The following is a 449831-nucleotide window of genomic DNA, read 5'->3' as shown; positions in this document are numbered from 1 at the left end:
TTCTTCCAGCCAGACATCCTCTGGCTGGTCCAGCCAGATGTCGCCCACCTTGGCTTTCAATGCCTCGCCCACGTCGATCAGATAGTCGCCGGGATAGGTGCCTTCGGGCCAGTCGACGCTCAGATCATGCGCCTCTTGGTAGCGCAAATAAACGGACCGGGCGAGGACATCGACCTGCGCGCCGCCATCGTTGATGTAGTATTCCCGCGTCACGTCATAGCCCGCATAGTCCAGCAGGCTGGCCAATGCGTCGCCAAAGACGGCGCCCCGCGTGTGACCGACGTGCAGCGGCCCGGTGGGGTTGGCGCTGACGTATTCGACCAGCACCTTTTGGTTCGCACCCAGTGTGCCGCGCCCGAAACCGGGGTCGGTCAGCGCGTCGACGATCAGGGCCTGCCAGACCGTATCGGCCAGCCGCAGGTTCAGGAAACCGGGGCCGGCCACATCGGCGCTGACGACGCGCGGATCGGCGGTCAGGCGGGCGGCCAGCGCATCGGCGATCTCGCGCGGTTTCATGTTCGCGGGCTTGGCCAGCACCATCGCCGCGTTGGTCGCCATGTCGCCGTGGCCCGCATCCCGCGGCGGCTCGACCGAGACAGCGTCCGTGGACAGCCCTGCCGGCAGCAGACCGTCTCGCTCCATCTCGCCAAGGGTGGCGATGACGAGGGCGCGCAGGTCTGCAAAGATGTTCATGGCTCAGGGCTTCCGTTCAGGTGTGCGGCGGTCATACCACCGCCACCGCAGAGGTCAACGCAGCACTGCGTCAGGCGTCTGCGGGCGGCTGCGGCGCGATGCTGCCATCGGCATCGGTTTCAGGAGGGCGCAGCGCGATGATCCGGGTGTCCGGGATGCCGCGCATATCGGCGATGTCGTTGACCATCCGGAACTCGCCCGATGGCAGTATCCGTGCCACGAGATGGGACGCGGGACGCTTGGCGGCCCAATCCGTCAGCCCGAACTCCTCGGTCAGGCGGGTGGTGCGAAAGGTCCAGCCCGCGGCGATGTGGTCATTCATCTCGTCGTAGGTGGCACCGTGGGCAAAGGGCCGCCCCCCCAGCGATGCAGGCAGCATGTGGCGGGCCGAGTCGGTCTTGGTCCGCGCCACCTGAAACACGTTTTCCCGGCCGAATTCGGCGGCAAGGTCGGTGGCGGTCAGGGTGTTGTAGGCATCGTTGTCGGTGGCCGCCAGCACGGTGGCATAGCTGATCAGTTCCAGCCGCTGCTCTGCCCCTTCGGACAGGATGTCGCCGGAATAGGTGGCGATGCCTGCAGAGCGCGCGGCGCGCAGGTGGCCAAAGTTCGGATCGGTCATCAGGACAGGCACCTCTGCCTTGACCAGCGCCTCGGCCAATGCCGTCGTCCACGGCGAGCCGCCGATGATCAGCACACCGGGATTGTCGGCACCCGCCAGCCCCAGAAACCGGGCAAAGGGTTTGAGGGTGAAGCCGTGCAGCACCACGGTCGCCGCCACGAGGACGAAGGCCAGCGGCCCGATCAGGGCTGCATCTTCGAACCCCAGTTCCAGCAGACGTTCGGCAAAGAGGCCCGCCACGGCGACCAGCACCACGCCGCGCGGACCGGTGAAGGCGATCAGCACCTGTTCGCGCCACGGGATGCCGGACCCCAGCAGGGACGCGAAGACCGTCACCGGACGGGCGACGAAGATGATCAGCACGAGGAAGATCGCGGCCCGCCACGTTAGCAGTTCCAGTGCGGCAAAATCGAGGTTCGCGGCCAGCAGGATGAACACGCCGGACACCAGCAGAATGGTCGCGTGTTCCTTGAACTGGCGCAGTTCCTCGTAAGACGGCAGGTTCGCGTTGGCGATCACGATGCCCATGACGGTCACGGCCAGCAGGCCGCTTTCGTGCAGCACCGCGTCGGATATGCCAAAGATGCCCAAGAGCAGCGCAAACAGGATCGAGACCTTCATGTATTCGGGCACCCAGCCGCGCCGGAACGCCGCGGCCAGACCGTAGCCCGCCGCCAGCCCCATCGCGATCGAGGCGCCGATGCCGACGACCAGATCCAGCATCGCACTGCCCACGGTCTCGGCCCGGTTCAGGACCAACACGACCTCGAACGCCAGCACGGCGGCCATGGCGCCGAGGGGGTCGTTCACGATCGCCTCCCACTGCAGCAGCTTGGCGGGGCGCTTGGACAGGCGCGCGGTGCGCAACAGGGGGGCGATGACGGTCGGCCCCGTGACGATCAGGATGCCGCCGAAGACCCATGACGACGACCACGTGAGGCCCGCCCCGAAATGCAGTGTCAGCGCCGACAAGAGCCAGCCCAGCGGCGCGCCGATAAACACGAGGCGGCGCACGCCGACGGCGGCGTCGCGCAACTGATGGAAATTGAGCGTGAGGCCGCCCTCGAACAGGATGATCGCTACGGCGATGGCGATGATCGGCGCCATCAGCGGGCCGATGTCGCGGGCTGGATCGAAGACGCCCAGCACCGGGCCGATGATGATTCCCGCCAGCAACATCAGCACGATGGCCGGCATCCGCAGACGCCACGCCAGCCACTGGCTGCCCACGCCAAGGCCGCCCACAAGTGCTATGGCAATGACGGGGCTCAACGCGCCGGGGACTGTCTCAATGGCCATCGGTCACTCCGGGCGGAACGTCGGTGCCGCCGATCAGACGGGCATGTTCCTGAATTGCAAATCGGTCGGTCATCCCGGCGATATAGTCCGCCACGATCCGCGCCAAGGTCTGATCGTCCCGCGCATCGGCCACTTCCTTGCGCCATTGTTTGGGAAGTTCATCTGGATTAGTCAGATAGAACGGAAACAGCTCGTCGATCATCTGCGTGACAGCGATCCGCATGTCGACAACCGCAGGCGCGCGGTACATCCGTTCGAACAGAAACTGCCGGATCACCTTGAGGTCGGTCCACAGCGCCGGGGTGAACTGGATCATCATGCGCCCGGCGTGACGGATGTCGGCCACGGATTTCGGATCGAAGGCCTTGAGGTTCGCAGCACTGACGTTGATCACATCCTCGACCAGCACGCCAAAGAACCGCCGCAGCGCTTCGTGCCGGCGGCGGTAATAATTCAGGCCCGGATATTTCGCATCGACGCGGGCGAAACAATCTTTCAGCACCGGCAACTCTGCCAGCTCGTCCGTGCTGAACAATTCAGCGCGAAGACCGTCGTGCAAGTCATGGTTATTATAAGCAATGTCGTCGGACAGGGCCGCGACCTGCGCCTCGGCGCTCGCGTGGGTGTCCAGTTCCAGATCGTGGCGCTGGTTATAGGCCGTCAGCGCCCAGGGGTAGGGTTTGGGCACCGGGCCGTTATGCTTGGCGATGCCTTCCAGCGTCTCCCACGTCAGGTTCAGGCCGTCCCACTCGGCATAGTGCCGTTCCAGATCGGTCACGATCCGCAGCGCCTGCGCGTTGTGATCGAAGCCGCCGTAGGGCTGCATCAGGCGATCCAGCGCCTCCTCTCCGGTATGGCCAAAGGGCGTGTGGCCAAGGTCGTGCGCCAGCGCCACGGCTTCGGTCAGCTCTACATTCAGGTGCAGTGCGGCGGCCACGGTGCGGGCGACCTGTGCGACCTCGATCGAATGCGTCAGGCGCGTGCGGAAATAATCGCCTTCGTGTTCAATGAAGACCTGCGTCTTGTGTTTCAGCCTGCGAAACGCTGACGCATGGATGATCCGGTCGCGATCCCTTTGAAAGGGCGAACGGAAATGGCTTTCCTCTTCAGGATAAAGCCGGCCGCGCGCGGTGGCGGGATCTGTCGCGTAGGGGGCTGCCATGTCTTGCCTGCTTGTGACCTGCGGTTCGGCTTCCTATATTGAAATCAACCCGCAACCGATAGGTGCAAGATGCTGACCCTGCCCCCCACCGTCACCCCCCGCGCCTTTGGCCGCCTGGCCGAGATCGGTGCAGCCGCGCAAGGCAAGGCCCTGCGGATCGCGGTCGAAGGTGGCGGCTGTTCGGGATTTCAGTACGAAATCGCGCTGGACGACCCCAAGGCCGACGACCTGAAGCTGGAGGCCGAAGGCGAGACCGTCGTGATTGATTCCGTGTCCCTGCCCTTTCTCGCCTCGGCGGTCATCGACTTTTCAGAAGAGCTGATCGGCGCCCGCTTCGTGATCGAGAATCCGAACGCCACCTCGTCCTGCGGCTGCGGGACGTCCTTTTCAATCTGATGTGATGCGGCATCGTGGAACTATCTTTCCTCAGACGCCGTTGCTAGAATATAATCTGACCAGACGGAGACTGCCATGACTGTCATCATCGCCATCACCATCCTTGCCGGTATCGCTGCCGTGGCCGCCGGTCAGATGGCGGACCAGCCGGTGCGCGTCCCCGTGCGGGTCCGGCGCGACGACCGCTGACCTTGTGCCGCCCGGCGCGCCCGCATAGCGTGGCCGCAAATAGGGGTGGTTCATGAAGATTGCGACGTTCAACATCAACGGCGTCAAGGCCCGGATCGAAGGCCTGACCCAATGGCTGCAGGACAGCGCCCCGGATGTGGCGCTGTTGCAGGAAATTAAATCCGTCGACGACGGCTTTCCCAGACAGATCATCGAAGACCTTGGCTACAACGTTGAAACCCATGGGCAAAAAGGGTTCAACGGGGTTGCGATCCTGTCGAAACTCCCGCTTGAGGATGTGACCCGCGGCCTGCCCGGCGACGATGCCGACGAACAGGCCCGCTGGATCGAGGCGACGGTCGTGGGCGAAACGGCCGTGCGCCTGTGCTGTCTTTACCTGCCCAACGGCAACCCCGCACCCGGCCCGAAGTTCGACTATAAGCTCGCTTGGATGGACCGTCTGCACGCGCGCGCCAAGGCGCTGCTGGCCGACGAGATGCCGGCGCTGATGGCCGGCGACTACAACATCATTCCCCAGTCAGAGGATGCCGCCCGCCCCGACGCCTGGCGCGAGGATGCACTGTTTCGCCCCGACAGTCGTGCGGCGTTCCGGCGAATCGTGAACCTTGGGTTCACCGAGGCGTTCCGCAGCCGCACCAGCGGACCGGGCCATTATTCCTTTTGGGATTATCAGGCCGGGGCCTGGGACAAGAACGACGGCATCCGCATCGACCATCTGCTGCTGACGCCGCAATGCGCTGATTTGCTGCGCGACTGTTCCATCGAATCCGAAGTGCGCGGTCGCGAAAAACCCAGCGATCACGTGCCCGTCTGGATCGATCTTGCAGCGTGACGCAAAGACTGCCCCATAACCTGTTGGCGGCGCTGGCTTTGGTGATCATGCCGGTCTCGACGTCAGCGCAATGCGCGATGGCGATCACCGGTGCGGGCTGCGGCGGCGCCTTCGGCCTCGGCCAGTCGGGCGCAAAGACGATCAAGGCCCCGGCGCCGCCACCCCCACTGGTCGCGGTGGGTGATACACTGGAACGCGGCACCTATTCCATGGTCATGGACGCGACGTGGTACGGCTTGCCGCCGGCTCAGGACGGCTGGGTCTATTTCCGGATCGGCCGCGACGTGTTCCGCGTCGACTACGTCACGCTGGAAGTGCTGGAAAACGTGACGGCGCAGGCAGGACGCAACTGGCCCTAGGCCGTGGCATCGAAACCATACAGCCAGTTCATCCGCCCGATGAAGGCGTCGGGTGCGATCCGACCCAAGGCCCGCAGCCCCAGATGTGCCGCAACCCGCCGCGGTCCCCCTAAGTGATAATTCGCCGCATTGGCGCTGGCCGCGGCAATCGCGCGGGTCACGCGGGCGCGCCGCGCCGCCTGATAGCGCGGCAGACCGTCCGCCAGACCGTGCAGCGCCAGCTGACGCGCAAGAACGGCTGCATCCTCCAGCGCGAGGTTCGCACCCTGCGCCAGAAACGGCAGCGTCGGATGCGCCGCATCCCCAACAAGCGCGACTCGGTCCGTCACCCAGACCGGGGCCACGGGATGCTGGAACAGGCCCCACAGATGCGGGTGTTCCACCTGCATCAACAGCTTCTGCAAGGCACCGCAGGCATCGGGGAAAGCGTCGCGCAGGTGTGCCGGATCGTCGGCGTGGTGCCAGCCTTCGTCGGCCCAGGCGCTGCGTTCCTGCACCGCCACGATGTTCAGCAGGCCACTGGACAAGGGGTAGGTCACGATATGGCGGCGCGGCAGCATCCAGATCCGCGCCTCTGGCGGGGCCGCACTGGCAATCGTCGCACGCCATGCGACCTGACCGGTAAACTGCGGCGTGGCGTCACCGTTCAGCAGGCCGCGCGTCACGGACCGGATGCCGTCAGCCCCGACCACCAGATCGGCCTCTGGCAGGGCCTCTGCCCGGTGATCCAGCACGATCTCCACTCCGCGGTGGCGGCAGGCGGTGGCCAGCATGTCGATCAGGTCGGGTCGCGCGACAAAGCGGTAAGGCGGTGATTGCCGCGACAGGTCGAACCGGGTCACCGCGCGGCCGGTCAGGCCGTCCATCGGCACCACAGCTTCGGCGCGTAACCCCTTGGCATCCAAGGCATCGCCCAGGCCAAGCCAGTCCAGCACGCGGGCACCGTTGGGCGTGATCTGCAGGCCGGCGCCGACCTCTGCAATACGGGGGGCCTGTTCGAAAACGCGAACGCTGGCACCTTGCATTGCAAGGGCCAGCGCTGTGGCAAGTCCGCCGATGCCGCTACCGATGACGGCGACCTGTGACCTTGCGATCATGTCAGTCGTCGCGATGCACCTTCTCGCGCCGCTCGTGACGCTCCTGCGCCTCCAGCGTCATGGTGGCGATGGGACGCGCGTCCAGCCGCTTGAGGCTGATCGGCTCGCCCGAGATGACGCAATAGCCGAACTCGCCCTCGTCGATGCGGCGCAGGGCGGCGTCGATCTTGCTGACCAGCTTGCGCTGGCGGTCGCGGGTGCGCAGCTCGATCGACCGGTCGGTTTCCTCACTGGCACGGTCGGCCACGTCGGGAATGTTGCGGGTCTGGTCCTTCATGCCGGCGACGGTGTCGCGGCTGTCTTCCAGCAGATCGGCCTTCCAGGTCAAAAGCTTGCGTCGGAAGTATTCGATCTGCCGCTCGTTCATGAACGGCTCGTCTTCGGCAGGGCGGTAGTCGTCCGGCAGAAAAGCTTCAGCTTTCATATCGCGTTCCCCATGTGTGCCAGTCATCTTCAAAGCAGTATCCCCGGACATCTGGCGGTCTCCCTTAGATTGGCGGACGTTTACCCCCATAGGGCGAGGCTGTCACCCCCATAAACAAACGGATTTTAACCTTTGCTTATCTGGTTCTAACGTTGTTTCCCCTTGCCCTTGGCAGGTCATGGCCACACCCTGCGCGCAAACGACAGGAGATGACGCATGACCACCACTTTTACCGGCACGGACGCCTATGTCGCGACCGATGATCTGACCATGGCCGTCAACGCCGCGATCACGCTGGAACGCCCCCTGCTTGTCAAGGGAGAGCCGGGCACCGGCAAGACCGAACTGGCCCGGCAGGTGAGTGCGGCGCTGGCGATGCCGATGATCGAATGGCACATCAAGTCGACGACGCGGGCGCAACAGGGGCTTTATGAATACGACGCCGTCAGCCGGTTGCGCGACAGCCAGCTAGGCGACGCGCGGGTCAACGACGTGGCGAATTACATCAAGCGCGGCAAGCTGTGGCAGGCGTTTACGGCCGCCGAGCGCTCTGTCCTGCTGATCGACGAGATCGACAAGGCCGACATCGAGTTTCCCAACGACCTGCTGCAAGAGCTCGACCGGATGGAGTTCCACGTCTACGAGACAGGAGAGACCGTGCGCGCCGCGGTGCGACCTATCGTCATCATTACCTCGAACAACGAAAAAGAGCTGCCGGATGCCTTTTTGCGGCGCTGCTTTTTCCATTACATCCGCTTTCCCGACATGGACACGATGCGCCGAATCGTGGCGGTCCACCATCCGGGCATCAAGGATGCGCTCCTGACCACCGCGCTAACCCAGTTCTACGAGCTGCGCGACACGGCGGGGTTGAAGAAAAAGCCCTCGACCTCCGAAGTGCTGGACTGGCTGAAACTGCTGCTGGCCGATGATCTGAGTCCCGAGGACCTGCGGCGCGACGGCAAGACGTCCCTGCCCCGCCTGCACGGTGCGCTGCTGAAGAATGAACAGGACGTGCACCTGTTCGAGCGTCTGGCCTTCATGGCGCGGTCGCAGCGGTAAGGGCCACATCTTGTGGGACGCTCACTGGTGTCCCACAAACGACCGCGCCTTCCTTGCAACGCCTAACGGCAAAGCGCGGCGCGCTGGCGGATGCCCCTCGCCGCGATAGGTTCGCGCGTCGTTAGCTGTCGCCGCGCCGGGTGATTCTGCGGCGCATGTCGTTCGGTCGATACACCTTAAGATTGCCTTAATGGGGTCCAGATCGCGTCGAAGTCCTGCGGCACATGGGTCAGGACATTCAAAAGGAGAGCCGTCTTGACCAAGGCACCCATGTCAGTCGTCCACCGTAAATCGCCCCGTCTTGTTCAGGACCGGGTGGCGTCGGCAGTTCAACCTGACCGGATCGTTTGTTTTTGCAGCAGCGCCGTGCGGCGCAAACCGGTGCGGTCATGAACCGCGTCAGCGCCCTGGTCGTTGCCGCCTGTCTGGCGTCCTGTGCGCCGGCCCCCGTGGCGACACCGCCCACGCGGGCTGCCACCAACTCCAACAGTCTGCCTGCGATGCGCGGCTTTGCCGATACCACCGTCGTGCCGGTTACCCGCAGCAACCCGGAAATGGCACAGGATTTCCTCGATCTTACCTTCCGCCTTGAAAGCGGTCGCGCGTTGCCGGCGATGACCCGCTTTGAGGGACCGATCACCGTGCGCGTCGCCCCCGGTGCGCCGGCTACGCTGACACCCGATCTGGACGCCCTGCTGGCGCGTCTGCGCAGCGAGGCCGGGATCGAGATCACTCGCGTCAGCGGCCCCGCGAACATCACGGTCGAGGCGGTGCCGCAGAAGGCGCTGCAACGCGCCGTGCCGCAGGCCGCCTGCTTTACAGTGCCGCGCGTGCGCGACTGGCCCGAATACCTGAAGATGCGCAAGTCACCTGCGGTGGACTGGTCCACCCTGACGGTGCGTGACACCGCCACGATCTTCATCCCCGGCGACGCCGCCCCGCAAGAAATCCGCGATTGCCTGCACGAGGAGCTGGCCCAGTCGCTGGGTCCGCTGAACGACCTTTACCGCCTGCCGGATTCGGTCTTCAACGACGACAACATCCACGCGGTGCTGACCGGGTTCGACATGCTGATGCTACGCGCGATCTATGCGCCCGAAATGCACAACGGCATGAGCCGGCACGACGCCGCCGAAGTCATCGGCCCGCTGCTCGCGCGGCTCAACCCGCGCGGCGAGCGCAGCGGCTATGGCGTCTTTCCCGACACCTCGCGCGACTGGATCACCGCGATCGAGACGGCGCTGACCAGCGGGTCCAGCCCCGCCGCACGGCGCGACGCCGTGATCCGGGCGGTGCGGATCGCGCATCAGTTCCGCTGGGGCGGACCGCGCGAAGGATTCTCTTACTACGCGCTGGGACGTCTGCAGGTGGGCTATGATTCAGCAGCGGCGCTGGCGGCCTTCGATACGGCGGATGCGATCTATTCCGCCTCGCCGCTGATGGAGATCCATGCGGCGCATATCGCGGTGCAGAAGGCCGCCTTTTCCCTGTCGGCGGGTGACGCCATGACGACGATCCGTCTGGCCGATCAGGCAATCCCGGTCGCGGCCCGCCATCAGAACGCCGCCCTGATGGCGACCCTGATGATGTTCAAGGCCGAGGCGCTGGACATGCAGGGCAACAAGATCGCGGCCGAGGCGGTGCGGGTGGACAGTCTGGGATGGGCGCGATACGGCTTTGGCAGTGATGATAACGTGCGCGCCCGCATGGCCGAGGTCAAAGGGTTGCGCCCCTACTGAAAGCGGCCCCCTGCCATGATCCTTCCCCTCGGCGGCTTCGTCCTTGGCGCACTGATCGGTGCGGTCCGCGCCCGGATGCGGGGCGGCCGCGTGCTCGACATGTTGCAATGGGGGGCAGCCTGCGGCGTGATCGTCGCGATCGTCGGCCTGTTCGTGCTGGTCTACATCCAGCGCGCCGCGGTGGTCTGAGGGGATGTTCCTGCGGTTCTTCGATACCCTGCGCCAGCACGGCGTGCCGGTGTCGATCCGCGAATTCCTCGCCTTCCTCGAAGGCATGCGGGCGGGTCTTGCGACCTATGACGTCGACGCCTTCTATCACCTTGGCCGCACGATCATGGTCAAGGACGAGCGTCACATCGACCGCTACGACCGCGCCTTTGCCGCCAGTTTCGCAGGGCTGGAAAGCATTCCGGACCAAGAGGTGCTGGACGCCGTCGACATTCCCGCCGACTGGCTGGAAAAGCTGGCCGAAAAGCACCTGACCGAGGCCGAGAAAGCCGAAATCGCAGCCTCTGGCGGGTTCGAGGCGTTGATGGAGCGGCTGAAGCAGCGCCTGGCCGAACAGAAGGGCCGCCATCAGGGCGGCAGCAAATGGGTCGGCACGGCGGGCACCTCGCCCTTTGGGGCCTATGGCTACAATCCCGAAGGTGTGCGGATCGGACAATCCGAGTCCCGCCACCAGCGCGCGGTCAAGGTCTGGGACAAGCGTGAATTCCGCGATCTGGACGACACCGTCGATCTGGGCACCCGCAACATCAAGGTGGCGCTGAAACGTCTGCGCAAATGGGCGCGCGACGGTGCGGCAGAGGAGTTGGACCTCGACGGGACGATCCGAAAGACCGCCGAGCACGGCTACCTTGACGTGCAGACCCGGCCGGAACGGCGCAACGCAGTCAAGGTGCTGCTGTTTCTGGACATCGGCGGCAGCATGGACCCGCACGTCAAGGTGGTGGAGGAGCTGTTCAGCGCCGCCCGCGCCGAGTTCAAGCACATGCAGCATTACTACTTCCACAACTGCCTCTACGAAGGCGTCTGGACCGACAACCGTCGCCGCTGGAATGCACAGACTCCGACATGGGACGTGCTGCGCAAGTACGGCAGCGACTACAAATGCATCTTCGTGGGCGACGCCAGCATGTCGCCCTACGAGGTCGCGGCCCCCGGTGGTGCGAACGAGCACTGGAACGCCGAGGCCGGGTCCACATGGCTCGCCCGCGCCCGCGACCAGTGGCCCAACCACGTCTGGATCAATCCCCTGCCCGAACGCTTTTGGGCCCATACGCAGTCGGTCCACATGATCCAGCAGATCTTCGGTGCCGACCGCATGCAGCCGATGACCCTGTCGGGCATCGGTGCCGCAATGAAGCTGCTGACCTGAACACCGGTTGCCGTGCGACAGTGCGGCTGTGGCAATCGCGCGCGTCCGGTCCCATATTGAAACCATGCTGAAGTTCACACCCCTCCTGCTCGCCATCGTCTACGGCCTCGCGATGTATCATTTCTCGGCCTGGCGGACGCGTCGAGAGCTTGATTCCGCATCGACAGAACTGGCCGATCCCACCCTGCGCGCGCTGACGGACCGGATGGCCCGCGCGCTGGATATCGACCGAATCCGCGTGCACATCTACGAGGTCGCGATGGTCAACGGGCTGGCGGCCCCCGACGGTCGCATCTTCATCACCCGCGGCTTCTTCGATCGCTACCGCAACAAGGAGGTCAGTGCCGAGGAACTGGCGAGTGTGATCGCGCACGAGCTGGGGCATGTGGCGCTGGGCCATTCGCGCCGCCGGATGACCGACTTTGCCGCGCAGAACGCGATGCGGACGGCGATCGCGATGGTTCTGAACCGGGTGCTGCCCGGCATCGGGGCGCTGATCGGCAACGGGCTGATGTCGCTTCTGGCGGCGCGCCTGTCGCGCGCCGATGAATTCGAAGCGGATGCCTATGCCTCTGCCCTGCTGGTCAAGGCCGGGATCGGCACCGCGCCGCAGCAATCGCTGTTCCACAAGCTGGAACATCTGACGGGGGCCAAGGGCGGTGGCACACCCGCATGGCTGCTGAGCCACCCCAAGACTGAATTGCGCATCGCCGCCATCGCGGCGAACGAGGCGCGCTGGTCACAGTAGGTCTGGCTACATCAGCCGCTTGCCCAGACGGGGCATGCGGGCCTTTTTCATCAGCGCGCGGATCGTCCAGGGCTGCGGCGACAGGCGGTTCGCCTCGCGCAGCACATTGTCGCAGATGCGGGCGACGACCTGCGGTGCCTCGTCATGCATCCGCAGCATGAAGCCGTCGGGATCGGCGCGGAACAGGTCTTCGTCGGCCAGCAGGTTGCCGGGGAAATCCTTAGCGTTCAGCGTCAGGATCGCGTCGCAGTGCCCCGCGACCGCCGCCGCCAGCACATGAATATCGTCGGCGTCCGGCAACCACAGGCGCCGCAGCAATCCGTCGTCGGGCACAACACTGGCGCGAGGAAACCGCGCCTGCAGCGCCGCGATCTCGCCACGGGCAAAGACCTCCGCCTCCGGCCCCAGCTTGACGGTCGCCCGCGCCCATTCCTCCAGAATACGGGGCGACCAGCAAGGGGCGAACAGACCCTCGGCGGCGCAGCCGATCAGAACTTCGCGCATCACTGTCGGATACAGGACGCAGGCGTCGATCAGAACCTTCACAGGCGGAACGTCACCGCCTTGAGGTAGCCGCTTTCGGCCAAGTGCGGCAACAGCGGGTGGTCCGGCCCGGCAAACCCCGTCTGGATGACCTGACTGCGCCGCCCGGCCCGCCCGATCCCCCGGGCAGAGGCGTTGCGGAACCGCGTCAGGTCCGCCGCATGGCTGCACGAACACAGCATCAGGTATCCGCCGTCTTTGACCAGCGCCGCTGCCAGACGCGCGATGCGTTCATAGGCGCGCAAGCCCGCCTCCAACGAGGCCTTGCCGGGGGCAAAGGCGGGCGGATCACAGACGACCAGATCGAAGGTCTCGCCCTCGGTGGCCAGCGCCTCCAGCACCTCGAAGGCGTCGCCTTTGCGGGTGGTGAAACGGTCGGTGACGCCCATCGCGGCGGCGCCTTGGGCCGCCAGCGTCAGCGCGGGCTCGGACCCGTCCACCGCCAGCACGCTGGCCGCCCCGGCAGCGAGTGTGGCGAGGCCGAAGCCGCCAACGTGGCTGAACATGTCCAGCACGCGCGCGTCCCGCGCAAGGCTGGCGGCAAAGGCGTGGTTCGGGCGCTGGTCGAAGAACAGGCCGGTCTTCTGCCCACCCGTGACGTCAGCCATGTAGGTGGCACCGTTCATCGGCACCGGGATGGCCGCCTCTGGCGCCGTGCCGCGCAGCACGGCCATGCGATCGTCAAGACCTTCGAGGCTGCGCGCGCGCCCGGCGGCATTCAGGATCACCGTGGTGACACCCGTGACCTGCACCAGCGCGTCGGTCAGCGGCTCGATCAGCGCATCGGCCCAGGCCGCGTTCGGCTGGATTACGGCCACATCGCCGAAGCGGTCGATGACGACGCCGGGCAGACCGTCCGCCTCGGCATGGACGAGGCGATAGAAGGGCTGGTCATAAAGCCGTGCACGGTGCGCCAGCGTGCGGGTCAGCTTGGCCGCGAACCACGCGGTGTCGATCACCGCCTCCGGGTCGCGGTCCAGCATCCGGCAAATGATCTTGGACGCAGGGTTCACGGTCACGAGGCCAAGGGGGACGCGGTTCGCATCCTCCAGCACGGCCAGCGCGCCGGGGGTCAGACCCTTGGTACGGCGGTCGGTGACCAGTTCGTTGGCGTAGACCCAAGGGTAGCCGTGGCGGATCGCGCGGGCGTCGCCCTTGGGCATCAGGCGGACGGTGGGGTATGGGGGCATATTCATGCGTTCCCCTGTAACGCGGGACGGCACGCGCCGCCAGTGGGCAGTTTTCGGGCAAAGCCAGCGAAACGACGGCCATGGCGCCGGAATATGCCCGTTTCCAGCGGCCGCACCGTTGTTAGCGCTAACCTGACGTGATATCATCAGCTCAAAGCCTGAATCCGAAGGGGGAGCCCAATGGCCCTGCATCCCAAGATCGCCGAAGTCACCGACCGTATCCGCGCCCGGTCCGAAAAGCCGCGTCGCCAGTACATGGACACGATGGCCCGCGCCGCGAGCGCCGGGCCGCGCCGGTCGCACCTGACCTGTGGCAACCAGGCTCATGCTTATGCGGCGATGGCCGATCAAAAGGACGCGCTGGTGGCGGACGCCGCCCCCAACATCGGCATCATCACCGCGTACAACGACATGCTGTCGGCGCACCAACCGTTCGAAACCTATCCCGCCCTGATCAAGCGTGCCGCCATCGCAGCGGGCGCCACTGCACAGGTCGCAGGCGGCGTGCCCGCGATGTGCGATGGTGTCACGCAAGGCCAGACCGGGATGGAGCTGTCGCTGTTCAGCCGCGATGTCATCGCCCTGTCCGCTGCTGTCGGTCTGTCGCACAACACCTTTGACGCCGCGATCTATCTGGGTGTCTGCGACAAGATCGTGCCGGGCCTTGTGATGGCGGCCGCGACCTTCGGCTATATTCCCTCCGTCTTCCTGCCTGCAGGCCCGATGGTCAGCGGCCTGCCCAACGACGAGAAATCGAAGATCCGCCAGCAGTTCGCCACCGGAGAGATTGGCCGTGAAGAGTTGATGGCCGCCGAGATGGCCTCTTACCACGGGCCGGGCACCTGCACCTTTTACGGCACCGCCAACAGCAACCAGATGCTGATGGAATTCATGGGGCTTCACCTGCCCGGTGCCTCCTTCGTGAACCCGAACACGCCCCTGCGCGACGCGCTGACCGTCGCCGGCACCGAGCGCGCGGCGCAGATCACCGCGCTGGGGAATGCCTACACCCCGGTCAGCGACATCCTCGACGAGAAAGCCTTCGTGAACGGCCTCGTCGGCCTGATGGCGACGGGCGGATCGACGAACCTCGTGATCCACCTGCCCGCCATGGCGCGGGCGGCGGGGATCATCCTCGACCTGCAGGATTTCAGCGATATTTCCGACGTGACACCACTGATGGCCAAGGTCTATCCCAACGGTCTGGCCGACGTGAACCATTTCCACGCCGCGGGCGGTCTGGGCTACATGATCGGAGAGCTGCTGAACGCAGGGCTTCTGCACGACGACGTCAAGACCGTCGCCGGCGACGGGCTCACGCTTTATACGCAAGAGCCGAAGCTCGAGGATGGCCGCGTCGCCTATGCCAAGGGGGCCGGGGAAAGCCTGAATACCAAGATCCTGCGCCCCGCAGACGACCCGTTCCAGAAACACGGCGGCTTGCAGCAGCTCAGCGGCAACCTCGGGCGCGGGGTGATGAAGACCTCTGCCGTGGCAGAGGAGCGTCATATCGTCGAAGCGCCCTGCCGCATCTTTCACGATCAGGACAGCGTCAAGGCCGCGTTCAAGGCCGGCGAGTTCACCTGCGACACGATCATCGTCGTGCGCTTTCAGGGTCCGAAGTCCAACGGCATGCCCGAACTGCACGGCCTGACACCGACTCTGGCGGTTCTGCAGGACCGCGGCCTGAAGGTGGCTCTCGTCACCGACGGGCGCATGTCGGGGGCGTCCGGCAAGGTGCCCTCGGCGATCCACGTCTGCCCAGAGGCCGCGAACGGCGGCCCGATCGCCAAGATCAACGACGGCGACGTCATCCGTCTGGACGCAGTCAACGGCACCATTGACGTGCTGGGGGTGGATCTGGACAACCGCACGGACGCCATCGCCGACCTGTCGGGCAATGGCACCGGCGTCGGACGAGAGCTGTTCGAGGTCTTCCGCCGCAATGTGGGTCAGGTGACCGACGGCGCCGGTGTCGCGGTCTAGCGCTGTGACATCCTCGCTTTTTTCGAAATACTCCCGCCGGAGGCTCCGGCCTGCGGTCACATGCTCAAACGAAGGCGATCCCTCATGACCCCCGAACAAGCCTCTGAACTCAACCGCGACCTGTGCATGCTGGCGCCGGTGATCCCGGTGCTGGTGCTGGACGATGCGTCGCTCGCCGCTGATCTGGCCCGCGCGCTGATCGCCGGTGGCCTTCCCGCGCTGGAGGTGACGCTGCGCACGCCAGCCGCCCTTGATGCGATCCGCGAGATGGCCAGCGTGCCCGGCGGTGTCGTCGGGGCCGGCACGCTGCTGACGCCCAGGGATGTGGAAAACGCCAAGAAGGCCGGTGCCAAGTTCGGCGTCTCGCCGGGTGCGACGGACTTGATCCTTGATGCCTGCGAGGACAACGACCTGCCGCTGCTGCCCGGCGCCGCCACCGCGTCGGAGGCGATGCGCCTGCTGGAACGCGGCTATACGGTGCAGAAGTTCTTTCCCGCCGAGGCGAATGGCGGTGTTCCCGCCCTCAAGGCGATCGGCGCGCCAATCCCGCAGGTCAAGTTCTGCCCCACGGGGGGCGTCAGCCTGAAGAACGCGCCGGACTATCTGGCGCTGTCAAACACGCTGTGCGTCGGTGGCAGCTGGGTCGCGCCCAAGGACATGATGCTGGCCGGTGACTGGGCCGGGATCGAGGCATTGGCCCGCGAGGCTGCCGGCCTGCCGCGCTGAGGTACAGCGGAGTGGTATCTGATTGCTGCGCAATCCGATCCGCGGGGGCCAGCCCCCGCACCCCCGAAGTATTTACGACCAGAAGAAGGACCGGACAGCGCGTTGGCCGGGATCAGGTGAGGCCCGATCGCCCCGCGCGCCCGCCGCGGCGGTGCGGGGTCGGCGCTTTCTGAAGGCCCGCCAGAAGGGTCTGCGTCATCGGATGGTCTGCGGGCTGGTCGGCGTATTGCGTCAGCAGCGCCTCGACCCGTTTGCGCAAATCGTCTGCCGCGTCTCCCTTCATCGCCCAGTCGAGAAAGATCACCCGACAGTCGCGCGCGGTAATGTCCGGGATGCGGTAGGCCTCGCGGATCAGACCGGCGGGGTCGAGGGCGTCGCCCTTCACGATCCCACCTTCAGGCGGCGGGTGATGACGCGGTCGGCGGCGGTGGCGGCGGTGGTCATGGCAGTCTCCAACTCTTGCATCGTGTCGCATCCGGTTTCGCGCAGCACGAAACGGCGGCCGCCCTCGCCCAAGGCATCGGGGTCGAGCACGCCGCCGGTCAGCAGCCGCCCGGCGGCCTGCAGGCGCCAGAACAGGGCGGCGGCCTGTGTCAGGGTCGCACCATCCTCGTCCGAGAGCCAGCCACCGGACACACCTGCCGCGATCTGTCCGGGGACATCGCGCAGATCGGACCCGGTGACAAGAGCCGCCGTCTGGGCCGCAAGCTCCACATCCATCAGGCGACCCTGCCCCATCTTGGCGTCCCAGATCCCCTGCGCAGGCTTTGCATCCGCCAGCCGGGCGCGCATGTCGGCCACGTCGGCGGCCACGGTCCCGCCACCGCCCTTGGTTTTCAGCAGGCTGCGGCGGAACGCCTCGATACCAGAGGCGAGGACGCGGGCGCCCGCGATGAGCCGGGCGCGGGTCAGGGCGAGATGTTCCCAGGTCCAGGCCTCCTCCTGCTGGTAGTCGCGGAAGGCGGTCCATGAGGTGGCCACCGGCCCCTGCTTGCCAGACGGGCGCAGACGCATGTCGACCTCGTAAAGCCTGCCATCCGCCATCGGGGCGGACAGCGCCGTGACCAGCGCCTGCGTCAGGCGCGCGTAGTAGCTGCGCACCGGCAGCGGGCGCGGGCCGGTTGAATTGCCCCAGATATCGGCGTCGTAGATCACGATCAAGTCGACGTCGGACAGCGCATTGAGCCGCCCGGCCCCCAGCGATCCCATGCCCAGCACCGCCGCACCCTGCCCCGGCGGCGGCCCGTGCCTGCGTGCGAAATCCGCTACGACCACGGGCCAGATGCCGGCAATCACCGCTTCGGCCAGATCCGCATAGTGCTGTCCGCTGGTCGCCGCATCGGTCAGACCACGCAGGTGGTGCACGCCGATCCGGAAGTGCCATTCGCGGGCCCAGCGGCGGGCGGCGTTCATCGCCGTTTCGAAATCCGCCGCCTGCTCCATGGCGCGGGCAATGCCTTGGGTCAGCGCGCCGACACCGGGCCACGGCGCGAAGAAATCCCCAGCGATCACCGCGTCCAGCACGCCCGCGTTGCGCGACAGATACTGCGCCAGCGCGGGTGCCGTGGCGCAGATGTCGACGATCAGCTGGGTCAGGGCGGGGTTCGCCTCGAACAGGGCGAACAGTTGCACGCCTGCGGGCAGACCGGCGAGAAAGGTATCGAAGGTGTTCAGCGCCTCGTCGGGCTTGGCGGCCTCGGCCAGGCGGGACAGGATGTCGGGGCGCAGCCGGCGAAAGATCTGGGCGGCGCGGTCGCTGCGCAGGGCCGGATAGTCGGGCCAGCGGGCGGTGACCTGACTGCCCCAGTCGTCCGCCGTCGCCGCAGGCTGGGCGTCGGGGGCAAAGAAGCCTTCGGTCATCGCATGGACCTGCGTCAGCCGCGCGGTCAGATCGGCGCGCAGGCTGTCCGCATCGGTATCCATAAAGGCCGCCAGCCGGTCAAAGCCCGCGTCATCCTGCGGCAGGCTGTGGGTCTGGGCATCGTTGATCATCTGCAACCGGTGTTCGACGGTCCGGTGCGCGGTGTAGTGATCGCTCAGCGCGTCCCGCAGGTCGCCGGGAATCCAGCCCGCCGTTGCCAGCCGTGCCAACCCGTCGAGCGTGCCCCTCACCCGCAGGCTGGCATCGCGGCCACCCGCGATCAGCTGGTGGGTCTGTGTGAAGAACTCGATCTCGCGAATGCCGCCGCGGCCCAGCTTCATGTTGTGGCCCGGCAGCGACAGCTTGCCGCCCAGCCCCTTGTGATCGCGGATCCGCAGACGCATGTCGTGGGCGTCCTGAATCGCGGCAAAGTCGAGGTGCTTGCGCCAGACGAAGGGCCGCAGGGTGTCGAGGAACCGCTGCCCCGCCGCGAGGTCCCCGGCGCAGGGGGCCGCCTTGATGAAGGCCGCGCGTTCCCACGTGCGGCCGACGCTTTCGTAATAGCGCTCTGCCGCGGTCATCGACAGGCAGACCGGCATCACCGATGCATCGGGCCGCAACCGCAAGTCGGTGCGAAAGACGTAACCTTGTGCCGTGTTGTCAGACAGCAGCGCGCACATCCGCCGCGTCACGCGGACGAAGGCGGCGCGGGCGGTCACGCTATCCTCTGGCGTGAAGCGATCGTCATCAAAAAGGCAAATGAGGTCGATGTCGGAGGAATAGTTCAACTCTCCCGCGCCCTGCTTGCCCATGGCGAGGACGACCATGCCGCCCGCCGTGGCCGCATCGTCGGGCGTCAGGCCGGGCAGCTTGTCGCGGACGATCTCGGCCGCCACCAATGGGACGATGCAGGCTTGGACGGCGGCGGCGGCCAGATCGGTCAGCGCTTGCGTCACCGTCGCGAGCGGCCAGACGCCCGCCAGGTCGCAGAGTGCCGTCAGCAAGGCGACGCGCCGCTTGGCCTGCCGCAGGCCGGGGCCAAGGTCCGCAAAGGGAATCGCGGGGATCGCTGCGAGGGTGGCTGCAAGGGCGCCCTCTGGATCGTCGGCTGCCGTTTCCAGCCAGGCCGATTCCGTGGCAATCAGACCGGCAAGGTAGGGGCTGCATCCGGCCGTTCCGGCGATCAGGGCGCGCAGACCGTCCGTGGCCCAGGGCGCAGCCTCGACCGCGCCGCCGGCCCGGTCGACATCGAAAGGGCGCGGGCTGCGGGTGATGCGGGCGGTCAGGGTCATGGGTCGGTCTTTCTCGGGGTCCGTCTGCGGTCGCGACGGCGGACTGGCGCGACTTGCGCCGATCTGCAATCCTTGAAGGATCGCAGGAGGATACCCGATGAGCAAGAGTTTGCGGCGTGTCACGGACGCTTTGCGCGCGGCCGGACTGGACATCACACCGCTGGAGATGGCGGCAGACACGCGCACGGCCGCGCAGGCTGCCGCTGCGGCGGGCTGCACCCTCGATCAGATCGCCAAATCTATCGTGTTCCAGGCGGCGGACAGCGGGGCCGTCGTGCTGTTCATCACGGCGGGCGGGCGTCAGGTCGATCCGGACCGCGCAGCACAGGTGGCGGGCACCGCGCTGGTGCGCGCCGATGCCGCGGCGGTGCGGACGCGGACGGGGTTCGCCATCGGCGGCGTCTCTCCGGTCGGGCACCTGACGCCGGTGGAGGCGTTCATGGACGCCCACCTGATGGCGTTCGACACGGTCTTCGCGGCGGCTGGCACGCCACGCCACATCTTTGGGGTCGCGCCGACGGATCTGCTGCGGGTGTCCGGCGCAACGGTGGCCGATTTCACGCGCGATTGACGCCCGTTACTGCGTTGCGGCCTGCAACATGGGCAGGAACCGCTGTTCGTAATCCGACCCGATCAGCGGTCCGATGAACCGGTTCAGGACGGTGCCGTCGGGTCCGACGATGAAGGTTTCCGGCGGCGCAGTCACGCCCCAGTCGATGGCCGACCGTCCGCGCGGATCGAAACCGGTGGCAAAGAACGGGTTGCCGTTGTCCGCAAGGTAGCTGCTCGCATCGTCCGCCTGATCGCGGAAGTTGACGCCCGCGACGCGGTAGCCCTGCTCGCTCAGCGCCTCAAGCGTCGGGTGTTCGGCGCGGCAGGGCGGGCACCAGCTGGCCCAGAAATTGACGATGGTGACTTCGCCTGCCGACAGGTCGGCGGGGGTCAGCTGCGTCGTGCCGGCGACGGCCTCGGTCGGCAAGGCGGGGGCGGGCTGGCCGATGAACTGCGACGGCAACTCGCCCGCGTTGTCGCGCATCAGGCCGCCCCAGAACAGGCCCGCGAGGGCCGCAAAGATCACCGGCGGCACGATCAAAAGGGGGGAGAGTTTAGACACGCTCAATTGCCTCCAGCGCGCGCTTGACGCGACGGGCGCGGCGGACGCTGAGCACGACGAGGACCGTCAGCACCGCGATACTGGCGGCATAGGCGGTCAGCACCTCGGCTGCGTATTTCCCCAAATCAGCCACGCTGCGCCCTCGCCAACAGGGCCTGCGTCCGGCGCACGCGGATTTCCGTGCGGGTCCGCAGCAGGACCAGCGCGAGGAACAGCGCGACGAAGCCCGCGATGCAGACCAGCAGCGGGATATAGAATACATTGGCCACGTTTTCCTCCTTGTCGAGCGAAAGGGACGCGCCCTGATGCAGCCCCTGATTCCAGAAATTCACCGCATAGCGCGACAGGATCGCAAAGACCGATCCGACAAGGCACAGGACCGAGGTTAGGTCGGCTGCGGTATCAGGATCCTCGATCGCGGCCCAGAGTGCGATGTAGCCGAGGTAGAACAGAAAGAGGATCAGGAAGGACGTCAGCCGCGGATCCCAGGCCCAGTAGGTGCCCCACATCGGGCTGCCCCAGATCGCCCCGGTGATCAGCGCGATCACGGTCATGGCCAACCCGACGGGGGCTGCGGCGCGGGCAGCCAAGGCGCTCACGTGATGGCGGCGCACCAGCCAGATCAAAGATGCGACCAGCATCATGAACCACGCGTTGATCGCCATCAGCGCGCTCGGCACGTGCAGGTAGATGATCTTGACGGTCGAACCTTGACGCGCTTCCTCTGGCGTAAAGAAGAAGCCCCAGATCAGGCCGACCAACAGGCAGGCGCCGGCCACGGCAAAGGCCACGCGCATGACGGGCGCGGTCCAGTCCATGAACCTTTTCGGATTTGCATATTCCCAGATCGACATGTGTTACCCCTACCCCGGCGCTTGGCGCCCCTCAATCCCCGATCACCGCAGGTTGATGCGCAGCACCGCCGCCGAGGCGAAGGGCAAAAGCGCGAAACATCCCAAAGTGATCGCCCCCATCAGCATCAGGGGCGCCGTGGCCCCCGTCCCGTCAACGCCGCGGCGCACCGCCTCTGCCCCGAAGATCAGCGTCGGCACATAAAGCGGCAGAACCAGCAGCGACAGCAACAGGCCACCGCGTCGCAGGCCGACGGTCAGCGCCGCACCAAAGCTGCCGATCATCGACAGCGCCGGCGTCCCGATGGCAAGGCTGACCAGCAGATAGGCGTAGGCGGCGGGCTGCATGTTCAGAAAGAACCCAAGTGCCGGGGCCACCAGCGTCAGCGGCAGGCCCGTGGTGATCCAGTGCGCCAGCGCCTTGATCAGGGCCACGCCTTCCAACGGCAAGGGCGCTGTGGCCAGCAGGGCCAGCGACCCGTCCTCGAAATCCAGCGCAAAGATGCGGTCGAGCGACAGGAGGGCCGCCAGCAGCGCCGCGACCCAGAGGATGCCCGGTGCGATCAGCGCCAGTGTGCTGCGGTCGGGGCCGACGCCGAAGGGCACCAGCACCACGACGATCAGAAAGAACGCAAGGCCAAGCCCGAAGCCGCCACCGGCCCGGACAGCCAAAGCCAGATCGCGCCAGAGGAGTGCCGTCACAGGAACGCCTCGTCGGACCCGCCGGTCGCGTCCGGTTTGGCCACGAAAGGTGTCAGGTCCAGCGTCGGCGCCTCCAGCCCCAGGTCGATATGCGTGGCGATGACGGCACAACCGCCCTGTCCCAGATGCACGTCCCGCATCCAACTGGCGAAGTTGCGCACGGAAAAGGCATCGAGGCTGACGGTCGGCTCGTCGAGGAAGAGAACCTTGCGCCCGATCACGCCCAGACGGGCCAGACCCAGCCGCCGCTTTTGCCCCGCCGACAGGGTGCCAGCCGCACGGGTCCGCAGCCCGTCCAGATCGAAGGCGGCATAGACGGCATCCGGCACGCTCAGCCCATAAACCTGCGCCCAGAAGGTCAGGTTCTCCGTGACCGTCAGCGCCGTCTTGATGCCGTCCGCGTGGCTGGCATACGCGCTGGTCCCCTCGGAGTAATCCACCGTGCCATCGAGCGGCGGCTGCAAGCCCGCCAGCGTGCGCAGCAGTGTCGTCTTGCCGACACCGTTCGGCCCGCGCAGGATCAGCGCCTCGCCCGCTTTCAGATCGAATGAGACGTGGTCCAGCACCGGCACGCCGCCGCGCGCGCAGCGCAGGTCACGGACCTGCAGCACGGCGCTCAGACCGGGAACAGGGCGAGTGCGACCCGGCGGCCCTCGCTCAGCAGCACGTTGTAGGTGCGGCAGGCGGCGGGGGATGCCATGGTTTCGACGCCAAGGCCCGCGGCCTCCAGCGCCTGACGAAAGGCAGCGGGCGGATGGGCGATTTCGGCGCCGGTGCCGACGAAGACGACGTCGACCTTGTCCGCAGCAGCGATCAGGGCCGCGGTGTCGTCATAGCCGCCCCAGGGTGCGATGCCGGATGGCATGACCGTGACAGCGCCCTCGATCACCTTGCCGCCGATGCGAAAGAAACCGGGGCCGTAGCCGTCGATGGGTTTCGCGTTGTCGTAGGTGATCTCGGTCAGGCGCATGTCACTTGCTTTCTACGTCGGCGTAACGACCCACCGTCTTGGGGTCCTTTTTGGACCAGTCCCGCTTGACGCCCAGCATCAGCACGATGTTCTTGGCGATATAGATCGACGAATAGGTGCCGACGATGATGCCCCAGGTGATCGCGAACACAAAGCCCCGGATCACGTCGCCGCCCAGCACCAGAAGCGCGATCAGCGCAAGGATCGTGGTGCCCGAGGTCATCAGGGTCCGACTGAGTGTTTCGTTGGCGGACAGGTTCAGCACGTCGATCAGCGGCATGACTTTGTATTTGCGCAGGTTTTCACGCACTCGGTCAAAAACGACGACGGTATCGTTGATCGAATAGCCGACGATGGTCAGCAGGGCCGCGATGATCGCAAGGTCGAACTTGATCTGCAGCAGCGCGAAAAGGCCGATGGTCAGGCCGACGTCGTGCGCCAATGCGACGATCCCTCCCAGCGCGAACTGCCATTCGAAGCGCAGCCAGATGTAGACGACGATGGCACCGATCGCCCCCAGCACCGACAGCACGGCAGAGCGGATCAATTCGCCCGACACCTTCGGGCCGACGCTTTCGACAGAGGCGAACTGCACATTCGGATCGACGGCGGTCAATGCGCCTTCGATGGACGACATCGTTTCCGGCGTGATGCTCTCGGCGTCGCCCTGCGCCTGAATGCGCACCTCGGCCACGTTGCGGTCGGGGCCAAAGCCGGGATCGAAAACCTCGGTGATGGTCACGTCGCCCAGTTGCAGCGGGTCGAGTGCCGCGCGGTAGGCGCCCACGTCCACCGATTGCGTGCTTTCCGTGCGGATCGTCGTGCCGCCCTTGAAGTCGATGCCGTAGTTCAGTCCGAAGGCCAGATAGGCGACAAGGGACAGCACCAGCAGGACGATGGATCCGCCGAAGGTGATCTTGGACAGGCCGAAAAAGTTGATGTTCGTATCGTCGGGAACAAGACGCAGACGCATGACCCTAAACCTCGATTGTTTTCGGACGCCGCCAGGCGAACCAGATGACGATCAGCGACCGCGTGACGAAGATCGCGGTAAAGATCGACGTGATGATGCCCAGACCCAGCGTGACCGCAAAGCCGCGAACCGGACCGGACCCCATGTAGAACAGGATCGCGGCGGTGATCAGCGTGGTGACATTACTGTCCACGATGGCCGAGAGGGCGCGTTCATAGCCAAGTTCGATGGCGCGGGCCGGCCCCTTGGCGGTGCGCAGTTCTTCGCGGATCCGCTCGAACACCAGCACGTTGGCGTCCACCGCCATGCCGACGGTCAGCACGATGCCCGCGATGCCCGGCAGGGTCAGCGTCGCCCCGATCAGGGACAATCCGCCAAAGATCAGCCCCATGTTGATCATCAGCGCGATATTGGCAAAAAGGCCGAACAACCCGTAGGTCATCAGCATGAAGATCACGACAAGGGCAGAGCCCACGACGGCGGCCTGCTTGCCCGCGTCGATGCTGTCCTGCCCCAGTTGCGGGCCGATGGTGCGTTCTTCGAGGAAGCTCAGCTTGGCCGGCAAGGCACCGGCGCGCAGCAGCACGGCCAGATTGGTCGATTCCTCGACTGTGAAGTTGCCGGTAATGATGCCCGATCCGCCGGGAATATGGCTTTGGATCGTGGGGGCGCTGATGACTTCGTTATCAAGCACGATGGCAAAGGGTTCGCCGATGTGATCCAGCGTGTAATCGCCGAACTTGCGCGCGCCGGTCACGTTGAAGCGGAAATTCACCGCAGGCCGCCCGTTCTGGTCGAAGGCGGGCTGGGCATCGACAAGCTCTTCGCCGCTGACGACGGGCGCGGTGTCGAGGACGTAGAACACGCCGGGCTGATCGACGGAGGGCAGCACCTCTTGTCCGACGCCCGCCTGTTCGGTGGCACTGGCGGCGCGGCCGACGACGGGCTGAAAGGTCAGCTGCGCCGTGGTGCCGATGATGTCCTTGACCTCTTGCGCCGATCCGACGCCGGGCACCTCGACCAGAATCCGCGTCTCGCCCTGACGCTGGATCGTGGGTTCGCGGGTGCCGACCTCGTCGATGCGGCGACGGATGATTTCCAGCGATTGCTGCATGGTCCGGTCGTCCACGGCGAGCTTTTCGGCGTCCGACAGGCGAATCGTCAGCAGCGGGCCGTTGCCCGTCACCTCGATATCCGTGGACCCGGCCCCGGTCAGCGAGGTAATGGGCCGCGCCAGACCGCGCGCGATTTCCAGCGCGCGATCAGCACCGGCTGGTTCAGAGATGCGGACGATAAGCTCGTCCGGTGCACTGCTTTCGCGGGTGACGAAACCGACGGTGTTACGATCAGCCGCAAGGGCATCCCGAACCTCTGGCCATGTGGCGTTCATGATCGTGGCGTAGACGTCAGACGTCTGCACCTCGGCCAGCAGGTGCGCACCGCCGCGCAGATCAAGGCCAAGATTCACGAGGCCCGAGGGCAGGAACGACGGCCAGGTCGTGTCGACCTGACCTTGCGCGATGGCGTCGTTATGGGTCTCGACCCGGCTGTAGAAGGCGTTGGGCAGCGCCAGCGCCAGACCGACGATGACCGTCAGCCAGATCGCGGCCTGTTTGAAGGCAGAGAGGTGCAGCATGTAATAAAAGCCCTTGGGCCAGAGGTATCGCGGCTTATTTTGCCGGTTCGGTCTTGTTCACGACGGTCGCGATGGTGGACCGGATCACGCGGATCTTCACACCGGTCGCAATCTCGACCTCGACTTCCTTGTCGGCGTCGTTGACGGCCGTGACCTTGCCCAGAATGCCACCCTGCGTGATGACGCGGTCACCACGGCGCAGCGCGTCCACCATCGCCTGATGTTCCTTCAGCTTTTTCTGCTGGGGACGGATCAACAGGAAATACATGATCCCGAAGATGATCAGCATCAGAATAAGCGATTGGGTGCCCTGCATGGCGGTTCCTCCAAAGTCTGTCGCAGGGTGCACAGGCCCCCCGTCAAAGTCGCGGCACATTAGGTCTGGGGTTCACGAATGGCAACCATTCCCCCGTCTGCGCCCTCGCGATATCGGGGGGATGCGGCGGGGCGTCAATGGGGCTGCGTCAAATCGCTGTCCGCCGCGGTCACATTCGCGCCAGACCCATGGCCTTTCCCCCCTTCAATGCGCGGCGGACTTGGTGCATACCCGCGCCACCACGCACGCCGACAGGAAGGACCAGACCCATGCACGACATCCGCATGATCCGAGAGACACCCGACGCCTTCGACGCCGCCCTGTCCCGGCGTGGTCTGGACCCCGTCTCGCCCGCGATCCTGGCGCTGGACGCCGCGCGTCGTCAGGCGATCAAGCAGGCAGAGGATGCGCAGGCCGCCGCCAACGCGGCCGCCAAGGATGTGGGCCGCGCCAAGGCTGCGGGCGACGATGCGGAATTCGACCGCCTGCGGACCCTGATGGCCGACAAGAAGGCCGAGATCGCGGCGCTGAACGACCGGGCCCGCGATCTGGACGGTCAGCTGAACGACCTGCTGCTGAACCTGCCCAACCTGCCCTATGACGACGTGCCCGCAGGCCGCGACGAGGCCGACAATGTCGAACAGAAGCGCACCGGCACGCCGCGCCAGTTCAACTTTCAACCGCTTGAGCATTACGACATACCCGCCGTGAAGGCGGGCATGGACTTTGCCGCTGGCGCCAAACTGTCAGGCTCGCGGTTTGTCGTGCTGCGCGGGGCCGTGTCGCGTGTCCACCGGGCGCTGGCGCAATTCATGCTGGACACCCACGTCGACGATCACGGTCTGACCGAGACGATCACGCCGGTCCTCGTGCGAGAAGAGATGATGTATGGCACCGGCCAGCTGCCGAAATTCGGCGAGGACAGCTATCAGACCACGAACGGCTGGTGGCTGATCCCCACGGCAGAGGTCACGCTGACCAACCTCGTGAACGGCGAGACGATCGAGGCAGACACCCTGCCCCGTCGCTATACCGCCCACACCCAATGCTTCCGGTCAGAGGCCGGATCGGCAGGCCGCGACACCAGCGGGATGCTGCGCCAGCACCAGTTCGAAAAGGTCGAGATGGTCAGCATCACCCACCCGGATGAAAGTGACGCGGAACATGCCCGGATGACCGGCTGCGCAGAAGCGATCCTTGAAAAGCTGGGTCTGCCCTATCGCAGCATGCTGCTTTGCGCCGGTGACATGGGCGCCGGGGCCCGCCGCACCATCGATCTTGAAGTCTGGCTGCCCGGTCAGGACACCTACCGCGAGATCTCCAGCATCTCGACCTGCGGCGACTATCAGGCGCGGCGGATGAATGCGCGGTTCAAGCCTGCGGGCGGCGGCAAGCCAGAATTCGTCCACACGCTGAACGGGTCCGGTCTGGCTGTCGGGCGTTGCCTGATCGCCGTTCTGGAAAACGGCCAGCAGGCCGACGGGTCCGTCGTTCTGCCGGATGTTCTGACGCCCTATCTGGGGGGTCGGAACACGATCTCGGCAACCGGCGAATTAAAGTAAGACAAGGGTGAACTTTCGTCTTGCAGGCTGCGTTGGCTGGTATGAGCAAATCACTCGGATATCTGACACTTGTCGTCACGGCTGCCTTCGCGGCAGCCCCCCTGCTGTCGGGTGACTTCAGCGGCTTCACGGCGGATCAGTTGCCTGTCCCCCAGATCAACCCGCCGATCCAGCCGGCGGGTTATGCCTTTGCGATCTGGGGGCCGATCTACCTGTGGCTGGTGATCTCTGCCATCTACGGCGTCATTTACAGGGTCAGCGATCCCGCATGGAGCCGGGTCCGGGTGCCACTGTGCGTCAGCCTTGGCGTTGGCATTCCTTGGCTTCTGATCGCGCAGGTCAGCGCCATCTGGGCCACGATCACCATCTTCATCATGGCCGCCGCGGCGATCGTCGCCCTCAACCGTACGCCCCTGTCGGATCGTCGGTGGTTGCGCGGGCCGGTCGCCCTTTATGCCGGGTGGCTGACAGCGGCCAGCTTTGTGTCGCTCTGCACGACGCTGGCAGGTTATGACATCCTGCTGAACGGATATCATTGGGCCTTTGTCGGCATTCTGGGGGCGCTGGCCGTCACCATCGCGACCTACGCCCGGACCGCGGCACCGATCTACCTCGGGGCCGTGATCTGGGCCTTGATCGGCATCTGCGTCAACAACGGCATGCACAACTTTCTGGTCACGGCACTGGCCATCACCGGGATCGTGGTGCTGGTCTGCATCATGGCCATGTGGGCGCCACGCATCAACCGGCAGGCCTAGCGGTCGCTGCCGGGCGCCTTCTTGTGCTTGCTCAGCCGTGAGGGCTGCGACGACTTCTTATCCTTGTAGGGGTTCTTGTCCCCCTGATCGCGCAGCGTCAGGCGAATCGGCGCGCCAGGCATGTCAAAGTCTTCGCGCAACCCGTTGACGAGATAGCGTTTATAGCTTTCGGGCACGAGGTCCGGGTGAGACGTCATCACCACGAATCCCGGCGGCCGCGTCTTGACCTGCGTGGCATAGCGCATCTTGATCCGCTTGCCGCCAGGTGCGGGTGGCGGGTGCTGTTCCAGCATCCCCGTCAGCCAGCGGTTCAGCTGCGCCGTCGTGACGCGGCGGTTCCAGACATCGTAGGCCTTCATGATCGCCTGTTGCAGGCGGTCCAGCCCCTTGCCGGTCTTGGCCGAAACCGTGACCAGCGGCGCGCCGCGCAGCTGCGGCAGCAGGCGGGTGAACTCCTCGCGCAATTCGCGCAGCTTGTCCTGCTTGTCTTCTTCGGTATCCCACTTGTTGACGCCGATCACGACGGCCCGGCCCTCACGCTCTGCAAGGTCGGCAATCCGCAGATCCTGCTGTTCGAAGGGGATGTCGACGTCCAGCAGCACGACAACGACTTCGGCAAACTTGACCGCACGCAACCCGTCGCTGACGGAAAGCTTTTCCAGCTTTTCGTTGATCCGGGCCTTCTTGCGCATGCCAGCGGTATCGAAGATCCGCATGGGCACGCCGTCCCATTCCGTCATGACAGAGATCGCGTCGCGGGTGATGCCCGGTTCCGGCCCGGTCAGCAGACGGTCTTCGCCGATGATCTTGTTGATCAGCGTGGATTTTCCAGCGTTGGGGCGACCGACCACGGCGATCTGCAAGGGCTTGGCACGCGTCGGCACGCGGGGTGCATCCGGATCCTCGTCATCGACGGCGACATCCGTGTCGGGCGCGTCAGCCAAGCTGCGTTCTTCGAACTGTTCCGACAGCGGGCGCAGTACGTCCATCAACTCGCCCATGCCTTCGCCATGCTCGGCCGAAATCCGGATCGGCTCGCCCAGACCCAGCGCATAGGCTTCGAGGATCGTGACGTCGGCGGCCTTGCCCTCGCCCTTGTTGGCGGCAAGGATGACGTGGGCGTTCTTCTTGCGCAGGATGTCGGCAAAGACGCGGTCGGCGGGCAGCACGCCCACGCGGGCGTCGATCATGAACAGGCAGACGTCGGCCATTTCGACCGCGCGTTCCGTCAGCTTGCGCATCCGGCCCTGCAGCGATTCGTCCGTGGCCATTTCCAGACCGGCGGTGTCGATCACGGTGAACTTGATGTCCGCAATCCGCCCCGGCCCTTCGCGCAGATCGCGTGTCACGCCGGGCTGGTCGTCGACCAGTGCCAGCTTCTTGCCCACCAAACGGTTGAACAGGGTGGATTTGCCGACATTGGGTCGGCCCACAAGGGCAAGGGTAAAGGTCATGTCACGCACTCCGGCAAGTCAGAGAGCGGGCCATACACCTCTTTTACCTCAACGGAAAGCCAGCAGTTGCCCGGTCTTGGTCACGACGTACAACACCCCCCCCGCGACAGCGGGTGTGGAGGCCGCCCCACCAGGCAAGGGCACGGAGCTGACGAGCGCGCCCGAGGTCGGATCGAACGACCGCAGCAGCCCGTCGGATGAGGCGACGATCAGCCGCCCGCCCGCCAGAATCGGGCCGTAGTTGGCGAAAACCGTGCTCTGGCGGTTGAAGAAGCCTTTTTGCTCTTTCAGGTCCGGCAGGGCCACGCGCCAGATGGCACTCCCGTCGGCGGCGTCCAGACGCACAAGCTCGTTCAGGTCGTTGACCATGAAAACGGAATCGCCCGCAGGCCAGACCGGACCAGAGGCCCCCTCGCCTGCGGTCCAGATCCGCTCGCCAGAGGCCGCGTCGATGGCGACGGTCACGCCAGTGAAGTTGCCGACATAGACGCGGTCGCCGTCGATCACCGGGTCGCCCGCGATATCGGTCAGCGTGCCGTAGGCCTGCCCTGGACGGTCGCCGCTGACGATCTGCGACCAGCGCTGGATGCCGCCTTCAGGGAACACGCCCGTCACTTCACCCGAGGGGAACGGAAAGACCGCAAGATCGGCGCTGACCGCGGGGCCTGCACCACCGCCGTAGGACGTGTCGGACGGAATACCGTTGACCTGATAGCGGATGCGCCCGTTCGCCACGTCGATCGCCCAGGCCGTGCTGTCGCGGCTGACGACATAGATCAGATCGCCCATGACGGCCGGGGCGGATGTGCCGGGGGCGTTCAATTCCTGCACCCAGACCGTGCCGCCCGTCGCCGGGTCCAGCGCCGTCAGCGTGCCATAGCCGGTCGACACGACCAGCAACCCGGACCCGATGGCCAGACCGCCACCAGAGGCATCGGTGTGCATATCCGTGGGCGGCGTGATGTCGGCTGTCCAGACGGGCGCGCCGCCGGTGGTCACGGCGGTCACGTGGGACCGCGCATCGAGTGTATAGACAAGGCCGCCAGAGACGACCGGGTCGGCGGTGATGCGGGCGCTCTTGTCGTCCCCCTCGCCGATGTTCACGGCAAAGATCTGTGACAGTTGTGCGGCCAGGGCCGGCTGCATCACGGTGTGGTCGGCCGCGCCGTTACGATGGCTCCAGGACGCGTTGAACTGGGCCGCCGGCATGCTGATCGGACGGGCAGAGTTGACCTCGGCCATATCGCTGCGGATCGGTTCGCGCACACCAGGCAGGATGATGTCCTTTTCGCCGCAGGCGGTCAGGGTGGCCAAGGCCAGCAGGCCGATGGAAAGGGTCTTGGAAGTCACGGCAAGGCGCCCTTTCAGGGATTGGTCGGTGTCACGTCGGCAGGAGCCTCGGCGGGGGCGTCGGCTGTGGCGGCGGCGTCAGGCAGCGGCGCACCCAGCGCCACCATCAGGCTTTGCGCGCGGTCACGCAAGCCCTGCGTGACGCCGGCATCGTTCAGGATCGCGGTCAGCCGGGTCACGGCGCTGTCGCGGTCATCTGCCGCAAGATCGACCAGCGCAAGCTGTTCCTGCGCCAGCAGGGCAAAGGGCTGACCGGGGGCGGCCAGCGGCTCCAGCCGAGCGCGGCGCGCGGCGGGATCGGTGCCAGCGTCCAGCATCGCGGCCTTGAAGGCCGCCAGATCGCGGTAGATCGCGGGGACGTCCGTGCGGGCGGCCAGCGCATCCAGCGTCTGGGCCGCGGCATCGGCCTCGCCCGCTTCTTGCTGGGCGGCGGCGGTGATCAGCATCCCAGCGGCGGCAGAAGACCCGGTCTGCGGCAGCGCGTCCAGTGCGGCGGCGCGGGCGGCGGGGTCATTCGTGGCAAGGGCGGCCAGCAGCGCGTCGCCGGTCGCCTCAGCGGCGGCGCGGGTCTGTGCATTGCGGTATTCGGTCCAGGCCGCGCCAGCAACCAGCAGAATGACGGCGAGGATGGCTATCCAGCCATACTTCTTCAGCGTCGCGAACAGACGGTCGCGGCGGACCTCTTCGCTGACCTCGTTGATGAAACTGTCCGAATCGCTCATGGCCGTCCCCCGCGCGCGGCCCCTTGACGGGGCCGCCTTTGCCCGCGTCTTACCTTGAAACGGCACGGATTGCCAAGGGCTGCGCCCGCGCAACTGCCGGATTGTGCTGCCCGATCAGGCTGGCGCGGCCTGACTGCGGGCGACCCGCCCCAATGTAGCCAGCGCCAGGGCCAGCGCGCAGACCGCGCACAGCGCGATGGCGGCGACCATCGGCAAGGCGGTGCCGTCAAAGAACAGCCCCGTCAGCGCGATCATTACGCCGCCCGCCAGCATCTGCAGCGTGCCCCCCAACGACGACGCAAGGCCCGCGATCCGCCCATGCGCATCCAGCGCCATGACCATCGTGGTGGGGATGACCACGCCCAGGCAGGCATTGGCCAGAAACAGCATGGCAACGATCAGATAGAACGACACGAACCCCGCCAGCGTCAGCGCCAGCAGGGCCAGCGTGAACCCGGCGAAGCCTATGACGCCCCAGCGCATCAGCGGCACGATGCCGAACCGTTCCCCCAACGGCCCAGCTCCCTGACTGGCCGAGAAGAAGCCGACCGCGTTGATCGCGAAGGCCAATGAGAAGCCCGTGGGCGACAGGCCGAACTGCTGGACATAAACGAAAGCCGCACTGGCGATGAAGACGAAGAAGCTGGCCATGCCGAAGCCGCCGATGAAGGTCAGGCCCATGAAGACCGGGTCGGTCAGCAGCACCTTGGACCCCGCGATGAGCGATCCAAAGTGAATCGGCTGACGCTTTTCGACCGCGAGTGTCTCTGGCAAGGCAAAACCGGTGATCAGCAGCGCGATCGCGGCGACACCGCAAAGCACCCAGAAGATCAGCCGCCAGTCGCCCAGCTGGATCAGACCGGACCCCGCCAGCGGCGCCAGCATGGGCGAGACCGAGATCACCAGCATCACCAAAGCCATCATCTTGGTCGCCGCCGTGCCCGTATGCATGTCGCGGATCACCGCGCGCGGCACGACCATCAGGACAGCTCCACCGATGCCCTGCACCGCGCGGGCGGCAACCAGCGTGCCGATGGTCGGTGCCATCGCGGCCACGACGCTGCCCAGGATAAAGATCGCCAGGCCCACGAACAGAGGCCGCTTGCGCCCGGCCTGATCGGACCAGGGGCCATAGATCAGCTGCGCCAGACCGAAGGCCACGAAATAGCTGGTCAGCGTCATCTGCGCCGCCGTCTCGCTGACGCCCAGCGATGCGGCCAATGCCGGCATCGCGGGCAGATACATGTCGATGGCAAAGGGACCGACAGCTGACAGAAGACCCAGGATCAGGGCCATGCGGAAGAGGGACATCGTATGAGACCTGATCTGAATGAGATTTACGGCGACGCTACGCCGCGACGCAGGGCCTGACAATCCGCGATGCCGCGCCGCAGAGTTGCGCGCTGACGCACAGTTCAGGTGCCGCGCGCCTGCGCCTCTGCATCCAGCCCGGTCCACCAGTCGGCGTAAGATGAGTTCTTGGGGTGCTTGCCGCCCTCGTCCGGGGCACCGTCATCCCACCAGACCGGACCGCGCTCGCCAAGGTCGCGCTTGGCCAGATCGACGCGGTCGCGCGCGGCACGGGTCTCGGCCTCGTCGCTCGCCTGCCCGACCGCGCGGCGCGCCTGCATCAGCGCCTTGACCGCCGCCCGGCGCGTCGTGTCGTCCAGCGCCGGATTGGTGCGCCGCCACAACCGCCCATTGGATACGAAATACCGCCCGTCCGGCGTTTCGGGATAGTCCTTGGCGCTCAAGCGGCCTCTTCCTCGCTCTGCCGGTTCCACAGTTGCGCATAGCGCCCCGGTTCCGCCAGCAGCGCGTCATGGGTGCCGCTTTCAACGATCTCGCCGTTTTCCAGCACGACGATCCGGTCGGCGTCCTGAATGGTGGACAGGCGGTGGGCGATTGTGATGACCGTGCGCCCCTGCCCCATCATCCGCAACTCGCGCTGGATTTCGCGTTCCGTGTCGGTGTCCAGGGCACTTGTCGCCTCGTCCAGCAGCAGGATCGGGGGGTTCTTCAGCAGGGTGCGCGCGATTCCGACGCGCTGTTTCTCGCCACCCGACAGCTTCAACCCGCGCTCGCCCACGGTGGTGTCATAGCCGTCAGGCAGCGACATGATGAAGTCGTGGATATTGGCCGCGCGCGCGGCCTCGCGGATGTCAGCCTCGGAGGCACCGGGGCGGCCATAGGCGATATTGTAGTGGATGGTGTCGTTGAACAGCACCGTGTCCTGCGGCACGACGCCGATCTGGGCGTGCAGGCTTTCTTGCGTCACATCGCGCAGGTCCTGCCCGTCGATCCGCACGGCACCGCCGGTCACGTCGTAGAAGCGGAACAGCAGCCGCCCGATGGTCGACTTGCCGGAACCGGAGGAGCCGACGATCGCCACGGTCTGCCCCGGCAGCACATCCAGATCGACGCCCTTCAGGATCGGGCGCGCGGCATCGTAGCCGAAGTGGACATCGCGCAGCGCGATATGACCGCCAGTGACGACCAAATCGGTCGCACCGGGCTTGTCCAGCACCTCTGCGGGTTGTTCCAGCAGATTGAACATGTCGCCCATGTCGATCAGCGCCTGCCGGATCTCGCGGTAGACGGTGCCGAGGAAGTTCAGCGGCATGGTGATCTGGATCATGTAGGCGTTGACCATGACGAAATCGCCCACGGTCAGCGTCCCCGCCCGCGCACCGATGGCGGCCATGACCATGACGATCACCAGCCCCGCCGTGATGATCAGCGACTGGCCAAAGTTCAGGAACGCGAGGGAGTAGTTCGTCCGCACGGCGGCGGTTTCATAGAGCCGCATGGCATTGTCGTAACGCCCGGCCTCCCACTTTTCGGCGCCGAAATACTTGACGGTCTCGAAGTTCAGAAGGCTGTCGATCGCCTTCTGGTTCGCATCCGTGTCCTGTTCGTTCATCACCTTGCGGATCTTCACCCGCCATTCGGTGACGGTGAAGGTGAACCAGACGTAAAGTGCGATCGTGACGACGACGACGACCATGTACCAGACGTCGAAATTGAAAAACAGCACGACCGAGATCATCAGAAGTTGCAGCACCAGCGGCCCCATCGAGAAGATGAGGAAGCGCATCAGGAAATCCACGCCCTTCACGCCACGCTCGATGATGCGGGACAGGCCGCCGGTCTTGCGGGTGATGTGATAGCGCATCGACAGGCGGTGGATATGGGTGAAGGTTTCCAGCGCCAGCGTCCGCAGCGCGCGCTGGCCGACAGGGGTGAAGATCACGTCGCGCAATTGCGTCAGACCCGTCGTCGCCAGTCGGGACAGTCCGTAAAGCACCGTCAGCCAGACGGCGCCGAGGGCGATCAGCCAAGTATCGTCCCGCGCCTCTGCCGCCAACGAGTCCACCGCCGCCTTGTAGAGAAACGGCGTCCCCACCGCGATGGCGTTTGCCAGCAGCAGTACGCTGATCGCCGCGACCACGCGGACCTGCGTATTCCGGTCGCCCTTGGGCCAGAGGTAGGGCGCCACGCGGCGGATCACGTTCCAGCCCTCGATCTTGGCATCAGGGTCGAAATTGGCTTCGGTCTTGGACAGGCGGCGCATGGAATTCCTTCGGCTGATGGTTCTACCTAGGCGCAGCCCCGGCCAATGGCCAGTCCGTCAGCGGTCGGGGATGACAAAGACCTGACCGGGATAGATCAGGTCGGGATCGCGGATCTGGTCGGCATTGGCATTGAAGACCGAGACATAAAGCATCCCGTCGCCCAAGTTGTCCCGCGCGATGGCCCAAAGCGTCGATCCCGGCTGCACCGTCTGGGTCAGCGCGCCCATGGCGGCACCGGCGTCCGTCGCGGCCTGCACGTCGGCGGGGGCCTCGCGGCGGAACGGCGTCTCGACCCGGCTTGCGACCTGTCCCTGCGCATTCAGCGCGTCGATCCGCAGGGTATAGGTGCCCGCATCGACCGGCGGCAGGGTCAGCCGCCAGTCGCCGTCGACGCCCACCGGGGCCGTCGTCACGGGGCGGTTGTTGATATAGACCTGAAGCGTGCCGTCGCCGGGCGCGCGCCCCGCAAGAAGCACCTCTCCCGCCGTGTCGTAGGTGATCGCATCGAGGGCGACACGGTCCATGACCTGCGGCCCCGGGCCCATCACCCGCGCCCCTGCGGCATCGACGACGATGGTCGGGGCCGGTACGGTGTCCTGTGCTGGCGCGTCGCTTGCATCCGGCTTAATGTTCGGTGCGACCGCTGGGCCCGCGGCCGTGGGGTCGCCTGCATCGGCGGCCACAGTGTCAGTTGCGCCGTCGGCGGGCAATTCACGCGGGATCGGCACAGCACGGGTTTCATCGCCCGATACCGACGACGTTTCAGGCACAGAGGGCGTCGTGTCATTGGACGCGATGGCCGCATCCGCCGCCGGCGTCGACGACGCATTTGCGGCCACAGTGGGCGCGGCAAGTCTCGGGGACCCGGCGCCCGGCCGCACCAGAACCGTCTCGCCGCTCGGCGCGTCATCGTTTTCGGCAAAGGTCAGGCTGCGGGGCTTGTCAGAGGCCGCGATCTGCGCGGTCGCGGCAAAGCCGCCGCCGCCATCGGCCTGCGCCTCGGTCAGGGGCGCGCCGTCCAGCAGGATCGTCACCCGCGCACCGGGCGTCGCATGCCCGGCGACCACGGCAACGCCGTCCAGCCCCAGCAGAAAGGTATCGACCCGCGGGCCGGTGGGCGGCGCGTCAGGCGTGGCCTGCGGCGCAGGTGCGCCCATGGCGGTCGTGGCGGGGACAGACGCGTCGGCAGCAGGCGGCGTAACATTGGCAAGGTCGGGTGCGATACGGGGCAGCAGCGCCACGACGGCCACGGCCAGTGCCACGGCCAAAACCGCGCCGCCCACCATCCGAGCCGTGTTGTGCGCCATGTCCTGCCCCCCCGGGTGACGGCGCGCCTCTGTCCGGCCCGCCTGCCGCACAGGCTGGCGCAAACAAGGCGCATGGGCAAGGCCGCCGATCACATCTGCGGCATCGCGTGCGGCGACAATGGCTTGCGCACCACAGGTCGCCTCAGGCCGCGGCCCTTGCACGGCGGCGCGCGGCCCGGTCCGCACTGATCGACGACCCGGAATACAGCGCCAGCGCCGCCCAGATCATCGGGAACGCAATGCCGTGCCACAGGGTGAGCGGGTTGCCGAAAAACAGGACCGCACAGGCGAACTGCAGGGTCGGGTTCAGATATTGCACCAGCCCCACGGTCGACAGCCGCACCCGCCGCGCGGCAAAGCTGAACAGGATCAGCGGCAACCCGGTCAAAAGACCGGACAGCGCCAGCAGCGCCATGTCTGACCAGTCGATGGTATGGCGGCCCACCTCTGTCCCCTGAAAGATCAGCCACAGCAGCGCAAAGGGCGCCAGAACCGTGACCTCTGCCGTGACGGACACGACGCCGCCCAGATCAAGGCCCTTTTTCAGCACCCCGTAGGCGCCGAAGGTGCCGGCCAGAAACAGCGCGATCCAGGGCGCCACGCCCAGCCCCACGGTCAGGACCAGAACGGCAAGGGCCGCCAGCAGGACTGCCGCGATCTGCAGCCTGCTCAGCCGTTCCTTGAACACGACCGCCCCCATCACCACAGCGACGAGGGGGAAGATGTAATAACCCAGCGATGCCTCGAGCGCGTTGCCGATCGAGATGCTGTGGATAAAGCCGAACCAATTCAGCGAGATCATCACGGCAGAGGCCACGATGACGACCAATGTGCGCCGGTTGGTCAGGGCAGCGCGGACCTCGCCCAGCCGACCCTGCACCGCCAGAAGCCCTGCGAAAAAGATCAGCGACCACAGCGTGCGGTAGCAGAGCACCTCGAGCGAGGGGACGTGGGCCAGCAGGTGGTAGTATAGCGACGACAGCCCCCAGATCGTGCAGGTGACGATGAGGGCGAGGACACCTTTGGCACCGGGCGTCAATGGCATGGAAACTTCCTTGGAATGGTGCGCCCTTGTGATCCCAAGTCGCAGCCGTCCGCAAGGTACGAAAAAGGGCCACACCCTTAGGTGCGGCCCCTGTCCTGTGCTGCGACCACCTCAGGCGGCGAGGTCGGCTTTCACGATATCCTCGATCTGCTTGATCGGATGGTTGGTCAGGGTCTTGGGGATTTCGCCCACGATCTTGTCCGTCACCTCTTGGTGCAGCTTGTCGCGCAACTCGCCCAGCACGTTTGGGGCTGCGACCAGCACGAGGCTGTCAAATTTGCCCTTGTGCGCCCGCTCGTAAAGGATGTCGGCCAAGTCTGCGGCAAAGCGGTCCTTGGCCAGCTCGTGCCAGTCGGTGTCGTCATAGGCCGACTTGCCAGGGTTGGCGGACTGGCCAACGCGACCGGGCCGGTTGGCGGACTGGTCGATGTCCTTGGGATTGTCCTGCTCTTCCTTGCGGATGACCTCGAGGTTCGGGTCCTCGCCATCCGTCACGTTGCGCAGGAACAATGCCTTTTCGCCGTCGGCCACGACGACCCATGTGCCATTCTTGATCTTAGTCATTGCGGACATCCTGATGGGTTGCAATCTTGTCCGACTTCAGCGCGTCGGTATGGGTGTCGGGGCTGTCGGTCACGCGCTTTTCAGCGTCGCGGCTGCCGACCTTTTCGGCCAATGCTCCGCCTGCTGTGCCGCTTTGGTCGGGGGCTGCCGGGGGATTGCCGATCAGTTCCTCGGTTTCCGAGTGTCCGTCGGTAGAGCGTTTGCGCTCGGCCATGGTGGCTCTCCTCTTCTTTGATTTCCTTGGGAAACCAACGGACGGGAGGGCGTCTTTGTTCCGGGCTAGTCCGCCATGATCGCGGCATGGCGCGGCAGAGAGATATTGGACCCACAGGCGATGATGCCCACATGCCGCCCCGCCAGATCGTCGCGCAACGGCCCACAGATCGCGGCCAGCGAGGCGGCACAGGCGGGTTCTGCCAGAATGCGCAGCACATCCATGTAATGCCCCATGCCAGCCCGCATCTGGTCGTCGGTGACATGCACCATCCGGTCGATCACCGCCTGTGCGACGGCAAAGGACTGCGGCATCGCGCGCGGCGCACTGAGGCTGTCGGCGATGGTGGTAATCCGGTCAAGCGCCACGGGATGCCCTGCCGCAAGGCTGCGCGTCATGCTGTCGGCACCGACAGGCTCCACCCCGATGACGGTGCACCCCGGATTGGCCAGTTTAAAGGCCGCACCCATGCCACCGATCAACCCGCCACCGCCGACGGGTACGATCAGCGTGTCGATATGCGGCGCCTGTTCTGCATATTCCGCACCGCAGACCGCTGCCCCCAGCATCATGTGGTCGCCGTCGAAGGGATGCAGGATCGCCCGACCTTCTTGCGAAACGACGCGGTCCATCTCGGCAAAGGCGGCAGGCATGTCGGCGCACAGCGTCACCTCTGCCCCCATCGCGCGGCAGCCTTCGATGCGCAGGGGATCGACGGTTTCGGGCATGGCGATGCGGGCGCTGACGCCTGCGGCCTGTGCAGCCCAGCTGACAGCCAGCGCATGATTCCCACCGCTCGCCGCCACCACGCCCACCCGGCGCTGTCCGTCGTCCAGCGCCCGGATGCCCAGCAGCGCGCCGCGCGCCTTGAAGGATCCCGCCTGCTGGAACAGCTCCAGCTTGACCGTGACGCTGGCGGCATCGGGCAGGATGCCCCGCCAGCGGTCCGATGTCAGGGACAGGACCGGGGTGCGGATCGTCTGGGCGGCGATCGCCTTGGCGGCGCGGGCGATATCGTCCTGAGTCGGCAGAATCATCTTATGTTCCAAAGCAAAAGGCCCGCGCAAAACGCACGGGCCTTTGTTAGATCAATCGGCGGCAGGATTACATCCGGCTTGCGACATTTTCCCAGTTGACCAGATTGTCGAGGAAGTTGGTCAGATACGCAGGGCGCTTGTTGCGGAAGTCGATGTAGTAGGAATGCTCCCACACGTCGCAGCCCAGCAGCGCTGTCTGGCCAAAGCACAGCGGGTTCACGCCGTTCTCAGTCTTGGTGATCTTCAGGCTGTCGTCCTTGTCCTTGACCAGCCAGGCCCAGCCGGACCCGAACTGCCCGGCACCGGCGGCCGCGAATTCGTCCTTGAACTTCTGAACCGAACCAAAACTTTCGGCCAGCGCCAGCTCCAGCTCGCTCGGCATCTTCGATGTCTCCGGGGTCATCATCTCCCAGAACTGGTTGTGGTTCCAAAGCTGCGAGAGGTTGTTGAACAACCCGCTCTGCGCCACGGCGCCAGCCTGATAGGTCTGGGTGATCGCATCTTCAAGCGACATGCCTTCGTATTCCGAGGCGGCCAGCAGCTTGTTGCCGTTGTCGACATAGGCCTTGTGGTGGATATCGTAATGATATTCCAGCGTTTCCTTGGACATGCCCTTGGATGCCAGCGCGTCGTGGGCATAGGGAAGATCGGGAAGTTCGAAAGCCATGGTGTGACCCCTTTTCTATTACGGTTCGTTCGCGCGAATGGAAGCGCGATTGCTCACCGGGTCAACCCCTGAAACCAAGTCAAGTTCCACGCGGGAAATGTCCGACCGGCCCGGCCTTGGCCGACGCTTCCAGCAGATCGAAGGCATAGTTGGCCACGGACCGGAAGCAGATGACCTGAAAGCTCTGGGCATCCGTCATCCAGAACGCCGCCGCGATCTGACCCAGCCGCGTGCGCAGTACTTGACCGGGGCCGAAAACGTCCGGATGCAGATCGACAGGGGCCAGCTTCGCTATGACCTCGCGGGCGAACGGCCCCTCGACCCGCAGCATGGCGCGCGCGTCAGAGAGGTCGAGCGCCAGATGGTGCTGATCCTTCATCGCCTTGGCGATTCGGGCCAGGGCGTCAGCGACCTCGGCGTGCGGCATCAGGAACAACAGCTCGTCAGGCGACATCCACAGCACGGCACGGTCGTCGCGCAGCAACGCCTCGCGCAGGCCGGGGGCCGGTGCGCCGACAAGGTCCTTGCACAGCGCCTTGAGCTTGCCGAAGGACAGATCGCAGCGCAGGCTGATCATACCTTGAAGGCCCATATCGCTGACCTGAACGCTGCCGGATGTGGAGCGGCCCTGCAGGGCGCTGACGGGGTCAGACATTCTGCTTCTCTCCCTCCTTGTCATAGAACACCGGATCGCAGATGCGGGCATCGACCGTGCCGCCGCCTTCCTTGGTAAATGCGATCACCTCGCCCATCCGGTCGGGTCCGCGCCGGACCAGTCCCATGGCGATTCCCTTGCCCAGCGTCGGCGAATAATAGGTCGAGGTCACGCGGCCCTGCGTGTTGCGCTGGCCGTTGGTATTCTCGCCCACATCGACCGCATAGGCCCCGTCGGCCAGCACGGATCCGTCCAGCGTCTCCAGTCCCACCAGCTTCCAGCGGTCGGGATCCTGCATGTGCGTGCGCTGCTGGCCGCGCTTGCCAAGAAAGTCATCCTTCTTCTTGGAAATCGCCCAGTCGAGGTTCAGGTCCTGCGGAATGACGGTGCCGTCGGTTTCATCCCCGATCATGATGAACCCCTTTTCGGCCCGCATGACGTGCAGCGCCTCGGTGCCATAGGGCATCAGGCCAAGGGGTTCACCGTGCTTGACCAGCAGATCCCAGAAGGCCGCACCCTGCCCGGCCCGCACCGCAATCTCGAACGACAATTCGCCGGAGAAGCTGATCCGGAAGATCCGGACGCCGAAACCACCCAGCGTGCCTGCGGTCCAACGCATGAACGGCAGATCGTCCTGCGTCAGGGGCATGCCGCCCATGTCCTGCAGCAGGCGCCGCGCCTTGGGACCGACGACAGCGAACTGGGCGTATTGCTCGGTCACGTTGGCGACATAGACCTGCCAGTCCCACCATTCGCACTGCAGCCAGTCCTCCATGTGGGCATGGATGCGGTCCGCGCCGCCGGTCGTGGTGTGGCACAGCCACGTGTCGTCATCCAGACGCGCGACGACACCGTCGTCCATCAGAAACCCGTTCTCGGAACAAATCAGGCCATAGCGGCAGGCGCCCACAGGCAGCGTGGACATCATGTTGGTATAGATCATGTCGAGGAACCGGCCCGCGTCAGGCCCCTTGACGACCAGCTTGCCCAGCGTGGATGCGTCAAGCAATCCAACGGCTTCGCGGGTGTTCTTCACCTCGCGCGTCACCGCGTCATGCACCGTCTCGGCGCCGCGCGGATAGGCATAGGGCCTGCGCCACTGGCCGACGGGTTCGAAATCGGCGTCGTGATCCTCGTGCCAGGCCTGTGCCGGCATGCGCCGCACCGGCTGGAACAACTCATCCCGCGCCACACCGGCAATCGCGGCCAGCGGCAGCGGCGTATAGGGCGGGCGGAAAGTCGTGGTGCCGACCTGCGGGATCGCCTCACCCAACGCATCAGAAAGTACGGCAAGCCCATTAACATTGCTGAGCTTTCCCTGATCCGTCGCCATGCCAAGCGTGGTGTACCGCTTGGCATGTTCGACCGACTGAAAGCCTTCCTGTGCGGCCAGCTGCACGTCGCTGACCTTCACATCGTTCTGATAATCCAGCCACATCTTGGCCCGCAGATCGTAGGGTGCCTGCGCCGGCATGATCCAGACCGGAGCCATGGGATCCTCTGCCGCATCGTCGCCCATCGGGGCCTGACCGGGCTTTTTCACGTGACCGGCGGCAGAGGCGGCCTTGCGACCAGCGCCAAAGCCGTCGGCAATCGCCTCTGCGGTGAACAGATGGCCGTTCGCCGTCCCGGCTGCGGTGACAAAGCCTGCACCGTCCGCGCCGGTCGGCGGGCGGTCGGTATCGGGGCGGAACATGGCCTGCGCGTCATCCCAGATCAGCTTGCCGCCGCAGTGGGACCACAAATGGACGACCGGCGACCAGCCGCCGGACATCGCCACGCAATCGCAGTCGATCTGTTCCGTCTGCCCGCCGGTGCCGTCCTGCGCGCAGATGCTGACGCCGGTGACGCGCTTGCCGCCTTCGACACCGCCGATGGCGCTATGCGTCAGGACGCGGATGCCAAGGGCGCGGACCTGTTCCGGCAGCGCGCCTTTCACAGCCGGGCGCGCGTCGATCACCGCAGACACCGTCAGCCCGGCGTCATGCAATGCCAGTGCGGTGCGATAGGCGTCGTCGTTGTTGGTCACGATCACCGTGCGCTGCCCCACGGCAACGCCGTAGTTCACCACATAGTCCCGCAGCGCCGCCGCCAGAAGAACACCCGGCACGTCGTTGTAGGCAAAGGACAAAGGCCTCTCGATCGCACCCGTTGCGGTGACGATCTGCCCAGCCCTGATCCGCCAAAGACGCTGGCGCGGGCCGCCCTGCTTTGGCGCGTGGTCGGTCAGCCGTTCGTGCGCCAGCGCATAGCCGTGATCGAAGACACCCGCACCCTGACACCGCACGCGCATGTCGACGTTGGGCATGGCGTGAAGCTCGCCCAGCGTGGCGTTGACCCAGTCCTGCGCCGACTGTCCTTCGATCAGCGGGCGGTCCACGACGGCACGTCCGCCCCAGTGGGACGTCTGTTCGATCAGCAGCACCCGGGCACCGGCGCGACCCGCAGCCAAGGCTGCTGCCAGACCGGCGATTCCGCCACCGACAACGAGGACATCCACGGTGACGTTGAAGTGTTCGTAGGTGTGATCGTCGCCCGTCTCTGGCGCCGCCCCCAGACCCGCGGACTTGCGGATGATGGGTTCATAGATGTGCTTCCAGAAGGCGCGCGGCTGGATGAAGGTCTTGTAGTAGAAGCCTGCGGGCAGAAAGCGTGACAGTTTTGCGTTGATCACGCCCACGTCGAATTCAAGGCTGGGCCAGTGGTTCTGGCTGCGCGCCACAAGGTCTTCGTAAAGGTCGACCTGTGTCACCCGCGCGTTCGGTTCCTGCCGGTCGCCGCGACCGAGTTCGACCAGGGCGTTCGGCTCTTCCGCCCCGGCGGCGACAATGCCGCGCGGGCGGTGATACTTGAATGACCGGCCGACCAGAAGCTGGTCGTTCGCCAACAAGGCGCTGGCCAGCGTATCGCCAGCATAGCCCTGCATCGCCTTGCCATTGAACGAAAAATGCACGGGACGGTTCTTGCGGACCAGCCGTCCGTTGGTGCGCAGCCTCATTTGAAATCTCCCCAGGCCCAACCGGGCTGCTTTTCGGTGATCGTGTCACGGATCGTCTGCGGCGGCTCGTGCGTCTGGGCGGGATAGGTGCCGTACACCTCCAGCGTGGCGGTGTTGCGCGCGGCAAGGAACCACTTGCCGCAGCCATAGACGTGCCGCCAGCGTTCGAAATGCACACCCTTCGGGTTCTCGCGCATGAACAGGTAATTCTCGAAGGCTTCGGCCTCGGACCCCGGTCCGAACCGTTTCACATGCGCCTCTCCGCCCGCGTGCAGGTCAGTTTCGTCGACCATGCGGTCGCAGTGGGGACAATGCAGGATCAGCATAGGACGGCCTCTGGCAATGGGCGTGGAAAAACACAAAGGCCGCCCGACCCAGTCAAGGATCGGACGGCTTGAGCGTCGGACGGTAAAGACCGCTTAGTTGTTGGCTGCGGGTGCGTCGGCAGCAGGCGCGTCCGTCGCGTTGTCGACGGCATTGTCAGTCGCTGCGGCAGCGCCGGCTGCTGCATCGCCAACCGCGTCAGCGGTGCTGGCGGCTGCATCGCCCACGGCATCTGCGGTATCAGCGGCGGTCGTGTCGGCAGGCGCCGTCGTTGCGACGTTGCCGTCGCCATCGCCGCCGAGGAACAGGAAGGCCAGCAGTGCGAGGACCACGATGACCACACCGATGATAAGAGCAGAGCTGCCGCTGCTGCGCTTCTCGACGACGGGAGTCGTGTTGTTGTGGATCGTGGTCGTGTTGGGGCGGTTCGGGTCGGTGTTACGGTCGGACATGCTGAATTCTCCATGCATTGATCAGTTGGCGACAAAACGTCGCAACCATCAGTCCGGTTCCCGCACTTGTGAAAGATGACGGATTTCCGCCGATGAGGTGCCATCAGTGGGCCACCCCGGCCGCCACGCTTTCGTCGATGAACTTGCCGTGCCGGAAGCGGTTCATGCTGAATTCCGCGGTCAGCGGCGATGATCCCTTGGCCACCAGCTCTGCCATCGCCCAGCCGGAGCCGGGGATCGCCTTGAACCCGCCGGTGCCCCAGCCACAGTTGACGAAGATGCCCTCCACCGGCGTCTTCGACAGGATCGGAGAGCGGTCCCCCGTCACGTCCACGATGCCGCCCCACTGGCGCAGCATCTTCAGACGCCCGACAATGGGGAAGGTTTCGACCAGGGCGCGGACCGTCTCTTCGATATGATGAAAGCTGCCGCGCTGGGTGTAGTTGTTGTATCCGTCGGTGCCGCCGCCGATCACCATTTCGCCCTTGTCGGACTGGGACATGTAGCCGTGGACGGTGTTCGCCATGACGACCACGTCCATGCAGGGCTTGATCGGCTCGCTGACCAAAGCCTGCAACGCCACGGATTCGATCGGCAGCTGGAACCCGGCCTTTTGCGCCAGCACGCTCGCATGACCCGCGACCACCATCGCCAGCTTGTCGCATTTGATGTCGCCGCGCGTGGTGTTGACGCCGGTCACGCGACCGGCTTCGGTCACCACGCCCGTCACCTCGCACTGCTGGATGATGTCCATGCCCATGTCGGCGCAGGCGCGGGCATAGCCCCAGGCGACGGCATCGTGCCGCGCGGTGCCGCCGCGGGCCTGCCAGAGCGCGCCCAGCACCGGGTAACGCGGCCCGTCGATGTTCATGATCGGGCACAGTTCCTTGACCCGCGCGGGGCCGATGAATTCGGTCGTCACCCCTTGCAGCGCGTTGGCATGGGCGGTGCGCTGATAGCCGCGGATCTCGTGCTGGGTTTGCGCCAGCATCATCACGCCGCGCGGGCTGAACATGACGTTGTAGTTCAGGTCCTGTGACAGCGTTTCATATAGGCTCCGCGATTTTTCATAGATCGCGGCAGAGGGGTCCTGCAGATAGTTGCTGCGGATGATCGTGGTGTTGCGGCCCGTGTTGCCGCCGCCCAGCCAGCCCTTTTCCAGCACCGCGACATTGGTGATGCCAAAGTTTTTACCCAGGTAATAGGCCGTCGCGAGGCCATGGCCGCCGGCGCCCACGATGATCACGTCATAGCGCGGCTTGGGTTCCGCCTGGCCCCAGGCGCGGGTCCAGCCGGTGTGCTGGCGGAACGCTTCGCGGGCGATGGCAAAGGCGGAATAGCGTTTCATGGGGCCTGATTCCTCAAGGGGCTGCGCGCGGGTCTGCACGCCTTTCCTGACCTGCCCGGGCATAAAGGAGGATACTGCCAGCGGCAAGACAGCGGGGTTTTGCGACATCCTTCTGCGGTGGCGCGTCGCAGGGCGCGGCATGCGGGGTTTTCAGTGGGCCTGCGGGCGACTAGGTAGGGGCGGAAGTATGGGGGAAGCTGCGTGTTCTGGATCATCTGCATCGTCATGGCACTGGGTATCGCCCTGCTGCTGGCTGCACCATTGTTGCGACCGGTGGCGGCCCCCGTCGAACACCCGCAGATCGCGCTTTACAAGGGCCAGCTGGAAGAGGTCGACCGCGACGTGACCCGCGGCGTGCTGAACCCGTCAGAGGCCGAGCGCGCCCGCGCCGAAATCTCGCGCCGTCTGCTGAATGTCAGCCGGACGGAACAGGCCACCGGGACCGCGCCCGCCTGGGCCAGCCGTGCCGTCGCCGGTCTGATCGCCGTCGTGCTGCTTGGCGTGGGGGGTGCGACCTATCTTGATCTCGGCGCCCCCGGAGAGCCCGACCAGCCCATCGCCGCCCGTCTGGCGCAGGCCGAAGAGATGCGCGCCAACCGGCCGGATCAGGCAGCACTTGAGGCGGCGGCGCCAGCCGCACCCCCCGTCGATGCGCCGAAGGAATACACCGACCAGATCGCGCAGCTGCGGGCCATCGTGCCCACGCGGCCTGACGATCTGGAAGGCTGGACCCTGCTGTCGTTCCACGAAACACGGCTTGGCAACTATGCGGCGGCACTTGTGGCACAGGACCGTGTCGTGGCGTTGAAGGGTGACACGGTGACCTTGGACGATTTGCAGCGCCAGCTTGACCTGATGGTTGCCGCTGCAAACGGCGTCGTCTCGCCAGAGGCCGAGGTCATTGCCCGCGATCTGCTGACCCGGGATGAGGCGAACGTGGCAGGGCGCTATTACATGGGTGCGCTCTACAACCAGACCGGGCGGCCCGACATCGCCTTCCGGTTCTGGCGGCCCATCGTGGAAAGCGGCGACACCTCGTTTCACGCCGACCTGACCCGCGCGCAGATCGAGGATGCCGCCGCCCGCGCCGGAATCGAATACAGCCTTCCCGAGGTGAAGGGTCCGGGCATGGCCGACATGGCCGCAGCCCAGGACATGTCGCCAGAGGACCGTCAGGCGATGATCGGCGGCATGGTGGCGCAACTGGCCGACCGGTTGGCGACCCAGGGTGGTCCCGCCTCTGAATGGGCGCGGCTGATCACGGCCTACGGCGTGCTGGGCGACACGGAAAAGGCCGGAACCGTCTGGGCCGAGGCACAGACGACCTTTGCCGATGACAGCGTCGCCATGCAGGTCCTTGAAACGGCGGCACAATCCGCAGGCGTCGCCAAATGATCTGCGACGACGTCCCGGCGTTTCTGGCGGAAGTGCCGCCGCTGGGGGCGCTGGCGGGGCTGGACCTTGGCACAGTGACCATCGGCGTTGCCGTGTCAGACGTGCTGCGTGGCGTGGCCACCCCGCTGGAGACGATCCGGCGCAAGAAATTTGGCATTGATGCCGCGGCCTTGCTGGCCCTGTGCGACAGGCGCCAGATCGCCGGGCTGGTGCTGGGTCTGCCGCTGAACATGGACGGCAGCGAGGGGCCGCGCTGTCAGGCGACACGCGCCTTTGCCCGCAATCTAGAAAAGCTGACGCCGTTGCCGATCACCTATTGGGACGAGCGCCTGTCCACCGTCGCCGCCACCCGTGCGCTGCTGGAGGCGGATGCCTCTCGGAAACGCCGAGCGGAGGTCATCGACCACGTCGCGGCGGCCTATATCCTGCAGGGTGCGCTGGACCGCATCCGCCACATGAAGGCCAACCCATGACCGAAAGCACCGACAACGTCTGGAAACGCGACGAGATCGACAGCCCCTGCATCAAGATCTGCGTGATCCACCCTGCCAGCCGGTTGTGCACCGGATGCCTGCGCACCATCGACGAAATCGGCGCATGGTCACGGATGACGCCAGATGCGCGTCGGGAGGTCATGGCAGAGCTTTCGTCACGCGCAGGCCAGATCACCCAGCGGCGCGGCGGACGCGCCGGGCGGTTGGCCAAGGACGACTGACCGACGCCTGCTGCCTTACGCGGCGGCCGGAAACACGAAACAGCGGTCGCGCCGGATCATAATCCACAGCGGCGTGCCGGGTTTGGGCAGAAAGACCGACGGGATCTGCGCGCGCAGGATGGTGCCATCGTAATCCATCCGGAACTCGACAAGCGATTCAGATCCCATGAACCGGGCGCGCTGCACGACACCGCGCGCGGGGGTGCCTTCGGTGGGTGTCGGATTCGGGCCGCGCCCGGCGCGGTCAAAGTCGATCTTCAGGTGCTGGGGCCGGATGCAGATATCGACGGCGGTGCCGTCCGGCACGCCGGGGGCAAGGAACTGACCAAAGGGCGTATCGGTCAGCGCCCCGTGAACTTCACCCCGTATCACATTGATGTCGCTAAAAAATGCGGCAGCACGCCTGTCGACCGGCGTGTTGTAGATGTTATAGGGCGCGCCGCGCTGCACGATGCGGCCATCGCGCATCAGCGCGATCTCGTCGGCCATCCGCATCGCCTCTCCCGGCTCGTGGGTGACCAGCAGGACGGCGGTGCCTTCGGCCTTCAGCACGTCCAGCGTCTCGTCCCGGATATCGTCGCGCAACCGGTCGTCGAGGCCCGAGAACGGCTCGTCCATCAGCATCACCTTGGGCCGCGGCGCCAAGGCCCGCGCCAGGGCCACCCGCTGCTGTTCGCCGCCAGAAAGTTCGTGCGGAAAGCGGTCGATGTGGCGGCCCATGCCGACCTTGTCCAGCAGATCGGCCACGCGCGCGCGCGCCGCCGTCCGGTCCAGTTTCAGGCCGAAGGCCACGTTCTGCGCCACGCTCAGGTGCGGAAACAGTGCAAAGTCCTGAAACATCAATCCGATGGACCGCTGTTCGGGCGGCACGCTCTGCCCGTTCTGCCACAGGGTGCGGCCGTCCACGTCGATCCGGCCCGCGTCTGGATCCTCGACCCCCGCGATCATGCGCAGGGTCGTGGACTTGCCGCAGCCCGAAGGGCCCAGCAGGCAGGTCACCTGCCCCGGCATGACCGAGAGGCTGACGTCATCGACAACGGTATGGTCGCCGAACCGCTTGGCCAGCCGGGATATCTCGAGGCGCGGGATCGCGGGCATGGGTTACTCTATCAAAAGACTCGGGCTTTGACCTAGCAACACCGGCCCGCGATCACAAGGCACAGCTACAGCGTCGCGTTGATCGCACCGCCGTCCAGCAGGATGTTCTGGCCCACGATGAAGGCCGCCCGTTCGGAACACAGGAACGCACACATCGCGCCGAAATCCGCAGCCTCGCCGTAGCGACGCGCGGGAATGGTGGCAATCCGCTGGGCCTTGGCATCCTCGACCGAGATATTCTGCGCCCGGGCCACGTTGCCGTCGAGCGAGTCCGCGCGGTCGGTGGCGTGGATGCCGGGCAGCAGGTTGTTGATCGTGACACCGTGGGGTGCGACCTGCCGCGACGTGCCGGCGACATAGCCCGTCAGACCCGCGCGTGCCGCGTTCGACAGCCCCAGTTGCGGGATCGGCGCCTTGACGGACCCCGATGTGATGTTGACGACGCGGCCCCAGCCGCGGTCGATCATGCCGGGCAGCAGTGCTGTCATCATCGCGATCGGCGCCAGCATGTTGGCATCCAGGGCCGCGATGAAATCGGCGCGGTCCCAGTCGGACCAGACCCCGGGCGGCGGACCGCCCGCGTTGTTGACAAGAATATCGACTTGCCCTGCGGCATCCAGCAGGCGCGCGCGATCTTCGGCGTCGGCGACATCGGCGGCGACGGTCGTGACCGTGACGCCGAAGGCTGTGCGAATGTCGTCCGCCGTGTGTTCCAGCGCCTCCGTGCCGCGGGCGTTCAGCACGAGATCAACACCGGCCTCGGCCAGCGCCATGGCGCAGCCGCGCCCCAGTCCCTTCGATCCCGCGCAGATCAGCGCCTTGCGCCCTTTGATCCCCAGATCCATTTTCAATCCTCCTTCTGCTGTGACGTCTGCAACCTCTTGACGATTCAGACCGTGTTAACCCTACTAGGCCATGGATTGACAAGGTCCGACGGGTGCAGCAGGCGGCTGCAACGGAAATCTTCGCCCGAAAAGGAATACGATGGCGCCGCGATCCCAGAAAAGCCAGAGCGTGCATGTCCTGCCCGCGGATGCCTTTCGGGTGACGGACGGTGTCGCATCCGGAGAGGCGATGACGTTTGCCGACGAGCTTGTGCTGGACGACATCTACGAGATGACGGCGCAGGTGCAACCGCTGGCCCTGTCGCTGGAACCGCAGGACGATGCCGGGCGGTTCCGTATCGCACCGGGCGGTCAGACGGGGATGCCGGGCAGCGACGTCTATCTGGATTGCTGCATCACCCTGATGGCGATCGACGGCAAGACCTACGAGGCCCTGATCCTGGTCGAAGTCGTCGGTGGCGGGGTCGAGGCGGTCTATATGCTGCCGTTGGCGAACCTTGCGGCGAACCTGCCCTACCGTCTTGTCGGCGTCGACAGACAGATCGCCACGACCCGCTTTGCCGAGGTCGCGAGCGTGTCGTTCACCCGCGGCACCCGGATCACCATGGCGTCCGGTGCGCAGGTCGCGATCGAGGATGTACGGATCGGCGACCGGGTCCTGACCCGCGACGACGGCCCGCAGGTCGTGCGCTGGGTCGGCGAGACGACGCTGCGCGCCGTGGGCGACTTTGCCCCCGTCGTCATCCGCAAGGGCGCGCTGCACAATGCCAATGACCTGGTCCTCAGCCCCGATCACAGGCTGTTCGTCTACCAGCGGCAGGACCGTCTGGGTGCCGGCCGCCACGAGGTGCTGGTCAAGGTGCGTCACCTGATCAACGGCGATACGGTGTTTCAACAGGACGGCGGCTTCGTCGACTATTTCCAGCTGTTGTTCGATCAGCATCAGATCATCTATGCCGAAGGGATCGCGGCCGAATCCCTGCTGATCGACCCGCGGACGCGCAACGCCTTGCCGGACCATCTGGATGAAAATGTACGCCGCGGTCACAGCCACCGCCATCACCTTGATTACGAGGTCCGCGAGTCATTGCTGAGCGCCGGTGACGCGGTCGCCATGCTGCGCCGCGCGTCGTCTGATTAAGGTTCAGTTCGCGCGGCGGGTGCCGGCAAAGGTCCCGTCAAAGACATCAAGCCCCGCAGGCCCCGTCACATCGCCGAACAGCAACCCGCTGACCGCGCTCTGGTCGGTCCCGAGGAACTCGCCTTCGATCTGCGCGTCGACCGCATAGCGGCCGCTGGCGTCTGACAGGGTGCCATACACGTCGCCGTCAAAGCTGTAGGCGGCATCGGGATTGGTATCGCGATAGATCGCGCCGTTGGTAATCGTCAGCGCGCCGTCCAGCGTGTGGGTGTCCGCAGCCTCGAACCCCGTGGCGCTGCCCCGGATCTGGTCGAAACCTGCGCCAAAGTTCACATCCATCTGCAGATCGCCCAGATACTGGACCCGTGCGCCATCAGGCCCGGTCGGAAGCCTTGCGCGCATGTAGCCGCCATATTCCGCGCGCCCCGTCGCCGGCAGATCGGCAGGGTTGCTGATGGGCAGACCGCCGAGGCTTTCGTCGATGGCGTCCGGCGTCAGCCCGCCGGGACCGGCGCCACCACCCACGCCGCCGCAACCGGCCAGCAGGGACACCATCAGAATCAGGCTGTTCACGCGCATCGAAGACCTCCTTGCGGACCGTCCCCACTCTGACCGGATCGCGGTTAATATCGTATTAACCGCGATCCGGACGAAGGCGCAGGGGTCAGCGCGACGTCCGCCCCAACACACCGTCAAGCGCGAAGGTGCCGGGCGTGCCGTTGGCGTTGATTGCCCCGCGCATCGGCAGACCGATGTACTGGCCGGAACTCCCCTTGAAGCCGCCGGCGCGCCCGTTGTTGTCCGTGATCATGCCGTTGACGCCGACGGTGCCGCCGTTGATCACGCCGTTCACATCGCCCCGGATCGTGACCTGCGACGGATTGACGGCCCGGTCCAGCGTGCCGTTCACGTTCAGCGTGCCTTCGATCTGGTTGCCGGTCTCGGTCACGAAGTTGCCGACCGTGCCGGCGACCCGTCGGGTGCCGAAATCGACGCCCATCTCTGTCACGCCGTTCAGGCCGACGGAATGGCCGGAATTGAGGTTCGCAGCGCTCAGGTTGCCGGCGACATAACCGAGGTAATTGGCCCCGCCGCTGATCGGCACTGACGCCTTGGGGGTGATGCCGGCGGCATTGTAGCCGGGCGCCAGCCTGTCGCTGACGGTGCCGATTTCACGCAGCGACAGGCGGCCTGATCCACCGGAAGGCAGCAGGTTATCGCCGGGCGAGACATTGCCCCCGGGGGCCGGCAGCGGCACCGTGGTCCCACCGCAGGCCGTCAATGCGCCAAGCGCAATGGCGACAAGGCTCAGTCGAGTTTTCGAGATCATGGCAGGATCCTCTTGCTGAATATCGGCCGCAGTCAGGTGCGGCGGTCTGGGACAATCATGGGATGAGCGTGTGCCGCTAAACAAAAACAGCGGGCCTGTTATCGGATACCAACCGCCATCCTGCCGCAGGGACTGGCCTGCGGCAGGGCGACCGCCGATGGGCCGCAGTGATCGTCAGACGTCATGGCACGCCGCATTGCCCTTGTCCCGGCGCCGCGCTAAGGCAGGCCCATGACAAATCGCCCCGCCCTGCCCCCCGAAATCGCCCGCCGCCGGACCTTTGCGATCATCTCGCACCCGGACGCCGGAAAGACGACGCTGACGGAAAAGTTCCTGTTGTATGGCGGTGCCATCCAGATGGCCGGACAGGTGCGCGCCAAGGGCGAGGCACGGCGCACGCGGTCGGACTTCATGCAGATGGAAAAGGACCGGGGCATCTCTGTCTCGGCCTCGGCCATGTCGTTCGATTTCGACGGCTACCGCTTCAATCTGGTCGACACGCCCGGCCACTCCGATTTCTCGGAAGATACGTATCGCACGCTGACCGCCGTGGACGCCGCCGTCATGGTGATCGACGGGGCGAAGGGTGTGGAGAGCCAGACGCAGAAGCTGTTCGAGGTCTGCCGGTTGCGCGACCTGCCGATCCTGACCTTCTGCAACAAGATGGACCGCGAAAGCCGCGATACCTTCGAGATCATCGACGAGATTCAGGAAAACCTCGCGATCGACGTGACACCGGCGTCATGGCCGATCGGCAAGGGCCGCGAATTCATCGGCACCTACGACATCCTGAACGACCGGCTGGACCTGATGGATCGCGCCGACCGCAACAAGGTGGCGCAGTCGGTGCGCATTTCGGGTCTGAATGATCCCAAGCTGCGCGACCTGATCCCGGCCGACCTGCTGGGCACCTTCCTCGAGGAAATCGAGATGGCGCAGGAGCTGATGCCGAAGCTGGACCACGATGCCATGCTGGCGGGCACCATGACGCCGATCTGGTTCGGATCGGCGATCAATTCCTTCGGTGTGAAGGAGTTGATGCAGGGCATCAGCACCTATGGCCCGGAACCGCAGATCCAGCGGGCAGAGCCGCGCATGATCGCGCCGGAGGAAGAAGCCGTCACCGGCTTCGTCTTCAAGGTGCAGGCCAACATGGACCCCAAGCACCGCGACCGCGTGGCGTTCGTGCGCATGTCATCGGGGCATTTCGAACGCGGCATGAAGCTGACCCACGTCCGGTCCAAAAAGCAGATGGCCGTGACCAACCCCGTCATGTTCCTCGCCGCCGACCGCGAGTTGGCCGAGGAGGCCTGGGCCGGCGACATCATCGGCATCCCGAACCACGGGCAGTTGCGCATTGGCGACACCCTGACCGAGGGCGAGGTGCTGAAGGTCACCGGAATTCCGTCCTTTGCGCCGGAACTGCTGCAAACCGCCCGCGCGGGCGACCCGATGAAGGCCAAGCATCTGGAAAAGGCGCTGATGCAATTCGCAGAAGAAGGCGCCGCCAAGGTCTTCAAGCCGACCTTCGGCTCGGGCTTCATCGTGGGCGTCGTGGGCGCCTTGCAGTTCGAGGTGCTGGCGTCGCGGATCGAGCTGGAATACGGCCTGCCCGTCCGGTTCGAAGGGTCGCAGTTCACCTCGGCCCGCTGGGTGCATGGCACGAAAGAGGCGGTGGACGCCTTTGCCGCCGCCAACAAGCAGCATATCGCGCTGGACAACGACGGCGACACCGTGTTCCTGACCCGCCTGCAGTGGGACATCGACCGGGTGGGCCGCGATTATCCCGGCATCACGCTGTCGGCGACCAAGGAAATGATGGTCTGATCTTCACCCCCTGTTAACCGAAATGCGGGACGGTCTGGCATGCGCTGGACCGTCCTTTTGCTTTGCCTCTGTTCCGTTCTGACCGCCTGCGTACCCATCGGTCAGGAGGTGCTGCAGACCTATGACGACTGGCTGGGCACGACGTCGTTCACCACCAACGAACGCGAGATCTTTCGCGGTGCGGATGGCGATGGGTTAATGACCGCCCGGCCGGTGATCGTCATGGGGCCGCAGGGCCGGGCTTACGGCGTGCTGACGAACGTGCGACGGCGTGACGCCAACGGGCCGCTGATCGAACGCATCACCTCTGGCAACGCGACGCTGACCTACGCCGCGCACGACCGGCGGTTCACCCACTGCATCGACGGCTGCCAGCCGGCAGAGGTCGGCGCGATCACCCTGAGCGAAGCCGCGTTCCGACTTGCCGCCGTGACGGGTCTGCCGCTGCGCGTCTGGGGGGTACGCGGCCGCTGTGACGGCACGGTCCCGGCCGAGGCCTTTGCAAGAGTGCTGGAAAAGGCCGAAAGCCCGCCCTAACCTGCGGCCATGACCTTGCAGAACCGTGTCTTGCCCACCGGCGATATCGTCGCCCACCCCGGACGCGGTACGTTGACCGGCAACCGTGGTATCCTGCACACCTCGGACGGGGTTCTGGGGGCGGCACGGTGGCGCCACAAGGCGTGGATCTGCTGCACGCTGGATTACAAGGGCCGGCGCCGCCAGCCGATGACAGGCCGCAACTGGACCGAGCTGTTCTTTCTGGATGAAGCCGCAGCCATGGCCGCCGGTCACCGGCCCTGCGCCCTGTGCCGCAGACCGGCCTACGTGGCGTTTCAACATGCCTGGACCGATGCCACGGGCGGCTGCGCAAAGGCATCCGAGATCGACGCCGTCCTGCATGCCGCACGCACCGAGGCCGGCACCCGCCACCAAAGGCGGCATAGGGCGCGGCTTGCGACGCTGCCGCCGGGGACGTTCGTGCTGTGGGAAGATCGCCCGCATCTTGTCGGCGCGCAGGGGCTGCAGGGGTATGCCCCCGGCGGATACCGCCTGGCCCTGTCAAAAACGCGAGGGGCAGAGGTCATCGTCCTGACCCCTGCCCCATTCGTAGCGGTCATGCGCGCAGGCTACGCGCCCGCGCTGCACGACACGGCTGTCGTCTGACCTCAGGCCAGTTTCGCGTCCATCGTGATTTCGGCGTTCAGCAGCTTGCTGATCGGGCAGCCTTTTTCGGTTGCCTTGGCAACCTCCATGAACTCGTCCTCGCTGATGCCGGGAATCGTGGCTGTCACCTCGATATGCGCCTTGGTCACGGCGAAACCGCCATCGACCTCTTCCAGATGCACTGTCGATTTGCTGTCGATGTTGTCGGCGGTATAGCCCTTTTCACCCAAGTTCAGGGACATCGCCATGGCGAAGCATGCGGCGTGGGCCGCACCCACCAGCTCTTCGGGGTTGGTGCCGGCGCCGTCTTCGAAACGCGCCTTGAAGCCGTAGGGGTGGTCGCGCAGCGCCTTGGTCTGGGTCGAGACCTTGCCGATGCCGTCCTTCAGTGTGCCCTGCCAGTTCGCGGTGCCATGCTTCTTGATCATGTCGTATCCTTTCGTGATATTCGTCCTCTCAACGCGGATCATCCGCCCCCTGTTCCGCCTAAACCTTGACGATTGCAGAACTATGGCGTAACGGCATGCCAGTCGAACGCCTCGGCAATCTGGTCGGGCGGGCCGCGCAGTTCTGCGGCCATATCAGCCGCATCTGCGAAAGGGCTACATGACCAAGTTTTCCGACCTGAACCTCGACCCCAAGGTCCTCAAGGCCATCATCGACACTGGGTATGAAACCCCCACGCCGATCCAGGCAGGGGCGATTCCCCCGGCACTTGAAGGCCGCGACGTGCTGGGTATCGCCCAGACCGGCACCGGCAAGACCGCCGCCTTTACCATGCCGATGATCACCCTGCTGGGCCGCGGCCGCGCCCGCGCCCGGATGCCGCGCAGTCTTGTGCTGGCCCCGACTCGCGAACTGGCGGCTCAGGTTGCCGAAAATTTTGAGACCTACGCCAAATATACCAAGCTGACGAAGGCCCTGCTGATTGGCGGCACCTCGTTCAAGGAACAGGACCAGCTGATCGACAAGGGCGTCGACGTCCTGATCGCCACCCCCGGCCGCCTGATCGACCATTTCGAGCGTGGCAAGCTGATCCTGTCCGACGTCAAGATCATGGTCGTTGACGAAGCCGACCGGATGCTCGACATGGGCTTCATTCCGGATATCGAACGCATCTTCCAGATGACGCCCTTCACCCGTCAGACGCTGTTCTTTTCGGCCACGATGGCGCCAGAGATCGAGCGGATCACGAATACCTTCCTGAGCAATCCCGCCAAGATCGAAGTGGCCCGCGCCGCCACGACCGGCGAGAACATCAAGCAGGGCGTCGTGATGTTCCAAGGCACGCACAAGACCAAGGCTGACGCGGAAAAGCGCGAACTGCTGCGCCGCCTGATCGGCGCCGAAGGCGACGCCTGTTCCAACGCGATCATCTTCTGCAACCGCAAGTCCGACGTGGATGTGGTGGCGAAGTCGCTGAAAAAGCATGGGATGAACGCCGAGCCGATCCACGGCGACCTTGACCAGTCACACCGCACGCGGACCTTGGACGGGTTCCGCGACGGGTCGATCCGGTTCCTCGTCGCCTCTGACGTGGCCGCGCGCGGTCTGGACATCCCCGCCGTGACCCACGTCTTCAACTTCGACGTGCCAAGCCACGCCGAGGATTATGTCCACCGCATCGGCCGCACCGGCCGCGCGGGCCGTACCGGTACGGCGATCATGATCTGTGCGCCACGGGACGAAAAGAACCTGGCCGACGTCGAACGTCTGGTGCAGAACCCGATCCCGCGTCTGGACAACCCAATGGGCGACGCCACGCCGCCGACCACGACATCGCCAATCGACGACGTCGATGCCCCGCGCGAGGACAAGCCCCGCCGCCAGCGCACCCGCCGCAAGGCCGCGCCAAAGGATGCGCCCGCGGCAGAGGCCTCCGCACCGGATGCGCCGCAGGCCGACACGGCACCGGTCGCGGCGGCCACAGCGGCGCCAGAGGGTGCTGCGGCCGCTGCGGCACCGGCACAGGAGGTGCGCGACGCACAGCCGCAGACCGCTGCCGAGCCTGCGTCGGGTGCTGCCGAGACCGGTCGTCGCCCGCGGCGCGATCAGGATCGCGCGCCGCGTGACACGGCAGATCGGACCGACCGTGGCGACACGAACGACCGCAATGACCGCGGCCATCAGCAGGATCGCAGCACGCCGCGTGACAGCACTGACCGGAACCGCGGCCGCAACGACCGCTCTGGCGGCGGTCGTCAGGCCGACGTCGTCGGCATGGGCGACGACACGCCGGATTTCATCGCGAAAAGCTTCGCAGAGCGCGGCGCCTCCTGAGCCTGCACCATGTCCCGCCGATGTGATCGCTTTCACATCGACGGGACGGGGCGGCTGCGGCATGGTTCCTGAAAAACAGGGGCCAGAGCCATGCTGAAATCCATCATCATTCCCTTTCTGCTGCTGGGCCAGTCGGCCATGGCCGATGTGTGCCAGAGCACGATCGAATCGATCTCTTTGCAGATCGACACGGAAACGCTGACCGTTTCCCCGGCGCCGACGACCCGGCGCGAACGGCTGCTAAACTTTCCGGGCCGATCCTTCGACTGGCTGACGGGCGACCAGCGCGCCTGCACCAGCGAGGAGGTCTTTGCCTTCGTCAGCGAGATCGAACCCGTCGACGAGATGTGCCTGCAGTATACCGATGCCGAGACCGGTTTCCTGCTGGTGCCGGGCACCCGCAACTTTCGCGGGCGCTGTTCCAGTGGTGGCGTTTGCAAAAAGGTGAACGGGACGAAAGATACCCTGACCCATGCCACCGGCGCCGTCGTCGGCACGGTGCTGGGGACCGGTGATTCGACACTCAGCAAGGTGACGCACAGTTCGGGCGCGGTGCTGTTGTCAGGGTCACACGCCTCGATCACCAGCGCCCTCGGGACGGCGGCCACCAGTGCGGCTGGCATCGTCAGCGCCCCTGTTGCGATCGGGGCCGCCGCCGTGACCGCCGTGGCGGTGGGCGGTGCGGTCTGGGTCTGTTCGGAGTGATGGATCGACCCGGCTGGCGCCGGGCCGATCCGCGGGGGCGCTGCCCCCGCACCCCCGAAGTATTTTTGACCAGAAGAAGGAGCGCGGTAGCGCGCGTGACGATGTGAAAAAGGGCGCCGGACCTTTCGGTGCGCGCCCTTTTCGATTCAAGGAAAGTCTGGATCAGCCGAGGCGGCTGATCACCACGATGACTTCGGGCTTGCGGCCGATCTCGCTTTGCGCGGAGCGGCGGGCGATGTTCTTAATTTCTTTTTCAAGCTTCACGTCGTCGCGCAGGGTCTTGGCGTCGGCGCGGCCGATGAACTGGGCCAGATCCGCCTCCATTACCTCTGCCAGTGATGCATCGGACCGTCCGGTTTCGGCGAGGCCCGAGATTTCGACCCACGGATCACCCAAGGCATCGTCGTTTTCGTCGATGATCAGTGTGACGACCGCGACGCCGTTCAGCGCCATGCGGATCCGGTCGCGCACGACGCCGTCCATGGCGCCGATCTGCACCGAGCCGTCCAGATAGGTGCGGCCGGTTTCGACGTATTCGGCCACCGAGGGCTTGTTGCCCGACAGGTCGACCATCATGCCGTTCACAGCCACGATCCCCGGCAGACCGTAAAGGCCTGCGACCTTGACGTGTTCGCGCAGGTGGCGGTGTTCGCCGTGCATCGGGATCAGGAACTGCGGCTTGATGATCTGGTGCATGGTTTCCAGATCGGGCCGGTTCGCGTGACCGGAGACGTGATACTTACCGCCGTCGTCGCCGACGATGTCCACACCCAGCTCGCTCAGCTGGTTCATGATGCGGATCACGCCTTTCTCATTGCCCGGAATGGTCTTGGACGAAAACAGGAAGGTATCGCCTTCTTTCAGGTTCAGACCGAGGTAGGTACCCTGGCTGAGCTGGGCAGAGGCCGCGCGGCGTTCGCCTTGGGATCCGGTGACCAGCAGCATCAGTTGGTTGCGCGGGATGTTCTGCGCCTCTTCCGGGCCGACGGTATTGGGGAAATCGGTCAGCAGGCCGGTTTCCTTGGCCGCCTCGACCATGCGGTTCATCGACCGGCCCAGCAGGCAGACCGTACGGCCCGCGGCGACGGCGGCATCGGCCAGCGTCTTGAGGCGGGCGATGTTGGAGGCGAAGGTCGTCGCTGCGACCATGCCGGCGGCGTTCTTCATCAGGTCCGTGATAGCCGGGCCGATGGTGACCTCTGAGCGGCCAGCGTGGGGCGAGAAGATGTTGGTGCTGTCGCAGACCAACACCTTGACGCCGTCCTTGGCGATTTCCTGCCAAAGCTCGGTGTTGAAAGGGTCGCCGACGACCGGGGTCAGGTCGACCTTGAAGTCACCGGTGTGAACGATGCGCCCGTGGGGCGAGTCGATGACCAGACCGGCGCTTTCGGGGATCGAGTGGCTGATCGGGACGTAGGAGACCTTGAAGGGGCCGCAGTCGATCACTGCCGGATAGGGTTCGACAACCGTCACGACGTTGTCGGACTGGCCCTGTTCCTGCAGCTTGCGCTTGGCAATATTGGCGGTGAACTTGCGCGCGTAGATCGGCGCTCCCAGTTGTTCCCACAGCAGGCCCACGGCGCCGACGTGGTCCTCGTGCGCGTGGGTGATGAAGATGCCATCGATCTGGGCCCGGCGCTGTTTCAGCCAGGTGATGTCCGGAAAGATCAGGTCGACGCCGGGTGTCCCGTCCATGTCGGGGAAGGTCACGCCGAGGTCGACGACGATCAGGCGCTCCTTGCCCTTGGGGCCGTAGCCGTAGACATAGCAGTTCATCCCGATCTCTCCGGCACCGCCAAGCGGCATGTAGATCAGGCGGTCGTTTGCTTTTGCAGCACTCATGTATGGTCCTTGTTGTAATTGTGGATGACGGTCAGCCCGTGCATCGTCAGGTCATCCTCGACCCGGTCAAATAATTGGTCGCCTGTGGCGAAGAGTGAGGCCAGTCCACCGGTCCCGATGACGGTCATCTCTCGGCCACGTTCGGCTTTGATCCGTGCGGTTATCTCTTTCACGAGACCAATGTAACCCCAGAACGCACCGGACTGCATGCAGGCGACGGTATTCGTTCCGATCACGCGGTCTGGCTTGGTCACGTCCACATGAGGTAGGGCGGCCGCGGCCATGTGAAAGGCCTCGAGGCTCACGTTCACGCCGGGGGCAATAACTCCGCCGACATAGGCGCCGTCATCGTCCACCACATCGAGCGTCGTCGCCGTGCCGAAATCCACCACGATCAGGTTCCCGCCGTGACGATCAAAGGCGCCCGCCGTGTTCACGAGGCGGTCCGGCCCGACGGCCGTGCCCGGATCGACGCGCGGGGCCACCGGCAGTTTGCATTCGGGTTTACCCACGACGATGGGGCGGCAGTTGAAATAGCGGTCGGCGAGAACGCGCAGATTGAAGACGACGCGCGGCACCGTGGCGCTGACGATGACCTCGTCGATGTCGACCGCGACCTTTTGCATAGCCATCAGCGATTGCAGCCAGACGTAGTATTGGTCAGCCGTGCGCTGCCAGTCCGTCTTGGTCCGCCAGGTCGCCAGAAAGCGCGTCCCGTCCCAGATCGAGAACACGGTATTCGTGTTGCCGCAGTCGATGGCCAACAGCATGTCCGCCTCCTCTCTAGAAGTAGATGTCGGCGGCGGGAATGACGCGCGGCCCCTCCGGCGTGATCAGGACAAGGTTGCCGTCGTTGTCGATGGTGTCGAACGTGCCGGTGATGTCTTCGCGCGCCGTGCGGGCGGTGATGACCTCGCCCAGACGTGCGGCGTGGCGCAGCCAGTCGCTGCGGATGATCTCGAAATCGAACTCCCAGAGCTTGGCTTCCTGCGTGGCGTAGTCAGCGGCGAGGCGGATCAGGAAGTCATTGGGTGTCGGCACCCGCTCGCACGCGTCCACAAGGGAGACCGGCGGGAAGGCCGCATCGCGGATGCCGTCCGGTACATGGGCAAGGTTGACGCCAATCCCGACGGACAGCCAGTCCACGTATGGCCCCTGCCCGCTGGTTTCCAGCAGGATGCCAGCGACCTTGCCGCCGTTCAGCAGCACGTCGTTGGGCCATTTCAGGGACAACTTGGTGCGGTCGACATACATCGCCAGCGCCTCGAACAGGGCGACGGCGGCCATGAACGACCGCAGGCTGGCCTGCTGGGCCGTGCAATTGGGCTTGTAGACCAGCGTTGCGGCAAAATTACCGTCAGGCGTCTGCCAGCTCCGGCCACGCCGTCCCCTTGCACCGGTCTGCGCGTCGGCGATGATCCAGGTCGGGGCCTCAAGGGTCGGCGCGATCCGCGCCGCCTCTGACATGGTTGAATCCACGGTCTTCAGGTGGCGGCACAGCACGCCCTCTGGCCAGAGGGCGTCCGTGGTCGGATCAGTTGACAAGGGCTGCGGCGGCGGCTGCCGCGATCGGCTCGATGCCGAAAAGGTTGACGACGCCGAAGACCATCATGGCCGCCGAGACGAGCAGGAAGCCGCCCAGGATCGGCTGGGTCGGCGCGTCGAGCTTTTCGCCCTCTTCGCCGAAGTACATGTAGAAGACGATCCGCAGATAGTAATAGGCCCCGATGACCGAGGCGATCACACCGGCCACCGCCAGCCACGCCAGACCGGCGTCGTAGGCCGCCCGCAGGACGTAGAGCTTCCCGAAGAAGCCCACCATCGGCGGCACGCCCGCAAGGCTGAACATCAGGACCAGCATCGCCAGCGCGCGGGTCGGTTGATCCTTGGCATACATCTTCAGGCTCTGGATATCCGTCACCGGGCGCCCGTCACGTTCCATCCCGAGGATGAAGGCGAAGGTGCCGACGTTCATCGTGACGTAGATCGCCATATAGATCAGCATCGCCTGCACGCCGAAGGCGGTGCCGGCGGCCAGACCCATCAGGGCATAGCCCATGTGCGCGATGGAGGAGTAGGCCATCAGACGCTTGATGTCGCGCTGACCGATCGCGGCGATGGAGCCCAAGAACATCGACACGACCGACAGGAAGGCCACGATCTGCTGCCAGTCGCCAGTGATGCCGCCGAACGCGTCGAACATGACACGGGCGAACAGCGCCATGGCCGCCACCTTGGGGGCCGTCGCAAAGAAGGCCGTGACGGGCGTGGGCGAGCCTTCGTAGACGTCCGGCGTCCACATGTGGAACGGTGCTGCCGAGACCTTGAACGCAAGGCCCGAGATCAGGAACACGAGGCCGAACAGCAGTCCCAGCGACGGCTGGTCCTGCACGCCCGCGATGATGCCCGAAAACAGCGTGGTGCCGGCAAAGCCGTAGGTCAGCGAGGCACCGTAGAGCAGCAGGCCCGAGGACAGCGCGCCAAGGACGAAATACTTCAGCCCGGCCTCGGTCGAGCGGATGCTGTCGCGGCGCAGCGAGGCCACGACGTAAAGCGCCAGCGACTGCAGCTCCAGCCCCATGTAGAGCGACATCAGGTCACCGGCCGAAACCATGACCATCATGCCGACGACGGCTAGCGCGACCAGCAGCGGATATTCGAACCGCAGCAGGTTGCGGCGCGCCATGTAGGTCTCGCTCATCAACAACACGGCGGCAGCGGACAGCAGGATCGTGACCTTGGCAAAGCGGGAAAAACCGTCAGAGACGAACATGCCGTCAAAGGCGGGCACGGCACCGCCCTGCCGCGTCGCGATCCAGGCGGCCAGTAGCAGGAACACGCCCGACGTCAGCCAGACCAGCGTGGACGCGGCCCCGTCCTTGACCGTGTAGACCGCGCCCAGCAAAGCGACCATCGCATAGACCGCGAGGGCGATTTCCGGCAGGACGGTCTGGATATCGGCAGAAATCATGGGTCCGTTTCCTTAGTTCGCAGCAACTTGAGAGGCTGCCTCGTAGGCCGCCTGTGCCGTATCGTATTGGCCGATCAACGCCCCGACCGACGGGCCGATGATGTCGGTGACAAGGCTGGGATAGACGCCCAGCAACAAGGTCATCACCACCAGCGGCGCAAAGATCGCACGCTCGCGGCCGTTCATATCGGTGATCGACTTCAGGCTTTCCTTGATCAGGTCGCCCATGACGACCCGGCGATAGAGCCAGAGACCGTAGGCCGCCGACAGGATCACGCCCGAGGTCGCGACGACGGCGACCCAAGTGTTTTCCTGGAAGATCCCCATCAGCGTCAGGAATTCACCGACGAAACCGGAGGTGCCCGGCAGGCCGACGTTCGCCATCGTGAAGAACATGAAGACCATAGCGTAGGCCGGCATCCGGTTCACGAGGCCGCCGTAGGCATCGATGTCGCGGGTGTGCATCCGGTCATAGATCACGCCGACGCAAAGGAACATCGCGCCCGAAATGAAGCCGTGGCTGAGCATCTGGAAGATCGCGCCGTCGAGGCCCTGCTGGTTCACCGTGAAGATGCCCATGGTGACGTAACCCATGTGCGCGACCGAGGAATAGGCGATCAGCTTCTTCATGTCCTTCTGCACCAACGCGACGAGCGAGGTATAAACGATGGCGATGGCCGACAGCCACAGGACCATCGGTCCCATCACCTCTGACCCCACCGGGAACATCGGCAACGAAAACCGCAGGAAGCCGTAGCCGCCCATCTTCAGCAGGATCGCGGCCAGCACCACGGAGCCTGCGGTCGGCGCCTGCACGTGGGCGTCGGGCAGCCAGGTGTGGACTGGCCACATCGGCATCTTGACCGCGAAGCTGGCGAAGAACGCGAGGAACATCAGTGTCTGCGCGCCGCCGACGATGGTGATACCCAGCACCGCAAAGTCGGTGGACGGGAAATCCGTCGTCATCAGCGTCGGAATGTCGGTCGTGCCCGCGATGCTGAACATCGCGACCATCGCCACCAGCATCAGGACGGACCCGAGGAAGGTGTAGAGGAAAAACTTGAAGCTTGCGTAAATCCGGTTCGCCCCGCCCCAGATGCCGATGATCAGGAACATCGGGATCAGGCCGGCCTCGAAGAACAGGTAGAACAGGATCAGGTCCAGCGCCATGAAGACGCCCAACATCAGCGTTTCCAGCAGCAGGAAGGCGATCATGTATTCCTTGACCCGCGTCTCGACGCCCCAGCAGGCGCCGATCACCAGCGGCATCAGGAAAGTCGTCAGCATGACGAACAACACCGAAATGCCATCGACGCCCATCTTGTAGTTCAGACCCAGCAGCCAGGAATGCTGCTCGACCATCTGGAAATCGGTGTTCGCGGGATCGAAGCCGAACAGAATGAACAAAGACACAAGGAACGTGGCAGAGGTCGCGGCCAGCGCCACCCACTTGGCATTCCGCTGGGCCGCCACGTCATTGCCGCGCAGGAACAGCGCCAGAATGACGGCCCCGATCAGCGGAATGAACGTGGTGAGAGATAGCAGGTTGCCCATCAGTTGGCCCCTCCGGTGAGCGTGATCCAGGTCAGCAGCAGTGCGATGCCGGCCACCATGGCGAAGGCGTAGGTAAAGACGTAGCCCGACTGCATCCGCCCGGCGGTGCGGGTCAGGAACGGCACGATGCCAAGCGCCAGACCGTTGATGCCGCCGTCGATCGTGCCCTCGTCACCGCGGTGCCATAGGAACCGGCCGACGGCCAGCATGGGGCGCACGAAGATGAAGTTGTAGATTTCGTCGAAGTACCACTTGTTCAGCAGGAACTGGTACAGATGCGACTGGTTCGCGGCCAGCTTGGCTGGCAGGTCGGGACGGCGAATGTACATCTGGTAGGCCGTCAGGAACCCGATCAGCATCGCGATGAAGGGGCTGATCTTGACCCAGATCGGGCTTTCGTGCGCGCCGTCGATGGTGTGGTTGTCCGGCCCGATGAAGATTGCACCGGCACCCGGCTCTCCGCCAAAGACGAAGTGGTGGCCTTCGGTGTCAGGATCGTCGCCGGCGTGACCTTCGGCGGTGATCGCCTCGACGGCACCGGCGGCGTCGCCTTCGGCGGCCTGTTCGATGGCGACGGCGGGGCCTTCACCGTGGGCTGCGTCGGCAGCGGGTGCGCCTTCCTCGGCCTGCACTTCACCGGCGGCGGGGATTGCGAAGAAGGATGCGACCTTCTGCGTCTCGCCGAACATCGGGCCATACCAGATCATGCCTGCGAAGATCGCGCCAAGACTAAGCACGCCCAGCGGCACCAGCATGACCATCGGGGATTCATGGGCATGCTCGTGCGTGTGATGGTCGCCGCGCGGCGTGCCGTAGAAGGTCAGGAACATCAGACGCCAGCTGTAGAAGCTGGTGAACAGCGCCGCGATGACCAGCATCCAGAAGCTGTAGCCGGTGCCGCCTGCCCAGGCGCTTTCGATCACGGCGTCCTTGGACAGGAAGCCTGCGAAACCGATGTGGGTCAGCGGAATGCCGACGCCGGTGATCGCCAGCGTGCCGATTAGCATGGCGGCGAAGGTATAAGGCAGCTTTTTCCGCAAACCGCCATAGTTCCGCATGTCCTGTTCGTGGTGCATCCCGTGGATCACCGAGCCTGCACCGAGGAACAGCATCGCCTTGAAGAAGGCATGCGTCAGCAGGTGGAACATGGCGACGGAATAGACGCCGACGCCGGCTGCCACGAACATGTAGCCCAGCTGCGAACAGGTCGAATAGGCGATGACGCGCTTGATGTCGGTCTGCACCAGACCCACGGTCGCGGCAAAGAACGCGGTGGAGGCGCCGATGAAGACGATCATCTGCTTGGCCTCGGGGGCGTATTCGAACAGGGGTGACATGCGGCAGACGAGGAAGACACCGGCGGTGACCATGGTCGCGGCGTGGATCAGCGCGGACACCGGTGTCGGGCCTTCCATGGCGTCGGGCAGCCAGGTGTGCAGGAACAGTTGCGCGGACTTGCCCATCGCACCGATGAACAGCAGCACGCCGATCAGGTTGGCGGCATTCCACTCCGTCCAGAGGAAGACGATCTGCGTCTGCGCGATCTCTGGCGTCTGCGGAAAGATATCGGCGAACTTGACCGAGTCGGTCAGGTAAAACAGGCCGAAGATCCCGAGGGCGAAGCCGAAGTCGCCGACCCGGTTGACCACGAACGCCTTGATCGCGGCGGCATTGGCGCTTGGCTTGCGGTAGTAGAAGCCGATCAGCAAGTAGGATGCGACGCCCACGCCTTCCCAGCCAAAGAACATCTGGATCAGGTTGTCGGCGGTCACCAGCATCAGCATGGCGAAGGTGAAGAACGACAGGTAGGCAAAGAACCTCGCCCGGTACGGCGTGCCGTCCTTGAAGTTGTCGTCATGCGCCATGTAGCCGAAGGAATAGAGGTGCACGAGCGCAGAGACCGTCGTGATGACGATCAGCATGATCGCGGTCAGGCGGTCCAGCCGGATTGCCCAGTCCGCAGAGAGGGACCCGCTTTCGATCCAGCGCAGCACCTGAATGTCCTGTGTCTGACCATCAAAGCCCAGAAACACGACCCAGGACAAGAAAGCCGCGAGGAACAGCAGCGATGTGGCGACCCATTGCGCCGGCTTTTCGCCGATCATGCGCCATGTAAAGCCGCAGATCAGGGCACCGACAAGCGGTGCGAACAGGATGATCGTTTCCATGTGCCTTAGCCCTTCATCACGTTGACGTCTTCAACGTCGATGGTCCCGCGGTTGCGGAAGAAGCAGACCAGAATGGCCAGACCGATGGCAGCCTCGGCCGCGGCGACGGTCAGGACGAACAGGGTGAACACCTGCCCCACCAGATCGCCAAGGAAGCTGGAAAACGCGACGAAGTTGATGTTCACCGCCAGCAGCATCAGCTCGATGCTCATCAGCAGGATGATCACGTTCTTGCGGTTGAGAAACAGCCCGAAGATGCCGATGACGAACAGCGCCGCCGCCACCACAAGATAATGTTCCAGTCCGATCATGCGCTTGGTCCCTCTGGGCGTTTCGCCCGTCTTGTTCTGGTCTTAGCCGAAGAAAGTGTAGCCGCCGCCGAAGACGAGGATCAGTACGATGATCAGCGCGGCAATGGTTGTATTCGACATCGGTCTTGTCCTTCGGTTGGGGCGGCCTTACAGGCCCTGCCCCGGTTTCACGTCTTTCAGTTCCATCGCCAGCGCCGGATCCCGGTGCATCTGGGCGATGACGTTCTGGCGCTTGATGTCGACGCGGTGGCGCAGGGTCAGCACGATCGCACCGATCATGGCGACCAGCAGGATCAGACCCGCCAGCTGGAACAGGATGATGTAGCGGTCATAGATCAGCAGACCCAGACCCGTGGTGTTATAGCTGTCCGGCACCGGTGCCGCGAGGCGCGACGCGATATCGTCGGAAAAGGTCCAGGCACCCATGGCGATGGCCAGCTGCATCAGCACCACGACGCCGATCAGCAGACCCAGCGGCAGGTATTTCGACATCTCGGCCTTCAGCTCGGCGAAATCGACGTCCAGCATCATCACAACGAACAGGAACAGCACGGCGACGGCGCCGACGTAGACGATGATCAGCAGCATGGCGACGAATTCGGCGCCCAGCGTGACGAACAGGCCCGCCGAGGACAGGAACGCAAGGATCAGCCACAGCACCGAATGGACCGGGTTGCGCGACAGGACTGTCATCAGCCCGCCCATGATCGTTGTGATCGCGAACAGGTAGAAGGTGAACACGAATGGGGTCATGCCTCGTCGTCCTTTTTCATCACGTCGTTGGCGATTTCCATCGCCTTCTGCATCGACGGCACGCCGCCGAACATGGCGGCCATGGCGATCGTCTCGGCGACTTCCTTCTGGGTGGCACCCGCCTCGACCAGATGGCGCACAGTCAGGCGCAACTGCGCCTCGGCCTGCGCGCCCATGATCGTCAGCCCCATCAACGTCATCAACAGCCGCGTCTTGGCGTCAAGTCCGTCCGGATTCAACCCCTTGCCAAAGAAGGTTTCCATCATTTCCTTGGGCATCGTCGGCCACAGCGCCTCGAACCCCTTGGGCGTAAAGGATTCCATCGCAGGGTTGAGCTGTTTCACCCAGTCCTGCCCCATGGTCATCATGGCCTCGAAGGGGTTCTTGGCGTCGGTCATCTGTAGGGCGCATCCATTTCAAGATTGCGGGCGATCTCGGATTCCCAGCGGTCGCCGTTCGCCAGCAGCTTTTCCTTGTCGTAGTATAGCTCTTCGCGCGTCTCGGTGCTGAATTCGAAGTTCGGACCTTCGACGATGGCATCGACCGGGCAGGCTTCCTGGCAGAAGCCGCAGTAGATGCACTTGGTCATGTCGATGTCATAGCGCGTGGTGCGGCGCGACCCGTCATCGGTGCGGGGCGCCGCGTCGATGGTGATCGCCTGTGCCGGGCAGATCGCCTCGCAGAGCTTGCAGGCGATGCAGCGTTCCTCGCCATTGGGATAGCGGCGCAGGGCGTGTTCACCGCGGAAACGGGGCGACAGGGGCCCCTTTTCGTGCGGATAGTTCACGGTGGCCTTGGGGGCGAAGAAATACTTCATCCCCAGACCGAACCCTTTCCAGAAGTCCTGCAGCAGGAAATATTTCGCGGCGCGGGTGTAGTCCATCAGATCCAGACCTCCAGCCCAGTGAGGGCGGTTAGTTGAGAGTTGGCAGCGCGTGTCACGGTCAGATGCCCCATGTCCAGCGCGCCCAGAAGCCGCCGAAGACCTCGAATTTCGCAAGGAAGGCGATCAGCACGACCCAGACAAGGCTCAGCGGCAGGAAGACCTTCCAGCCGATCCGCATCAGCTGGTCGTAGCGGTAGCGCGGCGTGATCGCCTTCACCATGGCGAACATGAAGAAGCAGGCCAGCATTTTCAGCACCATCCACAGGATGCCGTCAGGCAGACCGGGGATCGGGGACAGCCAGCCGCCAAGGAACAGCAGCGACACCAGCGCGCACATCAGCACGACGGCCATCAGCTCGCCGATCATGAACAGCAGGAACGGGGTGGAGGAATATTCGACCTGATAGCCCGCGACCAGTTCCGACTCGGCCTCTGGCAAATCGAACGGCGGGCGGTTGGTTTCAGCCAGCGCCGAGATGAAGAAGAGGAACAGCATCGGGAAGTGGGCGACCCAGTACCACGACAGCAGGCCCGCGCCACGCTGCGCCTCGACGATGTCGCCGAAGTTCATCGACCCGGTCGAGATGATGATGCCGACGATGATCAGGCCGAGCGAGACCTCATACGAAATCATCTGTGCGGCGGAGCGCAGCGAGCCAAGGAACGGATACTTGGAGTTCGAGGCCCAGCCGCCCATGATGACGCCGTAGACCTCGAGCGATGAGACGGCGAAGACGAAGAGGATGGCGACGTTGATATCCGACAGCACCCAGCCGGTGTTGAAGGGAATGACCGACCACGCGATCACCGGCAGGACGAAGGACAGCAGCGGTGCGATGAAATAGACCGCCTTGTCCGCGCCGGCGGGGACCACGATTTCCTTGACGATGTATTTCAGGAAATCCGCGAAGGACTGCAAAACGCCCCAAGGTCCGACGACGTTGGGACCACGGCGCATCTGCACGGCGGCCCAGACCTTGCGGTCGGCATACATCAACATGGCAAGGCCCAGCAGCAGCGGGATCAGAACCAGCAGACACTGCCCCAGGATCAGCAGGATGATCCCCGTGTTCGTCGTGGTGAAAAAGTTGACCATGGTTTCCTCTGACCCTTCGTCTTCAGACCGTCGGTATGCCCGACGTGCCGCAATCTGCAACGGTGACGACCGCGTCGATGGTCACCAATCCGCGCGGCAGGTCCGGCGAGATGGTGTAAACAGCATCCGCGGCCCAAGTGCCACCCTCTTCGGTCACGTTCGTCCGCACCAGACGGGCGAAATTGTAACCCCTGATCAGAGCATACTGCGCCGCAGCACACTCTGCGTATTTTTCCACCGCTTCCGGCGTATCGGGCCCCCGCAGGGACACCTTGAAGTTCACCAGATCGCCGTCAAGCAATTCCGTACGCACGCCCAGATATTCCGGACGCTGAACCTGTGCCGACGGCGGCGCGTCATTTGCCCCGCTGCACCCCGCCAGAACCACGGCGGCCACGCAAACCCACCGCACCGGGATCACTCCGCCGCGATCTTGTCCGTCACACGCATCTTCGCGTTGGCGCTCAGCTCTGCCATCAGGGTCGATGCGCGCGCGATCGGGTTCGACAGGTAGAAGTCGCTGACCGCATTGGTAAAGTCGCCGGTGCCCAGATCGCCACCTTCGGCCAGCACCCAGTCGTTTTCGGCGACGACGTCGATCTTGCCCAGATGCGGGTGCGCCTCGATCAGCGCCCGGCGCAGTTGCGCCAGCGAATCGAACGGCAGCGTGGCGTCCAGTTCGGCGCTGAGCGCGCGCAGGATCGCCCAGTTTTCCTTGGCCTGCCCCGGCGGAAAGCTGGCACGCATCGCCAGCTGCGGGCGGCCTTCGGTGTTCACGAAGAGGCCGTTTTCTTCCGTGTAGGCGGCGGACGGCAGGATCACATCAGCGCGGTGCGCGCCACGGTCGCCGTGGCTGCCCTGGTAGACGACGAAGGCACCCGTTGCGATGTCGATTTCGTCGGCGCCGAGGTTGAACACGACCTCGGCCCCGTCCAAAGCGGCGACGATGCCACCTTCGGTCACGGCACCCACATCCATCGCCCCCACACGGGACGCGGCGGTGTGCAGCACCATGAATTTCGACTGCGTCCGCTCGGCCAGCGTCATGGCCTTGTTCAGCACGGCAGCACCGTCGTCACCGGTCAGCGCGCCTTGGCCCACGATGACGAGCGAGTCCTGCTCCAGCACCTTGTCGAAGGTGTTGTCCAGCACTTTGGACAGTGCGGCGCGGTCGTTGCCCATGTGAATGGCCTCGAAAGTCAGATCGACGGCTTCACCGATCAGGCCGACGTCTGCACCACGGCTCCACGCGCGACGCAGACGGCTGTTCAGCACGGGTGCCTCGGCGCGGGGGTTGGTGCCGATCAACTGAATCATCATGGCATTGTCGATGTCGGCAATCGCGGCCGTCCCGACATAGCCGCTGCGATTACCGATCGGCAGCTTTGCGCCGTCCGTGCGGCACTCGACGTGACCGCCCTGCCCCTCGATCAGCTGCTTGAGGGCAAAGGCCGCCTCGACCGGGGCCAGATCACCCACGAGGCCGGCAACCTTCTTGCCCTTCATGGCGGATGCGACCTTGGCGAGCGCTTCCGGCCAGTCGGCTTTGCGCAGCTTGCCGTTTTCGCGGATGTACGGCGTGTCCAGACGCTGGCGGCGCAGACCGTCGAAGACGAAGCGTGTCTTGTCGTTGATCCACTCTTCGTTCACGCCGTCATGGTTGCGCGGCAGGATGCGCATGACATCGCGGCCCTTGGTATCGACGCGGATGTTGGAGCCGAGTGCGTCCATCACGTCGATGGATTCAGTCTTGGACAGCTCCCACGGACGCGCGGTGAAGGAATAAGGCTTGCTGACCAGCGCGCCCACCGGGCAGAGGTCGATGATGTTGCCCTGCATGTTCGACGACAGCGTCTCGCCCAGATAGGACGTAATCTCGGCATCCTCGCCGCGCCCGGTCTGGCCCATCTGGTGGATGCCCGCGACCTCGGTCGTGAAGCGGACGCAGCGGGTGCAGGAGATGCAGCGCGTCATGTGGGTTTCGACCAGCGGGCCAAGGTTCAGATCCTCGGTCGCGCGCTTGGGTTCGCGAAAGCGGCTGAAATCGACGCCGTAGGCCATCGCCTGATCCTGCAGGTCGCACTCGCCGCCCTGATCGCAGATCGGGCAGTCGAGGGGGTGGTTGATCAGCAGGAATTCCATCACGCCCTCGCGGGCCTTCTTGACCATCGGGCTGTTGGTTTTCACGACGGGCGGCTCGCCGTCCTTGCCGGGGCGCAGGTCCTTGACCTGCATGGCACAGCTTGCGGTCGGTTTGGGCGGGCCACCCACGACCTCGACCAGACACATGCGGCAGTTGCCTGCGATGCTCAGCCGTTCGTGGTAGCAGAAACGCGGGATCTCGATGCCGGCGACCTCGCAGGCCTGAATGAGCGTCATCGCCCCTTCGACCTCGATCACCTGACCATCGATGTTGATTTTGCGCAGATCGGACATGAACGCCTCCGGCTTCCGGACCCTTGCCCGGGCGCGAGGTCCGGGCGTTTGAGGGGCGTTCTATCCCTTTGACCGCTGGGATGCCAGACGGTGCCGCTCTTTTTTCGGACTGTGCCCTGCGGCTTACCGCAGCAGACGCCCGACTCCGGTGCCCTTGGCGATTTGGTCACGGCCCACGGCGCAATAGCTCGCCTCTTCGCCGGGGACGACCCCCAGCTGGACAAGCTGCGCCCGTGCGATCCCCTCCAGCCGTTTCTTTTCGACCTTGTCGTCGACATAGGTGTCGATTTCGGTGCTGGAATACCCCAGTTCGCGCGCCCGGCTTTTCAGGTTCAACAAGGTCGTGATCCCGCGCAGCTTGCGCGCGTCGATGCTGCCGCATTTCTCGCTGATCTCGTAGGCCATCCCGACCACCAGAAGGCCGTCGCGAATCTCTGCCTCGTCCTTCAACCCCGCGGCCTGCGCGGTGCTGCCAAGGCCGAATGCCAAAGCGGCGGCGATCGTGAGGAAAGTGCGCATCGTGTCTGCTCCTGTCTGCGGGATGTTTGCATCCCCTTGGCCCGCTACATCGGTGCGGGGCCCCTGCTATGCAATATCGCGCGGGCGTTTGTGCCTAACGATGCCCCGGCACGTCCGGTTCCGGAACCGCCGTGCCGCACTGCGGGTTGACCTGTCGTCACTCTGGAGGAGACAGCCATGACCGATGTGAAGAAGACCGATCTGCACGACACCGCCGCAACCGCCGACGCCCAGACCGAGAAGTTCCGCAAGACCGGTCAGGCGCACGCGGACGACACGCCCGACACCAGCGCCCATGTGACCGAGAACATGCCGCAGGGCGACAAGGAAACGCTGAAAAAGACGATGAAGGACTAGGTCAGGTTCGCCCGCGCCCAGTCCCAGCCGAAAGCCTGCGCCGTGTCGCCCTTGGTGCGGCGCAGGTCGAGCATGGACAGCGCCTCGTCGAGGGTCGGTTCGTGATCCTCTGCGATGGGCCACATGACGAAATGCTGGTCCGCCAGCACTTCGAACCAGTCGCGGCGCCGGGCCATGAAGCGTGCGTGCAGCGTCTTGTGGACGAAGGCGTCGAGGCTTGCGAAGTCGCGCCAGACGGTCAGATTGCTGACGAACCGCGGGTCGCCATCGATCTTGGCATCGGTGTTGCCCGTGCCCGGCGCGCCTGACCCTTCCATCATCCAGACGAATCCCGCCATCCGCTTGCCCAGCCCGTTGATCCGGTCGAGGTTCGCCATGAACTCTGCCACCCGCGGATCATCGGTGGGGGCGACCAGCCGCCCGATGTTCAGTTCGGCCAGATGGGTCATGACCGCAGACGCTGCATCAGGCTGGCAGCGCCGAAGACCGTCCCCGTCTCGCCCTGCTGTTTCAGGTCGCGCCAGTGTGCCATGCCTTCCGTGACAGTCGGACGGTGACCGTCGGGTATGTCCCAGATCACCAGATGACTGCGGTCATCGGGCAGGTACCATTCGGCACCGCGCGCAAGGAACCGGCTGTGCAGGGTCTGGTTGACGAAGCGCCACAGACTGTCGGCATCTGCCCAGACCGAAAGTGTCGATGCGGTGTTGGGCCTGTCCGCCAGCGGCCCGTCCGGATCGCGTTGCACGGCATCCATGCCGGCGTCGTCCAGCATCCAGATAAACCCCGGACTGCGCTGTGCGATGGCGTTCACACGCCCGATCGCGGTTTCGAAATCCGCGATGCGCGGATCGCCAAAGGGGTGTTTCAGGGTGCCGAAGTTGAATTCCGCCAAAGGCATCCGGCACCCTGCGTCGTTATTTGGACGTCGTGTCGTAGACGGGTTCCTGAACCGGCGCGACCATCATCGGCTCCATCGGTTCGGGCTTCTTGGCGCAGGCGGTTGCAGCGACAAGAACGGCTGCCATCATCACGAATTTCATAGGTATTATCCTTCACACCCGGTCACATGAAACACGCAGTCAGACCGACAGGGCGACCGTCGACAGCGCAGACGGCGGCACGTTGTCCGCGTCGTGGTAAAGCTTAAAGACCATCGACCGCTTGTCGATACGGTAGCACATCTTTGGCCGCCAAGCGTGTCGTTTGCGCCAGCATGGCGTGGCGGATTATTGCCGGGCCGGCGCGCCTGGCTGCTTTCCGGGCGCGCACAGCACCTCGAACGTCATCATGCCATCCTTGATCGATGCCAGTCGGGACGACACCGCGACACCCCAGTCCGGATAGCGGCAGCCGGACATTTCCGCCGCGGCCTTCGATTGCTTGATATCGACTTCTGACAAGGCGGCACCCTTGCGCCGCACCGCGACATTGACAGTCCAAGTGCGCGGTCCCGCACCGTCCGCGCTGTCGGTGGCCGACGTATCGGCCCATGTCAGCCCCGCGCCGCAGATCAGCCAAAGGGCGAAGCTGCCGCGCAGGACGAGATATTTCACTCTGCGGCGACCGGGATACGCTTGTGCTTGATGCGGTCCTCGATCTCTCCGCGGAAGTTGCGGATCAGACCCTGGATCGGCCAGGCGGCGGCGTCGCCCAGGGCGCAGATCGTGTGGCCTTCGACCTGCTTGGTCACGTCCAGCAGCATGTCGATTTCCTCGACCGCGGCATTGCCCTGCACCAGCCGTTCCATGACGCGCATCATCCAGCCCGTGCCTTCGCGGCAGGGGGTGCACTGGCCGCAGGATTCGTGCTTGTAGAACTTGGACAGCCGCCAGATCGCCTTGATCATGTCGGTGCTCTGATCCATCACGATCACCGCCGCGGTGCCGAGGCCCGAGCGCTGTTCGCGCAGCCAGTCGAAGTCCATGATCGCGCCCTCCATCTGCTCTGCCGTCAGGCAGGGCACGGAGGATCCGCCGGGGATCACGGCCTTAAGGTTCTTCCACCCACCACGGATGCCGCCGCAATGCTTGTCGATCAACTCCTTGAAGGGGATCGACATTTCTTCCTCGACCACACAGGGGTTGTTGACGTGGCCCGAAATCGCAAAGAGCTTCGTGCCCGCGTTGTTCGGCCGCCCCATGCCCGCAAACCAGGCCCCGCCACGGCGCAGGATCGTCGGCACCACGGCGATGGATTCCACGTTGTTCACCGTGGTCGGGCAGCCATAAAGGCCCGCGCCGGCCGGGAACGGCGGCTTCATCCGCGGCATGCCTTTCTTGCCTTCAAGGCTTTCCAGCAGCGCCGTTTCCTCGCCGCAGATATAGGCACCGGCGCCGTGGGCGAGGTAGATGTCGAAGTCCCAGCCGGACCCGCAGGCGTTCTTGCCGACCAGACCGGCGTCATAAGCCTCGTCGATCGCGTTCTGCAGCGCCTCTTTCTCGCGGATGTATTCGCCGCGGATATAGATATAGCAGGCATGTGCCTGCATCGCGAAGCTGGCGATCAGGCACCCTTCGATCAGCGTATGCGGATCGTGGCGCATGATTTCCCGGTCCTTGCAGGTGCCGGGTTCCGATTCGTCGGCGTTCACGACCAGATAGCTGGGCCGCCCGTCCGATTCCTTGGGCATGAAGGACCATTTCAGACCGGTCGGGAAACCGGCACCGCCGCGTCCGCGCAGGCCCGACGCCTTCATCTCGTCCACGATCCAGCCCGCACCCTTGCCAAGGATGTCCTTGGTCCCATCCCAATGGCCACGCGCCTGCGCGCCCTTCAGCGAACGGTCGTGCATCCCGTAGAGGTTGGTGAAAATGCGGTCCTGGTCTTTCAGCATCGGATTGTCCCTTGAAAGCTGGGGCGGGGGACGGGCCCCCAGAGGATCGGAATGCGGCAAAGCACCCCTATTGCCGGGTCTTCTGCCAGATTCTGAGCGTGACAACCAGTGACCAAATGAACGCAGCCATCGACACCAGATACATCAGGATCTCGTATTTCGGCGCGAGGCCCAGTTGCGCCACGATCCAGGGTGCCAGCATCGCCAGCACCCCGGCGGTCGCGATCACGACAGCGGCGATGCGCCCCTGTCGTCCCGTCTCGTCATCATGTCGGTCCGTCATGCGTCGTAAACACCGCCCTTATCCACGCGGTTGGAAAACTCTGTTTCGCCGCCACTTGCAAGGGTGCGCGCCTGCGGAATCCAGTCGTCGCGGGTCACGCGGCCCTTGAAGCCCTTCAGGTTATCATCCATCCAGGCCACTTCCGGCGCGGACCACGCGGCGATCTGGTCGAAATGATAGATGCCCATCTCGTGCAATGTTTCCTCCAGCCGCGGCCCCACACCCTTGATCTGCTTGAGGTCATCCGGCCCGCCGTCGCGCGGGGCGGTCATCACCTGCGGCTTGTCGGCCACGGACGGCTGCTGCGCTTCCGCCTCGGAGGTGCCGGGTGCGCCGGGGTGTGCCACAGCCCCCGTATCTGCGTCGGGCTGCGCGTCGGCCTCTGACGCGCCACGGTCGGCGGTATAGGTCCAGCTGCCTTTGCGCGACGCCAGTTCCTCTTGCCCCGCCAGGCGGGCAGAGGGTTTCAACCCACCGTTTGCCTGTGGCGCGGGGGCCTTTGCATCGGCTGCGTCCGGCGTGGCGGCGGTGGGCACATCGGGATTGGCGGTCGCCGTCCCGGCATGCGTCACCGCAGCGCCGGACGGCGTTTGCACGACGGTTTCATGGCCCTGTGGCGCGTCGTAGGGCTGTGTCGGTGTCGCCATCCCGTCTTTTTGCGATGCGGTCCCGGACCGCTCTGCCGAGGGTGACGTCGGCGCCATTGCGGCAGGGGCCGCGGCGCGGTGCGGCGTCTGGGTGCCGGGTCTGTCGCGGCCACCCTCCGACGCGGGCAATGGCGTGACCGGACCGATGCCCAGCCCCATCGGGCGCACCTTCGGCTCTCTCCACCCCAACAGCAGGGCCACAGCGACAATGGCACCGACGATCGCCATGATGAAGATCGACCCGGCGATGCCGTAGTCATACATCACGAAGCCGACGGCACCGCCGATGAAGCCGAACACGCCGGCAATCAGCAGGATTCCCAGTTCCTTGGGTGCAGTATCTTTCATCTTCCCCTCCCGGTCTGAACGGCCCCAGCCGGGCCTGATTGGTCTGCACGGGGACAGCCGGATGTCGCACCGACCGCCCGTCTTCACGGTGATGTTAGCGCAAATGTCGCAGGTCACAAATAATTTCGCGTATCGGTTGCGCGGCGCGCTTCAGGCCCACGCGCGAAGCGCTGGACGCCGCAGAACAACTGGCCTAGCCTTCGTCGCATGACACAGGACGACACATCCCCCGGCCACCGCTGGCACGACATGGGCGGCACCTCGGCCGGTCCGGTGCCGGATGCATCCCACGACTTCGCCCTATGGGAAAAGCGCGTGGATGCGTTGATGGTGCTGTGTTCCGGCAAGGGCCTGTTTACCGTCGACGGCTTGCGCCGCGTGCTTGAAGACATGGGGCCGGAGACCTTTGCCAGCCGCAGTTATTATGACCGCTGGATCGCCGCGATCTGCCAGAACCTGATCGAGTCCGGCAGCTTCACCACCGCCGAACTGGCCGAACGGATGGCAGAGGTCGCACAGCGGGGACAGACCTATGCCGACGCCACTGCACGCTGAACCGGGCGCCCGGGTGCGGGTGCGCGACTGGGCGCCGCCCGGCCACGTGCGCACGCCCGCCTACCTGCGTGGTCGCATCGGCACGGTAGAACGTGTGCTGGGACCGTTCCCGAACCCCGAGGATCTAGCCTATCGCCGTCCCGGCACGCCCCTGCCCCTTTACCGCGTCCGGTTCGCGGCTGCAGACCTTTGGCCCGACGCCACCCCCGGCGACACGCTGGAGGCGGAAATCTACGCCCATTGGCTGGAGGACGCCTGATGCCCCACGATCATCACGAAGACGGACACCTGTCCCCCTCGGGCCACCCCTACCGGGCGGATCAGGACACCGGTCTGTCCTATTGGCAGACGATGGAAATCGCCGTGCGCGAGTTGCTGATCGACAAGGGCGTGCTGACCGCCGCGCAGATTGCCGACCAGATCACGGCGATGGACGACCGCACGCCCGCCAACGGCGGCGCCGTCGTGGCGCGGTTCTGGACTGACCCTGCGTTTGCCACGGCGCTGCTGGCGGACGGCACCGCAGCGGTCAAGGAGATGGGGTTCGACCTTGGCCCGATGCACCTGATCGCCCTGCCCAATACGGAATCCCTGCATAACGTCGTCGTCTGCACGCTCTGTTCATGCTATCCGCGCAACCTGCTGGGTCTGCCGCCGGACTGGTACAAATCCCGCGCCTACCGCGCCCGCACCGTGCGCGAACCGCGTCGGGTGCTGGCGGAATTCGGCGTCACCCTGCCGGACGACGTGCAGGTGCGCGTCCATGACAGCACCGCCGACATGCGTTATCTGGTCGTGCCGCAGCGCCCCGCGGGGACCGAAGGTTGGGACGCCGCACGGCTCGCGACCCTCGTGACACGCGACAGCATGATCGGCACGGGGCTTCCAAAATCCGCGGCGTGACGCTACCTGACGGGCATGACGCAGCCTGACACCCACGACGCACCGCACGGCAGCCGCAGCGAGTGGCTGCAGGACCGCGCCCTGCGCGCGATCATCGCGACGATGAACCGCCTGCCCTATGCGACGCGCGTCAGGACGATGGGGTCCGTGATGGCCCGCGCGGCAGGGCCGCTGGCGGGCTACCGGCGGCGGGCGATGACGCAGCTGGCGCTGATCTATCCCGACATGGACACCGCTACCCGGCGCGATCTGGCGATCCGGGTCTGCGACAATTTCGGCCGCACCCTGATCGAGAATTACGCCAACCGCGACTTTGCCGCCCATCTAGCGGACACGAAGCCGACCGGCGCAGGGTTGGCCCCGCTGGCGCAGGCGCGCGCGGACGGGCGGCCCGTGATCTTCGTCACCGGGCATTTCGGCAACTTCGAGGCGCCGCGCCACGTTCTGACGCAGGCCGGCATGACGATCGGCGGCCTTTACCGGCCCATGGCGAACGCCTTCGTCGATAGCCACTACCGCGAAACGATGACAAGCTGGGGCGGCCCGGTCTTTGCCCAAGGATCGCGCGGCACCATCGGCTTTGCCCGCCACATCAAGGGCGGCGGCATGGGCACGCTGCTGTTCGACGTCCACGTCTTTCGCGCGACGCCGATCCCGTTTCTGGGCCAACCCGCGCTGACCTCGCTCGCCGCGGCCGAGATGGCGTTGCGCTTCGACGCGCTGCTGATTCCCTACTTCGGCACCCGGCAGCCAGATGGTCTGTCCTTTGACGTGACGGTCGAGGCGCCGATCCCGCACAGCGACCCCGTCACCATGATGACCGAGGCGACGGACCGCCTGGCGGCGCGGGTCACAGCGGACCCCGCCCAGTGGTTCTGGGTCCACCGGCGCTGGCGCAGCCCGGCCTAGCGCAGGCGGATGGCCCCGAGGATCGGGCCATTGGCCCCGTCCTGCACGATCACCACCACCGGCTGATCCCCCGGTGCGCTGATCTGCATGTGCAACGGTTGCGCGGTGCTCCACGGTCCAACCGGCGCCCAGCTTGTGACGACATTGCGGTAGACGACGGTCTTGCCCGCGTTCTCGCCTTTTGCGATATCGCGCACGACTTCGGGATCATAGCGCACCAGCTGCACGAGGGCGGTCTCGGGCACCGGACCCACAGCCTGCCCGGTGAGCGTCAACATGTCACCCGCGCGGGACAGATCAAGGCTGACCGGATCGGCCGAGGCCGGGTGCGACGCAACGCTGTCCATCGCGACGACCGGGTGAGACCCCACGAACTCGTCCACCCCCGCCACGACCATCTGCGGCGTATAGACCTGCCGCGCCTGCCAGGTTTGCGCATAGCCGCGCTGACGCTCTGTAAAGGCCGCCTGACCCAGATCGTCGGTCCAACCAATGTAGTCCCAGTAATCGACATGCAGCGCGAGCGCGATCACGTCGTCCCGGTCCGCCAGCTGCGCCAGGATCCGGTCCGCCGGCGGGCAGCTTGAACATCCCTGAGAGGTATAAAGTTCAACCACCGTGCCTCTTTCCTGTGCCACGACAGGCGGCGCGACCATCATGGCACCGAAGGCAAAGGCAGACACAAGATGGCGCATGAGGGGACATATCCGGATGATGAAGCTGGCTTTTGTCTAAACAGACCGGTCTGAAATGACCAATCAAGCAATTGCGACAATCCGGAAACGTGACTTTCTGCACACCATCGCAGCAGGCACCCCTTTTTGTATACTGTTGCATACATTTGATCGTGACTGCCCCTTGATCGCACCTGCAGCATGGGGCAAAAGCGATGCAAGCCATCTTTCCTCAACCTGAAGGAACCGCAATGACCGTCACCGTCGGCAAAGATACCGCAAAGACCCGCAAGACACTGACCGTGGGCGACCAGTCCGTCGCCTACTATTCCATCGACGCGGCCACGAAGGCCGGTCTTGGCGATTTCAGCAAGTTGCCTGCCGCGCTGAAGGTCGTGCTGGAAAACATGCTGCGGTTCGAGGACGGCAAGACCGTCACCGTGGACGACATCAAGGCCTTTGCCACATGGGCCGATCAGGGCGGTCAGAACCCGATCGAGATCGCCTACCGCCCGGCCCGCGTGCTGATGCAGGACTTCACCGGCGTCCCCGCCGTCGTCGACCTTGCCGCCATGCGTGACGGCATCAAGGCGCTGGGTGGCGACGCGCAGCAGATCAACCCGCTGAACCCGGTCGATCTGGTCATCGACCACTCGGTCATGATCGACGAATTCGGCAACCCCCGCGCGTTCCAGATGAACGTCGACCGCGAGTACGAGCGGAACATGGAACGCTACCAGTTCCTGAAGTGGGGCCAGAACGCGTTCAACAACTTCCGGGTCGTGCCGCCGGGCACCGGCATCTGCCATCAGGTGAACCTAGAATACCTCGCCCAGACCGTCTGGACCGACAAAGACCAGAACGGCGAGATGATCGCCTATCCCGACACCCTCGTCGGCACCGACAGCCACACCACGATGGTCAACGGCCTCGCCGTCCTCGGCTGGGGCGTCGGTGGGATCGAGGCTGAGGCCGCGATGCTGGGCCAGCCGATCTCCATGCTGATCCCCGAAGTCGTGGGATTCGAGCTGACCGGCGAGATGATGGAAGGCACCACCGGCACCGACCTCGTGCTGAAGGTCGTCGAGATGCTGCGCGCTCACGGCGTCGTCAGCAAGTTCGTCGAATTCTACGGCGCAGGCCTCGACAAGCTGCCGCTGGCCGACCGTGCGACCATCGCCAACATGGCCCCCGAATACGGCGCCACCTGCGGCTATTTCCCGATCGACAACGAAACCCTGCGCTATCTGCGCAACACGGGCCGTGAGGAAGACCGCATTGCGCTGGTCGAAGCCTACGCCAAGGCCAACGGTTTCTGGCGCGATGCCACCTACGCGCCGGTCTACACCTCGACCCTGCACCTCGACATGGGGACCATCGTCCCCGCGATCTCTGGCCCCAAGCGTCCGCAGGACTACATCGCCCTGACCGAAGCCGCCGGTGCGTTCGGCAAGTACATCGCCGGCCAGCGGACCGAAAAGTCCGTTCCCGCCGAACAGAAAGCCGACATGCGCGAAGAAGGCGGCCCCGCAGCCCCGCACCACATCCCCGGCGATCAGGGCCACCACAAATCCCAGAAAGTCGAAGGCGAGGATTACACGATCCACGACGGGTCCATCGTGATCGCCTCGATTACCTCCTGCACGAACACCTCGAACCCCTACGTCATGATCGGCGCAGGCCTTGTCGCGCGCAAGGCGCACGCCCTCGGCCTGAGGCGCAAGCCTTGGGTCAAGACCTCGCTCGCGCCCGGCTCTCAGGTCGTTTCGGCCTATCTGGAGGCGGCGGATCTGCAAAAGGATCTGGACGCCATCGGTTTCAACCTCGTGGGCTACGGCTGCACCACCTGCATCGGCAACTCCGGCCCGATCCAGAAGGAACTGTCCGACGCCATCACCAAGGGCGATCTGATCGCGACCTCCGTCCTGTCGGGCAACCGCAACTTCGAAGGTCGTATTTCGCCAGACGTGCGCGCGAACTATCTCGCCTCCCCGCCGCTGGTCGTGGCCTATGCGCTGGTCGGCGACATGAACGTCGACATCACCAAGGAGCCGCTGGGGCAGGACCAGAACGGCAAGGACGTCTTCCTCAAGGACATCTGGCCCACCTCCGATGAAATCAACGCGCTGGTCGAAAAGACCGTCACGCGCGAGGCATTCCAGTCAAAATATGCCGACGTCTTCAAGGGCGACGAAAAGTGGCAGGCGGTCGAGGTCACGGACTCAGAGACCTACAACTGGCCGCCGCAGTCGACCTACGTCCAGAACCCGCCCTATTTCAAGGACATGCCCAAGGACGCAGGCACGATCCATAACCTGAAGGACGCCAAGGTGCTGGCCGTTCTGGGCGACATGGTCACGACCGACCACATCTCCCCCGCCGGATCGTTCAAGGAAAGCAGTCCCGCCGGCAAATACCTGACCGAACACCAGGTGCCCGTGCGCGAATTCAACTCCTACGGATCGCGTCGCGGCAACCACGAAGTCATGATGCGCGGCACCTTCGCCAACATCCGCATCAAGAACGAGATGCTTGACGGCGTCGAAGGCGGCTACACCAAGGGCCCCGACGGCAACCAGACCTCGATCTTCGACGCCGCCATGGCTTATGAAGAGCAAGACACCCCGCTGGTGATCTTCGCCGGCGAACAATATGGCGCAGGCTCCTCCCGCGACTGGGCGGCCAAGGGCACGGCCCTTCTGGGCGTGAAGGCCGTGATCGCCGAGAACTTCGAGCGGATCCACCGGTCCAACCTCGTCGGTATGGGCGTCATCCCGTTCGAGTTCACGGGTGGTGACACGCGCAAGACGCTGGGTCTGACGGGCGAAGAAACGGTCAGCATCGACGGCCTCGACACGATCAAGCCGCTGGAAGTCGTCAAGGCGCATATCACGATGGCCGATGGAACGACCAAGACCATCGACATCAAGTGCCGGATCGATACGGCAATCGAGATCGAGTACATCGAGCACGGCGGAGTCCTGCACTACGTGCTGCGGAACCTCGCCAAGGCGTCCTGATCCGCCACCCGCCCTGTTTCGCAAAGGCCGCGCTCCACTGGCGCGGCCTTTGTCGTTTCACCGCCAAGTCACGCCGTGTTTAACGGTTCAGATCACCTGGCCCCGACACTGGTGCGAACGGCTCACGCCGTCATTGACCGCCGGGCTCAGCAACACGGCTGCATCGCCGCAATATCGGCCCCGCGCCACGCAACCCGCCCGTCCGTCACGGCAACCTGCTGTCAGTATGACACGGCCCCCGCCGCAGTCCTGCGACGGGGGGTCTGCTTCAGTGCGGCAGGACCCTCACGTGGCGGCCATGACCGCGCGTTTGGTCATGACGTTGCAGAGGTGTGCGCGGTAGGGTTTGTCGCCGTGCAGGTCGGCGATCATGGGATCGGGGTCCATCGCGATGCCGTCCAGGGCTGCGGGGTCGAAGCGGGCGCTCAGCGCCTCTTCGGCCTGCGTCCAGCGGAACACGCCGCCTTCGGACGCGCCGGTGATCGCCACCCGCACGCCGTCGCCAAACCGCGCCACGAAGACCGCCACCAGCGGGAACCGCGACGCGGGCTGGATGAACTTTTCGTAGGCCGCAGCCACGGGCACCGGGAACTTCACCTCCGTCACGATCTCGCCCTCCTCCAGCGCTGTCGCGAACATGCCCTGGAAATAATCGTCCGCCGCGATCTCGCGCGTGTTGGTCACGATCACCGCACCGGACCCCAGCGCCGCCGCCGGATAGCAGGCCGAGGGGTCGTTGTTCGCCAGGCTCCCGCCGATCGTGCCCCGGTTGCGCACCGCCGGATCACCGATCCGCGCCGCGAGTGCGGCCAGCGCCGGATAGCCCGCCGCCGCCTCGCGCGCCACCTGCGCATGGGTCGTGGCCCCGCCGATGCAGATGCGGCCCGCGTCGTCGGTGCAGACCCCCTTCAGCTCCGGAATGCTGTGCAGGCTGACCAGCCGCCCCGGGTCCGCCAGCCGCGCCTTCAGCGTCGGGATCAGCGTCTGCCCGCCCGACAGCGCCTGCCCGCCCGCACCAATCGCCGCCACCGCGTCGGCAAGCGTCGTGGGCCGCTCCAATTCGAATGCATACATGATGTTTTATCCTTGTCCTGTGACCAGACGCGCAGGGTCCCCCCTTCTTCTGGTCAGAAATACTTCGGGGTCCGGGGCAGCGCCCCGGAACACCCCCTCACCCTATTGCATCGCCGCCCAGACGCGGCTCGGCGTCAGCGGCATGTTGATATGCGCCACGGTTTTGCCGCCCCCCGAGTTGATCGCGTCCAGCACCGCATTGACCAGGCTCGGCGGGCTGCCGATCGCCCCCGCCTCGCCGCAGCCCTTCACGCCCAGCGGGTTGTGGGTGCAGGGCGTCTGGCAGGAATGGTCCACCGTGTAGAACGGCACGTCCTCGGCCCGCGGCATCGCGTAGTCCATGTAGGACGCGCTCAAGAGCTGCCCGTCGCTGTCATAGACGCAGCCTTCCAGCATCGCCTGACCGATGCCTTGCGCGATCCCGCCGTGCACCTGCCCCGACACGATCATCGGGTTGATGATGTTGCCGAAGTCATCCGCCGCCGAGAAGCGCTCGATCTTCACATGCCCCGTCTCCGGATCCAGCTCCACCTCGCAGGCATAGGCGCCAGAGGGATAGGTGAAGTTCGCCGGGTCGTAGAACGCCGTCTCCTCCAGCCCCGGCTCGATATCCGTCAGCGGATAGTTGTGCGGCACATAGGCCGCCAGCGTCACGTCGCCCCAGGCCACGGATTTGTCCGTGCCCGCCACGCTGAACCGGCCGTCCTTCAGCTCGATGTCGCCCTCAGAGGCTTCCATCAGGTGGGCCGCGATCTTCTTGGCCTTGTTGATCACCTTCTCGGCGGCCCGCACCATCGCCGAGCCGCAGACGGCCAGCGACCGCGACCCGTAGGTGCCCATCCCGAAGGGGATCTTGGAGGTGTCGCCGTGCACGATGTCGATCTGGTCCTCGGGGATGCCGATCATCTCCGAGATCACCTGCGGGAAGGACGTCTCGTGCCCCTGCCCGTGGCTGTGCGCGCCGACCATGACGCTGATGCTCCCCGTCGCGTTCACCCGCACCGTGGCCGCGTCATAAAGACCCGCCCGCGCGCCAAGCTGTCCCACCAGGTTGCTGGGGGCGATGCCGCAGGCCTCGATGTAGCAGTTCACGCCCAGACCGCGCAGCTTGCCCTTCGCCTCGCTCGCCTTGCGCCGCGCGTCGAACCCCGCAAAGTCCGCGATGTCGATCAGCTTGTCCATCGTCGCATGGTAGTCGCCGGTGTCGTATTCCACCGCCACGGGCGTCGCATAGGGGAACTGGGTGATGAAGTTCTGACGTCGCAGCGCGATCGGATCGACGCCCAGCTCGCGCGCCGCCATGTCGATCACCCGCTCCAGCTGGAACGTGGCTTCCGGGCGGCCGGCACCGCGATAGGCATCGACGGGCACGGTATTGGTGAACACCGCCTTCACGTTCACGTAGATATGCGGCGTCTTGTAGTTGCCCGCCATCAGCGTGCCGTGCAGCCAGTCGGCGTGCAGGACGCGAAGGTCGACAGATACGCCCCCATGTTGGCATAGGTCTCGGTCCGGACCGCGACAAAGTTGTTGTCCTTGTCCAGCGCCAGCTCGATCTTGGTCACGTGATCGCGCCCGTGCGCGTCGGACATGAAGGCCTCGGACCGCGTGCTCGTCCACTTGACCGGCCGGTTCAGCGCCTTGGCCGCGAAGGTGCAGAAGGCCTCCTCCGCGTAGTGAAAGATCTTGGTCCCAAACCCGCCGCCCACGTCGGGGGCCACGACCCGCAGCTTGTGTTCCGGGATGCCCAGCACGAAGGCACCCATCAGCAGCCGGATCACATGCGGGTTCTGCGACGTCGTGTGCAGCGTGTGCATGTCGTCGGCGCGGTTGTACTCGCCCACGGCGACCCGCGGCTCCATCGGGTTGGCGACGAGGCGGTTGTTCACCAGCTCCAGCGTGGTGACATGCGCGGCCCCCTTGATCGCGTCGTCGACGGCCTGCCGGTTGTCTTCCACGAAGCCCCAGTCATAGCACAGGTTGCCGGTCAGATCGTCGTGCACCTTCGGCGCATCCGCCTTCACCGCCTCCTTCATGTCGATGACCGCCGGCAGCGTGTCGTAGTCCAGCACGATCGCCTCCGCCGCGTCGCGCGCCTGCGCCAGCGTGTCGGCCACCACCGCACAGATGGGCTCGCCCACGTGGCGGATCTTGCCCTGCGCCAGCACCGGGTGCCGCGGCTCCTGCATCGGCGCACCATGCCGGTCGGTGATCAGCCAGCCGCACGGCAGACCGCCCACCGCCTCGAAGTCGGCACCCGTAAAGATCCGGTGCACCCCAGGCATCGCCGCGGCCGCAGCCGTGTCCACACCGTTCAGCACCGCATGGGCCACATCCGCGCGCAAAAAATGCACGTGCAACTGGCCATAGATGTTGATGTCGTCCGTATAATTGCCGGTTCCGGTCAGGAACCGCACATCCTCGCGCCGCTTGCTGCTGGCACCGATTCCGCTGTCCTTGGGCATGATCTGGTCCTCTCCCTGCAGGTCGGACGCATGCGCCCCTCCCCCTGCTTCTTCTGGTTTGAAATACTTCGGGGGGAGGCGAAGCCGGGGATCGTCATTGTTCGCCATTGGTTCAAGAACAATGGACGATGCCCCCCGGCCACCCTCACCCCCGCAAACTCACTCCGCCGCCAGCGCCGGCATCTCCTGCCCCGACGCCGCCATGATCGCCTTCACGATGTTATGGTAGCCCGTGCAGCGGCAGATGTTGCCCTCCGGTGGTGCCGCACCTCCGCCTCGCTGGGCACGGGGTTCTCCTTCAGCAGGCTTGCCGCCGCCATCACCATCCCCGGCGTGCAGAACCCGCACTGCAGCCCGTGGTGATCTCGGAACGCCTGCTGGATCGCAGACAGCGTCCCGTCAGCCGCAGCCACCCCCCCCTCGATCGTGGCCACCTCCGCCCCCGTCCGCCTCCACCGCGAACATGCTGCAGGCCTTCACCTGCAACCCGTCCACATGCACCGTGCACGCCCCGCACTGCGACGTGTCGCACCCCACATGCGTCCCCGTCAGATGCAGATCCTGACGCAGGAAATCCACCAGCAACGTCCGGCCCTCAACATCACCAGACACCGCACGCCCGTTCACTCTCATCGAAACTTTCATCGTCGTCCTCCCTTGCATTCCCGTCAGTCCTTCGAGCCGATCAGCCGCTTGACCCAGCCCTTCTTCTCCGCCTCAGGCGCATCCGGTGCCGGCGCATCGGCCGCATCGACGCCCTCGACCACCGCCTTGAAGTCGTCAAAGAACTGGTCCGCCATCTTGCGCGCGAAGCCGTCGATGATCCGGCTGCCCAGCTGCGCCATCTTGCCGCCGACCTTGGCGTTCACCACGTAGGCCAGCGTCGTGCCCGCCCCGTTCGGCGTCAGCACCACATCCGCCCCGCCCGACGCAAAGCCCGCAGGCCCGCCCTTGCCCGCCCCCGTGATCGTCAGGCTCTGCGGCGGCGTCATCGCCGACAGCGTCACCTCGCCCAGAAACGTGGCCTTCACAGGACCCACCTTCTGCACCACCGTCGCGGTAAAGCCCGCCTCCGGCGATCCCTCCATCTGCGTGCAGCCCGGCACGCACCGCCGCAGCACATCAGCATCCAGCAAAGCCGCCCACACCACCTCCGGCGCCGCCGCAATCTCCCGCTCGTCCTTCAGTTCCATACACTCAATCCTCACCTCAAATGCCGCGACAACGCACGGATCCAACCATGATCCGAAGGGTGTCACGGCTATCATGCCGTCATCAAGCGCCGGGACGATCGCAACGTCAACCGCATAACAATGAGAGCGGTGGACCATGTGCATCGCCAGAGGCTGCCTTCTGATCCCGGCCGACAGACGCGCCGGCAGCGCGCGATCGACGACGCCCGCGTCGGTCAGGCCGGCCAGCAACGGCGCGCCACCCGCGTCATAACGGGGACACCACCGTTTGGCATGGGGGCCACGGAATGCAGAAGGCCGGGTCACGCCAGGTCATTGGGATCGACATATCCGTGCCGATCCCCGCGAGGAAGAACGGCGCGATCCTCTCCTCTTGGTCAGGGGAACCGCGTTTAGACCTGCAGGCGCGCACGGTCGCTCTTGCCAGAGAGGGCGACATAAGATGTGAAATGTTTGATTGCGCTTACGGCGCCCTTTTCGTCGTGCACATTTTCTCGATACGCATTCGACGACGTCCCCAAGGCGCGCTCATCCGCGGGACGGATCAACTTTGACCTGTCGCTGCAGCGCGGTTCCGGTGTGGCACAGGACGACACGGCGGGGTGTGTGCTGCGTGATGCGACCGCTCAAACGGGTCGCCGCTCTCGCCGCACCCGCAGGTTATGGCCCGGAGCAGGCCAACCGCGCTGCGAACCACTGGAGCCCTGCGCCGGCGACCTGCTCCGGTGGCACGCGTCGGACCGGGGCCAGCCCCGGACCCCGAAGTATTTTTGACCAGAAGAAGGGGACCGCGCCTTAGGCCGTGACGTGGGTGTCTGCAGCGAGCGTGGCGGGGCGTCCGGCAAGGGTCAGGGTCCGGGTCGCAAGACGGCGGGCTTCCTCGCCTGCGTGGGTGACGAGGATGCTGGCCATGTCGCGGCGGGCGCGCAGGGCGGCGAAGAGGGTCATCATCTCGTCCGCCGCGGTGGCATCCAGGGACACGAAGGGTTCGTCAAGAAGCATCAGATCGGGATCGCAGGCAAAGGCGCGGGCCAGCGCCAGGCGGCGCTGCTGACCCAGCGACAACTGGTCGGGGAAGCGGTCGGCAAAGGTGCCGAGGCCGACCTCGTCGAGCGCCGTCGCAGCCCTGCCCGGTGTGACCTTCGCCGCGATTTCGATGTTGCGCTGTGCGCTGCGCCAGCGCAGCAGCGTCGGTTCCTCAAAGACGAAGGCCATCCGGCCGGTGATCCGTGGGCTGCCCTGTGCCGGATAGACGCCGGCGATGATGCGCAACAGCGTCGACTTGCCGATGCCGGAGGGGCCGGTCAGGGCCAGCGTCTCGCCCCTGTCGACCCGCAGCGTCAGCGGACCGAGGACCGGGGTCCGCCCGAAGGAAAACCCCGGCAGATCAAGTTCAATGACCGTCATTCGGCGGGTATATAGAACAGGCCGTCCGGCAGCGCCGTGACCTCGCCCACAAGGTCTGAACCGCCCAGGTCGGCCATGACCTTCAGCATCCGGTCCGCCGCGGCCAGATCGACGGCGCCAGCGGCGGGTGTTCCGGCATTGAAGCCCTCCTGCAGGGCCTTGAACTCTGCATCGTCATCGACGCGCATCATGTCGCGCAGACGGTCCTAGGCGGCGGGATCGGTCGCGAGCTTCGCCTTCGCCGCCGCACTCGCCCGTGAGCTGCTGCCGGTTTCGTGGACACCGGGTTAGGTTTGCATAGCTCGGTCCTCGAACGCCATAGGGCTGAGATAGCCCAGCTTCGAATGCCGTCGCCTCGGATTGTAAAAGCGCTCGATGTAGTCGAACACGTCGGCGCGTGCCGCGTCACGGGTGCGGTAGACCTTGCGGGCTGTCCGTTCGATCTTCAGCGACGAGAAGAAGCTCTCCATTGCTGAGTTGTCCCACACATTGCCCGCACGGCTCACCCGGCAAATGATGCCGTTGTCCAGCAGCAGGCGCTGAAACTGCTCACTGGTATATTGCGATCCTTGGTCTGAGTGATGGAGCAGCGCGTCAGCCTTTCCGCGCCGCCAGACGGCCATCCGCTGCCCGGCAGTGGTTTGCAGGTCATTCCGGTGGAATGACTGGCAAACCATGAGAGGGATCAGCGCATCCATGACCAGTGAAGCATCCCGTTCCGCCTTCATGGACCAGCCGACGGTGAGCCATTGATGCGCCATTGGTTCAAGCACAATGGCGAACCCTGGAGAACAGGTCCAGCACGACCGCCACGTAGAGCCAGCCCTCTGCGGTCCAGATGTAGGTGAAGTCGGCAAGCCACTTCTGGTTCGGCCGGTCTGCTGTGAAGTCGCGGTCAAGGATGTTGTCGGCGATGACCGACCGCTCGCCGTCATCCTTCGGGTTCCCGCGGCGTTTGGGCCGCGCTCTCATTGCATTTAGCCGCATCAAGCGTTCGATCCGGTGCAGTCCACATGCGAGACCTTCTTCCAGAACGTCACGCCAGACCCGGCGGGCGCCATAGGTGCGATCGCTGGCCTTGAAGCTCTTGTCGATCGACTGGACGAGCTTTGCATCCTGAGCCGCGCGTTCGCTTATCGGCCTTCTGAGCCAGGCATGAAAGCCGGATCGGGGAGACGCCCAGCACCGCGCACATCCAGCTGATCCCGTTGCCCTCTCGGCGATGCGTGCATCGCCGAGAGGGGCCAAATGTGCCGATGCTTTGCCACGAAAGCGAACGTCATGTCGCTTCCCGCGCGAAGTAGGCGCTCGCCATTGTGCTCGAACCAATGGCGCACATGGCTCGCCCTTTTTTAGGATGTCACGCTCCGCCTTGAGCTTGGCGACCTCTCTCTTCAGGGTCGCAATCTCGGCCAATTCTGCGCGTTGCAAGCCATTGCCGGGAAACGCCGCAACAGGCGCTCCCATCAATTCCCGCATCCAGCGACGCGAGCCACGCTCTCCGCAAGATCCAGGTCCCGGCACGCCTGAGCGACCGCAACGCCTCGCTCGGTCACCAGCCTTACCGCCTCGATCTTGAACTCGCGGCTAAACTTCCGTCTCGTCATATCCACTCTCCAGTTCAATGGTCACGATCTTATCTTCGTGTCCACAAAACCGGCAGCAGCTCACTTCGGCACTCTGCTGGAATGCGCCCTGCCGCCAAAGGACCGGCACAAGCTGGGCGCCCACTACCCCCCCCCGCCTATGTCAAGCGGCTGGTGAACCCGACCGTGATGGAACCGCTGCGCGCTGACTGGGTCGCCGTGCAGGCCTCTGCTCTGATCCTGACCGATCAGAGCCGGCAGAAGGACGCGCTAAACCTCGTCAAGGCCTTTCACCGCCGCATCTGCGCGATCCGGGTGCTGGCCCCCGCCTGCGGGTCCGGTAACTTCCTGTAAGTGGCGCTTGAACCGATGTAGCGGTTGGAAGGCGAAGTCACCGTCGTCATGACCCAGCGGGGCGAGGATCAGGTGTCACTCTCGCTCGAAGGGCATACGGTAGATCCGCACCCGTTTCTGGGGATCAAGCTGAACCCATGGGCCGCCGCGGTGGCGGAACTGGTGCTGTGGATCGGCTACCTGCAATGGCATTTTTGCACCCGCGGCAAGGCCAGTCCGGCAGAGCCTGTCCTGCGCGATATCAAGACCATCGAAAACCGGGACGCCGTGCGGACATGGGACGCGGTGACGCCCTGGCTGGACGCGGACGGCGCGCCCGTCACCCGCTGGGACGGCGAGACCACGATCACCAGCCAGCCCATCCCCGACCCTGACCCCGATGCGCGGGGGCAGATCATCGACGACGCCAACCCGAAACCCGCGAAATGGCCAGAGGCGGATTTCATCGTCGGCAACCCGCCCTTCATCGGCGCCAGCCGGATGCGGGACGCACTGGGCGACGGCTATGCCGAGGCGCTGTGGACAGCCTAACCCAAGATGCCGCAAAGCGCCGATTTCGTCATATTCTGGTGGGAGAAGGCAGCCCTCGCCACCCGCGCCTTGAAGCTCGGGAGCGACAAGGCAAAGGCCAAGGACACCCGCCGCATGGGCTTCATCACGACGACCTTCCTGCGCCAGACCTTCAACAGCCGTGTGCTGGAGCCTCATCTGAACGACCGAAAGACACCGCTGTCGCTACTGTTCGCTGTGCCGGATCAGGGGGCCATGGACCTCGGTGTCGCGGCGACCGCTGTCAAGGCGCCCTGGGCGAAGTGAGGTGCTCCCCTTCCCTTGGACAGGATCTGGCGCTTTCTAAGCTCTGATCTGCTCCTGCTGATCGGGTTGCGTTGCTTCGACTTTCAGCGAGTAGACTACGGCCGGTGGTTGGCCGCCAAGGGCTTTGTGCGGGCGGCGGTGATTGTAGAACCCCATCCATGTCCGGACACCCGCGCGGGCCTGAGACCCGGTCTCCCAGACATGCAGATAGACGCACTCGTATTTCAGCGTGCGCCACAGGCGCTCGATGAAGATGTTGTCCAAGTAGCGGCCCTTGCCATCCATCGATATACGGACGCCCGACCGCCGCAGGCGATCTGTCCAGGCAAACGATGTGAACTGCGATCCCTGATCGCTGTTCATGATGTCAGGTGGCCCGAACCGATAGATTGCCTCGTTCAGCGCGTCGACGCAGAAGTCGGCGTCCAGCGTGTTCGAGATCCGCCAGGCCAGAACCATTCGGGTGTGCCAGTCCATGATCGCCACCAGATAGAGAAACCCTCTGCGCATCGGCAGGTAGGTGATGTCCACGCACCAAACCTGATTGGGCCGCTCTACGCGCAGCCCGCGCAAGAGGTAGGGATAGGTCTTGTGCCCATTCGCCGGCTTGCTGGTGTTGGGTTTCTGGTAGATTGGCATCAAACCAATCAGGCGCATAAGCCGACGGATGCGCTTCTCGTTCACCGCGTGTCCCTCGTTGCGCAGGTGCCACGTCATCTGGCGCACGCCGAAGAAGGGCGTCTCCAGGAATTGCACGTCGATCAGCCGCATCAGCGCGAGGTTCTGCTCCGTCTCACCCTGCGGCATGTAATAAAACGACGACCGCGGTATCGACAGAAGCGCGCACTGCTGGCCAATCGACAGGTCCGGATGGTCGCGCTCGACCATGCTGCGCCTCACTTCCCGCCCCAAGGTTTGAGCTTTCTTTCCAAAAAAGAGTTGGCCACCGCCAGCTCCCCGATCTTGGCATGCAGATCCCTGACCTGGTCTTCATCGATGACCGGCGTCTTGCGGCCGCCGCGTTCAAAGACACCGGACGCGCCATCCAGCAGCGCACGTTTCCATTGGTTGATCATCGTCGGATGCACGCCGAACCGGCTCGCCAGCTCCGACACCGTCGCCTCACCTTTCAGCGCCTCAAGCGCCACCTTCGCCTTGAACTCAGGGGCGTGCTGCTTTCGTTTCGACATCTTCGATCTCCTTCGTGGTGAAGATCAACAGACAGCAAATCGGAGCTTACGTCAGTGTCCAGTTTTCGGGGGGCACCTCAAAGTCTTTGCCAGATCAGATGTCCGCCGTGCACCGCACTCTGGGCGATCTTGGAGTGGCCTTCCCCGCACAGGTCGCCCACCAGTTTGCCCGCTGGCCGCGCAACGACCGTCCGGCCCTTGCTGGCGACGCTGACAACCATGGGCATGGCCCGGATCGTCGCAGGCGGACGGTTCGCCGCCTGACCCAGCGGCAGCGGACTTCTCCCCCGCGACTAACGGCCCTGCCCTCGCGGACCCGGAAATACGCGCCCGCGCATGCGCCACGGCGCAGAGCCTTGACACCGGTGCGACCATCGGGCCCGCAATTGGTACGGGCGCGCATCGCGGGGCGGCCGCATCACTGCGATCCGGTCTTTCGCCAGTCTCGCGCGCCAAAGCCGCGCGCGGACGGCCCGCCATTGCCTTGTCTTGCGCGTGATCTGCCCGATCGGGTAAGGCAGGACCCTACCCGTCGGCGGGGGGTTTCTATACCAACGGTTCTGTCGCGGGCGGGACAATCGGTGTGTCATGGGGGTCAACCCCCGACGCAAGGTCACCGATCATGCTCCAGACCAAAACACGGGCGCCAGCGCCACGGACAGATGCCACCGACCCCGCACCGAGCGGCGATGCCTCTGGCGTGCGCGCGATCCTCAAGCGCAGCCTGATCGCGGTGACGCAAGGCCAGATCCCCGACGTGGCGCGTCTGCTGGACGGCCATACACCGATCAACCTTGTGGCGCGCAGCGACCGGTTTCTGGCGCTGCAACTGCTGGGCACATGGCATCAGCTTCTGGCCATCGCGCGCGAGTTCGAAGCGGTGCAGCAGCGCCGGACGACCGAACGCGCGGGCGAAGCGGCGGATATCGCGGGATCCTTTGCCGAAGTGCTGGGCCGGGTCGCGCAGTCCGGCGCCTCTGCCGCCACGGTCAACGCGGCGGTGCGCCGGCTGCGGGTCGGCCCGACGATGACCGCACACCCGACCGAGACCAAGCGCGTCACGGTACTGGCCAACCATCGCCGCATCTATCGCCGCCTGACGGACCTTCTGGGGCGCAGCTGGGCCCCGCGCGAAGAAGACGCCCATCTACAGGCGCTGACCTCTGAAATCGAGCTTCTGTGGCTGACCGGAGAGTTGCGTCTGGAAAAGCCCACTGTGGCACAAGAGGTGGCCTGGGGCCTCTATTTCTTTGGCGAAGTCCTTTATGACGCCGTGCCGACCCTGCACGAGATGCTGACCGACGCCCTGCGCCGTCTGTCCTATGACGCGACCCCCGGTGCCTTCCTGCGGTTTTCCAGCTGGATCGGCGGCGACCGCGACGGCAACCCGCATGTGACCGCCGATGTCACCCGCGCGGCTTTGCGCGCATACAGGCGCGCGGCATTGGCGTCCTACCGGCCAGTGCTGGACCAGATGTGCCATGACCTGTCGCTCAGCCTGTCGGTGGCCGACGTGCCGCAGCCGCTGTTGGCGATGGTGGCGGAACAGCTCGACCTGTGCGGGCCGGCGGCCGACACGACCCGGTGGCACAACGCGGCAGAGCCGTTCCGGCAAGGCGCCACGGCCCTGCTGATCCGGCTGAATGCCACGATTGCTGCGGATGCGGGCGAGACGCCGCAGGCGACCCCCTTCCGCAACGCGCGCGAGTTCCTGACGGCCGTGACGGCGCTGGACGCCGGCCTGCTGGCGGTGGGGGCACAGAACACCTCGGCCCGGCGCACCCGGCCCCTGATGCGCCGGATCGAGACCTTCGGCTTTCATACCGTGTCCCTCGATATCCGGCAGAACGCCACGGTCATCAACCGCACCGTCGCCGCCGTCCTGCGCGCGCGCGGCGAGGTGGTGCCGGATGAAGGCAGCCCGGCGTGGTCGCAGGTCATCGCCCATGTGCTGCAACACGACACGGCGCTGGATATGGATACCGCTGACCTGCCGGAGGAAGCGGTAGAGACGCTCGACCTGTTCCGCCTGATGGCAGAGACACGCGCCCGCGAGCGCGGCGCAATCGGTGCCTTCATCCTGTCGATGACGACCTCGGCCGACGACATCCTCGCGGTCTATCTGCTGGCCCGCTGGACGGCGACCGCCGCCGACGCCGCGCAGGACGCGCCGCTGCACATTGAGGTCGTGCCGCTGCTGGAAACGATCGACGACCTACGCGCCGCGACCGACATACTGGAGACTCTGTTCGCCAACCGCACCGTGCGCCGCGCGATCCGCGATCACGGCGACGCGCAGGAAATCATGCTGGGCTATTCGGACAGCAACAAGGACGGCGGGTTTCTGACCTCCAACTGGGAGCTGTCGAAGGCGCAGACCGCCGTGCAGCGCATCGGTGCCAGGCATCGCATCGCCATCTCGTTCTTTCACGGCCGCGGCGGATCGGTCAGCCGGGGCGGCGCCCCCGCCGGGCGCGCCATTGCCGCCCAGCCCGAAGGCACCGTCGACGGCCGCCTGCGCGTGACCGAACAGGGCGAAATCGTCTCGGCCAAGTTCGCGAACCGCGGCACGGCGCTGGGCAACCTCGAATTCCTGACCGCCGCCGTACTGCGGCATACGCTGGAACAGCCGACCGACCGCCGGTCGTCGGATTCGCCGGAGTTCAACGAGGCGCTGGCGGCCCTCGCCGGTCTGAGCCAGGTGAAATACCTCGACCTGACAGGCACGCAGGGCTTCATCGACTATTTCAACGCGGCCAGCCCCGTCGAGGAACTGGCGCTGCTGAAGATCGGCTCGCGCCCTGCGAAACGCTTTGGCACCGGCGTGCGCGACCTCAGCGACCTGCGCGCGATCCCTTGGGTTTTCGCGTGGAGCCAGAACCGCCACATGCTGACCGGCTGGTACGGCATCGGGTCGGCCCTGTCGTCCTTTACCCGGGTGCGCGGCGACGACGGGTTGGACCTGCTGCGCCGCATGTTCGAACGGTCGCGCCTGTTCCGGCTGGTGATCGACGAGGCTGAAAAGGTGCTGTTCCAGGCCGACATGGCCATCGCCCGCGCCTACGCCGGGCTGGTGCAGGACGACGCCGTGCGCGACGCGGTCTTTGCCAAGATCGAGCGGGAATACGACCTGACGCGCAACATGATCCTTGCCGTCACCGGCGGGGGCGACCTGTCGCGGCGGTTCCCGGACTACCGCGCGCAGGCCGACGCGATCCGCCCCCAGATGATCGGCGTCCACCGGATGCAGATCGACCTGCTTGACCGGGTCCGTCGCGCGGGCGGCGCGGACAGCGCGGACCCCGCGGACGTCGACAGCCTGCTCATGTCCATTCACGTCATATCCAGCGGGTTGGGCTGGACCGGTTGAACAAAACCTCAGGGAGAGAGAACCATGAACATCGCAACGAAGGCCGTGGACGCGCGCCACGCTTTTTTCCACAGCCGGCTGACAGACACGGACCCGGAGGTGCAGGGCACGATCACCCGTGAACTGGGCCGCCAGCGCGACGAGATCGAGCTGATCGCGTCGGAAAACATCGTCAGCCGCGCCGTCATGGACGCGCAGGGCTCTGTTATGACGAACAAATATGCCGAAGGCTATCCGGGCCGCCGCTACTATGGCGGTTGCCAGTATGTCGATCAGGCCGAGGATCTGGCCCGCGATCGCCTCAAGCAGCTGTTCGGCTGCACCTATGCCAACGTGCAGCCCAATTCCGGATCGCAGGCCAACCAGGCCGTCTTCATGACGCTGATGCAGCCCGGCGACACGTTTCTGGGCCTGAACCTTGCCGCGGGCGGTCACCTGACCCACGGGGCGAGCGTCAATCAATCGGGCAAATGGTTCAACGCCGTGCATTATTCCGTGCGCGAGGACGACCATCTGCTCGACATGGATCAGGCCGCGCAGCTGGCGGAAGAGCATAAACCCAAGGTCATCGTCGCCGGCGGGTCCGCCTATTCGCGTCACATCGACTTTGCCGCCTTCCGTGCCATCGCGGATTCCGTGGGCGCGAAGCTGTTCGTGGATATGGCCCACTTCGCAGGTCTGGTGGCCGGTGGCATGCACCCCTCGCCCCTTCCTTTCGCCGATGTCGTGACCTCCACGACGCACAAGACCCTGCGCGGCCCGCGTGGCGGGATCATCCTGTCGAATGACGAGGAACTGGGCAAGAAACTGAACTCAGCCGTCTTTCCCGGCCTGCAAGGCGGCCCCTTGATGCACGTCATTGCCGCCAAGGCCGTGGCCTTTGGCGAGGCCCTTCAGCCCGCCTACAAGGACTACATCAGGCAGGTGGTCGACAACGCCCGCGCGCTGGCGGACACGCTGCAGCAGGGCGGCGTGGACATCGTGTCGGGCGGCACCGACACGCACCTGATGCTGGCGGATCTGCGCCCCAAGGGCCTGTCCGGCAAGGTGGTCGAAGAGGCACTGGGACGCGCGCACATCACCTGCAACAAGAACGGCATTCCTTTCGACCCCGCCCCGCCGATGAAACCGTCGGGCATCCGCCTCGGCACGCCCGCGATCACGACACGCGGTCTGGGCGAGGCCGAGGCGCGCGAGGTGGGCCGGATGATCCTGCAGGTCATCGACGGTCTGGTCGCCAACGGTGACGACAACGCAGGGGTCGAGGCAGAGGTACGCGGTCAGGCCGAGGCACTGATGGGACGGTTCCCGATCTACTGACAGCCGTCACGGCGCCGCGCGATGGCGCGGCGCCGTGCAAACGGCCTAGTCCAGCACGTCGCCCGTCAGAACCACGGGAGCGCCCGAATAGAAGTGCGGAATGTCGTCCAGCGCCGGACCGGCCGCAGCCAGCGCGGCGTCGCGCGCGGCAGCGTCGGCAAAGACAAACGTGGCGATCGCGTGAAAAGGCGCAGCATCGCCGGTGCCTTTCACGACGACGATGCGTTGGGCGTGCGGTGCCATATGTGTGTCCACCAGTCCCAAGTGTGTGTCAGCGTAGTAGTCGTGGTCGAATGTCGTGCCACCGGTCGTCGGATACAGCACCTGCAAGGAAACGGACATGAAAACCTCCCGGAATGTCGGGGCCGCCAGCGCAGCCCTGCGGTCAGGTTAAGCCGGGCTGTAAGCCAATGCCACCATGTTCCGGTCAGGATCTGCTGCGTCCGGCGCGGGGGGCCTGCCTTGCCCCCCGTCGTGGCGTCCATCAGGCCGTCAGCCCCTCCGGTTCTGCCACGCCGTTGGCACGGCAGCAGGCGGTCAGGGTGTTGGCCAGCAGGCAGGCGATGGTCATCGGACCGACACCGCCAGGAACGGGCGTGATGGCCCCCGCGACGGCGGCGCAGCTGTCGAAATCCACGTCGCCCACCAGCCGCGTCTTCCCCTCGCCCTTGTCGGGCGCCGGAATACGGTTGATGCCGACATCGATGACCGTCGCACCCGGCTTGATCCAGTCGCCCGGCACCATCTCTGGCCGGCCCACGGCGGCGACCACGATATCCGCGCGGCGCACGACGTCCGCAAGATCCTTCGTGCGGGAATGGGCGATGGTGACGGTGCAGCTGTCATTTAGCAGCAGTTGTGCCATCGGCTTGCCCACGATGTTGGACCGGCCGAGGATCACCGCTTCCAGCCCCGAAAGCGATCCGTGATGGTCGCGCAGCATCATCAGGCAACCCAGCGGCGTGCAGGGCACCATGCTTTTCTGCCCCGTCCCCAGCAGGCCCACGTTTGAGATATGGAACCCGTCCACATCCTTCGCCGGATTGATCGCATTGATGATCAGGTCGGAATCGAGGTGCGCAGGAAGAGGCAGCTGCACGAGGATGCCGTGCACGGCCGGATCGTCGTTCAGCTGATGCACCACCGCCAGCAGGTCCGCCTCTGACACCTCGGCGTCCAGCTTGTGTTCGAACGAGTTCATCCCGACCTCGACCGTCTGCTTGCCCTTGGCGCGGACGTAGACCTGGCTGGCCGGGTCCTCGCCCACCAGCACGACGGCCAGACCGGGGGTGATGCCGTGATCGGTCTTCAGCTTGGTCACATGGGTCGCGACCTTGTCGCGGACGGTTGCGGCAAAGGCCTTGCCGTCGAGGATCGTTGCAGTCATCGGGGATTCCTTGTCGTCTTGCAGGAGGTCGGGACCATCGTCAGAACAACCCTTCGATCTGGCCGTCAGAGTCGAGGCGAATGGTCTCTGACGCAGGATGTCGCGGCAGGCCGGGCATGGTCATGATCTCGCCGCAGATGGCCACGACGAAGCCCGCACCGGCAGACAGGCGCACCTCGCGCACCGGCAATGTGTGGCCCGTCGGCGCGCCACGGCGATTCGGGTCGGTGGTGAAGGAATACTGCGTCTTGGCAATGCAGATCGGCAGGTGGCCGTAGCCCTGATCCTCCCATTCTTTCAGTTGCGCGCGGATCTTGCCGTCGGCGGCGACGCCGTCGGCGTGATAGATCCGGGTCGCGATGGTCTCGATCTTGTCGAACAGCGGCATCTCGTCGGGGTAAAGCGTGCGGAAATCAGCCTGATCGCTGTCGGCAAGGGCCACGACCTTGTGGGCCAGCTCCTCGATCCCGGCACCGCCGTCGGCCCAGTGCTTGCACAGCACCGCCTCTGCCCCCTGTTGCGCGACATAGTCGCGGACGGCCTGCACCTCGGCCTCTGTATCGCCCGAGAAATGGTTGATCGCCACGATCACCGGCACGCCAAAGCCCTGCAGGTTGGCGATATGGCGACCCAGGTTGGGGCAGCCGTCCTGCACGGCGGTCACGTTTTCCGCACCAAGGTCCGCCTTGGCCACGCCGCCGTTCATCTTCATCGCGCGCACGGTTGCGACGAGGACGACGGCGCTGGGTGACAGACCGGCCTTGCGGCACTTGATGTTCATGAACTTCTCGGCGCCCAGATCGGCGCCGAATCCCGCCTCTGTCACCACGTAATCCGCCAGTTTCAGCGCCGTCGTCGTGGCGATGACCGAATTGCAGCCGTGGGCGATATTGGCGAAGGGGCCGCCGTGGACGAAGGCCGGGTTGTTTTCCAGCGTCTGCACCAGATTGGGCTGCATCGCGTCCTTCAGCAGGACGGTCATGGCACCATCGGCCTTCAGATCGCGGCAATAGACGGGCTGCTTGTCGCGGGTATAGGCCACGATCATGTCGCCCAGACGCTTTTCCAGATCCTTGAGATCGCGCGCAAGGCACAGGATCGCCATGACCTCGGAGGCCACCGTGATGTCGAACCCGGTCTGCCGGGCAAAGCCGTTGGCGACACCGCCCAGCGAGGTCACCACATCGCGCAGGGCGCGGTCGTTCATGTCCAGCACCCGCCGCCAGACGACGCGCCGCAGGTCGATGTCCAGCGCATTGCCCCAGTAGATGTGGTTGTCGATCATCGCCGACAGCAGGTTGTGCGCAGAGGTGATGGCGTGGAAATCGCCGGTAAAGTGCAGGTTCATGTCCTCCATCGGGACAACCTGCGCGTAGCCGCCGCCTGCGGCCCCGCCCTTCATGCCGAAGTTCGGCCCCAGCGACGCCTCTCGGATGCAGATGGCGGCCTTTTTGCCGATCCGGTTCAACCCGTCGCCCAGTCCCACGGTCGTCGTGGTCTTGCCTTCGCCCGCGGGCGTGGGGTTGATCGCCGTCACAAGGATCAGCTTGCCGTTCGGCCGGTCCTGCAGACCCGAGATGAAACTCTGGCTGATCTTGGCCTTGTCATGGCCGTAAGGCAGCATGTCGACAGCCCCGATGCCCAGACGGGCGCCCACGTCCTGTATCGGCTGTTTGATTGCCTCGCGTGCAATCTGGATATCCGTCTTCACCGCCATTCAAGTTCCTCCCAAAACCCGTGTCTGTCACGGTGCTGCCATGAACCACAACGCCTCGGCAATCGACACATGACACCGACTGCCGGTTTGCCGCAAGTTTCCGTCCTGCCGGATGTTGCCCCACTACCCGGTCGGGCGGGAAACCCGGTATACGTCCGTATGCCGTAACGCATTGTGATACAACCAAAAGACCTAGTAGACTCAAGCGCCTTTGCGGATCAACCTAAGGTCAGGGAAAACAACCGGCGGGAGGGATACAGCCGGTTGCCGTCCCCCACGACGCGAAAGCGGGAGGAGACCGATGACCGTTTCGACTGTACCGCGCGCCGCGGTGGCAGAACCCGTGCGAATCCTGCTGGCCGAGGCCAATCCATTCGTCGTGTCCGCCCTGACCGGTTGCTTTGCGAACGACAGCCGCTTTCGCCTGATCGGCAGCGTCGACAGCGGAGAGCAGCTGCTGGCCGTGACACCCGCATCGGTGGATGTTGTCGTGCTGGCCTGGCAACTGACCGACATGACGGCCCCCGATGTGCTGCGGGCCATCAAGTCGCGGGGCTGCGCCCTGCCCGTCACCGTCTTTTCCAACAACCGCGATCTGGGCCACGTGCGCCTGTCCGTGCGCCTTGGCGCGCTGGGCTTCTGCTATCAGTTCGACGAACCCGCCGTCCTGTTTGATACCCTGCATGCGGTCGCCAACGGCAGGCTTTGCGTGCCCTTCATCGACGTGACCACGATCAACGACACGCCGCTGGCGCAGCTGACAGTGCGAGAGCGCGAATTGCTGTCGGTGCTGGCGCGCGGCTGGACCAACCAGCAGATCGCCAACCGCACCGGCATTTCCGAAAACACGGTCAAATATCACCTCAAGAATCTTTACGACAAGCTGGGCGTGCATAACCGCGCCATGGCCGTCGCCGTCTTTTCCCGCGAAGCCGCAGACTGACGCAAGGCCCTTGGCCCGGCGCACCCCGCAGCCCCCGCTGCGGGGTGTTTCTGCATTCCCGCCGCCAGTGGCCCGAACCCCGATCGGGTAGGGTCGCCCCCCCCGCTGCGACGGCGTTTCCTATCCTGCAAGGTGTTCTGACAGCGGCCCGCTGCCCGCATCCTGAGGTCAGATTGAATTGCAGTATTCCATGGGAGGAACCCCGCATGCCCGGCTTTAACCACCTTTATATCCCCGGTCCGACGAACGTACCCGATCAGGTCCGGATGGCGATGAACGTGTCCATGCAGGACATGCGCGCCCCCGATTTTCCGGACTTCACCAAGCCCCTGTTCGACAAGGTCGCGAAGGTCTTCCGCAACACCACCGGCCGCGTCTTCCTCTACCCCTCCTCCGGCACCGGCGCGTGGGAGGCGGCGATCCAGAACACCCTGTCCCCCGGTGACAAGGTGTTGATGAGCAGGTTCGGCCAGTTCTCGCACCTCTGGGCCGACATGGCGACGCGCCTTGGTCTGGACGTTGAACTGATCGACTGCGAGTGGGGCACCGGTGTCCCGGTCGAGCAATACGCAGAGCGTCTGAACGCCGACATCGCCCACGAGATCCAGGCCGTCTTCGTCACCCATAACGAGACCGCAACCGGCGTCACCTCGAACGTCAAGGCGGTGCGCGAGGCGCTGGACGCGGCCAAGCACCCGGCGCTTCTGATGGTGGACGGCGTCAGCGCCGTGGGCTCGATCCCCTTCGATCAGGATGCGTTGCGCGTCGACTGCGCCGTGTCGGGATCGCAGAAAGGCTTCATGCTGCCCGCAGGCCTTGGCCTGCTGTCGGTCAGCAAGTGGGCGCTGGAGGCGAACAAGCGCGCCGGTTACGTGCGCACTTTCTTCAGCTTCGAGGACATGATCGCCAACAACGACAACGGCTATTTCCCCTACACGCCCGCGACGCAACTGCTGCACGGGTTGAACACCAGCTGCGACATGATGCTGGACGAAGGGCTGGAAAACATCTGGGCGCGCCATCACCGGCTGGCCACGGGTGTGCGCAAGGCCGTCGCCGCATGGGGGCTGGAGCTGTGTGCCAAAGAGGAGAAGTGGTATTCCGACACCGTGTCCGCAATCATGGTGCCGGAGGGGTTCGACGCCCGCGACGTGATCTCGACCGCTTACAGCAAATACAACACATCGCTGGGGTCGGGTCTGTCCAAGGTGGCGGGCAAGGTGTTCCGCATCGGTCATCTGGGCTGGCTGAACGAAGGCATGGTCTGCACCGCCCTGTCGGTCGCCGAAATGGCGCTGATCGATACGGGCATCAAGATCGAGGCCGGCTCCGGCGTCGGTGCCGCGATCACCCACTACAGCCAGACCTCGGCGGACGCGGCCCAGAAAAAGGCCGCCGCCTGATCCTCTTTCCAGACAGGAAACACCACAATGTCCCATACCGTTCACGGCATGCGTGCCACGCGTCTGCAACGCTCGACCCTCGCGGTGCCCGCGTCCAACCCGTCCATGGTCGAAAAGGCCGCCGACTCCGAAGCTGATGTCGTCTTCCTCGATCTGGAAGACGCTGTCGCCCCCAATGACAAGGAACAAGCCCGCAAGAACGCGATCCAGCTGCTGAACGACATCGACTGGAAGGGCAAGAACAAGGTCACGTCCCTGCGGATCAACGGCCTTGATACCCACTACATGTACCGCGACGTGGTCGACGTGGTGGAACAGGCAGGCGACAAGCTCGACGTCATCCTGATCCCCAAGGTGGGCCTGCCCGCCGACGTCTACATGGTCGAGGCGATGCTGAACCAGATCGAGATGGCCAAGGGCCTCAAGCGCAAGATCGGCATCGAGGCGCTGATCGAGACACCTCTGGGCATGGCCAACGTCGAGGCCATTGCCGCCGCCCCGTCCCGGCTGGAGGCGATGCACTTCGGCGTGGCCGACTATGCCGCGTTTCACAAGGCGCGGACCGTCAACATCGGTGGATTGAACCCGAACTATCCCGGCGACCAGTGGCATGCGGCGCTCAGCCGTATGACCACCGCCTGCCGCGCCTACGGCATCCGCCCGATCGACGGCCCCTTCGGCGACTTCTCGGACCCGGACGGGTTCCGCGATGCCTGCAAGCGGGGCGCGGCGCTGGGCATCGAAGGCAAATGGGCGATCCACCCCAGCCAGATCGCGCTGGCGAACGAGGAATACTCGCCCACCGACGCCGAGGTCGACCGCGCGCGCCAGATCCTTGTCGCACTGGAGGAAGCGGCGGCACAGGGTCGCGGTGCAGCCAGCCTGAACGGCAAGATGGTCGATGCCGCGTCCGAGAAAATGGCCAGAAACATTCTGGCGGTGCAGGAGGTCCTGAAGGCACGCGCCGCGTAAGCCGACGGGAACATGGGAGGAGGACGATATGGACATTCACGAATACCAGGCCAAGGAACTGCTGGCGACGCACGGTGTGCGGATGCCGCGCGGCGGGCTGGCCTACAGTCCCGAACAGGCGGCTTACCGCGCCACCGAAATCGGCGGCGACCGCTGGGTCGTCAAGGCACAGGTGCACTCCGGCGCCCGCGGCAAGGCGGGTGGCATCATCCTGTGCGACAGCGATACCGAAGTGTCTGAAGCCGCCGAAAAGCTGCTGGGCCAGCGTCTGGTGACGCATCAGACCGGCCCGCAGGGCAAGCTGATCAACCGGCTTTACATCGAAGAGACGGTCAAGATCGACAAGGAACTCTATCTGGGCTTCGTGCTGGACCGCAAGGAAGAGCGGATCATGATCGTCGCCTCCTCCGAAGGCGGGATGGAGATCGAGCAGATCGCCTCGGATGCGCCGGACAGCCTCGTGCGCGCCTCGGTCGATCCGGGCCTTGGCATGCGCGAGTTTCAGGCGCGCGAGATTGCCTTCGGCCTCGGCCTTGACGCTGCGGTGATCGGCAAGGCGGTGGACACGATCCTCGCCTGCTACCGCGTGTTCCGCGACTTCGACGCCTCGATGCTGGAAATCAACCCGCTGGTCGTCAGCGGCAACGACGTGATCGCGCTCGACGCCAAGATGAGCTTTGACGAAAACGCCCTGTTCCGCCGCCCGGAAATCTCGGAATTGCGCGACAAGAGCCAGGAAGACCCGCGCGAGACCTTCGCGTCCGACCGGGGCCTGTCCTATGTCGGTCTGGACGGCGACATCGGCTGCATCATCAACGGTGCAGGCCTTGCGATGGCGACGATGGACATGATCAAGATCGCCGGCGGCGAGCCTGCGAACTTCCTCGATATCGGCGGTGGCGCCTCGCCGGACCGGGTCGCGAAATCCTTCCGCGTGGTGCTGGCCGACAAGAACGTGAAGGTCATTCTGGTCAACATCTTTGCGGGCATCAACCGCTGCGACTGGGTGGCCGAAGGCGTGGTCAAGGCCCTGGCAGAGGTCGGCGTGAACTGCCCGCTGATCGTGCGCCTGTCGGGCACCAAGGTCGAGGAAGGCAAACGCATCCTCGCGGAAAAGGCACCCAACGTCACCGTCGCCGATACCCTGAAAGAAGCCGCCGAGGCCGCCGTCGCGGCGCTTCAGTCGGTCAACCGCAACGCAGCCTGATTGAAAGGAAAGATCACATGGCAATCTTGCTGACGAAAGACACGCGCGTTCTCGTGCAGGGCTTTACCGGGCGCATCGGATCGTTCCACGCGCAGGAAATGATGGACTACGGCACCCGTGTCGTGGGGGGTGTCACACCCGGCAAAGGCGGCAGCACGCACCTTGGCGTGCCGGTCTTCAACACCGTGAAGGGCGCGGTGGCGGAAACCGGGGCAGAGGCATCCATCGTTTTCGTCCCGCCCCCCTTTGCCGCCGACGCGATCATGGAAGCCGCCGACGCAGGCATCAAATACTGCACCTGCATCACCGACGGCATCCCCGCCCAGGACATGATGCGCGTCAAACGCTACATGCGCCGCTACCGGTCCGACATGCGCATGCGTCTGACGGGGCCGAACTGTGCCGGCACGATCACGCCCGGTCAGGCGATGATGGGCATCATGCCCGGCAGCATCTACATGCCCGGCCGCGTCGGCATCGTCGGACGCTCTGGCACACTGGGATACGAGGCGGCCAGCCAGATGAAATCCCGCGGCATCGGTGTCTCCACCTCTGTCGGCATCGGCGGCGACCCGATCAACGGCTCGTCCTTCCGCGACATCCTCAAACTGTTCGAGGCGGACCCCGACACGGACGCAGTCGTCATGATCGGCGAAATCGGCGGCCCGCAAGAGGCGGAGGCAGCCCAGTGGGCGGCGGAACACATGACCAAGCCGCTGATGGCCTATGTCGCGGGCCTGTCGGCGCCCAAGGGCAAGGTCATGGGCCACGCGGGTGCCATCGTCTCGGCCTTCGGCGAATCCGCGCAGGAAAAGGTCGATATCATCCGGGAGTTGGGCCACACCATCGTCCCCCACCCCGCCGCCTTCGGCGAAACCGCCGAATCCGTCCTGTCCGGCAAGCGGGTGGCCGCATGACCAAGCCCCGCATCCTGCTGACCCGGCGCTGGCCCGCGGCCGTGGAACGCCGCCTGTCACAGGACTACGACGCGACACTGAACACGGACGACGTGCCGATGACGACCGAGGCGATCGGCGCCGCATTGAACGATTACGACGCGGTGTGCCCCACCGTGTCGGATCGCCTGCCGGCGCAAATCTTCTCTGGCGGCCAACGGGCGCGGATCCTGGGCAACTTCGGTGTGGGGTTCAACCACATCGACATCGCCGCGGCCACCGGCGCGGGCCTGACGGTGACGAACACGCCGGGCGTGCTGACCGACTGCACGGCGGACACGGCCCTGACGCTCATGCTGATGCTGGCGCGGCGTGCGGGCGAAGGCGAGCGCGAGCTGCGGGCCGGCAACTGGGCGGGCTGGCGGCCCACCCACATGATGGGCACACGGCTGCGCGGCAAGACGCTGGGCATCATCGGCATGGGCCGGATCGGCATCGCCACGGCGCGACGCGCCCACGCGGCCTTTGGCATGAAGGTGATCTACTACAACCTCGTGGACGTGCCTGACGACCTGATCGCAGGCATGGATGCCCGCCGCCTCGATACCATTGAAGCGGTGCTGGAAGCCGCCGATGTCGTCTCGCTCCACGTGCCCGGCGGTGGCGACAACACGCACCTGATGAATGCGGCACGTCTGGCGCTGATCGGTCCCGACGGTTTTCTGATCAACACCGCGCGCGGCGACGTCATAGACCAGACCGCCCTGATTGCGGCTTTACGGGAGGGCCAACTGAAGGGCGCGGGGCTGGATGTCTTCGAGGACGAGCCGAAGGTGCCTGCCGAACTCATCGCGATGGAGAACGTTGTCCTTCTACCGCACCTCGGCAGCGCCACGACGGAAACGCGCGAGGACATGGGCCACATGGTCGCCGACAACCTCGACGCCTTCTTCACCGGCCAGCGCGTGCCGAACGCGGTGGCCTGACGCCGCATCGGCGTCTCGCCCCCAAGCCGGCACCACATGACGGTCAACGCGTGCAATTTGCGCGTATCTCGGCGGCAATGGTCTGGCAACGGAAGGCTGAACCCGCCGCGCCGCGCCACACCGTTCCGGCCCCGACAGGCGGGAACGGGCCTACCCCAGCATATGGTGCATGACAAAACCGTGCCACTGATTGCGCCGGCGCTGCTCGGCCCCGCGACCGATCCGACCGTCGCGGTCCTTGCCGAGACCGCCACGCCGATACTCTGCATTTGGCCGGCATCGGATCGAAATGAGCTGGCGCGTCCGACGGTCGCGCGTTGAAGCGCTTGCTGTGCAATGGCATCAAGCCTGTGCCAACGGCCCCCATCGCATGTGACAATTTCGGTAAGACCGTCACACACAGGTCCCCGCTTAGTGAAGGGCGCAGGCCGGCTTTCAACACGTCCATGATGTCAGACGCGAGCACCTCCAATTTCAACACCGTGCAATCCGATGGAACCAACGACGTCCTGCTCTCATCGGTCAGGCCGATCGGTCGTGACGCACGCGAAAAGCTGAATGATTGGCGTAGGCACGACAATAAAGACAGACCTTACAGCGCGATCGGATACAACGTCCCGATCACCATGCACCTTACCGGTGACGCAGCCAGCCCGTCGTCGCTATCAGAGCCGAAAAACGCCAATATCCGGCGGTCCAGAATGGGGGAGCGGAGCCGAGGCAGATAATCGATTGCGGCAAGTTTCTCTGTCAAAGTTTGCAGTTTTGCGCGCTACACTAAACGCAATGTAAAAAACATTTACATCACCTCTTGCGCGGTTCGGTCGACGTCCACATATCGGGGATGTGAACGATATTTACATTCTCAACCCGACAGGAGCACACCCGATGTATTCGACACCCACCTACGCCTCTGCCACGGGCCCGATGGTATGGCTGCGGCGTGCAGAAGCCTGGCTTGATGCCCGCGGTCGCGGTGCCTGGATCGCTGCAATGATCGCAGGCTTCGTCGTCGCATGGCCCGCTGGTCTTGCCTTTCTGGCCTACATGATCTGGAGCAAACGCATGTTTTCCCGCAATATCCCCGTCCGCGCCATAGCCCGTCCCTTTGCGGGCGCCATGTCGCAATCTTCCGGCAACCGCGCCTTTGATGCTTACAAGGCTGAAACCCTGCGCCGCCTGCAGGAAGAGCAGGACAGCTTTTCCGACTTCCTGGGCCGTCTGCGCGACGCCAAGGACAAGGCCGAGTTCGACCAGTTCATGGCCGACCGCAAGGGCGACACGACGGTGCAGGAACCGCACGACGACAAGTGATTTCGACCGGGCGGCCCGCTGGACGGGCCGCCCCAACCGCCACAGACCGACAGGAGACGCCCCCATGATGACCGCACCGATGTCCCGCATGACCGGCCTGCCCGATCCGGACAGGGATGCCGATTTCTATGCCCGTGTGCCAACCAAGCGCGCGTTTGCCTGGGCGCTGGACGTAACGCTCGTGCTGATCGTGTCGCTGGTGATCGTGCCGTTCACCGCATTCACGGCGCTGTTCTTCTTTCCGCTGCTGATGCTGGCGGTGGGCTTCACCTATCGCTGGTTCACCATTGCTGGCGCCTCTGCCACCTGGGGCATGCGGCTGATGGGGATCGAACTGCGCGAGATGTCGGGCGCGCGCCTTTCGGCCACGACGGCCTTTTTCCATACGCTGGGCTACACGGTGTCCGTCGTCACAGCACCGCTGCAGTTGATCAGTGCGGGCATGATGGCCCTGACGCCGCGCGGCCAGGGTCTGACCGATCACCTGCTGGGCACCACGGCGATCAATCGTCCGGTCTGAGGTGCAACGGTCGACCGCGTCCCTCAGGCCCTCGGCGGAATTTGCGCACCTTGCGCAATTCCGTGACGCCGGGGGCTTGTCAGGGCGCTGCAGAGCCTCCAATCTTGGGGGATGCGCCACCTTCTTCCTCCGACGCCGCAGTTCTACGTGACGGCCCCGCAACCCTGCCCCTACCTGGAGGGGCGGATGGAGCGCAAACTGTTCACGGCCCTGCAGGGCGAGGCCGCGACAGCCCTGAACGACACACTGTCCAAACAGGGCTTTCGTCGGTCGCAGAACGTGCTCTATCGCCCGTCCTGCGCCGAATGTGCCGCCTGCATGTCGGCGCGGATCCGGGTCGCGGACTTTGAGCCCTCGCGCAGTCAGCGAAGAGTTCTCAAGCGCAACGCGAACCTCAAGCGGCGCGCAACCTCGCCTTGGGCGACCGAAGAGCAGTATGACCTTTTCCGCCGCTACCTGGATGCGCGGCACGCGGACGGCGGCATGGCCGACATGGACATGTTCGAATTCGCCGCCATGGTCGAGGAAACGCCGGTCCGGTCGCGCCTGATTGAATATACGGATCGCACGGACCGCGAGGCCGGGCCAAAAGCGGCCTGCCTGACGGATATCCTCGATGACGGGCTGTCGATGGTCTATTCGTTCTTCGAACCGACAATGGAACGCCTCAGCCCCGGCAGCTTTCTGATCCTCGATCACGTTGCGATCGCGCGCGAACTGGGCCTGCCTTACGTCTATCTTGGCTATTGGGTGCCGGGCAGCCCCAAGATGGGCTACAAGGCGAATTTCGCAGCACTCGAAATCTATCGCAACGGGTATTGGTCCGACATCGGCGATCCGGACGGCTATGACGCCGCCCTGCACCCGCTGTCGACCGCGCCCATCGCGGAACAGGTCGCGCGGATCAACCTGCCCAACGGGGCCAGCGTCGTCCGCTAGGGCAGCAGGGTCGTCGTGCCACCCTCGACCACGATGACCTGCCCGTCCTGCAAGGCGACGAAGGGCATGCCCTGATCGGTCAGCCAGTGTGCCGCCTTGTCGGCACCGGCGGAATCCCGGTGACCTGACGCCACATGTGGCACAACGGATTTCGGGAACAGGTTCAAGCCTTCGTAGGAAATCACCTCGTCCCCCCAGGTGCCGACGGTGGGGTCGTCCATCAGGTCCAGACCGCGCAGGGTCGGTGCCGTCACGATCGCACCGGCGCTGGACCCCCCGTAGACCAGTGCATCCTGTGCCAGAAGCCCGTGGATCACGCCGTCAAAGCCGCTGGCCCGCATCGCGCGGCGCAGCACGAAGGCATTGCCGCCCAGCACCCAGACCAGACCGCACGTCGACAACTGGTCGTGCAGCCGGATCGGCGACCCCACGTAATCGCGCAGATCAAGCCAGCTTGCCGGCATCCCCATGTCATTCAACGCCGCCACCGGGTCATAGGTGGTAGCGGTATAGACCGCACGTGCGGCGGCGGGGATGTAATCCAGCGCATTGCCGATCACCAGCGTGTTGCGTCGCCTGCCGACAAGCCCCTGCAGGGCATCCGCGTGGCGTCCGAAGCGATGGGAAGACAGATAAAGGCGCATGGGATCGACCGTCTTTGGCTCTCTGGGGCATATCTGTAACCTCGACCCGGGCTTGGCAAGCGCGAAACCACATCATCTTCCGGTCTGCACATCAGGGCTGCACCCGCGCACTGTGCGGACCAGACAAGCGACCTACATCTGATTTCAATGCAAGAAGGAGGCCAGAAATGACCGATTACACGCCCCCCAAGGTCTGGACATGGGACGCCGAAAACGGCGGCCAGTTCGCCAAGACCAACCGCCCCATCGCGGGCCCGACCCATGACAAGGCCCTGCCCCGCGGCGACCACCGCTTTCAGCTGCACTCGCTTGCCACGCCCAACGGCGTCAAGGTCACCGTCATGCTGGAGGAGTTGCTGGAAGCCGGGCATACGGCCGCCGAATATGACGCATGGCCGATCAGGATCGGTGATGGCGACCAGTTCGGGTCGGGCTTTGTCGAGATCAACCCGAACTCCAAGATCCCGGCGTTGCTGGACACCAAGACCGACAGCCGCGTGTTCGAGAGCGCCGCGATCCTGCTGTATCTGGCCGAGGAATTCGACGCCTTCCTGCCGAAGGACCGCAAGGCGCGGACCGAGGCGATGAACTGGCTGTTCTGGTTGCAGGGGTCGGCCCCCTATCTGGGCGGCGGCTTCGGCCATTTTTACGCCTATGCACCCGAAAAGTTCGAATACCCTATCAATCGCTTCACGATGGAAACAAAGCGTCAGCTGGACGTGCTGGACCGCAATCTGGCCGACCGCGAATTCCTGAACGGTCCCGATTATACCATCGCCGACATGGCAACGGCGCCGTGGTACGGCGCGCTGGTCAAGGATCAGGTCTACAGTGCCGCTGAATATCTTGACGCAGGCAGCTATACCAACGTGCAGCGTTGGGCCGACACGGTGATGAACCGTCCCGCCTATCAGCGGGGCCGCATGGTTAACCGGCTGTTCGGCGATCCGGCGGAACAGTTGCACGAACGTCACGCCGCGTCGGATTTCGACTCGCAAACGCAGGACAAGATCGGCAAAGGGGACGCTTAAGCGGAACCTGGCCGATCAGCGGGCATTGGTTCCACGACACCTGCACAGGACGTGACCGATGACCGACACCGCCAGCCCGAAAGACATCAGCGCCAAGGGCTGGTTCGCCGCGACCAAGCGTATCGCGGCCAGCATTGGCAGCGATCACGTCACGCTGATCGCGGCGGGCTGTGCCTTTTACGGCCTGCTGGCGCTGTTCCCCGGCGTCGTCGCCGCAATGGCGCTGGCGGGACTTTTCACCGATCCGACGGGTCTGGTGGACCAGTTGCAGACCCTCACCCGCTTTATGCCGCAAGAAGCCGCGCAGATCGTCATCGATCAGGCGAAATCCGTGGCGGGCAGCGACAGCGGCGGGCTTGGCCTTGCCGCGATCATCGGCCTGCTGACCGCCGTCTGGTCGGCCAGCGCCGGCATGGCCGCCCTGATCGAGGGGTTGAACGTGGCCTTCGGCGTGTCCGACACGCGCAGTTACCTGCGGGCGACACTGGCGCGTCTGGTCCTGACACTGGGCGCAGTCGTGGGGTTCTTTCTGATCGTTCTGACGCTGGTGGCCATTCCGGTTGTCCTGCGATTCGTGCGGCTGGACACGAATACCGAATGGCTGGTCCTGCTGATCCGTTGGCCCGCCGTGCTGCTGCTGGTCGCCGCCGGCCTCGCGATCCTTTACCGCTATGCCCCGGCCCGCAAGCGCCGCGCGTGGCGCTGGATCACACCGGGGGCGGCCTTTGCCTGCCTGCTCTGGCTGGGGGGATCGGTCCTGTTCGCGTGGTATGTGCAGAACCTCGCCAGCTATAACGAGACGTTCGGCACGCTGGGCGGCGTCATCGTCCTGCTGATGTGGCTGTGGCTGTCGTCCTTCATCGTGCTGCTGGGGGCAGAGGTCGATTCCGAGATCGAGGCGCAGGCCAAGCAGGACCCGTCACCGGCGGACGCCGATGCGGACACGGCTGATTCCAACCGTCTGGACCAGGGCGCCGCCGCCCTGATCGGTGGCGAAAAGCCCAAGGATGACGCGCCACAAGAGACGCCGTCGCCCCGGCAGCACCCCCAGTCCGCCACGCCGCCGGCGAAACTGACGTTTGGCACTGTGGCACTGCTGGCCGGTGCCTTGCTGCTGACCCGCCGTGAAAAATGACCGCTGACTGAAAGAAAGTTGCGACAAACCGCGCCTGCGCGACATTTTCTCCAGCGCGGTGGTTGACCCTGCCGCGCGCTGTGCCTAGAACGGGCGCACGCAAGGGAATCTCGCATGAACAAGATCGTACTAATCGTAGGAAGAACGCGCATGGGCCGGTAACGGTTTGACCATTCAGGTTCCCCATGCGCCCCCGTCACCCACGGGGGCTTTTTTGTGCGACAAGACGATCCGGCGAATACAGCCGCTGACAAGGACAAGACGATGACAAAGACGATGACTGGCGCGAAAATGGTGGTTCAGGCCCTGATCGATCAGGGGGTCGAGGTCGTGTTCGGCTATCCCGGCGGTGCCGTGCTGCCGATCTATGACGAGATCTTTCAGCAAAACCACATCCAGCACGTCCTCGTCCGTCACGAACAGGGTGCCGTCCACGCCGCCGAAGGCTACGCTCGCTCCACCGGCAAGCCCGGTGTCGCCCTCGTCACCTCTGGCCCCGGTGCGACCAACGCCGTCACCGGCCTGACCGACGCGCTGATGGACTCCATTCCGATCATCGTCCTGACGGGTCAGGTCCCGACCTTCATGATCGGCACCGATGCGTTCCAAGAGGCGGATACCGTCGGCATCACCCGCGCCTGCACCAAGCATAACTGGCTGGTCAAGGACACCGACAAGCTGGCGAACACCATCCACGAGGCGTTCCACGTCGCCCTGTCCGGTCGCCCCGGCCCGGTCCTGATCGACATCCCCAAGGACGTCCAGTTCGCCAAGGGCACCTATTCGGAAAAGGCCAAGCGCAAGTCCCACTACGCCCCGCAGGTCAAGGGCGACATCAACATGATCACCGAACTGGCAGAGGCGATGGCCACCGCCAGGCGCCCGGTCTTCTATACCGGCGGCGGCGTCATCAACTCCGGCCCCGCCGCATCGCAGTTGCTGCGCGAACTGGTCGAAGCGACGGGCTTTCCCATCACCTCCACCCTGATGGGTCTGGGTTGCTATCCTGCGTCCGGCCACGCGTGGCTGGGCATGGTGGGCATGCACGGGCTTTATCAGGCCAACATGGCGATGCACGGTTGTGATCTGATGATCAACATCGGCGCACGCTTCGACGACCGGATCACCGGCCGCATCGACGCCTTCAGCCCCAAATCGCAGAAAGCGCATATCGACATCGACGCCTCCTCCATCAACAAGGTCATCCGCGTCGACATGCCGATCCTCGGCGATGTCGCCCACGTGCTGGAAGACCTTCTGAAGATCTGGAAGGCCAAGGGCCGCAAGACCGACAAGGACGCGCTGGCGAAGTGGTGGAAGCAGATCGAGACGTGGAAAGCGACCGACTGCCTTGGCTTTACGCAGGACGGCCCGATCATCCGCCCGCAATACGCGATCTCTCGCCTTGAGGCCCTGACCAAGGGCCATGACCGTTACATCACGACCGAGGTCGGCCAGCACCAGATGTGGGCGGCACAGTACCTCGGCTTCGAGGATCCGAACCGCTGGATGACCTCCGGCGGTCTGGGCACCATGGGTTACGGCACGCCCGCGTCCATCGGCGTGCAGATGGCGCACCGCGATGCGCTGGTCATCAACGTGGCGGGTGAAGCGTCGTGGCTGATGAACATGCAGGAAATGGGCACCGCGATGCAGTACAAACTGCCGGTCAAGCAGTTCATCCTGAACAACGAACGCCTCGGGATGGTCCGCCAGTGGCAGCAGTTGCTGCACGGCGAGCGCTATTCCCAAAGCTGGTCCGAATCCCTGCCCGACTTCGTCAAGCTGGCCGAGGCCTTTGGCGCCAAGGGCATCCGCTGCGACAATCCTGACGATCTGGACGAGGCCATCAAGGAGATGATCGCCTACGACGGCCCGGTGATCTTCGACTGTCTGGTGGAAAAGCACGAGAACTGCTTCCCGATGATCCCCTCGGGCAATGCCCATAACGAGATGCTGCTGGCCAATGCGCAGGTGCAGGGCGCCATCACCGGAACCGGCGCGGTTCTGGTCTGATCCCCTGCCCTGACGCGATACAATTAAGGAACGCACTATGTCCGCACTGAACATCAAGAAGGGCGCCAGCAGCCATTCGGCTTACGACCTGCGCTCGACCTTTGGCGATACCGTCGAAAAGCATACGCTGGCCGTCATCGTCGAAAACGAACCCGGCGTGCTGGCCCGCGTCATCGGCCTGTTCGCAGGTCGCGGCTACAACATCGAAAGCCTGACGGTGGCCGAAATCGACCACACCGGACACCGGAGCCGCATCACCATCGTCACCACCGGCACGCCGCAGGTCATCGTGCAGATCAAGGCACAGCTGGGCCGCATCGTGCCGGTCCACGAGGTCCACGACCTGACGGTCGAGGGGCCGTCTGTGGAACGCGAACTGGCGCTGCTCAAGGTCACGGGCCGCGGCGATGCACGGGTCGAGGCGCTGCGTCTGGCCGATATCTTTCGCGCAAGCGTGGTGGACAGCACCCTCGAATCCTTCGTGTTCGAGATCACCGGCACGCCCGAAAAGATCGACGCTTTCGCCGAACTGATGCGCCCTCTGGGCCTGCAAGAGGTCGCGCGCACCGGTGTGGCGGCGCTGGCGCGGGGTGGCGACAGCCACGTCTGACGCCCCTCACGCGATCGCGAGGGGGCCCGCGCCCCCTTGCCCCTGCCGTCCATGGCAGGCACATTGCCGCCAAATGTCAAAGGACAGGGCATGGCGCGCAAGATCATCATCGACACCGACCCGGGCCAGGACGATGCCGTAGCCATCCTGCTGGCGCTCGGATCCCCTGAACTCGACGTTCTGGGCCTGACGGCGGTCGCCGGCAACGTCCCCCTGCCCCTGACCCAGCGCAACGCCCGCATCGTCTGCGAACTCGCAGGCCGCCCCAATATCCCGGTCTATGCCGGCTGCGACGCGCCCCTGTCGCGCAAGCTGGTGACGGCAGAGCATGTCCACGGCAAGACCGGCCTCGACGGGCCGCAGTTGAGCGATCCGACGATGCCGCTGCAGGACGCCCACGCGGTCGATTTCATCATCGACACCCTGCGCACGCACGCGTCAGGCACCGTGACCCTCTGCGTCCTCGGCCCGCTGACCAATATCGCGACCGCCTTTCGCCGCGCCCCCGACATCATCCCGCGCGTGCAGGAGATCGTGCTGATGGGCGGCGCCTATTTCGAGGTCGGCAACATCACACCCACCGCCGAGTTCAACATCTACGTCGACCCGGAGGCCGCGGCAGAGGTCTTTGCCGCAGGCGTGCCGCTGGTCGTCATGCCGCTGGATGTGACTCACAAGGCGCTGACCACGCAGGCCCGCGTCGACGCCTTCCGCGCGATGGGCACACGCGTCGGCGACATGGTCGCAGCCTGGACCAGCTTTTTCGAACGCTTCGACAAGGAAAAATACGGCTCTGCCGGCGCACCTCTGCACGACCCCTGCGTCATCGCCTACCTCTTGCGGCCGGCGCTGTTCACCGGGCGGCACATCAACGTCATGGTGGAAACCGGATCGGACCTGACACTCGGCATGACTGTCGCCGACTGGTGGCGCGTCACCAAACGCCCGGCGAACGCGATGTTCATGGGCGACATCGACGCCGAGGGTTTCTTTGCCCTGCTCACCGACCGCCTGGCTCGGCTATGAGCACCGGGATCGCCCTTGCCGGCCCCGGTGACGCCGACAGCGTGCTGGACCTGATGGCGCGCTATCACACCGATGCGGGCCTGCCCCACGACGACACCCACCGCGCCACCGTCGTCGGCCCGCTGCTGGATGGCTCGCCGCTGGGGGCTGTCTGGCTGATCGGCCCGAAAAGCAGCCCGCTGGGCTATGTCATGGTGACCTTCGGCTGGTCGATGGGCCACGGCGGCATGGTCGGCTGGCTGGAGGAATGCTACATCCGTCCCTCCGTCCGGGGTCGCGGCATCGGGACAGAGGTGCTGCATGCGGTCGCCGTGAACCTTGGCCGGGCGGGGATGCAAGCGATGCACGCCATCCTGCCACGCGGCGCCGAAGACGAGGCCGCCCGGTTCTGCGCCAAGGCAGGTTTTCGCGCGCTTCCGGGCGTGCGCATGATGACAGACCCGCTGTGATCGCATTCGACAACAGCTTTGCCCGCCTGCCGGACCGGATGTTCACACGTCAGGCCCCGACGCCGGTCACACAGCCGCGCATGCTGGCCCACAACGATGCCTTGGCACACCAGCTGGGGATCGATCCTGCGTGGCTGGCGTCGCCGGAGGCCGCACAAGTGCTGGCTGGCAACGCAATCCCCGATGGCGCAGAGCCGCTGGCGCAACTTTATGCAGGCCACCAGTTCGGCAACTGGAACCCGCAACTGGGCGACGGCCGCGCGATCCTGCTGGGCGAGGTCGTCGGAACCGACGGCCAGCGCCGCGATGTGCAGCTCAAGGGCGCAGGCCCAACCCCCTACAGCCGCAGCGGCGACGGCCGCGCGTGGCTTGGCCCGGTCCTGCGCGAATATCTCGTGTCAGAGGCGATGGCCGCGATGGGCATCCCCACGACCCGCGCCTTGGCCGCCGTGGCGACCGGAGAGTCGGTGATCCGCGAAACCCGCCTGCCCGGCGCCGTCCTGACCCGCATCGCCGCCAGCCATATCCGCGTCGGCAGCTTTCAGGTCCACGCCGCCCGTCAGGACACCGACGCCCTGCGCGCACTGGCCGATCACGTCATCGCAAGGCATTATCCTGACGCGGACGGCATCCCTGGCCTGCTGGACGCCGTGGTCGCGGCACAGGCCCGCCTGATTGCCCGCTGGATGGGCGTGGGCTTCATCCACGGCGTCATGAACACCGACAACATGGCGATCAGCGGCGAGACGATCGACTACGGCCCCTGCGCTTTCATGGACGCCTACGACCCGCAAAAGGTGTTCAGTTCCATCGACAGGCAGGGCCGCTATGCCTATGCCAATCAGCCCGGCATCGCTTTGTGGAACCTCGCGCAATTCGCCACGGCCCTGATCCCGCTGATGCCCGATCAGGACGCCGCCATTGCCGATTTCACAACCCGGATCAACCACTTCCCGGACCTTTATCAGGCGGCATGGCTGCACGTTTTCGGCGCCAAGATCGGCCTCACCGACCCGCAACCGGATGACGCCGACCTGATCCAGCGCCTGCTGACCCTGATGGCACAGAATGGCGCGGATTTCACCCAGACCTTTGCCAGCCTCGCCACCAGCGACCTGCAGGACCGTTTCGCCGACAGGGAGGCCTTCGCCAGCTGGACCGCCGACTGGCACCGCCGGCGCAGCTCGGATCATGCAGCAATCATGGCTGGTGCCAACCCGCAGATCATCCCCCGCAATCACCGGGTCGAACAGATGATCGCCGCCGCCGTAGACGGCGACATGGCCCCGTTCGACGCCCTGCTGGACGCGGTCACCGCCCCTTACGCCCCGCTTGACGCAGCGCGCGCAGATCTCGCCGCCCCGCCGACCAGCGCCGAGATCGTGACCGCGACATTCTGCGGAACCTGACCGTCTCTCTGTTTTAAAAATATCCCCGCCGGAGGCTCCGGCCCATGCAAAGCCTCCGAAGATCGCAGCGTCCGGGATGCGGGTGGCAACCGGCGCCCGGAATGCAGTGCGGGCCCCGCAGGGCCCGCTCCGTCAGGTCGAAACCGACCGCTTATTCGGTGACGACGACCTTTGTCATCACGTCCGGCTCGCCGGTGACCGACCCGTTCGGACCCTCGCCGCGCTTGATCTGGTCGACCACGTCCATGCCTTCGGTAACCTGACCGACGATCGTGTACTGCCCGTCCAGAAACGGACCCGGCGCAAACATGATGAAGAACTGGCTGTTGGCCGAGTTCGGATCCTGGCTGCGGGCCATGCCGACGACACCCCGGTCAAAGCTCATCTCGTTGCTGAACTCCGCGGGAATGTCAGGCAGCTCCGATCCGCCCATGCCGGCCTGCGCCGTATCGCCGCCGGCCTTGCCGTACTGCACGTCGCCGGTCTGCGCCATGAAGCCGTCGATGACGCGGTGGAACACGACGTTGTCGTAACCGCCCTCTTCGGCGATCTTCTCGATCTGGGCGACATGCTGGGGGGCGCTGTCCTTGAACAGGTCGACATGGATCGTGCCGTTGGCCTGACCCGCAATCGTGATGTCCAGACCGTCGGCCATCACCGGTGCGGCAAGGATCGTCAGGGCTGCTGCAAGCTTAAGCATCGGCGGCCACCTTCATGCTGATGATCCGGTCGGGGTTGCGCGGCGGCTCGCCCTTGGCGATCTTGTCGACGTGGGCCATGCCCTCGATCACCTGACCGTAGACCGTGTACTGGCCATTCAGGAAATCGTTGTCCTTGAAGTTGATGAAGAACTGGCTGTTGGCCGAATTCGGGTTGGCGGACCGCGCCGCACCGATCGACCCGCGCGCATGAGGCACCTTGCCGAATTCTGCGGGCAGGTCGGGGTGTTCGGACCCGCCGGTGCCGGCGCGACCGGGGTTGTAGTCCTTTTCCATGTTCGCGTGATCCACGTCGCCGGTCTGCGCCATGAAGCCGTCGATCACCCGGTGAAAGGCCACGTTGTCATAGGCACCCGCGCGGGCGAGGGTCTTCATCCGCTCGACGTGCTTGGGGGCGATGTCGGGCAGCAGCTGGATGATCACGTCGCCATCCTTCAGGGTCAGGATGATCGTGTTTTCGGGATCTTTGATATCGGCCATTGGGGCACCTCATTGTTCAGAACTTGGGCATGACATATGGCGAACGCCGCCCGTTGCCAAGTCACGCCCGGTTGACGTGGCCGCAGGCTTGCCACAGGAATGGCCGCGAACAGCTGATGGAGGCCGGACATGGCTTGGAAGACCCTTGATGACATGGACCTTGGCGGCAAGCGCGTGCTGGTGCGGGTCGATATCAACGTGCCCGTCGAGGACGGCCACGTCACCGACACCACGCGCATCGACCGGATCGTGCCGACGGTGAAGGACATTCAGGCCAAGGGTGGCAAGCCGATCCTGCTGGCGCACTTCGACCGGCCCAAGGGCCGCGTCGTGCCGGAAATGTCCCTGCGCCAGATCGTGCCCGCGCTGGAAAAGGCACTGGGGCAGGACGTGATCTTCCTGGATGGCAGCTACGGCGAAGGTGTCGCTGCGATGAACGACGGCGACGTGGCCCTGCTGGAAAACCTGCGTTTCAATCCCGGCGAGGAAGGCAATGACGAGGGTTTTGCAAAGCGCCTCGCCTCGCTTGGCGACGTTTATGTCAACGACGCTTTCTCTGCCGCGCACCGCGCGCATGCCAGCACGGAGGCACTCGCCCACCTGTTGCCCGCCTGCGCCGGCCGGTTGATGGCCGAGGAGCTGGGCGCGCTGGAAAAGGCCCTTGGCACGCCGGAACGCCCCGTCGTGGCGGTGGTCGGTGGCGCCAAGGTCTCCACCAAGCTCGATCTTTTGTCGAATCTTGTGGAAAAGGTCGACGTGCTGGTGATCGGCGGCGGCATGGCGAACACCTTCCTCGCGGCCTCTGGCATCGACGTGGGCAAGTCGCTGTGCGAGCATGATCTGGCCCAGACCGCCCGCGATATCGCGCAAAAAGCCGCCGCGCGCGGTTGCGAGATCCTGCTGCCCCGCGACGTCGTCGTCGCGCGTGAATTCAAGGCCGGTGCTGCCAATGAGGTCGTGAAGACCGAGGATTGCCCTGCTGACGCGATGATCCTCGACGCAGGCCCCGACTCGGTCGCGCATATCGTGCAGGTGTTCGAACGGGCCAGGACGCTGGTCTGGAACGGCCCGCTGGGCGCGTTCGAGATCGAGCCTTTCGACGCGGCGACCAATGCAGCCGCCAAGGCTGCGGCGGATCTGACGCGCGCGGGCAAGCTGATCTCTGTCGCCGGTGGCGGCGATACGGTCGCCGCGCTGAACAAGGCGGGGGCTGCGGACGATTTCACCTATGTCAGCACCGCTGGCGGCGCGTTTCTGGAGTGGATGGAGGGCAAGGCCCTGCCCGGTGTCGCCGCACTCGAGAAATAATTGAGATCGCGTTAGCGTTACCAGAATTGTCACCGGGACGCCCCCCGCCTATCCACAGGCCGGGGGCATTTTCTGCCCCATACCTATGAGGAGCGACAGGGTGAACAAGGACATGGCGGCCAAGGTGCGCGCTGGCAACGGCTTTATCGCGGCACTGGATCAAAGCGGCGGGTCCACCCCAAAGGCGTTGTCCCAATACGGCGTGAGCGAGGATGCCTACGCCAATGACGCCGAAATGTTCGACGCCATCCACGCCATGCGCGCGCGCATCGTCGCGGCCCCCGCCTTCAACGGCGACAAGGTCGTCGGCGCGATCCTGTTCGAGGACACGATGGACCGCGATTTTGCCGGCGAACCGGCACCGGCCCACCTGTGGAACACCCAGGGCGTCGTGCCCTTCCTGAAGATCGACAAGGGGCTGGAGGCCGAGGCCGACGGCGTGCAACTGATGAAACCGATGCCCGACCTCGATACCCTGCTGGACCGCGCCCATGCCCTGGGCGTCTTTGGCACCAAGGAACGGTCGGTCATCCAGTCCGCCGACCCAAAGGGAATCGACGCCATCGTGGCGCAGCAATTCAAGATCGGACAGCAGGTGCTGTCCCACGACATGATGCCGATCCTTGAACCCGAGATCACGATCAGCATCCCCGACAAGGCGCAGGCCGAAAGCCTGTTGCGCGACAGCATCCTGCGGCATCTGGACGAGATCCCCGAGGGCACCGAGGTCATGCTGAAACTGACATTGCCCGAAAATCCGGGCCATTATCAGGTGCTGGTCGATCATCCCAAGGTCATGCGGGTCGTGGCCCTGTCCGGCGGTTACAGCCGGGACGAAGCGACGCGGCGTCTGGCCCTGAACCCCGGCATCATCGCAAGCTTCAGCCGCGCGCTGACCGAAGGGTTGTCCGTGGACCAGTCCGACGACAGCTTCAACGCCCATATCGCGGACACGATCGACGCGATCCACGCGGCATCCGTCGCAAGCTGAGTCTTGCAGGACACGGTCGGGGAATTTGCGGCATGGCTGCCCCCCGACCACCTTTTCCTGGGGTCGCGGATATGGAAAGATAGCGTCAAAGCGCCCGTCCCGAGGCGCATGAGGCAAAGATGAACGAGCGGACCCGACCCGGACTGGGCTCTCTGATCTACTTTCTGGTCACGCTGATGCTGGGGCTTTATTTCATGTTCGCCGCCGTGCAGGGCGATTACGGCGCCTTCAAACGGGCCGAAGTCGACGAGGAAGGCCGCAGTCTGATCGAGGAACTTGCGACCCTCAATATCGAAGTCGCACGGATGGAAAATCTGACCAAGCGCCTGTCGGATGACTTCCTCGACCTTGATCTGCTGGACAGTCAGGCCCGCGACGTTCTGGGCATGGTCCGCACCGACGAAATCGTCATCCAGTAGTCCCGGCAGAATTTGGCCGCATCGCATTGCGTTACGGCAACCACCCCTCTATCATCGCTAGGTAGTTTAACGCTAAACTATCTGTTCCAGCGCAGAGGGAGTGACCATGCCGCCGAAGAAACAGGACGCCGGAGCCAATGTCTCCGCCGAAGAATTGCTCGGCCATTACCGTGAAATGCTGATGATCCGCCGCTTCGAGGAGAAGGCGGGACAGCTTTATGGGATGGGCCTGATCGGTGGGTTCTGCCACCTCTATATCGGACAGGAAGCGGTCGTCGTCGGCCTCGAGGCCGCGGCCTCGGAAGGCGACAAGCGCGTCACATCCTACCGCGATCACGGCCATATGCTGGCCTGCGGCATGGACCCCAAGGGGATCATGGCCGAACTGACGGGCCGCGAGGGCGGCTTTTCAAAGGGCAAGGGCGGGAGCATGCACATGTTCTCGAAGGAAAAACATTTCTACGGCGGCCACGGCATCGTTGCCGCACAGGTGCCGCTGGGCGCGGGCCTTGCCTTTGCCGACAAGTATCTGGGCAACGACCGCGTGACCTTTGCCTATTTCGGTGACGGTGCGGCGAACCAGGGTCAGGTTTACGAGGCCTACAACATGGCGGAACTCTGGGACCTGCCGGTAATCTTCGTGATCGAAAACAACCAGTATGCGATGGGCACCTCCGTCAAACGCTCCACCAAATCGCCGTCCCTGTGGGAACGCGGTGCCGCCTACGGCATCCCGGGCGAGGAAGTCGACGGCATGGACGTGCTGGCCGTGAAGGCCGCCGGCGTGAAGGCCGTCGCCCACTGCCGCGCGGGCAAGGGACCGTATATTCTGGAAGTCAAAACCTACCGCTACCGCGGCCATTCGATGTCGGACCCCGCGAAATACCGGACCCGCGAGGAAGTGCAGAAGATGCGCGACGAGCGTGACCCGATCGAACAAATCCGCGGCATGCTGCTGACCGGCAAGCACGCGACCGAAGACGACCTGAAGGCCATCGACAAGGACATCAAGGCGATCGTCAACGAGGCTGCCGAATTCTCGAAAGAGAGCCCGGAGCCCGCGCTCGACGAGCTTTGGACCGACATCTACGCAACCGAAGTTCCGCAGGAGGCCTGAGCGATGGCAACTGAAATTCTGATGCCCGCCCTGTCCCCCACGATGGAGGAAGGCACGCTGGCGAAATGGCTGGTCAAGGAGGGTGACAAGGTCTCCTCTGGCGACATTCTGGCCGAGATCGAGACCGACAAGGCGACGATGGAATTCGAGGCCGTGGACGAAGGTATCATGGGCAAGATCGTCGTGGCCGAAGGCACCGAAGGCGTGAAGGTCAACGATGTGATCGCCGTGCTGCTGGAAGACGGCGAGTCGATGGACGACGCCAAATTCGACGAAAAGCAGTCGCAGGCCCCCGTGCCCGCCGACAAGGAACAATCGTCGGAAACGGCACCCGCTGCCGCAAAGTCTCATCCGGAGCCCAAGCCGGCGGACACCAGCCCCGACTGGCCCGAAGGCACCGAGTTGAAACCCACGACCGTCCGCGAGGCCCTGCGCGACGCGATGGCCGAGGAAATGCGCCGCGACGACACCGTGTTCCTGATGGGCGAGGAAGTCGGCGAATACCAGGGCGCCTACAAGATCAGCCAGGGTCTGCTGGATGAATTCGGCGCCAAGCGCATCGTCGATACGCCGATCACCGAACATGGTTTTGCCGGTATCGCGGTCGGAGCGGCCTTCGGCGGTCTGAAGCCGATCGTGGAATTCATGACCTTCAACTTCGCCCTGCAGGCGATGGACCACCTGATCAACTCTGCCGCCAAGACGCTCTATATGTCCGGCGGCCAGATGGGCGCACCGATGGTCTTCCGCGGCCCGAACGGCGCCGCCGCCCGCGTGGGTGCGCAGCACTCTCAGGACTTTGCCGCATGGTTCATGCAGATTCCCGGCCTGAAGGTGGTCATGCCCTACTCCGCATCCGACGCGAAGGGCCTGATGAAATCCGCGATCCGCGATCCGAACCCGGTGATCTTCCTCGAAAACGAGATTCTCTATGGTCGCAGCTTCGACGTGCCCGTCATGGACGATTTCACCATCCCCTTCGGCAAGGCCAAGATCGAACGCAGCGGTGACGAAGTGACCATCGTGTCCTTCGGCATCGGCATGACCTACGCCCTGCAAGCCGCCGAAAAGCTGGCCGAGGATGGCATCAACGCCGAGGTCATCAACCTGCGCACCCTGCGCCCGATGGATACCGAGACGATCCTTGCGTCGGTCAAGAAGACCAACCGCTGCGTCACCGTCGAGGAAGGCTGGCCGCAGGGCAGCGTCGGCGGCTATATCAGCGGCGTCATCATGCAAGAGGCGTTCGATTACCTCGACGCGCCGGTCATCACCTGCACCGGCAAGGACGTGCCGATGCCCTATGCCGCGAACCTCGAAAAGCATGCCTTGCTGACCGTCGATGAAGTCATCGCCGCCGTCAAAAAAGTCACCTACAGGTAAGGACCAGAGCGATGCCCACAGAAATCCTGATGCCCGCCCTGTCCCCTACGATGGAGGAAGGCACGCTGGCGAAATGGCTGGTCAAGGAGGGTGACACCGTCTCCTCCGGCGATCTGCTGGCGGAAATCGAGACCGACAAGGCCACGATGGAATTCGAGGCCGTGGACGAAGGCGTGATCGGCAAGATCATGGTCGCCGCCGGCACCGAAGGGGTAAAGGTCAACGACGTGATCGCCGTGCTCCTGATGGACGGCGAAAGCGCCGATGACATCGGCAAGACCTCTGCACCCAAGGGGGACGCATCGTCCAACGCCGCACCCGCCGAGGCGTCCGCGCAGACAGAACCCGCCAAGGGGTATGGACGCGATGGCGACGCCGCCCAGCAGGACAAGCCCAAAGCGCCCGCCGCAGGCGAAAAGGACGGCGAACGCATCTTTGCCTCTCCCCTCGCGCGGCGTATCGCGGCCGACAAGGGTCTGGATCTGGCCGACATCAAGGGCTCCGGCCCGCACGGTCGCATCGTGAAGGCGGACGTCGAAAGTGCGACGGCGCAACCCAAGGCCGCCAAGGCCGATGCACCTGCGGCACAGGCCGCCGCACCGGCTCCCGCCAAGGGTGCCGCGATGGCCGCCGGTCCATCGACCGAACAGGTCATCAAGATGTACGACGGACGACCTTTCGAAGAGGTCAATCTGGACGGCATGCGCAAGACCATCGCTGCCCGCCTGACCGAGGCCAAGCAGTCCGTGCCGCACTTCTACCTGCGCCGGGACATCGTGCTGGACGACCTGATGAAGTTCCGCGCCCAGCTGAACAAACAGCTGGAATCGCGGAACGTCAAACTCTCGGTCAACGACTTCATCATCAAGGCCTGCGCGCTGGCCCTGCAACAGGTGCCAGAGGCGAATGCCGTCTGGGCCGGTGACCGTACGCTGAAGTTCACCAAATCCGACGTGGCCGTGGCCGTCGCCATCGAAGGCGGTCTGTTCACGCCGGTCCTGAAAGACGCAGAGATGAAGTCGCTTTCGGCATTGTCCGCCGAAATGAAGGACCTCGCCACCCGTGCGCGCGACCGCAAGCTGGCCCCGGCAGAGTATCAGGGCGGCAGTTTCGCGATCAGCAACCTTGGCATGTTCGGGATCGACAATTTCGACGCGATCATCAATCCGCCACACTCCGCCATCCTCGCGGTGGGTGCGGGCGTCAAGAAACCCATCGTCGGCAAGGACGGCGAACTGGCCGTTGGCACGGTGATGTCGGTGACCCTCTCGGTCGATCACCGTGTCATCGACGGCGCGCTGGGGGCCAACCTGTTGAACGCGATCAAGGACAACCTTGAGAACCCGATGACCATGCTGGCCTGATCCAGATCAACGCCGACCTTTATGCGATGTGCTACGGGCTCCTGACATGATGCAGGAGCCCGTTTCTCATGGACTGGAAGACATACCTTTCTGACGCTGCCGCCAATCTGGCGCTGTTTCGCAAGGCAGCCCCCGATACGGCCAAAGGCTTCGGCGCCCTGTCACAGGCCGCCTTGGTCGACGGCGCGATCAGCGTCCGGCACAAGGAACTGATCTGCGTGGCGATCGGGATCGCAAAGCAGTGCGACGACTGCATCGGATTTCACGTCAAGGGCGCGATTCAAACCGGTGCCACCCGTGAAGAGATCGCGGAGACGATCTCTGTCGCCATGTACATGGGGGGCGGACCGTCGTTCATGTATGGCGCGAAGGCACTGGAGGCCTTCGACCAGCTGAGCGCCTAGTCTTCGGCGAGGATATGGTTCATCGACAGGGCCGGTTGCGAACATCCCGCTTCGCCAACGACCTTGGCGGGAACGCCCGCCACCGTCTTCATCGGCGGCACGTCGTGCAGCACGACCGAACCTGCGGCGATCCGGCTGCAATAGCCGATGGTGATGTTGCCCAACACCTTGGCCCCCGCCCCAATCAGCACGCCGTTGCCGATAGTCGGATGGCGCTTTTCCTCTTCCTTGCCGGTGCCGCCAAGGGTCACGGAATGCAGCATCGACACATTGTCGCCGACAACCGCCGTCTCGCCGACGACGATGGAATGCGCGTGGTCGATCATCAGGCCCTTGCCGATCTTGGCGGCCGGATGAATGTCGACGCCAAAGACCTCGGACACGCGCATCTGCATGAAATACGCCAGATCGATCTGCCCGTCGGTCCACAGCCAGTGGCTCAGCCGGTAGGCCTGCACCGCCTGATAGCCCTTGAAGAACATCAGGGGCTGCATGAAACGGTGGCAGGCGGGGTCGCGGTCCATTGTGGCGACCAGATCGGCGCGCGCGTCAAGCGTCAGCGAATCGGACTGCCCGTAGGCCTCGTCGGCAATCTCGCGCAGATCCTGCGCCGACATTTCCGACGACGCGAGTTTCATCGCGATCCGGTAGGCCAGCGCATCATCGAAACTGTCGTGCTGCAGAATCCCCGCATGCAGCATGGACCCCATGGCAGGCGCGGCATCGACAGCACTACGCGCCTCGTCCGTGATCTTTTGCCAGACCGGATCGAGGGTGTGCAGCTTGGTTTGTGAATGGGCCATGATCTTCTTTCCTGTCCGGCACGGTTGTCATAGGATATAGGATGGGCGCGCCAAAATCAAAGCCTCTGTCAGGCGAGCGCCGCAAGCATCACTGCCAGTGCTGCGCGATAGTCCCGGTCACACCACCCGGACGCCGCAACCATGGGACCGGCACGCGCCGCCGCCGACAGGGTGCCGTCGCCCCAGGCGGGATGTCTGCGGCCCAGCCGCTTGCGATAACGGTCCGCGACGCAGGCCTGTCCCACGAGTCGCACGGCGGTGGCGGCCCTGTCCGCCACCCGGACAGCCAGAACCGCCCGCACCGCATCATCAAGGTCCGAGAGACCGACAGGCCGCATCACGCACCGATCTGCAACATCGTGAAAGGACCGGTGCCATAGCGCGCCGACAGTTGCGCCACGGCGATCACGTAGGAGCCCGTCAGCCCGTCCGCCTGTCGCATCGCCCCGGTATAGACCCAGCGCGGCGTTGCAACCGTCTCCTCGCGCCGCACATCGTCCCCCTGCCGGACCTGCACGACATAGGCCTGCTCTTCTTCGCCCAGCGGCACATCGCCACGGCCCCACAGATCGCCGTCGATCCGGGTCTGCCGGATCCACGCCACCCGCAGATCGTCACTGTCGCGTGCCGCCGACAGATGCACCACCGGATAGGGGCGCAACGCGTTGCCCTTGAAGGTGTGAACCACATGGCGATAGCTGCGGTCCGTAACCGGCCGCTTGACCGGGCCATAGCGGAAATGCCGGACCTGACCACGCGCCGCCGTCGGGATCGTCACCGGTTCGGGCCGTCCGTCCATCAACACGACGCGCGTGCCGATGGGCCAGACATCGCGGATCATGGCACTGCTGCCACGCTGGCCGCGCAGCAATTCCGTCAGCGCGTAGGTCTGCGGCGCGATCAGTTGCGCCTGCGCGAATTGCACAATCTCCCAACCGTCGGCGCTGCCATCCCCGATCGCCAGTACATTCGCCCCCGCCAGAACCGCCTCCGGATCGACGGCCTTCAGCGCACCGCTGACCAGCCTGACCTGCAGGATATTGCGATCCCACAGCGCGGTGCGTCCGCGCGGCAGCGGCGCCACCAGGGTGCCCATCACGCTACGATAACGCAGGACCTCTTGCAGGATATAATCGTTATCCTGCGGCGCACCGTAAAGCGCCACGCCCCCGGACCAGTTGCGGGCCGTCGCCGCGAAGTAGGGCGCGAACTCGGCCTCGTCGCCACGGATCAGCGGCAGGTCCATGAAGACCGCGGCCACCGGTGTCGGCGCGGTGAACGGCACCAGGCTGGCACCCTCCTCCAGCCGCCGTTGCGGCAGATAAATCTCGGGATCGACCCGCGTCGCCTCGACCAGTCGCAGCCCCGCCTCCTCGATCCGGTCGATCCGGTAAAGGCCGGCATTGCCCCCGTCCCGCAGGTCCACCACGTCGCCCGCCCCCAGGTCCGCCTGTGACGGCGGCAGGGCAAAGCTGACGCCGTCCCGCGCCACGCGCGATTCGTTGATCCAGCGCGCCGCGATCCGCGCGCCTTCGCCCCGCGTCAGGCCCAGCGCGAATTCGCTGCGCGTCACACCGGTGGCACAGGTCTGCGGGTCCAGCGCCTCCGCCACCGCGACGTCGTAGTTGCCTTCGGTATCGACGAAACCGATCTGCACCCGCCCCTCGATCTCGGTCTGCGGCATACGGGAGTGGACCACGTCAGCGGCCCGCTCGGGATCTTCCGCCAGCATGTCCGGCGTCAGGACCCGCTGCGCCAGCCCATCACGGTTGGTAAAGACCAGCGCCCCGTCCCGTTCCGCCACCTCGACCCCGTAAGCCAGCAGCAGCGGCTGCAACTGCGCCCGCGCACTGGCCACATCGGTCAACGCATAGCCCCGCACGACACCGTATAGCCGCGACACATTCACGTCCGTCACGCCGGATTCCGCACAGATCTCTGCCACGACACCGGCCAGCGTGCGCGCCACCGCCCGCCCGTTCAGCCAGTGACCGCGCATGTAATTGTCGCCGTCAGACCACAGGGCATTGTTCGCCGGGAAGAACGGATAGGGCCGCGCGTCCCAGCACCAGACATGCGCCCGCGCCATGTTCAGCATCGGCCCCTGATACAGCGGCCCCGTTGCACGCGGGTTGTTGGCGATCTTGGCGTAATGCCCAAACATCGCGCGCAGATACTGCATCTGCATGAAATCGTCGCGCATCCCATTGGAATAGAACGGCAGCAGGCTTTCCGACGACTTGGGGTCAAGGAACTTGTTCGGCTGATTGGTCCCCTTGTCGATCGCAGCACAGCCGAATTCCGTGAACCAGAACGGCTTGCTTTGCGGCACCCACGCCGTCTTGGCCGTGACCCGCTCGCCATCGATGCGGTCGTGGTGATCGTGCGACCACCAGCCCGGCAAGTCCTTGTACCGCCAAACCCAAGGCTCGTCGTCGCCATCGGTGATCGGCGTGCGGATCTGGGCGTCGCGCGCCTCGGGCGAGTGGTAATACCAGTCATAGCCCTCGCCGCCCGCCACGTTGGCCTTCAGATAGTCGAGGTTGTAAATCGCCCCAAACCCCGCGTCCGCGTGATCCGTCCCGTCGCGCCAGTCCGACAGCGGCATGTAATTGTCGATCCCGATGAAGTCGATGTTGTCATCGGCCCACAGCGGGTCGAGGTGGAAATACTTGTCGCCCGTCCCCTCTGGTTGATAGCCGTGGTATTCCGACCAGTCGGCTGCATAGCTGATCTGACAGTCCGGCCCCAAAATCCCGCGCACATCCGCCGCGAGCTGGCGTAGCGCAGCGACCGCCGGAAAGCTGTCAGCCGCCCCCCTGATCTGCGTCAGAGCCACCATCTCTGACCCGATGCAGAAGGCGTCGACACCCCCTGCCGCCTTGCAGAGATGCGCGTAGTGCAGCACGAATCGGCGATAGCGCCACGCGGCCGGGCCGGAATAGCGCACCGCTTCGCCGTCCAGCACGAAATCCGAAGGCTGCGCCGTCCCCATGAAGGCTGCGACCTCTGCCGCTGCGGCCGCCGTGCGATCCGTCGATCCCGCCTGCCCGGGCGCGCGGTCCAGCGTGATCCGCCCGCGCCACGGCAGGCGCGGCTGACCCGGCTGGCCGGTATAGGGGTTGGGCAGGGTGTTGCCCGGCATCTGCTCCATCAGGATGAAGGGATAGAACATCGGACTGAAGCCGCGGGCCTTCAGCGCCCGGATCCCTTCAATCACCGCCGCATCCGCAGGTGTTCCACCATAGACGGGCCGGTCGTCCTTTCGCGGCACCAGTCCCGCCTGTCCGCGCGTGATGTCAGCCACGCGCCACGGCATCGGATCGCCGTCGACCTCTCGCTGTTCGACCTTTGGCTGGACCAGGCAGTCGCCGCAGCGCAGATCGCTGCCGAACCACGACACCACAAGGCTCACCGACCCGCACTGCGGCAGCTCCTCGTCCAGCGCCGTGATGGAGGCACTGAAATCCGTGCCCCCGGCCGGCGAGTTCACGTTGATCGCCACCTCCTCGCCGTAGGCCGCCGCAAGGTTCACCTGCGTCGTCGCCAGCGCGTATTCCCCGGTCCCGGGGATCAGCGCCACGCCGCGCACCTGCCGCGCGATATCCGCCAGGTCGGCGGGTGTGCCCGGTTCCGCCGGTCGCATCACCTCGAACGTGAACTGCGGCACGCGGTTCCCGAACCGGTCCAGCGCCAGATCCTCGAACACGACATAGGCGGTGCCGCGATAGGCCGGCGCAAAGTCCAGTCCCTCGACCGCGGCGATCTTGGGATCGGGTTGCTGGTCATCCGTCCCCGGATAGACGCGCATGTTCAATGCCGCAGGCGAGACCTCCTCGCCATCCGCCCAGACCCGCCCCACCCGCGCGATCTCGCCCTCACACAGGGCCACGGCCACGCTGACCGAATAGCTGTAGGTCGTCGTCGCTGGCTGCGGCCCGGCGCCCTTGCCGCCGCCCGTGGTCGTCGCGACCTCCTGAAACGTCGTGGCCCAGATGATCTGCCCGCCCAGACGCATGCGCCCGTGGACGCGGGCCATCGCCGTGCCCTCGCTGGCGCCCGTCAGGCGAAACCGGTCGATGCGCCCGACCTCGACCGCCGCACTGCCAGCCCCCAGCAGCCGCTGGTCGATGGCGCGGCCCAGCACCGCCCCCGCCGCGCGGCCGACCGTTGCCATCGACAGACCCATGACGGTGCCCCCGATGGACCCGCCCAGCGCCATGCCCGCGGCCGAAAGAACCAGCGTTGCCATGAGTTATCCTCTCTCAAATTCAAAACGCGCCGCGATCCGGCGCACCCAGGGGTCCGACAGCGGGCTTTCCAGCACACCGTGCCGCGTATAGGCGTGGATGAAACGCGGATGCGCCCCGACCGCCGCCACCACACCCAGATGCTTGGCCACCGCGTCCTCGCGCATGCGAAACAGCAGCACCTGACCCGGCGCCATCACTTGGTCGTCCACGGGTCGCAAATGCCGGCGGGCCGCAGCCCACAGCACCTCCGCCCCCTGCGGTTCGTCCCAGTCAGGCGTGTAACGCGGCATCACCTGCGGCTCTGCCCCGTGCAACGCGCGCCAGATTCCCCGGACCAGCCCCAGACAATCGCACCCCGCCCCCCGGACAGAGGCCTGATGCACATAAGGCGTCCCAAGCCATTGGCGCGCCTCCGCCACGACGGCGTTCATCGCACCGAGCTCCCGCCGTTGCCCGCGTCATCGCTGCGCGGCACGCTGATCATCCAGTCGTCGCCGGGCATGTCGGGAAAGCCGCGAAAGTTCACGAGGTTGGCGAACTTCAGCCGGCAGGTCTCGGCCCGCTTGTCGCAGCCCGCGATCAGCTTCACCCGATCGCCGGTGCGCACAGCCGCGCGCAGCGCCTGCCACAGGATGATCCGGTGGCGGCCATTCTCCAGCCGATCATGCTTGATCGTGGCCGTCAGCCCCTTGGCGTTGCCAGACACGACCTCCAGCATGCCCTGCTCGAACCAGCGGTCGTTATAACCGGTATCGGCTACGACGAACTCCCCGGCTCCGCGCTGATCCAGCACCGGCAAGGTCGCGGCAAAGGCCGGATCGTCCGTATCGACCCCGCAGGCCGCATCGCCCAACACGGCAGAACAGCTGCGCAGATAGGTGCGCCCCGACGGCTGGTTCAGCGCATCCGTCAGGCCCCGCAGTTCCACCTGAAACTGCCCCGCCTGCCGGGTGATCTCTCCGATCGTGCCGCGGAACCGCAACTGCCGCTGGCCCACGCTGTCCCAGCGCACCAGCCAGTTGCGGACCTCTGCCCCGTCATAACGCCCCGCCGCGATATCCGCCTCGGCAATCACATCCGATTGCAACAACCCCACCGCCTCGGAGTTGTCGACCGCAAGGCCGGAACTCAAGCCCAGCGCCCGCGCGCTCAGCCCAGAGTCCGCCAGAAAGGTGATCCCCTCGAAGGCAAGCGGGCGGTCATGGTCCGTGAACCCGAAGGTCACGCCATCGCTGCGGGTGATCGACCAGCACTGGCAGACATGCGTGGCGCCGGTCCCCAGATGCGCGAACAGCCCCGCGGCGGTCATATCCGCACCTCGACCACCGGCACGCTGGGCGCCTGCCCGGCCTGAAAGCTGGAGACGGAGGTCTCGATCCGGTCGGTGTCGAACCGCACGGGAATGTCGAACTCGAACCCCGCGCGCACCTCTGCCCCCAGATCGGGCGCATGGCCGAAGGTGACCAGCCCGGTCGTCGTGTCCACTGTCCAGTCGATGCTTTCCTGCGTCTCGACACCGCCGATCGCGATGCGCAGCGTGCCCGGCACCGGCTTTGATATCGGCCGCAGGTAACTCTGTCCGCCGCTTTCATAGCGCTTTACCAGCGGCAGGACCGTCGTCACCTCGTCCCCGATGGCGATCAACTGATCCAGCATGTCGGGGGTCTTGGACGGCGCGCAGGACTTGTAGTCCCCCCAGTCCTTCCAGCGGAACCCGTGCAACTGGCCCTGCCGCGCCTCGAAGAAGGCGATCAGCTGCGCGATGTCATCCAGCGACCGCAGGCCCACGCCCGCATCGAACCGCCGGCGCGAGTGCTGCCACGGCGTGTTGCGCTCTTCATACCCGTTCGCCAGCGTAACGATCTCGGTGCGCCGCTCCGGCCCGCCGGTCGCGCCAAAGCTCAGGTTCGCCGGAAAGCGAATGTCGTGAAAGGCCATGGTGCTGATCCCCTACCGGTTCCGTTGTCCGCGCCCCAGCACGCGACCCATCTGGGCCGCGATCTGGCTCTGGCTGCGCTGAAAGCCCTGCACATCCGGCGTGCTGACGTGCATCGTGACGTTGACGGTCTGCGCGCCGCCACCGCGCACGCCCAGCCGCCCATCGGCCCCGCGCGCCAGCGGCATGATCGCCTCCGGCCCGGCCTCGCCCATCAGGCCGGTGCCGCCGCGCATCCCGAAGGACGTGGGGCTGCTGACCACACCGCCCTTGGCAAAGGGCATCACGCGCCCCTGGCTGAAGGGTGCACCATTGGCAAAAGGCATCGCCCCCGACACCGCCGCGTTGATCCCGTCCGCCAGCAGCGACCCCGCCTGTTTCATCACCGGGTTGATCGCCGCCGCATAGGCGGTGTTGATCATCGACTTGGCCACTGACCCCAACGTGTCCGACAGCGACCGGCCGTCAAAGATCAGCCCGTCGAAGGCGCGCCGCAGCCCGCCGGAAAACCCGCGCTCCAGATTGCCCAGATCGCGAGTCGTCTCGCCCAGCGTGCCCTGCATGCCGCGCAGGGTGGCATCAAAGGATGCGGCCATCGCGGCAGTATCGCCCAGCGTCCGCTCCAGCGCCGCCGTGGTAACATCGAGGCTGTCGATCTGATCCATTTCATTCATCCAAGGCTCCTTTCGCGGCGTCAGGATACGCCGTCATCAAGTCATCCAGCGCGGCCCGCCCAAGGGGCCGCGCCTGCGCCCCCTGCCCCAACATCAGCGCCAGCTCCGCCGGCGTCAGCCGCCAGAACTGATCAGGCGTCAGCCGCAGACCGTGCAGACCCGCCCGCATCAGCCCGGCCCAGTCCAGCGCCCCGGTCATTGCGGCGGGGTAAAGGCGCGGGCCAGCAACTCTGCTGCCACCCGCGCCGCATCGACCGGTCCGCCCGCCAGATCCGCGCTCAGCAGATCCGCCGCACTGCCGCGCCATCCCCCGCCGCGCAGCCCAGCCACCAGCAGCGCCAGCACGTCGCGTCCGCGATAGCGCCCGGACTCGAACCGCTCGACCAGATCGACCAGCGATCCTTCCTCGAGCGCCGCCTCCAGTTCCGCCAGCGCGCCCAGCGTCAGCTTGGCCACGTGCGGCACGCCGTCGACGGTCACGCGGACCTCTCCTGCCAGCGGGTTCACCATCTAGATCGCCGCGACAAAGCTGATGGCGCCCGCAGAGTTCAGCGACAGCTCATAGGTCGCCTCGCCATCGAAGGTGCCCGCGTATTCGATGGAGGAGATCTGGAACGGCCCCGTCACCGTGCCGAAGTCGGGGATGATGACCTGAAAATCCGGCGTCTCGCCGTCAAAGAACACCTGCCGCATCCGCTCGTCCGTCACCGCATCGCGAAAGATGCCCGAGCCGGAGATGCTCGCCGTCTTCACACCGGCCCCGCCCAGCAGCTCGCGCCAGCCGCCCGCACTCTCCAGACTGGTCACATCGACGCTTTCCGCGTTGAAACTGATGCGCGTCGCCCGCAGGCCCGCCGCGCTTTCGAACAGACCGTCGCCGGTCATGTCCACCTTGACCAAAAGGTCCTTGCCACTCTGTGCTGCCATGTCATTGCTCCTTGGATTGAAGAAAGGCGTGCGTCAGTCGTCCGACAGACGGGCCCGGAAAATCAGGTCGATCCGGCGCGTATCACCGGTGCCGACCCGCGCGGCCTCCGCCTTGAAAAAGCGGAACCCCAGCACCCGCCCGCGCCCCAGCATCAGCGGTTCCGCCAGCAGCGCATCACAGACCGCCGCGGCCGCGCGCTTCGCCATGGCAAAACCCGCCAGATCCGTGACGACCGAGATCGTGAAGTCGTGGATCGCTCCGCAGCCGTCGGCGTCGGACACATCACGCGCCTTCTCGGACCCCAGCGCCACGTACAGCTGCGGCACATCGCCCGGCGGCAACGCGTCAAAGACCGCCATCCCCACCAGATCCGTGAGGCCCGCGTCCTCGCTCAACCGCGTAAAGACGGCGACCTGCAACGCCTGCGACATCGCATAGCTCATGCCACCACCTCCTCTTCGGCGTGGCACGTCAGGAAACGTGCCAGCGTGTCACGCTCTGTCACGGCAAGGATTGCATAGACGCGCGCGCCCTCGCGGAACCGCTGCCCCGCCGCAGGACGCGCCTCGGACCCCACAGGGGCCGCGCGCACGGTGATCCGCAGCGGCACCCGGCTCAGCTCCAGCCCATTGGCACCCCGCGCGGTCCCTGACCCCGCCTTGATCTCGGCCCAAAGCGTGCCCAGCGGCCGCCAGGCGATGCCATAACCTCCGGCCCTGTCGGGCGTGCGCACCGCCGTCTCAAGCACCAGCTTGCGGTTCAGCAGCGGCAGGGTCATGACCGGCCCCCCATGAACAGACGCACCGTGCGGTAGCGTTCGATCAGCGCGGTCACGCTGAACGGCATCGACGCCCCGTGCAGCGCCGAGTCGCTGCGGAATTCATAGAAATGCGCCGCCAGCAGCATCACCGCCTGCGCCAGATCGGCGGGCAGGTCAGACCATTCGGGACCGTAGCCCGCCAGAAGGTCGATCTCGATGCGACCGCCGCGCGGCACGCTGGGCAAACTGGTGCCAAAGGCCACGACGGCGGGCCGTTGTTGATCCGGCTCCAACGTATAGCGCGAGGCGGTCACGGGCACCCGTGTCCCGTTGCGATCCACCTGCACCATCGCCGCAATCGCGCTGACCGGTGCCAACGGCAGTGCCTGCCGGTCCCGCGCGCGCCACGCCGTCACCGACCAGCGGAACTCCCGCTCCAGCAGCACCTTGCCGGTGCGCGCCTCGATCGACGCCAGCGCTGCACGCAGAAAGGCCTCCAGCGTCTCGTCCTGCAACCCGTCATCGGCGAACCCCGACCCCAGCCGCAGATGGTCCTTGAACCCCGCCACGGCCAGCGCTGCGGGCGGCACGCTGCTCAATTCGACTAACATCATGGAAATTCTCCGCAAATCCTGTGGCATGGTGGGTGGATCAGGGTCCGGGCGCGCCGCCTGCCCGCATTGCTCGGACGGAAATGAGCAGCTGGACAACGCGGACCTTGCCGTGTGGCAACGCACCCGGATTTCCGCGCCGCGAAAGCCTCCCCAGGCCTGCGGCGCGGATCGGGATCAGGCGACGCTGAACTTCAGCAGCTTGATCGCCGCAAAATCACTGACCGCACCGCCGACGCGCTTGGTGGCATAGAACAGGACGTGCGGCTTGGCGCTGAACGGATCGCGCAGCACGCGCAGGTCGGGACGCTCGGCCACGGTGTATCCCGCACCGAAGTCACCGAAGGCGATCGGCGTCGCACCGGCAGCCGCATCGGGCATGTCCTCGGCCACCAGTACCGGATAGCCCAGCAGACGCGCCGGCTCGCCAGAGGCCAGACCGTCGGACCACAGGAACCGCCCGTCCGCATCCTTCAGCTTGCGCACGGACCCGGCGGTGCGGCTGTTCATCACGAAGACGGCCCCCGCGCGATATTCCGCACCCAGCGCATATACGAGGTCGATCATCGCATCGGTCTCGCCCAACTCGCCCGCGACACCGGTCGGCACGTAACCGATATTGCCCCAGGCCCAGACACCGTTATCGACGGTCGGATAGGACAGGATGCCTTTGGGCTTATCGATGCCGTCACCTTTGACAAAGGCCGCGGCCTCGCTGCGGGCGAACTTGTCGGCGATGCGCTGCGCCAGCCAGCCCTCGATATCAAAGGCGCTGTCGTCCAGCAGACGCTGGCTGGCCTTGGGCAGCGCCGACAGCTCGTGCAGCGGGATGGTGATGCGGTCGATGACCGGCGTATCGGTCTCGGTCAGGGACGCCGTCTCGGTCGCCCAGCCGGCACCCATCTCGGTGTGATCGACCAGCACGTCGTAGGACGTGGCATCAACGTTCACCACGTTGGCAATCGCGCGGATGCTGGCCGTCGTGCTCAGCGTCGACTTGATCGTGTCGGCGGTCTGCGGGTCGACCAGATAGCCGCCGTCGCCGGACACCACCGTCGACAGCCCCTTGCCCTCCAGCGCAAGGCCGCGCAGGCCGTCGTCGTCACCGGACCGCAGGTAGGCGGCAAAGGCCTTCTGGTGCGGTGCCTCGGTCTCGGCCGCCATCGCCAGCGCGGGGCGGTTCATCATCATCGTCTTGCGGTCCAGCTTGTTCATGCGGTCGTCCTGTCTTTGCAAAGTGGCAGTAATGCCGGTGGAGAAATCCTTGAATTCGCTGACGAACCCGCTGATCGCGGTCCGCAGCTCCTCGGCCGGAGAAGACAAGGCTTCTCCGGTCCGAGACACCGTCTCGGGTTTAGACATCGTGGTCCTCTCGGGGTTGGTTCGGCTGCGATCAGCCCTGGCGCAGCGCGACCGTCGCGTCGGTGAACACCGCCGCCAGATCGCGCAACGCAGTGTCGCCCGGGTCCTCGGCCTTGGCCGCAACCCGCGCATCGGGAAGCATGGGGAAGGTCACCAGCGACACCTCCCACAGCTCCAGCTCTGACAAGAGGCGTCCGCCCTTGTCGTCCTTCGTGGCCCGCACCGTGCGGTAACCGATGGACAATCCGTCAATGGCACCCGCGCCGATCAGGGCGGCGGCCTCGCGGCCCTTGGCCACATCCATCAGGATGCGCCCCTTGACCCACAGGCCCCGCGCATCCTCGCGCACCTCGTCCCAGACGCCGATCGGCTGGGTCGGATCGTGCTGCCACAGCATCTTGACCGTGCGGCCCTTGGCCGTCAGCGCGGCCAGTGACGCCGCATAGGCCCCGCGCCCGACCCGGTCGCCGCCCTGATCCTTCAGATCGAACAGGGACGCGTATCCAGAGATTTCGGTCCCGTCCGTCACGGTCAGCGCCGTGTCCGGCTGACAGAACTTGTGTTCCAACGTCATGGTATTCCTTTCAAGTCGCGTCAGCGCCCCGCCAGATGGCGCAGCATTTCAAGAACCAGCAAACCGGTGGCCCCGCAGACCAGCGCCCAGACCTGCCACTCCAGCCGGCGCATCAGCCGCTCGATGCCCGACAGGCGCAGGTTGATTTGGCCCTGCCAGATATCGGCGGCATTGGGCGGCGGATCGACACGCGGCGCGACCTTGAGAGAGACAATCCTGTCGCGCATCACTCCACCTCCTGCACCGGCAGCCCCAGCAGGCACCGCTTTTCCCCGTCCGTCAGGAACGTCGCCTCCGACACGCGCCGCCATTGGCTGTCACGCTCGCTCGACAGGGCGGCGACCTGATCCAGGTCGGGCCGGATATCCAGCCGCTCGCCGGTGAAATCCGAGAGCCAGTCGGCGATCGCACTGGTGACGCGTGTGGCCAGCGGCAGCACCGTCAGCCGGTAGAATGCCCGGTTCGCCTCTTGGTAATTCGCATAGGTGGCATCCCCCGGGATCCCCAGCAGCATCGGCGGCACGCCAAAGGCAATCGCGATCTCGCGCGCCGCCGCCTCCTTGGTCTGCTGAAACTCCATGTCGGACGGCGAAAACCCCATCGGCTTCCAGTCGAGGCCGCCTTCCAGCAGCATCGGCCGCCCCGCATTGCGCGCGCCCTGATGCTGGCTCTCCATCTCGTCCACCAGACGGTTGTACTGGTCGTTGCTCAACTGGCTCTGCCCGTCCGTCCCGCGATAGACGATCGCGCCGGAGGGCCGTGCCGCATTGTCCAGCAGCGCCTTCGACCAGGCACTCGCCGCATTGTGCACATCGACTGCGTTCGCCGCCGCCTGCATCGGGCTGAAACCGTAGTGATCGTCCTGCGGATGAAAGCTCTTGATATGGCAGACGGGGCTGACCTCGCCCACCACATCGAACCGATGCTTGCGCCCGCCGACCGTGTATTCATAGGCCGCAGGCCAGCCGTCCGCACCGGGGATCAGCCGCATCCGGTCCGACCGCAGCACATGCATCTCGACCGGCAGACCCTCGTTGGCCACACCTTCAAGGTAAGCATCGCCGCTCAACAGCAACTGCCCATACAAAGCTTCCAGCAGCTCTGCCGTGCCCTGCGCGCCGTTGGGCCGCGCCAGCAGTTCCTGCACCGGGTGCGTGTCAAAGCGCTGTACCCGGTCCTGCACGATCAGCGGCAGCGCGCTTGCGGCCTCGGCGATCAGCTTGACCGCGCGAAACCCGATCGGGTTCGCGATGAACCCTGACCGCGTCAGCGACGCCGTGTCCCGCGCCCCCCAGGCCGCGCGACCGTGGCTCGCGATGACAACCAGCGGACCGGCGGCAGAGGCCTTGGTCTCTGGCACCGCCTTGCCCTGCGCACCGCCCTTGCCGAAGAATTCAAACATCGCTCGCTCCTTGGTCCTGCCGCCGCCCCGTGGGCCGTGTCGTCTGATGAAGCCACCATTATGGACCAGTCGTTACCGTTTCCCGTCCCCACCGCGCGACCGGCGGGGACGGGACGCAACAGCCTAAAGGCTGCGCATCCGGGGTGCCTGCCACCCCTGCGCCGGTGCGATCATCAGGTCGTGCAAGGCCCAGACCAGCGCATCGACCCGGTCCGGCGACCCGGTGCCCGCAAACCCGCCCGTCGTCATCAGGCACATCTGGTCCTCCAGCGTCGCCAGCCCATGCACATGCCTGACCCGCCCCTGCTCATAAAGCGCCGCCACAGGCTCGGCCCGCGCGACCTTGCCCTTCGTGGCCGTCACCTTGCGATAAGGCACCAAGGGATCGACCTGCCGCACGATGGCCTCGACCATGTCGCCCCCCTGATTGACCTCGGCCACCAGCCGGTCGCCGTTGTGCCGCCGCAGCGCCGCCACCGCCGCCGTCGCCCAGTCGAGCGGTGAGGCCGCCTGCACCGTCGCATCCTCCAGCACATAGGCGCGCCACGCCTGCGGCGGCCCCTGCATCACGACGCCGGCCACGACGATTCCGCAGGCATCCGACCCCTTGTGCCCCGTCGTCGGCGGATCGACCGCCACGACGATCCGGTCCAGATCCGGCACCGCCGTCACCAGCGCATCAGACAGCAGCGCGCCCGTCCACAGCGCCCCCGGCGCATCCGACAACATCACCCCGTCCAGCTCCTGCCGCCCCTGCCGCGTGCCGCCAAAGCGCCGCCGCACCTCCTCCAGAAACGCGGGCGCCAGATTGGCCGCGTTGTCATAGGTTGCAGCGTGGGTTATCACCGTGCTGCCCCGTTCCAGCATGTCGCGCAGCACCGGCACGTTACGCGGAGTCGTCGTGACGCAGGCCCGCGGATCGCGCCCCAGACGCAGACAGAACTCCACCATGTCCCATGTCTTCTGCCCCTGCTTCCACTTCGCCAGTTCGTCCGCCCAGACCGCATCGAACTGCGGCCCGCGCAACGCCTCGGGGTCGAATGCGGAATAAAGCCGCGCCTCCGCCCCGTTGGGCCAGACCAGCGCCTTGCGCCCCGCAATCCACGCAGGCCGCCGGTCCGCCGGGACGCAGGCCATGATCCCGCTGTCGCCGAACACCATGACCTCGCGCGCCTGATCGTAGGTCTCGCCGATGATGCCGACCCGCCGGGCGCGCCCCTTGGCACGCGGCACCGGTCCTTCGACCATGCTGCGCACCCATTCGGCCCCGGCGCGGGTCTTGCCCGCACCGCGCCCGCCCAGGATCACCCAGGATCGCCACTCACCCGTCGGCGGCGTCTGATGCGGCAGCGCCCAGAACCCGAACAGATACGGCAGGGCCCTCACCTGCCGGTCCGTCAGCCCCGCCAGAAACGCCGCCTGCACCGCAGGTGTCGCGGATGCGATCAAGCGTGCGCCCGATCTCAACGCGCAGGGCGTCATGGTCGATGTCGGCGTCGTCCGTGCCTTGCCCGAATTTCTCAATGAAACTGTCCTCGGCTTTCAAAAGATGAACGTGGATCGCCTGCAGGTCCGCAAGCCACGCGACATGCGTCTTCGACGACGGTTCCGCCGCCGTTCCGATCTGCTGCAACTGGGTCAGGAAAGCGGCCTTCAGCGCCGCGTAAAAGCCTTTCAGCTCGCGCACCCGCGCAAGCGCCTGCGCCCGCCCCATGGGGCCGGGGTCGTCTGGATCTGTCATGAAATCGCGCCTGTCCGTTGTGATCCGTGACAGTCGAGAGAATGGCGTAACCGATCCCGCAGTCGGGGACGGATCGGGCAAAGCCATTCCTCCAGCTCGCGACCTGCATAGCAGACACGATGAAAAAATCAAGCTTTACATGGGTTTGAGCGCGCGGTGCCGTTAAGGGATCCCTAACGGCACCGCAGTATCAGTTGTTGCCGGTCGTCGCCTGCTGCGCCTCGATCGCGCGCCAGGCTGCCACGTTGCGGTTGTGGTCATCCAGATTGGTGGCGAACGCATGACCGCCGCTGCCGTCCGCGACGAAAAAGACGTAGTCCGTGCTGTCCGGGTTCAGCGCCGCCTCGATGCTCGCGCGCCCCGGGTTCGCGATGGGCGTCGGCGGCAAGCCCGGAATGACATAGGTGTTCCACGGCGTCGGCGCATCCAGTTCGCTGCGCCGCAGGCCCCGGTTCAGAATACCTTCGCCCTTGGTCACGCCGTAGATCACCGCAGGGTCCGTCTGCAGACGCATCCCCCGTTCCAGCCGGTTGACGAAAACGCTCGCCACCTGACGCCGCTCCGTCGGCACGCCGGTCTCCTTCTCGACCAGCGAGGCCAACACCAGCGCTTCCTCAGGCGACTTGACCGGCAGGCCTTCGGCCCGCGCGGCCCAGGCGTCCGCCAGGATCTGGCTTTGCGCCGCCGTCATCCGCGCAATGATGCTGCCACGATCCGTGCCGGGCGTGAATTCATAGCTGTCAGGCGCCAGTGTCCCCTCGGGCGGCGTTTCCGCAATGGCACCTTCCAGAATATCGACCTCGCGCAGCGCGTTGGCGACCTGCCAGCTGGTCACACCCTCGGCCACGGCCATGCGAAACCGCGTATCGCCTTCGGCCTTCACCCGGTCATATTCCGCCGGTGCCGCATCGACGTCCGGATCGAATTCCGCCACCTCGGCATAGGCGCCAGTCGCCGGGTCCAGTTCACGCACCTGCACCAGATTGCGGCGCACACCGACGCGGTAGACCACTTCCGTCCCGCAGGTGCTTTGCCCGCTGCTGGTCACCAGATCGACGATCTGCGCCATGGACGCACCTTCGGGCACCAGAAAGCTGCCCGCCTTCAGGTTGCCCGACTTGTCCGAATAATCCGCACCCATGCGAAAGATCGCACCAGAGCTCACGGCATCCTGCTCCGCCAGCTGCTCGCTGACGCGCCGCATGTTCGACCCCGGTGCCACCTGCAGGCAGATGCCCGCAGCAAGCGGCCCCGGCGCCCTGTAGGCCTGCGTCCCCCAGACGATCACGCCGGCCAGCAGGAACAGGGTCACGATCAGGAAGGTGATCCCGTTGGACGCGATATGTCGCCACATCAGCGCAGTTTCCCCAGCACCAGACTGGCGTTCGTTCCGCCAAAGCCGAAAGAGTTCGACAGCGCGATATCGATCCGCCGTTCCCGCTTGCCATCCGCGCACAGATCCACGGCCGTCTCGCAATCGACGTTTTCAAGGTTGATCGTCGGTGGCGCCACCTGATCCCGGATCGCAAGGATGCTGAAGATCGCCTCGATCGCCCCCGCAGCCCCCAGCAAGTGCCCGGTCATCGACTTGGTCGACGACATCGTCAGCTTCGCCGCAGCCTCCGGCCCGACCATCCGCTCGACAGCCCCCAGCTCGATGGTATCCGCCATGGTCGAGGTGCCATGCGCGTTCACATAATCGATATCCTGCGGTGTGATCCCCGCATTGCGGCACGCCGCGCGCATCGCACGCTCCGCGCCCTCGTGATCGGGCGGCGGTGCGGTGATGTGATAGGCGTCACCGGACAGACCATACCCCAGCACCTCGGCATAGATCTTGGCGCCCCGCGCCTTGGCGTGCTCGTATTCCTCCAGCACCACAATCCCGGCACCCTCACCCATGACGAACCCGTCGCGGTCCGTATCCCAAGGCCGGCTCGCCTTGCTCGGATCGTCGGCATATTTCGTCGACAGCGCCTTGCAGGCGTTGAAACCCGCAATGCCGATCTTGCAGATCGCAGCCTCGGCCCCGCCCGCAATCATCACCTCCGCATCGCCGTGCTGGATCAGGCGGCTCGCGTCGCCGATCGCATGGGCCCCCGTCGAACACGCGGTGACGACCGAATGGTTCGGCCCCCGGAACCCGTACCGGATCGACACCTGGCCAGAGATCAAGTTGATCAGCGCACCGGGCACAAAGAACGGCGACACGCGGCGCGGCCCCTTCTCTTCCATCATCACGGCGGTATTGGCGATGGAATTCAAGCCGCCGATGCCGGACCCGATCAAAACCCCCGTGCGCTCCTGATCTTCGCGCTCCGTCGGCATCCAGCCACTGTCTTCGACGGCCTGCTGGGCCGCCGCCATCCCGAACAGGATGAAGGTGTCGACCTTGCGCTGTTCTTTCGGCTCCATGTAGGTGTCGGCGTTGAAGGTGCCGTCGCTGCCGTCACCCAAGGGCACCTCGCAGGCATAATTGGTGACCAGCCCGGTGGTGTCGAACCCCTTGATCGGGCCGGCCCCCGACTGACCCGCCAGAATGCGCGACCAGCTCGCCTCGACCCCGTCAGCCAGCGGCGTGACAAGTCCCAGTCCCGTTACGACAACACGGCGCATCTTTCGTCCCCTCAACACGTCATTTCGGCCCTGATACCGCAGGGTTGCGCGCAGGAGCAAGAGCCGTGGCATATTCCGCCCCGTGACGACACGGACCCGCCGTCTTGCGGGCACCCAGACGGCAAGCCTAGGGTGACCCGACCGCCCATATGGCAACGCCGGGACATATCCATGACCATCACCCACGCCGACGACCTCGACCACCTCAAGATCATCGGCCGCATCGTCGCCAACACCATGCACGCCATGGCAAAAGCGATGGAGGTTGGCATGACGACCCGAGAGCTCGACGCCATCGGCCGCACCCTGCTGGACCGCGCGGATGCCACCTTCTGCATGGGGCAGGTCACCGCCGCCCAGCACAAACTCTGCCGCGACGGCAAGCGCGCGATGGAACTCGGCATCGCACAGGTCGGCGCAAGCAAGCCCATCGGCGGGATCGGCCGCGGCCCGCTGATCGTCACCCTGCCGGGCCGAACCTAAATCAAAGGACATGACAGGCCTGCACCAGATCTTCCCTGACCGGAACCTGCCGCTGCGGCGCGGTCAAGCTTACCATGACCCAGCCCCCGATCATGACGGCCGCCTGCCACTGCACCGGCTGCCAAAAGATCACCGGCAGCGCCTATTCACTGACCGCGATGGTGCCGACCCCCGGCCTTGACGTGACCAGAGAGACGGTGCGCGGCGGCCTCAAGGGCGACATGCTGGACCACCGCTTTTGCCCCGACTGCCTGACGTGGATGTTCACGCGGATCAGCGGCATGGACGATGTCGTCAATGTCCGCCCGACCCTGTTCGATGACACGACATGGTTCTCACCCTTCATCGAAACGATGTTCGTCGAAAAACGTCCTTGGGCCACTACCCCGGCACACCATAGATTCGACGGCGTCCCATCTCCGTCCGACCATCCCGCGCTGATGGCCGCCTACGCCGCCACCTGATCCAAACGAAAACGGCCCCCGCAATCGCGAGGGCCGTTTCAAATCTTGTGGCGACAATGCCGCCGGTTAGGACTGCGCTTACAGCGCGCCCTTGATGAACTTCACGGCGTCGCCGAAGGTCTGGATGGTTTCGGCGGCATCGTCGGGGATCTCGATCCCGAACTCTTCCTCGAAGGCCATGACCAGTTCCACGGTGTCAAGGCTGTCAGCGCCGAGGTCGTCGATGAACGACGCGCTTTCGACGACTTTGTCCTCTTCCACACCAAGATGCTCCACAACGATCTTGCGTACGCGATCTTCGACTTCGCTCATGAACAATTCCTCACGTTCCTGATGGGCCTGAACCCAGTTGTTGAACGACCCGAAAGAGGGCCCGTCCGTTGCTGCGTGGCCTATAACAGAGATTTGAGCAGGCGCAAACGCTTTCACTCGACCGCTGTCAGGCCTCTGTCAAAGCATGGCCATTCCGCCATTCACATGCAAGGTCGCACCGGTGACATAGGCCGCTTCCTTGCTGGAAAGATAAAGCACCGCAGCCGCGATCTCGTCCGCCTCGCCCATGCGACCGGCGGGGATCTGGCCCAGAATGGCCCCCTTCTGGTCGTCGTTCAGCTTGTCGGTCATCGCGGTGGCGATGAAGCCGGGTGCGACGCAGTTCACCGTGATGCCGCGGCTCGCGACCTCATAGGCGATCGACTTGCTCATTCCCACGACCCCGGCCTTGGAGGCGGCATAGTTCGCCTGCCCCGGATTGCCCGTGGCCCCCACGATGCTGGTGATGTTGATGATGCGGCCCCAGCGGGCCTTCATCATGCCGCGGATGGCACCCTTGCACAGGCGCATGGTGCTGGTCAGGTTGACCTCCAGCACGCTCGCCCATTCCTCGTCCGACATCCGCATAAAGATGTTGTCCTTGGTGATGCCCGCGTTGTTCACCAGAATATCCAGACTGCCCATCGCTTCGACCGCCTGCTTCGGCAGGGCCGTCACGGCCTCCGCATCGCTCAGGTTACATGGCAGCACGAAAGTACGCTCGCCCAACTCCGCAGCCAGTGCCTCCAGCGGCTCCACCCGTGTGCCGGACAGGCCGACCGTGGCCCCCGCGCTGTGCAGCGCCGTGGCGATGGCCCCACCAATTCCACCCGATGCGCCGGTGATCAGCGCCGTCTTTCCCGTCAGATCGAACATCATGCGTCTCCCTTGATGGCGGCGGCTGCCACCTGTGCTTCCATGGCGGTGCCGACATTCAGCGTGGCCGCGTCCTTGGCGATCCTGCGGATCATGCCCGACAGCGCCTTGCCGGCGCCCACTTCGATGAATTGGGTGACACCCTGCTGCACCATCCAGTCGACGGACGACGCCCAGCGGACCCGCCCCGCGACCTGCGCCACCAGCTGCGCGCGGATCGTGTCCGGGTCCGTCACCGGCAGCGCCGTGACGTTCGCCACCAGCGGCACCACGGGCGCCTGCATCGCCACATTCTCCAGCGCGTCCCGCATCGCGTCAGCAGCGGGCTGCATCAGGGCGCAATGGAACGGAGCGGAGACCGGCAGCATCAGCGCCCGCTTGGCCCCCGCCGCCTTGGCCAGCACGGCGGCACGTTCAACCGCCGCCACATGGCCCGAAATCACGTTCTGCGCGGGGTCGTTCTCGTTGGCCAGCTGACAGACTTCGCCCTCTGCCGCCTCTGCCGCGATCCGTTCCACGGTTGCCGCATCCAGCCCGAGGATCGCGGCCATCGCGCCCACACCCTGCGGCACCGCCGCCTGCATCGCGTCACCGCGCAACCGCAGCAGCCGCGCGCAATCGGCCACGCCAAGCGCCCCTGCGGCGGCCAGCGCACTGTATTCACCCAGAGAATGCCCGGCCACGAAATCCACGTCCGTCACCGCGATCCCCTCCGCCTCCAGCGCGCGCATCGCGGCCAGCGACGCGGCCATCAGCGCCGGCTGCGCGTTGCGCGTCAGGGTCAGGGTTTCGATGTTGCCGTCGAAGATCAGCGCTGACAGCGCCTCTCCCAGCGCCTCGTCGACCTCCTCGAACACGGCCCGTGCGGCGGGATAGGCCTCGGCCAGATCACGGCCCATGCCGATCGCCTGCGCGCCCTGCCCGGGAAATACGAATGCCCGCATGGATTTACCTCCAGGTATCTGCGTTGTCGGGCAAGGGTCTAGCCTGCCCCGCCCCGCCGCACAATGCCTCTGCGCCCGTGCGAATTGTGCAGGCCACTGCCCTGCGCTACCTCTGGCGTCAGCCCATAGAGGACGCACCATGACCCACGCCACCACCGACAGCCCCACGACCTATGGCACCGTCACCAAGGTCTTCCACTGGCTGACCGCCGCCCTGATCCTCACGATCATCCCGCTGGGCCTGATCGCCTCCGACCTGCCCTACGAGACCAACGAACAGCTCGCGCAAAAGGCGCAGCTCTTCTCGCTGCACAAGACACTGGGCGTCGCCGTCTTCTTCGTGGCCTTGCTGCGCATCCTCTGGGCGCTGGGCCATGCCAAGCCGGGCGCCCTTCACCCCGAACGCCGGGTCGAGACGCTGCTGGCCGAAACCGTCCACTGGCTGCTCTACAGTGCCCTCGTCATCACGCCCCTGACCGGCTGGATCGACCACGCCGCCACCACCGGCTTTGCGCCGATCTGGTGGCCCTTCGGCCAGTCCCTGCCCTTCGTGCCCAAGGACGAGGGCGTGGCCCACCTCTTCGGCAGCCTGCACTGGGTCTTCGGCAAGGTAATGATCGGCGCGCTGATCCTGCATATCGCAGGCGCGCTGAAGCATCAGTTCGTCGACCGCGACGCCACCCTGCGGCGCATGTGGTTCGGCCGGACCGAAACGCCCGACACGGGCTATCACCGCACCCCCGCCGCAGCACCCATCCTCGCCGCGCTGATCGTCCTGATCGGTGCCGGCGTTGCCGTGGCCCTGTCGGGCGAAGAGGACGAAACGCGCGAAACCGCCACCCTCGATCAGGTTGCCTCCGACTGGGCGGTGCAGGACGGCACGCTGGGCATCACCGTCAAACAGTTCGGCAAGACCGTCGAAGGGTCCTTTGCCGACTGGACCGCCGCGATCACCTTCGATCCCGAGGCTGAAACGGACGCCGGCACGGTCGAGGTCACTGTCTCCATCGGCTCTCTGACCCTCGGGTCGGTGACCGATCAGGCGATGGGCGCGGACTTCTTCAACGTCGAACAGTTCCCTACCGCAACCTTCACAGCACCGATCACGAAAACGGCGGACGGCTACGTCGCCGACGGCACCCTCACGATGAAGGGGGAAACCGCACCACTGACCCTGCCCTTCACCCTGACGCTGGACGGCGACACGGCGACGATGCGCGGCCAGACGACGGTGAACCGCATGACCTACAACGTCGGCCAGACGATGGGCGATGAAACCAACCTCGGCTTCGACGTGGTCGTGACCGTTGACCTGACCGCCACGCGCGGCCAGTGAACGGCAGACCAAAAGCCATGGCATGACCGCCCCCGACAAGGATATGATCCGGGGGCGGTTGCGCTGCGGCACAACTTTTGGTTTTACTGCGGGCACATCGTGGCGCGCCCGTGCCGCCCGCCTCACAGCAAAAGTGAACCGCCCATGACCGCTATGTCCATCCGCCGGGTTCAGGCCGTCTGTTTCGTACTGGCCCACATCCCGCTGGCCGCCGCAGCGACGGTGCTGGCCGCCGACGGACTGCAGGGCGACCTCGGGCCGATCACGGCCATATTCGCAGCCACTCTTGTCACAGCCGTATCGCTGGTGATTTATCTGGGTCACGCCCTGTCGCAGGCCCGCCCCATCGCACCCCGCGACGGGTGGACGACACCCTAGGGGCGACCGTCAGCGACCGAACAGCAACCAGATCACCGCCACGATCAATGCGATCTTCGCCGTGCCGACAGCGACCACGGTCGCGCGGTTCTTCGGATGCAGGATGTCCTGAATCAGACTGGTCTGATCGTCGCCGAACAGTTCTGCCCGCAAATTCGTCATGATGTGCGCCGGTGGCGTCACCGGATCCTCCGGCATCAACGCGGTGAAACGCTCCTGCCAGAACGCCAGATCCGCCTGCAACGCGCGGTCGTCCAGCAGCTGGCGCGCAAAGCGCTGCCGTTCGTCTTCGGCCATCAGCCCAAGCGCGTATTCCGCGGTCAGCACATATGCGTCGTCACGCTCCAAACCCATGCCTCGCTGACCTGCCCGCGATGGGCAGCCCCTACTGTATCGCAATTAACCTGTGATATCGCAACAAGTCCGCAGATCGGGTAAACAAAAGGGCCGCGCCGGGAATTCTCCCGGCGCGGCCCCTTCTGCAATCGTAGCCCGGCTTACTGGGCTTTCATCGCCTCGATCGAGATGTGGACCTGCACTTCGTCGCTGACGTAGGGCGCGAACATGCCGACGTTGTAATCGGACCGCAGCAGCGTGGTCGTCGCGTCGAACCCGGCCCAGGGCTTGCCCTCCATCGGGTGATCGCCGACCTGGTTCAGCTTGGCGTCCAGCACGACGGACTTGGTGACACCGTTCATGCTCAGGTCGCCCGTGATCAGCGCGGTATCCTCACCGGTGACCTCGATCGCCGTGGACTGGAACGTCACCATCTTGGTGTCGTCAGTGGCGTTGAAGAAGTCGGGGCTCATGAAGTGCTCGAACCGCGCTTCCCAACCGGTCAGCATGCTGCGCACCGGGAACGACACGGTCACGCTGGAATTGGCGGGGTCTTCCTGATCGAACTGGATCTCGCCCTCGAAACCCGAAAACATGCCCGTCCCGGTCGAAAAGCCCAGGTGGCTGTAATCGAACACGATCTGGCTGTGGCTCGGGTCCAGCGTATAGGCTTCGGGGGCGGCAAAGGCGGGGGCGGCCAGCAGGCCAAGAACGGTCGCGGTGGTCAGAAGGGACTTCATGGGTGGCGTCTCCGGTAAGGGTTTGTCTTGACCCCGATGTGAGGCCCGCCCCCCGATCCCGCAACCCGACAAATTTGAACAGTTTCTGTTCGCGCCCCCGTGCGGGCCGCCTCAGGCGGCCGCGCGGTTCAGGATCAGGTCGCGGCCCATCCGGTCGCGCAGGCGGGCAAGGTCCGCCTCTGTCCCGCTGGCCACGGCCAGTTGCCGCGCCGTATTGCGATACCGCAGGGTCAGCGTCGGCAGGCCGACCTCAGGCCGTGCGATGAACACGCTGCCGATACTGTCAAAGCCGTAACGCGCCATGACCGTCGTGGCACCGGTCCGGTTGGCCACGACCGCACGTACCTCGGCCTGCAAAATGTCGATCTCGATCTGCACCTGCGTGCCCCGACTGGCGTACCACATCATGATACCCGCAATGCACAGCGCGACAACGATGACCGGCAGCCGCAGGATCATGTCCGCCCCGCCGCCCATGACCGCCAGCGCGATGCCGGCGGCGACGCAGACCGCCCCCGCGATCAAGGCCAGCACCTGCTGCACGATCAGCCTAATCTGCTGCGCGTTCACCGGCACGATCCTGTAGCCCCAATAGGCCTCGTCCAGCCGGTAGCCGACCGCTTTCGACCTGACGCGTTCGGCGCGCCCGGGCACGACATGTGCCTTGCCTGCCGTATCCGGAAAATCGGTCATGATGATAAGCTCTCCTGCAGCAACGCGTGTTCCTGTCATCAGACCCATCAACCATGGCAAAATCCGGGCATGGTTAAGGCATTGTAAAGCAGTCCCGGATGCCGCACCCGCCCCCACGCCGTGGGTTGCGCGCCACCCGCACCTGTGTATAAGCGGCCAACTTCCGTGATGACGATAACTGCGCAGTCTCTCGTGGGTGGGGTGCGGAAGCCTCATGATCCCCTCCCTATGAAATGCGTCGAACATATGAAAAGGAATGCCATGCCGCTTTACGAGCATGTGATGATCGCGCGTCAGGACTTGTCCAACACGCAGGCCGAAGCGCTGATCGAACACTTCGGCACCGTGCTGGCCGACAACGACGGCAAGCTGGTCGACAGTGAATACTGGGGCGTCAAGACGATGGCCTACAAGATCAACAAGAATCGCAAGGGCCACTATGCCTTCCTGCGTTCGGACGCGCCCGCCGCGGCCGTGCAGGAAATGGAACGCCTGATGCGCCTGCATGAAGACGTGATGCGCGTCCTGACCATCAAGGTCGACGCCCACGCCGAACTGCCCTCCGTGCAGATGCAGAAACGCGATGAACGCGACACCCGTCGCGAGCGCCGCTGATAGATCAGGAAAGGACCGTAAATCATGGCAACCAAACCGTTTTTCCGCCGTCGTAAGTCCGATCCGTTCGAGGGTGAAAATGCCCCCGCGATCGACTACAAGGACACCCGCACCCTGCAGCGCTACGTCTCTGAACGTGGCAAGATCGTGCCCGCCCGTATCACCGCCGTCGGCTCCAAGAACCAGCGCAAGCTCGCCCAGGCGATCAAGCGCGCACGGTTCCTGGCCCTGCTGCCCTACGCTGTGAAGTAAGGAGCAAACACCATGCAAATCATTCTTCTGGAACGTGTGGCCAAGCTGGGTCAGATGGGCGAAGTCGTCTCTGTGAAAGAGGGTTACGCCCGCAACTTCCTGCTGCCGCAAGGCAAGGCACTGCGCGTCAACGCCGCCAACCTCGCCCGCTTCGAGGCCGAGAAATCCGCCCTTGAAGCCCGCAACGCGGAAACCCGCGACGCCGCCAAGGCCGAGGCCGAAAAGATCGACGGCGCAACCTTCGTCGTGATTCGTTCCGCCTCCGACGCAGGCTCGCTCTACGGCTCCGTCACACCGCGTGACGTGGCAGAGGCGGCAGCAGCCGATGGCTACACCATCGACCGCAACAACGTGGTCCTGCGTGGCCCGATCAAGGAACTGGGCCTGCACGACGTCAGCCTGAACCTGCACCCCGAAGTCGAAGCGACGATCACTCTGAACGTCGCCCGCTCCAAGGAAGAAGCAGAGCTTCAGGCCGCCGGCAAGTCGATCCAGGAACTGGCCGCGGAAGAAGAAGCCGCAGCCGAGTTCGAGATCCAGGAACTGTTCGACGATCTCGGTGCCGCCGGCAACGACGACGACGCACAACAGCGCCGCTCCGACGAAGCCTGAGCTTGACCGCTTAGACCGATACGAAAGGCCGCTCCTCCGGGGGCGGCCTTTTGCGTTTCCGGCGCCGCCGAATGAACAAAACCGACACCTGCGGCATTGACTGCCAAAGGAGTCTCACCATGCCCTCATATGAAAACAAGGTCGCCATCGTCATCGGTGGCAGCGCCGGCGTCGGCCGCGCGACCGTCGACGCCCTGCGGAACCGCGGCTATGCCGTCGGCGTCGTCGCCCGCGGCCGCATGCGCCTCGACGAACTAGAACGGATCGGCGTCGCGACCTACAGCGCCGATGCCGGCGACAGCGCGCAGCTCGACGCCGCTGCCGACCACCTCGTCAACCGCCTAGGGCGCCCCAGCGTCTGGGTCAACTGCGCCATGGCCACCAGCTTCTCCGCCTTCAAGGACACGCCCGCCGCCGATTTCGAGCGGATTATCCGCACCACCCTGATGGGTCAGGTCAACGGCACGCGCGCCGCCCTGCGCCACATGATCCGTGGCAATATCGTCAACATCGGCTCCGGCCTCGCCTACCGCTCTGTCCCGCTGCAATCGGCCTATTGCGCGGCCAAGCACGCGATCAACGGCTTCACCTCCTCGGTCCGCTCCGAACTGATCGCAGAGGATTCGCCGATCCACCTGTCCCTGATCCAATTGCCCGCGATGAACACGCCGCAGTTCGACTGGGATAGCAGCCGTCTGGCCCAACAGCCGCAACCGGCCCCGCCCGTCTATACGCCCCAAGTCGCCGCCGACGCCGTCCTGCGCGCCATCGACACCAACGCCCGCGAACTCTTCGTCGGCAACTCGGTGCTGAAACTCGTCTTCGGTCAATTCCTGATCCCGAACTACCTCGACAACCGCATGTCCCGCGACGGCATCAGTGGGCAGAAGTCCGACCGCCCGGCCCCCGGCGTGCAGACCGGCAACCTCTTCGAGCCCGTCGATTACCCCACCAGCGCGTCCGGGTCCTACGGCGACCGCGCCTCCGACAGCGGCGTGATCGTGGACGCCGACCGCGCCCGCAAGGGCGTCTTCTTCGGCCTGCCCCTGCTGGCGCTCGCCGCCGGTGTCGCAGCCGGTCTGGCGGGGTCGCGCGCTGCACGCAACCGCCGCCTGCCGCCAAAGAACACGCGCGCCGCGATCCCCCGCAGGTTTGGCGGCGACGACTACCGCGGATCGTGATCTCCAGGTCCGGTCGCGGAACGGCGACCGGACCATCGGCACCTCGCAAAATGCGGATTGACGAACCCGACCAAAATAGTAAGGTTTATCTATAGGCAACTCATGCCAAAGGATCGACCGATGACCGTCTTGCCAGACCCCACCGTTCCCGCATCCCGCGGTGCCGCACCCGTCGGTCAGATGGACGAACTCCCCCGGCTCGAGGCGATTGCCATCATGTTCCTGCGCATGTGGTGCGACGGCGGGGACAATCGTCAGCGGATGGCGGCCGATCTGGCACTGGCGCTGGGGCAGGATGACGCTGCCACCGCCACCGGCCTCTTCGACGATCTGATGCACCTGACGCTCTCCTGCGCCCGCAGGCCCCTGATGCGCCACGGCGTCCCCTGTCCATGCTTCGGCGGCGATGAATGCGCCTTCGCCAACATGCTCGCAGCCGCAACCACCGGCGACCGGGAGGAAGCGATGCTCTTCTCCGCCATCCTCATCACCGGTCAGGCCGCCTATCCCGCGATCGCCTTGGCACAGGACCTGTCCCCCTTTCTGCTCCGCTTTACGCGAGCCACGCAAAACACGACCGCCGATCTGCCGGGCCAGACCCATGCGTCACAGACCGACACCCGCCACTAGCCACACCGCCCCGTTTCACAGCACAGTTTCGATTTTCGGCCAATTCCGGCGCGTTTCGACCCGCGTGTCGTGACACCGTCGCGAATCCCCCCCAAACTGCCCGCATCACACCCAAAGCAAGAGATGCCCGCATGGCCTTCACCCTGTCCCGTCGCTCCTTTCTGGCCTCCACCGCCGGTTTCATCGCGCTGCACCCGTTCTCGGCCCGCGCGCAGGCGAATCAGGTCCACCTGCGCCTGATGGAAACGACCGACCTGCACGTCCACGTCTTTCCCTACGACTACTACGCGGACAAACCCGTCGACACCGTGGGCCTCGCCCGCACCGCCACGATCATCGCGAACACCCGCGCCGAATCGACGAACTCCCTGCTGCTCGACAACGGCGACTTCCTGCAAGGCAACCCGATGGGCGACTACATCGCCTACGAACGCGGCATGAAGGACGGCGACATGCACCCCGTCATCGCCGCGATGAACACTCTCGGCTTCGATGCTTCCACGCTCGGCAACCACGAATTCAACTACGGCCTCGACTTCCTGACCAAGTCCCTCGCCGGTGCCAACTACCCAGTCGTCAGCGCCAACGTGGTGAAAACCATGGGCGCCACCCCGACCGAGGACGAGACGCTGATCCCGCCCTACATCATCATCGACCGCGAACTCACTGACGGCGCTGGCGAAAAACATCCCATCAAGATCGGCCTGATCGGCTTCGTGCCGCCGCAGATCATGAACTGGGACCGCCAGCACCTCGAAGGCCGCGTCCAGACCCGCGACATCGTCGCCACTGCGCAGGCCTACGTCCCCCAGATGAAAGAGGAAGGCGCGCAGATCATCATCGCCCTGTCCCACTCCGGCATCGGCGCGGCCACGGCCGAGGACATGATGGAAAACGCCTCCGTCCCGCTCGCCGGGGTCGAGGGTATCGACGCCGTGATGACCGGCCACAGCCACCTCGTCTTCCCCTCCTCCACCTACGAAGGCTTCGCCGGAGTCGATCTCGACAAAGGCACCCTGATGGGCAAACCCGCCGTGATGGGCGGTTTCTGGGGCAGCCACATGGGCCTGATCGACCTGATGCTGGAACGCGACGGCAACGAATGGCGCATCGTCGGCCACAGCTCCGAAGCGCGCCCGATTTCGGAGCGGAACGAAGACAAGAGCATCACCGCCCTCGTGGAAAGCGACCCGACCGTGCTGGCCGCTGCCCAGACCGAACACGACGCCACGCTGGATTACGTCCGCCGCGCCGTGGGCCAGACCGACGCGCCGCTTTACAGCTACTTCGCGCTGGTGGCCGACGATCCTTCCGTCCAGATCGTGTCCAACGCCCAGACCTGGTACATCAAGCAGATGATGCAAGGCACTGAAAACGAAGCGCTTCCGGTCCTCTCTGCCGCCGCCCCCTTCAAGGCGGGTGGTCGTGGCGGCCCGGACTACTACACCGACGTCCCCAAAGGCGACGTGGCGATCAAGAACGTGGCCGACCTCTACCTTTACCCCAACACCGTGCGCGCGGTGAAGATCACTGGCGCACAGGTCAAGGACTGGCTGGAACGCTCTGCCGGCATGTTCAACCAGATCGACGCCGGCGCACAGGACGCCCCCCTGCTGAACCCCGACTTCCCCAGCTACAACTTCGACGTGATCGACGGCGTGACCTACCAGATCGACCTGTCCCAGCCGTCGAAATACGACGGCGACGGCAATGTCGTGGCGGCAGAAGCCAATCGCATCACCGACCTGAAGTTCGACGGCCAGCCCATCGACCCCGCGGCAGAGTTCATCGTGGCCACCAACAACTACCGCGCCGGTGGCGGCGGCACCTTCCCGGGCGCCGACGGCACGACCATCGTCTTCGAAGGGCCGGACACCAACCGCGACGTCCTCGTGCGCTATATCGTGGAGGAAGGCACGATCAGCCCCAACGCCGACGCCAACTGGTCGTTCAAGCCGATGCCCGGCACCACGGCCCTGTTCGAAACGGGCCCGAACGCTGCGCAATACGCCGAAACCATCGAAAGCGTGACACTGGAACCCGCAGGCGAGACACCCGAAGGCTTCGCCGTCTACCGCATGATCCTGTAACGATCACCGGGGGCGCTCGCCAAAGCGCCCCCCCTCACAAGTCACCGCAGCAACGTCGTTAGCGACAGGCGCGCGCGGCAGGGTTGGCCGTCCTCGGTCCCGATCCAGACCGAGAGCGTGCCGTTGCCCGGCCGCGACAGCAACATGTGCGGCCGCCCCGGCCCCTGCCCGTTGTCGTTGAAATACCAGCTCTCTTCTTCGGTCTGGACTAGCAACGCCGTGGCACACCGGCTGGACACGCCGATCTCCAGTGCCAGCCCCTGCATCCCACCCAACTCTGCCACCAGCGCAGGCGCGTCGTTGAACTGCGCCTTCGGCACGCGGGACAGACCCAGATAGCTGCACGCATCCAAAGGCGCCGCCCCGCCCGCAAAGACCCTGAGGTTCTGCCCCAACCGCAAAGACGCACCGTTGCTGGTGATCATGCTGGCCGCACCCAGATCCGGATTGGGACAGGCCATGGCAGACCCGCCCGCGCCGATGGCCATGACAGCCACGCAGAGAGTCAGACTCTGTCGACACCACGCAAACATGGCAAATTCCTACTGAAATGAAGATCTGAAAACGCGATGACGCTGGGATCGACTATTGCGCCGCCACGCCGAAACCACAAGCGCACAACGCGAAACGGCACCTCACAAAGAGGTGCCGTTTCTATCATTACAGCCGATAAGACCGAAGATCAGTCTTCGTTTTCAAGCGCTTCGACGGCGGCCTGCAAGTCTTCCTTGCTGACCTCCTTCTCTGTCACGCTGGCCTTGTCAAAGATGTGGTCGACGACCTTGTCTTCGAACAGCGGCGCCTGCAGCTGCTGGCGGAACTGTGCGTTCTGCTGCACGAATTCAAAGAACTGACGCTCCTGACCCGGATACTGACGCGCCTGGTTCATGACGGCCTGGGTCATTTCCTGATCCGTGACCTTCACCTCTGCGGTCTGGCCGATATCGGCCAGCAGCAGACCCAGCTTCACCCGGCGCTTGGCCAGCGCCTTGTGCTCGTCCGTGGGCTCGATCTGGGGATGATCGTGCCCCTGATGATCTGCGTTCTCTTCGTGCCACAGCTGGTGCGCGATCTGGCCCGCTTCGGCCTCGACCAGCGACGCCGGCAGCTCGAAATCGACCAGCGTATCCAGCTCGTCCAGCAGCTTGCGCTTGGCGATCGCGCGGGACGCACCGGCGTATTCGGCTTCCAGCCGCTCGCGGATCTGACCCTTCAGGGCCTCCAGATCCTCGGCGCCGAACTTCTTGGCCAGCTCGTCGTCCATCTCGGGTGCCTTGGCGGCGCGGACTTCCTTGACGGTCACGTCAAAGACGGCCTCTTTACCGGCCAGATGCGGGGCCTGATAATCCTCGGGAAAGCTGACCGTCACGGCCTTCTCTTCGCCGGCCTTCGCCTTCAGCAGCTGATCCTCGAACCCGGGGATAAAGCTGTTAGAGCCGAGCACCAGCGGATAATCCTCGCCAGCACCGCCGTCAAAGGCTTCACCGTCGATCTTGCCGACGAAGTCGATCAGAACCTGATCGCCATCCTTGGCCGCACCCTTCTTTTCCTCGAAGGTCATCGCCTGCGGGCTTTCCGACAGGTTCTTCAGCGCCTCGTCGACGGCAGATTCGTCGGCCTTCACGACCATACGCTCCAGCTTGACCTTGCTCAGGTCCGTCTCGGGGACGTCGGGCAGCTTTTCGTAGGTCACGTTGACGACGACGTCATCGCCCTCTTTCCAGTCTTCGTTGTCCATCTTCATCTCGGGCTGGGCCGCGGGGCGGTCGCCAGAAGAGGTCAGGTGCTCGTTCATCGCACCGTCGATGGCTTCCTGCATCGCATCGCCCATCAGGCGCGGGCCGAACTGCTTGCGCATCATGGCCATGGGCACCTTGCCCTTGCGAAAGCCCTTCATCTCGACTTCGGGCTGCGCTTCTTTCAGCTTGCCGACAACCTTGTCGTCAAGTTCCGCCGCCGTCACGGTGATCGTGTATCCGCGCTTGAGGCCGTCGTTCAGGGTCTCTTTGACCTGCATGGGCTTTCCTTCTTTCTACTCAACCTTTGGTGCGGGTGAGAGGACTCGAACCTCCACGCCTTGCGGCGCCAGAACCTAAATCTGGTGCGTCTACCATTCCGCCACACCCGCATGTGAAACGGGGGCGGATTTGACCCACCCCCGGCTTTGCGCGCTGTCTATCAAAGGTGACAGACGGATGCGAGTGCAAATCGCATTTCGAAAAAGGCGGCAGTCTGCCCTTTTTTCGCCTTAGTCGTGAACCACAGATGCAGGCACAGACCACCAAGAGCGGGAACACGCCATGCACACCGGGACGAAAACACGCGAGACCCTGACCCAGACCGCAGCCATCAGCGGCGTCTGCGCCGGCACGACGATCATGACGCTGGACGGTGAAACCCCGGTCGAGCATCTGACCCCCGGCGTCCGCGTGATCACCCGCGACACCGGCGTGGCCGTGCTGCGCGCCGTCACCGTGCAGACCCTGCGCACCGCCACGATCCGCATCAAGGCAGGCTCGCTTGGCCACACACGCCCCGACCGCGATATGCTCGTCACACCCGGCGCCCAGATCCACATCCGCGACTGGCGGGCAGAGGCGCTCTTTGGCGCCCCCACCGCCACGGTCGCCGCCTCACGCCTCGTCGACGGCGAATTCCTGTCCCTGCAGGACGCGCAAGAGGTGCAGGTCTACACTCTGACCTTCGACCGCCAGCACATCATGTATGCCGACGGGATCGAAATGGCCTCCGCCGCCGTCTGACCCCGCCCCCCCCATGCAGTCCAAAGGCCGCACCCTTCGGGGGCGCGGCCTTTTGCTATGCGCCCAAGGCGCGCAGCACGCCCGGCAGCGCCTCCGGCAGATCCTCTGCGATCAGCCCCGGCCCGAAGGCCCGCGCACATTCCACATGCAGCCAGGCCCCCAACTCTGCCGCCTGCATCGGCTCGAATCCCCGCGCCATCAACCCGGTGATGAACCCCGCCAGCACATCCCCCGCTCCCGCCGTCGCCAGCCAGGGTGCAGCCCGGTCATAAACCGCCGCATTGACGCTGCACCGACCCGAGGGCGCCGCGATCACCGTATCCGCCCCCTTGAACAGCACGACGCAGCCCGCGCGCTTGGCGGCCTCGCGCGTCGCATCGACCTTGGAATAGGCGGGGCCGGTCGTCGCGGGCGCATCCAGCCTCTCGGCAATGTCCGGAAACAACCGCGCAAACTCGCCAGCGTGCGGCGTCAGCACGCAATCCGCGTGTAACTGCCCGAACAACGCGGCATCCTTTGAGAGCAACGTCAGTGCATCCGCGTCCAACACGACCTTGCGCCCCGATCCAAGCGCCGCCGTAATCAGCGCCGCCTCCCGCGGCCCAGTGCCCATCCCCGGACCCAGACACAGCGCATTGATCCGCGTGTCTTCCAACACCACGGCCAAGACATCGGCATCCTTCACCTTCCGCAACATCACCGCATTCAGCTGCGCCGCATTCTCGATCAGCGCCGCGGGAGGACACCCCAACGTCACTGCCCCCGCCCCGATCCGCAACGCGCCTCGCGCCGCCATCCGCGCGGCGCCCCCGCGCCCCACACCGCCCGACAAAATAAGGGCGTGGCCAAAGTCGTACTTGTGCCCCTCCGCCTTGCCGAGCGCCTCTGGCGCGCCCAGCCTGCGCACGTCCACCGCAGCCGCATCCGTCACGTGCAGCCCGATGTCGACGCAGACGACTTGCCCGGAGGCCCGCGGCCCCTCCGACAGGACGTGACAGCGCTTCATGGCATGGAATGTCACCGTCAGGTCCGCCGCCAGAACCGGACCCAAGGCGCGCCCGCTGTCGGAACACAGCCCCGTCGGCAGATCAACCGCAACCCGCCGCAGTCCCGCCCCGACACGATCCAGTGGCAGATCGACTTTGCGCCGCAGCCCCGTGCCGAACAGCGCATCGACCACCACATCACCCGCCAGCCGCGCGATAGCCTCTGCGGTCAGCGGCTGGACTGCGCCCAGAGCCGACCACCGCGCGTAATTCGCCCGCGCATCCTGCGGCAATTTCTCCGCATCCCCATACAAAAACACCTCCACCGCCCACCCGGCCTCCCGCAGCAACCGCGCCACGACGAACCCGTCACCACCGTTATTGCCGGGCCCGCACAGCACGACGGCGCGTCGTGGATCCCCTTCTTCTGGTTTCAAATACTTCGGGGGTACGGGGGCTGGCCCCCGTGACGGCGCAAGCTCTGGCCAATGCGCGAAAATCGCGTCCACCACGCCCTGCCCGGCGCGCTCCATCAGCTCCAGCCCGGTCACCGCACCAGAGTCGATCGCGGCCCGCTCGATGGCGCGCATTTGGGCAGCGGTCAGCAATTCGGTCATCGTTTCAGCACCTCTTGTTTTCAAACCGCACAAAATTACAGCAAGTCGCACAATATGGCGGCGCATCGCCTAAATTCCCCCAGTCCGCGCTTGCGCCTTGCACAGGTTGAATTGTTCCTGTCTGTCGAAGATGGTCTCACCGCCACGAGACCACAACAAAGGGGGAGCCGCGCCTGTGAAGAAGATCGAAGCGATCATCAAGCCGTTCAAGCTGGATGAAGTCAAAGAGGCGTTGCAGGACGTCGGCATTCAGGGCCTCTCTGTCGTCGAGGTCAAGGGTTTCGGCCGCCAGAAGGGTCACACGGAACTTTACCGCGGGGCCGAGTACGTCGTCGACTTCCTGCCCAAGGTAAAGCTGGAGATCGTGATTCCCGACGATCAGGTCGATGCCGCGATCGCCGCGATCATCGCCGCCGCCAAGACCGACAAGATCGGCGACGGCAAGATTTTCGTCTCCTCCGTCGAACAGGCGATCCGCATCCGCACCGGCGAAACAGGCGACGACGCGCTCTGACGCCCGCACCATACCAACGATCAAGACCAAAAAGGATCTCAACCCATGAGCACCAAAGATTTTCTCAAGCTGATCAAGGATGAAGAGGCCGACTACGTCGATGTCCGCTTCACCGACGTCAAGGGCAAGCTGCAGCACGTGACCATCGTGGCCGACCTCGTCGACGAAGACTTCGTCGAAGAAGGCTTTATGTTCGACGGCTCCTCCATCGCCGGCTGGAAATCCATCGACCAGTCCGACATGAAGCTGATGCTGGACACCGCCTCCGCCTACGTCGACCCGTTCTACGCGGAAAAGACCGTCTGCGTGCATTGCACCGTGGTCGAGCCCGATACGATGGAACCCTACGACCGTGACCCCCGCGGCACCGCCGAAAAGGCCGAAGCCTACCTCAAGGCGTCCGGCATGGGCGACACGTTCTACTGCGGGCCAGAGGCTGAATTCTTCATCTTCGACGACGTCCGCTACTCCGTCTCGATGAACAAGGTCAGCTTTCAGGTCGACGCCATCGACGGCGCCTGGAACTCCGACACCGACTTCAAGTCCGAAACCGGCGTCGGCAACACCGGCCACCGTCCGGGCATCAAGGGCGGCTACTTCCCCGTCAACCCGATCGACGACGCGCAGGACATGCGTGGCGAGATGCTGTCCACCATGAAGCGCATGGGCATGAAGGTCGACAAGCACCACCACGAAGTCGCCTCCTGCCAGCACGAACTGGGCCTGATCTTCGGCACGCTGACCAAGCAGGCCGACGAGATCCAGAAGTACAAGTACGTCATCCACAACGTGGCACAGGCCTACGGCAAGTCGGCGACATTCATGCCGAAGCCCATGTCCGGCGACAACGGCACCGGGATGCACGTCAACATGTCGATCTGGAAGGACGGCAAGCCGCTCTTTGCCGGCGACAAATATGCCGACCTCAGCCAGGAAGCGCTCTACTTCATCGGCGGCATCCTCAAGCACGCCAAGGCGCTGAACGCGATCACGAACCCGACCACGAACAGCTACAAGCGCCTGATCCCCGGCTTCGAAGCCCCCGTCCTGCGCGCCTTCTCCGCCCGCAACCGCTCGGGCTGCGTCCGTATTCCGTGGTCCGAATCGCCCAAGGCCAAGCGCGTCGAGGCCCGTTTCCCCGATCCCGCGGCGAACCCCTACCTCGCGTTCTCGGCCCTGCTGATGGCCGGCCTTGACGGCATCAAGAACAAGATCGACCCGGGCCCCGCGTCGGACAAGGATCTCTACGACCTGCCGCCGGAAGAACTGGCATCGATCCCGACCGTCTGCGGCAGCCTGCGCGAAGCCCTCGACGAGCTGGAGAAGGACCACGAGTTCTTGCTGGCCGGCGACGTCTTCACCCGCTCGCAGCTGGAAGGCTACATGGCGCTGAAGTGGGAAGAGGTCTACGCCTACGAGCACACGCCGCACCCGATCGAATACAAGATGTACTACAGCTGCTGATCCCGATCCGGATGACCAGTTGCGAAGGGCGCCCCACGGGGCGCCCTTCTGCATTCTTGCCGGCACAGTCTGCAGCACCCAAAGGCCCCGCGCATTTTCATGACTTGGACGAGCACAGGGAAATTAACGCGTCGCGACACATCCTGCCGGATAGACCGACACGACGACTTGGCGCGGCGTCGATGGCGATCTGCGCGGACGGGTCGATGACCGTCGCATCACCGACCAGCAATGATGCGACCTCTGTCTATATGGGCGGATGCAGCGGCACCGGGCAGATGACGCGCTGATCCGGCGCGCCGCGTCCGACACCTTCAGGCGCGGTGATAGACCGACCGCAGGCCATAATCCTTGCGCGGGCCGGTCACCGTCCAGATCGCCTGCCAGCATGGCCAGTCGGTCAGGTCGTGGATCACGCGGTAGGTATCCGCGCCGCACTGGTGAACGGCCTCTGCGGCGCGGCCCAGCGGCCGGAACGCCACGAAATCGCGGCCGTCGACGAAGGTGATGGCGATCCGATGGGGGGCGAAAGTCCAAAGATAGCGGCGCTCTGCCCGTAAGGGGGCCGCGTCGCCGAACCGCAGCAGACCCGCCTCGGCATAGGTGGCATCCCGCGCGCCGACGCCCGTGATCCGGGCCGTCCCCTCGAACACACCTTTGCACCCGGCCAACCGGTCGTCGATCTGTCGCAACAGACGCCAGTCGCCCAGAAAATCCGCCCGGGTCAGCATGGTTTCCGTCACGGCAGCCTCCGCTTCTTTTCATTCCGCTGCCACCCCAGTATGACGCCCCTGACCCCGCTGCCAATCCCGAAAGGCCCGCCCCATGATTCCGCGCTATTCCCGCCCCGAAATGACCGCCATCTGGGACCCCGCCACGAAGTACCGTATCTGGTTCGAGATCGAGGCACACGCCTGCGACGCCATGGCCGACCTTGGCGTGATCCCGCGCGAGAATGCGCAGGCCGTCTGGAAGGCAAAGGACGTGGAGTTCGACGTCGCCCGCATCGACGAGATCGAGGCCGTGACCAAGCATGACGTCATCGCTTTCCTGACCCACCTGTCCGAACACATCGGGTCCGATCAGGCGCGATTCGTGCATCAGGGCATGACGTCATCTGACGTGCTGGACACCACGCTGAACGTGCAACTGGTCCGCGCCTGCGACATCCTGCTGGCCGACATGGACCGCGTGCTGGCGGCCCTGAAATCCCGCGCGCTGGAACACAAGGACACCGTCCGCATCGGCCGCAGCCACGGCATCCACGCCGAACCCACAACGATGGGCCTGACCTTCGCCCGCTTCTACGCCGAAATGGACCGCGGCCGCGCCCGCCTCGTCAACGCCCGGGCCGAGATCGCGACCGGTGCCATCTCGGGGGCCGTCGGCACCTTCGCCAACATCGACCCACGCGTCGAGGAGCACGTCTGCAAGCAACTGGGCCTGACGCCAGAGCCGATCAGCACGCAGGTCATCCCCCGCGACCGGCACGCCATGTTCTTCGCCACGCTGGGTGTCATCGCCAGCAGCATGGAAAACATCGCGACTGAGATTCGCCACATGCAGCGGACCGAAGTGCTGGAGGCCGAAGAGTTCTTCTCGCCCGGCCAGAAGGGCTCCTCCGCCATGCCGCACAAGCGCAACCCGGTGCTGTCGGAAAACCTGACCGGCCTCGCCCGGCTTGTCCGCATGTCCGTCACACCCGCGCTGGAAAACGTGACCCTCTGGCACGAACGCGACATCTCGCATTCCTCGGTCGAACGCGCCATCAGTCCCGACACCACGATCACGCTGGATTTCGCCCTCAACCGCCTCGCCGGTCTGGTCGAAAAACTGGTGATCTATCCCGACAACATGCTGGCCAACATGGACAAGTTTCGCGGCCTCGTGATGTCGCAGCGCGTCCTGCTGGCCCTGACCCAGGCCGGCGTCAGCCGCGAGGACAGCTACCGCCTCGTGCAGCGCAACGCGATGAAGGTCTGGGAAAAGGGCGCCGATTTCAAGACAGAGCTGCTGGCCGACCCCGAGGTGACCGCCGCCCTGACCCCCGCGCAGATCGAGGAAAAGTTCGACATCGGCTATCACACCAAACATGTCGACACGATTTTCGCCCGCGTTTTCGGCACAACCTGACCGGGACACCCTGTCGCACAGAAACCTGTCGGTGATTGACCCAGCGTCATGCTATGCTGACGTCACCTTGAACAATGACAGGAGTTCTCGATGTTGAAGACCACACTTGCGGCCCTGACACTGACCCTGCTGCCGGGCCTGGCACTGGCCCAGGGCTGCAGCCACGCCAAGACGACCGCCATGTCCTGCGCGGACGGTACGCTGCCAGATGCTGAAACCGGGACCTGCGTCCCGGTCACCACAAGCTGACGAAAGGCGGGCAGCCAGCCCGCCTTTTCCGTCTCTTCCCGCATCAGACGGCCGGCGCGTGAATGGGCTGCGGCTGGGCCCTGTGCGTCGCGAGGGGCACCGGCGGAATGATCCGGGTCGTCGGCATCAACAGCACCGCATACCGCCGGCCGTCGTTGTCGTTGGTATAAGGCCCTCCGATTCGCTCTGCCCCGAACCCCAGCTGCCGCAAGGCCCGCATCAGCGCCAGTGGCGACAGGGACATCAGGGACGTCGCCCCCTGATCTGCCGCCACGTCGATCAATCCCTGCACGATCATGGTTAGGCAGGTGCTGCGCGCCGCCTGCGTGCCGACCGTGTCAGCCATGACCAGCCGCGTGCATTCCCACATCTCGCGGCTGACGATGTCGCGGCCCAGCACCGCGGCGGGAATATCGGTCAGCTTGCCCTGCACGGCATCGCGCAGCATGTAGCTGTGGCTGCCCCAAGTCGCCGTCGTGGCCATGGCCCGCGCACCGCCGATCACCTCGCCGTTGCGCAGAACGACCGAATACCAGGCCTTGGGGTTGTCGTATGGGTCCATCTCGACCACGTCATCGTGGGGGATATGCCACCCCGGCGTGTCGACGAAGAATCGCTTCCGAAGCCATAAAAAGTCATAGAAAGCAGTGCCATGGACGTGAAGATCGCGCATGTTGAAGGTCACGTGTTCGATCCCGGATTCTCCTTGAGGACGAATCCAGTTCTATAAAATCACCTTAAAATTGCCTTAGGTACTGTTGACAAACGCGCAACACTGTCAGGTCCACGCCGCCGTGGCACAGGCAACAGACAGCGCCGCGGGCAGAGGCCGCGATCAGATCAGCTGGAATTGCCGCGCAAGAGCCGCAGCCTCGGTGCTGGTCTTGGCATGCAGCTTGGTCTTGGCGTTCTTCAGTCGCTGCTTCACCGCCCCCTCGGTGACACCCAGATCATAGGCGATCTGCTTCAGACGTTTGCCGTCGTTGACCATCGCCAGCGCCTCCAGCTCGGCGCAGGTCAGCGTCTTGGGCGGCAACATCTCGTCGTGACACCGGGTCAGATAGGCCAGCAGCAACTGCGATTCCAGCGTGGTGAACTCGCGATCCGCCCGGCTAAAGCTGGCAAAGGATCGCTGCCCGTCGGCGTTGCCGTCGAACACCGCTGCCACAAGCCCGAATCGCAGGCCGAAGGCCGCAGCCATTCCCAGCACGCCGCGCCGGTCGTCATCGCGCAGGGCCGACCAGGCCACGGTCCCGGTATTCGTATGCGCCCACCGCATGATCGGGTCGAACAGCATCAGGCCATTGCGGGTATAGTGCTCTACCCAGGGGGCAGGCAGGGCATTGATCTCTTTCATTGGAAAAGCGAAGCCGATACGCAGCGCGATGTAATGGCCCGCAGGCGAAACCGTGGCCAGGTCCTGCGGTGTCATGCGTCGCATCATGGTAAGGTCTTCATTTCTGTGACTTGCACTGCGCATCTGTACTTAAGCGCAATACGGAAAATAATCTTCGAAGAAAATCAACTCGTGACCGATATCCACAACATCAGCGAATATATGACAAGGCGCCAGTGATGCCAGACCTTATGCCCTCGATGGCCAGCCTTGACGACGCCGCAGCCCTTGCCCCCGCAGGATACGCGCTCGCGTTCCATATCCGCTACGCCGCGCCGACCTTCCTGCTGCAGGCCTATCCCAAGGCCTGGACGTCGTATTATTCGCTGCATGCCCTCGTGATGTCCGATCCGACCGTGGCCTGGGGGTTCACCCACGAAGGCATGTGCCGCTGGTCCGACCTGACGGACGATCCCGCGCGTGTCATGGAACGCGCCGCCGACCATGACCTGAACTACGGTCTGGTCTGCGCGATCGAAACCAATGACAGCCGCAGCTTCGGCAGTTTTGCCCGCGCCGACCGCGAATTCACCGACGCCGAGGCGCAGACGCTGAACGACGTCCTCAAGGACCTGCACGACGCGACCCGCAACGTGTCCGACCTGTCCCCCGCCAGCATCGACGAGCTGCGGAAAATGTCGGTCAATTACGCCAAGGGCTGACCCGCGTTCACCGTTCCTTGACCAGCAGCGCCCTATGCTCGGGTCATGCTCAATTTTGATCCCATGCCCCCTGTGGCACCCGCCGCCCTGCCCCTGACGCGCAAGCGCAAGGCGGCCCTGATCGTCCAGCTGCTGATCAACGACGGCAACAAGCTGGCGCTGTCGACGATGCCCGACCATGTGCAAGAGGATTTGGCCCGCGAACTGGGCGCGATCCGTCTGGTGGACCGGGACACGGTCAACGCCGTCGCCACCGAATTTGCCGACCTGCTGGATGCCGTCGGCCTCTCTGCCCCCGGCAACGTCGATGCAGCACTCGAAGCACTGGCCGGCCAGATCTCGCCCCACCTCGCCGACAAGTTGCGCGATCAGCTCGACAATCGCCACGGCCGCGATCCCTGGCTCCGCATCCAGAACCTGACAACCGACGACGTGGTCCGCATCCTGTCCAACGAAAGCATCCAGATCGGCGCCGTCCTGCTGTCGAAACTCCCCGTCAGCCGCGCGGCAGAGGTGTTGGGCAAGATCCCCGGCGCGCGGGCACGGCGCATCACCTTTGCGGTGCGCCAGACCTCTGACATCGCGCCCGACGCGGTGCTGCGCATCGGGCAGGCCCTGGTCACCGACTACTGTCGCACCCGGATCACCGCCTTCGACAAGGCCCCGGTCGAACGCGTCGGCGCCATCCTCAATTCCAGCCCGGCGCTGACCCGCGACGATGTTCTGGTGGGATTGGACGAATCCGACGCCGATTTCGCCAAGGATGTGCGCAAGGCGATCTTTACCTTCGAAAACATTCCCGCGCGCGTGCGCCCGATCAACATCCCCAACTGCCTGCGCGTCATCGACCCGACCGACCTCGCGACAGCCATGGCCTACGCCCTCATCTCCGGCGGCGAGCGAGAGGCGGCGGCGACCTACATCATGGACTGCATCTCGCAACGCATGGCCGCCGCGATGAAGGAACAGGCCGCAGAACGCGGCACGGTCAAACCAGTCGATGGAGAGGCCGCGATGAACGCGGTCAGCAGTGCGATCCGGGCATTGGCAGACGAGGGGACGATCACCCTGATCGACCCCGATGCAGAGGAAGACGCCTGAGGCCCGGGCCACGCCCCATCAAAGCGCCTGCTTCACACGCAAGGCTGACGTCTCACACGCAGCGCTCCGTCAAATTGGTTCAAACCTTCGTTCAAGCGAACCGAGAGGCGGGTGCCATCAGTCGCCCGCGCCGCAGCCCCGGCCTGTATCAGGCCAGCGTCTTGGCCTGACCGATCCAGTTTTCGCGCGCGACACGGCCCTTGAACTTCAACTGGCTGTCGATCCAGGCCGCCTCGGCCTCTGACCAACCGGCGATCTGGCTGAAGTGATAGATCCCCAGATCGTTCAGAAGACCTGCGATCTTGGGCCCGATCCCGTTGATCTTCTTCAGGTCATCCGCAGCACCACCGCGCGGTGCCTCCAGCCTGTCCGGCGCGCTCCCGTCGGCCGCCGGCTCCTCACCGGTCCGCAGACCCGGCGTGCGGGTGCCGCTTTCGGCGGTCGCATCGGTCTTTGCCTCCGGCGCCACTTTGCCCTCGTCGGGCTTGCCAGCGCGGGTGACACCCGCGGCCTCACCCTCTGCTTCGGCCACACCGTCAGAGGAATCGCCGCGGTCGCGCGGCGCTGCAGCGTCACCGGCCACACGACCACCCTGCTGGCCGTCGGGGCCTTCGGGTGCCATCTTGTCGTCACGCGCCGCAGTGTCCGGATCGGGATCGGCCCGCTTGGCGTCGTTCCACGGCGTCAGCAGCGGTACTTCGGTCCCGTCGATCCGCTTGATCGTATCGCCGATATCGACGGCCAGCTGCGCGCTCGCGTTATACTGCTGCCTGCCGCTCTCATGGTCCTTCAGGGTCGTCAGACCGGCCAGCGGCTCTGCCGCATAGCGCCCGTTCTGCGGCCCCGGCACCGGCACACGGCCCGCCGCCATCTCGTCGATGATCTCGCCCAGCTTTGCGGCGGTCAGATCCTCGTAATAATCCTTGCCGATCTGCGCCATCGGCGCATTGGCACAGGACCCGAGGCATTCGACCTCTTCCCACGAAAACTTGCCGTCACCGGACAGCTGATGCGCCTTGGGTGCAATCTTATCCTTGCAGACGCCGATCAGATCCTCTGCCCCGCAGATCATGCAGGACAGCGTCCCGCAAACCTGAATATGAGCAACAGATCCAACCGGTTGCAGCTGGAACATGAAGTAGAATGTCGCGACTTCCAGCACACGGATATATTCCATGTCCAGCATCCGGGCGACATGTTCGATCGCCGGCCGGGTCAGCCAGCCGTGCTGTTCCTGCGCGCGCCACAACAGCGGGATCACGGCAGAGGCCTGACGCCCCTCCGGAAACTTCGTGATCTGCCCCTTGGCCCAGGCCAGGTTGTCCGGCGTGAATTCAAAGCTTTCGGGCTGATCGTGGTAAAGGCGTCGCAGCATGGTCTTGGGTCTTCCGGTCTGTTCGTGCGCCAGATGGCGTCAGGGATTTCAGATGCAGCGGTCGCTCAGCACGCGGATCGACGACGCGCTCGACGTCTCGACCCGGCCCTCGGCCTGCAACTGCTGGATCAGCGGCCCCATCTCGGCCTTGCTGATCGTGGCCTGCGTCAGGACGGCACCCGCGTTGTCCGGCGTCAGCGCGCAGTTGTTCGCCTCGATCGCACCGACAAGACGTTCCTTGGCGGTCAGCAGCACCGGCTGCGGCGTCGGCGTCGGCATCGGGTCCGCGGGCAGATTATTGCCCAACCGGCTGATGCCGGCCCCGTTTCCGGCAGGGGCACAGGCGGCCAGCGTCAGCGCTGCGGTCACGGTCAGAATGCGTGCGATCATCGGTCGATTTCCCCGAAAACGACGTCCATGGTGCCGATAATGGCAGCCACATCGGCCAGTTGGTGCCCAGAGGCGATATAGTCCATGGCCTGCAAATGCAGATACCCCGGCGCGCGCAGCTTGGCGCGGTATGGCTTATTGGTGCCGTCGGCGACCAGATAGACGCCGAACTCGCCCTTCGGCGCCTCGACCGCGGCATAGACCTCGCCCGCGGGCACGTGGAACCCTTCGGTATACAGCTTGAAGTGGTGGATCAGGCTTTCCATGTCGGTCTTCATCGCGTGGCGCGTCGGCGGAGTCATCTTGCCTCGCGCCATGATGTCACCCTTTTCCACCCGCAGCTTGGCGCAAGCCTGCCGCATGATGTGGACAGACTGACGCATCTCTTCCATGCGGACAAGGTAGCGGTCGTAGCAGTCGCCGTTCTTACCCACCGGGATTTGGAATTCGAATTCGTCATAGCACTCATAGGGTTGCGCCCGGCGCAAATCCCACGCCAGCCCGGATCCCCGGACCATGACGCCCGAAAAGCCCCAGTCCTGAATGTCCTGTTCGGTCACGATGCCGATGTCGGCGTTCCGCTGCTTGAAGATCCGGTTCTCCGTCAGCAGCCCGTCGATATCCTTCAGCACCTCAAGGAACGGATCGCACCAGGCGTCGATATCCTCGACCAACTGGTCGGGCAGGTCCTGATGCACACCGCCGGGCCGGAAATAAGCCGCGTGCAGACGCGCACCGCACGCCCGCTCGTAGAAGACCATCAGCTTCTCGCGCTCTTCAAAGCCCCACAGCGGCGGGGTCAGCGCGCCCACGTCCATCGCCTGCGTCGTCACGTTCAGCAGGTGCGACAGGATGCGCCCGATCTCGGAATAGAGCACGCGGATCAGCTGTGCGCGGCGAGGTACTTCCGTCTTGGTCAGCCGCTCGATCGCCAGACACCAGGCGTGTTCCTGGTTCATCGGAGAGACATAATCCAGCCGGTCGAAATACGGCAGGTTCTGCAGGTACGTCCGGCTTTCCATCAGCTTTTCGGTGCCGCGGTGCAGCAACCCGATATGCGGGTCGCAACGCTCCACGATCTCGCCGTCCAGCTCCAGCACCAGACGCAGAACGCCGTGCGCCGCAGGGTGTTGCGGTCCGAAGTTGATGTTGAAATTGCGGATCTTCTGCTCGCCGGTGCGCGCATCGACGGACCCGTCGTCATAGGTATTGATGCGGATATCGCCGTCCATCATTTCGCGGCCTCCTTGGCCTTGTCGTCGCCGGGCAGGATGTATTCTGCCCCTTCCCAAGGGCTCATGAAATCGAACTGCCGATATTCCTGCACCAGGCTCACGGGTTCATAGACGACGCGCTTCTGCACTTCGTCATAGCGCACCTCGGTATAGCCGGTCGTCGGGAAATCCTTCCGCAGCGGATGCCCGCGGAACCCGTAGTCGGTCAGCAGACGGCGCAGGTCCGGGTGACCCGAAAACAGGATGCCGAACATGTCGAAGATCTCGCGCTCGAACCAGTTGGCGCTGGGATGCACGGTGATGATCGACGGCACCATATCCTCTTCGCGCACATCGACCTTCAGCCGGATACGCTGGTTCTGGTACATCGACAGAAAGTGATAGACGACCTCGAACCGCTTGGGCCGCTGCGGATGATCGACGGCGGTGATATCCACCAGCGACGAAAACCGGCAGGCCGGATCGTGGCGCAGGAAATCGACAAATCCAACGATCTGCGACAGCGCCACGGTGACGGTCAGCTCGCCATGCGCGACCTCCCACCCCAGCACGCAATCATGCCGCTTCAGTTCCAGATGCTGGCCGAGTTCGTTCAAAGCGTCGGACATAAGGCCCCCCTAGCGGACGATTGTGCCGGTGCGGCGGATCTTGCGCTGCAACTGCAGGATGCCATACAGCAGCGCCTCTGCCGTCGGCGGGCAGCCGGGGACATAGACGTCGACCGGCACGATGCGGTCACAGCCGCGCACCACGGAATAGCTGTAGTGATAATAACCGCCGCCATTCGCGCAGGACCCCATCGAGATTACGTAGCGCGGCTCCGGCATCTGGTCGTAAACCTTGCGCAGCGCGGGCGCCATCTTGTTGGTCAAGGTGCCTGCCACGATCATCAGGTCCGACTGGCGCGGCGACGCGCGCGGTGCGGTCCCGAAACGTTCCAGGTCATAGCGCGGCATCGAGGTGTGCATCATCTCGACCGCACAGCAGGCCAGACCGAAGGTCATCCAGTGCAGCGATCCCGTGCGGGCCCAGTTCACGATGTCGGCGGTGGACGTCACAAGGAACCCCTTGTCCGTCAACTCGCGGTTCAGCGCCTGCGTCGCGACCTCGCGGTCGGGACCGACTTGCGTGCCCGTCATCACTCCCATTCGAGGGCTCCCTTCTTCCACTCATAAGCAAAGCCCGCGGTCAGCACGCCCAGAAACACCATCATCGACCAGAACCCGGTCATCGAGATGTCCTTGAACGCCACGGCCCAGGGAAACAGGAACGCCACCTCGAGGTCGAAGATGATGAACAGGATCGACACGAGGTAGAACCGCACATCGAACTTCATCCGGGCGTCGTCGAAGGCGTTGAACCCGCATTCGTAGGCCGACACCTTCTCCGGGTCCGGATTGCGCACCGCGATCAGCGCGGCCGCCAGAATCAGGATCAGGCCCAGCGCGATGGCCAGCCCCAGAAAGATCATGATCGGCAGGTATTCGTTCAGCATCGATTCCAAGGGGGTGATCCTTTTCCCGGTGCACCCGCGACAGTCGGGCAGGTGCGGCTGCGGTCACACTTAAACCTGGCATCCGGCAGGGTCAACCGACGCAGGCCCGCCCTGCCTCGCTTTGTCGCGTGCCCACCTGCGGCCTTCTTCTGGTCAGAAATACTTCGGGGGAGCCGCAGCGCGGCGGGGGCAGCGCCCCCTCCACAGACACCCCGACGCGCCCCGCCCTCAGTCCACCACCGCCAGCGTCACCAGCGCCACGCCGGCCTTCACCTGATCGCCCTGCGCCACGGCGACCTCCGCCACGACCCCGTCGCGCGGCGCGCGCAACACGTGTTCCATCTTCATGGCCTCCAGCACGACCATCCGGTCGCCGGCCGTCACCGTCTGCCCGACCGCGACCGCCACCTGCGCCACCAGCCCCGGCATCGGCGCCAGCACAGCGTCGCCGCCACCCTCGGCCCCGCCGCGCGCCAGCGCATCGGGGATCGCAAAACGCAGCGGGTCCGGCCCGAACACCGTCACCGCCGCCCCGTGGCGCAGCACCTGCGGCATCCGCGCGCCATCTGCCCGCCAGCCGCCCGCATCGCGGCGCAGTGCCACCGTCACATCCCCGACGGCCACATCCCAGCCGCCGGGCCGCGCCATCATATCCACGGCGACCGCCGTCTCGCCCTCCATCAGGGCAACCCGCTGCCTCTGGGGCGCCCACAAGGCAAAGCCCTGCCATGGCATATCTTCCGCAATGCCCGCCGCCACCAGCGCCGCAAGCGCCGTCCGCGCGGGGTCCGCCACGGCAGGCGTCGCCAATCCCGCCTGACGCCCGATCAGCCCGGTATCCATCCGCCCGGCTTGGAAATCAGGCTCCGCCACCAGCCGCTGCAGGAACCCCAGGTTCGTCACCGTCCCCGCGACCTGCGTCTCGGCCAGCACGCGGCCCATCGCCGCCAGTGCCCCGGCCCGGTCGGCGCCATGCACCGTGACCTTGGCGATCATCGGATCGTACCAGGGCGAGATCTCGCTCCCCGTCTCCACCCCGCTGTCGATCCGCGCACCTTGCGGAAACGCCAGATGCGCAAGCGTCCCCGTCGCAGGCAGAAACCCCGCCGGCACGTCCTCCGCATAAAGCCGCGCCTCGATGGCATGGCCCCGGATCGCCAACTGGTCCTGTCGCAGCGGCAAGGGTTCACCGAAGGCCACCCGCAACTGCCATTCCACCAGATCGACGCCCGTGATCGCCTCGGTGACAGGGTGTTCGACCTGCAACCGGGTGTTCATTTCCATGAACCAGAATCCGTCCACCCGCAGGCCGTCCGACGCGTCCACGATGAACTCGATCGTGCCCGCCCCGGCATAGCCGATGGCCCGCGCCGCCCGCACCGCCGCATCGCCCATCGCCTCGCGCACTGCGGCGGTCATGCCGGGTGCCGGTGCCTCCTCGATCACCTTCTGGTGCCGGCGCTGCAGCGAACAGTCCCGCTCGAACAGATGCACCGCATCCGTGCCGTCGCCAAAGACCTGCACCTCGATATGCCGGGGCCGCTGCACATATTTCTCGATCAGCACGTCGGCGTTGCCAAAGGCTGTCCGCGCCTCGGCCTTGGCCGACTCCAGCGCCTCGGCAAAACCCTGCGGGGCCTCGACCAGCCGCATCCCCTTGCCGCCGCCACCCGCCACCGCCTTGATCAGCACCGGATAGCCGATCTTGCCCGCCTCCTCTGCCAGCACCTTCGGCGACTGGTCGGCCCCCAGATAGCCCGGCACCACCGGCACGCCCGCATCTGCCATCAGCGCCTTGGCCGCGTCCTTCAGCCCCATCGCGCGGATCGCCTGCGCCGAGGGTCCGATGAACACCAGCCCCGCCGCCGTCACCGCATCCACGAAATCCGGGTTCTCCGACAGAAAGCCGTAGCCCGGATGGATCGCCGCACACCCCGTCTCCAGCGCCGCCGCGATGATCAGATCGCCGCGCAAGTAGCTCTCGGCCACCGGCGCCGGTCCCAGCCGCACGGCTTGGTCCGCCATCCGCACATGCAACGCATCGGCGTCCGCGTCGGAATAGACGGCCACCGTGCCAACCCCCATCGCGCGACAGGTTCGCATGATCCGGCAGGCAATCTCGCCCCGGTTCGCAATCAGCACCCGGTCAAACATGGCAGCACACCGCCCGCCGGACGCTGCGGTGGTGGGCGGGGGTGGGCGGGTGGGACGCCCGCCACCGCAGCGGCCTACATGCGAAAGACGCCAAAGCGTGTCTCCTCGATCGGGGTATTGCAGGATGCGGCAAGGCTCAGCGCCAGCACCGCGCGGCTCTGCCGCGGGTCGATCACGCCGTCGTCCCACAGCCGGGCAGAGGCATAAAGCGGGTCGGACTGTTCCGCGAACTGGTCCAGAATAGGCTGCTTGAAGGCTGTCTCTTCCTCTTCGGCCCAAGCGATCCCCCGCCGCTCCAGCCCGTCGCGCCGGACCGTGGCCAGCACGCCCGCCGCCTGCTCGCCGCCCATGACGGCGGTCCGCGACGTGGGCCACGTCCACATGAAGTCCGGACTGTAAGCCCTTCCCGCCATGCCATAATTTCCGGCGCCATAACTGCCGCCCACGACCATCGTGATCTTGGGCACCTTTGTCGTCGCCACCGCCGTCACCATCTTGGCTCCGTGCCGCGCGATGCCCTCGTTCTCGTATTCCCGGCCCACCATGAACCCGGTGATGTTCTGCAGAAATACCAGCGGAATCCGTCGTTGCGAACACAGCTCCACGAAATGCGCACCCTTCTGGGCAGCTTGGCTAAACAGCACGCCATTGTTGGCCACGATCCCGCAGGGCCAGCCGTCGATATGGGCAAAGCCCGTCACCAGCGTATCCCCGAACCGCGCCTTGAACTCATCGAACCGCGACCCATCCACGATCCGCCGGATCACCTCCCGGATATCATAGGGCGTGCGCAGGTCCGCGGGCACCACATCGAACAGCGTCTCGGGATCAATGGCCGGAGGTTCGCTCTCCATCCGCTTGATATCGCTCATTTCCCGCTGAGAGACGCTCGCCACCGCCTGCCGCGCCAGCGCCAGCGCATGGGCGTCATCCTCGGCCAGATAATCCGCCACACCCGACAGCCGCGTATGCACATCGCCGCCACCCAGATCCTCGGCCGTCACGACCTCTCCGGTCGCGGCCTTCACCAGCGGCGGCCCGGCCAGAAAGATCGTCCCCTGATCCCGCACGATGATGCTCACGTCCGCCATCGCCGGCACATAGGCCCCGCCGGCCGTGCAGGACCCCATCACCACCGCGATCTGCGCGATCCCCGCCGCCGACATGTTCGCCTGATTGTAAAAGATGCGGCCAAAGTGATCGCGGTCCGGAAAGACCTCGTCCTGATTGGGCAGGTTCGCACCGCCGCTGTCCACGAGGTAGACGCAAGGCAGCCGGCACCGCGCCGCAATCTCCTGCGCGCGCAGGTGTTTCTTGACGCTGACCGGGTAATAGGTGCCGCCCTTCACGGTGGCATCGTTGCACACCACCATGACCTGCACCCCGCAGACGCGCCCGATCCCGGCAATGACGCCTGCACCGGGGGCCGCACCGTCGTACATCCCGTGCCCTGCGGTGACACCAATCTCCAGCCAGGGCGAGCCTGCATCCAGCAGGTTCGCCACCCTCTCGCGCGGCAGCATCTTGCCACGACCGGTGTGCCGCGCCCGGGCAGTCTCTCCGCCGCCCGCCATCGCCAGTGCTGCCGCCTCGGCCACGCGGCCCAGCGCCGCCAGATGCGCGTCCCGCGTCATTGCAGCCCGTCCAGTCCATCGTGCAACAGGAAAGTCTGCGCTGCCGTCACCTCTGTCAGACACTGCAGTGTGGCCGGACCACCACCGGTGCCGCCGCCCCACTTCGCACGCTCGAAATCGCAGCGCGCATCGCGATAGGTGATCCAGGCCCGCTGCATCGCCTTCAACGCCGGCACCTGCGCGGGCGTGTGCCACCCGCCGACCTGCGCCTCTGCATCGCTTGCCTTGTAAACATCCATCAGCGCGCCGTAAGCAGCATTCAACGCCCCATCCCAATACTGCAATTCCCGGTCCAGACAGCCGCCCATGCCCACCGTCGTCTCGCCCCCCGGCGTGTCGGTCATGCAGGCATTGGCCGATGCGCCGACACACCCCGCGCGGTCCCCAGGCACTGCCTCCGCCAGGCAGGCCTGCGTCGCATCATCCGCATAGACCAGGTCCTGTGCCTGCGCCGCACCCGTCAAAAAGCACGTCATTGCAATCATCTGCACCGCAATCTTCATGTCACATTCCCTCACGCCTGCGGCCCCGCCGCCTCGAAAACCTCGCCCCGGTCGCCCATGACGTAGGAAAAGCTGCGCCCGTCCGCGTGATGACACACCACGATCATCCGCGCCTGCGGATGCGCCGTCGCCGCACAATCGGTGCGCACCGCACCCTCCCCGGCCTCGGCCAGATACCGCGCCGCCGCCCGCTCGATGATCTCCGTATCGCCCAGCGGCTGCCCCATGCGCAGCCCGAGATATCCCGTCAGCACGATCAGTGCCGCCAGCGGCAGAAACAGCAGGCGCCGCGTCATGACGTCCACCGGCGCGCCTGCGCCATCTGGCCCGCAACCTGCAGCATGGCAATGCGCGACGCCGTCGCGAAGCCGGCGCAAAGCACCTCTGACGACGCCTGACCTGCGGCAAATCTATCGAAACGGCCACCGCAGGTGCCGCCGGCCTCGGCCATCCGCGCAAAGGACCGGGCAACGATACCGCGCAACCGCTCCGGCAGGGCATCAAAGCCCGTCATCGCATCCGTCTCGGCCTGTGTCAGACGGGCCAGCGCCTGATCGGTGCATGACCCGTCCGTCGGCGTCATCCCAAAGGTAAAGCAATCCGACATTGCGTCCCGCGTCAGGCACGTGGTGGCGGTGGCAAACACCGTGATGATCTGCGCATCCGTCGCATCCGCCGCCGTGACACCGGCAGCGGGCAAGGCGCGATCAATGGTCTGCGTCACGCAATCCTGCGACACCGTCACCGCCAGCGGCATCGTGACTGTGCGGTCCCGCAGCACCAGCCAGGCCACCATGGCGACCAGCGCAAGCAGCGGCAGGATCACGGACACCGCCTTCACCCCATCGCCGCCATCAGCTCGCGCCCCACCAGCATCCGCCGGATCTCGGACGTGCCCGCCCCGATCTCCATCAGCTTGGCGTCGCGGAACAGGCGAGCCACCGGCGCGTCGGCCATGAAGCCCGCACCCCCCATCGCCTGCACCGCCTGATGCGCCTGCTTCATCGCCTCTTCGCTGGCATAAAGACAGCACGCCGCCGCATCCTGACGCGTCACCGTCCCCCGGTCGCAGGCGCGCGCCACTTCATAGACATAGGCCCGGGCCGAGTTCATCGCCGTGTACATGTCGGCAATCTTGCCCTGCATCAGCTGGAACGACCCGATGGGCTGCCCGAATTGTTTCCGCTGCGCCAGATACGGCATCACCTCGTCCAGACAGGCCGCCATGATCCCCAGCCCGATCCCCGCCAGCACGACCCGCTCGTAATCAAGGCCGGACATCAGCACCCGTACGCCGCGCCCCTCCTCGCCCAGCACGTTCTCGAAAGGCACCTCGACATCGTCGAACACCAGCTCCGCCGTGTTCGACCCGCGCATCCCCAGCTTGTCGAAATGGACGCTCGTGCTGAACCCTGTCATCTCGCGCTCGATCAGGAACGCCGTGATCCCCTTGGACCCGGCCGCCTTGTCGGTCTTCGCATAGACCACCAGCGTATCCGCATCGGGCCCGTTGGTGATCCAGTATTTCGTCCCCGACAGGCGGTAATGATCGTTACGCTTCTCGGCCGACAGCGACATGGACACGACGTCAGATCCCGCCCCCGCCTCGCTCATCGCCAGCGCACCGACATGTTCGCCGCTGACCAGCCGCGGCAGATACTTCGCCTTCTGCGCCTCGGTCCCGTTCAGCTTGATCTGGTTCACGCAGAGGTTCGAATGCGCGCCGTAAGACAACGACACCGAGGCACTCGCCCGCGCGATCTCCTCCACCGCGACCGTATGCGCAAGATAGCTCATCCCCGCACCGCCGTAAGCCTCCGGCACCGTCACCCCCAGCAATCCCAGATCACCCAGCTCGCGCCACAGGGCGGGCGGAAAGGCATTGTCCCGGTCGATCGCCGCAGCCATCGGCCGCAGCCGGTCCTGCGCCCAGCCATGCACCATATCGCGCAACGCATTCACGTCATCGCCCAGATCAAAGGTCATGGAGGCATGGAACATCGCGCCGCATCCTTTATTGAACACTTGTTCAATTCCTAAGTCAGGGGCGCCCCAGCGGTCAAGCCTCTTGCATCCCCCCGCCCCCAGCTTACATCGGTTTTCATGAAACACATCACCGCAATCGCGACCGCCCTCACCCTCCTGTCCCTTCCCGCCACGGCCGAACAGGTGGGCTCGGTCGGCGTCGACTGGGTCGGCAACGACATCGTGATAGAGGCGGTGCAGGACCCCAAGGTGCAGGGCATCACCTGTCACCTCGCCTATTTCGACCGCTCGATCTTCGACCGCCTGTCGAACGGCAACTGGTTCGAGGATCCGTCCAATTCCTCCATCGCCTGCCGTCAGACCGGCCCCATCGTGATCGGCGACATCGACCGCAGCCCCGAAGGCGAGAATGTCTTTCAGGAACGTCAGTCGATCATTCTGAAGTCGATCCGCATCAAGCGCATCTTCGACGAGGCCAACAACACCCTGATCTACCTCGCCCACGCGACGGAACTGACGCAAGGCTCCGCCAAGATGTCGATCAGCACCGTCCCGCTCTACACCCCCGGGACAGAGGCCGCGGCGCAAAACTGACGCCACCCCTCGCTTTTTTCAAAATACTCCCCCCGGAGGGTCCGGCCCCACCCACAGGGATCCGCCGGGGCCGCGTCTCACCGGGACCCGTCGCGCAGCCCCGCCGCGCCCTCGGCACCAGCCCTCACCGCTGTTCCGACCGCCCACCTGCGAGTCCGAAGGCCGCCAGATCCAGCCTGCGAAAGTTCTCCCGCTCCGCGGCGGTCAGCGGATAGCGGCGCAGCATCGCGTCGTTCTCGGTCTTGACCCGCGCGCCCCAGTCGCTGCGCAGACGCGTCATCAACCTGATATGGGCGTCGATCCAGGTGGCGCGGGAATAATCGTCAGTGCCGATCAGCCCTTCCAGCGCGCCGGGCCACCTTTGCCGGACCCGCATCAGCCAACCCGGCGCCTGCACCGTGCGCGTCGCGCGCTCCGCCGCCATCGCCAGCAGGCGCGTCTCGCGGCGCAGCATCCGGAACAGCAACTCATGCCCGTCGATGGTCTCGCGGGTCCGCTCCATCCCGTCGTCATCCACGATCAGCTCGAAAAGCGGCCCATCGCCCTCCACATGGGGCGTGCCGTCACCGCGCGGCTGGCGGTCGATCACATAAGGCACCACGGACTGGCCGATCTCGGCCAGGGCCGCACCGATGGCGGCTTCGACCTCCGCCCGCCTCATGCAGCCCCCCGCGTGCGGCCCAGCACGTCCGTCACCACGTCACGGATGATCCGCGCAATCACGGCGCAATCATCCAGCGAGAATGTCAGCGGCAGGCGCATGTCCAGCAGTCCCGCCAAAACCCGGTCGGTCGCGGGCAGCGCGTGCTGCGGCGCATAGCGCCAAGAGGCATAGCCCGAGGTAAAGCCCACCGGCTCTGCCGCGCCGAACCATTTCAGCTCCACCCCCCGTGCTGCACAGCCCGCGACGACGGCGGCAATGACCTCCGCCGGCTGGTCCAGCAGCAGGAACTGAAAGGACGAGGCGACGAACTGCTCCGCGGCCGGACGCACAGGCACGCTGACCCCCGGCAGATCCGCCAACCCCTCCGCCAGCCTGCGGTAACGGTCGTTCCAGCGCCCCGCCTGCCGCGTCAGACCCTTCAACTGCGGCCGCAGGATCGCCGCCCGCAGATTGTCCATCCGGCCAGAGATATTGGGCACCTCGTAGCGCAAATCCGCGAAGGCCTCCTCTGGCGGGGCCGCCCGGTGACGGCCGTACATCATGTAGCTGCCCGACAGCAGCACCGCGCGCGCCATTGCCTCTGCGTCGTCGGAAATCAGCAAGCCGCCCTCGCCCGAATTGATATGCTTGTAGGTCTGGGTCGAAAAACACCCCATCCGCCCCCAGCGCCCGGTGGGCCTGCCGTTCCACGCGGCCCCCATGGTATGGGCGCAATCCTCGATCACCGTGACCCCCGCGGCGTCGCAAAGCTGCATCAGCCGGTCCATGTCGCAGATATGCCCGCGCATGTGGGACAAAAGCAGCACCCGCGCCTGCCCCAGCTTGGCGGCCAGATCGTCCATATCGATGACCAGCGCTTCGGTCACGCCGACCAGCACCGGCACCGCCCCCACCCCCGCAATCGCCCCCGGCACCGGGGCGAGCGTAAAGGCATTGGTTAGCACCGCATCGCCCGGCGTTACCCCGCAGGCGCGCAGCGCGCAGCCCAGCGCATAGCCGCCAGAGGCCACGGCGAGGCAATAGGCCGCCCCGGTGCTGGCCGCGAACTCCTCCTCCAGCAAGGCCGTCTCTGCGACCTCACCATCGGCGGTGTTATAGCGGTGCAGACGCCCATGACGCAGCACCGCCTCCGCCGCCGCAAGGGCCGCGTCGGGCAGCGGTTCCTGCTGCGTGAAGTTTCCTGTAAAGACCTCTCCCATGCCCCCGACTGTCGCGACAGGCACGGGCATCGTCAACAGGTTAACCGATCAGATCGCGTACGACGCGGGGCAGATCGTTGTAATGCGCCAACAGCGCGGCGGGGTTCAGCGCCGCCATGTCTTCGCCTGCGGGGCCGAAGGTCACCAGCACCGACGGCACCCCCGCCGCATGGGCGGTCTTGCGGTCCGTGTCCGTGTCGCCCACCAGAAGACACATCCCCGGATCGCCCCCCGCCCGACGCACCGTCTCGAACAGATGTTCGGGGTCGGGCTTGCGCACGGGCAAGCTGTCCGCCCCCAGCATCGCATGGAACCGGTCCATCACGCCCAGTGCCGTCAGCAGTTGCACCGCCAGCGCCTCGGGCTTGTTGGTGCAGATCGCCACGCGGTACCCTGCCTCGGTCAGCGCCGCGATCGCCTCCATCGCGCCGTCATACAGATAGGTATGCGTGCTGATCGCCCGGGCGTAGTGATCCAGCAAAGGCTGATACTGCGCATCCACCAGATCCTCGTCCAGCCGCCCCGCCCGCTCCAGTCCCAGCCGCAACATGGCCTTCGCGCCACGCACCGCCGTCTTCTGATCCCGCGCCGGATCCAGCTGATCGGCCAGCCCCAGATCGCGGAAACAGGCGTTCGCCGCCGCGATCAGATCGCCGCTGGTGTCCGCCAGCGTGCCGTCCAGATCGAATACTACCGTGCGCATGCATCTTTCCCCTTGGTCGCGACAGGTCCACTGTTACGAATGGTAAACCTTCGTGACACAGCCCCGCCTTGTAAGCGGGTCAGGAACGGATACAACCCGGCCAAACGACAAATGGGGCACGCGCGGCACATGACAACAGCTTTGATCGTTCTTGCAGCAGGCAAGGGCACACGCATGAACTCGGACCTGCCCAAGGTCCTGCACCCCCTCGCCGGCGCACCGCTGCTGATCCACGCCCTGCAGGCGGGCGGCGCGCTCGACCCCGCACGCACCGTCGTCGTCACCGGCCACGGTGGCGATCTGGTGGAAAAGGCCGCCACGGCCTTCGATGACCGTATCGCATGCGTCCGCCAGACCGAACAACTGGGCACCGCCCACGCCGTCGCACAGGCCCGCCCCGCGCTTGACGGTTTCACCGGCGACGCCGTCGTGCTTTACGGCGACACCCCCTTCATCACGCCCGACACGCTGGAACGGATGCTGGACGCCCGCCGCACCCACGACGTCGTCGTACTCGGCTTCCGCGCCGCTGATCCCGGCCGCTATGGACGTCTGGTGATGGAGGGTGACAGCCTCGCCACCATCGTCGAATACAAGGACGCGGACGAGGCCACCCGCGCCATCGACCTGTGCAACTCCGGCGTGATCTGCGCCGACGCGGACACGCTGTTTTCCCTGATCGACGCGGTCGGCAACGACAACGCGGCGGGCGAATACTACCTCACGGACATCGTGAGCCTCGCCCGCGCGCGCGACCTCTCGGCCGGTGTCGTGACCTGTGACGAATCCGAAACCCTCGGCATCAATTCCCGCGCCGAACTGGCCGCCGCAGAACAGCAATACCAGCGCACCGCCCGGGCCACCGCCCTCGCGGACGGCGTCACCATGCCCGCCCCCGACACGGTGATCTTTGCCCACGACACTTATATCGGCGCCGATGCAATGATCGAGCCCTACGTCGTCTTCGCCCCCGGCGTGACCGTCGAATCGGGCGCCACGATCCGCGCCTTTTCCCACCTCGAAGGCTGCCACGTCAGCCGCGGTGCCGTCGTGGGCCCCTACGCCCGCCTGCGCCCCGGCGCCGAACTGGCCGAAAACGCGAAGGTCGGCAACTTCGTCGAGATCAAGAGCGCGCTGATCGACACCGGCGCCAAGGTCAGCCACCTGACCTACATCGGCGACGCCACCGTGGGTGCGGGCGCCAACATCGGCGCAGGCACCGTCACCTGCAACTACGACGGTTACTTCAAGCACCACACGGAAATCGGCGCAGGCGCTTTCATCGGCTCCTCCACCATGCTTGTCGCACCCGTGACCGTGGGCGCCGGGGCGATGACCGGCTCAGGCTCGGTCATCACCCGGGACGTGCCCCCGGGCGATCTGGCCTTGGGGCGCGCGCCGCAGGTCAACAAGGCGGGCCTCGCGACACGCCTGATGGACAAACTCAAGGCCTTCAAGGCCGCCAAGCAGAAAGCCTGATCCCATGTGCGGTATCGTCGGAATCCTCTCCTCCCATGAAGCAGCCCCGATCCTTGTCGATGCGTTGAAGCGCCTCGAATACCGCGGCTACGATTCCGCGGGCATCGCCACGATCAACGACATGCGCCTCGACCGCAGGCGCGCCATCGGCAAGCTGGTGAACCTGCAGGACCTGCTGGTCCACGACCCCCTGCCCGGCAAGGCCGGCATCGGCCACACCCGCTGGGCCACCCACGGCGCACCCTCGGTCAACAACGCCCACCCGCACCGCGCGGCGGGCGTCGCCGTCGTGCACAACGGCATCATCGAAAACTTCCGCGAACTCCGCCGCTTTCTGGCCGACAACGGCATCGCCTACCAGACCGACACGGATACCGAAACGGTGGCGCTTCTGGCGCAATACCACCTCGGTCAGGGCAAATCCCCGCGCGACGCCGCAGCGGCCACCATCGCGCAACTGCAGGGCGCCTACGCGTTGTGCTTCCTCTTCGATGCGGAACCCGACCTGCTGATCGCCGCCCGCAAAGGCAGCCCGCTGGCCATCGGTCATGGCAAGGGCGAGAATTACGTCGGCTCCGACGCCATCGCCCTCGCCCCGATGACCGACACGATCACCTATCTGGACGAAGGCGACTGGGCCGTCGTCACTCGTCAGACGGTCGAGATCCGCAACGCCGCAGGCGAACAGGTGCACCGCCCGCGCAAGACCATCGCCACCGGCTCCGCCGCCGTGGACAAGGCCGGCTACAAGCACTTCATGGCCAAGGAAATCGCCGAACAGCCCACCGTCCTGCAAGGCGCGCTGGCCCATTACATCAACGCCGCAGGGACCGCGGTGACGCTGCCAGAGCCGGGCATCGACTTCGCCCAGATCCAGCGCCTGACGCTGGTCGCCTGCGGCACGGCGTTCTATGCCTGCATGGTGGCGAAATACTGGTTCGAACAGGTCGCCCGCCTGCCGGTCGAAATCGACGTGGCCTCGGAATTCCGCTACCGTGAACCGCCCGTGACCCCCGGCACCGTGGCCCTCTTCGTCAGCCAATCGGGAGAGACGGCCGACACCCTCGCTGCCCTGCGCTACATGGCAGGCAAGGCGGACCGCATCCTCTCGGTCGTGAACGTGGCCGAATCCTCCATCGCCCGGGAAAGCGATCTGGCCCTGCCGATCCTTGCGGGCGTCGAGGTCGGCGTCGCCTCAACGAAGGCCTTTACCTGCCAGTTGACCACGCTGGCGCTGCTGGTCCTCAAGGCCGCCCGCGACCGGGGCGAGATGGACGAGGCCACCCTCTCGGATCATCTGGCCCAGCTGCGCCACCTGCCGGGCATCATGAACGCCGCCCTGAACATCGAAACGGCAACGCGCGATCTGGCACAAGAGCTGTCAGAGGCCCGCGATATCCTCTTCCTCGGCCGCGGCGCGATGTATCCCCTGGCCCTCGAAGGTGCGCTGAAGCTTAAGGAAATCAGCTACATCCACGCCGAAGCTTACGCATCAGGCGAACTCAAGCACGGCCCCATCGCCCTCGTCGATCCCGCCGTGCCGGTGATTGTCATGGCGCCGACGGATGCGCTTTTCGACAAGACCGTGTCGAACATGCAAGAGGTCATGGCCCGCGGCGGCAAGGTGCTCTTGATCACCGACGCCCAGGGTGCGCGCACCGCGTCCGACGGCGTGTGGAAGACCCTGATCCTGCCCGACGTGCCGGCCTTCCTCGCGCCCATCCTCTACGCCATCCCGGCCCAGCTGCTGGCCTATCACACGGCGATCGCCAAAGGCACCGACGTGGACCAGCCGCGCAACCTTGCAAAATCCGTCACGGTGGAGTGACTCCATGGTGTCGGATCGGCTGCGCCGATCCGATCCACCGGGGGCGCTGCCCCCGGACCCCCGAAGTATTTTCGACCAGAAGAAGATGGAACGAACTCCGCCGCCAACCGGTCTAAATACCAGGGATCCTCGACATGCGAGGATAGGCTTCTTCTGGTCTCAAATACTTCGGGGTCCGGGGCAGCGCCCCGAAAGGGGTGGGCGGGCGGAGCCCGCCACCCCCATCACTGCGCCGCTACGCTCACTTCGGCGATCTCGGTCAGCGGAATATCCAGCAACCGCATCGCCGCCAGCGACATCTGGCTGCCCGATCCCGCCGCCCCGCCAGAGGGGCGCAGTTCCACGTTGGCATCCTTGCCCTTATAAGTCACGCGTCCCGGCGTCAGCGCCTTGACCAGCGGCGTCTTCAGCCAGATCCCCGGCTCTGCCGGCGGCCCCAGCGTCGCCAGCGTCGTGCCCAAAGTGGCGGCCGGCGTATCCACCTTCACATCCAGTGCTGCGGCCTTGTCAGCCGCGGTTGTGGTGTCGAACTGCGCCACGGTGCGGGCGGCCGCTGGCGGGCGCGGCGGTGGCGACGGGTTCAACGTCGCGACGGGCGCCGCCGCAACGGCGCCTGCGGTCGCTGGCGTGGTGGCGGACACCGGCTGCATCATGTTGCCACATGCGGTCAGGGCGAAGGCGGGGATCAGCAAAAGGATTTTCATGCCCCAGTCGTAGGTCCACCGCACAAAGCTGACAAGTCCCCGCCTGCGCCTTGCGCACACCCCCGCCGGGGCCTAGGTTCAGCCCATGAATGCTCCATTGATCGACCCGTTCGCCCGCGCCATCCGCTACCTGCGTGTCTCCGTCACGGACCGCTGCGATTTCCGCTGCGTCTACTGCATGTCCGAGAACATGACCTTCCTGCCCAAGAAGGACCTGCTGACGCTCGAGGAACTCGACCGCATGTGCTCTGCCTTCGTGCGCCTCGGCGTCGAAAAGCTGCGGATCACCGGCGGCGAGCCGCTGGTCCGGCGCGAGATCATGACCTTCTTCCGCGCCATGTCGCGCCATCTGGACTCCGGTGCGCTCAAGGAACTGACCCTGACCACCAACGGCAGCCAGCTCGAACGCTTCGCGGGCGATCTCTATGCGGCCGGTGTCCGCCGGGTGAACGTCAGCCTCGACACGCTTGACGAGGCGAAATTTGCCCGCGTCACCCGCTGGGGGCGCTTACCGCAAGTGCTGCGCGGCATCGACGCCGCCCAAGCCGCGGGCCTGCGGGTCAAGATCAACGCCGTCGCGCTGAAAGACTTCAACGAAGACGAACTCTTCACCATGACCCAGTGGGCCGCCTCCCGCGACATCGACATGACCTTCATCGAGGTCATGCCGATGGGCGACATCGGCAACGAGGACCGCATCGGCCAGTACTGGTCGCTGAAGGACCTGCGCGCACAGCTCTCCACCCGCTACACCCTCACCGACCTGCCCGAATCGACCGGCGGCCCCGCCCGCTACGTCCGCATCAACGAGACGGGGCAAAAGATCGGCTTCATCACGCCGCTGTCCCACAACTTCTGCGAATCCTGCAACCGCGTCCGCATCACCTGCACCGGAGAGATCTACACCTGCCTCGGCCAGGAAGGACACTCCGACCTGCGCGCGCCCCTGCGGTCCTCCGAATCCGACGCCATCCTTGATGACGCGATCCGCGCCGCCATTGCGCTGAAACCCAAGGGCCACGATTTCGACTATTCCCGTCAGGCGGTCGACGGTCAGGTCTCGCGCCACATGAGCCACACCGGCGGCTGACATGACCCGCCCGCCCCTGCTGCTGCGTACCTACGGGGGGCTGGCGAACCTCGCGGCACCGCTGCTGTTCCGCCGCATCCGTGATCGCCTGGTCGCCCACGGCACCAGCCCCGCCCGCGCCCGCGAACGGCTGGGCCACGCCACGCTGCCGCGTCCCGCGGGCCGGCTCATCTGGATCCACGGCGCCTCCGTGGGCGAGACGCTCTCCGCCCTGCCCCTTATCACCGCCCTGCGCGCGCAGGAGGATCCGCCGCGCATCCTCGTGACCTCCGGCACCGCCTCCAGCGCCGAGATCATGGCCAAGCGCCTGCCCGCCGGTGCCCTCCACCAGTTCGCCCCCCTCGACAGCAAGCGCGCCCTGCGCCGCTTTCACGCGCACTGGCAGCCGGACCTGCTGGTCCTGATGGAATCGGAACTCTGGCCGCAGATGATCCAGACCGCCCCCTGTCCAGTCGTCCTGCTGAACGCCCGCCTCTCGGCCCGGGCGCTCGCGCGCTGGCAAAGCCTCGGTCCTTCTGCGGCCTACATTCTGCGCCGCCTCGCCCTGATCGTCACCCAGACCGAGGCGACCGCTGCGGGCCTGCGCGCCCTCGGCGTGGCCCCAGACCGCATCCGCACGGGGGGCAACCTCAAGGCCGCCGCCCCGCCACCGGACGCCGCCCCCGCGGCCCTGGCACAGATCACCGCGGCACTGACCGACCGCCCCCGCTGGCTCGCCGCCGCCACCCACCCGGGCGAGGAGGACCTGCTCCTCGCCGCCCACCGGCAATTGCTTAAATCGCACCCCGACCTGTGTCTGATCCTCGCCCCCCGCCACCCCGAACGCGGCGACCGCATCGCGCAGATGGCCACGGGCCTGACCCTGACCCGCCGCAGCGCGGGCGAGGCGCCCACCGCACAGGTCTACCTCGCCGACACGCTGGGCGAGATGGGGCTGTGGTACCGCAAAGCCCCCCTCGCCTTCGTCGGCGGATCGCTGACCCCCAACGGCGGCCACAACCCGTGGGAGGGTGCGGCCCTCGGCTGCGCCCTGCTGACCGGATCGCATCTGACGAACTGCGCACAGGACTGGCAAACGCTGACCGACGCGGACGCGGCCCGCACGGACTTGACCGCCGACACGTTGCTCCCCGCCCTGCAAGACCTGCTCGCCACCCCCGCCGCCGCCCGCGCCATGGGCGCACGCGCCGCTGCCGTGACGGCCCGACAAGGCGACGATATCGCCCGCACGGTCGCGGACCTGAACGCCCTGATGCCCGCAAAGGCCACACCATGACCCTAGATCCCGCCACCGTCACGGTCATCGCGCCGAACCTGAAAAAGCGCTACTCCGGCGTGACCTCGACCGTCCTGCGCCTCGTGCCGCTGCAGGCCCGCCAGATCGCCATCGCGTCGGTCGGCCCGAAACTGCCGCCCGAAATCCCGCAGATCCGCCTGCGCGATCTTCTCACGATGCCCCGCCGCCTCCGCGTCTGGCATGCCCGCCGCAACAACGAGATGCTGGCCGGCCTCGCCCTGAAACACATCCTGCGCCAACCGCTCAAACTGATGTTCACCTCTGCCGCACAGCGGCAGCACTCGGCCTGGACGAAGGGACTGATCCGCCGGATGGACAAGGTCGTCGCGACCTCCGCCCGCTCCGCCGCCTTCCTTGACGCCCCCGCGCAAGTCATTCACCACGGCATCGACACCGACCATTTCGCGCCAGCGCCCGCCCGCGCCGCGCTGCGCCAGCAGTTGGGCCTGCCCCACGACAAGGTGCTGCTGGGCTGCTTCGGCCGCGTCAGACCGTCCAAGGGCAACGACCTGTTCATCGACGCGATGATCGCGGTGCTGCCCGACTTTCCGGATGTCCACGCGGTGATGATGGGCGGCGTGACCGAGGCCTTCATGGACTACGCCGCAGACCTGCGGACCCGCGCCGCGGCCTCGCCCGTGGCGGACCGCATCCACATCCTGCCCGAAGACCCCGGCTGGACCATCGCCCCCTGGTTTCAGGCCATCGACCTCTACATCGCCCCCCAGCGCAACGAAGGCTTCGGCCTCACCCCGCTGGAAGCTGCGTCCTGCGGCGTGCCCAGCATCGCCACCGATACCGGCGCCTTTGCGGAAATCGTGGCCCAGGACGTGACGGGCCTGCTGATCCCCACCGACGACCCCGCCGCCCTGCAACAGGCGATCCGCACCGCCCTGTCGGACCCCGCACGCCTGTCCCGCTGGGCCGCCGCCTGCCGCCCCCGCGCCGTCAACGGTTTTCGGATCGCCGACGAGGCCGCAGCCCTTATCGCGATCTACCGCGCCCTTCTCGGACCCTCCGCCTGAGCGCGCCGGGGGCTTCCGCCCCCGGACCCCCGAGGATATTTCCAAAACAGAGAGGGGAGGCGCGGCGCCCCCCCCCTCTCTGTTTCTCAAATATCCCCGCCGGAGGCACGGCCCACCGGGCCGTTCGCGACGCCAGGTCAGGCCGCCGGCATGCGCTTTTCGACGATCTCGGCCCACCAGCTGCAGCCGGCCGGAATCGCGTCGTCGTTGAAGTTGTATTCCGGGTGATGCACGCTTGCGCCGTCGCCGTTACCGACAAGGATATAGGCGCCGGGCCGCTCCTCCAGCATGAAGGCGAAATCCTCGCCGCCCATGACCAGCGGCGCTTCGGCACAGTCGCCGGACACGCTGCGGGCGACCTCAGCGGCAAAAGCGGTCTGATCGTCGCTGTTCACCATCACCGGATAGCCGCGCGTATAGGTCACGTCAGCCCGCGCGCCGAATGCGCTTGCGGTGCCCGTCGCCAGCGCGGTCAGCCGCGTCTCGGCCAGCGCGCGCATGTCCGTCGACATCGTGCGCACGGTGCCCCTCAGGTGCACCCGCTGGGCGATCACGTTGAACGCCTTCGACGAGCTTTCGATGCTGGTCACAGACACCACGATCTGATCGGTCGGATCGGCATTGCGTGACGCGATGGACTGCAGCGCCACAACGACGTGGGAGGCGACAAGCGTCGAATCGACCGTTTCCTGCGGCTTGGCGGCGTGGCCGCCCTTGCCTTCGATCGTGATCTCGAAGGTGTCGGTCGCGGCAAAGAACGCCCCCGACCGGATACCGAAGGACCCCAGCGGCATGCCGGGCCAGTTGTGCATCCCGTAGACCTCGTCGATCTTCCAGCGGTCCATCATGCCGTCGTCGCACATCTCCTTCCCGCCGCCGCCGCCCTCTTCGGCGGGCTGAAAGATCACCACGACCGTGCCGTCGAAATTGCGCGTCTCGGCCAGGTATTGCGCTGCCCCCAGCAGCATCGCCGTGTGGCCGTCGTGGCCGCAGGCGTGCATGGCACCGGGCGTCTTGGAGGCATAGTCCAGCCCCGTCTGTTCCGTGATCGGCAGCGCGTCCATGTCGGCGCGCAACCCTATGACCTTACCCTTGGTGTCGGTCTTGCCCTTGATGACGGCCACGACGCCGGTACGCCCGATGCCGGTCACGACCTCGTCGCAGCCGATGGCGGTCAGGCGGTCGGCCACCACCTGCGCCGTGCGGTGCGTCTCGAACAGGATCTCGGGGTGTTCGTGCAGATCGCGGCGGATCGCCGTGATTTCCGGCAGCAGTTCGGCAAAGCGGTTCTTGACGGGCATGAGGTGTCTCCTGTTTTTCCGCGTGATCCTGTCATTGGCGTCGGCGGTCCGCAAGGGACCGCCCGCCTACAGGTTCGGCCCAGCGATCAGCCGCGACCCGTCCGAGAATCGCGACAACCTGAACCGCGACAGGTCGTGGCCCGCAGATGCTCCGACAGCCAGCCGCGCGGCGATGCGTCCCATGCCGGGGCCGATACCGAAGCCGTGGCCGCACATCCCCGTGCAGACCGTCAGTCCCGGCAGGGCCGCGACGTGGTCCACCACCGGCACGACATCGGGCAGCGTGTCGATCATCCCGGCCCAGCTTTGCGCGATCTTCACTGCGCCAAGCTTCGGAAAGGTCGCCGCAAAATCCCGCGCCAGACGTGCCACGCGGGCGGCGTTCGGCGCGGGATCCAGCACGCGGCACCGCTCGAACGGGCTGACCTGATCGCCAGACCAGCGCCGGGGCGTGCCCCAACCGTCGGGGTATCCGCGCGGGGCGGCGGGCAGCAGGCGGGTGCCCAAGGGGTCCTCCCACAGCAATTTGGTGAAACTGCCAAAGGCGCGGAAAGCATCCGGCCCCACGAACAGCTCGTGAAAGCCCGCTGGCGCCAGCGAATAGCCGCCATCGGCCCGCTTGCGCCAGGCCAGCCGCTTGTCCACCGCACCGCCCAGATTCACGTCGCCCATCGGCGCCGTTGCCGCGACCGTGGCGCGGACCGAGAGTTGCGGAATAGAGACGCCATGCCGGCGCAGCAACAGTGACGACCAGGCACCGCCCGCCAGCACCACGGCGCCCGCCCCGATCAGCCCGCGTTCCGTCACGACGCCGGTCACGCGGCCGCCCATCAGGTCCAGCATCCGCACCGCACAATCCTCGATGATCTGCGCCCCCGCCGCCTGCGCCGCGCGGGCAAAGGCCGGCACCGCGACCCAGGGCTCTGCCTTCATGTCCGTCGGCGTCCAGAGTGCACCCTTGTAGCCGCGCGCCGCCCCCGGCAGCGCCTCGGCCACCTGTGCTGCACTCAGCATCCGGCTGCTGACCTGAAACTTTTCCGCCTCCGCCAGCCAGCCCGCATAGCGCGCCATCTGCGCCTCATCCTCGGCCAGATAGAGCGTCCCGGTCGTCCGCAGCCCCACGTCGCCCGCCTCGGCGGCCAGGGCGGGCCACATCCGCTGCGCCTCCAGCATGATCGGCAGTTCCGCCAGATCGCGGCCCTGCGCGCGGACCCAGCCCCAGTTGCGGCTCGACTGCTCGCCCGCGACCCGGCCCTTTTCCAGCAGGACGACGCTCACACCGTCGCGGGCCAACTCCCACGCGGTCATCACGCCGATGATGCCGCCGCCGATCACGACGACATCGGCCCGGTCCGGCAAGGGGTCGCGGAACGTCGCCGCCAAATCCGCCCGGATCGGAAAGGTCATCGCGTCAGATGCTCCACCAGCTTGCGCATAAAGTCCTGACCGGCCGCGAACTGCGATATCTCGATGAACTCGTCGGGCTGGTGCGCCTGTGCGATATCGCCCGGTCCCACGACCACGGCAGAGTAGCCGCGTTCCTGAAACTGCCCGGCTTCCGTCCCGTAGCTGACGACATGGCTGCCGTTGTCGCCGGTCAGCATCCGCGCCAGCTCCTCGGCGCGGCCCTGCTCTTCGGGCTGCAGCCCCGGCAGGCCAAAGTAGGCCTCGGCCTTGATATAGGTGTCGGGATGCACCGCCTGCATCTCGGCCTCGACCTCCGCCACCTTGGCGAGGAACCGGTCGCGCCAGTCGTTCACGTCCTCGCCCGGCACCACGCGGAACGACAGATCGAAATGGCAGTCCTTGGCGGTGATGTTATGCGCCGTGCCGCCCTGAATGACGCCCGTATGGACAGAGGTGAAGGGCGGATCGAAGACCGCCGCCAGCTCCGACGGCGTCGCCGCCACCTGCTCCTGATTGACCTCGTAGGCCCAGTTGATCAGGCGCGCGGCCTGCATCACGGCGCTGACGCCCTCGGTGATCTTGGACGAATGGACCTCGAACCCGCGCACATGCACCTTGAAGCCCATGCCGCCCTTGTGGCCCGTCACCACCTGCATCATCGACGGCTCGCCCACCAGCACCGTATCGGCGCGCGGCATGCCGTGGCTGACCATGTGGTCGATCATCACCGGTGCGCCGACGCAGCCGACTTCTTCATCATAGCTCAGCGCGATCTGCAGGGGGCGCTTGATCCCGGCCTCTGCCGCATGCGCCATCGCCCACAGCGCCAGCGCGTCGAATCCCTTCATGTCGCAGCAACCGCGCCCGTAAAGACGTCCGTTCTTCTCGACCACCGTAAAGGGGTCCGTCGTCCAGTCCTGACCGTCCACCGGCACCACGTCCGTATGACCCGACAGCACGACGCCGCCGTCCACCTTGGGGCCCACATGGGCATAGAGCGCCGACTTGGTGCCGTCCGGGCTGGGGACGCGCACGCAGTCGGCGCCGATTCCCTCCAGATACGCTTGCGCAAAATCGATCAGCGCGTGGTTGCTGTCGCGGCTGACGGTGGGAAAGGCGACGAGCTTTTCCAGTAGGGCGCGGGGGGTCATCGGGGCGGACATCGGCAGTCTCCGGTCTGGGCTAGGGCGTGCGCCCACCCTGCGCGCCAAAGGGGAAAGGTCAAGCGATCCTCGGCCATATTTCGCACCTGCAGCATGCGCAGCGCCTCTTTTTCAGGCATCGCCCTGCGCGACACGGCACTGTCGCAAGCCAACGACCTTTGCCCTTGCAGGCCTTGAAAACGATGTTACCGTCCGCCTCAGCCGACCTGCATCAAAGACAGGCGCATGCCTAAAAATGAACCGGGGAGGTTCGCTTATGCCCGATGGGGCCAATTTGCCCGCTGGGACGACGCCCGTATTGGACGTACAGCACCTCAAGACCGTGTTCCGCGTGCGCGGCGGCGAAGTCCACGCAGTCAACGACGTCAGCTTTGCCTTGGGTGCCGGTGAATTGCTCGGCGTCGTCGGCGAAAGCGGCTCCGGCAAGTCGGTCACGATGATGTCGCTGCTGGGCCTGCTGCCCTCGCCCCCCGCCGACGTGCGCGGCGGCACCGTCACCTTCGAAGGGCAGGACCTGCTGGATATCACCGCAGAGCAGCTGCGTAAGGTCCGCGGCGGGCGCATCGGCTTCGTGTTTCAGGACCCGATGACCTCGCTCAACCCCGTCTTCACCATCGGCTACCAGATCATGGAGCCGTTGAAGGAACACATGGGCCTGAACAAATCCGCCGCCCGCGCCCGCGCGCAGGAATTGCTGGAACTGGTCGGCATCCCCGGTGCCGCCGACCGCCTGAACGACTACCCCCACCAGTTTTCCGGCGGCATGCGCCAGCGCGTGATGATCGCCATCGCACTCGCCTGCGACCCCAAGGTGCTGATCGCGGACGAACCGACGACGGCGCTCGACGTGACCATTCAGGCGCAGATCATCGAGTTGATGAAGGAATTGCGCGACAAGCTGGGCATGGCCGTGATCTGGATCACCCACGACCTTGGCGTCATCGCCGGCATCGCCGACCGTGTCATCGTCATGTACGGCGGTCAGGTCGTCGAACACGCGCCCGTCAAAGAGCTGTTCCGCAACCCGCAGCACCCCTACACCCGCGCGTTGCTGACGACGATTCCCAAGATCAGCGGCGAACGCGCCCGCCGCCTGACGGTCATTCAGGGCCAGCCACCGATCATGGGCGACGCCCCCACCGCCTGCCCGTTCCGCGACCGCTGCGACGTGGCGATCCCGCGCTGTGCCCGCGAAAATCCGCCGCGCTACAACCTTGGCGGCAACCACGATGCGGCCTGTTTCGTCGCCAAGGGGGCCCCCAATGCTGGATGACAAGCCACAACGCCCGCTCGTGCAGGTCCGCGACCTGCAGATGCACTTCCCGATCTACTCGGGCCTGTTCCGCCGCCAGACCGGTGCGGTCAAGGCCGTCGACGGCGTCACCTTCGACGTCATGGAAGGCGAGACTCTGGGCCTCGTCGGCGAATCGGGTTGCGGCAAATCCACCTGCGGCCGCGCGATCCTGCGGCTCTATGACATCACCGGCGGCGAGGTCGCCATCGACGGAAAACGCATCGGCCAGATGTCCCAGGGCGACCTGCGCCCCCTGCGCCCCGCCATGCAGATGGTCTTTCAGGACCCGCAGGCGTCCCTGAACCCCCGCATGACGGTCGAGGCGATCATCCGTGAACCGCTCGACGAACACACCAAGCTGACGACGGCGGAAAAGGAAACCAAGGTCGGCGAGCTGATGGACGCCGTGGGCCTGAACCGCCGCTTCGCCAAACGCTACCCGCACGCCTTTTCTGGCGGCCAGCGTCAGCGCATCGGCATCGCCCGCGCGCTGGCGCTGAACCCCAAGTTCATCGTCTGCGACGAACCCATCGCCGCCCTCGACGTGTCGATTCAGGCGCAGGTCGTCAATCTGCTGGAAGACCTGCAGGAAAAGTTCGGCCTCACCTACCTCTTCATCAGCCATGATTTGTCGATGGTGCGCCACATCGCGACACGCATCGCGGTGATGTATCTGGGCAAGGTCGTCGAACTGGCCCCGCGCGGTCCGCTTTATGACGACCCGCTGCACCCCTATACCAAGGCGCTGCTGTCCGCCGTTCCCGAACCCGATCCGTCCCTTGCCCAGACCCGCGAACGCGTGGTGCTGCAAGGCGACGTGCCGTCCCCCGCCAACCCGCCCAAGGGCTGCAACTTCTGCACCCGCTGTCCGGCGGTCATGGAGGTCTGCAAACAGATCGAACCCACATACCAAGAGGTGCAACCGGGCCGCTTCGTCGCCTGTCACCTGTTCGAGTCAACCGGCACGGCGGATGCAACCGCCGGCCATCCGTAGTGCATCAGTAAGGGAGAAGAACCTGATGAAATTGAAGACAATCCTCATGGGCGCTGCCGCGACTCTGGCCTTTGGCCAGATGGCGCAGGCCCAGGACACGAACCCGGGCGGCGAACGCGGCCGCGACGGGGCCGTGGGCATCATCTACTGGCAGGCCCCGTCCATCATGAACAGCTACCTCTCCGGTGGCACCAAGGACATCGAGGCCGCCTCCCTCGTGATCGAGCCGCTGGGCCGCTACGACGAAACCGGCGCCCCCGTGCCATGGCTGGTCGATGAAATCCCGACCGTCGAAAACGGCGGCGTGGCCGAGGATCTGACCTCGATCACATGGAAGCTGAAAGAGGGCCTGCTGTGGTCCGACGGCACCCCCTTCACCGCCAATGACGTAAAGTTCACCGCCGAATACTGCATGAACCCCGAAGGCGGCTGCGCGCAGCTGGCCAAGTTCGAAGGCGTAAAATCGGTCGAGGTCATCGACGACCTGACCGCCAAGGTCACCTTCAACGAGCCGACCCCGAACCCCTACGGCCCCTTCATGGGCAACCAGTCCCCGATCATCCAGGCGGCCCAGTTTGCCGAATGCACCGGCGCGAAAGCCCCCGAATGCACCGACGCGAACTTCATGCCGATCGGCACCGGCCCCTTCGTGGTCAAGGACTTCCGCACCAACGACGTGATCCAGCTGGAAGCCAACCCGAACTACCGTGACCCGTCCAAGCCCGCGTTCCAGTCGGTCACCTTCAAAGGCGGCGGCGACGCAGAGGCCGCTGGCCGTGCCGTGCTGCAGACCGGCGAATACGACTACGCCTGGAACCTGCAGCTGGCCCCCGACGTGATCGCAGCCATGGCCGAAGGCGGCGTCGGCACGCCGATTTCCGCATTCGGCACGCTGGTCGAACGGATCGAGATCAACCTGACCGATCCCTCGCCCGACCTGCCCGAAGGCGAGCGGTCCACCGCCGCCCACCCGCACCCCTTCCTGACCGACGAAAAGGTCCGCCGCGCGCTCTCCATGGCGATCGACCGGAACCTGCTGGTCGAGGTCGGCTACGGCGACGCGGGTCGTGCGACCTGCAACATCGTGCCCGCCCCGGAACTCTTCGCCTCTGACAACACCGGCTGCCTGACGCAGGACATCGAAGGCGCCAAGGCCCTGCTGGACGAAGCCGGCTGGACCGACACCAACGGCAACGGTGTGCGCGACAAGGACGGGGTCGAGATGAACATTCTCTACCAGACCTCGACCAACGCCGTGCGTCAGGACTTTCAGGCCCTGATCAAGGATTGGTGGGAACAGATCGGCTTTGGCGTTGAACTGCGCAACGTCGACGGCTCCGTGTTCTTCGGCGGTGACCCGGGTTCGCCCGACACCTTCCAGAAGTTCTATGCGGACGTTGAAATGTACGCCAACAACTTCGACGGCACCGATCCGGGCTCGTATCTGGCCGAACGCACCTGCGGCAAGGCGCCGCGTCCCGAAACCCAGTGGCAGGGCGAGAACATCAACCGCTTCTGCTCCGAGGAATACGACGCCCTCGTCGCTGAACTGGGCAAGACCGCAGAGCTGGAACAGCGCGCCGTCATCGCCAAGCAGCTCAACGACATGCTGACCAAGGACAGCATGTCCATGCTGCCGCTGGTCGACCGTGGCCGGGTCTCCGCCCACTCCAAGACGCTGGGTGGCGTGATCCTGAACACATGGGATTCCGAACTCTGGAATGCCGCCGACTGGTACCGCATGAAGTCGTAAGACACCTCGTCCGGGCGGCCCGCGCCGCCCGGACACCTCGTCGCCCTCCTCCCAAAGTCCTGAACCAAGGCGTCCCACCCATGCTGACCTACACCTTCCGCAGGCTGCTGATCTCGATCCCGACGCTTTTGTTCATCGCTTTCGTGATCTTCATGCTGCTGGAACTCGCCCCCGGCGATCCCATGGCCCAGATGCCCCTGACCATCCCGCCAGAGGTCAAGGAAAAGATGCGCATCGCCTTGGGGCTCGGAGAGCCGTGGTTCATCCGCTTCCCCCTGTGGCTGAAACAATTCTTCATCGTCGAGCCGCAGTACTGGATCGACAACGCGTTCGGCACGAACTTCGCCGACGGCGCACAACGCATCGTCAGCTTCCAGTCGCGCTCCCCCGTGTTCGATACCATCGCACAGCGCCTGCCGCAGACGCTCTGGGTGGTCGGCATGTCCTACGTCGTGGGCGTCATCATCGCGCTGCCCATCGGCATCATCTCAGCCTACCGTCAGTATTCGGTCTTCGATCAGGCCGGCACCTTCGTGTCGATGATCGGCTTTTCCGTGCCGCCGTTCTTTTCCGGCGTGCTGCTGATCGTGATCTTTTCCGTGACGCTGGGCTGGCTGCCGTCGATCTATGACACGACACTGGTGGTGAACAGCTGGGCCACCTTCAAGATGCAGCTGATGCAAATGGTCATGCCCGTCATGGTGCTGGCGCTGCAGACCACCGCACAGGTCAGCCGCTACATGCGCGCCTCGATGCTCGACAACCTCGGGCAGGACTACGTGCGCACCGCGCGCGCCAAGGGCATGACCGAAAGCACCGTCGTGATGAAGCACGTGCTGCGCAATTCCATGATCCCGGTCATCACCGTGATCGCCCTTGGCATCCCGTCGATCTTCGGCGGTGCCATCATCACCGAACAGATCTTCAAGGTGAACGGTCTGGGCCAGTTGCTGATCATCGCCCTGCAGGGGTCCGACATTCCGATGGTGATGACCCTGACCTTCCTCTTCGCGATCCTGATCGTGATGTTCAACCTGATTGCCGACGTCCTTTACGGCGTGTTCGACCCAAGGATCCGCTATGACTGACCGTGACATCCACGCCGACGCCGACAACCTGCTGGTCGCTGGCGACCCCACAGCCCCGGTGCAGGCCGTAAAGGCGCGCAACCAGTGGCTGGACGTCTGGGACCAGTTCAAGACCCACAAGGGCGCCGTCGCGTCGCTGGTCTTCCTGATCTTCATCGCCCTCTTCGTGCTGATCGGCCCGTGGCTCTGGGGCCTCGACCCCGCCGCCCTCGACATTCGCAACAAGGATATCCGCCCCATCGTCAACGCGCTTTGGGGGACAGACAAGGTCGCGTGGGCGCACCCCATGGGCACCGACAATCTGGGCCGCGACCTGATGGCGCAGATCATGCAGGGCGGCCGTATCAGCCTTGCGGTGGGCGCCGCCGCGATGGTCCTCGCGATCCTGATCGGCACTTTCGTCGGTGTCGTCGCGGGCTACTTCAACCGCCTCGACGGCGCGTTGATGCGCCTGACGGACCTGTTCCTCGCCCTGCCGCTGCTGCCGCTGCTGCTGGTGATGATGCTGCTGTTCCGCGATCCGCTGCGCTCAGCCTTCGGCCCGGAGGAAGGCATCTTCATCCTGATCGTGACCGGCATCGGCATCACAAGCTGGATGCACACCGCCCGCATCGTGCGCGGCGACGTGCTGGCGCTGAAAGAGCGTGAATACGTCCTCGCCGCGCGGTCCATCGGCACGCCCTCGCGCCGGATCATCACCCGCCACCTGCTGCCCAACGTGCTGTCGCCGATCATGGTCTCGGCCACCCTCGGGCTTGCCACGGCGATCATCACCGAATCCGCTCTGTCGTTTCTGGGCCTCGGCTTCCCGCCCGACTTCCCCACATGGGGCAAGATCCTCGCGGACTCCGTCCCCCGCATGACCGCCTTTCCAGAGCGTGTGATCTGGCCGGGCCTTGCGATTTCACTGACCGTGCTGGCGGTGAACTACATCGGTGACGGCCTGCGCGACGCGCTCGATCCGCGCATCCGGGGCATGTAGCGGAACCATTCGCCCCGCCCCGCATTGGGGCGGGACCGAAGGATTCCGTACGTTATGGCCGACACGACCCACGACCTGACGACCGGACCCGTCTGGCGCGCCCTCGCGCGCCTGTCCGCCCCGATGGTGCTGGGCATCCTTGCCACGCTGTCGGTCGGGCTGGCGGATGCCTATTTCCTCGGTCGCCTCGGCGGTGCCCCCCTCGCGGCCGTGGGGTTCATCTATCCGGTCACCGCAGCGGTCACCTCGCTCTCCATCGGCCTCAGCGCCGGGGCCAATGCCACTGTCAGTCAGGCCATCGGTGACGACCGCAACCCCAACCGCATCGGGCTGCACGCCGTGGGGCTTGGCGTGGCGCTTGCCGTGGTCATGGCCGGCGTCATTTACCTGATCTATCCGTGGCTGTTCCGCCTGCTGGGTGCCACCGGCGCCACAGCAACCGAGATCGCGGCCTTCATGCCGTGGTGGTGCCTGTCCTTTCCGTTCCTCGTCGTCACCATGCAGGCCATGGCGCTGTTTCGCGCCCATGGCAGTGCCGTGGCCCCGTCGCTGCTGATGACCGGTGCGGCGTTGGTCAACATCGCCCTCGATCCCCTGCTGATCTTCACCTTTGACTACGGCACCGCCGGGGCCGCCATGGCGACCTTCATCGCCCGCGCGATCTTTGCCGTGATCGCCGTCATCTACGCCCTGCACCGGGGCGTGCTGGTCTGGTGCGCGGACCTCAGCCGCGATCTGTGGTGGTCGCTCAAGGAGCTCGCCCGCGTCGGCGCCCCCGCCGCCTTTTCAAACGCGATCAATCCGGCGGGCATGGCCTTGGTCACCGCCGCCGTCGCGACCCTTGGCGATGCCGCCGTCGGCGGGTTCGGTGCGGCCACGCGGGTCCAGCAGATCGCCCTCGTGCCGATGCTGGCCCTGTCCGCCGGGATCGGCCCCGTCGTGGGTCAGAACTGGGGTGCAGACAAACCGCAGCGCGCCGCGCGCACCCTGCAGGCGGCCTTCGCCTTCTGTCTGGCCTACGGCCTGATCGTGGGCCTCGGGCTGGCCTTCGGCGCGCAGACCTTCGCGGGCTGGCTCACCTCGGACACCGGCACCGCAGGCTATGCCGCGGCCTACATGCGCATCGTCGGCTGGTCGCTCTTTGGCTATGGCTTTGTCGTCGTAGCCAATGCCGCGATGAACGCCCGGTCCCGGGCGGGCTGGTCGATGGGCCTGTCGCTGGGCCGGATCTTCGCCCTCTACCTGCCCGGCGCGTGGCTGGGCGTCGCCTTGCTGGATTTCACCGGCATCACGCTGGCCGCCGTCGCGGCCAACGTCGTGGCAGCCTGTGCCGCCTGCGTCATGGCGTGGCACCTGTCGCTGCTGCACCCCCGCAGCCTGCGCCTGACCTTCACCTAGTCAAGGTGCTTCTTCAACCGCTGCACCATCGCCCAGACGCCCAACAGCACCAGCGGCGTCACGATCGCCGCCATGGTCGTCTTGCTGATCTCGTACCGGTATTCCAGCGGCCCGAGGATATACATCGCCAGCGACACCGCGTAATAGCTGATCGCCACCGTCGACAGCCCCTCGACCGTGCGCTGCAGGCGCAACTGCGTATCCGACCGCTTGTCCATGCTCGCCAGCAGATCGCGGTTCTGGGCAGAGCGTTCCACGTCCACCCGCGTCCGCAACAGATCGCCCGCCCGCAAGGCCCGGTCGCTCATCGCCTTCAGCCGCCCTTCGGTCGATTTCACCGTCCGCATCGCGGGGTCGAACCGCCGCATCATGAACTCGCCAAAGGTCTGCCGCCCCTCGAACCGCTCCTCGCGCAGCACGGCGATCCGCTGGTTCACGATCGTCTCGTAGGCGCCCGTCGCCCCGAACCGGAACGCCGACTGGGCGACGATATTCTCCAGCTCTGCCGACACGGTCAGCAGGTTCTGCAACAGCGCCGCAGGCTCGCCCACGGGGCCGCACATCTCTGACAGAAGCGTGGTCAGCCGGTCGTCGATCGCCGCCATCTCGTGCCCCAGATCGCGCGCGCGGGACAGCCCCAGCATCGACATCGCCTTGTAGGTCTCGATCTCGCACAGGCGCTGCACGACGCGCCCCGTCCGCCGCTCTCCGGCCTTGTTGCGGGCAAAGACGGCAAAACGCATGTGACCGCCCGTGTCGATCCGGAAATCAGAGGCGATGACCAGTTCACCGTCCAGCACCCGGCTGATCGCAAGGCTTTCCGGCACGAACCAATTGTCCACCTTGGCCTCGATGCCCGAGTCACCGTCCAGCAGTTCGATCCGGATCAGCGCAGAGGTGATCCGCACGCCCGGTGCCTGCCGCAGCCAGTCGTCCGGAAACACCGCAAAGGTGCTGGCATCATAGGGGCGTTCGGCCACGCCCGGACCGAAGATGGTAAAGGTCACGAATTCCGTATGGCTTTCCCACTTCAGCAGATGCTTGCCCAGATGCCCCGAATAATGCGTGGCCCCCGGTTGCGGGTGCTGCGCGCCAAAGCGGTCAAGAAGCGCGATCAGATGCACCCGGTCCGCCTCGCGGTCGCGGCCTGCGGCGTTATGCGCGGGCTTGATCGCAAGGTAGGCTGCCCGCGCCGGGGCCTGCACCGCCGGAAACGGCCGCGCGTGCAGCTCGTTCGCCAGAGCATAGCGCAGGGGGTGGTCTTCGATCGCTGACATTTAGGCCGCCTTTTGAATGGTGTTGTCGACAACCTAGCGGGCTTTGCCACCACGTAAAACAAGAAAGCTCAACACTTAGAAACACTTAGCGGCGCACGATGGTATACCGCGCGCCGCCAGTCAGATTGCTTCGGATCAGGAAAACCCTTAGATCACAACGACATCCAGCGGCGGAAAGCCGTTGAAGCAGACCGATGAATAGGTCGAGGTATAGGCCCCGGTGTTGCGGATCAGCACCCGGTCACCGCTTTTCAGCGTCAGCGGCAGGTTCATCGGGCGCTTTTCATACAGCACGTCAGCCGAGTCACACGACGGTCCCGCCATGATGCAGGGCCCCGTGGCGTCGCCGTCGCGGTCCGTCTCGAACTGATAGCGGATCGCCTCGCCTTCGGTTTCGGCCAGACCGGAAAAACGTCCGATCGACAGATAGACCCAGCGGTGCACGTCACGGTCGGACTTGCGGCTGACCAGCATCACCTCGCAGGCGATCACACCCGCCTCGGCGACCATGCCACGGCCCGGTTCTGCCATGATGCGGGGGATGTGGCCGAACTTTTCGGTCACCAGCTCGATCACGCGGCCGGCATAGACCGTCGGCGTGTCGATCGCCTCGCCATAAAACGCCGGGAAACCGCCGCCGATGTTCAGCAGGTTCAGGTTATGGCCCGCGTCCTTGGCCGCTTTCCAGATCTCGGCCATCTGGTCCAGCGTCGGTGCCCACATCTCGGCCCGGCGGGTCTGTGACCCCACGTGGAACGAAAAGCCAACCGGCGTCAGACCGACGTCCTTGGCATAGTCCAGCAGCGTCAGCGCCAGACCGGCGTCGCAGCCGAACTTGCGCGTCAGGGGCCAGTCGGCCTCCGACGTCTCGACGATCAGGCGGATGTAGACATTCGCACCCGGCGCGTGTTCCGCGATCTTGTCCAGCTCTTCCTCGGCATCGGCGGCGAACAGCGTGATGCCATTGGCATGCGCCCAAGCGACGTCAGAGGCGCGCTTGATCGTGTTGCCATAGGAAATCGTGTCGGGGTGCGCGCCGGCGGCGATGCACATCTCGATCTCGCCTTTGGACGCCGCATCGAAATGCGACCCCAGCTTGACCAGACGCTCCAGCACCGGCTTGGCGGGGTTCGCCTTCACCGCATAGTGGATGTCGGCATGACCAAGGCCCGCCTTCAGCGCGTTGTATTGCGTCTCCACGCGATCGCAATCGATCACGAGGGTCGGTTTGTCGAAATCGCGCCCGGCGACGTAAGCGTCCAGCTTGGGGGTGGCGACACGAACAGGCGCTTGCGCGCCAGCAGTTGATGCAATCATGGTCATCTCCAGTAGACCCGGCCATTGAAGGGGATCAACCCCCTCCGAGACCGCTCAGTTCCAAGGGAGACGTTACCGTCGCTGCATGAACAATGCAAAGTGCAGGCCAGAGGCGCGTGCGTTGGCGTCTATAAGGCGCATTTGATGCAATCGCGGGGACCAATCAAGAGGATTTTCAGGATCGTGGTAAATATTTTGCAAGACGCCGCGCCGCCCGCTAGACCGCCCCCATGTCGCGCCTGATCCTGTTCAACAAACCCTTCGACGTGCTGTCGCAATTCACCGATGCGCGCAGCCCGACACCCCGCGCCACCCTGTCGGATTTCATCGACGTGCCAAGGGTTTACCCCGCAGGCCGCCTTGACCGCGACAGCGAGGGGCTGCTTCTTCTGACCGACGACGGCGCCCTGCAGGCCCGGATCAGCGATCCCCGCTTCAAGGCGCCGAAAACCTACCTCGTGCAGGTCGAAGGTGACCCTGCGGAAACCACCCTCGCCGCCCTGCGCCGTGGCGTCACGCTCAAGGACGGCCCGACCCGCCCGGCACAGGTGCGACGCATCGACACCCCGGACCTGTGGCCGCGCGTGCCACCGGTGCGATTCCGCAAATCCGTCCCCGATACCTGGCTGGAACTGACGATCACCGAAGGCCGCAACCGTCAGGTCCGCCGCATGACCGCCCACGCCGGCCACCCGACCCTGCGCCTCGTGCGCTGGCGGATCGGCGACTGGTCGCTGGACGATCTGGCCCCCGGCACATGGCGCGATGTCACCGGTTAAGGGTCCCCGTTAACCCATCGACAACCTCGATTGCGTATCTCCGGACGCAGGCCCCCCGGTCCCGACCCGAAGGTATGACATGACAGCCCACCCCCTGCCCGTGCCACAGGTGCCGCCCGCCGCAGACACGGGCCGCCTCAACCGCCTGATCTCGGGTCTGGGATCCGAAATCGTGGATATCGCGGCATTTCTCGACGACCTGCACCTGACGGCAGAGGATCAGTCGCGCACCCTGACCACCAGCGAAACCGCCTTGCGCGCGCTCGACACCGCGTCACGCACCGTGGGCCTCGCCGTGGCGGATCTGGCCGGTACCGCGCAGGCCAGCATCGACGCGGTGGACACCTCCGTGGCGACCCTGCGCAGCTCTGCCCAGACGGCGAAAACCGTGTCCAGCTTCGTCACCGATCTGGAAGCCCGGATCGTGCAGGTCCGCGAATCGCTGACAGCCGTGATGGCCGCCAATGCGCAGATCACAGACATCGCCATTCACGTGAACATCCTTGCGATCAACGCCCGGATCGAAGCCGCCCGCGCAGGCGACGCCGGCCGTGGCTTTGCCGTCGTGGCCGATGCGATCAAGGCGTTGTCGCACAAGACCTCCGTGGCGGCGGAACATGTCACCGACCAGACGGCGCACCTGAACCAGACCTTCGCAAAACTGCAGTCCGAATCGCAGGCCGTGGCGATGGACGCCCGCCGGGTGATCGACGCGGCGGCCGCGACCGACGCGGCGCTGATGGACATCGCCGGATCGGTCAAGGGGGCCTCTGACCAGACGGCCGTGATCGCGCGGCAGGTCGCACAGGTCAACGCGGCCAGCACCACCTTCGCCCCCGCCTTTACGCGATTGTCGCAACTGGCCAGCCGGACCGGCGACGGCGTGATCCAGGCCACGGCCCGCAGCACTGCCCTGATCGCCCGCAGCGAAGCCATCGTGCAAGAGGCGGCGCTGCTGGGCGGCCAGTCCATCGACACGCCCTTCATCACCTGTGTGCAGACCGCTGCCGCGCGCATCACCGAGGTGTGGGAGGATGCCATCGCCGCAGGCCGGATCGCGGCCCGCGACCTCTTCGACGATCGCTATCAGGCGATCCCGGACACGCACCCGCAACAGGTCGTCACGCGTTTTACGACATTCTGCGACGCCACGCTGCCCGCGATCCAAGAGCCGGCCCTGTCGCTCGATCCCAAGGTGGTGTTCTGCGCCGCGGTCGACCAGCGCGGGTATCTGCCCACCCACAACGCGAAATTCGCGCAGCCGCAATCGGCCGACCCGGTCTGGAACGCCACCCACTGCCGCAACCGCCGCATCTTTGACGATCGCGTCGGGCTGAAGGCCGGGCGCAACACCGCCCCCTTCCTGCTGCAGGTCTACCGCCGCGACATGGGCGGCGGCCGCTTCGTCCTGATGAAGGATGTCTCGGCGCCGATCCGCATCGGCGGGCGGCACTGGGGCGGGTTGCGTCTGGCCTATGCCTTCGACTGAACCCGCCCGCCGGTCACTAAGGAACGTCGGCGTAGAATTCGACACCCACCGTCGCCGCCTTGCCGTCCAGCGTGCCACCGCCCACCCCCGAACCGACCATGCTTTTCGGTGCCGGCAGCGGCGATGACAGCACCCGGTTGCCGACAAACTGGCCCCTGACCGTTCCCGCCGCGCGCAGGGGCTTGCCGTCGACCGACATCGCCGCCGCGAAATCGGTGGAAAACTCGTTCTTGTCCTCGGTCGCGGCGGTTGCCGGGTTGTTGCCGATCGACGACCGGGTCCCGCCCAGCGTGACCTGACCCGTCACCGGGACCGTGAACCCGATCTCACCCAAAGGCGAAAAGCCTTCCAGATTGTCGATCTTGCCTGTCACCTGCCCGCGGGCAAAATTCGCGGACAGTGCCGCGTCGCCCACGATCAGAAAGTCCGGATCAGGACCCGGCACGCCCTGCGCGATGCCAATCGCCGCCACGCCGTTGAAAGTGGCAGAACCGCTGGTCGGCATGCGGTCGTTGCTGGTCAGGTTCTGGGCGGTGGTGCGGTTGTATCCCGCTTCCGCGGCCCGCAGCCGCGACTGCAGCGCCGTGTTGTCCTCGTAGGACACACCAGAGGTGCCGCCGCACGCCCCAAGGGCCAGCAAGGCAGCAACAGACGTGAAAACTGAAAGACGCATGAATAAATCCTTAAAAAAGCGTTGATCTGTCATATCAACCCGCCGCCCCCCCTACGAGACGCCGGATGGAAACACTCTGTCGCAGAAAACAGCCCGCCGCCCGGTGGGGGCGGCGGGCACGAAGACACTGAAGGCGGCTTCAGTCGATCTTGGGCAGTAGCTCTTCCAGCGACTTCTTGGCGTCGCCATAGAACATCCGCGTATTGTCCTTATAGAACAGCGGGTTCTCGATCCCCGAATAGCCCGTCCCCTGCCCGCGCTTGGACACGAAGACCTGCTTGGCCTTCCAGACTTCCAGCACCGGCATGCCGGCGATAGGGCTGTTGGGATCGTCTTGGGCAGCCGGGTTCACGATATCGTTCGATCCGATCACGATGGCGACGTCCGTGTCCGGAAAGTCCTCGTTGATCTCGTCCATCTCCATCACGATGTCATAAGGTACGCGCGCCTCGGCCAGCAGGACGTTCATGTGGCCGGGCAGACGCCCCGCGACCGGGTGGATCGCGAAACGCACGTTCTTGCCCTGGGCGCGCAGCTTGGTCACCAGCTGGCTGACCGCCTGCTGCGCCTGCGCCACCGCCATGCCGTAGCCGGGGATGATGATGACGCTGTCGGCCTCGTTCAGGGCCGTCGCCACACCGTCCGAATCGATGGCGATCTGCTCGCCCTCGACCGCCATCGCAGGACCGCTTGCCCCGCCAAAACCGCCAAGGATCACGCTGACGAACGACCGGTTCATCGCCTTGCACATGATATAGCTCAGGATCGCACCGGAAGAGCCGACCAGCGCACCGACCACGATCAGCAGGTCGTTGCCCAGCGAAAAGCCAATCGCCGCCGCAGCCCAGCCGGAATAGCTGTTCAGCATCGACACCACGACGGGCATGTCCGCCCCGCCGATGCCCGTGATCAGGTGATAACCGATGAACAGGGCAGCCAGCGTCATCAGGAACAGCGGAAGCAGCCCACCGGTGTTGAAGTACCAGAACAGGCACAGCAGCGAGACCGCCGCAGCACCCGCGTTCAGCATGTGACCGCCCGGCAGCTTCTTGGCGGCCGAATCAACCTTACCGGCCAGCTTGCCGTAGGCGATGACCGACCCGGTAAAGGTCACGGCCCCGATGAAGACACCCAGAAACAGTTCGACCCGCAGGATGTTAATCTCGACCGCCGACTTGTGCGCCAGCAGGGCGGCAAACCCCTCAAGCGCCTCCCGCTCTGTCGGCATCATGCCCAGCACGCGGTTCAGTTCGATATGCGCGATATAGCCGACAAAGACCGCCGCCAGACCGACAAGGCTGTGCATCGCAGCCACCAGTTCGGGCATCTGCGTCATCTGCACCTTGGTCGCCAGTTGATAACCGATGGCACCGCCACCGACGATCATCAGCAAAGACAGCAGCCAATAGCCCGCCCCCGGCCCGACCAGCGTGGCCGCGATGGCCAGCGCCATGCCGATGATGCCGTACCAGACGGCGCGCTTGGCGCTCTCCTGCCCCGACAGACCGCCCAAGGACAGGATGAAAAGAACCGCTGCGACAACGTAAGCCGCTGTTGTGAAACCGAATTCCATAATCTCTTATCCCTTCAGGACTTCTGGAACATGGCAAGCATGCGCCGTGTGACGAGGAAGCCGCCAAAGATGTTGATGCCCGTCATGAACACCGCGAGGGCGGCCAGCAGGACCACGAGGAACGAGCCCGACCCGATCTGCACGAGCGCGCCCAGAATGATGATCGAGCTGATCGCATTGGTCACGGCCATCAGCGGCGTGTGCAGGCTGTGCGCCACACCCCAGATCACCTGAAACCCGATGAAGACCGACAGCACGAAGACGATGAAGTGCTGCATGAAGCTGGCCGGCGCCACCAGACCGATCAGCAGCAGGATCGCCGCACCGACCGCCAGCAGGCCGACCTGCGTCTGCGTTTCCTTCTTGAAGGCGCTGATTTCGTTGGCGCGCTTCTGTTCTGCCGTCAGTTCCTTGGGCTTTTCCTTCTTCGGCGCCGCCGCGATCGCCGCGACCTTGGGCTTCGGCGGCGGGAAGGTCACCACGCCCGCGTGGGTTGCCGTGGCGCCACGGATCACGTCGTCGTCCATGTTGTGATTGACGACGCCGTCCTTGGCCGGTGTCAGGTCGGTCATCATGTGACGGATGTTGGTCGCATAAAGCAGCGATGCCTGCGTCGCCATCCGGCTGGGGAAATCGGTGTAGCCGACGATGGTCACGCCGTTATCCGTGACGATCTTCTCGTCCTTGACGGTCATCTTGCAGTTGCCGCCGCGTTCCGCCGCAAGGTCCACGATCACCGATCCGGGCTTCATGCTCTCGACCATGTCGCGGGTCCAGAGTTCCGGCGCGTCGCGGCCGGGGATCAGCGCCGTCGTGATGACGATGTCCATGTCCGGTGCGATCTCGCGGAATTTCTTCAGCTGGGCGGCGGTGAATTCAGGCGACGACACCGAGGCATAGCCACCGGTGGCAGAGCCATCTTTCTGCTCTTCCTCGAAATCGAGAAAGACGAATTCCGCTCCCATCGATTCGACCTGCTCTGCCACTTCGGGCCGCACGTCGAAGGCATAGGTAATCGCCCCAAGCGAGGTCGCCGTGCCGATGGCGGCAAGGCCCGCGACGCCGGCGCCGACAACCAGCACCTTGGCCGGGGGCACCTTGCCAGCTGCGGTGACCTGTCCGGTAAAGAAGCGGCCGAAATTCGCGCCCGCCTCGATCACCGCGCGGTAGCCCGCGATATTGGCCATCGACGACAGCGCGTCCATCTTTTGGGCCCGGCTGATCCGGGGGACCATGTCCATCGCGATGACGGTGGCGCCCTTGGCATTGGCAGCGGCCATCAAATCGGCGTTCTGGCCGGGATAGAAGAAGGAAATCAGCGTCTGCCCCTCGCGCAGCATCGCGACCTCGGCGTCCGAGGGCGGACGGACCTTGGCCACGATATCGGCCTGGCTGAACAGGGCGTTCGCATCGTCGACGACGGTCACATCGGCGGCGCGGTAAGCGTCGTCGGTGAAACCGGCCGCCATCCCGGCCCCCGCCTCGATCAGACAGGTGTGACCCAGTTTCTGCAAATCTTTCGCCGAGGCCGGGGTCATCGCGACCCGCGCCTCGCCTGCGTATGTTTCCTTCGGTGCGCCGATTTTCACGCCGTGTCCCCCTCGTGTCATCCCGGACATGACGGCCCGGCTTCGCGCAACTTTATTTTACGCGCCCGGGGTTGCAAGGGGCTTTCGGGCCGCAAGCCGTCTGTGTGGCATATTCAATGGTATGAGTTCCACTTGCACCCGCCCTCTTGCTTGTTAGCATCGGGGGATAAGCGGAGGATCACATGGAACACATCGGCAAGCACGCCCTCGTCACCGGGGGCGGCAGCGGCATCGGTCGCGCGATCGCAGAGGCGCTGGCCGCCGCAGGGGCAGAGGTCACGATCACCGGACGCCGGGCGGCGGTGCTGAAGGAGGCTGCCACAGGGTCCGACCGCCTGCATCCACTGGTGATGGACGTGAACGACGAAGGGTCGGTCCGCGACGGCATCGCACAGGCGGTTACTGCGCGCGGACCAGTCGCGATCTGCGTGGCGAACGCAGGCATTGCCGACGGCGGTCCGTTTCTCAAGACCTCTCTTGCGGACTGGCGTCAGACCATGACGACCAATCTGGACGGTGTGTTCCTGACCTTTCAGGCCGCCTTGCACAGCCTGCCGGAGGACAGCCCCGGGCGGTTCATCGTCGTCAGTTCCATCGCCGGCATCCGGGGGCTGAAGAACGCGATTCCCTATACCGCATCGAAACACGGCGTCATCGGCCTGATCCACGGGCTGAGCGAGGAGTTCATGTTCAAGCGGCCCGTCACCTTCAACGCGCTGTGTCCGGGGTATGTGAATACGGATATCGTCCACAGCCAGTTGCCCGGCCTGATGCGACGGTTCGACGTGGACCGCGACGCGGCAGAGGCGATGGTCGCCAAGGGCAACCGTCACATGCGCCTGTTGCAGGTCGACGAGACGACGGCGGCGGCGATGTGGCTGTGTTCCGACGCGGCGCGCAGCGTGAACGGTCAGTCGATCCAGATCGCGGGCGGTCAGGTCTGAGGCGGATTACATTTCAAAAGCCAAATGTTTCGCGTGCGAGACATATTATGTAAAGCGAGGGGTTCTTGTTCATCTGTTTGAGCGCGGGGTAAATCCGGAGGCCATGACTGGGTACCGTTTCCGGCTTTGCCGAGACACGTCAGCGGAGATTGAAAGGGATCATTCATCGGCATAAACGAAACATGAAGATCGTCCGTGGCGGGACCGCAGGCAATTTCAGGCCCTGCGATCACAGCTTCAAGCGCTGCATCACATCGCGCATCCGGAGCGCGTGTGAACAGGGGAGAAGCGGACTCCCGCGGTTGACGCCGCGAAGGTCCAGTTCGAGCCCATGTTGCAAGATTTCTGCTTAGCAGCGAACTTCGGCTGTCAGTAGACGGTCAAAAACCTTCAACAAGACCTTGGGTTTGGGACGGGGTTTTTGGTATCTTCCACTGAGGTAGTTTGCGCATGTTTCAAAAACGAGGGTTTGTGGCACGGGCTATCGAAGGTGAAATGTGAGATAAACCAACTGAAATAGCTTTTTCAATCTTGCCGCAGTCAGCGAGAGCGAAATTTGGTAGGGTTAAATACCGTTTTTGCTACGGGTGTTTCAAGTGTTGCGCGGCTTGTACATCATTCCTGCTGCGCCATATCACACGGAATAATATGATTCCGCTAGCAAACAATACGGGTCCCGAAAGAGAAACCCGCTGGGGGGTATCTTCATCTACGACAATCAAGCCAAAACTTACAATGATACCGAAAACGATCGTCATGAAGAACCAATAGGTGGCGATGATCAGGATTGCAGCGGCAATCGTATATCGTTCTGTCTTGCTCCCATGACGCATGACCGCATCAATCAGCAGGCAGGCGGCAGCGGCCAGCATTGCGAGATCATAGTCGTAATTGTAGGGACTGACCAGCGCCGACACGAAGACTCCGGCTCCCATCAGGACACGCGGCGACAGGTTGGCTCGGCTCAGAAGGATTAAAGCCGCAATGGCCGCGGCGACACCTGTCACGTGAAGGGACAGCGCCGCCGCGTGCCCGAACCCGACGGAAAGACCGAAGGCATAGAGTGATGTCATACGAAAGAGCGGGAACCGCCCATCGTGCAGGGCATCTGCCGTTTCCGCCATGCCCCCCAGGGCCGCGGCCCAGACACCTGTGCCGAACACCAGCGTTGCTAGCGCCGCAAAGATGCCAATGACCGCGAAGGATTGGACGGCCATGCCCCAGCGGCGATCCAGCAGCGACCAGATGCCGACACCCAGGGCCAGATGCGGTTTGATCGCCATCAGACCCAGCGGTACGCCGGACCAGTGCGACCGGCGCAGCGCCAGCACGCAGGTCAGCCCGATCAGGCCGCCGGTCAGGAAACTGTTCTGGCCCGACCGGATGATCAGCAGCGTCAGGGGCAGGAAGAGGACGAGGATCATGTGGAATGCCGGCCCGGCCAGCGCCCTGACGACCCAGACGTAGAATCCCAGCGTCATAACCATGAACACGATGTAGGATGGCGCAGCGGGCAGGAGTGAAAGCGGGGCGACCACCAGATCGAAGAAGGGTGGGTAGCTCCATAACATTTCGCTGCCGTTGAAGCCGGGCACCTTGGTCAGTCGCGGCAGGAAGGTGTCCACCGCATAGGCCGCCCGAAGGTTGCCTTCAGCGATCATGGTACTGACCAGATGGAAGACGTCGAAATCCAGCAGCACTTTTTTCTTAAGCACGACAGGGAATACGGTTTCCAACGCGACGAATCCGATCAGGGCCGCGGTGACCGCAGCCAGCAGAGCTAGTGTCACGGGCCTCAACTGTATCATGGGAATACTCCGTAATCTAGCTTCGGTCCGGCGACCGCAAGTTCGGCAAAGACCCACAGACAGGCCACAAGAAAGGACGAAGGCTGCACGATGAGGGCGACCAGCGCCATCGCCAGTTATATCTCGCCACCACTGCTCGTGCAGAGGGCCGTGTTCAGGCTGCTGACCGCGAGGGACATGGCCATTGCATCCAGAAACGGTCCGTTTGAGCTTTCTTCATTATATACGGGAACAACAGGCGTAAGCATGGTCTGTTTCTGCGTCTCGACGAGGGCGGCATCCGCCGACAAGTTGGGTTTGACGATGCTTATCATGCTATCCTATTTCGATGTCTGGGCGTGACGACATGTGTCGCTGCGCTCGAATAGAGCACATGCGGTGCAACAATGTTTATAAAGTGGCCGCCTGTGGCCATATTTATGAAACATTCGACTGTGGTGTGTATTGAAGGCAATCCTGGTTAAGGTATGTGCCTCGCTTCTTGCAGAAGGGGATCTTCGGCATGCCCTCATAGTAGAATGAGGAAACCACAAATGAGATTTTAAACCCAAACTGCTATATTAAATACTCTTCCTTGCCCTTAATGGTATTTATAGCCACCTCCCAAAAACCACCGTTTGTAGAACGGTTCACCAGACCGGACATTGGTGCATGTGCAGCGAAGGTCTGAAAGGTCCGCTTACCCGACCTTCGTGCGTTCTGCGGCGCAGGTCCGGTTTGGGCAGGCACGGGGGGCTGAGGTCCGAACGTGCCGGGACGGGAGCAATGACGAGACACGGGATCTCCGGCATCCCGAGGAGAGGCCGGAGGTCCCGTCTGGATCGCCATGCCTCAGGCGGGCATGTCGGCCTTGATGCGGTCGCCGATGATCTCGGCCGTGGCGGCGGAGAGGGTCCAGCCCAAGTGACCGTGGCCGGTGTTGTAGTAGACGCCGGGGCGTTTGCCGGCGTCTACCTTGGGCAGCATGTTGGGCATCATCGGGCGCAGGCCGGCCCAGGGCACGGCGTGTTCGGTGACGACGTCGGGGAAGTAATCCTCGACCCATTTGACCAGCGGGCGGACGCGGTCGTCGCGGATGTCCCAGTTGTAGCCGTTGAACTCTGCCGTGCCCGCGATGCGCAGGCGGTCGCGGCCCAGACGCGAGGTCACGACCTTGGCCTTGTCGTCCAGCAGGCTGACCCAAGGGGCGGCGTCGCGGCTGGCATCGTCGTCAAGCTTGACGGTGATCGAGTAGCCCTTGACCGGGTAGATGTTCACGCGGTCGCCCAGCATCTTGCCGAATTTGCGGCTGCTGACACCGGCGCAGACGACGAGGGCGTCGAAGGAATCGTCGAACTTGGCACCCTTGTTGTCCTTCCAGTGGACGGTATGACGGGCGTCCTTTTGCACGATCTTCGTCACGTCGGAGCTGTAGTGGAAATCGACGCCCTTGCGCTGGCAGGCCTCTGACAATCCGCGGCTGTAGAGGTGGATGTCCCCCGTGGCGTCCGAGGGGGTGAAGAAGCCGCCATAGAAGTCGCCGTGGACGGTGGGTTCGATGGTCTTGATCTCTTCCTGGGTGACGGCCTGCCGTTCGAGCCCGCCTTCGGCCAGCAGGGCGTTGACCTTCATCGCGTGGTCATAGTCGGATTTCGTCTTGTAGACGTGCAGGATGCCGCGTTCCTCGATATCAAAGGCGAAGCCTTCCTTGGCGGCCGTGGCGTGCAGGTGTTCGCGGGCGGCGATGGCGAGGCGGACGGTTTCGACGGTGTTCTTGCGGTAGTGCGGGATGTTGGCCACGAATTCGGCCATCCAACTGTATTTATGCCAACTGGGCTTGGGGTTCACCAGCAGCGGCGCGCTGCGCTGGGTCATGTATTTGAGGCCCTTGAAGACCGTGGACCACTGGTTCCAGACCTCGGCGTTGGAGGCCGAAAGCTGGCCGCCGTTGGCAAAGGAGGTGTCCATCGCCGCATAGCGGTTCTGGTCGAACACGGTCACGTCGTAACCCCGGTTCAGCAGCGCATAGGCGGTTGTCACGCCGGTTACACCGGCGCCGATGACGGCAATTTTCTTCATCCGTTCAAGTTCCTTGCAGCAGATCACGTCTGGTGCGGACCATCCGCACCGCGACCCCCTCTGTCGTCGAACCTGAGAGTTTACGGGACGCGTGCCCGTTTTCCCCTTCGGTGGACCCTGCACGCGCGGGGCCGCTTTCCAGATCGTCGGCTTGGCGTGCAGTCCTTTTTGCCTGAGAGTTTCCGGGGGGTTGCTCCTTCGGCGCCGGAATGAACCGGTCTCTCCTGCACAAGCTTGTGTGACGGGGTTTGGTTAGGTCCGAATGCGGGCTGCGGCAAGGGTGAATACGTGGCGGGGCACCGGTATTGCGCATCGCAGCGGGTGTCGCCCGTTTTTCGGGCAGCCTGCCGCGCTGCCGCGCGCCGGGTGCGCGAGTGCTGCGGGTCACGGGGGCGTCGTCAACTCGCCCTGAAGACACCGCAATCGGCAGGTTGAAGGATAGTGGGGCGCTGCCAGAGGATGACTAAGAACCATGGTTTTCAAAAGACACCTCATGGCGGTGCTGACGGCCTGCGCGCTAGCCGGTTCCGGTGCGGTTGCCCCCGCCCGGGCTGCGACGGTAGCGGTGGATCAGAACAACCCGTCGGCGCAGGCCGGCTTTTGCTACACCTCCACCGGGACCCTTTGCGGGCAGTCGTTCAAGCAGACAGGGGATACACTGGCGGGTGCCGGCATTTATCTCAGTTACCTATTCCTGAACCTCAGCAACGCGGTCACGCTGTCCGTCTTCAGCACCTATGGTCCCACGCCCGGCGGTCTGATCGCCTCTGGCACGCAGATGGCAGGGGGCACCGGATGGGTCGATGTCTTCTGGGATTCGGTGGCGGTCACGCCGGGCCAGACCTACTATCTGGTCGCGTCCAGTCGGCTTCCGAACATTGCGTCCTATCCTTCCGGCAGTACCTACGCGGGGGGTAATGCGCTTTATGCAGGCAATGCGAACGCCTACCGCGGCTACGACCTGACGTTCCGGACCTACGCGGCGGTGCCGGACGTGATCGTGACGCCGTCGCCGGTACCGCTGCCCGCCGGCCTGACGCTGCTGATCGGCGCGCTGGCGGCCTTGGGAGTCATGCAACGGCGACGGCGGCGGACGGTCTGACGCGCGTCCCTATTTCTCGTGCAGGGCTTCCTGGCTGCGGTAAAGCGGCTTGGTCAGGTAGTGCAGGATCGTCTTTTCCCCGGTGTGGAGTTCGACATTGGCCTGCAGGCCGGGGCGCATTTCGATCTTTTGCTGCCGGGTGCCGAGGTTTTCGGTGTCCACACGCACGCTGACGCGGTAGTGCGGGTCGCCGTCCGGTCGGCGGTCGTCCTTGAAGGTGTCGGCAGAGATGTTCTGCACCACGCCCGTCAGGCTGCCGTAGATCGTGTAGTCGTAGGCCGACAGCTTGATCGTGGCGGTCTGGCCCGTCGTCACGTTGGCGATGTCCTGCGGTTTCACACGCGCCTCGACGTAAAGGGCGTCGTCGAGGGGGATGATCTGGAAGATCTCCTCGCCCGGGCGGATCGTGCCGCCGATGGTGGTGACGCCAAGGTTGTTGACGACGCCGCGCATCGGCGCGCGGATCACCGTGCGGTCCAGCTGGTCGGTGGCGTAGGCCAGTTGCTGGTTCAGCTTGGCGAGGCCTGCCAGCACTTCGGAGTATTCGTTGGCGCGGGCGAGGTCGGCGCCGGTGACGATCTCGTTATACTTGATCTCGGCGTCGGCGTAGGCCTTGCGGGCGCGGGTCGTCTCGGACAGGGAGACGATTTCGCGCTTCAGCATGTCCTCCATATCGTCGAGTTCGCGCTTTGATTCGGTCATGATGCGCTGGGCGCCGTCCACCTTGGAGGCGTAGTCGGCCTGACGGGCGGCGAGCAGCTGACGCTCTGACGCGACCATGTCGGGGCTGGCGTCGGCGATGTCGGACGGCACATCGAAGTCGAAGAGGCCGGCCATCTCGGCCTCCAGCCGCAGGCGGCGGATGTCGGCGGCGGCGATCTGCTCGGACAGGTCACCGACCTGTGCGAGGAATTGCGTGCCCTGCAGGCGGGCGAGGACCTGACCGTCTTCGACGGTGTCGCCTTCGCCGACGAGGAGTTCGCCCAGGATGCCGCCTTCGAAGTTCTGGATGATCTGGGGGCGCGACGCGCTGGCGACCTCGCCCGGGGCGCGGACGATTTCATCGACCCAGGCGAATTTTGCCCAGACGATGAACAGAAGGACCGTGGCGCCGACCAGCCAGATGATCAGCGAGGGGCGCCGCATCTGGCCTTCGAATTCGTGATCGGCAAGGGCCATTACGACGCCTCCTTGTTCATGTGGGCGATGACGTCGTCGCGGGGGCCGTCGATGGCCATGCGGCCGTTGTGCAGCACCAATGTCCGGTCGGTCAGTTGCAGCAGCGCCATGCGGTGCGTGGCGATGACGGCGGTGCGGCCCTGCAACCATTCGGTCAGGCGCGACACCAGCGCCTTTTCCAGCGTCTGGTCGAGGGCGGAGGTCGGTTCGTCCAGCAGGCAGACGGACGGGTCCTGCAGCCAGAGCCGCGCCCAGCCGATCGACTGGCGCTGCCCGACCGACAGCCCTGCCCCGCCGTCGCGGATGCTGAGGTCAAGGCCCTTGGGATGGTTGCGGACGAACTGGCCGAGGCCGCCAAAATCAAGCGCCGCCAGCATGCGGTCGTCGTCACGTTCCAGCTGGGTCAGGTTCAGGTTGTCGCGCAGGGTGCCGGCGAAGAGTTTGACCTCTTGCCCGAGGTATCCGACGCCGCGGCGCAGGTCGCGGGCCAAGACTTGCCCCATGTCGACGCCGTCGATCAGGACACGGCCCGTCGTGGGCTGGTTGAGGCCGGAGAGGATTTTCAGCAGGGTCGATTTGCCCGATCCATTGGCCCCCAGCACGGCGATGCGCTGGCCCGGCTGGATGGTGAGGTTCGGGATGTCGAGGGCGCGGGCGCCTTCCTCGTCGTAGGTGTAGGACATTTCGCGCAGGTCGAAGCGCCCGGTGATCTTTTCCCGGCGCAGGTAGGTGCGGTCCGCGTCGTGGTCCTGCGGGGCCTGCACAATCTTGTCCAGCGCATCCAGCGCGGCGCGGGTGTTGGCCCAGCGGGCGATCAGGCCAGACAGGCCATTGAGCGGCCCAAGGGTGCGGGAAGTCAGGATGCCGACGGCGATGATCGTGCCGACGGTGAATTCACCCGCGAAGACGAGGAAGGTGCCCATGACGACGGCAGCGACGTAGGTCGCCTGCTGCACGCCCTGCGCCCAATAGGTCAGGGTCGTCGTCAGGCGGCGCTGTTCGGAGGTCGAGATGGCCGACAGGCCGGTCAGTTCGGCCCAGATGCGGGCGAAACGATCCTCGGCGCGTTGCGACTTGATGGTGTCGGCCTCGAACACCGCCTCTTGCAGCAGGCGGGACGACCGGGTGGAGGCGCCTTGGGTGGCGAGTGTCAGCTTCATCATCTTCTTTTGCGCCAGCAGCGACGGCAGCACCATCAGGACGCCGCCCGCGATCAGCACCCAGACGACGGGGCCGCCGATGGACCAGACGAGGGCGAGGAAGAGGAAGATGAAGGGAATGTCCGTCAGCGAGCCGATGGTGGAGGCGGTGAAGAATTCACGCACGGCCGAAAATTCGCGGAACGCCGAGAAGGTGGTCGAGGGCGTCTGCCCCGGCAGGCCGGAGCGCATGCCCAGAAGCTTGCCCATCAGCATGTCCTGCAAACGCAGCTCGATCCGGCGACCGGCGCTGTCCATCAGGCGGGCGCGGGCGATGCGCAGGCAGCCTTCGAGCAGCATGGCGATCCCTGCCCCGATGGTCAGCACCCAGAGGGTGGCGACCGACTGGTGCGGGATGACGCGGTCGTAGACCTGCAAGGAAAAGAGCGCCACGGCGACGGCCAGCAGGTTGGCGACGAGCGAGCCAAGCGCGACCTCGCCGATCACGCGGCGGAAGCTGGAAAATTCGGACCAGAACCAGTGACCCGGCTTGGCCTGGATCGCGTGGCGGCGGTTGAGTTCTGCGGCGGGCACCTGGGCTGCGATGATGCGGCCGGTGAAGTGTTCGACGAAGTCCGACAGCGGCACCTCTTCGCGGTTGTCGGCCGCGTCGGGGTCGTGGATCGTGACGGTGTCGCGGGTCTGCGACAGGACCAGCACCAGCTTGTCAGAGGTCAGCCGCGCGATGGCGGGCCAGTCGGCGGGCTTGGGCGGCAACGCCGTGCGGGCGGAGGCGCGCAGGCCGGCGGCGTCGAGGGCGGCGATCAGCGTCTCGGCCGGCAGGCCGGCGGAGGCCGCGTCGGTCTGCCGGTCGAGGATGTCGGTGGGTTTCAGATCCACGCCGAGGATGCCCGCGTAGGTGGCGGTGACAGCGGCGCGGGCGCGCGACTCGACACTGTCGCGGGGGGTGCTGGCGGTGGCGGCAGGGGCTGCGGGCTGCGGGGCGGGTTCGGGTGCGGCGGCCGGCTGGGCCGGGGCTGTGCCGCCGATGCGGGTCAGCTTGCCGCCGCGGGTCGCGGTCACGTCAAAGGCGAGCACGGGTCCGGTCATATCCTGTCTCCATCCACCAGAACGCCCTTGAGGGCGGCAATCTTCAATTCGACACGCGCGACCTCGAACGGCAGGGCGGCGGCGGCGCGGCGCAGGCTGACGGCGGATTCAAACACGCCGACGACGTCGTTCACGCTACGCTGACCGGCCTTCTGCTGGGCGGCGAAGTTGCGGTAGTTCTCCTCGGCCCCGGCAGCCAGTGCCGCGGTCTGGACCTGCTGGCGTTGCAGGGAGCCGAGTTCGCCCTGCAGCGCGCGCAGGGTGCGTTCCGCGTCTTCGCGGGTCTGGGCCACGCGGGCGTCGGCGGCGGCGGCCTGCTGGTCGGCGGCGGCGAGGGCGGCACCGGTGCCAAGACCGATCCCCTGATCTGCCTGCACGGTAAGCCCGGCGTCGGCACCGTTCTTGTTCACGTTGCCCACCGCCGTCAGACCCGGCAGGAACCCGGCGCGGGCGGCGCGGGATTCGGCCACGGTGCGGGTGGCTTCGGCCTGCGCCTTTACGACGGCCAGCGGGGTGGCGGTCAGGTCCGTGGGCAGCGGCGAGATGCCGTTCACGCCGTCCAGCGGTGTCGCGGACATCGCGGCGAGTTCGGCGCGGGCGGAGGCAGCCGCTTCGTTATCGGAGGCCATGTCGGCCTGCATCTGGTTCAGCTTCTGCTGCACGACCATGCGGTCGACGGCATTGGACACGCCGCCCTTGACGCGCTCGTCCATGATCCAGGCGAAATGTTCCATGTCGGACATGGCAGAGGCGTTGACCGCGGCGCGGGCCTCGGCCTTTTGCGCGGTCAGATAGAGGGTCAGCGCGTCCTCGACCCGGGCATTGGTGTCCTGGGCGAGGGCCACGGCGGCGACCTCGACATCGGCCTTGGCGTAGGCGCGTTCGGCCTTCTTGCGGCCATTGTCGAAGATGACCTGTTCCACGACCAGCGATGTGACGATGCTGCCGAGCGAAGTCAGCGAGACCTGCGGGCCGAGGGTGGGCAGCCAGTTCTTGGACCGCGCCTCGGCGCGCAGGGTGGCCGCGCGCAGGTCGGCCTCTGCCGCGCGGGCGTTGGCGGCGAGGACGGCGTTGGAGACTTGGGTATAGGGGCCTTGCGGCAGGATGGAGCGGCGGGTCAGCAGGGTCGCGATGACCTCTGATTCCGTGCCGTCGGGGGTGGTGGTATCGAGGGCCGGGGCGTTGGTGTCGGCCACAGCGGCGGGTTTGCCGAATCCCATCGCGGAAAACGGAGAGCGCGTCACGCTATCTGGACCGCCAGAGCAGCCGCCCATCGCCGCCACTGCGCAAAGCGCAATGAGGGTGTTCTTATGTGCCTGTTGTCTCACGTGCTGTCCGCCCCGGATTTTTATTATGGTGGCATGCCCCCCCGCCGATGGGAGCAAAGGGGGCGGGTCGTTGCCCACCCCCTTGGATTGACGCGTCAGACGATAGACTGCACGAACTGGATGTCGTGGTCGATCTTGATCACGGTGTCGCCGCCGACGTCGTAGACGTCGTAGGCCTGACCGTTGATCGTCTCGGTTCCCTGCATCGTTCCGGTGCCGTGGAAGGTGACCGTGTCGTCGATGGCCCCGTGGATCACGAGCACGTTGTCGTTGTCGGACAGCGCGTCGATGGTGGCCTTGGTCAGCGACAGCTTTGCATTTTCCGCGTAGCTGAGGTCGATCGCCCCGATGTCAAACCCGTCAAGGTTCGGCGCCGTGATGTCGACGTTGTCGGTCGCCTTTTCTTCCAGCACCAGCAGGGTCGAGTTGGTGTTGCCGTGGTCGTCCGTCGCGGTGACGACAAGGTGCTTGCCGTCGGCGACGGGGTTGTTGGTCCCGAAGTAAAAGTCGGACCGACCCGCCTCGCCCGGGTTTGCAAGGGCCTTGTCGGACAGCAGCTGCACGCCGCTGGCGTTGTAGGCGTGGATCGTCAGCGCATCGTCCGCGCTTTCGACCGCGACCTGCGTGACGCCGTCCTTGTTCTGTCCCTGCAGGAAGATGCCCAGCACGTCCGGCGATTCCGGCAGCACCGTATCGACGACGAAGGTTTCCTCGATCGAGCGGACGTTACCGGCGGCGTCGGTCGCGTGGATGCCGATGACCGCGTTGTATTCGCCGTCACGGATTTCAGCGGCCGTGAAGTGGACGGTCCATGTGCCGTCGGCCTTGACCGTCGCCACGTGCTGGACGCCGTCGAAGTCGACCAGCACCGAAGAGCCCTTTTCCACACGGCCGTTCAGGGTGATGCCCTGCGCTTCTTCCTGATGGTTCAGGACGCCGTCGCCGCCGACCTTGCTGGTGCTGGTCAGCTGGTTGACCCAGGTGTCCATCTTGACGATGCCGGTCGTGGATGCGGTGTTGCCGGCCACGTCCGTCGCCTTGACGTTGACGGTGTAGTTCAGCTCGATGTTGCCGGTGGGCAGTTCGTCGCGGCTGTACTGCGAGGACCAGTTGCCCTGCGCGTTGGAGGTGACCGTGTGGGTGGACCCGTTGAAGGTCACGACCACGGTGGCGCCTGCGTCGGCGGTGCCGTGCAGAATGACGCCGTCCTTGGTTTCCTCGGCGTTCACGATGCCATCGGGGCCGTCGACGTCAGAGGTGTCGATGGTCGCGTGGATTTCCGTGTCGATCCGGACGGTGCCGGAGGCCGTGTCGGTGTTTCCGGCCAAGTCGGTCGAGACGGCGGTGACCGTCTGGACCATGCCTTCGCTGCGGGGCACCTCGCTTTGGGCGTAGGTGGTGGTCCACTGGCCCTGCGCGTTCGCCGTCACGGTGTGCGACGCATTGGCCATGGTGACGATGACCGTCGCGCCTGCTTCGGCGGTGCCGGTCACGGTGACGCCAGTGGTACGCTCGGCCGCGTTCACCGTGTTGTCGCCGCCTGCGGGGATCGGGTTCACGGTCACGCCGGTGATGGTGTCGATTTCCAGCGTGTCGGTCACGGTCGCCGTGTTGCCATGGCTGTCGGTGGCGGTCACGGTGATGTCGATCGCGGTGCCAAGGTCGCCCTGCGGCAGAACACCAGCAGGCACGTTGAGGCTCCAGTTCGTGCCGGTGACGACGGCGTTGTAGCTGGCGCCGCCGAATTGCACGATCACGGTGGATCCGGCCTGCGTAGTGCCGTTCAGCACGACGCCGTCCGTTTCCTCGACAAAGTTCACGGTGCCGTCGGTTTCAACCTTGGACGCATCGAAGGTGACGGTCGCCACGGTATCGACGTCCAGTGTGTCGGTGTCGGTGGCAGAGCCGCCTTCGTTCGTCACGATGACCTTCACGGGCAGATCGTATTCACCTTCGGGCAGCTGACCTGCGGGGATGGTGGTCTGCCAGTGACCGGTTTGGTCGATCGTGATGTTCACGACCACGGTGCCGACAGTCACGGTGCCGGTGGCGCCGGGCGTGCCGGTGCCGCCGATATCGACGCCGTCCTTGTAGTCGTCGTTATTGACGACGGTGCCGTCGCCACGCGTGCCGGTGGTGATTTCGACGACCGGCGGCAGGGGGGCCGGCGGCTCGACCGGGTCCGTGGGATCGGTGGGGCCTGTCGGATCAGTCGGATCGGTCGGGCCCGTGGGATCGGTCGGATCAGTCGGTGTCGTGGGATCGGTCGGATCAGTCGGTGTCGTGGGATCGGTCGGATCAGTCGGTGTCGTGGGATCGGTCGGATCAGTCGGTGTCGTGGGATCGGTCGGATCAGTCGGTGTCGTGGGATCCGTGGGGTCGGTCGGAACGGTCGGAGTCGTGCCACCGCCGCCGTCGCCGCTCTCGCCGCCGGAACCGCTGTCACCGCTGTCACCACTGTTGCCGCCGACCAGAAGCGCGCCACCGACGGCGGCCGCACCGGCTGCACCCCAGCCGCCAAGACCGCCGAGGCCGCCCATCAGCGGGGCTGCCATCATGGTGGCCTGCGGACCGGCGTCATCGACGGGCAGTTCCGCGATCTGCGTGAAGTAAAGCTCGTCATCGGGCGACCATTTGCCGAAGCTGTCGCTGTCGACGTACTGGGCCAGCATCAGGTTGCCGTCACCGGGCACCAGTTGCACCTCGGCCAGCTGACCGCCGGAGGAGAGGTAGAGGTGGTTCTGCGCCTGACCTTCTGGCGTGAAGAACCCCTGGATGGTGATGATCTCGCCATCGACCAGCATGACCTGCAGGGCCTGACCCTGACGGGCGTAGGACAGCACGTGGCTTCGTTCCAGGTTCAGGGATACGTCCTGGCTCTGACCTACGATGATATTTGCGTTCGCGCCCTTGCCGGACACTTCACCACGCTGCAAACCGCCCGCATCATTGCGGACGACGAATTCAATCGCCGACATAAAACTACTCCGCCTCATTGCGCGCCCATCATGGGACGCATCATTTTGATTGCGGACAGGTTAGCGCGGGGGGGATCGTTAATCCAGATGGAATATGGCGGCGCTTACCGCATGGTGGCCTTCATGGTGACACATTTGCCGCAGGACGGGGGGCGTCGTGCTGGCCGTCGACGTTGCCGTGGACCTGCAGATTGAGGGCCGCACCCAGCAAAATCAGGTAGGCGGTGATGTAGAGCCAGAGCAGCATGCCGATCACCGCACCGATGGATCCGTAAACCTCGTTATAGTTCCCGAAATTCCCCAAATAATATGACAAACCGGCCGAGGCGACGATCCAGAGCACGACGGCGGTGGCCGCACCGATCGTCATCCAGCGCAGCCGCGCGCCCCGCTGGTTGGGGCCGAAACGGTAGAGCAGCGAGAGTGCGGCGTAGAGCACGAAGAGCGCCACGAGCCAGCGGATGACCTCGAGGATCCAGGCGGTGCCCGTGTCGATATGGACGAATTTCATCACGATGGGGGCGACGATGACGGCCACCATCGCGAGGATCGCGAGGGCGACCAACGTGATCGTCAGGGTCAGGGCCACGACGATCTGCTTGAACCCGTTGCGCGCCGGGCGGTTGGCGATGGCGTTCAGCCCCTCCATCAGCCCCGCGACCCCTGCCCGCGCGGCCCAGAGCGCCAGCATCAGCGACACGCCAGAGGCGAATCCCAGCGTGCCGGTCTGGGCGGCCAGCAGGCGGCCCATCTGACCCACGAACAGCAGGTAGGTTTCCTGCGGGATGATTTCCTTCATCAGCTCCAGCTGCTGGACGACGATGGTGGGGTCCGCCAGCAGGCCGAAGATCGCGATGATCGCGGCCAGCGCGGGGAACAGGGCGAACATGCCGAAGAAGGCGACACCGGCGGCAATCAGGGAAATATGCCGCTCTGTCGCCGTCGTCCAGACGGCCATCAGCAAGGTCCACAGCCGCCGGGTGGCCCCCGGCGGTGGATCCTGTGCGGTGGCGCGGGCATGGCCCGGGCCTGACGGGAGTGTGTCGGTCATGCACAAAGACCTAGGGCAAGCGGTGGTCCCTGCCCAGCCGGTGCGACATCGTTGTGCCCGGTGTTACGCAAAAGGCGCAGGATTGCGGGGATTTTTTGCACGGGCGACCCTGCAGGCGGCCCAGAACAGACGTGACGTGGGACAGCCCCACGCCTTGCGCGGCGGCGCGGGGGCGCCGATGCCGAAAACGTGTTTGACGACGGCCAGCGATGATTGCGTTTCGCGCCTGCCCCGCCTGTTTTCGATGATATGGATGGCGGGCAGTCCAACACGATCCGGCAGACAGCCATCGTGCTGCTGCCAGACGGCACAGCTTTCTGCACCTTTTACCGAGTCACACATTCACGAGGGATTACCATGACCAGAACAGTAATACGCGCCCTGGGCCTTGCCGCCCTGACCGCAGCTGCGGCCCCGGCCGCCTTTGCCGACGCCGGGCAACACCGCACCTTTGTCATCACCGCCGATTGCTATCGCGGGCCGACAACGGCCACGATCTGGGATCACCCGCAGGGCAGTTTTGTCACGGATCTGGTCGCTTACGGCTATGATTACGCCAATGCCAACGCGATCGCGACCGTCATCTGCAAGGACGAAACGCTGGTCAACAACCCGGAGCTGCTGAAAGCGCGCGTCGCGGCCGAGATCGCGCAGATGCCGCCCCGCTGAGGTCCAAAACGGCACGCCCGGGGGGCGCGCCCTGCCCCCTTGGTGTGTCATCGGTGTCAGCGGTCTTGTGCAAAATGCACGGCCCGGTAGCATTTCCGCTCGCCTGTCCGGCCCGGTCTGGCTAGCGTCAGGGCCAGAGATACCGCGGCAAACGCGGAACGCGAGGGCAGACGTGCAGAACATCACCGATCAGGTCAACTTGCTGGCAGAGCGTATCCACGAGATGCGCGAGACGCAGGAACGCATCCTTGTGGGCATCGCGGGGGCGCCCGGCAGCGGCAAGTCGACGCTCGCGTCAGAGCTGGCGCGGCGGTTGAACGTGCAGCGCTGTCCCGCGATGATCGTGCCGATGGACGGGTTCCATCTGGACAACGCGGTGTTGGATGCGCGCGGTCTGCGGGGCCGCAAGGGCGCACCCGAGACCTTCGACGCCGACGGGTTCCTGCATCTGGTGCGCCGGATGACCGAAGCGGTGGAGGTCGTGGCCCCGGTGTTCGACCGGTCGCGCGATCTGTCGGTGGCGGGCGCGGTCGTGGTGCCGGCTAATTGCGCTGTCATCATCGTCGAGGGCAATTACCTGATGTTCGACGAGATGCCATGGGCGAACCTTGCGGACCTGTGGGACCTGTCGGTGCGGGTCGAGGTCGGGCTGCCGGAGTTGCGTGCCCGCCTGATCCAGCGCTGGCTGTCGCTGAACCTGTCGCGCACCGCCGCGATGCGCCGGGCCGAGGGCAACGACATCCCGAACGCCGAGCGCGTCATCATGCGCGCCCTGCCCTGCGACATCACCCTGCGCCCGCAGGACTGACGGGGCACCCTGCCCCTCGCCGTGCGACCAAACCCCGCTAGATCGCCTTGCAGACACAGCGAAAGGTCCGCACGATGGATATTCTGAACTACCTCTTTGCGCTGGCCAGCATCGGCCTTGGCGCCGTGGGCTGGCTGGCGCCACGCTATACGATGGACATGCTCGACCTGAAGAAGGGCGAGGGCAACATGGGGCCAAGCGAGATCCGCGCGGCCTCTGGCGCGCTGTTCGTGGGGCTGGGGCTGGGGGCGATCCTGATCGGGACACCGGTGGCTTACGGCATGATCGGCTGTGCCTGGACCGGGGCTGCAGTGGGGCGTGCGACCTCGCTGATGCTGGACGGGACCAACGGGTTGAAATGGAAGTTCTTTGCGACCGAGGTCGTGGTGGGACTGGGCGCGCTCTGGGTCAACTTCGCCTGATCGGGCGCAAAACCCCGGTGGCGGCGGCGGTCCACGCGCGCTAGGAAGGACCCGCCGGTGACGGGGGTTCTTTGATGGCGCGGATATTCAAGTGGTTGATGTGGCTGGCGACCGGGGCCGTCGTGCTGGTGGTCGCGGCCATCGTGCTGGTGTGGTATTTCGCCTCGCGGTCCCTGCCCGACTACGACGGCACCTATACGGTCAGCGGCATCACCGCCCCGGTCGAGATCGTGCGCGACAATGCCGACGTGCCGCATATCTTTGGCCAGACCGACGAGGACGTGTTCTTTGCGCTGGGCTATGCCCATGCGCAGGACCGGCTGTGGCAGATGACCATGCTGCGCCGCACGGTGCAGGGCCGCCTGTCAGAGCTGTTCGGAGAGCGCACCGTCCGGATCGACAACCTGATGCGACGGCTGGATCTGTACGGGCTGGCCGTCACCTCGGTCAAGGCGCAGGATGCGCCGACCACGGCCGCGCTGACCGCCTATGCTGCCGGGGTGAACGCCTGGCTGGGCGAAATCAACAAGGGATCGCGCGGGCGCGGTGCGCCAGAGATGTGGATCTTCAACGCGCCCATCGCCCCTTGGCAGCCTGCGGACAGCATCGCGATCCTCAAGCTGCTGGCGCTGCAATTGTCGGGGCAAGCGAATGACGAGGTGCTGCGTGCGCGCACGTCGCTGATCGTCCCGGCAGAGCGTCTGGCGGACATTCTGCCCGACGATCCCACCGACGGGATCGCCGCCCTGCCCGACTATAGCGCGCTGGTGGGTGACGTGCCGAAATATGCCGCCAACACGCGCGGCCCGGACGATCCGCTGTCGCCGGTGATGGGACACGGGTTGGCGGGGGCGTCGAACGCCTGGGCCGCCGGGATCAGCCGGTCGGCGACGGGATCGACGCTGCTGGCCAGCGACCCGCACCTGCAACTGACGGCGCCGACCGTTTGGTATCTGGCGCGGTTGCAGCTTGCGTCGGGCGACGTGATCGGGGGGACGATTCCGGGCCTGCCGGTGATCCTGTCGGGGCGCAGCGCGGATCTGGGCTGGGGCATCACCACGGCCTATGTCGACGATCAGGACGTGCATATCGAACAGATCAACCCGGACAATCCCAACCAGTACCGCACCCCCGACGGCTGGACCGATTTCCGCGCCCGCGACAGCATCGTCACGATCAAGGACAGTCCCGCGATCACGTTGAAGCTGAAGTGGACCGACAACGGGCCGGTGCTGCCGGGCGATGTGTTCGACCTTGGGACCGTGACGCCGCCGGGGCATGTGACCAGCCTGTCGTGGACCGCTCTGACGGGCGACGATCCCAGCCTGTCGGCGGCGATGGCGATGATGAAATCCCGCACGATCGAACAGGCGATTGCCGCGGCCGCGCCCTATGTCGCCCCGGCGCAGAACCTGACGCTGGCGGACCGCACGGATGTGGCGATGAAGACGATTGGCGCGATCCCGCGCCGCGATCCTAATCACCAGAGCAAGGGGCGCCTGCCCTCTTACGGGTATCTGCCAGAGAATCGCTGGCAGGGGATCATGCCCTATGCGGACAACCCGGAGTTCGTGGCCCCCGAGGGCGGAATCGTCGGCAATACCAACAACAAGACCGTGAACCGGCCGTTTCCGAACCACGTTTCCTACAACTGGGGCGATACGCAGCGGGTGCAGCGCTGGCGACGTCTGATGCAAAGCCGCGAGGTGCATACCCGCGACAGCTTTATCGAGGCGCAGCTGGATACGGTCAGTTTCACCGCGCGGTCGCTGCTGCCGCTGGTCGGGGCCGACCTGTGGTTCACCGGCGACGCGGCAGAGGACGGCACGCCGGAACGGCGCCGGCAGATCGCGCTGACGCTGCTGGCGAACTGGAACGGCGAGATGAACGAGCATCTGCCGGAGCCGCTGATCTATGCCGCCTGGATGCGCAGCTTGCAGGACCGGCTGATCCGTGACGAGCTGGGGCCGCTGGCGACCGAGTTCACCCATATCGACCCCGTGTTCATCGAGCGGGTGTTCCGCGACGTGGACGGCGCGTCCGTCTGGTGCGACGTGATCCAGTCGGCGCCGGTCGAGACCTGCACCGACATCGCCCGCCAGTCGCTGGACGACGCGCTGACGTGGATCGGGGAAAACTGGGGCAAGAACCTGGAAACCCTGCGCTGGGGCGACGCGCATCAGGCGGCGCACGACCATCCGACGCTGGGCACCGTGCCGATCCTGCAGTGGTTCGTGAACATCCGCCAGTCGACCAGCGGCGGCGACAACACCCTGATGCGCGGCCAGACCAGCGGCACCGGGCCGGACCCCTTCCTGAACGTCCATGCGGCGGGCTACCGCGGGGTCTACGACTTTGCCGACCCCGATTCGTCGGTCTTCGTCACGGCCACGGGGCAGTCCGGGCATTTCCTGTCGCGCTATTACGACAACCTGGGAGAGCTGTGGCGGCGGGGGGAATACATCCCGATGTCGCTGGACCCGGATCTGGCGCGGGCGGCGGCCCTGGGGACCATGCGGCTGGAGCCGGAAACCGGTTCAAAATCACCGTAAATTTCCCGCCCTGCTTAAGCATTGGCAAAGGGGTCGGAGGCCATGGTCACGCCCATGATGAAGCATACGATCTTTCAAGGCCTGCTGCGGACCTTTGCGCTGAACAAGCGCCGGGACTATGTCGTCAAGCCTTTGATAGTGATCGTCCTTTTCCTGGTCCTCTATGCGATGATCGCCGTGCTGGTGCTGCATCAGGGGTGGCAGGACCTGCCGGCGTCGCTGCTGACGGCGGCGCTGGTGCAACTGCCGTTCACGGCGATTGCCTTTGGCATGCTGACCTACATGGACCGGATTCACGCGCAGCTGGCGGATCTGGCGATGACCGACATGCTGACCGGCCTGCCGAACCGACGCGCCTTTGTCGCACAGGCCGGGCGCGCGCAGGCCAAGGGCGAAACGGGATTCGTGCTAATCATCGACGCGGATCATTTCAAGCGGATCAACGACACCTATGGCCACGCGGTCGGTGACCGCTGCCTGCAGGCCATCGCCAAGCGGCTGAACGACGTCCGCCGGGCCGAGGATCTGGTCGGACGCATCGGCGGAGAGGAATTCGGCGCCTTCATGCCCTATTGCACGCTGGAGGAGATTACCCGAATCGGCGGCAAGATGTGCAGCACCATCATGATCAACCTGCCGGAGGAGCGTGATCCCCTGCGGCTAACCCTGTCGGTCGGTGCCGCAGAAACCAAGCCGCACGAGATGATCGAGGCGGCGCTCTCGCGGGCAGACGAGGCGCTTTATGCGGCAAAGGCGGGCGGACGGGCACGGCTTGTCGTCTGGTCACGATCAGTCATGGACAGGGTGGCCTGATCTGATTATCTTTTTATCTATTGATTTAGGTATTTTAGATGATTGCATAGGCTGGTGTTCGTATGTTGACGCAAAGCAAGCTGCTGGCGACCCGACTGATCCGCGCGACGGCGCCGAAAAGCAGGCGCGACACGATTTTCAAGTTCTGCCTCTTCATGGTCGTGATCCACCTTGTGTCGATCACGGCGGAATGGCTGCTGACGGGGCATCAGCACATGACGCCCGGCATACGGTTTCTGGTGACATTCTTCACCGCCACCCCCTTCGTCTGGCTGACGCTGTACACGGTGCGACGCTCTTACAGGTTGCATAAATAGCTTTTGGAATTGGCCAGTACCGACGTGCTGACCGGGCTGATGAATCGGCGCGGCTTCATCGCGGAAACGCAGGCGCGGCTGGCCGATAACCTGCAGGGGGTCGTGCTGATCGTGGATGCGGATCATTTCAAGCGGATCAACGATACCTTCGGTCATGCGGTGGGCGACATCTGTCTGCGGGCGGTGGCGGACCGTCTGCGCGATGTCACGACTTCGCAGGACGTGGTCGCGCGGATCGGTGGCGAGGAGTTCGGGATTTTCGTCAGGCGCGAATCACTGGCGATCCCGGCGCTGGGACAGGCGCTGTGTGCCGTGATCCCGGTCCGGCACCATGCGGCGACCGATCCGCTGCAGCTGACGCTGTCGGCGGGCGCCGCCGTGACGCTGCAGGGCGAAACGCTGGAACAGGCGATGCGGCGCGCGGACGAGGCGCTGTATTGTGCGAAGCAGGCCGGGCGGGCGAAGCTGGTGACCTGGGTGGCCGATCATGTCGCCTGCAGCCAACCCCGGCCCGACCCGCTGTTCAATCCGGTAGCCGGCTGAAGCGTTCCTTTTGCAGGGCGGTCCAGAAGACCTCCATCCGGTAGCCATCGTCGGTCTGCTTGTCATCGGTCACGACACCGGCGTCGAAGAGCCATGCACGCGCACGGCCGGCGTTAAAGCCAAGGGTCAGCACCTCGGTCGTGCGGGGATCCTTGGTCTTTTCGGTGATCGCTTCCAGCAGGGCGTCGAGCCCTTCGCCGGTGATGGCGGAGGTGGCGAAGATGTCGTCGGTCCGGGCGGATTGGGTCATCATGCCCTCGCGCGCCTCTGGCGAGAGGCGGTCGACCTTGTTCCAGACTTCGAGCATGGGGGCGGTGTCGGACACGCCCAGCGTCGCGAGGATCGCCATGACGTCGTCGGCCTGTTCTTGGCTTTGCGGATGGCTGATGTCGCGGACATGCACGATCAGGTCGGCGTCAAGCACCTCTTCCAGCGTGGCGCGGAAGGCGGCGACCAGTTCCGTCGGCAGGTCAGAGATGAAGCCCACCGTGTCGGACATGATGATCTTTTCGCCGTGCGGCAGTTCGATCTGCCGCATGGTGGGGTCCAGCGTGGCGAAAAGCATGTCTTTGGCAAAGACCTCTGCCCCGGTCAGGCGGTTGAAGAGCGTCGATTTGCCGGCGTTGGTGTAGCCCACGAGGGCCACGATCGGATAGGGCACCTTGGCGCGGGCGGCGCGGTGCAGGGCGCGGGTCTTGACGACCTTGGCCAGCTGCGCCTTGAGGCTTTGCAGTTGCAGGTCGATGGCACGGCGGTCCGCCTCGATCTGGGTCTCGCCGGGGCCGCCGACGAAGCCGAGGCCGCCGCGCTGGCGTTCAAGGTGGGTCCAGGCGCGCACGAGGCGCGTGCGCTGGTAGGAGAGGGCCGCCATTTCGACCTGCAGCACGCCTTCGGCGGTGCGGGCGCGGTCCGAGAAGATTTCGAGAATCAGCCCGGTCCGGTCGAGGAGCTTGACGCCCCATTCCTTTTCCAGATTGCGCTGCTGGACGGGGGTGACATGGCCATCGACCAGCACCAGTTCGGCCTCTTCGGCCTTCATGCGCTCTTTCAGTTCGGCGATCTTGCCTTTGCCGAACAGCATGCCGGGATGCAGTTTCGGCAGGCGCACAACTTCGGCGCCCACGACCACAAGGTCAGGCAGGGCGGCGGCGAGAGAGACGGCTTCTTCCAATGCGGGATCCGCGTCCCTGCGGTCACGGTCGGACTTCAGGTCGGGATGAAGGACAAAGGCCCGGGTGACGGGCCGGTCGCGTTCGAACAAATTATTCCTCGCCTTCGTACAGGCTGATGGGTTGGGACGGCATGATCGTCGAGATCGCCGATTTGTAGACCAGCTGCGACTGGCCGTCGCGGCGCAAGAGCACGCAGAAGCTGTCGAACCAGGTGATGACGCCCTGCAGTTTCACGCCGTTCACCAGAAAGATCGTGACGGGGACCTTTGTCTTGCGCACATGGTTGAGAAACGCATCTTGCAGGTTGGCCTTGTCGGACGCCATGGAAATTCACCCTATATTATTCTTGTCGCCGCGGATCGGCATGATTGCAGGCGATTATGTCGTGGCGGCCTTTGATATTCCACCCCAAAAACGTGAATCGCTATTTGCGCCAGATTTCGGGATTGAACAAGGCGACAATCGCCAGCGCCTCGAGCCGGCCAAGGACCATGGCGGCGGCGAGGACGGTCTTGGCAAGGTCCGGCAGGCCGGAAAAGCTGATCGGGGTCTCGGCCGCAACGACGGCCAGCGGGCCGGTGGTGGACAGCGAGGCCACGGTCAGCACCATGGAGGTTTCGAACTGCACGCCGGTCAAGGACAGAAGGATCATCGTGCCCGCAACCGACAGCGCAAACAGCATGAAGAAGATCCACGAGACATAGGCGCCCTGCCGGCGGATCATCCGCGCTTCGCGTCCGCCGCCCGCGACGGAGGACGGGTGCAGCAGGCGTTCGAGTTCACGTTCCGAATGGCGCGCGAGGGCGTAGACGCGCAAAAGTTTCACGCCGCCCGCGGTGGTGGCCACACCGCCGCCGATCAGCGCCATACCGACGAGGAAGAGGCCCGGTGTCTCTAACCCCGACCAGCGCGAGGCGCCGTCCCAGAAATGCGATTCGAAGCCCGTTGTGGTGAGGAACGAGGTGACGGTAAAGATGCTGCCCCAGAGCGAGCCAAAGAGGCCACCCCAGGTGCTTTGAAGCCCCTCCTCGATACTGCCGAGGTAGTGGCGGGCGAAGAGCAGCAGCGTGGTGCCTGCGACGAGGCCAATGGCCAGACGGATTTCGGGATCGCGCATCAGGCGCGCGTCGCTGTCGCCGAACATGCCGCGCGAGAAGGTCAGGCGCGACAGGGCGAAGATGAAGAAGGCAAAGATGCAGACCTCGCCCCAGAAGCCTGCGGCGGCATAATAGACGCCGCCGATGGGGGAAATGCCGCTGGTCGAGAGCACCGACATGGCGTGGCACAGGGCGATGTAGGGGACCTCTCCGCACAGGACGAGGGCGAGCCAGAGGATGAAGGTGAGGGCCGTGTAGATCGGCGCGAGCGTGGCGGCGTGGCGGAACAGGCGGTCCTGCACCTGTGCGGTCTGGCCGATCTGGCGGTAGGCGCCCGCGGTGATGCGCGCGCTGCCGCCCGCGGCGCGCACCTCGAACCCGCCGATGTTCATGGGGGCAAAGACCGCGACGGCCATGATCCAGACCAGCAGGCCACCGAGCCAGCCCACGGTGGCGCGCCACAGATGCAGGGACGGCTGCAACCGGCCTGCGTTTTCGTAAAGCGTGGCGCCGGTGGTGGTAAAGCTGCTGACCATCTCGAACCAGGCGTCGAAGAAACGGATGTTGCGGCCCGCCTCGTGGAAGGGGACCGCGAACATCAGGGGCAGCACGCCGAAGGCCAGCACCAGCGTCAGCAACTGGCTGCGGGCGGCGGATTTGGGGTGCGTGCCCGCGGTGGCGAGGGCAATCAGCATGGTCAGGGTAGAGAACAGCACGGCGGCGTAGAAGAACGCCCGCATCGAGGTGAAATCCCGCATCGCCCAGGCGTGGAGCGCGGGCACAAGCATCGCCAGCGCGCCGATGCCCATCAGCATCACGAAGAACGGCAGGGATTTCACGCGGTGCATCAGAAGAAGTCGATCGAGACCTGAAGCAGCCGCTCGACCTCTGGCACGTCGTCGGACATGGCGAAGATCACGACGATGTCGCCTTCTTCGATCCGGGTCTCGCCGGTCGGTTTGACCATGCCGGACGGCTTCAGGATGCCACCGACGAGCGCGCCTTCGGGGAAGGCCACGTCGCGGATGCGCTGGCCTGCGAGGGGGGAGGTGCCGAGCACCTGCGCCTCCAGCATCTCAGCCTCGGCATCGCCGATGGAATAGACGCCGCGCACGCGGCCGTGGCGGACGTGGCGCAGGATCGACGAGACGGTGGTCGAGCGCGGGTTGATGTAGGCGTCGATGTCGAGCGGTCCCATCAGCGGCACCAGCGTGGGGTCGTTGACCAGACAGATCGACATCTTGCAGCCCATCTCCTTGGCGCGGACAGAGGCGAGCAGGTTCGTCTTGTCGTCGTCGGTGACGGCCAGCACGGCGTCGGCAGAGGTGATGCCCGCCTCCTCCAGCAAAGCCGCATCGAGGCCGTCGCCGTTCAGCACGATGGTCCGGTCGAGGGCGTCGGCGGCGGCCTCTGCCACGTCACGGGACCGTTCGATCATGCGCACACGGACGCGGTCGGCGCGGTTTTCCAGCGCCAGTGCGACCGCGCGGCCCACGTTGCCGCCGCCAATGATGACGACGCGTTCCTGCTTGGTCTGGACCTTGCCGAAGATTTCCAGCGTGCGGGCCATGTCGTCGGTATGGGTAAAGATGTAGGCCTCATCGCCCACGAACAGCTGATCCTTGGCGTTCGGCACGAAAAGCGCACCATCGCGGCGCACGCCCACGACGACCGCGCGCAGGGTGGAAAAAAGGTCGGTCAACTGCCGCAGGGGCGTGTTGATCACCGGGCAATCGCCTTCGATCGCGATCCCCATCAGGGTGCCGCGCCCGTCGAGGAAGCTTTCGGTGTCGAACGCTGCCGGCGAGGCCAACCGTTGCAGGGCGGCCTCGGCCACCTCGCGCTCTGGGCTGATGACTACGTCGATCGGCAGGTGATCGCGGCGGTAAAGGTCGGAGTATATCGCGTCGAGGTAGCTTTGCGCGCGCAGGCGCGCGATCTTGCGCCGGATGTTGAAGATCGAATGGGCAACCTGACAGGTGACCATGTTCACCTCGTCCGAGTGGGTCGCGGCGATGATCATGTCGGCGTCGCGGGCCCCTGCCCGTTCGAGGATGTCGGGATAGCTGGCGTGCCCGGAAATGCCCTGCACATCGAGGGTATCGGTGATGCGGCGCACCAGTTCGGCGTTGTTGTCGACGACCGTGACGTCGTTGCGTTCGCTCGACAGATGTCGCGCGATCTGCCAGCCGACCTGACCGGCGCCACAGATGATGATCTTCATGCGCGCATTCCCCTGCAACCGTCCCCCTCGTGACAGAGCGTCACGGGGGCGTCAATTCAGCTGTCTTCCTCGACATAGGCGATGCGCGCGCCGGACTTGTTGGCGGTGGCGACGCCGAGGGATTTCAGCTTGCGGTGCAGGGCGCTGCGTTCCATGCCGACGAAGGACGCCGTGCGGCTGATGTTGCCGCCGAAGCGGTTGATCTGGGTCAGCAGGTATTCCCGTTCGAACAGTTCGCGCGCGTCGCGCAGCGGCAGCGTGGCCAGCCCGCCGGACAGCACGATGCGGCCGTCGCCCGCGGGCGCTTCATCCGCAGAGGGCAGTTCGCGGGCCGAGATCGGACCGCCGGAATCGCCAAGGATCAGCACCCGTTCCACGACGTTCTTGAGCTGGCGCACGTTGCCGGGCCAGAGCATCGTCTGCAGCAGGGCGCGGGCATCCTCGCCCAATTCGCGCAGGGGCAGGCCTTGGGTGCGGTTCAGCATGGCTATGAAATGGGCGGCGAGAACGGGGATATCCTCGCGCCGTTCCTCGAGGCTGGGGACCGGGATCGGCACGACGTTCAGGCGGTGAAAGAGTTCCTGCCGGAAGCGGCCGGCGGCGATTTCCGTCGCCAGATCGCGGTTGGTGGAGGAGACAAAGCGCAGGTCGACCTGCACCTTTTCCGTGCCGCCGACGCGGGTAAAGGACTGGTCGACCAGCACCCGCAGCATCTTGGTCTGGGTGCCAAGCGGCATGTCGGCCACCTCGTCGAGGTAGATGATGCCGCCGTGCGCCTGTTCCAAAAGGCCCTTTTCGACGCCGCGACCGGGGGTTTCGCGGCCAAACAACACCTCTTCCATGCGGTCGGGTTCGACGCTGGCGGAGCTGACGGTGACGAAGGGCGCATTCGCGCGGGCGGAGTTGGCGTGGATGTAGCGGGCGGCGATTTCCTTGCCGGACCCGGCGGGGCCGGACAGCATCACCCGGCCATTGGATTTGGTGACCTTGTCCAGTTGCGATTTCAGCGCGCGGAAGGCGGCGCTGTCGCCCAGCATCTCGGCGGGGGCGGCCTCGCCGCGTTTCAGCTCGACGTTCTCGCGGCGCAGGCGGCTGGTTTCCATCGCGCGGCGGATCACGACCATCAGTTGGTCGATGTTGAACGGCTTTTCGATGAAGTCGTAGGCGCCCTGCTTGATCGCGGCGACGGCGATTTCGATGTTGCCGTGGCCCGAGATGATGACGACGGGAATCTCGGGGTGGTCGCGCTTGACGGTCTTGAGGATGTCGATGCCGTCCATCCCGCTGTCCTTGAGCCAGATGTCGAGGATCATCAGCGCGGGCTTCTGCTTGGCAATCGCGCTCATGCATTGTTCGGAATTGGCGGCCAGACGCGTCTCGAATCCTTCGTCCTGCAGGATGTCGCCGATCAGTTCGCGGATGTCGCGCTCGTCGTCGGTAATCAGAATATCGCTCATATCGTAAACCTCATGCTGGAATTTTATTGGCCGTGATCCCGACGGGGGCCAGCGGCAGAAGAATGACCGCGCAGGCGCCGCAGCGGTCGGTGTCGTCAAATGGGTCGGCGTCCGCCAGCGACAGGGTGCCGCCGTGTTCTTCGATGATCTTGCGCACGATGGGCAGGCCAAGGCCGGTGCCCTTGTCGCGGGTGGTGACGTAGGGTTCGAACAGGCGCGCGCGGTCGGTCGGCAGGCCGATCCCGTTGTCGGACACGGTGATGCGGGCCTGCGTGGGCGTGCGCGTCAGGGCGATGCGGATCTGCGGGGCGACGGCGTCGACGCCGTCGCGATCCTGAAGCGTTTCAATGGCTTCGCCGGCGTTCTTGATCAGGTTGTTCAGGGCCTGACCGATCATCGTGTCGTCGAGGTCGACCAGAACGGGACCCTCCGGCAGGTCGGTCGTGATCCGCACGCCGGGCTGGCCCGCCTCTTGCAGGGTGACCGCATCGCGCACCAGCCGGATCAGGTCGCTTTGCGCCAGTTGCGGTTCGGGCATCCGCGCGAATTTGGAAAACTCGTCGACGATGCGGCGCAGGTCGTTGGTCTGGCGCACGATCACGTCGGTCATCTGGTCCAGCTTGGCGCTGTCCTTTACTTCGGACGAAAACTTGCGCTTGATCCGTTCCGCCGACAGCTGGATCGGGGTCAGCGGGTTCTTGATCTCGTGGGCGATCCGGCGGGCGACGTCGCCCCAGGCGGCCATGCGCTGCGCGCTGACAAGGTCGGTCACGTCGTCAAACGCCACGACATAGCCGTCCAATACGCCGTCGGCACCGGTGCGGGGAGCCATGCGGACCAGCAGGCTTTCCTGCTTGCCGCCGCGCACGAGGTTCACCTGTTCCTGCACGACGGGCCGGGATTCGCGGCGCAGACGTTCGAACAGGGGGGCGAGTTCCGGCACCGCGACCGCGAGAGAGGCCGCCGCCGCCTGCCCCGGCCCCATCGAGAGCATGCGCGCGGCAGAGGGGTTCAGGAAGGCGATCCGCCCTTCGGGATCAAGGCCGACGACGCCGGAGGTCACGGAACTGAGCACGGAATCGAACAGCCGGTTGCTGTCCATCAGATCGTCACGCTGCCCTTTGAGGCGGCTGGTCATCTGGTTGAAGTAATGGCCCAGCTGGCTGATCTCGTCGTCGCCGTCATCCTCGATCACCTGGACGTCCAGATCGCCGGCCCCGACGCGCTGCGAGGCGGACACCAGCCGGCCAATGGGGCGCGACAGGCGTTCGGCGAATTGCAGGCCAAGCCAAGTGGCTGCGAGGATCAGGATGACCGCAAAGCCGAGGTAGAGGAAACCGAACTGGAACAGAAGCTGCCCGCGGTCGCGTTCCAACTGGTCATAAAGGGCCACGGTCGCCTCGGTGTCGTCGAGCAGCGACAGGATCTGCCCGTCGACGGCGCGGGTGACATAAAGGTAGCGGTTCGGGAAGGTCTCCATCGGCAGCAGGGCGCGGAATTCGTTGTTGGCGCCGTCTTCGATGATCTGGCTGCCGGTGGCGTCGGCGGCCGTGAAATCGGCGGGCGTGGGGCGTTCGTAATTGAAATCATAGGACCGCGCGCCGCGGGCCATGATCTCTCCGGCGCCGTCGATGAAGAAGACTTCGGACAGGCCCCGGTCAAGCTGGTTCTGCACAGAGCCGATCGCCTGACGCACGTCGCCGTCGTTCATGAAAAAGTTGGTCTGCCGTTCGGTATTCAGAAAGCCCGCAAGCGCGTTGGCGTCGCGCAACAATTCGGACCGCTCCTCGCCGTCGTAGGCCTGAGCGGTGGTGAGCGAGGTGCCAAGGACGTTCTGGACCCGTTCGGAAAACCACCCCTCGAACCCGAGGTTGATCGAGAGAACCGCGAAGATCGCGACCAAGACGGTGGGGATCAGCGCAAGGGCCACGAAGACGCCGGTCAGGCGCAGGTGCAGGCGCGATCCGGCGGACCGGTTGCGCCGCGCCACGATCATCGAGGTGACGCGCTGGATGACTAGCCCCGCGACGATGATGACATACACAAGGTCGGCCAGCAGGATCAGGCGCAACAAGGGCGAGGCGGACGCGCGGTCCAGCGGCCCGCCCAGAATGAGGAAGGTCAGCATCGTCAGGACCGGCCCCAACACGACCAGCAGAACGGTCAGACCGTTCTGCACGGCACGCTGCCGCCGCCAGCGCGCAAGCCGCTGGAAATCCATACCCAAAAGGGAACGCTGCACGCGCTTCGCCCTGTCACTGTGGCAGGAATGACCCCACCGTTACCGCCGTATTGTATGGTCCTGCCGGGATAATGTTTCCCCGGGGCCACGTTTATGTTGCGGTTTTACATCAATTTGCGGCGGCGTGTCACGCGGATATCGAGGTCGGTGATCTTCTTTCTGAGGGTATTGCGGTTGATGCCCAGCAAATCGGCGCATTTCGCCTGATTTCCGCCCGTCGCGTCCAAGGCGATCTCGATCAGGGGCGCTTCGACCTCGCGCAGGATCCGGTTGTAGAGGCCCGGGGGCGGCAGCGCGCCGCCGTGCAGGTCGAAATAGCGTTGCAGGTGACGCGCGACCGAGACGGAGAGCTTCTCGCCCTCTGCCCCGCCGCGCAGGGGTTCCATGGCGGGCTGGTTGCCGAGGACGGCATCGACCTCGGCGCGGGTGATCTCGTCGGCGGCAGCGGTGAAGACGAGGCGGCGCACGGTGTTTTCAAGCTGGCGCACGTTGCCGGGCCAGCTGTAGGCGCGGATCATGTCCATCGCACCCGGCGACATCTGGCGCAGGGGGGCGCCCTCGCGTTCGACGGCCGCGAGGAAATGTTCGGCCAGCAGAGGGATGTCGTCGACGCGTTCGCGCAGGGCGGGCACGGCGATGGTGACACCCGACAGGCGGTAGAACAGGTCGTCGCGGAACTTGTCCTCGTCCATCAGGGCGCCGAGGTTGCCTTGGCTGGTTGCCATGATCCGCGGCGCGTTGTCGCCCAGCGTGTCCAGCAGGCGGACGATGCGCGCCTGTGCGGTGGCGTCCAGATCGCCCACCTCGTCAAACAGGATGGTGCCGCCGCGGGCGCGGGACAGGATCGTGGCGGGGCCGTCGATGGTATCGAGGTCGGCGGCGGTGCCGGTCACGAAGGGCAGCGAGCGACGGTCGGAAAAGTCATGCACCGCGCGGGCAATCAGCGACTTGCCGGTGCCGGATTCCCCCGTGATCAGAACGGGTAACGCGGTGTTCATCACCCTTGCCACCAGCCGGTAGAGCGTCTGCATCGCGGGCGTGCGCCCGACCAGCGGCAGGTCGGAGGAGGCATCCGTCCGCTCTGCCGGGGCGCGGGGGGTCGTGGCGTGGCGCTTGACCTCCAGCGCGCGGGCGGCGCGTTTCATCAGGTCGGGCAGGTCGAAAGGTTTCGGCAGGTAGTCGTAGGCGTCGGCTTCGGCCGCCTGAATGGCGGTCATGATGGTGTTCTGGGCCGAGATCACGATGACTGGCAGGCCGGGGCGCGCCTTGGCGATCAGGGGAAGCTGTTCCAGCCCGTTGCCGTCCGGCATGATCACGTCGGAGATCACCAGATCGCCCTTGCCCTCGTCCACCCAGCGCATCAGCGTGACCAGCGACGAGGTCGCGTGGACCTTGCAGCCCGCCCGCGTCAGCGCCTGCGTCAGCACCGTGCGGATCGTGCGGTCGTCGTCCGCGACCAGAACCGTTCCATCCATCAGTCTTCTCCGTCGTCATTGGGGCCGGCCTGCGGCAGGGACAGGCGAAATACGGTGCGTCCGGGCACGGAATCGACGGTGATCCAACCGCCGCCGTCGTGCATCAGCTTGCTGACCAGCGCGAGGCCGAGGCCCGTGCCATTCTCGCGCCCCGACACGAAGGGCTCGAATATGTCGGCGGCGATGTCGGGCGGCAGGCCGGGGCCGTCGTCGATGATCTCGACCTGCAGCGGCAGGCGCGCGTGGGTGCCGTCGGGCTGCATCACCCGCAGGGACGCATCGTAGAAGGTGCGCAGGCGGATCGTGCCGCCGGCATCCCCCGCCTCTGCCGCGTTTTTCAGCAGGTTCTGAAACACCTGCTGCAACTGGTCGGCGTCGGCCAGCGCGCGGGGCAGAGAGGGGTCGTAATCGGTCAGAAACATCATGTGCGCACCGAAGCCGACGCTGGCGGACTGCCGCGCGCGGTCGAGGGTGTCGTGCATGTTGATGGACTTGCGCAGGGGCGGCCGCAGGTTGCCGAACTGTTCGACCTGTTCCAGCAGTTTCACGATGCGACGCGATTCGACGACGATCAGGTCCGTCAACTCCTGATCCTGCGGGGATAGGCCCATCGACAGCAATTGCGCGGCGCCGGTGATGCCCGCGAGGGGGTTCTTGATCTCGTGGGCCAGCATCTCGGCCATGCCGATGGCGGACCGGGCGGCCTTGCCGGACATGGCGTTCTGGTTCAGGCGGCTGACGATCTGCTGGGGGCTGATCATCATGATGGTGACCCGGTCGCGGCCCTGCAGGGGGGCGAACTGGATGTTGCAGTGCTGCGGCGCGCGCATGCCGGAGCCGACGTCCACGTCATTGATGAACAGCGACGTGCGCTGGTCGCGCGCCCTCTCAAACGCTGAATCAAGCGGGGCGTCGATCAGGACCTTGTCCCAGACGACTTCGCCCACCAGCGACTTGGCAGAGAGGTTCAAGAAGCTTTCCGCCGCGGGATTGGATTGCAGGATTTTGTCGTCGGGCCCCAGCAACAGGGCCGGCACCGGCAGAGAGGTCCAGAGCGCTTCGTCGGCGATCATGCGGCAACCTCCGTCACGGTAGGGGTCAGGGCGTCCGGCAGCAGGGACAGCACGCGGGCGGGATCGGTGGCGGTCAGGATGGCGCTGCGCAATGGCGCGGGCGTGCCGGCGGTGTCCATGTACCACCCCAGATGCTTGCGCGCGACGCGGTTGCCGAGGTCCGCGCCGTAGAAGGTTAGCATCGCCTCGTAATGGTTTGAGACCATGTCGCAAAAGGCCTGTCCCTGCGGCACGACGGGAGCGGGCGTGCCGTAGAGGGCCGCGCTGATCTGCGCCAGCACCCAGGGTCGACCCTGTGCGCCGCGGCCGATCATGACGCCGTCGGCGCCGGACAGGGACATGGCCGTGCGGGCATCCGCGGGGGTGGTGATGTCGCCGTTGGCGATCACCGGGATCGTGACCGCGTCGCGCACGGCGCGGATCGCGGACCAGTCGGCGCGGCCCTTGTAGAACTGGCAGCGGGTGCGGCCGTGGATGGTGACGAGGGCGATGCCGGCCGCCTCTGCCCGGCGGGCCACGTCGGCGGCGTTCAGGCTGTCGTCGTCCCAGCCCAGACGGGTCTTGAGCGTGACGGGGACATCGACGGCCTCTACCACGGCCTCGATCAGGCGCAGGGCGTGGTCGGGGGTGCGCAGCAGGGCGGATCCCGACAGGCCGCCGGTGACCTTCTTGGCGGGGCAGCCCATGTTGATGTCGATCACGGCGGCGCCGTTGCCCGCGACCATGCGCGCGGCCTCTGCCATCCAGTAGGGATCGCGGCCGGCCAGTTGCACCGCGGTGGCACCCTGGTCGAAGCCCAGTTCGGCGCGGTCGCGGACCGAAGGCTTGGCCTGCACCATGTCCTGCGAGGCCACCATTTCCGACACGACCCAGCCTGCGCCGAAACTGGCGACCAGCTGGCGGAACGGCAGGTCCGTGATCCCCGCAAGAGGCGCCAGCGCCACGGGGGGCGCCGGGAGAAACCGCTGCTTTGCCGTCAAATTCATCTTTTGCCTAAACGCTGTGCGTATGACACCGGATTATCCCGCCACAGACCCGGTGACAACGCGGCGCGACACTTGCGGGCGAATTTCCCGCATCGGCGCCTAAAAATGAGGCATCGCCTCTGCGATTGCGCAGCGTTTGGCGGATCGCTAGTCAGGTGAGCAAGAGATGGTGCAGGATGCGAGGCCCGGGATGACGACGACTGCCGCATTGATCGTGGCCGCCGGACGCGGTGTGCGGGCCGGTGGCGACGTACCCAAGCAATGGCAGTCGCTGGCGGGAAGATCTGTTCTGGCGCATACGGTTGCGGCCTTTGCCGCCCATCCGGGGATCGAGCGGATCGTGCTGGTGCTGCACCCGGACGATGTGGCGCGGTGGACTGATTCTACTGTAACGGTCGTGACGGGCGGTGCGGAACGGCAAGACTCGGTGCTGCGCGGGTTGCAGGCGGTCACGACGGACCGGGTGCTGATCCATGATGCGGCGCGCCCGTTGGTCAGTGCGGCCCTGATCGACAGGGTCATGGCGGCGCTGGATCATGGTCCCGGTGCGGCCCCCGCCGTCGCCGTGACCGATGCGCTGTGGCGCGGGGACGCGCGGGTAACGGGCGTGCAGGACCGCGCAGGCCTGTTCCGGGCGCAGACGCCGCAAGGGTTTCATACGGCCGCCATCCTTGCCGCCCATGCGGCCTATGAAGGCGTTGCCGCCGATGACGTCGCCGTGGCGCGGGCGGCGGGGCTGGACGTTTCGATCGTGCGGGGCGATGAAGACAACCTCAAGATCACCCACGCCGAGGATTTCGCGCGGGCCGAGAGACTGCTGGGAGGGCGCATGGATATCAGGTTGGGCAATGGCTATGACGTCCACCGCTTCGGGCCGGGGGAGCATGTCATGCTGTGCGGTGTCCGGGTGCCGCACGGGCGCGGGCTGCAGGGCCATTCGGATGCGGATGTGGGCATGCATGCGGTGACCGACGCGATCTATGGCGCGCTGGCGCAGGGCGACATCGGCGTGCATTTCCCGCCCTCCGACCCCCAGTGGAAGGGGGCGGAAAGCCATATCTTCTTGCGCCATGCGGTGGGGCTCGCGACGCAGATGGGGTTCTCGATTTCCAACGTCGATTGCACGCTGGTCTGCGAATATCCCAAGGTCGGACCGCATCAGGCGGCAATGCGCGCCGCGATGGCCGCGATCATGGGGATCGAGGCGGGGCGGGTTAGCGTGAAGGCCACGACCTCCGAACGGCTGGGTTTCACGGGACGCGAGGAAGGCATCGCCGCCCTTGCGACAGCAACGGTGGTGAAGACATGACCAGACTGATCGCGACGTTCTTTTACATCGGCCATCTGCGCCCGGCGCCGGGCACATGGGGGTCGCTGGCCGCCCTGCCCTGTGGTCTGGCGCTGATGGTGCTGGGCGGGCCGCTGCTGCTGATCGTCGCCACGCTGGCGCTGTTCGGCATCGGCTGGTGGGCGACGGGGGTAGAGACGCGGGCGTCCGGCGTCGAGGACCCGTCAGAGATCGTGGTGGACGAGGTCGTGGGCCAGTGGATCGCGCTGTGGCCGCTGGCCATTGGTGCGGCGAACGTCGGTGCATCCTACACGGCGCTGTGGCCGGGCTGGGTCGCGGCCTTTGCGCTGTTCCGCCTCTTCGACATCAAGAAGTGGGGCCCCGTCGGCTGGGCCGACCGGCGCGGTGATCCCTTGGGCGTCATGCTGGACGACGTGATCGCTGGCGTCTTTGCGGCCATCGGTGTGGTCGTCTTTGCCGGCATCTATCACGGGATCATCCTGAGATGAGCAAGGCCGCGCAACTGCTTGAACTGGCAAAGGATCGTGGCATCGTCATCGCATTGGCCGAAAGCTGCACCGGCGGCCTGATCGCCGGGGCGATCACGGAGGTTGCCGGCAGCTCTGCCATCTTCGACCGCGGGTTCGTGACCTATACCAATGCCGCCAAGATGCAGATGCTGGGCGTGCTGTCGGACACGCTCGACGATTTCGGCGCGGTGTCAGAGGAGGTCGCGCGCGAGATGGCGCAAGGCGCGTTCGACAATTCCGAGGCGCAGATCGCCCTGTCGGTCACCGGCATCGCCGGCCCCGGCGGGTCGGAACACAAGCCCGAGGGTCGCGTCTGCTTTGGCGTGGCGACCGGCGACGGGATGCACACGCAAACGGTGGAGTTTGGCGCGATCGGCCGTGCACAGGTCCGCGCAGCGACCGTGGATCACGCGCTGGACCTACTGCTGGCCGGTGTCATGCAATTCCCGGTGCGGGCCTGATCAGGTCGCGCCGGGGCCGTAAAGCTGGGCCGCACGTTTCTGGAACGCCTTGACGATGGTCTGCATCGCCTGATTGAAGAACATGCCCGCAGCGCCCTGCAACAGCCTGTTCTTGAATTCAAAATCGACGTGGAAGTGGACCTTGCAACCCTCCTCCACGTCCTGAAACGTCCAGCGGCTGTTCAGGTGCTTGAAGGGGCCGTCGATGTATTCCGTGTCGATCTGCTTTTTTTCCGGCCAGAGGGTCACGCGGCTGCCGAAGGTTTCGCGGAACACCTTGAAGGACACCACGAGGTCGGCCAGCAGGACGGTGTGATCGCCCTCCTCGCTTTCAGAGCGCAGGCGCGCGGCGGCGGTCCAGGGCAGGAACTTGGGATAATCCTCTACATCGGCGACAAGGGCATACATCTGGTCGGCGGTATAGGGCAGGACGCGGGTTTCGTCGTGGACGGGCATGGATGACTTTCACGGTGTGACTTCATCCCCTGATGTCGTAAAAGGCAGGCGGAAATCAACCCTTGCCCGAAAGGTCAACATGTCACGCCCCTATGTCATCGACCAGATGATCAGCGCCAAATCCATCGCCGCCCGGATCGAGGCGCTGGCCCGCGACATCCATGATGCTTTCGACGGGACCGACAAACTGGTCGTCGTGGGCCTGCTGCGCGGGTCGTTCGTGTTCATCGCCGACCTCGTGCGGGAACTGGATCTGCCGGTGGAGGTCGATTTCATCGAGGCGTCAAGCTATGGCGACGGCATGGAAAGCAGCCGCGAGGTCCGCATCCTGAAGGACCTGCGCGGCACGATCGAAGGGCGCGATGTGCTGATCGTCGAGGATATCGTCGACACCGGGCATACGCTGAGCCATGTGACGGACTACCTGCGCTCGCGCCACCCGGCCCGGCTGAAGACCATCGCCCTGCTGGACAAGCCCGCGCGGCGCGAGGTCGATTTCCGCGCCGACTGGATCGGGTTCGAAATTCCCGACGCCTTCGTCGTGGGCTACGGCATCGATTTCGCGCAGCGCAACCGCAACCTGCCCTATATCGGTCAGGTGCGGTTCACGGACGAGGCATGAACCCGCGCTGGTTCCTGAGGCTGAGCCAGCTGGCCCGCAACCCGCCCAAGGCGAGCCGCGTCTGGCTGGTGCTGGGTGTCGTGGCTGCCTGTCTGGCGCTGGCCGGGGTCGAACGGCTGGTGAATGGCGTGCCAGAGGCGCCCGCAAAAACATTGCGGCCATTTACGACGAATTAAGGGAAAATCCCGCATACCGGGGGCATGACAGATCTTGCCCCCCTCCTCGCGTCCGTGACGCCCCCCCGCAGCCCCGTGACGGACATGCTGACTGCCTTCAGGCGGCGCCTGGACATGCCGCTTGCGTACCTTGCCGTATTCGAAGGGCCTGACATCGTGCTGCGCGCCGTGGCCTGCGACGATGCCACCGCGCGCCTGGCCGCCGGCGACCGGTTCGCGGCAGAGGGGACATACTGTCAGGCGATCCAGCGGGGCGTCTTGCCGCATCTGTTGCCCGACGCTGCGGCGCACCCGCAGGCTGTCATGCTGCCGCCCCATGTGATGGGGACCGTGGGCGCCCTGATCAGCGTGCCGCTGACGCTGCGCCATGGCACGGAACAGGCCATGCTGTGTTGCCTGTCGCATGTCCCGCGCCCCATGCTGGACGCGGGAGATCTGGCGATCGCCACGTCCTATGCCACTCTTCTGGCCGACATCATCGACCGGGACGCCAGCCTGTCGACCGGCGGCCCGGACCTGCGGCAGCAGATCGGCGACGTGATCGCGGACCGCGATTTCCAGTTGCTGCTGCAACCCATCGTGTCCCTGACCGACAATGCCGTCATGGGGGCCGAGGCGCTGTGCCGGTTCCGCCCGACGCCCTACCGCAGCCCCGATACCTGGTTCGCAGACGCGCGCACGGTGGGACTTGACCGACAGCTTGACCGGACCGTGATCGCCAAGACACTGGAATTGTTGTCAGAGCTGCCCCGGGCGCTGAAACTGGCGATCAACGTGGCGCCGGATACGCTGATCCACGCGGACCTGCCCCGGCTGATCGACGGACCCTTCAGCGACCGCATCATCTTCGAGCTGACCGACCACGCAGGTATCGGCAATCTGAACGCGATGCGCCCGCAGATGAAGGCACTGCGCAACCTTGGCGCGCAGATCGCCGTCGATGATCTGGGGACCGATTACAACAGCCTGAACACCGTGCTGCAGATCAAGCCGGATATCGTGAAACTGGATCGCAGCCTTGTGCGGGGGTTACACATGGACCCGGTCAATCAGGCTTTGACGGCCGGTATCTTGCACTTCAGCAAGGCCATCGGGGCGCAGGTCATCGCCGAGGGCATCGAACGGGCCGAGGAAGCAGCGGCCTTGCGCGATTTCGGTGTCGCCTACGGGCAAGGGTTCCTGCTGGGCCGGCCGGGCGGGCTGACGGCACTGCATGCACGGACATTCGGGTATTGAGGACCGCTTGTGTCCGGATCGACGATCTGGTGGGTCATGCACCCGGCCGAGTTGGGGGGCCTTGTGTCCAGGCGACCGGACGGCAGGCTCGCGTGACCGGCCGGGCTGACCGCAGGCGGGGTGTCAGCTAGCCTGCCCGCCTTTGCGGTGTCGCGACACGTTGGCTGGCGCTGGCGGTGGATTGGTGGACGGCTGATTGCGTTCGTTAACCATTTGGCGCGTCTGCCATCCGGATCTTGAGCAGCTCCGATCATCAACACGTCCGGTCGGCTACAATCGCGTTCGTCAGCTAACGCGTTCGATACGCGGAGCGTTCATGAGAAATCCCGACCGTCAACAGGCCCGCTCGCCAAAAATCCCGGTCGTGAGCCGCGTCGCAAGTGATCCACCCTGCGCGCCGCAAAAAGCAACGTACGGCGGACCGACAGCCCCACACGGGCGCCGGGCGGGTCTTGATCAGGCGAAGCGCGCGAGGCGGGCGGCGCGGAGGCGGGCGAAATCGTCGCCGGCATGGTAGGACGACCGTGTCAGCGGCGAGGCGGAGACCATCAGGAAGCCCTTGCCGTAGGCCGCCTTTTCGTAGGAGGCGAATTCTTCGGGGGTCACGAACCGGTCGACGCGGTGGTGCTTGGGCGTCGGTTGCAGGTACTGGCCGACGGTCAGGAAGTCGATGTCGGCGGCGCGCATGTCCTCCATCACCTGAATGACGGCCTGACGGTCCTCGCCCAGACCGACCATGATGCCGGATTTGGTGAACATCGTGGGATCCAGTTCCTTGACCCGCTGCAACAGGCGCAGGGAATGGAAGTAGCGGGCACCGGGGCGCACCTGCGGATAAAGGCCCGGCACGGTTTCAAGGTTGTGGTTGAAGACGTCCGGCTTGGCCGCAACCACGACCTCCAGCACCGCCGGGTCGCAGCGGATGAAGTCAGGCGTCAGGATCTCGATCGTGGTCTGGGGGGCCTGCCTGCGGATCGCGCGGATCGTCTGGGCGAAATGCTCGGCCCCGCCGTCGTCCACGTCGTCGCGATCGACAGAGGTGATGACGACATGCTTCAGGCCCAGCTTCTTGACCGCATCGGCCACGCGACCCGGCTCGAACACGTCCAGCGCCTCTGGCGGTTTGCCCGTCGCGATGTTGCAGAAGGTGCAGGCGCGGGTGCAGACCTCGCCCATGATCATCATGGTCGCGTGGCCCTGAGACCAGCATTCGCCGACGTTGGGGCAGCCTGCTTCTTCGCAGACGGTCGTCAGCTTGTGTTCGCGCATGATGTCGCGGGTCTGGCGATAGCCCTCGGAATTCGGCGCCTTGACCCGGATCCAGTCCGGCTTTTTCGGCTGCGGCGCATCGGGGCGCTTGGCCTTTTCGGGATGACGCTGGGCGGGGATTTTCAGATCGCGCATGACGGGCGTGCCTTTTGGCTGTGATGCCCTGTCATCTAGCCATGAACGCGCCGAAAGTCCATTGCCACGGCCGGGAACCGGTCATGCAGGCCGGGCATTGTGCCACGCGACCCCCTGGAGGCAGAGCATCACATGAAGCGTCTTATCCTGATAACGAGCCTGATCTTGACCGCGTCCGCCGCGCCGGCGCAGCAGGCGGTCTTTCAGGATGACCGGTCGACGCCCGCGGCGGTGGTCAAATCGCTGTACAATGCGATCAACCGGCACGAATACCTGCGCGCTTACAGCTATTTTGCCAGCGGCAGGGTCGGCGATTACGAGCCATTCAAGGCGGGCTACGCGGATACCGACCACGTCGATCTGCACCTTGGCCCCCCGCAAACCGAAGGCGCGGCAGGCACGACCTATACCATGCTGCCTGTCGTGATCCGGGCCACCCGGACTGACGGGACGCAGGCTATTTTTGCGGGCTGCTACGCCGTGTCGCAGGTCAGCTCGTCGATACAGGATCAGCCCCCTTACATCCCCATCCGCATCATCAAGGGCAACCTTGCCGCGACCGACGCAAATTTTGACGACGCCACCGGACACTGCGCGCCCTATTGAGGTCACCCGATGCGGGGGCCGAACTTGCCCGTTGCCTCCTCGTAGTGGCGCATCAGACGCTGGAGAGAGATGCGCAGCACGATCTTGCCGGACCGGGCGGACCAGCCCATGCGCTGCTCTGTCGTTTCCAACCCTTCGAGCAGGCAGCAGCACCGCAGGACGGCGTCCTGCAGACCCGGCCCCAGATCGTCGAGGGCGGCGAGCACGCGGGCCCGGGCGGCCTGCACGCCGGGATGAGAGGTGCCGGCGCCGGGCCGTGTCAGGGCATCGCGCCAGTCGTCGGCGGCGTCGGGCCCGGGGCGCGACAGGACGAAATCCTCGCGCAGGCGTTCGCCTGCCTTGACCAGATCCTTGGACAGGAACGGCTTGCCGTCGCGGTCGCGGCGCCGGGACAGGCCCATCAGCGGCGTCTCGGCGGCGATGAACCGGGCCGTCAGCACGTTGCCGAAGGCCGAGCCCTCGGTCGTGTCGCCGGACCCGTCAGAAAAGCCGCCCGCGCGATTTTCATCCGCTGCGGTCAGTTGACGCAGCGCCGTGCGACCCTGGCCGGTGATGTGGTACCGCGCGATCCGGGCGTCCGGGTCGGCGCAGGACACCCAGTTCTGCAGCGCCATCGCCTGCGCGATGTCGGCCTCGACGACCGCGGTGCGCAGGGTGCCGCCGGCGGGATCCTCGCGCACGATGACAGCCGAATCCATGTCGCGGGCCACCGCCATCACCGCCCCCGGTTCGCACAGCCGGCGCAGGATGTGCAGCGCTTCGCGATCCAGCCGCCCTTGCGTGACAGGAACGCCACTGGTGGCATGGCGGGCAGGAGCGGCGTGAGACATGGCACGGCTTTCTGTTGAAGGTTGAGAGACTGAGACCGGTGTGAGGGCGCGCAGCGCGGCATCGATCAACGGATCGTCGCGCCGCATTTCGCAGGCCCGCACCTGACGCATGATGGTCGAGGGATGGACGTCGCACTGGCGGGCCAGCGCCCGGATCGACGTGCCGCCGACCGTATGTGCAAGATAGTGGCGGATGTGGTCGGGGACCCAGCCGGGGATGTCCGGTGTGGGAATATGCTGCATCATCGTCATTCTGGCCAGCCTCTCTGGTCCCCATCCGCATGCCCGGTGCCATCTTGCAAAGACTAGCACAGAACGAACAACTTAAGAGTGTATTCTTAATTGAGGGTTAACGTTAGTGTCTTGGTAACACTCTTCCAAAAAATGCTTAATCAATGGGATAGTGACCGTTCTTAAGATTTTGGACGAACGCAACACCCGTCAAGGTTGTGTAAAAACCAACCCCTGAGACATGGAATCACCCAAGCCAGGAGACGGGACATGCAGGATATTCAATCGCGGATCAGACAGTTGAAGCGGCCGGGCCTGCTGGTGCGGGCGGCACGGTTCGGGCTGGACGACTATCGCCGCACGCGGGATCTGTCGCGTCTGGTGCCGGGCCTAGGGACCACGGCGCATGGCCCGGTCCTGATCGCCCTGCTGGAGGCCGAAAGCGTGGAGAACAGCGCACGCCAAGAGCGTGCCACGGCCTATTGCCTCATGCGGCATATCGACCTGCTGACGGCGGTCATGGCAGAGGCGCGTGACTTCGAAGCCGTCACGCGCCCCCGCGACATCACATGAAGCTGTCGGACATCGACGCCTTCTTGTCGGCCACGTAGGCGCGCAGCCGCGCCTCGATCTCGGGATCGAGGGGGGGCTGGATGTAGGTGTCGATCATCTTCTTCACCCGGATCGTGGCCAGCGCCTGCGTGTCGCGTGCGCCTTCCTCGTCCCAGGTCTCGAACGGTTTGTAATCGAACAGGTCCGACCGCCAGAACGCCTGTTTGAAGTTCGCCTGGGTGTGGGCACAGCCGAGGTAGTGGCCACCAGGGCCGACCTCTGCAATGGCATCCATCGCCTGACCGTTCTCACTAAGGTCCACGCCGCGGGCGAAGTGGTGCAACGTGCCCAACTGGTCGGCGTCCATGACGAATTTCTCGAAACTGGCGACAAGGCCGCCTTCGAGCCAGCCGCAGGCGTGCAGCATGAAATTGACGCCAGAGAGCAGGCCCATCTGCAGGCTGTTCGAGGTTTCATAGGCCGCTTGCGCGTCTGGCAGTTTCGATCCGCAGAACGATCCGGCGCTGCGATAGGGCAGCCCCAGACGCCGGGCCAGTTGCCCTGCCCCGTAAGTGATGTGCGACGCCTCTGGCGTGCCGAAGGTGGGCGCGCCGGAGTTCATATCGATGGACGTGACGAAGGCGCCAAAGATTACCGGGGCGCCGGGGCGCACCAGCTGGCTGTAGGCGACGCCCGCCAGCACCTCGGCCAGCACCTGCGTCAACGTGCCCGCGACCGACACGGGCGCCATCGCGCCGCCGACGATGAAGGGGCTGATGATGCTGGCCTGATTGTGTTCCGCAAAGATTTCCAGCGCGCCCATCATGATCGAATCGAACGTGAGCGGGCTGTTGATGTTGATGAGAGAGGTCATGACCGTGTTGTCGCGAACGAAGTCGGTGCCGAACAGGATCTCGCACATCTCGACCGAATCCTTGGCGCGGCTGGGTTCGGTCACCGACCCCATGAAGGGCTTGTCCGACAGCACCATATGCGCGAGCAGCATGTCGAGGTGACGCTTGTTGACGGGGATGTCCGTGGGTTCGCAGACCGTGCCGCCGGAGTGGTGCAGCCACTTGGACATGTAGCCCAGCTTCACGAATTTTTCGAAATCCGCCATCGTGGCATAGCGGCGGCCACCAGTCGCATCGCGCACGAAGGGCGGGCCGTAGACCGGCGCGAGAACGAGGTTCTTGCCGCCGATCACCACGTTGCGGTCCGGGTTGCGGGCGTGCTGGGTAAACGTGGCAGGGGCTGTGCTGCAGAGCTTGCGCGCGAGGCCACGGGGGATGCGGACGCGCTCGCCCTCGATCTCTGCCCCTGCATCCCGCCAGCGTTGCAGGGCGGCGGGATTGTCGACGAAGTTCACGCCGATTTCAGCCAGCACGGTTTCGGCGTTGCGCTCGATCACGTCGAGCGCCTCTTCCGTCAGCACTTCGTAGTTGGGCACGTTGCGTTCGATGTATTTCGCGGTTTCGACGCTGACGGCCGTGCGTTCGGCGCGCCGTGCGGCCCCGCCGCCACCGCGTGCCCGGCGTCCTGCTGTTGCTGCCTCGGTCATATCGCGCACCTTTCCCGCTGATCTTTCCGCCCCTGATACGCGACTGCGTCCGGGTCAGAGAAGCGACAAACGCCATCTGACACGCGAAAGCGACATTGCAGCGGTGCGGTTTCCGACTTATTCCAGCGCCATGGATATCACAGACCACCAACGCCTTCTGATCGTCGACTTCGGGTCACAGGTGACGCAGCTGATCGCGCGCCGCCTGCGGGAACTGAACGTCTATTGCGAAATTCACCCCTACCAGAACGTGACCGACGCGTTTCTGGCGGAGTTTGCGCCACGCGCGATCATCCTGTCGGGCGGGCCGGACAGCGTGACGCGCGACGGATCGCCCCGTGCGGCCGACGCCGTGTTCACGATGGGCGTGCCGGTGCTAGGCATCTGTTACGGCCAGCAGACGATGATGACGCAACTGGGCGGCAAGGTCGTGGGCGGCCATGGCACCAAGGAATTCGGTCGCGCCTTCGTCAAACCCGAAGGGCAACTCGACCTGCTGGACGGCTGGTTCCTGACCGACCGCGAACAGGTCTGGATGAGCCACGGCGACCATGTCTCTGAAATCGCGCCGGGTTTCGAGGTGTACGGCACATCGCCCAACGCGCCCTTTGCGATCACCGCCGATACGTCCCGCCAGTTCTATGCGGTGCAGTTCCATCCGGAGGTGCATCACACGCCCAATGGCGCGAAGCTTTACGAAAACTTCGTGCGCATGGCGGGGTTCACCGGCGACTGGACGATGGATGCCTACCGCGAGCAGGCGATTGCCGCGATTCGCGCACAGGTTGGCGACAAGAAGGTCATCTGCGCCCTGTCCGGCGGCGTCGACAGTTCCGTCACCGCCGTCCTGCTGCACGAGGCGATCGGCGATCAGCTGACCTGCGTCTTCGTGGACCACGGGCTGCTGCGTCTGGGCGAGGCGGAGCAGGTCGTGAAGATGTTCCGCGACAATTATAACCTGAACCTGATCCACGCCGACGAGACCGAGCTGTTTCTTGGCAAGCTGGAAGGTGTCAGCGACCCCGAAACCAAGCGCAAGATCATCGGTGGTCTGTTCATCGACGTCTTTCAGAAATACGCCAACGACATCGAGGGGGCGGAATTTCTGGCGCAGGGGACGCTTTATCCCGACGTCATCGAATCGGTCAGCTTTTCCGGCGGGCCGAGCGTCACCATCAAGAGCCACCACAACGTCGGTGGCCTGCCCGAGAAGATGGGCCTGAAGCTGGTCGAGCCGCTGCGCGAGTTGTTCAAGGACGAGGTGCGCGCCCTGGGCGTCGAACTGGGCCTGCCGCCGAGCTTTATCGGGCGCCACCCCTTCCCCGGCCCCGGCCTTGCGATTCGCTGTCCCGGAGAGATCACCCGCGAGAAGCTGGAGATCCTGCGCAAGGCGGATGCGGTCTTCATCGACCAGATCCGGCGGCATGGTCTGTATGACGACATCTGGCAGGCCTTCGTGGCGATTCTGCCGGTGCGGACGGTGGGTGTCATGGGCGACGGGCGGACCTATGATTTCGCCTGTGCGCTGCGGGCCGTGACCTCTGTCGACGGGATGACGGCGGATTACTATCCGTTCAGCCATGATTTTCTGGGCGAAACCGCGACGCGGATCATCAACGAGGTCGAGGGCATCAACCGGGTGACCTATGACATCACCAGCAAGCCGCCGGGCACCATCGAATGGGAATGATCCCTACGGGCGGCCCTGCCGCATGAGCACCACCCTGCGCGCCTGTCTGTGGATGATCGGCGCGATCGTGTCGTTCACCTCCATGGCCATTGCCGGGCGGCAGGTAAGCTTCGCCCTCGATACCTTTGAAATCATGTTGTATCGCAGCCTGATGGGTATCGTCATCGTGTGCACGGTGGCGGGGCTGTCGGGGACATGGCGGCAGATCAACCGCCAACAGCTCGGGCTGCATGCTGTCCGCAACGCGGCGCATTTCACGGGTCAGAACCTGTGGTTCTTTGCGATTACGGCGATCCCGCTCGCGCAGGTCTTCGCGCTGGAATTCACCTCTCCGATCTGGGTGCTGCTGATGTCGCCGCTGCTGCTGGGAGAGCGTCTGACGCGGGTCGGCAGCATCGCGGCGCTGATCGGGTTCATCGGCGTGCTGGTCGTCACACGCCCCGGCAGCGCACCGCTGTCGCCCGGCCTGATCGCGGCAGCACTCTGCGCCATCGGATTTGCCTTCTCCGCGATCTTTACGCGCAAGCTGACGCGGACGCAGACGATCACCTGCATCCTGTTCTACCTGACGACGATGCAGGCGGTCTTTGGTCTGGTCTGCGCCGGTTACGACGGCGACATCGCCCTGCCGAATGCCATCACCCTGCCCTGGCTGGTGCTGATCGGCTGTGCGGGCCTGTTTGCGCACTTCTGCCTGACAACCGCCCTGTCGCTGGCGCCCGCATCGGTGGTCATGCCCATCGACTTCGTGCGCCTGCCGACCATCGCGATCGTCGGCGCGCTGGTCTACGCCGAGGTCATCGATCCGTGGATCCTGCTGGGCGCCGCACTGATCTTTGCCGGCAACTATCTGAACATCACGCGCGGCCAGACCGCCCGCGCCTGAGGGCGTGTCGTGCAAACTGGTCACAGATTTTGCCCGCCTTCCATTTTGACGCTGCGTCGTCAATTGACGGTTCATATCTGTGTCTAAAGGTTCAGCCACGAGGAAACATTTTCATGGCGGGGACGGAGACATGAAGCAGATGATGAAGATTACGGCAGCATTCTTGTTGGGCACGACGGCGGCGCAGGCGGCCGGTATCGACCGCAACCTGACAAACTACGGCATCCTGTTCGAGCAGGGCAATTACGTCGAACTGTCCTACGCGGCGGTCAAGCCGAGCGTCTCTGGCAACTATCAGGAACCCTACGCCACATTCGGCGGAAACGGTTCGACCGGGGTGATGTCGAAAGACTTCAGCACGTTGTCGGGCTCGCTCAAATACGACCTTACACCGCGGCTGGCCTTGGGCCTGTTTTTCAATCAACCGTTTGGGGCCGACGCGAACTATCCTCAGGGCTTTTATCGCGGATTGTCGGCCGAGTGGGATTCGAACGGCCAGACCATCGTGATGAAATATAAGGTCACGCCCGCGATCAGCGTTTACGGCGGCGTCCGCAGTATCGAATCGGAAGCCAATATCGTAATCCCGAGCCAGTTGCTTGGCGCATCGACCGCAAAAGCGGCTGCCACCGCAGCCGCGGCCGCACAGCAGGCCGGCGATCTGGCGCAGGCGCAGCAACTTGGCGCACAGGCGCAGGCCATTCTCGACCCCGCAAGCGCGCTGACGGGACGATTCACATATACCGCCCATGCGGAAAAGGATCGCCAGACCAGCTATATCATCGGCGCGGCGTACGAGCGTCCCGAAATTGCCCTGCGTGTCGCCTTGACCTATGAAACAGGCTACACACACAAATTCGGTACAACCGAGACATTCGGCGGCGCCGATCTACCCCGTTCCACCACCTCGATCTCGATGCCGGACGTTTACACGCTCGATTTCCAGTCGGGCGTGGCCAAGGATACGCTGGTCTTCGGGTCGATCCGCCATGCGACATGGTCTGACTGGCACGTGCGCCCTGCCGGTTACGTCGATCTCACGAGTGGGCAGGATGTGACGGGGATCGACAGCGACAGCACGACCTACCGTCTTGGCGTTGGTCGAAAGTTCAACGACGCTATTTCGGGATTCGTGCGCGTCACCTACGAGCCTGGCAACGGCGACGACCTGTCCCGGTTGGCGCCGACGGACGGATCAACGTCTTTCGGGATCGGCGGCACTTACACTAAGGATGCCTTCAAGATCACCGGCGGTGTCGAGTACATCAAGTTCGGGGAGGGTAACGACGACACGAGCACGACTAACACCTTTTTCGCGGACAACGACGCCGTGGCGGTGGGTGTCTCGGTCGGCTACCGCTTCTAATCCCTGCGACATGCAGCGCAAAGCCCCGGTTCCGGCCGGGGCTTTTTGCGTTCCACGTCATGACAGCGCGGTCAGCCGCTGTGCGCCAGCACCGACCGGGCCGCGCGCAGCCCCGGCGCATCCCCGCCCCGCCCCAGACGGTCCATCGTCAGCGCCATCGCCGCCTGCTGCGCCTGCGGGTCGGCCAGAACGGCGCGTAACCCGTCCGCGATGCGGGACGATGTGCAGTCGGCGCCGATGAACTCGGGCACGGTGCGGGTGTCGGACACCAGATTGACCAGCGTGACCGTATCGACCAGCAGCATCTGTCCGATGATCTGGCGCGACAGCCAGTTCATGTCATAGGCGATCACCATCGGCGTGCCCGCCGCCGCGAGTTCGAGAGAGACGGTCCCAGACGCGGCAAGTGCGACATCCGCCGCGCGGAACGCAGCCCGTTTGGCCGCTGCATCACCCGGTGCGATCAGGACCGGCTGGCCCGGCCAATCCTGCGTGACCTGGCGCACCATGTCCGCGACCGGACCCGCGCTGGGCACCACGACGCGCAGCCCGGGACTGGTCTGCTGCAACAGGCGCAGGGCGCCGCCAAAACGATCGGCGAGGCGAGAGACCTCGCCCCGGCGCGACCCCGGTAAGGCCAGCACGACGGGCCCGGCGCCCAAGGCGTGATCCGCACGGAAGGCGGCAGCCTCGGCGTCGGTCGCGATGGGGTGTGCGACGACCGGGTGGCCCACGAAGTCGCAGGTCATGCCGGCGGCCTGCATCAGCGGCGGCTCGAACGGGAAAAGGGCCAGAACATGGTCGATGTGGCGCGCCATCTTGGCCGCGCGGCCCGGACGCCAGGCCCAGACGGTGGGGGCCACGTAGTGGATCGTGCGGATGTCGGACTGCGCCTTGACCAGCTTGGCCACCCGCAGGCAGAAATCGGGGCTGTCGATGGTCAGCAGGACGTCGGGTCTGGTGGCGATCACGGCCTCTGCCATTTCGGCAATGCGGCGTTTCAGGGCGCGGTATTTCGGCAGCACCTCTGCCAGCCCCATGACGCTGAGTTCGTCCATCGGAAAGCGGCTGACCAGTCCCTGCGCCTGCATCAGCGGCCCGCCGACACCGTCGAAGGTGACGCCCGGCGCCACGTCGTGTAGGCCCGCCATCACGGCCCCGCCCAAGGCATCACCGGACGGCTCGCCCGCAATCACGAAAACCTTCATATCACCCCCTTCGGTCTGACCCACAGGAACATGCCGAGCGCATCCAGCGTCTCGATCACGCCCGCACGGTCTGGCACCATCACGCCGTCCGCTTCGATCACCAGACCGGCGAGGCCCGCAGCGGCAGCGTTCATCACGGTGCCCACACCCACGACCGGCAGATCGGCGCGACGGTCCTGTTGGGGCTTGGGCCCCTTGAACAGGATGCCGCCGGTGCGGTCGGATGCGGCGATCCGGTCATCTTGAAGAGTCTCATGACGCAACAATAGCGCATCGGTGCCACTGTCATCTTCGGCATCGACGACATGGCCGTCGCGCACGATGCAGGCCTGCCCCAGATCGGCGGCGCCCATGCCGACCAGATGCCCCTCGCCCACAACGGCGTCGATCCGGTGGCGGTCCTGCGGCTGCACCTGCGTCAGCACGCCGACGGGCGGTAACAGCGCAGGGGCGACCTCGTGCGCGCCCAGAACGGTGAAGCCGCGCCGTTCCAGCACGGCGATAAAGGCGCGCAGGGCACCGTCGTCGCCACGCCGCAGGGCGCGCCAGATCGTCGGCACGAGGGTCAGGGTCGCAAGGTCGAGGGACTGCAACCGGACCGGTGGCCTGCGGATGGCACCGACCATGCAGATCTGCGTGACGCCGCGGGTGTGCAGATCGCGCAGGAAGCCGCCCAGACGCTCGATCCGGAAGGTGATGTCGGGGGTGACCTTGGGCACAAAGCCCGCCAGCGCACAGATCAGGGGGCGCGTCGGCAGGGCCTGCAGCACCGCAGGGGGCAGATCGCCGGTGCCGGCAATCAGCGCCAGCATCAGTGCGGTGTCAGAAAGCTGCGGTCGCTGTCGCCCCTGATGAAATCGAGGATCTGGCGCACGGCGACCGTGTCGGTGCCGTCCAGCGCCTCGGCCCGGGCGTGGAACGTACCCTCGCCGTCGCGCAGGATATCGTAGGCGCGGCGGAGGGCCGCGATGTCGGCGCGCGCCATGCCGCGCCGTTTCAGACCGACGAGGTTCAGACCTTCCAGCGTCGCGCGCGGCCCCATGACGAGGCCGTGCGGGATCACGTCGTTGGTGACCATCGACAGCGCCCCGATGATGGCCCCCTGCCCGATCCGCACGAACTGGTGGATGCCGGACAGGCCGCCGACGATGACGTCATCTTCGAGCACGCAATGGCCGGCGACAGCGCTGGAGTTCACGACGATGACCCGGTTGCCGATCCTGCAATCGTGGGCGACGTGACAGCCCGCCATCAGCAGGCAGTCCTCGCCGATTTGGGTCAGACCGCCGCCGCCGGCGGTGCCACAGTTCACGGTGACATGTTCGCGGATGCGGTTGCGCGCGCCGATGCGCAGGCGCGTGTCCTCGCCGCCGAACTTCAGGTCCTGTGGGATCTCTCCGATCACCGCGAACTGAAAGATGGTGGTGTCGTCGCCGATGTGGGTATCGCCGGTCACGACGACATGGCTTTTCAATGTCACCCGCGCACCCAGCACGACCTGCGCACCCAAGACGCAGAGCGGGCCGATCACACAGCCTTCGCCGATGACGGCGCCGTCGGCGACGACGGCGCTGGGGTGAATGTCGGGCATCAGCTGCGCATGTCCAGCATGGCGGCGAATTCGCATTCGCAGGCCAGCTCTCCGTCGACCTCGGCGCGGCCGTGGAATTTCCAGACCTTGGCGCCGGGCTTGCCGCGCAGGGTGGTGATCTTCATCATCATGCGGTCGCCCGGGATCACCTTGCGGCGGAACTTGCAGCCGTCGATGGACATGAAATAGATCAGCAGATCGCCGTTGATCAGCCCCATCGAGGCGCCGACCATGACGCCGGCGGTCTGGGCCATCGCTTCGATGATGGTCACACCGGGCATGATCGGCGCGCCGGGGAAATGCCCCTGAAAGTGCGGCTCGTTCATGGTGACATTCTTGATGCCGACGGCGGACGACGTGCCGTCGATGTCCTGCACCCGGTCGACCAGCAGGAAAGGATACCGGTGCGGCAGGATCGCCTGGATCAACTGGATGTCGCAGGACGTGATCGGCTGGGTCGGGGCATCGGTCATGGGGCGGTGTCATCCTTGGGGTCAGGTTGGCGCATCCCTGACGCGCCCCGCCCTGATTAGCAAGCCACCCCGCATCGGGCAAGGGAGCCTGCGTCAGGGGTTCAGCGGGTTCGGGTCGAGGCTGTCCTGCGGCGCAGGGTCCGCCAGCGCATCCGGGGCCGGTGCATCGGGTGTAAGTGCCTCGGGGTTGGTCGGACCTTCGACCAGCGGCAGGGGGTCAGCCTGCGGACTGGGGCCGGATTCCAGCATCGCGGCATCGATGCGGGCAATCGCCTCGTCGGTCAGATCCGCCGCCGACAGCGCCAGAAAAACCGAGCGGCGGTCCATGATGACCGTGGCACCGCGTTCCAGCATCAACTGCCCGACGATGTCGCGCACCGTGTTGAAAAAGTTGTCGCGCGCCTTGAGGCGCGCGTCTTCGAGCGCCACTTCCTTGGCGTCCCGGGCGCGCCGGATGCCCTGCACCTTGACGTCGAAGGCATTCGCCTCGGCGCGAAATACATCCGGCGCCATGGTCGGACGCCGCTGGGTCAGGCTGCGTTCCTCGTCGGTCAGTGCGGCGACGATCCGGTCGTTTTCGGCCTTCAGGTCGGCGGCCTGCGCCTCCAGCCCGTCGCGGATCGTCTGCCCGTAGGCGGAATCGAGGTAAAGCCTGTCGCTGTCGAGGATCAGCACCGGGGCACCGACCGGCTGCGGTGGGGCGTCCTGCGCCACCGCCGGGGTGACCAGCAGCACGGCTGCCGCCACCGCCACCGCCAGCCTGCCCCGCATCAGAACTGCGTCGAGATCGTCACGTCGAACGCCTTGGTCTGGTCGAACTTCTCGGCCTTCAGGGGTTCGGTGAAGTTGAAGCGCAGCGGCCCCAGCGGCGTGGTCCAGAAGATCGACAGACCCGCCGTCGCGCGCGGTGTGAAGCCGTTGTACAGGATGTTCGTTCCCGCTGGTACCGTGCGGCCGACATCCCAGACAGAGCCGTAATCGACAAAGGCACCGCCGGTGATGCCGTATTCCTCTGGCAGACCCAGCGGGAATTCGGCCTCCAGCCGGGCAACGGCATAACTGTTACCCCCCAGCGCGTCATCGACGGCAACCGTGGTGACGCCGTCGACGTCGGTCACGGTCTGGTAGTCGCGCGGCCCGACACCGTTTGCATCAAACCCGCGGAACGTGTTGCCGTTGAGGAAGAAGCGGTCGGTCACGCGGCTGAAGCCGTCCTGATAGGCCAGATGCCCGCCCTCGATCGTGGCACGCAGGGTGACGTCTTCGTTCAGGACCTTGGTTTCGGCGGCAGCCAGTGCCGTCGTCTTGATGAACCGGGTGTCGCCAAACCCGAATTCCTGACCGAAACGGAAGACGTAACCCGACGTCGGGTCCAGTCCGGTGCGGCGGTTGTCGAAGGAATAGTTGTAGCCGACAGATCCGTTGATCACCGCGTCCAGTGCCGCCTCTTCCTTGATGAAGGGGCTGACGCCGTCGCCGTCGGCACCGGTCAGATCATCGTAGGACAGCGCCGTATAGGTTGTCAGGCGACCGCTTTCGCTGACCGGAAAGGTCAGGCTGGGCGCGATGCGGAAATTCTCGGTGTCGTAGTCGGCGTTCTGGTTGTTGGTCGTGCGATAGCTCAGGTCGATCCCTGCGCGCAGGTCACGGCCCAGAAAGTTCGGCTCGGCAAAGCCGAAGCTGACGACCCGGTTCGACGTGGCGGTCGAAATCTCGAAGCTGAGCGATTGGCCCCGGCCGAGGAAGTTCGCTTCCTTAAAGGCTGCGACAAGGCCGACACCATTATCCGTGTTGTAGTTTGCACCGAACGACAGAGAGCCGGTAGGGGCTTCTTCGACGTTCACGTCGATGATGACCTGTTCCGGCGTGGTGCCTTCGCGGGCGTTGACATCGGTCGTGGTAAAGAAGCCGAGGGCGCGGATGCGGTCGGCGGCCTGACGGATCTCTCGCGGGTTGAAGGGGTCGCCTTCGACGGTGCGGAACTGGTTGCGCACGACGCGGTCGAGGGTGGTGGAGTTGCCTTCGATGTCGATGCGTTCGACAAAGATGCGCGGGCCGCGGATCAGCTTGTAGTCGACGTTCAGCGACAGGTCGCGGTCGTTGCGGGTGATTTCGGGTTCGACGGCGACGAAGGTCAGGCCCTGCTGGATCGCAAGCCGTTCCAGACGGGCGATGTCGCGATCGACCTGACCGGGCGAATAGGTCATGCCCGTCCGGGTCGTAAGCGCGTTCTGGTAAGAGGCGACATCAACCTCTGGCAGGGCAGAGCTGGCCGAGACGTTGCCGAAGCTGAAACGCTGCCCTTCACGGATGTTGTAGGTGATCAGGTAGGCGTCACGTTCGCGCGTCAGAGTGACATCGACGTTCTGCAGGGTAAAATCGGCGTAACCGCGCGACTGGTAGAAGTCTGTCAGCACCTGCTTGTCGAAATTGATCCGCTCGGCCGAATAGGTGTCGCGCGTGATGATAGACCGCAGCAGGCCCGCCTGCTTGGTTTCCAGCACGCCGCGCAGACGGCGGTCGGAGAAGCTGCGGTTGCCGACGAAGGTGATGCGCTGCACCTCGGTCACGCCGGATTCCTGCACTTCGAACACCAGATCGACGCGGTTGTCGGCCTGACGGATGATGCGCGGCGTGACAGAAGCGTTGATCCGCCCCTTGGAGGCGTAAAGACCCGCAATCGTTGCCACATCGCGTTCGACCGTCGCGGGCGAATAAATCTTGCGCGGCTGGCTTTCGAGGATCGGCAGGAATTCCGCGTCGTTCAGCTTGCGGTTGCCTTCGACTGCAACCTGACTAATCGTGGGAAATTCGACGACCGTGATCGCAAGGGTGTTGCCCTGCGCCTGCACGTCGACGCTTTCGAACAGGCCGGAGTCGCGGATTTTCTGCCCGGCGCTGTTCAGCTGGTCGGCGGTGATCGCCTCGCCCCGGCTGATCCCCGCGAAAGACAGGATGGTGCTGTCGGCGACGCGCTGGTTGCCTTCGATCTGCACGGCGTTGAAGGCGTAGGTCTGGGCCAGTGCCCGCCCCGCGACCAGCGTCAAAAGCAGGACAGTCGCGAGCATGAGACCCCGCAAAACCAGCGTTGCAACGGGCATCGTGCCGCCAGGAGTCTTCAATATCATGTGTGCGCCTGCAATCCGTCGGTCCCTGTTACATCGGAATTACTTGGTCCGAGTCAGGATGTCAAAACGAACAAGCACTCAATGTGGTATGCCGCGCAGATCGCGCGGCAAGCGTTACATTTAGATCAGCGCAACGTAGGCGCCAGCATACAAAGCGGCAATCATGGCGGCCGTCATCAGCATGCGATCCCAGTTCAGCGTCACCAGTGTACTGACGCTTTTGTAGCCTTTGGTCATGGTCTGCATCGTACTCTCCTTCTGATCCGGATGAAGGTATGACGCAGGTTTGGGGCAGAAATATGGCGATTGCCGCCCTTACGGGCAAAGCAGCAGGTCGTTGAGGATCGAGAAGATCATCATCGCCGCGATGATCGTCAGACCGCCGATCATCATCACGTTCATCGCCCGTTCCGACGGCTTGCGGCGCGCCACGGCCTCGTAGGCGTAGAACACCAGATGCCCGCCGTCGAGGATCGGGATCGGGAACAGGTTCAACAGGCCGACACCGGCAGAGAGCACGGCGATAAAGCTCATGTAGGACCCCAGCCCCTGCCCCGCCATCGTGGCGCTGGTCTGGGCGATGCCGACCGGGCCGGACAGGCTGCAGGTGGAAATGTCGCCGCTGATCATGTGCGACAGGGCCGACAGCGACATGGTGATCGTGAACCACAGCTGCTTGAGCGCCAGCCAGACCGCCGTCCAGGGCGCAATGTTGTCAGTGGTGGTTTGAAAGAACAGGTCGCCGTTGATCCCGATCAGCCAGCGCGTCTCGAACGTGCCGTCGGCTTTCGGAAGGTCCATGCGGCGCGGGGCGAGCGTGACGTCGCGTGTGGCGCCATCGCGCCAGATCGTCAGGTCGAGAGGTTGGCCGTCGGCGGCGTTGACCACATCGATGATCTGGCGAAAGGCAAAGACGGGTTGGCCGTCGATCGCGGTGATGACGTCACCGATCCGCACACCCGCATCGTCGGCGGCAGAGCGTGGCGTGACGCCCGAGGCGCGCGGCGGCAGCGGATAGGGCCCCTGCACCACAACCTCTGATCCGTCGCGGCGCACCGTGTAATCGACGCGGTCGGTGATCGGCAGGGTGTCGAGGCTGACGTCGCCGCCCATGACGATGTCGCCGACCTTCACGATCTGGTCGCCCGGTTCCAGTTCCGACGCATAGGCGGGCGGCAGCGCCACCTCGTCCTTGTAGGTGACGGGGTCGCTGGGCCTGCCGGTGACCATCAGGTAGGCGGCGAACAGGACCACGGCGAGGATGAAGTTGAACACCGGCCCCGCCGCCACCGTCGCCGCGCGCGCCCAAAGCGGTGCGCCCAGCATGGTGTTGCGCGGATCGCGCCCGGCGACATCGTCGGTGCCACCGACGCTGGCCGCGTTCGCATCGCCCAGAAACTTGACGTAGCCGCCAAACGGCAGCGCCGCGATCTGCCAGACCGTGCCGCGCTTGTCCGTGCGGGAATAAATCACCGGCCCGAAGCCGAGCGAGAAGACCTCTGCATGGATCCCGGACCAGCGCCCGACGATGTAATGGCCGTATTCGTGGATCGCCACGATGATCGAGAGCGAAACCACGAAGGCCAGAAGGGTGAACAGGCCACCGCCCAATTGCGGCAGAAGTTGCGTCAGATCCACTGTGTCATCCCCGGTATTTCAAGCTTTCCGCGACGCGGCTGCGCGTCAGACGGTCGATGTCCATGATCGTATGTAGGTCAATCGGGGCATTATGCTGACCCCCCTGTGCTGACAATTTGGCGAGCGCGTCTTCCACGACCCCGCTCATGTCCATGAAACCAATGCGCCCCGCGATGAAGGCGTCGAGTGCCGCCTCTTTCGCGGCGTTGAAAACGGCCCCCATCAGGCCACCTGCCGCCATGACTTCACGTGCCAGACGCAAGGCGGGCCAGCGCGCTTCGTCCGGGGCGCGAAAGGTCAGCTGGCCGATCTGCGCGAGGTCCAGACGCGCGACCGGCAGGTGCCTGCGGTCGGGCCAGTGCAGGGCGTAACCGATGGCGTGGCGCATGTCGGGCGGGCCGACGTGGGCCATCAGCGCGCCATCGTTGAACCCGACAAGGGCGTGGATCAGGGATTCCGGGTGGACGAGCGCTTCGATCTTCTCCGGCGCAATGCCGAAGAACTCTTTCGTCTCAATCAGTTCCAGCGCCTTGTTGAACATCGAGGCGCTGTCGATCGTGATCCGTTGCCCCATGGCCCAGTTCGGATGGCTGGAGGCCTCGGCCAAGGTCGCGGTCTTCAACCGTTCCAGCGGCCAGTCGCGGAAGGCGCCACCCGAGGCGGTGATGACGATGCGTTCGACCGCAGAGATATCCTCGCCCACCATCGCCTGGAACACGGCCGAATGCTCGCTATCCACCGGCAGGATCGTGGCACCGTGGCGCGCGGCGGTCGACAGCAGCAGGGGGCCTGCGGTGACCAGCGATTCCTTGTTGGCGAGCGCCAGCGTCGTGCCCTGTTCAAGGGCCGCCATGCCCGGCGGCAGGCCGGCGGCGCCGACGATGGCGGACATGATCCAGTCGGCGGGGCGCCGCGCCGCATCGGCGATGGCGGCGGCGCCGCAGGCGACCTCGATCCCCGTGCCGGCCAGCAGGTCTGTCAGTTCGGCAAAGCACTCGGCGCTATCGACCACCGCAACGTCGGCACGCAGGTCCTTGGCATCCTTGGCCAAAAGCTTTGCATTGCAGCCCCCCGTGAGGGCCACGACGTCATAGGCGCCCGGGTCGCGCCGGATCAGGTCGATGGTGCTTTGCCCGATGGACCCGGTCGCACCCAGGATCGAGATGCGCCTCAAAAGGCCACTCCGGGGACGTTGAAGGTGCCTGCGACGAAGAGCATGAACAGCGACGCCCCCAGCAGCGCGTCGAACCGGTCGAACAGCCCGCCGTGGCCGGGGATCAGGGTCGAGCTGTCCTTGACCTTCATCCGCCGCTTCAGCGCGCTTTCGGCGACGTCGCCCAACTGGCTGGCAAAGCTGAGGATCATCGACAGCAGAACGATCTCGTACCCCGCCGTGGTAAAAAGCGTGAAGATATAGCCGATGACGCCCGCCGCGATCCAGCCGCCGGCGGTGCCGGACCATGTCTTTTTCGGGCTGACCTTGGGCCAGAATTTCGGCCCGCCCACGGCGCGGCCGATCATGTAGCCGAAGACGTCCGTCGCCACGACGACGCAGATCAGCCAGAGAATCCATTGGAAATCATAATCTTCGCGGAACCGGACCAAGCCCCAACCTGCGATCTGGATGCCCAGTGAGAAGCAGAAGAACGACAGGCGTTCGTGCTTGACCATGTAGGACCCGACGACCGGCACCACCAGAAACAGCAGAAGTCCGAGGGTGGAGGCATGGACCAGCATGCCCGACAGGACGGAGGCGGTCAGCGCGGCCTGCAACATGCCCGGCGTGGGCAGGTCGGGCGCGATCATCATCCAAAGTTCCCAGATCATCACGGCGGTCACGAAGACCACCATCATCTGGAACCAGACGCCGCCCAACATCACGCCGATGGCGCCCACGACGACCATCGCCGCGCTCGACAGCAGGCGCACGGTCAGGTCGTCCCACTTGCCGGAACTTGATGGTGTCGGGCTCACGTCAGGCCAGAACGGCGCCGAACCGACGCTCGCGCTTGCCGTAGCCCGACAGCACCTGGGCAAAGACCTCTTTCGAGAAGTCAGGCCAGAGCGTGTCGATGAATTCGTATTCCGCGTAGGCGGACTGCCACAGCAGGAAGTTGCTGATCCGCGCCTCGCCGCTGGTGCGGATCACCAGATCCGGGTCCGGCAGAAAGCGGGTGTCGAGGAACTTCGACAGCGTTTCCGCGTCGACGTCCTTGTAGGACAGACGCCCCTGCTCCACCTCGAAGGCCAGACGTTGGGCGGCGCGGGTGACCTCGTCGCGGCCACCGTAGTTCAGGGCGATCGTCAGATGCACCTTGTCGTTGCCGGCGGTGAAAAGTTCGAGGTTGTCCATCAGGCGCACCAGCTTGTCGTCAAGCTTGATGCGGTCGCCGATGAAGCGGACGCGGACGCCCTCGTCGAACAGCGCCTTGGCCTCGCGCATGATGTAGCGGCGGAAAAGGGCCATGAGGCCAGAGACTTCGGTCTGGGTGCGCTTCCAGTTCTCGGTCGAGAAGGCGAAGATCGTCAGATACTTGACGCCTTCGTCGGGGCAGGCCCGGACGATCTCTCGGACGCGGCGCGCGCCGGCATGGTGCCCGAACAGACGCGGGCGACCGCGCTGCTGTGCCCAGCGCCCGTTGCCGTCCATGATGACGGCGACGTGGTTCGGCCCGGTGGTCGCGTCGCTCAACTTGATGTCGTCCTTGGGCATATGCCTCTTTCCGTCCTGCTCGGCCTGCCTGCGGCGGACCGTTGTGAAGCCACCGCTTCGTCAGACCTGCATGATCTCGGCTTGCTTGGTCTCCAGCGTCTCGTCGACGCGTCTGATGTGCGCGTCGGTCAGTTCCTGCACGGCGGATTCCCAGAACTTCTGGTCGTCCTCGGCCATGCCGTCCTTGGCCTTCTTGATCTGGTCCATGCCGTCGCGGCGCAGGTTGCGGATCGCGACGCGCGTACTTTCGGCGTATTGGCCCGCGACCTTGGTCAACTCGCGACGCCGCTCTTCGTTCAATTCCGGGATCGGCAGCATGATGATCGTGCCGTTCATCTGCGGATTGATCCCCAGACCGCTTTCGCGGATCGCCTTTTCGACCTTGTTCACAAGGCCCTTGTCCCAGACGTTGATCGTCACCATCCGGGGTTCCGGCACGTTCACGGTGCCGACCTGGTTGATCGGCGTGGGGCTGCCGTAGGCATCCACCATGATCGGTTCCAGCATCGAGCCAGAGGCCCGCCCCGTGCGCAGGGACGCCAATTCCACGCGCAGGTTGGCGATGGCGCCGTCCATGCGGCGGGCGAGGTCATCGGTATCGAGTTCGAAATCGTCAGCCATATTCGTCTTGCTCTGTCTCGCGGCAAAGTGCCTGCTTTGCCCGCTCTTAGGGCAAAGACGTTAAAATGTATAGGTCACCGTCAGCGTGTTTTGCGCAGTGTGGCGGAACCCGCGCATGGTCAATCGTGCACGGTGGTCGATGTTCCCTCGCCCGCAAGGATTCCCTTGAAGCCGCCCGTGTCATCGAGGCTGAACACGATGATGGGCAGGTGGTTGTCGCGGGCCAGTGCGATGGCGCTGGCGTCCATGACGCCCAGGTGCTTTTGCAGCACCTCGTCATAGCTGATCCGCTCGTAGCGCTTGGCGTCGGGGTGCTTTTTGGGGTCCTTGTCGTAGACGCCGTCGACCTTGGTGCCCTTAAAGATCGCCTCGCAACTCATTTCATTCGCACGCAAAGTCGCCGCCGTGTCGGTCGTGAAATATGGATTTCCGGTGCCGGCGGCAAAGATGCAGACGCGCTTTTTCTCAAGGTGGCGGACGGCGCGGCGGCGGATGTAGGGCTCGCACACCTGATCCATCGGAATCGCCGAGATGACGCGGGTGTGGATCTTCAGCTCTTCCAGTGCCGATTGCATCGCCAGCGCATTCATCACCGTCGCCAGCATGCCCATGTAGTCGGCGGTGGTGCGTTCCATGCCCTGCGCGGACCCTTGCAGGCCGCGAAAGATGTTGCCGCCGCCGATGACCATGCAGATCTCGACCCCCATGTCGTGCACCGACTTGACCTCGCGCGCGATGCGCTGGACCGTGGGGGGATGCAGGCCGAAGGCGGTGTCGCCCATGAGGGCCTCGCCCGAAATCTTGAGCATCACGCGCCCGTACTTGGTCCGGTTTTCGGTCATGGGGAGGGGATCCTTTGCTGGGGCGGTGGGGGTGCTGCTTTCGCTGCGGCGCAAAATGAAGCATATGGGCCGAAGGTTCAATGCCGCAGGTCGGCCCCCATGCAGAAAGTCCCGATGCCCCCGTCCCTGTCCCCCGACACGCCGGTCCTGATCGCGGGGCCCACCGCCAGCGGCAAGTCGGCGCTGGCGGTGGCGATCGCGCGGACGCAGGGCGGTATCATCATCAATGCGGACGCCTTGCAGGTCTTCGACGGCTGGCGGCTGCTGACGGCGCGCCCCTCTGATGCCGATCTGGCACAGGCGCCGCACGCGCTTTACGGTCATGTGCCGCTGAAGGGCGATTATTCCGTCGGCCACTGGCTGCGCGATGTGGCCCCGCTGCTGGACGGCGCGCGTCCGATCATCGTGGGCGGCACGGGGCTCTATTTCACCGCGCTGACCGAGGGGCTGGTGGAGATTCCGCCGACGCCGCCCGCCGTGCGCCTTCGTGCCGATGCCCTGCCCCTGCCCGCCCTGCTGGCGCAGATCGATGCGGCCACCCGCGCGCGGATCGACACGGCCAACCGGATGCGCGTTCAGCGCGCCTGGGAGGTGCTGGAGACGACGGGCCGCAGCCTGTCCGACTGGCAGGACGCCACCCCGCCACCGCTGCTGCCGCTGCAGAGCACGCTGCCCCTGCTGATCGAGGCGCCGCGCGACTGGCTGACGCCGCGGATCGAAAGGCGCTTTGACCAGATGCTGGACGCCGGCGTGCTGGACGAGGCCGCGGCAATCCGACCGCAGTGGGACCCCGCCGACCGGTCCGCGCGTGCCATCGGGGCGGCCGAGTTGATTGCGCATCTGAACGGCGACATCCCGCTGACGCAGGCGCGGACCGCCGCGATCATTGCCACGCGCCAGTATGCCAAGCGGCAAAGGACGTGGTTCAGCGCACGGATGAAGGCCTGGCACCGGCTGAATGCCGCCGAAACGGACTTATCCACCGCCGTGGCGGCCCTGATCCGATAAACGGGATTGTTTTGAACCAGCCGTCACCGCAGACTTGGGGGACCCCTGACAGGAATCCTGCGCCATGCCACAAGATGCCAGCCCGATGTCGCCGCAACCGACGGCTCTGGCCTTGCACGCGTTGGGACAGGGCCCGCTGGCCAACCGCTGGCGCACGGAAGCCATGCGCAGCCATGCGACACCGCGGCTGATCTTCTTTGCGCGCGGTCAGGGCCGGATCACCGTCGCCGGACTGACCAGCGGATACGGCGCCAACAACCTGATCTTCATCCCCGCCGGCACGATGTACGGGTTCGAGATGGGGCCTGCGGTCTTTGGCCAGATCATGGCGGTGCCGGGGGCGATGGCCGCCGAATGGCCGGATCGCCCCGTCCACTTGCGTCTGAAGGACGTCGCCTCGCAGAAGGAACTGCTGGCCCTGCTGGAGGGGCTGGAGCGTGAATTGCACTCCGACCGGCCGCAGCACCGCAGGGCGGCGCATTACCACGCGGGCCTGCTGTCGGTCTATCTGGCGCGCCAGGTCGCGCTGCAGGCGGCCGACCCCGCCGGTGACCGGGCGCATACCAGTGCCGCACGCCTTGTGGCGGCCTATACCGCCTTGGTGGAACAGCATTTCCGGTCCGACTGGGGGGTAGCGCAATATGCCGCGCAGATGGGGGTTACGCCGACGCATCTGACCCGCTGCTGCCGTCAGACCTGCGGTCAGTCGGCATTGGCGCTGCTGGCCAATCGCCGCCATTACGAGGCCTGCGTCCTGCTGCGCGACACCACGACGCCGGTGCAGGAGATCGCCAGCGCCACCGGGTTCCAGTCCGCCGCCTATTTCAGCCGCGCCTTTCAGGCCCGCGCCGGTCAAAGCCCGAGCGCCTTCCGGCGCGGCGGCACGGCCCAACGGCACATCTGACAGACGACCGCGCCCCGCGACAGGATCGCCTGTCGGCCTTGCCATGGCGCGGCCACAGCGTCGTGTCGTGAAAACGTGTGCGTCTGCGCATTGACCTGACCGTCGTCATGAGGCCTGATGTGCAGGATCAGAAATGCGGATGTCGTGACCGGCCGATGGTGTGGATGATGCGTCGAACACGATCCTCCCCCTCCGCCTGCGACCGGAAGCTTGCCCATGACACAGACAATCACGACGTGGTTTCATCCGGCGGCCCGCATGTATGCGGACGAAGTGGCGCAGGGCCAACTTGACCGCCGCGCCTTCCTGACCCGGACCACGGCGCTGGGCGTGACCGCGAGTGCGGCCTACGGTCTGCTGGGGCTGCAAGCCCCTGCAAGGGCCGCGGAACCCATTGTGCTGGGTGGCACGTTGCGGATGCAGATGGAGGTGCGGGCGCCGCGCGATCCGCGCGCCTTCGACTGGCCGCAGATCGCCTATATCACGGCAGGCTGGCTGGAATATCTGGTGGAATACCACAACGACGGCACCTTCGGACCCTGGCTGCTCGACAGGTGGGAGGTCAATGACGATGCCACAGTCTATACCCTGCATGTCCGCCCGGGGGTGACCTGGAACGACGGCACGCCGTTCACGGCGGCCGACGTGGCGCGCAACATCGCGGGATGGTGCGACAAGTCGGTCGACGGCAATTCCATGGCCGGTCGCATGGCCACGCTGATCGACCCTGAAACGGGACAGGCGATTGCCGGTGCGATCACCACGCCGGATGATCTGACCGTGCAACTGACGCTGCCGCGGCCCGATATCAGCCTGATCGCGGGCATGTCCGATTACCCCGCGCAGATCGTGCCCGCAGGCTTTGACGCCGCTGACATGATCACGCGCGCCAAGGGCACCGGTCCCTATCTGCCCGAAGCGGTCGAGGTCGGCGTCAGGGCCGTGCTGGTGCGCAACGCGGACCACGACTGGTGGGGCTATGCCGCCGGCAAGGGTGCCGCCATCGACCGGTTCGAATTCATCGACTACGGCACCGACCCATCGGCCTTCGTCGCCGCCGCCGCAGCCGACGAGATCGACGTGATCTACGAGACCGTCGGCGATTACGTCGAGATCCTCGACAGCATGGGCTGGCAGAAAAGTCAGGTCGCCTCCGGCTCCACCATCGTGATCCGGCCCAACCAGCAGGCAGAGGTCGACGGACGCAAGCCCTATGCAGACGTCCGCGTGCGCCGGGCCATCGCCATGGCCGTCGACCCGGCCGTCTGTCTGGAACTGGGCTATGCCGACCGGGGCGAGGTGGCGCGCAACATGCACGTAGGGCCAATGCACCCCGAATGGGCCGACATTCCCGCGATCGCGGTCGATCCGGCCGCAGCCCTCGCCCTGATGACCGAGGCGGGGATGCAGGACTACGAGATGGAGATCACCTCCGTCGATGACGACTGGCGCAAGAACACGACCGACGCGGTGGCGGCCCAGTTGCGCGACGCGGGTTTCAAAGTGAAACGCACGAGCGTGCCGGGCAGCACCTTTGCCGCGAACTGGACGACCTATCCGTTTTCATCGACCGACTGGAACCACCGTCCGCTGGGAATCCAGATCTATGCGCTGGCCTACCGGTCCGGCGAGGCGTGGAACGAGTCGGGCTTTGCCAACCCGGCCTTCGACAGCCTGTTGGAAGAGGCCAGCGCCATCGCCGACGCGGACCGGCGGCGCAGGGTCATGGCCGAACTGCAGACGATCATGCGCGACGAGGGTGTGGTGCTGCAGCCCTACTGGCGCTCCATCTTCCGCCACGTGAGGCCAGGCGTTCTGGGCGGAGAGATGAACATCAGCTATCTGCCGCGCCTTTATGCGTTCGGCTTCGCGGCCCCCGCCGCCCCCGACTGACCGACCCCGACCCCGCCGCCGCTCCTTCTTCTGGTCGAAAATACTTCGGGGTCCGGGGCTGGCCCCGGTCCTTCGCCGCGGGCCGGCGCCGCGGCCGCCCCTCGCACTCAGGTGCGGGTGACCAGACTGTCCGCGGCCGGAACCTCGACCATGTCCGCGATCCGGTCAGCGATCCGCTGCAATCGTTCCACATCGTAGCCATAGATCATGGCGTCACGCGCATAGATCATTGCACGCCGGGATTCGCCAAGCGCGCCCGCCGCAAAGATGCGGTGATCGAGCTGCACCAGCGCCAGAAGCGCGCTTTGCAGCGCGATGTGCATCTCATACAGAGCCGCACCGTCGCGGGACATCGCGCTGAAGGCATCGCGCAGCATGTCCTCGGAGTCCAACCCGTGGACGAACAGGCGGGGATAGATGACGTCGGCCTCTGACTTGTCCTGCCACAGCGACAGAACGCGGGTCATGCGGCGGATCACGTCGATGGCGGTGCCGGGGTCGTTGACGGCGGGCGACAGGGCGCGGCTGGCGATTTCCGACAGGGTGATCATGCCAAAGCGCGGGTCCTGATCGAAACTGCGGTTCATGCCGATGTCGAAGCATCCACTGATCTGGTCCAGAAGCGTCTCGAAGTCCTCGCCCACGGGCCCGTTCAGGATATGGGCCAGATCCGACCCCCGGTAGACGAAAGTGCCGGGTGTGACGGCAATATAGATGTTGCACTCCGCCTCTGTCGCCAGCGCGTTCAGGTTGTCGAGGTTGATGAACTGGATATGGCCGACGACGCCTGCCTTGACCGGCACGGCGGATGCCGGCGGATGGGCGCCGTGCATCGGGTTGGCGCCGAGCCAGGGCGTATCGAGGCGGCGGGACATGGCATCCGCCGCCGCCGCCTCGACCCGCGCCATGGTGTCGCCGAGACGGCCGAAGTCGGTCAGGTGGCCGATCCAGCGCACCAGATTGAAGACGATCAGGATCAGCACGAGGATCGTAGCGGCGAACAGGATGACGCGCCCGCCCTCGCCGTAGATCCCGATCTTGAGGCTGATGATCCCCACCAGCGAAAAGATGAACGCCCCGATGAAACTGGCCAACACCTGCTGGGCCGTGCGATCGGCCTTGAGCAACTGGAACGCCCGCGGCGTCGCGGTGCTGGAGGCGGCGGCAAAGGCCGCCAGCATGATCGAGAGCGAGAAGGTCGTCACCGCCAGCATCGAGCTTGCGAGGATGTTCAGCAGGCCGTCGATGGCGTCCGCCCCGATGTTGAAGGCCCATGACGCGGGGATGAAACCGCGCAATCCGACAGCCACGACCGCCGCCACCAGACCGAGGACAGCATAGGCGCCGATCGGCACCCAGATGTGGGTGAACAGGCGTTTCAGGCGGTAGCGCAGGGATGACAGCATAGGATCTGGGTCTCTTTCACAGGCGGCCAGCTTGGCGACAGGCACGTCCTGCGGGACATAGCACGACAGGCCCAATTGCCCAGATCGTGCATCCGCCGGGAACTTCCCGATCCGCAGAACATTGGGGTGCATCACAAAAGGCGGATCATCTCATGGCGGACGACAAATTGAACTGGGCGATGCCGGTGATGCGTACGGGATACGCCGGGCGCGCGCTGGTCTATGCCATCGTGTCGGGTATTTCGCTGTTTGCGATCTGGCACGGCGAAGAGGCGAAGGGCACGTCAGAGGCGCTGTCGATGGTCGAACGGTCGCCCTTCGGTCTGACCGCGCTCTGGGTCGTGGCGCTGGGGCTTTTTGCGTACATGGGCTGGCGGCTGGTCGATGCGGCCTTCGATCTGGAGGACCATGGCAGCGATGCCAAGGGCATCTTGGCCCGCCTCGGTCAGGCCGTCACGGGGATGATCCACGGCGCGCTTGGCGGACTGGCGCTGCTGCTAATTTTTGGCTCCACCGACAGCGGCGAAGGGTCCAAGACCGCGTTCTATCTGGCCAAACTCATGTCATGGCCGTTCGGAGAGATCATCCTTGGCATCGTGGCCGTGATCACGATGGGGGCCGGTGTGTATTATCTGCACAAGGCCTGGACCCAAAGTTACCGTCAGAAGCTGCAGGCCAACCATTTCACGCTGCACTGGAACAGGCTGCTGCAGGCGGGTGTCGCCGCACAGGGCGTGTCCGTGCTGATCATCGGCGGTCTGATGGGGCTGGCGGCCTGGCAGCACGACCCGCAGGCGGCGGGCGGTCTGGACAAGGCCTTTGGCTGGCTGGGCCAGCAGATCTACGGTCAGGTGCTGGTGACGGCGATGTGCGTCGGCCTGGCGCTTTTCGCCCTCTTCATGGCGGTGAACGCGGTCTATCGCATCATCCCGCGTCTGAAGGATCCCGACGTCATGTCACTGGCCACCAAGGTCAAGCAGATGGCGGACGGCGCCTAGTTGCCCCAGATCACGCGGACATAATTGCGCGTCTCGGCGTAGGGGGGAATGCCACGGTATTTCTCGACTGCACCCGGGCCAGCATTGTAGGCCGCCAGCGCATGGGGCCAGTTGCCGAACTTGACATATTGCAGCTTCAGATAGCGCGCCCCGCCTTCGAGGTTCTGCACCGGGTCTGTCGGATCGACGCCAAGGCGACGCGCCGTTTCGGGCATCAGCTGAGCCAGCCCCATCGCACCCTTGTGGGACCGGGCACGCGCGTTCCAGCCCGATTCCTGCTGCACAAGGCGCAGGAACAGATCCTCTGGCACGCCATGCTTGCGGGCGGCAGTGCGCGCGAGGGCAAGGTACGGGCCGTTGTAGCGTCCGATGAAGGCTGGCGTCGCGGGGGCCGCGACGGGCACGATGGCGCGTTTCGGCTGGAGGCGGACGGAGTTGCTGTATTGCGCGGCAGAGCGGTTATCGAGCACCGACAGCTGGCTTTGGAACAGTGACATGCGCGACGACGTCGAGACCGTATCGGCCATGAGTGTCTGACCCGTCAGGCCAAGCACGATCGTCAGTCCAAGACCGATCATCCGCATATCAACATCCCTGTCCCCGTTTTCTTGGGCATACTTTACGCGAAAACGCCTTTCGCGCCACCCCTTGATCGGTTCACCTCTGCGCGCTTATCTGCCACACTGGCGCAAACGCAGAATCGCGAAGGAAAATGATATGGCAGGTTCGGTCAACAAGGTCATTCTGATCGGCAACCTCGGTGCCGATCCGGAGGTCCGCAGCTTTCAGAACGGCGGCAAGGTCTGCAATCTGCGAATCGCCACGTCCGAGACGTGGAAGGACAAGCAATCCGGCGAACGCAAGGAACGCACCCAGTGGCATTCGGTCGCCATCTTCTCGGAGCCGCTGGCGCGGGTGGCAGAGCAGTACCTGAAGAAGGGATCGAAAGTTTACATCGAGGGTCAGCTTGAGACCCGCAAGTGGCAGGATCAGTCCGGGGCGGACCGCTATAGCACCGAAGTCGTGCTGCGGCCCTTCACCTCGACCCTGACGATGCTGGACGGCCGCGGTGAAGGCGGCGGCGGTGGTGGCGGCATGGGCGGCGGTGGCGGTTACGACCAAGGCGGTGGTTACGGCGGCGGTGGCGGTGGCGGCTACGACCAGGGCGGCGGCTACGGCGGCGGCAACTCCGGTGGCGGCTCGTCATCGGGTGGCGGCGGTGGCCGCGGCGACATGGACGACGAAATCCCGTTCTGATGGATGCGCCGCCCTTTGGGGCGGCGTTTTCGCATTGCCTCAGGCGGCGTCGCGCAGCACCGACAGGACCGCGTCGCGGGGCACGTCGGACGTGACGAAGGCCTGACCGATGCCCCGCGCCAGCACGAAACGCAGCTTGCCCGCGATCACCTTCTTGTCCTGCCCCATCAGGGTCAGAAGGGCGTCGGCGTCGGGCAGATCGCCGGGAATGTCGCGGATGTCGACCTTCATCCCCATATCGCGCAGGTGGGCGCGCAGGCGGCTGGGGTCTTCCTGACTGCACAGCCCAAGGCGCGCCGACAGTTCGAACGCCAGCGCGCAGCCGATGGCGACACCTTCGCCGTGCAGCAGGCGGTCGCCGAAGCCCGTCGCCTTTTCCAGCGCGTGGCAAAAGGTATGGCCAAGGTTCAGCAGCGCGCGGTCGCCCTGTTCGGTCTCGTCGCGGACCACGATTTCGGCCTTCATCTGCACGGACCGCGTGACGGCGTGGACGCGCGCGGCCATGTCGCCCGCGGCCATGGAAGGTGCGTGACCTTCCAGCCAGTCGAAGAACGCGGCATCGCCCAGCAGGCCGTATTTCACGACCTCGCCGTAGCCCGCCAGAAAATCGCGCGCAGGCAATGTGGACAGAAGGTCGGTGTCCGCCAGCACGAGGCTGGGCTGGTGGAAGGCGCCGATCAGGTTCTTGCCGTGGCCCGTATTGATGCCGGTCTTGCCGCCCACAGAGCTGTCGACCTGCGCCAGCAGGGTCGTCGGCAACTGCACGAAGCGCACACCGCGCCGCAGGATGGCGGCGGCAAAGCCGCCCAGATCGCCGATCACGCCGCCTCCGAAGGCGATTACGACATCCCCACGCTCGACCTTTTGATCCAACAGGAAATCGCAGCAAGCTTCGAGCTGCGACCAACTTTTGGTGCCTTCACCCGGCGGCAAGGCCAGGGCGGCGCTCGTCAGGCCGGCCTGCGACAGGGCGTCCTGCAGGGCCGCCAGATGCAGGTCTGCCACCGTCTCGTCGGTCAGGATCGCCACGTGCGGGCGTCCGCCAAGGGCCGCGATGCGCGCACCGGCCCCAGCCAGCAGACCCGGCCCGATCAGCACGTCATATTCGCGCCCCGGCAGGGCGACGGGTACGGTCTGTGTCATGTCAGGTCTTCCAGTATGTCTTCGCGGGTTTTCAGAAGGGCGATCACGTCATCCGTCGTCTCGTCGATGGAAGCGCGGTGCCGCACGTCGAGGTGCAGGGCGGCCTTGGCATAGATCGGCGTGCGATCCTCGAAGATGCGGGCCAGCGTCGCCTGCGGATCGGCGGTGCGCAGCAGGGGCCGGGAATCCTTGTGACGGACCCTGTCCCAGAGCAGGTCGAGCGGCGCATTCAGCCAGACCGCAACGCCGTGCTGCCGGATCGCGTGGCGGTTGCCTTGCGCAAGGTAGGCGCCGCCCCCCGTCGACAGGATGCAGGGGGGGCCGGTCAGCAGACGGGATATCACTTCTGATTCGCGGCGGCGGAAGAACGGCTCGCCGTCACGGGCGAAAATTTCAGCGATAGAGGCATTTGCGGCGGTCTCGATCTCGGCATCGCTGTCCAGAAAGGGCACGGCCAGACGCTGCGACAGGGCACGACCGATCGCGGTCTTGCCCGATCCCATCATCCCCACCAGCACCACCGTACGGCGCAGGGCAAGGCCCGTCTGACTCTGGTCGGTGGTCGTCACCGTCACATCCGTCCCCTGATTTTCAGCCCGGCACAGGCCGCGCGCCGCCGAGTTTCGAATTGTCACCCTGAATGGCGTGATCTTGCCGAAAAGGCCATATATAAACACGGCAGATCCGGCGGTTGACCGGGCGACAGGCACAAGACGGGACGCGAATTCATGTGGCGACTGATCAAGGCACTCTTTTTTCTGGCGGTTCTGGCGGCGCTGGCACTGATCGCCTACGCCTATGCCGGGCCGTTGTTCTTTCCCGGCGATTTCGCGCCGCCCACCCATGCGGTCACCCAACCCGTCAAGTTGGGCACGGAATAGCGGTGGTGCGGCGCTGGCTGCCCGTTCTTGCATTCGCCTTCGCGACCCCGGTCGCGGCACAATCGACTCTGGGGCCAAACAACCGGCCCCTGTCGGCGATCGACTGGCTGTCGCGTTCGGTCGAGGAGCCGGTGACAGCACCGAGGGCCGTCTCCCGGCCCCGTCTGCCGGAAGCGCCCGTCGCAACGGGCGCCGGCACGCCGCAGATCACCGTGACCCCGCTGGACGACGTGACGACCGTGGCCATCGGCACCCTGCCCCAGTCCCTGACCGGGCTGCCGCCGACCCTGTGGTCCGCCAGCGACACGGCGACGCTGACCACCCTGATCCAGGCGGTCGGCGAACCGGGCCTGCCTGCACTGCATGACCTGCTGCTGACGCTTCTGCTGGCGCAGGCCGAGGCGCCGGCAGGCCGGGGTCACGCCCTGCTGCTGGCGCGCATCGACAAGCTTCTGGACCTCGGCAACCTGACCGAGGCGCTGGCGCTGACCCGCGCTGCCGATCCGACGGATCCCGACCTTTTTCGCCGCTGGTTCGACATCGCGTTGCTGACCGGGTCGGAGGATGCGCCCTGCGACACCATGCGCTCCGCCCCCGGTCTGGCACCGACCTATCCTGCGCGGATCTTCTGCCTTGCACGCGGCGGCGACTGGATGGCCGCGGCGCTGACGCTGAACACGCACCGCGCGTTGGGCGACGTGTCCGAGGAGGACGACGCCCTGCTGTCGCGGTTCCTTGATGCGGACCTGGTCGATCCCGCCGCCCCTTTACCGCCGCCGGAACGATTGAGCCCGCTGATCTTTCGGATGCGCGAGGCGATCGGCGAGGGCATGTCGACGGGGCCGCTGCCGCTGGCCTTTGCCAATGCCGACCTGCGCGACACGGTGGGCGAAAAGGCGCGGCTGGACGCGGCAGAGCGTCTGTCGCTGCACGGCGCGCTGTCGGCGCAGAACCTCGCACAGGTCATGTCACGGGTGACACCTGCGGCATCCGGTGGTGTCTGGGACCGCGTCGATGCGTTTCAGCGCCTGAATGCCGCCGTGAACGCGGCTGACCCGGATGCCGTGGCGCAGACCCTGCCTGACGCCTGGGCGGCGATGCAGTCGATCCGGGCCGAGGTGGCTTTTGCCAGCCTTTATGCAGCACCCCTTGCGCGGCTTGACCTGACCGGCCCGGCCGCCGCCATCGCCACCACGCTTGGCCTGCTATCGGATGATTATGCCGGTGTCGCGGCCCGCGCCACGACGCTGGACCCGATGCTGAAGGCCGTGGCGACCGGGGACTTTACGGATATGATGCCCCAGACCGCGATGGACGAGGCGATCGTCGCGGGCTTTGCCCAGAAAATCCCGCCAGAGGTTTTTGTCGACCTGCTGAAGGACAAGAAGCTGGGCGAGGCGCTGTTGCGCGTCCTGCCGGTCTTTGACGCGGGCGTCGCGGGGGATGCCCGGTCGGTGACAGACGCCCTGCTGGTGCTGCGCCGCGCGGGTCTGGACGACACGGCGCGGCGGGCGACGCTGCAACTGCTGCTGCTGGACCGCGCCACATGACGGCCGGCGGCCCCGATGGCATGGCGCGCTGGATCCAGACCTTCGTCGCCGCACAGGCTGCCGAGCTGGACGCCGCCCGCAACACGCAGCTGGCCTATGCCCGCGACCTGAACGACGTGGCCACATGGCTGGCGGACCGGGGCCTGCACTTTGCCACCGCGACACAGGATGATGTCGAAGGCTATCTGATCGACTGCGACGCACAGGGGCTGGCGCGCGCCACCCGCGCGCGACGCCTGTCGTCGATCCGCCAGCTGTACCGCTTTGCCTTCGAGGAAGGCTGGCGCCCGGACAATCCCGCGATCCGCATCAAGGGGCCGGGCAAGTCGAAATCCCTGCCCAAGACGCTGACCATCGACGAGGTCGCGCGCCTGTTGCAGGCCGCCCGCGACTGCACCGTCGATGCGGTCAAGAATACCTGCCTGATGGAACTGCTGTACGCCACCGGCATGCGCGTGACGGAACTGGTGTCCCTGCCCGTCAGCGCCGCGCGCGGCGATCCGCGCATGCTGCTGGTGCGCGGCAAGGGTGGCAAGGAACGCCTCGTGCCGCTGTCGCCCCCTGCCCGCGCCGCCGTCACCGCCTGGCTGGCGGACTGGGACGCGCAGCAGGACCAGCGCAGGGCCGACGGCAAGCCGGTGTCGAAATACCTCTTTCCGACGCGCGGCAAGACCGGCCACATGACGCGCCAGCGGTTCTTTTTCCTGATCAAGGAACTTGCCACCGCCGCCGGCGTGCCGCCAGACGACGTGACACCCCACACGATGCGCCACGCCTTTGCGACCCATCTGCTGGCCGGTGGCGCCGATCTGCGGGCGATCCAGATCATGCTGGGTCACGCCGATGTCGCCACGACCGAGATCTATACCCACGTGCTGGACGAGGCGCTGACCGAACTGGTGATGACGCACCACCCGCTGGCCCGCAAACCCGGGGTGTCCTGACCCCGCGTGGCGTCACACCGGCCCCCCTCTTGAAGCGATCCGCATCGCACCCCATAACCAACCAAACCAACTCTGAAAGCTGATCATGGACCCCTCGACGACCGGTGCTTCCCTATTCGACGCCTCATTCTGGCTGACGGCGGGCGGTATCATGGTGCTGCTGGTGATGTCGGGCTTCTTCTCCGGCTCTGAAACCGCGCTGACCGCTGCCTCTCGCGGCAAGCTGCGGGCGGCGGCCGACCGGGGCAGTTCGGGTGCGCAGACAGCGCTTGATGTGACCGAAGACAGCGAGCGGCTGATCGGATCGGTTCTGTTGGGCAACAACGTCGTGAACATCCTCGCGACCTCGCTGGCGACGGCGCTGCTGACCAAGACCTTCGGGCCCAACGGCGTGGCACTGGCCACGATCGTGATGACCCTGCTGGTCCTGATCTTTGCCGAGGTGCTGCCCAAGACCTATGCCATCACCAACCCTGAAAGCACCGCCTCGCTGGTGGCAAGGCCCATCAAGATCGTGATCCTGCTGTTCTCGCCGCTGGTCAGCGCGGTGCGCTATTTCGTGCGCGGCGTGCTTTACGTCTTCGGCGTGCGCACCGATCCCGACAGCCACATCCTCGCCGTGCGCGAGGAGATTGCGGGTGCCTTGCAACTGGGCCATTCCGAAGGCGTCGTCGAAAAAGAGGACCGCGACCGCATCCTCGGCGCGCTCGATCTGGCGGAACGCACGGTCGAAGAGGTCATGCTGCACCGCTCTGGGATCGAGATGGTGGACGCAGACCAGCCTGCCGCCGACATCCTGCGCCAGTGCCTGGAATCCGCACACACGCGCCTGCCGCTTTATCGCGACGATCCGGAAAACATCGTGGGCGTGATCCACGCCAAGGATCTTTTGCGCGCGACCCACAATGCCACCGCCGACGGGGCCGACCGCATGACGCGCGTCGACATCATGGACGTGGCGATGCCGCCCTACTTCATTCCCGAAACCACGACGCTGGACGACCAGATGCGCCAGTTCCTGAAGCGCAAGACGCATTTCGCGCTGGTGGTGGACGAATATGGGGCCCTGCAGGGTCTGTTGACGCTGGAAGACATCATCGAGGAAATCGTGGGCGAGATTGCCGACGAGTTCGACGAGGAAGACGACTATGTCGTCACCCAGACCGAGGACGGTGCCTATCTGATTGACGGGTCCATGACGATCCGCGACGTGAACCGCGCCCACGACTGGACCCTGCCCGATGACGAAGCCAATACCGTGGCGGGCCTCGTGATCCACGAAGCGCAGATCATCCCGGTCGAGGGGCAGGTCTTTTCCTTCCACGGCTTCCGGTTCGAGGTGATGGAAAAGGACGAGAACCGCCTCGCCACGCTCAAGATCCGGCCACTCTGAGCCTCGCGTGCAATTGAAGGTTGCGCTTTGAGGCTGGTCCTTCATGCTGGCGGCATCCCAGCCTGCCAGAAGGACACGCCATGCACCGCCTTTCGCTGATCGCCCTCGCCCTTTGTGCCACACCGCTGGCGGCCCAACAGGCCGCCGATGCGATCGCACCAGAGGCGGCTGGCGCCGGTGACAGCTTTGCCGGGTTGTCGGACGCCGCACGCGCATCCCTCGGGACCAAGGCGGCGGGCAAGCCCGTGATCGCGCAGGACTGGATGATCGCCGCGGCCAACCCGCTGGCCGTTCAGGCGGGTGCCGACGTGCTGGCCGCCGGCGGCACCGCGGCGGATGCCATGGTCGCGACGCAGGCGGTGCTGGGGCTGGTGGAACCGCAGTCGTCAGGGCTGGGCGGTGGCGCATTCCTTGTCTGGTACGATGCCGCCAGCGGCGCAGTGACCACGCTGGACGGACGCGAGACCGCGCCGCTGGCGGTGACGCCGAAAGCCTTCCTCAAAGACGACGGCACACCGCTGGACTTCTTCGATGCCGTCGTCGGCGGGCTCTCCGTCGGCACCCCCGGCACCCCCAGATTGATGGAAGACGCGCATCGCCGCTGGGGCCGCGCCAACTGGTCCGACCTCTTCGACGATGCGATCCGGCTGGCGTCAGACGGGTTCGCCGTGTCGGACCGCATGGCCGGTGCCATCGCTGACGACGCCGAACGCCTGTCCCGCTTTCCCGCAACCGCCGCCTATTTCCTGCCGGGTGGCACACCGCTCGCTGCGGGTGCGACGCTGACGAACCCCGCCTACGCCGACACCCTGCGCCAGATCGCGGCAGACGGCACCGCCGCCTTCTATGCCGGACCCATCGCGCAGGACATCGTCGCGACCGTGCGCACGGCAGCGGGCAATCCCGGTTACCTCGCAATGGACGACCTGGCACTTTACCGCGTGAAACAGCGTGACCCCGTTTGCGTCACCTACCGCGCGGCAGAGGTCTGCGGCATGGGCCCGCCCTCCTCGGGCGCGCTGACGGTGGGACAGATCCTCGGCACGCTCGACAATTTCGATCTGGCGGCCCTCGGTCCTGACAACCCCGAAAGCTGGCGGCTGATCGGCGACACCTCGCGCCTCGCCTTCGCCGACCGGGGCCGCTACATGGCCGACAGCGATTTCGTGCCCATGCCCACCGCGGGCCTGACCGCCGCGCCCTACCTCGCGGAACGCGCCGCTCTGCTGAAAGGCGACGATGCCCTGCCCGAAGTGTCACCGGGCCTGCCAGACTGGGACCACGCCATGCTGCTTGGCGACGACACGGCGATCGAATTCCCCTCGACTTCGCACATTTCGATCGTGGACAGCTTCGGCAACGCCCTGTCGATGACGACGACGATCGAGAACGGCTTCGGCAGCCGCCTTTTCGTGCGGGGCTTCCTGCTGAACAATGAACTGACGGATTTCAGTTTCGCCACGCATGACGACGCGGGCTATCCCATCGCCAACCGGATCGAACCGGGCAAACGCCCGCGGTCGTCCATGGCCCCGACCATTGTCATGCAAGACGGCAAGCCGGTCATGGTCGTGGGCAGTCCCGGCGGCAGCCAGATCATCGGCTACGTCGCCCAGGCGATCATCGCCCACCTCGACTGGGGTATGGATGCGCAGCAGGCGGTGGCAATGCCGCACATCCTGAACCGTTTCGGCACCATGGATGTCGAGGCCGGCACGCCCATTGCTGACTTGGAACAGCCCCTGACCGACCTGGGGTTCAAGGTGAAGGTCGGCGATCTGAACTCCGGCCTGCAGGCCATCGTGATCGACGCAGTCACCCTGACCGGCGGCGCAGACCCCCGCCGCGAAGGGATTGCGCTGGGTCAGTAAGCACCGGGACGTTCACGACGAGGGCGGTCACACAGACCGCCCTCCCGTCCTCGCTTTTTTCCAAATACTCAAAGACCGCCTCCGGCCACCCGCGCAATCGTCCGCTTCGGCGCACGGCGTCCGCATTCATCTGACCAGATAAACTCAGATCCCTCCGTCCGCGCCCCCAAGTCGACCGCAACCTATCGTCCCCGGAAAAGTCCGCCCAATATCCCGCGGACGATGCGGCGCCCCGTCGTGCCCTTCAATTCCTTGATGACGACCTGTGCGACAGCCCCGCCGAATCCCTGATCCTGCGCGCTACTGCGGTGGCGCGCGGTTGACCGGCCGGTCTGCGGCGCGTCATAGCGGCGGGCCTGCTTGAATTCGCGCTCCTGCGCCTCCGCCTCCACTTCCGCCGCCTCGGCCTTTGCCGCCTCTGCCGCCGCCGCATCGGCGCGCTTGGCCAGCATCTCGAAGGCACTCTCGCGGTCGATGGCGGTGTCGTATTTTCCGGCCATCGGGGAATTGGCCATCAGCACCGCCCGCACGGGCAGGTCGATGGGGCCCAGTTTCGACGAAGGCGGGCGGATCAAGGTCCGTTCCACCATCAGGGGTGCGCCCTTGGCGTCCAGCATTGAGGTCAGCGCCTCGCCGGTGCCGACCTGCTGGATCGCCTCTGACGTGTCGAAGGCGGGGTTGTCGCGATAGGTCTCTGACGCTTTTTTCAGGTCCTGCCGGTCGCGGGCGGTAAAGGCACGCAGGGCGTGCTGCACCCGGTTGCCGAGTTGCCCCAGCACGTCGTCGGGCACGTCCGCCGGGTTCTGGGTGATGAAATAGACGCCGACCCCCTTGGACCGGATCAGGCGGGCAACCTGTTCGACCTTGTCGACCAGCACCTTTGGCGCGCCGTCGAACAGCAGGTGCGCCTCGTCGAAAAAGAACACGAGCTTGGGCTTGTCCGGGTTGCCGACCTCTGGCAGCACCTCGAAAAGTTCTGACAGCATCCACAGCAGGAAGGTGGAATAAAGCTTCGGGCTGCCCATCAACTGGTCGGCGGCCAAAATGTTGATCTGGCCCCGCCCGTCGGGGGCCAGTGTCATCATGTCCGCCAGTTCCAGCGCCGGTTCGCCAAACAGCGCGTTGCCGCCCTGATTTTCCAGCACCAGCAACTGTCGTTGGATCGCGCCGACGGAGTTGGTGGCGACATTGCCATAGCGCAGCGACAGGTCCTTGGCGTTCTGCCCGACCCAGACCAGCAGCGCCTGCAGATCCTTGAGGTCCAGCAGCGGCAGGCCTTCCTCGTCGGCCACGCGGAAGGCCACGTTCATCACACCTTCCTGCACGTCGGTCAGGTCCAGAAGGCGCGACAGCAAAAGCGGCCCCATCTCGGCCACGGTGGCGCGGATCGGGTGGCCCTGCTTGCCCAGCAGATCCCAGAAGGTGACCGGAAAGGCTTTGTATTGCAGATCAAGGCCGATGGTCGCGGCGCGGGACATGAAGGCGTCGTGCAGCTTGGCATCGGGTGATCCGCTGGCGGCGAGACCAGACAGATCGCCCTTCACGTCGGACAGGAACACCGGCACGCCCGCGGCCGAAAACCCTTCGGCGAGGATCTGGAGCGTCACGGTCTTGCCGGTCCCTGTGGCCCCCGCGATCAGCCCGTGCCGGTTGGCCTTGTCCAGTAGCAGGACCTGTGCAGCGCCATAGTCCGTGCCACCGCCGCCGATGAAGATGCTGTCCGTCATGATCGCTCCTGCGGTTTCCGTCGGGATCAAAATACATCGTTAACCTATCTGTGCCAGAACAAAGGAGCCCGGTGTTTCCAATGTCCCCCGGGGGCGCTGGGCGACCTTCTCTCGTTTTCCCTCCCGACCTGGCCGCGTCCCTTGGGCGCGGCCATTTTTTGCGGGCGAAACAGCCCCCCACGCGTGCCGCGCCGGGGGCATTAACGTCAAGGTTGCAAGGCGTCATTCGATGTTGACGCGCGGTCTGCCATCGCCTAGCGTCTGCCCAATTCGTCGGCAAAGTCCGACAGGGAGCAATCGGAAAAGGGTCCTTTCGGGGGCCCTTTTTCTATGTGATCGCCGGGACGGCGCGGCCTTCGTGACCAGACGCCGGTGCGGTGTGTTCCGCCGCCCTGCCCCCATCACGGCATTTTGCCCCTGACAGTGCAGTCGCCGCATGCTAGATCGCGGCCAAGACCCATGAGCCCGGAGAGACACATGATGCGCATTGCCGTGAAACCCCTTCTGGTCGGCCTGCTGCTGACCACCGCCCCTTTTGCCGTGATGGCACAGTCGACCGACACCCCGGCCGCCGACACCCCCGCAACCGATGCCCCTGCGCCTGACGCGCCTGCGACGACCGACGCACCGGCTGCAGCCGTGCCGGCCACCGATGCACCGGCCACGGATGCGCCGGCCGCCACGCCTGCACCGGATCAGACCACGGCCGCACCGGCCGACGCCGCAGCCGCTGGCGCGGCCAATGCCGCCCCGAGCGTGGGTCAGCCGTTCATCAAGGCCACGTTCGGCGACTGGTCGCAACGCTGCCTGAAGGCCGAGGAGGGTCAGGTCGATCCCTGCCAGCTGTATCAGTTGCTTATGGACAAGGACGACAATGCCGTGGCTGAATTCAGCACCTTCCCGCTGCCGTCTGGCAGCCAGGCGGCTGCGGGTGCGACCATCGTAGTGCCGCTGGAAACGCTGCTGACAGCACAGCTGCAGCTGAAGATCGATAACGGCGAGCCGAAGGTCTATCCGTTCACCTTCTGCAACGCGGCCGGCTGCGTTGCGCGCGTGGGATTCACCCCCGCCGAGATCACGCAGCTCAAGCGCGGTGCGGCGGCCACGATCCGCATGGTTCCCGCTGCGGCACCGGATCAGGAAGTCGTGCTGAACCTGTCGCTGAACGGCTTCACCGCCGGTTACGACAGCCTCGCCGCCCAGTAAGGTCGGTCGATCCAAGACAAGGGCCACGCCAGCGATGATCGCCGGTGTGGCCCTTTTGCCTCAGACATGGTGTCAGGCGCGGCGTAGCGCGATCACGGCATTCAACCCGCCGAAGGCAAAGGCGTTCGACAGGGCGACGTCGATCCGCATGTCTCGCGCGCTGCTGGGCACATAGTCCAGATCGCAGTCCGGATCGGGCGCGGTCAGCCCGATGGTGGGCGCCACGATCCCGTCGCGCAGTGCCATGATGCAGGCCAGCAGTTCCACCGCACCGGTGCCACCGATCAGATGACCGTGCATCGCCTTGGTCGAGGATACGGCCAGATGCGGCGCGTGTTCGCCAAAGACGGCATGGATCGCCGCCGTCTCGGTCCGGTCGTTGACGGTGGTCCCGGTGCCGTGGGCGTTGATGTAGCCGACCTCGTCGATCCCGATGCCGCCGTCGGCCAGCGCACCGCGCATCGCGCGGGCGGCCCCATCGGCAGAGGGTGTGACGATGTCGGCGGCATCCGATGACATGGCGAACCCGGCGACCTCGCACAGGATGTCGGCGCCACGGGCGATGGCGTGGTCACGCGCCTCGAACACGAAGACGGCCCCGCCCTCGCCCTGCACCATGCCGTTGCGGTCTGCCGAGAACGGGCGGCAACCGTCGCGGGACATGACGCGCAGCCCCTCCCACGCCTTGATGCCACCGAAACACAGCATCGCCTCTGACCCGCCGGTCAGCATGACGTCGGCCAGCCCGGACCGGATCATCGCCAGCGCCTGCCCCATCGCGTGGTTCGACGAGGCACAGGCGGTCGAGACGGTGAAGGCAGGCCCCCGCAGATTGTGCGCGATCGAGACCTGGCTGACAGCTGCGTTGTTCATCAGGCGCGGCACGATGAAGGGGTGGACGCGGTTCTTGCCGCCCTCGAAGACGGCGCGGTAATTGTCGTCCTGCGTCGTCAACCCGCCGCCGGAGGTTCCGAGGATTACGCCGGCCCGGTCGGCGGCCTGTCCTTCGAACTTGAGGCCGGCTTGCGCGAGCGCCTGACGGGCGGAGAGCAGCGCGAACTGGGTGAAGCGGTCGAAGAGCGTCAGATCCTGACGCGAGAAATGCGCGGCCTCGTCATAGCCGCGGACCTGCGCGCCGATCTTGATCATCAACCGGTCCACGTCGGGAATATCGAGCGGTCCGATCGCGCAATGGCCCGCCCGCAGCGCGGCCAGTGTCGTGGGCACGTCGTGACCCAGTGGATTGATCGTGCCGGCCCCGGTGATGACCACGCGGCGCATGGCGCCTAGACCCGCTCTTTCACGAGGCTTTCGACCGCGGCGACGATGGCGCGGACCGAGGTCACGTCGAAACCGCTTTCAGCCGGGGCGTTGGCATTGAACGGCACCGTGATGTCGAAGGCTTCCTCGATGGCGAAGATCGTCTCGACCAGACCCATGCTGTCGATCCCGAGGCTTTCCAGGGTGTCGTCCAGTGTCACGTCGGACACGTCCAGCAGGGCCTGATCCGCAAGGATGGCGATGATCTTGTCCTGAACAGTCATAGTCGCTGGTCCTGTCTTACCGGTGCCTGCGATCTAGTCGCTGGCGTCGTCTTTGGGAACCCGTTTCTGCAACGCGGCGATATCCTTGAGCATCTGTGGCAACCGCCGCAGCCCTTTTTCCCGCGCGCGGTAGGCGGGTAATTCCATCGCGGGCAGCCCCATGATGAAGCTGCCGTCCTTGACGTTGACATAAAGCCCGGATGCCGCGGCCATCACGACGTCGTTGCCCACCGTGATATGATCCTTGGTCGCGGCGCGCCCGCCCATCACGACCCGGTCGCCCAGAACGCCGGATCCGGCCATCGCGGCCTGACCGCACAGGATGCAATCCTCGCCGATGATGCAGTTGTGGCCGACCATGACGTTGTTGTCGATCTTGGTGCCACGCCCGACCCGCGTCGCGCGAATGGTGCCCGCATCGACGCAGGAGTTCGCACCCAGTTCCACGTCGTCGCCAAAAATCACGCCGCCGAGGCTGTGGATGCGGTGGCGTTTGCCGTCCGCGGGCGGTGTCAGAGGCTCGCGGCCCATCGACTGATAGGCGCGTTCCTCGTTCGACAGGTCGCGCGTGACGTAGGAGAAGCCGTCCGCGCCCACGACTGCGTTGGGCTGCAGGATGACGCGGTGGCCGAAGTGGCAGTTGCGGCCCACGCGCGACCCGGCGTTCAGCCAGCAGTCGTCGCCCAGCGTGCTGCCGGGGCCGATGCTGACGTGCGCGTCGAGGCGACAGCGGTCACCCAAGGTCACGCCCTCGGCCAGAACGACGAAGGGGCCGATGCTGGGATTGGCCCCCACGGTGCAACTGTCGGGGATGATCGCGGTCGGGTGGATGCCGGTCGGCGCCGGGGCCGGGTCGAAGGTCTGCGTCAGCGCCGCCATGGCCAGCCGCGCGCGCGGCACGGTGATCGCGGCCTGCAGCCCCAGCGCCTGCCAGTCGGCACCGTCCCAGACGATCGCCGCCCGTGCCTTGCTCGCGCTCAATGCGTCGGCATAGGCCGGTGACATCGCCAGTGCGAGATCGTCCGCACGGGCGTCGCCGGGCTCTGCCGGGCGGTTCACGGTCAGTGTGGTGTCGCCGAAGGCCGTCGTCCCGAGGGCCTTTGCGATATCTGCGACTGTCAGTGTCATAGGGCCTGCCTCGCGGTCGATTTGCGTCTGGCCCTGATCTAACCCTGAAGGGCGCGCACCGCTACCCCTTCGCGCGCCAGCGCATTCCAGATCGCCGCGTCGCGGCCATAGATGTCGCGGCGGAACTGCAACTGCCCGGTCACGTTCGTGAAAGCCGTGCGGTAGACGATATGGACCGGCACGGGCTCCTTCAAAGTGATCCGGCTTTCGGAACCGGAGTTCAGACGCGCCTGAAACACCGCCTTGGGATCCGACTCCTGCCGGGCCAGCAGGGCGTAGGCGAAATCGAAGGGGTCGTTCAGGCGGATGCAGCCGTGGCTGAACGCGCGGCTTTCCCGGCTGAACAGGTTCTTGGACGGCGTGTCGTGCAGGTAGATGTTGTACTTGTTGGGAAACAGGAACTTCACCAGACCCAGCGCATTGCGCTCGCTCGGCCCCTGCCGCATCGAATAGGGGAAGGTCTTGGCGGTGTATTTCGACGCATTCACCGACCCGCGCGGGATCACGTTGCCGCTGCGGTCGGTGACATCAAGATGGCTGACCGCACCGGAATTGCTTTGAAGCTGCGGCAGGTATTCGTTCACCACGATGGACCGGGGGACATACCAGCTGGGGTTGATGACCATGTATTCCATGACGTCGGAGAACTCTGGGCTTTGGCGGTCGCTTTCGGTCGCGCCGATGACAGAGCGGGTCGAGAAGGTGACGCGGTCATTGTCGACGATGGCGGCGGTAAAGTCGGTCAGGTTGACCCAGATGTGTCGCTGGCCCCGTGGACGGTTCATCCAGCGCTCGCGTTCCATCGCGACGATGACGGACTGCATCCGCCGGTCGAGGGGGACGTTGATTTCCTTCATCGTCTCACCACCGGCACTGCCGTCCACGGACAGACCCATCGACTGCTGGAACCGCTGGACCGCCGCCTGAATGCTGGCGTCATAGGTCTGCGTCGCGGTCCGGTCGAGGAAGCCCATCAGGATCAGCCGGTTGCGCAGATCGACAACCGCCTGCCCGCTGGCACCGGGGGCAAGGCTGCTGGCCTGCACGGTCGGGCCATAGCCGCCTTGCGCCAAAAGACCTTCCATCCGCAGCTTTTCCCGCATCAGGCGGGCGTATTCGGGGCTGCTGGGCGGCAGCGACCGCAGGAAGGCCGCCGGGTTCGACTGGATGAAGGCCTGCAGGGTGCCGAGGGGGGACCGAAGCGGCACCTCGCGCACGATCAGCGGCACGACCTTGGACGGGGTCAGGATGCCGGTCTGCACATCGCGGGCGTAGTGCAGGAAGGCCTGCGACATCGCGACCTCTGCCGCGCCTTGCTGGGCCGGGGTGGCGGCAGCGCGCAGTTGCGCCATCAACTGGTCGGGGTTGTAGCGCGCGACCGGCAGTCCGTGCGCGCCCGCGTCGGCCAGCGCCGTCAACAGGGCGTTGCGGCGGCCCGCGGCGGCAGAGTCGCCGCCGGTCCAGATCCCTTCGAAATCGCGGCCCCGGTAGAAGGTCGCGAGGTTCGTATCGCGCGCGGCCGATTCGGCCACGGCCTGCCGAAAAGCGGTCACTTGCGCCTGCGCGCCGCCCGGCAAGGTCAAAATCAGCACGGCAAGGGTCACGATAAGCGCAATGGCGCGCACCGGGTGGGCAAAGGATCGAGGCAGGTTGGCGAGCGTCACGGTCTTTTCCCCTGAGAAGGCAAATAGGGCCCACATCGCGGGCGTCAGACCGTTTATTCAGGGCTGCAACGGGTGCTGTCCATTCACAATGGCCGCGTCCGACGGTTTAGGGCGGCCTGTTGCACGCCTGCCTACAATGCGCCGCGCCGCCGCCCCATTATCGTGAAATGCGCAGATTCTTGCCGATTTTGTTCGCAGCATGGAACCGATCCGGTTCCGGGGTTGGCGCATTTGTGACCCTGTGCAATAAACTCCTCACATCTGGGGAAAAGATGAAAAGCGCGGGCAATACGCGCAAAACACGACAGACGGGACAGGCACTACCATGACAGATCAGCGTTCAACTGGATTCTCCAGGCGTGGCCTATTGGGTGCGTTCGCGGCAACGGCCCTGGCAACCGCCCCCACCTATTCCAAAGCCGCAGGCTTTCTGCGCGGCGGCGGCGACATTCGCCGCATCAGCATGTACTCAGGCCGGACGGGCGAACGTCTGGATACGATCTACTGGATCGAAGGCGAATACATCGGCGAGGCGCTGCGCGAGATCAACGCCTTCATGCGTGACTGGCGCAACGGCAAGGTCGTCAACATGGACAGCCGCACCGTCGACATCATGGCCGCCTCGCACCGCCTGATGGACACATCGGAACCCTACATGTTGCTGTCCGGCTACCGCAGCCCGGAAACGAACGCGATGCTGCGGCAGAACTCCTCGGGCGTGGCGCGCAATTCGCTGCACATGCGCGGTCAGGCTGCCGATCTGCGGCTGTCGAACCGCAGTGTGGGCCAGATGGCCAAGGCGGCCGCGGCCTGCCACGCGGGCGGTGTCGGCACCTACTCCGGTTCGAACTTCGTGCATATGGATTGCGGCGATGTCCGCAGCTGGCGTGGCTGAACGGACCCGTCCCGATAATCCGGAAACAAAGCGCCTGCGGGCGCTTTTTTCATGTCCCGCTCCGCTTGCGGCAGGCCCCGCAGCGGTGTAAAGCAATCGCACGGTCTTCGGGCCGGTCGCAGGCGGGTATGGTGAAAAGGTATCACGAAAGCTTCCCAAGCTTCAGTTACGGGTTCGATTCCCGTTACCCGCTCCACTCTTCCCTCTGCCGCGCAGGAATATCCCATGACAATTCAACGTATCGAATCCGGTGACCGGATGTCTCAGGCTGTCGTGCACAACGGTATCGCCTATCTGGCCGGTCAGGTCGGCAAACCCGGTGAGGATGCCACCGCGCAGACGACCGCAGTGCTGGCGCAGATCGACCGCCTGCTGGCCCTGGCCGGCACCGACAAGTCGAAGATCCTGACCGCACAGGTCTGGGTCGCGGACATGGCCGACTTTGCCGCGATGAACGCCGTCTGGGACGGTTGGGTCAGCAAGGGCAACGCCCCTGCCCGCTGGACCGGTGAAGCCAAGCTTGCCACGCCCGACTACAAGGTCGAGATCATCGTGACCGCCGTCGTCTGATGACGGCCCCCTACCTGACACCCCTGCACGCGGCCGACCTGAGGGCCGCGGGCATACCAGAGCCGTGGTCCTTTGGCATGGCCGACAAGGTCCGCTTTGGCGAGATCGACGCGTTGCAACATGTCAACAATGCCGTCTATCTGAAGTGGTTCGAAAACCTGCGGATCCTTTATTTCGCAGACCGCGACATCTGGAGCGTGGATGGCAAGCGGCCCAAGGTCGTGCTGCGCAGCATCGGTCTGGACTACATCCGCGAGATCAGGCTGACGGATACCTATATCCTGACCGGCCGGACGACGAAGCTGGGGAACACCAGCTTCACGATGGAATACGCAGTCTGGGTCGACGGGCGGATGACCACCAGCAGCTACGCGGTGATCGTGATGCTGAACGACGACAACACCAAACGCGCGATACCGGATCACATCCGCCAGATGTTCATCGACCGGGACGGGGCGTCACAAAGCTGACCGCACGGGCTGATTACAGTCCGTGCTTTTGCAGGAACCCCACCAGCGCCGCCGTCGATCCGTCCTTGTCAGTGGCGGGCTTGTCGCCCTCGACCACCGGCTGCAGCGACGTCGCCAGTTCCTTGCCCAGCTCTACCCCCCATTGATCGTAGGAGTTGATGCCCAGCACGGCGCCTTCGACGAACACGCGGTGTTCGTAAAGCGCAACCAGCATCCCCAACATCTCTGGCGTCAGCTGCGGATAGGTCAGCGTGACCGAGGGGCGGTTGCCGGGGAACACCCGGTGCGCCGCCTGTCGGTCCAGCTCTGCGCCATCGAATGTGTCGGCCACCTTGGCGCGCGCTTCTTCCAAGGTGCGGCCCATCATCAGCGCCTCTGACTGTGCCAGGCAGTTGGCGACCAGCAACTGATGCTGGTGGTGCAGCGCATCCTCGTGGCCGCGGGCGGCGACGAGGAATTCGCAAGGGATGACCCGCGTGCCCTGATGGATCAGCTGATAGAAGGCGTGCTGGCCGTTGGTCCCCGGCTCTCCCCAGACGACGGGGCCGGAGTTGAAGGGCAGCGCGATACCGTCCATGCTGACGCCCTTGCCGTTACTCTCCATCTCCAGCTGTTGCAGGTAGGCGGGCAGACGCGACAGGTTGTTGTCGTAGGGCAGCACGGCGCGGGTGGCGTGACCGCAGACCTGATTGTGCCACAACCCGACCATGGCCAGCAGGGCGGGCAGGTTTTCGCCCCAAGGGGCGCTGCGGAAATGCCGGTCCATCGCCTGACCGCCGCGCAGGAACGCGCGGAAGGCGTCGGGGCCAATGGCGATCATCATGGACAGACCGATCGGTCCCCACATGGAATAGCGGCCGCCGACCCAATCCGCGAACCCGAAGACGCGGGATGCGTCGATGCCGAAATCCGCCGTCTTGTCGGCGGCGGTGGACAGGGCGGCAAACTGCGCGCCGACGTCGCTGACGCTTTCGCCCATCCACGCCTTGGCAGTGCGGGCGTTGGTCATCGTCTCGATCGTGGTAAAGGTTTTGGAGGCGACGATCACCAGCGTCGTTGCAGGGTCAAGCCCGCGCAGCGTCTGCGCGATATCCGCCGGATCGACGTTGCTGACGAAATGGCAGCGCGGGCCGTCGTGGTAGGGCGCGAGCGCCAGCGTGCCCATCTTGGGGCCAAGGTCGGACCCGCCGATGCCGATGTTGACGACATCGGTGATCGCACCGCCCTGCCCCGTATAGCTGCCGTCGCGCACGGCAGTGGCGAAATCCGACATGCGGTCGAGGGTCGCAAGCACATCCGGCATCACGTCCTGCCCGTCGACCATGACCGCACCCCCATCGAGGTTGCGCAGCGCCGTGTGCAGGACCGCGCGGCCCTCGGTGTCGTTGATGGGCTGGCCGGTGAACATCGCCTCGCGCTTGTCCGCCACACCGGTCTGGTCCAGCAGGCCGATCAGCATGTCCCGCGCCGTGTCGTCGATCTGCGTCTTGGCATAGTCCAGCCGCAGATCGCCCGTCTGGGCGGCAAAGTCACGCGCCCGGTCCGCATCAAGGGTCGCCGCGATCCGACGATCCTTGCGCGCTTCGTAATGCTGTTTCAGGTCTGCGAACATGATCAGGACTCCGCCCAGTGAACGATGGTGCCGGGCAGGATCGCCGCGACGGGGGCTTCGGACGGGGACATGCCGTTGGCGCGCTCCAGCGCCTCGCGCTTGTCGTTGCCCACGATGACGATATGGCGGCTCATGGCCTCGCGCAGCACGCGCGCCGACAGGGTGATCCGCGGTTCCGGCGCGCCGGGGGCGCGCATCGCGACCAGCGTGTCGGTGCCATTCAACGCCAGATCCAGTTGGTCGGCCCCCGGAAAGATGCTGGCCGTGTGCATGTCGGCGCCCATGCCCAGCAGGACCAGCGAGAGCGGCAGTTCGGGCTTCAGCGCCTCTTGCAACTCGGCCAGCTTGTCCTCTGGCGTGGGCGCGTCGGCGTAGAGGGGAACGTAGGTCGCCGCGGCCGCGCGGTTGGTCAGCAGGCGGCGGCGCAGCAGGCGGGTATTCGACCGGTCAGAGGATTCCGGCACCCAGCGTTCGTCGGTCAGCATGACGTGGACGCGGGACCAGTCGAGGTTGGCCGAGCACAGGTTATCAAAGACCGGACCCGGCGTCGTGCCGCCCGGCACGGCAAAGGATACGTGGTCGTGGTTCAACAGCGACTGGCGCAACTCGCTTGCCAGCTTTCCGGCAAGGTCGATCATCATCATCTCGCCGTCGGGATATTCGATCAGTTCCAAGGCCATGGCCCTCCGTTTAGTGCAAGACTTCGGGGTGAGCAGAACACAGACGCGGGCCGATGCCAAACGATGGACGGGCCCGCGTCGGCAGGCATCGGCCTAGGCCTTGATGTCGCGCCACCGTCGGCCGTCGCGGTGCATCAGCATCATGGCGTCCTCGGGTCCTGCGCTGCCCTGGTCATAGATCTTGGGGACGTCGTTGCGCGCCTCCCAGCCGTTGATCAGCGGATCGGTCCAGGCCCAGGCGGCCTCGACTTCGTCACCGCGCATGAACAGGGTCTGGTTGCCGCGGATCACGTCCATGATCAGCCGCTCGTAGGCGTCGGTCGCGGGTTCGGCGTCGTCGCCCAGCGCGTCGGCAAAGGTCATGTCCAGCGGGACATCGATCAGGCGCATGCCCCCCGGCCCCGGTTCCTTGATCGTGACCTGCAGGTCCATGCCTTCGTTCGGCTGCAGTCGGATAGCAAGGATGTTGCGGTGCCGCGCCGTGTCGCCTTCAAAGATCGTATGGCCCAGATCCTTGAACACGACCGCGATTTCGGACGCGCGCGCCTTCATCTTCTTGCCGGTCCGCAAATAGAACGGGGTGTCCGCCCAGCGCCAGTTCGACACGTTCACCTTCATCGCGATGAAGCTTTCGGTAAAGCTGCGCGCGTTTTCAACGTCGGCGCGGAAACTGGGGCTGTCGCCGTTGGCGTCATACTGGCCACGCACGATGTGGTGGCTTTCGACCGGCTGCAGGGCGCGGATGACCTTCAACTTTTCGTCGCGCACCTCGTCGGCGCCAAAGACCGACGGCGGTTCCATCGCGATCAGGCACAGCAGCTGCATCAGGTGGTTCTGCACCATGTCACGCATGGCGCCCGACTTGTCGTAATAGGCCCCGCGCCCGCCGACACCGACGGTTTCGGCCACGGTGATCTGGATGTGATCGACGTAGTGGCTGTTCCACAGCGGTTCGAACAGCACGTTGCCAAAGCGGACGGCCATCAGGTTCTGGACAGTTTCCTTGCCCAAATAATGGTCGATGCGATAGATCTGGCCTTCTGCAAAATGCGTGGCCAGCGTGTCGTTCAGCGCCTTGGCAGAGGTCAGATCGCGACCGAAGGGCTTTTCCACGACGATGCGGCTGTCCGCGTTCGCGATGGCGTAGGTGTGCAGACGTTCCGCCAGATCACCGAAGAGAGAGGGTGCCACCGAGAAGTAGAAGGCGCGCACGACGTTGTCGCGCATCAGGCCTGCCAGTTCCGACCAGCCGCCGTCACCGACCGCGTCGATCGGCACGTAATGCAGGGCGGCCAGAAATTCGCTCAGGCCCTTGGAATCGGTCTTCTCGGATCCGCCGAATTCGGCAACGGCCTCTGCGATCATCTGACGGTAGCCCGCGTTGTCCAGATCGGACCGGGCCGCGCCGATGATGCGGCTGCCCTTTGGCATCTGGCCCGCCAGATAGCGGCGGAACAGGCCGGGCAGGATCTTGCGACGGGCGAGATCTCCGGTGCCGCCAAAGATGACGAGGTCGAATTCATCGACGGGAATGACGCGAGAGACCATGAGAACTCCGGGCAGTGGGGAACGCGTTAGCGCTAACGCCTTGCTGATAGCCAGCGGCACCGGGAAAGTCTAGCGGATGGGACGCCGTTCGTCACCGGTGGCGACCGGAATTCAGCGGTGCCGCAAAAACGGGCGTCACGCTTCCAGTTCGGCATCCCAGTAGAGGTAATCCATCCAGCTGTCGTGCAGATGACCCGGTGGAAACTTGCGGCCGATGTTGTTCAATTCTGCCGCTGCGGGTTGGCGTGGCGGGTGGCGCAGGGTCATGCCGGACTGTTTCAGCAGCTTGGACCCCTTGTGCAGGTTGCACGGGCTGCAGGCGGCGACGACGTTGGTCCAGCTGGTGACGCCGCCGCGCGCCCGCGGCACGACGTGGTCAAAGGTCAGATCGCCACGACTGCCGCAATACTGGCAGCAGAATTCGTCGCGCAGAAATAAATTAAAGCGCGTGAAGGCCACGCGCTTTTGGGGTTTGACGAAATCCTTCAGCACGACGACGGACGGGATGCGGATGCGGGTCGACGGGCTGTGCACCTCTTCCTCATATTCCGAGATGATCGTGACCCGGTCGAGGAAAGCCGCCTTCACCGCCTCTTGCCAGGGCCAAAGCGACAGGGGGTAGTATGACAAGGGCCTGTAATCCGCGTTCAGTACCAACGCGGGGAAGTGTTTCAACGCCCCCGGTTCGCGTACGAATTCCGTTCTGAAATCACCGTCCATCCGCGCCTGCATCCATCTGCTGGCGGTCGGCTGACGGCACCCGTGGCCTGGGGCCGCACCGGCCGCGTCACTAAAACTATATCTGGGGGCTTTGAAAAACCAAGACTTAAATTTGCCCCAGATATCGGTCTTGTGACGCGCGCAGGTAAAGCCTGTGTGACAACCCGCCCCGGACCTAGCCGGTGCGCACCACCGGCACGGCGTCGATCCGCGGGGTCCAGATCGTCGCGCGGGCGCGGCCATCCGCCTTTGCGGCATAAAGCGCCGCATCCGCCCGCGCCATGACCAGCCCCAGCGGTTCGCCACCGCCAGCGGTCAGCACGCCGATCGACATCGTCAATGCAATCAGCCCGTTGCGCCCGGCATCCACCGTCAGCCCGGCGGCCAGCCGGTCGCTAAGCGGCCCGACATCGCTGCCGTTTTCGGGGACGAAGATTCCAAATTCTTCTCCGCCCAGGCGGGCGCAGGTGATTGGGTCGCGGGCGGCTTCGCAGATGAATGTCGCGGCCGCACACAGGCACAGATCGCCAACCTGGTGGCCAAAGCTGTCGTTGATCCGCTTGAAATGATCCAGGTCGATCATCAGGAAGGTGCCCGCGTCGCGCAACCGCCCCGCTTCTGAAATGCGGTCGATAAAGGCGCGGCGGTTCGGCAGGCCGGTCAGCATGTCGGTCGCCGCCAGCGTGATCAATTGGCGTTGCAGCTTCGCCAGATGCCCGATCAGCAGCAACGCCAAGATCACAAAGGGTGCGCCGACAAAGGCGGCATCCCGGGTATTGATCAAAAATCCCATGGATTCCGCGTCGCCATCCAGCGTATCGCGGAGCCAGTTCAGGGCACCGATCGCCAGCAGCAGGCCCAGCAGTTTGAGGGCGAAATCAAACGCGCCCCTTGGGGCGCATATGTCAACCAGCCTGTTCATGTCACGTCCGCCTCTTGCGCCATGACAGAAGAGTATAACGAAAACGGAAATGAAACCCTAATCAATCCATTCCCAGCCGGTCGGCCATGAAGGCGAGCGCCACCTGCAACCCGTCAGGCGCGATGCCGTGGGCGGTCCCCTTCATCACATGGGCAAAGACCTCGGTCCAGCCGGCGCCCTGCAGCGCCTCTGCCGCCAGCGGCAGGGATTGCGGCGGCACCACGTTGTCCTGATCGCCGTGAATCAGCAGCACGGGGGGACGGCTGACGACCTCGTCCACCAGCAGCTCCGGTTGCAGCAGGCGACCCGAGAACGCGACCAGACCGGCGACGGGATCCTCGCGCCGCGGCAGGACGTGCAGCGCCATCATCGTGCCTTGGGAAAAGCCCAGCACCATGACCTGTTCGGGCAGCAGGTCCTCGTCCACCATCAGACCGTCAAGAAAGGCGTTCAGGTCGGCCGCCGCGTGGCGCAGGCCGTCCTCTGACTCCTCCTCGGACGACCCGTCGATCCAGGGGATCGGGAACCATTGGAATCCCATCGGCGCCCCGGCACAGGCCTCTGGCGCGTCGGGTGCGATGAAAAGCGTGTCCGGCAGATGTTCTGCCAGCGGATCGGCCAGCCCCAGCAGGTCGGCCCCGTTGGCGCCATAGCCGTGCAGAAAGACGACCGCGGCGCGGACCTCTCCCGATGCCGGTTCCTTGCGGCCTGCGTTCAATGCGCGTGTCATCGGATCCCCTCGCGTGATGTCATCCTTGCGTAATAGGCCCAGAGCAGCCGTGCCGCAACCGACCGCCACGGCGACCAGTCCTGCGCCATCGCGCGCAGCGCCTTGTCCGTGGGCCGCGTTGGCAGATCGAACAGCATCCGCGCACCTTCCTGCAGGGCCAGATCGCCGGGTGCGATCACGTCGGCGCGGCCCAGGCTGAACATGGCATAGATCTCGGCCGTCCAGAGACCGATGCCGGGGACGCGGACCAGCGTCGCGATGACATCCTCGGTCGGCAGGGTCCGCAGGGCGTCGTAATCAATATCAGCGTCGGCCAGCGCCTGCACATAGCGCGCCTTGGGCCGCGACAGGCCGAGGCTGCGCAAGTCGTCTTCGGTCGACGCCCTGACACGGTCGGGACAGGTCATCCCCGCATCCTGCAGCCGACCGAAGATCGCGCGCGCCGACGCGACACTGACCTGCTGGCCACAGATCGCCGAAACCAGCGCCGGGAACCCGTCGGGCCGCAGGCGCAACGGCAAAGGGCTGCAGTCGCGCAGGGCAGGGGCAAACCGAGGGTCCGTCTCGGCCAGCCACGCCGCCCCTTCGGCCACGCAGGTATCGCCCTGAATGATCCGCCCCGTCACAGGCCCGTGGCCCAGGCAACTGCGGCGTCGACACTGTCGGTCATCGGCGCGTCGGGTGGGTCTGGCCTGCGGATCATCAGCACCGGGATTCCAAGTTCACGCGCCGCCGTCAGTTTCGTACGGCTGGCCTCGCCGCCGGCGTTCTTGACTACGATCCAGTCGATCCCGAGGGCGGCGAACAGGTCCCTCTCGTGCGCGACCGAGAACGGCGGCCGCCCGATCAGGAACTCACCCCCTGCGAAGGGGAACGGCGCCGTCGGCGGGTCGATCTGGCGACAGATCACGCGCCGCCCCGCCAGATTGGCGAACCGGTCGAGGGTCTGTCGCCCGGTGCCCAGAAACACCGTCCTGCCCACCGGGATCAGGTCTGCGGCGTCTTCCTCGCGCGCGATCTCGCGCCAGTCGTCGCCGTCCTCGGGCTGCCAGGCGGGGCGCAGGTGATACAGATAAGGAATGCCGCGCGCGGCACAGACCTGCGCCGTGCGCCGCGTGATGCGGTCGGCAAAGGGGTGTGTCGCGTCAAGCACGGCGGTGATCCCGGCCTGATCCAGATAGGCCACGAACCCCGCCTCTCCGCCAAAGCCGCCGGTCCGGGTCGCCAGCGGCAAGGGCCGCGCCCGCTGCGTGGCACCCGCAAACGAGGCCACCGCCGGGACACCCGCCTGCGCCAGACCCTCGGCGATCTGCCGCGCGTCGCCGGTGCCGGCCAGCAGCAGGACCGTCATGCGCCCGCCCGTGCCAGCACGGCGCCCGCCCGGTCGATCACCACGATGTCGAATGTCATCTCGCCTCCGAATTGCGCATCGACGACCTGCAGCGCCCGGTCGGCCACCGCCTGCGCCAAGGGTGTGCCCGCGATCTGCAGCGCCTGCAAGGCGGTGTTGGCCTCTGCCACCTCCGGGTGACCGCTCAGCGCCGCGAGGACCGCGAAATCCACCTGACTGCGGCCGGAATGCAGGTCCATCGCCCCCTGCGCGAGCTTGGTCAGCTTGCCGATACCGCCGCCGATGGTCACGCGTGGCACCGGGTGCCGCGCCAGATATTTCAGCATGCCCCCCGCGAAATCACCCATGTCGAGCATCGCGTGATCCGGCAGACCGTGCAGCGCCTGCACCGAGGCTTCGCTGGTGGCGCCGGTACAACCTGCGACATGGGTCAGTCCCGCCGCCCGCGCCACATCGATGCCACGGTGGATGGACGCGATCCACGCCGCACAGCTGAACGGCCGCACGATGCCCGTGGTCCCCAGCACCGACAGCCCGCCCACGATCCCAAGGCGCGGGTTCCAGGTCTTCAGCGCGATCGCGGCCCCGCCGGGGATGCTGACCGTGAGCGTCACATCCGGCATCTGCCCGTACAAGGCGGCAAGCGCTGTGACCTGTTCGGTCATCATCTGCCGTGGCACCGGATTGATCGCGGGCTCGCCCACGTCAACCGGCAAACCGGCGCGGGTCACGGTGCCCACGCCGTCACCCGCACGGAATTGCACGCCACCCGCGCCGGCGGCGACCCGCACGACGATCAAGGCGCCGTGCGTCACGTCGGGATCGTCGCCCGCATCCTTGGTGATGCCGACCTCGGCCCAGCCCGGCCCTGCCGCACTATGCGCCACCGCAAAGACCGGCGTCTCGCCCCTGGGCAAGGTGATCTGCACGGTCTGGGGAAACGCGCCGCCCCACAGCCGCATCAGCGCCGCCCGCGTTGCGGCGGTGGCGCAGGCGCCGGTGGTCCAGCCACGGCGCAAGGGGCCTTCGGGTCTGCGTGTCATGGCGCGACACTAGCGGTGGGCGGACCCCTTGGAAATGCCGCATCCCGCGCTTTTCAATGCCCGCCAATCGCGCCATAACCGGGTCATGGCACAGGACCTTTCCCTTCCCGCCCACGACTGGCCCGTGATGCATCCGGGCTGGGTCTGGCTCTGCGGTGCGGGCCCCGGCGATCCGGGCCTGCTGACGCTGCATGCGCTGAACGCCCTGCGGCAGGCGGACGTCGTGATCTACGATGCACTGGTGCAAGAGGCGATCCTCGCCTGGGCGCCACAGGCGACGCACATCTACGCCGGCAAGCGCGGTGGCAAACCCTCCGCCAAGCAGCGCGACATCTCGCTGCGGCTGGTGGACCTCGCGCGCGCGGGCAAGCGCGTGCTGCGGCTGAAAGGCGGCGACCCCTTCGTCTTTGGCCGTGGCGGCGAAGAGGCGCAGACGCTGGTCCAGCACGGCGTCCGGGTCCGCATCATCCCCGGCATCAGCGCGGGCATCGGGGGCCTGGCCTACGCCGGCATCCCCGTCACCCACCGCGACGTGAACCAAGCAGTCACCTTCGTCACCGGCCACGACCAAAGCGGCAACACCCCCGGCGCGCTGGACTGGCAGAGCATCGCGAAAGGCTCTCAGGTCATCGTGATCTACATGGGGATGAAGCACATCGCCCAGATCGCCGGCCACCTGCTGGACGCGGGCCGCAACCCGTCAGAGCCGGTGGCCGTGGTCACCACGGCCACGACACCGGAGCAGCGCGTGCTCGAAACCACCCTCGGCACCGTGGTCGCCGACATCGACGCCGCCGGACTGGAGCCGCCGGCGATCATCTGCATCGGCCGGTCCGTCCTGATGCGGCAGGTCCTCGACTGGCAGGGCATGGCGGCGGGCGAGGCACCGCGCAACCTCGACCCGCTCGGGCGCGGTCTGCCCGCCGAAAGCGCATGACGATCCCTTTCATCTGGCCAGATAAACGTCCGCCAGAGGCACGCCGCGACCGATGCCGGGCCTGATCCTCGCCGCCCCGTCCTCTGGCAGCGGCAAGACCACCGTCACACTCGGCCTGCTGCGCGCCCTGACCCGCGCCGGGATTGCCGTGCGCGGCGCGAAATCAGGCCCCGACTATATCGACCCCGGCTATCATGCGGCGGCGACGGGCCGACCCTGCCTGAACCTCGACGCCTGGGCGATGACACCGCAGGCCATCGCGGCCCGTGCCGCCACGCCGGACCTGCTGGTGATCGAAGGCGCCATGGGCCTTTTCGACGGCGCACCGCCCGACGGACGGGGCGCCACAGCCGATCTGGCGCGCCTGCTGGATCTGCCGGTTGTGCTGATCGTCGATGCGGCACGCATGGCGCAGTCCATCGCCCCGCTGGTCGCGGGCTTCGCCCGGCACGATCAGTCCGTGCGCATCGCGGGCGTGATCCTCAACAACGTGGGATCGGATCGCCACGGCACGATGCTGCGGCGGGCGCTGGCCGCCATCGACATGCCCTGCCTCGGCACCCTGCCGCGCAGCACAGATCTGGCGCGCCCCGCACGGCACCTCGGGTTGCATCAGGCGTCAGAGGATCCGGACCTGAACGCCTTTCTGGACCGTGCCGCAGACTGGATCGCCGATGGCTGCGACATGGCGGCGCTGATGGCCTGCGCCACCGCCCTGCCGCAGGCCCCGGCGCATGTCCAACCACCGCCGGCGCAACACATCGCCATTGCGCGGGACGCCGCGTTTTCGTTCCTCTATCCGCACCAGACGGCCGAATGGCGCGCCGCCGGTGCGCAGATCACCTTCTTCTCTCCCCTCGCGGACGAGACGGTGCCGCAGGCGGATCTGATCATCCTGCCCGGCGGCTATCCAGAGCTTCACGCCGCCCGGATTGCAGCGGCAAGAACTTTCATGAATAGCCTCAGGAATAGCGCGCAAAATACCCATATCTTTGGAGAATGTGGCGGCTACATGGTGCTTGGCGACGGCCTGACGGATGCCGACGGGCACACCCACCACATGGCCGGACTGCTGCGCCTCGAAACCTCTTTCGCGCAGCGCCGCCTGCATCTGGGTTATCGCCACCTGACCGCCGCGTCAGGACCCTTTGCGGGTGACTGGCGCGGTCACGAGTTCCATTATGCAACGACCGTCACAGCACAGGGCGACCCCCTGTTCGCCGCGACCGATGCGGAAGGCACGGCCTTGCCGCCAATGGGCCTGCGACTGGGCCGTGTCGCGGGGTCTTTCGCCCATCTGATCGACCGGGCATAAGGCTCGCAAAGCAATGAGGGCCTGACGATGATCGACGATTCCCGCGCCAGGCGCAATGTGACGGTCCTCGTGGCGGCGCAGGCCTTTCTGGGGGCGCAGATGCCGATGATCTTCGTGATCGGCGGCCTTGCGGGCGGCATGCTATCGCCCAACATCTGCCTTGCCACCCTGCCGATCAGCTTTATCGTCTTCAGTTCCATGACCACCGCCCCCTGGCTGTCACCGCTGATGCAGCGTCGGGGTCGTCGCTTTGGCTTCGTGCTGGGCGCCAGCGCAGGGGCGCTGGGCGCACTGATCGCGGCCTACGGCCTGTACATCGGATCCTTTGCCGTGCTGCTGCTCGGATCGTTCTTCACCGGCATCTACATGAGCGCGCAAGGCTTCTATCGCTTTGCCGCAGCCGACACGGCGTCGGACGACTTCAAGCCCAAGGCGATTTCCTACGTCCTCGCGGGCGGGTTGATCTCGGCCCTGATCGGGCCGCAGCTGAACAAGCTGGTGCAGGACGCGCTGGTGGTGCCGTTTCTCGGCACCTACCTCGCCGTGGCGGCGATCAACATCATCGGGATGTCGCTGTTCTGGTTCCTCGACCTGCCCAAAGGCACCCGGGGCCAGCCGCAGCAGGTCAGCGCGATCCCGCCCCGCACCCGACGCGAGTTGCTGCGCGATCCGCGCATCGTCGTCGCGATTATCTGCGCGATGGTGTCCTACGCGCTGATGAACCTCGTGATGACCTCGACCCCGCTGGCGGTCGTGGGCTGCGGGTTCACCAAGAACAACGCCAACGACATCGTCTCGGCCCATGTCATCGCGATGTATCTGCCGAGCTTCTTTACCGGCCACCTGATCGCCCGCTTCGGCGTCACGCGGATCGTGGGCACGGGTCTGGCCATCCTGACCGCGGCCGGAATCGTGGCGCTGTCGGGCGTCACCCTGACGCATTTCTTCGGCGCGCTGGTGCTGCTGGGGATGGGGTGGAACTTCGGTTTCATCGGCGCGACGACGATGCTGGCCGGATCGCACAACACGGCTGAGCGTGGCGTCGTACAGGGGCTGAACGACACCATCGTCTTTGGCATGGTGACGGTCGCGTCGGTCACATCCGGCGGGTTGATGAACTGTTCCGGCGGCAGCCCGGTGCAGGGCTGGGACATGGTCAACCTCGCGATGCTGCCGCTGATCGCGCTGGCCGCGGGCGCGCTGATCTGGCTCGCCTTTTCGTCACGCCGGACGCCCGCCTAGCGCCACCAGCCAAAGGTCGCGACGCGCAGCAATCGCAGCCGGTCCGCGAACGGCGCAGGGTCCAGCCCCCCCACCGCCACGCTTTGCGGATCGCGCGCGGCGTGGTCCAGCACTGGTCGCGCCTGCCAGCCCGACACAAGCGCCGCCCCCGCAGCGCCCGAGACGGCGCGATGCCGTCCCCGCGCGCTGTCGAGCCGCTTCAGCGCAGTCTGTGCCAGTTCGCGTACGCCATCTATGGTGCCGTCGACCAGCGGCCTGCGGCCTTCGTTTTCCAGCGCCGGAATCGCGCGCAGAAAATTCGCGACACCGCTACCATAGGCGAAATCGGCGACCACCTGCGGGTCAGCCTCACCTAGCAGCCGTGCCGCCGTGCCCATCAGCGCACCGGACGTGCCATCGATGTAGCGCTCGAAATGCGCCGGATCCGCGAAGGCATCGCTGTAGATATCCCAGCGCCGCACGTCGATCAGCGCATCCAGATCACGCGCGCCCTGCGGATCGAGGACCTGTGCCAGCGCATCCGTCACCTCGTGGCTGCGCACCGGGCCACCTGCGGCAATCTCGGCCAGCACATCGCGCCACCATTGCAGGCGCATCTCGGCGATCATCGCCTCCTTGGTCAACCAAGGCGCGCGCGCGACCTCGAGGTTGAAGGCATAAAGCGGAAACAGCACGCGCCGCGCCGCGACGGGCACGGCCATCGTCGCGCGAAACCGCATCGGATCGCCGCGCTCGACCAGTGCGGCACAGGCGTCAAAGCTCATCTGTCCTCGCTTTTTCCCAAATACTCAAAGTCAGACCTCTGCCCCGTCGCGGATCAGTTTCCAGTTGATCGCATCCAGCAAAGCATCAAAGGACGCATCGACGATGTTCGCCGAGACGCCCACGGTGGACCACGTGCGGCCCTGACCATCCGCGCTGTCGATGATGACGCGGGTCACCGCCTCGGTCCCGCCGTCGGTGATCCGCACCTTGAAGTCGACCAGCCGCATGTCGTCGATGATCGCCTGATAGGGGCCAAGGTCCTTGGCCAAAGCGCGTGACAGCGCGTTGACAGGGCCGCGGTCGGACCCGTCGGGACCGATGCTCTCGGATACGTTCAGCACCTTGTCGCCGGCGATCTTCACCACGACGACGGCCTCTGACAGGCTGACCATACGGCCCTTCTTGTTGCGCCGTCTCTCGACCGTCACGCGGTAGCGCTTGACCTCGAAGAATTCCGGCAGCAGGCCCAGTTCGCGCCGCGCCAGCAGCTCGAAACTCGCCTGTGCGGTGTCATAGGAATAGCCGCGGCTTTCCATGTCCTTGATCCGGTCGAGGATGCGCGGCAGGCGCGGATCGTCACGCGCGACCTCCAGCCCCGCCTGCATCAGCCGTTCGCGCAGGTTCGACTGGCCCGCCTGATTGGACATCGGCACGATGCGGGCGTTGCCCACAAGCGACGGGTCGATGTGTTCGTAGGTGGTCGGGTCCTTGGCGATGGCGCTGGCGTGCAACCCGGCCTTGTGGGCAAAGGCAGAGGCGCCGACATAGGCCGCCTGCTTGGCCGGCACGCGGTTCAGGATGTCATCCAGTACCCGGCTGGCTTTTTTCAGACCCGCCAGCGCCTCCATCGTGACGCCCGTCTCAAACCGGCTGGCGAAGGGTTCCTTCAGCAGCAGCGTCGGGATCAGTGTCGTCAGATTGGCGTTGCCGCAGCGCTCGCCCAGACCGTTCAGCGTGCCCTGTACCTGACGCGCTCCGGCAAGGACCGCAGCGAGGGTATTGGCCACGGCGTGTTCGGTGTCGTTGTGCGTATGGATGCCCAGCTTGTCGCCCGGAATACCCGAGGCGATCACCTCGGCCACCACGCGGCCCACGTCGTCGGGCAGGCTGCCGCCGTTGGTATCGCACAGCACGATCCAGCGCGCGCCCGCGTCATGGGCGGCATGCACCGCCTCCAGCGCGTAGACGGGATCGGCTGCGTAGCCGTCAAAGAAATGCTCAGCGTCCAGCATCGCCTCGCGCCCCTGTGTCACGATATGCGCGACAGAGGCGCGGATGTTCTCGGTGTTCTCGGCGTTCGTGATGCCCAGTGCGGTCGAGACGTGGAAAGAATGGCTTTTGCCGACCAGACAGACGGCGGGCGTCTTGGCATTGAGCACGGCAGCAAGGACATCGTCATTCTCGGCCGACCGTCCGGCACGCTTGGTCATGCCAAAGGCCACAAGCGTCGGGCGCATCGGTCCGACCTGATCGAAGTATTCCGAATCCGTCGGATTCGCGCCGGGCCAGCCGCCTTCGACGTAGTCCACGCCCAGCGCGTCCAGCACAGCAGTGATCTTCAGCTTTTCCGATGTCGAAAACTGCACCCCTTGAGTCTGCTGCCCGTCGCGCAGCGTCGTGTCGTAGAGATAGAGTCTTTCCTTGGTCATAACGCGGCCTCCAGAAGGTCGAGAAGACGTGGCATTACATCTCCTCCAGCGCCGCGGCGTCGAAGTCAGGACCGGGTTGCCAGCTGGCCTGACCGCCCACGTCCGTCACCACGACACCCGCCGCCGTCAGCACGTCGCGCACCCGGTCGGCCAGATCCCAGTCCTTGGCCGCCCGCGCCTGCGCGCGCGTCGCCAGCAGGGCGTCGATCCGCGCCGCCGTCGCCTCGTCCACGGAGGCCCCGCCTTCGCCGCCCGCAAGCCGCGGCAGATCGGCCCAGTCCGGCACGAACCCCAGCAGATCAAGGCCGAAGGCAAAGCCCGCCAGTTGCGCCGGCGTCTTGCCCTTGGCAAGCACATGCAGCCGCGCGATAGCACCGGGGGTATTCAGATCGTTTGCCAGCACGCCAAGGAACTCTTCGTCGGGCTGCCACTGCCCGTCCGCCTTCAGCGCCCGGATCAGCGCAGGGCCAAAGCCGTGGCCCGCAAGGATGCCATACCAGCGGCGCAGGGTTGCGTCTGCGTCGTCGCGCTTGCGCGTCGTCCAGTCCATCGGCTTGCCATAATGCGTGCCCAGCATGACAAGGCGGATCACCTCGCCGCTGACACCCTGATCCAGCAGGTCGCGGACGGTAAAGAAGTTGCCAAGCGACTTGGACATCTTCTTGCCTTCGACCTGCAGCATCTCGTTGTGCAGCCAGTAGGTCGCGAAACCTGCGTCCGGGTCGGCGCAGCAGGACTGGGCGATCTCATTTTCGTGGTGCGGGAACAGCAGGTCGTTGCCGCCGCCATGGATATCAAAAGCCGGTCCCAGCAGCGCGCGGGACATGGCGGAACATTCGATATGCCAGCCCGGACGGCCGATGCCCCAGGGGCTGTCCCAGCCGGGCTGGCCCGCGCCAGAGGGTTTCCACAGCACGAAATCCATCGGGTTGCGCTTGTAGGGCGCGACTTCGACCCGAGCGCCTGCGATCATGTCGTCCAGCGACCGCCCCGACAGGGCACCGTATTCCTCGTAGCTGTCGACGGCGAAGAGCACATGGCCTTCGGCCTCGTAGGCGTTGCCGTGGGCGATCAACTCGCGGATCATGTCGACCATGGCGCCGATGAAATCGGTCGCGCGCGGCTCATGATCGGGCCGCAACGCGCCCAGCGCGTCCATGTCGTCGTGGTACCAGCGGATCGTCTCGGCGGTGATGTCACCGATTTCGCGGCCCGCCTCGGCGGCGCGGGCGTTGATCTTGTCATCGACGTCGGTAAAGTTACGCACGTAAACCACGTGGTCCGCACCGTAGACCTGCCGCAACAGGCGGTAGAGCACGTCGAACACCAGCACTGGGCGCGCGTTGCCCAGATGGGCGCGGTCATAAACCGTCGGGCCGCAGAGGTAGATGCCGATGCGCGCGGGATCGAGCGGCTCGAACACCTCGCGGCGACGGGTCTTGGTGTTCTGCAGGCGGATGAGGGTGTCGTCAGCGGTCATGGGGGCCTCGCACGGGCGGTTACGCCTGCGGGCCTAGATCATCAAGTTCAGGGATGAAACGTGAAAAAGCGGCCCGCGGACTGGATCAGCAGGGAATAATGCAGCAAATGAGGGTGCAGCGCTTGTTCATGAAACGATCCTTACCACCGCCCCCCGCCCCTGTCGAGAGGTCTGACGCAGACCCGTTGACCACGGCACCCTGCGGCCACGCCAGCTGGGTGTCCGTCCCGCTGAAGGCCGCGACGGATGAGATCGCGCACCCGATCGCCGTTTCCGACCGCCTTGTGCGGTCCAGCCTGACTCGCAAGGTGCAGGCCACGCCGCCCCGGGCGCCCGACGCTGCGGGTTGACACGGGGCACGCCGCCCGGTTGGGTGCGGCCATGAAAATGTCCTCTCGTATCCAGAATATCACCGGCGGCGGCTCTGACGGCTGGGCGGTCTATTACCGCGCCCGCGCCATGAAAGCCGCGGGCCTGCCCGTCGTCCAGCTGACCATGGGCGAACATGACATCGGCACGGACCGCGCGATCCTTGATGCGATGAACCGGTCGGCTGTGGGCGGCAACACGGGCTACGCCCTCGTGGTCGGCAACGACGATCTGCGGGCAGCGGTGGCGGACCGGATCGCGACCCGGACCGGCGTGCCGACAGGGCCCGAGAATATCGTGATCATGCCCGGCGGTCAGGCGGCCCTGTTCGCCGCCCACCATGCCGCCTGCGATCCCGGCGATACGGCGCTGTTCATCGACCCCTATTACGCCACCTATCCCGGCACGATCCGCGCCGTGGGCGCGGTGCCGCGCGCCATTCAGGTGCACGCCGATCACGGATTCCAGCCGCAGCGCCCGGATCTGGAAGACGCGGCCAAGGGTGCCACGTCCCTGCTGATCAATTCGCCCAACAATCCGACAGGTGCGGTCTACGGTGCCGACACGATGGATGACATCGCTGGCGTCTGCCAGGATCACGACCTGTGGCTGATCTCTGACGAGGTTTACGACACGCAGGTCTGGGAGGGTGAGCACATCAGCCCCCGCGCCCTGCCCGGCATGGCCGAGCGGACGCTGGTCGTGAACTCTCTGTCAAAAAGCCATGCGATGACCGGCAGCCGGATCGGCTGGATCTGCGGGCCCGCCGATGTCGTTGATGCGATCCACAACCTTGCGACCCACAACACCTACGGCGTGGCGGGCTTCGTGCAGGATGCCGCCGTCTTTGCCCTGTCGCAGGGTGCGGCAGCAGAGGAAGCGGTCGCCGCCCCCTTTCGGCGGCGCCGCCAGATCGTGCTGGACGCACTGGCAGGACAGAACGCAATTCGCGCCGCACCGATTTCCGGCGCGATGTATGCGATGCTCGATATCCGTGCGACCGGCATGGACGGCGAAACCTTTGCCAATGCCCTGCTGAATGCGGAACTGATCGGCGTCATGCCGGGCGAAAGTTTCGGTCAGGGCGGGGCCGGTCATATCCGTGTTGCCATGACCGTGGACGACGCGCGGCTGGGCGATGCCGTCCGCCGTATCGCGGCCTTTGCCGCGACACGCATCGACTGACACCGCGCGCCGGACTGCGCGCGCCTCATCGAAACTCTTGGACAATCCGCGGACCGCACAGCAAAACGGGCACCCCTTTCGGGATGCCCGTTCCGTCTCGATCTCAAGTCAGATCAGAACGCGAAGGAGGCCTTCAGCGAGGTGGTCTTGGCTTTGATGTCGACGCCGGTGTTGTCGAAATCGTCGAAGCGGTGCTCCAGGTACTCGACGCCAACGCGGATGCTCGACGTCACAGCGTAGGTTGCACCCACACCGTAGTAGTAGCCGTTGTCGTTCTGGCTGGTGCCGAATGCATCGGTGTCCAGGTAGGCGTAACCGCCGGCCAGGTAGGGCATGAAGCGACCGGCGTCGTAGCCAGCCAGCACACCGGCGCGGATGACGTCGTTGTTGTCACCGTAGGTGTCGACGTCCAGCTTGTCGTAAGCCAGTTCGCCACCCAGCACGAAGCTGCCCAGATCGTAGAGGTAGCCGGCGTGCACGCCGTAGTTGTTCAGGTCTTGGTCGGCCAGGGTTGCGCCACCGAAGGTGCCGTCGAACTCTGCTTTGCCGACGCCAGCTTGCGCACCCAGGTAGAAGCCGGACCAGTCGCTGGACATCGGCGCCATCGGCGTGATGACAGCAGCGGGTGCAGGCTCCATGACGGGCTCTGCAAGGCCGCCGGCGGTTGCTGCGGATGCGGATGCCATGGCGACAACGGCACCGAGGATCATTACGTTTTTCATTTTATCATTCCTTTGGGAGTAGATTTCGTTTTCGCGTCTTACGCCTGCTTAACGTCCGACACACGGGACACCGTTCCTACCTTCTGTATCGAAATCAAAAAGCGTTGCAGCGGCACAACAGTCACGGATTTGTGTTCCTGCTGACTGTGCCCCCTGAAACGGCGGCCCCGACTCCAGTAGTGCCGGGGCAAGAGGTGGGCAAGCCCCGCGCCACGCGGACAGCCAGATAGGCAAAAGCTTGCGCTTCCAGCATGTCGCCATCGAGTCCTGCCTCCTCGACCGGACGTACGGGAATGTCCGTGGCCGCAGCAATCATGCGGATCAAGGTGGCGTTGTGGCGTCCGCCGCCGCTGACCCAGATGGCAGAGGGCGGTGTCGGGCAATGTTGCAGCGACTCGGCGACGGCCAGCGCACTGGCCGCCGTCAGCGTCGCCGCCGCATCGGCGTCCGACAGGGGAATCACGGCCGCCGCGAGGGCCGCAAAGGTATCGCGGTCCAGCGATTTTGGCGGCATCCGGTAGAAGTAGGGATGCGACAGGAACGCCGCGACGATATCGTCGTCGATCACGCCCGAGGCCGCCAGCGCGCCGCCTTCGTCCCGCGCGATACCGCGCCGCGTCAGCATGGCGTCGTCCAGCAGCGCATTCGCGGGGCCAGTGTCAAAGGCCAGCAGGGCGCCGTCATCCTCTGGACGGGCGTGGCGGGGATCGACCCAGGTCAGATTGCCGACGCCGCCCAGGTTGAGGAACGCGAGCGGCGCATCCGCCTGCATCCACTTGGCCAGCGCGAAGTGATAGAACGGCGCCAGCGGCGCGCCCTGCCCGCCCAGCCGCACGTCGGCGCTGCGGAAATCCCAGACGACGGGCCAGCCCAGCGCCTGCGCCAGCGCGGCGCCATCGCCCAGTTGATGCGTGCCGCGGCCGTCCGGATCGTGCGCCAGCGTCTGGCCGTGAAAACCGACGAGGTCGATGTCCGCGAATCCGCCCAGCAGCACGCGGTGGCCATGGGCCACGACCCGCGCGGCCGCGGCGATGTCATCCTCTGGCCACAGGCCGAGGGCGGCTTTCAGCGTCGCGCGTTCGCGGTCGGAATACTCGCGGTAGTCGCTGTCGCCGAAGGCGTCGATCGTCACACCGTCCGTCACCAGCACGGCCGCGTCGATCCCGTCGAGCGATGTGCCCGACATCGCCCCCAATGCCCGGATCGGTCCTTTGATCTTCATGGTCTTTCCCTTGTGACACGGCGCCGCTATTGATGCCCCGGCACGACACAAGGGACAAGACATGACCTACCATCCCAAATCAGACTTCATGGCCGTGATGATGGAGCGTGGCTTTCTGGCCGACTGCACCGATTATCAGGCCCTTGACGACGCGCTGAGCGCCGGTGTCGTGCCTGCCTATATCGGTTTCGACGCGACGGCGACCTCGCTGCACGTCGGATCGCTGATCCAGATCATGATGCTGCGCTGGCTGCAGAAGACCGGCCACAAGCCGATCACCCTGATGGGCGGTGGCACGACCAAGGTGGGCGACCCGTCGTTTCGCGCGGATGAGCGCCCCCTGCTGGACAATGCCGCCATCGACGCGAACATCGCAGGCATCAAACAGGTCTTTGCCGCCTACCTGACCTATGACGACAGCGCCAACGGTGCGCTGATGCTGAACAACGCCGAGTGGCTGGACGATCTGAACTACTTGTCGTTCCTGCGTGACATCGGGCGGCATTTCAGCATCAACCGGATGCTGGCGTTCGACAGCGTCAAGTCGCGGCTGGACCGGGAACAGAGCCTGTCGTTCCTCGAATTCAACTACATGATCCTGCAGGCCTACGACTTTCTGGAGCTGAACCGCCGTTATGGCTGCCTGCTGCAGCTGGGCGGGTCGGACCAGTGGGGCAACATCGTGAACGGTATCGACCTGACGCGGCGCGTGCTGGATCACGAGATCTACGGCCTCACCTCTCACCTGCTGACCACCAGCGACGGGCGCAAGATGGGCAAGACCGCCGCCGGGGCGGTCTGGCTGAATGCCGACCTGACCGCGCCCTACGCCTTCTGGCAATTCTGGCGCAATACGACTGATGCGGACACCGGGCGGTTCCTGAAGCTTTATACCGAACTTCCACTGGAGGAATGCGACCGTCTGGGCGCGCTGGAAGGGTCGGAGATCAACGCGGCCAAGGTGATCCTTGCCAACGAGGTCACGGCCCTGCTGCACGGACGCGCCGCCGCAGAAGCCGCCGAGGCGACCGCCCGCGAGGTCTTCGAGCAGGGTGGCGTCGGTGACGATCTGCCGACGCTGGACCTGACAGCCGCAGATCTGGGCGAAGGCTTGTCCATCGCGCAAATTCTTGTGCGCAGCGGTCTGGCGGGGTCCGGCAAAGAGGCCAAGCGCCTGATCGCCGACAATGGTGCGCGCCTGAACGACGAAGCGCTGACCGACGCGGGCCTGATGGTGACGCCGGACATGCTGGCCCAGCCGATGAAGCTGTCGGCGGGCAAGAAGCGGCACGCGCTGGTGCGGCTGACCTAAAGGATCAGAACCAGCGCGAGCAGCGGCAGGCAGGTCAGCGCCGCCAGCAGTGCGGCTGCCGAAAGGGTCAGCCGCGGGGATGCGGCGCGGATGCCACGGACGGTGGGTGGCGGGTTGCGCATGGGGTCACCTTTCGCAAATGGCGTTGCGTCATTAACCCCGCATTAGGTTTCCAATGCTTTAACGTACGTCATGTTGATGCGCCCCGTCATGCCACAGCTGGACCGGCCCCTGCCCCTACAGCAGTCGGACGGGTTCGCCCGCGCCCTGACCCTGCTGGGCCGCAGCGCTGCGGTCGAGGGGGTGCACGATTGCGGCCAGGTGCTCGTCGTGTCGCGCCCCTTGGGGCCGCTGGGCACGCTGCGCTTTGCCTCGCGCGGGCCGGTCTTTCGCCATGACACGCCCCCCGCGGACCGGGTGGCCGCGCTGCGCGGCGCGCGGCTGCATCTGGTGAACGCCGATGCCGGCGAAGACGCGATCCTGCGCGGCGCCGGATTTCACCGAATCATGACACCGGCGACACTGGCAGTCCTGCCGCTTGACCCCGATCCGGACCGGCAACTGGCCCTCTGCGATGCCGCCTGGCGCAACAAGGTGCGGCAGGGTCGTCGCGCGAGTCTGCGGATCACGCTCCGTCCGCTGTGCCCGCAGCGCGACGCCTGGTTCCTGGCCGCAGATCTGGAACAGCAGCGACACAAGCGGTTTCGCGCCCTGCCCCACGCGGTCAGCCTCGCCTTTGCCCGCGCCAATCCCGGCGACGCGCTGGTCCTGACAGCGATGGAAGGACCAGTCCCCGTTGCCGCCATGCTGATCCTGCGCCACGGTCAGGCCGCGACCTATCAGATCGCGTGGTCGGGCCCGCGCGGGCGCAGCCTGCGCGCGCATCCCGTCCTGCTGATGGAAGCGGCACGCCGTCTGGCCGCGACCGGTGTTACGGAACTGGACCTTGGCACGATCGACACGGACGCAGGCCCCGGTCTGGCGCGGTTCAAGCTGGGCAGCGGTGCCACAGTCCGGCGCCTTGGCGGCACATGGCTGCGCCTGCCGGGGTGGCACGGGTAAGGGCGTCATGCTAGCGCAGGTGCGACCCTGTCGGAGGCGACCCCATGACCCTGTTGCAGATCGCCGCACTGCTGATCGTCCTCGCGGGGCTTTTCGGGGCCATCAACTACCTGTTCCTCAAGCTGCCCTCGGCCATCGGCATCCTCGTCGTGGCGCTGCTGGCGTCGATCATCGTTATGGGCCTCGATGCGGTGATCCCAGGCCTGAACGTAGCCGACACGATCCGTGGCCAAGTCTCCGGCATCGCATTTTCCGATGCCCTGCTGGAAGGGATGCTGGGCTTTCTGCTGTTCGCGGGTGCGCTGCACGTCAAGACCTCGGACCTGAAGGCGGAATGGGCCACGGTCAGCCTGATGGCCACGATGGGCATCGCGATCTCGACCGTCATTGTGGGCTACGGCTTTGCGTGGATCACGGGGATGCCGCTGCTGGTGGCGCTGGTCTTCGGCGCGCTGATCTCGCCCACCGATCCGGTCGCGGTGATGGGGGTGCTGCGCGACACCAACCTGCCCAAATCGCTGGAAACCAAGATCGCCGGTGAAAGCCTCTTCAACGACGGCGTGGGCTATGTCGTCTATCTGATCCTTGTCGGTGCCGCCTTTACCGGCAGCGCCCACGGTGCGGCTGACGATGCGGGCCTTTCCGGGGCAGCGCTGCTTTTTGCGCGCGAGGCCTTCGGCGGTGCGGCGCTCGGCCTCGTGCTGGGGTTCCTGACCTTCCGCCTGATGCGCCGCATCGACGACTACGCGCTGGAGGTGCTGTTGACGCTGGGCCTCGCCTTTGGCGGATACGAGCTGGCGGTGGCGCTGCATGTGTCTGCCCCGATCATGGCGGTCTGCGCCGGCCTGCTGATCGGTGACGTCGGCACGCGCCTTGGGATGTCGGAGGAAACGCGCAAGTACGTTGAGGCCTTCTGGAAGCTGATCGACGAGATCCTGAATGCCGTCCTGTTCCTGCTGATCGGAGTGGAGGTCTTTGCCGTCGTCTTCGATACGTCCCACCTGATCGCCGGCAGCGCCGCCATCGTGCTGGCGCTTGTCGCGCGTTTCATGGCCGTGGCGATCCCGATCACGCTGCTGCGCCCGTTCCGCAGCTATTCTGGTGGGGTGATCCGCATCATGACATGGGGCGGGCTGAAGGGCGGGATTTCTGTGGCCCTCGCCCTGTCGCTGCCAGACAGCGCGTGGAAACCCATCATCCTGACCGCCACCTACATGGTCGTCGTCTTTTCCATCATCGTGCAGGGCCTGACGGTCGCCCGGCTGGCCCATCACGTCAATCCACAACCGAGCCTGATCCCATGAACACCTACGTCGTCTACGATGTCTTCACCGACCGCCGGTTCGGCGGCAACCAACTGGCCGTCTTTCCCGATGCGGGCCCCTTGCCAGAGGCGCAGCTTGCCGCCATCGCGCGGGAATTCAACTACTCGGAAGTGGTGTTCGTCTATCCCCCCGACGATCTGCGCCACAGCGCGCGGGTCCGCATCTTCACCCCGACGCGAGAGGTGCCTTTCGCGGGCCACCCCCTGATCGGCACCGCGGTGGCGCTGGCGGACCTCGGCTTTCCGGCAGACATGATCCTCGAGACCGGCGTCGGCCCGATTCCCTGCACGGTGGCGCAGGGCCGCGGCAGCTTTACCACCACCACACCGCTGACCCGCCACGGCGCGCCCGACCCCGCATTGGTCGCCCGCGCGCTGGGGCTGACCGTCGCGAATCTGGACGGCACCGTCCATCCGCCCGTGCAGGCGGGCGTCGGCCTGACCTTCGTCATCGCGCGGTTGACCGACCGGGACGCTCTGCGCCGCTGCCAGCCCGATGTGGCCGCCATGCGCGAAGGGGCCGCGCTGCATCCAGCGAGCCTCGATTTCGCGACGCTGGCCTATGTCACGCAGGGCAATATGGTCCACGCGCGGATGTTCGCGCCCTTGGACAATATCCCAGAGGACCCTGCTACGGGCAGCGCCGCCGCGGCGCTGTGTGCGCTGCTGCATGATCTGACCGGCCAGCCACAGGACCTGACGATCCATCAGGGCGTGGACATGGGCCGCGCGTCGCTTATCTTTGCCAGAACCGATGGTCCCACCGGTGGCGTCACCATCGCGGGTCATGCCGTCAGGACCATGGAAGGGCAGTTCTTTGTTGACGAATAACGAGGAAACCACGCTGGTTCCGCTGTCGGCCTTCGACATCTGGGAAGATGGCACCGCAAGGCCCGCCCCCGATCTGGCGGCCAAGCCCGTCGACGGCGCGGCCTATCGCTGGCTGCATTTCGATCTGTCGGACATGGCGCTGGCCGGGTGGTCGGCGACGAACCTGCCGGGCCTCGCCCGCCGCACGCTGCTGGCCGACAAGACCCGGCCGCGCATGGACATGGACGACCACGGCATGGCGATCACCCTGCGCGGCATCAACCTCAACGAGGGCGAGGAAACCGCTGACATGGTCTCGCTGCGGATCTGGATGACCGACACGCTGATGATCACCGTGCGCCGCCAGCGGATCTTTGCGCTGGAAGATCTGCGCGATCAGGTCGCGGCGGGCGATGCCCCCCACAGCCCCGGTCACATGCTGGCGCGGATCACCGAAGGGCTGGTCGAACGCTTGGAAAACATCGCTTTTGTGCGCGAGGATGCCGCCGACGATATGGAGGGCGACGTCTACGAACACGACCGCGCACCCTTGGACGATCTGGCACCATTGCGGCGCGAGATCATCAAGTTCCGCCGCCACGTGGCCCCCCTGGCCGAGGCGCTGACGCAGGTTTCGCAGGCGCCGACCGACCTGATCAAGGACGATCTGCGCCACCGCCTGCGCGACACCGCCAGCCGCTGCCGCTGGGCGCTGGAGGAGCTGTCGGAAGTCCACGACCGCCTGACGGCCATGGCGGACCATCTGGACACGGTGCAGAACGCGCGGCTGGAGAAAAACGGCTATCGTTTGTCCGTGGTCGCCGCGATCTTTTTGCCGCTGGGATTTCTGACTGGCCTCTTTGGCGTCAACGTCGGCGGGATGCCGGGGGTGCAAAGCGGCCATGCCTTTGCAGTTCTGTGCATCAGCATGGCCGTGATCGGCGTCGTGTCCGCCGCCGTGATGCGCTGGTTGCGCTGGTTCTAGCTATACAGCGGCACGACACCGGCCTTGGCGTGGATGTCGTTCACATCAGCCGACCGCAGGCCCAGTTCATCCGCAAAGCCGCGCAGGAAATCGACCTCTGCCGGGTGGTCGAGGTCGATGGCCATCAGCGCCATCGTGTAAACCTGCGCCTCGGCCCCTTCGGGCACACCGGCGGCCAGATCGGACACCGACATGCGCCGGGTCATCGCATCCTCGACAAAGGCGCGCTCCTGCGCCGAGGCGCCGTCCAGATGATCCATGATGCGGGAACGCTCTTTATCGTCGAGCGTGCCGTCGGCCTGTGCGGCCTGTACCATCGCCAGCAGCATGACGGCGGCAAGGCCCTCCTGCTCTGGCGGCATCTGGGCCTGCGGATCGGCGGTCGCGTCGATCTGCAATTGCAGCCTTTCGCCGAACTGGCCCGTGCTGCGCTGACCGGAGGATCCACCCGTCAGGCCGCCGATCAGACCGCCAAGACCACCGGCCCCCGCCAGACCGCCCAACAGGTCCGACAATCCGCCAGCGGACGGCTGGGTGCGACGGGTGCCGCTTTGCCGCCCCTGCAAACTGTCCAGCAATCCGCCCAGACCGCCGGTCTGTCCCGCGCGCGCCGTGGTGCCACGCTTGCCCAGCATGTCATCCAGAACGGTGCCGGATTTGCCTGCCCGGGCGTTCTGCGTCAGGGCCCGCGCCCCCTTGGCCACGGCCACGCCCACGGCGACCCGCGCCAGTGTCTGCATCAAGCTCATCGTCGTCTCCTCTCTGCTGCCAAGCGCAAGATGTCACATCCCGCGCGTCCTTGTCACGGTGAACGCCCGCCATACCGATCGGGGGCCGAGACGGTGGCCCTTTGGGCGAAACTTCGCTAAGACCGGGCGATACACGGATCACCGAGGCGCCATGACCCAGACCATCCAAAGCCGCGCCGCCGCCGCCGGGCTGCGCATGACGGCCCCCCGCCGGGTCATTGCACGGGTGTTGGACGACGCCACCGATCACCCGGACGCCGAGGCGCTGCACGCCCGCGCCGCGGCCATCGACCCCCGCATCTCGCTCGCCACGGTTTATCGCACGGTCAAGCTGTTCGAAGAGCAGGGCATCCTTGAGAAGCATGCCTTCGGCGACGGGCGCGCACGCTACGAGGCGGCGGACGGCGGCCACCACGACCACCTGATCGACGTGGCCACCGGTCAGGTCATCGAATTCGTCGACCCCGAGATCGAGGCGCTGCAGGACCGCATCGCCAAGCGGCTGGGCTACCGCCTGATCGGGCACCGGCTGGAACTTTTCGGCACCCGGATCGAGGCGGACTAGAGGCCCGGCGGCCTGACAGTGTCACCTTGTCGGGCGGGCGCCCCGTTGCCGCCTGCCGGCGAGGGCGCGAATAAAAATCGACGCCTGCGCTTTGCAACCCGGCAAGAGAGGCGTAATCCACCCCCAACATTGGCGCAGAAGGGCACGACACTTGGACAATCTGCGCGGCAGCATCCTGATGGTTCTCGCGATGCTCGGCTTCGCACTGGAGGACATGTTCATCAAGCAGATGGCGGGGGCTCTGCCGACGGGGCAGATCCTCGCCATGCTGGGTCTGGGCGGCGGCATCGTCTTTGCTATCGTCTGCCGCATGCAGGGCGAGCGTCTTCTGCGCCGCGACGTCCTGCATCCTATGGTCCTGCTGCGTAACGCCGGCGAGGTCTTTGGAACGCTGGGCTATGTTTCCGCCGTGGTGCTGACGCCGATCTCTTCGGCCTCGGCGATCTTTCAGGCGACGCCGCTGTTCGTGACGCTGGGGGCGGCCCTGTTCCTGCAAGAAGCCGTCGGCTGGCGGCGCTGGGCCGCGATCGCCGTCGGGTTTTGCGGCGTGCTGCTGATCATCCGGCCGGGCATGGATTCCTTCCGCCCCGCATCGCTCTTCGCCGTGCAGGGCGTGATCTTCCTCGGTATCCGCGATCTGGCGACCCGGCGGATCCCCAAGACCATCAGCTCCATGCGCCTGTCCACCTACGCCTTTGCCGTCATCGTGCCCACCGGGTTGGTCCTGATGGCCGTGGTCGGCGACCGCTTCGTCCTGCCCGGCACCACGGATTCGCTGCGCGTGGCGGGATCCATCGTGGCGGGCGTGCTGGGCTATTACGCGTTAGTCACCGCGACACGGCTGGGCGACATGTCCCATATCGCACCGTTCCGCTATTCCCGCCTGGTCTTTGCCCTGATCGTCGGCGTCACCGTCTTCGGCGAACGCCCCGACGCCGCCACCTTGTTCGGGGCCGCGATCATCGTGGGATCCGGCACCTACGCCGCCCTGCGCGAAGGCCAGCGCCGCCGTGCTTCCCTTGCAGCAGCAGGCGCGATATAACACCGTTAACGCTAACATCACCCACCGGAGGCCTCTCATGAGCAGTATCATCGACATCCACGCCCGCGAAATCCTCGACAGCCGTGGCAACCCCACGGTCGAGGTCGACGTGACCCTCGAAGACGGCACCATGGGCCGCGCCGCCGTCCCCTCGGGTGCGTCGACCGGCATGCACGAAGCGCACGAGCGCCGCGACGGGGACAAGTCCCGCTACATGGGCAAGGGCGTGCTGGAAGCGGTCGCCGCCGTGAACGGCGAGATCTTCGAGGCACTGCTGGATTATGACGCCACCGATCAGGTCGGCATCGACATGACGATGATCGAACTGGACGGCACCGACAACAAGGGGCGTCTGGGTGCGAACGCGATCCTCGGCGTGTCGATGGCCGTCGCCAAGGCCGCCGCCGATTTCACCTCGCAGCCGCTGTTCCGCTACATCGGCGGCACATCTGCACGGATGCTGCCGGTGCCGATGATGAACATCATCAATGGCGGCGAACACGCCGATAACCCGATCGATATTCAGGAATTCATGATCATGCCGGTGGCTGCGGACAATATCCGCGAAGCGATCCGCATGGGCTCCGAAGTGTTTCACACGCTGAAGAAAGAACTCTCCGCCGCGGGCCACAACACCGGCATCGGCGACGAGGGCGGCTTTGCCCCCGGCCTGAACTCCACCCGCGAAGCACTTGATTTCATTTTGAAGTCCATCGAAAAGGCAGGCTACACACCCGGCAAGGATATCTACCTCGCCCTCGATTGCGCCTCGACCGAATACTTCAAGGACGGCAAGTACGAGATGAAGGGCGAAGGCGCCTCGTTCACCTCGGACCAGAATGTCGACTACCTTGAAAAGCTAGTGAACGACTATCCCATCATCAGCATCGAAGACGGCATGTCCGAGGACGACTGGGACGGCTGGAAGGCCCTGACCGATCGTCTGGGCGACCGCGTGCAGCTGGTGGGCGACGACCTTTTCGTGACCAACCCAAAGCGTCTGGCCGAAGGCATCAAGCGTGGATCGGCGAATGCCATGCTGGTCAAGGTCAACCAGATCGGCACCCTGACCGAGACGTTGCAGGCCGTCGACATGGCCCACCGCGCGCGGTTCACCAACGTCATGTCGCACCGCTCCGGAGAGACCGAGGACACCACCATCGCCGACCTTGCCGTGGCCACCAACTGCGGCCAGATCAAGACCGGGTCGCTGTCCCGCTCTGACCGCTTGGCCAAGTACAACCAGCTGATCCGGATCGAGGAAATGCTGGGCGAGACGGCCCTTTACGCCGGACGCAGCATCCTGCGGGGCTGATGATCGCCCGGTTCGATACGCCACTTTCGACCCGCCGCAGGTTTCTGCGGCGGGTCTTTACCTATGTCGCCTTCGCGGGCGGCGTGCTGGCGGTCTGCCTCGGCATCGGGATGGCCGGCTATTACTGGATCGTCGGACTAGACTGGATCGACGCCCTTCTCAACGCCAGCATGATCCTGACCGGCATGGGCCCGGTCGACCCGATGCCGGACGACGCGGCCAAGCTCTTTGCCAGCACCTACGCGATCTTTTCCGGTGCAGTCTATCCGGCGATCACCGCGATCCTGCTCTACCCGTTCCTGCACCGCCTGCTGCACATCTTCCATTTCGAGACGCAGGACGACGGGGCCTAACCTGCGGCGGCTCCTTCTTCTGGTCGCAAATACTTCGGGGGTTCGGGGGCTGGCCCCCGGCAGCATCCGCAAAGGGGCGGCACAAACGCAAAAGGGGCGGCTTGCGCCACCCCTTCCGGTCGTCCGATCAGGGCGGGAGATTACTCCCAGAAGCCTTCGTCAACGTCCTGTGCCGCTTCGATGTCCGCTTGGGTCATCTGCGTGACATAGGCGTAGGTGCCATCGTCCAGCGCTGTCAGGCGCACGTTCTCGACGGGCATCATAACCATCTTGTCGCCCAGACCGAGGAAGCCACCGACTTCACCGACGATTGCAACCATCTGGCCGGTCTTGGACAGCACGATGTCCTCGATCGAGCCGATGCGCTCCCAGCCTTCGCCGGTGCCCTGATAGGTCTCGTTGTTGGTCCACATGCTGTTGTCTTCTGCGGCATCCATGCGCCAGACCTGACCACCTGTGATGTCACGGGTGCGGATCAGGTTTTCCGACGTCGTCAGATCGAAGTTCTGCATGTCGTCCACACTGTCCGCTGCGTCTGCCGTTGCATCTGCAGCATTCTCGACAGCATTGCCCGTCGCATCAGCGGCGTTTTCGACAGCGTTGCCGGTTGCATCGGCGGCATTCTCGACAGCGTTGCCAGCGGAATCAGCCGCATTTTCCATGGACTGTTCGGCCTGTTCAGCGTTGGTCGCCGTACCGTCCGCATTCATGTGGCTTTCGGCAAAGACCATCGACCCTGCGAGGGTCAGGGCCACTGCTGCGGTGCTTGTCTTGAGGATATTCATCATCTTCTCCAGTCGTTTCATCTGGCATCACAACGGCAAAGATCAGGCTTGGTTGCATCGCGTCTTGTCCCGATCACGGCTTTTCTGTTCTGCTGCAAGGAAAGCGGAAATTACGACATTGTTATGCCGCAGGAGGGAACCCGCCGATGAAGGCCGCCGATCTGATTGCACACCTGGACCTGTCGCCCCACCCGGAAGGCGGCTGGTATCGCCAGACATGGATCGCAGACAATCCGGGCCGCCCGACCGGTACGGCCATTCTGTTTCTGCTGCTGGCCGGTGAGGTCAGCCACTGGCACCGGGTCGATGCGACCGAAATCTGGTTTCATCACACCGGCGCGCCACTGACCTTGCGGCGGGCCGCAGATGCGGCCGGACCCGCCACGGCAACGGTCTTGGGACCGGATGTGCTCAACGGTCAGACGGCACAGGCCATCGTGCCCGCACACCATTGGCAATCGGCGCAAAGCACGGGGGACTGGTCACTGGTCAGTTGCACCGTATCGCCCGGGTTCGACTTTGCCGGTTTCACTCTCGCGCCGCCCGGCTTTGATATACCGCTTACGTCGGATTGAGGCGTCTTTCCCAGTGAACGGATGGCAGGATCACATCGTCAAAGGGCCAGCCTTGGCCGCCAGACTTTGCAATCGACGCGCATCCGAGGCCGCCGCGCCGATTTTTCGGTGAATAATCGGCCGGGGGGCCAGCCCCCCGTCCTGCGGACTCCCCCCGAAGTATTTTTGACCAGAAGAAGCGGACAGGCGGCTAGTGGTGGTGGTCGTGGTCATGGTCATGGTCATGAGGTGTGTCGTCGGTCACGTGGATCGCGAATTGATCCAGCGCGGCGGCCTGCGGCGGCACGGCGCGAAAACTTTCGCGCACGCCGTTCTCGGTCAGGTCGCGGGTCACCGTCAGAAGCGTATTGATGTCGTGTCCGGCGCACAGATCCGCCATCTGGTGCAACTCTTCCAGCGCGGTGGGCCGGGCGGTCGCCACATCGGGCGCGCCGTAGATCGTCACGAAATGCGCGGCCAAAGCATCAGCGAGGCTGTCCAGCTCGGCCTGCGTGATCGGCGTCACAGCGACAAAACTAGTGCGACCAAAGGTTTCAGCCCCCATCCAGCCGTTGGTGAAGGCCTGACGCGCCTTGCCGACCAGATCGCCCTGCGACCAGTTCGAGAATTCGAACCCGCCCGAAATACACCACTCACCCGTCCGTGCGGGACTGTGGAACACACGGGTGTCGCTGTCATCGAAGTGGATCGCGCGGGCGAGGTTCATGCGGATTCTCTTAAAAGCTGTGTAAGGGGTATCATCTGTGTCCCTGAATCGGTTTTCAACAGCGGGTTCAGGTCCGCATCGGCACCGATCAGCGTACCCGTCTGCCCGGCCGCCGTGCAGATCCCGTTCAGATCGCGCGCCATGGCGGTCCAGCGGGTATGCAGGTCCGCCAGCCCGTCGTGGTGCCAAGTGTCGAGGGAGAGCAGGATCTGCCGCAACCACCCCGCCAGCAGCTCGGCGGGTGAGACGTCAATACAGCCTTCGGCGTGCAGGGTCGTCGTCTCGGGCGTGTGACCGCCGTCAGGTCCGGCGTTGGCCAGATCGAGCGTCAGGCCGATGACCAGCCAGTCCGGTACCGCAGCGGGATCGGCGGTTCCCGCTGCGATCGACAGCGCGCCACACCGGCCGCCGTTTACGACAATCGCACCATCGCAGCCCAGCTGCGGCACCAGCGCAGGCGGGCCGAGGATGCCGAGGGCGGTCTGAAAGGCCACACCGCAGAGGGGCAGCATCGCCACGCTTTGCCGCAACGGCAGGTCAGGCGCAAAGACGACGGCCACACGCAGCCGGTCGTCGGCCAGATCATGGATGACCAGACCGGCCTCGGTCCCGTCAGCGGCTGCGGTGCAGGCCAGCGGCCAGGGATCGGCGCCGGCGCTGGTGTAGTCCGTGAACAGCGGCGGGACGACGTCGTCGGTCATGCAAGGTCAGCGTCGATCAGGTGGCGGGCAACGGCGCGGAAACCGGCGGCCTGGGGGCTGTCGGGATCGGTCACGACGATCGGTGCGCCGCCGTCGGCCGCGAGCCTGATCGACAGGTGCAGCGGGATCTCTGCCAGCAGAGGCACGCCCAGCTTCTCGGCCTCGCGCGCCACGCCGCCGTGGCCGAAGACGTGTTCCTCGTGACCGCAGTTGGAACAGATGTGCGTGCTCATGTTTTCGATCATGCCAAGGATGGGGACGTGCAACTGCTGAAACATGTCGATCCCCTTGCGGGCATCCAGCAGCGCCACGTCCTGCGGGGTCGACACGATGATCGCACCATCGACGCGCGCCTTCTGCGCCAGCGTCATCTGCACGTCGCCGGTGCCGGGCGGCAGGTCGACGATCAGCACGTCGAGCGTCCCCCATTGCACCTGATTCATCATCTGCTGCAGCGCGCCCATCAGCATCGGACCGCGCCAGACGACGGCCTGATCCTCGTTCGTCATCAGGCCGATCGACATCATCGTGACGCCGAAGTTGCGCAGCGGCAGGATCGTCTTGCCGTCGGGGCTGGCGGGGCGACCAGACACGCCGAGCATCCGCGGCTGGCTGGGGCCGTAGACGTCCGCATCCAGCAGACCGACCCGGCGCCCGGCCGCTGCAAGCGCGCAGGCGAGGTTGGAGGCCACCGTCGATTTGCCCACACCGCCCTTGCCGGAGGCGACGGCGATGATCCGGGCGATGCCCGGGATCGGCTGCGGACCTGTGGGGGCCGCCCGCTGCGGCTTCAGGTCGGGCGGTGCTGCGGGCGAGGTGTGGGCAGTCATGACGACCGTGACCTTGGTGACGCCATCCAGCGCGCCGACCAGACGTTCCGCCTCGGCCTGCACGGGTGCGAAATCGGCGGCGCGGCTGGGCGCGATTTCCAGCACGAAACGCACCGTGCCGCCGTCAACCGTCAGCGCCTTGACTGCACCGGAGGCGGGCAGCGGACCGTTCGTGACCGGATCGGTGATCCCGTTCAGGACGGCCAGAACGGCGTCGCGTGTCACGCTCATGCTGGTTGGTCGCCTGCGTCCATGCCGTCGATCCGGCCCGTCACGACGTGTTCAAGGTCCAACCCGTCGACGGTCAGCACCACGCGCGCCTCGAAGCTCTGGCCTGCGGTATCGCCTTTTTCGCGCATCGCGGCCTCGATCGCCTGCTGGCTGGTCACGCCGACCTGCTTGAGGAACTTGCGCATGGACATGTTGAAGGTGTCGTCGGTCATGGAACTCTCCTTAGTTGTCGCGGCGTTTCGCCGGGTAGTCGGCGCTGGTGCGCGGCCGAGGCCGCGGCGCACCGCCAAAGGGGTTGTCGTCAGAATGGTACTGCGCGGCAACCCGGCAGTCGTCGCACATCTGGATCATCCGCAGGGCGGCCGGATTGCTGAACATGGCGTGTCCGGTCAGCTTGGCGGTGATGTTTTCGATCGTGGACTTTACGCCGAAGAGCTCGCCACAGGACACGCAGGCAAAGGGTTCTTCCTCGTGCATCACTTTCTGGCGGAAGGCATCCGGCGTCAGGTTCAGGCGCGGTTCCAGCGTGATCGCGTCCTCGGGGCAGATGTTGGCGCAGAGGCCGCATTGCAGGCAGGCATCCTCCTGAAATCGCAGCTGTGGCAGGTCGGGGTTGTCGCCCAGCGCGCCGGAGGGGCAGAGTGACACGCAGGCGAGGCAGAGCGTGCAGGCGTCGGTGTCGACGTGGACGGCGCCGTAGGGGGCGTCGGTGGGCAGATCAATGACCGCGGCCTGCGGCTGCAGGGTCCGCGCGGCAAGGCGCGTGATCTGGCGGCGGGTGCCGATCTGCAGCGTCGGCGTCTTCACCACCGGCCCGGCAGTCGTGTCATACAGATGATCCGACAGCGCGTCGGGGTCGGTCATGTCCAGCAGCACCATCGCCTCGCGTCCGGCGATGGCGTTGGCCAAGGCCGCCTCGCGCACCGGGGCCTCGGTTTCCGTCCGGGGCGACAACAGCACGGCCACATCGGCAAAGCCCGTGCCCAGGGCGGCAACCGCCTCGGCGTGACCGAAGGCCGCCAGCGCCGCGACTTCCAGCGGGATCACGTCCGCCGGCAGGCCGCGACCGAAGCGGGCGGCGAGGCGGATCATCTCTGCACCGTGATCGGCGTCATGGACCAGCAGGCGCGGTGCGGTGCCGCCGGCCTTGCGGTAGGTCGCGGCGAGCGTGGTCAGGCGGGTGAATACCGCCTCGACCGGGGGCGCATCGAAGCTGATGGCGCCCGACGGGCAGACGGCCGAACAGGCACCGCAACCTGCGCAGATCAACGGATCGACGGTGACGTGATCGCCGTCGGGGCTGATGGCGCCGGTCGGGCACAGGTCGAGGCAATTGGTGCAGGCCACCTGCTCTGCCCGTGAATGCGCGCAAAGAGACTGCTCAAGGCGCACGTAAAGCGGTTTTTCGAATGTGCCGATCATCTGGCTAGCGGCCAGCACGGCGGCGGCCACGGCAGGCTGGCTGTCGGGATCGGCGCGCAGATAGCCGTCACGCTTGGCATCGGCGGCAAACAGCGGACCCGCGCCGCGCAGATCGAGGATCAGGTCGCACTCGGACGCGGCCCCATCCTGCGGCGCGGTCATCGCGACATCGCCCCGGCCACCGGGAACTTGCTGGCGCAGGGCGTCCATCCGCGTCTGGAATTGGCCCAGCGATCCGGTGGCCTGCAACAGCGTGCCGGTCACCGTGTCAAAGCCGGGATGGCGCTCGACCTCCCATCCGGTGGGCATCAGCAGCGTGACGCCAAGGATGTCGGACAGTGCCACTGCCGCATCGACAGCCACCGCGTTGCGACCCAGAATCAGGCAGGTCCCGGCAGAGGTCACGTCAAGCGACCGCACCGGCGGCACCGGCAGCATCGCCTCGGCCAACAAGGCAGCCTGCTTTGGCGCAGCGTCCGCGTCGTCGGTCCAGCCGGCGCGGTCACGGATGTCGACAAACGCCGGCACCTCGGCCCCGATCTCGGCCGCGAGGGCTGTGAAATGCGGTGCTTCCTGCGCGCAGGCGATGACGACATCGCCTTGCGCCATGGCGGCAGAGGCCGCATCGCTTTGCCGGTCACACAGGCTGTCGAAGGCACGCGAACAGGCCAGTCCCGTCGCAGCCGTCAAGGCCGGGCCATCGACGCGCTGGCTGCCAAGGCAGTTGCAGATCAAGACCGATTTTGACATTTGGGATGCTCCGCTGCGTGCAGGCCCCTGTTCATCACCAAAAGCGCCGGAGGTAAACCGCAAACCTGCGTGATCTGGACCGGGTGCGGGGGAACCCTGCGGTCGGGCGGCGGAGTTTGCCCTTGGCGGCGCGGGCGCTTTGCGCCATGTTGTGCGCTGTTCCATCCCCTGCCCCGGACCTGATCGGAGGGTTCCCCTTGCGTCCTTTCCCATCCCTGCATCCGGTGTCACCCCAGCCCGCCCGGCGTTGTGGCGACATCGAGACATCCCGTCGGCAGGGCCGCCCATGACGGACCAGCCGTCCTTTTTCGCGCGCCGCCGTGCCGGACTGAAGGCCGAGCGCGATGCGCAGACCGCACCGGTCGCAGCAGAACCGGACGCCAGTGTCGACGCGACCGATCCGGACCTGCCGGCGCTGTCCGACGCGGAAACACTGGCGGCGCTGGACCTGCCGGACCCCGACACCTTGCAACGCGAGGATGATTTCGCGGCCTTCATGGTGCGCGCCGTGCCGCAGCACCTGCGCAACCGCGCCCTGCGCAGCCTGTGGCGGTCCGACACGATATTGGCCTGCGTGGACGGGCTGAACGACTACGATCTGGATTACCGCGCCGCCTCGGCCGGCCAAGGTGTGATCCAGACCGCCTACCGCGTCGGGCGCGGATTGCTGTCCGATCCGGTCACCACACCGCCAGCCGCCCCCACGCCCGTGGCAGAGGCGGTTGCAGAACCCATCGAGATGGCACAGGCGGAACCCGAGGCCGACAGCCCGCCTGCCGCAGACCTGCCCGAGGTGGCAGCACCTGCGTCCGAGGACTCCACACCCCTTCCCCCGCGCCGCATGCGCTTTCAATTCGGAGACAGCACATGACTGCCGCCCCTGCCCCCGCGATCGACGCCGAAGATCGCTTGCGTGCCGATCTTTACGACTATCTCGCCGTTCTGCTGACGGCGCCACCCGATCAGGCCCTGCTGGACCGCACCGCCGGGCTGACCGGGGATGCCTCGCGGCTGGGGCAAGCCATTGAACAGCTGGCGCAGGCCGCCCGCGGCACCACGCCGCAGGCGGTGACCCGCGAATTCAATGCGCTGTTCATCGGTGTCGGGCGTGGCGAACTGCTGCCCTACGCCAGCTACTACCTGACCGGTTTCCTGAACGACAAGCCACTGGCGCGGCTGCGCGGCGACATGGCGAAGCTGGGGATCGCGCGGTCCGAACGGACCTCCGATCCGGAGGACAATATCGCCTCGCTGCTGGAAATGATGGCCGGGTTGATCATTGGTCGGTTCGGCCAGTCTGCCGGGGCCGACGTGCAGCAGGACTTCTTCGACAAGCACATCGGCCCCTGGGCCGACCGCTTTATGACGGACCTCACGCAGGCCGAGGCGGCGGACGTCTATACAGCCATCGGCGCGCTTGGCCTCGCCTTTCTGGAGATCGAGCGCGAGGCATTCCGGCTGACGTCCTGACGCGTTACCCCCTGTCCGTCATGATCGATCCCTGTGGCCCCTTGCCATTGACGCACAAACGACCACCATCATCGCAACGCAAGACTGCCCGAAAGGCCCATACATGACCGAAACAGCCCGCACCGTCATCATCCGCGACACCGGCGGCCCCGACGTGTTCCAGATCGAGGATCGTCCGGTCGGCGAACCGGGCCGCGGCGAGGTCCGCATCGCGCACAAGGCCTGTGGCCTGAACTACATCGACGTCTACCACCGCAGCGGCGTCTATCCGCTTGATCTGCCGCACGGCATCGGCATGGAAGCCGCCGGCGTGATCGAGGCCGTGGGCGAAGGTGTCACGCACCTCAAGGTGGGCGACCGCGCCGCCTATGCCTCCAACCCGCCGGGCGCCTACTGCGCGGCGCGCGTGATGCCCGCGGCGCAGGTCTGCCCCCTGCCCGACGCCATTAGCTTCGAGGAAGGGGCGGCCATGATGCTGCAAGGCATGACGGTCGAATACCTGTTTCACCGCACGGTGCCGCTGAAGGCCGGCGACACGGTCCTGATGCACGCCGCCGCCGGCGGTGTCGGCCTGATTGCCTGCCAGTGGGCGAAAAGCGAAGGCATCACTCTGATCGGCACCGCTGGCAGCGATGCCAAGTGCCAGCTGGCGCTGGATCACGGCGCCACCCACATGATCAATTACGCCGACGAGGATTTCGTCGGCCGTGTGCGCGAGCTGACCAATGGGCGCGGCGTCGACGTGGTGATGGATGCGGTGGGCAAGGATACCTTCGAAGGCTCGCTCGACTGTCTGCGGCCCGTCGGCATGATGATCAGCTTCGGCAATGCCTCTGGTGTCGTGCCGCCGGTCGATCTGGGGATGCTGGGCAAGAAGGGGTCGCTGCAGATCACCCGCCCGACCCTGTTCAGCCACATCGCGGACCACGAGGTCTGCCAAGAGATGGCCCAGCATCTGTTCGACAAGGTCGCAAGCGGTGCCGTCAAGATCAACATCGGTCAGACCTATCCGCTGGAAAAGGTCGCCCAGGCGCACCGCGACCTCGAAGCGCGCAAGACGACGGGATCGACGATCCTGACGCTCTGACGCGGGTGTGATGGGGTGGTGAGTGGCGCTGCGCCACCGCCGCCCCATCTGTCCTGCATGACACATCTGACACGCCGCCTTTTCATCGCCAGCACGCTGGCCGCCACCGCAACCCACCTGCCGGCGCAGACCGCAGGCTGGGACGCCGTCGCCGACCGGGCGCAGCGCCTCGACCAGTTGCACAGCCTGATCGTCGCGCGGAACGGTGCGCCCGTCATTGCCATGGCGCCGCGCGGGCCGGGGCTGGACCGGTTGGCGAACGTCAAGTCCGTCTCCAAGACCATCGTGGCGACCCTGACCGGGATCGCGATCGACCGGGGCGAGATCGCCCTCGACAGCACGTTGTCTGACGTCGCGCCACGGCTGGTTCCGGCCGGTGCAGATCCGCGCGTCGCCGACCTGACCGTGCAGGATCTGGTCACCATGCGCGCCGGGCTGGAGAGGACATCAGGTGCGGGCTACGGCGGCTGGGTCAGCAGCGGCAACTGGGTGGCCAACGCCCTGTCGCGGCCGATGGTGGCGGACCCGGGCGGCCGGATGCTCTATTCCACAGGATCCATCCACGTGCTGGGCGCCGTGCTGTCCACCGTGGCGGACGCCAGCCTGCTGGACCTCGCGCGCGCGCGTCTGGGGCGTCCGCTGGGCATCGACATTCCGCCGTGGACACGCGATCCGCAGGGCCGCTATCTGGGCGGCAACGAGATGGCGCTGACGCCCAATGCCATGCTGCGCTTTGCCGAGATGATCCGGCAGGGCGGCGTCTGGAACGGCACCCGCGTCGTCAGCCGCGTCTGGATCGCCGCCTCCTTCGCGCCACAGACCCGCTCGCCCTACTCGGGTCTGTCCTATGGCTATGGCTGGTTTCTGGGCCGCGCCCAAGGGCAGGACTATGCGCTGGCGCGCGGCTACGGCGGGCAGATCATCTGCATCGTGCCAGACCTTGCGACCAGCATCGTCATCACCTCTGACCCGACCCTGCCCGCGCGCAGCGACGGCTATTTCGGCGTCCTGACCGACCTGATCGAGCAGGCGATCATCCCGACAGCCCTGTCTGCCTGATATAAGTGCGGTATACACAGGTATACCGCCTTCCCGCGCGTCGGAATATCCGCTAGGACGTCTGCAATCGCAACGTGCCAACCGGAGACACCATGTCCAAGATCAAGGTAGCCAACCCGATCGTCGAACTCGACGGCGACGAAATGACCCGCATCATCTGGGATTTCATCAAGCAGAAGCTGATCCTGCCCTATCTGGACGTGGATCTGCTGTACTACGATCTGAGCATGGAGGAGCGTGACCGCACCGACGACCAGATCACCATCGACGCAGCCCACAAGATCGCCGAAGTCGGCGTCGGCGTGAAATGCGCCACGATCACCCCCGACGAAGCGCGGGTCGAGGAATTCGGCCTCAAGAAGATGTGGCGCAGCCCGAACGGCACGATCCGCAACATCCTTGGCGGCGTCATCTTCCGCGAGCCGATCATCTGCAAGAACGTGCCGCGCCTTGTGCCCGGCTGGACCCAGCCGATCATCGTCGGCCGTCACGCATTCGGCGACCAGTACAAAGCCACCGATTTCCGTTTCCCCGGTAAAGGCAAGCTGACGATCAAGTTCGTCGGCGACGACGGCGAGACGATCGAACACGAGGTGTTCCAGTCCCCTTCCGCCGGTGTGGCGATGGCGATGTACAACCTCGACGACAGCATCCGCGACTTCGCGCGTGCCTCGATGAACTACGGCCTCAAGCGCGGCTACCCGGTCTATCTTTCGACCAAGAACACGATCCTCAAGGCCTACGACGGCCGGTTCAAGGACATCTTCCAGGAGATCTTTGACGCCGAGTTCGAGGACAAGTTCAAGGCCGCCGGCATCACCTACGAGCACCGCCTGATCGATGACATGGTCGCTGCGTCCATGAAGTGGTCCGGTGGCTACGTCTGGGCCTGCAAGAACTACGACGGCGACGTGCAGTCGGACACCGTCGCACAGGGCTTCGGCTCGCTCGGCCTGATGACCTCGCAGCTGATGACGCCCGATGGCAAGATCGTGGAAGCCGAGGCCGCCCACGGCACCGTCACCCGCCACTATCGCCAGCACCAAGCGGGCAAGGCGACCTCGACGAACTCCATCGCGTCGATCTTTGCCTGGACCGGCGGCATCAAGCACCGCGCCAAGCTGGACGACAACGCAGAGCTGATGCGCTTTGCCGAGACGCTGGAAAAGGTCGTCGTGGACACGGTCGAATCCGGCCAGATGACCAAGGACCTCGCCCTGCTGGTCGGTCCCGACCAGAAGTGGCTGACCACCGAAGGCTTCCTCGACGCCGTCGATCAGAACCTGCAAAAAGCGATGTAAGCCTGATTTTCGGGCAAAAGTCCGAAAATCGAACCCGTCGAAGGCCGTCCCCAGCGGGGGCGGCCTTTCTCGTCTGGACAGGTCATCAATGCTGTCCTATCGCACGGACATGAGCCCGAGCAACAAGCACAGCCTTCTCGAAGATATCCAGGGCATGGCCCTTGGCGTGTTCCTCTGCGCACTCGGGCTGACAATCCTGACATCGGTCGGCCTGATCACGGGTCAGACCGCCGGGCTGGCGGTCATCATCGCCTATCTGACCGGATGGTCCTTTGGCGTCGTGTTCTTCGTCATCAACCTGCCGTTCTACGCGCTGGCCTGGCGCAGGCTGGGGCCGGTGTTCACGATCAAATCGCTGATCTCGGTCACGTTGCTGTCGGTCCTCAGCACCCTGATTCCGCGCGGCATGACCTTTGCTACGCTGAACCCTGCGCTGGCGGCGATCACCTTCGGGTCCGTGACGGGCCTAGGTCTGCTGGCGCTGTTCCGCCACAACGGCAGCCTTGGCGGATTGGGGGTCGTGGCACTGCTGGTACAGGACACAACGCGGTTCAAGGCGGGCTACGTGCAACTGTCGGTCGATGCTGTGATCTTCACCGTCGCGTTCTTCCTGTTTCCGGCCAACATCGTGATGTGGTCGCTGCTGGGTGCCCTCGTCCTGAACCTGATCATCACCTTCAACCACCGGCGCGACCGCTACATCGCCACCTGATCCAGATCAGGAATTCGCAACCTTCCGGCGGAAGCCGCGCAATCGGCACCCTGCGACGGAACAACGCACCCCCTGCGCCGTTCGTCTTCACCAAACCGGCGCACCTCGCGCACGGTCAGAATGAAGGACGTATCCAAATGGGCGGTATCATCTATCTCGTGGGCCTCGTTGTCGTGGTTTTGGCGGTCTTGTCGCTGCTCGGTCTGGGCTGAACCGAATCGATATCAGCACAACCGCATCAAAAGGGAACACCATGAACACACCCACCACCGCGACCGCCACCGACGGATCCTACGTCGACTGGCCTGCCATCTTCGCGGGCACCGTTGTCGCCGTCGCCATCGGCCTGCTGCTGACCACTTTCGGCGCGGCCTTGGGCCTGTCCAGCATCACGCTTGACGGCAGCGACACTTCCTCGACCTTCGAGCTGATCCTGACCGCCCTCTGGCTGGTCCTGACGCTGATCGCCGCCTACCTCGCCGGCGGTTACATTGCGGGTCGCATGCGCCGCCGCGTCGAATCCGCAACCAAGGACGAAGTCACCACCCGCGACGGCATCAACGGCCTTGTCGTCTGGGGCCTCGGCACGATCATCTCTGCCCTCCTGCTGTCGAACGCGGTCAGCTTTGCGGCCAGCACGGCAGGGTCCGTTGCGGCCGGCGCCGGTCAGGCCGCAGGCGCTGTCGTGCAGACGGCCGGGTCCGCCGTCAGCGGCGTGGCGTCAGGCGTGGCCAATGCCGCCGGGGCCGCACTGCCCGATCAAGCCAGGACTGACCCGACCGAATATCTGTCCAATCAGTTGCTGCGGCCCGCGCAGGTCGATCCGAACGCAGCAGATCCCGCACAGGTGGCCCAACAGACGGCCAGCATCGTCGCCAACGTCTATCGCACGGGCGAGGTCAGCGACGCCGACCGCGCCTATCTGGCCAGCGCCGTCTCCGCGCGTACCGACATGACCCAGCCAGAGGCGCAGGCCCGCGTCGATCAGGTCGTGACGGATGCCCAGGCCGCCCGCCAGCAGGCCGCCGATGCGGTGCAGGCCGCGAAGGACGAGGCACAGAAATTGGCCGATGACGCCAAGGCCACGGCCGTCGAGGCCGCCCGCAGCGCACGCAACGCAGGTATCCTGACCGCGTTTGCACTGGCCGCAGCGGCCCTGATCGCCGGTGTTGCCGCCTTTGCGGGTGCTGTCCACGGTGGACGCGACCGGGACGCAGGCCGCACCTTCCGCGGTCTGCACTACCACGGCTAAGCCAGGGACAGGCTTGCCACACGCGCCCCGGTTGCTCTTGCTGCCGGGGCGTCGTCGTCCGGATTGACAAGACGCACGCCATCGGTGATCCCGACACCATGCCGTTCCATTACATCGCCCTCGTCATCGCGATCATAGCCGAAACTATCGGCACGACTGCGCTGCAGGCCAGCCACCAGTTCACCCGTCCCCTGCCCGCCGCGATCTGCGTCGTGACCTATGCCGCGTCGTTCTATTTCATGGCGCTGGCGCTGAAGGTCATGCCCGTCGGCATCGTCTACGCGATCTGGTCCGGCCTTGGCATCGTGCTGATCGCGGGTATCGGATTCGTCGTCTTCGGCCAGCGGCTGGACCGCGCCGCCGTGCTCGGCCTCGCGCTGATCATCGCGGGGATCGTCGTGATCCAGCTCTTCTCGGACACCACGCCGCACTAAGGGACTAGCCTTTGCTGCGTTTGCACTGTATGCGCGCGACAACTCCGCACAAAGGCATACCACATGGACATTCGCAATATTGCGATCATCGCACACGTTGACCACGGCAAAACCACTCTGGTGGACGAGCTTCTGAAGCAATCGGGCGTCTACCGCGCGAACGAGGCGACGACCGAACGCGCCATGGATAGCAACGATATCGAGCGTGAGCGCGGGATCACCATCCTTGCCAAATGCACGAGTGTCGAGTGGAAAGGCACGCGCATCAACATCGTCGACACCCCCGGCCACGCCGACTTCGGTGGCGAGGTGGAGCGGATCCTGTCGATGGTTGACGGTGTGGTCCTGCTGGTCGACGCCGCCGAAGGTCCGATGCCCCAGACGAAATTCGTGACCTCCAAGGCGCTGGCCCTTGGCCTGCGCCCGATCGTGGTGCTGAACAAGGTCGACAAGCATGACGCGGAACCCGACCGCGCGCTGGACGAGGTCTTCGACCTTTTCGCCGCCCTCGATGCCGACGACCAACAGCTTGATTTTCCGGCCATGTATGCCTCTGGCCGGTCCGGCTGGTGCGACATGGAACTGGACGGCCCGCGCGAAAACCTCGACGCGCTGTTCGACATGATCCTCAAGCACGTGCCGATGCCCGCGCAGATTTCCCGCCGTGACGAGCCGTTCCAGATGCTGGCGACGACGCTGTCCGCAGACCCGTTCATCGGCCGCATCCTGACCGGCCGCGTCGAAGCCGGCACCCTGCGCGCCGGCGAGACGGTGAAAGCCCTGCACCGCGACGGCGAAAAGTTCGAGCAGTTCCGCGTGTCGAAGATCCTCGCCTTCCGCGGTCTGTCCCAGACCGCCATCGACGTGGCAGAGGCAGGCGACATCGTGACCCTCGCCGGGATGTCCAAGGCCACCGTCGCCGACACGATCTGCGACCTCAGCGTCGACACCGCGATCCCGGCCCAGCCGATCGACCCGCCCACGATCACCGTGACCTTTGGCATCAACGATTCGCCGCTGGCCGGGCGTGACGGCAAGAAGGTGCAGTCCCGCGTGATCCGCGAACGCCTGATGCGCGAAGCCGAAGTCAACGTCGCGATCAAGATCGCCGACACCCCCACCGGCGACGCCTTCGAGGTGTCGGGCCGCGGCGAATTGCAGATGGGTGTGCTGATCGAAAACATGCGCCGCGAAGGGTTCGAACTGTCGATCTCGCGCCCGCAGGTCATCTTCAAGCATGAGGACGGCGTCCGCATGGAGCCGCTGGAAGAAGTCACCATCGATGTGGATGACGAGTACACCGGCGCCGTGGTCGAGAAACTGACCGGCCCCCGCAAGGGTGACCTGCTGGAAATGAAACCCGCCGGTGCCGGCAAGACCCGCATCATCGCCCACGTGCCGTCGCGGGGCCTCATCGGCTACCACGGCGAATTCCTGACCGACACGCGCGGTTCGGGCGTGCTGAACCGCCTGTTCCACGGCTGGACCCCCTACAAGGGCCCGATCCAGGGCCGTCGTCAGGGTGTGCTGATCTCGATGGAAAACGGCACGTCGGTCTCCTACGCGTTGTGGAAACTGGAAGACCGCGGTCGCTTCTTCATCGGCGCCCAAGAGGCCGTCTATACCGGCATGATCATCGGCGAGCATACGCGCGAGAACGACCTCGAAGTGAACCCGTTGAAGGGTAAGCAGCTGACCAACGTCCGTGCCTCGGGCACCGATGAAGCGGTCCGCCTGACCACGCCGATCACGCTGACGCTGGAACAGGCCATCGCCTATATCGACGATGACGAACTGGTCGAAGTCACACCGAACGCGATCCGGCTGCGCAAGCGCCACCTCGACCCGCACGAGCGCAAGCGCCAGTCGCGCGCCAGCTGATCGACGAAAGGCCCGCCACACGGCGGGCCTTTTCATTTGCGGCGCAGCCTGCACCTTCTTCTGGTCTCAAATACTTCGGGGGGAGTCCGCAGGACGGGGGGCTGGCCCCCCTTCTGTTCCGATCTTTCACCGGAAAATCGGCAACGTCATCAGCCCGCGGTGACCCCATCGCCGATGCGGAGCGTCCCAGGTTGCGCGACAGAGGCATACCACCCCCCGTGTCCGCGCACCGCGTTGTAGCCGCCATGCCCCAAAACCTCATCCATCCGGCTGCACGGTGGACAAGGCCCCTCGACGGTCAGCACGACATCGCCGATCCGCACTGCACCCTTGCGCAATGCGGCCAGATTGATGCCCGAAATCACTAGATTGCGCCGCAGGTCCGATGCCGTGACGCCGTGGCCGACCAGCGCTGCGATCACCGGCAGGTGTTCGGCCTGAATCAACGTGACCGCGCGTTTGCCGGGCCGTCCGTGATCGTCCGCAAGACCCGAGTCCGTCACGACAGCGCTGTCGACAAACTGCATGTCAGCACGCCGCGCTTCGCGCAGACCGATCGCCTCCAGCCGCCCCGCCTGCGCATGACGGCTCATCATCGCGCCAAGTGGCGTCAGCGTCACAGCTCTTCGATGATACTCAGTTCGCGCTGTGCGGCCCCTTTGGCATGGGCCAGCGCCGCCTGATAGGCGTCGGAGTGATAGCAGTCGTGGGCCGCCTGCATCGACGGAAAGCGCGCCACGACGTTGCGCGGACGCGCCGGACCTTCAAGCGTCTCGACGGCGCCGCCGGGCGCAAGGAAGACGCCGCCGTGATCGGCAATGGCGCCCGTCGCAAGAGCCGCGTATTTCGCATAAGCCTCGGCGTCCGTCACATCGACGTGTGCCACCCAAAGTGCCGTTTTCATACCAGTCCCTCCAGAACAGTGCGGGCTGCGGCGATGGCCGCCTCCGCGTTATCGATCGATGCGCCGCCGCCTTGCGCCATGTCCGGACGGCCACCGCCGCCCTTGCCACCCAGTTCCGCGACGGCCGCCCGCAGCAGGTCCACCGCCGACAGACGGTCGGTCAGATCGGCGGTGACGCCCGCGGCCACGGCCGCCTTGCCACCGGCATCGGCGATCAGTAGCACGGCGCCGGACCCCATCTGTGCTTTCATGTCGTCGATCAGCGCCGGCAGGTCGCGGCCGGTGACGCCCTGCATCACCTGTCCCTGAAACGCAATGCCGTTGATCTGATCGACGGCGCGGTCCGCCTTGCCGCCGCCCATCGCCAGATCGCGCCGCAACTGCGCCACCTCGTTGGCCAACGCCTTGCGCTCTTCCATCAGGCTGCGGACGCGGTCGGCGACCTCGGCCACGGGCGCCTTGAGGGTCGCGGCCACCTGCGCCAGCGTCACATCCTGCGACCGCAGGTGATCCAGCGCCGCCTGACCGGTCAGCGCCTCGATCCGGCGCACGCCCGCGCTACTGGCGCTGTCGCCCAGCAGCACGAAGGCGCCGATCTGGCCCAGCTGCCGCACGTGGGTGCCACCGCACAGCTCCAGCGACCAGGTCTGACCGTCGGCGCCCTTGCCCGTGCCGGGCTTGCGGCCCATCGACACGACACGCACCTCGTCGCCGTATTTCTCGCCAAACAGCGCCTGCGCCCCAAGGGCGCGGGCGTCGTCCGGGGTCATGATCCGGGTTTCGACGGCAGAGTTCTGGCGGATCATGCTGTTGACCGCCTGCTCGACGCTGCGCAGATCCTCTGCGCTGACGGCCGTGTTATGGCTGAAGTCGAAACGCAACCGGTCTGCCGCGTTCAGCGATCCCCGCTGCGCGATATGATCGCCCAGCGTCTCGCGCAGAGCCTCGTTCAGCAGGTGCGTGGCCGAGTGGTTGGCCTGCACCGCATCCCGGCGGTCCATGTCGACGGTCAGCTGCGCACCCTGCCCGCGGCTGATTTCGCCCATCGTGACCCCGGCGATATGGATGAAGACACCGGCGACCTTCTTGGTATCCGTGATCCGCGCCATGCCCGTCTCGGTCCGAATCGTGCCGGTATCGCCGACCTGACCGCCGGATTCCGCGTAGAACGGCGTCTGGTTCAGCACGATCTGGACGGCACCCTTGGCGGTGTCCGTCTGCGCGCCGTCCACGACCAGTGCCTGAATCTGACCCTCTGCCGTCAGCGTATCGTAGCCCAGAAAATCGGTCAGGCCCTTGGCTTCGGCCAGATCGTACCAGACGGAGGCGTCTGCCGCCTCTCCCGTACCGGCCCAGGCCGCACGCGCCTTGGCCTTCTGCGCGGCCATGGCGCTGTCGAACCCTTCGGTGTTCACGCCACGGCCCTTTTCGCGCAGGGCGTCCTGAGTCAGGTCCAGCGGAAAACCGTAGGTGTCATAAAGCTTGAAGGCCGCTTCGCCGGCCAGATTCTCGCCCTCGCCCAGACGCGACACTTCGTCGTCCAGCAGCTTCAGGCCCCGGTCGAGGGTCTGGCGAAAGCGGACTTCCTCGTTCTTCAGCGTCTCTTCGATCAGGGTCCGCGCCTGCCCGAGTTCGGGATAGGCGGCCCCCATTTCCTGCACCAGCGCCGGCACCAGACGGTGCATCAGCGGGTCCTGCGCGCCCAGTTGGTGCGCATGGCGCATGGCGCGCCGCATGATCCGGCGCAGCACGTAGCCGCGCCCGTCGTTGGACGGCATCACGCCGTCAGCGATCAGGAACGACGTCGCGCGCAGATGGTCGGCGATGACGCGGTGGTGGACCTTGCCGGGACCGTCCGGGTCGCTGCTTGTCGCATGGGCCGACGCTTCGATCAGCGACCGCATCAGGTCGGTGTCGTAGTTGTCATGCTTGCCCTGCAGCAATGCACCGATCCGTTCCAGCCCCATGCCGGTGTCGATCGACTGCATGTCGAGGGGGCGCATCGTGCCATCCTCGAACTGTTCGTTCTGCATGAAGACAAGGTTCCAGATCTCGATGAACCGGTCACCGTCCTCTTCGGCAGAGCCCGGAGGGCCACCCCAGATCTTGTCGCCGTGGTCGTAGAAAATCTCGGTGCAAGGACCGCACGGCCCGGTCGGCCCCATCCGCCAGAAGTTGTCGTCGGTCGGGATGCGGATGATGCGGTCATCGGTCAGGCCCGCGACCTTCTTCCAGATCGCCGCAGCCTCGTCGTCCGTGTGATAGACCGTGACCAGCAACTTGTCCTTGTTCAGGCCAAAATCCTTCGTCAGCAATTCCCAGGCAAAGGCGATCGCGTCGTCCTTAAAATAATCGCCAAAGCTGAAATTGCCCAGCATTTCAAAGAACGTATGGTGCCGCGCCGTATAGCCCACGTTGTCCAGATCGTTATGCTTGCCGCCCGCGCGCACACACTTTTGCGCACTCGTCGCGCGCTGGTAATCCCGCGTCTCGACCCCGGTAAAGAGGTTCTTGAACTGCACCATGCCGGAGTTCGCGAACATCAGCGTGGGGTCGTTGCGCGGCACCAGCGGGCTGGAGGGGACGACCTCGTGCCCGTTGCGACCATAGAAGTTCAGAAAGGTCGATCGGATGTCGGAAAGAGAGGTCATTGTGGCACTTTCGATACTGGGTTGCCGTTGAAATAGCCCCCCGCTGGCGGACCGTAAAGCCATAACGAAAAAGGGTGCGGCCTGCGCCGCACCCTTTCCCGAGTATTGTCCGTGCCAACCGGCCCGTCAGGCGTTTCTGGTGTCGCCCCGCACCGTCACTTACATCTCGACCAGATCGTCGTCGGACGTATCGCCGCCTTCGGTCATGGCGAAGTCCAGACCGTGGGCCGCACGGATCTTGTCCTCGATCTCCAGCGCCGTGGCCGGATTGTCCTTCAGGAACTGCTTGGAGTTCTCGCGGCCCTGACCGATGCGCTCGTCGCCATAGCTGAACCAGGACCCCGACTTTTCGACAACACCGGCCTTGACGCCCAGATCCAGCAGCTCGCCGGTCTTGGAAATGCCTTCGCCATACATGATGTCGAATTCGACCTGCTTGAACGGCGGCGCCACCTTGTTCTTGACGACCTTGACGCGGGTGGCGTTGCCCACGACCTCGTCACGGTCCTTGATCGATCCGATCCGGCGGATGTCGAGGCGAACCGAGGCATAGAACTTCAGCGCGTTGCCACCCGTCGTCGTTTCGGGCGAGCCGAACATCACGCCGATCTTCATGCGGATCTGGTTGATGAAGATCACCATGCAACCGGACCGGTTGATCGACCCGGTCAGCTTGCGCATCGCCTGGGACATCAGGCGGGCGTGGACGCCGACGCTGCTGTCGCCCATGTCGCCTTCGATTTCGGACTTCGGCGTCAGCGCCGCGACGGAGTCGATGACCACGAGGTTCACGGCGCCAGAACGCACCAGCGTATCGACGATTTCCAGCGCCTGCTCGCCCGTGTCGGGTTGAGAGATCAGCAATTCATCCAGATTCACGCCCAGTTTCTTGGCATAGCTGGGATCAAAGGCGTGTTCCGCGTCAACAAAGGCGCAGACACCGCCCTTTTTCTGCTCTTCCGCGATGGAATGCAGGGTCAGGGTCGTCTTGCCGGATGATTCCGGACCGTAAATTTCGATGATACGTCCCTTGGGCAGGCCGCCAATGCCCAGCGCGATGTCCAGACCCAGCGAGCCGGTGCTGGTCGCCTCGATGTCGCGCATCTGATTCTGCCCGCCAAGAGTCATGATCGACCCCTTGCCGAACTGGCGTTCGATCTGCGCGAGCGCGCTTTCCAGCGCCTTCTGCTTGTCGGCGGTTTTCTTGTCAGTCATGTTCAGAAGTTCTGCCGTTGCCATGTCAATCGCGTCCTTATGTCATGCCCGGTGGGTGTGCGGCAACGCCGCAATTCGTTCTTGGTCTGTTCCGACACCTGATATGGGACCAAAGCAGGAACATTTCAATCATTTTCTTAACCATTTTATCTTGGCGGCAGAGTGGTTAAAAAAGCGTGCATCCCGTAAGGTGACCGCGATTTATCTTGTGCGGATGCCGTCATGCTCGTGTTCTGGAAGGAAAACCTCGTGTTTCTGGCGGTGCCCAAGACCGGCACCACGGCGATCGAGGGGGCCCTTGCGCCAAAAGCCGCTATGGTCCTGCGCGATCCGCCGACAATCAAGCATGCGCCGATTTACCGCTACCGCCGCTTTTTCAAACCGCTGTTCGCTCAGGCCGGTGGGCAGGAGCCTGAAACCATGGCCGTGCTGCGGCATCCGGTCGACTGGCTGGGAAGCTGGTACCGCTATCGTGGCAGACCCGATCTGGATGGCCATGCAAACAGCACGAAAGACATATCTTTTGACGACTTCGTGCTGGAATATATCAAGGGAAAACCTGAACCTTTCGCCAATGTCGGCAGTCAGGCCAAGTTTGTCTGCGACGGTGACGGGCAGATCGCCGTCGACCACCTGTTCCGTTACGAGGATCAGGACCGCCTGATCGGCTTTCTGGAACAGCGGCTGAACGTCACGCTCGACCTGCCTCGCCTGAACGTGTCCCCGACGCGGGACACGACACTCAGCCCCGCCGTCGCCGCTAAGCTGCGCGACAAGCGCGCGGCGGAATTTGCGGTCTGGGATCAGGCTTCGGGGTCGTCCTGAACCAGCGGCCCCTTGAAGCCGGTGGCGACCACGAATTTTTCAGAACTGTCGGCCCGCGACGACGGCGGTTTGACGTTGGACACCTTCTCGAACCGGGACTTCAGCAGTTTCTGCAAATTGCCTTCTGCACCGCCTGCCAGCACCTTGGCGACGAAGGTGCCGCCCTCGACCAGCACATCGAAGGCGAACTCCGCCGCCGCTTCGCACAGCGCGATGATCTTCAAATGGTCGGTCTGCTTGTGACCCGAGGATGACGCCGCCATGTCGGACATGACGACATCGGCGGGACCGTCGAGCCATTCCATTACCAGCTTGTCCGCATCGTCCGAGAGGAAATCAAGTTGGTAGATCTCTGCCCCCGGGATCGCCTCCACCTCCTGCAAATCAATCCCCAGCACACGGCCCTGCGCCTTCGAGGGCCGCTCGCTCAGCGCGTTCACGCGCTTGACGGCCACCTGACACCAGCCGCCCGGCGCACAGCCCAGATCGACGATCCGCGCACCCGGCACGAGGAAACGGTACTTGTCGTCAATCTCAAGGATCTTGAAAGCGGCACGACCGCGGTAACCTTCGGCCTTGGCCTTCTTGACGTAAGGGTCGTTCAACTGCCGTTGCAGCCACCGCGTCGAGGACAGCGACCGACCGCGGGCGGTCTTCACCTTGACGGTCAGATCGCGCTGGCCGCGTCCGGAATTGTTCTTGGTCGGTTTCTTCACCATGTCGTCATCTGTTCCCAATGGCCCGCAAGGGGACGAAAACAATTCTCCGAAAAGTTTTCTGTCCGATTTATCAACGAAAAATCGGCCTCCGCTCAATACGGCGCGTCTTCCAGCACTCCATCTGCCGACATCTGCGCATAAAGCAACCCCTCGCGCAGGCCGCGGTCCGCCACGGACAGCCGATCCGTCGGCCAAAGACGCATCAGCGCCTGCAGGATCGCAGCACCCGACATGATCAGCGCCTGCCGGTCGCGCCCGATCCGTGGGTCGCTGCGCCGCCCCAAGGGACCAAGCGTCAGGTAGTTGCGGATCACCGTGTCGATCTGGTCCGAGGTCATGCGCAGACCGTCCACCTTGGTCCGGTCATAGCGCTTCAACCCCAGATGACTGGCCGCCACCGTCGTCACCGTGCCGCTGGTGCCGATGATCTGAAAGTTCTCGCGCGTCTGCTCTGACGTATAGGGCGAGAAGTTCGCGAGGTTTTCCTCGAAGAACCAGCTCATCAGGGCAAAGCGGGCGGCGTCATCCTCGACATCCACAAACTGGTCACGCAGCGTCGCCACGCCCAGGGGTACGGAAATCCAGTCGACGACCTTGGCCGCCGCAAAGGGACCGGGATCGGCGGTAAATCCCGCGTGCAGCCGCATGATCGCACGGGGCCGCTCGCGGGCGGGGACGTGGCTGAGGTCGATCCAGACCAGTTCGGTCGAGCCGCCACCGATGTCCACCACCAGCAGCTGTTCGGTCTTGGTGCTGACCAGCGGCGCGCAGGAAATCACGGCCAGCCGCGCCTCTTCCTCAGGCTTGATGATCTCAAGCTTCAGCCCCGTCTCGCGGCGCACCTGTGCCACGAAGTTCGCGCCGTTGCGCGCACGGCGGCACGCCTCTGTCGCGACCAGACGCATATGCGTCACCTTGTGACGCTCCAGCTTTTGCTTGCAGATCCGCATCGCCGCGATCGTCCGGTTCATGGACGCGCGGGACAGCTTTCCGCTACTCTCCAAACCCTGTCCCAGCTGGACGGATTTGGAGAAGCTGTCGACCACATGAAACTGGCTGCCCTTTGGTTGGGCAATCAGCATGCGGCAAGAATTCGTTCCCAGATCAAGCGCCGCATAAAGCGTCTCCGGATCGGGGGTCTGTGGCGCGGGGGAATCGACCGCTATCGGGAACGCGCCCGCACCAAAGGGACGCTTGGGCGCCATGGTCACGCCCTCCATTTCGAGTTGCCCCAACGCTAGGCCCTTGGTCCGGCGCTTGCAAGGGTCAGCCGTGCGGCATGAAGGCGCTTCACCATCATCATGCGGGATTTGGGGGGCCGTGGCTCTGGCGTTCTGCGGATCGCCGGGCGATACCCGTCGCGCATTCCACGCAAGATGTCGAAATCGGGCATCCGGCGCGATGGCACACTGATAGAAAGCGGATCAAGCGCACCGCACCTTGGCGCAGAAGGACGAACAGATGCCGGACGTCACCATCATCTACTGGCGCGACATGCCGGCCCAAGTCATGGTCGGGCGCGGTCGCAAAGCAGCAAAGATTCAGCTGCCCGAACGGTTCGAACAGGCCATCGACCGCGCCGCAATGAAATCGGGGGCCGCCGGCACCGACGAATACCTCGCCGGCATGCGGCGCGGCGAGCCCTATACCTTGGACGGCGACGATGCCTTTGTCGCCAGCAACGAGGCCGCCCGTCTGGACCGCGACTATACCGCGGACCGCCTGCGGCAGCTGATCGAAAACGACGGCTGGTCGTGATAGAGCCGCCCTCCCTGCCCTCGCGTCTGAAGGAGTCCGTCGTGTCGCTTTTGCCGTTCCTGAAAAAGAAGGCGCCCCCTGCCCCGACGGCGGACGCGCAGGTCGCGGCCTTCCTGAAGGACTACTCGATCGAGGTGATGCCGCGCACCGCCGAGAAGATCGAGGATTTCCAGTCCCTGCTGCCAGCGGGCACCCGCGTCTATATTGCGCATATCGACGGCACCCCGATCGCGGACATGGTTGCCACGGCGCGACGTCTTGCGCGCGACGGCTACGCCGTGATGCCGCATTTCCCGGCCCGCATCATCAAGGACCGCGCCACCCTTGACGACTGGATCGCCCGTTACCGCGGCGAGGCGGGGGTCGAACAGGCGCTGTTGCTGGCGGGCGGTCTGACCCTGCCGCACGGCGATTTCGAAAACTCCATGCAGCTGCTTGAATCCGGTGCCTTTGCCGATTTCAAGCGCCTGCACGTCGCAGGCCACCCCGAGGGCAATCGCGACATCGACCCGGACGGGTCGGACACTAACGTCAGCGACGCCCTGCGCTGGAAACAGCGGTTCAGCGACACGACGGACGCGCAGATGGCGCTGGCGACGCAGTTCTGCTTCGAGGCAGAGCCGATTATCGCCTGGGCCGACGCCTTGCGCGACGCCGGCATCACCCTGCCGATCCACATTGGCATCGCAGGGCCTGCCAAGCTGCAGACGATGATCAAGTTCGCCATGGCCTGCGGTGTCGGGCCATCCCTGCGCGTGCTGCAACGCCGCGCGATGGACGTGACCAAACTGCTGTTGCCGTACGAGCCGGACGAGGTCATCACGGCGCTGGCCGCCCACAAGGCCGCCAACCCCGATTTCACCGTCGCATCCGTGCATTTCTTCCCGCTGGGCGGGATCAAGACCAACGCAAAGTGGGCGATGGACCACGGCGGCGACAACGCCCGCCCGGCCAACCCGCAGAAGGACCCCGCATGACCAGAACGATCGTCGAATCCAAGACCAAGACCGCCATCATCGGCTTTGACCAGCCCTTCTGCGTGATCGGGGAACGGATCAACCCCACCGGGCGCAAGATCCTCGCGGCCGAACTGGAACAGGGCGATTTTTCCCGGGTCGAGGCGGACGCCATCGCACAGGTCGCGGCGGGCGCCACGATGCTGGACATCAACTCCGGCGCCGTCTTCACCAACAAGATGGCCGAAGATCCCCGCTATGCCGACAACAACTTTGTCGAGCCGATGCTGATGCCGGAACTGATCCGCCGCGTGCAGGCCATCGTCGACGTGCCGCTGTGCATCGACAGCTCCGTCCCCGGTGCGTTGGAAGCTGGGCTTGCCGCCTGCGAAGGCCGCCCGCTGCTGAACTCGGTCACGGGCGAGGAAGAGCGGCTGGAACTGGTCCTGCCGCTGGTCAAGAAATACAACGTCCCGGTCGTGGCGATTTCCAATGACGACACGGGGATTTCCGAAGACCCGGAGGTGCGGTTCGCCGTGGCCAAGAAGATCGTCGAGCGCGCTGCCGACTACGGCATCCCGGCGCATGACATCGTCGTCGACCCGCTGGTCATGCCGATCGGCGCGATGGGCACGGCCGGCTTGCAGGTCTTCAAACTGGTGCGCCGCCTGCGCGACGAGCTTGGCGTGAACACGACCTGCGGTGCGTCCAACATCAGCTTTGGCCTGCCGAACCGTCACGGCATCAACAATGCCTTCCTGCCGATGGCGATGGCGACGGGCATGACATCCGCGATCATGAACCCGGTGGCCCTGCCCGTCACGGCGGCCAAGATCGAGGCCAAGAAGGCCGAACTGGCAGCCGCCGGGATCGTGATCCCCGATGACATCGACATGGAGCTGTTCTGCCAATTGACGGGCCTCGGGTCGACCAAGTCACGCGCAGGCTCCGAGATGGAGGCGATCCGCGCCGCCAACTTCCTGACCGACAACGATCCGTCGGGCGGCGAATGGATCAGGTTCAACCGCGCCGTCGTCGCCCCCGGCGAAGGCCGCGCCCGCACCGGGCGCCGCAAGCGGAACTAGTGCCTGCCGCCGTCGGTCGCACGCGACCGACGGCTTAGCCTTTGGCCTGCTGTGCCAGGGCCCTCAGGGCTTTTGCCAGGACGGCCACGTCGCCACCGACGCCCAGAAACTCCACGCCCATCTTGCGATATCTGGCAATCCGTTCGGGATTGAATGTCAGCACACCGGCGAATTTCCCCGCTGCCTGCGTGCGCGTGATGATGTGGTCGATGGCCTTGTCGACATCCGGATGCTCCAGCTGGCCGACGTAGCCCATATCGGCAGACAGGTCAGCCGGACCGACAAAGACACCGTCCACGCCATCCACCGCGGCGATCGCGTCGATATTGTCCAGCGCGGACCGGCTTTCGGCCTGCACGATCAGGCACGCATTGGCGTTGGCCTGATGCGCGTAGGACGTGACCGCACCAAAGCGCGACGCCCGCGCCATCGCCGCCCCCATCCCGCGGGTGCCGTCTGGGGGATAGCGCACTGCCCGCGCCATACGCGTGGCCGTCGCCGCGTCGTGGACCAACGGCACCAGCACGGCCTGCGCACCAAGGTCCAGCGCCTGCTTGACCATCCAGTCCTCTGCCGCGGGGATGCGGATGACGGCCGCTGTCGGCGTCGCCGCCAGCGCCTGCAGCAGTGGCAACATGTCCGGCAGGCTTTGCGGGCTATGCTCGCCGTCGATCAGGCACCAGTCGAAGCCTGATTGCCCGGCCAGTTCCGCCAGCAGCGATGACGCGCTCGACAGCCACAGGCCGGTCAGCACCTCGCCCGACTGCAGCCGTGTCTTGAGCGTGTTTTCAGGCAGATCCATGGCTTATCCCTTCCGTGTGCGGTCGAGGGCAAAGCACGCCTGCCACGGCCCCAGATGCAGCCAGCCGTCCTCGTTGATCGTGGCACTGCCCAGTTCCTGACCGATCGACCGCCAGTCCCCGTCGGGCATGCGAAAGCTGCTGGGACTGTCAGAGACGTTGAACACGCAAAAGAGTTTTTCAGCCGCCGTTTCGCGGGTGAAATAGATCACGTCGCCGTCCGACTTCAGCCCGTCGTGGCTGCCGGTGCGCAGCGCCGCGTGGTTGTGGCGGAAGGCGACGGCCTTGCGATAGTGATGCAGCACGGCACTCGGGTCTGCTTCCTGCACCGACACCGCCAGATCGCGATGCGCGCCACTGATCGGCAGCCACGTGCGGGGCGCAGAGGAGAACCCGGCGTTCTGCGCCTCGGCGTCCCAGACCATCGGGGTCCTGCAGCCGTCGCGGCCCTTAAACTCGGGCCAGAACTCGATGCCGTAGGGATCCTGCAGATCCTCGAAGCGCAGCTCTGCCTCGGGAAGACCTAGCTCCTCGCCCTGATAGATGCAGACCGATCCGCGCAGGGCCATGATCAGGGTGATGAACATCCGCTGCGCACCGGTGGACAGGTTCCAGCGGCTGGCATGGCGCACCACGTCGTGGTTGGAAAACGCCCAGCAGGCCCAGCCGTCGGCGGCCACCCGGTCGACGTCCTGCATGACCTCGACGATGCGGGCGGCGGTGGGCTGGGTGTCGGACAGGAATTCGAAGGCATAGCACATCTGCATCAGATCGTCGCCGCGGGTGTATTCGCCCATGATCTCCAATCCCCGTTGCGCATCACCGACCTCGCCCACGGCGGCAGCGCCGTAGGGTTGCATGACGGCGCGCAGTTTGCGCAGGAAATCAAGGTTTTCCGGGCGGTTCTTGTCGTAGATATGTTCCTGGTGATTATAGGGATTCACCGCCGGCGCGATATTGGCGTTGCGCTGTTCTTTGGGCAGGCCCGGGTTGTCGCGCAGCTCCTTGTCGCAAGTGTAGAAGTTGATGGTATCGAGGCGGAACCCGTCGACACCCCGGTGCAGCCAGAAGGTCGCCACGTCCAGAAGTGCGTCATGCACCTCCATGTTGTGGAAGTTCAGGTCGGGCTGGCTCGTCAGGAAATTGTGCTGATAATATTGCTCGCGCCGGGGCGACCACTGCCAGCCGCTGCCGCCGAAGATCGACAGCCAGTTGTTCGGTGGTGTGCCATCGGGCTTGGGGTCGGCCCAGACGTACCAGTCATTCTTGGGATTGGTGCGGTCCTGCACGCTCTCCTTGAACCACGGGTGCTGGTCGCTGGTATGGCTCAGCACCAGGTCGATCATCACGCGGATGCCAAAGCGGTGCGCCGTGTCCACCACCGCGTCGAAATCCGCCAGCGACCCGAACATCGGATCGACGTCGCAGTAATCGCTGACATCATAGCCGAAATCCTTCATCGGAGAGGTAAAGAACGGCGAGATCCAGATCGCGTCCACGCCCAACGAGGCGATATAGGGGATGCGGCTGACGATCCCCAACAGGTCGCCAATCCCGTCGCCGTTGCTGTCCTGATAGCTGCGCGGATAGATCTGATAGATGACGGCCCCGCGCCACCAATACGGGTTGGCGACGTTATCGAGCTTGGCTGCGGTCATGGCGTCTGTCCTTGGGCTGTGCGCGTTGTCTTTTGCTAGCAACGCCCATCTGCGAACACAACGGGGCGATTGCCCACGGTCTTGTCATTCGCGGCCCCTTGCGCAACTGATGAAGGGGACACGGCCCGGAGGATCGCATGAAACTGACCCGCAACGACTTTCCCCAAGGCTTTCTGTTCGGGGCCGCCACCGCGGCATACCAGATCGAGGGGTCGTCCTTCGGCGGATGCGGACCGACCCATTGGGACACCTTCGCCAAGGGTCCCGGCAACGTGATCCGCGCCGAGGACGGGGCCATCGCCTGCGATCACTACCACCGGATGGACGCGGACCTTGACCTGTTGCGGGATGCCGGCATGGACGCCTACCGCTTTTCCACCAGCTGGGCGCGTGTCCTGCCAGAGGGGCGCGGACAGGTGAACCAGCAGGGTCTGGATTTCTACGACCGCCTTGTCGATGGCTGCCTGGCCCGCGGGCTGAAGCCGTTCCAGACCCTCTATCATTGGGAAATGCCGTCGGCGCTGGCCGATCTGGGCGGCTGGACCAACCCGGATGTCGCCGACTGGATGGCTGATTATGCCGAGGTCATCACCCACCGCATCGGCGACCGCGTCCATTCCATCGCCACCATCAACGAAAGCTGGTGCGTCGCCTACCTGTCGCACTTTCTGGGCCATCACGCGCCCGGCCTGCGCGACATCCGCGCCGCCGCCCGCGCCATGCACCACGTCAACAAGGCGCACGGCCGCACGATGACCCGCCTGCGCGACCTTGGCATGAAAAACTGCGGCATCGTCCTGAACTTCGAGGCGACGGAAGCAGCGACCGACAGCGCAGCCGACAAGGCCGCTGCCGCAACGCAGGACGCCACCCACAACCGCTGGTTCATCGAGGCGATCACCAAAGGCACCTACCCGCAGGAGGCGCTGACAGGCTTTGGCCCCCACCTGCCCCGCGACTGGCAGGACGACATGGCCGAGATCAGCCAGCCGATCGACTTTCTGGGCGTCAATTACTACACGCGCGGCCTAGTTGCCGCCGACCCCGAGGCCACATGGCCCGCGACAAGGCCCGTCACCGGCCTGCTGGACAAGACGCAGATGGGCTGGGAAATCTACCCTGAGGGGCTGATGCGCACGCTGACCCGGATGTCGCGCGACTACGTCGGTGACCTGCCGATCTTCGTGACCGAAAACGGCATGGCCTGGCCCGATACGGTCGGCACCGACGACGCCGCGCGCATCGCCTTCATCGACGCCCACATGGGCGCCATGCATGATGCCATCGCGGCTGGCACCAACCTGCAGGGCTTCTTTTACTGGTCGCTGCTGGACAATTACGAATGGGCCTTTGGCTATGAAAAGCGGTTCGGCCTCGTCCACGTCGATTTCGAGACGCTGGACCGAACGCCGAAAGCCTCCTATCACGCTTTGAAGTCCGCCATTGCCCCGCGAAAGAACGCCCCATGACCCTGCCCCCCGCCAATTCCTACAATCTGGTCGCCGACATCGGCGGCACGAATACACGGATCGCCTTGGCAGAGGCCCGCAGCGTGCTGCCCGACACGGTCCGCCGCTATCAGAATGCCGACTTTCCCGGTCTTGAAAGCGTGATCCGCCAGTTCGAGGCGGATTCGGGCGGCCTTGCCCCTCACGCGGCCTGCGTGGCTGTGGCAGGCCCCGTGCGCGACGGGCGCGCTACGATGACGAACCTCGATTGGGTCATCGACAAGGAAACGCTGGCCCGCGCCACGAAGTCCGAAACCGTCGCCATCCTGAACGACCTGCAGGCACAGGGCCATGCGCTGGGATTTCTGGACCCCGCGAACGTGCTGCCCATCCTCGACGGGGTTGCTGGCGGGGACCATGCCGCCAAGCTAGTGATCGGCGTCGGCACCGGCTTCAACGCGGCGCCGGTCTTTGAAACCGAAGCCGGGCGCCTTGTCACCCCGTCGGAAAGCGGCCACGCCAACCTGCCGATCCGGACCGAGCAGGAATTGCGCCTGTGCCAGTATGTCTCGAACGCGCACGGCTTTCCGGCGGTCGAGGACGTTCTGTCGGGCCGCGGGCTGGAACGGGTCTATGCCTTCCTCGGGCAAGAGGCGAACGATCCGCGCGAGGAACGTGCCCATATGATCATGGCAGCCCTCGCCGACGGACGTGACCCCCGCGCGGTCGAGGCGGCGCGGATCTTTACCCGCATCCTCGGCACTGTCGCCGGCAACCTGTCTCTGATCCAGCTGCCTTTCGGCGGCGTCTACCTCGTGGGCGGCGTGGCCCGCGCCATCGCACCCTATCTGTCGCAATTCGGCTTCGGCGACGCCTTCCGCGACAAGGGCCGGTTCGCTGGTTTCATGGGGAACTTCAGCGTCTCGGTCATCGAAGACGACTACGCCGCGCTGACAGGTTCGGCGGCCCACCTGACCGCGCTCGCTGCAGCCGATTGACACCGTAGCCGCACGCGACACCAAACGATGATGCAAGGTCCGGATCGAACAGCGCCGAACCGCAAAGCCCGCTGCAGGCGTCTGGTTGATACCGCGGGTGCAAGTCGAGCGGCACTGGCTGGACGGCGATCACCTTCGACACGACAACGGGTCGTAAAGGATGCTGCGGGCGCAAGCCAGATGGTTTAGGACGTGCTTGCCAGTCCAATGCGGCGGCGTGGATGGAGTCTGATCGGGCCGGTCCATCCGACCCTTCGGACAATTGGCAATCGCCGGAAAAGCCGCTGATCAGGCATAATGGCAATGATCCGATCGTGTCTCATGCCTTTGCTTGGACGCGTGTTGCATGGCGACCTGATCCGCACGCGAATTGACTCGATCTCTCCCGGTGAGCTTTGCGGAGTCCATTGAGGCTTCATCGGCGCGGAGTCGCCGCTCTTGCGCCCGTGTGTCACCCGCCGGAACAAATCATTCAGACATCAGTCTGGCTGTTACGACGCAGCAGGTCCTCAAGGCAGATCGATCAGCCTGACGACCAGCTTGTTTGGCAGCCGGGATCCAAGGCTTGCGCGTTTTTTCGAAAGTGCATGCAGTTCGACAATTACCGCCGCCCGCATAAGGCCCTTCGCGGTCGACCAGCGGTTGTGGTCCAATCACTGCAAAGCAAAGCAACCCCATGAGTCGGAGCGGATCAGCGTCTAAAAAGCGCCAGATCCCGTCGCGGAAAAAGGGGCACCCCAAAATTCATCCATCAGGATTGCACCAGATATTCATCGACCCACGCGCTCCAGCGGTCGAGCCGTCGCCGGAAAAACGATGAGAAAAGGCATTTGGCTGTTAGCCATCCTGTGAGGCCACTCCTACCGCATTGTAGGTCTGCCAATGCAGGGTTTCAGACAAGCGCGATCCCTCGCAGGAACCCATTATCGCATTGATAACAATCCAAGCCGCTCAGGCATGAAGATTTATGTTTTCGTCCGTCGCCCGAAACGCATGCAGCCGCGCAACCGGCGACAAACGCCACAGGGCGATGTCCATGACACTGCACGTCATGCCAGTTGATCCTGAACGGTGTTCGTCAGCTCGTTGAGCGAAAATGGCTTTGGCAGGAAGACGGCGTTCGGAATACGTTCGTTCTCGTCCGCAAAGGCATCCTCCGAATAGCCCGATACGAAAACGACTTTTGTCGTCGGTCGGTCAGCCAAGGCTTCACGCACCCATGTCGGACCATCCTTGCCGGGCATGATCACATCCGTCACGAAGATATCTACGTGTAGGTCGGGATCCGCCAACAGGTCCAGGGCGCCCTCGGCACAATCCGCTTCCAAAACTGTGTAGCCACGCAGCCGCAACGCACGCGACGCAAAGGCGCGAACGGGCGCCTCGTCCTCGACGAGAAGGACGACACCGTCCCCCTGCCGGGCCAACGCTGCATGCGGCGGCGGCGCCAGCAGAGGCGAGTCCGTGACGGGCAGCGAATGGCTTGGAAAGAGAAGTTCGAATTCGGTGCCGATACCGACCTCGGAATTGGCGAAAATATAGCCGCCGGTCTGCTTGACGATCCCGTAGACCGTCGAAAGACCCAACCCGGTGCCTTCGCCAGGCCGTTTCGTGGTCCAGAATGGTTCGAAGATCTTGTGCAGCCGGTCAGCGGGAATGCCGCATCCTTCATCCACAACCCGGACCACAACATAGTCACCGGGCGGCACGGTGACCCGGTCGCGCTCCACCGGCTTTGACAGCAGCCTGTTTTCGGTCTTGATCACGATCTCTCCGCCTTGGGGCATGGCGTCGCGTGCGTTCACGACAAGGTTCATCATGACCTGTTCCAGTTGCCGTTTGTCCGCCTTGATCGCGGCCAGATCTGGATCGTGATCAAGCACCAGCGATACCTTTTCCCCCACCAGACGATTCAGCAGATGCGTCAGATCCGACAGCGTGTCGCGCAGGTCGATCCGTTCCGGCTGCAGGTTCTGCTTGCGGGAAAAGGCGAGCAGTTGACCGACGAGGCTGGCCGCACGATTGGCGTTCTGGTGAATCTGGATCAGATCGCCGTAATCATGATCGCCTTGATCATGCCGCAGCAGCAACAGGTCGCAATGGCCCGAGATGGCCGTCAGCAGATTGTTGAAATCATGCGCGACGCCACCGGCAAGCTGACCGATGGCCTGCATCTTCTGGCTTTGAACGAATTGCGCTTCCAACGTTTTCAATTCGGTGACGTCGTTCAGCACCGCAATCAGATGACGGCCTTCGGGTCCGTCAGCCGTGTTGAGAGTCACCTGGACAAAGATCTCCTGACGGTCCCCACGGCCCCGCAGGAATTGACTGACATGACCGCCGTGGCCGTTTAGCGCCTCGCGGACCCAGTCCGTGATGGGGCGCCCGAGACCGTCCAGCACATCCTGAACCCGACGGTCCTGCCCCTCCGCAAGGCCAAGAAGACTCCGCGCCTCGCGGTTCGATGCCGTGATCTGGCCGTCCTCGGCAATCTTGAGCAGGGGCACCGGCAGATCCTCGATCGCATTCCACCCCGCAGACAGCACCGGAGGGAGGGTCCGGACATCAGCGGTCGGGCCGGGTGGAAAGAGATAGATCTCGCGACGGCCCGCGGCCCCTTCGACAACGCCCAGCATGACATTTTCGATGCCGTCTACCGTCTGGATCTGCCGCGATTGTCCACTGACCAGCGGTTCCGGGCCAAAAATGCCGGAGAGCGATTTCGGCCGCGCCCCCAGCAGTTTACGAAACGCCTCGTTCAGATACAGAATCGCGTCCGTCGGGCCCGCCGTCAGCATCGGCAGGGTCAGCAGGTCCGCGGCACGCCCCGTAGACCGCGCTGCCTTGCCCAGATCGTCAAGGCGCCACAGTTGCTTGTCATCGCCCAAGTGCACGAGCGACATCCGAAACTGGCCCGACCGGGTGATGATGTCCTCGCGGGCGGCACCGGTGGCAGCAGCGCGGTTCTGCAAGCGAAACAGAACGGCTTCGGGATTGGCGAGGATGCGGCTGAAGGCCGAAGCCAGATGCCCGTCAGAGATATCACCGAAGCGTTCCAGCGCCACCTGATTGGCATAGATGATGTCGCCGTCGATATCGGTCAGATAAGCCACATCGGCATCATGCGACAGCAACGCGATGATCGCGTCCTGTGCGGGCATGGCAGAGCGACGCGCGCCTGCTGCCCCGCGCTTGTGTCCCTGCGCCACGCGGCGAAAGTGCCGCAGCCGCTGAACGAAGGCCAGCACCAATGTCGCGACCGCGGCTGCCGCAGCCACCGTTGCCACAACGTGACCCTGCGACAGCAATGCCATCAGCGCCAGACCCGCCGTCGCCGTCAACAGCACCCAAAAAAGCGTCGGATGACGCGCCGCCATGTTTGCTTCGCTGTCGTGCACGTTCCTGTTCACCCCGAACCAAACCCTGATCAGAGGGTGCAGCTTAGGTTGGGACAGGTCAACAAATGGTTAATGCGTGCCTGGCAACACCTGCCTATTCAGGTGCGACGCATGACGGACATCTGAAATCCGTCGTGATGTTCTGTCGGCTGCAGAGCCATGCGATCAATGCGTGTCCAGTCTGGATGCCGCTCCAGAAACGGTGCCACGATCCCCTCGTTCTCGGCGGTCAGGACCGAGCAGGTGGCATAGGCCATGACGCTTCCCGCCCGCGTCAACAGCGCTGCGCGGTCAAGAATTTCGGATTGTATGGCGTTGAGTTCGGTCAGCCTTTCCGGCGTCAGGCGCCACTTTGCGTCCGGTGTTCTGCGCCATGTGCCGCTGCCGGAACACGGCGCATCGCACAGGATAAGGTCGAAAGGTGCGGCCTTGCGGAGGGCCTCCGTCGCCAAGGGCGTGATCTGGACCTCTGCACGGGCCGCACGGGGGGCGATATCGGTCATGCGCCGCGGGTCGATGTCATGCGCCCAGACCGGCCCCCCCAAGCGGTCCGCCAGCGCGAGCGCCTTGCCGCCACCGCCTGCGCAGAAATCAAGGATCCGTTGCCCCGGCAGCAGCGGCAGCCGGGCGATGGCCATCTGCGATGAACTGTCCTGCACCTCGACCAGACCCTCGCGGTAGGCGGCACTGGCCGCAACCCGGCGGGGGTTGTCCAGCACCCGCAAGGCCGTGTCCACCAAAGGATGCGGCGCCGTTGGAACGGCATCGGCCAGAAGGCTGGCCTGGGCCGCGTCACGTGTGCCGCGCGACAGGTTGACCCGCAAAAACACCGGTGCCCGCTGGCGCTGCAACTGGGCCGCAGACATCGCCTCCTCGCCCAAGGCCTCCTGCCACAACGGCCACAACCAGTCCGGCAGGTCCGCAGCCCCTGCACCGGTTACGCTCTGCTGCTCCGCGGCCCGTTCATCTGCGGTCAGTGCGTCCGGCGCATGACCGCCGCTGCCAAAGACGCTGTCCGGATCGGGGCCATCACGCCGCAGCAAGCCAAGGATCAAGGCGCGCCCCGTCATGCCACCGCCAAGGGCCGCGAGCGACCGCCTGGCGCGCAGCACATCGTAGACATGATCGCGCAGGGCGGCCCGATCCCCAGACCCCGCAAAGCGGTGGGTCCGCGCCCACTGGGTCAGCGCCCGTTCCCCAGGCGTGCCCGCGATCACATCATCAAGGACCGTGATCGCCGCAGCCAATCTCGCAGCCGGGGTCACGGCAGGCACCCCGTCAGTGCGAGAGCTTGCAGCGCACAAACACCTGAAACAGCTAGGAACATGTGCGCTGTCAGACGCGACCTGTCGATCCTGGCCACAATTTTGAATTCAGGGTTGCTCATTGCAATCGTTCAACTTTTCAAGTTCGCCGCGTCAACGCGCAACAGTAGCACGCTGCCTAGACCGGTCGCGTCGTTACTAACTATAGACGACGCAGAGCACGACTGATGCCGTCAAACTATTCAGACCACAGGGTCAGAGTCGTTGTTACCACGTCGATTCCACTGACGATTGTGCTCTTTCCGATTTCGCTTTTCAGCATCTGTCGGACGCAGAGTCAGGGGGATTGAAAACTTGACGCGGCTGACCTCTTCATTGGAACGGCTGTGCTTTCCAGCACCACCAGCCTCGACCGATACTATTCTGACCTTTGCTCCAACGTCGCCGCCCGTCTCCGATGCTACTGTAACAGCAACATCAAAATCGATCTTTTGGATTGCACGATCCCTATGAGAAGAACTCCCCTCCTCATAGACACCACTGTCGCCATACACAGGTGGATTGATTAGGATACCTGCGTCTGCAAACTGGTCTTGCAAATCATTGGTGGCTTCGATGATCCCCGAGATCGTTTCCTTGATGAAATCTTTGAGGTCCACGAGTAACTCCTCTCGGTGTCAGCCATCCTACATTGAGATCAGAATTGTCCTACAGGATTAGGCTGAGTGTCTTACACGTGCCCTGACCGCCGCCTTTAAATGATCTCTATAAAGGATTTTGTGGTGGTGGGTGATAAGAGATTTGAACTCCTGACATCTTCGATGTGAACGAAGCGCTCTACCACTGAGCTAATCACCCTCTGGGCGGTGATTTAGCTGTCGTCGCCGTCCTCTGCAACCCCGGATTTCGCATTTCCGGCGCCAGAGGTACCCGCGCCGTCCTTCGTCGTCCGCAGTTTCAGCGTCATCACCTGCGCGCCCTCGCCAAGGTCATTGATCTTGACGGTCTTCAGCTTGCCGATCGGCGGCAGGACCAGTTCGCCGCCGGCGCTCATGATCGCGGCGATCTCGGCAAGGGTCGCCTCGATCGCGGGTTTTGCGTCCTTCTTCTTGACGCCAGAGCGCGCCACGACACGGTCGACGAAGTCGGCCTTCTTGACCGTCTCGCCAGCGGGCGCGTCAGAGTTGCCGCCAACAACACGCGGCGCAGGTGCTTTGGCCGGGGCCGACTGAGGTGCCGCCACCTTGGCCTTGGGGGCGGCCGGCGTCAGGCGGACGGTGCCGTCACCTGGTGTCGCGGGTTTGTCGGACATGAGGATTCCTTGCAGGATGGTTCTCCCCGCCGAACGGGGATTTCAATTGAGAAGAGTCGCAAGATATTGCGGCTGGATGATGTCAGACGCCGGAAAAAAAGGGGGCGCACCCTGCGGTGCACCCCCCTATCGTGCCGTGCCGGATCAGTGGACCCCGGCGCCACCCATGACACGGGCGCGTTGTTCGGCCAGTGTCGCGGCGGCGGCGGCTTCCTCGGCCGCCTCGTCCCATTCGATGGGATCGGGCTGCCGGATCAGCGCATGTTCCAGCACTTCAGAGACGTGGCTGACGGGAATGATTGTCAGGCCTGCCTTCACGTTGTCCGGGATATCCGCGAGGTCCTTCTCGTTCTCCTCGGGGATCAGCACTGTCTTGATCCCGCCGCGCAGGGCGGCGAGCAGTTTCTCTTTCAGCCCCCCGATCGGCATGGCGTTGCCGCGCAAGGAGACTTCGCCGGTCATGGCAATGTCCTTGCGGACCGGGATCTGCGTCAGAACCGAGACGATGGAGGTGACCATCGCGAGACCCGCAGAGGGTCCGTCCTTCGGCGTCGCCCCGTCGGGGACGTGGACGTGGATGTCGATCGTGTCGAATTTCGGCGGTTTTACACCGATCTTCGGGCTGATCGACCGCACGTAGCTGGACGCCGCGTCGATGGATTCCTTCATCACATCGCCCAGCTTGCCGGTCGTCTTCATCCGGCCCTTGCCCGGCAGACGCAGCGCCTCGATCGACAGGAGTTCCCCGCCGACGCTGGTCCACGCCAAGCCTGTCACGACACCGATCTGGTCGTCCTTTTCCGCCAACCCATAGCGGTGTTTGCGCACGCCAAGGAAGTCGTCGAGGTTATCCGCCGTCACCGTGACGTGGTCGTAGGTCTTCTTGGCGATCTGGGTCACCGCCTTGCGGGCGATCTTAGCCAGTTCGCGTTCAAAGTTCCGCACGCCGGCCTCGCGGGTGTAATACCGCGCGATGTCCGTCAGGGCACTGTCCTCGACCGCGAATTCCTTCTCCTTCAGACCATGGTTCTTCATGACCTTCGGCAGCAGGTGACCTCTCGCGATCTCGCGCTTCTCGTCCTCGGTGTAGCCGGACAGGCTGATGATCTCCATCCGGTCCAGCAGCGGCCCCGGCATGTTGTAAGAGTTCGCCGTGGTCAGGAACATCACGTTTGACAGATCGTATTCCACCTCGAGGTAGTGGTCGACGAAGCTTGCGTTCTGTTCCGGATCAAGCACCTCCAGCATCGCCGATGCGGGATCGCCACGGAAGTCCTGCCCCATCTTGTCGATCTCGTCGAGCAGGATGAGCGGGTTCGTGGTCTTCGCCTTCTTCAGCGCCTGAATGATCTTGCCCGGCATCGACCCGATATAGGTCCGGCGGTGACCGCGGATCTCGGATTCGTCACGCACACCACCAAGGGAGATGCGGATGAACTCGCGTCCCGTGGCTTTCGCCACCGACTTGCCAAGCGATGTCTTGCCGACGCCCGGCGGGCCGACGAGGCACATGATCGGACCCTTCAGCTTGGCCGACCGTTGCTGCACGGCCAGATACTCGACGATGCGCTCCTTGACTTTCTCCAGGCCAAAGTGGTCGTCGTCCAGCACCTTCTGCGCATGGGCAAGGTTCTTCTTGGTACGCGACTTGACGCCCCATGGCACAGCCAGGATCCAGTCAAGGTAGTTGCGCACAACCGTCGCCTCGGCGCTCATCGGGCTCATGTTCTTGAGCTTCTTGAGTTCCGCATCGACCTTCTCGCGGGCTTCCTTCGACAGCTTCGTGGCCTCGATCCGGGCTTCCAGCTCGGCGACCTCGTTCTGGCCGTCCTCACCGTCGCCCAGTTCCTTCTGGATCGCCTTCATCTGCTCGTTCAGATAGTATTCGCGCTGCGTGCGCTCCATCTGGGACTTCACGCGGGTCTTGATCTTCTTTTCGACCTGCAGCACGGACATCTCGCCCTGCATCAGGCCATAGACCTTCTCCAGCCGCTCGCTCACGCTCAGCGTTTCCAGCAGGCCCTGCTTTTCGGCGACCTCGATGCCAAGGTGACCGGCAACGAGGTCGGCAAGCTTCGCCGGTTCCGTCGTCTCGCTGACGGCGGACATGGCTTCTTCGGGGATGTTCTTCTTGATCTTGGCATAGCGCTCGAACTCGGCCGCGACCGTGCGCACCAGCGCCTCGATCTCGTCCTCGTTGCCGGGCATTTCGGTCAGATATTCGGCCGACGCCTCGAAAAAGCTGTCGTTCTCGATAAAATCCACGATCCGCACGCGGGCGCGGCCTTCGACCAGCACCTTCACGGTGCCGTCGGGCAATTTCAGCAGTTGCAGCACATTGGCCAGCACGCCGGCCTTGTAGATGCCACCCTGTGCGGGATCATCCTCGCCGGGGTCGATCTGGCTGGACAGCAGGATCTGCTTGTCGTCGCGCATGACTTCTTCCAACGCGCGGACCGATTTCTCGCGCCCCACGAACAGCGGCACGATCATGTGCGGAAAGACCACGATATCCCGCAGAGGCAGGACCGGGTAGGATGGGGCAAGTGGTTCTTGCATGCTCTGTTCCTTTGTTTGGCAAAACGCTCCGGCCCCTCAATCGGCGACCACGGGAACGTCTCCTCGTGTCACAATATCTGGGGGTGCTGAGAGCAGGTTTCAACCACGTTTATGCGTGTCTTCGGGCCACATTGCTCTGGTGTGGGGCCTATCGCAAGGCCTGGTGCGCCGGAACCGTTACAAAACGGTGACAATCCGTCATTTCACCCCTTCAAACCGCCCATTTCACGTCTTTCACCCGCAGATTCGGCACGTTTGCACCCTGTCAGCAAAATCCGAGCAGATGATGACCGCAAAGGGCGTCAGATTGGGTCGATGTCGCCCTGCGCCCGCGTGGCGTGGAAATCCGACTCCCATGCGGCAAAGCCGCCTTCGGCGATCGCGGCCCGCATTTCGCCCATGATCTGCTGGAAATAATGCAGATTGTGCCAGGTCAGCAGCATGCCGGAAATCATCTCCTGCGCGCGGAACACGTGGTGCAGGTAGGCGCGGGAATAGTTGCGGCAGGCGGGACAGGTGCAGGCCTCGTCCAGCGGCCGCGGGTCGTCAGCGTGGCGTGCATTCTTGATGTTCACCACACCGTGACGGGTGAACCCCTGCCCGGTCCGGCCGGACCGGCTGGGCAGCACGCAATCCATCATGTCGATTCCGCGCTTCACGGCGCCCACGATGTCGTCGGGCTTGCCCACGCCCATCAGATAGCGCGGCTTGTCACGGGGCAGCATGTCGGTGGCAAAGTCGAGGCAGCCGAACATCGCCCCCTGCCCCTCGCCCACCGCCAGACCGCCGACGGCATAGCCATCGAAGCCCACGTCAATCAGCGCCTTGGCCGATTCCTCGCGAAAGTCCTGCTCCAGCCCGCCCTGCTGGATCCCGAACAGCGCATGCCCCGGGCGATCGCCAAAGGCATCGCGGGACCGCTGCGCCCACCGCATCGACAGCCGCATCGACTCGGCGATGCGATCCCGGTCGGCAGGCAGGGCCGGGCATTCGTCGAAACACATCACGATATCGGACCCCAGCAACCGCTGGATCTCCATGCTCCTTTCCGGTGACAGCATGTGCTTGCTGCCATCGATATGCGATTTGAAGGTGACCCCCGCCTCGGTCAGCTTGCGCAGATCGGCAAGGCTCATCACCTGAAAGCCGCCCGAATCCGTCAGGATCGGCTTGTCCCAATTCATGAAGCGGTGCAGGCCACCCAGCTTCGCGATGCGTTCTGCGGTCGGACGCAGCATCAGGTGATAGGTATTGCCCAGCAGGATGTCAGCGCCCGTGGCGGCCACGCTTTCGGGCATCATCGCCTTGACCGTGGCGGCGGTGCCGACAGGCATGAACGCCGGCGTGCGGATATCTCCCCGCGGCGTATGCATGACGCCTGTCCGCGCCATGCCGTCGGTGGCAATCAGATCAAAGGAAAAGCGGGCAGTCATGGGCGTTGTCCTTGCAGGTTTGCTCCTTCTGCCCGCAGGCGCCGAAAATGAAAAGGCCCCGGGCAGGATCAGGCCAACGCGCCCGTCGGCTCCCCTTATGCGGGATCACCGGCCGGTGCGACAGGCGACGGCGAAGCACGGCTGTCTTCTCCCGCGCCACCGCCGCCCTGAGGTCCTTGTTCGGTCCCGCCGCTTTTGTCAGCCTGCGGCCATGACCGCGCGTTTGGTCATGACGTTGCAGAGGTGTGCGCGGTAGGGTTTGTCGCCGTGCAGGTCGGCGATCATGGTGTCGGGGTCCATCGCGATGCCGTCCAGGGCTGCGGGGTCGAAGCGGGCGCTCAGCGCCTCTTCGGCCTGCGTCCAGCGGAACACGCCGCCTTCGGACGCGCCGGTGATCGCCACCCGCACGCCGTCGCCAAACCGCGCCACGAAGACCGCCACCAGCGGGAACCGCGACGCGGGCTGGATGAACTTTTCGTAGGCCGCAGCCACGGGCACCGGGAACTTCACCTCCGTCACGATCTCGCCCTCCTCCAGCGCTGTCGCGAACATGCCCTGGAAATAATCGTCCGCCGCGATCTCGCGCGTGTTGGTCACGATCACCGCACCGGACCCCAGCGCCGCCGCCGGATAGCAGGCCGAGGGGTCGTTGTTCGCCGTGCTCCCGCCGATCGTGCCCCGGTTGCGCACCGCCGGATCACCGATCCGCGCCGCGAGTGCGGCCAGCGCCGGATAGCCCGCCGCCGCCTCGCGCGCCACCTGCGCATGGGTCGTGGCCCCGCCGATGCAGATGCGGCCCGCGTCGTCGGTGCAGACCCCCTTCAGCTCCGGAATGCTGTGCAGGCTGACCAGCCGCCCCGGGTCCGCCAGCCGCGCCTTCAGCGTCGGGATCAGCGTCTGCCCGCCCGACAGCGCCTGCCCGCCCGCACCAATCGCCGCCACCGCGTCGGCAAGCGTCGTGGGCCGTTCGATCTCAAATGCATACATGATGTTTTATCCTTGTCCTGTGACCAGACGCGCAGGGTCCCCCCTTCTTCTGGTCAGAAATACTTTGGGGTCCGGGGCAGCGCCCCGGAACACCCCCTCACCCTATTGCATCGCCGCCCAGACGCGGCTCGGCGTCAGCGGCATGTTGATATGCGCCACGGTTTTGCCGCCCCCCGAGTTGATCGCATCCAGCACCGCATTGACCAGGCTCGGCGGCGATCCGATCGCCCCCGCCTCGCCGCAGCCCTTCACGCCCAGCGGGTTGTGGGTGCAGGGCGTCTGGCAGGAATGGTCCACCGTGTAGAACGGCACATCCTCCGCCCGCGGCATCGCGTAGTCCATGTAGGACGCGCTCAAGAGCTGCCCGTCGCTGTCATAGACACAGCCTTCCAGCATCGCCTGACCGATGCCTTGTGCGATCCCGCCGTGCACCTGCCCCGACACGATCATCGGGTTGATGATGTTGCCGAAGTCATCCGCCGCCGAGAAGCGCTCGATCTTCACATGCCCCGTCTCCGGATCCAGCTCCACCTCGCAGGCATAGGCGCCAGAGGGATAGGTGAAGTTGGCCGGGTCGTAGAACGCCGTCTCCTCCAGCCCCGGCTCGATATCCGTCAGCGGATAGTTGTGCGGCACATAGGCCGCCAGCGTCACGTCGCCCCAGGCCACGGACTTGTCCGTGCCCGCCACGCTGAACCGCCCGTCCTTCAGCTCGATGTCGCCCTCAGAGGCTTCCATCAGGTGGGCCGCGATCTTCTTGGCCTTGTTGATCACCTTCTCGGCGGCCCGCACCATCGCGGACCCGCAGACGGCCAGCGACCGCGACCCGTAGGTGCCCATCCCGAAGGGGATCTTGGAGGTATCGCCGTGCACGATGTCGATCTGGTCCTCGGGGATGCCGATCATCTCCGAGATCACCTGCGGGAAGGACGTCTCGTGCCCCTGCCCGTGGCTGTGCGCGCCGACCATGACGCTGATGCTCCCCGTCGCGTTCACCCGCACCGTGGCCGCGTCATAAAGACCCGCCCGCGCGCCAAGCTGTCCCACCAGGTTGCTGGGGGCGATGCCGCAGGCCTCGATGTAGCAGTTCACGCCCAGACCGCGCAGCTTGCCCTTCGCCTCGCTCGCCTTGCGCCGCGCGTCGAACCCCGCAAAGTCCGCGATGTCGATCAGCTTGTCCATCGTCGCATGGTAGTCGCCGGTGTCGTATTCCACCGCCACGGGCGTCGCATAGGGGAACTGGGTGATGAAGTTCTGACGTCGCAGCGCGATCGGATCGACGCCCAGCTCGCGCGCCGCCATGTCGATCACCCGCTCCAGCTGGAACGTGGCTTCCGGGCGGCCGGCACCGCGATAGGCATCGACGGGCACGGTATTGGTGAACACCGCCTTCACGTTCACGTAGATATGCGGCGTCTTGTAGTTGCCCGCCATCAGCGTGCCGTGCAGCCAGGTCGGCGTGCAGGACGCGAAGGTCGACAGATACGCCCCCATGTTGGCATAGGTCTCGGTCCGGACCGCGACAAAGTTGTTGTCCTTGTCCAGCGCCAGCTCGATCTTGGTCACATGGTCGCGCCCGTGCGCGTCGGACATGAAGGCCTCGGACCGCGTGCTGGTCCACTTGACCGGCCGGTTCAGCGCCTTGGCCGCAAAGGTGCAGAAGGCTTCCTCCGCGTAGTGAAAGATCTTGGTCCCAAACCCGCCGCCCACGTCGGGGGCCACGACCCGCAGCTTGTGTTCCGGAATGCCCAGCACGAAGGCCCCCATCAAGAGCCGGATCACATGCGGGTTCTGGCTCGTGGTGTGCAGCGTGTGCATGTCGTCGGCGCGGTTGTACTCGCCCACGGCGACCCGCGGCTCCATCGGGTTGGCGACGAGGCGGTTGTTCACCAGCTCCAGCGTGGTGACATGCGCAGCGCCCTTGATCGCGTCGTCGACGGCCTGCCGGTTGTCTTCCACGAAGCCCCAGTCATAGCACAGGTTGCCGGTCAGATCGTCGTGCACCTTCGGCGCATCCGCCTTCACCGCCTCCTTCATGTCGATGACCGCCGGCAGCGTGTCGTAGTCCAGCACGATCGCCTCCGCCGCGTCGCGCGCCTGGGCCAGCGTGTCGGCCACCACCGCACAGATGGGCTCGCCCACGTGCCGGATCTTGCCCTGCGCCAGCACCGGGTGCCGCGGCTCCTGCATCGGCGCACCATGCCGGTCGGTGATCAGCCAGCCGCACGGCAGACCGCCCACCGCCTCGAAGTCGGCACCCGTAAAGATCCGGTGCACCCCCGGCATCGCCGCGGCCGCAGCCGTGTCCACACCGTTCAGCTTGGCATGCGCCACATCCGCGCGCAGGAAATGCACGTGCAGCTGGCCATAGATGTTGATGTCGTCCGTATAATTGCCGGTTCCGGTCAGGAACCGCACATCCTCGCGCCGCTTGCTGCTGGCACCGATTCCGCTGTCCTTGGGCATGATCTGGTCCTCTCCCTGCAGGTCGGACGCATGCGCCCCTCCCCCTGCTTCTTCTGGTTTGAAATACTTCGGGGGGAGGCGACGCCGGGGATCGTCATTGTTCGCCATTGGTTCAAGAACAATGGACGATGCCCCCCGGCCACCCTCACCCCCGCAAACTCACTCCGCCGCCAGCGCCGGCATCTCCTGCCCCGACGCCGCCATGATCGCCTTCACGATGTTATGGTAGCCCGTGCAGCGGCAGATGTTGCCCTCCAGGTGGTGCCGCACCTCCGCCTCGCTGGGCCTGGGGTTCTCCTTCAGCAGGCTTGCCGCCGCCATCACCATCCCCGGCGTGCAGAACCCGCACTGCAACCCGTGGTGATCCTGGAACGCCTGCTGGATCGCAGACAGCGTCCCGTCAGCCGCAGCCACCCCCTCGATCGTGGCCACCTCCGCCCCGTCCGCCTCCACCGCGAACATGCTGCAGGCCTTCACCTGCAACCCGTCCACATGCACCGTGCACGCCCCGCACTGCGACGTGTCGCACCCCACATGCGTCCCCGTCAGATGCAGATCCTGACGCAGGAAATCCACCAGCAACGTCCGGCCCTCAACATCGCCAGACACCGCACGCCCGTTCACTCTCATCGAAACTTTCATCGTCGTCCTCCTGCTCGACCCGCGTTGGTGCGATGTTAAACACGCGGCTCTGGGCCTGGGAAGACAAGAATCGTGCTGCACCTGCACGGATCGCCACGCCGCAGTGCGTCAATCCGCACTTTGCCGGGGGCGCGGGCGCGAGGGGATTTCCTTGAGCAGGCCGCCGACGCCCATGGCCGCGATCGTGGCCGGCGTGACGGTGAGGCCGCAGAGCAGGCGTTCCAGCACCCAATCCGCGCCATTCAGTGCGGGCGATCTGGCGCAGCCGGGCAGGCCGACCACCGGACGACCCTGCAAATCGCCCAAGAACAGCAGGTTGCCGGGATCGACCGGCATGCCGAAGTGCGTCACCGTGCCGCCGGCCAGACGCACCGCCGCGGGGGCCGTGTCGCGGATGTCAGACGTGGCGGAGCCGGTGAGGATGCACAACAGCGGCGCATCGGTCGATTTCAAAGCGTCCGCAATGGCTTGTGGCTCGTGCTTCACGCGGGTGCGGCCCGTGAAAGCCACGCCTAACCGGTCGAGGCGCAGGGCCAGGGATCGCATCCCCTTGTCGCCCAGATCGCGGCCAATGCGCGTCTCGATCAGCGCCACCCGGTCGATGACGGGCCGGTGCAGGGCCACGGCACCGCGGCCTGCCGCGACGGCCGCATCAAGGTCGCGGCCCGCGACCGCGTAGGCGATGATCTTGATCGTCGCCACCAGTCCGCCCGGTTCCATCCGGTGCAGGTCCGGCACGGTCGCGACCGTGATCATCGGGTGGGTCAGGTTGACCGCATGAAGCGCGCTAGCGTCCAGTGCGGCAAGGCCCGGCACATCTGCAATCACGTTGACGCGACCGGTTGCCGCGACGCTGAGCCGCAGGCCCGGCGCGTCACCGACCAGTGCGCGCGCAAGGCGGGTGGCGGCGGCATCCTCGTCCACGTCGCCGGGATCCAGCCGGGCCACGGTGACATGAGACAGCCCCGCGTCCGCCAGAGACGACAGGTCATGGGCGGTCAGCGCATGACCTTTCGCAAGCGTGCCGCCCGGCAACACCTCGCGGTGGGCGAGGATGGCGCCGAGCGCGTCGGCCAGCGGCACCGCACCGAACTTCATGCGGATTTTCGCAAGGTGGCGATGATCTGGGCCATGATGCTGACCGCGATCTCGGCCGGTGCGCGTCCGCCGACATCGAGGCCGACAGGCGCGTGGATGCGGGCGATATCGGCGTCGGTGAAGCCGGCTTCGGTCAGGCGCGACACACGCTTGGCATGGGTGCGGGTGGACCCCAGGCAGCCAAGGTAGAAGGCCTTTGACCGCAGCGTCTGCTGAATCGCCGGATCGTCAAGCTTGGGGTCATGGGTCAGGGTCACGACAGCGGTGCGGGTGTCGGGGGCTAGCTGCGCCATCGCCTCATCCGGCCAGTCTTCCAGAATCGTCTCGCCCGGAAAGCGTTCGGCAGAGCCGAAGGCGCCGCGCGGGTCGATCAGCACGGGATCGAAACCGCAGGCGCGGGCCATCGGCAGCAGCGCCTGCGCGATATGCACCGCGCCGACGACGATCATCCGCAGCGGCGGGTTGTGGATCGCGACGAAGGTATGGCCGTCCGCCTCGACCCCCGACCGGTCCAGCCGGAACCGGTCGGGATAATCGGCGGGATTCGCCAGCTTGCGGGCCTGCGCGTCCAGATCGATCACATAGGCGACCGGATCGCGCGCAGTAATCGCGGCGACAAGCTGTTCCAGCAGGTGTAGCGGCATGGCCCCGCCCACCGGTTCGACCAGCACCCGGATACGCCCGCCGCAGGCCAGGCCCACGGCAAAGGCCTCGTCGTCGCTGACGCCGTAGTCCAGCAGGCGGACAGCACCCGTCGGGATGGCGTCCAGCGCTTCCATGATGACGGCACCTTCGACGCAGCCGCCCGAGACGGAGCCTTCCATCCGGCCCTCATCGTCGATGACCAGCAGCGATCCGGTCCCGCGCGGGGCGGATCCCCAGGTTTCGATTACCGTAGCGACGGCCACGCGGCGGCCCGCGCGGTGCCAGTCAAGGGCAGTTTGCAAAAGATGATCGGTCATGGGGTGGCCTTCAGGTCTGGGTGTTGGTGGCGCGGGTGAACGCAAAGGGGCTGGGGTCGGGTTCCTGTGTCGCGTCGCGCAGCGCGGCCATCAGGCGCGATTTCTCGCCGCCGTCCTGAGGCCGGGACAGGGCCTCTGCCAGCCCGGCGAGGGACGCGATGTTGTGCCCGGCGCGAAAGCTGGTGACATGGGGCAGCATGGCGGCGATGCCGCGCGCCTTGGGGGCGAAGCCATCCCAGCGCAGCAGGGGATTGAGCCAGATCAACTGGCGCGCGGACAGCGCGAGGCGCTGCATTTCGCGCCCCAGATCCGCGGCGGGATCGCGGTCGAGGCCGTCGGTGATGAGCAGCACCACCGCCCCCTGCCCCATGACCCGGCGCGACCAGTCGCGGTTGAAATCGTGCAGGCAGGCGGCGATGCGGGTGCCGCCTTCCCAGTCCTGGGCCTCGGCCCCTGCCGCCTTCAGCGCCGCGTCGACGTCGCGGGTGCGCAGATGGCGCGTGATGTTCGTCAGCCGCGTGCCGAAGGTGAAGGCGTGGACCTGCGCCCAGTCCTGTCCTTGCGCATTGGCGACACCGTGGACGAAATGAAGCACGGCGCGGGAGTATTGCGACATGCTGCCCGAGATGTCGCAGAGCACCACAAGGTTCGGATAGCGGATGCGGCGACGCTTGGTGGCGAAGTCGATGATCTCGCCGCCCCGGCGCATCGCGGCGGCCTGCGTGCCGCGCCAGTCGGGCATGCGGCCCGGCAAGGCTTGCGTGCGGCGCGACCGCAAGGGCTTCACCGGCAGCGACATCTGCGCGAGGATGCGGCGGGCGGCGTGCATCTCCGACAGGCTCATCTGTTCGAAATCCAAAGTGCGCAGGCGTTCCTGCGCGCTGATCGTCTGGCTTGCGTCGATATCGAGGAGCATTTCGTCCTCTTTTGGCTCCTCCTGTTCCGGCGTGTCCCGCTCCTGCCCGTCCAGCAGCGCCTCTGCCGCGCGTTTTTCGGCGGCCTGAGCGGTGCGTTCTTCGGCCACGCCGCGCACCATCGGGGACATGAAGGACATCATCTGTTCGAGGTAGCGCGGATCGCGCCAGTAGAGGCGGAAGAGCTGCGCGAAGACGGTTGATTCCTCGCGCTTGGACACGAAGCAGGCGTGCAGGGTCCAGTAGAAGTCGCGGCGTTCGGTAAAGCCTGCGGCCTCGACCGCGCGGATCGCGTCGACCACGCGGCCCGGTCCGATCGGCAGGCCCGCACGGCGCAAGGCACGCGCGAAGTGCGCGATATTGTTGGCGAGCTTGGGATTGTCAGGAAGCGCGAGGTCAGCGAGCTCTACCATGACGCGCGTCGCAGGGGGGCTGTCTGCCCCCCGGGCTGCGCCCTCCCCCCGAGGATATTTGGAAAACAGAGAGGACGGGTGCGCGTCATGCGGGGATCGCGGCGCGGGCGTCTTCGAGGATCTGCTTGGCCTTGGAGCCTTCGATCTTTTGAATATCGTCCTGGTATTTCAGGATTGCGCCCAGCGTATCGGCGATGACGGCGGGCGACAGGTCGATGACGTCGAGGGCGAGCAGGCATTTCGCCCAGTCAATGGTTTCGGCAACACCCGGCTTCTTGAACAGATCCTCGGTGCGCAGGCGCTGGACGAAAGCGACGACCTCGCGGCTGAGGGTCTCGGCCGCTTCCGGCGCGCGGGCGTGCAGGATGTCGAGTTCGCGGTCGAAGTCGGGATAGTCGACCCAGTGGTAGAGGCAGCGGCGTTTGAGGGCGTCGTGGACTTCGCGGGTGCGGTTCGAGGTCAGGATCACGATGGGCGGCGTAGGCGCCTTGATCGTGCCAAGTTCGGGGATGGTCACCTGAAAGTCCGACAGCGCTTCGAGCAGGAAAGCCTCGAACGGGGCGTCGGTGCGGTCAAGTTCGTCGATCAGCAGGACCGGCGCGCCGCCGGGTTGCGGGCGCATGGCCTGCAGCAGCGGGCGTTCGATCAGATATTCTTCGGTGAAGAGTTCGGATTTCAGCGCCTTGCGGTCGGTGCCGCCCGTGGCCTCTGCCGTGCGGATCGCGATCATCTGTTCGGCGAAGTTCCATTCGTAGACGGCAGAGGCGCTGTCGAGCCCTTCGTAGCACTGCAGGCGAATGAGGCGGCGACCGAGTGCTGCCGACAGCGCCTTGGCGATTTCGGTCTTGCCGGTGCCCGCTTCGCCTTCGAGGAACAGGGGGCGACCGAGCTTGAGCGCCAGAAAGACCACCGTGGCCAACGGGCGCGGGCAAATGTAGTTTTCCGCCGCCAGTGCCGTCTGCACGGCGTCGATGCTGTCGAATGTCATGGCTTTGTCCCCCCGGTCGCACTGGCGTTCAACCTGCACTGCCCAGCCGCGGCGTCAAGGCGGACGTTGTCTGTCCGGCCCGAAGGTCATAGCCTTGCGCAGGACCGGCCCGGGGGTGGGGCCGCAAAAGAAACCCGCCCCCTGCCCAATTCTGCCGCATTGGTCCCGCACCTTTGAGGCCAGACGTGGGTCAGGCCGCGCCACGACAGGAGAGCCGAAATGACGGACCATGCGTTGCACTTCACGACCGAGCTGAAAGGGCTGGAACCCGATGAGTGGCTGGCGGCCCTGGAAGTGCTGGTCGAGGAGCACGGATCATTCACGCCGCTGGGCCGCGATCACATGGCGACGTTTCTAGATGCGGGACCCAAGCTGCTGGTCACCTTCGAGAACGCGGTCGAGGTCCGGGGCCTGCCGGACGCCGCCCCCCGCGGCTTTGCCTTTGCCCGGCGCGAGGGGTGGTCGCATCTGGCCATCATCGGCAAGGCCGAAAGCTGGTTCCGCGATCCCGCGATCTATCGCCATTTCGACCGGCTGATCGACGACGGCTTTTTCGAGGATTTCGAGAGCGTGCTGTTCTATGGCACCGGGGCCGGCGGATACGCCGCTGCGGCCTATAGCGTCGCGGCCCCCGGCGCGCGGGTGCTGGCCCTGCGGCCGCAGGCGACGCTGGACCCCTCCGTCACCGGCTGGGACACCCGCTACATGAGCCAGCGGCGGCTGAACTTCACCAACCGCTATGCCTATGCGCCGGACATGATCGATGCGGCAAGTCAGGTCTGGATCGTCTATTCGCCGCAGCAGCGGCTGGATGCGATGCACGCCAGCCTCTTCACCCGGTCCAATGTCCAGATGCTGCGAATCAGCGGGATCGGCGGGCGGCTGAACATCACGTTCGACAGCCTCGGCGCGCTCGACCCGCTGCTGCGTCACGCCATGGCGGGCGATCTGACACCCCAACGGTTCATCAACGCCCTGTCAGCCCGCAAGACCTTCGGCGCCTATCTCAAGGGTCTGGTGCGGCGCGCCCGCGACCGCGGCCATGACGCACTGGCCGCACTGGCCTGCCGTGCGGTGCTGAAGCGCGGTCGTGACACCTATTTCGAGACACAGCTGCGGGAATTGGGATACGCCGTGCCGCAGTCTGACGCCCCGGACGACGACATGCAGGATGCCGCCCGCGCCTGAGGCGGTGTCACTGGTCAGCGCGCCGGATCGCGTGTAATGGATCTGCATGACTGACCAAAAGATCACAGAACTGACCCTGCGCCGCCCCGACGACTGGCACCTGCATCTGCGCGATGGCGCGATGTTGCAGGCCGTGTTGCCGGAAACCGCCCGCCATTTCGCGCGCGCCATTGTGATGCCCAACCTCGTGCCGCCCGTCGTGACCGGCGCGCAGGCCGAGGCCTACCGTGCGCGCATCATGGCGGCCCTGCCCGCGGGGGCGGATTTCACGCCGCTGATGACGCTTTATCTGACCGAGGACACCGATCCTGACGATGTCGCCGCGGCACACGCGGCGGGCCTCATCACGGCGGTCAAGCTTTATCCCGCAGGGGCCACGACTAATTCCGCCAGCGGCGTGCGCGATTTTGACCGCGTGCGCCCGGTGCTGGACCGCATGGCCGAAATCGGCCTGCCGCTCTGCGTGCACGGCGAAGTGACGGACGGCAGCGTCGATATCTTCGACCGCGAGGCGGTGTTCATCGACAAGATGCTCAAACCGATGCGCAAGAAGAACCCCGATCTGCGTATCGTGATGGAGCATGTGACCACGCAGGATGCTGTCGACTACGTGCGTGACACGGCCAAAAATCTGGCCGCGACCATCACCACGCATCACCTGATCATCAACCGCAACCACATTCTGGCTGGCGGCATCAAACCGCATTTCTATTGCCTGCCCGTCGCCAAGCGCGAGGCGCACCGCATCGCCCTTGTGCAGGCGGCCGTGTCCGGCGACAAGCGCTTCTTTCTCGGCACCGATTCGGCGCCCCATACGGATGCGGGCAAATTGCAGGCCTGCGGCTGCGCCGGCATCTTTACCGCGACCAACACGATGTCCTGTCTGGCAGAGGTCTTCGAGGCTGCGGGCAGCCTGCGTCAGCTGGAAGCCTTCACATCGCTGAACGGCCCTGCCTTCTACCGGATGAAGCCGAACGAAGGCACGATCACCCTGACAAAGGGCGATCCCGTCACCTATCCGGCGCAGATCGACACGGGCGACGGTCCGGTGACGGTTTTTGACCCCGGGTTCCCGCTGCACTGGCGCGTGTCCTGACGCTTTTTCCACGAAACATCCCTGCCCTCCCGCACGAAAGGTTTTCCAGATGATCCCCACCGGCTTTCCCGCCAAGGATGAAATCGCCCGCCTGACCGCCGGGATGCTGCTGGAAATCGGGGCCGTCGATTTCAACACCACGACGCCCTTCACCCATGCCTCGGGCAAGCAGGCGCCGACCTATGTGGACTGCCGCAAGCTGATCTCCTACCCGCGCATCCGGGCCACCCTGATGGATTTTCTGACCGTGACGATCATGCGCGAAGTTGGCTTCGAAGCCTTTGACAACGTCGCCGGTGGCGAGACGGCCGGCATCCCCTTTGCCGCCCTCGTGGCCGAGCGCATGGCGCTGCCGATGACCTACGTGCGCAAGAAGCCCAAGGGCTACGGTCGCAACGCCCGCATCGAGGGTGTCATGACCGAAGGCCAGCGCGTGTTGCTGGTCGAGGATCTGACGACCGACGGCGGGTCCAAGCTGTCCTTCGTCGATGCGATTCGCGATACGGGGGCCAGTTGCGCCGCCACGGCCGTGATCTTCTTCTACGGCATCTTCGAGGGTGTGGAAGAACGGCTGTCGGACCACGGCGTGCAGCTGCTGCACCTGTGCACCTGGTGGGATGTGCTGGAGGTGGCCCGGTCGCGTCAGTCCTTTGACAGCGCCACGCTGGATGCGGTCGAAGCCTACCTGCGTAACCCCAAGGGCTGGACACCGGGCGTGATGGTCTGACGACAGTCCGGCCAAATTCCGCCGGGTCATAGAATACCAGATCTGGACGCCGGCGGTAGCGATCTGGCCCATCTTGTGCTAGATGTGCGCAGGGCGACCTATCCACAGAAATATACAATTTGGGTCCGCGCCACCGCTGGTTTATGACCGGTGCAAACCACGCGCACAGTGGCAACCGACCGAGGGGACAGGCATCCGATGAATGAAATCAGCATTTTCAACGCGACCGGCACAGCCGAGGCGAGCGTCGACACGATGCCGCATTCGATCGAGGCGGAACAACAGTTGCTGGGCGCGATCCTGACCAACAACGACATCTTCGACCGCATCGCGAGCGTCGTCGGCCCCCAGCATTTCTACGATCCCGTCCACGCCCGCATCTTCGACTGCGCCGCGGCGCGCCTGTCCAAGAATGCGCTGGCCAGTCCCGTCACGCTGAAATCCTACATGGAGGATGACGAGGGCCTGCAGGAACTTGGCGGCGGTGCCTACCTCGTGCGGCTTGCGGCCTCTGCCACCTCGGCCTTTGCCGCGCGGGACTACGCGCAGATGATCTACGACCTCGCGATCCGGCGTCAGCTGATTCAGGTGGGGCAAACCATTTCGTCCAAGGCGTCCAAGGTCGATGTGGCGTCTGAGCCCAAGGATCAGATCGTCGAGGCGGAACAGGCGCTTTACGCGCTGGCCGAAAGCGGCACCTCGGAAAGCGGCTTTCAATCCTTCCTGCGGGCCGTGACCGACGCGGTGAACGTGGCCAACGCTGCGTACCAGCGCGACGGGGGGCTGGCCGGCGTGTCAACCGGTCTTGTCGATCTGGATAAAAAGCTGGGCGGGTTGCACAAGTCCGACCTTCTAATTCTTGCGGGCCGCCCGTCCATGGGCAAGACCTCGCTGGCGACCAACATCGCCTACAACATCGCCAAGGCCTACAAGAAGGGCACCTTGCATGACGGCACCGAAGGGGCGGTCAACGGCGGCGTCGTGGGCTTCTACTCGCTCGAAATGTCCGCCGAACAGCTCGCCGCCCGGATCCTGTCGGAAGCCGCCGAGGTGCCATCCGAACAGATCCGCCGCGGCGACATGACAGAGGTGGAGTTCCGCCGTTTCGTGGACGCCGCCAAGCAGCTCGAATCCTGCCCGCTCTTCATCGACGACACCCCCGCCCTGCCTATTTCCCAGCTTGCCGCACGGGCGCGCCGGTTGAAACGGACCCATGGCCTCGACGTGCTGGTGGTGGACTACCTGCAACTGGTCCGCGGCACCGGACGCAGTGAAAACCGCGTGAATGAAATCTCCGAAATCACGATGGGCCTCAAGGCCATCGCCAAGGAGTTGATGATCCCGGTCATCGCGCTGTCGCAGCTGTCCCGTCAGGTCGAAAACCGCGAGGACAAGCGCCCACAACTGTCCGACCTGCGCGAATCCGGCTCGATCGAGCAGGACGCCGACGTCGTGATGTTCGTGTTCCGCGAGGAATACTACAAGGAACGCGAAAAACCGGGTGATCACGAGATGGACAAGATCGCCATCTGGCAGGAGGAAATGGAGCGCCTGCGCGGCAAGGCCGAGGTCGTCATCGGCAAGCAGCGCCATGGCCCCATCGGCACGGTGGAACTGTCGTTCGAAGGCCGCTTTACCCGCTTCGGCAACCTCGTGAAGCCCTGGCAGCAGGACGGCGGCCCCGGTGGCGACGTCGGATTTTGACGCCCGCCCGGTGGCGCCTGCAAACATCGCGGACCTCGTCCGGATGTCCGACGCCCTGATGCTGCCCACCGCGCACGACCGGCGCGGCCTTGATCTACACCACATCTATGTCGCGCCGGACTGGCGCGGCCGCGGCGTCAGGCGCCCCATGATCCCGCCGGTCGAAGACCACGCCAAGTCGCTTGGTTGCACTTACGTCACCATCGGAACCGACTAGGGCAACACCGGTGCACAGGCCGCCTCTCAGGCCATGGGCACCACCCGCCGCCACCCCGGTCCCCGCTAGGCGAAACGTCTGACCTGACGCCCCCCTTCTTCTGGTTGAAAATACTTTGCGGAGGTGTGGAGGTGCAAAACCTCCACGCGGGCCGGAACGGCCAGCCCACGGCCCTGTCATTTGCAACCGTCGCTTGGCCCCCTATCTTGAGATGAACAGCCGAAAGGGCCCCCATGACCGACGAGTCCCGCCTGTCCCGCACCGAGGCCCGCAACATTCGCAACGCCCGCGATCTGGAATCCCACGTCGTCTGGCTCGAAAGCATCACCGGCACCGCCCTCGGCGTATTGGCGGTGGCCTCGGGCATCTACACCTACCTCGGCGTGTCCTCGCTGCTCGATGACAACGGCGCGCTGTCGGTCTTCGCGGCTCTGGCCTATTCCGTCGCCGTCTCGGTCGGGATCTACGTCTTCTGGTCCTACATGATGCGCCTGCTGCCGGCGGTTCACACCGCCACCGCCCGCATCGGCCTCGGGCTGTCGATGGTTCTGGGCAGCCTTGCGATCATCGCAATGTCGTCATGGCTGAACGCCGCCGCCCTCGCGGGCGCCGCGGCCGTCGAACAGCACCTGGCCGAAACGGTGCAGCAATACCAGACAGCACTGGAGCGGGCCGACGAGATCACCCAGTCTGCGCAAAGCCTCTCCCGCGACGTGGCCCGCGTGCGCCAGTCCTTCGACGACCTGAGCGAGCAGGAGGCGACCGGCCAGCTGTCGGGCTTCGCCGGACAAGGCGCCGTCTTCCGCCTGCTGCGCCAGAAATCCGACGAACTGGCAGCACTCGAAGCACAGATCACCGCACAGCAGCCCCTCGTCGAACAGGCCTTTGCTGAAGGCAACGCGATCCTGTCGCGCATGCGCGCCCTCACGGTCGATCAAGGCCCGGTCGAGGCCCGCTCCGTCCCCTTCAGCGAGGAAGCCGTCCGCCTCGCCAATGTCATCACCCAGTTGCGCCAACTCTCCGTGGCGCCGCTGGTGAACCGCGCCGCGACCGATCTGGCGGATGCGGTGGTGCTCCCCAGCCTCGACGGGTCGAACAGCGACACCCGCGCGGGCCAGCAGGCGACCATCGATTCGGTTCTGGGCGTGCTGCAGCAGCGCGCCACCACCCTGCAGGCCGCGGCACAGGACGTGCTGGCGATGACGCCCCCCGCCGACATCAGCTACACCCCGATCAGCGCCGCCGACGCGGTGATCCTCTATGCCGGCAACTTCATCCCCAGCTGGGCCGGCGCCATCGCCATCGACCTGCTGCCCGCCGTACTGGTGCTGATTCTTGCCGTGACCCAAGCCGCGATCCGCGCGGGCCGCGACGGCACGGCGGCCGAGGATTCGATGACCCTGTCGGAACTGCGCGCCGCGATCAACGCGATGCGCGACATGGAAACCTCCCTCGACCGGACCGAGGGCACCGTGACACGCCTCGACCGCCAGAAGACCCCCGCCGAATGATGGCAAGGCCCGCCCGCTGGTCTGCTGGCCGGATGCTGCGCTGGATCTTCGGCCTGCAACTGGTCTTTGCCGCCGTCCTGCTGGGGTCCGACATCGCCCGCGTCCTGCCGCAGATCGCGATGCCCTCCAGCGCGCCAGCGATCACGCAGCCGCCCGGTCCCGGCGACCAGACCCGCCGCTACGATCCCCGGCAGATCGACCCGCGCCCCGCCCGCCCCGGCTCGCGCCCGATCCCCACGACGACCGACATGCCGTCGCGCCTCGACTTCGTCGATACCGTCTGGAACGGAGAGCCGACGATCACCCTGACCGGTCAGATCGCCCCCGGCGACGCCGACCGCCTGACCGACTTCCTGACCACCGTGGACCCCACCCCCACGCAGGCCTTCCTCAACTCCCCCGGCGGCTCGGTGCAGGACGCGTTGGCCATGGGCCGCACCCTGCGCGCCCTCGGCCTCGCCACCCGCATGACCGCCACCGACATCTGTCTCTCCGCCTGCCCCTACCTGCTGGCCGCAGGCACCATCCGCACGGTCGAGGATGGCGCCCTCGTCGGCGTCCACCAGCACTATTTTGGCGAAAACACCGCCCTGCCAGCCTTCATGGCGGTCGAGGATATCCAGCGCGGCCAGGGCGAGGTCATGGGCTACCTCGCCGATATGGACATCGACCCGCTGATCATGCGCCACGCCCTCGTCACCCCGCCGGACGAGATCTACCTGCTGACCCCGGACGAGATGCAGAGCTACCGCCTGACGACCGCATCCGACTGACGTCCTCGCTTTTTCGCAAATACTCCCGCCGGAGGCTGGCCTTGCACCGCAAGGCCATAGCAGCCTCTTGCCGCAACGCCCCCGGCCTGTCAAAAGACCGGGCATGAGCACCGGACACCTGACCATCGACCTTGCGGCCCTCGCGGCCAACTGGCGCAGCCTGAATGCGCTGACCTCCTGCGACACCGCCGCGGTCATCAAGGCCGACGCCTACGGGTTGGGATCGGACCGCGTGGCCAAGACGCTGGCCAAGCAAGGCGTGCGCACCTTCTACGTCGCCATGGCCGAGGAAGGCGCCGCGATCCGCGCCGCCGTCGGCGACAAGGCGCAGATCCGGGTGCTGACCGGTCACATGCGCGGCGACACCGACATCATCGCGGACCTGAACCTCATCCCGATCCTGAACTCCCTCGACCAGATCAAGCGCCATTTCGAAGCGCTGCCAGACGCGCCCTTCGGCCTGCAACTCGATACCGGCATGAACCGGCTGGGGCTGGAATGGGACGATTGGGCCGCCGTGGCCGAAGAGGCCCTGCGCCGCAAGCCCGTCGTCGTCATGTCGCACCTCGCCTGTGCGGACGAGCCAGACCACCCGATGAACCCCTACCAGCTCGACGTGTTTCACCAGATGACCGACGGCATCACGACGCCGCGCAGCCTCGCCGCGACCGGCGGCATACTGCTCGGGCCGGAGTATCATTTTGACGAATGCCGCCCCGGCATCGGCCTTTACGGCGGCCTGCCCTTCGAGGATGCCCGCCCCGTCGTGCGCCTCGACCTGCCCGTCGTGCAGATCCGCGACCTGACCGCGGGCGAAGTCGTGGGCTATGGCAACTCCTGGCAGGCCGAGCGTCCGACGCGGCTGGCGACCGTTGCCGCGGGCTACGCGGACGGGCTGCACCGGGCGCTGGCGCGCGGTGCGATGCTGTGGCACGGACCGAACGCCTGCCCGCTGGTCGGCCGCATCTCGATGGACGCGATCACGGTCGACATCACCGACCTGCGCGACGATCCCGCCTCCCTTGCCATCCTCTGCGCGGAACAGCCGGTGGACCGTCTCGCCCAGACCGGCGGCACCATCGGCTACGAGATCCTGACCAGCCTCGGCAACCGTTATTCCCGGCGCTACGTCGGCTGATCTCCGGGCGATTCGCCACCCGCATGACAGCAAAATGCACCCAAGGCGTCGGACAGAGCGTCAAACGCCACAGGTTTGCCATATTTTTGAAAATTCACGTTCAAGGCGTCCGTGCATTGTTTCGCCACGCAACAGAAGCCGTGCGCCTGCGGTCTGCGGCTTCGTCGCCTGAACCAGCCTGTCCTACCGCAATTTTCGGCTGAAGGCCGGTCTTCTGCTGCACAATTCCACCGTCGCATCAGTCGACTGCATGTAATTGTTTCCAAATAGGAAACGATGCATCACGCGCGCCGGTTCATTGTGATGGACCTGGCCGAAAAATCCATTCATCCTTTCTTTACTATTTTACGATCATCCCACGGGACCGCTTTGATATGACCTTTTCCCTGCGCGACGGCATCCGCATCCTGCATGTGACGGCGCTTTTCGTCGTGGCCGTCTTCGCCTTTGCCGCTGTTTTCTATACGCTGCTGTGTATCGCAGGTCTGGCCGACTGGCTGGACCTGACCGCCACGCTGGGCGGTGTCCCCTACCCCAACGCCGGCCCCTGGATTCAGGGTGCTTTGACCGCGATGCTGGGGGCCATGGCGTTTTTCCTGCCCACGACGGTCCGCATGCTGGCGCTGGAAAACAGCCACCGGAATTTTCACATCCGGATGGACGACGTGGCCCGCGCCTATCACGCCGTCCACGCTGCCGACCGGGCCGGTGTCTTCACGCTCAGTTCCGAATTCGATGCCGTGCGCGACCGCCTCGCCTATCTGCGCGACCACCCCGACCTGCCGCAACTCGAAGGCGGCGTGCTGGAAGTCGCGGCCCAGATGAGCGTCCAAAGCCGCCATCTGGCAGAGGTCTATTCCGTCGAACGCGTCGCCCGCGCCAAGGCCTTTTTGCGCCAGCGCCAGCAGGCCGCCGAAGAGCAGCAGGAGCGCATCGTCGAGGCGCTGCATATCTGCGAACAGATCCGTGCCTGGTCCGATCAGGTCGAGATCGAGGAGGCCCGCGTCGCCAGCCAGCTGACCTATCTGGACGACCGCCTGCAATCGACGCTGCCCTTGCTGGGCTATGCGCTTGAACACGATGAACGCCTCGATGCTGCATCACTGGAGGCAGAGCGTGCGCAGCAGGAACAGCGCCGGGCCGGTGGCACCAATATCGTGCCGATGCCGCAGAAGCCTGCTGCCGAATGACGACCCCGCGCGGGCTGCGCTGGGCCAATCTGGCGCTGCTGGTCCTGTTTCCGCTGTCGTGGTTCGCCCCGTTGCTGCGGGCAGGCCTGTTGCCGCTGTTCGGATTGTCGGACATCAGCGTGATCTCTGGCCTTCAATCGCTCTGGCCGGACGATCCGCTGCTGGCGTTGCTGGTCACGGCACTGGCCCTCTTTGCACCGATGCTCAAGACCATCGGTCTGGCCCTGCTGCACCACGATCTGCTCAGCGCCCGTCTGCTGCCGGTGCTCAGCTGGGCCGGCAAACTCGCCATGGCTGACGTATTTCTGCTGGCGCTCTATGTCGTCATCCTGAAAGGTGCCGGCATCGGACGCGTCGAAACCGCCTGGGGCCTGTGGGTCTTTACCGGCTGCGTACTGGCCTCGGTCGTGATCTCCGGCCTCTCGGCACGGTCCGCGGCAAGGGCGTGACACCGGTCCCGCGTGCCTGGGATTTTTGGCCGAAAAATCGGCCCCCGTTGCCACGGCCGCGAAACTGGTCCAAAAGGTGAACATGGCAAAAGACCTCGCATTCACCTGTTCCGCCTGCGGCGCCGCGACCAGCAAATGGTCCGGCAAATGCGAAGCCTGCGGCGCATGGAACACGATCCACGAAGACACCGGCCTGTCGGTCGCAGGGCCGAAGAAGACCTCGATCGGCGGCAGGCGCGGCAAGACACTGGCCCTGACCGACCTTGCCACGCAAGAAGCGGCACCGCCGCGCACGCTGGCCGGGGTCGAGGAGCTGGACCGGGTGCTGGGCGGCGGACTGGTCAAGGCCTCTGCCCTGCTGGTCGGCGGCGATCCGGGCATCGGCAAATCCACCCTGCTGCTGCAGGCCGCCGCACGGTTCGCCCGCAACGGGCTGAAGGTCATCTATGTCTCTGGCGAGGAATCCAACGCACAGGTCCAGATGCGCGCGCGGCGTCTGGGTCTAGACAAAAGCCCCGTCATGCTCGCCTCTGACACCAACCTGCGCGATATCCTGACCACGCTGGAGCAGGAAAAGCCTGATCTGACGATCATCGATTCGATCCAGACCATGTGGGCGGACCACGTGGATTCCGCCCCCGGTTCGGTCAGCCAGGTCCGCACCTGCGCCCACGAATTGACCAATTTCGCCAAGACCCACGACATGTCGGTCATCATGGTCGGTCACGTCACAAAGGAAGGCGCCATCGCGGGCCCCCGCGTCGTCGAACACATGGTCGACACGGTGCTGTATTTCGAAGGCGAGCGCGGCCACCAGTTCCGCATCCTGCGGTCGGTCAAGAACCGCTTCGGCCCCGCGGACGAAATCGGCGTGTTCGAGATGACCGGGAAGGGTCTGGCCGAGGTGCGCAATCCATCCGCCCTGTTCCTGTCCGAACGCGGCGAGCCTGCACCCGGATCGGTCGTCTTTGCCGGGATCGAGGGCACGCGGCCCGTGTTGTGCGAAATTCAGGCGCTCGTCGCACCGTCTCCCCACAGCCAGCCGCGACGCTCTGTCGTCGGCTGGGACGGCGGCAGACTCGCCATGATCATGGCCGTGCTGGAATCGCGCTGCGGCGTGCCGTTCACCGGATTGGACGTCTATCTGAACGTCGCGGGGGGCCTGCGCATCAGCGAACCCGCCGCCGATCTGGCGGTCGCGGCGGCGCTGGTCAGCGCGCGCGAAGACGCAGCGTTACCAAAAGAAGCTGTGATTTTCGGGGAAATCAGCCTGTCCGGTGCGCTGCGTCCGGTCATCCAGACCGAAAACAGATTGAAAGAGGCGCAGAAACTTGGTTTTACGACGGCGATCATGCCGCGCGCGCCCAAGGGCACCGGGGCGTCCGGACTGGAGCTGCGGGAAATGCAGGATCTGGCCGGTTTCGTGGAACAGGTCTTTGGCGCGCGCGCGAACTGACCTTCGGGGAGTGGACCAGTGGACGGTTTTACCATCATCGACGGCGTCGTGGCCGGAATCATCGTCATCTCGGCGCTGCTGGCCTACAGTCGCGGTCTGGTCCGCGAAGCGATGGCGATCGCGGGATGGGTCGGGGCGACCGTGCTGGCCTTCATCTTTGCCGATCAGGCGCGCCCGCTGGTGGCGCAGATCCCCGGCCTCGACAAGTTCATCGGCGACAGCTGCGAATTGTCGATCATCGCGGCCTTCGCCGCCGTCTTCGCCGTCTCGCTGATCGTGGTGTCGATCTTCACGCCGCTGTTTTCATCCGTCGTGCAGCGCTCGGCGCTGAACGGGCTTGATCAGGGTGCCGGGTTCCTGTTCGGCGTATTCCGCGGCATCCTGCTCGTGGCGGTTGCGTTCTTTGTCTACCAGACGGTGCTGACATCGCAGAACATCGCGATGGTGGATGACAGCCGGTCGGCCCGAGTCTTTGGCCGCATGACCGGCCAGATCGCCGACCGCGACCCCGAGGCGACCCTGTCCTGGATCACCACGCAATACCAGCAACTGGTCGGTGAGTGCGGCGCGCCTCAGTAAGGCGGGCCACTGTCAGACACGATTAGGGGTCAGACAACGGCGGTCGGATGCATGTCGCCGACATCATCCGGCTGGGCACTCGGCTCTTCCGCGGCAGGAGCAGGCTCCGGCTCTTTCTCGTGTACCTCGTCGGCGGCGCCCAGAAAGTTGCCGACGATTTCCATGCCTTCGATGTTGTCTGCGACGACCTTGAAGACAACCAGGAACGGCACGGCGACCAGCGCCCCCGCGATGCCCCACAGCCAGCCCCACAGCACGACGGTCAGAAAGACCGCGACGGTGTTCAGCTCCAGCCGGCGGCCCAGCAGCATCGGGGTCACAAAATTACCCTCGATCGTGGTCAGCGTCAGATAGGCGGCCGGTGCCAGCAGCGCGTAGGAAAAGCTGTCGAAGGTCAGAATCGACAGGGCCGCCACCAGCGCCACGCCGGTCAAGGCGCCAAGGTAGGGCAGAAAGTTCAGCAGAAACGCGGCAACGCCCCAGATGTAGGCATAGGGCATGCCGATCAGCCACAGCACCGCCCCGACGCAGAGGCCCAGACAGGCGTTGATTATCGCGATGGTCAGCAGATAGTGGGACACCCGGCGTTCGATGTCGTAGACCATCGTCAGGGCGCGCTTCTTGCCGCTCATCGTCGGGAAGGACTGCACCAGCTTGATGTAGAACATGTCGCCCGAGGCCAGCAGAAAGGACGCCAGCACCAGCGACACGGCCAGCGTAGCGCCCGCGCTGCTGACGACGTTCATGGCGCTGTCGATCAGGGTCGGCTGCTTGACCACGACCTCCTGCACATCAGCGCCATCCGCGGCATTCCCCCCCATGTTGGCGACCTCCGCACCGGCCTGACGCACATGCTCCAACTGCCGGAAAACTCCACTGAGCTTGATTTGGAGTTCCGTCCCCATGCTGCGCGCGCTGTCCATCCAGCCCACGACCGTCCCGGAGGCAAAGTAGATCAGCGCGGCGATGGCAATCGCCACGATGCCGATCAGACCAACGGCAGAGACCCAGTGCGGAATGCCGATTCGTGAAAGACCGCGCGACAGGGGCGACAGGGTCAGCGCGATCAGAAAGCCCAGCAGCACCGGCAGCAGCAGGTCCTTGGCAAAGTAGCAGGTGACGAAGACCGAGATCAGCATGATCACGTTCAGGCTGCGGCGGATGGCTTCGAGATGGGTCGCACGTTTCATGGATGGCCTGACATGGGCTGGAGACAGGGCAAAAAACCACCCGTTGGGACAGATTACGATTACAACCACCCTAACGCGACACCACGTCGCAGGTTCCAATCTTGCGTCAACACAGGCTGTCGCACCTGATTGCTGCGCTGCGGCAAAAACGTACCGGTTGTGATGACGATGGATGTATCAGTCTCGTGACACGGGCGGACAGACGCGTTAAGACGCGCCTAACTTCCAAGGATTCGGAGCTGCCCCGTGCCAGAAGCGACCCCTCCCGCGACCATCAATGCCACCGCCCCGGACCGCCTTGCGGACCTGCCGGCCCATCCCTTCGACCCCGATGGCGACAAGCTGCACGAAGAGTGCGGTGTCTTCGGTGTCGTCGGCATCACCGAGGCGAGCAATTTCGTGGCCCTCGGCCTGCATGCTTTGCAACATCGCGGGCAAGAGGCAGGCGGCATTGTCACCTATGACACCCACACCGGGTTTAATCAGGCCCGCCGCATGGGCCTTGTGCGCGACAACTTCACCAGCGCCGACATGATGGCGATGCTGCCCGGCACCCTGGGGATCGGGCACGTCCGCTATTCCACCGCCGGCCACAAGGGCCAGACGGCGATCCGCGACGTGCAGCCGTTCTTTGGCGAATTTTCGATGGGCGGTGCTGCGATTGCCCACAACGGCAACATCACCAACGCCGTCGCCCTGCGGAAGGAATTGATCGAGCGCGGTTCGATTTTTCAGTCGTCCAGCGATTCGGAATGCATCATCCACCTGATGGCCCGGTCCATGGGACGCACGATCCCCGACCGCATGGAAGAGGCGCTGCGCAAGGTCGAAGGGGCGTTTTCCGTCGTCGCCATGACCCAGTCGAAACTGGTCGGCTGCCGCGATCCGCTGGGTGTGCGCCCGCTGGTGCTGGGCAAGCTGGGCGACGGCTGGGTGCTGTCGTCGGAAACCTGCGCGCTGGACATCGTCGGTGCCGATTTCGTCCGCGAAGTCGAGCCGGGCGAAATGGTCGTGATTTCCGCCGAAGACGGCGTGCAGTCGCACTATCCTTTCCGCCGGGCCAAACCGCGGTTCTGCATTTTCGAGCATGTCTATTTCAGCCGCCCCGACAGCATCCTCGGCGGGCGTTCCGTCTATGAAACGCGCGAGGCAATCGGCCGGGAACTGGCAAAAGAGGCGCCCGTGGATGCCGACCTCGTCTGCCCCGTGCCCGACAGCGGCACCCCGGCTGCGATCGGGTTTTCGCTGGAATCGGGCATCCCCTACGCGATGGGGATCATCCGCAACCAGTACATGGGCCGGACCTTCATCGAACCCAGCGAGCAGATCCGCAACATGGGCGTGCGGCTGAAGCTGAACGTGAACCGCGCCCTGATTCGCGGCAAGCGCGTGATCCTTGTCGACGACAGCGTCGTGCGCGGCACCACCAGCCAGAAGATCAAGGAGATGATCCTCGAGGCCGGCGCGGCAGAGGTGCATTTCCGGATCGCATCGCCACCCACCCAGTGGCCCTGCTTCTACGGCGTCGATACGCCAGAGCGGGACAAGCTGCTGGCCGCCACCATGACCGAGGACGAAATGCGCGACCATCTGGGCGTGGATTCGCTGAAGTTCATTTCGATGGACGGGCTTTACCGTGCCGTGGGTGAGTCCGGCGGGCGCAACAACGCATCGCCGCAGTATTGCGATGCCTGCTTCTCCGGCGATTACCCGGTGGCGCCGTCTGACATGATCGAACGCGGATTCATCACACGGACGGCTGCGGAATAGGCTGGCGTCGCAGGGGGGCCAGCCCCCCCGGCTGCGCCGTCCCCCCGAAGTATTTGCGACCAGAAGAAGGATGGACAATGTGGCGACCGTGATCTTTCACAATCCTGACTGCGGCACGTCGCGCAACGTGCTTGCGGCGATCCGGGCGACCGGGACAGAGCCGGTTGTCGTCGACTATCTGGCGACGGGGTGGACACGAACCCAGTTGCAGGCGCTGTTTGCGGCGGCGGACCTGACACCACGCGCGGCGCTGCGGGTCTCAGGCACCCCGGCCGCGGCGCTGGGACTGACCGCTGATGACGTGTCGGACGATGCGCTGCTGGATGCGATGGTCGCCGATCCGATCCTCGTGAACCGGCCCATCGTCTGCACGACGCGCGGCGTGGCCCTGTGCCGGCCGTCCGAAGCCGTCCTGCCCCTGCTGGAACGGCAACCGACGGGCGCGCTGTTGAAAGAAGACGGCACGCCCCTGTTCGGCTAGGCCCTTCGTTACCCAGCGTCCGACCCCGCTTTGAACGACTCATGTTCGCGCGAACGGGCACCTATAGGTGAAGGCAAACACAGCTCTGTCGTTCACGATACTGCAGATTTGGCTGAACGGTCTGATCAAGCTCTTGCCTAATATCATTGTGGTGCTGGTGGTGTTGGCGGTCCTTGTCTTCGGGATCATGCTGGCCGTCACGATCATCGCGCCCAGCATGACGCCCGCCGATCTGCTGGGCAGCCTTGGTGTAGATCGGTCGTTTCGCCTTCAATGAGACATTCTGCAGGACATGCTGGCGGATATCCTGATCCTGCTGCGGCAACCGTTCAACGTCGGCGACCAGATCGTCAGCGGCGGCCAGGAAGATACTTTCGAGCGGATCGAGACGTGCGCCACGCTGATCAAGACCTATGACGGGCGGCGCGTCGTGATCCCGAATCCGGACATCTATCCCACACAAGTGCACCTGTTCCACGACCAGACCGAGGTGACCGACGGCGACCCGTCGCGTCAGCGCGGGGGCTGGCCTGCGGGCAAGGCCGCGGTGCCGCGGCCCCCGTCGGATCACCGGACCGGATCGTCCTGACGGCGCCGGGTCAGCCAGAACCTGCCGCACTGCAGCACAAGACCGGCAGTTTCCTGCGGGGCGCGCGCACTTTGCCCTACGCCCCTTTTCATCGGCAGGAAGATGACGCATCCCCCCGTCATCTGAGGGGACCCTAGACCATGACTGCCAAGACCGTCGGCCAGATGGCCCAAAGCACGACGAAACTGCCGCTGGATGCGATCACCGTGATCGGCCTGTTTACCGGCCCACAGGGTGACAGCGCCCTGATCCGCATGCGCGACGGCGACATTCACAAGATCGCCGCCGGTGACAAGGTCGGCGGCCTGACCATCACGGCGATCACGCCGCGACAGGTGCAACTGCGCGATCACCGCGGCCAGACCTTTGATCTGACGTTGCCCGACGCCGCCTGATGCCACTGGACAGCGCTGGCCCCGTGGGGCAAAGACGCTGCCATGACTGACAAGATTGCCCTGATCACCGGCGCCTCGCGCGGGTTCGGCGCGGCCATCGCCAAGGCGCTGGCTCCCGAGTTTCATATCGTCGCCGTGGCGCGCACCGTCGGCGCGCTGGAAGAGCTTGACGACGCCATCCAAGGCAAGGGCGGCCAGGCGACGCTGGCGCCGATGGACGTGACCGTCGATGCCGCGATGCAACAGCTGTGCCGCGGCATCCACGACCGCTGGGGCCGTCTGGATCTGTGGGTACATACGGCGATCCACGCAGCCCCCCTGTCCCCCGCCAGCCATATCGCGCCCAAGGACTTCGCGTCCTCCGTCGATGTCAACGTGACGGCCACGCAGCGCCTGATGTCCTACGTGGCCCCCCTGCTGGGCACCGCAGGGCATGCGGTCTTTTGCGATGACACGGTGTCGGGGCAGAAGTTCTACGGCACCTACGGCGCCACCAAGGCCGCGCAGATGGCGCTGGTCCGGTCCTGGCAGGCCGAAACCGCGCGCACCGGCCCGCGGGTCACTGTCATCGCACCCGCCCCCATGCCCACCGCCCTGCGCGCGCGGTTTTTCCCCGGCGAGGACCGAGGAGCGCTGACCACGCCCGACGCCGAGGCCACGCGCCTGCTGGAGACCGTCCGGGGCTGATTCCACAATGCCACAGCGCGACGGAAACTGCGCCCACGGCTTGCCGATCCCACCCGCCCGGCCTAGCCTGTGCGGACCAGACTAACCGGGGCATTCATGCGGATTCTGATTACCAATGACGACGGCATCAACGCGCCGGGCCTTGTCGTGCTGGACGCTTTGGCCCGCGATCTGGCGGGGCCGGAGGGCGAGGTCTGGACCGTGGCCCCCGCGTTCGAGCAGTCCGGCGTCGGGCACTGCATCAGCTATACCCACCCCACGATGATTTCCGAGTTCGGGCCGCGCCGTTTTGCCGCCGAAGGCACGCCTGCCGACTGCGTGATGGCTGGCATCTACGACGTCATGGCGGATTCGCCCCCCGACCTAATCCTGTCGGGCGTGAACCGTGGCAACAACGCCGCCGAAAACGTGCTTTATTCCGGGACTATCGGCGCGGCCATGGAAGGGGCACTGCAGGGCTATCGGTCCATCGCCCTGTCGCAGTTCTATGGTCCCCGCAACGTCAAGCTGGAGGATCCGTTTGAGGCCGCCTCGGCGGGGGCGGAAGTGCTGCGCCGCCTGATGGACGACGCCTTCTGGGACAACGACGACTACCCGCTGTTCTATAACGTGAATTTCCCCCCCGTCCCTGCGGCAGAAGTGAAGGGGATGCGCCTGACGAAACAGGGCCTGCGGCGCGGTGTGCATCACCGGGTGGAGGCGCAACTGGCCCCTTCTGGCCGCCGGTTCCTGTGGGTGCGCGGCGGCGATCAGCAGACTCGCACGGTAGAAGGCACGGATGCGGCGGCGAACCTCGACGACTATATCTCGGTCACGCCGCTGCGCTGCGATCTGACGGCGCACGATGCGTTCGACCGCCTGTCGGACCAGTTCGGGCGACAGGGCGGGTGACGGACGCACAGACCAAGATGCAATTCCTGTTTGCCCTGCGCAGCAAGGGCGTCACCGACGCCCGCGTGTTGACCGCCATGGAAAAGATCGACCGGGCCGCGTTCGTGCGCGGCCTGTTCGCGGAGCGTGCCTACGAGGATACGCCCCTGCCGATCGCCTGCGGGCAGACAATCAGCCAACCCTCGGTCGTCGGTCTGATGACGCAGGCGCTGGACGTGCAGCCGCGCCACAAGGTGCTGGAGGTCGGCACAGGCTCCGGCTATCAGGCCGCGATCCTCAGCCAGCTGGCACGCCGGGTCTATACCATCGACCGCTTCAAGCGGCTGGTGACCGAGGCGCAGGGAGTCTTCGACGCCATGGGCATCGCCAATATCACCGCAATCACCGCCGACGGCAGTTACGGCCTGGCCGAACAGGCGCCCTTCGACCGCATCCTGCTGACCGCCGCGGCCGAAGACCCGCCCGGGCCGCTGCTGGCGCAGTTGCGCGTGGGCGGGATCATGGTGCTGCCGGTCGGACAATCGGACACGGTGCAAAGCCTGATCCGCGTCACACGGCTGGAAAAAGGCTTTGACTACGAGGAATTGCGCCCGGTCCGGTTTGTGCCCTTGATCGAGGGGATCGGTCAGGACTAGAACCGGGGCAACGCCCTTTTGACGGGGCACTCTCGCCCGACGCGCGGCACAGCCATGACAGGACCAGAGCCCATGAGTTCGATCACGATTTCCGCAGCGCGCCGTCTGGCGCTGACCGCTTCTGCCGCAGCACTTCTCGCGGGCTGCGCCGGCGGCCTGCCGGACCTTGACCTGCGCGACAATGCGGGCGGTTTCGACACCTCTCCCGCCGTCGCCAACCTGCCGGACCGGCCCCAGCCAGACGATCGCGGCATCATCTCCTACCCCGGCTATCAGGTGGTGGTGGCCCGGCGCGGCGATACCATCGGCAGCATCGCGGGGCGCCTTGGCCTCGATGCAGCCGCCTTGGCCAGCTATAACGGCGCGCCGACCGACAAGGCCCTGCAACAGGGCGAGGTCGTGGCCCTGCCCGGCCGCGTCGCAGAACCGTCGCCCGCGACGGGTGCCGTCTCGACCGGTCCGATCCAGCCGGTGGACGTCAGCGCCATCGCCACCACCGCGCTCGGCCGTGTCGCCAGCGATCCGCCTCTGCAAGGCGGCCTCGCCCCCATCCCCCAAGGTGGGGTGACCGGCGCGGAGCCGATCCGGCACAAGGTCCAGCCCGGCGAGACGGCCTTTTCGATCAGCCGGCTCTATAACGTGCCTGTCGAAACGCTGGCCTCGTGGAACGGGTTGAGCGGGAACCTCGAGGTGCGTGACGGGCAATACCTGCTGATTCCGCAAAACGACCGGCCCGCGGACCCCACGGGCGGACCGCTGGTCGCGCCCGGACTGGGCAGCGGATCGCCGGTGCCGCCCTCTGCCGCGGCGCCCTTGCCGCGGGAAAACCCCTCTGCGCCCCTTCCCGCTGCCGCCGTGCCGCCGGCCCCGTCACTGGACGCGGCACCGCCCCGCACGGCGACCCCAGCGCCGCCACCAGCCCCCACGCCGGCCCCAGCGCCTGCCGCACCGACCAGTGATGGCCAGTTCGTGCGGCCCGTCGCCGGCAGCATCATCCGCGACTATGCCCCCGGCAAGAACGAGGGCATCGACATCGGCGCCCCCGCCGGCACAACGGTCAAGGCTGCGGATGCAGGCACCGTGGCCGCCGTGACGACAGACACCAGCGGCACGGCGATCGTCGTGATAAAGCACGCGGGCGGGTTGCTGACGGTCTATACCAACCTTGAAGGGTTGAACGTGTCCAAGGGCGATTCCGTGTCGCGCGGTGGCACGCTGGGCAAGGTAAAGTCGGGCAGCCCGAGCTTTGTCCACTTCGAGGTGCGGCGTGGACTGGAGTCCGTCGATCCGAACGACTTCCTGTAGGATTGGCGCCGGACGCTCCGCTGGGAGTATTTGGAAAAAAGCGAGGACTGGCGCCTACGGGACGGATTGGGCCAGCATTTCGACCTAGGGCTGCGGATTCACGCCGCGCCTGCCGGCGAGGTCTGTGAAATACTGCCAGGCGACCCGGCCGGACCGGCTGCCGCGGGTGGCCTGCCACTCGATCGCTTCGGCCCGCAGGGTGGCGTCGTCGATGTCGATACCATGGGCGTCGACGTAGCCGCGGATCATCGCCAGATACTGATCCTGATCGCAGGGGTGAAACCCCAGCCACAGGCCGAAACGGTCCGACAGGCTGACCTTTTCCTCGACCGCCTCGCCAGGAGTGATGGCAGTGGCACGCTCGTTTTCGATCATGTCGCGGGGCATCAGGTGGCGGCGGTTCGAGGTGGCGTAAAGGATCACGTTGTCGGGCCGCCCCTCGATCCCGCCGTCCAGTACGGCCTTCAGCGACTTGTAGTGGCTGTCGTCGTGGCTGAAGGACAGATCATCGCAGAACAGGATGAACTGCTGTGACGCATCCCGCAGCAGGTGCAGCAGGCGACCGATGCTGGGCAGGTCCTCGCGCTGGATCTCGATGATCTTCAGGTCCGGGTGATCCGCGTAAAGTTTGCCGTGGATCGCCTTGACGAGGCTTGATTTTCCCATGCCCCGCGCGCCCCAGAGCAAGGCGTTGTTGGCCGGAAGGCCCCGGGCGAAGCGTTCCGTGTTCGCCATCAGCGTATCGCGCGACCGATCAATCCCGACCAGCAGGCCCACGTCGATGCGACTGACCCGCGCCACCGGGTCCAGAAGATCCGGGTCCGCGTGCCACACGAAGGCCCCTGCCGCGTCGACGTCGGGAAGCGTGGCGGGGCCGGGCCGCAGCCGTTCAAGGGCTGCGGCAATCCGTTCCAGCGGATCGGTCAAGGCTTTTCGTCCTCGTCCACAGGGTGCAGCGGGTTGCCGAACTCGTCTTCATCCTCGCCCACGGCCCCACTGGCGCGCAGTTCGGCCAGACGGATACGTTCGATACGGGCGACCAGCTGGATCGAGATCTCGTAAAGCCCGTAGATCACCGTGAAGAGGATCACCTGGCTGACGACATCCGGAGGAGTCGCCAGCGCTGCCATCAGCAGGATTCCGACGACGGCATATTTCCGGGTGTTGCGCAGGCCCGCAGCGCTCACGAGGCCCGCCTTGCCCATCAAGGTCAGCAGAACCGGCAGCTGGAAGCACAACCCGAAGGCCACGATGAACTTGATCGTCAGGTTCAGGTAGGCCTTGGCAGACCCCTGAAACAGCAGACCTGCGGCCTGCGTGGTGCTTTCCGGACCGTCGGTCAGGGTGCCGCCCTGCTGAAAACCAAGGAAGAAGTTGAACGCCAGCGGCGTGATCACATAATAGGCGAAGGCCGCGCCGAGGAAGAACATGAAGGGAGAAGCCACGAGGAACGGGAGGAACGCGCCCTTTTCGGACTTGTACAGGCCCGGCGCCACGAAGCGCCACATCTGGTAGCCGATGTAGGGAAACGACAGGCAAAGACCGCCCAGCAGCGAAATCTGGATCGCGACGAAGAAGCCTTCTTCCAGCGCGATGAAGATCAGGCCGCAGTCCTGACCTTCGGCATCGAGGGCCGTGCAGAGTGGCCGGGTGAGGAAGTCGAAGATCGGGTTCCAGACCGTGAAGCAGATGATCATCCCGACTACGAAGGCTAGCAGGGATTTGATCAGGCGCGACCGCAGTTCGGTCAGGTGCTCCATCAAGGGCGCGGCGCTGTCTTCCAGCTCGTCAAGGGCGCTCATGCATCACCTGTTGGGGTCTTTTTTGTCCGCGGTTTCGCGGGCTTGGCGGGCGTCTTTACTGTCGCGGACGCCTTCGGGCTGGCCGCTGCCTTGGCTTTTGGCACGGCCTTGGGTTTGGCGGCGGCCTTCGGCTTGGCCGCGGGCGTCGCTGCCTGCGTCCGGGTCGCGGGGGCCGCATTCACCGCCGCGGTCAAGGCTGCGGCGCGCGGGCTTTCTTCGTATTCGGGCTCTTCGGACAGTTCGGCCGCATCAGACGCCGCCAGTTCACGGGCGCGGCGTTCCTCCGCCGCTTTCGCAGTGGCAGCCGCGATCTTGTCCTTGGCGGCCTGACGCTCCTCTGACAGCTTGGCGGTCTCGGACCCCGGCTTGTGAGTCATGCCCGCAGCCTGCTTCAGCTTGTCCGTGCCGAATTTCGCAGGATTTGCGGCGGCTTGTATGGACTTGCTGATGTCCTTCATGCCGCTGTCGTCGGCGGCGGCTTCCATGGCGCGCTGGAATTCGGACGCCATTGCACGGGCCTTGCCGCTCATGCGCCCTAACTCGCGGAACATGTTCGGAAGGTCTTTTGGCCCGATCACGATCAGGGCCACGATCCCGATCAGGATCATCTCGCTCCAGCCTAGGCCGAACATATACGTTACCTCGGACGGTGTTTAGACGTTGTCTTTTTTCGCCTCGGGCGTCACGTCGCGCGCGTCGGCAAAACTGTCGTCCAGCTCTTTCTTGCCGTCGTCCACGCCGCGCTTGAAGGCGGTGATCCCTTTGCCGACTTCGCCCATCAGGGACGAAATCTTGCCGCGTCCGAACAGGACGAGGACCACGACGGCGATCAGCAGAAGGCCCGGAAGGCCGATGTTGTTAAGCATGTCATCTCTCCTATGGCGGAACCCGTGTCAGCGACGCGGGATGATTGAGGCCCTCTTCACATACGCGCGGGGCTTCGTGTTGAAAAGCGGCAAGTGGTCAATTGCCCGTCAGTGATGCGCATCCCTTTGCCAAATCGGGCCCTACCAGCCCATCGCCTTGCGCAGCATGTTCAGCGCGACCAGCACCAGGAACACGCCGAACACGCGCTTTAGCTTGTTGGCATCGGTCTTGTGGGCCAGGGCGGCACCCCAGGGGGCCGTGATCAGCGTCATGGCGACGACAAGACCGAAGGCCACGAAGTTCACCGAGCCGACCGTGTAGGGCGGCGCGACGGCGACATCCTTGAACAGCAGCACAATGACCGACGGCACGGCGATCAGCACGCCAAAGCCCGCCGCCGTCGCCACGGCCCGGTGGATCGGGGTGTTGTAAAGGCTCATGACCGGGACACCGAAGGATCCGCCGCCGATACCCATCAGGACCGAGAGGAACCCCAGCACCGGTGACAGCGCCGCGCGCGCCCAACCGGTGGGCATCGCCTGTGCCACGCGCCACGAATTGCGCCCGAAGGTCATGTAAAGGCCCACCGCGATCGCCAACCCGCCAAAGATCAGCTGCAGCGACAGGGTCCGCAGGCTGGAGACGAGCAACACGCCCAGAATGGCACCGATCACGATGCCCGGTGCCCAGGTCCGCAGGATCGTCCAGTCGACGGCGCCCTTCTTGTTATGCGCGTTCAGCGACCGCAGGCTGGTGACGATAATCGTCGCCAGAGAGGTCGCAAGACACATCTGCATCAACTGCGGACTGCCGAAGCCCAACGCGCTGAAGGCATAGAAGAACGCGGGCACGAGGATGATTCCTCCGCCCACCCCCAGCAGCCCTGCCAGCACGCCGGCAAAGGCCCCGATGGCCAGCAAAAGCGCGCCCATCGACAACAGCAACGTCATGTTTTCCATGATTTTTATCCCTCAGGCTGCCAGTTCCGTCACATGGCCAAGGGCGTCTAGCACGACCTGAACGCCAGCACCATCCTCGTGCACATGTTCCGACAGGTGCCGCCGCCACAGCCGCGCTCCGGGACGACCCTGAAACAGGCCCAGCATGTGGCGCGTCACCTGCCCCAGACGACCACCCTGCCCCACATGTGCGTCGATGTACGGCAGCATGGCGTGCACGATCTGCACCGCGTCGCCCGGCGTGCCATCGCCAAAGATGCGGGCATCCGCGTCCAGCAGCACGGTGGACGGGTCGTGGTAGGCCGCCCGCCCGATCATCACACCGTCAAGGCCCGCATCCAGAAACGTCTGCGCCTGATCCAGCGTCGCGATACCGCCATTCACGCTCAGATGCAGATGCGGGGCGCGGTTCTTCATCGCCATGACCAGATCGTAGTCCAGTGGCGGAATGTCGCGATTTTCCTTGGGGCTCAGCCCCTGAAGCCAGGCCTTGCGAGCATGGATCGTAAACCGGTCGACACCGGCGCCCGACACGCGATCCAAAAAGTCCGGCAACACGTGTGTGGGGTCCTGATCGTCGACGCCGATGCGGCATTTCACGGTGACCGGAACGTCTGCCGCGTCGCGCATCGCGCGCACGCAGGCTGCCACAAGGTCCGGCTCTGTCATCAGGATCGCGCCGAAGCGACCCGATTGCACCCGGTCAGAGGGGCAGCCGCAGTTCAGATTGACCTCGTCGTATCCCATGTCGCAAGCGATCCGCGTCGCCTGTGCCAGCAACGCGGGGTCCGACCCGCCAAGCTGCAGGGCCACGGGATGTTCTGCCTGACCATAAGCCAGCAACCGCGCCGTATCGCCATGCACGACCGCCGCTGCCGTGACCATTTCGGTATAAAGCAGCGCGTGTCGCGACATCAAGCGGTGCAAGTGGCGGCAATGGCGGTCGGTCCAGTCCATCATCGGCGCGACGGACAGGCGGGCGGCGTGGGCAAGCGGGGTCTGTGGTGTCTTCATGGGCTCTTCCGCATCGGACGGCAGCAAGGATTGACGATCATCTGCTGCGGCTTAACGCGATTTTCCGGGCGACGCCACGCATGCGGCACAACAAATCAAGCAGGAGCGCCCGGCTTAACCCGTTCGGGACAAGACAGACCAAATGGATGCGGGAGCGATAACTGACTTGTCGCGATACATCGAAGTGTATCCGGTCGGGGTGACAGGACAATAGTTCGGATTAGGGTAAATTCCCCAGTCACCAGACAAATATATAATTTTCGGCGTCACACGCCACACTGAGGCGTCCCACCAAGCGGGGTAGCAACGCCTGAACCTCTCACCTGATCCGCCAAGGCGGTGCCTATTCCGCCCGCCTGCGTGTCCAGCCGGGCCGTATCGAAAGAATCAGGTGACCGGAACGAACCAAGGGTTTTGGCGCCTTGCCCCTCCAAGAAGCCGTGACCCGCATTGCGGAGACTCAACACTGCGCCGCACAATGGCTCGCCTCCAAGCGTTTCATCGCGTCCTTGAAACCCGCTGTCGAAATCGGAATCGTCACCACGTCACCGGTCGGATGGACGACATCAACACCTGCAGAGCCGGCTGCCATCAACGACGCAAGAATGGCCTGGCTCAATCTACCTTGCACAAGGCACCCCTCTGACAGGCAGCGCGACCATGCGAGGTCGATCCGCAGATCATCGCCGATCGCAAGGACCGGCGGTGTCGCAAGGTTCACGCCAAGCGGTAGCGCTATTTCGATCTGCGCAGGCCCTTTGATATCGCGCCGTGTGATTGCGATGGTCATGGCCGCCACCTGCGCGTTCTGCGTCAGTACCCGTTGATAGGCCTGACAGGGCGCCTCTTCCCCCCCTTTGCCATAACATTCCACGACCCAATCCTCGAAGGTGTCGCGCTTTTCCGGCGTCTGGTTGCCGGACATCTGGGTCTGTCCCGGCACGGGGCACCATATCGCCAATGTCACGACGATCAGGGCGCGGAACGTCGCATGCGGGACGAGGCTACGAATCCGCATCGTCAACCAGCCGATCCCCGACCCCGCCGGCCTGTGCTATGATCTGTCGAGGGTCGCCGGATGTCCGCAGCGTCCTCTCTCGGTAATTCCGTATCAAATCGACCTGATAGCTTCGGTCGGTGAACGACCACACGTCCTTTTCGGCACCTTCGATGATCAGGGCATAGACGGCCAGCTCGATCGCCTGCCGCACCGCAAGACCGGTTGGCTCGTTCTGGGAAATCCCGGCATCGAGTTCCAGTATCTTGTCCATCGCGACATAGCGGAAGACCGAGTCCTGCATCTTGACCGAATAGACTGTCTTGTCGGTCGTCACGGAGGCAAGAACGTCGCCCGTTGCAACACTGACAGCGCGCAGAGCGACGGAAACGCGGTCTTCGCGGTATTCCGTATTCACACCGACACCCAGGATCCGGGCCCCGAACCCACCCGTTGCCACGTTTTCGTCGTAGTCGATCACGCCGCCCCGGATAATGACACCTGCGTACCGCAGCGGGGGCAGCTGCGACGTCGTCGTGCCGCGGTATTGCTGGTTTGTCTGATCGATCAACTGCCGCTCTGTCAGAAGCTCTTGCAAACCGGCCCGTTCGACCACGTTGAACCAACGGCCGCCGCCGACGTCGCTGAGCACGTCGACAAGCACGTCGTCCCCGCCCTGCGTCACCGCTTTCGAAAATCTGGAGAAGTTGTCCGCAGGTTCGTTCTGGCCGGTCTTGTCGGCGTAATCATAGACGGCGATGTCCACCTTCCTTGCGGCTGCGGGCAGCAGCATCAAGGCCGCACCCGTGCGGCTGAGCGGCGTCGCAATCGGTTCCACAAGATTGGGGTCCGAGGGTCTGCCGATCCGTGCAAATCCAAATGCGCTGCAACCGGACAAGGTCGCCGCCATCGCGACAGCAAAACCGGCGCGCCGCGTGACTGTCCAGAGCCCTGCGGCGTGCACAGGGCCGTTCTTCGACTGCTTGAATGTCATGATCTGATCCTACGGCTGCACGGCAGGTGCAGGGTCACCCGCTGCGGGATCAGCGGGCGTGGCGCCAACACCGCCAAGATCGATCGTGATGGGGGGAAAGCTGAACGCCGGGGCGCTGCCACCCGACCCGGACTGGGTGGCCAGATGCTGGTTCTGAATTTCTGCGAGACCGATCAGGTAATCGTAGGTATTGGGATTCCCCCCCAAACCGGGATTGATCGGCCGGTAGATAAGATTTTCGGCAAATCCTGCCGTCGCGATCATGGAACATGAAAATGCAAATAGGGCCGCACGGGCCATTGTGCCGTAAGACATGGAGATTCTCCTCGTCACAACACTGAAGCTGCGAAAAATGATGTGTCGAAAGCTATTTCACCCGAACGACAGTTCCTGGGGGTGCGTCCCTGATAATAAAGGCGCCGGTGTAATCCGACCCTACAGCACCGTAGAACACTTTGGTCCCCCGCGAATTCAAAAGCCCGATAGACATATCCTGATTGTTGCCAATTTGTGCACCTGCAACCAGATTGTCGCTGCCGCCGGATATGCCCACACGTGATATATTGGCCGCGCCGATCTGGATTTGCGCGATGATGCTGCCGGGTGAATTCAGGATATTTGCCGATGCAATGTTGTCGCGTCCCGACTGATAGGCCAATGCACCAGCGCCAAGGCTGTCGTAGATAGTGACTGCTGCCGCGTTGTTGCTGCCGGACTGCGCGATCAGGCTGGTGGATTGGGGGCTGTCCTGTCCGACAGGTTGCGGCGGCCCGACCGACTGGGCCTGACTCGCGGCAAACTCTTCCAGCGTGATCCCGTTCGAGACGTCGAAGTCCAGCGTTTGCGCCACAACGGGCGATCCAAGGCAGGCAAAAACCCCCATCGCAGCGAAGAGTCGGAACCGAATGGTCATGTTCAGTCTCCTTGATGATGTTCAACTTTCGTGAGCGACATGGCATGACGTCACCCGCTCGCCCTCTGTCAGCCAAAGCGTTGCCATAAGCCTCGCATCGCGTCCCAAGGCAATAACCGAAGTCGAGAGCACCGTCTGATCGGCATCACTCGCCACGTCGAACGTCCCGCTTTGTCTTGAAACGGATCGTCCGCCGGCGTGCTCGACCGCGACTTCCAGAGTGTAGAGACCCCGCCGCCACAGGGGACCCATCGCAAGTCCCTCCAGCGTCATGGTGCCGTTGCTGTCGGACAGTCTGAATGCACAGCCCGCATCGGACTGTGATTGTGCCGCCGTCGCAAGCAGCAGTAGAACTGATATCAAGACATTCCGCATCATGGACCTTTCAGAGTGACCGAAGGCGCATTTGCGCCTCCGGTCTGTGTCATCGGATCAGCAACGTCGTTACGAGCTGGTCTGGAAGTTGACGGCTTCGTTGCCGCCACCTTGCTGGATGATCGCATTGGCGTTGCCGTCGCCGATCTGGACGTTCGCTGCGGCATTCAGGCTCGCCGCACCCGCAACGGCACCTAGGGTCCCGATGTTGGCAGGCAGACCATAGGCTGCAAGCGTGCCGTCAAGCGCTGCCAGAGATCCGGACTCACCACCGCCCTGCGAGATGAGCGATGTGTTGTTATCACCCGACTGCAGTTGCGCGGCCATGTTGTCGCCATTGCTCTGGAACGTCACGGCAGCATTGTTCACACCCATCTGCAGTGTGGCCGCACCATTGTTGGACCCGTTCTGAAGGATCGCCGAGACGTTTTCGCTACCCACCTGTGCTGCAGCCGCAGAGTTCTGCGTGCCGTCCTGAATGATCGTCGACAGGTTTGTATCACCCAACTGCGTGATCGCGGCGCGGTTCTCGGTGTTGATCTGGCTGATCAGGGCACCGTTGGCGTCGCCGACCTGCAGCGTGGCCGACGCCTGAACTGTCCCGTCCTGCACGTTCACCGCCTGGTTGTTGTTACCGACCTGGAACTGCACGTTGGAATTGCCGGTCGCCATGTCATCGACCTGCGCCTGGAAACTAGCGGTACTGGCAACCGCTTCGTAATCGAAATTAGGCCCGATGGGTGCGGTGGAGCGGGCCACACCAAAGTTCCAGGCGTCGGCTTGCTCATCCAGTGCTCCGCCGTCCACGGCCGTCGCGTAATCCGCACCGACCGTACCGGTGGCGTTGTCGTTCGACGTCGAGCTGGAGGAGTCAGCACCCACGCCCGTCATGGTCTGCGCGAAAGCCATGCCTGTGGAAAACACGAATGCTGTCGTTGCGAGAAGTAGATTCTTCATCTAAATAGCCTTTCAATAATCGTCCGATACTTTCGGCTCCGAATGACCCGAGAGTGATGTCAGGCTACATACGGCCCATATTGCGCTCAATCATGGAAGCCAGTTATTGCCTGATCGCGATTCGATCAGATTCACTATCTGACAATCCCAATTTGAAAATTTAAGGCCACGGATAGTTTATGATCTTAACTGAATTGAACTAGTCAATTCCAGATCATATGGTCGCGATTTGCTGCGGGGATCCTGCAGATCGCTCTTCACTCAAAATCAGCAACATTGATCGAGATCGTATCGCCTGCGCGATTATTGTGTTAACGGAACAGACTTGAAAAATTGCAAGGCGAGAATCTGCCATGATAGAACGCGCGATATTGACAGCTGTGCCGACGGCATGCCTGCTTGCGATCCTGACCCCCGCGGGCGCATCTGCCGATGGTGGCGCTTACGTGCGACAAGCCACGACGGTCGCAGGCATGGCAACAGTCACGCAGGCCGCCGACATGGCGCGCCCCGTCAGGCAGATCCGCCAGACGCCCGCACCGGTAGCGCCGCCAATTCAGCCCGCACCCGTGTCAGACAAGACCACAATCCTCGAATTTCCACTTGCGATCACGAAGGGCGTCGTGACTTTGCCGCGGGCCCATATTTCAGCGCCCTGAGGAAGTCCATTATGACGACCGCAACCCTTTTTACCGACAACCAACTCCTTGTCACTGCATTTTCCGAAATATTCAAAAGTCTGGAATGGGACTACATTTGCCTTCATCCGGACGATTTCGGCGTCACTGCCTTCACGGCAGGAAAGATCGAAATCGCCGTTCTGGCATCTCCTCAATCTGCTCGACTGAACGTCGAGATCGCAAACGTTTCTGCAAAATTTCCCGGTCTGACCCTGATCCTTTTTCTTGATCTGAATATTGACAGAGAGTTTGAAAGTTGCCCTGAGTACATCAGCGGCATCATCCCGACCAATGCAACTGAAGCCCAGATCAAAAACAGTCTGAGGATGTGTGCCGACGGGTATGATATCTTCCCATCAAGGTTCCGATCCCGAGGTGATAGCAACGATGTGGCTGGTCTGTCCTTCAAGACTGCGATGAAACTGACCCAAAGGGAGTTTCAAATCTTGCAGCAGATCACGGATGGAGATGCGAATAAGCAGATTGCCAGAATTTTCGATATTTCCCTCAATACTGTGCAGGTTCACGCGTCCGCGATATTCCGAAAGCTTCACGTATCAAACCGCACCCAGGCGGCCAGGGCATTTCAGGAAAGCAGGCAAGGTCTCGGGATTGAACAGAGTTCAAAGAGCAAACATTGATTTTTTACAATCCTTACCCGCTTCATCGGACCTCGATGGGTGGCACTACATGCGAGCGATAGGACCTGACCGCAACGGTCTGGAGTCTTGTGCAATAACGTTAACGGAAAGGTGGCCGGAGCCCTTCGCGAAACTCTGACTCAATGCAAAAAAAAGCTTCTGCCGACCGCCGTCACTCTCGAGGGCGCCAAAATCAATGACCGACCTCTGCAGTATCTAAACAAGCATGTCAGTATTAGGTCACATTTACATGGGTTTGACCCCAACGTAGGCGACACACGAGCGCCACCCAAGCGGAACTGAAAGACTGATTTTGCACCACCTAAGGTGTCTGGTCGGGGCGATAGGATTCGAACCTACGACCCTCTGTTCCCAAAACAGATGCGCTACCAGGCTGCGCTACGCCCCGAACCAAGGGCAGCCATAGCGGCCCCGCGGTCCGAAGAAAAGCCCTAAATCAGTTGGTGCAGGGCAGCGCTGCGTCCGGGCCGATGGCCGGGTGCTGCATCACGGCGCCCGGCACGATGCCCAGCCGCCCCGCAAGGCCGCCGTTGATCTCAAGCACATACTTGATCGCGTCGCCGCCAAAGATCGGCGTCTCGTCCAGCGGCACGGCCTTGGCGTGAACGGTCTGCACCACCCCGTCGGCGCTGGCAAAAATCATGTCGAGCGGGATCAGCGTGTTGCGCATCCAGAAGCTGGCGACCTGCGGCGCCTCGTAGACGAACAGCATGCCCGTCATCGTCGGCATCTGTTCCACGTTCATCAGGCCCTGCGCCCGCTCTGCCGCATCATCGGCCACGGACACGTGAAAGCGGGCCTGCCCGAAATCGCCTTTCAGCGTCACCGCATCGGCCGCGCACTCCGCCCGGGCCATTCCGCCACATGCCAGCGTCACACCCACCAGAGCCATCATCAGTCTCATGCCTTCAATCCCGCGTCCCATGACATCACTTCGATCGCCATGCGACCGCGGCGACCCTGCATCACGCGCAGGCTCACCGCCTCGCCGGTGGCAAGGTCGGCCAGGCCACTGCGGCGCAACACCTCGATATGTACGAAAATGTCGTCGTCATGACCAAACACGTTTGCGAAACCGAAACCCTTGGACTTGTCGAACCATTTGATGCGTGCGGGTTCCACCGGGCAGCGGGCGATATCATCGGCGGTGATATCCTCCATATCGGCCAATGGCACGAGGTTGACGTGATCCGGTGGCGTGATCGACAGGATGCGCTCGGCCTGCGATCCGCGCGGCGTGCTGACGACCGACATCTCGATCCGCGCGCCTTCGGCGATGGACCCCTGTCCGAAGTTGCGCAGGACATTGGCATGCAGCAAGACGTCCGCGCCCCCGCCGTCGCGCAGGACGAAGCCGAACCCCTTGGCGGGATCGAACCACTTGACCTGACCGGTCACCGTACTGCTGGCGTCGTCGGAATCCATGTCTTCAATCTCGTTCTTGCGCAATGCCGACGCAGGGCCGGCGTCCTGAAATGTCCAACCCGGTCGTCCTTGGGCGACCAGGGCAGCGCGTCCTAAGGTGACAGTCGTGTAATATCCCACGCCACCGCCTCGCCCGCATGGCGGGTCCAGCGAAAGCGGTCGTGCAACCGGTTGGGACCATCGGCCCAAAATTCGATGGCCTCCGGTACGATCCTGAAGCCGCCCCAAAACGGCGGACGGTCAGGCGCGTCGCCAAAAGTCTCGCGCATCCGTTCCAGCTTGTCCATCAGAACGGTGCGGCTGGCCAGAGGATTGGACTGCGCAGAGGCCCAGGCCCCAAGCCTGCTGTCCAGCGCCCGTCCGGCGTAATAGGCATCCGCCTGCGGGCCGTCCTCGCGCGTGACGGTGCCGCGCACCCGGATCTGACGGCGCAGCGACTTCCAGTGCATGACAAAGGCGGCTTTGCCGGACGACGCGATTTCACGCCCCTTGGCACTATCATAATTGGTAAAGAAGACGAAGCCCGCATCCTCGATCTGGCGCAGCAGCACGATCCGCACATTCGGCATGCCATCCGTATCAACGGTCGCCAGCGCCACCGCATCCGGGTCGTTGATTTCGGACCCGCGCGCAAGATGAAGCCATTCGCGCGCCAACACGAAGGGATCATCGCCCGCAAATATGCCGTTTCTATCAACCATGTCATTGCCTTTTCTACACATCTTCTACGGGATGGAAGGCCTCCTCACAAGTCCGTGCGTGTGCGGCGGCGCTTGAAGCAGGCCCGATCATCGCCTAAACCCGGCGTCAACCCTGTTGCTTACCCCAAGGACATATCAAGATGACGTCGCAATTGATGGCTGGAAAACGCGGACTCATCATGGGGCTGGCCAATGACAAGTCCATCGCCTGGGGAATCGCGCGGGCGCTGGCGGATGCGGGCGCGGAACTGGCGTTCTCTTATCAGGGCGATGCGCTGAAGAAACGGGTCGATCCGCTGGCGGCCTCGATCGGGTCAACGCTGGTCCTGCCCTGCGATGTGGGGGACGAGGCCTCGATCGACGCGCTCTTCGCCAGCCTCAAGGACGCCTGGGGCACGATGGATTTCATCGTCCACGCCATCGGCTTTTCCGACAAGAACGAGCTGCGCGGCCGCTACGTCGACACCTCGCGGCAGAATTTCCTGACATCCATGGATATTTCCGTCTTCTCCTTCACCGCCGTCGTCAAGCGCGCGGCCGAGATGATGACCGACGGCGGATCGGCCCTGACGCTGACCTACTACGGCGCGGAAAAGGTCATGCCGCACTACAACGTCATGGGCGTCGCCAAGGCCGCACTCGAGGCCTCCGTGCGCTACATGGCAGAAGACCTCGGCAAGGACGGCATCCGCGTAAACGCCATTTCAGCGGGCACGATCAAGACGCTAGCCGCGAGCGGGATCGGCGATTTCCGCCTTATCATGAAGTGGAACGAATACAACGCACCGCTCCGCCGCACCGTGACACAGGAAGAGGTCGGCAAATCCGCCCTCTACCTGTTGTCCGATCTGGGCAGCGCCGTCACAGGTGAAGTCCTACACGTCGACGCGGGCTACCATGTCGTCGGCATGAAGGCCGTCGATGCCCCGGACGTCACCAAGGAATGACGCTTGCGGCCTTCCTGTCGGTCGTACTGATCCACCTCGCAGCGGCGATCTCGCCGGGGCCGTCCTTCGTCGTGGCCCTGCGGGTTGCGGCGTCCGAGGGGTTCCGCGTCGCCGCTGCACTGGCGCTTGGCTTCGGCTGCGGTGCGCTGCTCTGGGCCACGGCAGCGATGGCAGGTCTGGCGCTGGTCTTCGAACTGGTGCCGCCGCTGTTTCTCGCGCTGAAATTCATCGGCGCCGCCTTCCTGATCTACCTCGCCGTCCAGATGTGGCGCCACGCAGCGACGCCAATGGCCCAGCCGCAGGCCGGAACCGCCCCCCGCTCTGCCTTTCAGGCGATCCGGTTCGGCTTCCTGACCTTCGCAAGCAATCCGAAACCCGCCGTCTTCTTTGGCGCCGTTTTCGTGAACCTTGTGCCCACCGCGACACCGCTCGGCTGGAAGGCCGCGATCCTGCTCGCCGTCTTCGTGAACGAGACGCTGTGGTATCTCGTCGTCGCCCGCCTCTTCTCCCTCCCCCGGCCCCGCGCCGCCTATGCCCGTGCCAAGGCCTGGATCGACCGGGGCTTCGGCACGCTCCTCGCCCTGCTGGGCCTCAAGATCGCCCTGACGTCATGAAAGGCCCTGCCATGCCCATCGCCAATATCCCCAGGAAAGACCCCAGCCGCCTGCCCCACGAAAAGGGCTTTCACATCAGCTGGGACCAGATCCACCGCGACAGCCGCGCGCTGGCCTGGCGGCTGGACGGTCACGGTCCCGACGATGGCGCTTGGCGCGCGGTCGTGGCCATCACCCGCGGCGGCATGGCCCCCGCGATGATCGTGGCGCGCGAACTCGACATCCGCACAGTCGACACGATCAGCATCAAGTCCTACGACCACCAGCAGCAATCGGATGCCAAGGTCCTGAAATCCCCCGACGCCGCCATGATGGGCGACGGCACCGGCATCCTGATCGTCGATGACCTGGTGGACTCGGGCCGCACGCTCGAAGTCGTCCGCGCCCTCTATCCGCAGGCCCATTTCGCAACGGTCTACGCCAAGCCCAAGGGCCGTCCGCAGGTCGACACCTTCATCACCGAAGTCAGCCAGGACACCTGGATCTTCTTCCCCTGGGACATGGCCCTGCAATATGTCGAGCCCTACCGCGGCAAAGACTGACCCGGTGACCCCCTCCCGGCACGACTGGCTCATCGAATGGGCCTTCCGCCTGTCCCTGCTGGGCAAGGCCGCCCTCGGCATCGTGCAGGTGCTGGGCGGTCTGTTCCTGTTGGTCATGCCCGGCGACACGATCCGCGCGACGGCGGATGCGCTGACCCGCAGCGAGTTGGCACAGGACCCGACCGACCGCTTCGCCCGCGCCGTCATGCAGTGGGCTGCAACGATCAACCCGGCCGGAGAGCACTTCTACATCATCTACCTGCTGGGCCACGGCGCAATCCACTTCATCGTCGTGACCGCCCTGCTGATGAAATCGCGGATCGCCTATCCGTTTTCCCTCGCGACCCTGATGGCCTTCGTCGTCTACCAGACCTGGGAATACCTGCACACCTTCGACCCGGCCCTGCTGGTGCTGACCGCCATCGACGTCTTCGTCATCACGATCGTCATCCTCGAACACCGCCTGACCCGGCGGCCCTGACGCCCTTGCCCTCGGCAGGGGCATCGGTAACGTGGCGATCAGACAGCGGCGTCATGTCGTCCTCGCTTTTTTGCAAATACTCCCGCCGGAGGCTCCGGCACCCGCCACCGGCCCAAAGGACAGATCATGAGCATCCCCCGCACCGCCACCACCTTCGCCCCCCCCGTCATGGAGGCGCGGCGCTGGCTGGACGGCGTGTCGCATCCGGCCGACAGGCCGCTTCTGAATGTCTCTCAGGCCGCACCCGTCGATGCGCCCCCCGCCCCCATGCTGGAGGCGATGGCCCAGATCGTGCTGACCGATCCGGCGGCGCACCTGTATGGTCCGGTTCTGGGCCTGCCGGATCTGCGCGCTGCCGTGGCCGACCGATGGTCGCAGGCCTACGGCGGTGACGTCCGGCCGGGTCAGGTCGCGATCACATCGGGCTGCAACCAGGCCTTCGCCGCCGCCATCGCCACGCTCTGCGGTGAAGGGGACGAGGTCATCCTGCCGGTGCCCTACTACTTCAACCACGCCATGTGGCTGGATATGTCGGGCGTGGTCACGGTGCCGCTGCAGACCGGCGCAGGGCTGATCCCGGACGCGGCGGATGCGGCGGCTCTGATCACCGACCGCACGCGCGCCATCGCCATCGTCAGCCCCAACAATCCCGGCGGTGTGGAATATCCGGCTGCCACCCTGACCGCCTTCCGCGATCTGTGCCGCGCCCGCGGCATCGCGCTGATCGTGGACGAGACCTATCGCGACTTCGACAGCCGCACCGGTGCGGCACACGACCTGTTCACCGATCCTGACTGGGACGACACGCTGATCCAGCTTTACAGCTTCTCCAAGGCCTACCGCCTGACCGGCCACCGGGTGGGTGCGATCACCGCAAGCGCCGCGCGTCTGGCCGAAGTCGAGAAGTTCCTCGACACGGTCGCGATCTGCCCCAACCAGCTGGGCCAGCGCGCCGCCCTCTGGGGCATGCGCAACCTCGACCAGTGGCTCGCGGGCGAACGGGCCGAGATCCTCGACCGCCGCGCCGCGATCACCGACCACTTTGCGCAACTGGCCGACCGGGGCTGGCGGCTGGCGGGCTGCGGCGCCTATTTCGCCTATCTGGAACACCCTTTCGACATGCCCTCGGACAAGCTGGCGCAGGCGCTGGTCGCGGGCGCGGGCATTCTGTGCCTCCCCGGCACGATGTTCCGTCCCGCGTCGGACCCGGCCGGCCAGAGGGAGCTGCGGATCGCCTTCGCCAATATCGACCGGGCCGGTATCGCCGAATTGTTTGCCCGTCTGGCGGCTTACGCCCCCTGACCCTTGCACGCGGGCGGGCGGCCACTTATGCAGTCGCGACGTATCAACCACGGGGGGCCCGCAGGTCATGGCTGAAAAGAAGCGTACACCGATTGCCGTCTGGATCGTGATGATCCTGATCGTCGGCGGCCTGCTGGGGTTCGGCACCGGGGGCTTCAACGGCTCTGTCCAGACCATCGGCACGGCGGGGTCCAAGGACATCTCGATCGCATCGTACCAGTCCGCCCTGAACGAGCAGTTGCGCAGCCTCGAGGCGCAGGTCGGCACCCGCGTCACATTTCAGCAGGCGCAGTCCATGGGCCTTGACCGCAGCGTCCTGGCCCAGGTCGTCACCCAACGCACCCTCGATAACGAGGCAGCCCAGTTGGGCCTGTCCGTCGGCGACGCACGCGTCCGCGCCGAAGTGCTGCGCAACCCCGCGTTCCAGTCCCTGTCCGGCAGCTTCGACCGCGACGCCTATGCCAGTGCGCTGCGCCGCGTCGGCCTGACAGAGGCCGCCTACGAGACCGGCATCCGCGACGACATGACCCGCACCCTGCTGCAGGGCGCCGTGGTCGGCGGCATCCCGGCAGCCCCCGCCTATGCCGACACCATCGCGACATTCCTGGGCGAGACCCGCGACATCGTCACCGCGCCCGTCACGGCCGCGCAGCTGACAACGCCGGTGCCCGGTCCGACCGACGCGGACCTGCAGACCTTCTATGACGCCAACCCCGACATGTTCACCGACCCCGAGGTGCGCAAGATCACCTACGCCCTGCTGACCCCCGCCATGCTGGCCGATAAGGTCACCGTGGAAGATGCGCAGGTGCAGGACTTGTATGACCAGCGGATCGACACCTTCCGCCAGCCGGAACGCCGTCTTGTCGAACGCCTCGTCTTTGCCACGGCAGAGGATGCGACCGCCGCCAAGGCTGAACTGGATGCCGGCACCACGACCTTCGACGATCTGGTGGCCGCGCGCGGCCTTGCCATGGCCGACGTCGATCTGGGCGACGTGGCGATCGGCGATCTGGGTGCGGCAGGAGAGACCGTCTTTGCCGCCGCGACCGGCGATACTGTCGGCCCGCTCGACAGCGACCTGGGCCCGGCCCTCTTTCGCGTGAACGCCGTCCTTGCGGCTGAAGAAACGCCCTTCGAAGAAGCCGCCCCGGAACTGCGCGACGAACTGGCCACGACGCAGGCGCGCCGCGTGATCCAAACCGACGCCGAGACGATCAACGACCTGATCGCCGGTGGCGCCACGCTGGAGGATCTGGCCGACCGGACCGATCTGGAACTCGGCACAATGGACTTCACCGCCGCCAGCACCGATGGCCCCGCCGCCTACGAGGCATTCCGCACCGCTGCCGCCGCCGCGACCGAAGGCGCCTATCCGGCGCTGGTCAACCTTGACGACGGCGGCATCTTTGCCCTGCGTCTGGACAGCGTGACGCCGCCCGCGGTCGCACCTCTCGATCAGGTCCGCGACCGGCTGGAGGCCGCATGGCGCGCCGCCGCCGAGAAGACCGCCATCCTGACCCGCGCCGAGGAGATCGCAACCACCATCACCCCCGAGACCGACCTTGCCACGCTGGGCCTGACACCGACGCCCAGTGCCAACCTGACGCGTGGCAGCTTCGTGGCCGACACGCCTGCGGATTTCATGACCACGGTCTTTGACATGCAGCCCGGCGAGACGCGCGCCCTCCCGACGGACACCGGTGCCATCATCGTGCGCCTGAACGCCGTGACGCCCGCTGACCTTGCGTCCGAGCGGATGACGGCGCAGGCCGCGGACATCACGCAACAGGCCTCTGCCGGGATCGCGCAGGACATCTATACCGCCTACGCCGAGGCCGTGCGCGCGCGCACCGATGTCGTGATCGACCAGTCGGCGGTCAACGCGGTCAACGCCCAGCTTCAATAACCCCAAAGGACGGCCCGCCATGGCGCTTTTGCCCGATTTCGACACCTTTGCCGCAGGCTATGACAAGGGCGAGAATCAGGTCGTCTGGACCCGGCTGGCCGCCGATCTGGACACGCCCGTGTCGCTGATGCTGAAACTGGGCGACGCGGGCCTGAACACCTTCATGCTGGAAAGCGTCACAGGCGGAGAGGTCCGTGGCCGCTATTCCATCATCGGCATGAACCCCGACCTGATCTGGGATTGCCACGGCACCACCAGCCGCACCAACCGCGCCGCCCGCTACGACGCCGATGCCTGGACCCCGAACGACGCCGATCCCCTGACCGCCCTGCGCGGATTGGTCGCGGAAAGCCGCATCAGCCTGCCCGCCGATCTGCCGGCGGCCAGCGCGGGTCTCTTCGGCTACCTCGGCTATGACATGATCCGGCTGGTCGAACGCCTGCCCGACGTGAACCCCGACCCGCTGGGCCTGCCCGACGCGGTGATGCTGCGCCCTTCGGTCGTGGCGGTGCTGGACGGGGTCAAGGGCGACGTGATCCTCGTGGCCCCCGCCTGGGCCGGTGGCGATCTGTCGGCGCGGGCCGCCTACGCCCAAGCGGCGGAACGCGTCCGCGACGCCGAACGCGCCCTCGACCGGTCCGTGCCGCAAACCCATGCGCTGGCGGACCCGGCACCCATCGCCGCCCCGCAGTCGAACTTCAGCCATGACGCCTACCTCGCGGCGGTCGAGACGGCCAAGGACTACATCCGGGCAGGCGACATCTTTCAGGTGGTCCCCAGCCAGCGCTGGACGCAGGATTTCCCTGAACCGCCCTTCGCGCTTTACCGGTCGTTGCGGCGCACGAACCCCTCGCCCTTCATGTTCTACTTCAACTTCGGCGGCTTTCAGGTGATCGGCGCCTCGCCCGAGATCCTCGTGCGTGTCTTCGGTAGCCAGGTCACGATCCGCCCAATCGCCGGCACCCGGCCCCGCGGTGCGACGCCGGACGAGGATGCCGCCCTCGAGGCCGACCTGCTGGCCGACCAGAAGGAACTGGCAGAGCACCTGATGCTGCTCGATCTGGGCCGCAACGATACCGGCAAGGTCGCCAAGATCGGCACCGTCCGCCCGACCGAGCAGTTCATCGTCGAACGCTACAGCCATGTCATGCACATCGTGTCCAACGTCGTGGGCGAATTGGCCGACGATCAGGACGCGCTGTCGGCCTTCTTCGCGGGCATGCCCGCCGGCACCGTCTCCGGCGCGCCCAAGGTCCGCGCGATGGAGATCATCGACGAGCTGGAGCCGGAAAAGCGCGGCGTCTACGGCGGCGGCTGCGGCTACTTTTCAGCCAACGGCGACATGGACATGTGCATCGCCCTGCGCACGGCAGTGGTGAAGGACGAAAAGCTGTACATCCAGGCCGGTGGCGGCGTCGTCTACGACAGCGACCCCGAGGCCGAGTATCAGGAGACGGTCCACAAATCCAACGCGATCCGCAAGGCAGCAGCCGATGCCGCCATGTTCGCGGGCAAGGGCAACCGCTGACGGGTCACAGATCCGCGACGATCTCGCCGCGCATCTCGCCGGTCAGCCGGATACGTTCTTCCTTGGCCGCGACGCGGCGCACCTCGTCGATCTTCAGTTCTGCGGTGTCGCGGGTAAATTTGTCGGGCCATTCCGCGATGATCGCGGCCGTACGGTCGCTGGTCCGTACAACCGTCACCCGCGTCGCGCCAAAGCCCTGCAACGCAGGAAGCCGCTTTTCGCGAACGTCGCGCAGGGTCAGGTCAAAGTCAGTCCCGCTCGGAACTTCCCACGTCGTGATTGTGATGAAATGCATGGCGCCCTCCATTATCCAGGCCGCCAGTCTAGCACGGATCGCGCGAAACGTCGCACGCCGTGAATGTGCCGGCCGCGACCCGTGCGGCGCTACTGCGCCAGCAGCGTGGCCGACAGGGGGGCCAATGCCACCTGCCCCGCCCGGTTGGCATCGCCCCACAGGATCAGGGCAGAGATCGTCTCTGGCCGCACCCGCGCCAACAGGACCACACCCTGCTGCTGGCGCGCTCGGAAGGCCGCCTGATCGATAAAGCGGCGGATGACCCGCGCATCCTGCCCTTCGGCATCAAGGTCGCGGTAGATGGTCAGCGCCGGCACATCCGCCGCCGCCGCGGCACGCAATGCGCCGTTCAGCCCCTGATCCGGCACCAGCAGTCCGCGCCCCGCCGCAGCGAGGTCGCCGATCACCCGTTGGGTGACCTCCCGCCCAGCGTTCATGTCACCCAATCCCGCATCGACCAGCGCCACCGCCCGCGGCAGCGCATCGAAGGTCCCCTCCATCGCGACCTCGACGTCGGTATCCGTCGCACCCTGCGGCACGGCGGCGAGGGCGGCGACCTCGATCCCGGCGGCGGCATAGGCATCCATCCCTTCCACCGCGTCGGCGCTGCGCGGATCCAGCAGGACCGTCACCGGGAAGGGCACGTCGGACAGCGCACGCGCCCCGTTCGCCATCGTGCCGTCGTCGTACAGAACGACGCTCAGCAATGGCAAGTCTTCGGGATTGGCAAAGAACGCGCCGTAGCGGACCAGCGCCGGCGTGCTGTCATCGACGACCGGGGCGGGCGCCTCTGGCGCGGCCTCTGCCACGTCGGGGGCGTCACGGCGCACGATCGCCGTGCTGCCGGACCCCGGCAAGCCCGAGGACGGCGTGTCGATGATCGACACCACGGCCGGCTTTTGCACGGTGTCCGTCGGTGCGGGCGCAGGGGTTTCGGGTGGCACAGATGTCACTGATGGTTCTGTGGTGGCCGTTGGCGCGGCAGTGGACCCGGCTACTGGCGGAACCGTGCCGCCCAAGGCCACCTCCGCCTCGGGCGTGGTCACTGTCAACGGCGCGGTGTCCTGCAACGGCGTTTCGGGCAGCGGATCGCCTATCGTCAGGTCGGTCTCTCCCCCCTGCGGCGCGGGGGCGTTATCCAGCACCGTGACGGGCGTACCGGTCACAGTCGCGACCTGTGCCGCAGTCTCGGTCGTGACTGTTGCATCCGCCGGGTTGTCCGCCTCTGGCGGAGTCACGGCAATCGGCGCGGGCGGTGCGGTCTGCACGACGATATCGGCCTCGGCCGTGGGGACCTGCGGGGCGCGGCTTTGCAGGCTGGGCAGGACGGGCGCATCCGCCGCAGGCGCGATCTGCGTCAGCCCCGTGTCGGCGGGCGTCGCAGGTTCCTTCGGGGACACATCCGCGCTGGGACGGGCGGCGGGGGCGGTGTCCGGCTGTTCTGCCGCCGTTTGCGCCGCCGGTTCCGGCATCGCGGTCGCCGGCGCCATCGTGGGCGACGGCTCGGGGGCCGCTGGCGGCTCGTCTGCAGACGTCTCCGCCGCGGGCGCTGGCGGCAGGGTCGGCGCTGCGGCCTGCAGCTCTGCCGCCCCAGACTCAAGCGCCCCAGCCTCTGGCGACGGAGATTCAGGGGCTGCGGGGGCCGCGATCTGCGCCGCAGCCGGCGGCGTGTTGCCCGCCGGTTGCGGGGCGATCAGCGACGCACCGACAACGCCCACGCCACCGACCACCACGCCCCAGACCGCGCCCTTGAAAAATGCCATATGCCTGCCATCCTTGTCCGTCGTTCCGGGTTTGCCCATCCGCGGCCTTGACGCCTGCCCGCGTCCTGCCCCATATCGTTGCCAACCATACCGTGACCGACACCCGGATCGGTAGCCCCTAATTGACCCGAAAGCGGGGACCGCATGATCCTGCTGATCGACAACTACGACAGTTTTACCTATAATCTGGTGCATTATCTGGGCGATCTGGGCGCGGATGTCACCGTGCGCCGCAACGATGCGCTTGATGTCCAGGCCGCCATGGCGCTGAACCCCGCCGCCATCGTGCTGTCGCCCGGCCCCAAGGCCCCCGCACAGGCCGGCATCTGCCTTGCCCTGACACAGGCGGCGGCGGATGCGCGGATCCCCCTGCTGGGCGTCTGCCTTGGCCACCAGACGATCGGCGAGGCGTTTGGCGGCAACATCGTGCGGTGCCACGAAATCGTTCACGGCAAACCCGGCGTCATGCACCACCGCGGTCAGGGCGTCTTTCGCGACCTGCCGAACCCGTTTCAGGCCACCCGCTACCATTCCCTCGTCGTCGACCCTGCCACCCTGCCTGACGTGCTGGAGGTGACGGCCCAGCTGGAGGACGGCACCATCATGGGTCTGCAACACCGCGAACTGCCAATCCAGGGCGTCCAGTTCCACCCGGAAAGCATCCGTTCCGAACATGGCCACCGCCTGCTGCAGAACTTCCTCGACCTTGCGGGCGTCGCGGCATGAGCGACGCGCTCAAGCCCCTGATTTCCGCCGCCGCCGAAGGGCCGCTGACCCGCGCGCAGGCCGAACAGGCCTTTGGCATCCTGTTCAACGGCGATGCCACACCGGCCCAGATCGGCGGCCTGCTGATGGCCATGCGCACACGGGGCGAGACGGTGGACGAATACGCCGCCGCCGCCGCCGTCATGCGTGCCAAGTGCCTGCCCGTGAAGGCCCCCAAAGGCGCCATCGACATCGTCGGCACGGGGGGTGACGGCAAGCACACGCTGAATATCTCGACCGCGACGGCCTATGTCGTGGCGGGCGCCGGTGTGCCGGTCGCCAAGCACGGCAACCGCAACCTGTCGTCAAAATCCGGCACCGCCGACGTGCAGACCGCGATGGGCGTCAACGTCATGGTCGGCCCCGAGGTCGTGGAACGCTGTCTGGCCGAGGCCGGGATCGGCTTCATGATGGCCCCGATGCACCATCCGGCGATGGCCCACGTCGGCCCGGTCCGCGCCGAGCTTGGGACGCGCACGATCTTCAACATCCTCGGCCCCCTGACCAACCCCGCCGGCGTCACGCGCCAGCTGACCGGCGCCTACCGCCGCGACCTGATCCGCCCCATGGCAGAGGTCCTGCTGGCCTTGGGGTCAGAGGCCGCGTGGCTGGTCCATGGCTCCGACGGCACCGACGAGCTGGCGATTTCCGGCATCAGCTGGCTGGCCGAACTCAAGGACGGCCGCGTGACAGAGCGCGAGGTCCACCCCGAGGATGCCGGTCTGCCGGTGCACGATTTCGCCGCGATCCTCGGCGGCACCCCGGACGAGAACGCGACCGCTTTTCGCGCCCTTCTCGCGGGCGAGAAAAGCGCCTTTCGCGACGCGACCCTGCTGAACGCCGCCGCGGCGCTTGTGGTCGCGGGCCGTAGCGCGACCTTGCCTGAAGGTGTCGAGATCGCTGCCGCCAGCATCGACAGCGGCATGGCGCGGCAGGCCGTCGATACCGTCGCCCGCATCACATCGGCGGCGTGACGGACCTCGATCTGTCGCGGCTGGGTGGCTGGGCCGACCTGCCGTTCTGGGCTGCGGACTGGCCCCGCATCGCAAAAGCGCTGGCGCCCGAAACGGCCCCTGTTTTCCCGCCCCCCGACCGCATCCTGACTGCGCTTGAACGGACCCAGCCCGACGCCACGAAGGTCGTGATCCTGGGCCAGGACCCCTATCACACGCCCCGCAAGGCCGACGGTCTGGCCTTTTCGATCCCGCAGGATTTCAGTGGCCGGCTCGACAGCCTTGGCAATATCTTCAAAGAGTTGAAGGCCGACCTTCACGTGACGCGGACACGGACCGACCTTGCCGACTGGGCCGATCAGGGGGTGCTGCTGCTGAACACCGCCCTGACCGTGCCGCAGGGCCGCGCAGGCGGCCACGCACGCCTTGGCTGGGACCGGCTGACACGGCAGGTCATCGCGCGGCTTGACGACCGGCCCCGCGCCTACTTGCTCTGGGGTCGCCACGCGCAGGTCTTTGCCCCCGACAGGCCCTGCGACCTTGTCATCCGCACGGCACACCCGTCGCCCCTCTCGGCGCGCCACGGGTTTTTCGGGTCACGCCCATTTTCAACCGTGAACGCCTGGCTTACAGAGCAGGGACAAGCACCAATCGACTGGGCAGGCAGAAAATGACCGATACCATCCTCGACAAGATCAAGGCCTACAAGCTGGAGGAGATCGCAGCCGCCAAGCAGGCCGTGAGCCTCGAGGCGATCGAGGCGCAGGCCCGCGAGGCGAGCCCCACGCGCGGCTTCACCCGCGCCCTTCAGACCGCCGCCCGCGACGGTTACGGCCTGATCGCCGAGGTCAAGAAGGCCAGCCCGTCCAAGGGCCTGATCCGCGCCGATTTCGACCCCGCCGCCATCGCCGCCGCCTACGCCGAAGGCGGCGCCGCCTGCCTGTCGGTCCTGACCGACACGCCGTCCTTTCAGGGGGCACCGGAAAACATCGCACTGGCGCGCGACGCCTGCGACCTGCCGGTCCTGCGCAAGGATTTCATGTATGACCCTTATCAGGTGGCCGAGGCACGCGCCTGGGGTGCCGACGCGATCCTGATTATCATGGCCAGCGTCAGCGACGCACAGGCGCTGGAACTTGAAGCCGCCGCCGCCGAGTGGAAGATGGACGTGCTGGTCGAGGTGCACGACCGCGCAGAACTGGACCGCGCCGGGCACCTTGAGGCACCTCTGCTGGGCATCAACAACCGTGACCTGCGCACCTTCGACACTACGCTCGACGCAACGCGGACCCTGTCCAAGCACGTCCCCGCCGGCAAGACGATCGTCTCTGAGAGCGGCCTGACCGGCCCTGCGGATCTGGCCGACCTCGCCCGCTACGGTGCGCGCTGCTTCCTGATCGGCGAGATGCTGATGCGGCAAAGCGATGTCGCCGCCGCGACCCGCAACCTGCTGGCCAACCCGATGAAACCGGCGGGGTTCTGACCGTGGCGCTGTCCCACTTTGACGAACAGGGCCGCGCCCACATGGTCGACGTGTCCGACAAGCCCGTGACGTCCCGCATCGCCGTGGCGGAGGGGCATGTCACCATGCATCCCGACACGCTGGCGCGGGTCATGGAAGGCCGTGCGGCCAAGGGCGACGTGCTGGGTACGGCACGGCTGGCGGGCATCATGGGGGCAAAGCGCTGTTCCGATCTGATCCCGCTGTGCCACCCGCTGCCGATCACCAAGGTCAGCCTCGATCTGACCTGTGACACCGCCCTGCCCGGCGTGCGCATCAGCGCCACGGTCAAGACGACGGGACAGACCGGGGTCGAGATGGAGGCGCTGACCGCCGTGTCCGTTGCGGCCCTGACCGTGCACGACATGGTCAAGGCCGTGCAAAAGGACATGGTCATCGGCGGCATCCGCGTCACGCTGAAGGACGGCGGCAAGTCCGGCCGTTTCGAAGCGGAATGATCACGGTCGCACAGGCCCTCGACGCGCTTTTCGCACTGGTCGCACCCTTGCCCACCGAGGACGTGCCGTTGGGACAGGCCCACGGTCGCGTTCTGGCCCGCGACGTCATGGCCCGCCGCACCCAGCCCCCTTTTGCAGCCTCTGCAATGGACGGCTACGCGGTGCAGGCTGCCGGTCTGACGTCCGGCATGATTCTGACCGTCATCGGTGAATCCGCCGCAGGCCACCGGTTCGACGGCGCGGTTGCGACCGGTCAGGCCGTCCGCATCTTTACCGGCGCCCCCCTGCCGGAAGGCGCCGACCGCGTCATCATCCAGGAAGATGTCAGCCGCGACGGCGACACCATCTCCCTGCACGGCAACCTTGACACCGCTACGCATATCCGGCCCGCCGGTGGCGATTTTGCCGAAGGCACGCCGCTGACGGCCCCCCGGCTGCTTGGCCCGAACGACATCGCCCTACTGGCCGCGATGAACGTGGCCACTGTCCCCGTCACCCGCAAACCCGTCGTGGCGATCATCGCCACCGGCGACGAGCTGGTCCAACCGGGCGAGTCCCCCGGCCCCGACCAGATCATCGCGTCGAACTCCCACGGGTTGGCCGCCCTGCTGGCGCAACACGGGGCCACACCGCGCCTGCTGCCAATCGCGCGCGACACGCACGAGAGCCTCTCGCTCGCCTTCCGCTTGGCCGCCGACGCGGATCTGATCGTGACCATCGGTGGCGCCTCTGTCGGGGATCACGACCTCGTGGCGGCGGCGGCGGACCGGCAGGGCATGGACCGCGCGTTCTACAAGGTCGCGATGCGGCCGGGTAAACCGCTGATGGCGGGCCGGATCGGGACGGCCGCCATGATCGGCCTGCCCGGCAACCCGGTCAGCGCCATGGTCTGTGGCCACGTCTTCCTGCTGCCGGTGCTGCGCCGGATGCAGGGTCTGGGCGATGCCCCCGCACCCCGGCGCACGGCCGCGCTGACCCACGCCCTTGGCCCGAACGGCCCGCGCGCGCATTACATGCGCGCCGTGCTGGACGGCGACAGTGTCACGGTATTCGACCGTCAGGACTCGGCGCTGCTGTCGGTGCTGGCGCAGGCGAACGCTCTGGTGGTGCGGCCCACCGAAGATGCGGCACGCCGCGCGGGCGACCGGGTCGACGTCATCGCGCTATAGTGTTTGACACAAAAGGGGAACAGGGATAGAACGTAAGGTGAAATAACCTTTGATGACAGGCCCGCCATGTTGACCAAGAAACAGCTCGATCTGTTGAACTTCATCCATACGCGGGTCCAGCGTGACGGCGTACCACCCTCGTTCGACGAAATGAAGGAAGCGCTTGATCTGCGGTCGAAATCCGGCATCCACCGGCTGATCACCGCGCTGGAAGAGCGTGGCTTTATCCGCCGCCTGGCCCACCGCGCGCGGGCGCTGGAAATCGTGAAACTGCCCGATGCGATGGCCGAAAAGCACGCCCGCGGTGGATTCACCCCCAAGGTGATCGACGGCGACCGCCCCGACAGCATTCCACCCGCGGCGCAACCGGTCACCGCCGTTGCGGCGATCGAGTTGAACGTCATGGGCCGGATCGCCGCCGGTGTGCCGATCGCCGCAATTTCTGAGGTGTCCCACTCCGTCGCCGTCCCGCAGTCCATGCTGGGCCGTGGCGAACATTACGCCCTTGAAGTTCGCGGCGATTCGATGATCGAGGCCGGGATAAACGATGGCGACGTCGTCGTGATCCGCGAAACCGGGACCGCCGAAAACGGCGACATCGTCGTGGCGCTGGTCGAGGATCAGGAAGCCACCCTGAAACGCTATCGCCGGTCCGGGTCGTCCATCGCGCTGGAAGCCGCCAATCCCGCCTATGAAACGCGGGTCTATCGCGACGATCAGGTCAAGGTGCAGGGCAAGTTGGTCGGTCTGATCCGCACTTATTGATCTGGCATCGGCCGCGCAGAGGCAAGGCGCAGCAACCGGCCCTGTCGCCAGATGTCCTGACCGGCCTCCTTTTCGCGTCGCTTTTCACGGCTGGCAGTCCAAGGCCGCTGCCCGACAAGGGCCGTGGCCGACGTCACGACCAGATCGCCCTTGCCGTCCAGATCAAGCGCCAGCGCGCCGGTCTGCCGCAGACGCGTCAGATCGAAGACCATGCAATCTGGCACGGTTACTGCGTCTTGCCCCGATGGAATGATACGCCCGGCAAGGACAGGCCGGGGCATGAAACCATCTGCGACGGGGGACCGGTCCGGTCGGCTGATTGCCGGATCGACCTGATTGCTGATGACGACATCGGCACCCGCGCAGCCCTCTGCCTGCGCCAAGGCCGCCTTGCCGCGCAAATGCAGTATACGCCACGCGCCCAGTGTTGCCCGCACCTGTCGCCCCTCTCGCGTCAGGCCGGCGCGGGTCGCCGCAATGTCTTGCGCGACCGGCGCGCCGTCGTTTTCCAACCAAATCCCGGCCACGAAACCATCGCCCTTTTCCGATGACAAGACCCGTCCTTGCGGCCCCAGCACCCCGATCAGCCCGCCGCTGTCGGCGATCAGGATCTGCGGGCGCGGGGTCTGCACCCAGATCGCCAGCGCCGCCGCAATCCCTGCAAGGCCCGCAACCCGCGCACGCCCCTGCCACAGGATCAGCCACAGCAGCCCCAGCGTCATCAGGGGCAGCACCGCCCCGCCCGGCGATTTCACATGCGACAGCGCCCCGTCGAAACCGGCAATGGTCTGCGCCACGAACAGGATCCAGCGCAGCCCAAGACCCATCAGCCAGAACCCCACCCCCGCGAGCCCGACGGGGGCGAGACAGGCCGCCAGCACCGCCGCCGGCATCACCAGCACCCCCATCAGCGGGACGCTCAGCAGGTTGGCGATCAGCCCGTAATGAGAGATCTGGTTGAAATGCGCCGCTGCAAAGGGTGCCGTCGCGGCCCCGGCCACGGCAGAGGACAGCAGGACCGACACCACCGGCCGCAGCCAGCGCGGCCCCAGCGGCACCCCCCGCATCAGCCGGAACACGACCACAAGGGCCGTCGTCGCCGCAAAGGACATCTGGAACCCCGGCCCGGTCAGCGCGTCGGGGTGCAGGATCAGCACGATCGTCGCCGCCATCGCCACCGCCCGCAGGGTCAGCGCCCGCCGGTCCAGCAGGACGGCGACCAGCATGACCGCGACCATGATATAGGCCCGCTCTGTCGCGACGTTGCCGCCAGACAGCAGCAGGTACCCCGCCCCCGCCAGCAAGGCCACGACGGCCGCGACCTTCTTGACGGCGATCCGCAGGGCAAGGGCCGGCCACAATGACAGCCCCGTCCGGATCACCGCAAAGACCACGCCGGTCAGCAACCCCATGTGCAACCCGGAAATGGCCAGCAAATGCGCCACGTTCGACGCCCGCAAGTCGCGCAGGCTGTCCTGCCCCATGCCGGACCGGTCGCCGGTGATGACGGCGGCGGCAAAGGCGCCGGTCTCGCCCGGGATCTGCGCCTGTATCGCGTGCGACAACTGCATCCGCTGGGTGAAGACCCACAGGGATGCGCCCCCCTCTGCCACGGACAGACGCAATACGGGTGTCCGGGTATAGCCCACGGCCCCCAACCCCTCGAAAAAGGCATAGCGCCTGAAATCGAAGCCGCCGGGTTCTGCCGGTCCCGCAGGCGGTGACAGGTGGCCGGTCATCATCAGCACCTCTCCCGGGCGCCAGAGTGCATCGGACGCATCGTCGCCGTGCAGGGCCACCCGGACCCGCCGCGGTGTGCGATCCGGGCTCATCCGGTCAAGCCTGACCCGGTCCAGTGTCAGCCGCACCGCGTCACTGGCAGAGCGGTCGATATCGACCACCCGCCCCTCGATCGGACCGTAGTAGCGAAAGCCCAGCACGGGCTGGACCATCCGCTGAGTCTCGATCCGTGCCAGCAGCACGCCACCACAGACCAGCGCCAGCCCAAGGCACAAGGGCCGCCACGCCACATCGACACTGCGCGACAGCAGGATCATCAGCGCCATGCCCGCTACCAGCCCAGCCCAGACCGCGGGCCCCGGCTCGACCCGCAAGGCGAAATAGGCGCCGATCCCGGTGCCAAGGCAAACCGGCAGCCAGCCGATCAGGCCGCCCCGCTGGGCCAGCAAGGCGTCCCGCCACGCCGCATGCACTTGTTTCCGCCCCCCGCTTTGCCTATCCCGAAACCAACGCGCCCACCCTGCGCCAGATCGGTAAACCAAAGGTTAATGCTCATGTCCCCGACGCCCCCCGTCACCCGCTTTGCCCCGTCACCCACCGGTGCGCTGCACATCGGCGGGGCCCGCACGGCGCTGTTCAACTGGCTGTACGCCCGCGGCCACGGCGGCACCTTCCTGCTGCGGATCGAGGATACGGACATCGCCCGGTCCAACCCCGAGAATACGCAGGTCATCCTCGACGGGTTGCGCTGGCTGGGCCTCGACTGGGACGGAGAGCCGGTCAGTCAGGCCACGAACGCTCCCCGCCACGCCGAGGTCGCCCACCAGATGCTGGCGGCGGGGACCGCGTTCAAATGCTTTTCCACGCCCGAAGAGATCGAGGCGTTTCGCGAGCGCGCCCGCGAAAACAAGGACTCCACCCTGTTCCGCTCGCCCTGGCGCGACGTGCCCGAGGCGCAGCACCCCGATGCCCCCTTTGCCCTGCGCCTGAAGGCGCCGCGCGACGGATCGACGACCTTGCACGATGCCGTGCAGGGCGATGTGACATGGTCGAACGACCAGCTGGACGACATGGTTCTGCTGCGGTCCGACGGCACACCGGTCTACATGCTGGCGGTCGTGGTGGACGATCACGACATGGGCGTGACCCATGTGATCCGCGGCGACGACCACCTGTCGAACGCCTTCCGGCAGAACATGATCTACGACGCGATGGGCTGGGACAAACCGGTGCTGGCCCATATCCCGCTGATCTTTGGCGCCGACGGCAAGAAGCTGTCAAAGCGCCACGGCGCCACCGCCGCCGCCGACTATCAGAAGATGGGTTTCCCCGCCGCAGGCATGCGCAACTACCTCGCCCGGCTGGGGTGGAGCCACGGTGACGACGAAGTCTTCACCGACGATCAGGCAAAGGCGTGGTTCGATCTGGACGGAATCGGCAAATCCCCGGCGCGCTTCGATCTGAAAAAGCTTGAACACATCAGCGGCCAGCATATCGCCACCAGCGACGATGCCGCACTGGTCGAGGAGCTGGAGCAGTATCTGGCGGCCACCGGCGCTGTGCCCCTGACCGCGCGTCAGCGCGACGGCGTTCTGCGGGCCATGCCGCACCTGAAGGAACGCGCAAAGACCTTCCCAGAGATCGTTGAAAAGGCACACTTTATCCTGACGGAAGGCCCGATCGTTCCGGACGAAAAATCCGCAGCCCAGCTTGATGCTGTGGCGCAGCAATATTTCACGGAATTGACGCCGCACCTGCAAAATGTTAGCTGGGACCGCACAGCGCTGGAGGAGGCAATCGCCGCTTTCGCGACCGCCCATGATACCAAATTGGGCAAGCTTGCAGGACCGCTGCGCGCGGCCTTGGCGGGTCGGTCGGTTTCCCCCAGTGTCTTCGACATGATGCTTGTGCTTGGGCGGGATGAAACCCTGTCCCGGCTCAAGGCGTTCTCTGCCTGATGTTACGCTTTCGTGACACATTTGCGTCACGAACAGGCAGCACTGACGACACGCAATGCGCCAAAACGGCGGTTGCTGACAAAAGGGACTGATATGGCCGAATCCACGAAATCCGCGACTCTGACCATCGACGGACAATCCTACGAATTGCCGATCTTCACGCCGACCGCCGGTCCCGATGTCCTCGACATCCGCAAACTCTATGCGCAGGCGGGCGTCTTTACCTACGATCCCGGTTTCACCTCCACCGCCTCCACCGACAGCACGATCACCTTCATCGACGGCGAAGAGGGCGTTCTGCTGCACCGCGGCTATCCCATCGACCAGCTGGCCGCCCATTCCCACTACCTCGAGGTCTGCTATCTGCTGCTGAACGGCGAACTGCCCAACGCCGAGCAGCTGGAGGAATTCGAGTTCCTGGTGACCCACCACACCATGCTGCACGAGCAGATGATGAACTTCTTCCGCGGCTTCCGCCGCGACGCGCACCCGATGTCGATCATGGTCGGTGTCGTGGGGGCGATGTCCGCCTTCTATCACGACAGCACCGACATCCACGACCCCAAGCAGCGCGAGATCGCGGCCTTCCGCCTGATCGCCAAGATGCCGACGATCGCCGCGATGGCCTACAAGTACCACGTCGGCCAGCCTTTCGTGTATCCGCGCAACGATCTGGATTACGCATCGAACTTCCTGCACATGTGCTTCAGCGTGCCGGCGGAACCCTACCACGTCGACCCGATCCTGAGCCGCGCGATGGACCGCATCTTTACCCTGCATGCCGACCACGAACAGAACGCCTCGACCTCGACCGTGCGTCTGGCGTCGTCGTCCGGTGCGAACCCCTTCGCCTGCATCGCCGCCGGCATCGCCTGCCTCTGGGGTCCCGCCCACGGCGGCGCGAACCAGGCCTGCCTTGAAATGCTGCGCGAAATCGGCACCGTCGACCGGATCCCCGAATACATCGCCAAGGCCAAGGACAAGAACGATCCCTTCCGCCTGATGGGCTTCGGTCACCGCGTCTACAAGAACTTCGATCCGCGCGCGACGGTGATGAAGGAATCCGCTGACGAAGTGCTGGACCTGCTGGGGATCGAAAATAACGACACCCTCAAGGTCGCCAAGGCGCTGGAAAAGGCGGCGCTGGAGGATCCCTACTTCGCCGAGAAGAAGCTGTTCCCGAACGTGGACTTCTATTCCGGTATCATCCTCGAGGCGATGGGCTTCCCGACCTCGCTGTTCACCGCGATCTTTGCCGTGTCGCGCACGATCGGCTGGGTCAGCCAGTGGCAGGAACAGCTGGCCGATCCGCAGCTCAAGATCGGTCGCCCCCGTCAGCTTTACATGGGTGCGACGACGCGTGACTACGTCGACATCGAAAAGCGCTGATCCCGTTCTGCGCACGCCGCGGCTGACCCTGCGGCGTGCGCGACAGACCGATCTGGACGACCTCTTCGCGGTCTTCTCCGACCCGCGGGCGATGCAATACTGGTCCACCCTGCCGCACGCGGACCGCAGCGTGACGCAAGACCGGCTCGACCGGATTATGGCCCACCACCCCCTGGGATATTTCGTGATCGACCGCGACGGGCAGGCGATCGGCTGCGCGGGCCTTTACGACACGGACGAGGTCGGTTTCATCCTGCACCCCGACCATTGGCGGCAGGGCCTCGTGACAGAGGCGATGCAGGCGATCATCCCTTATCTTTTCGAAACCTACGCGACCGACCGGCTGATCGCGGACATTGACCCGCGCAATGCGGGCTCTGCCGCAACGCTTCACAAACTGGGGTTTCGCGAAACCCACCGCGCCGCGCGCACCTATTTCATCGGCGGCGTCTGGTCCGACAGTACCTATTTTGCCTTGCCAAGACCTGCGCCCGCCGCTTAGATCGCCGCATGGGCGGCAGGAGGCCCAGACGTCGTCGGCCCGCGTGGGTCACGCTGAACCTGCCATTTCGACTTCTGACCGCCAGTCCCTGACGCTGCGGTCGACAAGGGCGGCTCTCGACCATCGTGCGTCTTGAACTGGAGGACACCATGTCCCACTCTCCGATCCCTTTGGTGATCGACGACCTGTCGCATTTTGCCACCCATTTGCGCGGCCATTGGCCCGCACCGCCCGTCAGCCAAAGTGCGGCCCTGGCGTTGATTGCGCAGGCGGCGGGCTATCGCAATCACCAGCACCTGCGGGCACGGACTGCCCCCCTGCCCGACCTCGACAAGCAGGCGCTGAACCGGGTGAAGGCGGCGCTGGCGGTCTTTGACGACACCGCCCGCATGACCCGCTGGCCGCTGAAGACCAGCGTGCAGCGGCTGTGCATCGCATGGTTCTGGACCCGCCTGCCGACCCGCAACGACATGACGGAACGCGAGGTGAATGCGATCCTGCAGGCGAACGAGGTCTTCGGCGACCACGTCCTGCTGCGCCGTTGCCTGATCGAGAACGGTCTGGCGACGCGCACACCGGACGGCGCAACCTATCGCCGGGTTGGACGTGCGCCGGATGCAGAGGAGCGGGCCGTCATCAAGGCGCTGTCCGCCCGCAGCCTGACGCGGCCCTGAAACGCGAAACGCCCCGCCGGTCAGGCGGGGCGTTCTGGTCGTCATGTCGCCAAATCAGGCGGCTTTGACTTCTTCCAGCGTCGGGTAGTCGATGTAACCCTCTGCCCCGCCACCATAGAAGGTATCCTGATCGGGCTCGTTCATTTCGGCGTTCAGCTTCATGCGGTGTGGCAGATCGGGGTTCGCGATAAAGGGACGGCCAAAGGCCACGGCCTCGGCATAGCCCGATTCGATCGCCTCGCGCGCCATGTCGGCGTCGTAGCCGCCGTTGGCGATGTAGAAGCCGTCGTAAATTTTGCGCAGACGGGCCAGCAGGTCGCGGCCCTTGTCGTCGTCGCTGCCCGGAAAGCTTTCGACGACGTGCAGATAGGCCAGCTGATAGCCCGACAGCATCTTGTAGACCTCGGCAAAATGCGTTTCCGGATCACTGTCCGACATGTCGTTGGCTTGGCCCAGCGGGGACAGACGCACGCCCGTCTCGGACGGCGACCAATGATCGGCCACAGCGTTCAGCACCTCTTCCAGGAACTTCATCCGATTTTCGATACTGCCACCGTATCCGTCGGTGCGGTCGTTCACACCGTCCTGCAGGAACTGGTCAATCAGATACCCGTTGGCCGCATGCACCTCGATGCCGTCGAAACCGGCCATCTTCGCCAGACGCGCGGCCTCGCGGTAATCCTCGACCGTTGCCTTGATCCCCTGGATCGTCAGTGCTTCGGGCTTGGAGCAATCCTCGAACCCATTGGCGGTAAAGGTCTGCTGATCGGCCCGCTTATCGGTCGCAGACACGGGGTTGCGCCCTTCGGGCAGCAGCGAGACATGGCTGATCCGCCCGACGTGCCAGAGCTGGATCACGATCGTGCCGCCCTCGGCGTGGACCGCGTCGGTGATCTTCTTCCACTGGTGCGCCTGCTGCTCCGTATGGATACCGGGCGTGTCGAGGTAGCCCTTCCCCATGGGAGAGATCTGAGTCGCCTCGGTGATGATGACGCCTGCACCGGCGCGCTGCCGGTAGTAGGTGGTCGCAAGTTCGCCCGGCACGCCGTCGTGTTCGGCGCGGTTGCGGGTCAGCGGCGCCATCAGGACGCGATTCCGGATCTTGATCGCACCCATGTGGATCGGGTGGAACAGCGGGTCATCCTGTTGGGTGGTTTCAGCGCACATGGCGGGATCTCCTGACGTTATTCATTTCAGGGGCAGAACGCCTGCGCTTAACGCTTGTTCCGCGCCGCGCTTAGCGCCCTGTGAACTGCGCTGTGCGTTTCTGCAAAAAGGCAGTCACCCCTTCGACGAAGTCCGCCGTGCGCCCACATTTGCCTTGCAATGCGGCCTCCAGCGCCAATTGATCGTCCAGCGAGTTGTCGAAGGACGCACGCAGCGCCGTCTTGATATGACCGTAAGTCGCGGTCGGACCCTGCGCCAGTTGCAGCGCGCGCTTGCGCCAGTGATCGGCGAAATCGGCGGCCTGTGCCATTTCATAGATCATGCCCCAGTCGACCGCCTGCTGTGCCGGAATGTTGTCCGCGAACAGCGACGCCCCCATGGCGCGGGCCAGCCCCATCTGGCGCGGCAGAAACCATGTGCCGGCGGCATCCGGGATCAGCCCGATCCGCGCAAAGGCCTGCACGAAATACGCATCCGACGAGGCGATGACCACATCCGCAGCCAGTGCCAGATTCGCCCCCGCCCCGGCCGCAGGGCCGTTCACGGCGGCAATGGTCGGAATCGGGCAATCAATGATCGCCCGTAGCATCGGCACATATTCGTCCCGCAGCGTCGCTTCCAGATCCAGACTGGCGGTCACGTCGCCTGCCAGTTCCTGCCCGGAACAAAAGGCGCGCCCCGCCCCGGTCAGCACGGCGACGCGGCCCAGATCCGGCGCCGCACCAAAGGCATGCGTCAGCTCTGCCCGCATCTGCGTGCTGAGGGCATTCATCTTGTCGGGACGGTTCAGGGTGATCGTGACGATGTCGTCGCGGCTGTCGACGGTGATGGCGTTGTAATCCACGGTGGCGGTCCTTTGTGCGGTTTGCGCCAGACTACCGACGTCACGCCCGCAAGAAAGGAAAACCGCGCGTCACGACCGCAGAATGCGGTCCACCTCGGCGCGCTCGGCTTCTGACAGCGGCTCTTCGACCGGCGTCTTGCGCCGGATCGTGACCCAGCCGACCAGCAAGGCCAGCAGCAGCAGCACCGGTGCCGCCGTCCACAGGATCATGTTCACGCCCCGCCTGTCCGGCTCCAGCAGGATGAATTCACCGAACCGCGCCACCAGAAAATCCACGACCTGCTGGTCCGTATCGCCCGCCACCAGCCGTTCGCGCAGCAGCACGCGCAGCTCATGGCTGATCGGCGCGTTCGATTCGTCGATGCTTTCGTTCTGGCAGACCGGACAGCGCAACCCTTCCGAGATCTCCCGCGCCCGCGCCTCCAGCAAGGGGTCGGCCAACATCTCGCTCGGCTGCACCGCCCAGAGGGGCTGCGCCAGCAGCATAAGGACCAGCAGCAGACGCTTCATTCCGCAGGCACCGCAGGCGCCCGGCGCGCCCCGACGGCAAAGCGCAGGCGACGGTCGGACAGGGAAATCAACCCGCCGATGGCCATCAGCATCGCACCGCCCCAGATCCAGTTGGCGAAGGGCTTGATATAGACCCGCATCGCATAGCCGCCGTCTGTTTGCGGATCGCCGATCACGACATAGAGGTCACGCAGGATGCCGTTCTTGATCGCGGCCTCCGTCGTGGCCATCTGCGCCACCGGATAGAACCGCTTTTCCGGCACCATGGTGATCGGCGCGCCATTCCCGCGCGCCGCCGTCACCGTGGCCATGGTCGAGGAATAGTTCGGCCCCTGCACCTTTTCCACGTTATCCAACGTGAAGTGATAGGCGCCGACGTCAAAGCCTTCGCCGACCTGTGCCACGCGGATATCCTCTTGCTGCCACGCGGTCATCGCGGCCACGCCAAAGATCGTAACCCCCATGCCCGCATGGGCCACCGTCTTGCCCCAGTCACCGCGCGGCAGGCGCAACACCCGGCCCAGACGGTCGGACAGGCCACCGCGCCCGGCGCGCAGCCACAGATCGACCACCGCACCGCCCACGACCCAGACGCCCAGCAACACGCCCGCCGGCCCCAGCAGGGACCGCCCGGCATAGATCGCATAGAACAGGCCCGCCATCGCCAGCGACAGCACGCCGAGGCCCGCCAGCGGCAACCGCGCACGGCTGAGCGTGCCGCGCTTCCACGCCAGCAGCGACCCCAGCGGCAGCACGATGGCGATCAGGACCATGAACGGCGTAAAGGCCGCGTCAAAGAACGGCGGCCCCACCGACAGCGTCCGCCCGAAGGCCAGTTCCGCCACCAGCGGCCAGATTGTCCCGATGAACACCACAAAGGCGGACACGGCCAGCAGGATGTTGTTCAGCACCAGCGCGCTTTCGCGGCTGACGGTGCCGAAGGCGCCCTGCGCCTGCATCACACCGGCCCGCGCCGCATAAAGCGTAAGCGACCCGCCAAGGAAGATCCCGAGGATCATCAGGATAAACACACCACGCTCCGGATCGTTGGCAAAGGCATGCACGGAGGTCAGCACACCGGAGCGCACGATGAACGTGCCCAGCAGCGAGAATCCGAAAGCCAGGATCGCCAGCAGGATCGTCCAGCTTTTCAGCGTCTCGCGCTTTTCCACGACGATGGCAGAGTGGAGCAGGGCGGCAGAGATAAGCCACGGCATGAAGCTCGCATTCTCGACCGGGTCCCAGAACCAGAAGCCGCCCCAGCCCAGCTCGTAATAGGCCCACCAGGACCCCAGCGCGATGCCCACCGTCAGGAACATCCAGGCGGCCAGCGTCCAAGGCCGCACCCAGCGCCCCCAAGCAGCGTCGACGCGCCCCTCGATCAGGGCGGCGACCGCAAAGCTGAAGGTCATACTGAGGCCGACATAGCCGAGGTAGAGGAACGGCGGATGGAACGCCAAACCCGGATCCTGCAACAGCGGGTTCAGGTCACGCCCGTTCAGCGGCGCCTCTGCCAGCCGCAGGAACGGGTTCGAGGTAAAGAGGATAAAGGCATAGAAAGCCACCGAAATGCTCGCCTGCACCGCCAGCACGCGCGCCTTCAGCGTCTCAGGCAGATTGCCACCGAACCATGTGGCACAGGCCCCGAACAGCGCGAGGATCAGCACCCACAGCAGCATCGACCCTTCGTGATTGCCCCAGACGCCGCTGATTTTATACAGCAGCGGCTTGGCCGTGTGGCTGTTGCCATAGACCAGCGCCACGCTGAAGTCCGACACGATGAAGGCGTGCATCAGCACGGCAAAGCTGAACCCGACAAGGATCAACTGGCTATTGGCGGCGGGATCGGCAAAGGCCATCCAGCCGCGCCACCCTTTGTGCGCGCCGATCATGGGCACGATCATCTGGGCAAGGGCCACGCCAAAGGCGAGAATCAGGGCGAAGTGTGCAAGTTCTATCAACATGCCCGACCTATAGCCGATCCCGCAGGCGTCGGATACCGGGCAGCGCACAAATCGCCGTGCGCCGCTTTGCCTCAGACCCGGAACCCGCCCTGCATGGCGTAGGTGATGCCGCCGACGATCAGGGCCCCGATGATCAGGCGGACCAGCCATTTCAACGTATCCTCGATCGCCAGCAGGCGGTCGGCCACGTTGACCCGGTGCACCGCGTTCACCGCATGCTGGGTCTCCAGATCGACCAGCCGCTTTTCGACGCCTGCGGTCCAGTCAGTCTGCATCGGCCTGCCTCCACCAGTCTGCCAACGCCGGGTTGTCGGCGTAGTCCCCCGGCACCTCCGGCGTTGGCGCAGGGTCATGCTCTGCCGCGTCCACACGCCCCTTGTCGGCGGCCAGCGCCTGCCCCATCAGCACGGTTTCCGCGACAGAGCGTTGAAAATCCTGCCCTTTCGCCTGATAACGCGATCCGAAGTAAAAACTGACGATCGCACCCATCAGCCACCACAACGGCTCCGGGATCAGGGCCACGCCGACCATGCGGCTGGAAAACCACGCGGGGCTGGTCATGGCGGACACGAACAATCCCAAGGTCCCCAGCGCCAGCATCGGTCGCGGCAGACGGTTCAGCCCGTCGATCACCCGGTCGAACAGACCGGGGCGCCGGCCCGCAAATTCCGTCGCGAACTGTGCCAGCGCCGCGCGCTTCTCGTCAGAGGCACGCTCCGCCCCCTTTTCGCTGTTCTCGCGAAAGACCTCGACCGTCTGCACCAGACCGCCACCGGTGCCCAGCACCCAGCCCATCATCTTGCCCATCATCCCCATCGTGCCACCCTTTCGCGATGCTGTGCCTCCGTCAGCCGATACCGCGGTGCGACAAAGTCCTCGGCCCGCGTGATCCAGCCACCCTTGCCGCCGTCCTGCCGTCGGGCATAGCGCCGGCTGGCAGGGCGGCTGTCGGCGAGCGCGTAGTAATAATTGCGCCGCGCGATGCCGTAGGCGTCGACCAGATGATCCGGCGCCGCCGCCATGGCGCGCTTGGCCGCGGCGACGGTCATCGGACCGATCACGCCATCCACCTTCACATCGATGCGCATACTATTGAAAAGACGCTGCAAGATCTTCACGGCGTTGGTGCCCGCATTGACATACATATCAAACACGCTGGGCTGCAGCGGTACGGGCAGGCGCGCGATGCCCGGCGCCTCGAAATAATGGTGCACGAAGATTTTGACCGCCTGCGCCTGTGACAGGCGCCGCACGTCGGCCGTGTCGACCTTTCCGTCGCCGGTCAGGTCAAGGCCAAGACGCCGCATCGTGTGGATCGTCACACCGTGGTTCGTCGCACCACCCGGATCGTTGGGGTCATCGACAAAGCCCCCCTCGCGCCGCACGATGTCGACGGCAATCTCCTGCACGCTCTGCATCATCATCCCCTGCCTGTGATGTCACGGGCAAGGGTCGGAGGGATTGGTTAATTGGTCGCGACCGCAGCGTCCGGTGCCACATAGATGCCCTGCGCCTTCAGCGCATCGACGACCTCTTTCGGCATATAGGACTCATCGTGTTTAGCAAGAATTTCAACGGCTTGGAAGGTGCCATTCACGTAACGTCCCTGCCCCACCATCCCCTGACCTTCGGCAAAAAGGTCGGGCAGGATGCCGGTATAGGTCACGGGAATCGAGGCACCGCCATCAGTCACCTTGAACGACACCTCGGTCCCCGTCCCGCGCGAGATGGACCCGTCCTCGACCAGCCCGCCGATCCGGAACAGCTCGGTCTCTCGCGGTGGGTCGGCCGCGACCTCGCTGGGCGAGCGGAAGAACTGGAACGACTCGGCGGGCAACATGGCCAGGATGCCGAGGATGGCCGCGATGCAGACGCCGGACAACGCCAGCACCTGGATGCGCCGCTTCTTGCGCAGGCCCTTCATGGGCGATTCCCTTTCATGGAAAGACCGGGGCCAGCATCAGCCCCTCCGTCTCGGGCAGGCCCAGCATCAGGTTGGCGTTCTGCAACGCCTGCCCGCTGGACCCTTTGGTCAGGTTATCGAGCGTGGCGATGATCTGGCAGCGCCCGTTGATCCGGTCCTTGACCACGCCAATGTGGCAGAAGTTGCTGGCCCGGATGTGTTTGATCGACGGGTGTTGCCCCATCGGCAGCACGATGATGAACGGCTCGTCCTTGTAGGCGTCCACCAGCGTGCGATGCACTTCGTTCGCGTCGCCCTTGACGTAGACGGTGGCAAGGATGCCGCGGTTCGCTGGGATCAGGTGCGGGGTGAACTGCACCTGCACGGAGCGTCCGGCGACCTTGGAGAATTCCTGATCGAACTCGCCCAGATGGCGGTGCGTGCCCCCGGCCGAATAGGCATGCGCCCCTTCGGAGAGTTCGGCGTGGAGCAGGTTTTCCTTCAGCGACCGACCCGCGCCGGACACGGCGGCCAGCAGGTCGATGATGATGTCGTCAAGGTCGATCACACCCGCCGCGATCAGCGGGCGCAAGGCATACTGACCCGTCGCCGCGTTGCAGCCGGTGCCGGCGACCAGACGCGCGCCGCGGATCTCGTCACGGTAGAACTCGGTCAGGCCATAGACGGCCTCTTTCTGCATCTCGAGCGCCGCGTGCGGCTTGCCATACCATTTTTCATAGTCGGCCCCATCCCTCAGACGGAAATCGGCAGAGAGGTCGACGATCTTCAGGTGCCGCGGCAGATCCTTGATGACCGCCTGCGAGGTGGCGTGCGGCAAGGCGCAGAAGACAAGGTCGACGCCGTCGAAATCCATATTCTCGATGGTGGTCAGCGTGGGCAGGTCAAGGTGGCGCAGGTGCGGAAACACGTCGGCCATGGCCATGCCGGCCTTGGAGTTGCCGGAGAGGCCCACGATCTTCATCGACGGATGGGTGGCAATCAGGCGGACGAGTTCCGCGCCGGTGTAGCCGGATGCGCCCAGAATGGCGACGTTATGAGTCATAGATCGGATCCCCTTTGGGGTGAATTTAAGGTGACGGGGCCAAGACGGCAACCGTGCGTCGGTCAGGCTGCCGTGAAGGTGATCCCGTGGCCAAGAAATTGCGTGGCACGGCTGGACACCTTCTTGGGATCGCCGGTTGTCAGGAACTGGTTTTCGGTGCCCTTGCCGACAAGCGCCGGTCGTCGTTCCAGATAATGCGCAAGGCTTTCCGCCACGAGGTTCGCCTGCGAGAAGACGTTGACGTGCGGGCCCAGCGCGTCCTGAAACACCTTTGCCATCAGAGGATAATGGGTACAGCCCAGCATCGCCGCGTCAGGTTCAGGCATCTTGCGCTTCAGCGCGTCGACGTGGGACCGCACCAGCGCCTCGGCGAGGATGAAATCACCGTCCTCGATCGCGTCCACGACACCGCCACAGGCCTGAGCCTCGACATCGACACCGATGGCGCGGAAGGCAAGTTCGCGCTGGAACGCGCGGCTGCGCACCGTGGCGGGGGTGGCGAAGAGGGCGACGTGCTTGACGGCAACCTCGCGCGGCGGCGAGTTGTCGCCCCATTCGCGTTCGGTCAGCGCCTCGATCAGCGGGACGAAGACGCCGAGGACACGCTTGTCTTTTGGCACCCAGCCTTCCTGCATCCGGCGCAGCGCCGCGGCGCTGGCGGTGTTGCAGGCGAGGATCACCAGATCGCAGCCCGCGTCGAACAGGCGCTGCGTGGCAGCCGTGGTCAGGCGATAAATGTCATCCGCGTCGCGCACACCGTAAGGTGCGTTCGCGTTGTCGCCCAGATAGACCAGCGGCAGATCGGGTAACCGTGTCCTGATCGCCTCGTAGACCGTCAGGCCGCCCAGACCGCTGTCGAAGATTCCCACCGCCATGGCGCACCCTATGCTTTGCCTTCAATTCATGACCCCGCTTGTTCGCGCCGCGGGGTCTTGGGCCGCAGCATAGGTCTGACGGCTGCGGAAATCCATGCATCCTTTGGCGTGACAGCGTGCAAGCAACACGAATGTTGCGAGGGCCACCGGCAACCTGCAACCCCACCGTCACCTTATCCGGGGATAAGGTGGGACGGTGGGGTTAAGGAGTTGTAAACGCGGGCAGAAAAGCTATTCAGCTGCCATGCGCGCGGGTCCATCACGCAGCCGGGCGAGGAGCACTTCACGCTCTTTCTCGGCCTTGGCGGCGTTGGCGGCCTTGACCGGGCCGAAGCCGCGGATCGTCAGGGGCAGCCGTGCAAGGGCCACGGCGGCGTCGGGGTCCCGCGCGGCCTGTGTGCCCAGCGCCGTCATGTCGGCCTCGTATTGCGCGATCAGGGCGCGTTCCATCCGGCGCTCGGTGGTATAGCCGAAGGGGTCGAGCGGCGTGCCGCGCAGCACCTTGAGCCGGGCCAGCCACGGAAAGGCGCGGCCCATGCCCGCACCGAAGGTCTTTTTCATCGGGCGTCCGTCGGGGCCGTCCTTTGTCATCAGCGGCGGGGCAAGGTGATAGCTGACATTGATATCGCCATCGAAGGCCTCTCGCGCCTTGGCCTCGCTGTCCTGCAGCAGACGCGCGACCTCGTATTCGTCCTTGTAGGCCAGCAGCTTGTGATAGCCCAAGGCGACCGCTTCCTTCAGCGCGGGGTCGGTGAAGCGGTCCACCATGGCGCGGTAGCGTTTCGCCAGCCGCTTGTTCTGGTAGGTCGTCAGATGCTTTTCGCGATAGGCGATGCGGTCGTTCAGGGATTTCGGCAGGCTGACCACCTTTGGCGCGCCCAGATCCGCCGCCTGTTCCGGGTGCAGCACCGCCCAGCGCCCCAGTTCGAAGGCGCGCAGGTTGCGGTCGACGGCCGCGCCGTTGAGTGTGATCGCCCGGCGGATCGCGTCGCCCGAGACGGGGATCGCGCCCATCTGCCAGGCGGCGCCGAAGATCATCATGTTGGAATAGATGCTGTCGCCCATCGTGGCCTTCGCCAGATCGGTCGCATCGAACAGATGCACGTCGTCCCGCATCCGGGCCGCGAGGGACAGTTTCAGCTGCTCCACCGGCAGCTGAAACTCCGTGTTCTTGGTAAAGTCGCCGGTGATGATCTCGTGCGCGTTCACCACACCCTTGGTCCGGCCGGTCTTCATCAGGCCGATGGTCTTGGCGCCCGCCGATACGACGAGGTCGCCGCCGATCAGGGCGTCACATTCGCCGGTGGCGACGCGGATCGCGCTGATGTCCTCTGGCCGGTTCGCCAGACGACAATGGATGCGGACGGCACCGCCCTTTTGCGCAAGGCCCGCCATTTCCATCATGCCAGCCCCCTTGCCGTCAAGGTGTGCAGCCATCGCCAGCACCGCGCCGATGGTCACGACGCCGGTGCCGCCGACGCCGGTGATGACGACGTTGTGGGTGCCGTGGATCGCGGGCAGCACCGGGTCGGGCATGTCGGGCAGATCGACCTGCGCGGTGGCGGCCTTTTTCAGCTGCGCGCCTTCGACGGTGACGAAGGAGGGGCAGAAGCCCTTGAGGCAGGAAAAGTCCTTGTTGCAGGACGACTGGTCAATGGCACGCTTGCGCCCGAGTTCGGTTTCAACCGGCACGATGGACACGCAGTTCGACTGCACCCCGCAGTCGCCGCAGCCTTCGCAGACGTCGGTGTTGATAAAGACCCGCTTGTCCGGGTCGGGGAACTGGCCCCGCTTGCGACGGCGGCGTTTTTCGGCGGCACAGGTCTGGATGTAGACCAGCGCGCTGACGCCCTTGGTCTTGGCCAGTTCCGCCTGCACCCGCGGCAGCTCTGCCCGTTCTGACAAAGGCACGCCCTTGGGGAACATGGCGGGATCGACGTCTTCCTTCTCGTCATAGACGACGCGGACGTCCTTGACGCCCATCGCGATCAGTTCGGCCACGATGCGGTCGGCGGTCAGGCCGCCATCGTTGCCCTGCCCGCCCGTCATCGCGACGGCGTCGTTGTAGAGGATCTTGTAGGTGATCGTCGTCCCCGCCATCAGCGCGAAGCGGATCGCCTGCACCCCGGAGTGGTTGTATGTGCCGTCGCCGAGGTTCTGGAAGACGTGGCCGGTCTTGCTGAACGGCGCCTCGCCGACCCAGTTGGCACCTTCACCGCCCATCTGGGTAAAGCCCACGGTGCTGCGGTCCATCCACTGCACCATGTAGTGACAGCCGATGCCCGCATAGGCGCGGGAGCCTTCGGGCACCTTGGTGCTGGAGTTGTGCGGACAGCCCGAGCAGAAATATGGCAGACGGGCCGCCAGTTCGGGCACGTTGTCGGCGCGGCGGGCCTCGGCCAGTTGCGCGAGGCCTGCGGTCACGCCGTCGGATCCGCAGCCTTCCTCGGTCAAAATCCCGCCCAGCTTTTCCGCGATCCAGATCGGATCGAGGGCGTAGCGCGTCGGGAAGACCTCCTCGCGCCGGCCTTCGGAGTGCTCATCGCCCTTGTGCCAGCCGTAGACGCGGGTCCGGGTGTCGTCGAAGAGCGCCTCCTTGACCTGCACCTCGATCAGCTTGCGCTTTTCCTCGACCACGACGACCAGATCGAGGCCCTCGGCCCATTCATGAAACGAGGCCATGTCGAGCGGCCAGACCTGACCGACCTTGTAAGTGGTGATCCCCAGACGCTCGGCCTCGGCCGCGTCGATGCCCAGCAACGACAGCGCATGGACCAGATCCAACCAGTTCTTGCCCGCCGCGACGAAGCCAATCTTTGCGCCCGCCTTGCCCCACTTACGCTGGTCCATCTTGTTGGCGCGGGAAAACGCCTCTGCCGCAAAGCGCTTGTGGTCGATCATCCGCGCCTCTTGCGCCACGGGGGTGTCGACCAGACGGATGTTCAACCCCTCGTCGGGCAGCTTCATGTCCGGCGTCACGAAGGACAACCGGTGCGGGTCGCCGTCCACGACGCTCGTCACCTCGATCGTGTCTTTCATCGTTTTCAGACCCACCCAGACGCCCGCATAGCGCGACAGCGCCCAGGCGTAGAGGCCGTAATCCATCACCTCTTGCACACCGGCAGGGCTGACGATGGGCATGTAGGCATCGACCATCGCCCAGTCGGACTGGTGCAGGGTGGTGGAGCTTTCACCCGTATGGTCGTCGCCCATCGCCATGATGACGCCGCCGTGGGGCGACGTGCCGGCCATGTTCGCGTGCCGCATCACGTCACCGGAGCGGTCCACGCCGGGGCCCTTGCCGTACCAGAGGCCAAAGACGCCGTCGTATTTCCCCTCGCCGCGCAGTTCAGCCTGTTGGCTGCCCCAGAGGGCCGTCGCCGCCAGATCCTCGTTCAGGCCCGGCTGGAATGTCACCTGCGATGCCGTCAACGCCTTGGCCGCCTTCGCCATCTGCATGTCCACGGCACCCAGCGGCGATCCGCGATATCCGGTGACGTAACCTGCGGTGTTCAGCCCCGCCCTTACGTCCCGTGCCCGCTGCATCAGCATCAGCCGCACCAGCGCCTGCGTGCCGTTCAGCAGCACCGGCGACTTTTCCAGATCGAACCGATCGTTCAGCGAAATCTCTTCCCGGCCCATCGTGCACCTCCTCATGCGCAATTTGCGGTTATTTCCTCAGCATAGGTCACAAATTCTGACCTACAAAGGGTTTATTCAGCATCACCCTTCATTGATTTGTGACACATCCCTGCGTAATGAAGTTCCATTGCGTATGGTTAATTTGTGCGGCAGGAGGCTGGGATGGACTGGGACAAGCTTAGAATATTTCATGCCGTGGCTGACGCGGGGTCGCTGACCCATGCGGGCGACGTGCTGCACCTGTCGCAATCTGCCGTCAGCCGCCAGATCCGCGCGCTGGAAGAATCGCTGAACACCACCTTGTTTCACCGCCACGCGCGCGGGTTGATCCTGACCGAACAGGGCGAGTTGCTGTTCGACGCGACCAAGTCGATGAACCGCAGGCTGGAAGCCGCCAGTGCCCGCATTCGGGACAGCGAAGAAGAAGTCTTTGGCGAGTTGCGCGTGACCACGACGACCGGGTTCGGCACCCTCTGGCTTGCGCCGCGGTTGCCGAAACTCTACGAGAAATACCCCGACATCAAGATCGACCTGATGCTGGAGGAACGCGTGCTCGACCTGCCGATGCGCGAGGCCGACGTCGCGATCCGCATGAAAGAGCCGTCTCAGGCCGACCTGATCCGCAAGCGGCTGATGAACATCCGGATGCGGCTGTACGCGACGCGCGAATACCTGGAAACGCGCCCGCCACTGGCGGCGATCCAGGATATCTCGGGGCATCGGCTGATCTGTCAGGCCCTGACCTCGACACAGGTCAGCGCCGGGTCGACGCTGATCCATCACCTGCTGAGCCACGAGGTGCAGTCGATCTTTACCGTGAACAACTATTTCGGGGTACTGCAGGGCGTCATCAACAACCTCGGCGTCGGCGTGCTGCCGGACTACGTGACAGAAGATTTTCCCCATCTGATCCGTTGCCTGCCCGAACTGGAAAGCGGCGAGGTCCCGGTGTTCCTCGCCTACCCCGAGGAATTGCGCCAGTCGCGCCGCATCATGGCGTTTCGCGACTTCGTGCAGGATGAAATCTTTGCCCATCGCAAAAGCGTCAGGGACATCGCAGCCAGCCCCGACACATCGGTCTGACACCGCGTCATGCGTGCAACGCATAGCGGCATTGCAACTTGACATCGGCTTTTTTCTTGATTGCACAAAAATCGAGCCTTATCTGCAATGATGAAGCGATGCGGTGAGAGCCACTTGCTTCACCTCCCTGTTGGACTTCGCCGGGCCTTTGTGCCCGGCATTTTTTTGTGTCGCGGTCGGCGTCGCACACAGATGGCCGTGCGGCCCTTTCCCTTGGACCGCCAGTCGCCTAAAAGCAGGCGAACGTCACCCCGGGGGATGCCATGACCGAACCGACCATCACGCCAGACCTGATCGCCGCCCACGGGCTGAAGCCCGACGAATACGACCGCATCCTCGACATCATCGGACGCGAACCGACCTTCACCGAACTCGGCATCTTTTCGGCGATGTGGAACGAACATTGTTCCTACAAGTCCTCCAAGAAGTGGCTGCGCACCCTGCCGACCACCGGCCCGCAGGTCATTTGCGGTCCGGGAGAGAACGCGGGCGTCGTCGATATCGGTGACGGTCAGGCCGTCGTCTTCAAGATGGAAAGCCACAACCACCCCAGCTACATCGAACCCTATCAGGGTGCGGCGACGGGCGTCGGCGGCATCCTGCGCGACGTCTTCACGATGGGTGCACGGCCCATTGCGGCGATGAACTCTCTGTCCTTCGGGGTGCCGTCGCACCCGAAGACCCGGCAACTGGTCAACGGCGTGGTCGCCGGTGTCGGCGGTTACGGCAACGCCTTTGGCGTGCCGACGGTCGGTGGCGAAGTGCGGTTTGATGCGTCCTACAACGGCAACTGCCTTGTGAACGCCTTTGCCGCCGGTCTGGCCGATGCCGACAAGATTTTCTACTCTGCCGCCTCCGGCGTCGGCATGCCCGTCGTCTACCTTGGGGCCAAGACGGGGCGCGACGGCGTCGGCGGCGCCACCATGGCATCCGCAGAATTCGATGACACGATCGAGGACAAGCGCCCCACCGTGCAGGTCGGCGACCCGTTCACCGAGAAACGCCTGATGGAAGCCACATTGGAACTGATGGCGACCGGCGCCGTCATCTCCATTCAGGACATGGGGGCCGCGGGCCTGACCTGTTCCGCCGTGGAAATGGGCGACAAGGGCGGCCTTGGCGTGCGGCTTGATCTGGAAAACGTGCCCCAGCGCGAACTCCACATGACCGCCTACGAGATGATGCTGTCCGAATCCCAGGAACGCATGCTCATGGTGCTGAAGCCGGAACTGGAGGCCGAGGCCCGCGCCGTCTTCGTCAAATGGGACCTCGATTTTGCCATCGTGGGCGAGACCATCGCCGAGGATCGGTTTCTGATCCTGCATAACGGAGAGACCAAGGCCGACCTGCCGTTGTCGAAACTCGCCTCCTCCGCCCCAGAATACGACCGCCCGTGGGAAGAGACTCCGCAAGCTGCCCCGGTCGGCGACATTCCCCATGTCGATCCCATTGCGGGCCTGCGCGCGCTGATCGGCAGCCCGAACTACGCGTCCAAGTCCTGGGTCTATGAACAATACGATGCCCAGGTCATGGGCGACACCCTGCGGATCCCCGGCGCGGGGGCCGGCATCACCCGCATCCACGGCACGACCAAGGCGCTGGCCTTCACCTCTGACGTGACACCGCGCTACGTCTTTGCCAACCCCGTCGAAGGGGGCCGTCAGGCGGTGGCAGAGGCCTATCGCAACCTGACCGCCGTGGGGGCAAAACCCCTTGCCACCACCGACAACATGAACTTCGGCAACCCCGAAAAGCCCCGCATCATGGGCCAGTTCGTCGGCGCCATCAAAGGCATCGGCGAAGCCGTCACCGCCCTCGACATGCCGATCGTGTCCGGCAATGTCTCGCTTTACAATGAAACCGACGGGACCGGCATCCTGCCGACGCCCACCATCGGCGCCGTGGGCCTGATCGCCGACGTGGACCAGATCATCCGCGGCACGCTTGCGGACGGCCACACGCTGCTGCTGCTGGGTGATACCCCCGGTCACATGGGCCAGACCGCCCTGCTGGCCGAACACCTGAACCGCGCCGAAGGCGACGCGCCCCCCGTCAACCTCGTGACCGAAGCCGCCCACGGCGACTTCATCCGCGCGCATGCCGCCCATATCACCGCCTGCACCGACCTCGCCGACGGCGGCCTGGCCCTCGCGGCGTTCGAAATGGCGGACACCGCTGGCGTGGGCCTCAGCCTCGACACGGACGACACGGCGCAGCTCTTTGCCGAGGATCAGGCCCGCTACCTGATCGCCGCGACCTTCGATCAGGCCGAGGCGCTGCTGAGCGCCGCAGACAAGGCCGGCCTGCCCCTGACCCGCGTCGGACAGGCCGGTGGCGACCAGATCACCTTCGGCGCCTACAGCGCGCCGATTGCACCACTCTCCGCCCTCTACCGCAGCGCCTTCGCCGATGCGGTGGCGTGAACTGCATTCACCTGGCCAGATAAACGACACCCGGAGGGTCCCCCCTTGCCCCCTCCGGGTCAGGTTCATAAGTTAAGCGCACCCGACCGAAGGACGCCAAAGATGCCCATCACCGCCCACGAAATCGAGACCCTGCTGCGTGACAGTTTTCCCGACGCGCAGATCACTGTGCAGGGCGACGACGGCGCGCATTTCGCGGCAGAAGTGATCGACCCGAGCTTCAAGGGCCAGAACCGTGTGCAGCAGCAACGCGCCGTCTATGCCGCCCTCAAGGGTAAGATGGACGGCAGTCAGGGCGACCTGCATGCCCTGGCCCTGACCACACGCGCGCCGGACTGACACGGCACGCCGATTTTCGCAGAACATTTGGGCCCGCCACTGGCCGGCCGCTCCCGAAAGGATCCCAGAATGACCGCCTCCGACCAGATCAAGCAGACCGTGACCAGCCATGACGTGGTGCTGTTCATGAAAGGCACCAAGACCATGCCGCAGTGCGGCTTCTCGTCCCGCGTCGCAGGCGTGCTGAACTTCATGGGCATCGACTATACCGATGTGAACGTGCTGGCCGACGACCAGATCCGCCAGGGGATCAAGGATTACTCCGACTGGCCCACGATCCCGCAGCTTTACGTCAAGGGCGAATTCGTCGGCGGCTGCGACATCATCACCGAGATGACGCTGTCCGGCGAGCTTGACACGCTGCTGTCCGACAAGGGCATCGCCTTCGATCAGGCCGCCGCCGACAAGATCCGCGAAGCGAACGGCTGACGGGTCATTGTCACGCCCGTCGTGACGATGACGCCAGCAAAAACGCCGGTGCGCAGGGCGGGAGCCACGGCATGCGGTGAAAAAGAAAGCATTGAAGCCTGTCAGTTGAAAAGCTGGCAGGCTTCTGTTTTACGTCTTCGCTGCCGCGCGTCCTGCGGTCTCAAGCGTAAGGTCAGTGAACCGTCTCGCGTTGCGTCCGTGGCTTGGCGCTGGCCGGCCAGACGCCAGTGCCGCAGAAACATCCCCCCCCTATCAAGTCGCGATGACTGCTGCGCCGACACGACGGACCGCACCCCAGAGCGATGATTTTGCTTTCTGATCCGGCGGAGGATGCGCCCCGGTAACGACTGGCGCTATTCGCCCCATCCCATAACATCGTGGCCACCATAGACCATGCGCCGGATCATCGGCGCCGTCAGGCTGGCAGAAAATCCGCCCTCCAGTGCCGAGACCTGATGAAGTCTGTCCATCTGCGCGCCGGTCAGCGTCACATCCGTTGCCGCGATATTGCCGGTCAACTGCGCAACGCTGCGTGCGCCGACCAGCGTGGAGGTTACCCCCCGTTGCGCCATGACCCAAGCCAGCGCGATCTGTGCGGGTGTGCGTCCCTGTTCGGCCGCCGTCGCGTTCACGACAGCGAGAATGTCCCAGTTGCGGTCGCTGAACTTGCTGTCGCCAAAGGGGTTGGGACCGCTGAGCCTGCCGGTGGTCGCGGTATTGTCGCGCTTGTATTTCCCCGTCAGAAAGCCGCCGGCCAGCGGGCTCCATGGCATGACGCCCATGCCGCCTTCGCGCGCAGCGGCAAAATGCTCGGCCTCCACGTCGCGGGCGACGAGCGAGTATTCGACCTGCAGGGCGATCGGTCCCGGCACCCGGCGTTCTGATGCGATGGTCGCAGCCTTCATCGCCAGCCAGGCGGGCATGTCCGAAAACGCATAGTGCCTGATCTTGCCGGCCCGCACCAGATCGCCAAGCGTCTGGACGATCTCCTCGACCGGCGTGACACCGTCCCAGATATGCATCCAGTAAAGGTCGATGTAATCGGTCCCAAGCCGCTTGAGCGAGGCATCCAGCGCGCGGTGGATGTTCTTGGCCCCCGCCCCGCCGGCGTGCGGGTTGCCAGCGCGTGATGGATGGTCGGCCAGAGGACTGCGCGAGCCGTTGAAGCCGAACTTCGTGGCCAGCACGATATCGTCGCGCGTGCCGGTCTGCTTGATGAACTTGCCGACGAATTCCTCGCTGACACCACCGGCGTAGATATCCGCGGTGTCTACGAAATTGCCCCCCGCGTCGCGGTAGGCCTCAAAGATCGCGCGGGCCTCTGCCTCTTCCACGCCCCAGTCGCCGGGTCCGAAGGTCATGGTGCCAAGGCACAGGGGGCTGACGACCAGACCGGATCGGCCAAGGGCACGGTAGCGCGTGAGGGTCATGAGATTTCCAATGTTTCATAATGAACGATATGAAAGATATCTGCCCGTTGCGAAACCAAGTCAATGACTTTAATATCGGTCATTATGAAAGCAGCCGCACCTCAACCACGCAAGACGGGCCGCCCCTTGTCGTTCGACCGGGAGGATGTGCTGGAAAAGGCGATGCTCGCGTTCTGGAAAAGCGGGTACGAGACGACGTCGATCTCTGATCTGACGGCGGCCATGGGGGTTACGGCGCCCAGCCTTTACGCGGCGTTCGGCAACAAGCAGCAGCTTTTTCTGGAGGCGATGCACCGCTACGCGGGAGATCGTGTGACGCTGGAGAAGACGATGGCCGACGCGCCGACCGCGCGCGAGGCTGTCGCAGCGATGCTGCGCGGCGCGGCGATGCTCTATACCGGTGACGCGACACCGCCCGGCTGCCTGTTGGCCAGTGCGGCCGCAACGGGATCGCCAGAGGCGGCGGCGGTCCGCGCCGCCGTCGCCGCCGAACGCCGCGCGGTGCGTGACATCATCATGCGCCGGATCGAGGTGGATATTGTCAAAGGGCTGATGCCGTCAGACACGCGGCCGGACACGCTGGCGGACCTGACCCTTGCCGTCACGCAGGGCATGTCCGTTCTGGCGCGGGACGGTGCCGACCGGGCGCGTCTTTTGGCCGTCGCAGAGACGGCCACCACAGGCTGGCGCACCTGCGACGTCTAGGCAAAGCGGCCTTTCGCTGCCCCGCAGTCATCGGTCAACGCAGGATCAAATCAGACATGCGCCGCCCGGCGCTTTGCTCTTTCGGATCAGCACCGCGCGCAGGCCACCGACAGTGGCCCGAGGCATCAGCGGCATGATACCCCGCCCGGATGCCAGCGCAGGGCCGGGTCGCAGCCCAGCCCTGAAGGATGGGTCACGACTCCTTGCAGAAGGCGTATAGCGTCACTTCCTCTTTCACCTCGGCGTCGAACCAGCTGAGCGTCGCCTCGCCTTGGTGGGTCCACCAGACGTAGCCTGATCCGTCGTTCGGGAACCGGTAGCGAACACCGGAGGCGGCCTCATCGGTCGCTTCGAGGTTGATCATCCGGCCTTCGACCATCAGCACGACGACACCTGGTTCGCTGCCGTCCTCGACGTTGATATACACGGCCGGGATCTCGACACCCCGTTCGCAAGTGTAGCGCGGCGTCGATGTGACGCCCGCCATGGCGCTGCCCACCCAGAGGATGGCACAGGCCGCACCGGTCACAGATTTCATCATGTTGGTCTCGTCTTGCTGGAACGCAGCTTGTCGTCAGGCCTGCGCGTCCACCTGATCCGCCAGCGCCTCGGCGCGGGCGGCAATCTCGGCCATGCTGTCGTGGATTTCGCGCGGGATCACCGGCACCTCGATCCGCTGGGCGGGGCGGCTTGCGGCTTCCTCGATCTGCGCGCGCAAGCCGTTCAGCTCCAGCTCGCTTTCGCGCAGCTGGTCTTCCAGCCCTGCGGTACGGTCGGCCAGCATCAGGCCCGCCATCAGCAGCATCCGCGCCTCTGGCATGCGCCCGATCTGGGCGGACAGATGCGCCGCCTCTGCATCCAGCATCCGCGCGGCAGAGGTCAGGTATTGCTCCTCGCCCTCCTGGCAGGCAACCTCGAAGCTGCGTCCACCGATCGTGATTTCCACCTGTGGCATGGCTCAGCCCTCTCGTTGCAGAAGCGGTTTCAGGTCGGACAGGATCGCCGCGACCTCGCTCGCCTCGGCGGCGCGTTGCGCCGTCAGGCCCTCGACTTCGGCCATCAGCGCGCGGTTGATCAGTTCGGGGTCGGCCGTGCCTTGCGTGGCAGCAGCCCGCAACCGGGCGCAGACTTCGGTCAGATCGGCGTTCGAGCCGCGCAACTGCTGCAGTTCGGCGTCCAGATCGGCGTTGGACTGGCGCAATTGCTGCAGGTCCGCATCCAGGTCAGAGATCTGGTCGGCCTGCGCGCCGCAGCGCGATTCCAGTTCGGCAATCCGGCCTTCCTGCTGCGTCTGCAACCGCGCCACACGGTCCTGCAACCCGGCGCGGGCGGCACGCTCGCGGTCCAGGTCCGCCTGCAGGTCGGCCATCGCCGCGGTGTCGCCCAACCCGGTCAGTCCCGCCCTGATCCGGTCCAGCGCGATGACGATGCGCGTCTCCAAGGCCTTGATGTCTTCCATGCGCCTGTCCCTGTCCCCAACCTTCGCGCATGTTTGCGCGAATCGTGCTCTGCCGCAAAGGTTAAGCGATCCATCCGGCACGCACAAACGACCCGCCACGCTTGATCTTGGTCCCCGCCCTGCTATGACGCGTGCAACGCATTTTTTGCCATAGAACAGGACCAGAGCCCATGGATCTCGCCGCCCTGCGCACAGCGCACCCCGACCACTGGATGAAAGCCGCCGCGATCCGCGCCCTGACGCTGGACGCCGTCGCCGCCGCGAACTCTGGCCATTCCGGCATGCCGATGGGCATGGCGGACGTGGCCACGGTGCTGTTCACAAACCACCTGAACTTTGACCCTGCAGCCCCCAACTGGCCCGACCGCGACCGGTTCATCCTGTCGGCGGGCCACGGGTCGATGCTGCTGTATTCCCTGCTGCACCTGACCGGGTACGAGGATTTCGACCTCGACCAGATCAAGAACTTCCGCCAGTGGGGCTATCGCACGGCAGGCCACCCGGAATATGGCCATGGCCGCGGGATCGAAGTCACGACAGGCCCGCTGGGTCAGGGGATCAGCAATTCCGTCGGCTTTGCCATCGCCGAGGAGATCCAGCGAGCGGTCTGGGGCGACAAGATCGTCAACCACCACACCTATGTCATGGCCGGTGACGGCTGCCTGATGGAAGGTGTCAGCCAAGAGGCGATCGGTCTGGCCGGCATGCAGCAGCTGTCGCATCTGATCGTCTTCTTCGACAACAACGACATCACCATCGACGGCCATGTCGGCATGGCCGACATCACCGACCAGCCCGCGCGCTTTGCCGCCTCTGGCTGGCATGTACAGTCCATCGACGGCCACAACCCGGACGAGATCGACGCCGCGATCACCGCCGCCAAGGCCGATCCGCGCCCCTCGATGATCGCCTGCAAGACGCATATCGCGCTGGGTCACGCGGCCCAGGACACCTCCAAGGGTCACGGTGCGCTGACCGACGCCAAGCAGATGGCGGCCGCGAAAGAGGCCTACGGCTGGACCAGCGGCCCCTTCGACGTCCCCGCCGAGATCAAGTCCCAGTGGGAGGCGACGGCAGAGCGCGGCCGCGCGGCCCATGCCGCATGGCAGGACCGTTTTGCCAAACTGTCAGCCGCCAAGCAGGCGGAATTCAATCGCGCCCATGATCTGGAAGCGCCCAAGAAGCTGTCCGCCACGATCCGCGCCTTCAAGAAGCAGGCCAGCGAATCCGCGCCCTCTGTCGCGACCCGCAAGTCGAGCGAGAACGTGCTGGAGGTGATCAACCCGATCATGCCGGAAACCATCGGCGGATCGGCCGACCTGACGGGATCGAACAACACCAAGACGCCCGACATGGGCGTGTTCAGCCCCGACAACCGCAGCGGCCGCTACATCCACTACGGCATCCGCGAACACGGCATGGCCGCGGCGATGAACGGCATGGCGCTGCATGGCGGCGCACGCCCCTACGGCGGCACCTTCATGTGCTTTACCGACTATGCCCGTGGTGCGATGCGCCTGTCCGCCCTGATGGGCGTGCCGACGGTCTACGTCATGACCCACGATTCCATCGGTCTGGGCGAGGACGGCCCGACGCACCAGCCGGTCGAGCATCTGTCGATGCTGCGCGCGACGCCCAACACCCACGTATTCCGCCCCGCCGACACGGTCGAGACGGCAGAGGCCTGGGAACTCGCGCTGACATCGACCAAGACGCCGTCGGTTTTGGCGCTGTCGCGGCAGAACCTGCCGACGGTGCGCACCACGCACACCAACAAGAACATGACGGCGCAGGGTGGCTACGTGTTGGCGGATGCGGAGGGCAAGCGTCAGGTCATCCTGATCGCAACCGGGTCAGAGGTCGAACTGGCCATGGCCGCCCGCGCGACACTGCAGGCCGAAGGTATTGGCACCCGCGTCGTGTCCATGCCCTGCATGGAGCTGTTCATGGCGCAGGACGAGGCCACGCGCCGCAAGGTCCTGCCCGCTGGCCCCGTCCGCGTCGCGGTCGAGGCCGGTGTGCGCCAGTCCTGGGACATGATCCTGATGGGCGAGCGCGGCAACGCCAAGAAGGCGGCTTTCGTCGGGATGGACGGCTTCGGCGCCTCCGCCCCGGCAGAGGTTCTGTTCGAAAAGTTCGGCATCACGGCTGCACATGTCGTGCAGGCGGCCAAAGATCTGCTCTGATAACCGCAGAGGGGGCCGTGAAGGCCCCCTCGCTGACGGCCTCGCACGGCTGAAACGAAGCGTTTTGATGATGGCCAGCCAGCATCATCCGAAGCCGTTATCGCGAGCCTCGCCATCGCGTGATGTCGGCGGTCTGGCGATCGCCGGTCTGGTCCTTGGTCCCCCCGTGTCCCCTTTCAAAAGATGACGGTCATTTGACACAACGCTGATGGATTTCATCGATGAATGTGGGGAGGTTTCGGCTCTGCAGGGCGATCAAGGGGCAGTTGGGGTGAAGCAATGCGCTTTTAGTTGCAAAGGCGGCAACAGGGGCTTGCAGTGTCCGGCACGATCACCTGCGCCCCGCGACGCCATGCATCCAAGACCTGTGATCGCGACGGCCTATGCCCGTCACACTGCGCCGTCGTATTCGATATGCACGACATCGCCGCAATGCTTGCAATGCACCGCGTCCCGGTCGTGTTTAAGAAGGCCGCAGTTCGGACACTCAAAACGGACCTTGTAGGGCCGGAACAGCACCTGGGCCAGTTGCAGAAAGAGTGTGACGCCGAAGATCATCACGAAGACCGACAGCAGCCGTCCCCACAGTCCCACGGCCACGATGTCGCCAAAGCCCGTCGTGGTCAGGGTCGACATGGTGAAATAGAAGGCATCGGCGTAATTTCCGACCTTGTCGTTCACCCGCACCTGACTGGCATAGATCAGGCCGGTCATCACGAAGACGAAGACGCCGAGGTTGATGACGGCAAGGAACACGTCCTCGTTCCGGCGGAAGTAGTCGAAATCGGACCGCAGGCGGTGCAGCGTCTCGTAGCTTTTCAGCAGGCGCAGGGTGCGCAACACGCGCAAAAAGCCCAGACCGTTGACCAGCAGCGGCCCAAGGAAGCTGAGCACCGCCACGATGTCCGCCCATGTGGACAGCCGGGTCAGGGCCTGCTTCCAGTTGGGCTCCAGCCAGGCGCGGACGGCGAAATCCAGCAGGATGACGACGCCGAAGGCCAGATCGCACCACAGCAGCCAGTCGGTATGCGCGATGAAGGATGTGGCGATCACATAGGCCAGCGTCAGCAGGTCGAAGGCCAGCAGGGTATAGCGGAACCAGACGGCAGCGTCGCTGTCGCCTTCGTAAAGGGCGCGGATGGTGTCACGCATCGGGTCTGACGGCCCAGCGCCCTGACCCCGCCACGGCCAGGGCCAGACAACCGCCGGCGATGGCCCAGTTCTTGACGAAGATGGTCATCTGCCACGGATCGCCCGTGGTCAGAAAGACGTTCAGGTGAAAGAAGCTGGTCACCGCGCAATAGGCCGCCGCCGTGACGGCCACGGGCCGGACGGCGACACCCGCCCACAAGGCAAGCCCCGCCACAGCATCATAGACAAGTGCAGGCCAGACCAATGCATAGGGCAGCCCCAGACCGACCAGCAGCGCACCCGCATCACCGGGGCTGAGCGTCTTCTGCACCGCCCCGCCCACCAGCAGGGCGCCGATCAGAAGGCGAGCGAGCAAAAGCGCCAGATTGGTCATGCGGGCCGCACGACACGGTAGAGCGGCGCGATGACGAAGTTCACCAGCGGGATGATCAGCAGGCCCAGGACAAGGCCCAGCACGCCATCACAGGCGGCGGTCACGATCCATTCCACGGCAGCGACGTAGGCGTCCGACACGTTGTGCGCGACGGCAACTGCCCAGCCGTGCACGACCTCTTCTGGCGCGTGCCAGCCCAACTGGCCCAATCCGTGCACGATGATCTGACCGCCGACCCACAGCATCGCGGCGGTGCCGACCCATGTCAGCACGAAAAGGAACGTTGGCATCCACTTGACGATACCATGTCCCAGCGCCCGCGTGATGCCCAGCCGACCCTTGTTCGCCATCATCAGCCCCAAGTCGTCCGCCTTCACGATCAGCGCCACGGCGCCGTAGACGACGACCGTGATGCCGATGCCGACGATGGCCAGCACCGCCGCCTGCAGCCAGATGCTGGGCGCGGTGATCGCGGCCAGAGAGATCGTCATGATCTCGGCGCTCAGGATGAAGTCGGTCTTGATCGCGCCCTTGACCTTCTGTTCTTCCAGATGGGCGGGGTCGCCGGTTGCCTTGGAATGGGCCTGCTTGTGCTGAAAGGCGTGGAGGATCTTCTCTGCCCCCTCGAAACACAGGTAGGCGCCGCCCAGCATCAGAAGCGGCGGGATCGCCCATGGCGCAAAGGCGGACAGCAGCAGGGCGATCGGCAGCAGGATCACCAGCTTGTTGAAGAACGATCCCCGCGCGATCTTCCACACGATGGGCAGCTCGCGGGCGGGGGCGAAGCCTTGGACGTATTTCGGGCTGACGGCGGCATCGTCGATGACGGCACCCGCCGCCTTGGCACCCGCCTTGGCCGACTGCCCGATCACGTCGTCCACGCTGGCCGCCGCCACCTTGGCAATCGCTGCCACGTCGTCCAGCAGGGCCAGCAAACCGCTCATGTTCGTTCCTTCCAAATCATTCCGATGCAACCTAGGCCAACCGGCCCGCACCGCAACCCTGCGGGGCTGCTTTGATGGCTAGGCAGCGCTGGTCCGAGCGATTAAACAGCCCCCATGACGAACGCCCTTGCCATCGGTCTTGTGATCTTCATCGCCGCGTTCTTTGCGCTGGACCACTTCGTCCTGCACCTTGGCGCGCCGCTGTTTCTGGCACGACAATTCTACGATCTTCTGCAGTGGGTCGCCTTCTGGCGGTGATGCAACGCCCTTGACCTTTGGCGCAAATTCGCAATGTTCGCCGCAAAGCGGCGGACCTGCCGCGTCAACCAGCAATGAGGTAGTCACCATGGCCGTCAAAGTCGCAATCAACGGATTCGGGCGCATCGGGCGCAACGTGCTGCGCGCGATCATCGAATCCGGCCGCACGGATATCGAGGTCGTGGCGATCAACGATCTGGGCCCGGTGGAAACCAACGCTCATTTGCTGCGGTTCGATTCGGTGCACGGCCGCTTTCCGGGCACCGTGACCACGACGACGGACACCATTGATGCCGGTCGCGGCCCGATCCGCGTGACCGCCATGCGCAACCCCGCCGACCTGCCCTGGGGCGACGTGGACATCGTGATGGAATGCACCGGTATCTTCACCTCCAAGGACGCCTGCCAGGCGCACCTTGAAAACGGGTCCAAGCGGGTGCTGATTTCCGCCCCCGGCACCAATGCAGACGCGACCATCGTCTACGGCGTCAACCACGAGACGCT

General features: G+C 65.2%; 458 protein-coding genes, 4 tRNA genes, 2 pseudogenes and 1 riboswitch (2 of these 465 cut by a window edge). Of the genes and pseudogenes, 201 read left to right on the top strand and 263 right to left on the bottom strand.

Going from position 1 to position 449831, the window contains the following annotated elements:
* From argS to GLR48_RS14330, 3 genes are all read right to left on the bottom strand, one after another.
* A protein-coding gene (gene argS, locus GLR48_RS14340) for an arginine--tRNA ligase (protein WP_237062426.1) crosses the window boundary here: on the bottom strand, positions 1 to 693 show its 5' end (the start). The gene continues 1050 nt to the left of window position 1, outside the view; only the first 693 of its 1743 coding nucleotides appear in the window; its start codon is at positions 691 to 693; its stop codon lies off the left edge, out of view.
* 70 nt (positions 694 to 763) lie between these two features.
* A complete protein-coding gene (locus GLR48_RS14335; protein WP_237062424.1) occupies positions 764 to 2611 on the bottom strand; it encodes a cation:proton antiporter in 1848 nt (615 codons plus the stop codon).
* A complete protein-coding gene (locus GLR48_RS14330) occupies positions 2601 to 3773 on the bottom strand; it encodes a deoxyguanosinetriphosphate triphosphohydrolase (protein WP_237062422.1) in 1173 nt (390 codons plus the stop codon). The genes GLR48_RS14335 and GLR48_RS14330 overlap by 11 nt, the downstream gene beginning before the upstream one ends.
* 72 nt (positions 3774 to 3845) lie before the next feature.
* Between GLR48_RS14330 and GLR48_RS14325 the strand changes: the two genes are divergently transcribed.
* The 3 genes from GLR48_RS14325 to GLR48_RS14315 all read left to right on the top strand — a co-directional run bounded on the left by GLR48_RS14325 (position 3846) and on the right by GLR48_RS14315 (position 5549).
* Entirely contained in the window at positions 3846 to 4169 is a 324-nt protein-coding gene (locus GLR48_RS14325; protein ID WP_237064560.1) for a HesB/IscA family protein, read from the top strand.
* Positions 4170 to 4410: 241 nt separating this feature from the next.
* On the top strand, positions 4411 to 5190 hold the full coding sequence (xth, locus tag GLR48_RS14320; protein ID WP_237062420.1) for an exodeoxyribonuclease III: 780 nt from the start codon (positions 4411 to 4413) through the stop codon (positions 5188 to 5190).
* On the top strand, positions 5187 to 5549 hold the full coding sequence (locus GLR48_RS14315) for a hypothetical protein (protein WP_237062419.1): 363 nt from the start codon (positions 5187 to 5189) through the stop codon (positions 5547 to 5549). Before xth ends, GLR48_RS14315 begins: the two co-directional genes overlap by 4 nt.
* On the opposite strand, the gene GLR48_RS14310 is transcribed toward GLR48_RS14315, so the two are convergent.
* Complete coding sequence (locus GLR48_RS14310; RefSeq protein ID WP_237062417.1) at positions 5546 to 6646, bottom strand: FAD-dependent monooxygenase; 1101 nt, start codon at positions 6644 to 6646, stop codon at positions 5546 to 5548. The genes GLR48_RS14315 and GLR48_RS14310 overlap by 4 nt on opposite strands.
* A gap of 1 nt (position 6647) precedes the next feature.
* The gene (gene dksA / locus GLR48_RS14305; protein WP_237062415.1) at positions 6648 to 7070 is read right to left on the bottom strand and encodes an RNA polymerase-binding protein DksA; all 423 of its coding nucleotides are present in this window, start codon (positions 7068 to 7070) and stop codon (positions 6648 to 6650) included.
* A gap of 216 nt (positions 7071 to 7286) precedes the next feature.
* Here dksA and GLR48_RS14300 point away from each other — a divergent pair, with 216 nt between their 5' ends.
* From GLR48_RS14300 to GLR48_RS14280, 5 genes are all read left to right on the top strand, one after another.
* Positions 7287 to 8132 carry an AAA family ATPase gene (locus GLR48_RS14300; RefSeq protein ID WP_237062413.1) on the top strand — a complete coding sequence of 282 codons (846 nt, stop codon included), beginning with the start codon at positions 7287 to 7289 and terminating at the stop codon, positions 8130 to 8132.
* 389 nt (positions 8133 to 8521) lie between these two features.
* Positions 8522 to 9871, top strand: coding sequence for a DUF2927 domain-containing protein (locus tag GLR48_RS14295; protein WP_237062411.1), 1350 nt, complete (start codon positions 8522 to 8524; stop codon positions 9869 to 9871).
* Positions 9872 to 9886: 15 nt separating this feature from the next.
* Entirely contained in the window at positions 9887 to 10060 is a 174-nt protein-coding gene (locus GLR48_RS14290) for a hypothetical protein (RefSeq protein WP_237062409.1), read from the top strand.
* 4 nt (positions 10061 to 10064) lie between these two features.
* On the top strand, positions 10065 to 11249 hold the full coding sequence (locus GLR48_RS14285) for a vWA domain-containing protein (RefSeq protein ID WP_237062407.1): 1185 nt from the start codon (positions 10065 to 10067) through the stop codon (positions 11247 to 11249).
* Positions 11250 to 11313: 64 nt separating this feature from the next.
* On the top strand, positions 11314 to 11997 hold the full coding sequence (locus GLR48_RS14280; RefSeq protein WP_237062405.1) for a M48 family metallopeptidase: 684 nt from the start codon (positions 11314 to 11316) through the stop codon (positions 11995 to 11997).
* A gap of 6 nt (positions 11998 to 12003) precedes the next feature.
* On the opposite strand, the gene GLR48_RS14275 is transcribed toward GLR48_RS14280, so the two are convergent.
* Both GLR48_RS14275 and GLR48_RS14270 read right to left on the bottom strand, forming a co-directional pair.
* Positions 12004 to 12543 carry an RSP_2648 family PIN domain-containing protein gene (locus GLR48_RS14275; protein WP_237062403.1) on the bottom strand — a complete coding sequence of 180 codons (540 nt, stop codon included), beginning with the start codon at positions 12541 to 12543 and terminating at the stop codon, positions 12004 to 12006.
* The gene (locus tag GLR48_RS14270; protein ID WP_237062401.1) at positions 12540 to 13736 is read right to left on the bottom strand and encodes an RSP_2647 family RNA methyltransferase; all 1197 of its coding nucleotides are present in this window, start codon (positions 13734 to 13736) and stop codon (positions 12540 to 12542) included. Before GLR48_RS14270 ends, GLR48_RS14275 begins: the two co-directional genes overlap by 4 nt.
* A gap of 174 nt (positions 13737 to 13910) precedes the next feature.
* Between GLR48_RS14270 and edd the strand changes: the two genes are divergently transcribed.
* Positions 13911 to 15716 carry a phosphogluconate dehydratase gene (gene edd, locus GLR48_RS14265; protein ID WP_237062399.1) on the top strand — a complete coding sequence of 602 codons (1806 nt, stop codon included), beginning with the start codon at positions 13911 to 13913 and terminating at the stop codon, positions 15714 to 15716.
* 84 nt (positions 15717 to 15800) lie between these two features.
* A complete protein-coding gene (gene eda, locus GLR48_RS14260; protein WP_237062397.1) occupies positions 15801 to 16442 on the top strand; it encodes a bifunctional 4-hydroxy-2-oxoglutarate aldolase/2-dehydro-3-deoxy-phosphogluconate aldolase in 642 nt (213 codons plus the stop codon).
* Between the two features lie 112 nt (positions 16443 to 16554).
* Here the strand turns inward: eda and GLR48_RS14255 are convergent, their stop codons facing one another.
* A complete protein-coding gene (locus GLR48_RS14255; protein WP_336886636.1) occupies positions 16555 to 16827 on the bottom strand; it encodes a hypothetical protein in 273 nt (90 codons plus the stop codon).
* Complete coding sequence (locus tag GLR48_RS14250; protein ID WP_237062395.1) at positions 16824 to 19595, bottom strand: glutamine-synthetase adenylyltransferase; 2772 nt, start codon at positions 19593 to 19595, stop codon at positions 16824 to 16826. The genes GLR48_RS14255 and GLR48_RS14250 overlap by 4 nt, the downstream gene beginning before the upstream one ends.
* A gap of 97 nt (positions 19596 to 19692) precedes the next feature.
* On the opposite strand from GLR48_RS14250, the gene GLR48_RS14245 reads away from it, so the two are divergent.
* Positions 19693 to 20166, top strand: a complete 474-nt coding sequence (locus GLR48_RS14245) for a YbaK/EbsC family protein (RefSeq protein ID WP_237062393.1) — start codon at positions 19693 to 19695, stop codon at positions 20164 to 20166.
* Positions 20167 to 20172: 6 nt separating this feature from the next.
* On the opposite strand, the gene GLR48_RS14240 is transcribed toward GLR48_RS14245, so the two are convergent.
* Genes GLR48_RS14240 through yajC form a run of 9 tightly spaced genes read right to left on the bottom strand, consistent with a single transcriptional unit; the run spans position 20173 to position 26157 of the window.
* On the bottom strand, positions 20173 to 20709 hold the full coding sequence (locus GLR48_RS14240; protein WP_237062391.1) for a DsbE family thiol:disulfide interchange protein: 537 nt from the start codon (positions 20707 to 20709) through the stop codon (positions 20173 to 20175).
* Entirely contained in the window at positions 20702 to 20842 is a 141-nt protein-coding gene (ccmD, locus tag GLR48_RS14235) for a heme exporter protein CcmD (RefSeq protein WP_237062390.1), read from the bottom strand. The genes GLR48_RS14240 and ccmD overlap by 8 nt, the downstream gene beginning before the upstream one ends.
* Positions 20835 to 21563, bottom strand: a complete 729-nt coding sequence (locus tag GLR48_RS14230) for a heme ABC transporter permease (protein WP_237062389.1) — start codon at positions 21561 to 21563, stop codon at positions 20835 to 20837. Before GLR48_RS14230 ends, ccmD begins: the two co-directional genes overlap by 8 nt.
* Before the next feature lie 42 nt (positions 21564 to 21605).
* The gene (ccmB, locus tag GLR48_RS14225; protein ID WP_237062388.1) at positions 21606 to 22262 is read right to left on the bottom strand and encodes a heme exporter protein CcmB; all 657 of its coding nucleotides are present in this window, start codon (positions 22260 to 22262) and stop codon (positions 21606 to 21608) included.
* Complete coding sequence (gene ccmA, locus GLR48_RS14220) at positions 22259 to 22873, bottom strand: heme ABC exporter ATP-binding protein CcmA (protein WP_237062387.1); 615 nt, start codon at positions 22871 to 22873, stop codon at positions 22259 to 22261. The genes ccmB and ccmA overlap by 4 nt, the downstream gene beginning before the upstream one ends.
* Positions 22874 to 22878: 5 nt before the next feature.
* The gene (locus GLR48_RS14215; RefSeq protein ID WP_237062386.1) at positions 22879 to 23232 is read right to left on the bottom strand and encodes an Mth938-like domain-containing protein; all 354 of its coding nucleotides are present in this window, start codon (positions 23230 to 23232) and stop codon (positions 22879 to 22881) included.
* Between the two features lies 1 nt (position 23233).
* Positions 23234 to 24205, bottom strand: a complete 972-nt coding sequence (gene secF / locus GLR48_RS14210; protein ID WP_237062385.1) for a protein translocase subunit SecF — start codon at positions 24203 to 24205, stop codon at positions 23234 to 23236.
* Between the two features lie 4 nt (positions 24206 to 24209).
* Positions 24210 to 25841, bottom strand: a complete 1632-nt coding sequence (gene secD, locus GLR48_RS14205; RefSeq protein ID WP_237062384.1) for a protein translocase subunit SecD — start codon at positions 25839 to 25841, stop codon at positions 24210 to 24212.
* A gap of 34 nt (positions 25842 to 25875) precedes the next feature.
* Positions 25876 to 26157, bottom strand: a complete 282-nt coding sequence (gene yajC, locus GLR48_RS14200; protein ID WP_237062382.1) for a preprotein translocase subunit YajC — start codon at positions 26155 to 26157, stop codon at positions 25876 to 25878.
* Positions 26158 to 26426: 269 nt separating this feature from the next.
* Here yajC and serS point away from each other — a divergent pair, with 269 nt between their 5' ends.
* Both serS and GLR48_RS14190 read left to right on the top strand, forming a co-directional pair.
* On the top strand, positions 26427 to 27719 hold the full coding sequence (gene serS / locus GLR48_RS14195) for a serine--tRNA ligase (RefSeq protein WP_237062380.1): 1293 nt from the start codon (positions 26427 to 26429) through the stop codon (positions 27717 to 27719).
* A gap of 41 nt (positions 27720 to 27760) precedes the next feature.
* Positions 27761 to 28477, top strand: coding sequence for a hypothetical protein (locus GLR48_RS14190; protein WP_237062379.1), 717 nt, complete (start codon positions 27761 to 27763; stop codon positions 28475 to 28477).
* On the opposite strand, the gene der is transcribed toward GLR48_RS14190, so the two are convergent.
* The 17 genes from der to GLR48_RS14105 form a co-directional block, all read right to left on the bottom strand.
* Positions 28474 to 29931: a ribosome biogenesis GTPase Der gene (der, locus tag GLR48_RS14185; protein WP_237062378.1), complete on the bottom strand. Its 1458-nt coding sequence runs from the start codon at positions 29929 to 29931 to the stop codon at positions 28474 to 28476. The two genes, GLR48_RS14190 and der, sit on opposite strands and share 4 nt — an antisense overlap.
* 48 nt (positions 29932 to 29979) lie before the next feature.
* A complete protein-coding gene (locus GLR48_RS14180) occupies positions 29980 to 31281 on the bottom strand; it encodes a PQQ-like beta-propeller repeat protein (protein WP_237062377.1) in 1302 nt (433 codons plus the stop codon).
* A 14-nt stretch (positions 31282 to 31295) separates the two neighbouring features.
* Positions 31296 to 32003: a hypothetical protein gene (locus tag GLR48_RS14175; RefSeq protein WP_237062376.1), complete on the bottom strand. Its 708-nt coding sequence runs from the start codon at positions 32001 to 32003 to the stop codon at positions 31296 to 31298.
* Between the two features lie 114 nt (positions 32004 to 32117).
* Positions 32118 to 33314: a multidrug effflux MFS transporter gene (locus tag GLR48_RS14170; protein ID WP_237062375.1), complete on the bottom strand. Its 1197-nt coding sequence runs from the start codon at positions 33312 to 33314 to the stop codon at positions 32118 to 32120.
* 104 nt (positions 33315 to 33418) lie between these two features.
* Complete coding sequence (locus GLR48_RS14165; RefSeq protein ID WP_237062374.1) at positions 33419 to 33757, bottom strand: hypothetical protein; 339 nt, start codon at positions 33755 to 33757, stop codon at positions 33419 to 33421.
* On the bottom strand, positions 33754 to 35577 hold the full coding sequence (locus GLR48_RS14160; protein WP_237062373.1) for an ABCB family ABC transporter ATP-binding protein/permease: 1824 nt from the start codon (positions 35575 to 35577) through the stop codon (positions 33754 to 33756). The genes GLR48_RS14165 and GLR48_RS14160 overlap by 4 nt, the downstream gene beginning before the upstream one ends.
* Positions 35578 to 35634: 57 nt before the next feature.
* Complete coding sequence (locus GLR48_RS25950) at positions 35635 to 37071, bottom strand: LysM peptidoglycan-binding domain-containing protein (RefSeq protein WP_237062372.1); 1437 nt, start codon at positions 37069 to 37071, stop codon at positions 35635 to 35637.
* A complete protein-coding gene (gene rarD / locus GLR48_RS14150; protein WP_237062370.1) occupies positions 37028 to 37930 on the bottom strand; it encodes an EamA family transporter RarD in 903 nt (300 codons plus the stop codon). Before rarD ends, GLR48_RS25950 begins: the two co-directional genes overlap by 44 nt.
* Before the next feature lie 111 nt (positions 37931 to 38041).
* Positions 38042 to 38494 (bottom strand): host attachment family protein, encoded by a 453-nt coding sequence (locus GLR48_RS14145; RefSeq protein WP_237062368.1) that lies wholly within the window; start codon positions 38492 to 38494, stop codon positions 38042 to 38044.
* Positions 38487 to 38708 (bottom strand): hypothetical protein, encoded by a 222-nt coding sequence (locus GLR48_RS14140; RefSeq protein ID WP_237062367.1) that lies wholly within the window; start codon positions 38706 to 38708, stop codon positions 38487 to 38489. Before GLR48_RS14140 ends, GLR48_RS14145 begins: the two co-directional genes overlap by 8 nt.
* A 65-nt stretch (positions 38709 to 38773) precedes the next feature.
* Positions 38774 to 39745, bottom strand: a complete 972-nt coding sequence (locus tag GLR48_RS14135) for a threonine ammonia-lyase (protein ID WP_237062366.1) — start codon at positions 39743 to 39745, stop codon at positions 38774 to 38776.
* 67 nt (positions 39746 to 39812) lie between these two features.
* The gene (locus GLR48_RS14130; RefSeq protein ID WP_237062365.1) at positions 39813 to 40412 is read right to left on the bottom strand and encodes a superoxide dismutase; all 600 of its coding nucleotides are present in this window, start codon (positions 40410 to 40412) and stop codon (positions 39813 to 39815) included.
* Between the two features lie 79 nt (positions 40413 to 40491).
* The gene (locus tag GLR48_RS14125; RefSeq protein ID WP_237062364.1) at positions 40492 to 41067 is read right to left on the bottom strand and encodes a sarcosine oxidase subunit gamma; all 576 of its coding nucleotides are present in this window, start codon (positions 41065 to 41067) and stop codon (positions 40492 to 40494) included.
* Positions 41060 to 44065: a sarcosine oxidase subunit alpha family protein gene (locus tag GLR48_RS14120; protein ID WP_237062363.1), complete on the bottom strand. Its 3006-nt coding sequence runs from the start codon at positions 44063 to 44065 to the stop codon at positions 41060 to 41062. Before GLR48_RS14120 ends, GLR48_RS14125 begins: the two co-directional genes overlap by 8 nt.
* Positions 44062 to 44391, bottom strand: coding sequence for a sarcosine oxidase subunit delta (locus GLR48_RS14115; RefSeq protein WP_237062362.1), 330 nt, complete (start codon positions 44389 to 44391; stop codon positions 44062 to 44064). The genes GLR48_RS14120 and GLR48_RS14115 overlap by 4 nt, the downstream gene beginning before the upstream one ends.
* 93 nt (positions 44392 to 44484) lie before the next feature.
* The gene (locus tag GLR48_RS14110; protein ID WP_237062360.1) at positions 44485 to 44841 is read right to left on the bottom strand and encodes a hypothetical protein; all 357 of its coding nucleotides are present in this window, start codon (positions 44839 to 44841) and stop codon (positions 44485 to 44487) included.
* A gap of 103 nt (positions 44842 to 44944) precedes the next feature.
* Complete coding sequence (locus GLR48_RS14105) at positions 44945 to 46189, bottom strand: sarcosine oxidase subunit beta family protein (RefSeq protein ID WP_237062358.1); 1245 nt, start codon at positions 46187 to 46189, stop codon at positions 44945 to 44947.
* A 201-nt stretch (positions 46190 to 46390) separates the two neighbouring features.
* On the opposite strand from GLR48_RS14105, the gene ccmI reads away from it, so the two are divergent.
* The 3 genes from ccmI to GLR48_RS14090 are packed head-to-tail and all read left to right on the top strand — an operon-like array spanning position 46391 to position 48299.
* The gene (gene ccmI / locus GLR48_RS14100) at positions 46391 to 47584 is read left to right on the top strand and encodes a c-type cytochrome biogenesis protein CcmI (RefSeq protein ID WP_237062357.1); all 1194 of its coding nucleotides are present in this window, start codon (positions 46391 to 46393) and stop codon (positions 47582 to 47584) included.
* Positions 47581 to 48057, top strand: coding sequence for a Holliday junction resolvase RuvX (gene ruvX / locus GLR48_RS14095; RefSeq protein WP_237062356.1), 477 nt, complete (start codon positions 47581 to 47583; stop codon positions 48055 to 48057). The genes ccmI and ruvX overlap by 4 nt, the downstream gene beginning before the upstream one ends.
* A complete protein-coding gene (locus GLR48_RS14090) occupies positions 48054 to 48299 on the top strand; it encodes a DUF1289 domain-containing protein (RefSeq protein WP_237062355.1) in 246 nt (81 codons plus the stop codon). The genes ruvX and GLR48_RS14090 overlap by 4 nt, the downstream gene beginning before the upstream one ends.
* 15 nt (positions 48300 to 48314) lie before the next feature.
* Here GLR48_RS14090 and GLR48_RS14085 read toward each other — a convergent pair whose 3' ends face one another.
* Positions 48315 to 49397, bottom strand: a complete 1083-nt coding sequence (locus GLR48_RS14085) for an ABC transporter ATP-binding protein (RefSeq protein WP_237062354.1) — start codon at positions 49395 to 49397, stop codon at positions 48315 to 48317.
* A gap of 65 nt (positions 49398 to 49462) precedes the next feature.
* Positions 49463 to 50242: an SDR family oxidoreductase gene (locus GLR48_RS14080; protein WP_237062353.1), complete on the bottom strand. Its 780-nt coding sequence runs from the start codon at positions 50240 to 50242 to the stop codon at positions 49463 to 49465.
* Between the two features lie 139 nt (positions 50243 to 50381).
* On the opposite strand from GLR48_RS14080, the gene GLR48_RS14075 reads away from it, so the two are divergent.
* Positions 50382 to 51383: a Hint domain-containing protein gene (locus GLR48_RS14075; protein ID WP_237062352.1), complete on the top strand. Its 1002-nt coding sequence runs from the start codon at positions 50382 to 50384 to the stop codon at positions 51381 to 51383.
* Positions 51384 to 51386: 3 nt separating this feature from the next.
* Here GLR48_RS14075 and GLR48_RS14070 read toward each other — a convergent pair whose 3' ends face one another.
* Both GLR48_RS14070 and GLR48_RS14065 read right to left on the bottom strand, forming a co-directional pair.
* Positions 51387 to 51962 carry a hypothetical protein gene (locus tag GLR48_RS14070; RefSeq protein ID WP_237062351.1) on the bottom strand — a complete coding sequence of 192 codons (576 nt, stop codon included), beginning with the start codon at positions 51960 to 51962 and terminating at the stop codon, positions 51387 to 51389.
* Positions 51963 to 52047: 85 nt separating this feature from the next.
* Positions 52048 to 52713 (bottom strand): hypothetical protein, encoded by a 666-nt coding sequence (locus GLR48_RS14065; RefSeq protein ID WP_237062349.1) that lies wholly within the window; start codon positions 52711 to 52713, stop codon positions 52048 to 52050.
* A 231-nt stretch (positions 52714 to 52944) separates the two neighbouring features.
* Between GLR48_RS14065 and GLR48_RS14060 the strand changes: the two genes are divergently transcribed.
* From GLR48_RS14060 to GLR48_RS14050, 3 genes are read left to right on the top strand one after another with little or no spacing between them, the layout of a single operon-like run.
* A complete protein-coding gene (locus GLR48_RS14060) occupies positions 52945 to 54540 on the top strand; it encodes a peptide chain release factor 3 (RefSeq protein ID WP_237062347.1) in 1596 nt (531 codons plus the stop codon).
* Positions 54541 to 54579: 39 nt separating this feature from the next.
* Entirely contained in the window at positions 54580 to 55077 is a 498-nt protein-coding gene (locus GLR48_RS14055; RefSeq protein WP_237062345.1) for a DUF4374 domain-containing protein, read from the top strand.
* 9 nt (positions 55078 to 55086) lie between these two features.
* Complete coding sequence (locus GLR48_RS14050; protein ID WP_237062343.1) at positions 55087 to 55704, top strand: hypothetical protein; 618 nt, start codon at positions 55087 to 55089, stop codon at positions 55702 to 55704.
* A 2-nt stretch (positions 55705 to 55706) separates the two neighbouring features.
* On the opposite strand, the gene GLR48_RS14045 is transcribed toward GLR48_RS14050, so the two are convergent.
* Positions 55707 to 56132, bottom strand: a complete 426-nt coding sequence (locus GLR48_RS14045; RefSeq protein WP_237062341.1) for an OsmC family peroxiredoxin — start codon at positions 56130 to 56132, stop codon at positions 55707 to 55709.
* Between the two features lie 178 nt (positions 56133 to 56310).
* Between GLR48_RS14045 and GLR48_RS14040 the strand changes: the two genes are divergently transcribed.
* Both GLR48_RS14040 and GLR48_RS14035 read left to right on the top strand, forming a co-directional pair.
* Positions 56311 to 57984: a DEAD/DEAH box helicase gene (locus GLR48_RS14040; RefSeq protein WP_237062340.1), complete on the top strand. Its 1674-nt coding sequence runs from the start codon at positions 56311 to 56313 to the stop codon at positions 57982 to 57984.
* Between the two features lie 90 nt (positions 57985 to 58074).
* Positions 58075 to 58689, top strand: coding sequence for a hypothetical protein (locus GLR48_RS14035; RefSeq protein WP_237062339.1), 615 nt, complete (start codon positions 58075 to 58077; stop codon positions 58687 to 58689).
* 162 nt (positions 58690 to 58851) lie between these two features.
* On the opposite strand, the gene GLR48_RS14030 is transcribed toward GLR48_RS14035, so the two are convergent.
* The 14 genes from GLR48_RS14030 to GLR48_RS13965 all read right to left on the bottom strand — a co-directional run bounded on the left by GLR48_RS14030 (position 58852) and on the right by GLR48_RS13965 (position 73225).
* Entirely contained in the window at positions 58852 to 60531 is a 1680-nt protein-coding gene (locus GLR48_RS14030) for a ribonuclease J (protein WP_237062338.1), read from the bottom strand.
* The gene (locus tag GLR48_RS14025) at positions 60528 to 61301 is read right to left on the bottom strand and encodes a type III pantothenate kinase (RefSeq protein ID WP_237062337.1); all 774 of its coding nucleotides are present in this window, start codon (positions 61299 to 61301) and stop codon (positions 60528 to 60530) included. The genes GLR48_RS14030 and GLR48_RS14025 overlap by 4 nt, the downstream gene beginning before the upstream one ends.
* A gap of 13 nt (positions 61302 to 61314) precedes the next feature.
* On the bottom strand, positions 61315 to 62076 hold the full coding sequence (locus tag GLR48_RS14020) for a biotin--[acetyl-CoA-carboxylase] ligase (RefSeq protein WP_272911413.1): 762 nt from the start codon (positions 62074 to 62076) through the stop codon (positions 61315 to 61317).
* A complete protein-coding gene (nuoN, locus tag GLR48_RS14015) occupies positions 62066 to 63502 on the bottom strand; it encodes an NADH-quinone oxidoreductase subunit NuoN (RefSeq protein WP_237062336.1) in 1437 nt (478 codons plus the stop codon). Before nuoN ends, GLR48_RS14020 begins: the two co-directional genes overlap by 11 nt.
* A gap of 12 nt (positions 63503 to 63514) precedes the next feature.
* Positions 63515 to 65056, bottom strand: a complete 1542-nt coding sequence (locus tag GLR48_RS14010) for an NADH-quinone oxidoreductase subunit M (RefSeq protein ID WP_237062335.1) — start codon at positions 65054 to 65056, stop codon at positions 63515 to 63517.
* Positions 65056 to 67224, bottom strand: coding sequence for an NADH-quinone oxidoreductase subunit L (nuoL, locus tag GLR48_RS14005; protein WP_237062333.1), 2169 nt, complete (start codon positions 67222 to 67224; stop codon positions 65056 to 65058). Before nuoL ends, GLR48_RS14010 begins: the two co-directional genes overlap by 1 nt.
* A 5-nt stretch (positions 67225 to 67229) precedes the next feature.
* Positions 67230 to 67535 (bottom strand): NADH-quinone oxidoreductase subunit NuoK, encoded by a 306-nt coding sequence (gene nuoK / locus GLR48_RS14000; protein ID WP_090187326.1) that lies wholly within the window; start codon positions 67533 to 67535, stop codon positions 67230 to 67232.
* 147 nt (positions 67536 to 67682) lie between these two features.
* On the bottom strand, positions 67683 to 68288 hold the full coding sequence (locus GLR48_RS13995) for an NADH-quinone oxidoreductase subunit J (protein WP_237062331.1): 606 nt from the start codon (positions 68286 to 68288) through the stop codon (positions 67683 to 67685).
* Complete coding sequence (locus tag GLR48_RS13990) at positions 68285 to 68686, bottom strand: carboxymuconolactone decarboxylase family protein (RefSeq protein ID WP_237062329.1); 402 nt, start codon at positions 68684 to 68686, stop codon at positions 68285 to 68287. Before GLR48_RS13990 ends, GLR48_RS13995 begins: the two co-directional genes overlap by 4 nt.
* Positions 68683 to 69180 (bottom strand): NADH-quinone oxidoreductase subunit NuoI, encoded by a 498-nt coding sequence (gene nuoI / locus GLR48_RS13985; protein WP_237064557.1) that lies wholly within the window; start codon positions 69178 to 69180, stop codon positions 68683 to 68685. Before nuoI ends, GLR48_RS13990 begins: the two co-directional genes overlap by 4 nt.
* 52 nt (positions 69181 to 69232) lie before the next feature.
* Positions 69233 to 70270 (bottom strand): NADH-quinone oxidoreductase subunit NuoH, encoded by a 1038-nt coding sequence (gene nuoH, locus GLR48_RS13980; RefSeq protein WP_237062327.1) that lies wholly within the window; start codon positions 70268 to 70270, stop codon positions 69233 to 69235.
* A 22-nt stretch (positions 70271 to 70292) separates the two neighbouring features.
* Positions 70293 to 70682: a hypothetical protein gene (locus tag GLR48_RS13975; protein WP_442915797.1), complete on the bottom strand. Its 390-nt coding sequence runs from the start codon at positions 70680 to 70682 to the stop codon at positions 70293 to 70295.
* Between the two features lie 5 nt (positions 70683 to 70687).
* On the bottom strand, positions 70688 to 72706 hold the full coding sequence (nuoG, locus tag GLR48_RS13970; RefSeq protein WP_237062325.1) for an NADH-quinone oxidoreductase subunit NuoG: 2019 nt from the start codon (positions 72704 to 72706) through the stop codon (positions 70688 to 70690).
* A gap of 123 nt (positions 72707 to 72829) precedes the next feature.
* Positions 72830 to 73225 carry a DUF5333 domain-containing protein gene (locus GLR48_RS13965; protein WP_237062323.1) on the bottom strand — a complete coding sequence of 132 codons (396 nt, stop codon included), beginning with the start codon at positions 73223 to 73225 and terminating at the stop codon, positions 72830 to 72832.
* 177 nt (positions 73226 to 73402) lie between these two features.
* Here GLR48_RS13965 and GLR48_RS13960 point away from each other — a divergent pair, with 177 nt between their 5' ends.
* A complete protein-coding gene (locus GLR48_RS13960) occupies positions 73403 to 73582 on the top strand; it encodes a hypothetical protein (protein ID WP_237062320.1) in 180 nt (59 codons plus the stop codon).
* Here GLR48_RS13960 and GLR48_RS13955 read toward each other — a convergent pair.
* The 7 genes from GLR48_RS13955 to GLR48_RS13930 all read right to left on the bottom strand — a co-directional run bounded on the left by GLR48_RS13955 (position 73579) and on the right by GLR48_RS13930 (position 77696).
* A complete protein-coding gene (locus tag GLR48_RS13955; RefSeq protein ID WP_237062318.1) occupies positions 73579 to 74031 on the bottom strand; it encodes a DUF3291 domain-containing protein in 453 nt (150 codons plus the stop codon). The genes GLR48_RS13960 and GLR48_RS13955 overlap by 4 nt on opposite strands.
* Complete coding sequence (locus tag GLR48_RS13950; protein ID WP_237062316.1) at positions 74028 to 74483, bottom strand: DUF3291 domain-containing protein; 456 nt, start codon at positions 74481 to 74483, stop codon at positions 74028 to 74030. The genes GLR48_RS13955 and GLR48_RS13950 overlap by 4 nt, the downstream gene beginning before the upstream one ends.
* A 16-nt stretch (positions 74484 to 74499) precedes the next feature.
* Entirely contained in the window at positions 74500 to 74625 is a 126-nt protein-coding gene (locus GLR48_RS25685; protein WP_272911412.1) for a hypothetical protein, read from the bottom strand.
* A gap of 186 nt (positions 74626 to 74811) precedes the next feature.
* Positions 74812 to 75138 (bottom strand): hypothetical protein, encoded by a 327-nt coding sequence (locus GLR48_RS13945; RefSeq protein ID WP_237062313.1) that lies wholly within the window; start codon positions 75136 to 75138, stop codon positions 74812 to 74814.
* The gene (nuoF, locus tag GLR48_RS13940) at positions 75135 to 76418 is read right to left on the bottom strand and encodes an NADH-quinone oxidoreductase subunit NuoF (RefSeq protein ID WP_237062312.1); all 1284 of its coding nucleotides are present in this window, start codon (positions 76416 to 76418) and stop codon (positions 75135 to 75137) included. The genes GLR48_RS13945 and nuoF overlap by 4 nt, the downstream gene beginning before the upstream one ends.
* Before the next feature lie 67 nt (positions 76419 to 76485).
* Positions 76486 to 76701, bottom strand: coding sequence for a DUF5337 domain-containing protein (locus GLR48_RS13935; protein WP_237062310.1), 216 nt, complete (start codon positions 76699 to 76701; stop codon positions 76486 to 76488).
* Positions 76698 to 77696 (bottom strand): endonuclease, encoded by a 999-nt coding sequence (locus tag GLR48_RS13930; protein WP_237062309.1) that lies wholly within the window; start codon positions 77694 to 77696, stop codon positions 76698 to 76700. Before GLR48_RS13930 ends, GLR48_RS13935 begins: the two co-directional genes overlap by 4 nt.
* Before the next feature lie 207 nt (positions 77697 to 77903).
* On the opposite strand from GLR48_RS13930, the gene GLR48_RS25945 reads away from it, so the two are divergent.
* The 4 genes from GLR48_RS25945 to GLR48_RS13915 are packed head-to-tail and all read left to right on the top strand — an operon-like array spanning position 77904 to position 80063.
* Positions 77904 to 78251, top strand: coding sequence for a ScnB-like protein (locus GLR48_RS25945; RefSeq protein ID WP_336886635.1), 348 nt, complete (start codon positions 77904 to 77906; stop codon positions 78249 to 78251).
* Entirely contained in the window at positions 78229 to 78510 is a 282-nt protein-coding gene (locus GLR48_RS25940; protein WP_336886634.1) for an SH3-like domain-containing protein, read from the top strand. The genes GLR48_RS25945 and GLR48_RS25940 overlap by 23 nt, the downstream gene beginning before the upstream one ends.
* A complete protein-coding gene (gene nthA, locus GLR48_RS13920; RefSeq protein ID WP_237062308.1) occupies positions 78510 to 79154 on the top strand; it encodes a nitrile hydratase subunit alpha in 645 nt (214 codons plus the stop codon). The genes GLR48_RS25940 and nthA overlap by 1 nt, the downstream gene beginning before the upstream one ends.
* A 15-nt stretch (positions 79155 to 79169) precedes the next feature.
* Positions 79170 to 80063, top strand: coding sequence for a lysophospholipid acyltransferase family protein (locus tag GLR48_RS13915; RefSeq protein WP_237062307.1), 894 nt, complete (start codon positions 79170 to 79172; stop codon positions 80061 to 80063).
* Here the strand turns inward: GLR48_RS13915 and GLR48_RS13910 are convergent.
* Complete coding sequence (locus tag GLR48_RS13910) at positions 80060 to 80758, bottom strand: DUF1223 domain-containing protein (RefSeq protein WP_237062306.1); 699 nt, start codon at positions 80756 to 80758, stop codon at positions 80060 to 80062. The genes GLR48_RS13915 and GLR48_RS13910 overlap by 4 nt on opposite strands.
* A 230-nt stretch (positions 80759 to 80988) precedes the next feature.
* Here GLR48_RS13910 and acnA point away from each other — a divergent pair, with 230 nt between their 5' ends.
* The gene (gene acnA, locus GLR48_RS13905) at positions 80989 to 83757 is read left to right on the top strand and encodes an aconitate hydratase AcnA (protein WP_237062305.1); all 2769 of its coding nucleotides are present in this window, start codon (positions 80989 to 80991) and stop codon (positions 83755 to 83757) included.
* Positions 83758 to 84042: 285 nt separating this feature from the next.
* On the opposite strand, the gene GLR48_RS13900 is transcribed toward acnA, so the two are convergent.
* The 9 genes and pseudogenes from GLR48_RS13900 to GLR48_RS13860 form a co-directional block, all read right to left on the bottom strand.
* Positions 84043 to 84831: an FAD binding domain-containing protein gene (locus GLR48_RS13900; protein ID WP_237062304.1), complete on the bottom strand. Its 789-nt coding sequence runs from the start codon at positions 84829 to 84831 to the stop codon at positions 84043 to 84045.
* 105 nt (positions 84832 to 84936) lie between these two features.
* A pseudogene (locus tag GLR48_RS13895) lies at positions 84937 to 87176 on the bottom strand (xanthine dehydrogenase family protein molybdopterin-binding subunit); the annotation flags it as partial.
* A gap of 279 nt (positions 87177 to 87455) precedes the next feature.
* Positions 87456 to 87941, bottom strand: a pseudogene (locus GLR48_RS13890) ((2Fe-2S)-binding protein).
* 23 nt (positions 87942 to 87964) lie between these two features.
* Positions 87965 to 88489, bottom strand: a complete 525-nt coding sequence (locus GLR48_RS13885) for a CoxG family protein (RefSeq protein WP_237062303.1) — start codon at positions 88487 to 88489, stop codon at positions 87965 to 87967.
* A 795-nt stretch (positions 88490 to 89284) separates the two neighbouring features.
* Positions 89285 to 89896: an ABC transporter ATP-binding protein gene (locus GLR48_RS13880; RefSeq protein WP_237062302.1), complete on the bottom strand. Its 612-nt coding sequence runs from the start codon at positions 89894 to 89896 to the stop codon at positions 89285 to 89287.
* Positions 89893 to 90087, bottom strand: coding sequence for a hypothetical protein (locus GLR48_RS13875; protein ID WP_237062301.1), 195 nt, complete (start codon positions 90085 to 90087; stop codon positions 89893 to 89895). The genes GLR48_RS13880 and GLR48_RS13875 overlap by 4 nt, the downstream gene beginning before the upstream one ends.
* A gap of 96 nt (positions 90088 to 90183) precedes the next feature.
* Positions 90184 to 90657, bottom strand: coding sequence for an IS3 family transposase (locus GLR48_RS13870; RefSeq protein ID WP_237062299.1), 474 nt, complete (start codon positions 90655 to 90657; stop codon positions 90184 to 90186).
* Between the two features lie 4 nt (positions 90658 to 90661).
* Entirely contained in the window at positions 90662 to 91363 is a 702-nt protein-coding gene (locus tag GLR48_RS13865; RefSeq protein WP_237062298.1) for an IS3 family transposase, read from the bottom strand.
* On the bottom strand, positions 91363 to 91503 hold the full coding sequence (locus GLR48_RS13860) for a transposase (protein WP_237062297.1): 141 nt from the start codon (positions 91501 to 91503) through the stop codon (positions 91363 to 91365). The genes GLR48_RS13865 and GLR48_RS13860 overlap by 1 nt, the downstream gene beginning before the upstream one ends.
* Before the next feature lie 153 nt (positions 91504 to 91656).
* On the opposite strand from GLR48_RS13860, the gene GLR48_RS13855 reads away from it, so the two are divergent.
* The 3 genes from GLR48_RS13855 to GLR48_RS13845 are packed head-to-tail and all read left to right on the top strand — an operon-like array spanning position 91657 to position 92652.
* Positions 91657 to 91836, top strand: a complete 180-nt coding sequence (locus tag GLR48_RS13855) for a DNA methyltransferase (protein WP_237062296.1) — start codon at positions 91657 to 91659, stop codon at positions 91834 to 91836.
* 48 nt (positions 91837 to 91884) lie between these two features.
* Entirely contained in the window at positions 91885 to 92367 is a 483-nt protein-coding gene (locus GLR48_RS13850) for a DNA methyltransferase (protein ID WP_237062295.1), read from the top strand.
* Between the two features lie 6 nt (positions 92368 to 92373).
* Positions 92374 to 92652: a hypothetical protein gene (locus tag GLR48_RS13845; protein ID WP_237062294.1), complete on the top strand. Its 279-nt coding sequence runs from the start codon at positions 92374 to 92376 to the stop codon at positions 92650 to 92652.
* 36 nt (positions 92653 to 92688) lie between these two features.
* Here the strand turns inward: GLR48_RS13845 and GLR48_RS13840 are convergent.
* Both GLR48_RS13840 and GLR48_RS13835 read right to left on the bottom strand, forming a co-directional pair.
* A protein-coding gene (locus GLR48_RS13840) for an IS3 family transposase (RefSeq protein WP_237062293.1) occupies positions 92689 to 93842 on the bottom strand; the annotation gives its coding sequence in 2 pieces (ribosomal slippage) (positions 92689 to 93590 and positions 93590 to 93842; 1155 coding nt in all).
* 77 nt (positions 93843 to 93919) lie between these two features.
* Positions 93920 to 94069 (bottom strand): hypothetical protein, encoded by a 150-nt coding sequence (locus GLR48_RS13835; RefSeq protein ID WP_237062292.1) that lies wholly within the window; start codon positions 94067 to 94069, stop codon positions 93920 to 93922.
* A gap of 395 nt (positions 94070 to 94464) precedes the next feature.
* On the opposite strand from GLR48_RS13835, the gene GLR48_RS13830 reads away from it, so the two are divergent.
* Both GLR48_RS13830 and glyA read left to right on the top strand, forming a co-directional pair.
* Positions 94465 to 97212 (top strand): phosphoenolpyruvate carboxylase, encoded by a 2748-nt coding sequence (locus GLR48_RS13830; RefSeq protein ID WP_237062290.1) that lies wholly within the window; start codon positions 94465 to 94467, stop codon positions 97210 to 97212.
* Between the two features lie 24 nt (positions 97213 to 97236).
* Complete coding sequence (gene glyA, locus GLR48_RS13825) at positions 97237 to 98532, top strand: serine hydroxymethyltransferase (protein ID WP_237062289.1); 1296 nt, start codon at positions 97237 to 97239, stop codon at positions 98530 to 98532.
* Positions 98533 to 98577: 45 nt separating this feature from the next.
* Here glyA and GLR48_RS13820 read toward each other — a convergent pair whose 3' ends face one another.
* The 3 genes from GLR48_RS13820 to GLR48_RS13810 form a co-directional block, all read right to left on the bottom strand.
* Positions 98578 to 98874, bottom strand: a complete 297-nt coding sequence (locus tag GLR48_RS13820; RefSeq protein WP_237062288.1) for an EthD family reductase — start codon at positions 98872 to 98874, stop codon at positions 98578 to 98580.
* A 142-nt stretch (positions 98875 to 99016) separates the two neighbouring features.
* Positions 99017 to 99919, bottom strand: coding sequence for a bifunctional methylenetetrahydrofolate dehydrogenase/methenyltetrahydrofolate cyclohydrolase FolD (folD, locus tag GLR48_RS13815; RefSeq protein ID WP_237062287.1), 903 nt, complete (start codon positions 99917 to 99919; stop codon positions 99017 to 99019).
* 40 nt (positions 99920 to 99959) lie between these two features.
* On the bottom strand, positions 99960 to 101636 hold the full coding sequence (locus GLR48_RS13810) for a formate--tetrahydrofolate ligase (RefSeq protein ID WP_237062286.1): 1677 nt from the start codon (positions 101634 to 101636) through the stop codon (positions 99960 to 99962).
* Positions 101637 to 101937: 301 nt separating this feature from the next.
* Between GLR48_RS13810 and GLR48_RS13805 the strand changes: the two genes are divergently transcribed.
* From GLR48_RS13805 to GLR48_RS13765, 9 genes are all read left to right on the top strand, one after another.
* On the top strand, positions 101938 to 102579 hold the full coding sequence (locus tag GLR48_RS13805; RefSeq protein ID WP_237062285.1) for a response regulator transcription factor: 642 nt from the start codon (positions 101938 to 101940) through the stop codon (positions 102577 to 102579).
* Positions 102580 to 102785: 206 nt separating this feature from the next.
* Positions 102786 to 103982, top strand: coding sequence for an aminotransferase class V-fold PLP-dependent enzyme (locus tag GLR48_RS13800; protein WP_237062284.1), 1197 nt, complete (start codon positions 102786 to 102788; stop codon positions 103980 to 103982).
* A 27-nt stretch (positions 103983 to 104009) separates the two neighbouring features.
* Complete coding sequence (locus tag GLR48_RS13795) at positions 104010 to 104954, top strand: HpcH/HpaI aldolase/citrate lyase family protein (RefSeq protein WP_237062281.1); 945 nt, start codon at positions 104010 to 104012, stop codon at positions 104952 to 104954.
* Positions 104955 to 104982: 28 nt separating this feature from the next.
* A complete protein-coding gene (locus GLR48_RS13790) occupies positions 104983 to 106161 on the top strand; it encodes a malate--CoA ligase subunit beta (protein ID WP_237062279.1) in 1179 nt (392 codons plus the stop codon).
* A 17-nt stretch (positions 106162 to 106178) separates the two neighbouring features.
* Positions 106179 to 107078 (top strand): succinate--CoA ligase subunit alpha, encoded by a 900-nt coding sequence (gene sucD / locus GLR48_RS13785; protein ID WP_237062277.1) that lies wholly within the window; start codon positions 106179 to 106181, stop codon positions 107076 to 107078.
* On the top strand, positions 107075 to 108043 hold the full coding sequence (locus tag GLR48_RS13780; protein WP_237062276.1) for a 2-hydroxyacid dehydrogenase: 969 nt from the start codon (positions 107075 to 107077) through the stop codon (positions 108041 to 108043). The genes sucD and GLR48_RS13780 overlap by 4 nt, the downstream gene beginning before the upstream one ends.
* Before the next feature lie 888 nt (positions 108044 to 108931).
* A complete protein-coding gene (locus tag GLR48_RS13775; protein ID WP_237062275.1) occupies positions 108932 to 109357 on the top strand; it encodes a DUF2852 domain-containing protein in 426 nt (141 codons plus the stop codon).
* Positions 109358 to 109421: 64 nt separating this feature from the next.
* The gene (locus GLR48_RS13770) at positions 109422 to 109877 is read left to right on the top strand and encodes an RDD family protein (RefSeq protein WP_336886633.1); all 456 of its coding nucleotides are present in this window, start codon (positions 109422 to 109424) and stop codon (positions 109875 to 109877) included.
* Positions 109878 to 109988: 111 nt separating this feature from the next.
* Positions 109989 to 110816: an arginyltransferase gene (locus GLR48_RS13765; protein ID WP_237062274.1), complete on the top strand. Its 828-nt coding sequence runs from the start codon at positions 109989 to 109991 to the stop codon at positions 110814 to 110816.
* On the opposite strand, the gene GLR48_RS13760 is transcribed toward GLR48_RS13765, so the two are convergent.
* Positions 110813 to 111460, bottom strand: a complete 648-nt coding sequence (locus GLR48_RS13760) for a Type 1 glutamine amidotransferase-like domain-containing protein (RefSeq protein WP_237062273.1) — start codon at positions 111458 to 111460, stop codon at positions 110813 to 110815. The two genes, GLR48_RS13765 and GLR48_RS13760, sit on opposite strands and share 4 nt — an antisense overlap.
* Before the next feature lie 167 nt (positions 111461 to 111627).
* On the opposite strand from GLR48_RS13760, the gene yghU reads away from it, so the two are divergent.
* The 7 genes from yghU (at position 111628) to GLR48_RS13725 (ending at position 119136) form a co-directional block, all read left to right on the top strand.
* On the top strand, positions 111628 to 112491 hold the full coding sequence (yghU, locus tag GLR48_RS13755; protein ID WP_237062272.1) for a glutathione-dependent disulfide-bond oxidoreductase: 864 nt from the start codon (positions 111628 to 111630) through the stop codon (positions 112489 to 112491).
* A gap of 58 nt (positions 112492 to 112549) precedes the next feature.
* Complete coding sequence (locus tag GLR48_RS13750) at positions 112550 to 113626, top strand: YihY/virulence factor BrkB family protein (RefSeq protein ID WP_237062271.1); 1077 nt, start codon at positions 112550 to 112552, stop codon at positions 113624 to 113626.
* Positions 113627 to 113890: 264 nt separating this feature from the next.
* Positions 113891 to 115642, top strand: coding sequence for an acetolactate synthase 3 large subunit (locus GLR48_RS13745; RefSeq protein WP_237062270.1), 1752 nt, complete (start codon positions 113891 to 113893; stop codon positions 115640 to 115642).
* Positions 115643 to 115679: 37 nt separating this feature from the next.
* Positions 115680 to 116252 carry an acetolactate synthase small subunit gene (ilvN, locus tag GLR48_RS13740; RefSeq protein ID WP_237062268.1) on the top strand — a complete coding sequence of 191 codons (573 nt, stop codon included), beginning with the start codon at positions 115680 to 115682 and terminating at the stop codon, positions 116250 to 116252.
* A gap of 90 nt (positions 116253 to 116342) precedes the next feature.
* On the top strand, positions 116343 to 117278 hold the full coding sequence (locus GLR48_RS13735) for a nucleoside hydrolase (RefSeq protein WP_237062266.1): 936 nt from the start codon (positions 116343 to 116345) through the stop codon (positions 117276 to 117278).
* Positions 117275 to 117727, top strand: a complete 453-nt coding sequence (locus GLR48_RS13730; protein ID WP_237062264.1) for a GNAT family N-acetyltransferase — start codon at positions 117275 to 117277, stop codon at positions 117725 to 117727. Before GLR48_RS13735 ends, GLR48_RS13730 begins: the two co-directional genes overlap by 4 nt.
* A complete protein-coding gene (locus tag GLR48_RS13725) occupies positions 117724 to 119136 on the top strand; it encodes a protein adenylyltransferase SelO (protein ID WP_336886632.1) in 1413 nt (470 codons plus the stop codon). The genes GLR48_RS13730 and GLR48_RS13725 overlap by 4 nt, the downstream gene beginning before the upstream one ends.
* A 151-nt stretch (positions 119137 to 119287) precedes the next feature.
* Here the strand turns inward: GLR48_RS13725 and GLR48_RS13720 are convergent, their stop codons facing one another.
* Both GLR48_RS13720 and GLR48_RS13715 read right to left on the bottom strand, forming a co-directional pair.
* Complete coding sequence (locus GLR48_RS13720; protein WP_237062263.1) at positions 119288 to 119836, bottom strand: peptidylprolyl isomerase; 549 nt, start codon at positions 119834 to 119836, stop codon at positions 119288 to 119290.
* Positions 119829 to 120335, bottom strand: a complete 507-nt coding sequence (locus tag GLR48_RS13715) for a peptidylprolyl isomerase (RefSeq protein WP_237062262.1) — start codon at positions 120333 to 120335, stop codon at positions 119829 to 119831. Before GLR48_RS13715 ends, GLR48_RS13720 begins: the two co-directional genes overlap by 8 nt.
* A 129-nt stretch (positions 120336 to 120464) precedes the next feature.
* On the opposite strand from GLR48_RS13715, the gene GLR48_RS13710 reads away from it, so the two are divergent.
* The 7 genes from GLR48_RS13710 (at position 120465) to GLR48_RS13680 (ending at position 127321) form a co-directional block, all read left to right on the top strand.
* A complete protein-coding gene (locus tag GLR48_RS13710; protein ID WP_237062261.1) occupies positions 120465 to 121643 on the top strand; it encodes a phosphoglycerate kinase in 1179 nt (392 codons plus the stop codon).
* Positions 121644 to 121755: 112 nt separating this feature from the next.
* Positions 121756 to 122634 (top strand): fructose bisphosphate aldolase, encoded by an 879-nt coding sequence (locus GLR48_RS13705; RefSeq protein ID WP_237064553.1) that lies wholly within the window; start codon positions 121756 to 121758, stop codon positions 122632 to 122634.
* Positions 122635 to 122753: 119 nt separating this feature from the next.
* Entirely contained in the window at positions 122754 to 123053 is a 300-nt protein-coding gene (locus GLR48_RS13700; RefSeq protein ID WP_237062260.1) for an FtsB family cell division protein, read from the top strand.
* 106 nt (positions 123054 to 123159) lie between these two features.
* Positions 123160 to 124170, top strand: a complete 1011-nt coding sequence (pdhA, locus tag GLR48_RS13695) for a pyruvate dehydrogenase (acetyl-transferring) E1 component subunit alpha (RefSeq protein ID WP_237062259.1) — start codon at positions 123160 to 123162, stop codon at positions 124168 to 124170.
* A 3-nt stretch (positions 124171 to 124173) separates the two neighbouring features.
* Entirely contained in the window at positions 124174 to 125553 is a 1380-nt protein-coding gene (locus GLR48_RS13690) for a pyruvate dehydrogenase complex E1 component subunit beta (protein ID WP_237062258.1), read from the top strand.
* Positions 125554 to 125564: 11 nt separating this feature from the next.
* The gene (locus tag GLR48_RS13685; RefSeq protein WP_237062257.1) at positions 125565 to 126917 is read left to right on the top strand and encodes a pyruvate dehydrogenase complex dihydrolipoamide acetyltransferase; all 1353 of its coding nucleotides are present in this window, start codon (positions 125565 to 125567) and stop codon (positions 126915 to 126917) included.
* Positions 126918 to 126985: 68 nt separating this feature from the next.
* Positions 126986 to 127321: a carboxymuconolactone decarboxylase family protein gene (locus GLR48_RS13680; RefSeq protein ID WP_237062255.1), complete on the top strand. Its 336-nt coding sequence runs from the start codon at positions 126986 to 126988 to the stop codon at positions 127319 to 127321.
* Here GLR48_RS13680 and cysE read toward each other — a convergent pair.
* From cysE to fabF, 21 genes are all read right to left on the bottom strand, one after another.
* Entirely contained in the window at positions 127318 to 128124 is an 807-nt protein-coding gene (cysE, locus tag GLR48_RS13675) for a serine O-acetyltransferase (RefSeq protein ID WP_237062253.1), read from the bottom strand. The genes GLR48_RS13680 and cysE overlap by 4 nt on opposite strands.
* A gap of 68 nt (positions 128125 to 128192) precedes the next feature.
* A complete protein-coding gene (locus tag GLR48_RS13670) occupies positions 128193 to 128462 on the bottom strand; it encodes a DUF7742 family protein (protein WP_237064552.1) in 270 nt (89 codons plus the stop codon).
* Complete coding sequence (locus tag GLR48_RS13665) at positions 128462 to 132376, bottom strand: baseplate multidomain protein megatron (RefSeq protein ID WP_237062251.1); 3915 nt, start codon at positions 132374 to 132376, stop codon at positions 128462 to 128464. The genes GLR48_RS13670 and GLR48_RS13665 overlap by 1 nt, the downstream gene beginning before the upstream one ends.
* A 3-nt stretch (positions 132377 to 132379) precedes the next feature.
* A complete protein-coding gene (locus GLR48_RS13660; RefSeq protein ID WP_237062249.1) occupies positions 132380 to 132808 on the bottom strand; it encodes an NlpC/P60 family protein in 429 nt (142 codons plus the stop codon).
* Positions 132805 to 133686: a DUF2163 domain-containing protein gene (locus GLR48_RS13655; RefSeq protein WP_237062247.1), complete on the bottom strand. Its 882-nt coding sequence runs from the start codon at positions 133684 to 133686 to the stop codon at positions 132805 to 132807. The genes GLR48_RS13660 and GLR48_RS13655 overlap by 4 nt, the downstream gene beginning before the upstream one ends.
* On the bottom strand, positions 133683 to 134315 hold the full coding sequence (locus GLR48_RS13650; protein WP_237062246.1) for a DUF2460 domain-containing protein: 633 nt from the start codon (positions 134313 to 134315) through the stop codon (positions 133683 to 133685). Before GLR48_RS13650 ends, GLR48_RS13655 begins: the two co-directional genes overlap by 4 nt.
* A 12-nt stretch (positions 134316 to 134327) precedes the next feature.
* Positions 134328 to 134987, bottom strand: coding sequence for a phage tail tape measure protein (locus GLR48_RS13645; protein WP_237062245.1), 660 nt, complete (start codon positions 134985 to 134987; stop codon positions 134328 to 134330).
* Positions 134980 to 135186: a rcc01693 family protein gene (locus tag GLR48_RS13640; protein ID WP_237062244.1), complete on the bottom strand. Its 207-nt coding sequence runs from the start codon at positions 135184 to 135186 to the stop codon at positions 134980 to 134982. The genes GLR48_RS13645 and GLR48_RS13640 overlap by 8 nt, the downstream gene beginning before the upstream one ends.
* Positions 135183 to 135497 carry a gene transfer agent family protein gene (locus GLR48_RS13635; protein WP_237062243.1) on the bottom strand — a complete coding sequence of 105 codons (315 nt, stop codon included), beginning with the start codon at positions 135495 to 135497 and terminating at the stop codon, positions 135183 to 135185. Before GLR48_RS13635 ends, GLR48_RS13640 begins: the two co-directional genes overlap by 4 nt.
* Entirely contained in the window at positions 135498 to 135914 is a 417-nt protein-coding gene (locus GLR48_RS13630; RefSeq protein ID WP_237062242.1) for a phage major tail protein, TP901-1 family, read from the bottom strand.
* A gap of 33 nt (positions 135915 to 135947) precedes the next feature.
* A complete protein-coding gene (locus tag GLR48_RS13625) occupies positions 135948 to 136358 on the bottom strand; it encodes a DUF3168 domain-containing protein (RefSeq protein ID WP_237062241.1) in 411 nt (136 codons plus the stop codon).
* Positions 136355 to 136693 (bottom strand): head-tail adaptor protein, encoded by a 339-nt coding sequence (locus tag GLR48_RS13620; RefSeq protein WP_237062240.1) that lies wholly within the window; start codon positions 136691 to 136693, stop codon positions 136355 to 136357. The genes GLR48_RS13625 and GLR48_RS13620 overlap by 4 nt, the downstream gene beginning before the upstream one ends.
* Positions 136690 to 137289, bottom strand: a complete 600-nt coding sequence (locus tag GLR48_RS13615) for a head-tail connector protein (protein ID WP_237062238.1) — start codon at positions 137287 to 137289, stop codon at positions 136690 to 136692. Before GLR48_RS13615 ends, GLR48_RS13620 begins: the two co-directional genes overlap by 4 nt.
* Before the next feature lie 174 nt (positions 137290 to 137463).
* Positions 137464 to 138648 carry a phage major capsid protein gene (locus GLR48_RS13610; RefSeq protein WP_237062236.1) on the bottom strand — a complete coding sequence of 395 codons (1185 nt, stop codon included), beginning with the start codon at positions 138646 to 138648 and terminating at the stop codon, positions 137464 to 137466.
* 31 nt (positions 138649 to 138679) lie between these two features.
* A complete protein-coding gene (locus GLR48_RS13605) occupies positions 138680 to 139222 on the bottom strand; it encodes an HK97 family phage prohead protease (RefSeq protein ID WP_237062235.1) in 543 nt (180 codons plus the stop codon).
* 20 nt (positions 139223 to 139242) lie between these two features.
* The gene (locus tag GLR48_RS13600; RefSeq protein ID WP_237062234.1) at positions 139243 to 139449 is read right to left on the bottom strand and encodes a hypothetical protein; all 207 of its coding nucleotides are present in this window, start codon (positions 139447 to 139449) and stop codon (positions 139243 to 139245) included.
* Complete coding sequence (locus GLR48_RS13595) at positions 139449 to 140624, bottom strand: phage portal protein (RefSeq protein WP_237062233.1); 1176 nt, start codon at positions 140622 to 140624, stop codon at positions 139449 to 139451. The genes GLR48_RS13600 and GLR48_RS13595 overlap by 1 nt, the downstream gene beginning before the upstream one ends.
* 123 nt (positions 140625 to 140747) lie before the next feature.
* The gene (locus GLR48_RS13590; RefSeq protein WP_237062232.1) at positions 140748 to 142010 is read right to left on the bottom strand and encodes a DNA-packaging protein; all 1263 of its coding nucleotides are present in this window, start codon (positions 142008 to 142010) and stop codon (positions 140748 to 140750) included.
* The gene (locus GLR48_RS13585; protein ID WP_237062231.1) at positions 141946 to 142365 is read right to left on the bottom strand and encodes a hypothetical protein; all 420 of its coding nucleotides are present in this window, start codon (positions 142363 to 142365) and stop codon (positions 141946 to 141948) included. Before GLR48_RS13585 ends, GLR48_RS13590 begins: the two co-directional genes overlap by 65 nt.
* A 190-nt stretch (positions 142366 to 142555) precedes the next feature.
* On the bottom strand, positions 142556 to 143719 hold the full coding sequence (mltG, locus tag GLR48_RS13580; protein ID WP_237062230.1) for an endolytic transglycosylase MltG: 1164 nt from the start codon (positions 143717 to 143719) through the stop codon (positions 142556 to 142558).
* Positions 143719 to 144981 (bottom strand): beta-ketoacyl-ACP synthase II, encoded by a 1263-nt coding sequence (gene fabF / locus GLR48_RS13575; protein WP_237062229.1) that lies wholly within the window; start codon positions 144979 to 144981, stop codon positions 143719 to 143721. Before fabF ends, mltG begins: the two co-directional genes overlap by 1 nt.
* A 171-nt stretch (positions 144982 to 145152) precedes the next feature.
* Here fabF and GLR48_RS13570 point away from each other — a divergent pair, with 171 nt between their 5' ends.
* Complete coding sequence (locus tag GLR48_RS13570) at positions 145153 to 145464, top strand: hypothetical protein (RefSeq protein WP_336886631.1); 312 nt, start codon at positions 145153 to 145155, stop codon at positions 145462 to 145464.
* 74 nt (positions 145465 to 145538) lie between these two features.
* Entirely contained in the window at positions 145539 to 145928 is a 390-nt protein-coding gene (locus tag GLR48_RS13565; RefSeq protein ID WP_237062227.1) for a GFA family protein, read from the top strand.
* A gap of 78 nt (positions 145929 to 146006) precedes the next feature.
* On the opposite strand, the gene GLR48_RS13560 is transcribed toward GLR48_RS13565, so the two are convergent.
* The 3 genes from GLR48_RS13560 to fabD form a co-directional block, all read right to left on the bottom strand.
* Positions 146007 to 146240 (bottom strand): acyl carrier protein, encoded by a 234-nt coding sequence (locus GLR48_RS13560; RefSeq protein WP_072855628.1) that lies wholly within the window; start codon positions 146238 to 146240, stop codon positions 146007 to 146009.
* Positions 146241 to 146378: 138 nt separating this feature from the next.
* A complete protein-coding gene (gene fabG / locus GLR48_RS13555) occupies positions 146379 to 147116 on the bottom strand; it encodes a 3-oxoacyl-[acyl-carrier-protein] reductase (protein WP_237064551.1) in 738 nt (245 codons plus the stop codon).
* Positions 147116 to 148060 (bottom strand): ACP S-malonyltransferase, encoded by a 945-nt coding sequence (gene fabD / locus GLR48_RS13550; RefSeq protein ID WP_237062225.1) that lies wholly within the window; start codon positions 148058 to 148060, stop codon positions 147116 to 147118. Before fabD ends, fabG begins: the two co-directional genes overlap by 1 nt.
* Before the next feature lie 139 nt (positions 148061 to 148199).
* Between fabD and GLR48_RS13545 the strand changes: the two genes are divergently transcribed.
* Together GLR48_RS13545 and GLR48_RS13540 are read left to right on the top strand one after the other, a co-directional pair.
* Positions 148200 to 149396, top strand: a complete 1197-nt coding sequence (locus tag GLR48_RS13545; RefSeq protein WP_237062223.1) for a cytochrome b/b6 domain-containing protein — start codon at positions 148200 to 148202, stop codon at positions 149394 to 149396.
* A 144-nt stretch (positions 149397 to 149540) separates the two neighbouring features.
* A complete protein-coding gene (locus tag GLR48_RS13540; RefSeq protein WP_237062221.1) occupies positions 149541 to 149774 on the top strand; it encodes a hypothetical protein in 234 nt (77 codons plus the stop codon).
* Between the two features lie 9 nt (positions 149775 to 149783).
* Here the strand turns inward: GLR48_RS13540 and GLR48_RS13535 are convergent, their stop codons facing one another.
* The 3 genes from GLR48_RS13535 to GLR48_RS13525 all read right to left on the bottom strand — a co-directional run bounded on the left by GLR48_RS13535 (position 149784) and on the right by GLR48_RS13525 (position 151543).
* Positions 149784 to 150128, bottom strand: coding sequence for a hypothetical protein (locus GLR48_RS13535; protein WP_237062219.1), 345 nt, complete (start codon positions 150126 to 150128; stop codon positions 149784 to 149786).
* 143 nt (positions 150129 to 150271) lie between these two features.
* Entirely contained in the window at positions 150272 to 150850 is a 579-nt protein-coding gene (locus GLR48_RS13530; protein ID WP_237062217.1) for a YceI family protein, read from the bottom strand.
* A gap of 111 nt (positions 150851 to 150961) precedes the next feature.
* Positions 150962 to 151543, bottom strand: a complete 582-nt coding sequence (locus GLR48_RS13525; protein WP_237062215.1) for a hypothetical protein — start codon at positions 151541 to 151543, stop codon at positions 150962 to 150964.
* Between the two features lie 261 nt (positions 151544 to 151804).
* Here GLR48_RS13525 and rpsF point away from each other — a divergent pair, with 261 nt between their 5' ends.
* The 6 genes from rpsF (at position 151805) to GLR48_RS13495 (ending at position 156923) form a co-directional block, all read left to right on the top strand.
* Entirely contained in the window at positions 151805 to 152158 is a 354-nt protein-coding gene (gene rpsF, locus GLR48_RS13520) for a 30S ribosomal protein S6 (RefSeq protein WP_237062213.1), read from the top strand.
* 24 nt (positions 152159 to 152182) lie between these two features.
* Positions 152183 to 152410, top strand: a complete 228-nt coding sequence (gene rpsR / locus GLR48_RS13515) for a 30S ribosomal protein S18 (RefSeq protein WP_237062212.1) — start codon at positions 152183 to 152185, stop codon at positions 152408 to 152410.
* 12 nt (positions 152411 to 152422) lie between these two features.
* Positions 152423 to 153022 (top strand): 50S ribosomal protein L9, encoded by a 600-nt coding sequence (rplI, locus tag GLR48_RS13510; RefSeq protein WP_237062211.1) that lies wholly within the window; start codon positions 152423 to 152425, stop codon positions 153020 to 153022.
* A 119-nt stretch (positions 153023 to 153141) separates the two neighbouring features.
* A complete protein-coding gene (locus tag GLR48_RS13505) occupies positions 153142 to 154203 on the top strand; it encodes an SDR family oxidoreductase (RefSeq protein WP_237062210.1) in 1062 nt (353 codons plus the stop codon).
* A gap of 120 nt (positions 154204 to 154323) precedes the next feature.
* Positions 154324 to 154833, top strand: a complete 510-nt coding sequence (locus tag GLR48_RS13500; RefSeq protein ID WP_237062209.1) for a hypothetical protein — start codon at positions 154324 to 154326, stop codon at positions 154831 to 154833.
* A gap of 131 nt (positions 154834 to 154964) precedes the next feature.
* On the top strand, positions 154965 to 156923 hold the full coding sequence (locus GLR48_RS13495; RefSeq protein ID WP_237062208.1) for a bifunctional 2',3'-cyclic-nucleotide 2'-phosphodiesterase/3'-nucleotidase: 1959 nt from the start codon (positions 154965 to 154967) through the stop codon (positions 156921 to 156923).
* Positions 156924 to 156964: 41 nt separating this feature from the next.
* On the opposite strand, the gene GLR48_RS13490 is transcribed toward GLR48_RS13495, so the two are convergent.
* The 3 genes from GLR48_RS13490 to GLR48_RS13480 all read right to left on the bottom strand — a co-directional run bounded on the left by GLR48_RS13490 (position 156965) and on the right by GLR48_RS13480 (position 159051).
* Positions 156965 to 157420 (bottom strand): hypothetical protein, encoded by a 456-nt coding sequence (locus GLR48_RS13490; RefSeq protein ID WP_237062207.1) that lies wholly within the window; start codon positions 157418 to 157420, stop codon positions 156965 to 156967.
* Between the two features lie 185 nt (positions 157421 to 157605).
* Positions 157606 to 158940, bottom strand: coding sequence for a trigger factor (gene tig / locus GLR48_RS13485; protein WP_237062206.1), 1335 nt, complete (start codon positions 158938 to 158940; stop codon positions 157606 to 157608).
* 27 nt (positions 158941 to 158967) lie between these two features.
* Positions 158968 to 159051 (bottom strand) — tRNA-Leu (locus tag GLR48_RS13480).
* 172 nt (positions 159052 to 159223) lie between these two features.
* Here GLR48_RS13480 and GLR48_RS13475 point away from each other — a divergent pair.
* A complete protein-coding gene (locus GLR48_RS13475) occupies positions 159224 to 159685 on the top strand; it encodes a Hint domain-containing protein (protein ID WP_237062204.1) in 462 nt (153 codons plus the stop codon).
* Positions 159686 to 159740: 55 nt separating this feature from the next.
* Here GLR48_RS13475 and GLR48_RS13470 read toward each other — a convergent pair whose 3' ends face one another.
* On the bottom strand, positions 159741 to 161288 hold the full coding sequence (locus GLR48_RS13470) for an NAD(P)H-hydrate dehydratase (RefSeq protein ID WP_237062202.1): 1548 nt from the start codon (positions 161286 to 161288) through the stop codon (positions 159741 to 159743).
* Positions 161289 to 161463: 175 nt separating this feature from the next.
* Between GLR48_RS13470 and GLR48_RS13465 the strand changes: the two genes are divergently transcribed.
* Complete coding sequence (locus GLR48_RS13465; protein ID WP_237062200.1) at positions 161464 to 161802, top strand: P-II family nitrogen regulator; 339 nt, start codon at positions 161464 to 161466, stop codon at positions 161800 to 161802.
* A 45-nt stretch (positions 161803 to 161847) separates the two neighbouring features.
* Positions 161848 to 163266: a type I glutamate--ammonia ligase gene (glnA, locus tag GLR48_RS13460; RefSeq protein ID WP_237062199.1), complete on the top strand. Its 1419-nt coding sequence runs from the start codon at positions 161848 to 161850 to the stop codon at positions 163264 to 163266.
* 314 nt (positions 163267 to 163580) lie between these two features.
* Here glnA and GLR48_RS13455 read toward each other — a convergent pair whose 3' ends face one another.
* Positions 163581 to 164009, bottom strand: coding sequence for a DUF6314 family protein (locus GLR48_RS13455; protein ID WP_237062198.1), 429 nt, complete (start codon positions 164007 to 164009; stop codon positions 163581 to 163583).
* A gap of 82 nt (positions 164010 to 164091) precedes the next feature.
* Here GLR48_RS13455 and purB point away from each other — a divergent pair, with 82 nt between their 5' ends.
* Together purB and GLR48_RS13445 are read left to right on the top strand one after the other, a co-directional pair.
* Positions 164092 to 165399, top strand: coding sequence for an adenylosuccinate lyase (purB, locus tag GLR48_RS13450; protein ID WP_237062197.1), 1308 nt, complete (start codon positions 164092 to 164094; stop codon positions 165397 to 165399).
* A gap of 90 nt (positions 165400 to 165489) precedes the next feature.
* The gene (locus GLR48_RS13445) at positions 165490 to 165648 is read left to right on the top strand and encodes a hypothetical protein (RefSeq protein WP_237062196.1); all 159 of its coding nucleotides are present in this window, start codon (positions 165490 to 165492) and stop codon (positions 165646 to 165648) included.
* A 43-nt stretch (positions 165649 to 165691) separates the two neighbouring features.
* Here the strand turns inward: GLR48_RS13445 and GLR48_RS13440 are convergent, their stop codons facing one another.
* On the bottom strand, positions 165692 to 166321 hold the full coding sequence (locus tag GLR48_RS13440; protein ID WP_237062195.1) for an acyl-homoserine-lactone synthase: 630 nt from the start codon (positions 166319 to 166321) through the stop codon (positions 165692 to 165694).
* A 162-nt stretch (positions 166322 to 166483) separates the two neighbouring features.
* Entirely contained in the window at positions 166484 to 167092 is a 609-nt protein-coding gene (locus tag GLR48_RS13435) for a helix-turn-helix transcriptional regulator (RefSeq protein ID WP_237062194.1), read from the bottom strand.
* Positions 167093 to 167223: 131 nt separating this feature from the next.
* On the opposite strand from GLR48_RS13435, the gene GLR48_RS13430 reads away from it, so the two are divergent.
* Complete coding sequence (locus GLR48_RS13430; protein ID WP_237062193.1) at positions 167224 to 167706, top strand: autoinducer binding domain-containing protein; 483 nt, start codon at positions 167224 to 167226, stop codon at positions 167704 to 167706.
* Positions 167707 to 167751: 45 nt separating this feature from the next.
* Positions 167752 to 168807 (top strand): FliG C-terminal domain-containing protein, encoded by a 1056-nt coding sequence (locus GLR48_RS13425; protein WP_237062192.1) that lies wholly within the window; start codon positions 167752 to 167754, stop codon positions 168805 to 168807.
* A 148-nt stretch (positions 168808 to 168955) separates the two neighbouring features.
* Here the strand turns inward: GLR48_RS13425 and GLR48_RS13420 are convergent, their stop codons facing one another.
* The 12 genes from GLR48_RS13420 to GLR48_RS13365 all read right to left on the bottom strand — a co-directional run bounded on the left by GLR48_RS13420 (position 168956) and on the right by GLR48_RS13365 (position 179594).
* Positions 168956 to 170182, bottom strand: coding sequence for an NADH-quinone oxidoreductase subunit E (locus tag GLR48_RS13420; RefSeq protein ID WP_237062191.1), 1227 nt, complete (start codon positions 170180 to 170182; stop codon positions 168956 to 168958).
* Between the two features lie 48 nt (positions 170183 to 170230).
* Positions 170231 to 170572 carry a hypothetical protein gene (locus GLR48_RS13415; protein WP_237062190.1) on the bottom strand — a complete coding sequence of 114 codons (342 nt, stop codon included), beginning with the start codon at positions 170570 to 170572 and terminating at the stop codon, positions 170231 to 170233.
* On the bottom strand, positions 170569 to 171807 hold the full coding sequence (locus tag GLR48_RS13410; protein ID WP_237062189.1) for an NADH-quinone oxidoreductase subunit D: 1239 nt from the start codon (positions 171805 to 171807) through the stop codon (positions 170569 to 170571). The genes GLR48_RS13415 and GLR48_RS13410 overlap by 4 nt, the downstream gene beginning before the upstream one ends.
* Positions 171804 to 172415, bottom strand: a complete 612-nt coding sequence (locus GLR48_RS13405; RefSeq protein WP_237062188.1) for an NADH-quinone oxidoreductase subunit C — start codon at positions 172413 to 172415, stop codon at positions 171804 to 171806. The genes GLR48_RS13410 and GLR48_RS13405 overlap by 4 nt, the downstream gene beginning before the upstream one ends.
* A gap of 9 nt (positions 172416 to 172424) precedes the next feature.
* Positions 172425 to 172946, bottom strand: a complete 522-nt coding sequence (locus tag GLR48_RS13400; protein WP_237064550.1) for a NuoB/complex I 20 kDa subunit family protein — start codon at positions 172944 to 172946, stop codon at positions 172425 to 172427.
* A complete protein-coding gene (locus tag GLR48_RS13395) occupies positions 172946 to 173311 on the bottom strand; it encodes an NADH-quinone oxidoreductase subunit A (protein WP_237062187.1) in 366 nt (121 codons plus the stop codon). The genes GLR48_RS13400 and GLR48_RS13395 overlap by 1 nt, the downstream gene beginning before the upstream one ends.
* Before the next feature lie 219 nt (positions 173312 to 173530).
* Positions 173531 to 175456, bottom strand: a complete 1926-nt coding sequence (locus tag GLR48_RS13390; protein WP_237062186.1) for an acetyl/propionyl/methylcrotonyl-CoA carboxylase subunit alpha — start codon at positions 175454 to 175456, stop codon at positions 173531 to 173533.
* A 74-nt stretch (positions 175457 to 175530) separates the two neighbouring features.
* The gene (locus tag GLR48_RS13385) at positions 175531 to 177090 is read right to left on the bottom strand and encodes a carboxyl transferase domain-containing protein (protein WP_272911409.1); all 1560 of its coding nucleotides are present in this window, start codon (positions 177088 to 177090) and stop codon (positions 175531 to 175533) included.
* Positions 177087 to 177593: a lysozyme inhibitor LprI family protein gene (locus tag GLR48_RS13380; protein ID WP_237062185.1), complete on the bottom strand. Its 507-nt coding sequence runs from the start codon at positions 177591 to 177593 to the stop codon at positions 177087 to 177089. Before GLR48_RS13380 ends, GLR48_RS13385 begins: the two co-directional genes overlap by 4 nt.
* A gap of 11 nt (positions 177594 to 177604) precedes the next feature.
* Positions 177605 to 177889, bottom strand: coding sequence for a hypothetical protein (locus GLR48_RS13375; protein WP_237062184.1), 285 nt, complete (start codon positions 177887 to 177889; stop codon positions 177605 to 177607).
* Complete coding sequence (locus GLR48_RS13370; protein WP_237062183.1) at positions 177886 to 178419, bottom strand: hypothetical protein; 534 nt, start codon at positions 178417 to 178419, stop codon at positions 177886 to 177888. Before GLR48_RS13370 ends, GLR48_RS13375 begins: the two co-directional genes overlap by 4 nt.
* Positions 178420 to 178430: 11 nt before the next feature.
* The gene (locus GLR48_RS13365) at positions 178431 to 179594 is read right to left on the bottom strand and encodes an isovaleryl-CoA dehydrogenase (protein WP_237062182.1); all 1164 of its coding nucleotides are present in this window, start codon (positions 179592 to 179594) and stop codon (positions 178431 to 178433) included.
* 102 nt (positions 179595 to 179696) lie between these two features.
* Between GLR48_RS13365 and GLR48_RS13360 the strand changes: the two genes are divergently transcribed.
* Positions 179697 to 180173 carry a CreA family protein gene (locus GLR48_RS13360; RefSeq protein WP_237062181.1) on the top strand — a complete coding sequence of 159 codons (477 nt, stop codon included), beginning with the start codon at positions 179697 to 179699 and terminating at the stop codon, positions 180171 to 180173.
* Between the two features lie 124 nt (positions 180174 to 180297).
* Here the strand turns inward: GLR48_RS13360 and GLR48_RS13355 are convergent, their stop codons facing one another.
* The 3 genes from GLR48_RS13355 to GLR48_RS13345 are packed head-to-tail and all read right to left on the bottom strand — an operon-like array spanning position 180298 to position 182739.
* Entirely contained in the window at positions 180298 to 180834 is a 537-nt protein-coding gene (locus tag GLR48_RS13355) for a hypothetical protein (RefSeq protein WP_237062180.1), read from the bottom strand.
* A complete protein-coding gene (locus GLR48_RS13350; RefSeq protein ID WP_237064548.1) occupies positions 180831 to 182036 on the bottom strand; it encodes a DegT/DnrJ/EryC1/StrS family aminotransferase in 1206 nt (401 codons plus the stop codon). The genes GLR48_RS13355 and GLR48_RS13350 overlap by 4 nt, the downstream gene beginning before the upstream one ends.
* 40 nt (positions 182037 to 182076) lie before the next feature.
* Positions 182077 to 182739 (bottom strand): HAD-IA family hydrolase, encoded by a 663-nt coding sequence (locus tag GLR48_RS13345; protein WP_237062179.1) that lies wholly within the window; start codon positions 182737 to 182739, stop codon positions 182077 to 182079.
* Between the two features lie 129 nt (positions 182740 to 182868).
* Between GLR48_RS13345 and glmU the strand changes: the two genes are divergently transcribed.
* Both glmU and glmS read left to right on the top strand, forming a co-directional pair.
* Positions 182869 to 184218 carry a bifunctional UDP-N-acetylglucosamine diphosphorylase/glucosamine-1-phosphate N-acetyltransferase GlmU gene (gene glmU / locus GLR48_RS13340; protein ID WP_237062178.1) on the top strand — a complete coding sequence of 450 codons (1350 nt, stop codon included), beginning with the start codon at positions 182869 to 182871 and terminating at the stop codon, positions 184216 to 184218.
* Positions 184219 to 184222: 4 nt separating this feature from the next.
* Complete coding sequence (glmS, locus tag GLR48_RS13335; RefSeq protein WP_237062177.1) at positions 184223 to 186046, top strand: glutamine--fructose-6-phosphate transaminase (isomerizing); 1824 nt, start codon at positions 184223 to 184225, stop codon at positions 186044 to 186046.
* Positions 186047 to 186270: 224 nt separating this feature from the next.
* Here glmS and GLR48_RS13330 read toward each other — a convergent pair whose 3' ends face one another.
* On the bottom strand, positions 186271 to 186750 hold the full coding sequence (locus GLR48_RS13330) for a D-galactarate dehydratase (protein WP_237062175.1): 480 nt from the start codon (positions 186748 to 186750) through the stop codon (positions 186271 to 186273).
* Between the two features lie 85 nt (positions 186751 to 186835).
* Here GLR48_RS13330 and moaA point away from each other — a divergent pair, with 85 nt between their 5' ends.
* The 3 genes from moaA to GLR48_RS13315 are packed head-to-tail and all read left to right on the top strand — an operon-like array spanning position 186836 to position 190162.
* The gene (moaA, locus tag GLR48_RS13325) at positions 186836 to 187840 is read left to right on the top strand and encodes a GTP 3',8-cyclase MoaA (protein ID WP_237062173.1); all 1005 of its coding nucleotides are present in this window, start codon (positions 186836 to 186838) and stop codon (positions 187838 to 187840) included.
* Position 187841: 1 nt separating this feature from the next.
* Positions 187842 to 189116, top strand: a complete 1275-nt coding sequence (locus tag GLR48_RS13320) for a 3-deoxy-D-manno-octulosonic acid transferase (protein ID WP_237062171.1) — start codon at positions 187842 to 187844, stop codon at positions 189114 to 189116.
* Entirely contained in the window at positions 189113 to 190162 is a 1050-nt protein-coding gene (locus GLR48_RS13315) for a glycosyltransferase family 4 protein (protein ID WP_237062170.1), read from the top strand. The genes GLR48_RS13320 and GLR48_RS13315 overlap by 4 nt, the downstream gene beginning before the upstream one ends.
* Positions 190163 to 190299: 137 nt before the next feature.
* Here GLR48_RS13315 and GLR48_RS13310 read toward each other — a convergent pair whose 3' ends face one another.
* The 3 genes from GLR48_RS13310 to argE all read right to left on the bottom strand — a co-directional run bounded on the left by GLR48_RS13310 (position 190300) and on the right by argE (position 194033).
* Positions 190300 to 191463 (bottom strand): M20 aminoacylase family protein, encoded by a 1164-nt coding sequence (locus GLR48_RS13310; RefSeq protein ID WP_237062169.1) that lies wholly within the window; start codon positions 191461 to 191463, stop codon positions 190300 to 190302.
* Positions 191464 to 191529: 66 nt separating this feature from the next.
* On the bottom strand, positions 191530 to 192870 hold the full coding sequence (locus GLR48_RS13305; protein ID WP_237062168.1) for an NAD(P)/FAD-dependent oxidoreductase: 1341 nt from the start codon (positions 192868 to 192870) through the stop codon (positions 191530 to 191532).
* The gene (argE, locus tag GLR48_RS13300) at positions 192867 to 194033 is read right to left on the bottom strand and encodes an acetylornithine deacetylase (protein ID WP_237062167.1); all 1167 of its coding nucleotides are present in this window, start codon (positions 194031 to 194033) and stop codon (positions 192867 to 192869) included. The genes GLR48_RS13305 and argE overlap by 4 nt, the downstream gene beginning before the upstream one ends.
* A 256-nt stretch (positions 194034 to 194289) precedes the next feature.
* Between argE and GLR48_RS13295 the strand changes: the two genes are divergently transcribed.
* The 6 genes from GLR48_RS13295 (at position 194290) to GLR48_RS13270 (ending at position 201542) form a co-directional block, all read left to right on the top strand.
* The gene (locus tag GLR48_RS13295) at positions 194290 to 195306 is read left to right on the top strand and encodes an ABC transporter ATP-binding protein (protein WP_237062166.1); all 1017 of its coding nucleotides are present in this window, start codon (positions 194290 to 194292) and stop codon (positions 195304 to 195306) included.
* Positions 195296 to 196321, top strand: a complete 1026-nt coding sequence (locus GLR48_RS13290) for an ABC transporter ATP-binding protein (RefSeq protein ID WP_272911408.1) — start codon at positions 195296 to 195298, stop codon at positions 196319 to 196321. The genes GLR48_RS13295 and GLR48_RS13290 overlap by 11 nt, the downstream gene beginning before the upstream one ends.
* 25 nt (positions 196322 to 196346) lie before the next feature.
* The gene (locus GLR48_RS13285) at positions 196347 to 198074 is read left to right on the top strand and encodes a peptide ABC transporter substrate-binding protein (RefSeq protein ID WP_237062165.1); all 1728 of its coding nucleotides are present in this window, start codon (positions 196347 to 196349) and stop codon (positions 198072 to 198074) included.
* Between the two features lie 80 nt (positions 198075 to 198154).
* Positions 198155 to 199162 (top strand): ABC transporter permease, encoded by a 1008-nt coding sequence (locus GLR48_RS13280; protein ID WP_237062164.1) that lies wholly within the window; start codon positions 198155 to 198157, stop codon positions 199160 to 199162.
* Positions 199155 to 200144, top strand: coding sequence for an ABC transporter permease (locus GLR48_RS13275; RefSeq protein ID WP_237062163.1), 990 nt, complete (start codon positions 199155 to 199157; stop codon positions 200142 to 200144). The genes GLR48_RS13280 and GLR48_RS13275 overlap by 8 nt, the downstream gene beginning before the upstream one ends.
* 54 nt (positions 200145 to 200198) lie before the next feature.
* Positions 200199 to 201542, top strand: a complete 1344-nt coding sequence (locus tag GLR48_RS13270; protein ID WP_237062162.1) for an MATE family efflux transporter — start codon at positions 200199 to 200201, stop codon at positions 201540 to 201542.
* On the opposite strand, the gene GLR48_RS13265 is transcribed toward GLR48_RS13270, so the two are convergent.
* Positions 201539 to 202819 carry a DUF3422 family protein gene (locus tag GLR48_RS13265; protein ID WP_237062161.1) on the bottom strand — a complete coding sequence of 427 codons (1281 nt, stop codon included), beginning with the start codon at positions 202817 to 202819 and terminating at the stop codon, positions 201539 to 201541. The genes GLR48_RS13270 and GLR48_RS13265 overlap by 4 nt on opposite strands.
* 147 nt (positions 202820 to 202966) lie before the next feature.
* Positions 202967 to 204136, bottom strand: a complete 1170-nt coding sequence (locus GLR48_RS13260; RefSeq protein WP_237062160.1) for a type III PLP-dependent enzyme — start codon at positions 204134 to 204136, stop codon at positions 202967 to 202969.
* 230 nt (positions 204137 to 204366) lie between these two features.
* Between GLR48_RS13260 and GLR48_RS13255 the strand changes: the two genes are divergently transcribed.
* Positions 204367 to 204915, top strand: a complete 549-nt coding sequence (locus GLR48_RS13255) for a pseudouridine synthase (RefSeq protein WP_237062159.1) — start codon at positions 204367 to 204369, stop codon at positions 204913 to 204915.
* Between the two features lie 79 nt (positions 204916 to 204994).
* Positions 204995 to 206404 (top strand): methyl-accepting chemotaxis protein, encoded by a 1410-nt coding sequence (locus tag GLR48_RS13250; RefSeq protein ID WP_237062158.1) that lies wholly within the window; start codon positions 204995 to 204997, stop codon positions 206402 to 206404.
* Positions 206405 to 206420: 16 nt separating this feature from the next.
* Here GLR48_RS13250 and GLR48_RS13245 read toward each other — a convergent pair whose 3' ends face one another.
* The 3 genes from GLR48_RS13245 to GLR48_RS13235 all read right to left on the bottom strand — a co-directional run bounded on the left by GLR48_RS13245 (position 206421) and on the right by GLR48_RS13235 (position 210239).
* Complete coding sequence (locus GLR48_RS13245; RefSeq protein WP_237062156.1) at positions 206421 to 207077, bottom strand: hypothetical protein; 657 nt, start codon at positions 207075 to 207077, stop codon at positions 206421 to 206423.
* Between the two features lie 139 nt (positions 207078 to 207216).
* A complete protein-coding gene (locus tag GLR48_RS13240; protein WP_237062155.1) occupies positions 207217 to 208650 on the bottom strand; it encodes an NAD(P)(+) transhydrogenase (Re/Si-specific) subunit beta in 1434 nt (477 codons plus the stop codon).
* Between the two features lie 14 nt (positions 208651 to 208664).
* Complete coding sequence (locus tag GLR48_RS13235; protein WP_237062154.1) at positions 208665 to 210239, bottom strand: Re/Si-specific NAD(P)(+) transhydrogenase subunit alpha; 1575 nt, start codon at positions 210237 to 210239, stop codon at positions 208665 to 208667.
* A 182-nt stretch (positions 210240 to 210421) separates the two neighbouring features.
* Here GLR48_RS13235 and GLR48_RS13230 point away from each other — a divergent pair, with 182 nt between their 5' ends.
* Positions 210422 to 211183, top strand: a complete 762-nt coding sequence (locus GLR48_RS13230; protein WP_237062153.1) for an SDR family NAD(P)-dependent oxidoreductase — start codon at positions 210422 to 210424, stop codon at positions 211181 to 211183.
* Between the two features lie 581 nt (positions 211184 to 211764).
* On the opposite strand, the gene GLR48_RS13225 is transcribed toward GLR48_RS13230, so the two are convergent.
* The 3 genes from GLR48_RS13225 to GLR48_RS13215 form a co-directional block, all read right to left on the bottom strand.
* The gene (locus GLR48_RS13225) at positions 211765 to 212991 is read right to left on the bottom strand and encodes a glycosyltransferase family 87 protein (protein WP_237062152.1); all 1227 of its coding nucleotides are present in this window, start codon (positions 212989 to 212991) and stop codon (positions 211765 to 211767) included.
* A 116-nt stretch (positions 212992 to 213107) separates the two neighbouring features.
* Positions 213108 to 213305 (bottom strand): hypothetical protein, encoded by a 198-nt coding sequence (locus GLR48_RS13220; protein ID WP_237062151.1) that lies wholly within the window; start codon positions 213303 to 213305, stop codon positions 213108 to 213110.
* 517 nt (positions 213306 to 213822) lie between these two features.
* Complete coding sequence (locus tag GLR48_RS13215; RefSeq protein ID WP_237062150.1) at positions 213823 to 215049, bottom strand: D-amino acid dehydrogenase; 1227 nt, start codon at positions 215047 to 215049, stop codon at positions 213823 to 213825.
* Positions 215050 to 215198: 149 nt separating this feature from the next.
* A riboswitch (glycine riboswitch) is annotated at positions 215199 to 215286 on the bottom strand.
* Between the two features lie 256 nt (positions 215287 to 215542).
* Here GLR48_RS13215 and GLR48_RS13210 point away from each other — a divergent pair.
* Complete coding sequence (locus GLR48_RS13210) at positions 215543 to 216151, top strand: VPLPA-CTERM sorting domain-containing protein (protein ID WP_237062149.1); 609 nt, start codon at positions 215543 to 215545, stop codon at positions 216149 to 216151.
* Between the two features lie 9 nt (positions 216152 to 216160).
* Here GLR48_RS13210 and GLR48_RS13205 read toward each other — a convergent pair whose 3' ends face one another.
* The 5 genes from GLR48_RS13205 to GLR48_RS13185 form a co-directional block, all read right to left on the bottom strand.
* Positions 216161 to 217330: an HlyD family efflux transporter periplasmic adaptor subunit gene (locus GLR48_RS13205; protein WP_237062147.1), complete on the bottom strand. Its 1170-nt coding sequence runs from the start codon at positions 217328 to 217330 to the stop codon at positions 216161 to 216163.
* Positions 217330 to 219579, bottom strand: coding sequence for an ATP-binding cassette domain-containing protein (locus GLR48_RS13200; protein ID WP_237062145.1), 2250 nt, complete (start codon positions 219577 to 219579; stop codon positions 217330 to 217332). Before GLR48_RS13200 ends, GLR48_RS13205 begins: the two co-directional genes overlap by 1 nt.
* The gene (locus GLR48_RS13195) at positions 219576 to 220907 is read right to left on the bottom strand and encodes a TolC family protein (protein WP_237062143.1); all 1332 of its coding nucleotides are present in this window, start codon (positions 220905 to 220907) and stop codon (positions 219576 to 219578) included. Before GLR48_RS13195 ends, GLR48_RS13200 begins: the two co-directional genes overlap by 4 nt.
* A 95-nt stretch (positions 220908 to 221002) precedes the next feature.
* A complete protein-coding gene (locus tag GLR48_RS13190) occupies positions 221003 to 223885 on the bottom strand; it encodes an Ig-like domain-containing protein (protein WP_237062141.1) in 2883 nt (960 codons plus the stop codon).
* Between the two features lie 121 nt (positions 223886 to 224006).
* The gene (locus GLR48_RS13185; RefSeq protein ID WP_237062139.1) at positions 224007 to 224936 is read right to left on the bottom strand and encodes a YihY/virulence factor BrkB family protein; all 930 of its coding nucleotides are present in this window, start codon (positions 224934 to 224936) and stop codon (positions 224007 to 224009) included.
* A 357-nt stretch (positions 224937 to 225293) separates the two neighbouring features.
* Between GLR48_RS13185 and GLR48_RS13180 the strand changes: the two genes are divergently transcribed.
* The 7 genes from GLR48_RS13180 (at position 225294) to GLR48_RS13150 (ending at position 231060) form a co-directional block, all read left to right on the top strand.
* The gene (locus GLR48_RS13180; RefSeq protein ID WP_237062137.1) at positions 225294 to 225605 is read left to right on the top strand and encodes a hypothetical protein; all 312 of its coding nucleotides are present in this window, start codon (positions 225294 to 225296) and stop codon (positions 225603 to 225605) included.
* A 172-nt stretch (positions 225606 to 225777) separates the two neighbouring features.
* The gene (locus GLR48_RS13175) at positions 225778 to 226413 is read left to right on the top strand and encodes a nucleoside/nucleotide kinase family protein (RefSeq protein WP_237062135.1); all 636 of its coding nucleotides are present in this window, start codon (positions 225778 to 225780) and stop codon (positions 226411 to 226413) included.
* Positions 226414 to 226487: 74 nt separating this feature from the next.
* The gene (locus GLR48_RS13170; RefSeq protein WP_237062133.1) at positions 226488 to 226835 is read left to right on the top strand and encodes a DUF4345 family protein; all 348 of its coding nucleotides are present in this window, start codon (positions 226488 to 226490) and stop codon (positions 226833 to 226835) included.
* 74 nt (positions 226836 to 226909) lie between these two features.
* The gene (locus GLR48_RS13165; RefSeq protein WP_237062132.1) at positions 226910 to 229387 is read left to right on the top strand and encodes a penicillin acylase family protein; all 2478 of its coding nucleotides are present in this window, start codon (positions 226910 to 226912) and stop codon (positions 229385 to 229387) included.
* A 42-nt stretch (positions 229388 to 229429) separates the two neighbouring features.
* Positions 229430 to 230200, top strand: coding sequence for a GGDEF domain-containing protein (locus GLR48_RS13160; protein ID WP_237062130.1), 771 nt, complete (start codon positions 229430 to 229432; stop codon positions 230198 to 230200).
* Between the two features lie 62 nt (positions 230201 to 230262).
* Entirely contained in the window at positions 230263 to 230517 is a 255-nt protein-coding gene (locus tag GLR48_RS13155; RefSeq protein ID WP_237062128.1) for a hypothetical protein, read from the top strand.
* Between the two features lie 9 nt (positions 230518 to 230526).
* Positions 230527 to 231060, top strand: a complete 534-nt coding sequence (locus GLR48_RS13150; protein WP_237062126.1) for a GGDEF domain-containing protein — start codon at positions 230527 to 230529, stop codon at positions 231058 to 231060.
* Here GLR48_RS13150 and hflX read toward each other — a convergent pair.
* The 9 genes from hflX to dusB form a co-directional block, all read right to left on the bottom strand.
* The gene (hflX, locus tag GLR48_RS13145) at positions 231041 to 232321 is read right to left on the bottom strand and encodes a GTPase HflX (protein WP_237062124.1); all 1281 of its coding nucleotides are present in this window, start codon (positions 232319 to 232321) and stop codon (positions 231041 to 231043) included. The two genes, GLR48_RS13150 and hflX, sit on opposite strands and share 20 nt — an antisense overlap.
* A gap of 1 nt (position 232322) precedes the next feature.
* Positions 232323 to 232556 (bottom strand): RNA chaperone Hfq, encoded by a 234-nt coding sequence (gene hfq, locus GLR48_RS13140; protein ID WP_072855560.1) that lies wholly within the window; start codon positions 232554 to 232556, stop codon positions 232323 to 232325.
* Positions 232557 to 232656: 100 nt separating this feature from the next.
* Positions 232657 to 234177 carry a TrkH family potassium uptake protein gene (locus tag GLR48_RS13135; RefSeq protein WP_237062122.1) on the bottom strand — a complete coding sequence of 507 codons (1521 nt, stop codon included), beginning with the start codon at positions 234175 to 234177 and terminating at the stop codon, positions 232657 to 232659.
* Positions 234177 to 235553, bottom strand: a complete 1377-nt coding sequence (trkA, locus tag GLR48_RS13130) for a Trk system potassium transporter TrkA (protein WP_237062120.1) — start codon at positions 235551 to 235553, stop codon at positions 234177 to 234179. Before trkA ends, GLR48_RS13135 begins: the two co-directional genes overlap by 1 nt.
* 56 nt (positions 235554 to 235609) lie before the next feature.
* Complete coding sequence (gene ntrX / locus GLR48_RS13125) at positions 235610 to 237010, bottom strand: nitrogen assimilation response regulator NtrX (RefSeq protein WP_237062118.1); 1401 nt, start codon at positions 237008 to 237010, stop codon at positions 235610 to 235612.
* A 10-nt stretch (positions 237011 to 237020) separates the two neighbouring features.
* Positions 237021 to 239231 carry a sensor histidine kinase NtrY-like gene (locus tag GLR48_RS13120; protein WP_237064546.1) on the bottom strand — a complete coding sequence of 737 codons (2211 nt, stop codon included), beginning with the start codon at positions 239229 to 239231 and terminating at the stop codon, positions 237021 to 237023.
* A 125-nt stretch (positions 239232 to 239356) separates the two neighbouring features.
* Entirely contained in the window at positions 239357 to 240727 is a 1371-nt protein-coding gene (locus GLR48_RS13115) for a response regulator (protein ID WP_237062116.1), read from the bottom strand.
* Positions 240727 to 241800 carry a two-component system sensor histidine kinase NtrB gene (locus GLR48_RS13110; RefSeq protein WP_237062114.1) on the bottom strand — a complete coding sequence of 358 codons (1074 nt, stop codon included), beginning with the start codon at positions 241798 to 241800 and terminating at the stop codon, positions 240727 to 240729. Before GLR48_RS13110 ends, GLR48_RS13115 begins: the two co-directional genes overlap by 1 nt.
* Entirely contained in the window at positions 241797 to 242786 is a 990-nt protein-coding gene (dusB, locus tag GLR48_RS13105) for a tRNA dihydrouridine synthase DusB (RefSeq protein WP_237062112.1), read from the bottom strand. Before dusB ends, GLR48_RS13110 begins: the two co-directional genes overlap by 4 nt.
* A 190-nt stretch (positions 242787 to 242976) precedes the next feature.
* Between dusB and GLR48_RS13100 the strand changes: the two genes are divergently transcribed.
* From GLR48_RS13100 to GLR48_RS13090, 3 genes are read left to right on the top strand one after another with little or no spacing between them, the layout of a single operon-like run.
* Positions 242977 to 244095, top strand: a complete 1119-nt coding sequence (locus GLR48_RS13100; RefSeq protein ID WP_237062110.1) for a bifunctional 2-C-methyl-D-erythritol 4-phosphate cytidylyltransferase/2-C-methyl-D-erythritol 2,4-cyclodiphosphate synthase — start codon at positions 242977 to 242979, stop codon at positions 244093 to 244095.
* Positions 244092 to 244583, top strand: coding sequence for a phosphatidylglycerophosphatase A family protein (locus GLR48_RS13095; protein WP_237062108.1), 492 nt, complete (start codon positions 244092 to 244094; stop codon positions 244581 to 244583). Before GLR48_RS13100 ends, GLR48_RS13095 begins: the two co-directional genes overlap by 4 nt.
* Positions 244580 to 245065, top strand: coding sequence for a CinA family protein (locus tag GLR48_RS13090; protein WP_237062106.1), 486 nt, complete (start codon positions 244580 to 244582; stop codon positions 245063 to 245065). The genes GLR48_RS13095 and GLR48_RS13090 overlap by 4 nt, the downstream gene beginning before the upstream one ends.
* On the opposite strand, the gene GLR48_RS13085 is transcribed toward GLR48_RS13090, so the two are convergent.
* Positions 245066 to 245521, bottom strand: coding sequence for a type II toxin-antitoxin system RatA family toxin (locus tag GLR48_RS13085; RefSeq protein ID WP_237062104.1), 456 nt, complete (start codon positions 245519 to 245521; stop codon positions 245066 to 245068). It abuts the gene before it with no gap.
* Between the two features lie 79 nt (positions 245522 to 245600).
* Between GLR48_RS13085 and hpt the strand changes: the two genes are divergently transcribed.
* The 3 genes from hpt to GLR48_RS13070 are packed head-to-tail and all read left to right on the top strand — an operon-like array spanning position 245601 to position 247555.
* Complete coding sequence (gene hpt, locus GLR48_RS13080) at positions 245601 to 246143, top strand: hypoxanthine phosphoribosyltransferase (RefSeq protein WP_237062102.1); 543 nt, start codon at positions 245601 to 245603, stop codon at positions 246141 to 246143.
* A complete protein-coding gene (locus GLR48_RS13075) occupies positions 246140 to 246319 on the top strand; it encodes a hypothetical protein (protein WP_237062100.1) in 180 nt (59 codons plus the stop codon). The genes hpt and GLR48_RS13075 overlap by 4 nt, the downstream gene beginning before the upstream one ends.
* Positions 246320 to 246343: 24 nt before the next feature.
* On the top strand, positions 246344 to 247555 hold the full coding sequence (locus GLR48_RS13070; RefSeq protein ID WP_237062098.1) for an EAL domain-containing protein: 1212 nt from the start codon (positions 246344 to 246346) through the stop codon (positions 247553 to 247555).
* Between the two features lie 456 nt (positions 247556 to 248011).
* On the opposite strand, the gene lipA is transcribed toward GLR48_RS13070, so the two are convergent.
* Positions 248012 to 248959 (bottom strand): lipoyl synthase, encoded by a 948-nt coding sequence (gene lipA / locus GLR48_RS13065; protein WP_237062096.1) that lies wholly within the window; start codon positions 248957 to 248959, stop codon positions 248012 to 248014.
* Positions 248960 to 249091: 132 nt separating this feature from the next.
* On the opposite strand from lipA, the gene GLR48_RS13060 reads away from it, so the two are divergent.
* Positions 249092 to 249565, top strand: a complete 474-nt coding sequence (locus GLR48_RS13060; protein ID WP_237062094.1) for a hypothetical protein — start codon at positions 249092 to 249094, stop codon at positions 249563 to 249565.
* 2 nt (positions 249566 to 249567) lie between these two features.
* On the opposite strand, the gene GLR48_RS13055 is transcribed toward GLR48_RS13060, so the two are convergent.
* Positions 249568 to 250638 carry a DUF6456 domain-containing protein gene (locus GLR48_RS13055; protein ID WP_237064545.1) on the bottom strand — a complete coding sequence of 357 codons (1071 nt, stop codon included), beginning with the start codon at positions 250636 to 250638 and terminating at the stop codon, positions 249568 to 249570.
* Positions 250639 to 250896: 258 nt separating this feature from the next.
* On the opposite strand from GLR48_RS13055, the gene GLR48_RS13050 reads away from it, so the two are divergent.
* Positions 250897 to 251199, top strand: a complete 303-nt coding sequence (locus GLR48_RS13050) for a DUF6477 family protein (RefSeq protein ID WP_237062092.1) — start codon at positions 250897 to 250899, stop codon at positions 251197 to 251199.
* Here GLR48_RS13050 and GLR48_RS13045 read toward each other — a convergent pair.
* Entirely contained in the window at positions 251192 to 252739 is a 1548-nt protein-coding gene (locus GLR48_RS13045; RefSeq protein WP_237062090.1) for a trimethylamine methyltransferase family protein, read from the bottom strand. The genes GLR48_RS13050 and GLR48_RS13045 overlap by 8 nt on opposite strands.
* A gap of 130 nt (positions 252740 to 252869) precedes the next feature.
* Between GLR48_RS13045 and guaA the strand changes: the two genes are divergently transcribed.
* The 3 genes from guaA to GLR48_RS13030 all read left to right on the top strand — a co-directional run bounded on the left by guaA (position 252870) and on the right by GLR48_RS13030 (position 256681).
* The gene (gene guaA, locus GLR48_RS13040) at positions 252870 to 254429 is read left to right on the top strand and encodes a glutamine-hydrolyzing GMP synthase (RefSeq protein ID WP_237062089.1); all 1560 of its coding nucleotides are present in this window, start codon (positions 252870 to 252872) and stop codon (positions 254427 to 254429) included.
* Positions 254430 to 254451: 22 nt separating this feature from the next.
* A complete protein-coding gene (locus GLR48_RS13035; RefSeq protein WP_237062088.1) occupies positions 254452 to 255315 on the top strand; it encodes a DMT family transporter in 864 nt (287 codons plus the stop codon).
* A 130-nt stretch (positions 255316 to 255445) separates the two neighbouring features.
* On the top strand, positions 255446 to 256681 hold the full coding sequence (locus tag GLR48_RS13030; RefSeq protein WP_237062087.1) for a hypothetical protein: 1236 nt from the start codon (positions 255446 to 255448) through the stop codon (positions 256679 to 256681).
* A 71-nt stretch (positions 256682 to 256752) separates the two neighbouring features.
* Here the strand turns inward: GLR48_RS13030 and lpxB are convergent, their stop codons facing one another.
* The 13 genes from lpxB to pyrH form a co-directional block, all read right to left on the bottom strand.
* Entirely contained in the window at positions 256753 to 257889 is a 1137-nt protein-coding gene (lpxB, locus tag GLR48_RS13025) for a lipid-A-disaccharide synthase (RefSeq protein ID WP_237062086.1), read from the bottom strand.
* Positions 257886 to 258701 carry an LpxI family protein gene (locus tag GLR48_RS13020; protein WP_237062085.1) on the bottom strand — a complete coding sequence of 272 codons (816 nt, stop codon included), beginning with the start codon at positions 258699 to 258701 and terminating at the stop codon, positions 257886 to 257888. The genes lpxB and GLR48_RS13020 overlap by 4 nt, the downstream gene beginning before the upstream one ends.
* On the bottom strand, positions 258701 to 259480 hold the full coding sequence (gene lpxA / locus GLR48_RS13015) for an acyl-ACP--UDP-N-acetylglucosamine O-acyltransferase (protein WP_237062084.1): 780 nt from the start codon (positions 259478 to 259480) through the stop codon (positions 258701 to 258703). Before lpxA ends, GLR48_RS13020 begins: the two co-directional genes overlap by 1 nt.
* Positions 259480 to 259953, bottom strand: coding sequence for a 3-hydroxyacyl-ACP dehydratase FabZ (gene fabZ / locus GLR48_RS13010; RefSeq protein WP_237062083.1), 474 nt, complete (start codon positions 259951 to 259953; stop codon positions 259480 to 259482). The genes lpxA and fabZ overlap by 1 nt, the downstream gene beginning before the upstream one ends.
* 93 nt (positions 259954 to 260046) lie before the next feature.
* The gene (locus tag GLR48_RS13005; protein WP_237062081.1) at positions 260047 to 260724 is read right to left on the bottom strand and encodes an OmpH family outer membrane protein; all 678 of its coding nucleotides are present in this window, start codon (positions 260722 to 260724) and stop codon (positions 260047 to 260049) included.
* Positions 260724 to 263081, bottom strand: coding sequence for an outer membrane protein assembly factor BamA (gene bamA, locus GLR48_RS13000; protein ID WP_237062077.1), 2358 nt, complete (start codon positions 263079 to 263081; stop codon positions 260724 to 260726). Before bamA ends, GLR48_RS13005 begins: the two co-directional genes overlap by 1 nt.
* Before the next feature lie 120 nt (positions 263082 to 263201).
* Positions 263202 to 263327 (bottom strand): hypothetical protein, encoded by a 126-nt coding sequence (locus GLR48_RS25680; protein ID WP_272911407.1) that lies wholly within the window; start codon positions 263325 to 263327, stop codon positions 263202 to 263204.
* Between the two features lie 69 nt (positions 263328 to 263396).
* The gene (gene rseP / locus GLR48_RS12995) at positions 263397 to 264719 is read right to left on the bottom strand and encodes an RIP metalloprotease RseP (RefSeq protein ID WP_237062076.1); all 1323 of its coding nucleotides are present in this window, start codon (positions 264717 to 264719) and stop codon (positions 263397 to 263399) included.
* Positions 264720 to 264723: 4 nt separating this feature from the next.
* A complete protein-coding gene (gene dxr / locus GLR48_RS12990) occupies positions 264724 to 265893 on the bottom strand; it encodes a 1-deoxy-D-xylulose-5-phosphate reductoisomerase (protein WP_237062074.1) in 1170 nt (389 codons plus the stop codon).
* On the bottom strand, positions 265890 to 266693 hold the full coding sequence (locus GLR48_RS12985; protein WP_336886628.1) for a phosphatidate cytidylyltransferase: 804 nt from the start codon (positions 266691 to 266693) through the stop codon (positions 265890 to 265892). Before GLR48_RS12985 ends, dxr begins: the two co-directional genes overlap by 4 nt.
* A 1-nt stretch (position 266694) precedes the next feature.
* Entirely contained in the window at positions 266695 to 267432 is a 738-nt protein-coding gene (uppS, locus tag GLR48_RS12980; protein ID WP_237062072.1) for a polyprenyl diphosphate synthase, read from the bottom strand.
* A 60-nt stretch (positions 267433 to 267492) separates the two neighbouring features.
* Positions 267493 to 268053, bottom strand: coding sequence for a ribosome recycling factor (gene frr, locus GLR48_RS12975; protein ID WP_237062067.1), 561 nt, complete (start codon positions 268051 to 268053; stop codon positions 267493 to 267495).
* 119 nt (positions 268054 to 268172) lie between these two features.
* Complete coding sequence (pyrH, locus tag GLR48_RS12970) at positions 268173 to 268895, bottom strand: UMP kinase (protein WP_237062065.1); 723 nt, start codon at positions 268893 to 268895, stop codon at positions 268173 to 268175.
* 99 nt (positions 268896 to 268994) lie between these two features.
* On the opposite strand from pyrH, the gene miaA reads away from it, so the two are divergent.
* The 3 genes from miaA to GLR48_RS12955 all read left to right on the top strand — a co-directional run bounded on the left by miaA (position 268995) and on the right by GLR48_RS12955 (position 272700).
* A complete protein-coding gene (miaA, locus tag GLR48_RS12965) occupies positions 268995 to 269903 on the top strand; it encodes a tRNA (adenosine(37)-N6)-dimethylallyltransferase MiaA (protein WP_237062063.1) in 909 nt (302 codons plus the stop codon).
* Between the two features lie 64 nt (positions 269904 to 269967).
* Complete coding sequence (locus GLR48_RS12960; RefSeq protein WP_237062062.1) at positions 269968 to 270807, top strand: helix-turn-helix transcriptional regulator; 840 nt, start codon at positions 269968 to 269970, stop codon at positions 270805 to 270807.
* A 216-nt stretch (positions 270808 to 271023) separates the two neighbouring features.
* Complete coding sequence (locus GLR48_RS12955) at positions 271024 to 272700, top strand: ABC transporter substrate-binding protein (RefSeq protein ID WP_237062061.1); 1677 nt, start codon at positions 271024 to 271026, stop codon at positions 272698 to 272700.
* Between the two features lie 107 nt (positions 272701 to 272807).
* Here the strand turns inward: GLR48_RS12955 and GLR48_RS12950 are convergent, their stop codons facing one another.
* A complete protein-coding gene (locus tag GLR48_RS12950) occupies positions 272808 to 274106 on the bottom strand; it encodes a DUF2254 domain-containing protein (protein ID WP_237062060.1) in 1299 nt (432 codons plus the stop codon).
* 152 nt (positions 274107 to 274258) lie between these two features.
* Here GLR48_RS12950 and GLR48_RS12945 point away from each other — a divergent pair, with 152 nt between their 5' ends.
* Complete coding sequence (locus tag GLR48_RS12945; RefSeq protein WP_237062059.1) at positions 274259 to 275104, top strand: DUF1206 domain-containing protein; 846 nt, start codon at positions 274259 to 274261, stop codon at positions 275102 to 275104.
* Here the strand turns inward: GLR48_RS12945 and GLR48_RS12940 are convergent.
* Positions 275101 to 275688, bottom strand: a complete 588-nt coding sequence (locus tag GLR48_RS12940; RefSeq protein WP_442915794.1) for a lytic transglycosylase domain-containing protein — start codon at positions 275686 to 275688, stop codon at positions 275101 to 275103. The two genes, GLR48_RS12945 and GLR48_RS12940, sit on opposite strands and share 4 nt — an antisense overlap.
* A 133-nt stretch (positions 275689 to 275821) precedes the next feature.
* Between GLR48_RS12940 and ssb the strand changes: the two genes are divergently transcribed.
* The gene (gene ssb, locus GLR48_RS12935) at positions 275822 to 276361 is read left to right on the top strand and encodes a single-stranded DNA-binding protein (protein WP_237062058.1); all 540 of its coding nucleotides are present in this window, start codon (positions 275822 to 275824) and stop codon (positions 276359 to 276361) included.
* 39 nt (positions 276362 to 276400) lie between these two features.
* Here ssb and aroB read toward each other — a convergent pair whose 3' ends face one another.
* The gene (gene aroB / locus GLR48_RS12930; protein WP_237062056.1) at positions 276401 to 277504 is read right to left on the bottom strand and encodes a 3-dehydroquinate synthase; all 1104 of its coding nucleotides are present in this window, start codon (positions 277502 to 277504) and stop codon (positions 276401 to 276403) included.
* Positions 277501 to 278073 (bottom strand): shikimate kinase, encoded by a 573-nt coding sequence (locus tag GLR48_RS12925; RefSeq protein WP_237062054.1) that lies wholly within the window; start codon positions 278071 to 278073, stop codon positions 277501 to 277503. The genes aroB and GLR48_RS12925 overlap by 4 nt, the downstream gene beginning before the upstream one ends.
* A 159-nt stretch (positions 278074 to 278232) precedes the next feature.
* On the opposite strand from GLR48_RS12925, the gene GLR48_RS12920 reads away from it, so the two are divergent.
* From GLR48_RS12920 to ggt, 5 genes are all read left to right on the top strand, one after another.
* Positions 278233 to 278385, top strand: coding sequence for a hypothetical protein (locus GLR48_RS12920; protein WP_237062053.1), 153 nt, complete (start codon positions 278233 to 278235; stop codon positions 278383 to 278385).
* 2 nt (positions 278386 to 278387) lie between these two features.
* Positions 278388 to 279935 carry a hypothetical protein gene (locus tag GLR48_RS12915; protein ID WP_237062052.1) on the top strand — a complete coding sequence of 516 codons (1548 nt, stop codon included), beginning with the start codon at positions 278388 to 278390 and terminating at the stop codon, positions 279933 to 279935.
* Positions 279932 to 280879, top strand: a complete 948-nt coding sequence (locus tag GLR48_RS12910; RefSeq protein ID WP_237062051.1) for a site-specific tyrosine recombinase XerD — start codon at positions 279932 to 279934, stop codon at positions 280877 to 280879. The genes GLR48_RS12915 and GLR48_RS12910 overlap by 4 nt, the downstream gene beginning before the upstream one ends.
* 85 nt (positions 280880 to 280964) lie before the next feature.
* Entirely contained in the window at positions 280965 to 282272 is a 1308-nt protein-coding gene (locus GLR48_RS12905) for an HlyC/CorC family transporter (protein WP_237062050.1), read from the top strand.
* Between the two features lie 80 nt (positions 282273 to 282352).
* Positions 282353 to 284143, top strand: a complete 1791-nt coding sequence (gene ggt, locus GLR48_RS12900; RefSeq protein WP_237062049.1) for a gamma-glutamyltransferase — start codon at positions 282353 to 282355, stop codon at positions 284141 to 284143.
* A 182-nt stretch (positions 284144 to 284325) separates the two neighbouring features.
* Here the strand turns inward: ggt and GLR48_RS12895 are convergent, their stop codons facing one another.
* Positions 284326 to 285870 carry a helicase HerA-like domain-containing protein gene (locus GLR48_RS12895; RefSeq protein ID WP_237062047.1) on the bottom strand — a complete coding sequence of 515 codons (1545 nt, stop codon included), beginning with the start codon at positions 285868 to 285870 and terminating at the stop codon, positions 284326 to 284328.
* A 477-nt stretch (positions 285871 to 286347) separates the two neighbouring features.
* Between GLR48_RS12895 and GLR48_RS12890 the strand changes: the two genes are divergently transcribed.
* Positions 286348 to 287076, top strand: coding sequence for an invasion associated locus B family protein (locus GLR48_RS12890; RefSeq protein ID WP_237062045.1), 729 nt, complete (start codon positions 286348 to 286350; stop codon positions 287074 to 287076).
* 72 nt (positions 287077 to 287148) lie between these two features.
* Here GLR48_RS12890 and GLR48_RS12885 read toward each other — a convergent pair whose 3' ends face one another.
* From GLR48_RS12885 to GLR48_RS12870, 4 genes are read right to left on the bottom strand one after another with little or no spacing between them, the layout of a single operon-like run.
* Positions 287149 to 288357 (bottom strand): beta-ketoacyl-[acyl-carrier-protein] synthase family protein, encoded by a 1209-nt coding sequence (locus GLR48_RS12885; RefSeq protein WP_237062042.1) that lies wholly within the window; start codon positions 288355 to 288357, stop codon positions 287149 to 287151.
* A 5-nt stretch (positions 288358 to 288362) separates the two neighbouring features.
* A complete protein-coding gene (locus GLR48_RS12880) occupies positions 288363 to 288620 on the bottom strand; it encodes an acyl carrier protein (RefSeq protein ID WP_237062040.1) in 258 nt (85 codons plus the stop codon).
* A 33-nt stretch (positions 288621 to 288653) separates the two neighbouring features.
* Positions 288654 to 289748, bottom strand: coding sequence for a UDP-3-O-(3-hydroxymyristoyl)glucosamine N-acyltransferase (locus GLR48_RS12875; protein WP_237062038.1), 1095 nt, complete (start codon positions 289746 to 289748; stop codon positions 288654 to 288656).
* A 38-nt stretch (positions 289749 to 289786) separates the two neighbouring features.
* Positions 289787 to 291412 (bottom strand): L,D-transpeptidase family protein, encoded by a 1626-nt coding sequence (locus tag GLR48_RS12870; RefSeq protein WP_442915792.1) that lies wholly within the window; start codon positions 291410 to 291412, stop codon positions 289787 to 289789.
* Positions 291413 to 291737: 325 nt separating this feature from the next.
* Here GLR48_RS12870 and GLR48_RS12865 point away from each other — a divergent pair, with 325 nt between their 5' ends.
* The 4 genes from GLR48_RS12865 (at position 291738) to GLR48_RS12850 (ending at position 293347) form a co-directional block, all read left to right on the top strand.
* The gene (locus tag GLR48_RS12865; protein ID WP_237062036.1) at positions 291738 to 292307 is read left to right on the top strand and encodes a YcbK family protein; all 570 of its coding nucleotides are present in this window, start codon (positions 291738 to 291740) and stop codon (positions 292305 to 292307) included.
* 122 nt (positions 292308 to 292429) lie between these two features.
* Positions 292430 to 292503, top strand: a tRNA-Gly gene (locus GLR48_RS12860).
* Between the two features lie 29 nt (positions 292504 to 292532).
* Positions 292533 to 292877 (top strand): RidA family protein, encoded by a 345-nt coding sequence (locus GLR48_RS12855; RefSeq protein WP_237062035.1) that lies wholly within the window; start codon positions 292533 to 292535, stop codon positions 292875 to 292877.
* A complete protein-coding gene (locus GLR48_RS12850; RefSeq protein WP_237062034.1) occupies positions 292877 to 293347 on the top strand; it encodes an acyl-CoA thioesterase in 471 nt (156 codons plus the stop codon). Before GLR48_RS12855 ends, GLR48_RS12850 begins: the two co-directional genes overlap by 1 nt.
* A 13-nt stretch (positions 293348 to 293360) precedes the next feature.
* On the opposite strand, the gene pgi is transcribed toward GLR48_RS12850, so the two are convergent.
* The 9 genes from pgi to GLR48_RS12805 all read right to left on the bottom strand — a co-directional run bounded on the left by pgi (position 293361) and on the right by GLR48_RS12805 (position 301953).
* On the bottom strand, positions 293361 to 294959 hold the full coding sequence (gene pgi / locus GLR48_RS12845; RefSeq protein ID WP_237062033.1) for a glucose-6-phosphate isomerase: 1599 nt from the start codon (positions 294957 to 294959) through the stop codon (positions 293361 to 293363).
* 2 nt (positions 294960 to 294961) lie between these two features.
* On the bottom strand, positions 294962 to 295633 hold the full coding sequence (gene pgl / locus GLR48_RS12840) for a 6-phosphogluconolactonase (protein WP_237064541.1): 672 nt from the start codon (positions 295631 to 295633) through the stop codon (positions 294962 to 294964).
* A 99-nt stretch (positions 295634 to 295732) separates the two neighbouring features.
* Entirely contained in the window at positions 295733 to 297187 is a 1455-nt protein-coding gene (gene zwf, locus GLR48_RS12835; protein ID WP_237062031.1) for a glucose-6-phosphate dehydrogenase, read from the bottom strand.
* 135 nt (positions 297188 to 297322) lie between these two features.
* A complete protein-coding gene (locus GLR48_RS12830) occupies positions 297323 to 297907 on the bottom strand; it encodes an HNH endonuclease (RefSeq protein ID WP_237062024.1) in 585 nt (194 codons plus the stop codon).
* Between the two features lie 175 nt (positions 297908 to 298082).
* Positions 298083 to 298829 (bottom strand): GGDEF domain-containing protein, encoded by a 747-nt coding sequence (locus tag GLR48_RS12825; protein WP_237062020.1) that lies wholly within the window; start codon positions 298827 to 298829, stop codon positions 298083 to 298085.
* A 61-nt stretch (positions 298830 to 298890) separates the two neighbouring features.
* The gene (locus GLR48_RS12820) at positions 298891 to 299559 is read right to left on the bottom strand and encodes an alpha/beta hydrolase (protein WP_237062016.1); all 669 of its coding nucleotides are present in this window, start codon (positions 299557 to 299559) and stop codon (positions 298891 to 298893) included.
* Positions 299556 to 300185 (bottom strand): DNA-3-methyladenine glycosylase family protein, encoded by a 630-nt coding sequence (locus GLR48_RS12815; protein WP_237062014.1) that lies wholly within the window; start codon positions 300183 to 300185, stop codon positions 299556 to 299558. Before GLR48_RS12815 ends, GLR48_RS12820 begins: the two co-directional genes overlap by 4 nt.
* Positions 300182 to 300910 (bottom strand): cobalt-precorrin-6A reductase, encoded by a 729-nt coding sequence (locus GLR48_RS12810; RefSeq protein WP_237062009.1) that lies wholly within the window; start codon positions 300908 to 300910, stop codon positions 300182 to 300184. The genes GLR48_RS12815 and GLR48_RS12810 overlap by 4 nt, the downstream gene beginning before the upstream one ends.
* Complete coding sequence (locus tag GLR48_RS12805; protein WP_237062008.1) at positions 300907 to 301953, bottom strand: cobalt-precorrin-5B (C(1))-methyltransferase; 1047 nt, start codon at positions 301951 to 301953, stop codon at positions 300907 to 300909. Before GLR48_RS12805 ends, GLR48_RS12810 begins: the two co-directional genes overlap by 4 nt.
* Positions 301954 to 302038: 85 nt before the next feature.
* Here GLR48_RS12805 and cobA point away from each other — a divergent pair, with 85 nt between their 5' ends.
* The 3 genes from cobA to GLR48_RS12790 are packed head-to-tail and all read left to right on the top strand — an operon-like array spanning position 302039 to position 305447.
* Positions 302039 to 302890, top strand: a complete 852-nt coding sequence (gene cobA, locus GLR48_RS12800; RefSeq protein ID WP_237064540.1) for a uroporphyrinogen-III C-methyltransferase — start codon at positions 302039 to 302041, stop codon at positions 302888 to 302890.
* 52 nt (positions 302891 to 302942) lie between these two features.
* Complete coding sequence (locus GLR48_RS12795; RefSeq protein ID WP_237062006.1) at positions 302943 to 304205, top strand: cobyrinate a,c-diamide synthase; 1263 nt, start codon at positions 302943 to 302945, stop codon at positions 304203 to 304205.
* A 27-nt stretch (positions 304206 to 304232) separates the two neighbouring features.
* The gene (locus GLR48_RS12790) at positions 304233 to 305447 is read left to right on the top strand and encodes an MFS transporter (RefSeq protein WP_237062002.1); all 1215 of its coding nucleotides are present in this window, start codon (positions 304233 to 304235) and stop codon (positions 305445 to 305447) included.
* Here GLR48_RS12790 and GLR48_RS12785 read toward each other — a convergent pair.
* From GLR48_RS12785 to cysS, 3 genes are read right to left on the bottom strand one after another with little or no spacing between them, the layout of a single operon-like run.
* Positions 305444 to 306211, bottom strand: a complete 768-nt coding sequence (locus GLR48_RS12785; protein ID WP_237062001.1) for a squalene/phytoene synthase family protein — start codon at positions 306209 to 306211, stop codon at positions 305444 to 305446. The two genes, GLR48_RS12790 and GLR48_RS12785, sit on opposite strands and share 4 nt — an antisense overlap.
* A 30-nt stretch (positions 306212 to 306241) precedes the next feature.
* Positions 306242 to 307861, bottom strand: coding sequence for a citramalate synthase (gene cimA, locus GLR48_RS12780; RefSeq protein ID WP_237062000.1), 1620 nt, complete (start codon positions 307859 to 307861; stop codon positions 306242 to 306244).
* A 34-nt stretch (positions 307862 to 307895) separates the two neighbouring features.
* Positions 307896 to 309341, bottom strand: coding sequence for a cysteine--tRNA ligase (cysS, locus tag GLR48_RS12775; RefSeq protein ID WP_237061996.1), 1446 nt, complete (start codon positions 309339 to 309341; stop codon positions 307896 to 307898).
* Positions 309342 to 309526: 185 nt separating this feature from the next.
* Between cysS and GLR48_RS12770 the strand changes: the two genes are divergently transcribed.
* Complete coding sequence (locus tag GLR48_RS12770; RefSeq protein WP_237061994.1) at positions 309527 to 309691, top strand: hypothetical protein; 165 nt, start codon at positions 309527 to 309529, stop codon at positions 309689 to 309691.
* 31 nt (positions 309692 to 309722) lie between these two features.
* Positions 309723 to 310895, top strand: a complete 1173-nt coding sequence (locus GLR48_RS12765; protein WP_237061993.1) for a pyridoxal phosphate-dependent aminotransferase — start codon at positions 309723 to 309725, stop codon at positions 310893 to 310895.
* Between the two features lie 113 nt (positions 310896 to 311008).
* Here GLR48_RS12765 and GLR48_RS12760 read toward each other — a convergent pair whose 3' ends face one another.
* Both GLR48_RS12760 and GLR48_RS12755 read right to left on the bottom strand, forming a co-directional pair.
* Positions 311009 to 311617, bottom strand: a complete 609-nt coding sequence (locus tag GLR48_RS12760; RefSeq protein ID WP_237061991.1) for an outer membrane protein — start codon at positions 311615 to 311617, stop codon at positions 311009 to 311011.
* Between the two features lie 121 nt (positions 311618 to 311738).
* Positions 311739 to 312839, bottom strand: a complete 1101-nt coding sequence (locus GLR48_RS12755; protein WP_237061989.1) for an anhydro-N-acetylmuramic acid kinase — start codon at positions 312837 to 312839, stop codon at positions 311739 to 311741.
* Positions 312840 to 312900: 61 nt separating this feature from the next.
* On the opposite strand from GLR48_RS12755, the gene tyrS reads away from it, so the two are divergent.
* Positions 312901 to 314151, top strand: a complete 1251-nt coding sequence (gene tyrS, locus GLR48_RS12750) for a tyrosine--tRNA ligase (RefSeq protein WP_237061988.1) — start codon at positions 312901 to 312903, stop codon at positions 314149 to 314151.
* Here tyrS and GLR48_RS25675 read toward each other — a convergent pair.
* Positions 314148 to 314273, bottom strand: coding sequence for a hypothetical protein (locus tag GLR48_RS25675; protein ID WP_272911406.1), 126 nt, complete (start codon positions 314271 to 314273; stop codon positions 314148 to 314150). The two genes, tyrS and GLR48_RS25675, sit on opposite strands and share 4 nt — an antisense overlap.
* 70 nt (positions 314274 to 314343) lie before the next feature.
* Between GLR48_RS25675 and GLR48_RS12745 the strand changes: the two genes are divergently transcribed.
* The 4 genes from GLR48_RS12745 to GLR48_RS12730 are packed head-to-tail and all read left to right on the top strand — an operon-like array spanning position 314344 to position 318332.
* Complete coding sequence (locus tag GLR48_RS12745; protein WP_237061987.1) at positions 314344 to 315213, top strand: GNAT family N-acetyltransferase; 870 nt, start codon at positions 314344 to 314346, stop codon at positions 315211 to 315213.
* A gap of 44 nt (positions 315214 to 315257) precedes the next feature.
* The gene (locus tag GLR48_RS12740) at positions 315258 to 316517 is read left to right on the top strand and encodes a cation:proton antiporter (RefSeq protein ID WP_237061986.1); all 1260 of its coding nucleotides are present in this window, start codon (positions 315258 to 315260) and stop codon (positions 316515 to 316517) included.
* Entirely contained in the window at positions 316514 to 317368 is an 855-nt protein-coding gene (locus GLR48_RS12735) for a PhzF family phenazine biosynthesis protein (protein WP_237061985.1), read from the top strand. Before GLR48_RS12740 ends, GLR48_RS12735 begins: the two co-directional genes overlap by 4 nt.
* Positions 317355 to 318332, top strand: a complete 978-nt coding sequence (locus GLR48_RS12730; RefSeq protein ID WP_237061984.1) for a CorA family divalent cation transporter — start codon at positions 317355 to 317357, stop codon at positions 318330 to 318332. The genes GLR48_RS12735 and GLR48_RS12730 overlap by 14 nt, the downstream gene beginning before the upstream one ends.
* Here the strand turns inward: GLR48_RS12730 and GLR48_RS12725 are convergent.
* A complete protein-coding gene (locus GLR48_RS12725) occupies positions 318329 to 319081 on the bottom strand; it encodes a DUF533 domain-containing protein (RefSeq protein ID WP_237061983.1) in 753 nt (250 codons plus the stop codon). The two genes, GLR48_RS12730 and GLR48_RS12725, sit on opposite strands and share 4 nt — an antisense overlap.
* 151 nt (positions 319082 to 319232) lie before the next feature.
* On the opposite strand from GLR48_RS12725, the gene GLR48_RS12720 reads away from it, so the two are divergent.
* From GLR48_RS12720 to GLR48_RS12705, 4 genes are all read left to right on the top strand, one after another.
* Complete coding sequence (locus tag GLR48_RS12720; RefSeq protein ID WP_237061981.1) at positions 319233 to 319646, top strand: Fur family transcriptional regulator; 414 nt, start codon at positions 319233 to 319235, stop codon at positions 319644 to 319646.
* A 151-nt stretch (positions 319647 to 319797) separates the two neighbouring features.
* Positions 319798 to 320688 (top strand): DMT family transporter, encoded by an 891-nt coding sequence (locus GLR48_RS12715; RefSeq protein WP_237061979.1) that lies wholly within the window; start codon positions 319798 to 319800, stop codon positions 320686 to 320688.
* Between the two features lie 37 nt (positions 320689 to 320725).
* Positions 320726 to 322003, top strand: a complete 1278-nt coding sequence (eno, locus tag GLR48_RS12710; RefSeq protein ID WP_237061977.1) for a phosphopyruvate hydratase — start codon at positions 320726 to 320728, stop codon at positions 322001 to 322003.
* Entirely contained in the window at positions 322003 to 322356 is a 354-nt protein-coding gene (locus tag GLR48_RS12705; RefSeq protein WP_237061975.1) for a hypothetical protein, read from the top strand. The genes eno and GLR48_RS12705 overlap by 1 nt, the downstream gene beginning before the upstream one ends.
* Before the next feature lie 140 nt (positions 322357 to 322496).
* On the opposite strand, the gene GLR48_RS12700 is transcribed toward GLR48_RS12705, so the two are convergent.
* On the bottom strand, positions 322497 to 323141 hold the full coding sequence (locus GLR48_RS12700; protein WP_237061973.1) for a PRC-barrel domain-containing protein: 645 nt from the start codon (positions 323139 to 323141) through the stop codon (positions 322497 to 322499).
* Positions 323142 to 323287: 146 nt separating this feature from the next.
* Here GLR48_RS12700 and GLR48_RS12695 point away from each other — a divergent pair, with 146 nt between their 5' ends.
* Positions 323288 to 323716: a cupin domain-containing protein gene (locus GLR48_RS12695; protein WP_237061971.1), complete on the top strand. Its 429-nt coding sequence runs from the start codon at positions 323288 to 323290 to the stop codon at positions 323714 to 323716.
* 30 nt (positions 323717 to 323746) lie between these two features.
* Here GLR48_RS12695 and GLR48_RS12690 read toward each other — a convergent pair whose 3' ends face one another.
* Genes GLR48_RS12690 through GLR48_RS12665 form a run of 6 tightly spaced genes read right to left on the bottom strand, consistent with a single transcriptional unit; the run spans position 323747 to position 328356 of the window.
* Entirely contained in the window at positions 323747 to 323929 is a 183-nt protein-coding gene (locus tag GLR48_RS12690; RefSeq protein WP_237061969.1) for a hypothetical protein, read from the bottom strand.
* Positions 323907 to 324422, bottom strand: coding sequence for a DUF6505 family protein (locus GLR48_RS12685; RefSeq protein ID WP_237061967.1), 516 nt, complete (start codon positions 324420 to 324422; stop codon positions 323907 to 323909). Before GLR48_RS12685 ends, GLR48_RS12690 begins: the two co-directional genes overlap by 23 nt.
* Positions 324419 to 325123 carry a biotin/lipoate--protein ligase family protein gene (locus GLR48_RS12680; protein WP_237061965.1) on the bottom strand — a complete coding sequence of 235 codons (705 nt, stop codon included), beginning with the start codon at positions 325121 to 325123 and terminating at the stop codon, positions 324419 to 324421. The genes GLR48_RS12685 and GLR48_RS12680 overlap by 4 nt, the downstream gene beginning before the upstream one ends.
* Positions 325120 to 326184, bottom strand: coding sequence for an Mrp/NBP35 family ATP-binding protein (locus tag GLR48_RS12675; RefSeq protein WP_237061963.1), 1065 nt, complete (start codon positions 326182 to 326184; stop codon positions 325120 to 325122). The genes GLR48_RS12680 and GLR48_RS12675 overlap by 4 nt, the downstream gene beginning before the upstream one ends.
* Entirely contained in the window at positions 326181 to 326396 is a 216-nt protein-coding gene (locus GLR48_RS12670; RefSeq protein ID WP_237061962.1) for a DUF6494 family protein, read from the bottom strand. The genes GLR48_RS12675 and GLR48_RS12670 overlap by 4 nt, the downstream gene beginning before the upstream one ends.
* Positions 326397 to 326406: 10 nt before the next feature.
* Positions 326407 to 328356, bottom strand: coding sequence for a 4Fe-4S binding protein (locus GLR48_RS12665; RefSeq protein ID WP_237061961.1), 1950 nt, complete (start codon positions 328354 to 328356; stop codon positions 326407 to 326409).
* A gap of 286 nt (positions 328357 to 328642) precedes the next feature.
* Here GLR48_RS12665 and GLR48_RS12660 point away from each other — a divergent pair, with 286 nt between their 5' ends.
* From GLR48_RS12660 to typA, 9 genes are all read left to right on the top strand, one after another.
* Positions 328643 to 329227, top strand: a complete 585-nt coding sequence (locus GLR48_RS12660; RefSeq protein ID WP_237061960.1) for a DUF3306 domain-containing protein — start codon at positions 328643 to 328645, stop codon at positions 329225 to 329227.
* Complete coding sequence (locus GLR48_RS12655) at positions 329224 to 329826, top strand: TorD/DmsD family molecular chaperone (RefSeq protein WP_237061959.1); 603 nt, start codon at positions 329224 to 329226, stop codon at positions 329824 to 329826. The genes GLR48_RS12660 and GLR48_RS12655 overlap by 4 nt, the downstream gene beginning before the upstream one ends.
* Before the next feature lie 103 nt (positions 329827 to 329929).
* Positions 329930 to 330913, top strand: coding sequence for a quinone oxidoreductase family protein (locus GLR48_RS12650; protein ID WP_237061958.1), 984 nt, complete (start codon positions 329930 to 329932; stop codon positions 330911 to 330913).
* A 57-nt stretch (positions 330914 to 330970) separates the two neighbouring features.
* Positions 330971 to 331972, top strand: a complete 1002-nt coding sequence (locus GLR48_RS12645) for a serine hydrolase domain-containing protein (protein WP_237061957.1) — start codon at positions 330971 to 330973, stop codon at positions 331970 to 331972.
* A 92-nt stretch (positions 331973 to 332064) separates the two neighbouring features.
* Positions 332065 to 333273 carry an NADP-dependent isocitrate dehydrogenase gene (locus tag GLR48_RS12640; protein ID WP_237061956.1) on the top strand — a complete coding sequence of 403 codons (1209 nt, stop codon included), beginning with the start codon at positions 332065 to 332067 and terminating at the stop codon, positions 333271 to 333273.
* Positions 333274 to 333382: 109 nt separating this feature from the next.
* Positions 333383 to 333985, top strand: a complete 603-nt coding sequence (locus tag GLR48_RS12635; RefSeq protein ID WP_442915842.1) for a YitT family protein — start codon at positions 333383 to 333385, stop codon at positions 333983 to 333985.
* Positions 333986 to 334238: 253 nt separating this feature from the next.
* Entirely contained in the window at positions 334239 to 335237 is a 999-nt protein-coding gene (locus GLR48_RS12630) for a hypothetical protein (RefSeq protein WP_237061952.1), read from the top strand.
* A 98-nt stretch (positions 335238 to 335335) separates the two neighbouring features.
* Entirely contained in the window at positions 335336 to 335671 is a 336-nt protein-coding gene (locus tag GLR48_RS12625) for a DMT family transporter (protein WP_237061950.1), read from the top strand.
* Positions 335672 to 335734: 63 nt separating this feature from the next.
* A complete protein-coding gene (gene typA, locus GLR48_RS12620; protein WP_237061948.1) occupies positions 335735 to 337552 on the top strand; it encodes a translational GTPase TypA in 1818 nt (605 codons plus the stop codon).
* 149 nt (positions 337553 to 337701) lie between these two features.
* Here typA and GLR48_RS12615 read toward each other — a convergent pair whose 3' ends face one another.
* The 4 genes from GLR48_RS12615 to recA all read right to left on the bottom strand — a co-directional run bounded on the left by GLR48_RS12615 (position 337702) and on the right by recA (position 342346).
* Complete coding sequence (locus GLR48_RS12615; RefSeq protein ID WP_237064539.1) at positions 337702 to 338148, bottom strand: MOSC domain-containing protein; 447 nt, start codon at positions 338146 to 338148, stop codon at positions 337702 to 337704.
* A gap of 20 nt (positions 338149 to 338168) precedes the next feature.
* Positions 338169 to 338456 carry a DUF1330 domain-containing protein gene (locus GLR48_RS12610; RefSeq protein WP_237061946.1) on the bottom strand — a complete coding sequence of 96 codons (288 nt, stop codon included), beginning with the start codon at positions 338454 to 338456 and terminating at the stop codon, positions 338169 to 338171.
* Positions 338453 to 341107, bottom strand: a complete 2655-nt coding sequence (gene alaS, locus GLR48_RS12605) for an alanine--tRNA ligase (RefSeq protein WP_237061945.1) — start codon at positions 341105 to 341107, stop codon at positions 338453 to 338455. Before alaS ends, GLR48_RS12610 begins: the two co-directional genes overlap by 4 nt.
* 159 nt (positions 341108 to 341266) lie before the next feature.
* Positions 341267 to 342346, bottom strand: a complete 1080-nt coding sequence (recA, locus tag GLR48_RS12600) for a recombinase RecA (RefSeq protein WP_272911405.1) — start codon at positions 342344 to 342346, stop codon at positions 341267 to 341269.
* A 198-nt stretch (positions 342347 to 342544) separates the two neighbouring features.
* On the opposite strand from recA, the gene GLR48_RS12595 reads away from it, so the two are divergent.
* Positions 342545 to 343147, top strand: a complete 603-nt coding sequence (locus GLR48_RS12595) for a sulfotransferase family protein (RefSeq protein WP_237061943.1) — start codon at positions 342545 to 342547, stop codon at positions 343145 to 343147.
* Here GLR48_RS12595 and GLR48_RS12590 read toward each other — a convergent pair.
* A complete protein-coding gene (locus tag GLR48_RS12590; protein ID WP_237061942.1) occupies positions 343126 to 343866 on the bottom strand; it encodes an RlmE family RNA methyltransferase in 741 nt (246 codons plus the stop codon). The two genes, GLR48_RS12595 and GLR48_RS12590, sit on opposite strands and share 22 nt — an antisense overlap.
* Positions 343867 to 343958: 92 nt before the next feature.
* A complete protein-coding gene (locus tag GLR48_RS12585) occupies positions 343959 to 345071 on the bottom strand; it encodes a Ppx/GppA phosphatase family protein (RefSeq protein WP_237064537.1) in 1113 nt (370 codons plus the stop codon).
* 256 nt (positions 345072 to 345327) lie between these two features.
* On the opposite strand from GLR48_RS12585, the gene GLR48_RS12580 reads away from it, so the two are divergent.
* Genes GLR48_RS12580 through GLR48_RS12570 form a run of 3 tightly spaced genes read left to right on the top strand, consistent with a single transcriptional unit; the run spans position 345328 to position 347665 of the window.
* Positions 345328 to 345624: a virulence factor gene (locus tag GLR48_RS12580; protein WP_237061939.1), complete on the top strand. Its 297-nt coding sequence runs from the start codon at positions 345328 to 345330 to the stop codon at positions 345622 to 345624.
* A 41-nt stretch (positions 345625 to 345665) separates the two neighbouring features.
* Positions 345666 to 346601 carry a methylenetetrahydrofolate reductase gene (locus tag GLR48_RS12575; RefSeq protein ID WP_237061933.1) on the top strand — a complete coding sequence of 312 codons (936 nt, stop codon included), beginning with the start codon at positions 345666 to 345668 and terminating at the stop codon, positions 346599 to 346601.
* A complete protein-coding gene (locus tag GLR48_RS12570; protein WP_237061931.1) occupies positions 346598 to 347665 on the top strand; it encodes a methyltetrahydrofolate cobalamin methyltransferase in 1068 nt (355 codons plus the stop codon). Before GLR48_RS12575 ends, GLR48_RS12570 begins: the two co-directional genes overlap by 4 nt.
* Positions 347666 to 347699: 34 nt before the next feature.
* On the opposite strand, the gene GLR48_RS12565 is transcribed toward GLR48_RS12570, so the two are convergent.
* Both GLR48_RS12565 and GLR48_RS12560 read right to left on the bottom strand, forming a co-directional pair.
* A complete protein-coding gene (locus GLR48_RS12565; protein WP_237061929.1) occupies positions 347700 to 348467 on the bottom strand; it encodes an HpcH/HpaI aldolase family protein in 768 nt (255 codons plus the stop codon).
* A 3-nt stretch (positions 348468 to 348470) separates the two neighbouring features.
* A complete protein-coding gene (locus tag GLR48_RS12560; RefSeq protein WP_237061926.1) occupies positions 348471 to 350123 on the bottom strand; it encodes an alpha-amylase family glycosyl hydrolase in 1653 nt (550 codons plus the stop codon).
* Between the two features lie 137 nt (positions 350124 to 350260).
* Between GLR48_RS12560 and GLR48_RS12555 the strand changes: the two genes are divergently transcribed.
* Both GLR48_RS12555 and GLR48_RS12550 read left to right on the top strand, forming a co-directional pair.
* Positions 350261 to 351592 (top strand): GH1 family beta-glucosidase, encoded by a 1332-nt coding sequence (locus GLR48_RS12555; RefSeq protein WP_237061924.1) that lies wholly within the window; start codon positions 350261 to 350263, stop codon positions 351590 to 351592.
* A complete protein-coding gene (locus GLR48_RS12550) occupies positions 351589 to 352569 on the top strand; it encodes a glucokinase (RefSeq protein ID WP_237061917.1) in 981 nt (326 codons plus the stop codon). Before GLR48_RS12555 ends, GLR48_RS12550 begins: the two co-directional genes overlap by 4 nt.
* A gap of 1049 nt (positions 352570 to 353618) precedes the next feature.
* On the opposite strand, the gene GLR48_RS12545 is transcribed toward GLR48_RS12550, so the two are convergent.
* From GLR48_RS12545 to GLR48_RS12480, 14 genes are all read right to left on the bottom strand, one after another.
* A complete protein-coding gene (locus GLR48_RS12545) occupies positions 353619 to 355946 on the bottom strand; it encodes an ATP-binding protein (protein WP_237064536.1) in 2328 nt (775 codons plus the stop codon).
* Positions 355947 to 356065: 119 nt separating this feature from the next.
* Complete coding sequence (locus GLR48_RS12540) at positions 356066 to 357232, bottom strand: RsmB/NOP family class I SAM-dependent RNA methyltransferase (RefSeq protein ID WP_237061916.1); 1167 nt, start codon at positions 357230 to 357232, stop codon at positions 356066 to 356068.
* A 242-nt stretch (positions 357233 to 357474) separates the two neighbouring features.
* Positions 357475 to 357891, bottom strand: a complete 417-nt coding sequence (locus GLR48_RS12535; protein ID WP_237061915.1) for a trypco2 family protein — start codon at positions 357889 to 357891, stop codon at positions 357475 to 357477.
* A gap of 124 nt (positions 357892 to 358015) precedes the next feature.
* Positions 358016 to 358090 (bottom strand) — tRNA-Val (locus GLR48_RS12530).
* A 13-nt stretch (positions 358091 to 358103) separates the two neighbouring features.
* Positions 358104 to 358544, bottom strand: a complete 441-nt coding sequence (locus tag GLR48_RS12525; protein WP_237061914.1) for an HU family DNA-binding protein — start codon at positions 358542 to 358544, stop codon at positions 358104 to 358106.
* Between the two features lie 144 nt (positions 358545 to 358688).
* Complete coding sequence (gene lon, locus GLR48_RS12520; protein WP_237061907.1) at positions 358689 to 361103, bottom strand: endopeptidase La; 2415 nt, start codon at positions 361101 to 361103, stop codon at positions 358689 to 358691.
* Between the two features lie 302 nt (positions 361104 to 361405).
* Entirely contained in the window at positions 361406 to 362536 is a 1131-nt protein-coding gene (tgt, locus tag GLR48_RS12515; RefSeq protein ID WP_237061905.1) for a tRNA guanosine(34) transglycosylase Tgt, read from the bottom strand.
* Between the two features lie 198 nt (positions 362537 to 362734).
* On the bottom strand, positions 362735 to 363523 hold the full coding sequence (locus tag GLR48_RS12510; RefSeq protein WP_237061903.1) for an FAD binding domain-containing protein: 789 nt from the start codon (positions 363521 to 363523) through the stop codon (positions 362735 to 362737).
* A 102-nt stretch (positions 363524 to 363625) separates the two neighbouring features.
* Positions 363626 to 365989: a xanthine dehydrogenase family protein molybdopterin-binding subunit gene (locus GLR48_RS12505; RefSeq protein ID WP_237061901.1), complete on the bottom strand. Its 2364-nt coding sequence runs from the start codon at positions 365987 to 365989 to the stop codon at positions 363626 to 363628.
* Between the two features lie 159 nt (positions 365990 to 366148).
* The gene (locus GLR48_RS12500) at positions 366149 to 366631 is read right to left on the bottom strand and encodes a (2Fe-2S)-binding protein (RefSeq protein WP_237061900.1); all 483 of its coding nucleotides are present in this window, start codon (positions 366629 to 366631) and stop codon (positions 366149 to 366151) included.
* Positions 366632 to 366739: 108 nt separating this feature from the next.
* On the bottom strand, positions 366740 to 367729 hold the full coding sequence (locus GLR48_RS12495; protein WP_237061898.1) for a molybdopterin-binding protein: 990 nt from the start codon (positions 367727 to 367729) through the stop codon (positions 366740 to 366742).
* Positions 367726 to 368691, bottom strand: a complete 966-nt coding sequence (locus tag GLR48_RS12490) for an XdhC family protein (RefSeq protein WP_237061895.1) — start codon at positions 368689 to 368691, stop codon at positions 367726 to 367728. The genes GLR48_RS12495 and GLR48_RS12490 overlap by 4 nt, the downstream gene beginning before the upstream one ends.
* 10 nt (positions 368692 to 368701) lie before the next feature.
* On the bottom strand, positions 368702 to 370018 hold the full coding sequence (locus tag GLR48_RS12485) for a vWA domain-containing protein (RefSeq protein ID WP_237061894.1): 1317 nt from the start codon (positions 370016 to 370018) through the stop codon (positions 368702 to 368704).
* A gap of 85 nt (positions 370019 to 370103) precedes the next feature.
* Complete coding sequence (locus GLR48_RS12480) at positions 370104 to 371006, bottom strand: AAA family ATPase (RefSeq protein WP_237061893.1); 903 nt, start codon at positions 371004 to 371006, stop codon at positions 370104 to 370106.
* Between the two features lie 219 nt (positions 371007 to 371225).
* Here GLR48_RS12480 and GLR48_RS12475 point away from each other — a divergent pair, with 219 nt between their 5' ends.
* From GLR48_RS12475 to GLR48_RS12420, 12 genes are all read left to right on the top strand, one after another.
* Positions 371226 to 372194, top strand: a complete 969-nt coding sequence (locus GLR48_RS12475; RefSeq protein ID WP_237061890.1) for a hypothetical protein — start codon at positions 371226 to 371228, stop codon at positions 372192 to 372194.
* 46 nt (positions 372195 to 372240) lie between these two features.
* On the top strand, positions 372241 to 373290 hold the full coding sequence (pyrC, locus tag GLR48_RS12470) for a dihydroorotase (RefSeq protein ID WP_237061888.1): 1050 nt from the start codon (positions 372241 to 372243) through the stop codon (positions 373288 to 373290).
* Positions 373291 to 373339: 49 nt separating this feature from the next.
* Positions 373340 to 374017 (top strand): orotate phosphoribosyltransferase, encoded by a 678-nt coding sequence (locus GLR48_RS12465; protein WP_237061886.1) that lies wholly within the window; start codon positions 373340 to 373342, stop codon positions 374015 to 374017.
* 198 nt (positions 374018 to 374215) lie between these two features.
* Complete coding sequence (locus GLR48_RS12460; protein WP_237061884.1) at positions 374216 to 375721, top strand: replicative DNA helicase; 1506 nt, start codon at positions 374216 to 374218, stop codon at positions 375719 to 375721.
* Positions 375702 to 375938, top strand: a complete 237-nt coding sequence (locus tag GLR48_RS12455; RefSeq protein WP_237061883.1) for a GNAT family N-acetyltransferase — start codon at positions 375702 to 375704, stop codon at positions 375936 to 375938. Before GLR48_RS12460 ends, GLR48_RS12455 begins: the two co-directional genes overlap by 20 nt.
* A gap of 233 nt (positions 375939 to 376171) precedes the next feature.
* Positions 376172 to 377449 carry a hypothetical protein gene (locus tag GLR48_RS12450; protein ID WP_237061882.1) on the top strand — a complete coding sequence of 426 codons (1278 nt, stop codon included), beginning with the start codon at positions 376172 to 376174 and terminating at the stop codon, positions 377447 to 377449.
* On the top strand, positions 377446 to 378222 hold the full coding sequence (locus GLR48_RS12445; RefSeq protein WP_237061881.1) for a hypothetical protein: 777 nt from the start codon (positions 377446 to 377448) through the stop codon (positions 378220 to 378222). Before GLR48_RS12450 ends, GLR48_RS12445 begins: the two co-directional genes overlap by 4 nt.
* 103 nt (positions 378223 to 378325) lie before the next feature.
* Positions 378326 to 379360, top strand: a complete 1035-nt coding sequence (alr, locus tag GLR48_RS12440) for an alanine racemase (RefSeq protein WP_237061880.1) — start codon at positions 378326 to 378328, stop codon at positions 379358 to 379360.
* Positions 379361 to 379734: 374 nt separating this feature from the next.
* Complete coding sequence (locus tag GLR48_RS12435; protein WP_237061879.1) at positions 379735 to 380550, top strand: DNA repair protein; 816 nt, start codon at positions 379735 to 379737, stop codon at positions 380548 to 380550.
* Positions 380547 to 380999, top strand: coding sequence for a paraquat-inducible protein A (locus GLR48_RS12430; protein ID WP_237061878.1), 453 nt, complete (start codon positions 380547 to 380549; stop codon positions 380997 to 380999). Before GLR48_RS12435 ends, GLR48_RS12430 begins: the two co-directional genes overlap by 4 nt.
* Positions 381000 to 381081: 82 nt before the next feature.
* Positions 381082 to 382455, top strand: coding sequence for a DNA repair protein RadA (gene radA / locus GLR48_RS12425; RefSeq protein WP_237061877.1), 1374 nt, complete (start codon positions 381082 to 381084; stop codon positions 382453 to 382455).
* Positions 382456 to 382473: 18 nt separating this feature from the next.
* Entirely contained in the window at positions 382474 to 383034 is a 561-nt protein-coding gene (locus GLR48_RS12420; protein ID WP_237061868.1) for a CvpA family protein, read from the top strand.
* A 29-nt stretch (positions 383035 to 383063) separates the two neighbouring features.
* Here GLR48_RS12420 and GLR48_RS12415 read toward each other — a convergent pair whose 3' ends face one another.
* A complete protein-coding gene (locus GLR48_RS12415) occupies positions 383064 to 384224 on the bottom strand; it encodes an AI-2E family transporter (RefSeq protein WP_237061866.1) in 1161 nt (386 codons plus the stop codon).
* A 273-nt stretch (positions 384225 to 384497) separates the two neighbouring features.
* Between GLR48_RS12415 and purF the strand changes: the two genes are divergently transcribed.
* From purF to GLR48_RS12370, 9 genes are all read left to right on the top strand, one after another.
* The gene (gene purF, locus GLR48_RS12410) at positions 384498 to 385994 is read left to right on the top strand and encodes an amidophosphoribosyltransferase (RefSeq protein WP_237064535.1); all 1497 of its coding nucleotides are present in this window, start codon (positions 384498 to 384500) and stop codon (positions 385992 to 385994) included.
* 79 nt (positions 385995 to 386073) lie between these two features.
* Positions 386074 to 386475, top strand: a complete 402-nt coding sequence (arsC, locus tag GLR48_RS12405) for an arsenate reductase (glutaredoxin) (RefSeq protein ID WP_237061861.1) — start codon at positions 386074 to 386076, stop codon at positions 386473 to 386475.
* Between the two features lie 67 nt (positions 386476 to 386542).
* The gene (locus GLR48_RS12400) at positions 386543 to 386752 is read left to right on the top strand and encodes a hypothetical protein (protein WP_237061860.1); all 210 of its coding nucleotides are present in this window, start codon (positions 386543 to 386545) and stop codon (positions 386750 to 386752) included.
* Positions 386753 to 386755: 3 nt separating this feature from the next.
* Complete coding sequence (locus tag GLR48_RS12395) at positions 386756 to 387064, top strand: mechanosensitive ion channel domain-containing protein (RefSeq protein WP_336886652.1); 309 nt, start codon at positions 386756 to 386758, stop codon at positions 387062 to 387064.
* Positions 387065 to 387204: 140 nt separating this feature from the next.
* Complete coding sequence (locus tag GLR48_RS12390) at positions 387205 to 387459, top strand: pilus assembly protein PilP (RefSeq protein WP_237061857.1); 255 nt, start codon at positions 387205 to 387207, stop codon at positions 387457 to 387459.
* A 42-nt stretch (positions 387460 to 387501) separates the two neighbouring features.
* Positions 387502 to 388146, top strand: a complete 645-nt coding sequence (locus tag GLR48_RS12385; protein WP_237061855.1) for an SDR family NAD(P)-dependent oxidoreductase — start codon at positions 387502 to 387504, stop codon at positions 388144 to 388146.
* A gap of 96 nt (positions 388147 to 388242) precedes the next feature.
* The gene (gene surE, locus GLR48_RS12380; RefSeq protein ID WP_237061853.1) at positions 388243 to 389037 is read left to right on the top strand and encodes a 5'/3'-nucleotidase SurE; all 795 of its coding nucleotides are present in this window, start codon (positions 388243 to 388245) and stop codon (positions 389035 to 389037) included.
* A 17-nt stretch (positions 389038 to 389054) separates the two neighbouring features.
* The gene (locus tag GLR48_RS12375; protein WP_237061851.1) at positions 389055 to 389672 is read left to right on the top strand and encodes a protein-L-isoaspartate(D-aspartate) O-methyltransferase; all 618 of its coding nucleotides are present in this window, start codon (positions 389055 to 389057) and stop codon (positions 389670 to 389672) included.
* Positions 389673 to 389744: 72 nt separating this feature from the next.
* A complete protein-coding gene (locus GLR48_RS12370) occupies positions 389745 to 390977 on the top strand; it encodes a peptidoglycan DD-metalloendopeptidase family protein (protein ID WP_237061849.1) in 1233 nt (410 codons plus the stop codon).
* An 84-nt stretch (positions 390978 to 391061) separates the two neighbouring features.
* Here the strand turns inward: GLR48_RS12370 and GLR48_RS12365 are convergent, their stop codons facing one another.
* The 12 genes from GLR48_RS12365 to GLR48_RS12315 form a co-directional block, all read right to left on the bottom strand.
* Positions 391062 to 391904: an ATP-binding protein gene (locus GLR48_RS12365; RefSeq protein ID WP_237061847.1), complete on the bottom strand. Its 843-nt coding sequence runs from the start codon at positions 391902 to 391904 to the stop codon at positions 391062 to 391064.
* Positions 391901 to 392779, bottom strand: a complete 879-nt coding sequence (tatC, locus tag GLR48_RS12360) for a twin-arginine translocase subunit TatC (RefSeq protein ID WP_237061845.1) — start codon at positions 392777 to 392779, stop codon at positions 391901 to 391903. The genes GLR48_RS12365 and tatC overlap by 4 nt, the downstream gene beginning before the upstream one ends.
* A complete protein-coding gene (tatB, locus tag GLR48_RS12355; RefSeq protein ID WP_237061843.1) occupies positions 392776 to 393411 on the bottom strand; it encodes a Sec-independent protein translocase protein TatB in 636 nt (211 codons plus the stop codon). Before tatB ends, tatC begins: the two co-directional genes overlap by 4 nt.
* 21 nt (positions 393412 to 393432) lie before the next feature.
* Positions 393433 to 393645, bottom strand: coding sequence for a twin-arginine translocase TatA/TatE family subunit (locus tag GLR48_RS12350; RefSeq protein WP_237061842.1), 213 nt, complete (start codon positions 393643 to 393645; stop codon positions 393433 to 393435).
* Positions 393646 to 393786: 141 nt separating this feature from the next.
* Entirely contained in the window at positions 393787 to 394605 is an 819-nt protein-coding gene (locus tag GLR48_RS12345; protein ID WP_237061840.1) for a sulfite exporter TauE/SafE family protein, read from the bottom strand.
* Positions 394606 to 394617: 12 nt separating this feature from the next.
* A complete protein-coding gene (dusA, locus tag GLR48_RS12340) occupies positions 394618 to 395619 on the bottom strand; it encodes a tRNA dihydrouridine(20/20a) synthase DusA (protein ID WP_237061838.1) in 1002 nt (333 codons plus the stop codon).
* A gap of 460 nt (positions 395620 to 396079) precedes the next feature.
* Positions 396080 to 396637: an invasion associated locus B family protein gene (locus GLR48_RS12335; RefSeq protein ID WP_237064534.1), complete on the bottom strand. Its 558-nt coding sequence runs from the start codon at positions 396635 to 396637 to the stop codon at positions 396080 to 396082.
* Positions 396624 to 397610, bottom strand: coding sequence for a CsgG/HfaB family protein (locus GLR48_RS12330; RefSeq protein WP_237061836.1), 987 nt, complete (start codon positions 397608 to 397610; stop codon positions 396624 to 396626). Before GLR48_RS12330 ends, GLR48_RS12335 begins: the two co-directional genes overlap by 14 nt.
* Positions 397611 to 397619: 9 nt before the next feature.
* A complete protein-coding gene (locus GLR48_RS12325; protein ID WP_237061834.1) occupies positions 397620 to 397925 on the bottom strand; it encodes a curli assembly protein CsgF in 306 nt (101 codons plus the stop codon).
* A 52-nt stretch (positions 397926 to 397977) separates the two neighbouring features.
* Positions 397978 to 398523: a hypothetical protein gene (locus GLR48_RS12320; RefSeq protein WP_237061832.1), complete on the bottom strand. Its 546-nt coding sequence runs from the start codon at positions 398521 to 398523 to the stop codon at positions 397978 to 397980.
* A 21-nt stretch (positions 398524 to 398544) separates the two neighbouring features.
* Complete coding sequence (csgH, locus tag GLR48_RS26070; protein WP_442915841.1) at positions 398545 to 398898, bottom strand: curli-like amyloid fiber formation chaperone CsgH; 354 nt, start codon at positions 398896 to 398898, stop codon at positions 398545 to 398547.
* 69 nt (positions 398899 to 398967) lie between these two features.
* Positions 398968 to 399855, bottom strand: coding sequence for a hypothetical protein (locus GLR48_RS12315; RefSeq protein ID WP_237061831.1), 888 nt, complete (start codon positions 399853 to 399855; stop codon positions 398968 to 398970).
* A 353-nt stretch (positions 399856 to 400208) separates the two neighbouring features.
* On the opposite strand from GLR48_RS12315, the gene GLR48_RS12310 reads away from it, so the two are divergent.
* Positions 400209 to 400514 carry a hypothetical protein gene (locus GLR48_RS12310; RefSeq protein ID WP_237061830.1) on the top strand — a complete coding sequence of 102 codons (306 nt, stop codon included), beginning with the start codon at positions 400209 to 400211 and terminating at the stop codon, positions 400512 to 400514.
* 11 nt (positions 400515 to 400525) lie between these two features.
* Positions 400526 to 401176, top strand: coding sequence for a helix-turn-helix transcriptional regulator (locus GLR48_RS12305; protein WP_237061829.1), 651 nt, complete (start codon positions 400526 to 400528; stop codon positions 401174 to 401176).
* Positions 401177 to 401508: 332 nt separating this feature from the next.
* On the opposite strand, the gene GLR48_RS12300 is transcribed toward GLR48_RS12305, so the two are convergent.
* The 4 genes from GLR48_RS12300 to pdxH all read right to left on the bottom strand — a co-directional run bounded on the left by GLR48_RS12300 (position 401509) and on the right by pdxH (position 403323).
* Positions 401509 to 401585 (bottom strand) — tRNA-Pro (locus tag GLR48_RS12300).
* A gap of 48 nt (positions 401586 to 401633) precedes the next feature.
* Positions 401634 to 402092 carry a DUF192 domain-containing protein gene (locus GLR48_RS12295; protein WP_442915840.1) on the bottom strand — a complete coding sequence of 153 codons (459 nt, stop codon included), beginning with the start codon at positions 402090 to 402092 and terminating at the stop codon, positions 401634 to 401636.
* 5 nt (positions 402093 to 402097) lie between these two features.
* Positions 402098 to 402622 (bottom strand): cold-shock protein, encoded by a 525-nt coding sequence (locus tag GLR48_RS12290; RefSeq protein WP_237061827.1) that lies wholly within the window; start codon positions 402620 to 402622, stop codon positions 402098 to 402100.
* A 92-nt stretch (positions 402623 to 402714) separates the two neighbouring features.
* Positions 402715 to 403323 (bottom strand): pyridoxamine 5'-phosphate oxidase, encoded by a 609-nt coding sequence (gene pdxH / locus GLR48_RS12285; protein WP_237061826.1) that lies wholly within the window; start codon positions 403321 to 403323, stop codon positions 402715 to 402717.
* A 140-nt stretch (positions 403324 to 403463) separates the two neighbouring features.
* On the opposite strand from pdxH, the gene fabI reads away from it, so the two are divergent.
* From fabI to trpE, 7 genes are all read left to right on the top strand, one after another.
* Positions 403464 to 404270, top strand: a complete 807-nt coding sequence (gene fabI / locus GLR48_RS12280; RefSeq protein WP_237061824.1) for an enoyl-ACP reductase FabI — start codon at positions 403464 to 403466, stop codon at positions 404268 to 404270.
* The gene (locus GLR48_RS12275; RefSeq protein ID WP_237061822.1) at positions 404267 to 404884 is read left to right on the top strand and encodes a LysE family translocator; all 618 of its coding nucleotides are present in this window, start codon (positions 404267 to 404269) and stop codon (positions 404882 to 404884) included. Before fabI ends, GLR48_RS12275 begins: the two co-directional genes overlap by 4 nt.
* A 26-nt stretch (positions 404885 to 404910) precedes the next feature.
* A complete protein-coding gene (gene gpt / locus GLR48_RS12270; protein WP_237064533.1) occupies positions 404911 to 405426 on the top strand; it encodes a xanthine phosphoribosyltransferase in 516 nt (171 codons plus the stop codon).
* 4 nt (positions 405427 to 405430) lie between these two features.
* Complete coding sequence (locus tag GLR48_RS12265; RefSeq protein WP_237061819.1) at positions 405431 to 405907, top strand: DUF2127 domain-containing protein; 477 nt, start codon at positions 405431 to 405433, stop codon at positions 405905 to 405907.
* A gap of 126 nt (positions 405908 to 406033) precedes the next feature.
* On the top strand, positions 406034 to 407209 hold the full coding sequence (locus GLR48_RS12260) for an aminotransferase (RefSeq protein ID WP_237061817.1): 1176 nt from the start codon (positions 406034 to 406036) through the stop codon (positions 407207 to 407209).
* Positions 407210 to 407276: 67 nt separating this feature from the next.
* On the top strand, positions 407277 to 409118 hold the full coding sequence (locus tag GLR48_RS12255) for a peptidyl-prolyl cis-trans isomerase (RefSeq protein WP_237061815.1): 1842 nt from the start codon (positions 407277 to 407279) through the stop codon (positions 409116 to 409118).
* A gap of 19 nt (positions 409119 to 409137) precedes the next feature.
* Positions 409138 to 410646, top strand: coding sequence for an anthranilate synthase component I (gene trpE, locus GLR48_RS12250; RefSeq protein ID WP_237061813.1), 1509 nt, complete (start codon positions 409138 to 409140; stop codon positions 410644 to 410646).
* A 4-nt stretch (positions 410647 to 410650) separates the two neighbouring features.
* Here the strand turns inward: trpE and GLR48_RS12245 are convergent, their stop codons facing one another.
* A complete protein-coding gene (locus GLR48_RS12245; RefSeq protein WP_237061801.1) occupies positions 410651 to 410941 on the bottom strand; it encodes a hypothetical protein in 291 nt (96 codons plus the stop codon).
* A gap of 89 nt (positions 410942 to 411030) precedes the next feature.
* Complete coding sequence (locus GLR48_RS12240; protein WP_237061799.1) at positions 411031 to 412704, bottom strand: divergent polysaccharide deacetylase family protein; 1674 nt, start codon at positions 412702 to 412704, stop codon at positions 411031 to 411033.
* A gap of 144 nt (positions 412705 to 412848) precedes the next feature.
* Here GLR48_RS12240 and GLR48_RS12235 point away from each other — a divergent pair, with 144 nt between their 5' ends.
* The 7 genes from GLR48_RS12235 to lexA all read left to right on the top strand — a co-directional run bounded on the left by GLR48_RS12235 (position 412849) and on the right by lexA (position 418315).
* Complete coding sequence (locus tag GLR48_RS12235; RefSeq protein ID WP_237061797.1) at positions 412849 to 413430, top strand: anthranilate synthase component II; 582 nt, start codon at positions 412849 to 412851, stop codon at positions 413428 to 413430.
* The gene (trpD, locus tag GLR48_RS12230; RefSeq protein WP_237061795.1) at positions 413427 to 414443 is read left to right on the top strand and encodes an anthranilate phosphoribosyltransferase; all 1017 of its coding nucleotides are present in this window, start codon (positions 413427 to 413429) and stop codon (positions 414441 to 414443) included. Before GLR48_RS12235 ends, trpD begins: the two co-directional genes overlap by 4 nt.
* Positions 414440 to 415096: a uracil-DNA glycosylase gene (locus tag GLR48_RS12225; RefSeq protein ID WP_237061793.1), complete on the top strand. Its 657-nt coding sequence runs from the start codon at positions 414440 to 414442 to the stop codon at positions 415094 to 415096. Before trpD ends, GLR48_RS12225 begins: the two co-directional genes overlap by 4 nt.
* Complete coding sequence (gene trpC, locus GLR48_RS12220; RefSeq protein WP_237061791.1) at positions 415093 to 415905, top strand: indole-3-glycerol phosphate synthase TrpC; 813 nt, start codon at positions 415093 to 415095, stop codon at positions 415903 to 415905. Before GLR48_RS12225 ends, trpC begins: the two co-directional genes overlap by 4 nt.
* 2 nt (positions 415906 to 415907) lie before the next feature.
* Positions 415908 to 416381 carry a cyclic pyranopterin monophosphate synthase MoaC gene (moaC, locus tag GLR48_RS12215; RefSeq protein WP_336886626.1) on the top strand — a complete coding sequence of 158 codons (474 nt, stop codon included), beginning with the start codon at positions 415908 to 415910 and terminating at the stop codon, positions 416379 to 416381.
* Positions 416378 to 417550, top strand: a complete 1173-nt coding sequence (locus GLR48_RS12210) for a molybdopterin molybdotransferase MoeA (RefSeq protein WP_237061788.1) — start codon at positions 416378 to 416380, stop codon at positions 417548 to 417550. The genes moaC and GLR48_RS12210 overlap by 4 nt, the downstream gene beginning before the upstream one ends.
* 66 nt (positions 417551 to 417616) lie before the next feature.
* Positions 417617 to 418315 (top strand): transcriptional repressor LexA, encoded by a 699-nt coding sequence (lexA, locus tag GLR48_RS12205; protein WP_237061786.1) that lies wholly within the window; start codon positions 417617 to 417619, stop codon positions 418313 to 418315.
* On the opposite strand, the gene GLR48_RS12200 is transcribed toward lexA, so the two are convergent.
* Positions 418309 to 420504, bottom strand: a complete 2196-nt coding sequence (locus tag GLR48_RS12200; RefSeq protein ID WP_237061784.1) for a ComEC/Rec2 family competence protein — start codon at positions 420502 to 420504, stop codon at positions 418309 to 418311. The two genes, lexA and GLR48_RS12200, sit on opposite strands and share 7 nt — an antisense overlap.
* Before the next feature lie 105 nt (positions 420505 to 420609).
* Here GLR48_RS12200 and gltX point away from each other — a divergent pair, with 105 nt between their 5' ends.
* The 4 genes from gltX to GLR48_RS12180 all read left to right on the top strand — a co-directional run bounded on the left by gltX (position 420610) and on the right by GLR48_RS12180 (position 424578).
* On the top strand, positions 420610 to 422013 hold the full coding sequence (gene gltX / locus GLR48_RS12195; RefSeq protein WP_237061782.1) for a glutamate--tRNA ligase: 1404 nt from the start codon (positions 420610 to 420612) through the stop codon (positions 422011 to 422013).
* Positions 422014 to 422106: 93 nt separating this feature from the next.
* On the top strand, positions 422107 to 423402 hold the full coding sequence (gltA, locus tag GLR48_RS12190; RefSeq protein ID WP_237061780.1) for a citrate synthase: 1296 nt from the start codon (positions 422107 to 422109) through the stop codon (positions 423400 to 423402).
* Entirely contained in the window at positions 423374 to 423904 is a 531-nt protein-coding gene (locus GLR48_RS12185) for a GNAT family N-acetyltransferase (protein ID WP_237061773.1), read from the top strand. Before gltA ends, GLR48_RS12185 begins: the two co-directional genes overlap by 29 nt.
* Before the next feature lie 149 nt (positions 423905 to 424053).
* A complete protein-coding gene (locus GLR48_RS12180; protein WP_237061772.1) occupies positions 424054 to 424578 on the top strand; it encodes a DUF2087 domain-containing protein in 525 nt (174 codons plus the stop codon).
* Positions 424579 to 424632: 54 nt separating this feature from the next.
* Here the strand turns inward: GLR48_RS12180 and GLR48_RS12175 are convergent, their stop codons facing one another.
* From GLR48_RS12175 to GLR48_RS12125, 11 genes are all read right to left on the bottom strand, one after another.
* Entirely contained in the window at positions 424633 to 425745 is a 1113-nt protein-coding gene (locus GLR48_RS12175; RefSeq protein WP_237061771.1) for an alkene reductase, read from the bottom strand.
* A 70-nt stretch (positions 425746 to 425815) separates the two neighbouring features.
* Complete coding sequence (locus GLR48_RS12170) at positions 425816 to 426589, bottom strand: enoyl-CoA hydratase-related protein (protein WP_237061770.1); 774 nt, start codon at positions 426587 to 426589, stop codon at positions 425816 to 425818.
* 69 nt (positions 426590 to 426658) lie between these two features.
* Positions 426659 to 427099 carry a cytochrome c-type biogenesis protein gene (locus GLR48_RS12165; RefSeq protein ID WP_237061769.1) on the bottom strand — a complete coding sequence of 147 codons (441 nt, stop codon included), beginning with the start codon at positions 427097 to 427099 and terminating at the stop codon, positions 426659 to 426661.
* Positions 427096 to 429063: a heme lyase CcmF/NrfE family subunit gene (locus tag GLR48_RS12160; RefSeq protein WP_237061768.1), complete on the bottom strand. Its 1968-nt coding sequence runs from the start codon at positions 429061 to 429063 to the stop codon at positions 427096 to 427098. Before GLR48_RS12160 ends, GLR48_RS12165 begins: the two co-directional genes overlap by 4 nt.
* A 71-nt stretch (positions 429064 to 429134) precedes the next feature.
* The gene (locus GLR48_RS12155) at positions 429135 to 429338 is read right to left on the bottom strand and encodes a hemolysin XhlA family protein (RefSeq protein WP_237061766.1); all 204 of its coding nucleotides are present in this window, start codon (positions 429336 to 429338) and stop codon (positions 429135 to 429137) included.
* The gene (locus GLR48_RS12150; RefSeq protein WP_237061764.1) at positions 429328 to 429879 is read right to left on the bottom strand and encodes a holin family protein; all 552 of its coding nucleotides are present in this window, start codon (positions 429877 to 429879) and stop codon (positions 429328 to 429330) included. Before GLR48_RS12150 ends, GLR48_RS12155 begins: the two co-directional genes overlap by 11 nt.
* Complete coding sequence (locus GLR48_RS12145; RefSeq protein ID WP_237064531.1) at positions 429870 to 430481, bottom strand: holin-associated N-acetylmuramidase; 612 nt, start codon at positions 430479 to 430481, stop codon at positions 429870 to 429872. The genes GLR48_RS12150 and GLR48_RS12145 overlap by 10 nt, the downstream gene beginning before the upstream one ends.
* Positions 430482 to 430528: 47 nt before the next feature.
* The gene (gene ccmE / locus GLR48_RS12140) at positions 430529 to 430987 is read right to left on the bottom strand and encodes a cytochrome c maturation protein CcmE (protein WP_237061762.1); all 459 of its coding nucleotides are present in this window, start codon (positions 430985 to 430987) and stop codon (positions 430529 to 430531) included.
* Between the two features lie 13 nt (positions 430988 to 431000).
* Positions 431001 to 432029: an N-acetyl-gamma-glutamyl-phosphate reductase gene (gene argC, locus GLR48_RS12135; protein ID WP_237061761.1), complete on the bottom strand. Its 1029-nt coding sequence runs from the start codon at positions 432027 to 432029 to the stop codon at positions 431001 to 431003.
* Between the two features lie 62 nt (positions 432030 to 432091).
* Complete coding sequence (gene murI / locus GLR48_RS12130) at positions 432092 to 432904, bottom strand: glutamate racemase (RefSeq protein ID WP_237061760.1); 813 nt, start codon at positions 432902 to 432904, stop codon at positions 432092 to 432094.
* A 231-nt stretch (positions 432905 to 433135) separates the two neighbouring features.
* Entirely contained in the window at positions 433136 to 436546 is a 3411-nt protein-coding gene (locus tag GLR48_RS12125; RefSeq protein WP_237061759.1) for an indolepyruvate ferredoxin oxidoreductase family protein, read from the bottom strand.
* Positions 436547 to 436708: 162 nt separating this feature from the next.
* Between GLR48_RS12125 and GLR48_RS12120 the strand changes: the two genes are divergently transcribed.
* The 4 genes from GLR48_RS12120 to grxD all read left to right on the top strand — a co-directional run bounded on the left by GLR48_RS12120 (position 436709) and on the right by grxD (position 440820).
* Entirely contained in the window at positions 436709 to 437629 is a 921-nt protein-coding gene (locus GLR48_RS12120) for a LysR family transcriptional regulator (RefSeq protein ID WP_237061758.1), read from the top strand.
* Between the two features lie 263 nt (positions 437630 to 437892).
* Positions 437893 to 440052: a phosphoribosylformylglycinamidine synthase subunit PurL gene (purL, locus tag GLR48_RS12115; RefSeq protein WP_237061757.1), complete on the top strand. Its 2160-nt coding sequence runs from the start codon at positions 437893 to 437895 to the stop codon at positions 440050 to 440052.
* Between the two features lie 102 nt (positions 440053 to 440154).
* A complete protein-coding gene (locus tag GLR48_RS12110) occupies positions 440155 to 440391 on the top strand; it encodes a BolA/IbaG family iron-sulfur metabolism protein (protein WP_237061756.1) in 237 nt (78 codons plus the stop codon).
* Between the two features lie 69 nt (positions 440392 to 440460).
* The gene (gene grxD / locus GLR48_RS12105) at positions 440461 to 440820 is read left to right on the top strand and encodes a Grx4 family monothiol glutaredoxin (RefSeq protein ID WP_237061755.1); all 360 of its coding nucleotides are present in this window, start codon (positions 440461 to 440463) and stop codon (positions 440818 to 440820) included.
* A gap of 353 nt (positions 440821 to 441173) precedes the next feature.
* Here grxD and GLR48_RS12100 read toward each other — a convergent pair whose 3' ends face one another.
* Positions 441174 to 442250, bottom strand: a complete 1077-nt coding sequence (locus tag GLR48_RS12100) for an aldo/keto reductase (protein WP_237061753.1) — start codon at positions 442248 to 442250, stop codon at positions 441174 to 441176.
* Between the two features lie 126 nt (positions 442251 to 442376).
* On the opposite strand from GLR48_RS12100, the gene GLR48_RS12095 reads away from it, so the two are divergent.
* Positions 442377 to 442955, top strand: a complete 579-nt coding sequence (locus tag GLR48_RS12095; protein WP_237061751.1) for a TetR/AcrR family transcriptional regulator — start codon at positions 442377 to 442379, stop codon at positions 442953 to 442955.
* Positions 442956 to 443148: 193 nt separating this feature from the next.
* On the opposite strand, the gene GLR48_RS12090 is transcribed toward GLR48_RS12095, so the two are convergent.
* Genes GLR48_RS12090 through GLR48_RS12080 form a run of 3 tightly spaced genes read right to left on the bottom strand, consistent with a single transcriptional unit; the run spans position 443149 to position 444414 of the window.
* Positions 443149 to 443493 (bottom strand): MliC family protein, encoded by a 345-nt coding sequence (locus GLR48_RS12090; protein ID WP_237061749.1) that lies wholly within the window; start codon positions 443491 to 443493, stop codon positions 443149 to 443151.
* Between the two features lie 36 nt (positions 443494 to 443529).
* Positions 443530 to 443910 (bottom strand): cell division protein ZapA, encoded by a 381-nt coding sequence (locus tag GLR48_RS12085; RefSeq protein WP_237061745.1) that lies wholly within the window; start codon positions 443908 to 443910, stop codon positions 443530 to 443532.
* Between the two features lie 3 nt (positions 443911 to 443913).
* Positions 443914 to 444414 carry a hypothetical protein gene (locus GLR48_RS12080; protein ID WP_237061743.1) on the bottom strand — a complete coding sequence of 167 codons (501 nt, stop codon included), beginning with the start codon at positions 444412 to 444414 and terminating at the stop codon, positions 443914 to 443916.
* A 170-nt stretch (positions 444415 to 444584) separates the two neighbouring features.
* On the opposite strand from GLR48_RS12080, the gene tkt reads away from it, so the two are divergent.
* A complete protein-coding gene (gene tkt / locus GLR48_RS12075) occupies positions 444585 to 446600 on the top strand; it encodes a transketolase (protein ID WP_237061741.1) in 2016 nt (671 codons plus the stop codon).
* A 390-nt stretch (positions 446601 to 446990) separates the two neighbouring features.
* On the opposite strand, the gene GLR48_RS12070 is transcribed toward tkt, so the two are convergent.
* Genes GLR48_RS12070 through GLR48_RS12060 form a run of 3 tightly spaced genes read right to left on the bottom strand, consistent with a single transcriptional unit; the run spans position 446991 to position 449069 of the window.
* Positions 446991 to 447752: a potassium channel family protein gene (locus GLR48_RS12070; protein WP_237061739.1), complete on the bottom strand. Its 762-nt coding sequence runs from the start codon at positions 447750 to 447752 to the stop codon at positions 446991 to 446993.
* Entirely contained in the window at positions 447745 to 448125 is a 381-nt protein-coding gene (locus tag GLR48_RS12065; RefSeq protein WP_237061736.1) for a DoxX family membrane protein, read from the bottom strand. The genes GLR48_RS12070 and GLR48_RS12065 overlap by 8 nt, the downstream gene beginning before the upstream one ends.
* Positions 448122 to 449069 (bottom strand): DUF808 domain-containing protein, encoded by a 948-nt coding sequence (locus GLR48_RS12060; protein WP_237061734.1) that lies wholly within the window; start codon positions 449067 to 449069, stop codon positions 448122 to 448124. Before GLR48_RS12060 ends, GLR48_RS12065 begins: the two co-directional genes overlap by 4 nt.
* Positions 449070 to 449183: 114 nt before the next feature.
* Between GLR48_RS12060 and GLR48_RS12055 the strand changes: the two genes are divergently transcribed.
* Together GLR48_RS12055 and gap are read left to right on the top strand one after the other, a co-directional pair.
* Positions 449184 to 449327 carry a hypothetical protein gene (locus GLR48_RS12055; RefSeq protein WP_237061732.1) on the top strand — a complete coding sequence of 48 codons (144 nt, stop codon included), beginning with the start codon at positions 449184 to 449186 and terminating at the stop codon, positions 449325 to 449327.
* An 88-nt stretch (positions 449328 to 449415) separates the two neighbouring features.
* A protein-coding gene (gap, locus tag GLR48_RS12050) for a type I glyceraldehyde-3-phosphate dehydrogenase (protein ID WP_237061730.1) crosses the window boundary here: on the top strand, positions 449416 to 449831 show its beginning. The gene runs 586 nt beyond the window's last position; the window shows 416 of its 1002 coding nt (coding positions 1–416); its start codon is at positions 449416 to 449418; its stop codon lies off the right edge, out of view.

The organism is Loktanella sp. M215 (assembly GCF_021735925.1).
Taxonomy (GTDB): domain Bacteria; phylum Pseudomonadota; class Alphaproteobacteria; order Rhodobacterales; family Rhodobacteraceae; genus Loktanella.
Note: the sequence above shows the minus strand (reverse complement) of the source record. Positions and strands in the feature narration are given on the sequence as shown.

Excerpts from the sequence above, each read along its gene's own strand:
- GLR48_RS13085 (WP_237062104.1), bottom strand. The coding sequence starts at position 245,521 with ATGCCCGTCCACGACGAAACCCGCGTCCTGCCCTATACCGCCGACCAG.
- glmU (WP_237062178.1), top strand. The coding sequence starts at position 182,869 with ATGACAACAGCTTTGATCGTTCTTGCAGCAGGCAAGGGCACACGCATG.
- GLR48_RS12810 (WP_237062009.1), bottom strand. The coding sequence starts at position 300,910 with ATGACGGTCCTGCTGCTGGCCGGCACCGGCGACGCGCGGCAGATCGCC.
- trkA (WP_237062120.1), bottom strand. The coding sequence starts at position 235,553 with ATGAAGATCATCATCTGTGGCGCCGGTCAGGTCGGCTGGCAGATCGCG.
- GLR48_RS14075 (WP_237062352.1), top strand. The coding sequence starts at position 50,382 with ATGGCGCCGCGATCCCAGAAAAGCCAGAGCGTGCATGTCCTGCCCGCG.
- GLR48_RS13800 (WP_237062284.1), top strand. The coding sequence starts at position 102,786 with ATGCCCGGCTTTAACCACCTTTATATCCCCGGTCCGACGAACGTACCC.
- murI (WP_237061760.1), bottom strand. The coding sequence starts at position 432,904 with ATGGCGGTGGGAATCTTCGACAGCGGTCTGGGCGGCCTGACGGTCTAC.
- GLR48_RS13245 (WP_237062156.1), bottom strand. The coding sequence starts at position 207,077 with ATGCGTCTTTCAGTTTTCACGTCTGTTGCTGCCTTGCTGGCCCTTGGG.
- GLR48_RS12210 (WP_237061788.1), top strand. The coding sequence starts at position 416,378 with ATGATCACGGTCGCACAGGCCCTCGACGCGCTTTTCGCACTGGTCGCA.
- GLR48_RS13055 (WP_237064545.1), bottom strand. The coding sequence starts at position 250,638 with ATGCAGCATATTCCCACACCGGACATCCCCGGCTGGGTCCCCGACCAC.
- rplI (WP_237062211.1), top strand. The coding sequence starts at position 152,423 with ATGCAAATCATTCTTCTGGAACGTGTGGCCAAGCTGGGTCAGATGGGC.
- dusA (WP_237061838.1), bottom strand. The coding sequence starts at position 395,619 with ATGAAGACACCACAGACCCCGCTTGCCCACGCCGCCCGCCTGTCCGTC.
- GLR48_RS12370 (WP_237061849.1), top strand. The coding sequence starts at position 389,745 with ATGAGTTCGATCACGATTTCCGCAGCGCGCCGTCTGGCGCTGACCGCT.
- GLR48_RS12330 (WP_237061836.1), bottom strand. The coding sequence starts at position 397,610 with ATGACATTCAAGCAGTCGAAGAACGGCCCTGTGCACGCCGCAGGGCTC.
- GLR48_RS12790 (WP_237062002.1), top strand. The coding sequence starts at position 304,233 with ATGATCGACGATTCCCGCGCCAGGCGCAATGTGACGGTCCTCGTGGCG.
- GLR48_RS13475 (WP_237062204.1), top strand. The coding sequence starts at position 159,224 with ATGCACACCGGGACGAAAACACGCGAGACCCTGACCCAGACCGCAGCC.
- GLR48_RS14310 (WP_237062417.1), bottom strand. The coding sequence starts at position 6,646 with ATGATCGCAAGGTCACAGGTCGCCGTCATCGGTAGCGGCATCGGCGGA.
- GLR48_RS13415 (WP_237062190.1), bottom strand. The coding sequence starts at position 170,572 with ATGATCGCACGCATTCTGACCGTGACCGCAGCGCTGACGCTGGCCGCC.
- GLR48_RS14280 (WP_237062405.1), top strand. The coding sequence starts at position 11,314 with ATGCTGAAGTTCACACCCCTCCTGCTCGCCATCGTCTACGGCCTCGCG.
- GLR48_RS13330 (WP_237062175.1), bottom strand. The coding sequence starts at position 186,750 with ATGAAAATCCTTTTGCTGATCCCCGCCTTCGCCCTGACCGCATGTGGC.
- GLR48_RS13700 (WP_237062260.1), top strand. The coding sequence starts at position 122,754 with ATGAACGAGCGGACCCGACCCGGACTGGGCTCTCTGATCTACTTTCTG.
- GLR48_RS12060 (WP_237061734.1), bottom strand. The coding sequence starts at position 449,069 with ATGAGCGGTTTGCTGGCCCTGCTGGACGACGTGGCAGCGATTGCCAAG.
- GLR48_RS12705 (WP_237061975.1), top strand. The coding sequence starts at position 322,003 with ATGATCGCCCGGTTCGATACGCCACTTTCGACCCGCCGCAGGTTTCTG.
- GLR48_RS12670 (WP_237061962.1), bottom strand. The coding sequence starts at position 326,396 with ATGACCGACGACACCTTCAACATGTCCATGCGCAAGTTCCTCAAGCAG.
- pyrH (WP_237062065.1), bottom strand. The coding sequence starts at position 268,895 with ATGACCGAAAACCGGACCAAGTACGGGCGCGTGATGCTCAAGATTTCG.
- GLR48_RS12880 (WP_237062040.1), bottom strand. The coding sequence starts at position 288,620 with ATGACTGTTCAGGACAAGATCATCGCCATCCTTGCGGATCAGGCCCTG.
- GLR48_RS12725 (WP_237061983.1), bottom strand. The coding sequence starts at position 319,081 with ATGAGCTTGATGCAGACACTGGCGCGGGTCGCCGTGGGCGTGGCCGTG.
- GLR48_RS13690 (WP_237062258.1), top strand. The coding sequence starts at position 124,174 with ATGGCAACTGAAATTCTGATGCCCGCCCTGTCCCCCACGATGGAGGAA.
- GLR48_RS12415 (WP_237061866.1), bottom strand. The coding sequence starts at position 384,224 with ATGAAACGTGCGACCCATCTCGAAGCCATCCGCCGCAGCCTGAACGTG.
- GLR48_RS13435 (WP_237062194.1), bottom strand. The coding sequence starts at position 167,092 with ATGATGCGACGCATGACACCGCAGGACCTGGCCACGGTTTCGCCTGCG.
- GLR48_RS12580 (WP_237061939.1), top strand. The coding sequence starts at position 345,328 with ATGCCGGACGTCACCATCATCTACTGGCGCGACATGCCGGCCCAAGTC.
- GLR48_RS12735 (WP_237061985.1), top strand. The coding sequence starts at position 316,514 with ATGAACACCTACGTCGTCTACGATGTCTTCACCGACCGCCGGTTCGGC.
- GLR48_RS13400 (WP_237064550.1), bottom strand. The coding sequence starts at position 172,946 with ATGACGGGCACGCAAGTCGGTCCCGACCGCGAGGTCGCGACGCAGGCG.
- GLR48_RS12510 (WP_237061903.1), bottom strand. The coding sequence starts at position 363,523 with ATGTATGCATTTGAGATCGAACGGCCCACGACGCTTGCCGACGCGGTG.
- hpt (WP_237062102.1), top strand. The coding sequence starts at position 245,601 with ATGTCACGCCCCTATGTCATCGACCAGATGATCAGCGCCAAATCCATC.
- GLR48_RS13100 (WP_237062110.1), top strand. The coding sequence starts at position 242,977 with ATGACGACGACTGCCGCATTGATCGTGGCCGCCGGACGCGGTGTGCGG.
- GLR48_RS13640 (WP_237062244.1), bottom strand. The coding sequence starts at position 135,186 with ATGACCGGGGCGCTGGACTGGGCCGGGCTGATGCGGGCGGGTCTGCAC.
- GLR48_RS14105 (WP_237062358.1), bottom strand. The coding sequence starts at position 46,189 with ATGAAACGCTATTCCGCCTTTGCCATCGCCCGCGAAGCGTTCCGCCAG.
- GLR48_RS12885 (WP_237062042.1), bottom strand. The coding sequence starts at position 288,357 with ATGCGCCGCGTGGTCATCACCGGGGCCGGCACGATCAATCCACTGGGT.
- GLR48_RS25685 (WP_272911412.1), bottom strand. The coding sequence starts at position 74,625 with ATGAAATTCGTGATGATGGCAGCCGTTCTTGTCGCTGCAACCGCCTGC.
- GLR48_RS12785 (WP_237062001.1), bottom strand. The coding sequence starts at position 306,211 with ATGAGCTTTGACGCCTGTGCCGCACTGGTCGAGCGCGGCGATCCGATG.
- GLR48_RS12505 (WP_237061901.1), bottom strand. The coding sequence starts at position 365,989 with ATGCCCAAGGACAGCGGAATCGGTGCCAGCAGCAAGCGGCGCGAGGAT.
- GLR48_RS12700 (WP_237061973.1), bottom strand. The coding sequence starts at position 323,141 with ATGAATATCCTCAAGACAAGCACCGCAGCAGTGGCCCTGACCCTCGCA.
- GLR48_RS14245 (WP_237062393.1), top strand. The coding sequence starts at position 19,693 with ATGAGCAAGAGTTTGCGGCGTGTCACGGACGCTTTGCGCGCGGCCGGA.
- GLR48_RS12525 (WP_237061914.1), bottom strand. The coding sequence starts at position 358,544 with ATGTCCGACAAACCCGCGACACCAGGTGACGGCACCGTCCGCCTGACG.
- GLR48_RS13885 (WP_237062303.1), bottom strand. The coding sequence starts at position 88,489 with ATGGAACTGAAGGACGAGCGGGAGATTGCGGCGGCGCCGGAGGTGGTG.
- GLR48_RS14065 (WP_237062349.1), bottom strand. The coding sequence starts at position 52,713 with ATGATCTCGAAAACTCGACTGAGCCTTGTCGCCATTGCGCTTGGCGCA.
- GLR48_RS13655 (WP_237062247.1), bottom strand. The coding sequence starts at position 133,686 with ATGACCGCCGCGGGGCTGTTCGCGCATCTGGGGACCGGCGCCACGCAT.
- zwf (WP_237062031.1), bottom strand. The coding sequence starts at position 297,187 with ATGGTCTCTCGCGTCATTCCCGTCGATGAATTCGACCTCGTCATCTTT.
- GLR48_RS14290 (WP_237062409.1), top strand. The coding sequence starts at position 9,887 with ATGATCCTTCCCCTCGGCGGCTTCGTCCTTGGCGCACTGATCGGTGCG.
- GLR48_RS14110 (WP_237062360.1), bottom strand. The coding sequence starts at position 44,841 with ATGTCCGACCGTAACACCGACCCGAACCGCCCCAACACGACCACGATC.
- GLR48_RS13205 (WP_237062147.1), bottom strand. The coding sequence starts at position 217,330 with ATGGCCCTTGCCGATCACGAATTCGAAGGCCAGATGCGGCGCCCCTCG.
- GLR48_RS13070 (WP_237062098.1), top strand. The coding sequence starts at position 246,344 with ATGACAGATCTTGCCCCCCTCCTCGCGTCCGTGACGCCCCCCCGCAGC.
- GLR48_RS14130 (WP_237062365.1), bottom strand. The coding sequence starts at position 40,412 with ATGGCTTTCGAACTTCCCGATCTTCCCTATGCCCACGACGCGCTGGCA.
- argE (WP_237062167.1), bottom strand. The coding sequence starts at position 194,033 with ATGTCCGCCCCGATGACCCCCCGCGCCCTACTGGAAAAGCTCGTCGCC.
- GLR48_RS13665 (WP_237062251.1), bottom strand. The coding sequence starts at position 132,376 with ATGGCAACGCTGGTTCTTTCGGCCGCGGGCATGGCGCTGGGCGGGTCC.
- GLR48_RS12755 (WP_237061989.1), bottom strand. The coding sequence starts at position 312,839 with ATGAAGATCAAAGGACCGATCCGGGCATTGGGGGCGATGTCGGGCACA.
- GLR48_RS25945 (WP_336886635.1), top strand. The coding sequence starts at position 77,904 with ATGACACAGGACGACACATCCCCCGGCCACCGCTGGCACGACATGGGC.
- GLR48_RS12495 (WP_237061898.1), bottom strand. The coding sequence starts at position 367,729 with ATGAAGTTCGGTGCGGTGCCGCTGGCCGACGCGCTCGGCGCCATCCTC.
- GLR48_RS13265 (WP_237062161.1), bottom strand. The coding sequence starts at position 202,819 with ATGTCAGCGATCGAAGACCACCCCCTGCGCTATGCTCTGGCGAACGAG.
- GLR48_RS13430 (WP_237062193.1), top strand. The coding sequence starts at position 167,224 with ATGCCAGACCTTATGCCCTCGATGGCCAGCCTTGACGACGCCGCAGCC.
- GLR48_RS13820 (WP_237062288.1), bottom strand. The coding sequence starts at position 98,874 with ATGTCCGTTTCCTTGCAGGTGCTGTATCCGACGACCGGTGGCACGACA.
- GLR48_RS12460 (WP_237061884.1), top strand. The coding sequence starts at position 374,216 with ATGAATGAAATCAGCATTTTCAACGCGACCGGCACAGCCGAGGCGAGC.
- GLR48_RS12390 (WP_237061857.1), top strand. The coding sequence starts at position 387,205 with ATGACTGCCAAGACCGTCGGCCAGATGGCCCAAAGCACGACGAAACTG.
- GLR48_RS13650 (WP_237062246.1), bottom strand. The coding sequence starts at position 134,315 with ATGGCCTTTCACGACATTCGCTTTCCGGCGAACCTGAGCTTTGGCGCG.
- GLR48_RS12310 (WP_237061830.1), top strand. The coding sequence starts at position 400,209 with ATGATAGAACGCGCGATATTGACAGCTGTGCCGACGGCATGCCTGCTT.
- GLR48_RS13120 (WP_237064546.1), bottom strand. The coding sequence starts at position 239,231 with ATGGATTTCCAGCGGCTTGCGCGCTGGCGGCGGCAGCGTGCCGTGCAG.
- GLR48_RS13680 (WP_237062255.1), top strand. The coding sequence starts at position 126,986 with ATGGACTGGAAGACATACCTTTCTGACGCTGCCGCCAATCTGGCGCTG.
- GLR48_RS14300 (WP_237062413.1), top strand. The coding sequence starts at position 7,287 with ATGACCACCACTTTTACCGGCACGGACGCCTATGTCGCGACCGATGAT.
- nuoG (WP_237062325.1), bottom strand. The coding sequence starts at position 72,706 with ATGTCCGATCTGCGCAAAATCAACATCGATGGTCAGGTGATCGAGGTC.
- GLR48_RS12295 (WP_442915840.1), bottom strand. The coding sequence starts at position 402,092 with ATGATGGCTCTGGTGGGTGTGACGCTGGCATGTGGCGGAATGGCCCGG.
- GLR48_RS14270 (WP_237062401.1), bottom strand. The coding sequence starts at position 13,736 with ATGAATATGCCCCCATACCCCACCGTCCGCCTGATGCCCAAGGGCGAC.
- trpE (WP_237061813.1), top strand. The coding sequence starts at position 409,138 with ATGGCGCTTTTGCCCGATTTCGACACCTTTGCCGCAGGCTATGACAAG.
- GLR48_RS14055 (WP_237062345.1), top strand. The coding sequence starts at position 54,580 with ATGCGCTGGACCGTCCTTTTGCTTTGCCTCTGTTCCGTTCTGACCGCC.
- GLR48_RS12085 (WP_237061745.1), bottom strand. The coding sequence starts at position 443,910 with ATGCCACAGGTGGAAATCACGATCGGTGGACGCAGCTTCGAGGTTGCC.
- GLR48_RS12110 (WP_237061756.1), top strand. The coding sequence starts at position 440,155 with ATGCCCATCACCGCCCACGAAATCGAGACCCTGCTGCGTGACAGTTTT.
- GLR48_RS13290 (WP_272911408.1), top strand. The coding sequence starts at position 195,296 with ATGCTGGATGACAAGCCACAACGCCCGCTCGTGCAGGTCCGCGACCTG.
- GLR48_RS14135 (WP_237062366.1), bottom strand. The coding sequence starts at position 39,745 with ATGATTCTGCCGACTCAGGACGATATCGCCCGCGCCGCCAAGGCGATC.
- GLR48_RS13050 (WP_237062092.1), top strand. The coding sequence starts at position 250,897 with ATGCAGGATATTCAATCGCGGATCAGACAGTTGAAGCGGCCGGGCCTG.
- GLR48_RS25675 (WP_272911406.1), bottom strand. The coding sequence starts at position 314,273 with ATGCGCAACCCGCCACCCACCGTCCGTGGCATCCGCGCCGCATCCCCG.
- GLR48_RS14160 (WP_237062373.1), bottom strand. The coding sequence starts at position 35,577 with ATGCGCCGCCTGTCCAAGACCGAAGCCAATTTCGACCCTGATGCCAAG.
- GLR48_RS12805 (WP_237062008.1), bottom strand. The coding sequence starts at position 301,953 with ATGACACGCAGACCCGAAGGCCCCTTGCGCCGTGGCTGGACCACCGGC.
- GLR48_RS14230 (WP_237062389.1), bottom strand. The coding sequence starts at position 21,563 with ATGTCGATCTGGGAATATGCAAATCCGAAAAGGTTCATGGACTGGACC.
- GLR48_RS14170 (WP_237062375.1), bottom strand. The coding sequence starts at position 33,314 with ATGTCCCTCTTCCGCATGGCCCTGATCCTGGGTCTTCTGTCAGCTGTC.
- miaA (WP_237062063.1), top strand. The coding sequence starts at position 268,995 with ATGCAGAAAGTCCCGATGCCCCCGTCCCTGTCCCCCGACACGCCGGTC.
- GLR48_RS12640 (WP_237061956.1), top strand. The coding sequence starts at position 332,065 with ATGTCCAAGATCAAGGTAGCCAACCCGATCGTCGAACTCGACGGCGAC.
- GLR48_RS13540 (WP_237062221.1), top strand. The coding sequence starts at position 149,541 with ATGACCGCTATGTCCATCCGCCGGGTTCAGGCCGTCTGTTTCGTACTG.
- tatC (WP_237061845.1), bottom strand. The coding sequence starts at position 392,779 with ATGAGCGCCCTTGACGAGCTGGAAGACAGCGCCGCGCCCTTGATGGAG.
- ggt (WP_237062049.1), top strand. The coding sequence starts at position 282,353 with ATGCACCGCCTTTCGCTGATCGCCCTCGCCCTTTGTGCCACACCGCTG.
- GLR48_RS12615 (WP_237064539.1), bottom strand. The coding sequence starts at position 338,148 with ATGATGAGCCGTCATGCGCAGGCGGGGCGGCTGGAGGCGATCGGTCTG.
- purB (WP_237062197.1), top strand. The coding sequence starts at position 164,092 with ATGATTCCGCGCTATTCCCGCCCCGAAATGACCGCCATCTGGGACCCC.
- GLR48_RS12940 (WP_442915794.1), bottom strand. The coding sequence starts at position 275,688 with ATGCGGATGATCGGTCTTGGACTGACGATCGTGCTTGGCCTGACGGGT.
- pdxH (WP_237061826.1), bottom strand. The coding sequence starts at position 403,323 with ATGGTTGATAGAAACGGCATATTTGCGGGCGATGATCCCTTCGTGTTG.
- GLR48_RS13960 (WP_237062320.1), top strand. The coding sequence starts at position 73,403 with ATGACCGATGTGAAGAAGACCGATCTGCACGACACCGCCGCAACCGCC.
- GLR48_RS13900 (WP_237062304.1), bottom strand. The coding sequence starts at position 84,831 with ATGTATGCATTCGAATTGGAGCGGCCCACGACGCTTGCCGACGCGGTG.
- GLR48_RS13180 (WP_237062137.1), top strand. The coding sequence starts at position 225,294 with ATGACCAGAACAGTAATACGCGCCCTGGGCCTTGCCGCCCTGACCGCA.
- GLR48_RS13020 (WP_237062085.1), bottom strand. The coding sequence starts at position 258,701 with ATGCTGGCGCTGATTGCCGGCACCGGCGATCTGCCCCCTGCGGTGCTG.
- GLR48_RS13845 (WP_237062294.1), top strand. The coding sequence starts at position 92,374 with ATGCCGCAAAGCGCCGATTTCGTCATATTCTGGTGGGAGAAGGCAGCC.
- GLR48_RS12635 (WP_442915842.1), top strand. The coding sequence starts at position 333,383 with ATGAGCCCGAGCAACAAGCACAGCCTTCTCGAAGATATCCAGGGCATG.
- GLR48_RS12855 (WP_237062035.1), top strand. The coding sequence starts at position 292,533 with ATGACAATTCAACGTATCGAATCCGGTGACCGGATGTCTCAGGCTGTC.
- csgH (WP_442915841.1), bottom strand. The coding sequence starts at position 398,898 with ATGCGGAATGTCTTGATATCAGTTCTACTGCTGCTTGCGACGGCGGCA.
- lexA (WP_237061786.1), top strand. The coding sequence starts at position 417,617 with ATGTTGACCAAGAAACAGCTCGATCTGTTGAACTTCATCCATACGCGG.
- GLR48_RS13285 (WP_237062165.1), top strand. The coding sequence starts at position 196,347 with ATGAAATTGAAGACAATCCTCATGGGCGCTGCCGCGACTCTGGCCTTT.
- GLR48_RS14035 (WP_237062339.1), top strand. The coding sequence starts at position 58,075 with ATGCTGAAATCCATCATCATTCCCTTTCTGCTGCTGGGCCAGTCGGCC.
- GLR48_RS13225 (WP_237062152.1), bottom strand. The coding sequence starts at position 212,991 with ATGATACAGTTGAGGCCCGTGACACTAGCTCTGCTGGCTGCGGTCACC.
- GLR48_RS13875 (WP_237062301.1), bottom strand. The coding sequence starts at position 90,087 with ATGATGCGCGTCGATGACGATGCAGAGTTCAAGGCCCTGCAGGAGGGC.
- GLR48_RS13805 (WP_237062285.1), top strand. The coding sequence starts at position 101,938 with ATGACCGTTTCGACTGTACCGCGCGCCGCGGTGGCAGAACCCGTGCGA.
- GLR48_RS12665 (WP_237061961.1), bottom strand. The coding sequence starts at position 328,356 with ATGTCAAAATCGGTCTTGATCTGCAACTGCCTTGGCAGCCAGCGCGTC.
- GLR48_RS13600 (WP_237062234.1), bottom strand. The coding sequence starts at position 139,449 with ATGCGCGACAGGATTGTCTCTCTCAAGGTCGCGCCGCGTGTCGATCCG.
- trpD (WP_237061795.1), top strand. The coding sequence starts at position 413,427 with ATGAGCGACGCGCTCAAGCCCCTGATTTCCGCCGCCGCCGAAGGGCCG.
- nuoL (WP_237062333.1), bottom strand. The coding sequence starts at position 67,224 with ATGGAAACGATCATCCTGTTCGCACCGCTTGTCGGTGCCCTGATCTGC.
- surE (WP_237061853.1), top strand. The coding sequence starts at position 388,243 with ATGCGGATTCTGATTACCAATGACGACGGCATCAACGCGCCGGGCCTT.
- GLR48_RS13950 (WP_237062316.1), bottom strand. The coding sequence starts at position 74,483 with ATGCCTTTGGCGGAATTCAACTTCGGCACCCTGAAACACCCCTTTGGC.
- argC (WP_237061761.1), bottom strand. The coding sequence starts at position 432,029 with ATGACTCATAACGTCGCCATTCTGGGCGCATCCGGCTACACCGGCGCG.
- GLR48_RS12650 (WP_237061958.1), top strand. The coding sequence starts at position 329,930 with ATGACCGAAACAGCCCGCACCGTCATCATCCGCGACACCGGCGGCCCC.
- cobA (WP_237064540.1), top strand. The coding sequence starts at position 302,039 with ATGGCACAGGACCTTTCCCTTCCCGCCCACGACTGGCCCGTGATGCAT.
- gltA (WP_237061780.1), top strand. The coding sequence starts at position 422,107 with ATGGCCGAATCCACGAAATCCGCGACTCTGACCATCGACGGACAATCC.
- mltG (WP_237062230.1), bottom strand. The coding sequence starts at position 143,719 with ATGTGGCGACATATCGCGTCCAACGGGATCACCTTCCTGATCGTGACC.
- GLR48_RS13310 (WP_237062169.1), bottom strand. The coding sequence starts at position 191,463 with ATGCCCGTCAAGAACCGCTTTGCCGAACTGCTGCCGGAAATCACGGCG.
- GLR48_RS14285 (WP_237062407.1), top strand. The coding sequence starts at position 10,065 with ATGTTCCTGCGGTTCTTCGATACCCTGCGCCAGCACGGCGTGCCGGTG.
- GLR48_RS14140 (WP_237062367.1), bottom strand. The coding sequence starts at position 38,708 with ATGGCCGAGCGCAAACGCTCTACCGACGGACACTCGGAAACCGAGGAA.
- GLR48_RS12120 (WP_237061758.1), top strand. The coding sequence starts at position 436,709 with ATGGACTGGGACAAGCTTAGAATATTTCATGCCGTGGCTGACGCGGGG.
- GLR48_RS13870 (WP_237062299.1), bottom strand. The coding sequence starts at position 90,657 with ATGGCGCATCAATGGCTCACCGTCGGCTGGTCCATGAAGGCGGAACGG.
- GLR48_RS12960 (WP_237062062.1), top strand. The coding sequence starts at position 269,968 with ATGCCACAAGATGCCAGCCCGATGTCGCCGCAACCGACGGCTCTGGCC.
- glmS (WP_237062177.1), top strand. The coding sequence starts at position 184,223 with ATGTGCGGTATCGTCGGAATCCTCTCCTCCCATGAAGCAGCCCCGATC.
- GLR48_RS12350 (WP_237061842.1), bottom strand. The coding sequence starts at position 393,645 with ATGCTTAACAACATCGGCCTTCCGGGCCTTCTGCTGATCGCCGTCGTG.
- GLR48_RS13535 (WP_237062219.1), bottom strand. The coding sequence starts at position 150,128 with ATGGGTTTGGAGCGTGACGACGCATATGTGCTGACCGCGGAATACGCG.
- GLR48_RS13620 (WP_237062240.1), bottom strand. The coding sequence starts at position 136,693 with ATGACCCTGCCGCTGCTGAACCGCAAGCTGGTGCTTGAGACGGCGGTG.
- lpxA (WP_237062084.1), bottom strand. The coding sequence starts at position 259,480 with ATGCCCGACATTCACCCCAGCGCCGTCGTCGCCGACGGCGCCGTCATC.
- GLR48_RS12910 (WP_237062051.1), top strand. The coding sequence starts at position 279,932 with ATGACGGCCGGCGGCCCCGATGGCATGGCGCGCTGGATCCAGACCTTC.
- GLR48_RS12165 (WP_237061769.1), bottom strand. The coding sequence starts at position 427,099 with ATGAAGCGTCTGCTGCTGGTCCTTATGCTGCTGGCGCAGCCCCTCTGG.
- GLR48_RS12500 (WP_237061900.1), bottom strand. The coding sequence starts at position 366,631 with ATGAAAGTTTCGATGAGAGTGAACGGGCGTGCGGTGTCTGGCGATGTT.
- tig (WP_237062206.1), bottom strand. The coding sequence starts at position 158,940 with ATGCAGGTCAAAGAGACCCTGAACGACGGCCTCAAGCGCGGATACACG.
- GLR48_RS12450 (WP_237061882.1), top strand. The coding sequence starts at position 376,172 with ATGACCGACGAGTCCCGCCTGTCCCGCACCGAGGCCCGCAACATTCGC.
- GLR48_RS13115 (WP_237062116.1), bottom strand. The coding sequence starts at position 240,727 with ATGGATGGAACGGTTCTGGTCGCGGACGACGACCGCACGATCCGCACG.
- GLR48_RS12145 (WP_237064531.1), bottom strand. The coding sequence starts at position 430,481 with ATGCAGAGCGTGCAGGAGATTGCCGTCGACATCGTGCGGCGCGAGGGG.
- GLR48_RS13030 (WP_237062087.1), top strand. The coding sequence starts at position 255,446 with ATGAAGCAGATGATGAAGATTACGGCAGCATTCTTGTTGGGCACGACG.
- fabD (WP_237062225.1), bottom strand. The coding sequence starts at position 148,060 with ATGCGGGCATTCGTATTTCCCGGGCAGGGCGCGCAGGCGATCGGCATG.
- GLR48_RS12325 (WP_237061834.1), bottom strand. The coding sequence starts at position 397,925 with ATGTCTTACGGCACAATGGCCCGTGCGGCCCTATTTGCATTTTCATGT.
- GLR48_RS12055 (WP_237061732.1), top strand. The coding sequence starts at position 449,184 with ATGACGAACGCCCTTGCCATCGGTCTTGTGATCTTCATCGCCGCGTTC.
- GLR48_RS13910 (WP_237062306.1), bottom strand. The coding sequence starts at position 80,758 with ATGCGCCATCTTGTGTCTGCCTTTGCCTTCGGTGCCATGATGGTCGCG.
- ccmE (WP_237061762.1), bottom strand. The coding sequence starts at position 430,987 with ATGAAGGGCCTGCGCAAGAAGCGGCGCATCCAGGTGCTGGCGTTGTCC.
- GLR48_RS12070 (WP_237061739.1), bottom strand. The coding sequence starts at position 447,752 with ATGCGTGACACCATCCGCGCCCTTTACGAAGGCGACAGCGACGCTGCC.
- GLR48_RS13390 (WP_237062186.1), bottom strand. The coding sequence starts at position 175,456 with ATGTTTGACCGGGTGCTGATTGCGAACCGGGGCGAGATTGCCTGCCGG.
- GLR48_RS14070 (WP_237062351.1), bottom strand. The coding sequence starts at position 51,962 with ATGCGCGTGAACAGCCTGATTCTGATGGTGTCCCTGCTGGCCGGTTGC.
- rpsF (WP_237062213.1), top strand. The coding sequence starts at position 151,805 with ATGCCGCTTTACGAGCATGTGATGATCGCGCGTCAGGACTTGTCCAAC.
- xth (WP_237062420.1), top strand. The coding sequence starts at position 4,411 with ATGAAGATTGCGACGTTCAACATCAACGGCGTCAAGGCCCGGATCGAA.
- GLR48_RS25680 (WP_272911407.1), bottom strand. The coding sequence starts at position 263,327 with ATGCAGACCATGACCAAAGGCTACAAAAGCGTCAGTACACTGGTGACG.
- GLR48_RS13260 (WP_237062160.1), bottom strand. The coding sequence starts at position 204,136 with ATGATTGCATCAACTGCTGGCGCGCAAGCGCCTGTTCGTGTCGCCACC.
- GLR48_RS12590 (WP_237061942.1), bottom strand. The coding sequence starts at position 343,866 with ATGGTGAAGAAACCGACCAAGAACAATTCCGGACGCGGCCAGCGCGAT.
- GLR48_RS13850 (WP_237062295.1), top strand. The coding sequence starts at position 91,885 with ATGACCCAGCGGGGCGAGGATCAGGTGTCACTCTCGCTCGAAGGGCAT.
- GLR48_RS13270 (WP_237062162.1), top strand. The coding sequence starts at position 200,199 with ATGGCCGACACGACCCACGACCTGACGACCGGACCCGTCTGGCGCGCC.
- GLR48_RS13275 (WP_237062163.1), top strand. The coding sequence starts at position 199,155 with ATGACTGACCGTGACATCCACGCCGACGCCGACAACCTGCTGGTCGCT.
- pdhA (WP_237062259.1), top strand. The coding sequence starts at position 123,160 with ATGCCGCCGAAGAAACAGGACGCCGGAGCCAATGTCTCCGCCGAAGAA.
- purL (WP_237061757.1), top strand. The coding sequence starts at position 437,893 with ATGACCGAACCGACCATCACGCCAGACCTGATCGCCGCCCACGGGCTG.
- GLR48_RS13730 (WP_237062264.1), top strand. The coding sequence starts at position 117,275 with ATGAGCACCGGGATCGCCCTTGCCGGCCCCGGTGACGCCGACAGCGTG.
- GLR48_RS12740 (WP_237061986.1), top strand. The coding sequence starts at position 315,258 with ATGACCCTGTTGCAGATCGCCGCACTGCTGATCGTCCTCGCGGGGCTT.
- GLR48_RS12555 (WP_237061924.1), top strand. The coding sequence starts at position 350,261 with ATGAAACTGACCCGCAACGACTTTCCCCAAGGCTTTCTGTTCGGGGCC.
- frr (WP_237062067.1), bottom strand. The coding sequence starts at position 268,053 with ATGGCTGACGATTTCGAACTCGATACCGATGACCTCGCCCGCCGCATG.
- GLR48_RS12950 (WP_237062060.1), bottom strand. The coding sequence starts at position 274,106 with ATGCTGTCATCCCTGCGCTACCGCCTGAAACGCCTGTTCACCCACATC.
- GLR48_RS13745 (WP_237062270.1), top strand. The coding sequence starts at position 113,891 with ATGACAAAGACGATGACTGGCGCGAAAATGGTGGTTCAGGCCCTGATC.
- GLR48_RS12850 (WP_237062034.1), top strand. The coding sequence starts at position 292,877 with ATGACGGCCCCCTACCTGACACCCCTGCACGCGGCCGACCTGAGGGCC.
- GLR48_RS13830 (WP_237062290.1), top strand. The coding sequence starts at position 94,465 with ATGCTCCAGACCAAAACACGGGCGCCAGCGCCACGGACAGATGCCACC.
- secD (WP_237062384.1), bottom strand. The coding sequence starts at position 25,841 with ATGCTGCACCTCTCTGCCTTCAAACAGGCCGCGATCTGGCTGACGGTC.
- GLR48_RS14125 (WP_237062364.1), bottom strand. The coding sequence starts at position 41,067 with ATGTCTGACCCCGTCAGCGCCCTGCAGGGCCGCTCCACATCCGGCAGC.
- GLR48_RS13360 (WP_237062181.1), top strand. The coding sequence starts at position 179,697 with ATGAAACACATCACCGCAATCGCGACCGCCCTCACCCTCCTGTCCCTT.
- radA (WP_237061877.1), top strand. The coding sequence starts at position 381,082 with ATGGCAAAAGACCTCGCATTCACCTGTTCCGCCTGCGGCGCCGCGACC.
- GLR48_RS12720 (WP_237061981.1), top strand. The coding sequence starts at position 319,233 with ATGACCCAGACCATCCAAAGCCGCGCCGCCGCCGCCGGGCTGCGCATG.
- GLR48_RS13735 (WP_237062266.1), top strand. The coding sequence starts at position 116,343 with ATGGCGCGCAAGATCATCATCGACACCGACCCGGGCCAGGACGATGCC.
- GLR48_RS13215 (WP_237062150.1), bottom strand. The coding sequence starts at position 215,049 with ATGAAGAAAATTGCCGTCATCGGCGCCGGTGTAACCGGCGTGACAACC.
- GLR48_RS13380 (WP_237062185.1), bottom strand. The coding sequence starts at position 177,593 with ATGAAGATTGCGGTGCAGATGATTGCAATGACGTGCTTTTTGACGGGT.
- GLR48_RS12235 (WP_237061797.1), top strand. The coding sequence starts at position 412,849 with ATGATCCTGCTGATCGACAACTACGACAGTTTTACCTATAATCTGGTG.
- tkt (WP_237061741.1), top strand. The coding sequence starts at position 444,585 with ATGGATCTCGCCGCCCTGCGCACAGCGCACCCCGACCACTGGATGAAA.
- GLR48_RS12305 (WP_237061829.1), top strand. The coding sequence starts at position 400,526 with ATGACGACCGCAACCCTTTTTACCGACAACCAACTCCTTGTCACTGCA.
- GLR48_RS12100 (WP_237061753.1), bottom strand. The coding sequence starts at position 442,250 with ATGACCCTCACGCGCTACCGTGCCCTTGGCCGATCCGGTCTGGTCGTC.
- GLR48_RS12435 (WP_237061879.1), top strand. The coding sequence starts at position 379,735 with ATGACCTTTTCCCTGCGCGACGGCATCCGCATCCTGCATGTGACGGCG.
- GLR48_RS12290 (WP_237061827.1), bottom strand. The coding sequence starts at position 402,622 with ATGGATTCCGACGACGCCAGCAGTACGGTGACCGGTCAGGTCAAGTGG.
- nuoK (WP_090187326.1), bottom strand. The coding sequence starts at position 67,535 with ATGATCGGACTGGAACATTATCTTGTGGTGGCGGCGGCGCTGTTCGTC.
- GLR48_RS13405 (WP_237062188.1), bottom strand. The coding sequence starts at position 172,415 with ATGTCCGACGCTTTGAACGAACTCGGCCAGCATCTGGAACTGAAGCGG.
- GLR48_RS13790 (WP_237062279.1), top strand. The coding sequence starts at position 104,983 with ATGGACATTCACGAATACCAGGCCAAGGAACTGCTGGCGACGCACGGT.
- serS (WP_237062380.1), top strand. The coding sequence starts at position 26,427 with ATGCACGACATCCGCATGATCCGAGAGACACCCGACGCCTTCGACGCC.
- GLR48_RS13615 (WP_237062238.1), bottom strand. The coding sequence starts at position 137,289 with ATGATGTTAGTCGAATTGAGCAGCGTGCCGCCCGCAGCGCTGGCCGTG.
- folD (WP_237062287.1), bottom strand. The coding sequence starts at position 99,919 with ATGACTGCAACGATCCTCGACGGCAAGGCCTTTGCCGCAACCGTCCGC.
- GLR48_RS13355 (WP_237062180.1), bottom strand. The coding sequence starts at position 180,834 with ATGAGGCGGGCGGAGGTCGAAGCCGCCATCGGTGCGGCCCTGGCCGAG.
- GLR48_RS13095 (WP_237062108.1), top strand. The coding sequence starts at position 244,092 with ATGACCAGACTGATCGCGACGTTCTTTTACATCGGCCATCTGCGCCCG.
- GLR48_RS12680 (WP_237061965.1), bottom strand. The coding sequence starts at position 325,123 with ATGACCGACGACGTCGTCCCGCCGCTGTTCACGGACTACACCAGCGCC.
- nuoN (WP_237062336.1), bottom strand. The coding sequence starts at position 63,502 with ATGATTTCTGCCGATATCCAGACCGTCCTGCCGGAAATCGCCCTCGCG.
- GLR48_RS14120 (WP_237062363.1), bottom strand. The coding sequence starts at position 44,065 with ATGAGGCTGCGCACCAACGGACGGCTGGTCCGCAAGAACCGTCCCGTG.
- nthA (WP_237062308.1), top strand. The coding sequence starts at position 78,510 with ATGCCCCACGATCATCACGAAGACGGACACCTGTCCCCCTCGGGCCAC.
- alaS (WP_237061945.1), bottom strand. The coding sequence starts at position 341,107 with ATGACCTCTCTTTCCGACATCCGATCGACCTTTCTGAACTTCTATGGT.
- GLR48_RS13595 (WP_237062233.1), bottom strand. The coding sequence starts at position 140,624 with ATGTTTGAATTCTTCGGCAAGGGCGGTGCGCAGGGCAAGGCGGTGCCA.
- GLR48_RS12875 (WP_237062038.1), bottom strand. The coding sequence starts at position 289,748 with ATGACACTGACAGTCGCAGATATCGCAAAGGCCCTCGGGACGACGGCC.
- GLR48_RS13915 (WP_237062307.1), top strand. The coding sequence starts at position 79,170 with ATGACGCAGCCTGACACCCACGACGCACCGCACGGCAGCCGCAGCGAG.
- ruvX (WP_237062356.1), top strand. The coding sequence starts at position 47,581 with ATGATCTGCGACGACGTCCCGGCGTTTCTGGCGGAAGTGCCGCCGCTG.
- tatB (WP_237061843.1), bottom strand. The coding sequence starts at position 393,411 with ATGTTCGGCCTAGGCTGGAGCGAGATGATCCTGATCGGGATCGTGGCC.
- GLR48_RS13045 (WP_237062090.1), bottom strand. The coding sequence starts at position 252,739 with ATGACCGAGGCAGCAACAGCAGGACGCCGGGCACGCGGTGGCGGCGGG.
- GLR48_RS13190 (WP_237062141.1), bottom strand. The coding sequence starts at position 223,885 with ATGTCGGCGATTGAATTCGTCGTCCGCAATGATGCGGGCGGTTTGCAG.
- GLR48_RS12865 (WP_237062036.1), top strand. The coding sequence starts at position 291,738 with ATGACAGATCAGCGTTCAACTGGATTCTCCAGGCGTGGCCTATTGGGT.
- GLR48_RS13420 (WP_237062191.1), bottom strand. The coding sequence starts at position 170,182 with ATGCTGCGACGCCTTTACCACGATCAGCCCGAAAGCTTTGAATTCACG.
- GLR48_RS12180 (WP_237061772.1), top strand. The coding sequence starts at position 424,054 with ATGTCCCACTCTCCGATCCCTTTGGTGATCGACGACCTGTCGCATTTT.
- recA (WP_272911405.1), bottom strand. The coding sequence starts at position 342,346 with ATGGCAACGGCAGAACTTCTGAACATGACTGACAAGAAAACCGCCGAC.
- GLR48_RS12945 (WP_237062059.1), top strand. The coding sequence starts at position 274,259 with ATGGCGGACGACAAATTGAACTGGGCGATGCCGGTGATGCGTACGGGA.
- GLR48_RS13200 (WP_237062145.1), bottom strand. The coding sequence starts at position 219,579 with ATGACCGGACCCGTGCTCGCCTTTGACGTGACCGCGACCCGCGGCGGC.
- GLR48_RS13860 (WP_237062297.1), bottom strand. The coding sequence starts at position 91,503 with ATGACGAGACGGAAGTTTAGCCGCGAGTTCAAGATCGAGGCGGTAAGG.
- GLR48_RS12565 (WP_237061929.1), bottom strand. The coding sequence starts at position 348,467 with ATGGATCTGCCTGAAAACACGCTCAAGACACGGCTGCAGTCGGGCGAG.
- GLR48_RS13965 (WP_237062323.1), bottom strand. The coding sequence starts at position 73,225 with ATGCGCACTTTCCTCACGATCGCCGCCGCTTTGGCATTCGGCCTTGGC.
- fabG (WP_237064551.1), bottom strand. The coding sequence starts at position 147,116 with ATGTTCGATCTGACGGGAAAGACGGCGCTGATCACCGGCGCATCGGGT.
- GLR48_RS12245 (WP_237061801.1), bottom strand. The coding sequence starts at position 410,941 with ATGCATTTCATCACAATCACGACGTGGGAAGTTCCGAGCGGGACTGAC.
- GLR48_RS12275 (WP_237061822.1), top strand. The coding sequence starts at position 404,267 with ATGACGCTTGCGGCCTTCCTGTCGGTCGTACTGATCCACCTCGCAGCG.
- GLR48_RS13090 (WP_237062106.1), top strand. The coding sequence starts at position 244,580 with ATGAGCAAGGCCGCGCAACTGCTTGAACTGGCAAAGGATCGTGGCATC.
- GLR48_RS13705 (WP_237064553.1), top strand. The coding sequence starts at position 121,756 with ATGGCGGCCAAGGTGCGCGCTGGCAACGGCTTTATCGCGGCACTGGAT.
- GLR48_RS13545 (WP_237062223.1), top strand. The coding sequence starts at position 148,200 with ATGACCCACGCCACCACCGACAGCCCCACGACCTATGGCACCGTCACC.
- GLR48_RS13635 (WP_237062243.1), bottom strand. The coding sequence starts at position 135,497 with ATGGTGAACCCGCTGGCAGGAGAGGTCCGCGTGACCGTCGACGGCGTG.
- secF (WP_237062385.1), bottom strand. The coding sequence starts at position 24,205 with ATGCGTCTGCGTCTTGTTCCCGACGATACGAACATCAACTTTTTCGGC.
- GLR48_RS13495 (WP_237062208.1), top strand. The coding sequence starts at position 154,965 with ATGGCCTTCACCCTGTCCCGTCGCTCCTTTCTGGCCTCCACCGCCGGT.
- GLR48_RS13565 (WP_237062227.1), top strand. The coding sequence starts at position 145,539 with ATGACCCAGCCCCCGATCATGACGGCCGCCTGCCACTGCACCGGCTGC.
- GLR48_RS12625 (WP_237061950.1), top strand. The coding sequence starts at position 335,336 with ATGCCGTTCCATTACATCGCCCTCGTCATCGCGATCATAGCCGAAACT.
- cysS (WP_237061996.1), bottom strand. The coding sequence starts at position 309,341 with ATGACCGCTGACGACACCCTCATCCGCCTGCAGAACACCAAGACCCGT.
- GLR48_RS12375 (WP_237061851.1), top strand. The coding sequence starts at position 389,055 with ATGCAATTCCTGTTTGCCCTGCGCAGCAAGGGCGTCACCGACGCCCGC.
- GLR48_RS12090 (WP_237061749.1), bottom strand. The coding sequence starts at position 443,493 with ATGAAATCTGTGACCGGTGCGGCCTGTGCCATCCTCTGGGTGGGCAGC.
- GLR48_RS13585 (WP_237062231.1), bottom strand. The coding sequence starts at position 142,365 with ATGACAGATCCAGACGACCCCGGCCCCATGGGGCGGGCGCAGGCGCTT.
- fabI (WP_237061824.1), top strand. The coding sequence starts at position 403,464 with ATGACGTCGCAATTGATGGCTGGAAAACGCGGACTCATCATGGGGCTG.
- GLR48_RS13315 (WP_237062170.1), top strand. The coding sequence starts at position 189,113 with ATGACCCTAGATCCCGCCACCGTCACGGTCATCGCGCCGAACCTGAAA.
- GLR48_RS14085 (WP_237062354.1), bottom strand. The coding sequence starts at position 49,397 with ATGCCCGCGATCCCGCGCCTCGAGATATCCCGGCTGGCCAAGCGGTTC.
- ilvN (WP_237062268.1), top strand. The coding sequence starts at position 115,680 with ATGTCCGCACTGAACATCAAGAAGGGCGCCAGCAGCCATTCGGCTTAC.
- GLR48_RS14250 (WP_237062395.1), bottom strand. The coding sequence starts at position 19,595 with ATGACCCTGACCGCCCGCATCACCCGCAGCCCGCGCCCTTTCGATGTC.
- GLR48_RS12315 (WP_237061831.1), bottom strand. The coding sequence starts at position 399,855 with ATGAAGAATCTACTTCTCGCAACGACAGCATTCGTGTTTTCCACAGGC.
- lipA (WP_237062096.1), bottom strand. The coding sequence starts at position 248,959 with ATGCGCGATCTGAAAATCCCCGCCCAGCGTCATCCCGAAAAGGCCAAG.
- GLR48_RS13160 (WP_237062130.1), top strand. The coding sequence starts at position 229,430 with ATGGTCACGCCCATGATGAAGCATACGATCTTTCAAGGCCTGCTGCGG.
- GLR48_RS12490 (WP_237061895.1), bottom strand. The coding sequence starts at position 368,691 with ATGACCGATCATCTTTTGCAAACTGCCCTTGACTGGCACCGCGCGGGC.
- GLR48_RS13500 (WP_237062209.1), top strand. The coding sequence starts at position 154,324 with ATGACCGTCTTGCCAGACCCCACCGTTCCCGCATCCCGCGGTGCCGCA.
- GLR48_RS12675 (WP_237061963.1), bottom strand. The coding sequence starts at position 326,184 with ATGAGCGTGACACGCGACGCCGTTCTGGCCGTCCTGAACGGGATCACC.
- GLR48_RS12825 (WP_237062020.1), bottom strand. The coding sequence starts at position 298,829 with ATGAACAGGCTGGTTGACATATGCGCCCCAAGGGGCGCGTTTGATTTC.
- GLR48_RS13835 (WP_237062292.1), bottom strand. The coding sequence starts at position 94,069 with ATGCCCATGGTTGTCAGCGTCGCCAGCAAGGGCCGGACGGTCGTTGCG.
- GLR48_RS13155 (WP_237062128.1), top strand. The coding sequence starts at position 230,263 with ATGTTGACGCAAAGCAAGCTGCTGGCGACCCGACTGATCCGCGCGACG.
- glyA (WP_237062289.1), top strand. The coding sequence starts at position 97,237 with ATGAACATCGCAACGAAGGCCGTGGACGCGCGCCACGCTTTTTTCCAC.
- GLR48_RS13135 (WP_237062122.1), bottom strand. The coding sequence starts at position 234,177 with ATGCACCGCGTGAAATCCCTGCCGTTCTTCGTGATGCTGATGGGCATC.
- GLR48_RS13990 (WP_237062329.1), bottom strand. The coding sequence starts at position 68,686 with ATGACCGACGCCAAGAACCCCTTCGAGGCCATGATGACCATGGGGCAG.
- GLR48_RS13210 (WP_237062149.1), top strand. The coding sequence starts at position 215,543 with ATGGCGGTGCTGACGGCCTGCGCGCTAGCCGGTTCCGGTGCGGTTGCC.
- GLR48_RS12430 (WP_237061878.1), top strand. The coding sequence starts at position 380,547 with ATGACGACCCCGCGCGGGCTGCGCTGGGCCAATCTGGCGCTGCTGGTC.
- GLR48_RS12955 (WP_237062061.1), top strand. The coding sequence starts at position 271,024 with ATGACACAGACAATCACGACGTGGTTTCATCCGGCGGCCCGCATGTAT.
- aroB (WP_237062056.1), bottom strand. The coding sequence starts at position 277,504 with ATGACACAGACCGTACCCGTCGCCCTGCCGGGGCGCGAATATGACGTG.
- GLR48_RS14030 (WP_237062338.1), bottom strand. The coding sequence starts at position 60,531 with ATGAGTGCTGCAAAAGCAAACGACCGCCTGATCTACATGCCGCTTGGC.
- pyrC (WP_237061888.1), top strand. The coding sequence starts at position 372,241 with ATGACTGACCAAAAGATCACAGAACTGACCCTGCGCCGCCCCGACGAC.
- GLR48_RS13165 (WP_237062132.1), top strand. The coding sequence starts at position 226,910 with ATGGCGCGGATATTCAAGTGGTTGATGTGGCTGGCGACCGGGGCCGTC.
- GLR48_RS14080 (WP_237062353.1), bottom strand. The coding sequence starts at position 50,242 with ATGGATCTGGGGATCAAAGGGCGCAAGGCGCTGATCTGCGCGGGATCG.
- rarD (WP_237062370.1), bottom strand. The coding sequence starts at position 37,930 with ATGCCATTGACGCCCGGTGCCAAAGGTGTCCTCGCCCTCATCGTCACC.
- GLR48_RS13720 (WP_237062263.1), bottom strand. The coding sequence starts at position 119,836 with ATGCTTAAGCTTGCAGCAGCCCTGACGATCCTTGCCGCACCGGTGATG.
- ntrX (WP_237062118.1), bottom strand. The coding sequence starts at position 237,010 with ATGAGCGATATTCTGATTACCGACGACGAGCGCGACATCCGCGAACTG.
- uppS (WP_237062072.1), bottom strand. The coding sequence starts at position 267,432 with ATGCCCAAGGACGACATCAAGTTGAGCGACGCGACCACCGGGCCGAAC.
- dusB (WP_237062112.1), bottom strand. The coding sequence starts at position 242,786 with ATGAATTTGACGGCAAAGCAGCGGTTTCTCCCGGCGCCCCCCGTGGCG.
- GLR48_RS12260 (WP_237061817.1), top strand. The coding sequence starts at position 406,034 with ATGAGCATCCCCCGCACCGCCACCACCTTCGCCCCCCCCGTCATGGAG.
- GLR48_RS12335 (WP_237064534.1), bottom strand. The coding sequence starts at position 396,637 with ATGCGGATTCGTAGCCTCGTCCCGCATGCGACGTTCCGCGCCCTGATC.
- GLR48_RS12895 (WP_237062047.1), bottom strand. The coding sequence starts at position 285,870 with ATGACGGACAGCATCTTCATCGGCGGCGGTGGCACGGACTATGGCGCT.
- GLR48_RS14010 (WP_237062335.1), bottom strand. The coding sequence starts at position 65,056 with ATGGGCAACCTGCTATCTCTCACCACGTTCATTCCGCTGATCGGGGCC.
- GLR48_RS13375 (WP_237062184.1), bottom strand. The coding sequence starts at position 177,889 with ATGACGCGGCGCCTGCTGTTTCTGCCGCTGGCGGCACTGATCGTGCTG.
- GLR48_RS12485 (WP_237061894.1), bottom strand. The coding sequence starts at position 370,018 with ATGGTAGAGCTCGCTGACCTCGCGCTTCCTGACAATCCCAAGCTCGCC.
- GLR48_RS12645 (WP_237061957.1), top strand. The coding sequence starts at position 330,971 with ATGACACATCTGACACGCCGCCTTTTCATCGCCAGCACGCTGGCCGCC.
- guaA (WP_237062089.1), top strand. The coding sequence starts at position 252,870 with ATGGATATCACAGACCACCAACGCCTTCTGATCGTCGACTTCGGGTCA.
- GLR48_RS13305 (WP_237062168.1), bottom strand. The coding sequence starts at position 192,870 with ATGACCTTTCCGATCCGGGCGGATTTGGCGGCGACGTTCCGCGACCCC.
- GLR48_RS12660 (WP_237061960.1), top strand. The coding sequence starts at position 328,643 with ATGACGGACCAGCCGTCCTTTTTCGCGCGCCGCCGTGCCGGACTGAAG.
- GLR48_RS14045 (WP_237062341.1), bottom strand. The coding sequence starts at position 56,132 with ATGATCAAGAAGCATGGCACCGCGAACTGGCAGGGCACACTGAAGGAC.
- GLR48_RS14115 (WP_237062362.1), bottom strand. The coding sequence starts at position 44,391 with ATGCTGATCCTGCATTGTCCCCACTGCGACCGCATGGTCGACGAAACT.
- GLR48_RS13660 (WP_237062249.1), bottom strand. The coding sequence starts at position 132,808 with ATGAACGCCGTCGTGGCGGAGGCGCGCCAATGGCTTGGGACGCCTTAT.
- GLR48_RS12080 (WP_237061743.1), bottom strand. The coding sequence starts at position 444,414 with ATGGAAGACATCAAGGCCTTGGAGACGCGCATCGTCATCGCGCTGGAC.
- GLR48_RS13750 (WP_237062271.1), top strand. The coding sequence starts at position 112,550 with ATGACCGACACCGCCAGCCCGAAAGACATCAGCGCCAAGGGCTGGTTC.
- GLR48_RS13250 (WP_237062158.1), top strand. The coding sequence starts at position 204,995 with ATGACAGCCCACCCCCTGCCCGTGCCACAGGTGCCGCCCGCCGCAGAC.
- GLR48_RS13995 (WP_237062331.1), bottom strand. The coding sequence starts at position 68,288 with ATGACCCCATTCGTGTTCACCTTCTACCTGTTCGCGATCACAACGATC.
- GLR48_RS12155 (WP_237061766.1), bottom strand. The coding sequence starts at position 429,338 with ATGCAGACTGACTGGACCGCAGGCGTCGAAAAGCGGCTGGTCGATCTG.
- GLR48_RS13630 (WP_237062242.1), bottom strand. The coding sequence starts at position 135,914 with ATGGCAGCACAGAGTGGCAAGGACCTTTTGGTCAAGGTGGACATGACC.
- GLR48_RS13760 (WP_237062273.1), bottom strand. The coding sequence starts at position 111,460 with ATGCGCCTTTATCTGTCTTCCCATCGCTTCGGACGCCACGCGGATGCC.
- GLR48_RS13365 (WP_237062182.1), bottom strand. The coding sequence starts at position 179,594 with ATGTTCCATGCCTCCATGACCTTTGATCTGGGCGATGACGTGAATGCG.
- GLR48_RS13320 (WP_237062171.1), top strand. The coding sequence starts at position 187,842 with ATGACCCGCCCGCCCCTGCTGCTGCGTACCTACGGGGGGCTGGCGAAC.
- GLR48_RS12820 (WP_237062016.1), bottom strand. The coding sequence starts at position 299,559 with ATGACACGCGCATTGAACGCAGGCCGCAAGGAACCGGCATCGGGAGAG.
- GLR48_RS13935 (WP_237062310.1), bottom strand. The coding sequence starts at position 76,701 with ATGACGGACCGACATGATGACGAGACGGGACGACAGGGGCGCATCGCC.
- GLR48_RS12550 (WP_237061917.1), top strand. The coding sequence starts at position 351,589 with ATGACCCTGCCCCCCGCCAATTCCTACAATCTGGTCGCCGACATCGGC.
- GLR48_RS13470 (WP_237062202.1), bottom strand. The coding sequence starts at position 161,288 with ATGACCGAATTGCTGACCGCTGCCCAAATGCGCGCCATCGAGCGGGCC.
- GLR48_RS12255 (WP_237061815.1), top strand. The coding sequence starts at position 407,277 with ATGGCTGAAAAGAAGCGTACACCGATTGCCGTCTGGATCGTGATGATC.
- GLR48_RS12595 (WP_237061943.1), top strand. The coding sequence starts at position 342,545 with ATGCTCGTGTTCTGGAAGGAAAACCTCGTGTTTCTGGCGGTGCCCAAG.
- cysE (WP_237062253.1), bottom strand. The coding sequence starts at position 128,124 with ATGGCCCATTCACAAACCAAGCTGCACACCCTCGATCCGGTCTGGCAA.
- dksA (WP_237062415.1), bottom strand. The coding sequence starts at position 7,070 with ATGAAAGCTGAAGCTTTTCTGCCGGACGACTACCGCCCTGCCGAAGAC.
- GLR48_RS13410 (WP_237062189.1), bottom strand. The coding sequence starts at position 171,807 with ATGATGGACGGCGATATCCGCATCAATACCTATGACGACGGGTCCGTC.
- GLR48_RS13110 (WP_237062114.1), bottom strand. The coding sequence starts at position 241,800 with ATGATCGCCGACGAAGCGCTCTGGACCTCTCTGCCGGTGCCGGCCCTG.
- GLR48_RS13610 (WP_237062236.1), bottom strand. The coding sequence starts at position 138,648 with ATGTCTAAACCCGAGACGGTGTCTCGGACCGGAGAAGCCTTGTCTTCT.
- GLR48_RS13440 (WP_237062195.1), bottom strand. The coding sequence starts at position 166,321 with ATGCGCGATCTTCACGTCCATGGCACTGCTTTCTATGACTTTTTATGG.
- hfq (WP_072855560.1), bottom strand. The coding sequence starts at position 232,556 with ATGGCGTCCGACAAGGCCAACCTGCAAGATGCGTTTCTCAACCATGTG.
- GLR48_RS14040 (WP_237062340.1), top strand. The coding sequence starts at position 56,311 with ATGACCAAGTTTTCCGACCTGAACCTCGACCCCAAGGTCCTCAAGGCC.
- GLR48_RS13930 (WP_237062309.1), bottom strand. The coding sequence starts at position 77,696 with ATGAAAGATACTGCACCCAAGGAACTGGGAATCCTGCTGATTGCCGGC.
- GLR48_RS14025 (WP_237062337.1), bottom strand. The coding sequence starts at position 61,301 with ATGCTGTTGGCCATCGACTGCGGCAACACGAATACCGTGTTCTCGATC.
- yghU (WP_237062272.1), top strand. The coding sequence starts at position 111,628 with ATGACCGATTACACGCCCCCCAAGGTCTGGACATGGGACGCCGAAAAC.
- GLR48_RS12760 (WP_237061991.1), bottom strand. The coding sequence starts at position 311,617 with ATGAAAAACGTAATGATCCTCGGTGCCGTTGTCGCCATGGCATCCGCA.
- GLR48_RS13865 (WP_237062298.1), bottom strand. The coding sequence starts at position 91,363 with ATGGGAGCGCCTGTTGCGGCGTTTCCCGGCAATGGCTTGCAACGCGCA.
- GLR48_RS12630 (WP_237061952.1), top strand. The coding sequence starts at position 334,239 with ATGAACACACCCACCACCGCGACCGCCACCGACGGATCCTACGTCGAC.
- GLR48_RS13560 (WP_072855628.1), bottom strand. The coding sequence starts at position 146,240 with ATGAGCGAAGTCGAAGATCGCGTACGCAAGATCGTTGTGGAGCATCTT.
- GLR48_RS12465 (WP_237061886.1), top strand. The coding sequence starts at position 373,340 with ATGATCCCCACCGGCTTTCCCGCCAAGGATGAAATCGCCCGCCTGACC.
- GLR48_RS14090 (WP_237062355.1), top strand. The coding sequence starts at position 48,054 with ATGACCGAAAGCACCGACAACGTCTGGAAACGCGACGAGATCGACAGC.
- GLR48_RS12480 (WP_237061893.1), bottom strand. The coding sequence starts at position 371,006 with ATGACATTCGACAGCATCGACGCCGTGCAGACGGCACTGGCGGCGGAA.
- lon (WP_237061907.1), bottom strand. The coding sequence starts at position 361,103 with ATGCAAGAACCACTTGCCCCATCCTACCCGGTCCTGCCTCTGCGGGAT.
- GLR48_RS13385 (WP_272911409.1), bottom strand. The coding sequence starts at position 177,090 with ATGACGCGGGACGCGCATCTGGCGGCGCTGGGCCGCGTGGCCGAGGCG.
- GLR48_RS12685 (WP_237061967.1), bottom strand. The coding sequence starts at position 324,422 with ATGAACCTCGCCCGCGCGATCCACTTCGATGACAGCGACACCCGTGTG.
- GLR48_RS12475 (WP_237061890.1), top strand. The coding sequence starts at position 371,226 with ATGACGGACCATGCGTTGCACTTCACGACCGAGCTGAAAGGGCTGGAA.
- fabF (WP_237062229.1), bottom strand. The coding sequence starts at position 144,981 with ATGCGCCGTGTTGTCGTAACGGGACTGGGACTTGTCACGCCGCTGGCT.
- GLR48_RS13425 (WP_237062192.1), top strand. The coding sequence starts at position 167,752 with ATGCTCAATTTTGATCCCATGCCCCCTGTGGCACCCGCCGCCCTGCCC.
- GLR48_RS13775 (WP_237062275.1), top strand. The coding sequence starts at position 108,932 with ATGTATTCGACACCCACCTACGCCTCTGCCACGGGCCCGATGGTATGG.
- GLR48_RS12585 (WP_237064537.1), bottom strand. The coding sequence starts at position 345,071 with ATGGCGCCCAAGCGTCCCTTTGGTGCGGGCGCGTTCCCGATAGCGGTC.
- GLR48_RS13505 (WP_237062210.1), top strand. The coding sequence starts at position 153,142 with ATGCCCTCATATGAAAACAAGGTCGCCATCGTCATCGGTGGCAGCGCC.
- GLR48_RS13765 (WP_237062274.1), top strand. The coding sequence starts at position 109,989 with ATGCGCCACCTTCTTCCTCCGACGCCGCAGTTCTACGTGACGGCCCCG.
- GLR48_RS12320 (WP_237061832.1), bottom strand. The coding sequence starts at position 398,523 with ATGACCATTCGGTTCCGACTCTTCGCTGCGATGGGGGTTTTTGCCTGC.
- GLR48_RS13780 (WP_237062276.1), top strand. The coding sequence starts at position 107,075 with ATGACCAAGCCCCGCATCCTGCTGACCCGGCGCTGGCCCGCGGCCGTG.
- edd (WP_237062399.1), top strand. The coding sequence starts at position 13,911 with ATGGCCCTGCATCCCAAGATCGCCGAAGTCACCGACCGTATCCGCGCC.
- alr (WP_237061880.1), top strand. The coding sequence starts at position 378,326 with ATGAGCACCGGACACCTGACCATCGACCTTGCGGCCCTCGCGGCCAAC.
- GLR48_RS13345 (WP_237062179.1), bottom strand. The coding sequence starts at position 182,739 with ATGCGCACGGTAGTATTCGATCTGGACGGCACGCTGGCGGACACCAGC.
- rpsR (WP_237062212.1), top strand. The coding sequence starts at position 152,183 with ATGGCAACCAAACCGTTTTTCCGCCGTCGTAAGTCCGATCCGTTCGAG.
- nuoH (WP_237062327.1), bottom strand. The coding sequence starts at position 70,270 with ATGGTCAACTTTTTCACCACGACGAACACGGGGATCATCCTGCTGATC.
- eda (WP_237062397.1), top strand. The coding sequence starts at position 15,801 with ATGACCCCCGAACAAGCCTCTGAACTCAACCGCGACCTGTGCATGCTG.
- GLR48_RS13880 (WP_237062302.1), bottom strand. The coding sequence starts at position 89,896 with ATGACGGTCATTGAACTTGATCTGCCGGGGTTTTCCTTCGGGCGGACC.
- acnA (WP_237062305.1), top strand. The coding sequence starts at position 80,989 with ATGACCGTCACCGTCGGCAAAGATACCGCAAAGACCCGCAAGACACTG.
- GLR48_RS14190 (WP_237062379.1), top strand. The coding sequence starts at position 27,761 with ATGAGCAAATCACTCGGATATCTGACACTTGTCGTCACGGCTGCCTTC.
- GLR48_RS12765 (WP_237061993.1), top strand. The coding sequence starts at position 309,723 with ATGAAAATGTCCTCTCGTATCCAGAATATCACCGGCGGCGGCTCTGAC.
- GLR48_RS12655 (WP_237061959.1), top strand. The coding sequence starts at position 329,224 with ATGACTGCCGCCCCTGCCCCCGCGATCGACGCCGAAGATCGCTTGCGT.
- GLR48_RS14145 (WP_237062368.1), bottom strand. The coding sequence starts at position 38,494 with ATGACTAAGATCAAGAATGGCACATGGGTCGTCGTGGCCGACGGCGAA.
- GLR48_RS14215 (WP_237062386.1), bottom strand. The coding sequence starts at position 23,232 with ATGCGCCTGACCGAGATCACCTACGACAACGCGAAACCCATCGACGGC.
- pgi (WP_237062033.1), bottom strand. The coding sequence starts at position 294,959 with ATGTTCGCAGACCTGAAACAGCATTACGAAGCGCGCAAGGATCGTCGG.
- GLR48_RS13035 (WP_237062088.1), top strand. The coding sequence starts at position 254,452 with ATGAGCACCACCCTGCGCGCCTGTCTGTGGATGATCGGCGCGATCGTG.
- moaA (WP_237062173.1), top strand. The coding sequence starts at position 186,836 with ATGAATGCTCCATTGATCGACCCGTTCGCCCGCGCCATCCGCTACCTG.
- GLR48_RS13625 (WP_237062241.1), bottom strand. The coding sequence starts at position 136,358 with ATGAGCTATGCGATGTCGCAGGCGTTGCAGGTCGCCGTCTTTACGCGG.
- GLR48_RS12160 (WP_237061768.1), bottom strand. The coding sequence starts at position 429,063 with ATGTTGATAGAACTTGCACACTTCGCCCTGATTCTCGCCTTTGGCGTG.
- GLR48_RS13075 (WP_237062100.1), top strand. The coding sequence starts at position 246,140 with ATGAACCCGCGCTGGTTCCTGAGGCTGAGCCAGCTGGCCCGCAACCCG.
- GLR48_RS13230 (WP_237062153.1), top strand. The coding sequence starts at position 210,422 with ATGGAACACATCGGCAAGCACGCCCTCGTCACCGGGGGCGGCAGCGGC.
- GLR48_RS13170 (WP_237062133.1), top strand. The coding sequence starts at position 226,488 with ATGGATATTCTGAACTACCTCTTTGCGCTGGCCAGCATCGGCCTTGGC.
- GLR48_RS14050 (WP_237062343.1), top strand. The coding sequence starts at position 55,087 with ATGACCTTGCAGAACCGTGTCTTGCCCACCGGCGATATCGTCGCCCAC.
- GLR48_RS12695 (WP_237061971.1), top strand. The coding sequence starts at position 323,288 with ATGAAGGCCGCCGATCTGATTGCACACCTGGACCTGTCGCCCCACCCG.
- GLR48_RS13295 (WP_237062166.1), top strand. The coding sequence starts at position 194,290 with ATGCCCGATGGGGCCAATTTGCCCGCTGGGACGACGCCCGTATTGGAC.
- GLR48_RS14295 (WP_237062411.1), top strand. The coding sequence starts at position 8,522 with ATGAACCGCGTCAGCGCCCTGGTCGTTGCCGCCTGTCTGGCGTCCTGT.
- yajC (WP_237062382.1), bottom strand. The coding sequence starts at position 26,157 with ATGCAGGGCACCCAATCGCTTATTCTGATGCTGATCATCTTCGGGATC.
- cimA (WP_237062000.1), bottom strand. The coding sequence starts at position 307,861 with ATGACCAAGGAAAGACTCTATCTCTACGACACGACGCTGCGCGACGGG.
- GLR48_RS13645 (WP_237062245.1), bottom strand. The coding sequence starts at position 134,987 with ATGAATGAAATGGATCAGATCGACAGCCTCGATGTTACCACGGCGGCG.
- GLR48_RS12560 (WP_237061926.1), bottom strand. The coding sequence starts at position 350,123 with ATGACCGCAGCCAAGCTCGATAACGTCGCCAACCCGTATTGGTGGCGC.
- GLR48_RS13255 (WP_237062159.1), top strand. The coding sequence starts at position 204,367 with ATGTCGCGCCTGATCCTGTTCAACAAACCCTTCGACGTGCTGTCGCAA.
- GLR48_RS25940 (WP_336886634.1), top strand. The coding sequence starts at position 78,229 with ATGCCGACGCCACTGCACGCTGAACCGGGCGCCCGGGTGCGGGTGCGC.
- GLR48_RS12905 (WP_237062050.1), top strand. The coding sequence starts at position 280,965 with ATGGACCCCTCGACGACCGGTGCTTCCCTATTCGACGCCTCATTCTGG.
- GLR48_RS12150 (WP_237061764.1), bottom strand. The coding sequence starts at position 429,879 with ATGGGGATGATGGGCAAGATGATGGGCTGGGTGCTGGGCACCGGTGGC.
- GLR48_RS13350 (WP_237064548.1), bottom strand. The coding sequence starts at position 182,036 with ATGGGAGAGGTCTTTACAGGAAACTTCACGCAGCAGGAACCGCTGCCC.
- GLR48_RS13220 (WP_237062151.1), bottom strand. The coding sequence starts at position 213,305 with ATGATAAGCATCGTCAAACCCAACTTGTCGGCGGATGCCGCCCTCGTC.
- GLR48_RS13530 (WP_237062217.1), bottom strand. The coding sequence starts at position 150,850 with ATGAAGTCCCTTCTGACCACCGCGACCGTTCTTGGCCTGCTGGCCGCC.
- GLR48_RS13445 (WP_237062196.1), top strand. The coding sequence starts at position 165,490 with ATGTTGAAGACCACACTTGCGGCCCTGACACTGACCCTGCTGCCGGGC.
- GLR48_RS13240 (WP_237062155.1), bottom strand. The coding sequence starts at position 208,650 with ATGGAATTCGGTTTCACAACAGCGGCTTACGTTGTCGCAGCGGTTCTT.
- GLR48_RS12545 (WP_237064536.1), bottom strand. The coding sequence starts at position 355,946 with ATGGCGGCGCGTCATCCGACGCTTTTTTGGGTGCTGTTGACGGCGACG.
- GLR48_RS12345 (WP_237061840.1), bottom strand. The coding sequence starts at position 394,605 with ATGGAAAACATGACGTTGCTGTTGTCGATGGGCGCGCTTTTGCTGGCC.
- GLR48_RS13795 (WP_237062281.1), top strand. The coding sequence starts at position 104,010 with ATGTCCCATACCGTTCACGGCATGCGTGCCACGCGTCTGCAACGCTCG.
- GLR48_RS13955 (WP_237062318.1), bottom strand. The coding sequence starts at position 74,031 with ATGACCCATCTGGCCGAACTGAACATCGGGCGGCTGGTCGCCCCCACC.
- ssb (WP_237062058.1), top strand. The coding sequence starts at position 275,822 with ATGGCAGGTTCGGTCAACAAGGTCATTCTGATCGGCAACCTCGGTGCC.
- GLR48_RS12920 (WP_237062053.1), top strand. The coding sequence starts at position 278,233 with ATGTGGCGACTGATCAAGGCACTCTTTTTTCTGGCGGTTCTGGCGGCG.
- bamA (WP_237062077.1), bottom strand. The coding sequence starts at position 263,081 with ATGATATTGAAGACTCCTGGCGGCACGATGCCCGTTGCAACGCTGGTT.
- GLR48_RS12125 (WP_237061759.1), bottom strand. The coding sequence starts at position 436,546 with ATGGGCCGGGAAGAGATTTCGCTGAACGATCGGTTCGATCTGGAAAAG.
- eno (WP_237061977.1), top strand. The coding sequence starts at position 320,726 with ATGAGCAGTATCATCGACATCCACGCCCGCGAAATCCTCGACAGCCGT.
- GLR48_RS12830 (WP_237062024.1), bottom strand. The coding sequence starts at position 297,907 with ATGGACGGTGATTTCAGAACGGAATTCGTACGCGAACCGGGGGCGTTG.
- trpC (WP_237061791.1), top strand. The coding sequence starts at position 415,093 with ATGACCGATACCATCCTCGACAAGATCAAGGCCTACAAGCTGGAGGAG.
- GLR48_RS13770 (WP_336886633.1), top strand. The coding sequence starts at position 109,422 with ATGATGACCGCACCGATGTCCCGCATGACCGGCCTGCCCGATCCGGAC.
- GLR48_RS12240 (WP_237061799.1), bottom strand. The coding sequence starts at position 412,704 with ATGGCATTTTTCAAGGGCGCGGTCTGGGGCGTGGTGGTCGGTGGCGTG.
- grxD (WP_237061755.1), top strand. The coding sequence starts at position 440,461 with ATGACCGCCTCCGACCAGATCAAGCAGACCGTGACCAGCCATGACGTG.
- GLR48_RS14060 (WP_237062347.1), top strand. The coding sequence starts at position 52,945 with ATGACAAATCGCCCCGCCCTGCCCCCCGAAATCGCCCGCCGCCGGACC.
- GLR48_RS14330 (WP_237062422.1), bottom strand. The coding sequence starts at position 3,773 with ATGGCAGCCCCCTACGCGACAGATCCCGCCACCGCGCGCGGCCGGCTT.
- GLR48_RS12175 (WP_237061771.1), bottom strand. The coding sequence starts at position 425,745 with ATGTGCGCTGAAACCACCCAACAGGATGACCCGCTGTTCCACCCGATC.
- GLR48_RS13005 (WP_237062081.1), bottom strand. The coding sequence starts at position 260,724 with ATGCGGGGCAGGCTGGCGGTGGCGGTGGCGGCAGCCGTGCTGCTGGTC.
- nuoF (WP_237062312.1), bottom strand. The coding sequence starts at position 76,418 with ATGCTGAAAGACCAGGACCGCATTTTCACCAACCTCTACGGGATGCAC.
- glnA (WP_237062199.1), top strand. The coding sequence starts at position 161,848 with ATGAGCACCAAAGATTTTCTCAAGCTGATCAAGGATGAAGAGGCCGAC.
- GLR48_RS13710 (WP_237062261.1), top strand. The coding sequence starts at position 120,465 with ATGGCTTGGAAGACCCTTGATGACATGGACCTTGGCGGCAAGCGCGTG.
- tyrS (WP_237061988.1), top strand. The coding sequence starts at position 312,901 with ATGACCTACCATCCCAAATCAGACTTCATGGCCGTGATGATGGAGCGT.
- GLR48_RS12610 (WP_237061946.1), bottom strand. The coding sequence starts at position 338,456 with ATGAAAACGGCACTTTGGGTGGCACACGTCGATGTGACGGACGCCGAG.
- GLR48_RS13685 (WP_237062257.1), top strand. The coding sequence starts at position 125,565 with ATGCCCACAGAAATCCTGATGCCCGCCCTGTCCCCTACGATGGAGGAA.
- GLR48_RS12445 (WP_237061881.1), top strand. The coding sequence starts at position 377,446 with ATGATGGCAAGGCCCGCCCGCTGGTCTGCTGGCCGGATGCTGCGCTGG.
- GLR48_RS13715 (WP_237062262.1), bottom strand. The coding sequence starts at position 120,335 with ATGGCCGATATCAAAGATCCCGAAAACACGATCATCCTGACCCTGAAG.
- GLR48_RS13060 (WP_237062094.1), top strand. The coding sequence starts at position 249,092 with ATGAAGCGTCTTATCCTGATAACGAGCCTGATCTTGACCGCGTCCGCC.
- GLR48_RS12745 (WP_237061987.1), top strand. The coding sequence starts at position 314,344 with ATGTTGATGCGCCCCGTCATGCCACAGCTGGACCGGCCCCTGCCCCTA.
- GLR48_RS13670 (WP_237064552.1), bottom strand. The coding sequence starts at position 128,462 with ATGCGGCCTGTCGGTCTCTCGGACCTTGATGATGCGGTGCGGGCGGTT.
- GLR48_RS13570 (WP_336886631.1), top strand. The coding sequence starts at position 145,153 with ATGACCATCACCCACGCCGACGACCTCGACCACCTCAAGATCATCGGC.
- GLR48_RS14175 (WP_237062376.1), bottom strand. The coding sequence starts at position 32,003 with ATGAGCGATTCGGACAGTTTCATCAACGAGGTCAGCGAAGAGGTCCGC.
- der (WP_237062378.1), bottom strand. The coding sequence starts at position 29,931 with ATGACCTTTACCCTTGCCCTTGTGGGCCGACCCAATGTCGGCAAATCC.
- GLR48_RS12385 (WP_237061855.1), top strand. The coding sequence starts at position 387,502 with ATGACTGACAAGATTGCCCTGATCACCGGCGCCTCGCGCGGGTTCGGC.
- tgt (WP_237061905.1), bottom strand. The coding sequence starts at position 362,536 with ATGACTGCCCGCTTTTCCTTTGATCTGATTGCCACCGACGGCATGGCG.
- typA (WP_237061948.1), top strand. The coding sequence starts at position 335,735 with ATGGACATTCGCAATATTGCGATCATCGCACACGTTGACCACGGCAAA.
- fabZ (WP_237062083.1), bottom strand. The coding sequence starts at position 259,953 with ATGACCGATGCCCCGACCCAGCCGATCACGTCCTGCGACATCCAGTTG.
- GLR48_RS13810 (WP_237062286.1), bottom strand. The coding sequence starts at position 101,636 with ATGGCGGTGAAGACGGATATCCAGATTGCACGCGAGGCAATCAAACAG.
- gltX (WP_237061782.1), top strand. The coding sequence starts at position 420,610 with ATGTCCCCGACGCCCCCCGTCACCCGCTTTGCCCCGTCACCCACCGGT.
- sucD (WP_237062277.1), top strand. The coding sequence starts at position 106,179 with ATGGCAATCTTGCTGACGAAAGACACGCGCGTTCTCGTGCAGGGCTTT.
- GLR48_RS12690 (WP_237061969.1), bottom strand. The coding sequence starts at position 323,929 with ATGACCACGACCACCACCACTAGCCGCCTGTCCGCTTCTTCTGGTCAA.
- GLR48_RS12065 (WP_237061736.1), bottom strand. The coding sequence starts at position 448,125 with ATGACCAATCTGGCGCTTTTGCTCGCTCGCCTTCTGATCGGCGCCCTG.
- GLR48_RS13280 (WP_237062164.1), top strand. The coding sequence starts at position 198,155 with ATGCTGACCTACACCTTCCGCAGGCTGCTGATCTCGATCCCGACGCTT.
- lpxB (WP_237062086.1), bottom strand. The coding sequence starts at position 257,889 with ATGAAGGTTTTCGTGATTGCGGGCGAGCCGTCCGGTGATGCCTTGGGC.
- GLR48_RS12795 (WP_237062006.1), top strand. The coding sequence starts at position 302,943 with ATGCCGGGCCTGATCCTCGCCGCCCCGTCCTCTGGCAGCGGCAAGACC.
- GLR48_RS12890 (WP_237062045.1), top strand. The coding sequence starts at position 286,348 with ATGATGCGCATTGCCGTGAAACCCCTTCTGGTCGGCCTGCTGCTGACC.
- GLR48_RS12570 (WP_237061931.1), top strand. The coding sequence starts at position 346,598 with ATGACCAGAACGATCGTCGAATCCAAGACCAAGACCGCCATCATCGGC.
- GLR48_RS13605 (WP_237062235.1), bottom strand. The coding sequence starts at position 139,222 with ATGACGTTGGAACACAAGTTCTGTCAGCCGGACACGGCGCTGACCGTG.
- GLR48_RS13525 (WP_237062215.1), bottom strand. The coding sequence starts at position 151,543 with ATGACCGATTTTCCGGATACGGCAGGCAAGGCACATGTCGTGCCCGGG.
- GLR48_RS14335 (WP_237062424.1), bottom strand. The coding sequence starts at position 2,611 with ATGGCCATTGAGACAGTCCCCGGCGCGTTGAGCCCCGTCATTGCCATA.
- GLR48_RS13185 (WP_237062139.1), bottom strand. The coding sequence starts at position 224,936 with ATGACCGACACACTCCCGTCAGGCCCGGGCCATGCCCGCGCCACCGCA.